Genomic DNA, 453,418 nt, shown 5'->3' on the forward strand with positions numbered 1-453,418 from the left:
CTATCGCTTGGGTAGTGAAGTCCTCAAATAGAGGTTTATCGAATGCTTCTTCTCCGCCAGTAGTTGAGGTGGTGATTAAGCTTTTAATGATAAAAGTGCGATAAATTTGTATCGATCAAGTGATTCCGTCGGTAGTTTTTGTTGCGACAGGCATCTCTCGACCGTATTTCGATGGAGCATACCGTGATCAAGGCAATGAGTATTCCGCGCAAGTTGAGTATTTCATTCGTTCTGATTTGCGTGTCGGCCGCGATCATCATGTTGGTGTTTTTTGCGACGATCTCGGCGATCCAGACATCGACCAAGAGCAACAATCTCGCCCAGTCGATCCATGCCCAGACCTTGGCGCTCGAAACCGCGATTCTGCGGCAGAACAGCCAGTTCAGAGGCTTTCTCGTCACCGGCGATGAGACCTATCTGAAGTCGTATTACGAAGGGCGCGACGAGTACGACAAGGTCGCCGCCGAGCTGAAGCCCATGCTTTCGAGCCCTTCGCAGCTGGAGCAGCTCGAGGCCTCGCGCGTCGCCACCGTGGCTTGGCGAAAGAACTGGGGCGACCGGTTGATCGCCGTGGTCCGGGAAGGTCGCCGCGAAGACGCCCAGGAGATGGTCCGGAACGCCGGCAAGAAGGTGCTCGTCAGCCAGGCCGTGCAGCCGTTGCGTGATATCCGCAAGGACCAGACCAAGCTTATCGAGCAGAACGGTCAACGCCAGAACGCCGCGATCGTCACCGCTATCGTGGCCCTGATCATGGGCGGCGTGGCGCTGATCGGCGTCGCGATGGGTCTCTCGGCCATGCTGAGCCGGATGATCGCGCGCCCAATCACCCAGCTGACCAGCGCCATGGCCGAGCTCGCCAAGGGAAACAACGACATCACCGTCGACGTCGATCGCGCCGATGAGGTGGGCGACATGGCGCGGGCCGTGTTGGTGTTTCGCGACACCGCAGTGTCCAAGGCCCTGGCGGACCAGGCCAAGGCCAAGGCTGATCAGGCCAAGGCGGAGGCCGACATGGCCAAGGCGGAGGCTGACGCGGCGGCTCGGGAAGTGGTGCAAAACCTCTCGGCGGCGCTTGAGCGCCTCGCCATGGGCAATCTGAGCTTGCCGATCGAGACGCGCTTCCCCGCGGATTATGAAAAGCTCCGGAGCGACTACAATACGGCGCTGCGCAGTCTAACCGACCTGATCGGTGACATCTCGAGCGGCGTGAGCAGCCTCGGCGAGGGCGCGCACGACATCAGCAGCGCGGCCGACCAAATGGCCCATCGCACCGAGCAACAGGCGGCGAGCCTTGAGCAAACGGCCGCCGCGCTGAATGAAATCACCGTCGCGGTGCAAGCGGCGTCGGGCGGCGCTGGCATGGCCAAGCAAGCTGTCGATGTGGCGCACAAGGATGTCGAGCGCAGCGGGCAGACCATGGGCGAAGCCGTCGCCGCGATGGAGCGGATCGAGGCCTCGTCCCGCGAGATGGAGTTGATCGTGGGAACGATCGACGAGATCGCCTTCCAGACCAATCTTCTCGCGCTTAACGCGGGCGTCGAAGCCGCGCGCGCTGGCGAGTCGGGCCGCGGCTTCGCCGTGGTGGCCCAGGAAGTGCGGGCGCTCGCCCAAAGGTCGGCCGAGGCCGCCAAGGAGATCAAGGCGCTCATTTCCAGCTCGAATGAACAGGTTCAGCTTGGCGCCAAGCTCGTCAATGAGACGGGGGGCGCCCTGGACAAGGTTGTCGGCCAGTTCGGCGAAATTTCCCGTCTCGTGACGGAGATCGCCAGCTCGGCCACCGAGCAGGCGAGCGGCCTGAATGAGGTGAACGTCGCGGTCAACCAGATGGATCGCTTCACCCAGCAAAACGCCGCCATGGTCGAAGAGAGCACGGCGGCCAGCCATGCCATTCGCGCCGAGACCGAACGTCTCAGGTCCAAGGTTTCGGTATTCAGAGTCGCCTCCAGCGCGGCGCGGAGCGCTTCCGCGGCCGCCTAGAGCCAGAGGTTACATAAGCCCCTGGGTCGGTGAATCCTTCCCGTGGCCATCGGACGCGCGATGTCGGCGTCCGATGGCGGCAAGGGGCTCTCGACGCGCGGTCGCCGAGCTTGGCGTGGATCCTGGACTTGGCGTACGGCGCGAAACGGGGACGCGCCGCTAGCGTCGGCGGTTCCGGGGCGGCGAGGTGCCCGGGGGCGGTCGCCCCGCGTCACCTCGCCTAATCCTCGGCTGATCAACGCCGCGGTCGTCTCGCGATCGACGCCAACTAGAACTTCCGGCTCAGGCTGAGACCCCATTCGCGCGGACGGCCGTAGCTGGCTTCCTTCAGGCCAAAGCCGCTGGAGGCGTTACCCGAGACCTTGTAGCGCTCGTCCGACAGGTTGGAGCCGAACAGCGCCACCTGCCACAGCTGGTCCGGAGACGCATAGGCCAGTCGCGCCCCGAACAGATCATAGGCGGGCTGCGTCAGGTCGGGATCGTTGGCCACGTCGTTGTAGACGGTGCTGTAGTGGCTCCAGTCGACGCGGGCGGTCACGCGTCCGCCGTTCGGCAATTCCCGGCCGTACTCGACGCCGCCGTTCAGCGTCCACTTGGGCGCCTTGACGAAGTGAGTGGCCAGGGTGATCGGCAGCACCTGGCCGGCCGCAAGCCCGTTGCCGACCTCGGTGTACTTGGCGTCCATATAGCCGCCGCCGAAATTGAAGCTCCAATTCGTCGTTGGCCTGGCCTGCAGTTCGACCTCGACGCCCTTGACCTCGCCGGCCGCGGCGTTGGCGACGAAGTTGCGCGGCGTCTGGTTCACCGTCACCTGGATGTCCTGATAGTCGCTGAAGTAGCCGGCGACGTTCAGGATCAGGCGGCGATCCAGCCAAGCCGTCTTGGCGCCGGCCTCGTAGGTCACCAGCGTTTCAGGCTGATACTCGGTGACCTCGGAGGCGTCGTTGAGCGGGCGGGCGTTGAAGCCGCCGCTCTTGAAGCCCTTGCCGATCGAGCCGTACAGCAGGATGTCCGGCGTCGCCTTGAACTCCAGTCCGACCTTCGGCGTGAACGAGTTCCAAGAGCCGCTACGCGACAGCAGCGCGATAACGACGCCGTCGCGAATGCGGCGGTGGTCAAGCACGTAGTCCTTCTCATCGCGGTTGTAGCGCGCCCCGAGCGTGGCGCTCAGCCGGTCGGTCAGGGTGAGGCTGCCTTGCGCGAAGGCGGCGTAGGTCGTGCTCGTGACCTTGGTGTAGACGGCCGCCGAGGGGCTGTAGGGCGGGGGAGACGCGCCCGGCGCCAGGCCCAGCGCCAGCTTCGCGAAGCCCGAGTCGGTGCCGCGCTCGCGGAAGGCGTAGACGCCGGTCACCCAGGTCAGGCGGTTGTCGAAGGACTCGCCGCTGAGCTGGAATTCCTGGCTGTATTGCGCCTGAACGTCGTGGTTGAAGGTCTCGCGGAACGTGAAGGGCGTGTTGTCGCCATCCCGCGCGAAGGTTGCTTTCAGGCCCCGCACCGCGCTGATGCTCTTGAACGAAACCGCGCCCAGATCCCAATCCACCGTGGCCGAGGTTCCCCACAGGTCCAGGTCGTTGATGTTGGGGCCCGTGCCATAGGTCGTGTACGGATCGTTCGTGAGGAACGAGGTGTTCAGCGTCTTCGACCCGTTCGGCGCGGTGATGCCCAGGCCCGGCGCGACATAGGTGTTGAAGTTGGGGATGAACGGTCCGGCGACGAAGCCCGGAACCGACCCGATCACCAGAAGCTTCTGCGGCGCGGAGTGCTCGCGGGCGCGGGTGTAGTCCGCCGACAGGTTGACGGTGACCGCCTCGGACGCTTGCCAGCGCAACTGAGCCCGAGCGGCCGTGGCGTTGCGATCGCCCAGGTCGTCGCCCGTCAGAAGGCGCTTGCCATAGCCGTCGCGCGTGAGGCGCGCGGCCGAGAGGCGAGCCGAGACCTTGTCGCTCAGCGGGATGTCGACATGGCCCTTCACGTCGCGGCGGTCGAGACTGCCGATCACGCCCTCGATCTTGCCGCCGAACGTGTCCTTCGGCTGGTCGGTAGTGATGATCACCGCGCCGCCGATGGTGTTCTTGCCGAACAGAGTGCCCTGCGGCCCACGCAGCACTTCGATCCGGCTGACGTCGAAGGCGTCCAGCGTGCCGCCAATGGAGCGGGCGTAGTAGACGCCGTCGACATAGACCCCGACGCCGGGGTCGCTGAAGATCGCGAAGTCATTCTGGCCGACGCCGCGGATGAAGACCGTGGCGTTGTAGTTGCCGCCGCTCAGCGCCGCCGCCCCGTCGAAGCGGATGCTGGGCGCGAACTTGGCGATCTGGTCGACGCTTTCGACGCCCCGGCTCTGCAAGGCTTCGCCGCCCAGCGCCGTGACGGCGACAGGCGTGTCCTGAAGGCGCTCTTCCCGTCGCCGGGCCGTGACGACGACTTCCTCGATCTGGGCGGTCTCGCCCGTGTTTGTCGCCTGAGCCAAGGCCGGCGTCGCGGTCGCCTGGACCCCCGCCACCGCGCAGACCATCAGGCCGCCGGCGCGCAGGCGGCCGGAAACGTTCCCAATCCTGGGCATTTCTTTTCCTCCCTTGAGTACGTCGATGACCATCGGACGCGAGCGCCCCCAGCCGTTTGATTGTTATGCGTACTAACTATTTCAGAGCATGATTGTATGCCGTGCGCAACAGCGTCTAAGGCGATGCCGCGCATTCAAATAACGATGTGTTGCGGAAGGGCCGCGCCCGCCGGGGCGGTCGGCGCGCGCGGACGCGCTCCGGCCCGTGGATCGAAGCGCGCCGCGGCCCGGCGACGGAGGCGATCGGCTAGTTGTCGGTCGCCGCGGACCGCGCGCTGAGCCAGAGGCAAACGGCTCCGCCGGCCGCCAGTATGGGCAGCAACGCCAGCAGGACTTGTCCAGGCGCGCGGCCGGCCCCGATCAGGGAGGCCGCCAGCAAGGGACCCGCCGCCGAGCCGAGACGGCCCATCACGACCGCCGCCCCGACGCCGGTGCCGCGCAGGCGCGCCGGATAGAAGCTGGGCGCCATGCCGTAGACCGTGGACTGCACGCCCGAGATCGTGGCGCCCAGCGCCGCGCCGACGAACAGGAAGACCACCAACGATGGCGGCGCCACGGCGGCGGCGACCAGAGAGGTCGCGGAGGCGCCGAAGACCGCCAGGATGGTCACGGGGCGCCCCTTGGGGTGGTCCATCAGCCATCCGGTCACCACGCTTCCGGCGGCCCCCGCAAGGTTGAAGGCCATCTGGACGAGGCCGGCGTCGGGCCGGCTGAGGCCCTGGCCGATCAGAAGCGACGGAAGCCAGCTGAGCAGCAGGTACATGATCAGCAGGGCCAGGAAGAAGGCCAGCCACAGCAGCATGGTCGTCAGGCCCCGGCCTTCGCCGGCGACGGCCTCCACGAAACCGGACCTTTCGTCGGCGACGTTGGATGGAGCGGCTTTGGACGGATTGGGCAATAGTGGGATGGCCAGCGCGAGCGCCAGCAAGGGGCCGACGCCGCCGACATGGAAGATCACGCGCCAGTCGGACGGATCCGCCCCGGCCAGGCTGACCAGGCTGGCGACGGCGCCGCCGCAGGGCAGGCCGGCATAGAGAAAGCCGACGGCCCGGCCGCGGAGCCGGGGCTCGACGCTTTCAGCCACGATGGCGATCAGGTTCGGCAGGGCGCCGCCCAGGCCGACGCCGGTCAGGAAACGGGCCCACAGCAGTCCATTGAGGTCGGTGGCGAGGCCGGTCGCGATCGACAGCAAGCCGAACACCGCGACGGAAAAGAGCAGGGTCGTCTTGCGACCCAGTTGGTCGGACAATCGCCCGCCGATGGCCGCGCCCAGCATCAGCCCGAACGTGCTGACGCTGAAGAACCATCCGAGGGCGTCGGGGCCGAGGCCCAGGTCGGGCGCCAGCCGGGGCGCGGCGACGCCGGCTGACTGCAGATCGAAGCCTTCGAAGACGGCCAGAAGGCAACAGATGGCGACGGCGACCAGATTGTTACGCGGGCGCGCCGGGTCGTTCCCATTGAGCATGGACTTTCCCCCTGTGGTTTCCTCGGCGCTCTCCGGCGCGATTTTTGATATGTGTCATAACTATTATGGGGTGTCGCCCCTATTCGCGACCGATCGGCGCGAATCCGGTCGTCGTGCTAGACAAGACCACACACGAGAAAGACGCGTTGATGACGAGCGCTGCGAAACGCAAGGCGGAGACCGAGGCCAGCCCCTCGCTGGGCGGCCTCGAGACGACGGTGGGGTTCGTCCTTCGCCTGGCTCAGGTCGCGGTGTTCAAGGACCTGCTGGCGGCCCTCAAGCCGTTCGACCTGCGGGTCACCGATCTATCCGTGCTGCTGGTCATCGAAGCCACGCCGGGACTTCAGCAACGCGTGATCGGCGACATGCTGCGAATTCAGCGTCCGAACCTGGTGATCATCCTGGATCAGCTTCAGGCGCGGGGCCTAGTGCGCCGCGATCCGGTCCCAGGCGATCGGCGCTCTTACGCCCTGTCCATCACGCCAGAGGGCGCCGCGCTGCTTCGGGGCGCCAAGGCGGCCCACGCGGCTCACGACCAAAAGGTGCTGGAGGCCCTGGGGGGGCTCGAGAAGGAGCGGATGCTGGCCGTCCTCGAACGGATCGCCGCCATCTAGGTGGACGGAAGCGCCCTACGAGCCGTGGCCGCCCGAGCCGCTGCTGATTGGTGTCCACCAAACAACGCTTATGGAGCTTGTCGAGCAGGGAGCGTGGAGGCTCAGCCCAGCTCGGCGATCACCTCGGCGGCCTCGGTGAAGGCGGTGTTGGCGGCGGGCACGCCAGCGTAGATCGCCGTCTGCATCAGCACCTCCTTCAACTCCTCCTGGGTGAAGCCGCCTTGCTCGAGCCCCGCGCGGACGTGGAGGCGGAACTCCTCCCACCGCGCCAGGCTGGCGCAGATGGCCAGAACCAGCAGGCGGCGGGTGCGGTGATCCAGGCCCGGCCGGCCCCAGATCTCGTTCCAGGCGTAGCGGGTGATCATCGCCTGGTAGTCGGCGGTGAAGGCGGTGCGCTTGGCCAGGGACTTGTCGACCCAGGCGTCGCCCAGCACCTTGCGGCGGGTTTCCAGGCCCGCCTCGAACAGCGTGTCCTTGGCCTCGCGCACGGCGCTCCCGCGCCGCACCTCGCGCACGAAGTCCCGCACCGCGCCGGCCAGGGCCGTGGGCGCTTCCAGGCTGGGCAGATGCGCGCCGCCGATCTCGACATGGCGAGCGCCGGCTACGTTGGCGACGATGCGCTCGCCATGGCCCGCATAGGGGGTGGCGAGGTCCTTGGCGCCGGTGACCACGAGGGTCGGGGCGGCGATGGCCTGCAGGCGCTCCAGGAGGGCCATGTCACGGATGGCCGCGCCGCAGCCGGCGTAGCCGTCGACGCTCTGGGCCAGCATGCCGGCGCGCACGGTCTCGACGACCTCGGGATGCTGGGCGCGGAAGGCGTCGGAGAAGAAGCGGCCCATCACCGCCTCGACGATCGCGCCCATGCCCTCGGCGCGGATCAAGGCCAGGCGCTGGTCCCAGGTGGAAGGATCCATGGCCGCCGAGGTGCAGGCCAGGATCAGCGCCTCGACCCGCTGGGGCGCCTTGGCGGCTAGGGTCATGGCGATCATGCCGCCCAGCGAGGTGCCGCACAGGCTGGCCTTGTCGACGCCGGCGGCGTCCATCACCGCCAGGACGTCATCGGCCAGGAGGTCCAGGCTGTAGTCGACGGCCGGCGCGTCGGAGGCCCCGTGGCCGCGCGTGTCCAGGCGGATGACGCGGAAGTCCGGGGTCAGCAGCGGAACGACCGGATCGTAGAGCGACAGGTCCGTGCCGATCGAGGTTAGCAGCACCAGGGCCGGCTTGTCGGCCGCGCCGTCCTGACGCCAGTAGAGGCGGGCGCCGTGCGAGATCGCGAAGGGCATCAGCGGTCCTTTTCGTAATCGGCCAGCGCCTGGGCGACCAGCGCCGCGCTCTCGCCCGTGTCGGTCCCGACCTGGGCGGCGGCGAGGTTGGCGGCCATGCGGCTCTCGTCGACCTCCAGGCCTTCGATGACCGTGACCATGGCGGCGAGGGCGCCGTGGGTCAGTTGGAATAGCTCGGCGAGCACAGACCCCTCGGCCTGCCAGCCGCCGAGGCCGCGCTCATGCTGCTGGGACGGGGCCGAGACGATGGTCGCGGCCAGATGCGGCGCGCGGATCGCCGCCGACAGGGCGACCTGGCATCCGGTCGGATTGCGCTTGTGGGCCATCGCCGAGGAGCCGCCTCGTCCGGCCTGGCGCGGTTCGAAGGCCTCGCCGACCTCGACCTGGGCCATCAGCGCGACGTCGCCGGCGATCTTGCCGATCGCGCCAGTCAGGATGGCGAGCGCGGAGGCCAGACCCGCCACGCCCTGGCGCTCGGCATGCCAGGGGAGGGCGGCCGGAAGATTCAGGCGCGCGGCCAGCCGTTCCGCCAGCGCCGCGCCCTGTCCGCCGAGACCGGCGCGCGAGCCGGTGGCGCCGCCGAACTGCAGGCGGATGGCGGGGGTCTCGCGCTCGAACCGATCAAGCGCCCCGGCCACGCCCGACAGCCAGGTCGAAACCTTCAGGCCAAAGGTGATCGGCAGGGCGGCCTGGAGCAGGGTGCGGCCCAGCATCGGGGTGGATTGGTGTTTGCGCGCCAAAGCCGCGAGGGCGTCGGTCAGCCGCGCCGCGTCACGCTGGATCAGCGCCGCGCCATCGCGGGCCTGAAGCATCAGCGCGGTGTCCGCGAGGTCCTGGCTGGTCGCGCCCTTGTGGACGCGCGCGGCGGCCTCGGGCGGCGACACGCGGGCCCGCAGGCGCTCGACCAGCGGAATGGCCAGGGTGCCCGCGTGGGCGGCGGCCTCGGCCAGTTCGGGGATGTCGAACGTCGACGCGCAGGCGGCGGCGATCGCCTCGGCGTCATCTCGCGGGATCAGTCCCAACTCGGCCTGGGCCAGGGCCAGCTCGGCTTCGAACGCCAGGGCCGCCTTCAGCAGCGCCTCGTCGCCGAACACGGCCAGCATCTCCGGCGTCGAGGTCGGTCGGTCGCGCAGCAGGGAAGGCAAGGGCGGGCGACTCCGTTCAGCGTCAGATGTCGAAGAAGACCGTTTCGCGTTCGCCTTGCAAGATGATGTCGAAGCGCCAGACGGCGGCCCCGTCCTCTTGCCCGACGCGGCGGGCGATCAGCGTGTCGCGACGCTGGGCGGGAACGAGATCGAGGATCGCGTCGCTGGCGTTGGCGGCGTCGCCCTCGAAATAGGCCCGGGTGACCAGGCGCTTGAGCAGGCCGCGACCGAAGACGCCGACGGCGATGTGCGGCGCGTGGCCGTCGCCGATCGCGCCGGGACGAAGGGTGCGGAAGCGGTAGATCCCTTCCTCGTTGGTCGAGGACCGGCCAAAGCCGATGAAACCGGTGTTGCCCTCGGCGTAGCGGCCGGCCGCGTCGGCCTGCCAGATCTCGACCATGGCGTCGGGGATGACCTGGCCGTCGGCGTCGATCACCGCGCCTTCGAGGATGATCGTCTCGCCCGCGATCTCGCCCTTGGGGCTGGGCGAGGCCAGCACGTAGTGCTCGGGCGGCATCAGCTCGGGGCGCGCGCCGATCTCGCTGGTCCCGACCAGGTCGGCGCCGCCCTTCCAGGGCAGGCCGTAGTGGAAGAAGGGGCCGACCGTCTGCCAGGGCGTCTGGCCGAAGATCGCCGGATCCTGGTTGTCCTGGCGCGGGGCGGGACGGGCTTGTTCGGGGGTCATTGGCCGTTCTCGAAAGGCGTGGCGTCACGGCCGCGCAGGACGATGTCGAAGATGTAGCCCAAGGCCCAGTTGGGCTCGGTCGTCTCGAGGTCGAAGCGCGAGACCATCCGCTGGCGGAAGGGCATGGGCACGGCGTTGGCGATCGGGTCGATCTCGATCAGCGGATCGTCCGGGAAGTACATCTGGGTCACCAGCCGGGTGGCGAAGGCCGGGCCCAGCAGCGACAGGTGGATGTGCGACGGACGCCAGGCGTTCTTGTGGTTCCGCCAGGGATAGGCGCCCGGCCGCACGGAGATGAAGCGGTAGCGGCCCTCGGCGTCGGTGATCACCCGCCCGGCGCCGGTGAAGTTGGGGTCCAGCGGCGCGTCCCACTGGTCCTTCTTGTGGATGTAGCGGCCGGCGGCGTTGGCCTGCCAGACCTCGACCACGGTATGGGGGACGGGGCGGCCGTCCTCGTCCACGACGCGGCCCGAGACGACGATCCGCTGGCCCAGGGGCGTTCCCTTGTGCTGGGTCGTCAGGTCCGCCATCGACTCGCCCATCAGCCGCGACCAGGCGTTCGCCGGGCCGGTGGTCTCGGTCAGGGTGTGAGGGATCCTGACCAGCGGCTCGCGGGGCGAGCGCGCGACGGTCGAGCCGTAGTCGGGATACAGCGAGGGCGGCTGGCCCGCGTCCTCGCGGCGGTAGGAACCAGGCAGGATCAGGCTCATGAGGGTCTCCTAGACGCGCTCGAAGGCGAGAGCGGCGCCCTGGCCGACGCCGATGCAAAGGGTGGCGAGGCCGCGCTTCCCGCCGGTCGCCTCGAGTTGCCGCAGGGCGGTGAGGACCAGCCGCGCGCCGGACGCGCCCAGGGGGTGGCCGAGCGCGATGGCGCCGCCGTTGGCGTTCACGTGCGCGCCGTCGTCGGGCAGGCCCAGTTGGCGCAGGACCGCCAGGCCCTGGGCGGCGAAGGCCTCGTTCAACTCGACCGCGTCGAAGTCGCCGATCGACAGGCCGGTCTTGGCCAGCAGCTTGCGAACCGCCGGGACCGGGCCGACGCCCATGACGCGCGGCGGCACGCCGGCCGTGGCGTAGCCGGTGATCCGAGCGCGCGGCGTCAGGCCGTGACGCTTCACGGCGTCTTCCGAGGCGACGATCAGGGCCACCGCGCCGTCATTGACGCCCGAGGCGTTGCCGGCCGTGACCGTACCGCCTTCGCGCACCACGGGCTTCAGCTTGGCCAGCGCCTCCAGCGTGGTCTCGCGCGGGTGCTCGTCGCGATCGACGATCGTGGGGCCGGCCTTGCCGGGGATCTCGACGGGGGTGATCTCGCCCGCCAGGAAGCCGTTGGCCTGGGCCGCCGCGGCGCGCTGCTGGCTGCGCAGGGCGAAGGCGTCCTGGTCCTCGCGGCTGACCTGGTAGTCGGTCGCGACGTTCTCGGCGGTTTCGGGCATGGAGTCGACGCCGTAAGCTTTACGCATCGCCGGGTTCACGAACCGCCAGCCGATGGTGGTGTCGTGGATCTCGGCGTTGCGCGAGAAGGCGCTGTCGGCCTTGCCCATCACGAACGGCGCGCGGCTCATGCTCTCGACGCCGCCGGCGATGACGAGGTCGTTCTGACCCGACAGGATGGCGCGCGCGGCGTAGCCGACGGCCTCCAGGCCCGAGGCGCAGAGGCGGTTGACGGTGACGCCGGGGACCTCGACCGGGTAGCCGGCCAGCAGCAGGGCCATGCGGGCGACGTTGCGGTTGTCCTCGCCGGCCTGGTTGGCGCAGCCCATCACGACCTCGTCGAGGGCGGACAGGTCCAGGCCGGGATTCCGCGCGGCCAGCGCCTTCAGCGGGATCGCCGCCAGGTCATCGGCCCGCACCTTGGCGAGCGCGCCGCCGTAGCGGCCGATCGGGGTGCGGATCCCGTCACAGAGATAGGCGGTGGTCATGCGAAAGCTCCCGCGTCGAAATCGGCCTCGGTCTTGGCCTTGATCTCGTCGAGGGTGACGCCGGGCGCCAGCTCGAGCAACGTCAGTCCGCCACCCTTTCGGTCCAGGTCGAAGACGCAGAGATCGGTGATGACCATGTCGACGCAGGCCGCGCCGGTGAGGGGAAGGGCGCAGCGCTTGAGGACCTTGCTCTGGCCGGCCTTGTTGGCGTGATCCATGACCACGATGACCCGCTTGACGCCAGCCACCAGGTCCATGGCGCCGCCCATGCCCTTCACCATCTTGCCCGGAATCGTCCAGTTGGCGATGTCGCCGTTCTGGGCCACCTCCATCGCGCCCAGCACCGTCAGGTCGATGTGGCCGCCGCGGATCATGGCGAAGCTTTGGGCGCTGTCGAAGAAGCTGGAGGTCGGCAGCTTGGTGATCGTCTGCTTGCCGGCGTTGATCAGGTCCGGGTCGGCTTCGCCCTCGTAGGGGAAGGGACCCATGCCCAGCATGCCGTTCTCGCTCTGCAGGGTGACGTGCACGCCCTCGGGGATGTGGTTGGCCACCAGGGTGGGGATGCCGATGCCGAGGTTGACGTAGAAGCCGTCCTTCAGTTCACGGGCGGCGCGGGCCGCCATCTCGTCGCGGGTCCAGGCCACTACACGGTCTCCCGAGGACGGGTGGTCAGTTTCTCGATGCGCTTTTCGTTGATCGTCGAGCGGATGATGCGGTCGACATAGATGCCGGGCGTGTGGATCGAATTCGCGTCCAGCTCGCCGGCCTCGACGATCTCCTCGACCTCGACGATCGTCACCTTGCCGGCCGTGGCCATGACCGGGTTGAAGTTGCGGGCCGTCATCCGGAACATCAGGTTGCCCTCTGGGTCGGCCTTCCACGCCTTGACGATGGCGAGGTCGGCGCGCAGCCAGGTCTCGCGGACGTACTGTTCGCCCTCGAAGGTCTCGACGGGCTTGCCCTCGGCCACGACCGTGCCGACGCCGGTCTTGGTGTAGAAGGCCGGGATGCCCGCGCCGCCGGCGCGGATGCGCTCGGCCAGGGTGCCCTGCGGGTTCAGCTCCAGCTCCAGCTCGCCCGACAGATAGAGCTGCTCGAACAGTTTGTTCTCGCCGACATAGGACGAGATCATCTTCCGGATCTGGCCGTTGTTCAGCAGCATCCACAGACCGAAGCCGTCGGCCCCGCAATTGTTGCTGATCACCGTCAGGCCCTTGACGCCGGTGTCCTTCAGGGCCGGGATCAGGGTCTCGGGATTGCCCGACAGGCCAAAGCCTCCGGACATCAGGGTCATGCCGTCGAAGACGACGCCCTCCAGGGCCGCGGCGGCGCTCTCGTAGATCTTGCTCTTCATGGGGTCTCCGAAGCCTCCTAGACCAGCGGGAGGCCGACGTAGTTCTCGGCGAGGGTGACCTGGGCGGCGCGTGAACCGCGCATGTAGGCGAGTTCGGCGACCTGCATCTTGCGGTCGAAGCCGTCGCGGTCGGGGAAGCGGTGGGTCAGGCTGGTGAACCACCAGGAGAAACGCTCGGCTTTCCAGACGCGGGCGAGCGCTCGGGCCGAATAGCCGTCTAGACCGGCGTCCGAGCCTTCCAGGTAGTGCTCTGTCAGCGCCTCGCCGAGCATGATCACGTCCGAGGCTGCCAGGTTCAGGCCCTTGGCGCCGGTCGGCGGCACGATGTGAGCCGCGTCGCCGGCCAGGAACAGGCGACCATGGCGCATGGGCTCGCTGACGAAGCTGCGCAGCGGCGCGATCGACTTCTCGAACGAGGCCCCGCGCGTCACCCGCGCGCCGGCCTCCGGACCCAGGCGAAGGCAGAGCTCGTCCCAAAAGCGCTCGTCGCTCCAGTCCTCGATCTTCTCGTCCAGGCCGCACTGGATGTAGTAGCGGCTGCGGGTGGGTGACCGCATCGACGCCAGGGCGAAGCCGCGCTCGTGGTTGGAGTAGATCAGCTCGTGGTCGCACGGCGGCACGTCGGCCAGCACGCCCAGCCAGCCGAACGGATAGACGCGCTCGAAGGTCTTCAGCACATCGGCCGGGATCGTCGCGCGGCTGACGCCGTGATAGCCGTCGCAGCCGGCGATGAAGTCGCAATCCAGGCGGCGCTCCGCGCCGTCCTCGCGCCAGGTGACGTAGGGTTTTGAGCCGTCGATGTCGTGCAGGGCGACATCCTCGGCGTCGAGGATGATCCGCACGCCGCGCGGCTCGGCCGCGTCGAACAGATCCTTCATGACCTCCTGCTGGCCATAGACCATCACGGTCGAGCCGCCCGTGAGTTCGGACATGTCGATGCGGAAGAGGTCGCCGTCGGAGGCGATGTTTGTGCCGGTGTGGATGAGCCCCTCGGCGCGCATGCGCTCGCCCAGGCCCAGCGTGTTCATCAGGTCGACGGTGACCTGCTCCAGGACTCCGGCGCGCACGCGGCCCTCGACATACTCGCGATCTCGGCGCTCCAGCACGATCGCATCGACACCCGCGCGCCGCAGCAAATGGGCCAAAAGCAACCCGGCCGGTCCCGCGCCGATGATGGCGACCTGTGTGCGCATGTGGTCCTCGTCTCCGCCCTTCGCCGCTCTGGGGCGACTTGGTGGCAGAGTGCGGGTTCGGCGATCTTCTGGGGATGGACAGAGTTGCCAAAAAGTTGGACTTTTCGCTTGGCTCCGCCCGCGCGCGAACGCCAATCAGGAGCGTTGCAGGTGCCAGACAGTTCAGCAATTCCTAGCTTCTTTCTGTTCGGTGAGCCGCTGAAGACGGTGCAGGGTAAGTTCATCCATCTCGAAGAGTTGGACGATCGAACAAGGCCCAATAATTGGAACATACGCGCGCACGCGCATACGGACCTGAACCACGTCTTCCACATTTCCGCCGGCGGCGGGGTGATGCACGTCGATGACGAGACCATCGCCTTCGCCGCGCCGTGCCTGCTGCTGGTCCCTTCCGGTCGGGTCCACGGCTTCGCCTACGAGGTCGAGACGGCCGGCTCGGTCCTGACGATCGCCGACAGCTATCTGCGCGACCTGACGGCGCGGGAGCCGGCCTTCGCCAGCCTGTTCCGCGCGCCCCGCCAGACGCCGCTTGACGCCCGCTCGCGGGTCGCCGCATCGCTGGCGGAGCTATCGCGCGAGCTGGTCTGGACCGCGCCGGGCGGAGGGGCGGCGGCCGAGGCCCACCTGCTGACCATCCTGGTCGAGGCGCTGCGTCGCCAGGTCCAGGACGAGGCCGTCGGTCCGGCCCTGCGAGGCGGCTATATCGCCCTCGTGGCCCGCTTTCGCGAACTGGTGGAGGCCCACTATCGCGAGGGCCTCCCCATGGAGGCCTACGCCCGCAAGCTGGGGGTCGCCTTGCCCCGCCTGAGGGCCGCCTGCATGCGCGCGGCCGGCGCATCGCCGCTACGCCTGGTCCAGGATCGCCTGATGCTGGAGGCCAAGCGGGCGCTGCTCTATTCCAACATGACGATCGCCGAGGTCGGCTATCACCTGGGTTTCGAGGATCCGGCCTATTTCTCGCGGTTCTTCACCAAGGCCGAAGGGCGGTCGCCCAAGCGCTACCGGCTGGATCGAGCGACGCGTTCCGCGCCTCTGGCGGCCTGACAATCGTTTGAAGCGCGACCGGGATTGTGACTTGTCAGCATTGTTTGCCTGGCATACAAAACTAAGGGCATACGAATAATTCGCGCGGATCAACGCGCTGCGCCGTCAAAGGGAAGGAACGATCATGAGCTCGACCCAGGCTGTCTTTGAGCGCCGCGATCCTGTCACCGGCGCGGTCGCGACGACCTCGGTCGCCATGACGACCGACCAGGCGCGCGCCGCGGTCGACGCGGCCCAGGCGGCGCTTCCAGCCTGGAGCGCCTTGGGGCCCAACGCCCGCCGCGCCCTGCTGTACAAGGCCGCCGAAGCTCTGGAAGCCCGCGCCGACGCGTTCGTCCAGTCGATGATGGGCGAGATCGGCGCGACCGAGGGCTGGGCCCGCTTCAACCTGATGCTAGCCGCCTCGATGGTGCGCGAAGCCGCCTCCTTGACCACCCAGATCAACGGCGAGGTCATTCCGTCGGACAAGCCCGGCTGCCTGGCCATGGCGGTGCGCGAGCCGGTCGGCGTGATCCTGGGCATCGCGCCCTGGAACGCGCCGATCATCCTGGGCGTCCGCGCGGTCGCCACGCCCCTGGCCTGCGGCAACACCGTTGTCCTGAAGGCGTCCGAGAGCTGCCCGCGCACCCACGGTCTGATCGCCGAGGCCTTCGAGGCCGCGGGGCTGCCCAAGGGCGCGCTGTCGATCGTCACCAACGCGCCCAAGGACGCGGCCGAGGTGGTCGGCGCGCTGATCGACCATCCGGCGGTGCGCCGCATCAACTTCACCGGCTCGACGGCGGTCGGCAAGATCATCGCCAGGCGCGCGGCCGAGCACCTGAAGCCCGTGCTGCTGGAGCTGGGCGGCAAGGCCCCACTGATCGTCCTGGAGGACGCCGACCTCGACGAGGCGGTCAAGGCCGCCGCGTTCGGCGCCTTCATGAACCAGGGCCAGATTTGCATGTCGACCGAGCGGATCGTCGTGGTCGAGGCCGTCGCCGACGCCTTCGTCCAGAAGTTCGCCGCCAAGGCCGCCAGCCTGGCGGTCGGCGACCCGCGCGAGGGCAAGACGCCGCTCGGCGCGGTGGTCGATCTGAAGACCGTCACCCACGTCCAAGGCCTGGTCGCCGACGCGGTCGCCGCCGGCGCGGTCCAGGTGGCGGGCGGCGAGGCCAAGGGCGTTCTGATGCCGGCCACCGTCGTCGACAAGATGACGCCCGACATGCGCCTCTTCCGCGAGGAGAGCTTCGGCCCCGTGGTCGGCGTGATCCGCGCCCGCGACGAGGAACACGCCATCGCCCTGGCCAACGACACCGAATATGGCCTCTCGGCCTCGGTCTTCACCCGCGACATCGCGCGGGGCCTGAAGGTCGCGCGCCGCATCCAGTCCGGCATCTGCCACGTGAACGGCCCGACCGTGCACGACGAGGCCCAGATGCCCTTCGGCGGGGTCAAGGCCTCGGGCTATGGCCGCTTCGGCGGCAAGGCCGGCATCGACGCGTTCACCGAGTTGCGCTGGATCACGGTCGAGACCCAGCCCGGCCATTTCCCGATCTGACGCGCCGAGCGTCGCCTTTCTATTCCCATCCAAGGACTAAACATGACGAACGCCGACGACACCGTCACCTTTCGGGTCGAGAACCGCATCGCCTGGGTGAAGTTCAATCGCCCGGACAAGCGCAATTGCATGAGCCCGACCCTGAACCGGCGGATGATGCAGGTTCTGGACGAGTTGGAATTCCGCGACGACGTCGGTGTGCTGGTGCTCACTGGCGAGGGCTCGGCCTGGTCGGCGGGCATGGACCTGAAAGAGTACTTCCGCGAGACCGAGGCCAAGGGCCTGGGCGCGACCCGGCAGGCTCAGCGCGAGTCCTACGGCTGGTGGCGGCGCCTGCGCTGGTACCAGAAGCCGACGATCGCCATGGTCAACGGCTGGTGCTTCGGCGGCGGCTACGGCCCGCTCTATTCCTGTGACCTGGCGATCGCCGCCGACGAGGCGCAGTTCGCCCTGTCGGAGATCAACTGGGGCATCTTGCCGGGCGGCGGCGCCACCAAGGTGGTGGTCGACCTGATGCCGCTGCGCGACGCCATGTACCACGCGATGACCGGGGAGCTGATCGACGGCAAGAAGGCCGCCGAGTGGCGTCTGGTCAATGAGAGCGTGCCCCTCGACAAGCTCGAGGCGCGGGTCCGCGAACTGGCCGAGGTGCTGCTGAAGAAGAACCCGGTGGCTCTGAAGGCGACCAAGGACGCGATCCGGCGGGTCAAGGAGATGACCTACGACAACGCCGAGGACTATCTGGTCCGGGCCCAGGAGGCGGCCAACTCGTTCGACAACGAGGGCCGCAAGGAAGGCATCAAGCAGTTCATTGACGACAAGACCTACAAGCCAGGGCTCGGGGCCTACAATCTCGCCAAATAGAGCGAGAAGCGGCCAGGAGGAAACAACGAGGAAGGCGAGAGCCGATGACGCCGACGGACCACGTCGCTCTCCAAGCGCGCCTGCAGCCCGACCGGCCGGCGGCCGTCGATCTGGCGAGCGGGCGCTCCTGGACTTACGCTGAACTGGATGGCGCGGTCGCTCGCGCCGTGACGGTGCTACGCCGGCGCGGCGTGGGGGAGGGCGATCGCCTGGCGACCCTGGCCCGCAACCGCGTGCCGCTGGCAGTCCTGCATCTTGCCTGCGCTCGCCTGGGGGCGATGTTCGTTCCGCTGAACTGGCGTCTATCTCCCGCCGAGATCGCCGCCCTGGTGGAGGACAGCGCGCCGACCCTGATCGTCGGCGACGCCTGCCTGGCGGCGGCGGGTCTCGAAGGGGTTCATCTCGACGCCCTGCAAGCCGAGATCGACGCGGCAGAGCCGGAGGCGGCGGGGCCGTCCGACCGGGAGCGGCCTTCGCTGATCCTCTACACCTCCGGCACGTCGGGGCGTCCCAAGGGCGCGATGCTCTCGGAGCGCAATCTGGACCAGACGGCTATCAACTTCGGCCGCCTGGGCAAGGTCACGCATGAGAGCGTCTTCTTGGTCGACGCGCCGATGTTCCACATCATCGGCCTGATCACCTCGATCCGGCCCGTACTGATGCATGGCGGGACGATCCTGGTGTCGGACGGCTTCGAGCCCGCTAGGACACTGGCCCGGCTCGGCGACCCCGCCTTGGGCGTGACGCATTACTTCTGCGTGCCGCAGATGGCCGCCATGCTGCGCGCGCGGCCGACGTTCGACGCCACGGCCCTGCGCCGCCTGACCGCGATCTTCACCGGCGGCGCGCCCCATCCCGCCTCGGACATCCGCGCCTGGCTGGCCCATGGCATTCCCGTGGTCGACGGCTACGGCATGAGCGAGGCGGGGACGGTGTTCGGCATGCCGGCCGATCCGGCCTTGATCGACGCCCGCGCGGGATCGGCCGGCCTGCCCATGCCGGCGGTGTTCACCCGCATCGTCGACGATCAGGACCGCGACTGCCCGCCCGGTGTCCCAGGCGAGCTGCTGCTGAAGGGCGACAACGTCTTCCTGGGCTATTGGCGCCGGCCCGAGGACACCGCGCGGGCCTTTACCGACGATGGCTGGTTCCGCACCGGCGACGTCGCCGTGGCGGACGCCGAGGGCTACCACTGGCTGGTCGACCGCAAGAAGGACATGTTCATCTCGGGCGGCGAGAACGTCTATCCGGCCGAAATTGAGGCGGCCCTGGCCGACCATCCGACGATTGTCGAATGCGCGGTGGTGGGGCTACCCGATCCCCAATGGGGCGAGGTCGGCCATCTGGTCGCGACCTGCCGGGAGGGGACGTCGGTCGCGCTGGCCGACGTGCTGGCTCATCTCGAAAGCCGCCTGGCGCGCTACAAGCTGCCCAAGGGGCTGACCGTCGTCGCCGCCCTGCCGCGCACCGCCTCCGGCAAGATCCTGAAGACCGTCCTGCGAGAGCGTCTGACCGCCGACCGGCCCTGATCGCTCTGGCTAGAGGTCGATCACCAGACGCGCGCCGCGCGCCCGCGAGCAGCAGGGCGTGAAGGCCGCGCCGGCGGCTTTCTCGTCGTCGGTCTGGAAGGCGTCGCGATGGTCGATCTCGCCTTCGATCACGCCGGTCAGGCAGGTTCCGCAGACGCCCTGCTCGCAGGATAGCGGGACGAACAAGCCCGCCGCCTCCAATGCCTGGGCCGCTGTTTGATCAGCGGCCACCGGCACGACCTGGCCGCTGCTCGCGATCACCAGATCGAAGGGGCGATCATCGCCGGTGGACGTGGGGTCGGCGGCGAAATGCTCCTTGCGCACCTGGTCGGGCAACCAGCCGCGCGCCGCCGCGCCGTCGGCCACGAAGCGCATGAAGCCGCTCGGCCCGCAGACATAGACCCGGCGGTCGGGCGCGGGATCGGCCAAGGCCGCGTCGAGATCGAGCCGCGTGTCGGGCTCGTCATCGAAGGACAGCCGCACCGCCGCCGCGAACGGCGCGCCGGCCAGCTCGTCCAGGAACGCCGCCCGGCCGCGCGACCGCGCGCGGTAGTTCAAGGTGAAGCGCGCCCCCAGGGCGTGGAGGCGGTAGGCCATGGCCAGGATCGGCGTGACTCCGACGCCGCCGGCGAACAGCACATGCTCGCGCGCCGTCTCGTCGAGACCGAACAGATTGCGCGGCGCGCCGATGGTGAGCGTCGCGCCCTCGGTCAGCGCGTCGTGAACATAGGCCGAGCCGCCGCGCGAGGCAGGTTCGCGCAGCACGGCGATTTGGTAGCGGCCGCGGTCCGCCGGATCGTTACACAGGGAGTATTGCCGGACCTGGCCATTGCCCAGATGCAGATCGACGTGCGCGCCGGCGCTGAACGGCGGCAGCTCGCCGGCTTCGACGGGCGCGAGGTCCAGCCGGACGATATCTTCGGCGACCCGGTCCCGGGCCGCCACGCGAACCTTGATCATCCGACGCGGGCCGCCGCTTCCTGGGCGATGGCCTTGTCGATCGCCATGCGCGAGCGCACGCCGCCGGCGTCGATGTTCAGCTTCAGCAGCTTGCGGTCGGGCCAGGCCAGCAGGTTCTTCTGCTGGCGCTCCAGCATTTCCAGGTCCTCTGAGAAGATCTTGCCCTGGCCCTCGCGGATCGTGTCGGTGAGCGCGGCGTCCTGGACCGCGAAGCCGCGGGCCATGCCCCAGAAGTACCAGTGCGAGGTCTCGGTCTCGGGCGTGATGAAGTCGACGACGACGCTGGAGACCTTCTTGTCGGCTGGGGCGTGGTAGCCGCCGTTGCCGGCCAGGGCCACGCCGACCTCAATCATCACGTGGCTGGGCAGGGAGAAGCGGCAGATTTGCCAGCGATCCACGAGGGCGTCCTCGGGCAGGCCCGCGCCGCGCAGCGCCATGCGCCAGAAGGGCGGGGCGTGGATCCCTTCCATGAAGCGGCTGGTGATCACCTCGTCGCCTTCGAGCTTGGTCGTGACCGGCGCCTCGTCGATCTCCTTCTGACCGATGCTGGTGGCGTGGACATAAGTCTCGTGGGTCAGGTCCATCAGGTTGTCGACCATCAGCCGATAGTCGCAGGCGATGTGATAGAGGCCGCCGCCATAGGCCCAGTCCGGGCTGTCCGCCCAGAACAGCGGGTGAAGCTTGGCCGGATCGGCCTGGGCGGGATCGCCCGGCCAGACCCAGATGAAGCCGTGACGCTCTAGGACCGGAAAGGCGCGGATCGCCGGAAAGCCGCCGACGCGTTGACCTGGCATCGAACTCGCCCGGCCATCGCAGCCCATCGCGAGGCCGTGATAGCCGCAGACCAGCTCGCCATCGCGGACGAACCCCAGCGATAGCGGCGCGCCCCGGTGCGGGCAGAAGTCCTCAAGGGCCACCGGCTGGCCGTCCTTGCCCCGGTGAAAGACCATGGCCTGGCCGCAGATGCGACGGCCCAGCGGCTTGTCGGCGATCTCGGGCGGCGTGCAGGCGACATACCAGGCGTCGAGCGGCCAGGAGGGAAGGGATGGAGCCGGTTCCGTGCCCATTGTCGTTTCCTCACGCTGATTGATCTTCGTCAATTGGATCCAATTGTCATCATCGCGCGCGGCGCGTCAAGATTGGATCCAATCGGTCGCTTGTGGTTCGCGGCGCCCGTCGGCTAGGCTCGGACCATGGACACACCGAGGATGAAGCCGGGCCAACGGGTGCTGATGGCCCTTCGCAAAATGATCGCCTCGAGCGAGATCAAGAGCGGCGAGCGCATCGCCGAGATCCCGACGGCGGCGGCGCTGGGCGTTTCGCGGATGCCGGTGCGTACGGCGTTACGCAGCCTGGAGCAGGAGGGTCTTGTCGTGCGCCTCGGCGCGCGGGGCTATGCGGCGCGGGGCGTCTCGATCGGCCATATCCATGACGCCATCGAGGTGCGCGGCGTGCTCGAGGGTTTCGCCGCTCGGCGACTGGCCGAGCGGGGCCTTCCGCCCGAGACGCGCGAACGCCTGGCCCGCCTAATCCAGGATGGCGATGAACTGTTCGCCAAGAAGCGGTTGGAGGCCGAGGATCTTGACCGGTACGCCGCCTATAATCTGGCCTTCCACGACACTCTCGTGGGCGCGGCCGGGAACGGCGCGCTCGAGACCGCGCTGGCCCGCAACAATTTCGAGCCTTTCGCCGGCGCGGGAGCCTTGGCGCTCGACCTGACCGATCTGGTCGCCGAGTACGAGCATCTCTTGGCCGCCCATCGCCAGCACAAGGCGGTTCTCGACTCTATCGTCCGCGGTGATGGGGTGGGCGCCGAGAAGATCATGCGCGATCACGCCCTGGCCGCCGTCCGTAACGCCAAGGTCTTCGAAGCGGCCATGGGGGGCGGTTCGCCTCTAGAGGCCGCCCGGACAATCCGCGCTGACTGAAGCGCCAACGAACGGTCGGCGAACCAGGACTGGAACTGTCATCGGAAGCGCTTTAGACGCATTCGAATACAGTTTCCTCGGCGTACGAATTTCTTTTGGGACTTTTTGACTATGGAAGAGATCGCCGCCTTCGGCGTCCTGGGAAGCCGTCTAGGGCTGCAATTGCACTATGCGGACGTGCGGGTGATGGCCGGGCTCAGCGCCCGTCTCGCGCCCTTGGGGGTCACGCCGGCGCGAGCGACCGCGATCGTCTACATCGGCCTGCACCCGGGTTGCGATCAGACCACGCTAGGCCGTGCGCTTGGAGTCAACCGCGCCAGCACCGTCAAGGCCGTCGACGAGATGGAGACGCTGGGAGCCATAGAACGTCGGCCGGGACGCGATCGCCGGACCAACGCGCTTCATCTGACGGCCGCAGGCGAAGCTCTGCGCGCGCGCATCGAGCAAGAAACCGCTGTACATGACCAGCAGGCCTTCATGGCGCTCACCCCCGCCGAGCGCGACCAACTTAGCCAACTGCTGGCGAAACTGCGCTAGGCGGATCTGGGAAAGATCTGTCGACGAGGGCGGCTCTCGTTGATCCTCGAAGGGGGAATAGGCGTTGGTTGCTGTTCGGGGCTTCGCCTTTCGCCGGCGAGGCCTTAGCTATTGGCTCCACGCGAAGGATGGTCATGATGAAACGAACAGTGCTGGCGTTTGCGGTCTTGGGCTTGGCGCTAGCGGATATGGCGCCGGCCATCGCCGCGGATGCGACCCCGCCGCGCGCTGGCGACATCTATGGCGTGTGGCGCAATCCGAAAGGCAGCGTCCATATCGAGATCAAGCCCTGCGGCGACGGCACCTGCGGCAATGTCGTGTGGGCCAGCGCCGAGGCTCAGGCCGACGTGCGGAAGGGCAGCAATCGCGAGCTGATCGGCCTGCAGCTGCTTCGCGATTTCTCGCCGACCGGTCCCGTGGACTGGAAGGGGCGTGTGTTTGTTCCAGACCTCAACATGACTTTCTCGGGCCAGGTGAGGCTGCTGGACAAGGCTTCGCTGCGCGCCAAGGGCTGCCTGCTGCCGAACTTCCTTTGCAAATCGCAGGTCTGGACCCGCGTCGACGTCGCCGCGCGGGCCGGCTAGCGCCGCATGACGCAGCTGGGTCTGCCAGGGTTCGACCCGCCGACTCCGACCGATCGGCTGATGTTCCTGTTGTATCCGGACGCCGCGACGGCGGAACGGATCGCGGCGGAGGCGCGCCGCTCGCGCGACGCCTTCGGCTTGCGCGGGCTGCCGCTTCAGACCGACCGCTTCCACGTCACCCTGCATCACCTGGGCGACTACGTGGGCGTGCCGGCAGACGTCGTCCGCAAGGGCGAGGTCGCCGGCGCGGGCCTGTCCGCGTCGCCGTTCGAGGTGACGTTCGATCGCGCTCTGAGCTTCGCCAACAGACCGGGAAACAATCCTTTCACGCTGCAAGGCGGAGAGAGCCTCCAGGCGCTGGTCGGTTTCCAGCAACGGCTGGGGCTGGAGATGGCCAAGGTCGGCTTGAAGCCGGACAAGGCCTTCGTGCCCCATGTCACGCTGCTCTATGACGGCCAGGTCGTTCCGTCCCAGACCGTCGCGCCGATCCGCTGGACGGTGGACCGCTTCGTTCTCGTGCGGAGCCAGCTCGGCCAGACCCGCCATATCGTGCTGAACAGCTGGACCCTCGCTGGCTGAGGTTGGCGTGGTCGCGCGGCTCCTCTAGAGCCTGGTCGAGACGCGGATTCGCTCAGGACGACGGCCATGACCCTAACGATGTACGGCATCAAGAACTGCGACACGGTCGCCAAGGCGCGGAAGTGGCTGGAGGACCGTGGACTGGCTTATGGCTTCCACGACTACAAGGCGGTTGGGATCGACCGTGCGCGGCTTGAGGCCTGGGTCGAGGAACTGGGCTGGGAGCCGCTTCTGAACCGAGCCGGCATGACCTTCCGTAAGCTCGACGAGGCCGACAAGCAGGACATCGATCGCGACAAGGCGATCCGGCTGATGCTGGCCAATCCCTCGATGATCAAGCGGCCGGTGCTCGACCTCGGCGACTGGCGGCTGGTGGGCTTCAAGCCGGACCTTTACGAGGCCGCGCTGGGCTAGATCGTCGACGTCTCGAGGCGGGTCCGATCAAGTTTAGGACGACAAGCTTTCGAGGATCGGTCTATCACTTGGAGAGACCAGTCGCGACATCGCGACTTTTCAGGGGGACTTTGAACGGGTGGGGGAGAAGGGCGTCTCGCGGTACGAACTGGTCATCTTCGACTTCGACGGCACGCTGGCCGACAGCGCCGCGTGGATGATGCGCGCCGTCAATCCGATGGCGCGTCGTTACGGCTTCAAGACCGTCACCGACGAGGAAATCGAGATGCTGCGCGGCCGCGGCACGCGCGAGGTGATCCGCTATCTGGGCGTCTCGCCGTGGAAGCTTCCGCTGATCGCGCGCGCGGGCAAGAAGCTGATGGCCGCCGACGCCCACACGATTCCCCTGTTTCCCGAGACAGCTAAGATGCTGCGCGCCCTTCACGGGGCGGGGGTCAAGATCGCGGTGGTCAGCTCCAATAGCGAACAGGTCATCCGCCGGGTGTTGGGGCCGGAGCTTTCCGAGCTGATCAGTCTCTATTCCTGTGGTGCGTCGCTGTTTGGCAAGGCCCGCAAGTTCAAGCAGGTGACCGCGCGCGGCGTCTCGCGCGACAAGGTGATCTGCATCGGCGACGAAACGCGCGACATCGAGGCGGCTCGGGCCGTGGGCCTGGACTGCGGGGCCGTCGGCTGGGGCTACGCCAAACCCTCGATCCTGGCCGAGCACCGCCCGACGGTGTCGTTCAGCTCGATGTCGGAGATCGTTTCCTACGTGGCGGCGTCCGGACCGCGCCACGGCGAGGCTTGAAGCCTTGGGATTTGGTCGAGAGGTCGACTTCGAGACGCGTGGGCCTCCGGCTTTATAGTCTTACGAAAGTTTCATCCCGGCGGGCGCCTCCAAACAGAGCCGTGAACGCCTCTTACTAGTGAAGGCGGCGCTTGGGGGCGTCGCTCCACGAAATCCAGGAGGATAAGTCATGGGTCCCGAAATCTTCGTCCCGCTGGGCGCCTTCGTCATGGTCACCGCCATCGTCGTGCTGCCGTTCTACTTCAAGAGCAAAGAGCGTCGCGAGATGCAGGCCACGGTCCGCGCCGCCATCGACAAGGGCCAGCCCCTTCCCCCCGAGGTCATCGAAACCCTGACCAAGAGCGTCAAGCTGCCGCCCAGCCGCCTGCGCGACCTGCGCACCGGCGTCATCTGGCTGGCCGTGGGCATCGGCGTGGCGCTGGCCACCTACTTCGGCGACTTCCTCGATGGGGATGGCGACTTCGACGGTTTCGCCATCGCGAGCATCCCGGCGGTGATCGGCGTCGCCTATATCGTCCTCAGCTTCTTCAATCCGAACAAGGAGCCGCGGGTCTAGCGCCCGCGGCCTTGGGAGGGGCTTGAAATCATGGGCGCTCAAAGCCCGCCAACCGGTCACGATGTCGAACTCGCCGCCAAGGCGGCGAGCGGCGATCGCCAGGCCTATGGAGAGCTGGTCCGGCGTCATGGTTCCGCCGTGCGCGGCCTATTGCGGCGGCTGGGAGCCGACTCCGCGACGGCCGACGACCTGGCTCAGGACGCCTTCATCACCGGCTTCGAGCAGGTGGCGGAGTTCCGGGGCGAGGGGACCTTCGCCGGCTGGATCAAGAAGATCGCCGCGCGGCTGTATCTGAAGAAGGTCAAGCGCGAGGCGCGTCTGATCTTCTCGGACACGATCGAGCCGACCGAGGAGCTCGGCGTCAGGGACGCCTCGGGAGACGCCGCCAGCCGCATCGATCTGGATGACGCGCTGAAGGCTCTGTCTCGCGGCGAGCGGCTGTGCGTCTCGCTCTGCTACGGGGCCGACTGGTCCCATGGCGAGGCGGCCGAGGCCTTGAACATTCCGATCGGCACGGTCAAATCCCATGTCAAACGTGGTCTGGATAAACTCCGGGCGAAGCTCGCCCGGCCCGAGGAGGGGACGAGGAGGGAAGCTCATGGCTGAACCCGATTTCGAAGCCCAATTGACCCGCCTGTTCGCCGAGCCGCCGTCGTTTCAGGACGCGGCTCTGTTCAACGCCGAGGTCGCGGCCAAGCTGGATCGCGGCTGGGCGATGCGTCGCATGTTCATCGGCGGCGCGGGAACCGTCGCGGGGCTCTTCGGCGCGTTCCAGATTCTGTCCACGCGCTTCGCCGGCGAGATCGCGCAGTTGTCGCGCAATAGCGGCCATAGCCTCGAGGCCGAGTACAGCGCGGGTGTCGCGAAGATCAATTCGGTGCTGACGACGCCGGCTAGCGCCGAGGCCGTTTGGCTGGCCGCCGCTCTCGCGGTCGTGGCGCTGGCCTTCGTCGTGACCCGCGTCGTCGAGGAGCTCTGAGCGGCTTATCACTGTTCATGTTGCGGCGCGGCGCGATCCGGCCCACAAACGGCGCCCAATCGCGTTGCTTGAGGAGCGTTGGTCCTGTCCGCTCACCGTGAAGAGTCGGTTCGCCGTCTGGCCGCCCCCGATATCGCCGCCCGCAAGGGCGGTGAGCCGATCGTCTGTCTAACGGCCTACACGGCGCCCGTGGCCGCGGCGCTCGATGACGCCTGCGACGTGCTGCTGGTGGGCGATTCCGTCGGCATGGTGGTCCACGGTTTGCCCAACACGGTGGGCGTGACCATGGACATGATGATCCTGCACGGCCAGGCGGTTATGCGTGGCTCGCGCAAGGCCATGGTCGTCATCGACATGCCGTTCGGCTCCTACGAGGCCTCCCACGAGGAGGCCTACGCCAACGCCGTGCGGATCATGAAGGAGACCGGCGCCCAGGCGGTGAAGGTCGAGAGCGGGCCGACGGTGCCCGAGACGATCGCCTACCTGACCCAGCGCGGCGTGCCCGTCATGGGCCATGTTGGTCTGAGGCCCCAGGCGGTGCTGCTGGAAGGCGGCTTCAAGGCCAAGGGCAAGGACGAGGCCGGCTGGGCAAAGGTGCTGGAGGAGGCGCGTCTCACCGCCGAGGCCGGCGCCTTCGCGATCGTGGTCGAAGGCGTCGCCGAAGGGCTGGCGCGCGCGGTCACCGAGGCCGTCAGCGTCCCAACCATCGGCATCGGCGCCTCCGCCGCTTGCGACGGCCAGGTCCTGGTGGTCGACGACATGCTGGGCCTGTTCGATTGGACCCCCAAGTTCGTCCGTCGTTACGCGGATCTGAAGGGCGAGATCGAGCGGGCCGCGCGCGAATACGCCCGCGACGTGCGGGATCGCAGCTTCCCCGGCGAAGCCGAGACCTACTACGCGAAGAAGGCCTGAACACCGCCGATCGATCGCCGTCCGGCGGACGTTGCGGCTGGACGCGGCTCGCTATAGGTTCGCCGCCTCGGCTGGCGGCCCTTCGCCCGCCACAATCTGTCTTACACCAGCGATGTCGGCCGGGTTCGTGCGCGACGTCCTTTGGTCCTAGCGCCTGTTTCGGAGCCTCGTTTCGTGGTCGATGTTTTTGACGAAGTCGAAGAACAGCTCCGGGCGGAGCGCTATCAGTCGCTCGCCGTCAAGTCGCTGCCCTGGGTCGCGGCGGCGGTCGCGGCGGCCGTGATCGGCGTCGGCGGCTACTGGGGCTGGAAATCCTACCAGACCAGCCAGGCCGACAAGGCTTCCGAAGCCTATCAGGCCGCGCTGGAAACCGCGCAGACCGCTGGGCCCGCCAAGGCGTTCGGCCAGTTCAAGGCCGTCGCGGACGGCGGCGCGCGCGGCTACAAGGCCCTGGCCCTGCTGCAGATGGGCGACATCCGCATCGAAGAGAACAAGTCCAAGGAAGCTATCGCCTACTTCGACGAGGCGGCCAAAGCGGCGCCGGATGCGATTCTCGGCGATCTGGCCCGCCTCAAATCCGCCTTCGCCCTGATGGACACCGCCTCCTACAAGGACATCGAGTCGAGGTTGACGCCTTTGGCGGGGGAAAAGAGCCCTTACCGCGTGTACGCCAAGGAGGCGCTGGCCTTCGCTAAGCTGCAAGCTGGCGACGTCGCCGGCGCGCGGGGTGATTTCGTGGTGTTGGCCAACTCGCTCGACAATACCTCAGAGGACGTTCGCCAGCGCGCCCAGGCGGCCATGCAACTGATCGACTCGGGCACGGCCAAGGACCTGGCGGCAGCGGTGAAGGCCGCCGCCAACCTGCCGGCCATGCCGCCGCTCGGTCAGCTTCCGACCACCGCGGCCCCTAACGCCGCCCCCGCCGCCGCCCAATGAGCCGTCTGATGATGTCCAAGCGTTCCGTCGCCCTGGTGGCGCTGATGTCGGCCTCGGTGGCCGTCAGTGGCTGCTCGACGGTCTCCAAGCTCAACCCGTTCAACAAGGACGACAAGAACAAGAGCACCGCCAGCCAAGGCCAGCGGATCTCGGTCATCGCCTTCGACCAGAAGGTCGAGGCCAGCGAGTCGCTGAAGGGCGCGGACTTCTTCCTGCCCGACCCAGTCGCGCAGGCCGAGTGGCGCCTTCCGGGCGGCAATCCCGAGCAGTCGATCGAGCACGTCGACGCCGGCAAGGCCTTCCAGATCGCGTGGAAGCGGGGCTTCGGCAAGAAGGGCGGCCGAACGTTCCACGTCACGGCCCCGCCGGTTTCGGCCGACGGTCGCATCTACGTGATGGACGGCGCGGCCGAGGTTTCGGCGCTGGACGCCAAGACCGGCTCGACGGTCTGGCATAAGGACCTGCGCCCGGCGGCCGGGCCGACCAAGAAGGGCGGCTTCCTGGGCCTGATTCCCAAGAAGAACGATCGCCTGGGCTTTGGCGGCGGCCTCGCCCTGGGTCCCGACAACAAGCTCTATGTCGCTTCCGGCTTCCGTTTCGTGGCCCAGATCGACGCTGGCACGGGGACCCTCAACTGGACCCAGCCGGCCTCGACGCCGATCCACGCCGCTCCGACCGTCGTCGACGGCCGCGTCTTCGTGGTTTCGACCGACAATGAACTGCTGACCTTCGACGCCGCGACCGGCGCGCCGGGCTGGACTTACCAAGCTTTGAGCGAACCGGCCCGTATCCTGGCCGCCTCGACGCCCGCCGTTAGCGGCGACACCGTGGTTGCGGGTTTCGCCTCGGGCGAACTGGTGGCTCTGCGCGCCGCCAACGGTAACGACCTGTGGAGCGAGGCGCTCAGCCGCGCCAGCCGCACCAACGCTCTGTCGGAAATCCGCGACATCCCCGGCCGTCCGGTCATCTACAAGGGCGATGTCTTCGCCGTCAGCCACTCGGGCGTCTTCGCCGCCACCGACCTGCGCACGGGTCAGGCGCGTTGGAGCCTGCCGGTCACGGCCATCACCAGCCCGTGGGTGGCGGGCGACGTCGTCTACGTCGTCGACAAGGCCGGCCAGGTGATCTGCGTCTCGCGCGAAAGCGGTTCGGTCTATTGGATCCAGGACCTCAACAATACCGAGGCCCTGACCAAGAAGCAGAAGAAGAAGCGCGCCAAGCACCCGATCCTGTGGTCGACGCCGATCCTGGCCAACGGCCGCCTGATCACGGTGTCCAGCCAGGGCGAGGCCGTGGCCCTGAACGCCAAGACCGGCGCCAAGGAGAAGACCCTGAAGATCGGCTCGCCCGTCCTGATCAACCCGATCGCGGTGGGCGACATGATCTATGTGGTCACGGACGACGCCGAACTGGTCGCCATCCGCTGATCCTTCGGCTCCCTTCGCGGAGCCGGAAAGACAATCAAGCGCCTTCGGGCCCGGGGTGGTGAGAGCCATCCCGGGCCGTCGCTTTTGCGGTGAAGGCGAAAATCGACTACTTGGACGTCCATGCCTCTTAAACTCGCCATCGTCGGCCGCCCGAATGTCGGCAAGTCCACGCTGTTCAATCGTCTGGCCGGCAAGAAACTGGCCATCGTCGACGACCAGCCGGGGGTGACCCGCGACCGTCGCTACGCCGACGGCCGCCTGGGCGACCTCGACCTGCAGCTGATCGATACCGCCGGCTTCGAGGACGTCGCCGACGAGAGCCTGGAAGCGCGCATGCGCGCCCAGACCGAGCTGGCGATCGAGGAAGCCGACCTCTCGCTGTTCATCTATGACGCCCGCGAAGGCGTCACGCCGCTGGACGAGGTGTTCGCCGCGCTGCTGCGTCGCCGTGGCAAGCCGGTCATCATCGCCGCCAACAAGGCCGAGGGCAAAGCCGGCCAGTCGGGCATCGGCGAGGCCTACAAGCTGGGCCTGGGCGAGCCGATCCCGATTTCGGGCGAGCACGGGGAAGGCATGGCCGAGCTCTATGCCGCCATGCTGGCCGCCGTGCCCGAAGAGCAATATTCCGACGACGAGGATGACGAGGACAAGCCGATCCGCCTGGCCATCGTCGGCCGCCCGAACGCCGGCAAGTCCACCCTGATCAACCGTCTGATCGGCGAGCAGCGCCTGCTGACCGGTCCGGAGGCCGGCATTACGCGCGACTCGATCTCGGTCGACTGGGTTTGGGGCGACAAGAAGGTCCGTCTGGTCGACACCGCCGGCCTGCGCAAGAAGGCCAAGGTTCAGGAGAAGCTGGAGAAGCTCTCCACCCAGGACACCATTCGCGCCATCACCTTCGCCGAGGTCGTGGTGCTGGTGATGGACGCCACCCATCCGTTCGAGATCCAGGACCTGCAGATCGCCGACCTGACCGAGCGGGAAGGGCGGGCCCTGGTGTTCTGCCTGGCCAAATGGGACCTGATCGAGGATCAGGCCGCGACGCTGGCCGCCTTCCGCGAGCACGCCGAGCGCATGCTGCCCCAGGTGCGCGGCGCGCCGGTGGTGGCGCTGTCGGGCGAGACCGGCAGCGGCGTCAACAAGCTGATGCCGGCCGTGCTGAAAATCCACAAGGACTGGTCGACCAAGGTCAAGACGCGAGACCTGAACGACTGGCTGCAGATGGCCATGCAGCGCCACCCACCGCCCGCCGTCAGCGGCCGGCGCGTGAAGCCCAAGTACATGGCCCAGACCAAGGCTCGCCCGCCAACCTTCGTGCTGTTCTCCAGCCGCGCCGATCAGATGCCCGATCACTATCGGCGCTACCTGATCAACTCCTTGCGCGAGAGCTTCGACCTGCCCGGCGTGCCGCTGCGCATCACCATCAAGTCCGGCGCGAACCCGTATGCCGACGGCGAGGCCAAGGGCCACAGCGGTCGTGGCAAGCGCGAGTTCGAGCGCCGCGAGCGTGAAGAGGAGCGGATCCGCGCCTCGCGCAACACGGTCAAGAAGTCCAAGCGCCTCGCCGACGAGGCCGCCGCCAAGGCCGCGGCGGAAGCGGGTCTGCCCGATCCGACGGTGAAGCAGCCGGTCAAGAAGAAGGCTCCCGCCACCCCGAAGGCCGCCCCGAAGGCCGCCGCCGGGGACGCGCCGGCCGCCGAACCCGGCAAGGCCGCGGTGAAATCGGTCAAGGCCAAGGGCCCGCGCGCCCAGAAGAAGGTCTCGACGACGCCCAGCTACAAGGTTGGCGTCAAGTCGGCCGGCGGCAAGGCTGGCGCTCCGCGTCGCCCAACGGCCGGCTCGCGGACCGTACGCGGCAACACCGGCCCGGGGCGTCCCAAGGGGCGCTAGGTCGAGCGATCTCGATGACGACGCTCGACGCGTTCGGATAACGCTGTAATTCTAACTCGGGATCGTCGAGACCGGGGGAAGATATGTCCAGCCTATCCGAGCGCGCGGCTTTGCCCGTCGGGCGTCGTTTCTATGTCGGCATGGCCGCCATCTTCACGCTGATCGCGTTTGGTGGATTTGTCCCGACCTACTGGGCCAAGCTGGCCAGCGGCACGTTCGGCGGGGCGCCAATCCTGCACCTTCACGGCCTGATCTTCTTCAGCTGGACGCTGCTGTTCCTGGCGCAGACCTGGCTGGTGGCGAGCGGGCGCGCGATTGATCATCGCAGCTGGGGCGTGGCGGGCGTATCGCTGGCCACGGCTATGGCCTTCACGGTCGTCCTGGCGGCGATCAATTCCATGAAGGTGGCGGACGCGGCCGGCTTTGGCGACGCGGCGCGTCGGTTCTCGGTCGTCTCGCTGACGTCGTTGGTGATGTTCGCCGGCTTCTTCGTCGCCGCCCTGCTGAACGTGCGAAAGCCGGAAGTTCACAAGCGGCTGATGCTGCTGGCGATGATCCCACCCATGCAGGCGGCGACCGCGCGCGTGTTCATGGTGCTGTTCGCGCCACCGGGCATGGTGGGGCCGCCACCGGTGTTCGTGTCCGTTCCGCCGGGCTTGGCCGTCGATCTGCTGATCGTCGCGGCCATGATCTTCGACTGGCGCACGCGTGGTCGCCCGCATCCCGTCTACTGGATCGGCGGGGGACTGCTGCTGGCTCAGCAAGTGTTGGTCCTGCCCCTAAGCCAGAGTCCGGCCTGGATGGCGTTCGCCCGGTGGGTGGAAAGCCTCGCGCGATAGGCGCCTCCCCGTCGGCGTCAGGCGTCGATGCTGGGTGATTCCTGACCGCGGTCCTTGAAGCGCGCGACGCCCTTGGGCGCCTCGCGGTCGGGACGGACCAAGTCGACGATGAAAGGAACGATCGTCTCAGGCGCCGGCACGGTCTTGGGGTCCTCACCGGGGAAGGCGCCGGCGCGCATCTTGGTGCGCATCGCGCCGGGGTCGACGCAGAAGGCGCGGATGGGCGTGTTCTCGGTCTCGTCGGCATAGACGTCGACCAGGGCCTCCAGCGCCGCCTTGGTGGCCGCGTAGACGCCCCAGAACGCGGGACGGGTGCGCGCCACGCTGCTGGAGAAGAACACGGCCCGACCGGCGTCCGAGGCGCGCAGCAGCGGGTCCATGGACCGGATCAAGCGCCAGTTGGCCGTCAGGTTGGTGCTTAGCACCATGTCCCAGCCCTTGGGCTCCAGATGGCTGACCGGGGTGAGCGGACCCAGGAGGGCGGCCGCGCCGACCAGGATATCGAGCTTGCCCCAGCGCTGATGGATCGCCGCGCCCAGGTGGTCCAGGCCGTCGGCCTCGCGCAGGTCCAGCGGGACCAGGGTGGCGTGCTCGCCAGTGGCGGTCATGATGGCGTCGTCCAAGGCCTCCAGGGCGCCCTGAGTGCGGCCCACGGCGATCACATGGGCGCCGGCCTTGGCTAGGCCGAGGGCGACGGCCTCGCCGATACCGCGCGTGGCGCCGGTGACAAGGGCGATGCGGCCGGCCAGCGGCTTTGGGGAGTCGGAAGTCATGCGCGCGTTCTAGAGCAGGGACGGGGAAACGGAAACCGGGAGGAACCCTTAAGCCTCGGCTTCCTGGGCCTTCTTGGCGTAGTGCTGGGCGATGACCGAACAGGCCATCAGCTGGATCTGGTGGAAGATCATCAGTGGCAGGACGATGATCCCCGCCGTCGGTCCGGGGAAGAGGATGCCGGCCATCGGAACGCCGGTGGCGAGGCTCTTCTTGGAGCCGCAGAAGGTGATCGCCTTCTCGTCCTCGGGCGAGAAGCCGAGGGCCCGCGCGCCAAAGGTGGTGGCCGTCAGCACGATCGCCAACAGCACGCCGCAGACGGCCAGCAGGATCAGCAGCTGGGGCGGCGAGATCTTGTGCCAGATGCCGCCCACCACGGCCTCGCTGAACGCCGAATAGACGACCAGCAGGATAGAGCCCCGATCGACATAGCCGATCAAGCCCTTGTGCTTGGTGATCCAGGCGCTGACCAGCGGCCGCGCCAGCTGACCGGCGATGAAGGGCAGCAGCAGCTGGACGACGACGTCTCGCACCGAGTGCCAGCCGCCCGCCGCGCCGCCTTGGGTGTGCATCAGGACGCCGACCAGCACCGGCGTGATGAAGATGCCGAAGAGGTTGGAAGCGCTGGCCGCCACGACGGCGGCGGCGACATTGCCGCGCGCGATCGAGGTGAAGGCGATCGACGATTGCACGGTCGAGGGCAGGCAGCAGAGGAACAGGATCCCCGCCGCCAGGGTCGGCGGCAGGACGCCGACCTTGCTGATGACCAGGCCCAGAACCGGGAACATCACGAAGGTGAAGGCCAGGATCAGCAGGTGCAGGCGCCAGTGCGTGACGCCCGCCACGACCGACTCTCGCGACAGCTTCGCGCCGTGCAGGAAGAACAGCAGGGCGATCGCCAGCTTGACGGCGATCGACAGGCCATGCGCCGCCTCTCCCCGCACCGGCAGGATAGAGGCCAGCACGACCATGCCGAACAGGGCGATGACATAAGGCTCGAGCTTCAGCTTCTCGAGCAGACCCTTCAGACCCATGTGGGCGGCGGCTTTAGGCGCTGACCAGCAGCGACAGCTGCTTGTCGTTGGCTTCGTTGCGGCCCTCGGCGATCTCGCGGTCCGTCAGACGGGTCGGATAGTCGCCAGTGAAATAGTGGTCGGTGAACTGCGGGGCGGCCGGGTCGCGGGGACCGGCCTCCAAGGCGTCGTACAGGCCCTCGACCGACAGGAAGCCCAGGCTGTCGACTTCCAGGAACTTGGCCATCTCTTCCAGCGACTTGTTGGCCGCCAGCAGTTGCTCGCGCTCGGGCATGTCGATGCCGTAGAAATCGGGCCACTTGATCGGCGGGCTGGCCGAACGGAGGTGGACCTCGGTGGCGCCGGCCTCGCGGACCATCCGCACGATCTTCAGCGAGGTGGTGCCGCGCACGATCGAGTCGTCGATCAGCACGACCCGCTTGCCGGCCAGGATGGCGCGGTTCGGGCTGTGCTTCATGCGCACGCCCAGCTCGCGGACGCCTTGGGTCGGTTGGATGAAGGTGCGGCCCACATAGTGGTTGCGGATGATGCCCATCTCGAACGGCAGGCCGCTCTCCTGGGCGTAGCCCAGCGCCGCCGGCACGCCGCTGTCGGGCACCGGCACGACGACGTCGGCCTCGACGCCGGTTTCCTTGGCCAGGTTATGACCCATGCGCTTGCGCACGCCATAGACCGAGCGGCCGTTCACGACGCTGTCGGGACGGGCGAAGTAGACATATTCGAAGACGCAGGGCCGAGCGGCCTTGGTCTGGAAGGGCTTGGTCGAGGTGACGCCAGTCTCCTCGATCACCACCATCTCGCCGTGCTCGATGTCGCGCACGAAGCGCGCGCCGATCATGTCGAGGGCGCAGGTTTCCGAGGCCAGAACCGGCTTGCCGTCCAGATCGCCCAGCACCAGCGGGCGAATGCCCAGCGGGTCGCGCATGCCGATCATCTTCTTGTTGGTGATGGCCACCAGGGCGTAGCCGCCCTCGATCTGGCTGACCGCGTCGACGAAACGGTCGACGATCTTGGCCTTCCGCGAGCGGGCGATCAGGTGAAGGATCACCTCGCTGTCCGAGGTCGACTGGAAGATCGCGCCTTCCTGCACCAGGCGCTCGCGCAGCGTGAGGAAGTTGGTCAGGTTGCCGTTGTGGGCGATAGCGACGCCGCCGGTCTCGAGATCGGCGAACATCGGCTGGACGTTGCGGATACCCGCGCCGCCGGCCGTCGAATAGCGGGTGTGGCCGATGGCCAGGGCGCCGGGCAGGCGCTGGACCAGATCCGAGCCGGTGAAGGCGTCGCCGACATGGCCCATGTGGCGTTCGGTGTGGAAGCGGTTGCCGTCGAAGGCGGCGATGCCGCAGGCTTCCTGGCCGCGATGCTGCAGGGCGTGGAGGCCCAGGGCCGCGATGGCCGCCGCGTCACGGACGCCGAAGACGCCGAACACGCCGCACTCGAGGCGAAGCGTGTCGTCCTCGGGATCGCGCCAGGGGGTGGACGAATAGCGGTCGGTCGACTGGCCCAGGAAGCTCATCGCGATTTCTCCACCAGATCGTCGAGGTCCCGACGCTGGTTCTTATCATAGCCTTTTCCCGACGATTCCTCGCCGGACGTATTGTCGCCGCCGTCCTCGGCGCCGTCGTGGACGGCGTCCTTGATCGCGGGGGCCAGCTTGCCGGCCAGGGCCTTGCCCTTGGGGGCGAAGACCTTGAGGACTTCGCCGCTGACTTCGGACAGCGGATAGAACATCGAGTCCTCGACCCAGTGCGGCATCCGATCCGGCGGCGTCGCCAGGTGCAGCAGCAGATTGAAGACGCCCAGGACCACGCAGGCGCGAACCAGGCCGAACGTCGCGCCGATGGCGTTGTCCAGCGTGCCGGCCGAGCTGTCCTGCAGGCTGGCGGTCACCCGCGCGCCGATCAGGCGGAAGATCAGGAAGAAGACGACGAAGACCACCAGCACGGCCGCGCCGGTGGCGGCCCAGTCGGGGTCCATGAGCTTGCGGAACAGCGGTCCGGTGATCCGCAGGCCAAAGAGGGCGATGGCGGCGGCGAACAGGAACGACAGAGCCGAGGTCAGCTCGCGCGAGGCGCCGCGCAGCCAGCCGGTGACGCCGGAAATCAGCAGCAGCAGGCCGGCGATGATGTCGAAAGGCGTCACGTCAGGCTCGTCCAGATCTCGTCGCCGATCCGGCGCACGGCGTCGGTCAGGCGGGCCACGCCCGCGACCGGCAGCGATCCGCCGCCTTCAGGCAGGCCGGCGAGCGGTCCCAGCGCCCGGCCAAATCCCAATTTCGCGGCTTCCTTCAAACGAGTCTCCATCCGGCTGACGGGCCTGACTTCGCCCGACAGACTGACTTCGCCGAACACGACGCAGTCCTGGGGCAGGGCGACGTCCAGGGCGGAGGAGGCCAAGGCCGCCGCCGCCGCGAGATCCGCCGCCGGTTCGGTAATGCGCAAGCCGCCGGCGACGTTCAGATAGACGTCCTTGTCGCCAAAACCAAGGCCGCATCGGGCCTCCAGCACGGCGAGCACCATCGCCAGCCGTCCGGAATCCCATCCGACGACCGCTCGTCGAGGCGTTCCGTACGCGGAAGGCGCGACCAGGGCCTGGAATTCCACCAACACGGGCCGGCTGCCCTCGATGCCGGCGAACACCGCCGCGCCGGCCGCGCGCTCGCCGCCCTCGTTCAGGAACAGGGCCGAGGGGTTCTTGACCTCGCGCAGACCGACGTCGCCCATTTCGAAGACGCCGATCTCGTCCGTGGCCCCGAAGCGGTTCTTGGCCCCGCGCAGGATGCGGAACGGATAGCCGCGCTCGCCCTCGAAGCCGAGCACGGCGTCGACGAGGTGCTCGACGACACGGGGGCCGGCGATCTGGCCGTCCTTGGTGACGTGGCCGACCAGCAGGATCGCCACGCCCTTCTTCTTGGCCAGGCGCACCAGCTCGGTGGCGCAGGCGCGAACCTGGGTGACCGTGCCGGGCCCAGCCTCGTGGGCGTCGCTCCACATCGTCTGGATCGAGTCGATGACCACGAGATCGAAGCTGTCGCGCTTCAGGCCGTCGAGGATGTCGCGGAGCGCGGTCTCGGCGGCCAGGCTGACATTGGATTTGGCCAGGCCCATGCGGTCGGCGCGCCCGCGGATTTGCTCCACGGCCTCTTCGCCCGAGATGTAGGCGCAGGACACGCCGCGCGCGGCGGCGCTGGCGCAGACCTGCAGCAGCAGGGTGGACTTGCCGACGCCCGGGTCGCCGCCGATCAGGATGGCCGAGCCGGGCACGACGCCGCCGCCGCAGACGCGGTCGAACTCGTCGACGCCGGTCAGGATGCGCGGGGGCGGGGCGGTCTCGCTCTCCAGGCCGGTGAACTGCAGGCCGCGCACGCGCGTGGCCTTGGTCGTTGACAGGGCGCCGGGCGGCTTGGCGCCGACCTCCTCGACCAGGGTGTTCCAGCTTTGGCAGGCGGGGCACTGTCCGGACCACTTGGTCTGGACCGCGCCACAGGACTGGCAGGCGTAGACGGCGCCGTCGCGGGCCATGAGGTCTCCTGATTCTCGGATGACGGGAGACTACAGGGTGACGAACGGCTGCGCCAAAGGCGGACGTGGCTTACCGGTAAATCCGTCGAGCCCGGGGAGCGATGTTCGTCAGCAACTCGTAGGCCGTCGTGCCGGCCGCCGTCGCGGCGTCGTCGATCGGCATGTTCGCGCCCAGCAACTCGACCATGGCGCCCGGACGCGCGGCGTCGCAGTCGGTCACGTCGATCGCCATCAGGTCCATCGAGACGCGACCCAGCATCGGGCGACGGGCGCCGTCGAACCAGACCTGGCCCTTGGGGTGGCTGGCGCGCGGGACGCCGTCGGCGTAGCCGGCGCCGACGATGGCGATACGCGTGGTGTCGGGCGCGGTCCAAGTCGCGCCGTAGCCGACCGTTTCGCCGCGCGGCACGACGCGCACCTGGAGGATGGGCGCATCCACGGTGGCGACGGCGCGGATTTCCGGATGCGGGCGGCCTTCCGGCCCGCCGCCATAGAGGCTGATCCCCGGCCGCGCCTGATCGAAGCGGTAGGCCTCGCCCAGGAACAGGCCCGCGGAATTGGCGAAGCTCTTGCGCGCGCTGGGCAGTTGCGCGACCGCCTCGCTGAAGCGCTCCAGCTGCCGCGCGTTCATCGGATGGTCGGGGACATCGGCGCAGGCGAGGTGGCTGATCACCAGCTCCAAGTCGAGCCGCTTGAGGCGATCGGTGGCGCCCAGCAGCACCTTCAATTCCTCGGGACGCAGGCCCAGGCGGTTCATGCCGGTGTCGAGGTGCAGGGCGGCCTTCAGGCGGCCCGCGCGCGCCTGGGCGTTCCAGGCCTCGATCTGCGGCAGGCTGTTGAGCACGGGGGTCAGGCGCGCGCCTTCCAGGGCGTCGCCGGCGCCGGGCGTCGCGCCGTCCAGGACGTAGATCGCCGCTTCGCGATCGCCTAGCGCGGCCCGCAGGGTTACGCCCTCGGCCACGCGCGCGACATAGAAGCTCCGAACGCCTTCGGCCCACAGGCGATCGGCGACGCGCGCCGCGCCCAGCCCATAGGCGTTGGCCTTCACCGCCGGCGCGACCTCCGCATCGCCCGCGCGCGCCTTCAGGGCCGCGTGGTTGGCGGCGACGGCGTCGAGGTCGATGGTCAGGCGGGCGTCGTGGAGGTCGGTCACGGGGTGGGCGTAGCCGACGCGGGCCAGCGGTTCAACGGTTTAGCCGTGATGGGCGGCCATGAACTTGGCCACCAGGTTCTCGGCGCCCGACGCGATGATCTGTACGCCGATGCACAGCAGCAGGAAGGCGACCAATCGCGAGAGCACCCGCGCGCCCCCCGGACCCAGCATTCGCATGACGCGCTCGGACGCGCTGTAGAGCAGCCAGACCATGATCGCGACCAGGGCGGCGGCCAGGCCCGCGCCGATGAAGAACGGCGCCACGGCGTCGCCCTCGGTTGGACGCTGGGAGGAGAGGGCGATCGCGACGGAGATCGAGCCGGGGCCGGTCGTGAACGGCATGGTCAGCGGGAAGAACGCCACGTCCTCGTGGCTTTGGGCGGTCTCGGTCTGGCTGGTCTTGCGGTTCTCGTTCTCCTGCGGATCCATCAGCAGGCCCCAGGCGCGGATCGCCACGACGAGGCCGCCGGCCACCCGCAGGGCGCCTAGGCTGACGCCGAAGAAATTCAGGATGTAGCCGCCCAGCAGCAGCGACCCCAGCAGCACCAGGAAGGCGTAGAAGCCGATCTGTCGCGCCAGCTTCAGCCGCTCCGCGCGCGCGCGGCCCGACATCGCCTGGTGAAAGATCAGCGAGGCGCCCACCGGGTTGACGATCGAGAACAGCGCCGGAAACGCGATCAGGAACGCGCCGACGAGACTGGAGGTGGGCAGGGGGCTGAAGTCCATGCGACTCGTCGAAGCTGAAGGCGAGGCGGGGACCGTGGCTTGAGCGGCGGTGCCGAGTCAAACGCGCGAGCGCCGACCTCCCCAGCGAAGGCGAGGGAGATCCGAGCGCGGGCCTACTCGTCCGACGGAATGTTCCGCGCCTGGGCGAAGTAGTGATCCTTGGCCAGGTTGCCGAAGCGGGTGGTGTCGCTGTTGAACGACAGGCGCACGGTGCCGATCGGGCCGTGACGCTGCTTGGCGATGATCACCTCGGCCAGGCCATGCAGGCGATCCATCTCTTCCTGCCAGGTCAGGTGCTCGGGCGTGCCCTCGCGCGGTTCGGCGCGGCCCACATAGTAGGCCTCGCGGTACACGAACCAGACCATGTCGGCGTCCTGCTCGATCGAGCCCGATTCCCGAAGGTCGGAGAGCTGGGGCCGCTTGTCGTCGCGGGCTTCCACCTGACGCGACAGCTGTGAGAGCGCGATGACCGGGCAGGCCAGCTCCTTGGCCAGGGCCTTGAGGCCCATGGTGATCTGCGAGACTTCCTGCACCCGGTTGGCGTTGGCCCCGAGATCCGAGCCGGTGACCAGCTGCAGGTAGTCGACGACGACCAGATCAAGGCCGACCTGGCGCTTCAAGCGACGGGCGCGGGCGGTCAGCTTGGCGATCGAGATACCGCCGGTGGCGTCGATGTAGAGCGGCGCTTCCTGCAGCTCCATGGCCGCGTCGCGGACCCGGCCGAATTCGCTCGCGTCGATCTCGCCCTTGCGGAGGCGGTCGCCCGACACGCCGGAGGCGTCGGCCAGCATACGTAGGGCCAACTGCTCGGCGCTCATTTCCAGCGAGTAGAAGGCCACGACCCCGCCCTGGACGGTCTTCTTGGTGCCGTCGGGCTGGATCTCGTAGGCGTACTTCTTGGCGATATTGAAGGCGATGTTGGTCGCCAGGGCCGTCTTACCCATCGAGGGACGGCCGGCGAGGACCACGAGGTCGGACGGGTGCAGGCCGCCGATCTTCTGGTCGAGGTCGATCAGGTCGGTGGCGATGCCCGACATGCCGCCGTCGCGGCTGTAGGCCTCGGCGGTCATCTCGACCGCGCCGCGCAGAGCGTCGCCGAACGAGACGAAGCCGGACGAGGCCGCCCCGCTTTCGGCCAGGCTGTAGAGCTGCTGTTCGGCCGCCTCGATCTGGTCGCGCGCGGCGCGCTTCTCGTCGCCGCCGCCGCCCTGCGCGGCCGTGGCGATGTCGCCGCCGATCCGGATCAGCTCGCGCCGCAGCGACAGGTCGAAGATCACCCGAGCATAGTCGCCGACGTTGGCCGCGGGCGGGGCGCGATCGACGAGATCGGCCAGGTAGCGCAGGCCGCCCAGCTCCTGGAACGCCGGGTCGTTCTTGAATTCGTCGGCCAACAGGATCGGTTCGGCCAGCTGGCCCTTGCGGACGTGCGTCTCGATGGCCTGGAACAGGCGCTGGTGGAAAGGCTCGAAGAAGCAGCGCGCCTGCAGATTGTCGCTCAGCCGCTCATAGGCGGCGTTATCGTACAGCAGGATCCCGAGCAGCGCCTGCTCGGCTTCCATGTTGTGGGGCGCCACGTTGATCGTGGGCTCTTCGGTCGGCGAGCGCAGGTCGAGCGCGGGGACGAGTGACATCATCGGAAGTTAACGCGACGCGGCTTTCGACGCGCGGGCGAGTTGGCCCGGCGACTCAGATGAACGGGGATATTCTGTGTATGTTCTGAGCCTGCGATCGTGCAAGCGCACGGGTTTTGGGCGGCGTCCGCTCCTGACGTAGGCGGTGAAAGAGGCGGTGAACGGAAAGGGCGCGGAGATCGCTCTCCGCGCCCAAATGTTCGCGTTCCCGTCTAGCCTGGGATCACCAGTTGTAGGCTAGGCGTGTATAGAGGAACCGCCCGTTGAACCCGAATGGCGAGAAGCCGGAGAACGCCGTCACGCCGGTCGTGTTCACCGCCGCCGGCGCCTTGTTCGGATAGGTGTCGAACAGGTTGTTCACGCCCAGCGCCCAGGTGATGTTCTGGGCGAACGCATAGCGTCCCTCCAGGTCCCAGACCGACTTGGCGCCGGTGCGGTAGTCCAGGGCCTGGTTCGAGTTCGGAACCAGCACCGAGCCGTAATAGGCGCCCTTCAGGGTCGCGCTGAACGGTCCCTTCGACCAGTCGCTGGACGCCACGAACTTCTTGTCGGGCGTGCCTTCCTCGAAGATCGCGACGTTGACGCGCGAGAACAGGGCCGGCGGGACGGGCAGGGACGACAGCGTGCTGGTGGTCGGCACGCGCCGCACCTTGGTGTCGTTGAAGTTGGCCGCCAGGGTGAAGTCAAAGCGGCCGGCGGCTTCGCTGTCCAGGCGGTAGCGACCGACGACGTCCACGCCCTTGGTGCGGGTGTCCACGCCGTTGATGAAGAACCGCGCCGTGGTCACGCCGAACGGCTGCAACAGGGTGTAGATCGCTCTCTGCGTGGCCGTGCCGGTGGCCGAGCCCTGGATGTTCTCCGAGAGCACGATCCGGTTGTCGATGTCGATCTGGTAGGCGTCCACCGTCAGCTCGAACGGGCCTTTGCGAAAGACCGCGCCGAGCGAGTAGTTCTTGGACTTCTCCGGCTCCAGCGGCTTGGCGCCCAGGACGGCCGCCGTGGCGCTCGTGGCCGGGAAGGTGCCGACGTCCACCGCCGCCCCGCCGATGATGTTGATCGACGTGGTGGTGAAGTACTGCTGCTGCAGGGCCGGGGCGCGGAAGCCGGACGAATAAGCCCCGCGAATGGCGAAGCTGTCGGTCAGGTCATAGCGCGCGGCGATCTTGCCGGTCGTCGTCGAGCCGAAGTCCGAATAGTCCTCGTAACGCACCGCCAGATCGACGGCGAACTTGTCGGTGATCTGGTTGTCGAGGTCGGCGTAGAGGCTGGTGGCGTTGCGGCTGACGTCCACTTCGTTGGACGGACGGAAGCCCGGGAAGCCCTGCGCGCCGGCGCCCTTGCCGTTGCCGCCGTTGGCCCACGAGGCGTTCTCGCCCGCGCGGATCTTGTAGCTCTCGTCGCGGTATTCGACGCCGAAGGCCAGGGTGCTGGGCTTGGCGAAGTTGAACAGTTCCAGCGGGCGGGTGACGTCCACATTCGCCACCCACTGGCCGTACTGCATCGACCCGTCCTTGAACGAGGTCGGCGATGACGGGCCAAGCGAGGCGTTGAGGGAGTTGATGGTGCCGTAGGCGACCTTGTTGTTCCCGTAGTTCACGCCGGCGTCGACCGTGAAGCCGCCGACCTCGCCCTTGGCGCCGAAGGCCAGGTTGTAGTCGTCGATGTCGGTGGTGATCTTCGGCACGTAGCCGTTCGGATAGACCGAGACGTAGTTGTTGCTGTTGTCGGCCAGACGCGGGAAGGCGGCGCTCTCGCCCTTGCGGTTCTGGTAGCCGGCCAAGCCGTACAGCTTCCAGGCGTCGTTCAGCGGCAGGCCGAAGTTGGCGTAGACCGTCTTGGTCTCGACCTGAGGGTCGCCGAAGATGCCGGTGACCTTGTTGGGCGTGACGCGCGGGTCGAGGTCGGCGCGGTTGGTCGGGTTACGGTACGAGTACTCGCCGGTCAGCGTCAGGAAGCCGTCGTTGGGCAGGGAGAAGCCCTGCCAGACCGAGGCGCTGTAGACGGGGCCGTCATGGGCCTTGCGGCCCTCGGGATCGCGGGTCGTCTTCACCTTGGTGTTGTGGACGCCGTAGCTGGCTGTGGCGCCGCCGCCGCTGCTGGCCTCGCGCAGGCGCAGGTTGATGACGCCGGCGATGGCGTCCGAGCCGTACTGGGCCGCGGCGCCCTCACGCAGGATTTCGACGCTCGACAGGGCGGCCGTCGGAATGGTGTTCAGGTCGAACGGGGCCGAACCTCGGCCGATCGAGCCGTTGATGTTGACCAGGGCCGAGGTGTGAGCGCGGCGGCCGTTCAGCAGCACCAGGGTCTGGTCGGGGGCGAGGCCGCGCAGGGTGGCCGGCCGCACCGAGTCGGTGCCATCGGTCACGGCCGGACGCGGGAAGTCGATCGACGGCGCCAGGTTGGCCAGGGCCTGGGCCAGTTCCGGCGTGCCCTGGCGTGTCAGCGCCTTGCTGTCGACAACGTCGACGGGCGAGATGGTGTCCAGGCGCGAACGCGCGACGCGCGAACCGGTGACGACGATCTGTTCAACCGCGGTTTCGTCCGTGGGCGGCGCGGCGGTCTGGGCTTGGGCGGTGGCGGAGAAGGCCGTCAGCGAGGCGGCGGCCAGCAGCAAGGCTCTGTAGCGCATGAGAAATCCCCTCTCGTGGCCGGAGCGCGGACATGCGTCCTTACGCCCCGAGGCGGGGGTCTTGATCGCCCCCGGAACGAACATGGGATTGCCGCCGATTGCACACAAGCTGAGCATTTCTGCGCCGCGGCGCAGAAAAAAACGGCGCGGATTGCTCCGCGCCGTTCTCTTGAAACGCTCAGAACCCTGACGGGTCTTAGGCTTCGTAGTGGTCGCCTTCGAACGAACCGGCGCCGCCTTCCGCCATGTCTTGGGCGGCTTCGGCTTCGGCCGCGCGATCTTCCTCGAACTGCGAGTTGATCACGTTTTCGCCGCGCGCTTGGCGCTCGGCTTCGTCGGCGCTGCGCGCGATGTTGAGGGTGACCGTGATGGTCACTTCAGCGTGCAGCTTCACCTTCACTTCGTGGACGCCGAGCGTCTTGATCGGCTTGTCCAGCACGACCATCGAGCGATCGACCTTGCCGCCTTCGGCCTTGATGGCGTCAGCGACGTCGCGACCGGCGACCGAACCGTAAAGCTGGCCGCTTTCGCCAGCCTGACGGATCAGGACGTACTGCGTGCCGTCCAGCGACGCGCCGTTCTTTTCGGCGGACTCGCGGTTCTTGACGTTGCGGGCCTCGATCTCGGCGCGTTGCGCTTCGAAGGTGGCTTCGTTGGCCTTGGTGGCGCGCAGGGCCTTGTGGCGCGGCAGCAGGAAGTTACGGGCGAAGCCGTCCTTCACGGTGACCACGTCGCCGAGGACGCCGGTGCCTTCAACGCGTTCGAGCAGAATGACTTTCATCGTGGCGTCTCCCTTACTTCACGACGTAGGGGAGCAGAGCCAGGAAGCGGGCGCGCTTGATGGCCTTGGCCAGTTCGCGTTGCTTCTTGGCCGACACCGCGGTGATGCGCGACGGCACGATCTTGCCGCGTTCGGAGACGTAACGCTGCAGCAGCTTCACGTCCTTGTAGTCGATCTTCGGCGCGTTGGCGCCCGAGAACGGGCACACCTTGCGGCGACGGAAGAACGGACGGCGGGCGCCGCCAGCGGCGGCGGCCGGAGCGCCGGCTTCGGGAGCGGTCGTATCGGTCATGATCTCTTCTCTCCCTTACGCTTGCGCTTGAGCGCCGAAGTCGTCGCGGGGACGCTCCGGACGATCACCGCGGTCGCGACGCGCCAGAACCGGCGAAAGCTCGAGGTCCAGCTCTTCCACGCGGATGGTCATGAAGCGCAGCACATCTTCGTTGATGAGCAGCTGGCGCTCCATTTCCTTCACGGCCGGCGCCGGGGCGTCGATCGCGAGCAGGGAGTAGTGGCCCTTGCGGTTCTTCTTGATGCGGTAGGTGAGGTTACGCAGGCCCCAGTACTCGATCTTGGCGATGTGACCGCCATTCTCTTCGATCAGGGCTTTGAGTTGCTCGTTCAGAGCTTCGGCCTGTTGCGGCGAGATGTCCTGCCGCGCGATGACCACGTGTTCGTAGAACGCCATGTTTTCCTTCTTCCGTTGTGGAAGGCGGCGCGGACGACGACGGAAGTCCGTCGACCACGATGGATCCGACACGCCGAGCGGGGAGACCCCGGTCCCGGATGGGTGCGTGCAAGACCGCCTTCCGTGAGAACGCGCGCTATTACAGAAGATAGGGCTGAAAGGCAAGCCAGATCGGGGTTTGCCACAAATGTCGGCGTCGCGGCCTTTGATCGTACAAATGGCCGCGCGGGGGTTCAACCTCGCGGGCGGGTATGCTAGCAGGCGAGTATGGGAATGAAGTCACGCTTCACGATCGTTCTCGCGACGGCGCTCGCCGTCGGCGGTCCGGCGTGCGCTGAGGTCATCCAGAAGCCCAATATGTCGGTTTCCGCCAAGGATGGCCGCTTCGCCGGCTATTCGGCGGCCTTGCCGTTGGACCTGTCCACCGACACCCAGAAGGTGGCTCTGACGGTCAAGAGCGCCGGGACGATCGAGAACCCCACCTACGGCCTTGATCTCAACCTGACCCAAAAGCCTGACGACGATCGTATCGGTCAGCGCTCGCTGGCGCTGGGCGCCTCGTGGAACGACAGCGAGGCGCAGCTCCGCTCGTCGATGTCGAAGATGTTTGGTTTCGGCCTCGTGCCGCGCTCCAACTATATCCGGGTCTCGATGGACATGGACGCCAGCCAGGCGGTCGCCGTCCCCAACAAGATCCCGGTCGCCAGGGCCAACATCCGCTCGTCCTTGACGCTGGAAGGCCGGCAGATCGGTTCGATCGCCTTCGGCGGCGGTTCGCGGGGCGAGGAGGGCGTCGATCTGTCCCTCATGCGCCCCTTCGATATCCCGGCCGAGTTCACGGTCAGCCTGCGCGGCGTCAATACCGACCGTGAACAGTGGCGGCTGCAGGACGCCCGCGCGATGGTCAAGCTGGTGAAGGCGAACTGGTAGCCTCCAGCGCGCGGCCCTTCCGACCCGTGACCTCGGAAAAGCGTTTCAGATACTCCGGGTGCTCGGTGCCCATCAGCTTGTCCCACCAGGTAAAATAGAGTCCGTAGTTCCAGCCCGCCTGGGCGTGGTGCAGGTCGTGGTGGGTGACCGTCGTCAGCCAGGGGATCAGCGGCCGGCCGTCCTTGCGCGCCGGGAACAGTTCGTAGCCCGAATGGCCAAGGGTGTTGCGGACGATCTGGTGCAGCATGAACAGGCCCACCACCGGCCACTGGGTGGGGACCAGGATCATCCAGAGCGGCACGAAGACGCCATTGATGAAGGCCTCGCCCAGGTCGAAGCTATAGGCCGTGAACGGCGAGGGGTTGTTCGACCGGTGATGCCGCCGGTGGAAGGTCCGGAACAGGCGGCGGTCGTGGATCAGCCGATGCGTCCAATAGAACCAGGCGTCGTGGGCGACGATCATCAGCACAAGGCTGGTCCAGAACCAGACCGGCCCCCAGCCGCGCGCGATGTCGGGACCCGGCAGCAGCCCGGCGCGGAACAGGGCGAACGTCAGCAGCCCGACCGTCGAGAAGATCATGATCGAGCGGATCGAGACGGCGAACTCCATGAACAACTGGCGGGCGGGCGGGCGGTTGTCGCGGATCTTGCGGCCGGCCAGCGGCGCGGCCAGCACGACCCACAGGGTCAGCCAGACGCCGACCGAAAAGATCACGTAGCGGGTCACGTCGACCTGCATGGCGCCTAGCCAGTTGCGGGCGAAGGCGAGAAGGGTGTCGTACATCGAAAGCTCCTTGGCGATGAACCTCGCCAGGGAAGCGTTGGCCGCCAGCGCCGTCGCGCCGTTCGCGAAATCAGGCGCGTTTGTCGGCTTTCGGCGCGGTTTGAGCGGTTTCGACTAGCCGCAAATGGGCGATCGGCGGCGTCGCCTGTTGGCGCCAGGCGGTCGGGGTGACGCCAACAGCGGCCCGGAAGGCGCGGTTGAATGGGCCTAGCGAGCCGAAGCCGTGATCATAGGCGATGGTCGAGACCGACTTCAGCGCCTGCTCCGGGTCGGCCAGGGCGACCTTGGCCGCCTCGATGCGCCGGCCGTTGACGTAGTCGGCGAAGTTGCGGTGGCCCAGCGTGCCGTTGATCAGCTTGCGCAGGCGGTGTTCGGGCGCGCCGACCAGGGCCGCGAGGCTCCCGATCGACAGGTCCTCGCCGCGCCAGACCTCGGTCTCGTCCATGGCCTTGTCCAGGCGCGCCAGGATCAGGCGGTCGGCGGGCGTCAGGTCGAGCGGCTTGGGCGAAGCCAACCGCGCGGGCGTCTCGATCTGGGCGACCAGTTGCGGTTCGGCGCGCAAGAGGGCCAGCGTCGTGCCCAGGGCCAGGACGGCGAGCAGGGCGGCCTGCGCCACATCCACCGAGGCTGGGGGCAGGGCGTTCAGCCAGCCCATGTCCCTGGCGGCCACCTCCAGCACATAGACACAAGCCGATACGGCGAGAATCGGCCTCAGCCGACGACGCTGCGCGACGAGGTCGCCGCGCCAACCCCGCCAGGCCACCACCAGGATGTGCGTCACCATCATCATCTGCATGGCGATGTACCCGCCCCAGATGGCCTCGCACCAAGCCTTTGGCGCGACCTGGGCCGCGAGCCAGAAGAGGAAGGCGGCGGCGGGCGCCGCGAACCGCCAGAGGGGCGGACGAGGCCGGTCCTCCAGCAAGTCCAGCGCGAACATCCAGAAAAGCCCCGCTCCGATGACCGAGGCGGCCCACACGGGATCAAATCTCTTGAGCTCTGGCCCCCAAGCGCTGATCACGTGGGCGATGACGCCCAGGAAGAACGCCGCGCCGAGCCAACGGGTGGGCGACGGGCGGGGCGTCGCCGCCATCACGAGGCCGCTCGCCGCGAAGCCGCCGATGGCCACGCCGCGGATGATCGCTTCGATTTCCGAGAGATCGGTCATGGCCGATCATGGTCGCCAGCGCGCGCGAGGTTCAACCCGCGCGGCTGGTCGAAATCCAAAAAGGCTCGCTACTTCTTGGCGTTGTAGGCCTTCACCGCGCCCATGGTCTGGGCCACGTGGCCCATGAAGTTGCCGTCGGTGTAGGACAGCAGGATCTTGCCGTCCGGCGCGATCACGTACGAGGTGCGGTTCGACCAGTCCGGCTTCACCGCCAGGGCGACGTCATAGCTCTTGACCAGGGCCTTGTCGGCGGCGGCGACCGCGAACTTGTCGCGGCAGTGCTCCTTGGAGAAGTCCTTGATGCGGTCGACATTGCCGGCGGTGACGCCGATCACGGTGGCGCCCAGCTTCTCGAACTCGGGCGTGGCCTCGGCGAACTCATGCGCCTCGGCGGTGCAGCCCGAGGTGTAGGCGGCCGGGAAGAAATAGAGCACGACCGGGCCCTTCTTCAGGGCCTTGGCCAGGTTGAAGTCGAAGTCCTTGCCGGCCAGGGCGGCCTTGGCGCTGAAGTCCGGCGCCTTGTCGCCGACCTTCAGGGCGGCCAGGGCGGGCGAGGTGGCGGCGAGCGCGAGGGCGGCCGCGGCGATACCGGCGAGCAAGCGAGACATCGGAAGGCTCCGGAGGAGAGGGATGTTGACGGTCATGAGTTGGATAACTCCATTCTCTGGACTTCCAAACCTCTACGTTCGTCGATAGCCGCTGGATGCAGGAGAACGACATGGCGCGTGACGACACCAAGACGCCGACCCTGGCCGAATGGGCTGGTGGTCCGGAGCGTCTGAAGACGCTGTTCGCGACCTTCTACGCCAAGGTTCCAGGCGATCCCGTGCTCGCTCCGGTCTTCGCACAAATGGATCCCAAGCACGCCGACCATGTGGCGGCCTTTGTCGGCGAGGTGTTCGGCGGACCCAAGGCCTATAGCGAGGCCGGCGGCGGGCACGCATCCATGATCCGCAAGCACCTGGGCCGTCACCTGACCGAGGTCAAGCGCAAGTCCTGGATCGCGCTGATGCTCGACACGGCCGATGAGGTGGGGCTGCCCGACGATCCGGAATTCCGCGCCGCGTTTGTCGGCTATCTCGAATGGGGCACGCGCCTGGCGGTGATCAACTCGGCCGAAGGCGTCGCCGAGCCCGAGGGCGATCCGCCCATGCCTGTCTGGGGCTGGGGCCCGCCGGGCGGTCCCTGGTTGGGATAACGGCCGAAACGGCGCGACTTGCCGCCCGGCGGCCTTTGGCCTAACCCTCCCGGCCTTGAATCTCATAAGAACGGAGCGGGCTTAGATGAGCATCGCCTTCATTTTCCCGGGTCAGGGCAGCCAGTCTGTCGGCATGGGCGCGGATCTCGCCGAGGCCTTCGCCGCCGCGCGCGAGGTGTTCCAGGAAGTCGACGACGCCCTGGGCCAGAAGCTTTTCGCCCTGATGAAGGAAGGTCCCGAAGGCGACCTGACGCTGACCGAGAACGCTCAGCCGGCCCTGATGGCCGTCAGCCTGGCCGTCACCCGCACGCTGGAGAAGGAATTCGGCGTCGGGATCGACAAGGCCGCCTTCGTCGCCGGCCACTCGCTGGGTGAATATTCGGCCCTGGCCGCCGCCGGCGCCATCAGCCTGTCCGACACCGCGCGCCTCCTGAAGCTGCGCGGCCAGGCCATGCAGCGCGCCGTGCCGGTGGGGGAGGGCGCCATGGCTTCGCTGATCGGCCCCAAGACCGATCTGGCCCTGGCCGAGGAAGCCGCCAAGGCCGGTTCGGAAGTCGGCGTCTGCGTCGTCGCCAACGACAACAACAACGGCAATGTCGTGATCTCGGGGGCCAAGGCCGCCGTCGACAAGGCCATCGAGAAGGCCAAGGAGCTGGGCGCGCGGGCGATTCCGCTGAACGTCTCGGCGCCCTTCCACTGCCCGCTGATGCAGCCCGCGGCCGACGAGATGGCCGAGGCGCTGGCCAAGACCACGATCCTGGCGCCGCGCGCGCCGCTGGTCGCCAACGTCACCGCCGCTCCGGTCCATGATCCGGACGTCATCCGCAAGCTGCTGGTGGAGCAGGTCACCGGCCGCGTCCGCTGGCGCGAGAGCATGACCTGGCTGGCGACCCAGGGCGGTGTCACCCGCTTCGCCGAGGCCGGCGCCGGCAAGGTGCTGTCGGGCATGGCCAAGCGTATCGCCCCGGACGCCGAGGCGACGCCGCTGAACACGCCCGCCGATCTCGAAGCCTTCGCGGCCTCGCTCTAAGTTCAAGGAAAGCCGAACATGTTCGACCTCACCGGCAAGACCGCCCTCGTCACCGGCGCCACCGGCGGCATCGGCGGCGCCATCGCCCGCGCCCTGCACGCCCAGGGCGCGCATGTCGTGCTCTCCGGCACCCGCGAATCGGCTCTGGCCGATCTGAAGGCGGAACTGGGCGAGCGGGCCTCGACCGTCGTCGCCAACCTGTCCGACGCCGAACAAGTGGATGGCCTGGTCGCCAAGGCCGAGGAAGCCGCTGGCGCGCCGCTCGACATCGTGATCGCCAACGCCGGCATCACCCGCGACGGCCTGATTGTTCGCATGAAGGACGAGGACTGGGACACCGTCATCAAGGTGAACCTGGAAGGCTATTTCCGCCTGTCCCGCGCGGCCGCCAAGGGCATGATGAAGCGCCGCGCCGGCCGCATCATCGGCATCACCTCGATCGTGGGCGTCACCGGCAATCCCGGCCAGACCAACTACGCCGCCTCCAAGGCCGGAATGATCGGGTTTTCCAAGGCCTTGGCTCAGGAACTGGCCAGCCGCGGCGTGACGGTCAACTGCGTGGCGCCAGGCTTCATCGCCAGCCCGATGACCGACGCTCTGAACGACCAGCAGAAGGCCGGCATCCTGTCGACCATTCCCGCCGGCAAGCTGGGCGCGGGCAGCGACATCGCCGCGGCCTGTGTTTACCTGGCCAGCGACGAGGGCGGTTACGTCACCGGTCAGACCCTGCACGTCAACGGCGGCATGGCGATGATCTAAGCTGTCCCCGTTCCTTTGTCGGCGACCCGCTAGTAAGCCGAAAAGGAACGTGATAGGCGGTGCCCGACAATTCCCGCGGAAAGCTGGCGCTTCGCCTGTCCGCCCGCGGGTCGATATTTCATAACGAGGGACTGAACAGAATGTCCGACATTCTCGAGCGCGTGCGTAAGATCGTCATCGAGCACCTGGATGCCGATCCCGAGAAGGTCACCGAGAAGGCTTCCTTCATCGACGACCTGGGCGCCGACAGCCTCGACAACGTCGAGCTGGTGATGGCGTTCGAAGAAGAGTTCGACATCGAAATCCCGGACGACGCCGCCGAGCACATCCAGACGGTTGGCGACGCCGTGAAGTTCATCACGGAAAAGACCGCCTAAGAGGCGTCGCGTTCGCTGTCGCGAACCTGACCATTTCCGCCGCGTCGCACGGGCTCTTGCCATCGTGCGCGCGGCGGTTTTCGTTTGAGGCCGAGATTCGCGGCTGGCGTTGTGTCGAGGGAACCCCCAGATACCGCGCTCCGCGCCGAAGGTTGGGAGTGATCCATGCGTAGAGTCGTCGTCACCGGGCTGGGCCTGCTGACCCCTCTGGGCCAGGGCGTTGATGTCACCTGGAAGAACATTCTGGCCGGCAAGTCCGGCGCGAACCGCATCACCGCCTTCGATCCGACCGAATACGCCTGCCAGGTCGCCTGCGAAGTGCCGCGCGTCGATGGTCGCGGCGGCGGCGGTCCGGACGTCGAGGGCAGCTTCGATCCCGACCAGACCATGAGCCCGCGCGACCAGAAGCGCGTGGACGATTTCATTCTCTACGGCATCGCCGCGGCCGACGAGGCCATTAAGGATTCGGGCTGGGTTCCGGAGACCGACGAGCAGAAGTGGCGCACGGGCGTCATCCTGGGCTCGGGCATCGGCGGCCTGTCGACGATCGCCGACACCGCCCTGGAGCTGGAGGCCAAGGGTCCCCGCCGGGTCAGCCCGTTCTTCATCTCCTCGGCCCTGATCAACCTGATCTCGGGTCAGGTCTCGATCAAGTACGGCTTCAAGGGCCCCAACCACGCGGTCGTCACGGCCTGCGCCACCGGCGCCCACGCCATCGGCGACGCCGCGCGCCTGATCAAGTACGGCGACGCCGACGTGATGATCGCCGGCGGCGCCGAAGCGGCCGTGTGCAAGGTCGGGGTCGCGGGCTTCATCGCCTGCCGCGCCATGGCCACCAGCTTCAACGACACGCCCGAAAAGGCCTCGCGTCCCTATGACAAGGACCGCGACGGCTTCGTGATGGGCGAGGGCGCGGGCGTGCTGGTGCTGGAAGAGTACGAGCACGCCAAGGCGCGCGGGGCCAAGATCTACGCCGAAGTCGTCGGCTACGGCCTGTCGGGCGACGCCCACCACATCACCGCCCCGTCGGAAGACGGCGAAGGCGGCTTCCGCGCCCTGTCGGCGGCGGTCAAGGACGCGGGCCTGAAGCCCTCGGACATCGACTACGTCAACGCCCACGGCACCTCGACCATGGCCGACGGCCTGGAAGCGGGCGCTGTCGAGCGCTTCCTCGGCGATCACGCCAAGAACGTCGTCATGTCCTCGACCAAGTCGATGACCGGCCACCTCCTGGGCGCGGCCGGGGCGATCGAGGGCATCTTCTCGATCCTGGCGATCCGCGACCAGATCGCGCCGCCGACCATCAACCTCGACAACCCCGACGTTCACGTCGCCATGAACCTGGCGCCGAACAAGGCCGTGCCGCACAAGATCGACGTGGCCGTGTCCAACAGCTTCGGCTTCGGCGGCACCAACGCCACGGTCGTGTTCAAGAAGGTCTCGTGAGCAAGAAGCCGTCTCCCCGCAAGAAGGCAACGCGGGGCAAGTCCTCCCGCCGGGAGACCGCGTCGGCCGCCAGCCGGCTGACGCGCGGCCTGCTGGGCGCCATCGCCACCTTCGTGGCGGTGGGCGTCCTAGCCCTTCTGGCCGCGCTGTGGGTCTACAACGGGCCCGGCCCGGCCGCCCCCTCGGGCGAGACCACGACGGTTGTGCTGCGCAAGGGCTCCAGCCTGCCGGAAATCGCCGCCAGCCTGGAGAAGGGCGGGGTGATCGGATCGTCCTCGATCTTCATGACCGCCGCCAAGCTGACCGGCGCGGCGCGCTCGCTGAAGGCCGGCGAATACGAGTTCAAGTCGCGCGCCTCGATGGCCTCGGTCCTGGACGCCATCCGCCGCGGCCGCATCGTGCGCCACTGGATCACCGTTCCCGAGGGCCTGACCTCGGACATGGTGATGGATATACTGAACAAGTCCGACGTCCTGACCGGCGAGGCGGCGACCCCGCCGGAAGGCGCGATCCTGCCCGAGACCTACGAGGTCCAGCGCGGCGAGGACCGCGCCGCCGTCCTGCAGCGCATGATGGACGATCGCGACACGGTGCTGAACGCCCTGTGGGCTAGCCGAGCCCCCGGTCTGCCGTTCGTCTCCAAGGAGGAGGCCGTGATCCTGGCCTCGATCGTCGAGAAGGAGACCGGCCTGCCCGAGGAGCGTCCTCGCGTGGCGGCGGTCTTCGTGAACCGTCTTCGCACCGGCATGCGCCTGGGCTCGGACCCGACCATCATCTACGGCATCTCGCGGGGCCGTCCGCTGGGACGCGGCATCCTGCTGTCGGAGCTGCGTCGCCCGACCCCCTACAACACCTATCTGATCGCCGGCCTGCCGCCGACGCCGATCGCCAATCCGGGCCGCGCGGCACTGGCGGCGGTGCTCAATCCGCTGAAGACGGGCGATCTCTACTTCGTCGCCGACGGCACGGGCGGGCACGTCTTCGCTTCGACGCTGGAGCAGCACAACGCCAATGTCGCCAAGTGGCGCGAGATCGAGCGCCAGCGCGCCGGCAAGTCTGGGGGCTGATCCGATGGCCCTTTCCGGAATGACCGGCTTTTCCCGGGTCGAGGGCGCGCACGGCGCCTGGTCCTGGTCCGTCGAGGCCCGCAGCGTCAACGGCCGCAATCTCGAGACTCGTTTCCGGGGCCCGCCAGGGTTCGAAGGGCTCGAGCGCGCCGCCCGCGACGGGGCCCAGGCCCGCTTCCAGCGCGGCCAGCTGACCGTCGGCGTCCAGGCCAAGCGCGCCGAGAGCGGTGGCGACGCCAAGGTCAATATTCAGGTTCTGGAGCGGTACCTGACCGCCGGCGGCCCCTATGTCGCCACCGGCATGGTCGCCAAGCCCTCGCTGGACGGCTTGCTGGCGCTGAAGGGCGTCATCGAGGCGCGCGAGGATGAGGATGACGCCGAGACCCGCGCCGCCGTCGAGGCCGCCATGGCCGCCTCGATCGCCCAGGCGCTGGATGGCCTGAAGGTGGCGCGGCTGGAGGAGGGCGCGGCCCTTTCGCCGGTGCTGCATGGCCTGGTCGATCGGATCGAGGACCTGAACCGCCAGGCCGAGGGCGAGGCCGCCGGCCAGCCTTCGGTGCTGAAGGAGCGCTTCGCCCGCCGCATGGCCGAGCTGATCGGCGAGGGCGCGGCCGAGGAGCGCATCGTCCAGGAAGCCGCCGCCCAGGCCGTGAAGGCCGATGTGCGCGAGGAGCTCGACCGCCTGGCCAGCCACGTCGCCGCCGCGCGCGGCCTGCTGGCGGGCGAGGGGGCGTCCGGCCGCCGGCTCGACTTCCTCTCCCAGGAATTCATGCGAGAATCCAATACCCTCTGCTCGAAATCGGCCCTGACCGCCCTGACCGCGATCGGTCTGGAGCTCAAGGCCGTGATCGAGCAGTTCCGCGAGCAGGTCCAGAACGTTGAATAAGCCCCACCATCCCACGCGCGGCCTGCTTTTGATGGTCGTGGCGCCCTCGGGCGTCGGCAAGACTTCGCTGACCCGTCGGTTGGTGTCCGATCACAACGACCTGCACCTGTCGATCAGCGCCACGACGCGCGAGCCCCGTCCGGGCGAGCATGACGGCCGCGACTATCATTTCGTCACGCGTGAGCGGTTCCAGGAGATGATCGCTCAGGACGCCTTCCTGGAATGGGCCGAGGTCTATGGCAACTACTACGGCAGCCCCAAGCCGCCGATCATGCAAGCCCTGGAGCGGGGCGAGAGCGCCCTGTTCGACATCGACTTCCAGGGGGCGATGAAGGTCCACGCCCAGGCCAAGGAAGACAGCGTGCTGGTCTATATCCTGCCGCCGTCGCTGGCCGAGATGAGCCGCCGGCTGCACACGCGCAGCCAGGACAGCGAGGAGGTCATCCACCGTCGTCTGTCCCGCGCCAAGGACGAGGTCGCCGCCTGGGAGCTGTTCGACTACGTCATTCTGAATGATGATTTCGACCGCGCTTACGCGGATCTGGCCCACATCTATCACGCCGAGAGGCTGAAGCGGTCGCGAAACCCGTGGATCGGCAACCTGGTGGGCGATCTTCTGAAGGAAGATATCTAGGGGATCGGCGGCGGACTTTCGCCCGCCGCCGCCAAGCCGGGCGCTACAGGGCGCGGCGGCTGAAGATCAGGTGGTAGATCGCCAGGACGACGATGGCGCCGATCGTGGCGACCAGCAGGCTGTAGAGGTTGAAGCCGGACACGCCGCTGTTGCCGAACTGGTTGAACAGCCAGCCGCCGACGAACGCGCCGACAATGCCGAGCACGATATCCAGCAGCAGGCCGCTGCCGGAGCGGTTGACGATCTTGCTGGCGATGAAGCCGGCGATCAGACCGAGAAGAAGCCAAGCTAGAATGGACATCGTAGGGACTCCTTGAACGGCCGCCCTGCGCGACCTTGTCCAAAAAAGGCCCAACGGCGCCGTTAGTTCCCGCGCATGCGCTCTTGAACGATCGCGATCAGCTTCTCGGCGGGCGCGCGTCCCAGGGCGATGAAAAGGCCAGAGCCCAGAATGGCCCCGATTAGAAAAGACAAGCTCACGCGAGAACTCCCCTACGACTGGCGTCCTCTATTGCAGGTCGTCGATGGCCAAGCCAAGGCGACAACGAGGCGCTGCGACGATCGGTCTTGCCTTGCTCAAACCTTGGTCGAGGCGAGGACCGTCAGCACGCATGTCAGGCCTTCGGGCGCGTAGTCGAAGGTCGCGGAGCCAGCGAGCTCGCCCTTGAGGCTGGCGGCGACGAGACGCGAGCCGAAGCCCTTGCGCTGGGGCGGGCTCACCGGCGGGCCGCCATCTTCCTCCCAGCGGATCACGGCCCGAGCGCGACCTTCGCGCCGCCAGGCGATGGTCACGCGCCCGGCTTCCCGCGACAGGGCCCCGTACTTCGAGGCGTTGGTGGCCAGCTCGTGGAAGATCATGGCCAGGGCCACCGCGCCATTGGGCGAAAGCGGCAGGGGCGGGCCCTCCAGCGTCACCTGGGCGGCGTAGGGCTGCAGCGTCTCGGCCAGGATCTCGCCGAGATCCGCGCCTTCCCAGCTGCGACGGGTCAGCAGATCGTGCGCGCTGGCCAGGGCGTGGATCCGGTCGTTGAATTGCCGAAGGCCCAGCGCCCCGCCGTCCCGCAGGCTGTGCCGGGCCAGGGACTGCACGACCACCAAGGTATTCTTCACCCGGTGGTTCAGCTCGTTGATCATCAATTGCTGGCGCTCGGCCGCCTGGCTCGCCTCGGCCTCGCGCCGGCGCAGCACGTCGGCGGCGGCCCGGAGCGATCGGCGCACCTCGGCGATCTCCAGCAGGTGAGAGCGGGCCGGATCGAGAGGCGCGCCGGCCGCCAGGGTCTCGGCCTCGCCCACCAAGGCGCGGACGTCGCGCGATATGGGACGGGCGAAGCCGATCGCGGCCGCCACGGCCAGGGCGATCATCAGGACGGCGCCGACCAGGGCGGGGCCCAGCGAACCGAGGACGGCGCGATTGACCTCCCCGCGCGGCACGCCGACGATGAAGGTCCAGCCATAGGTCGACGAGCGGCTGAAGGCGGACAAGGTGGCGACGCCGTCCAGCGTGTGGGTGTAGACGACGCCGTCGTTGGCGCGGGCCATGGCTTCGCGCATCTCCGCGCTGGCCTGTTTGCCCAGCATCTTGTCCTGGTCGCGCGAGCGGGCCACCAGCGCCGCGTCGCGATCGACGATGCTGGCGGTCCAGCTCGCGGGAAAGCCCTGGGCGGCCATCAGGCCGTGAAACGCCGCCGGATGCTGCATATAGCCCAGCACCATCACCTGTCCGTTGACCAGCACCGGCATGTTGACGCCCACGATGGGCGTCTTGCCCCGGCGTGGGATCAGGTTGCTGACGTTCGACTTTCCAGTGGTCATCTCCCGCCAGGAGTGGGGCGTGATCGGCGCCACTGGCGTCGGCTGGCCAGGCGGGATCCGGGTGTTGATCAGCTGAAGGTCGGGGGTCATCAGCACGATCCAGCCATCGCGCCCCTCGGCGGCCTCTCTGGCCTGTCTTTCGAAGGCCCGCAGGTCGCCCTCCGCCAGGGCTGTCGAGACCGCCAGGCCCTGCAGCACGCTCTGGCCCTGACCGATCTGGCGATCGGTCGCCAGCGTCAATGCTCGGGTCATGGCGGTCAGTTGGGTGGCGAAGCGACGCTGGCCCTCGGCGTATTGCGTGGCGACAAGCAGGCCCATCAACAGGATGGCGGGCGCCGCGAGCGTCAGCGCCATGAACAGAAGTCTTCGCGCGACCGTGGAAGGCGCCTTCACCTCAAGTTTGGTGGTCACGTTCGCCCCACTGATCCCCGGCGCAAGCTGGCGACCGGCGGCTCCACCGTCAATAGTCTTTCGCGGGGATCACCCGTGTCGCGGGACCAGCATCCAGAGCGACATGGCGATCATCATCAGGTTCTCGGTCAGCGACACAAACCCCAGGGGCACATGGCTGTCGCCGCCGACGCAGGCGCACTTTAGCTCGCGTTTGTCGACGTAGACGGCCTTGAACACGGAGACGGCGCCCACGCCGCCGATCAGAAGGCCAAGCGGGGCGGCGAGCCAGGTCAGGATGCCTGCGGCCATCAGCACGCCGGCCGCCAGCTCGGCGAATGGATAGACATAGCCATAGGGGACCCAGCGCCGCGCCAGCAGGTCGTAGTTGAGGAACATGGTCGAAAAGGTCTCGACGTCGCGCAGCTTCAGCATGGCCAGCAGGCTCATTGAGAAGGCCACGAACCACTCGCCCGCGCGGACGGTCAGGGGTGTTCCAAACGTCGCCTGGCTAACCGCGAGCGCCAGCAACGCCGCCACGGCGAAGACCGCGAGCACGGGCGTGTAGGTAAGCGCGTTGGGATCGCGAGTCCGCGCGCCGAAATGGCGGCGAAGGTCGTCGTAGCCGCCAATCCGTTGGCCGTCGATGAAGGTCTGGGGCGTCGTGCTCACGCCATGCTCGGCCTTGAAGGCGTCGGTCGCCGCGCGGGTTTCCAGCCAGTGGTCCTCCACGGCGTAGCCCTTCGCCTTCAGAAGATGCAGGGCCTTGAGGCCATAGGGGCAGAGGTGCTTGGGCATGACCATGCGGTACAGCACGGCCGTCTTGCTGGGACTCATCGCTTCACTCCTTGGCTGACGACAGGACCCGCCCCATGTAGCATCCGTACCATGGTACGGAGTCAAGGCATGGCGACGATGACGATCGCGGCGCTGGCCCGCGAGGGTGGCGTTGGCGTGGAGACGGTGCGCTACTATCAACGCCGGGGCCTGTTGCGAACGCCCCAGAAGACCGGCGGTTCGGCGTTGTCGGGAGGGATACGACGCTACGGCGCCGAGGACGCGCGGCGGCTGAAGTTCATCAGGTCGGGCCAGTCGGCCGGGTTCACGCTGGAGGAGATTGGCGAGTTGCTGGCGCTTGACGCGGGCCAGGACCGCGCGAGGGCGCGGACCTTGGCGCGCGAGCGTATCGAGTCTCTCGACCGGAAGATCGCCGAGTTGCAGGCGGCCCGCGCCTCGCTGACCCGGCTGGCCGAGGCTTGCGCGGCCTCGGACGCGGGGCCTTGCCCGATCATCGAGGCCTTCGAACCGTCCTAGGCGAGGCTGGCCTTCGCCAAGGCGAGGAATCCGGCCAGATCGACGACCTCCGCGCGGACGTCGGGGCTGATCCCGGCCTTTTCGCACAAATCGCCCCCACCCAGGGCCTTGAGGCTGGAGCGCAGCATCTTGCGGCGCTGGCCGAAGGCGGCGGCGGTGACGCGCTCCAGCGCCGCGATGATCTCGGCGGGCGGCGGATCGGCGCGCGGAACCAGGCGAACGACGGCCGAGGCGACCTTCGGCGGCGGCGTGAAGGCCTTGGCGGGCAGGTCCATGACCGTCTTGGCCTCGCACAGGGTCTGGGCGATCACCGCCAGGCGTCCGTAGGCGTCGTCGTCCGGCTGGGCGACGATGCGGTCGGCGACTTCCTTCTGGAACATCAGGGTCATCGACAGGGGCCGGAAGGGCCCCGTGAGCCAGTTGATCAGCAGCTGGGTGCCGACGTTGTAGGGCAGGTTGGAGACCACGTGCGCCGGCCCGCCGGCGGACGTCGCGGCGTCGACCTTGAGCGCGTCGCCTTCGACCAGTTCCAGCCGGCCCTCGGCCACCTTGGCCACCTCGGAGAGCAGCGGCAGGAAACGGCTGTCCTTTTCGATGGCCACCACACGCGCGCCGGTCTCCAATAGGGCGCGGGTCAGGCCGCCGGGGCCAGGACCGACCTCGACCACGGTGTCGCCTTCGCCGATCTGCGCCAGGCGCGCGATCTTCCGCGTCACGTTCAGGTCGAGCAGGAAGTGCTGACCGAAGCTCTTGCGCGCCATCAGGTCGTGGCGCTCCAGGGCCTCGCGCAGGGGCGGCAGGTCGGCCAGGCTCATCGTCTAAATCTCCCCCTGTTTATCCGGGGGATAAACAGGATCATTCGGATAGTTGGAGCATGATGGCCGCCGAAACCGACGGCCACTTTCGGCTATCATGCTCTAGCCGCCGCGGCGGGCGGCGATCTCGGCCGCCAGCTTGATGGCGGCGATCAGGCTATCGGGACGGGCGATCCCGCGTCCAGCGATGTCGAAGCCGGTTCCGTGATCGGGCGAGGTCCGCACGATCGGCAGGCCCAGGGTGACGTTCACCCCGCCCCAGAAGTCCAGCATCTTCACCGGGATCAAGGCCTGGTCGTGATACATGCACAACACCGCGTCGTGGCGGGCGCGGGCCTCGGCGTGGAACAGGGTGTCGGCGGGCGAGGGGCCCTGGGCGTCGACGCCCCGCGCGCGGAGCGCCGCCACGGCCGGGCCGATGATCTCGATCTCCTCGCGCCCGATAGCGCCGCCTTCGCCCGCGTGGGGGTTTAGGCCCGCGACCGCGAGACGTGGCGCGGGAATGCCGAAGTCGCGACGCAGGGCGTCGGCGGTGACGAGGCCGGTATTGACGATGTCCTCCACCGTCAGCGCGCCCGGAACCTTGGCGATCGGCGTGTGGATGGTCGCCAGGGTCGTGCGCAAGTCGCCGGCCGCCAGCATCATCACGGGCCCGCGCGGGCCCTCGAAGCGCTCGGCGGCCGTCAGCTCGGCCAGGAACTCGGTGTGGCCGGGGAACTTGAAGCCTGCGTCGTAGAGCGGCGCCTTGGCGATCGGCGCGGTGACCAAGCCCGAGACCTCGCCCGACAGCGCCAAGCCCACGCCCGTCTCGATCCAGCGGATCACCTGGGGCGCATAGGCGGGCGAAGGCTGACCCGAGACGACCGGCGAGAGCAGGGGAATGTCGATGACCGGCAGCGCCTCGCCGAAAACGTCAAGCGCCTCGCGCGGCCGCGTCACCGCGCGGACCTTCACCCCGCCGCCGGCCGAGGCCAGCAGCTGGGCGTCGCCGATCACGACGAAGGGCGGTCCGTCCTCGCGGAGGGCCCGCCAGGCCTTGGCGATGATCTCGCCGCCGACGCCGGCCGGATCGCCGGCGCTGAGAGCGAGCGGGCGTCCGGTCACCGGGTCTCGATGGTGGCCTGGTTGCGCAGGTCGCGCAGGTAGCGCTTGGAGATCAGCGCCAGCTGCTGGCCGCGCAGGCGGTTTTCGATCTGGTCGTGGGTGGGAGCGTTGGCCCCGCCCTGGCGCTTGCCGCAGACCGCGATCAGGTGAAGACCGGCGTCGGTGCGGATCGGGTCCGAGATCTGGCCGACGTCGAGCTTGTTGGCCGCGTCCTGGAAGGCGGGAGCCAGATCGGTGATCTCGGCCTCGCCAAGGTCGCCGGCGACCAGGCCATCGACCTTGCCCGCGACGGTTTCAAGCGTCTGACAGCTGTTGATCTTGGGCTTTAGGTCCGTCAGCAGCTTGGTGGCCGCGGCGATCTGGGCTTCGGTGGCGTTGGCGGGCAGCGGCGCGGCGACCTGCTTCAGGTCGACGATGGCCGTCTTGGAGCCCGCGCGTTTGTCGCGCAGATAGATGATGTAGACGCCGTCCTTGACCTGGATCGGTCGCGACAGCTGGCCGGGACGCAGCTGCTCCAGCGCCTCGTCGACCTCGGTCGGCATCTCGCCCTGGCTGATCCAGCCCACGTCGCCGCCGTTGGCCGCCGTGGCCGAGCCGGAGAACTGACGGGCCACGGCCGCGAAGGGCGCGCCTTGCTGCATCTGGGCGATCAGTTGGGTGGCGCCATTCACGGCGACCTCCATGCCGCCCACGCGGCCGGCGTCGAGGAAGACCTCGCTGATCTGGTACTGCGGCTTGGCCGCCGATTCGGCGAGGCGGCGCTGATAGGCCTTGATCTGGTCCTCGCCGATCCGCAGACGCGAGCCGTAGCGGCCCTGGATCCAGGACTGCCAGCTGGAGTCGGCCCGCAGTTGGGCGCGCCAGGTGTCGAGGCCGATGCCCTGTTGGACCAGGGACTGCTTCAACTGGTCGGGAGTCATCTTGTTCGACTGGGCGATGTCGGCGACTTGTTCGTCGACTTCCTTGTCGGTCGAGATGATCGTGATCTTCTGCTGCTTCTCGACGCGGCGCAGCTCCTGCATCTGCAGGCGCTCGTCGATCAGCGAGCGCAGCGCTTCCTGCTGGATTTGCGGCAGGTTCTCCTGGGTGGGCTGCATGCCCGAGGTGGCCATCAGCAGGCGCATGCGCTGCATCAGGTCATAGCTGGAGATAATGTCGTCGTTGACGACCGCGGAGACGCTTTCCGACAGCGGAGCGGGCGCGGGCGCCTGAGGGGCGGCGGCCGGAGCCTCCACCCGCGGCGGCGCGCCAGCTTGCTCCTGGGCCAGGGCGGGCGGGGCGAAGCTCGCCGCCGTCAGGGCCAGAATGGACGCGGCGCCGGCCGCGAAAGTCGTCACGCTACGCGCAGACCGCATGGATAGTGTCGTTCCTCTAGGCCCAGCCGCCCCCTAGGGAGCGCGGTCGGTTATCATGGTTTCGAAGGCGGCGCGCGCCGAAGCCGGCGTTTTTCCTCTCGGCCGTCGCCCCGAACACGCCATCGGACATGCGGATCGGACCCGCACGCCCCCAAGCGCGGTTACTTAGTTCGAGCTGTACCCTGTATCACCCAATGTGGCGAGCGTTAGGCGGAAGACGATCGTTCGATCCGGCTGCAGCCGAAGACCGGTCGCGGTCGAGGCGTATCGGTCTTCCTGTTGGTAGATGACGTCGATGCGAATGCAGTCGTCGGTGTAGGCCACGCCCAGGTCGCGACGCCGCCAAACGTCGGCCACCATGTCGCGCTGGCCGAACGCCGTCACCGACCACTGCTTGGTCAGCTTCAGCTCGCCGCGGGCTTCGAGGTTTTCCTGCTCGTTGCCGTTGGCGTCCAATTCGTCCTTCAGATAGCGGATCGTGCCCCAGCCGCGCTGGGTATAGGCGTCGACGCCCGTCTCGATGCGGTGAACCTCTCGCGTGTCCGCGTCGAGGCGCGTGCGGGCGAAGGCGGTGACGCCTCGGATCGGGGTGACCGTCGCCGAAACGATCCAGTCCGAGGACTTGCTCTGAAGGCCCGTCCGGGCCGGCATAAGCGGATCGAACTTGGTTCGGAAGCTGCGGCCGACCAGGATGCTGCCGCCTCGGCCGTCGCGAAGGGTGTAGGTGGCGCGGCCGCCCACGTTCAGCCGTTGGCCGCCTTCGTAGAGATCGAAGCCGGGCGACTTGTTGGCCTGGAACAGGTTGGTCTCGTCGAACTCCAGCGTCGCGCTGTCTTCGTTGTAGAGATAGGTCTTGGTCCCATCCCTGGCGACGACCACGGGCACGCGCGAGCTTTCCGAGCCCGCGGCGACCTGGGCCAGGGGCTCCAGGACCACGCTGCCGCCGTTGGAGAGCGCCTTGTAGAGCGGCAGGCTGAAGTCGACGCCCGCCACGCCTAGCGAGCGGGTGTAGGTCTGCTTGTCGTCGTCGCCGACCGCGGCGGCCGCGGCCGTCAGGTAGGTCTTGATCGAATAGGCGTCGGCGCGGGCCTGGGCGAAGGGCGAGACCTTCAAGCCATTGCCAACGACCGTACTGGTCCGCCAATCGGCCTTGACGCTGGCCCGGCTGGAATCGACGCCGTTCTGGCCCTTGTAGGCGCCGAGGTAGTACGGGGCCTCGCCGAACTGCGATTCCGAACGGTTCAGCATCACGCCGGTGCCCTGCAGCCGCAGGCGGCCTCCCAGGATCGGCGAGTCGGGTTCCCAGCGCGTCTCGACCAGCGGGCCGATCAGCGGGAACGCGCCGCTGTTCTCGAAGGCGTTGGCCGTGCCGTTAGCGCTGGTGCCCACGACCCGCAGGCCTTGGACCGAGACGGCCGAGACCGAGAACCAGGAGCGCTGGGCCTGACGCGTCGTATACAGCTGCGAGACCAGCCGGTGGTCGTCGCTCGTGAACAGGCCGCGCTGCTGATAGACGTCGTTGATCTTGTAGCGGTCGAAGATCAGGGCGTCGGAGGCGCGCTCGGCCGAGAAGCCCCACTTCCATTTCGCGTCGATGTCGAACTTGCCGTTCGCCAGGATGTAGCTGCGGGTCGAGGCCTTGCCGAAGCGGTCGCCCCGGATGTCGAAGTCCTTGTCGTAGGTGAAGCCGCCGCGCGCCTCGAGCATCCCCGAGTAGAAGCGCTTGCGGTAGTTCACGTTCAGGAACGGGTTCACCTTGCTGTTGATCTGCGGGGTGACGACCACGTCCGAAGAGGGCGAGATCACATAGAGATAGGGCTGCTCGTACGAGACGCCGCGGCTCTTGGAATAGGGCGTGATCTTGGGCGCCAGGAAGCCCGAGCTGCGCTTGGCCTGCGGGTCCGGGTGCCAGAACAGCGGCATGTAGAGGATGGGCGCGCCCCACACCCGAATGACCGCGTGCTTGTAGTAGATCAGCTGCCGCTTCTTATCCTGGACGATGCGCTCGGCCTGCACCGACCAGGTCGGCGTCGGCTTCTCGGCGCACACCTCGCACGGGGTGTAGATGGCGCTGTTCAGCTCCTGGATGTTGGCGTTGCGGCGCACCGCGGTCGCGGCGGCGACCTTCACGTTCTGGCCAAGGCGCGCCGAGAAATTTCGCGCGAAGCCGGCCTTCATGTCCTCGTCGACCTCGAGGTGGTCGGCGAACTCGGCGGTGCCGTCGGCGTTGATCAACTGGACGTGGCCGTTGGCGACGACCGTGCCGGTCTTGGTGTCGTAGATGACCTCGTCGGCGCGCAGGGTGCGACCTTGATAGCGCGCCTCGACGCCGCCGCGCGCGGTCATCTTCTGGGCCTGGTCGTCGCGGATCAGCAGGTCCGCTTCCAGGTAGTAGCCGTCATCGCCCAGGCCGTCGGACGGCGCGGCGGGAGCGGGTGGCGCGGTGGGGATCGACGCCAGAGGCGTCTGGGCGTGCGCCGCGCCCGCGCAGGCGAGCGTCAGCCAGGCTCCACCCCCCAAGAGGAAGGCGCGGCCGGCGGACGGCGTGCTGGGACGCAGTTCAGTCATGATCGACCCTGGAAGCAATGACTCACCCATCCTCGGTATAGCAAAGCAAAGTGAAGCCCGCCAAAAGCGCCACGATCGGCGGCGTCCAGGCGGCGATGGACGGGGCCAGAACGTCGGCCTTGCCCAAGGTGCTGCACAGCTCGTTGAAGAAAAAGAATCCGAAGCCCAGAGCCACGCCCGAGCCCGCCAGGGCCGCCAGGCCGCCCAGGCGCATCAGGCGCAGCGAGAACGCCGCCGCCAGAACCGACATGGCCGAGAAGAGCAGGGGCGTGGCCAAGTCCTGCTGTAGGCGCAGCTTGAACGGAGCGGCCGAGAAGCCGGCGTCCTCCGCGCGCTTGATCGTCGCCGGAAGCCGCCACAGCGCCACCGCCTGAGGGGTGTTGAAGCGCTCGGACGCGGTTCGGTCGTCCAGATTGGACGGGATCGAAAGGCTGTCCGAGCGAATGGCCCCGGCCCCCGGCGTGGCCTCGCGCACGCCGGTCAGGCGCCAGAAGCCGGGCTCCAGTCGCGCCTCGTTCGCCTCGATCCGGCGCGTGAAGTCCATCACGCCCTTCTTGTTGAGCGTATAGACGAACAGCGACACGCCGCGCAGGCGCACCGAACCATCGACGATGTCGCGCCCCCGCGCGCGGATGACGATCTGGGTCTTGTCGTCGCCCTGGCGCAGCCAGGTGCCCCGGGGCGTATCCTTCAGATAGCCATTCATCATGTGATCGCGCTCGGTCTCGAACCGCGCGGTCATGGCCGTCGTCAGGGGGTTCAGCAGGATGATGGTCAACAGGCCGATCACGAACGAGGCGGTCGCGGCGGGCATGATGAAGCGCCAGGCCGAGACGCCCGCGGCGCGCATGGCGATCAGCTCGCTGCGCCGATTGAGTTCGACGAACGCCCACATGGTGCCGAACAGGAAGACGAAGGGCGCCAGGACCAGGATCGTGGCCGGCGCCTGCAGCACCGTGAGGTACAGCAGCTGGAAGAAGCTGACGTCCGCGCGGGTGCCGACGTTGCGCGCGATATCGACGAAGGCGATCAGCATCACCATCGCGCCCAGCACGGCCAGGGCGCCGACCAGGGCGCTCATGGTGCGCTTGAGCACATAGCGTTCGAGCATGCCCATGGTGATCATCGGGTCGCTCCCGACCAGGCCGACGCGGTCCCGACCATCCTGGCCCGGCGCGGTCGCGAGACCTTCTGGCGGAAGATTTGCGAGAAACCCCAGCCCATGGCGATCAGCGGCACCAGATACTGGAGCACGTTGAGCCACGGCTCGTCCTCGCAGGCGGCCTGCACGCCAAAACCGATGATGCGCACGATGCCCGCGGCGGCGCCGACGGCGGCGATCCGCTTGCCATAGCCCATCCGGCTGAACGGCCCGCCGATGACGGCGGCCAGCGCCATGGCCATCAAGGCTAGACTGTAGAGCGGCCCGGCGAAGCGCGAATGACCTTCGGCCAGCATCTTGTCCTTGTTCCGGCGCTCCCAATCCTGGGTCAGATCGGGAAAGAACAGTTCGTGCGGATAACGGTCGGCGATCTTGTAGTGCAGCAGCTCGTCGCTACGGAACAGGCTGGACAGGTCGAAGGTGTACTCGTCGAACGAGGTGTACTGCAGCACGCCTTGGCGGGAGAACTGCTGGTTCGACCCGTGGCGCATGATCAACACCGGCTCGCCCTTGCGGGTGGCGATCTCGGCCTCGCGCGAGGAATAGGTCGAGGCCCCGCCGTTGGGCATCTCCTGGTGGATGAACAGGTTCTGGATCTTGTTGTCGCGGTCGATCGACTGGGCATAGACGGTCAGGCCGGGGCCTGGCTCGGTGAACTGGCCGGGCTGCACCAGGGTCGAGGCGACGTCGGTCTTGATCTCGAACGCGGTCTCGCGGATTTGGCGCGCGCTCCATGGCTGCAGCCACAGGCCCGAAATCAGAGCGATCAGGGCGGCCAGCACCGCCAGGCGCATGGCGGGCGAGATCACCGCCCAGCGACTCATGCCGCCAGCGAAGCAGACAACGATTTCCTGCTCGGTGTGCAGCCGGTTCAGCGCGACCAGGGCCGCCACGAACAGGGCCAGCGGCATCATGATCGCCAGCAGTTGGGGCAGGGCCAGCAGGATGATCTTCAGGAACACCACCGCGCTCTGTCGCTGTTCAACGAGGACGTCGAACTCCGACAGGCTGCGCGCCAGCAGGGCAAGCGCCACCAGCGCCGCGGTCGCCAGAAGCGTCGGGCCCAGCAGCTGGCGGAAAAGGTAGCGTTCTATGAGTCGCATGAAAATGGTTCGGGGCGGATGGATTCGTGGGACGAACCCCGAAGATGCGCCGTTCTACACGGGGGCTTAACGTTGGCACAACCAGGGACCTGACTTGGCCGTCCCGAGTGGGGCTGAACGGAGCCTTTTCTAAGGCGCGGCATTGGACTATGCCCGCTTGTTGAAGAAGGGGCGCGCGGCGTTCGCGCGGCCCCGTGAAAGTCGCCCATTCGCAGGAGCGCGGAATGCGTATCGAGTTCGTTCCCGTCGACACCCAAGCCGGCGCCACGGCCGCCCTCGCGGTTCTGGCCCATGAAGGCGCGGCCCTGTCGCCCGAGGCCAAGGCGGCGAACGAGGCCAGCGGCGGCGCCATCTCGCGCGCGATCGCTGGCGGCCGTTTCACCGGCGCCAAGGGCCAGACCCTGGATCTCGTCGCGCCGCATGGCCTGGAGGCCGCGCGCGTCGTGCTGGTCGGCGTCGATGGTTCCGGCGCGGTCGAGCCGGAGGCGGTCGAGACCGCGGCCGCGGCCGCCTTTCAAGCCGTGAAGACCTCGGGGGTCAGCGAACTGGTCCTGAAGATGGGCGCCGACGCCGAGACCGCCGCCCGCGCCGCCTTCGGCGCGCGCCTGGCCGCCTATCGCTTCGACAAGTACCGCACGACCGAGAAGGCCGAGAAGAAGCCCTCGGTCCAGGTGGTCAAGGTCGCCGCCGCCGATCCGGTCAAGGCGCAGAAGGCCTACGAGCCGCTCGCGGCCCTGGCCGACGCGATCGTGTTCAGCCGCGACCTCGTCTCCGAGCCGGCCAACATCCTGCATCCGGAAGAATTCGCCGCCCGCGCCAAGAGCCTCGAAAGCCTGGGTCTCGAGGTCGAGATCCTGGGCGAGGCCGAGATGGCCAAGCTGGGCATGGGCAGCCTTCTGGGCGTCGGCCAAGGCAGCGTTCGCGAGAGCCAGCTGGTGATCATGAAGTGGATGGGCGCGGCCGATAAGTCGGCCCAGCCGATCGCCTTCGTGGGTAAGGGCGTCTGCTTCGACACCGGCGGCATCTCGATCAAGCCGGCCGACGGCATGGAGGACATGAAGTGGGACATGGGCGGCGCGGCCGCCGTGACCGGCGTCATGCACGCCCTGGCCGGCCGCAAGGCCAAGGTCAACGCCATCGGCGTCCTGGGCCTGGTGGAAAACATGCCCGACGGCAACGCCCAACGTCCGGGCGACGTGGTCACCTCGATGTCGGGCCAGACGATCGAGGTCATCAACACCGACGCCGAGGGCCGCCTCGTCCTGGCCGACGCCCTCTGGTACACGCAGGAGCGGTTCAAGCCCCAGTTCATGATCGACCTGGCCACCCTGACCGGCGCGATCATCATCTCGCTGGGCCATGACTACGCCGGTTTGTTCAGCAATAACGACGGCTTGTCGGAAAAACTTCTCGCCGCCGGCAAAGCCGAGCGCGAGAGCCTGTGGCGTCTGCCGCTGCCGGCGTCTTACGAAAAGCAGATCGAAAGCCCGATCGCCGACATGAAGAACATCGGCGGTCGTCCGGCCGGTTCGATCACGGCCGGCCTGTTCCTGCAGAAGTTCGTCAACGGCGTGCCGTGGGCCCACCTCGACATCGCCTCGGTGGCCTGGAAGAAGCCCTCGACCGACCCAACCGTGCCCGACGGCGCCGCCGGCTTCGGCGTGCGGTTGCTGAACCGCCTGGTCGCCGACGCCTACGAAGGCTGAGCGTGACCGACGCCGCGCCCTGCGAGGTCTGGTTCTATCACCTCGAGCGCAGCCCGCTCGAGGCGGTGCTGCCCGAGCTTCTGGAAAAGACGCTGGGGCGGGGCTGGAAGGCGCTGGTGCGCGGCGGCGATCCCAAGCGTATCGAGGCGCTGGACCAGCACCTCTGGACTTTCCGCGAGGATAGCTTCCTGCCGCACGGCCTAGCCGCCGAGCCCATGGCCGAGCGCCAGCCGGTGCTGCTGACGGCGGAAGACGGCAATCCCAACCATGGCGACGCGATCTTCCTGATCGATGGCGCGGAGCCGGGGGACCTTTCGGGAGTTTCCCGCTGCATCCTGCTGTTCGACGGCCGGGACGACCAGGCCCTGGCGGAAGCGCGCGGGCGTTGGTCGGTGTTCAAGAAGGCGGGGCATCCGGTGTCGTACTGGCGCCAGGGCGCCGAGCGCGGTTGGGAGAAGCAAGCATGAAGCGCGTTGTCACCGGACTTGGCCTTGGCCTGGCGCTCGTTTTGGCGTCCTGCTCCAGCGCGCCCGAGCCCGCTCCGCCGCCGCCGCCGGCCACCCCGACCGCGCCCCCGGCCATCGCCCTGCCGGAGAAGCCGCCGGCCTCGGAGCCCGAGAAGGACCAGTGCGGCCTCAAGGACGCCCAGGCCTTCATCGGCAAGCCGCGGACCAGTCTGCCGGCGCCGGTGGATCCCTCGCGCTGGCGGGTGGCCTGCACGACCTGTCCGGTCACCATGGACTACCGTCCCGACCGCCTGAACATCCTGTTCAACGCCGACACCGGCGTCGTCCAGCAGGTGAAATGCGGCTAGGGCGCCTCACCTGAGGTTGAAGGGCCTTAAGCAGACATCCTGACTTGGCGCGGCCGCTCGTCGGTGCGCATGGTCCATCTGGGATGGAGAAGGACCGATGCGACGCTCGACGACGATAGGACTATTGGCCTTCGCGGCGGTCGCCGTCACCGGCGCGGCCTGGGCGCAATCGTCGCCATCCGCGCGTCGCGCCGTGGACGCCGACACGGTGGCCGGCTCTCCGGCGCGGGGCGGCGACTTCGCGCGTCGGGAATGCGCCGGCTGTCATACGGTGCGGGGCGATTCCGTCAGCCCGAAGGCCGGCGCGCCTCGGTTCCAGGAGATCGCCCAACGCTACGCCGACAATCGCCTGGACTGGGAACTGGAGACCATCACTCAGGTCGGCCACTATTCCATGCCGGCCAAGGCGATGAGCAAGGCCGATATCGACGACGTCACCGCTTACATCCGTTCGCTGAAACCGGAACGTTGACGCGACGGGGCGGAACCTCGTCCATGGTCGGCCCTTGATGGGGAGCGGTCTGTCGCCGGCCCACCAGGGCGCGCCGCGAAGAAGGACGCCCGATGATTTCGAGAACGCTTAGCGCCGCGCTGGTTTCGCTTTTGGCCGTCGCGGCCTGCCATGAACGGCCGGCCCCGGCGCGGCCTTCGAAGCCGTCTGTTCAGAGCGCGGCTCCGCCTCCCGCCCGTGAGAGCCTGAACGCGCCGTCGCGCGACCTCGGAGGCGCGCTCCCGCTCAAGCACGGCATCTTCGTCGCCGTCGACATCCCGTGCGGCGATCCGCCCAACGCTGCCATTCGTCGTTATGACGGCTTGGGCTTGAGCGGCGCCCACACCCGCGATTGCCGGATCAACGTCCTGGAAAAGCAGGGCGGCGCCTACGAGATCGACCAGTCCTGTATCGACGCCGGTTCTGGACCCGCGCCGCGCTCGAGCGAGCGCGTCACGGTCGTGGTCAGGGACAACCTGACCTTCACCCTCAAGCGCGGGCAAGAAGGCGAGACGTTCCGCTACTGCGCGGACTCTCTGCTGCCGCCGGGGCTGAAGAAATAGTCTCCATCTGCCTCTCCTACACGCCCCTGACATCCGCGACGCGTAAGCCTCACCGTTAGCGCCGAGAGCTAACTTGCAGCGCTGGGGCGAGTGTGTGCCTTTCCTCGCGATCGCACGGCTGGAGGGATAATGTCGCCCGATGATGATGGTCTCACCGAGGCCGAGATCGAAGCCGCGCTGAAAGAGGCCCCCAAGGGCGCTTTCGCCCTGGCTGGACTGACGGTCGGCTCGCTGATGCTGGCCTGGCTGGCGATGTACGTGTTCGTCTTCCTGCCGCGAGGATCGGTGGGATGAACGCATCGACCGAGAAGAACATCGTCCGCGCCGAAAAACGGTGGCTGATGGTGGTGATCGGCTGCGTCTCGATGATCATGGTCATGGTGATCTTGGCCGGCGTGGTGATGCACATCAATCCGCCCAGCAATATCGAGCGCACCAAGCCGCAGGACCTGCACCTGTCGGCCGAGTTCACCGAGGCCAATCTGGGGACGCGGGTCGAGGCCAACGGCCAGATCACCGCGCGCATCGTGGCCACCCAGTTCGCCTTCGTTCCGCGCTGTGTCGTGCTGCCGGCCGACACGCCCGTGACCCTGCGCCTGTCCAGCCCCGATGTGATCCACGGGATCCTCGTCTCGGGCACTAACGTCAACACCATGGTCGTGCCGGGCTATGTCGCCCAGGTGCACACCGTGTTCCGCGAGACCGGCGACCTCTTGATGCCGTGCCACGAATACTGCGGCCTGGGCCACAGCGAGATGGTGGCCACGGTGCGCGTGGTGCCGAAGGCGGACTTCAAGCCGGGTCCGGACGGGAGGGTCGCCTGTGCCGCGCAATAATCGCCTGATCCTGGCCCACCTGTGGCTGGCCTTCGTCGTCTTCCTGTTCGCCTGCGCCCTGGGTGTCTGGCAGATGTGGGTCCGCGGCCCGCTGTCGGCGCCGCAGGACATTCCCCACCGCTACTACCAGTCGGTGACCGCGCACGGGGTCTCGATGGCCTATGTGCTGACCACCTTCTTCATCATGGGCTTTGGCTACTTCGTCGCCGAGACGGCCTTGAGGCGCGAACTGCCCGGCAGGGCCTGGGCCTGGGGCGCGTACGTCATGGGCGTCGTCGGCGTGGTCATGGCCGTGCTGTCGATCGGCGCGGGCCAGGCCTCGGTGCTCTACACCTTCTATCCGCCGCTGACGGCGACGGTCTGGTTCTACCTCGGTCTCGTTCTGGTCGTCGTCGCCTCGTGGATCTGGTGCGTGCTGATGCTGGTCGCCATGGGCGGCTTCAAGAAGGCCAATCCCGGCGTCCCGGTGCCCCTGGCCATGTACGCCACCGTCGCCAACGCGGTGATGTGGCTTTGGACCACGGTCGGCGTGGCCAGCGAGATCCTGTTCCTGATCATGCCGGCGGTGCTGGGCTTCAAGCAGACGATCGACGTGGGCCTGTCGCGGACCCTGTTCTCGTGGACCCTGCACGCGATCGTCTATTTCTGGCTGATCCCGGCCTATACGGCCTTCTACACCATGGCGCCGCGCGTCGCGGGCGGGCGCCTGTTCAGCGACACCATGGGCCGCCTGACCTTCGTGGCCTTCCTGCTCTACAGCCTGCCCGTGGGCATGCACCACCTGTTCATGGACCCGGAGCACTCCACGGGCTTCAAGTTCATCCAGATGTCGCTGACGGCGCTGGTCTCGGCGCCGACCCTGCTGACCGTGTTCACGATCTCGGCCTCGATGGAGCTGGCTGGACGCCTGCGCGGCGGCAAGGGACTGCTGGGCTGGATCAAGGCCCTGCCGTGGGACCGGCCGATGATGCTGGCCACGGGCCTGGCCTTCTTCATGCTGTGGTTCGGCGGCGGCGGCGGCTTGATCAACATGAGCTACGGCATGAACGCGATGGTTCACAACACCGCGTGGGTCACCGCCCACTTCCACCTGATCTTCGGCGGCACGGTGGTGATCATGTACTTCGCCATCGCCTACGAAATCTGGCCCAGCCTGATCCGTCGCCAGCTGGTCGACGCCCGTTGGCAGAGGCTGCAGCTGTGGCTGTGGGCGGTCGGCATGATGGTCATGACCTTCCCCTGGCACTTCCTGGGCTTGCAGGGCCAATGGCGTCGGGTCGCCAGCTTCGACTATTCCGATCCCCGCATCGCCTGGTGGGGGCCATGGGTCGTGGTGTCGCTGATCGGCGGGGTGATGCTGCTCTGCAGCGCCGCGCTGTTCGTGGCCAATCTGCTGCCGCGCAAGACCGCCGCGGCCGTGGCGCCGGAAGGTTACGCCTACGCCCTGGCCGTCCACCCGCCCAAGCGCGTGCCGGCGGTCCTGAACGGCTTCTGGGTCTGGAACATCCTGGTCGCGGTGTTGATGGCCGTGGCCTACGGCTACCCCATCGCCCAGTTCTTCATCGGGGATGCGCCCGAGGCGATCTTGCATAGGCTGTCGGGAGGCTGATGAGATGAGCGAACATCCCGAGCCCCCGGAAGACCCCAATGACCGCCGCTGGACGCTGAGCGCCAGCCTGCTGGTCGGCGGCGTGCTGGCCTTCTCCGTGGCGGTGGGGCTCTTCGCCCTGCCGGTGCTGCAGGCGCCCAACGCCGATCTCGACGCCTGGACGGCGATCTGCCGCGCGGTGGGCCTCAAGCCGGGCACGCCCGCTCAGCGGCAGCCGCCGTTCGACGCCAAGGCCGCGCCGGTCTCGCAGGTGCGCTGGAGTCCCCAGACGCTGACCATTCTGGCCAAGGCCGACCCGCGCCCAGGCGCGGCCTTGGCGGCCGACGTCTGCTCGGCCTGCCACGGCGAGGAGGGCACGACCATCAGCGACGCGTTCCCGCGCCTGGCGGGGCAGTCGCCCGAGGCGATCTACAAGCAGCTGTCCGACTACCGTTCCGGGGCGCGCTACAACGTCCAGATGACGCCGGTGGCCAGGAGCCTGACCGACGAGCAGTTGGCGCAGGTCGCGTCGTACTTTGGCCACGTGAAGGCGCGGGTTCGCTTGGGCGCGGGCGATCTGGGCGTCGATGACCCCGGAATCAGCCGCTTGATCCATCGCGGCGACCCGTCGCGCCAGATGCCGCCGTGCGAAAGTTGCCATGCTCGCGGCGCGGGCGGTCCGCCGGAGACGCCGGTGATCGCGGGTCAGAACGCCGGCTATCTCGAACGGCAACTGCTGGACTACAAGCACGGCGCGCGGCGCAACGACGTCTACCGACGCATGCGCGACGTCACCAGCAAGCTCAGCGACGACGAGATCCGTCGCATCGCGCGGGTGTACGAGGGGACGTATTAGGGCATTCGTCTAAACACGCTCAAAAAGCGTGTCATCCCGGAAGCCTCGAAGAGGCTATCCGGGACCCAGGGGCCAAGCGCGGTGCGTCTGCCCCTGGGTCCCGGCTCTACAGCCCGCTTCGCGGTCCTCCGGCCGGGATGACACGCGAATTGAGGTTTTGATCTTTGTGTGGCCGCGCCCTAGCGCTTGCCGACGCCCGGGAACATCGCCACGCCGTCGTCGAAGACGCCCAGATAGCCCAGTTCGCCCAGCAGCGGCGTCAGGTCCTCGACCAGATCGCCCGAGCGCGGCAGGTGGGACGGACGGCCTTCTTGATCGTGCAGGCGATAGACGGTCCACATCTTGCCCTTCGGCGCGGGCGAGCCCGGCGGAATGAACTTGTGCTCCCAGCCGACCAGGGCCGGCGAACGGCCGATCTCGATGTCGAACGGACGGTCCCGGAAGGCCAGGTCCATCTCGATCCGCATGGCTTCGCCGATCCGGTCGTTGACCCACTGGCCGAACGATTCCAGCACCACCTGGGCCGAAAGGCCTTCGGGGTTGGCGACGATGTGGTTGCGGTCAGGGTGCGATGTCATGTCGCACACCATGAACGCGAGATGTCTCTTAACCACTAAACTTCATGGTTTAGGGCCGTTTACCCTCTCGTTTTTCGAGAGACTGATTTGCTCGCTGTCAAGCCTCGGCTTCGGCCAGTTCCTCGGCCAGGGCCATCCAGGCTTCTTCGGCCTCGTCCAGCTTGGTTTTGGCGTTGTCGCGGCGCTTGGTCAGCTCGGCCACCTTGCCCGGGTTTTTCACATAAAGGTCCGGATCGGCCAGCTGGGCGTCCAGCTCGGCTAGGTTGCGCGTGCAGCGGGTCATGACCTGCTCGGCCGCATCGACCTTTCGTCGCAGCGGCTCGATCGCGGCCTTCCTGGGCTGCGCGGCCGCCGGAGCGTCGGCCTTGTCGGGCTCGCGGGCGACCTGGGTCGGCTTCACCGCCTGCTTGGCGCGCTCCAGCACGAACTTGGCGTAGTCGTCCATGTCGCCGTCGAACGGCTTAACCGTACCGTCGGCGGCCAGCCACAGGCGGTCGGCGACCAGTTCCATCAGCGAGCGGTCGTGGGTGATCAGGATCACCGCGCCCATGTAGTCGTTCAGCGCGTCCAGCAGGGCTCGGCGGCTGTCGATGTCCAGGTGGTTGGTCGGTTCGTCCAGGATCAGCATGTGCGGCGCGTCCATCGCCACCATGTTGAGCAGCAGGCGGGCGCGTTCGCCGCCCGACAGATTGGCGACGGTGGTTTCCTGTTTCTCGAACCCGAGGCCGAACTGCGCCAGCTTCGAGCGGCGCGAGCTTTCCGAAGCTTCCGGCATGGCCCGGCGGATGATCTCCAGCGGGGTGTCGTTGGGATCCATCGCCTCGATCTGGTGCTGGTGGAACCAGCCGACCTTCATCTTCTTGTCGCGGTGGAATTCGCCGCTCTGCACGCCCAGGGCCCCGGCGATCATCTTGGCGAAGGTCGACTTGCCCGCGCCGTTGACGCCCAGAAGGCCGATGCGGTCGTCCAGGTCCATCCGCAGGTTCAGGTTCTTGAGGATCGCGCGGCCGGCCTCGTAGCCGACGCTGGCCTTCTCCAGCCGGATCAGCGGCGGGGGCAGGGGGCGCGGCGGCGAGGGCAGGGTGAAGGGCGCGACGCGCTCCTCGATGGTGGTGGCCACCGGCTCCATCTTCGCCAGGCGCTTCATGCGCGACTGCGCCTGGGCGGCCTTCGACGCCTTGGCCTTGAAGCGGTCCACGAAGGCCTGCAGGTGGGCGCGCTCGGCGTCCTGCTTGGCCTTGGCGGAGAGTTGCAGGCGGGCCTTCTCGGCGCGGCGCTTTTCGAAGTCGTCGTAGCCGCCGGTGTAGAGTTCCAGCTTGCCCCCAGCCAGGTGCAGCATGTGGGTGCAGCTGTTGTTGAGCAGCTCGCGGTCGTGGCTGACGATCAGCGCGGTGTGCGGATACTTCTGTAGCCTCGCCTCCAGCCAGAGCGCGCCTTCCAGGTCGAGATAGTTGGTCGGTTCGTCCAGCAGCAGCATGTCGGGCTCGGCGAACAGCGCCGCGGCCAGGGCCACCCGCATGCGCCAGCCGCCGGAGAACTCGCTCATCGGTCGGGCCAGGTCGTCCTGGGTGAAGCCCAGGCCCACCAGGATTTCGGAGGCCTTCGACGGCGCGGCGTCGGAATCGATCTCGATCAGACGGCCCCAGATCTCGCCCATCTCCTCGGGATCGGCCGTTTCCAGGCGCGTCAGCAGGTCGTGGCGTTCCTCGTCGGCCTCCAGCACCGTGTCCAGCAGGGAGACGGGCGTGGCCGGGTGCTCCTGGTCCACCGACCCGATCCGCGCGGCCTTGGGCAGGCTGATCTCGTCATCGCCGGCGTGCAGCTGGCCCAGGATCAGCTTGAACAGAGTGGACTTGCCCACGCCGTTGCGACCGATCAGGCCAACCTTGGCGCCGGGCGGCAGGCTGACGCTGGCGTGGTCGAAGAACTTCCGTCCCCAGGCGTTGAACGTCAGGTCGTTGATCTGCAGCATTTATGTGAAGCTTACGCGGTGGGGTTGGCGAGGGCGGGGTGCCCGGCTATAAGCCCGCAACCTCCCAATTCACAACTTTTCTGTGAGATCACTGTCGTGACCGAACGTACCTTCTCGATCATCAAGCCGGACGCCACGCGTCGCAACCTGACCGGCGCCATCAACGCGGTGATCGAGGCCGCCGGCCTGCGCATCGTCGCTCAGCGTCGCGTGAAGCTGACCGAAGCCCAAGCCAAGAAGTTCTACGAAGTCCACGCCGAGCGTCCGTTCTACGGCGAACTCGTCGCCCAGATGACCGCCGAGCCGGTCGTCGTCCAAGTCCTGCAAGGCGACAACGCCGTGCTGAAGTACCGCGAAGTCATGGGCGCCACGAACCCGGAAAACGCCGCCGAAGGCACGATCCGCAAGCAGTTCGCCCTGTCGATCGGTGAAAACTCGGTCCACGGCTCGGATAGCCTGGACAACGCCAAGATCGAGATCGAGCAGTTCTTCACCGAAGACGAAATCGTCGGCTGATCCTGGTCTGACTTTTCGGATGACTAAGAACGGCCGGATCGGTGACGATCCGGCCGTTTTCTTTTGTGGCGAGGTCTGGCGATGAAGTCCTATGGACGGGGCGAGGTCATGTTGGCGGTCACGCTGTCTGGCGTGGCCGGCTATGTCGACGCGATCGGCTTTCTCGAGCTGGGCGGCTTCTTCGTCTCGTTCATGAGCGGCAATTCCACGCGGCTGGGCGTGGGGCTCGCGACGGGCCATTGGGCCGCGGTGGCGACGGTGCTGACGCTTGTGGCCTCATTTGTCGCGGGGGTCGTGCTGGGGGCGCTGACGGCTCGCGCCCTTGGCGAGAACCGGCGCTCGCCGGTCTTGGTCCTGGAGGCGGTGCTGCTGGCGACCGGCGCGACCTTGCTTGGATTGGGCCACGGGCCGGCCGGGATCACCGCCGTCGCCATGGCCATGGGCGCCGAGAACGCGGTGTTCCAGAAGAATGGCGACGTGGCGGTCGGTCTCACCTACATGACCGGCGCCCTGGTCAAGGCCGGTCAGCGCATCGCCGGCGCCCTGGTGGGCGGCGAGCCGGCGGACTGGCTGCGCTACGTGCTCCTGTGGACCGGACTGGCCGCTGGCGGAGCGCTGGGCGCCCTGACCTATGTCACCGTCGGCCCGGCCGCGCTTTGGGTGGCGGTGAGCGTGGTGATCGGCGCGGCCCTGTGGGCCGAGCGGCGTTGGCGGTCGGTCTAGCCTAGGCCGGTTGGACGCGGTTCATCCGACGCGCCATGACCCAGCCGCCTCCGATCACGGCCGCGGCGGCGACAAGAAGGGCGATGGCCACCGCGGGATCCGTGCGCAGCAGCTCCAGATTGCGAGCGGCCAGATAGCCGGGCGCCAACAGCGAAACCACCCAGACGGGCGCGGACAGCACGTTGGCGATCTGGAAGCTCCAGCCGCGCGTGCGCGACATGCCCGCCAGGATCGGGATGAACGGACGCGCCGGACCCAGATAGCGCGCGGCGGCGATGGCCAGAACGCCGTGACGGCGGGTCAGGAGCTTGGCGCGCGCCAGCAGGCGGCGCTTGCCGGCGAACAGGAAGCGCGAGGCGCGCCGGCCACCCAGGCCTCGCCCCATCATGTAGGATATGGCGTCGCCCACGGCCGCCCCGGCGCTGCACCACAGGATGGCCTCGACCGGATGCAGCACGCCTTGGGCCACCAGCGCCCCAGCGGCCAGCATGACGCCCAGGATGGGGATCAAGAGGCCCACCACGAGTAGGGCCTCCAGCAAGGTGAAGGCGAACAGGATCGCGCCGGCGAAACCGGCGTTGTCAGCGGCGACTCGAGAGAGATCGGCGATCCAGGTGTCCATGCGGGCTGGTATGCCGAAACAAAGTGACGAAGTTCTGACCCAACAGCCTTTACGGCGTGCGACACGCGGTCCCACCGCGTCGGGCAGGAAACCTGTGGCCACCCAAGACGCTATCTCTTGGTGAAAGGGCTCGACCACGAGCCGCGAGCGAGGACCTCATGCCACTCACCAAGAGCAAGGACATCCTGGACCAGGAACTGGTCGGGCGGGACGGCCACAAGCTTGGCCACATTCGCGAGACCTTTGTTGATCTGGACACGGGACGGATCGAGTTCCTGATCGTGGAGGCGCCGGGACTGGTCGGCGCGTCCGGGAAGTATCATCCCGTCCCGTGGTCGATCGTCCGCTACGACCCCATGGCCAAGGCGTTTCACGCCGATGTCGCGAAGGATCGGTTCAAGGGCTCCCCAAGCTATGATCGCGCGCAGATTCGCAGCGCGGACTACGCGTGGGACGAGCAATCCAACCGCTACTTCGAAGTCCCCGTGGACGTCGTCTAGAGCGTCCTGACGAAGGTCGCCAGCGTGTCGGCGTAGAGTCGGTGCTCCTGCTCGAGGACGCGCTCGGCCAGGCTGTGGTCGTCGTCGTCCGGCAAGATCGGCACGCGGGCCTGGCCAAGGATCGGGCCTTCGTCCACGCCGGCCGTGACCAGGTGCACCGTGCAGCCGGCCTCGACCTCGCCCGCCGCGATGGCGCGAGCGTGGGTGTCGAGACCCGGATATTTGGGCAGCAGGGACGGGTGGATGTTCAGCATCCGGTCTTCCCAGGCGTCGACCAGGAACGGGGTGAGGATCCGCATGTAGCCGGCCAGGGCTATGACCTCGATCCCGCGTTCGCGCAGGGCCGCGTCGATCGCGCGCTCGTGGGCCTCGCGATCCTTGCCGAAGGGCTTCTGGTCGACGCACAGCGCCTCGACGCCAGCCTGGGCGGCGATCTCCAGGCCCTTGGCGTCGGGCTTGTTGGCGAGCACCAGAGCGATCGCGAAGGGGCAACCCGGCGCCTTGGCGGCGCGAACCAGGGCCTCCATGTTGGAGCCCCGGCCCGAGATCAGCACCGCGACCTTGGTCTTCTGGCGCATCAAGCCTTGACCAGTTGGCCGCAGATGAAGGCGTCCTCGCCGGCGTTCAGCAGGGCCGCGAGCACGGGTTCGGCGTCCGCCTGCGCCACGATGATGATGAAGCCGACACCGCAGTTGAACGTGCGGCGCATCTCGTGCTCTGAGATGCCTCCAGTCTTGGCCAGCCAGTCGAACACAGGCGGCATTTCCCAGGCGTTCCAGTCGAACTCGGCGGCCAGGCCCTCGGCGATGGCGCGCGGCGGGTTCTCGATCAGGCCGCCGCCGGTGATGTGCGCCCCACCTTTCACTCGCCCCGATTTCAGCAGCGGCAGCAGCGACTTCACATAGATGCGGGTCGGGGCCATCAAGGCCTCGGCCAGGGTCTTGCCGTCTTCAAACGGGCAGGGGGCGTCCCAGGAAAGCCCCGAGCGCTCGACCACGCGGCGCACCAGCGAATAGCCGTTCGAGTGCGGACCCGACGAGCCCAGGCCGATGATGATGTCGCCGGCGCGTTGCTTGTCGAGCTTGGGCAGGACGCCGTCGCGCTCGACGGCGCCGACCGAGAAGCCGGCGAGGTCGTATTCGCCGTCGCCGTACATGCCCGGCATCTCGGCGGTTTCGCCCCCCACCAGGGCCGAGCCCGACAGCTTGCAGCCCTCGGCGATGCCGGCGACCACGCTCTTGGCGATCTCGACGTCCAGCTTGCCGGTGGCGAAGTAGTCCAGGAACATCAGCGGCTCGGCGCCTTGGGCCAGCAAGTCGTTGACGCACATGGCGACGAGATCGATGCCGACCGTGGCGTGCATGCCCGCGTCGATGGCGATCCGAAGCTTGGTGCCGACGCCATCGGTGGTGGTGACCAGCAGCGGATCGTCATAACCGGCGGCCTTCAGGTCGAAGAGGGCGCCGAAACCGCCCAGGCTGGCTTCCGCGCCAGGGCGGCGAGTAGCCTTGGCCAGAGGCTTGATCGCGTCGACGAGCGCGTTGCCCGCGTCGATATCGACGCCCGCCTGGGCATAGGTGAGGCCGTTGGGCTGATCGCTCATTCGCTCGCTCTTAGTCTCTCGGAGGACGGGAAAATCCTCCGAACTCGCGGAAATTTTGCGTCCCGGCCCAGCTTCATGCGTCTTGACGCTTGCAGACTCGGGGGTGCGCGAGGCTATTAGCAGCGGATGAAGCCGATCACCACCACCGCCGAGCTGGCGGCGTTTTGTAATGCGCTTTCGGGCGAACCTTTCGTCGCGGTGGACACCGAGTTCATGCGTGAGACGACCTACTGGCCCAAGCTGTGCCTGATCCAGGTCGCGTCGCCCACGCACGAAGCCGTCATCGACCCGCTGGCCGACGATATCGACCTCGAGCCCCTGCTGGCCGTGATGCGCGACGAGCGCATTCTAAAGGTCTTCCACGCCGCCCGTCAGGACGTCGAGATCTTCAATAACCTGAAGGCGATGCCCAAGCCGCTGTTCGACACCCAGGTGGCGGGCATGGCGGCGGGCTTTGGCGAGCAGATCGCCTATGACGCCCTGGTCCGACAGATGCTGCGCATCGAACTGGACAAGTCCAGCCGCTTCACCGACTGGGCGCGTCGGCCGCTGACCGAGGCTCAGCTGACCTACGCCCTGGCCGACGTCACGCACTTGGCGGCGCTGTTCCCGACCCTGCGCGAGCGCCTGGAAACCTCGGGCCGTCTGGCCTGGGTGGAGGAGGAGATGACCGCCATCTCCGACCCGGCCGCCTATGACGTCGATCCGGAAAAGGCCTGGCGCCGCCTGCGTCCGCGCAAGACGCAAGCCAAGTACCTGGCGGTCTTCAAGGCCGTGGCCGCCTGGCGCGAACGCACCGCGCAAAACCGCGACCAGCCGCGCGGCCGCATCCTGAAGGACGAGGCCATCGACGAGCTGGCGACCCAGGCTCCGACCAGCCTGGAGGCCCTGAACAATCTGCGCGGCGTGCCCAAGGGCTTTGGCGGCAGCAAGTTCGGTCCGGACCTGCTGGCCGCGATCAAGGCCGCTCTCGCCGATCCGGAAGGTTACGCCCCGGTCGTCGACAAGCCCGGTCCCCCGCCGCCCCAGAACGCCGGCGCCGTCGTCGAGCTGCTCAAGGTCCTGCTGAAGGCGCGAGCCGAAGAGGCGGGTGTCGCCTCGAAGCTGATCGCCACGGTCTCGGACCTGGAGAAGATCGCCGCCGACGACAACGCCGCCACCCCGGCCTTGGTCGGCTGGCGGCGCGACGCCTTCGGGGCCGACGCCTTGAAGATCAAGCGCGGCGAGCTGGCGTTGGTTCTCGACGGCGCCAAGGTGCGTGTGGTCGAGGTCCGGCGCGCGCCCAAGGCGAACTGATCGTCTCCACCGCGAGCCGGCCCTTCTTTTCTCCCCGAAACGGGGCGCCGCCGTACCCGAATCGAGCCCTGGCGTTATTCGCCACCGGACTTGTGGCTAGGTTGTCGGTATGAGAGACGCCGTAATGGGCTAGGCGCGCCTGTGGGGGTTGAGTTGCGTGAGTTCTGGGGGCGTCTAGCGGGCGATTATCGCGCCGCCGCGATTTCGCGCCGCCAACAGATCCCGCTCCGCATCTTCGTCGCTATCTGTCTCTGTCTCATCGGGTTGGCGCTGCACGGCATGCCTTTCCTGGCGCCGTGGGTCCTGGTCTACGGGCCCGTGCAGCTGATCGAGTTCCACGCGATCCGCGGCTTTCTAGCCGCGCCTCGGCCCGAGCGGCGCGTCTGGTTCAATCTGCTCGTCGATCTCGCGATGGCCGTCGTCTTTGGAGCGCTGGCCATTCCGTTCTGGCAGGCCGGGACGCCGGTGACCTCCGCGGGCGCGATCCTCCTGCTGTCAGGGTCGGTATTCACCGCGCTGATGGGGGCGGAGGGCTGCCTGATCGCCTTCCTTTGCGCCGCCACGCCACACCTGGCGTATCTGGTCATCACGCCATTCGTCGTCGGAGCGTATCGCCACGATCCCTTCGTGCCGCATTTCGTTCTTGGGGTTGGCCTATTCTATCTGACGGTGTCGCTGACCTTTCTATGGTCTCGCCGCACACTGCTGGCCGAGCGGGCCGCCCGCCAGGCCGCCGAGGCTCAGACCGCCGCCAAGTCCGCGTTCATCGCCATGGTCAGCCACGAACTGCGCACGCCCATCAACGCCATCGTGAACGGCGCGGCGTCTCTGGAGGGGGGGAGCGAGGCCGACCGCTCCGCCGCCGCGCTGATCGCCGACGCGGGCCTGATGATGCGCGCCCAGCTCAACGACCTGCTCGACCTGTCGAAGATCGAGGCGCGGCGCATGGGCGTCGATGTCGTGGATTACGACCTGAGGGCCTTGATCTCCAACACCGTCCGCTTCTGGCGCAACACCGCCCGCGCCAAGGGCCTGCGGTTGACCCTGAGAGGCGTCTCGGCCAGCCCGCAATGGGTGCGGGGCGACCCGATGCGGGTGCGTCAGGTGCTCAACAACCTGATCAGCAACGCCATCAAGTTCACCGCCGAGGGCGAGGTGACGGTGACGGTCGCCACCTCGGCGCGGGACGCTCGTCGCTTCGTGTCGATCGAGGTGCGCGATACTGGCCCTGGCCTGACCGAGGCGCAGATCGCCCGTTTGTTCAGCCCCTACGAGCAGTTGGGATTGAAGACGGCGCGGGCGTTCGGCGGAACCGGACTGGGCCTGGCGATCAGTCGCGACCTGGCGCGCCTGATGGGCGGCGACCTGGAAGCGGCCAATGGTGGCGACCGCGGGGCCTGCTTCAGGCTGACCCTGCCGGCCCCCGAGGGCGCGCCGCCGCCGGCCGTCGACGCCGCTGAAGCCGCGGCCCTCGCCACGTCCAGCCGCGCGCTGTCGGTGCTGGTCGTGGACGACCACGACATCAACCGCCGCACCCTGGCTCGGATGCTGGAGGCGTTTGGCGCGGAGGTGGAAACCGCCGAAGACGCGCTGTCGGCTCTGGCGGCGGCCGAGGAGCTGACGTTCGACGCGATCCTGATGGACGTGCGGATGCCGGGGATGGATGGGCTCGAGGCCTCGCGCCGGCTGCGCGAAGGCGGGGCCAACCGGGAGACCCCGATCATCGCGGTGACCGGGGCGGCCTCGCCCGACGAGATCGCCGCCTGCCGCGAGGCGGGCATGACGGGCTGGGTGGAAAAGCCCGTCAAGCCGCGTGACCTCTACGTGGCGCTGTTCGGCGACGCTGGCGAGGCGCTGTAGGCTTTTCTAGCCGCGCGCCAGCTGGGCCAGGGCGGCGCCGGCCGCCAGCCCCAGGGCGCAGAAGACCCCGAGATGGAACACCACCCCTGCGGCCACCGTCTGGCGCACGGACCAGCCGTCCTTGGCCGCGAAGGCGCGGGCGATATCGGCTTGCAGGACACGAGCGGCGCTGGCGACCGGGGTGTCCTGGTCGTTGGCTGGGCGCGGGACGACGCGCGGCTCGAAGCGCGGCGTGGCGCTGGGCAGGGGGCCGATGGCGTCCAGGTAGTGGGTGCGATGCTTCAGCATCCGGGAACCTCCCTTTGTCTTTGAGGAAGGCTAGGGCGGGCATGCCTAACAAAGCATGCCGAAAAACATCATCAAGGGTGCGGCAAGTTGTCGGCTTCCCCGTATTGAGGAAATAAAGACCGAGTTAAACATGATCTCTTGTTGATCTCTGCCTGAGATCAACCTGCGACGATCTTAGGTTTCAAGCCCAGGTGTTGCGCCGCGGTATTGGCGCGCTTGTTGGTCTGTTCGCCCAGCAGAAGGTCGGCGAAGCCCGGATCGGCGGCCAGGATCAGGTGGGCCTTGTCGAGGCCCAGGCGGGCGTGGGCCAGCAGGCTGGGGCTGCGTCCGGAGAGATCGCAGGCCAGGCGCATGGTCGCGCCCAGGGCCCGCGCGCGCTTCAGCTGGGCGGGGCTGAGCAGTCGCTCCAGGGTGGCGATCTCGGGCGGGTGGAAGTTCGTCGCGTGACGGGCGTGGGCGGCGGCGGCCAGGAAACACCGCTCGGCGTGGGTCTGGCCGGCGATCGGCGCGCGCAGCACCTGTTCGAACACGAGGTCGGCGCGATGGTCGGGGTGCAGCCGCGCGCCGACATCGGCCAGGCGGCAGGCGGCCGAGACCAACACGCCGTCGCGCTCGCCGAACAGCGGCGGCAGTTCGCGGAAAGCCGGGGCGATCCAGGCGTCCAGGGCCGCGCCCAGGTCGTCGGCCACGCCTTGGCGGGCGCCCAGGGCCGAGCAGCCCTCGATCAGCGGATCCAGGCTTCGCACGCGCGGCGGCATGGCCTCGAACAGCAGGCCTTCGCGCACGCCATAGGCCGAGATCTCGATGCGCTTTAGGCCCAGTTCCCCGATCAGCGTCTCCAGGACCACGGCCGCGTAGGGCAGGGTCTCCGAGCGCTTCTTGCTCATGCCCTCGATGCGCTCGAGCGAGCTCTTGGACTGGTGGGCGACCAGGCGGGCGGCCTCGAGAGCCTCGCCGGCGCTGATCTCGTACTGGTGGACGACGTGCAGCGGGTAGCCCGACAGCCGCATGTGCAGCAGGGCGAGGTTGCGCCAGGCGCCGCCCACGGCGTGGAAGGTGTCCGCGCGGAAGTCGTCGGCGACGGCGGCGATCCGCTCGCGCGAGAGGCGCCGAACGCGCTCGGCGTCGAATCCGCCGTTCAGTCCCCCATTGGGACCGGCCAGGCTGAAGGGGCCGAGGGGCAGGGTGACGCCCTGGCCAGCGCCGGTGGCCGACAGGCGCACGAGCTCGAGGCTCGCGCCGCCCAGGTCGCCGACCACGCCCTCGGCGTCCGGCTCCCCGGCCAGCACGCCGACGGCGGCGTAGTGGGCCTCCTCCTCGCCCGAGAGGACCCGGACGGTGAAGCCGGTCTCCTCGCGCACGCGGCGGATGAAGTCGGGGCCGTCGGCGGCGTCGCGCGCGGCGGCGGTGGCGACGGCGAAGACCTCGGCCGGGTTCACGGCCTCCAGCACGGCGCGGAAGCGCTTGAGGGCCTGCAGGGTCTGGATCACGCCCTCGGGCGACAGGCGGCCGGTCTTGGCCAGGTCGCGGCCCAGGCCCGCCAGGACCTTCTCGTTGAAGACCGTCCAGATGGCGCGGCCCTCCAGCCGGTACACCACGAGGCGGACCGAGTTGGAGCCGATATCGATCACGGCCGCGTCGCGCGGCGCCGGGAAGGGCATGGGGCGTGGTTTAACGCATTCGCGCGGCGGGGGAAGCCTCAACCGCTTGCGAAAACGGAGTTTGCGTTTCTCACCCGCGCCGCTTGGGTCCCACGTGGTCGAAGGCGCGCGGCAGGTCGCGGGCCCCATGACCCCGGCCCGACAGGCTGGGATTGGTCATGAAGTAGTCGTGGGCCGAGAAGGCGCCCTTGCTGTTCCAGGCCGGATCACGGGCGTAGTCGCCCTCGCTGTCCAGCTTCCAGCTCTGGGCCTCGTCGTTGAGGTTGGCGACCATGATCTGGTCCAGCACCTGCTGGTGGACGGTCGGGTTCTCGACCGGCACCAGGCTCTCGACCCGGCGGTCCAGGTTGCGCGGCATCCAGTCGGCCGAGCTGATGAAGAGGCGCGTCTGCGCCGAGGGCATGGCCGCGCCGTTGGCGAAGGCCAGGATGCGGGCGTGCTCCAGGAAGCGGCCGACGATCGACTTGACCCGGATGTTCTCCGATAGGCCCTTGATGCCGGGGCGCAGGCAGCAGATGCCGCGCACCACCAGATCGATCTGCACGCCGGCCTGGCTGGCCTTGTACAGCGCGTCGATGATCTGCGGGTCGACCACCGAGTTCATCTTGGCCCAGATGCCGGCCGGCTTGCCCGCCCGCGCCGCGTCGGCCTCGGTCTCGATCATGCGCAGCAGATCGGGCTTCAGCGTCATCGGCGAGAACGACAGCTTCTCCAGCCGCCCGGGCTGGGCGTAGCCGGTGATGAAGTTGAACAGCTTGCCCCCGTCGCGCCCCAGGGCGGGGTCGCACGTGAACAGGGAGAGGTCGGTGTAAACCCGCGCCGTCTGCGGGTGATAGTTGCCGGTGCCGAAGTGGCAGTAGGTGCGCAAGGCGTTGTCGCCCTCGCGCCGCACCACCACCGACAGCTTGGCGTGGGTCTTCCAGTCGACGAAGCCGAACACCACGTGCACGCCCGCACGCTCCAGGTCGCGCGCCCACTTGAGGTTATTTTCCTCGTCGAAGCGCGCCTTGATCTCGACCAGGGCCGTGACGTTCTTGCCGTTGTCGGCCGCCTCGATCAGGGCCGCCACGATCGGGCTGTCCTTGGAGGTGCGGTACAGCGTCTGCTTGATCGCCAGCACGTTCGGGTCGCGCGCGGCCTGGCGCAGGAACTGCACCACCACGTCGAAGCTCTCGAACGGGTGGTGGACCAGGATGTCCTTCTCGCGGATCGCCGCGAAGCAGTCGCCGCCGTGGTCGCGGATGCGCTCGGGGAAGCGGGCGTTGAAGGGCGGGAACTTCAGGTCCGGACGGTCCGGCGGGATCAGCTCGCTCATCTGGGCCAAACCGAGCTTGCCGTCGACCAGGATCACGTCCTCGGGCTCGGCGCGCAGGCCCTCGATGATGAAGTCGCGCAGGTCCTGCGGCATGGTGGTCTGGATCTTGACCCGCACCACCTGGCCCAGGCGCCGCTTCTTCAGCCGCGCCTCGAACTCGCGCACCAGGTCCTCGGCCTCTTCCTCGATTTCCAGATCGCTGTCGCGGATCAGGCGGAACAGACCCCGGCCCTCGACCTCGTAGCCGGGGAACAGGTGGTCCAGGAACAGGATGATGAAGCTTTCCAGCGCCATGATCTTGCGCTGGCGCTTCTTGCCGCGCGAGACGACCGAGGAAAGCTCCCAGAACCGCCGCACCTGCTGGGGGATCGGCGCCAGGGCGTAGAGGTGCTTGTCGTCGGCGATGCGACGCAGCTTCAAGGCCAGGCAGAAGCCCAGGTTCGGGATGAACGGGAACGGGTGGGCCGGGTCGATCGCCAGCGGCGTCAGCACCGGGAAGATCTGGGTCTTGAAGATCTCCTCGGCGCGGACCTTGTCCTCGCCCTCGATGTCCTTGGCGTCGAGCAGCTTCAGCCCCTCGTCCCACAGCTGGGTGCGGACCTGGCGCCAGATCTTCTGCTGCTCGGCCATCAGCTCGGCGGCCGAGGCGTTGATGCGCGCCAGCTGCTCGCCGGGGGTCAGGCCGTCCTGGCTGATCACCCGCACGCCCTCGCGCACCTGGCCCTTCAGGCCGGCCACGCGGACCATGTAGAATTCGTCGAGGTTGTTGGCGCTGATCGACAGGAACCGCAGCCGCTCCAGCAGCGGATGGCGAAGATTGGAGCTCTCCTCCAGCACCCGCTGGTTGAAGGCCAGCCAAGACAGCTCGCGATTGAAGAACCGCTCGGGCGAGGCCATCAGCTCGCCGTCCAGCGTCAGAGCGTGGTCTTCGTCCGTCTGCGGAGCATTGGCGGCGGGTATCGGCAAGGTCGCGGCGTCGGTCATGGGTTCACTATAGGCCGAGTGTGTTCCGCCATGGTGAACGACGCAAGTGACGGGAAGAAGACACCTCTAAAACTGTCATCCCGGCCCCGTGCGAAGCACGCCGAGCCGGGACTTAAGGGGCGCTCCAAAACAATCTCGTGTCATCCCGGAAACGCCGCGGGCGTTATCCGGGACCCAGGGGCCGCAAGCGAGGCGCTCTGGCGCCCCCTGGGTCCCGGCTCTACGCTGCGCTCCGGCCGGGATGGCACGCGTATTTAAGCGCGAACCTCCACCCCAACCGCCTTCCTAGGCCTTGTGCCTAGGACCCATGGCGCGGCTGGGCTGGGATTTTCAGGAGCGTCCGCTGGCGTGAAGGACGCGCGTCCGCTCAGCGGCGCCGGAACGATGGGTCCTAGGCACAAGGCCTGGGAAGGCGGGGTAGTCGGATGGAGCAGGGCGCCTAACCCTCCTCCTCATCCCCCTCGAAATCCCCCAGCACCTCGCGCGCCAGGGCCTTGTTCAGCTCGCGCCGCATCTGGGCCGCGGCTTCGTCGAGCAGGTCCGCCGCCGCGATCGCCTCGGCGGCCGAGCGGGGCAGGCGTAGCAACAGGTAGGGATAGAGGTCCGGATCGGGCTTCAGCAGTCGGTGTTCGAAGGCCCGCCGCAGCACCGCCTCCAGCACCACGTCGTCGGGCGCCTCGATCGACGCCACGCACAACGCGTTGAGCCGCGAGCGCAGGTCCGGCACGTTCGCCGCCCAGCCCACCGGCGGCGTCCGCCCGGTCAGCAGCACGGTCCCGCCGTCGACCCCGGCCATGTTGAGGATGTGGAACAGCGCCTCGTCCGACAGCGCCGTTCCTTCGGCGCGCCGGTCGGCGTCCTCGACCAGGATCGCCTTGCCGCGCAGGGCGGGGAGGTCGGGGGCGTCATCGCCGGTCGCCTCGACGACCACCGCGTCATGCGCCGCCGCCCAGGCCCTGGCCAGATGCGTCTTGCCCACCCCCGCCGGCCCGATCAGCGCCAGCCGCCCCTCGGGCCAGGCCGGCCAGGCCTCGACACGCGCCACGGCGTCGGCGTTGCTCGGCGAGACGGCGAAGTCCTCGCGAGCATAGGTCGGCGCGGCGGTCAGCGGCAGTCGGAACTGGGTGGACAACGCGAGGTCCCAGCGTGGTGAACGTCAGGACCAGGATATAGGACGGTATGGCGCCGCTGGGGAGGTGGCGGGGCTGGGGAGGTTGGGGATGGAGGGGCGGGAGGTGTGGATGGGGCGCGAGGCGGCCGCTCTCGGGGAAAGAGCAAACTGCTTAAATACTGGTTCAGTAGTTCAAGCTGCCGCTATCCATAGGCTCGCTCATAGCTGAAAGGGCTTGGCCCCCAATCAGCGCCGAGCCCTTTCAGCCATCGCTTGTACGTGCTGTCGCAAAATGGATGAGCGGGTTGTGCATTCCTAAATTCAGCCGTGCCGCCGTTGGCTTTTTCTTGTTCGTGGTCAATGTGGACGGCGTTGCGGTGAAGGAAGCCGTTGCAGATTGCGCACCGACGAGCCGTTCGAAGGCTGTCGATAATAGCTGCGGATTTAGTATTTCGGCTGAACGCCGCACCGGGCTCGCTGTCTCCATTGGCACTTGGACCTCGGCGCTCATTTATGAACTGCCACTCCGGCATCTTGTCAAATTCAGCAGTAATCGCCTCGTCCGACAGGCCGGAGGCCAATCCATCCAGAACAAGTTCAATATAATCGATCATCCATGGCAAGCTACGCTGGCCACTACCTTTACGATGGACAATGCTGGATGGTCCTTCACGGTGGTTCAGGAGATAGTCTTCCAGACGTCCGCGATAATGGGTGAACTGTTCCAGCATCCCATCGCGTTCCCACTGTTCGAGCAGTTTCGCCATTGCGAAGAAGCTCACAGGCTGAAACGTGCCTGACCTATTATACGTATAGACTAACGGATGCAGTCCCAGTGATTTAGTGCCATGTCCGGTAATGCGATCTGTCATTTCCTTGACGCGTCGCAGGTAGTTTCTCGTTTGATTGCCGTCCATGTCAGGCGGCAATGACTCCTTCACCGCGCGCTTGGCAGTAGAGTCCGTGATTTTCTGTGCATTGGCTAGGTTCACAAAATCAAAGACGAAGGGCAGTTGATTGTATCCTCGCCCTGCCACGGGAACGTCCAACGATTTCACGTAGCCTTCATCCATCGGCGGCTCGTAGAGCGCGCGGTAGAGGTCTTTGCCTGCCTCTTCGATGGATTCTCGGGTCTCTTGCGTGAAGTTACGCCAGTAGCGGTGACCGCCGCCTGCACGGGTGATTGCACGCGCAGCTAACGCGTTGGCGCTGTGTCTTGCCTTGATAATCCGGCTCTCCGTGGGATCGATCGGCGATGCCGCTTGATTGATCTTGAAGAACGAATCTTCGGCCACCTTGGGATCGTTCGATAGAACCCACTGGGCTGTAAGTGAATGAGTACTCAGGTTGGCGAGACGCTTCCGCATGGTCTCGGAAAGATCTTCGCGCGGCTTCTCAAGGGCGGCGCGATAAGTGTCAAACGAGCCAATTTCCTTATTAATTATCTTACGAGTTCGGTCGGCCACTCGAAGCTGGTCTGCCGGAATATTATTGTCGAAGTAGCGAAGCGATCGGACCTTGTCGCCATAGTCATCATAAATCCAAGCCAGCAATGCGCTTAAGCGGTGCGCTCCATCGATAACAAATACGAATGGACCACTTTGCCACATAATGACTGCAGGTATTAGATCAGCGTCGAGAAATGCTCTGACTAGATCGAACACCTTTGTAGGTGACCAGTGCGCTGTCTCTCGCTGGAAATCTGGTTTGCGCAGAGACTGAGTGAAGAAGCTGTTCTGCAGTGTCGCTAGAGAAATGGTGTTGTCACGATTCAGCGAGACTTGCGGGGCCTCAACGTCAAAGTTTTCCCTAGGGAGAAGAGCATCCAAATTTACAACGTTGTAGGCCATGCATCTGCGCTCCCAATTCGCTGAAGCTTAGCGTTGGTCCAGAGTGGTTGAAACTAGTAATCTCAATGTTGGGGGCGTCATAGCATGCTCGCTATAAGTGTGTATTCGCTGGCCCAACAGCGTAGTCATGGGACCCAGCGCCCCGGCGCGGTCCCGTCCTTAAATCTCTTGGAGGCTGCAGCGTGCAGGACTGACCAAGTCAGTCAAGGACCGCCCTCCGGGCGGCCGCGCGGCGGCGACGCAGAGCGTCGTCCTTGAGTGACTTGGTCAGCCCTGCGATCGTCTCGCCGTGAGATGTAAGGATGGCTCCTTCTCGGGCGAGAAGGGGGATCCTACGCCCCCAGCACCTATACTCGTGTCATCCCGGAAGCCTCGCAGAGGCTATCCGGGACCCAGGAGTTGCGGGAGCGCCGAGCGGGCCGCCCCTGGGTCCCGGCTCTTCGCGCTGCGCGCTACGGCCGGGATGACACGGGAGAGGGATGACGGGGCTTGGCGGCCAAGCAACCCCTTCTCCCGCAAGGGGAGAAGGATCACCCCGACACCCACCGCGCCGCCAGCAGCGCTAACCCCACCAGGATCACCGGTCCGAACACCCGGAAGGTGTGGCGGGTGCAGCGTTCGGGGAAGAAGGTGTCCCAGGCGCCGTCCGGGGTCGCGCCGTACTTCACCGCCATCGCCGTCATCGGGCACTTGAAGCCGTAGGCGGCGAAGACCACGCTCTCGACCGCCACCAGGCCGCCGGCGACCCACAGCCAGGGGCCGGTCGCGCCGGTGATCCCGGCCGCCAGCACCACCAGCGACGCGCCGGCCATCACCACATAGATCACCGTGTGCGCGGCGCGCACCAGGGTCAGGCGCTGGGCGTTGGTCATGGCCCAGCTTAAGCCCTTCTCCCACGGGGCGGGAAAGCCTATCTCAACCCCATGCCTCTTTCCCCCGACATCCTGGCCTGGCGCGATGAGATCCTCCGGCCGCCGGGAGCGCTGAACGGCCTGGCGCGGGCGACGCAGCGGCGGATCAACCGGATGATCCCCGAGAAGGTCCACGCCGCCATCACCACGGCGATCGAGGGCATGACGCGGGGCATGCTGACCGGCTCTGATTTCATGACCGGCGCGCCCCAGATCGGCCTCTCGCTGGACGAGCGGCGGACGCGGGCGGCCAAGGCGATCGACGGCTGGAAGAAGACGGCCGCCGTCGAGGGCGGGGTGACCGGGGCCGGGGGCTTCCTGGCGGCGGCGGCCGACTTCCCGCTACTGATGAGCTTCAAGATCAAGCTGTTGTTCGAGATCGCCGCCATCTTCGGCCACGACGGCCGGGCGCTGAGCGAGCGCTTGTTCATCCTGCACATCTTCGAGCTGGCGTTCTCGGACGCCGAGCACCGGGCGCGGGTGATGGAGGCGATGCAGGACTGGAACGCCAAGACCCATCCGGCGCACCTCGACGACTTCGACTGGCGCGCCTTCCAGCAGCAGTACCGCGACCACATCGACCTGGCGAAACTGGCCCAGTTCCTGCCGATCGTCGGCGCGCCGCTGGGGGCGATCGTGAATTGGCGGCTCGTGGAGCGGCTGGGGCAGACGGCGGTGATGGCGTATCGGATGCGGGCCGAGCAGGGGGGGTAGTTTCAAGATCCTCCCCCGCGATGCGGGGGAGGTGGCCCAGAGGGCCGGAGGGGGCGAACGCGGCCGATTTCCAGTTCGCCCCCTCCGTCGCTCCGCGACACCTCCCCCGTGTCACGGGGGAGGAACTTTTACGAGCGTTCGCGGGGCTCTATCATCCGCGTATCCGGAAACGACCCCAACGAAATCAACCCCTTCCCACTTTTACACCCCGCTCGATCATCCGCGTTGAAACCGCCCTTATCCTTTACCCACCTCGCCGCGAGGAAAGGGCGCGTGGCCAGCGACCATCGTGGCGGCGGGGGGCGATCGAGCGGGGACAGGTTCGAGGGGGTTACTCGGACGGTCCGGGGATGAGCTGCTGGGCTCACCCGCCCGCCGTGGGCGTGGTCGGGGGAAAGGGTTCGTCCCTCTCCGATCGCTGGGTCTCTTGGAAACGAGAGGTCCCAGGTCCCGGTAAGGCCCGAACAGGGCCACCTTCCCGGGACGCTGGCGGATAACGGTCGCGCGGAGCGTCGGGCTTCGTCGAAACGGTATTACTCAAACTACTCCGGACGTCGTCCGGCGCTCCGCGTCCCTTTCCATCCCTTCAGCGGGCGACCGCGTGAAGTGGCGGGTGCGTGCGTTCAAAATCCTCCCCCCAGCGGGGGAGGTGTCGGCTCGAAGAGACGACGGAGGGGGAGGAGGCAAGGTCAGCGGGACTTCCCCCACCGTCCGCTTCGCGGACACCTCCCCCGCTAGGGGGAGGATTTGTGGCCTACAGATCCAAATCCGCCGACGCGAACTCGGCGTTTTCCTGGATGAACCTGAACCGCAGCTCGGGTTTACGGCCCATCAGGGTCTCGACCAGTTCCTCGACGCTTTCCTCGTGGCGGGGCAGGGTGACGCGGGCCAGGGTGCGCTTTTTGGGGTCCATGGTGGTCTCCTTCAGCTGGGAGGCCATCATCTCGCCCAGGCCCTTGAAGCGGCCGATCTCGGGCTTCTTGCCCTTGAAGACCGTGGCCAGGAGCTCGTCCTTGTGGGCGTCGTCGCGGGCGTACTCGCTCTTGCCGCCGTGGGCGATGCGGTACAGCGGCGGCAGGGCCAGGAAGAGGTGCCCCTGGCGGATCACGTCCGGCATGGTGCGGTAGAAGAAGGTGATCAGCAGGGAGGCGATGTGGGCGCCGTCGACGTCGGCGTCGGTCATGATGATGATCCGCTCGTAGCGCAGATCCTCTTCACGGTACTTGCTGCCGCCCTGGGCTCCCAGGGCCAGCATCAGGTCCGACAGCTCCTTGTTGGCGGTGAACTTCTCGCCGGACGCGGAGGCGACGTTCAGGATCTTGCCGCGCAGGGGCAGGATCGCCTGGTACTTGCGGTCGCGGGCCTGCTTGGCCGAGCCGCCGGCGCTGTCGCCTTCGACGATGAACAGCTCGGCGCCGTCGACCGCCCCGCCGGCGCAGTCGGCCAGCTTGCCGGGCAGACGCAGCTTGCGGGTCGCCGAGGCGCGGGAGACTTCCTTGTCCTTGCGGCGCTTGAGGCGTTCCTCGGCCCGCTCGATGACGAATTCCAGCAGGGCCTGGGCGTTTTTCGGGCTGGAGCTTAGCCACAGGTCGAACGGGTCGCGCAGGGCCGCCTCGACGAAGCGCTGGGCCTCGGTGGTCGAGAGCTTCTCCTTGGTCTGGCCCTGGAACTCGGGGTTCTTGATGAACACCGAGATCAGCGCCCCGGCCTGGGCGACGACGTCGTCGGCGGTGATGATCGCGCCGCGCTTCTCGCCCTTGAGGTCCGCATAGGCCTTGAGGCCGCGGGTCAGGGCGGCGCGGAAGCCGCTCTCGTGGGTGCCGCCCTCGGGCGTGGGGACGGTGTTGCAGTACGACTGCATGAAGCCGTCGTGCTCGCCGAAGCCCTGGGGCGTCCAGGTCACGGCCCACTCGACCGCGCCGGCCTCGCCCTGGCGCTCGATGCGGCCCGAGAAGCTCTCGGGCGTGATCGTGGTCAGGCCCTTGGCGCGCTCGGCCAGGAAGTCGGCCAGGCCGTTGGGGAAGTGGAAGGTGGCTTCGGGCGGGGTCTGGTCATGGATCCGCGAGGGATCACAGGACCATTTGATCTGAACGCCGCGGAACAGGTACGCCTTGGACCGCGCCATGCGGTACAGGCGCGCCGGCTTGAAGTTGGTCCCGTCGCCGAAGATCTCGTCGTCGGGCTTGAAGCGCACCATGGTGCCCTTCTTCTTCGACGGGGCGACCTGCTGGATCGGACCCAGCGGCTTGCCGCGCGAGAAAACCTGCAGGTGCTCGAAGCCGTCGCGCCAGACGGTGACCTCGACGCGCTCGGACAGGGCGTTGACGACGCTGGCGCCGACGCCGTGCAGGCCGCCGGAGGTCTCGTAGGCCTTGCCCGTGAACTTACCGCCGGCGTGCAGGACGGTCATGATGACCTCCAGCGCCGACTTGCCGGGGTACTTCGGGTGCGGGTCCACGGGCATGCCGCGGCCGTCGTCCTTGACCGACAGGAAGCCGTCGGCGTCGAGCTTGACCTCGATGGTCTTGGCGAAGCCGGCCACGGCCTCGTCCATCGAGTTGTCCAGCACTTCGGCGAACAGGTGGTGCAGGGCCCGCTCGTCGGTGCCGCCGATGTACATGCCCGGCCGCTTGCGGACCGGCTCCAGGCCTTCCAGCACCTCGATGTCGGCGGCCGAGTACTCGCCGGGCTTGCCGGCGGGCGCGGGGGCGGGCTTGGACGAGGGCGGGGGCGGCGGGATCGGACGCGGCGTCGCCTCGACGCGCGGCTCCACGCCGCTCAGCAGCGGCGCGGCCGGAACCGGGGCGAGGGCGTCGTCGTCGCCAAACAGGGAGGGGGTCTTATCGGAGGATGACATCAGGGGAAGTCTAGGCGATTCGAACGCGGGGGCCTCGTATGGCGGGCCCGGCTTCCCCTGAAAAGAGAAAATGAAATCCTCTCCCGGTGGGAGAGGTGTCGCCGCCAGGCGACGGAGAGGGAAGGGACAGGCTTCGCCGGACTTCCCCCTCCGTCTGTTTCACGGCCGCCTCCCCCGCTAGGGAGGAGGCAGTCTCAGCGATAGGCCGGCGGATAGCCGCTCTGGTCGCTGGCGACGTAGCGGGCCTTCAGCTGCTCGTGGCGGCCGTCCTTGGGCTGCTCGACGCCGCCGACCAGGACCGTGGTGGGCCAGCTGGTGGTCTCCAGTGGGTCGCCATTCCAGACCACGACGTCGGCCAGCTTGCCGACCTCGAGCGAGCCGACCTTGGCGTCCTGGCCCCAGATCTTGGCCGGGACCAGGGTCACGGCGGCGAGCGCCGCCGGGTAGGGGAGGCCGTTGGCGACCGCCAGACCGGCGTTCAGGCGCTCTTGGCGCAGGTTGTTGAAGTCCCGCGAGCCGTTGATCGCCACCGACACGCCGGCGGCGTGCAGGCGGGCGGCGTTGTCGAGCCGCGAAGCCAGGGCCTCGAAACTATCGGGCAGGTCGGCCTGGGGATCGAGGATGACCGGCGCGCCGGCCTTGGCGATCTCGGGCGCGACCATCCAGCCTTCCTCGACGCCTTCGAGGACGATCTTGATCTTCTCCTCGGCCGCCAGCTTCAGCGCCTGGCGGATGTCGGCGGCGCGGGAGACGCGGATCAGCAGCGGGATCTTGCCCTGCACGACCGGGATCAGGGCCGCGAGGTCCAGGCGCGAGAGACCGAAGTCGCGGGTGGCGCCTTGCTCGAAGGCCGCGCGGCGGGCGGCGAAGGCGCGGGCGTCCTCGAGCGCCGAGCGGATCAGGATCAGGTTGGCGCCGCGCGAGCCGCCGGCGGCTCGAGCGCCGCTTTCGCCCAGCGAGACGGTGACGGCCAGCTTGCTGGCTTCCACGATGTCGGGGGCACCGGCCTTCAAGCGGATGAACGCGGCCTGGCCGCCGAACAGCGGCGGGTCGCCGTCGCCGCTCTTGCCGGCGGTCATCTCCTCGACCTCGCCGTCGTCTGCGTGCTGATGGGCGCCGCCGCCCGTCCCGGTCAGCACCGGCGTCACCGCCGAGCTGGTGATCCCGCCGTCACGGGCCAGGCCGATGAAGGTCGAGGCGGGGTTGATCGCGTAGCTGATGTCAAAGGCGGCCGAAAGCGCGTTGCCGGTGCCGTCGTCGCGGGTCTCGCGCACGCCGCTGATCTCGGACGCGCCGAGGTTCGAGGACGGGGCGATGAAGCCGGGAGTAACGACGCCGCCCTTGGCGTCGATCACCTTGGCGCCGGCCGGAACCGTGACCGTGGCGCCGAGAGCGGCGATCTTGCCGTCCTTGATCACCAGGGCCCCGTTCGGGATCGCGGCGCTGGAGACCGGCTCGATCCGGGCGTTGACGATGGCGACCGTCTGGGCCGCCGCAGGGAGGGCCAGGGCGCAGGCGGCGCTGGCGAGAAGCAGAGACCGGATCATCAGTTGAACGCTCCCTGGCCGGGTTGGCCGAGCTCGAAATCGGACTTGGGCTGGAAGCGCGCGTCCTTGCGGTCGTAGATCAGCGCGCCATCGATGAAGACCTTCTCGGCCTGGGCGTAGACGCTGAACGGGTCGCGGCTCCAGACGACGATGTCGGCGGCCTTGCCGGGCTCGAGGCTGCCGGTCTTGTCGGCGATGCCCATGGCCTTGGCCGGGTTGGCCGTGATCCACTTGATCGCTTCGGCGCGCGGGATATCGAGGCCCAGCTTGGCGCCGGCGGCCATGGCGATGGCGGCTTCCTGGTTCAGCCGCTGGGTCATGATCGCGTCGTCGGAGTGGATGACCACGCAGGCGCCGTTCTTCCAGAGGATCGCGGCGTTGGCGTCGATGCCGTCCAGGCTTTCCATCTTGAAGCCGGTCCACGAGGCCCAGGTGGCCGAGCAGATGCCTTCCTTGGCCAGCAACGGCGCGATCTTGTAGCTCTCGATCGCGTGGTGGAACATCGTGATCTTGTAGCCAAACTCCTTGGCGATATCGATCATCACCGCTTCTTCGTCGGCCCGGTAGCAGTGGTTCTGCACCAGGATCTCGCCCTTCAGCACGCCGGCCAGGGTTTCCATCTGCAGGTCGCGCTTGGGCGGATCGCCCTTCTCACCCTTCTGCTGCTTGGCGCGGAAGTCGTCCCACTTGCGCGCGTACTCGGCCGCGTCGATCCAGGCCTTGCGGTAACCGAACACGTTGCCCATCGCCGTCGAGGGCGAGCGGCCCTTGCCGCCGTAGACGCGCTTTGGATTCTCACCGCAGGCCATCTTCAGGCCGTAGGGCGCGTCGGGGAACTTCATGCCCTGCGTGGTCAGGGACGGCACGTTCTTCAGCGTCACCGAGCGGCCGCCGAACAGGTTGGCCGAGCCGGGGAGGATTTGCAGGGTCGTGACGCCGCCGGCGCGGGCGCGGTTGAAGCCCGGATCCTGCGGCCAGACGGAGTGCTCGGCCCAGACCTGGGCGGTGTTCGGGTCGGTGGCCTCGTTGCCGTCCGAGCGCGCCGAGACGCCGGGCGAAGGGTAGACGCCGAGGTGGCTATGGGCGTCGATGACGCCCGGCGTGATCCATTTGCCGGTCGCGTCGACCTTGACGACCTCGGCCGGGATCGGCGTGTCCGGTCCGCCCACGGCGACGATCTTGCCGCCCGAGGCGATGACCACGCCGTTCTCGATCTGCTGGCCCGTGGCGGTCAGCACGGTCGCGCCGACGAAGGCCGTCGGGCGGGACGGGAAGGGCGTGTAGGTCGAGGGGAAGCCGGTCGAGACCTGACCGTCCAGTCCCTTGGGCAGCGGCTTGGCCTCGGCCTTCTCGGCGGGCTTGACGCTGGCTTGATTGGACTTGGCGGGCGCGCTGGTCTCGGTGGTCGCGCAGGCTGAAAGCCCCAGCGCGAGCAGGCTCGCGGCGGTCGCCGCGTAACGCCATCTGATCATGAAAAACCCCGACTCTCCAAGAGAGCGAAAGGACAGACGAAAAGGCGCGCCTTATCAAGCCGGACAACGTTCGGTGGAGCATCTCTCGAGCAAAAACCTTGCACGCGTGACGTCCCGCGCGGCCATCGCCCGTTATGCTGGCTGCTGACAAGATAAGGCTCGCGCTGGATCATATCCGTCGAGCATCAAGGGGGCCCTATGAGCGGGATCAAGATGGCCAGACGTGGCGCGCTGGCGGGCGGCTTGGCCGCGGCCGCCGCGCTTTCGAGCGTCGCCAAATCGCGGGAGAGGAAGTCCATGTACGGATTGATCGGTCAGATGCTGGCCACGCCCGGCAAGCGGGACGAACTGCTGGCGATCCTCGCCGAGGGCACGGACGGGATGCCTGGGTGCCTGAGCTATGTGATCGCCAAGGATCCGACCAACGCCGACGCGCTTTGGATCACCGAGGTCTGGACCGACAAGGACGCCCACGCCGCGTCTCTGAAATTGCCGGCCGTGCGAGCGGCGATCGGCAAGGCCCGGCCGATCATCGCGGGATTTCCCCAGCACTTCGAAACCGAGCCGGTGGTCGGACAGGGGCTGAAGGTCTGACAACAAGAAAAAGGCCGCGGATCGCTCCGCGGCCTTCGTCCTTCGTGGGTCTATTCGACTTTAGAAGTGAGCGTCGATCGAAACGCCAACCACGCGCGGTTCGTTGACGAACGCGGTCAGGTTGTTGAAGTCGATGGCGCCCTTGATGTTGCTCTCGTTGGTGATGTTGCGGGCGAAAGCCGCCACTTCCCAGCCGCCTTCCTTGTTGGCGTAGCCCAGCTTCAGGCCGCCTTCGAAGTCGCCCTTCGTGTAGAATTCCTTCGACTGGTACAGGAAGATGTTGGTGTACCCCTGCACCTTCCAGTCCGTGTAGGCGAACAGCTCGCCCGAGGCGATCGGGTAGCTGTAGCGCGCCGTGAAATCGAAGGTGTACTTCGGGGCGTTCGGGAACGGGTTGCCGTTGACCAGGGCCAGGCCGCCAGCGGTCAGTTGATCGGTCACGGTGCAGGCGGCGCAGGGCGCGACGGCCAGGGCGCTGTCCTTGATCTTGGTGTGGGCGTAGCTGTAGCCGGCCGTGACGACGAAGTTCGGGGTGACCACGAATTCGCTGTCCAGCTCCAGGCCGTAGGCCTCGCCCTTCTTGGCGTTGATCAGTCGGTTGGAGTTCGAACCGCCGCCGACGGCGCTGAACTGCGGGTCGTCGATCGTGTAGGTGAAGACCGCGCCGTTCAGGCGGACGCGACGGTCGAACAGCTCGCTCTTCAGGCCCAGCTCGTAGGACGTGATCGTCTCGGACTTGGCGGCCGAGGCCGGCGAACCGAAGGCGATGTCGCGACCCTGGATGGACGGGCCACGGAAGCCCGAGGCGACCTTCGCGTAGACGCTGACGTCCTCGTCGATCTTGTAGAACGCCGACAGGTCCCAGGTCAGTTTCGAGTCCGACACCGACACCGACGGCGCGTTGTTCGGACCCGAGACGACGTTCATGTCCTTGTCGTCGTCGGTGTAGCGCAGGCCGCCCGTCAGGGTCAGCTGGTCATTGACCGCGTACGAGGCTTGGCCGAAGGCCGCCCAGGCCTTGTTCTTCTGGCGCAGGGTGGTGGCCGGCATGAAGAACGGGTCGGTGCGGATGTCGTACTTGGTGTCGAAGTAGAAGCCGCCGACCTGCCACTTCAGCGGACCGTCGGTGTCGCTGGCCAGGCGGACTTCCTGGGTCCACTGGAACAGGTTCTTGATGCCGTCCCGGGTGTTCGACTGGAACGGGATGAAGCCCGGGCCCGTCGGGTTGCCGCCGTCGATGTCGCCCAGGCTGGAGCCGTGGGTGTTCTCGTACGCCGTGATCGAGGTCAGCTTGGCGCCGTCGAAGTCGTACTCGATGTTCGCCGAAGCGCCGTAGCCCTTGTACTTCTGCGGGTTGTTGGCGGTGTTGTCGAAGGCGACCTTGTCGCGTTGGTAGTTGCTGTTCAGCTTGTTCGAGCCCTTGGTCAGCACGTTGGCGCGGAACACCGCGGCGGTGCCGTCCAGGTCGCGGGCGTGGACGTTGAACAGGGCCGAGAGCTTTTCGGTCGGCGTGAACAGCACTTGCAGGCGGCCGGCCTTTTCATTGAAGCCGCCCAGCGCGTTGTTCTTCTTGGTGAAGGTGTTGTCGATCCAGTCATCGCGGTGCTGGAACAGAACCGAGGCGCGGGCCGCGACCTTGCCTTCGACCAGGGCGCCGCCGACGCCGCCGTCGAAGGTGAAGGTGTTGTAGCTGCCGTAGGTCGCCGTCGCGCGGCCCTTCATCTCTTCCGTCGGCTTGACGGTGGCGAACTTGACGATGCCTGCGGTCGTGTTGCGACCAAACAGCGTGCCTTGCGGGCCACGCAGCACTTCGACCTGTTCGAGGTCATAGATCGGCGAGCTCTTCAGCACGACGTTCTCGAGGACGACGTCGTCCTGGATGATCGACACGGGTTGCGATGCGGCCAGATCGAAATCGGCGTTGCCCAGGCCGCGAATGTAGAAGCGCGGAGCGGCGCGGCCGTTCGAGGACTCGGCGTAGAGGCCAGGAGCCTTGGCCGAAAGGGCCAGGATGTCCTCGCCCGCGGCGAAGGTGGATTGGAGCTTCTCGCCGCCGATCGCGGCGACCGAGACCGGCACGTCCTGCAGATTTTCGCTACGCTTCTGGGCGGTGATGATGATTTCGCCGACCTTGGTGTCCTGAGCGAACGCCGCTGGCGCGACGGTCATCGCCGAGGTCAGGGCCGTCAGGCCGCAGGACAGAGTCAGGGCGCGACGAAGGGAGCTGTTGAGCTTGGGCATGGAGAGATCCTGTTGTGAATCTTGGACGCCGGGTCGCTCGTTCTGACTGGAGCGTTGGCGGCGATTCCGTTTGCGCTGCGATAGGCCAAGTCTCGGCCTCGCGGATATCTCTCGCCATGTGATTTGAGCCGCAATCGGCTGATTACGTCCGTTATGTTGCGAAGTTGCGACATTTTTGTTCAGTCGCTGCCTCTAAGTAATAAATCATTCCCAGTTTTGGCGGCCGCTCTTCTTGCGGCGCGCAACGAAAAAGGGCCGGAGATCGCTCTCCGGCCCTTGGTCTGTCCTTAGGCTCTCGCCCTTAGCACTTGTAGTACATGTCGAACTCGACGGGGTGCGGGTGCAGTTGCAGGCGCATCACTTCTTCCATCTTCAGCTCGATGTAGCTGTCGATGAAATCGTCGTCCATGACGCCGCCGGCCTTCAGGAAGGCGCGGTCCTTGTCCAGGCTCTCCAGGGCTTCGCGCAGCGAGCCGCAGACTTCCGGGATCTTCTTCTGCTCGCGGGGCGGCAGGTCGTAGAGGTTCTTGTCGGCCGGAGCGCCCGGGTCGATCTTGTTGATGATGCCGTCCAGGCCGGCCATCAGCAGGGCGACGAAGGTCAGGTACGGGTTGCCCATCGGATCGGGGAAGCGGGCTTCCAGGCGCTTGGCCTTCGGGCTGTCGACGTGCGGGATGCGGATCGAGGCCGAGCGGTTACGCGAGCTGTAGGCCAGCTTCACCGGGGCTTCGTAGCCGGGCACCAGGCGCTTGTACGAGTTCGTCGTCGAGTTCGAGAACGCGTTGATCGCCTTGGCGTGCTTGATGATGCCGCCGATGTACCACAGGCACTCTTGCGACAGGCCGGCGTACTTGTCGCCGGCGAACAGCGGCTTGCCGTCCTGCCAGATCGACTGGTGCACGTGCATGCCTGAGCCGTTGTCGGCGAACATCGGCTTGGCCATGAAGGTGGCCGTCTTGCCGTAGGCGGCCGCGACGTTGTGGATGACGTACTTATAGAGCTGCATCCGGTCGGCCATGGTGACCATGGTGTCGAACTTCAGGCCGAGTTCGTGCTGGGCGGGCGCCACTTCGTGGTGGTGCTTTTCCGGCTTCATGCCCAGCTCGCCCATGACGGCCAGCATTTCGCCGCGCAGGTCCTGGCAGCTGTCGACCGGGTTCACCGGGAAGTAGCCGCCCTTCGGGCCCGGGCGGTGGCCCATGTTGCCTTCCGGATATTCCTTGCCCGAGTTCACCGGCAGTTCGGTGGAGTCGTAGGAGTAGCCGGTGTTGTTCGGCGCGGTCGACCAGCGCACGTCGTCGAAGATGAAGAACTCGGCTTCCGGACCGAAGTACACGGTGTCGCCCACGCCGGCCGACTTGACGTAGTTCAGCGCGGCCTTGGCGATCGAGCGCGGGTCGCGGTTATAGGGGGTGCCGGTGTCGGGGTTCACGACGTCGCAGAACAGGGCCAGCGTGGTCTGCTGGTAGAACGGGTCGATGATCGCGCTGTCCAGATCCGGACGCAGCTTCATGTCCGACTCGTTGATGGCCTTCCAGCCGGCGATCGACGAACCGTCGAACATGGTGCCGTCGTTGAGGAAGTCGTCGTCGACGAGGTCGATGTCGAAGGTGACGTGCTGCATCTTGCCGCGCACGTCGGTGAAGCGGACGTCGACGTACTTGACGTCCTTTTCCTTGATCAGGTTCAGGATATCCTTGGCGGTGGTCATTCCGTATCCCCTTTGTAGAACTCTCTTAGGTGTTGTCGGTCAGGCCTAAACGGCGGCCGGACCGTTTTCTCCGGTTCGGATGCGGATCACTTCCGCGATCTCCGAGACGAAAATCTTGCCGTCGCCGATGCGGCCCGTGCGGGCGGCGCGGGTGATGGCTTCCAGCGCGGGGTCGAGCTGGCTGTCCTCGACGACCACCTCGACCTTGATCTTGGGGAGGAAGTCCACGACGTACTCGGCGCCGCGATAGAGCTCGGTGTGGCCCTTCTGGCGGCCATAACCCTTGGCTTCGAGCACGGTCATGCCTTGGACGCCCATATCCTGCAGGGCCTCCTTCACCTCATCCAGCTTGAACGGCTTGATGATGGCTTCGATCTTCTTCATCGGTTCCACTTTCGGGCCCGTCGGCGGCGAACCGCCTTCTCTGAGCGGGCAACCATCACGGCGCCCCTTGGCCCGCAAGCGAGTGGGGGGCACAAAACTGACCAAGCGGTTGACTTCCGAGAGCCTGTTCAAAAATTAGACTGACGGCGCCGCTTTTTGGGGCATTGCCAGAATGTCGCCCAAATGCGCTTGCGACGCTCGGTTTCGAGCCTAGGATCGCCCCCAACGAGTGTTTGAATGGGGGTGGAGATGCGCGACGACACGCCGGTTTTGATCGGCGCTGGCCAATTCACGTATCGCGGAGATGCGGGAAATTCGCCTTCTCCCCTGGAATTGCTGAAAGTTGCGGCGGAACGCGCCGCTCTCGATGCCGGGGTGAAGGGGGCCGTTCTTGCCGATCTCGACGCTTTGGCGGTCGTGGCGTTCAGCATCGACGCTCCGGGAGGGTTGTCTAAACTACCGCTTCCGCGACTGTCCGACCCGCCGTCGTCCCTGGCGCGAGCGCTTTCGGCCAGTCCGGCTTGGAGCGTCTATACCGAAACGGGGGGCAACAGCCCGCAGCAGGCGGTCAATGTCGTCTGCGAGCGGATCGCCCAAGGCGAGGCGCAACTGGCCCTGGTGAGCGGCGCCGAGTTTCTTGGCTCGCTGATGAAGAGGATGAAGGGCGGCCTCGGTTTCGAGGGCTGGGCGGACGGCATCGACAGCAAGCCGCGACGGATCGGGGATCCGCGCCCTGGCGTGACGGCGCAAGAGGCGGCGCATGGGCTGGGCTACCCCGTCAACACCTATCCGCTATTCGAGAACGCGCTCCGGGCGCGCGACGGTCGTTCGATCGAGGACCATCAGAGGGGACTGGGCGCGTTGTTCGCGCCCTTCACCAGGGTGGCGGCCGCCAACCCGTATGCCTGGTTCCCCGTCGAGCGCTCGGCCGAGGAGCTCATCACCGTCACCGACCGCAATCGGATGGTCGGCTTTCCTTATCCCAAATACCTCAACGCCATCATGGAGGTGGACCAGTCCGCCGCCGTTCTGATCGCCAGTGTTCGCAAGGCGCGGGAGCTGGGGATTCCGGAAGACAAGTGGGTGTTCCTGCACGGTTGCGCCGATGCCTCCGACCTCTGGTATCCGCTGGAGCGGCAGGACTATCATTCCAGCCCCGCCATGCGGCTGACAGGGGAGCGGGCCTTTGAGATGGCCGGGATCACGGCGGCTGACCTGTCGCTGATCGATCTCTATTCCTGCTTTCCCTCGGCGGTGCGGATCGGAGCCGAGGAACTGGGCTTGGCCCTGGATGATCCGAGGGGCCTGACCGTGACTGGCGGTCTGCCGTACTTCGGCGGACCTGGGAACAACTACGCCCTCCACGCCATCGCCGAGATGGTGACGCGTCTGAGGGGGCGGCCGGGCGCCTATGGACTTTCGACCGCCAACGGCTGGTTCCTGACCAAGCAATCGGTCGGGATCTATTCGACTAGGCCGGTGGAGGAGCGCTGGGAGCGTCAGTCGCCGGCGGTTCTGCAGGCCAAGATCGACGCCTTGCCGCATCCCGAGATCGTCGAAAAGCCGGAAGGCCGCGCTCGGATCGAGACCTACACGGTCGTCCACGGACGCGAGGGCGCGCGGATGGGGATCGTGATTGGCCGCGACGCCCAGGATCGTCGCTTCGTGGCTCAAACGCCGGACGATCCGGCGGTGCTGCGCGATCTGGAGAGCCGCGAAGGCGTCGGCCGGCTGGGTACGGTCGGCGCCCACCCCGACGGCGTCCGCAATCTCTTCACGCCGGACTGAGCGCATGAAGAGCATTCATGTCATCCGTCACGGACGGCCCGCCTCGACCTGGGGCGGGGCTGACGATGATCCTGGCCTGGATGCGGCGGGGTTGGAGCAGGCGAGGGCGGTCGCCCGCGAGATCCTGGCCCTGCCGACGGCGTCGAGGCCCGGTCGCGTCGTGTCTTCGCCGCTGCGTCGCTGTCGCGAGACCGCCGCGCCACTGGCCGAGGCCCTCGGGGTGGAGGTCGAGATCGATCCCCGCGTCGGCGAGATTCCGACGCCGCGGGGGTTATCGGCCAGCGAGCGTCCGGATTGGCTGCGGAGGGCTTTCCTAGGCCGCTGGGCCGAGATCGAGGGCGATCTGGACTATGCGGCGTGGGCGCGGGGCGTGGCGAGCGCCATCCTGGATCACGCCGGCGCGGCGGTGTTCAGTCACTTCGTCGCCCTGAACGCGGCGGTCGCCGTGGCGACGGGACGGGAGGAGGTCGTCGTCTTTCGTCCGGACCATTGTTCGCGCACGACCTTTGAGGCCGAGGGCGACCGCTTGATCCTGGTGGAGAAAGGGCGCGAAGCTCAGAGCCAAGTGCTTTGAAGGAGTCGCCGTGGCGCGAGAGATCCTGACCGTCGCCCAGATGACCGCCGCCGACCACGCCGCCGTGGCCGCCGGGACGCCAATCCAGGTCCTGATGGAGCGGGCCGGGGAGGCGGTCGCGAACGCGGTCCGGGCTCGATATGGCCGTCAGCCTGTCGTGATCTGGTGCGGTCCTGGCGACAATGGCGGCGACGGCTATGTCGCCGCGCGTCATCTGAAGCGCCGTGGCTGGCCCGTCGTCGTCGAGGCGGCCTATCCCCCGGCCACGGAGGCCGCGCGCTGGGCCGCTTCGCGCTGGAAGGGCGAGGTTCGACCGCTCTCTTCGCGGCTCGCGCCAGAACACCTCTATATAGATGCTCTGTTCGGCGCTGGGCTGTCGCGTCCGCTGGAGGCCGAGGTCGCGGAACTGGCGCGAACCGCGCGAGCGGCTGACCCGCGCATCGTCGCGGTCGATACGCCCTCGGGCGTTCATGGCGACACCGGTCGCGCGCTAGGAGGCGTGGCCTTTCGCGCCGAGATGACCGTGACCTTCCATCGCCGGAAACCGGCCCATGTCCTCGCGGAAGGGCGCGAAGCTTGCGGCGAGGTGGTGGTCGCGGACATCGGGCTGGGTCTGGTCGAGGCCATGGACCTGTTCGAGAACGACCCCGACCTCTGGTTGGCGCGTTTTCCCTGGCCCGCCTTCGACGCGCACAAGCATAGCCGAGGGCGGCTGAAGGTCGTCAGCGGCGAAGCCTGGAGCACGGGCGCCGCCCGACTCGCGGCGCGGGGCGGTCTTCGCGTGGGCGCGGGCGCCGTGACGGTGTTGTCTCCGCCCAGCGCGCTGGCCGTGAACGCCGCGCATCTGGAAGCGGTCATGCTGGCCCCGTTCGAATCCGACGCCGATCTGGCCATCGCCGCCGAGGACGCGGACGCGGTGATCATCGGCCCCGCGGCGGGCGTGGGCGAGGCGACCGCACGTAATCTCATGGCCCTGGCGCGGACCGGCGCGGCTCTGGTGGTCGACGCCGACGCCCTGACCAGCTTTCGCCACGACCCCGAGGCCCTGTTTGCCTGCCTGGACCGTGACGACGTTCTCACACCGCATCCCGGAGAGTTCGAGCGCGTTTTTCCGGGTCTTCTGGCCCGTTCGCCCGAGCGGATCACCGCGGCTCGAGAAGCCTCGCGGCTGGCTGGGGCCGTGGTCCTGCTCAAGGGGGCCGACACGGTCGTCGCCGCGCCGGACGGCAGAGCGTCCGTGTTGCTGACTGGAACGCCCTGGCTCGCGACCGCTGGCTCGGGCGATGTGCTCGCCGGCTTCATCGGCGGCCTCATCGCGCAAGGCATGGAGAGCTTCGAGGCCGCTTGCGCGGGCGCCTGGCTCCACGCGGCGTGCGGCGCGCGCCATGGGCCGGGCCTGATCGCGGAGGATCTTCCCGGCCTGGCGCCCGCTGTATTGGCCGAGCTTTACGTGAAACGCTGAGCGCACTTGCGCCACGCGCTCCAAATCCGTAATCCCCGTCACACGCGGATGTGGCGAAACTGGTAGACGCACTGGATTTAGGTTCCAGCGCCGCGAGGCGTGGAGGTTCGAGTCCTCTCATCCGCACCACCCTTCTCACTGGGTCTTTGTGGCCCCGTGAGTTTTATCGCCGCCGCTCTTGGATGCTCGCGCACGTCGTGACATAAGGGCGCTCTTTCGCCGCCCCGGTCCTCGCGGGCGGCGTCGATCTTTTGGACCCCAAGGGCGGAGCTCGGGCGCCCGGCGCCCCGACCCGAAAATTAAGAATGTCGATGCAGATCGTTGAAAAGTCGGGCGAAGGCCTCAGCCGCGTTTTTGGCGTCACGGTGCCCGCGAGTGAACTGGCCACCCGTCTGGATGCGCGGATCGCCGAAGTCGCCCCGCAGATGAACGTGAAGGGCTTCCGTCCCGGCAAGGTGCCGACGGCCCACGTGCGCCGCATGTACGGCAAGGCCCTGATGGGCGAGGTCATCGAGCAGGCGCTCAACGAGACCACCCAGAAGGTCCTGGAAGAGAACAAGCTGCGCCCGGCTGGTCAGCCCGAGCTGAACCCGTCGTCGGACATGGAAAAGGTCATGGCTGGCGGCGAAGACCTGGCCTTCGAACTGGCCGTCGAGGTGATGCCCGAGTTCGAGCCGATCGACCCGGCTTCGATCGAGCTGGTGAAGCCGGTCTACAAGGTCGCCGACGCCGAGGTCGACGAGGCCCTGGACGAGCTGGCCAAGCAAGCCCGCACCTATGAACCGCGCACCGGCAAGACCGTGAAGGCCAAGGACGGCGATCAGCTGCTGATCAACTTCGTCGGCACGATCGACGGCGTCGAGTTCGCCGGCGGCAAGGCCGAAGGCGCCGAGCTGGTCTTGGGTTCGGGTCAGTTCATCCCAGGCTTCGAAGACCAACTGGTCGGCGCCAAGCCGGGCGACGAGATCGTCGTGAAGGTGAAGTTCCCGGAAGAGTACCAAGCCAAGGAACTGGCCGGTAAGGACGCCGAGTTCGCCACCAAGGTGACCGAAGTCCGCGCTCCGGTCGACGGCAAGGCCGACGACGAGCTGGCCAAGCGCCTGGGCCTGTCGGACCTGGCGGCTCTGAAGGAGCTGCTGCGCTCGAACCTGTCGGGCCGCTACGACAACTCGTCGCGCTTCAAGCTGAAGCGCGCCCTGCTGGACGTCCTGGACACCAAGCACGACTTCCCGCTGCCGCCGCGCATGGTCGAAGCCGAGTTTGCCGGCATCTGGCAACAGGTCGAGGCCGACAAGGCCCGCGGCGGCCTGCCGCCGGAAGACGCCGAGAAGTCGGAAGACCAACTGAAGGACGAGTACCGCAAGATCGCCGAGCGCCGCGTGCGCCTGGGTCTGGTGCTCGCCGAGATCGGCCGCAAGAACGACGTGGTCGTCACCGACCAGGAACTGACCGACGCCATCATGCGCGAAGCTCGCCAATACGGCGCGCAAGCCCAGCAGGTGTTCGACATGTACCGCCAGCGCGCCGACCTGCAGGCCGCTCTGCGCGCCCCGATCTACGAAGACAAGGTCGTGGACCTGATCTTCGGCAAGGCCAAGGTCGAGGAAAAGGAAGTCTCCAAGGACGAGCTCCTGGAAGAAGACGACCTGCCGGAAGGCTACGGCGGCTAACTACCGCCGCTTCCGAGAGACAAGGCGTGATCCTCTGGGTCACGCCTTTTTTCTTGCGTGACTCCTAAAACGGGAGGATCGTAAAACGCGTCCTCAGGTAGAGCGGAGCGTAGGGGTGAAAGTTCTGATCGCAGGCGTTGCCGCAGCCATGCTCGCCACCGCCACCGCCGCCTACGCCGGCGTCCAGGCCAAGGTCGAATCGATCGACCCGGCGACCGTCCGGATTTCCGTGCCGCCCGAAAAGGGCCTGAAGCTCGACAAGATGCGCGCCATCTTCCTGCGGGCCGCGAGCCAAGAAGCGCTCGATCGCGGCTACGAATGGTTCCAGATCATAGAGGTTGTCGACAACAGTCGTCAGCGGACTGTCGAGCGGCCGGGGATGAACTCGGCGGTCTCGAGCGCAGGCGGCGGTTACACGCCCTTGCGCTCCGGCCTCATGCTCACGGCCGGGCCCGAAAAGGTGCAAGTGGTTGATAGCGGCGTGATCGCTGTCGTCACCTTTGGAAGGGGCCAAAGGCCCGAAAACGCGAACGTCGCCGACGCTCGGGAGATGTTGGCGAAGCTGCGCTAGTTTGGGAACCCGTTTCGATAGAGGAGAGAACGCATGAGAAGCATCACTATCGCCTTGGCGGCGATCAGCTTGGCTGGCGTTGGGAGCGCGGCCTTCGCGGCCCCGAAGGTCAGTATTCAGTCGATCGACGCAGAGACGGCCCGCGTGACGGTCGCGCCTCAGGCGGGACAAAAGTTCCCACAGGTGCGCGCCGCGTTCCTGCGGGCGACCAGCGAAGAGGCGCTGCGCCGAGGTTATGATTGGTTCGATCTGCGATACGTCGCGGACACCACGCGCCAGCGCGACGTCACGCCGCCTCTCTTCTATCGCTCCATGACTGGTTCAGCGTCCTCGGGTATCTACACGGTCACGATTAGCGGAGACGCGATGCTCGTTCCGCCCGCGCCAACGCGGGTCTTCGAGCCCGGTGTCGACGCCTTGGTCACGTTCGGCAAGGGACCTAAGCCTGACAAGGCGACCACGGCCGACGCTCGGGCCGTTTTGGATGAGCTTCACTGAGGCCAGTCGATTTCGATGGAGGCGTGTCATGAAATCTTGGCTACTCGGCCCGGCGGCGACGCTAACGCTTCTTTCCGGTGTTGCTCAGGCCGCGCCCACAATCGATGTTCAGTCCACCGATCCGAGAATGGCTCGCGTGACAGTTCAGGGGCGCTCGGGTGAAGGTTTTCCCGAGTTGCGGGAGGCCTTTCTCCGCGCCGTCAGCGAGGAAACCCTTCGAAGGGGATGTGACTGGTTCGACATACGGTCAGCTTCGGACACTACGCGTCAGCGAACCCGCGCGTGGGATATGCAGCGGCCGGACAATATGATCGCCGCGACCAGCCCCTATATGTTGATGGCGATGTCCAGTCGGCCGGCCAATCCGCCTGGGGCTTCCGAGCCTGGCGTGGCGACGCTGGTCACCTTCGGTAAAGGACGCAAACCCGATGTGGCTACCGCCGCCGATGCTCGCGCCGTCTTGGCCAAGTTGAACTAGCGGTCCTGGCGCGTCGCGATCTCTGGATCGCGGCGTCGCCTCCGCTTCTCGGCGGAGCCCCCACGCCGTGTCGGCTTGCATCTTGGCGCATGCGACGCGATATGCATTGGGATGTCGCGGGCGGGACTGATTCTCTTCCTCCGCGCGCCAAGCGAGAAGGGCTTTATGCATGATGTATGATCCGGTTTCGACCGCGATGAACCTCGTTCCCATGGTGGTCGAGCAGACGAGCCGCGGCGAGCGCGCGTTCGACATCTTCTCGCGGCTGCTGAAGGAGCGGATCATCTTCCTGACCGGCCCCGTCGAGGACGGCATGGCCAGCCTGATCTGCGCGCAGCTTCTCTTCCTGGAGTCCGAGAACCCCAAGAAAGAGATCGCCATGTACATCAATTCGCCGGGCGGCGTGGTGACGGCCGGTCTCGCGATCTACGACACCATGCAGTACATCAAGAGCCCGGTCTCGACGGTGTGCATGGGCATGGCCGCCTCGATGGGCAGCCTGCTGCTCGCCGCTGGCGCCGCCGGTCAGCGCATCAGCCTGCCGAACGCTCGCATCATGGTGCACCAGCCGTCGGGCGGTTTCCGCGGCCAGGCCTCGGACATCGAGCGCCACGCTGAGGACATCATCAAGACCAAGCGTCGCTTGAACGAAATCTACGTCAAGCACTGCGGCCGCACCTATGAGGAGGTCGAGCGCACCCTTGATCGCGACCACTTCATGAGCGCCGACGAAGCCAAGGCCTGGGGCCTGGTCGACCACGTGTACGACAGCCGCGAAGCGGCCGAGGCCGGCGCCGAATAGGCGTCAGTCCGCTAAAAGAAGAGCCGCCGGTCATCCGATCGGCGGCTTTTTTCTTGTCCGGAGGGTGCGACTAATCCGCTCAGGTGACCGGTTTGCCCCGGAAGATCCGGTAACCCTTCTCCTCGGCGATCGCGAGCATCTCAGTGTCGCCGGAGGTGTCGCCATAGGCGGCCGTCAGATGGACGTCCGGCCCGAAGATTTCGCGCAGGCGCACGACCTTTTCCTTGGCCCGGCAGTTGGCGCCGTCGAGCCCGCCGAGGATGCGCCCATCCTCCGAACACATCAGTCGCGTGCCGATCAGCACATCGGCGCCGAGGCCTCGCGCGAACGGCGCGACCGTGATCTCGGGCGATGCGGTGACGATCACGATCCGCGCGCCCTTGGCCCGCCAGGCGCGCCACACCGCCACCGCGTCGGGGCGGAGCAGGGAAGGGGCGAAGGCCTGGGCGAAGGCCCGCGCGTCGGCCTCGATCTCGGCGACCGTCGCGCCCTTCAGGAACTCGCGAACGGCGGCGGCCTTGAGTTTTCCACGGTTGCGGTCGAACACATAGGTCAGCAGGGCCGGGGTCAGGCGGAGAACTCCACGCGTCCAGCGCCGGCGGCCGGAGCGCCATTTCAGGAAGGCGTTGAAGCTGTCCTTGACCGTCAGGGTCCCGTCGAAATCGAAGGCCACGAGCGCCCGCTCATGACCCATTTCGCCGGTCATCGGGCGCGAGGCGCTCAACCCCTTCGACATCAACGAACGCTTGGCCATAGACCTTCCATGCCGTCGCGTGACGCGCGCCGGTTCCATACGATTCCAGTACCCGTAATAAGGGCTTCGGCGGGGGGCGGTAAGGCCCCAAGTCGCGCAACGCTTGCACCCAAGCGCCAATCGCCCAATTTAGATGGCGAGGTCATGACACGATCGGTCGCGTTGAAGCGTTTGAGGCGGGAAAGGCGCCGGCAAGGCTTGTGAAGCGCGCCCGGATCGGGGAATGTCAAGGATTAGACAACTCCCGGCGTATATCCTGGCTGCTTCGGTGGCGGCTTATGCGCTCGGAGGGGCGTCTCGGCGTTAAGCCGTATGTCGCCATAGTGTGAGAAGCGATCATGACGAAAGCCGCGAGCGGCGACACGAAAAGCACTCTCTACTGTTCTTTCTGCGGAAAGAGCCAACATGAGGTGCGCAAGCTCATCGCGGGACCGACGGTGTTCATTTGTGATGAATGCGTCGAGCTCTGCATGGACATCATCCGCGAAGAGCACAAGATCGCCTTCGTGAAGTCCAAGGACGGCGTGCCCACGCCGCGCGAAATCTGCGAAGTCCTGGACGATTACGTGATCGGGCAAGGCCACGCGAAGAAGGTTCTCGCGGTGGCGGTCCACAATCACTACAAACGCCTCAACCACGCGTCGAAGAACAACGACGTCGAACTGGCCAAGTCGAACATCCTGCTGGTCGGCCCGACCGGCACGGGTAAGACCCTGCTGGCTCAGACCCTGGCTCGAATCATCGACGTGCCGTTCACGATGGCCGACGCCACGACGCTGACCGAAGCCGGTTACGTCGGCGAAGACGTCGAGAACATCGTGCTGAAGCTGCTGCAAGCCGCCGACTACAACGTCGAGCGCGCCCAGCGCGGCATCGTCTACATCGACGAAATCGACAAGATCAGCCGCAAGTCCGACAATCCGTCGATTACCCGCGACGTATCGGGCGAGGGCGTGCAGCAAGCTCTGCTGAAGATCATGGAAGGCACCGTCGCCTCCGTGCCGCCGCAAGGCGGGCGTAAGCATCCGCAGCAGGAATTCCTGCAGGTCGACACGACGAACATCCTGTTCATCTGCGGCGGCGCCTTCGCCGGGCTCGAGAAGATCATCTCGGCGCGCGGCGCGGCTAAGTCGATCGGCTTCGGCGCCAAGGTGACCGATCCGGAAGAGCGTCGCACGGGCGAGATCCTGCGGAACGTCGAGCCCGACGACCTGCAGCGCTTCGGCCTGATCCCGGAATTCATCGGCCGTCTGCCGGTGGTCGCGACCCTGGAGGACCTCGACGAGGCCGCCCTGGTCAAGATCCTGACCGAGCCGAAGAACGCCTTCGTCAAGCAGTACCAGCGCCTGTTCGAGATGGAGAACATCGGCCTGACCTTCACCGAGGACGCCCTACACCAGGTCGCCAAGAAGGCCATCGCCCGCAAGACCGGCGCGCGCGGTTTGCGTTCGATCATGGAAGGCATCCTGCTGGAGACCATGTTCGAGCTGCCCAACTACGAGGGCGTCGAGGAAGTGGTGGTCAACGCCGAGGTCGTCGAAGGCCGGGCTCAGCCGCTGCTGATCTACGCGGAGAAGAAGGGCGGCGCGGCCTCGGCCTAATCGTCCGCTTCCGAAGATCAAGGGCGCGTCTTCCCTGTGGAGGCGCGCCCTTTTTCGTGGATAACCCGCTTTGGGGCGCATCGTTGTCGCGACGCCGATGCATCGCGGTCTCAGCCCCCGCAGGTGAAGGAAAGCGCTTAAAAGTCCGGATCTTGGATGAACGTGCCTAGTCATGGCGAAGGGGCGGCATGCCCGTTTCAACTTGGCCGGACATGCGCGACCTGTCGCCGCTGTGAGGCGAGTACGCTTGAACCCTGTTGTAAAACGTCCACATAAATAACGACATTCCGCCCAGTCCAGGGCGGACGGGTCGATCGACTCAGGCGCATCGTCTGACGTGACGGCGGCCCGCATGGCCAAGGCGCTTCCCTCGCCGCGGCCGGGAGTATTGAGCACATGTCCGAACTACGTACGCTTCCTGTCTTGCCGCTGCGGGACATTGTTGTTTTCCCGCACATGGTGGTCCCGCTCTTCGTGGGCCGCGACAAGTCCGTGCGCGCCCTCGAGGAAGTGATGCGCGGCGACAAGCAGATCCTGCTCGTGACGCAGAAGAACTCGGCGGATGATGATCCGGCGCCGGGCGACATCTTCGACGTCGGCGTGCTGGCCACCGTTCTGCAACTTCTGAAACTGCCCGATGGCACCGTGAAGGTTCTGGTCGAGGGCAAGGGCCGCGCGGCCGTCGTGAAGTTCACCGACCAAGAGGCCTATTACGAGGCCCATATCGGCGAGGTCAGCGAAGACGAAGGCGCGGGTCCCGAGGCCGAAGCCTTGTCGCGCGCGGTCGTCGAGCAGTTCGAAAACTACGTCAAGCTGAACAAGAAGGTGCCGCCGGAAGCCCTGGCCTCGATCCCGCAGATCGCCGAGCCGGGCAAGCTGGCCGACAGCATCGCCGCGCACCTTTCCGTCAAGATCGGCGACAAGCAGAACCTGCTCGAGATCTTCGACGTCGTGAAGCGCCTGGAAAAGGTCTTCGCCCTCATGGAAGGCGAGATCTCGGTGCTGCAGGTCGAGAAGAAGATCCGCTCGCGCGTGAAGCGCCAGATGGAGAAGACCCAGCGCGAGTACTATCTGAACGAGCAGATGAAGGCGATCCAGCGCGAGCTGGGCGATCCGGATGACGCGCGCGATGAACTGATCGACCTCGAAAAGCGCATCAAGAAGACCAAGCTGTCGAAGGAAGCGCGGGCCAAGGCCGAGGGCGAGCTGAAGAAGCTGCGCAACATGAGCCCGATGTCGGCCGAGAGCACGGTCGTTCGGAACTATCTCGACTGGCTGCTGTCGATCCCGTGGGGCAAGGCCAAGACCAAGAAGATCGACCTGACGGAGGCCGAGGGCATCCTCGACGCCGATCACTACGGTCTGGAAAAGGTCAAGGAACGGATCCTGGAGTACCTGGCCGTTCAGGCCCGCACCAACTCCCTGAAGGGTCCGATCCTGTGCCTGGTCGGCCCTCCGGGCGTTGGCAAGACCTCGCTAGGCAAGTCGCTGGCCAAGGCCACGGGCCGCGAGTTCGTGCGTATGAGCCTCGGCGGCGTGCGTGACGAAGCCGAGATCCGCGGTCACCGCCGCACCTACATCGGTTCGATGCCCGGCAAGGTCATCCAGTCGATGAAGAAGGCCAAGACCACCAACGCCTTCGTTCTGCTGGACGAGATCGACAAGATGGGCAGCGACTACCGCGGCGATCCCGCCTCGGCGCTGCTGGAGGTGCTGGATCCCTCGCAGAACTCGACGTTCGGCGACCACTACCTGGAAGTCGACTACGACCTGTCGCAGGTGATGTTCGTCACGACGGCCAACAGCCTGAACATGCCCCAGCCGCTGCTGGACCGCATGGAGATCATCCGCATCCCCGGCTACACCGAGGACGAGAAGCTGGAGATCGCCAAGCGGCACATCCTGCCGAAGCTGTCCAAGGACCATGGTCTGAAGCCGGCCGAGTTTATCGTGCCGGACAAGGCGATCCGCGACCTGATCCGCTACTACACGCGGGAAGCTGGCGTGCGGTCGTTGGAGCGGGAACTGGGCGCCTTGGCGCGCAAGACGGTCCGTGACCTGGCCCGCGAGAAGCTGACCTCGATCACGATCGACGACGAGCGCCTGGCCAAGTACGCGGGCGTCAAGAAGTACCGCTATGGCGAGACCGACGAGGTCGACCAGGTCGGCATCGTCACGGGCTTGGCCTGGACGGAGTTCGGCGGCGACATCCTGACCATCGAAGCCGTGAAGATGCCGGGCAAGGGTCGCATGCAGATCACCGGCAACCTCAAGGAGGTGATGAAGGAGTCGATCTCGGCGGCCAACAGCTACGTGCGGTCGCGGGCGCTGCAGTTTGGCGTCAAGCCGCCGGTCTTCGAGAAGACCGACGTACACATCCACGTGCCGGACGGCGCCACCCCCAAGGATGGTCCGTCGGCCGGTATCGCCATGGCCCTGGCCATGGTCTCGGTGCTGACCGGTATTCCCATCCGCAAGGATATCGCCATGACTGGCGAGATCACCTTGCGCGGCCGGGTCACCGCGATTGGCGGCCTGAAGGAGAAGCTGCTCGCGGCCCTGCGCTCCGGCGTGAAGACCGTGCTGATCCCGCAGGAGAACGAGAAGGACCTCGTGGACGTGCCTCAAAGTGTCAAGGATGGCCTTGAGATCATCCCGGTCTCGACGGTCGACGAGGTGCTCAAGCATGCCCTGACCGGTCCGCTCACCCCGGTCGAGTGGAATGAGGCCGAGGAGCCGATTGCTGCGGGTGCGAAGAAGGATGACGGCGACAGCGACGCTATTCTGACGCACTAAGCGTAACTTATCGACGATAACTTATGCGGCGCGGGAGTTTCCCGCGCCGCTCTCGTTTGACGAGGCATTTTCTGCCGCCATAATCCCGAGCGAGCTCAGCGCCGTAAGCGAAAACACGTCGCAGCTCAGGCTGGGAGAAAAACATGACCACAAAAGCCGAACTCGTCACGGCGATCGCCGAGAAGGCGGGCATCAACAAGAACCAAGCCAAGGACGCGCTGGAAGCCTTTATCGACGCCGTCACCGACTCCCTCAAGTCGGGCCAGGACGTACGCCTGGTCGGTTTCGGCACGTTCAAGGCTGTCGCGCGCGCCGCTGGCACGGCGCGAAATCCGCGCACGGGCGAGACGGTCAACCGTCCCGCGTCGAAGACCGCGCGTTTCCAGGTCGGCGAAGGCCTGAAGTCGTCTCTGAACGGCTGATCCAGTTTCTGTTTAAGGAAGGCGGGGCGTCGCGGGGGCTGACGTTCCGCCTTTCGCATTTCGGGCTTTGCCCGATCGCGCGCGCCCGCTAGAAGCGGCGGCCTTGGAGCGCGTTGCGTTAAGTGTGAGCGACTAAACCGCTCGAACGCGCTCCAAGCGTATGGCGGTAGAGCCTGCTTGTCTGGTCTAGAGGTTACCATCTAGATCGGGCCGGCTTCAGAGGGCAGTTAGCTCAGCGGTAGAGCGTCTCGTTTACACCGAGAGGGTCGGGGGTTCGATCCCCTCACTGCCCACCACTTCCTCCTCCGGCGCGATCGGCGCGAGGCGTCCACCCCGAGCGCGGCGCCCGCCGTCATGTGGCGTAGCGCCCGGACGCAAGTCGAGTTATGGCTAATCCAGGCTTCGGGCCGTGGCCGTGTCGTTTCGGGGACGCCCGGGGATGGCGAGGAACCCTTGCTGTCGCAAAAGCTTTATCGATCCGAGGCCGAATGGGGAGGCCTGGCGTAGCGATGAGGATTCGGCGTGACGGATACGAGAACGGATCGGCCGTTCGGTCTCAGTAGTTTTTCGGCCGAGATCGACCCGCCGCTCGATACGGTCCGCCTGGTAGACACCACCATGCTGTACGCGCCGCGCAGCGGCGGCGTGCGCCGGTACCTATCGTCCAAGCGCGCTTGGCTAGCGGCCAACCGCCCCGCGGTGCGTCACACCCTGGTGGTGCCGGGCGCGAGGGATTCCTACGACGGTAACGGTCGGGTTTCGATCTACGCCGCGCCATTGCCGTTCGGCGCGGGCTATCGGTGGCCCGTCGTGAAGGCCGCCTGGATGGATCGACTGATCCGGCAACGTCCAGACATCATCGAGGCTGGAGATCCCTATACGCCCGGCCTGGCGGCCTTGCGGGCGGGGGATGCGCTGGGGGTCCCGGTCGTGGGCTTCTGCCACACGGATCTCGGCAAGCTCGCGGCGCTGCATATCGGCGAATGGGCTGAAAAGCCCGTTCAGAAGCGATGGGCGGCGGTCTACCGCCAGTTCGACCAGGCCGTGGCGCCCAGTCGGTTTATCGCCGGCCGTCTGATCGAAGCGGGGGTTCACAACGCCATCGGCCTGCCGCTAGGCGTCGATACGGAGCTTTTCCACCCGAGCCGCGCGGATCGAGCCGCGCTTCGTCGCCGACTGGGCGTTTCCTCCGACGAGAAGTTGCTTGTCTTCGCGGGGCGGCCGGCGCGGGAGAAGCGTCTTGACGTCCTGGTCGCCGCGGTCGAGCGGCTTGGAGCGCCCTATAAGCTTCTGTTTGTCGGCGCGGGTGGCGGCGCGCCGGTCAGCGACCGCGCTGTCAGCCTCGACTACGTTCGAGACCCCGCCGAGCTGGCGAGCATCCTGGCCAGTTGCGACGCCTTCGTGCACGCCAACGACAACGAGCCGTTCGGACTCATCGTGTTGGAGGCCATGGCGTGCGGCCTGCCCGTGGTCGGCGTCGCCGCCGGCGGTGTCGCGGAATCGGTCGATGAGGAAGTCGGGCAACTGGCCTCCCGCTCGGAGCCCGCCGCCTTCGCTGAAGCCATAGAGGCCCTGTTCGCGCGGGACCTGGCCGCCGTTGGCGCCGCGGCGCGTCGCCGGGCCGTGGAGCGGCATGGCTGGGACGCGGTCTTCCGCCAGCTGTGCTTCATCTATGGCGGCTTGACCGGGCGTGACGCCTTCGGCGGCCTAGCGCATCCGCGCGGTCACTAGGCCGACTTCAGATTCGCGAGGATTTCGTAGCTGTGCTTGCGCGCCGCGTGGTCGTGAATCTGTGAGGCGACCATCAGCTCATCCGCGCCCGTCAGCTCGAGCACCTGCTTGATCTTACGCTCGACGGTCTCCGGAGAGCCGATCGCGGAATACTGGAAGGTGTGATCCAGGCCGGCCAACTCCGCCGGCGAGGCATGCTCCCGAATATCGTCCACTGGCGGCGGCAGCAGGCCGGGCCGGCCGCGACGCAGCGCCAGGAACTGTTGCTGGGTCGAGGTCGCCAGTCGCGCCGCTTCCTTATCGGTGTCGGCGGCGCAGACGCCGATGCAGACCATGGCGTACGGCTTGTCCAAGGTCTCCGATGGCTTGAAATGCCGACGGTACAGGAGGAGGGCGTCCAGCAGGGCGTCTGGCGCGAAATGGGCGGCGAAGGCATAGGGCAGGCCCAGGGCCGCGGCCAGCTGCGCGCCCCAGGTCGAAGAGCCCAGAATCCAGATCGGGACGTTCTGACCTTCACCTGGAACCGCGCGCACGGATTGGTCGGCTGTCGCGGGCTGGAACCAGCGCTGCAGCTCGACGACGTCCTGCGCGAAGGAATCGACGGCGCCGGCATAGCGCCGAAGCGCTCGCATGGTCGCCTGGTCCGTCCCGGGCGCGCGGCCCAGGCCCAGGTCGATACGGCCGGGGTAGAGCGCGTTCAGCGTGCCGAACTGCTCGGCCACCATCAGCGGGGCGTGGTTTGGCAACATGACCCCGCCGGAGCCGACTCGAATCGTCGAGGTGCCGCCGGCCACATGGCCGATCACGACGGCGGTCGCCGCGCTGGCGATTCCCGGCATGTTGTGATGCTCGGCCAGCCAATAGCGGTGGAAGCCGAGTCGCTCGGCGTGCCGCGCCAGATCGAGGCTGTTGTGGAGAGCCTGGCCCACGTCGGTCCCTTGCGGAACCGGAGCCAGGTCGAGGACGGAGAATCGGGGATAAGCGACCATCAACGCTAGATGGCGCTCGACGTCCGCAACTCAAGACGTTGCGGAAACTGTTCTTTGTGTTCGGGAGCCACTGGACGGTGGCGCGAATGACGGGGCTCGAACCCGCGACCTCCGGCGTGACAGGCCGGCGCTCTAACCAACTGAGCTACATCCGCGTCGTGCGCCTAGGCGCGACGGTCGTCCGTAGACCGAGGGGAGGGTGCAGCCATTCCCAAGAAGGGGTGGCGCGAATGACGGGGCTCGAACCCGCGACCTCCGGCGTGACAGGCCGGCGCTCTAACCAACTGAGCTACATCCGCATATCCCTTCGCCGAAGCGAAAGTGCGACCCGCCGATCGGCGAGGCGCGTCTGATATGTCGCTCGAAGACTCGTGTCAACGGCCATATCGAAGAAGCGACAAAACGCGTGTGGAGAGCTTGGTCGTTCGCTGGTTTAAATGGGCGTCAGGGCGCGCGCGCCGGCCTTCGCGGGCAAGGAAGGAGCTCCAAAACATTGGTGAACCGCCGTTAGGTAAACGAGCTCTAGTTGCGATCGTTTCTCAATGTGTTCCGGGGTGTTTGAAGCGGTTGCGACAGTGGGCTACAACCCGCTCGATTCAAGCCAAGGCCTGTCATGACCGCCTTCCTTCTTCAGTACCTGCCGATCGTGATCTTCCTAGGGATCGCGGCGGCTATCGGGATCGTTTTCCTGCTGGCCGCGGCCGTGCTCGCGCCCAAGGCGCCGGACCCGGAAAAGCTCTCCGCGTACGAATGTGGCTTCAACGCCTTCGACGACGCGCGCATGAAGTTCGACGTCCGGTTCTATCTGGTGTCGATCCTGTTCATCATCTTCGACCTGGAAGTCGCGTTCCTGTTTCCGTGGGCGGTCACGCTGATGAAGCTGCCGCATGACGTGGCTCAGTTCGCCTTCTGGTCGATGATGGCCTTCCTCGGCGTCCTGACCGTCGGCTTTATCTACGAATGGAAGAAGGGCGCCCTCGAATGGGAGTGATCGTTCCCGCCAACTCGTCCACCGTTCCGGCGCTGTCTGGCGGCCGGACCACGGTCGAGGGCTATGACCCCAAGCTGCACGACCCGTTCTTCGACGGCGTGTCGCAGCAGCTGGCCGACAAGGGCTTCATCACCGCCGCCGCCGACGACCTGATCACCTGGGCCCGCACGGGCTCGCTGATGTGGATGACGTTCGGCCTGGCCTGCTGCGCGGTTGAGATGATGCAGGCGTCGATGCCGCGCTACGATCTGGAGCGCTACGGCTTTGCGCCGCGCGCCAGCCCGCGCCAGTCGGACGTGATGATCGTCGCCGGCACCCTGACGAACAAGATGGCTCCGGCTCTGCGCAAGGTCTACGACCAGATGCCCGAGCCGCGCTACGTCATCTCGATGGGCAGCTGCGCTAATGGCGGCGGCTACTACTATTACAGCTACAGCGTCGTGCGCGGCTGCGACCGCGTCGTGCCGGTGGACATCTATGTCCCGGGCTGCCCGCCCACGGCCGAGGCGCTGGTGTATGGCGTTCTGCAGCTGCAGAAGAAGATCCGCCGCACGGGGACGATCGAGCGATGACCGACGTGGTTGCGACCGAAACGACGATCTCGCCGCTGGAAGCGCTGGGCCAGGCTATCGTGGCCAACAGCGCTGGCGCGATCACCGCCTATCACGTGGCGTTCGGCGAACTGACGGTGCTGGGCCCGGCCAACCGGGTCATCCAGGCGCTGGAGTTCCTGCGCGATCACCCTGATTGCCGCTTCCACCAGCTGGTGGACCTTACGGCCGTCGACTATCCGCAGCGCGAGCGCCGCTTCGACGTGGTCTATCACCTGCTGTCGCTGGTGAAGAACCATCGCATCCGCCTCAAGGTGCAGACCGACGAGGACACCGCCGTTCCCAGCGTGACGCCGGTCTTCCCGGTCGCCGACTGGTTCGAGCGCGAGGCCTTCGACATGTACGGCGTGTTCTTCGAAGGACACCCGGACCTGCGTCGGATCCTGACCGACTACGGCTTCCACGGCCACCCGCTGCGGAAGGACTTCCCCATGACGGGTTATGTGGAAGTGCGCTACGACGACGAGCTTAAGCGTGTCGTGTACGAACCCGTGAAGATCACCGAGTTCCGTGCGTTCGATTTCCTCTCCCCGTGGGAAGGCGCCAAGTATGCGCTGCCGGGCGACGAGAAAGCCGAGAAGCGGGCGGGAGACGCGTAGGGCTGGGGTCGGCGTCCCAAGGCGCCAGACTCCAAGATCACTTGCCGGGGTTGGCGGATCGTCAGCCCCTGGCATGGAACAGTGTAACGAAGGTCCGTAGCCATGACCGGCACGAACTCGCCCGCCGCGGCGACCGACTACTTCCGAGACGAGGCGACGGCTCCGGCCATTCCGGAGACGCCTGTCCGCAAGTTCAACATCAACTTCGGCCCGCAGCACCCGGCCGCGCACGGTGTGCTGCGTCTGGTGCTGGAGCTGGACGGCGAAATCGTCGAACGCGTCGATCCGCACATCGGCCTGCTGCATCGCGGCACCGAAAAGCTGATGGAAGCGCGCACCTATCTGCAGAACATCCCGTACTTCGACCGCCTCGACTACGTGGCGCCGATGAATCAGGAGCACGCCTTCTGCCTGGCCATCGAGAAGCTGCTTGGCGTCGAAGTGCCGGTCCGCGGTCAGATCATCCGCGTGCTCTATTCGGAAATCGGCCGGATCCTGAACCACCTGCTGAACGTGACGACCCAGGCCATGGACGTCGGCGCCCTGACGCCGCCGCTCTGGGGCTTCGAGGAGCGCGAAAAGCTGATGGTGTTCTACGAGCGCGCTTGCGGCGCTCGCCTGCACTCCAACTACTTCCGTCCGGGCGGCGTCCACCAGGACCTGCCGCCTGAGCTGATCGAGGACATCGACGCCTGGGCCAAGGCGTTCCCCAAGATCTGCGACGACATCGAAGGCCTGATCACCGACAACCGCATCTTCAAGCAGCGCAACGTCGACATCGGCGTGGTGACCAAGGAAGAAGCAATCCTGTGGGGCTTCTCGGGCGTGATGGTGCGCGGTTCGGGTATCGCCTGGGACCTGCGCCGCAACCAGCCCTACGAGAACTACAACGACTTCGAGTTTGACATCCCGCTGGGTAAGAACGGCGACTGCTACGATCGCTATCTCTGCCGCATGCAGGAGATGCGCGAGTCGACCAAGATCATCCGCCAGGCCTGCGAAATGCTGCGCAAGACGCATGGTCCGGTGCTGTCGGAAGACAACAAGGTCTCGCCGCCGCGCCGCGCCGAGATGAAGCGCTCGATGGAAGCGCTGATCCACCACTTCAAGCTCTACACCGAGGGCTTCAAGACGCCGGAAGGCGAGGTCTACGCCTGCGTCGAGGCCCCGAAGGGCGAGTTCGGCGTGTTCGTGGTCTCGGACGGCACCAACAAGCCCTACCGCTGCAAGATCCGCGCGCCGGGCTTCCCGCACCTGGCGGCCATGGACTGGATGAACCGCGGCCACCAGCTGGCTGACGTCTCGGCCATCCTCGGCTCGCTGGACATCGTGTTCGGGGAGATCGACCGTTGAGCCTGGCCGATATCGCCCAGGCGCAGCTCGACGCCTACAACGCGCAGGACCTGGACGCGCACTGCGCCCATTTCGCCGATGACGTCGTCGTCGCGGGTCTGAATGGCGATGTGGCTCGGACGGGTATCGACGCCTACCGCGCCTTCTATGCAAAGACCTTCGCCGAGTTTCCCGGAAACAAGGCGACGCTTCTGAACCGCATCGTGGTCGGATCGAACGTGATCGATCACGAGCATGTCGACCGCGGCAACGGCGATGCGCCGTTCCAGGTCGCCGCCATCTACACCTTCAAGGGCGACAAGATCGCCCGCGTGGATTTCGCCCGATGAGCGTTCGTCGTCTAGCCAAAGAACAGCCCGCCAGCTTCGCCTTCTCGAAGGAAAGCCAGGCCAAGGCCGACTGGTGGAAAGCCAAGTATCCCGCCGCGCGCAAGCAATCGGCGGTGATCCCGATGCTGTGGCTGGCCCAGAAGCAGGAAGGCTGGATCTCCGAGCCCGCGATCCAGGAGATCGCCAAACAGCTCGAGATGCCGGTCATCCGCGTGCTGGAAGTGGCCACCTTCTACGTGATGTTCCAGCTCCAGCCGGTCGGCAAGGTCGCCTTCGTGCAGCTGTGCGGCACCACGCCCTGCCAGCTGCGCGGCGCGCTGGATCTGAAGGCGGTGCTGAAGGACAAGATCGGCGAGGCCAACCACGTCTCGGCCGACGGCAAGTTCAGCTGGGAAGAGGTCGAGTGCCTAGGCGCGTGCTGCAACGCTCCGATGGCCGCGATCAACGACTACTACTACGAGGACCTGACGCCGGAGAGCCTGGCCCAGATCCTCGACGACTTCGCGGCCGGCAAGGCGCCAAAGCCGGGCAGCTATGACGGCCGCGTGGCCTCGGAGCCCAAGGGCAAGATCCAGACCCTCACGGATCCGAAGCTGTACGACGGCTCGGCCGCCAAGAAGATCAAGATCCCGAATCTGCCCGAGAAGCCCAAGGTTTCGAAGGCCAAGTCGGAGCCGGCCGCCTGACATGACCGCTGACGCCGCCCTCCAGAAGAAGCGCCTGACCGCGATGCTCGTCATCAACGCGGTGTGCTTCGTGCTGGCTGGCGTCTCGATCTACGGCGCGGTGTCGCTCCGGGTCGACTGGCTGCGGCTGGTCTTCCTGAGCGCGATCGTCGCCGGTCTAGGCTCGCACATCTGGTTCATCCTGGGCTGGATGCGCGCGACCAAGGGCGAGGAGGGCGCGTCGTGACCGACAATGCTCTCGACGCCCGTCGGACGGCCTATTTCCACACGGTCAAGAGCGTGGCCCGCCGAGAACGCGGTCTTGGGCTCGTGGCCTGCCTTGTCGGCGCGCTGCTCCTGATCTGGGGGCGCTCCGTTCAGGGCGCTCCGTTTTGGGCGGCTTGGGCCGGCCTCGTCACGATTGGCGTGGGTTGGTCGCTTTTCGCCTATGTCATCCTTCGTCGGACGCGCTATGTGCGCGCCCATCCATTCGATCCGCAAAGCTGAGTCATGGTCGGTATCCTCGAAGACAAGGACCGCATCTTCACGAACCTCTACGGTCTCCAGGACTGGGGCCTCGAGGGCGCGAAGAAGCGCGGCTGCTGGAATGGCACCAAGGACATCCTGGACGCCGGGCGCGACTGGATCATCGACAACATGAAAAACTCCGGCCTGCGCGGCCGGGGCGGCGCCGGTTTCTCGACCGGCCTGAAGTGGTCGTTCATGCCCAAGGAAGTGAAGGAAGGTCGTCCTCACTACCTCGTGGTCAACGCCGACGAGTCCGAGCCGGGCACCTGCAAGGACCGGGAGATCATGCGGCATGATCCGCACCTCCTGATCGAGGGCTGCCTGATCGCCTCGCGCGCCATGCTGGCCAACGCCTGCTACATCTATATCCGCGGCGAGTACGTCTTCGAGCGCGAGCGCCTGGAAGCGGCGATCAAGCAGGCCTACGAGGCCAAGCTGATCGGCAAGGACAACGTCCACGGCTGGGACTTCGACCTCTACGTCCACCACGGCGCCGGCGCCTATATCTGCGGCGAAGAGACGGCCCTGCTGGAAAGCCTGGAAGGCAAGAAGGGCCAACCGCGCCTGAAGCCGCCGTTCCCTGCGGGCGCTGGCCTCTACGGCATGCCGACCACGGTCAACAACGTCGAGAGCATCGCCGTCGCCGGCACGATCCTGCGCCGCGGCGCGGCCTGGTTCGCGGGCTTTGGCCGTCCGAATAACGCCGGCACCAAGCTCTTCTGCGTCTCGGGCCACGTGAACCTGCCCTGCAACGTCGAAGAAGCGATGAGCATCCCGTTCCGCCAGCTGATCGAGGATCACTGCGGCGGCGTTCGCGGCGGCTGGGGCAACCTCAAGGCCGTCATCCCGGGCGGCTCTTCGGTGCCGATGATCCCGGCCGAGCAGTGCGAAGACCTGCCGATGGACTTCGACGCCCTGCGCAACCTGCGCTCGGGCCTCGGCACCGCCGCCGTCATCGTCATGGACAAGTCGACCGACCTCGTCCGCGCCATCGCCCGCCTGTCGTACTTCTACAAGCACGAGAGCTGTGGCCAGTGCACGCCGTGCCGCGAGGGCACCGGCTGGATGTGGCGGGTCATGGAACGCATGGCGACCGGCGAGGCCGATCCGAAAGAGATCGACACCCTGCTGGACGTCACGACCCAGGTCGAGGGTCACACCATCTGCGCCCTGGGCGACGCGGCCGCTTGGCCGATCCAGGGCCTGTTCCGTCACTTCCGCCATGAGGTGGAGGAGCGGATCGCTTCCTATCGTAGCGGTCGCCTGCACGTGCAGGGCGCCAAGCTGATCGCGGCGGAGTAACAAGAATGGCAATCGCCAAGGTCAACGGCGTCGAAGTCGAGTTCGAACCCGGCATGACGGTTCTGCAGGTCGCAGAACTAGCCGGCGAGGAGATCCCGCGCTTCTGCTACCACGAACGCCTGTCCATCGCCGGCAACTGCCGGATGTGCCTCGTCGAGGTGAAGCCTGGTCCGCCGAAGCCGCAGGCGTCGTGCGCCCTGCCGGCCGCCGAGGGCCAGGAGATCTTCACCAAGACTCCGATGGTCAAGAAGGCCCGCGAAGGGGTGATGGAGTTCCTGCTCATCAACCACCCGCTGGATTGCCCGATCTGCGACCAGGGCGGCGAGTGCGACCTGCAGGACCAGGCCATGGGCTATGGCCGCGACGACAGCCGCTACGAAGAGAACAAGCGCGCGGTCGAAGAAAAGGCCATGGGCCCGCTGATCAAGACCGTGATGACGCGCTGCATCCAGTGCACGCGCTGCGTCCGCTTCATCACCGAGGTCGCCGGCTCGCCGGAAATCGGTCTGATCTCGCGCGGCGAAGACGTTGAAATCACGACCTATCTGGGCGCGGCGGTGACGTCGGAGCTCAGCGCCAACGTGATCGACCTCTGCCCGGTCGGCGCCCTGACCTCGAAGCCCTACGCGTTCGAGGCCCGTCCCTGGGAGCTGAAGAAGACCGAAAGCGTCGATGTGATGGACGCCCTCGGCTCATCCATTCGCGTCGATGCTCGCGCCAACGCCGTTCTGCGCGTGCTGCCGCGCGTCAATGACGACGTCAACGAAGAGTGGATCTCGGATAAGACCCGCTACGCGGTCGACGGCCTGCAACGCCAGCGACTGGATCGTCCGTATGTTCGCGGCGTCGACGGCAAGCTGAAGCCGGCCACCTGGGCCGAGGCCTTCGCGGTCGTCGCCGGCAAGATCAAGGCGGCCAAGCCCGAGCGCATCGGCGTGATCGCCGGCGACCTGCAGGACGCTGAAAGCCTGAAGGCGACCAAGGACCTCTTCACCGCCCTGGGCGTGAAGAACCTCGACAGCCGCCAGGACGGTACGGCCCTGGGCCAAGGCCCGCGCGAGAGCTGGCTGTTCAACTCGACGATCGCCGGCATCGAGAACGCCGACGTGGTGCTGTTCGTCGGCGCCAATCCTCGTCTCGAGGCGCCGGTGCTGAACGCCCGCTTCCGCAAGCAGTGGATCGCCGGCAAGACCCGCTTCGGCGTGATCGGCGAACAGGCCGACCTGACCTTCGGCTACGACTATCTGGGCGCTGGCGCCCAGACGCTGTCGGGCCTGGCCAAGAGCAAGAGCGATTTCGTCGCGGCCCTCAAGGCCGCCGAGCGTCCCGCCATCATCATCGGCCAGGGCGCTCTGGCCCGAGCCGATGGCGCGGCGATCCTCAAGGCCGCCGCCGGCCTCGCCAAGACGATGAAGGTCGTCCGTGACGGCTGGAACGGCTGGAACGTCCTGCACACCGCCGCCGCGCGTGTCGCCGGCCTCGACATGGGCTTCGTCCCGGCCGAGGGCGGTCTGTCGACCACCGACATGCTGAAGCCGGGTGCGCTGGACGTCCTCTTCCTGCTGGGCGCCGACGAGTGCGAGACCGCCGCCACGGGCGCTTTCAAGATCTATCTCGGCACGCACGGCGACGCCGGCGCGCACAAGGCGGACGTGATCCTGCCGGGCGCGGCCTACACCGAGAAGAACGGTCTCTACGTGAACCTCGAAGGTCGCGTTCAGATGGGCAAGCGCGCGGTGTTCCCGAAGGGCGAGGCCAAGGAAGACTGGTCGATCCTGCGGGCGCTGTCCGAAGTCCTCGGCCACAAGCTGCCCTATGACAGCCTGGACCAACTGCGCGCCAAGCTGTTCGCCGACCATCCGACCTTCGGCCAGATCGACTACGCGCCGGGCTCGGTCGCCACGTCGTTCGATGTCGGGGCCCTGGGCGGCGCCGGCGAGGCCTCGGACGCGCCGTTCGAGAGCCCGATCAAGGCCTTCCACCTGACCAACCCCATCGCGCGCGCCAGCGTGACCATGGCCGAATGCGCGGCCGTGGCTTCCGGCGCCGCCAAGATCGCCGCGGAGTAAATCGTGGACTCGACCAATCCGCTTCTCTGGTTTGGCCTGACGACCGGCGGCATTCTGCTGGTCGTCATCTGGGTTCTTCTGAGCCTGGCCTTCCTGCTGCTGGCCGACCGCAAGATCTGGGCCGGCGTCCAGATGCGCAAAGGCCCCAACGTCGTGGGTCCCTTCGGCCTGCTGCAGTCCTTCGCCGACTTCTTCAAGTTCGTGCTGAAGGAGATCGTGATCCCGGCCGGCGCCGATAAGGTCGTCTTCATCCTGGCGCCGCTGATCAGCCTGATCCTGGGCTTCGTCGGTTGGGCCGTGGTGCCGTTCGCGCCGGGCTGGGTTGTCTCGAACCTGAACGTCGGCATCCTCTACCTGCTGGCGATGAGCTCGCTGGGCGTCTACGGCATCATCATGGGCGGCTGGGCTTCGAACTCGAAGTACCCGTTCCTGGGCGCGCTGCGCTCGGCGGCCCAGATGGTCTCGTACGAAGTTTCGATCGGCCTGATCATCATCACGGTGATCCTGCTGGCCGGTTCGATGAACCTGTCGACCATCGTCGAGAAGCAGTCGGGCTGGTTCTGGAACTGGAACGTCTTCGGCGGCGCGGGCTTGCAAAACATCATCCTGCTGCCGGTGATGGTCGTGGCCATGGGCATGTTCTACATCTCGGGTCTCGCCGAGACGAACCGTCCGCCGTTCGACCTTCCCGAAGCCGAATCCGAACTCGTGGCCGGTTATCAGGTCGAGTACAGCTCGACCCCGTACCTGCTGTTCATGGTGGCCGAGTATTCGAACATCGTTCTGATGTGCGCCATGATCAGCGTGCTGTTCTTCGGCGGCTGGAACCCGGGCTTCCCGATCGGCTTCACCGCCGGCTGGCCGCCGTTCCTGGTCAACCTGCTGCTGGCCTTGGTGTTCTACGCCAAGATCGTCTTCTGGTTCTTCATGTTCGCCATGGCGAAGGCCATCGTGCCTCGCTACCGCTACGACCAACTGATGCGTCTGGGCTGGAAGGTCTTCCTGCCGACGTCGCTGGTGCTGGTCGCCGCGGTCGCCGCCTGGCGCGTGTTCGGTCCGGGCGCCTGATGCGCCGGAGCGCGCTGATCGCCCTGGGCCTGAGCGGCCTGACCTTGGCGGCCTGCCAGGCCGTCTCGGCGCCGGACCGCTCGTATTCCCTGGGCGACGGGGTCGTCAGCTACGACGACCTGCGGCGCGCGGGCGACAAGTGCAAGGCCGACGGCGGGATCATCCAGTCCAAACAGGACGGCGGTGATCCGGCCCAGTTGTCGAACTACACCTGCGTCATTCCCCGGGCCGGGAAATGACGCGGGGTCTCCTTGGGATCGCGATGGTCGGCCTTCTGGCCGGCTGTGCGACCTGGGGGCCGAATATTCCGCGACCGCAGCAGCGGACGCTTGAGGACAAGGTCGAGGCGCGTCGCAAGGAAGACGCCAAGACCAAGAAGTGTGTCCTCGAGCAGACCGTGAGGCGGCAGCAGAAAGAGCAGGGCAGGGACGTCCGTCCCTTCCCCAAGGAAAAGTGTTAGGAGAGCTCTGGTGTTCCAGCGCATCACTCAGGCGGTCAAGGGCGCTGCCCTTCTGGACTTCGCGGGCGCCTTCGGCCTGGCCATGAAGTACATGGTCGCGCCGAAGAAGACCGTGATCTATCCGAACGAGCGCAACCCGCAGTCGCCCCGCTTCCGCGGCGAGCACGCCCTGCGTCGCTATCCGTCGGGCGAAGAGCGCTGCATCGCCTGCAAGCTGTGCGAAGCGGTTTGCCCAGCCCAGGCCATCACGATCGAGGCCGAACCGCGCGAGGACGGCAGCCGCCGGACGACCCGCTACGACATCGACATGGTCAAGTGCATCTACTGCGGCCTGTGCCAGGAGGCCTGCCCGGTCGACGCCATCGTGGAAGGCCCGAACATCGAGTTCGCGACCGAGACCCGCGAAGAGCTCTACTACGACAAGGAACGTCTTCTCGATAACGGCGACCGTTGGGAGCGCCTGATCGCGAAGAATCTGGAGTTGGACGCGCCCTACCGCTAAAGACGGGGCCGAATCCTAGGAGGCGGCGCGTCGACCGGCGAGCCGTCATTGGACTTTAAGTTTTCAGGGGAGCACCTGGGCCAATGGCCTTGCAGGCGATCGCTTTCTATCTGCTGGCTTTCGTGACCATCGCGGCGGGTCTTCTCGTCGTGTCGGCTCGAAACCCGGTGCACTCGGTGCTCTTCCTGATCACCGCCTTCTTCTCGGCCGCCGGCCTCTTCGTCCTGCTGGGCGCGGAGTTCCTCGCGATGCTGCTGATCGTCGTCTATGTGGGCGCGGTCGCGGTGCTGTTCCTGTTCGTCGTCATGATGCTGGACGTGGACTTCGCCGAGCTCCGACAGGGCTTCGCCCAGTACCTGCCGATCGGCGGGCTGGTCGGCGGGGTCCTGACGCTGGAGATGATCTTCGTCGCCGCGACGGTGGCCACCAACGGCGCGGCCGCCAAGAACGGCCTGCCGAACGCCTCGCCCGGCGGCGTCCCGAACACCGAAGCGATCGGTCGCGTGCTCTACACCGACTACATCTTCTTCTTCCAACTGGCGGGCCTGGTGCTGCTGGTCGCCATGATCGGCGCCATCGTCCTGACCCTGCGCCACAAGCCGGGCGTCAAGCGCCAGGACATCGGCAAGCAGGTCGCCCGCACCCCCAAGACCGGCATGGAGCTGGTTCAGATCAAGCCGGGTGAAGGGATCTCCGAATGATCGGCCTTCCGCACTATCTCGTCGTCGCCGCGATCCTTTTCACGATCGGCGTCTTCGGCATCTTCGTAAACCGCAAGAACATCATCGTCATCCTGATGTCGATCGAGCTGATCCTGCTGGCGGTGAACATCAATCTCGTGGCGTTCTCGGCCTATCTGCACGACGTGGCGGGCCAGATCTTCGCGATGTTCGTGCTGACCGTGGCCGCCGCCGAGGCGGCCGTGGGTCTGGCGATCCTCGTCACCTTCTTCCGCAACCGCGGCGATATCGCGGTTGACGACGCCAGCATGATGAAGGGCTAAGCGACGTCATGCAGACGCTTGTCACCATTCTCGTTTTCGCGCCGATCATCGCCGCGGCCATCGCCGGCCTGTTCGGCCGCCGCATCGGCGACGTGGCTTCGCAGTCGGTCACCACCGGCGCGTTGATCCTGTCCTGCGCGCTGTCCTGGTACACGTTCAGCCAGTGGACCTGGGGGCACATGGAGGCCTTCACGGTCAACCTGCTGCCGTTCATCCACATCGGCGACTTCCAGGCCAACTGGTCGATCCGCATCGACGCCCTGTCGGCGACCATGCTGATCGTGGTCACGACGGTCTCGGCCCTCGTGCACATCTATTCCTGGGGCTACATGGCCGAGGACGACAGCAAGCCGCGCTTCTTCGCGTATCTGTCGCTGTTCACCTTCGCCATGCTGTCGCTGGTCACCGCCGCCGACTTCATGCAGCTGTTCTTCGGCTGGGAAGGCGTGGGCCTGGCCTCGTACTTGCTGATCGGCTTCTGGTTCAAGAAGCCGTCGGCCAGCGCCGCAGCCATCAAGGCCTTCGTCGTCAACCGCGTCGGCGATTTCGGCTTCGCCCTAGGCATCATGACGACCTACTGGGCGTTCGGCACGATCCAGTTCGCCGAGCTGTTCCCGATGATCGCCAGCCATGCCGGCAAGACCTGGGAATTCGCCGGCCACGTCTGGCCGCTGATGGATATCGCCTGCTTCCTGCTGTTTATCGGCGCGATGGGCAAGTCGGCGCAGTTCTTCCTGCACACCTGGCTGCCGGACGCCATGGAAGGCCCGACCCCGGTCTCGGCCCTGATCCACGCGGCCACCATGGTGACCGCCGGCGTCTACATGCTGTGCCTGCTGTCGCCGATGTTCGAATACGCGCCCGTCGCCAAGAACATCGTCACGGTCATCGGCGCGGTGACAGCTCTGTTCGCCGCCACGGTCGGCCTGACCCAGAACGACATCAAGCGCGTGATCGCCTACTCGACCTGTTCGCAGCTGGGCTACATGTTCTTCGCGGCCGGCGTCGGCGCCTATCAGGCGGCCATGTTCCACCTGTTCACGCACGCCTTCTTCAAGGCGCTGTTGTTCCTGGGCGCCGGCTCGGTGATCCACGGCATGCACCACGAGCAGGACATGCGTCGCTACGGCGCCCTGGCCAAGCTGCTGCCGGTGACCTTCATCGCCATGACGATCGGCACCATTGCCATCACGGGCCTCGGTTTCCCGCCGCTGCACCTGGGCTTCGCCGGCTTCTACTCGAAGGACACCATCATCGAAGCGGCGTTCGCCGCCGGTGGCCACAATTCGATCGCCATGTTCGCCTGGGTGATCGGGGTGCTGGTGGCGGGCCTGACCTCGTTCTACTCGTGGCGCCTGGCCTTCTTCACGTTCAACGGCAAGGCGCGTTGGGGTGATGACGACCACCACGCTCACGACGCGCACGGTCACGACGCTCATGGCCATGATGACCATGCGCACGCCCACGACGATCACGGCCACGGTCACGACCACAAGCCGCACGAGAGCCCCTGGGTGATGCTGTTCCCGCTGGTCGTGCTGTCGATCGGCGCCGTCGCCGCTGGCTTCGTGTTCAATGGCTACTTCGTCGGCCACCACCAGGAAGAGTTCTGGCGCGGCGCGATCTTCACGGCTCCGAGCAACCAAGTGCTGCATCACGCGCACGAAGTGGCCGAGTGGGTGAAGTGGAGCCCGCTGATCGCTTCGCTGATCGGTCTGCTGATCGCGGTCTACGTCTACCTGATCAAGGGCAATGAGCGCCTGGGCCTCAAGCTGGCCGAGCGCAAGGGCCCGCTGTACGTCTTCTTCTACAACAAGTGGTTCTTCGACGAGCTGTACCAAGCCACCTTCGTGCGCGCGGCCAAGTTCCTCGGCGACCTGTTCTGGAAGGGCGGCGACCAGAAGATCATCGACGGCCTCGGCCCGGATGGCGTCAGCGCGGTCTCGTATGAGGTCGGCAAGCGCACCGGCAAGCTGCAGACCGGCTATCTCTACCACTACGCGTTTGTCATGCTGCTCGGCGTCGCCGGTCTGCTGACCTTCGCCCTGTACGCCTTCCGTTGAGGGGGACGGAGCTAATGAGCGGCCTTCTCAGCCTTACGACCTTCGCGCCCATCGTCGGCGTCGCGGTGATCCTCGCCGCGCGCGCCCTGAATGGCGCGAGTGAAAAGACCGACGCCCTGGCCAAGTGGATCGCGCTCGTGACCACCCTGGTCACGTTCGGTCTGTCGATCATCCTGACCGTCCAGTTCGATCCGAAGAACCCGGGCTTCCAGTTCGTGGAAGACTTCGCCTGGTTCGCGGGTCTGCACTACCGCATGGGTGTCGACGGCATCTCGGTGCTGTTCGTCCTCTTGACCGCGTTCCTGCTGCCGATCTGCATCATCGCCAGCTGGAAGTCGGTCGAGAAGCGCGTCGTCGAGTACCTGATCGCCTTCCTGGTCCTCGAGACCCTGGTCATCGGTGTGTTCGCCGCGCTGGACCTGGTGCTGTTCTACCTGTTCTTCGAGTTCGGCCTGGTCCCGATGTTCCTGATCATCGGCATCTGGGGCGGCAAGCGTCGCGTCTACGCGGCCTACAAGTTCTTCCTCTACACGCTGCTCGGCTCGGTGCTGATGCTGGCCGCCATCCTGGCGATGATCAGCATCTCGGGCACCTCGTCGATCCCCGAACTGATGCACTACAAGTTCGCGCCGTGGCTCCAGACCTGGCTGTGGCTGGCCTTCTTCGCCTCGTTCGCGGTGAAGATGCCGATGTGGCCGGTGCACACCTGGCTGCCCGACGCGCACGTGGAAGCGCCGACGGCCGGCTCGGTCATCCTGGCGGGCATCCTGCTGAAGATGGGCGGCTACGGCTTCATGCGCTTCAGCCTGCCGATGTTCCCCAACGCCTCGGAAATGTTCCAGCCGCTGGTGTTCGCGATGTCGGCCATCGCCATCGTCTACACCTCGCTGGTCGCCTTCCGTCAGACCGACATCAAGAAGCTGATCGCCTATTCGTCGATCGCCCACATGGGCTTCGTGACCATGGGCATCTTCTCGGGGAACGCCGCCGGCGAGCAGGGCGCCCTGTTCCAGATGCTGAGCCACGGGGTGATCTCCGGCGCGCTCTTCCTCTGCGTTGGCGTCGTCTACGACCGCATGCACACCCGCGAGATCGCCTTCTACGGCGGCCTGACCAACCGGATGCCGCACTACGCCTTTGTGTTCCTGCTGTTCACGATGGGCAATGTCGGCCTGCCGGGCACCTCTGGCTTCGTTGGCGAGATCCTGACCATGACCGGCGTCTACCAGGCGTCGACCTGGACCGCGATCGTCGCGGCCACCGGCGTGATCCTGTCGGCCATGTACGCTCTGACGCTGTATCGTCGGGTCATGTATGGCGAGATCACCAATCCCGAGCTGAAGACCATCAAGGATCTGGACGCTCGCGAGATCCTGCTGTTCGTGCCGCTCATCATCATGACCCTGGTGCTGGGCATCTATCCCAATCTTGTGTTCAACCTGACCGCGTCTTCCGTCGACGCGTTGGTCGGCGCCTGGCGCGCCGCCCTGGGCGGGTGAGGGGCCTATGACGTTTTTCGCCAACTTCTCGCTCGTGCTGCCTGAGATCGTTCTCGCGATCGCGGCGCTCGTCCTGCTGGTCGCCGGCGCCTTCCGGGGCAAGGTCGGCGCGATCTTCACCCTCGCGGCCGTGGCCGCGCTGGTGGCGGCCGCCGCCACGGCGGTCCTCGGCCCCCACGGCCACGCCTTTGGCGGCGTCTACGCGGCCGACGCCGCGGCGACCTACGCCAAGGTCGCGATCTATCTGTCGAGCGCCGTGGCCGTCGTGCTCGGCGACCGCTGGCTGGCCCAGCGCGGCGACCAGAAGTTCGAGTTCGCCGTCCTGGTGATCCTGGCCGCCGTCGGCATGGGCGTCACCGCCTCGGCCGGCGACCTGATCAGCCTCTATGTCGGCGTAGAACTGCAATCGCTGGCCCTGTACGTCCTGGCCGCCATGCGCCGCGACGACGCCAAGTCGTCGGAAGCGGGCCTGAAGTACTTCGTGCTGGGCGCGCTGTCGTCGGGCCTGCTGCTGTATGGCAGCTCGCTGATCTACGGCTTCACCGGCTCGACCCACTTTAGCCAGATCGCCCTGGCCGCCGCTCATGGCGGTTCGCATGGCGTCGGCCTGCTGTTTGGCCTCGTGTTCCTGATCTGCGGCCTGGCGTTCAAGGTCTCGGCCGCGCCGTTCCACATGTGGACGCCGGACGTCTACGAAGGCGCTCCGACCCCGGTCGTCGGCTTCTTCGCCGCCGCGCCGAAGCTGGCCGCGATGATGATGTTCGCCCGCGTGCTGGGCGACGCCTTCCCGGGCGCGGTCGAGCAGTGGCGCCAGATCCTGGTGATCGCGGCCTTGCTGTCGGTGTTCGTCGGCGCCTTCGCGGGCCTGGCCCAGACCAACCTCAAGCGCCTGTGGGCCTATTCCTCGATCGCCAACGTCGGTTACGCCCTGCTGGGCGTCGCGACCGGCGGCGAGATCGGCCTTCAGTCCATGCTGGTCTTCATGGTCCTCTACATGGTCGACGTCACCGGCTTCTTTGCTTGTCTTCAGGCTTTGAACCGCGACGGCAAGCCCATGGAGACGATCGAGGACATGGCGGGCCTGATCAAGGAACGCCCCGGCGTCGCCATCGCCATGACCGCGTTCTCGCTGTCGGCCCTGGGCCTGCCGCCGTTCTCGGGCTTCTGGTCGAAGTACTACGTCTTCAAGGCCGCCCTGGGCACGGGCGACGTGATGATGCAGTGGGCCGCCGTGCTCGGTCTGGTCGGCTCGGTCGTCGCGGCGTTCTATTACCTGCGCCTGATCAAATCGATGTGGTTCGACGCTCCGGCGGGCGCCGTCGACGCGCCGTCGCCGTCGGCCCGCGCCGTCGGCTACGCCGCCGCGATCTTCTCGTTCCCGATCGTGCTGGTGGCCCTGGTGTGGCTGGACCCCGCCGCCAAGGCCGCCGCGGCCGCCTTTGGTCACGCGTGACGTGACGGGCTCCGCGCCCGTCGTCGTCCCCCCCATCGTCGTTCTGGGCGAGATCGACTCCACCAACGCCGAGGCCCGTCGTCGGGCCGAGGCGGGCGAGGCCGGCCCGGTTTGGCTGGTCGGTCTGCGCCAGACCGCTGGGCGCGGCCGTCGCGGCCGTCCCTGGGAAACCGGCGAGGGCAACCTCGCCGCCACGCTGCTCTTCCGCACCGACAAGCCGCCGGGGGAGGCCGCCCAGGTCTCATTCGTCGCCGCCCTGGCCGTCGCCGACATGGTGGCGAAGTATGCGCCGGCGTCCCTTGTCAGCCTGAAGTGGCCGAACGATCCCTTGCTGGGCGGGCTGAAGGTCAGCGGCATCTTGATCGAGTCCGGCGCATCGCCGCTCGGCGGGCTTTGGCTCGCCGTGGGGATTGGCGTGAACCTCAAGCGCAAGCCGATCGACTCCGAGCGCCCCGCGACATCCATCGCCACCTATAGCCAGGCCCCGCCGCCGGCCCCGACCGAGGCGATCGAGGTGCTGGCCGAAACGTTCGCTCGCTGGTTCGGCGTCTGGAACACGCTGGGCTTTCCAGCCATCGCCGACGCCTGGACAGCCCGCGCGCACGGTCTGGGCGAGTCTTGCATCGCGCGCCTGGGCAACGAGACGGTCGAAGGGATCGCCGAGGGACTGGACGCCGACGGCGCGCTGAGGCTCCGTCTTCCCGACGGCCACCTGCGCCGGATCACGGCCGGCGACGTGTTTTTCGGAGGCGCTTGATGCTGCTCGCGATTGAACAGGGCAACACCAACACCATGTTCGCCATTCACGATGGCCAGTCGTGGGTGGCGCAGTGGCGCTCGGCGACCGAGAGCACTCGCACCGCCGACGAATACGTCGTGTGGCTGTCGCAGCTGCTGTCCATGCAGGGCCTGGGCTTCCGGGCCATCGACGCGGTGATCATCTCCAGCGTGGTGCCGCAGTCGATCTTCAACCTGCGCAACCTGTCGCGCCGCTATTTCAACGTCGAGCCGCTGGTGATCGGCGAGAACGCCAAGCTCGGCATCGACGTCCGCATCGAAAAGCCCTCCGAAGCCGGCGCGGACCGCCTGGTCAACGCGATTGGCGCCGCCATGATCTATCCCGGACCGCTGGTCGTGATCGACAGCGGCACGGCGACGACTTTCGATATCGTGGCCGCCGATGGCGCCTTCGAGGGCGGGATCATCTCGCCCGGCATCAATCTTTCGATGCAGGCGCTGCACGAAGCGGCGGCGAAGCTGCCTCGGATCGCCATCCAGCGCCCGGCCGGTAACAGGATCGTGGGGACGGACACCGTGTCCGCCATGCAATCCGGTGTCTTCTGGGGCTATATTTCCCTGATCGAGGGCCTCGTCTCGCGCATCAAGGCCGAGCGCGGCGAACCCATGACCGTTATCGCCACCGGCGGCGTCGCCTCTCTGTTCGAGGGCGCCACCGACAGCATCGACCACTTCGACCCCGATCTGACGATCCGGGGCCTCCTAGAAATCTACCGCCGAAACACCATTTCCGAGACCTGATGAAAAAATCCAAAGACGACGAACTCGTCTTCCTGCCGCTTGGCGGGTCGAACGAGATCGGCATGAACTTCAACCTGTATGGCTTCGGGCCGGCGCACGATCGCAAATGGATCGTGGTCGACCTGGGCGTGACGTTCGGCGACCAGACGACGCCGGGCGTCGAGATCATCCTTCCCGATCCCGAGTTCATCGAGCCGTATGCCGACGACATCCTCGGCATTGTCCTGACCCACGCCCACGAAGACCATCTGGGCGCCGTGCACTGGTTGTGGCCGCGCCTGAAGGCGCCCGTGTTCGCCACGCCGTTCACGGCCTTCCTGCTGCGCGAAAAGCTGCGTGACGCGAGCCTGCTGGATGAGGTGCCGATCACCGAGATCCCGCTGGGCGGGACGTTCGAGCTTGGTCCGTTCTCGCTGGAGCTGATCACCCTGACGCACTCGATCCCGGAGCCGAACGGCCTGGCGATCAAGACGCCGCTTGGGACGATCCTGCACACCGGCGACTGGAAGATCGATCCCGAGCCCCAGCTGGGCGCGCCCACCGATGACGCCGCGCTGCGCCGCCTCGGCGACGAAGGCGTGCTGGCCATGGTCTGCGACAGTACCAACGTCTTCGTCGAAGGCACGGCGGGCTCCGAGGCCGATGTTCGAGAGGCCCTCGGTACCTTGATCAAGAGCCTGAAGGGCAAGATCGCCGTCGCCTGCTTCGCCTCGAACGTGGCGCGCATGGACACGGTGATCCGCGCGGCCCAGGCCTGCGGCCGCAAGGTCTGCCTGGCTGGGCGCTCCATGCACCGCATGGCGGCCGCCGCGCGCTCGGTCGGTCTGCTGGAGGGTATCGAGCCTTTCATCAACGACGACCAGGCCAAGCACCTGCCCGAGGACCAGATCCTGTTCCTCTGCACCGGCAGCCAGGGCGAGGCGCGCGCGGCCCTGTCGCGTATCGCCGACGGCAGCCACCCGCACGTCAAGCTGGGCGCGGGCGACCATGTGATCTTCAGCTCGCGGGTCATTCCGGGTAACGAGATCCCGATCCGCAACCTGCAAAACAAGCTGGCCGACCGGGGCGTGCGCCTGCACACCGAGCGCGATACGCCCGGCATCCACGTCTCGGGTCACCCGTGCCGCGAGGAACTGCGTCAGATGTACCAGTGGGTGCGTCCGGAGATCGCCGTCCCGACCCATGGCGAACGTCGCCATCTGATCGAGCACGCGGCCTTCGCCAAGGACCTGCAGGTCCCGCAAGCCGTCAGCCCGCGCAACGGCGACATGGTTCGACTGGCCCCCGGCAGGGCCGAGATCATCGACGAGGTGCCCGCCGGGCGTCTCTATGTCGATGGCGGCGTGGTCACCCCCGAGAACGGCGAGGCCCTGCGCGAGCGGCGTCACGCGGCGTTCAATGGGATGCTGGCGGTGTCGGTTGTCCTGGACGGCCGCAACAAGATCGTCTCGGGGCCGCAGGTTCGCGGCATCGGCCTGACGGGCGACGAGGAATACTCGCTGGACGACGCGTTGGACGATCTCGCCGAAGAGGCCGAGACCGCCTACAAGCGCCTCGACGGCGACGCTCGCGAGGTTGACGAGACGATCGAAAGCGCGATCTCTCGAGCCGTGAAAAAGGCGGCCTTCCGCATTTGGGAGCGAAAGCCCGTCGTCGAGACGACGGTCCTGCGGATCTGACGAGACGCGCCGCCGCGAAAACGCCGCGGCGGCGCGCTCTTTTCGCGCTGCAACACTGGTGCTAGGCCATTCGCCAACAACCAGAAAAGCAGCGGGAGTTCTCTAGGATGATCGGCAAGCTCAACCACGTGGGCGTCGCGACCCCCTCCATCGACGAGTCGCTGAAGATGTATCGCGAGCTGCTCGGCGCCACGTCGGTCACCGAGAAGTGGGCGATGCCGGAGCAGGGGGTATGGGTGTGCTTCGTCAACCTGCCCAACAGCCAGATCGAGCTGATCGAGCCCTATGGCGAAAAGTCTCCGATCCATGGGTTTCTGGCCAAGAATCCCAAGGGCGGTCAGCATCACATCTGCTTCGAGGTCGAGAACATCTACGAAGCCCGTGACGCCCTGGTCGCAAAGGGCGCGACGGTGCTGGGCGAGCCTCGCATCGGCGCCCATGGCACGCTGATTATCTTCGTTCATCCCAAGGACATGGGCGGCCTGCTGGTCGAGCTCATGGAAACGCCTAAGGAAGCGCATCACTGATGAGCCCGATCACCTGGTTCGCCGTCTATCTGACCATCTGGTGGACCGTGCTGTTCGCCGTCTTGCCGCTGGGCTCGCGCAGCTTCCATGAGGCAGGCGTCGCGCCGCCGCCGGGAGTCGACCCTGGGGCGCCGATCAATCCGAACCTCAAGCGCAAGTTCATCACCACCACCTGGGTTTCGGCGGTTGTCTTCACGCTTTTCTTCCTGGTGGTGCATTTCAAGCTGGTGACGCTTCCGGACCTGCCGGCCGCCGCTTGACGTGCGGTTGCACAAGCCTTGGGCGAGCGGCGAGCAATTTGCCGTCAAACGCTCAAGCCTTGGGCGAATGGGCTCATTGTGAGCGCTTCCCATGGATGGCTGTGCCCCAACAGATGTTCGGGCGGTAGGGTGGCTTCAGGAGATCGGCCTAGCCGGTCTCGCTCTGTGGCGTCTTCCCCGACGATGACTCGAAAGGCCGCGCGGCGATCCGCGCGGCCTCTCTTTTTGCCTCGCCGGAGCCTTACTTTGGCCAGAAGCGCGACCGTAGAAAGTGGAAGCCGGTTTCTGGGATAGTCGCGCTTCCATGCTTGGAGGGACGAGCCTGTTGATCCGGTTCAGATCAAAGATCTGAACCGGACAGGCTCTACCGCGTTGCCAAGCTGTCGGGGGAGGGGGTATCTCAACCCCCTCTTGAATTCCCGGAGTTTCCAAGCTGATGCGCTTATCGCGCTATTTCCTGCCGGTGCTGAAGGAAGCGCCGTCCGACGCCCAGATCGTTTCGCACCAGCTGATGCTCCGCGCAGGCATGATCCGCCAGGAGGCGGCGGGCATCTACGCCTGGCTGCCACTGGGCTTGCGGGTCCTGAACAAGATCGAGCAGATCGTCCGTGAGGAAATGGATCGCGCCGGCGCCATCGAGCTGCTGATGCCGACGATTCAGTTGGCCGACCTGTGGCGCGAAAGCGGCCGCTACGACGACTACGGCGACGAGATGCTGCGCATCACCGACCGTCACAAGCGCGAGCTGCTGTTTGGCCCCACGGCCGAGGAAGTCGTCACCGACATCTTCCGCGCCTCGGTCAAGAGCTACAAGGACCTGCCTAAGAACCTCTACAACATTCAGTGGAAGTTCCGGGACGAGCGCCGTCCGCGCTTTGGCGTGATGCGCGGCCGCGAGTTCTTCATGAAGGACGCCTACAGCTTCGACCTCGACGCCGACGGCGCGCGCAAGTCTTACAACCGCATGTTCGTGGCCTATCTGAACCTGTTCGCGCGGATGGGCCTGAAGGCCGTGCCGATGCGGGCCGACACTGGTCCGATCGGTGGGGATCTCAGCCACGAGTTCATCGTCCTCGCCGAGACCGGCGAAAGCGCCGTCTTCTGCCATAAGGACCTCGTGGAGATGCCGGCCCCTGGTCCGGATCTCGACTGGATCAACGGCGACCTGCAACCGCTCGTAAATCAGCGCACGGCGCTGTACGCCGCGACCGAGGAAATGCACGACGAAGCGGCTTTCAACGCCCTGCCCGAAGGCGACCGCCTGTCGGCGCGTGGCATCGAGGTTGGCCACATCTTCTCGTTCGGCACGAAGTACTCCGAGCCCATGAAGGCCACGGTCCAGGGACCCGATGGTCAGCAGGTCCCGGTGCAGATGGGCAGCTACGGCGTCGGCGTCTCGCGCCTGCTGGGCGCGATCATCGAGGCCAGCCACGACGAGGGCGGCATCATCTGGCCGGAAAGCGTCGCGCCGTTCGATGTCGGCATCGTCAACATGCGCCAGGGCGACGCGGCTTGCGACGCGGCCTGCGAGACCGCCTACAACGCGCTCAAGGCCGCCGGCCGTGACGTGCTGTATGACGACACCGACGCCCGCGGCGGCGCCAAGTTCGCCACCATGGACCTGATCGGCCTGCCCTGGCAGCTGATCGTCGGCCCCAAGGGCATCGCCGACGGCGTCGTCGAGATCAAGAACCGCAAGACCGGCGAGCGTCACACCGCCTCGCTGGATTCCGTCCTCGACGGCCTGACCAAGAGCAAGACCGCCTGATGCCAGACGCCCGCGCCGCCGGTCCCTTCAGCCGCTGGGAGCGTTCGGTCGCTCGCCGGTATCTGTTCGCCAAGCGCAAGAACGGCGGCGTGGCGCTGATCTCGATCATCTCGTTCTGCGCGGTGATGTTGGCGGTCTTCGCCCTCATCACCGTGATGAGCGTGATGAACGGCTTCCGGGCCGAGCTGCTCGGCCGGATTCTGGGCTTCAATGGGCATCTCTACGCCCAATCGCCTCTGATCAACGGCCCCGACCGCGACACGATCATTCGCCGGATCAAGGCCGCGCCGGGCGTGATCCAGGCCGCGCCGATGGTCGAGGCCCAGGCCATGGTCATCGGTCCGACGCAAGTGAGCGGCGCGATCGTCCGCGGCGTGACCACCTCGGACCTGCGGCACATGTCGCTGATCGCGGGCAACATCAAGCAGGGCTCGCTGGCCGGTTTCGGCCAGGGCGAGTATGGCGGTGACACCGTCCTGATCGGCGATCGCATGGCTCAAACCCTGGGCGTGCGCCCGGGCGACGCCATCACCCTGATCTCGCCGTCGGGCCCGGCCACGGCGTTCGGCAGCTCGACCCGCGAGAAGAACTACATCGTCGGCGGGGTCTTCAGCGTCGGCATGAGCCAGTTCGACGAGGCCTTCGTCTATATGCCGCTGGAGCAGGCCCAACTGTTCTTCGGTCGCGACACCTCGATCGACTATGTCGAGATCAAGGTCGACGACCCGGACAAGGCCACGGACTACAAGCGCGCGGTCGAGGTGGCCAGCGGCCCGGGCGCCCTGGTCACCGACTGGGTCGAGAAGAACCAGAGCTACTTCAACGCCCTCCAGGTCGAGCGGAAGGTGATGCGGCTGATCCTGTTCTGCATCGTGGCCATCGCGACGCTGAACATCATCTCCAGCCTCGTCATGCTGGTGAAGAACAAGGGCAAGGACATCGCCATCCTGCGCACCATGGGCGCGGGGCAGGGGGCGATCCTGCGCATCTTCCTGATGGCCGGCGCGTCGATCGGCGTGGCGGGCACCTTGAGCGGTCTGGCGCTCGGAGCGCTGTTCTGCACCTACATCACGCCGATCCAGAACTTCGTCGAGTGGGCGACCGGCACCGCCGTGTTCAGCGCCGACGTCTATATGCTCTCGCACATCCCGGCGAAGATCGACTGGGTCGAGGTCGCGGGCATCGTCACGGCTTCGGCCCTGATGAGCCTGCTGGCGACCCTGCCGCCCGCCTGGCGCGCCTCGCGTCTCGATCCGGTGGAGGCGCTTCGCTATGAGTAATCCGACACAGACCTCGCCCATTTTGTCCCTTCGCGGGGTCGAGCGTGTCTACAAGACCGAGGCCGGCCCGCTGCCGGTGCTGCGCGGCGTCGACATCGACGTCTATCCAGGCGAGGTGGTCGGTCTGATCGGCCCTTCGGGCTCGGGCAAGTCGTCGTTGCTTCACTCGGCTGGCTTACTAGAGCATCCCGACGCCGGTTCGGTGACCCTGGAAGGGCGCGACTGCTCCAAGCTCTCGGAGCGCGTCCGCACGCGCATCCGCCTCGGCACGGTCGGCTTCGTCTACCAATTCCATCACCTGCTGCCCGAATTCACGGCGCTAGAGAACGTGGCCATGCCCCTGTCGATCGCCGGCAAGAGCCAGCGTGAGGCCGAGGCGCGCGCGAAGGAGCTTCTCGAGGGACTGGGCCTGGGTCATCGCCTTGACCACCAGCCGGCTCAGATGTCGGGCGGCGAGCAGCAGCGCGTGGCGATCGCCCGCGCGTTGGCTAATCGTCCGAAGCTGCTGCTGGCGGATGAGCCGACGGGCAATCTCGATCCGGCGACGTCGGAGGCCGTGTTCCAGTCGCTCTATGAGGTCGCGCGCCAGGAAGGCGTCGCCGCCCTGATCGCCACGCACAACATGGAACTTGCTCGTTACATGGACCGCGTCCTGGCGCTGAAGGACGGGCACCTCGAGGCGCGCACCTTCTCCTGACGGTCTAAAGCAGCGCCTGCTTCATCGCGGCGAAGAAGCCCGCCTGGTCGATGCGTTTGATGACCCGCGCGTTCGGCGGGCGGCGTTTCAGCGCCGGATCAGCGACCTCGATGTCGGGCAGGATCGAGTGAGAGACGCTAAGATAGCCCCGCGTCAGCTCGCCCAAGGTCTCCACGTCGACGACGCAGTGCTCGCTCTCAAGGATCAGGCCTTCGTCCAGGGCGACGGCGCAGGTCAGCGCGTCGGGATGCAGGCTGCCGTCGAGGCCTTCCGTTTCGCGGGCGAAGGCGAGCGAGGCCCGGTTCACGTCGGTGAAGAACCTGGCCTTCGGCGTGCCAAGCGCCTCGAGCTCCGCGAGTTGCGCGCTGGTGAACAGGCCGTCGCGCAGCGTCTCGGTCCAGGTGACGATCGACATGGCGAAGCCGGCGTTGACGACGATCTTGGCCGCCTCTGGATCGACATAGAAATTGTACTCGGCGGCCGGCGTGACGTTCCCGACGCCATTGTCCGTGCCCCCCATGATCCAGAGGTGCTTCAGCGCCTTGGCGATCCGAGGCTCGCGCAGGTAGGCCAGGGCGATATTGGTCAGCGGCGCCTGGGCGATCAGCGTGATCTCGCCGGGCGCGGCCATGATCCGCCGAACCAGTTCATCGACCGCGTGCCCCTCGGTCGGACGCTGGGCGGCCTTTGGGAAATGGCTGTCGCTCATGCCGTCGTGGCCGAAGACATAGGCCGCGTCGAGCGGCGCGCGCGTGAACGGGCGCTCTGCGCCCAGATAGACCGGCACGCCGGCCTTGCCGCAGCGCTCCAGCGTTACCAACGCGTTCTCGGCGTGCTGGATGAAGCCGACATTGCCGTGAGCGATGGTGACAGCCTCGACCTCCACGCCAGGGCGGGTCAGGGCGAGCATTAGCGAGAACACGTCGTCGCCAGCGGTGTCGGTGTCGATGATTAGGCGCATGGCGAGGGTGTGGCGCGATCCGCCGAAATTGGCCAGGGGCTAGGCGCGTCCCGAGCTTCGTTCATCGATCGGTCGATGAAAAAGCGCGAAATCGCGCGGAACATCTTGTGAACAGAACAAAACCGGAATATGGAACAAAACAAGAAATCTGTGGAGGTTCCGATGATCCGTGTGGCGCGTGAGTCTTTGGCCCTTGTTTCCGTCGTCGGCTTCGTCTGGATGATGTGCTCGGTCGCCCAACTGGTGGCCTGAGTCGTGTAGGCGGAGGGTTGGTCATGGCGGACGGGGAGGCAGACGGTTTCGTCCACCTACGGGTCCGCTCGGCCTATTCGCTGCTCGAGGGCGCGATCAAGGCCGATCAGATCGGCAAGCTGGCGGCGGCGGCGGGTATGCCCGCGGCGGGTCTCGCGGATCGGGCCAATCTGTTCGGGGCGCTGGAATATTCGTCCTACGCCAAGGACGCGGGGGTCCAGCCGATCATCGGCTGCGCGCTTCCAGTGGTCGGTATTGGTGGTGGCCCGACGGAGCGCTGGGCCCGGGCGCCCACTGTGATGCTGCTGGCCCAAAACGAGCAGGGCTATCTCAATCTCTCCGAACTCTCGTCGATCGCCTATCTCGATAGCGCGGAGTTGCCCGAACCGGTCGTGCCTTGGGCCAAGGTGGCCGAGTATAGCGACGGCTTGATTCTTCTGTCGGGCGGGACGGATGGTCCCGTGGATGCGTTATTCGCCGCTGGCAAGAGCGCCGAGGCGTCGGCCGCCCTGGCTGAGATGCATCGCGTCTTCGGCGATCGATTCTATGTCGAGCTCCAGCGTCATGGTCTGCCCAAGCAGGCGGCCGCCGAGCCTGGCCTGGTCAACTGGGCCTATGAGAACGACGTGCCGCTGGTCGCCACCAACGACGTCTATTTCGCCAAGCCGCAGTTCTACGAGGCGCACGACGCGCTGCTTTGCATCGCCGACGGCGCCTTCGTGGGCCAGGACGAGCGCCGTCGGGTCACGTCCGAACATTGGTTCAAGCCGCCGGCCGACATGCGCAAGCTGTTCGCCGACCTGCCGGAAGCTTGCGACAACACCCTCGATATCGCCCGCCGCTGCGCCTTCATGGTGCACAAGCGCGCGCCGATCCTGCCCAGCTTCCCGACCGGCGATGGCCGCAACGAGGCCGAGGAACTCCGCCACCAGGCGCGCGAGGGCCTGAAGGCGCGCCTCGAGGGGCTGACGCTGTCGGCGCCCGAGGAGGACTACTGGAAGCGCCTGGAGTTCGAACTCGACATTATCGAGAAGATGGGCTTCCCGGGCTACTTCCTGATCGTGTCGGACTTCATCAAGTGGGGTAAGGCGCACGGCATCCCGGTGGGACCTGGGCGGGGCTCGGGGGCCGGCTCTCTGGTCGCCTGGGTGCTGACCATCACCGATCTGGATCCGCTGCGCTTTGGTCTGCTGTTCGAGCGCTTCCTCAATCCCGAGCGGGTTTCCATGCCCGACTTCGACGTCGACTTCTGCCAGGAGCGACGCGAAGAGGTGATCTCCTATGTGCAGGAGAAGTACGGCCGCGATCGCGTGGCCCAGATCATCACCTTTGGCTCGCTGCAGGCCCGGGCCGTGCTGCGCGACGTCGGCCGGGTGATGCAGTTGCCGCTGGGCCTGGTCGACCGTCTCTGCAAGATGGTGCCGAACAACCCGGCCGCGCCGGTCACGCTCGCCCAGGCGATCGACATCGAACCGCGGCTGCGACAGGCGCGGGACGAGGACGCCAACGTCGCCAACTGCCTGAACGTCGCCCTTCAGCTGGAAGGCTTGTTCCGTAATGCCTCGACCCACGCCGCCGGCGTGGTGATCGGCGACCGGCCGCTGACGCAACTGACGCCGCTCTACAAGGATCCGCGCTCGGATCTGCCCGCCACCCAATTCAACATGAAGTGGGTCGAGAGCGCCGGTCTGGTGAAGTTCGACTTCCTCGGCCTTAAAACGCTGACGGTGCTGGACCGGGCGGTCAAGCACCTGAAGAAGCGCGGCTTCGAGATCGATCTGGGCAAGCTGCCCTTCGACGACACAAAGACCTACGAGCTGCTCGCCTCCGGCCAGACGGTCGGCGTGTTCCAGCTCGAAAGCCAGGGCATGCGCGACACCCTGCGCAAGATGCGCTGCGGCTCGATCGAGGAGATCACGGCGCTGATCTCGCTGTATCGACCGGGCCCAATGGACAACATCGACACCTTCGTCGACTGCAAGTTCGGCCGTAAACCCGTCGACACCCTGCACCCGTCGCTGGAAGGGGTGCTGAAGGAGACCTACGGCGTCATCGTCTACCAGGAACAGGTGATGCAGATCGCCCAGATCCTGGCGGGCTACAGCCTGGGCGAAGCCGACCTTCTGCGGCGCGCCATGGGTAAGAAGAAAAAGGAGGAGATGGATCTCCAGAAGATCCGTTTCGTCTCCGGCGCCAAGGAAAAGAACGTTCCCGAGGAGCAGTCGGGCTCGATCTTCGAACTGGTGGCCAAGTTCGCCGGCTACGGCTTCAACAAGTCGCACGCCGCCGCCTACGCCTTCATCTCGTACCAGACCGCTTGGTTGAAGGCGAACACGCCGGTCGAGTTCTTCGCCGCGTCGATGAGCCTGGATTTGTCGAACACCGACAAGCTGGCCGTCTTCCACCAGGACGCGCGGCGCTTCGGGATCACGGTGCGCGCCCCGGACGTGAACCGCTCTGGCGCCGACTTCGAGGTCGAGAACGGGGAGGTGCTCTACGCCCTGGGCGCCATCCGCAATGTTGGCCTCGACGCGATGAAGCATCTGGTGGCCGTGCGCGAAGAGGGCGGCCCGTTCCGCGACCTGTTCGACTTTGTCGAGCGGATCGATCCGCGCCAGGTCAACAAGCGGGCCATCGAAAACCTGGCGCGGGCCGGGGCCTTCGACTCGTTCCATAAAAACCGCGCCCAGATCGTGGCTTCGGCCGATGTGCTGATCGCCCACGCTCAGAGCTGCCACGCCGACCGCCAGGGCGGGCAGGGCGGTCTGTTTGGTTCGGACTCCGGCGCCGGCCGTCCGCGTCTGGCCAAGACCGAGAACTGGAACCAGGTCGACCTGCTGGACGAGGAGCTGTCGGCCGTCGGTTTCTATCTGACCGGCCATCCGCTGGAGGACATGGTCGGCATGCTCCGCCGGCGGCGCACGGCCATGCTGGCCGAGGCCATGGTTCAGGCCGAAGCCGGCATGGAAGCCTTCCGGATGTGCGGCGTGGTCCGTCGCCGCCAGGAGCGCGCCTCGCAAAGTGGCGAGAAGTTCGCCTTCGTCTCGCTATCGGATCCGACCGGCGAGTACGAGGTGCTGTTCCCGCCGGAATCCCTGCGTAAGTGCCGCGACGTGCTGGAGCCCGGCAAGGCCGTTGCTATCAAGGTGCGCGCCAAGGCTCGGGACGGCGAGGTTCGTTTCTTTGGCGACGACGCGGAGCCGATCGAGAAGGCCATCGAGAACGTGGTGGCCGGTCTTCGCGTGCACCTGTCGCCCTCGGCCGCCGAGATCGATGCGCTTAAACGGCGCCTTGAGCCGGCCCAGAGCCAGAAGGGCGGCGAGGTGACCTTCGTCGCCGCGATCAGCGGCGGGCGCGAGATCGAGCTGAGGCTTCCGGGTCGCTATAGCCTCGACGCGGCGCTGCGGGGAGCGCTGAAGACCGCGCCCGGGGTGGCGCTTCTGGAGGATGTTTAGGAAAATATTCCTATATCCTGGGTGTCACGGTGGCGGCTGATCCGCTCGCGATGACCTTGGCGATGGTTGGCGGAGATCGACATGGCGCGTCATGAGGGTGGTTGTCAGTGTGGGCGAGTTCGGTTCTCGGCCGACGTCGAGCTGGAGGGATTGATCAGTTGCAACTGCTCGCGATGCGGCAGGCTGGGCTCGATCTTGACCTTCGTCAGCGCCGGGGCGTTCTCCCTGGACCAGGGCGAGGACGCCCTGACCGAGTTCAAGTTCAACACCGACAAAATCTCGCATCTCTTCTGCGAGACCTGTGGAGTCCAATCGTTTGGCAGGGGCGTTGCGCCGGATGGTCGGGAGATGATCGCGGTGAACGTGCGCTGCCTGGACGACGTCGATGTCTTTAGCCTGAAACCGCAAGAGGTCGATGGAAAGTCGTTCTAGCCTCGGCGCTGCGGTTGGCTGACGTCGCGGCGGGGGCGAAGCGCGCGGGTTGCGCTTTTCTGGCGGAGGCATGGAAGGGATCATGAAGGTGCCCGTGAACAGTGCTTTCGAAGCCGTTGCCCATGATCCCGCGACGCTCGGATTCTACGCCGACCGGGCGAGAGTGTATGCCTATAGCGCGCGCGATGGGCCAAGCCAGCGTCTGGACGCATTCCTGAAGCGCCTTTGTCCGGGTGCGCGCATCCTTGAACTGGGATGCGGGGACGGGCGGGATAGCCAAGCCATGCTGACGCTAGGTTTCGATGTGGATCCCACGGACGGGGTCGCCTCCATGGCGAGGCAGGCCGAGGCAAGGCTTGGGCGGCCGGTGCGGGTGATGCGCTTCGATGAACTGGATTGCACGCAGACCTATGATGGTGTCTGGGCGAACGCCAGCTTGCTCCACGTGCCCCGTCTAGCGTTTCCCAGCGTGGTGGCGCGCATCCACCGGGCCTTGAAACCAGGGGGGATTCACGCCGCCAGCTATAAGGCTGGCGAGGCGGAGGGGCGAGACGGGCTCGGACGTTACTTCAACTATTTCTCCGCGGAGGCGCTGGCAGCCGCCTATCGCTCCGGCGCGGATTGGGAGTTCCTCTCTGTCGAGAGCCATGTCGGTGGCGACTACGAGGGCGGCTCGAGGCCCTGGATCACGATCACGGTGCGCAGATCAACCTGAAGAGCGCTGACATCACCACGCCGCCGCCCGGCCATTCAGCAGCCCCGCCCGGAACAGCCGTCGCTCGGCCGCCTTGCCGCCTTTGACGATGACGGGCTTGTCGGCGGCGCGCAGGATCGGCAGATCGTCGAGGCTGTCGGTATAGGCGTAGGCCCAGCGGGCTCCGTGACCGGCCTCGGCCAGAGCTTGGCACTTGCGCTGGTTGCGGCAATGGATGTTGGCGATCCAACCGCCAAGGCCGGGCTTGAGCGAGGTGCCGAGCACGTCCACGTGGCGATCCAAGGTGCGCAGCAGCGCCTCGGCCAGGCAGGTTGGCGCGGCGGTGACGACCACGACCTGGTCGCCGGCCTCGACATGGGTGTCCAAAGCGGCCAAGGCCTGGGACCTCCAGGCCAGTTTGCAGCGCTTTTCGACGAACGCTCGGGCGAAGGTGTCGCAGGACGCCAGCAGCTGTTGCTCCGATAGGCCGGCGGTGGCGATCCATAGCAGGATCGAGGCGCCAACTCGTCTCGTATGGGGCAGGGCGACCATGGGGCCGGCGATGGGCGCGACCGCGAGCGTCGCCAGAAGACGCACGGGCGAACGTTTGGCGCGTTCCCACAGCCATAGCGCCGTGGAATCTCCGTTCAGCAGCGTGCCGTCCAGGTCGAAGACCGCGAGCATCGTCATTCCTATCCTGCCTCGTCTTCGTGAGTGGGCCACGGTTCCGTGGAGGTTTCGCGAAGCCCGACCGCCTTTTTGGTGGAGGAGCGCGCGTCAAGGGGCTCTTCTCCATGAGACGAGATCACCGAGGGGGGCGCTTCAAGCCCCGAGCGATCATCTTTCACCGGCGCCGAGGCGATGAGCGGGCTTGCTTTTTCGTTCAGCAGCGACTATCTGCGCGGCCATTCCACACGTGGACGTTCGGCCGCATCGGGGAGACATCCCGGCGTCGCCGTTCCGGTCCCGCTCCAGAATCGTCTGGAACGGGGGTGTCCACGGAGGTTCAACCGGAAAAAGGATTAAGGCCCGATGGCTCTTCCCGAATTCTCCATGCGTCAGCTCCTGGAAGCCGGCGCTCACTTCGGTCACCAGACGCACCGCTGGAACCCGAAGATGGACCGCTACATCTTCGGTTCGCGCTCGAACATCCACATCATCGACCTGTCGCAGACGATCCCGCTGCTGCACCAAGCCCTGGTGAAGGTCCGTGAAGTCGCCGCCGCCGGCGGCCGCGTGCTGTTCGTCGGCACCAAGCGCCAGGCCAGCGACCCGGTCGCCACGGCCGCCAAGCGCTGCGCCCAGTACTATGTGAACCACCGCTGGCTCGGCGGCACCCTGACCAACTGGCGCACCGTCTCGGGCTCGATCGCTCGTCTGCGCGAGCTGGAAGGCGTCCTGGCTGGCGAAGCCCAAGGCCGTTCCAAGAAGGAACTGCTGCAGCTGACCCGCGAGCGCGACAAGCTTGAACTGTCGCTGGGCGGCATCAAGGACATGGGCGGCATCCCCGACATCATGTTCGTGATCGACACCAACAAGGAAGCGATCGCGATCCTCGAAGCCCGCAAGCTGAACATCCCGGTCGTCGCCATCCTCGACACCAACTGCGACCCGGACGGCATCACCTATCCGATCCCGGGTAACGACGACGCCGCTCGCGCCCTGCAGCTGTACTGCGACCTGATCGCCGACGCCGTCCTGGACGGCCTGGCCGCCGGTCAAGCCGCCGCTGGCGTGGACCTGGGCGCTTCGGTCGCTCCGGTTGAACCGGCCCTGGCCCGCGAACTGGCGCCGGAAGCTCCGGCCGTCGAAGCCGCTCCGGCCGCCGAAGCGGCTCCGGAATCGGCCGAAGGCTGATTTCCAACGCGTCCCCGCTCCGCGCGGGGACCGTCGCGACCCTGACATGCGACCGAGCTAACAAGCTCGGTCGCTAACCGTTTGAATCTGGAGATTTTCGATGGCTGAGATCACCGCCGCCCTCGTCAAGGAACTGCGCGAAAAGTCCGGCGTCGGCATGATGGACTGCAAGAAGGCGCTGGCTGAGAACAACGGCGACATCGAAGCGTCCATCGACTGGCTGCGCGCCAAGGGCCTGTCCAAGGCCGCCAAGAAGGCCGATCGCGCCGCCGCCGAAGGCCTGGTGGCCATCGCCGTCGTCGATCAAGGCGCTGGCGAAACCGCCACGGCCGTCGAAGTGAACGCCGAAACCGACTTCGTGTCGCGTAACGACCTGTTCCAAGGCGCCGCCCGTCAAATCGCCGGCGCCGCTCTGGGCACCGACGGTTCGGTCGACGCGATCACCGCCGCCAAGCTGGCCGGCGGCGAGACCGTTCAGGACCACCTGACCAACCTGATCGCCACGATCGGCGAGAACATGATGGTTCGTCGCGCCGCCAAGTGGACGGTCGAGAACGGCGTCGTCGCTTCGTACATCCACAACGCCACCGCGCCGGACCTCGGCCGCATCGGCGTGCTGGTCGCTCTCGACTCGACCGGCGACAAGGCCGCCCTGCGCGAGCTGGGCCGCAAGATCGCCATGCACGTCGCGGCGACCTCGCCGCTGTCGCTGTCGCCGGACGATCTGGACCCGGCCGCCATCGAGCGTGAAAAGGCCGTGTTCACCGAGCAAGCGCTCGAGTCGGGCAAGCCGCCGGCGGTCGTCGAGAAGATGATCGAAGGCCGTATCCGCAAGTTCCTGGAAGAAGTCGTGCTGCTGAAGCAGGCCTTCGTCATGAACCCGGATCAGACGGTCGAGCAGCTGGTCGCCGAGACCGCCAAGACCCTTGGCGCGCCGATCGCCGTGAAGGGCTTCACCCGTCTCGCCCTGGGCGAAGGCGTGGAAAAGAAGCAAGACGACTTCGCCGCCGAAGTCGCTTCGATGACCGGCCAAGGCTAAAGCCTTCCGTCGGACGCCGCTCGGCGCCCGACAGACATTCAGGGCGCGGCGCGTTTAGACGCGCGCCGCGCCCTTTTTGCGCCCGCCGGCCAAGCTTTCTAGGGCGGTTGGCAAAACACATCTCAGTTCTGTACAACGCACGTAATGTGCGTGCCGACGACTCAGGAATAGCGGTCCATGTCCGATACCAGCGCGCCCCAGAAATATCGCCGCATCCTGCTGAAAGTGTCGGGCGAGGTCCTGATGGGCGATACGCCCTACGGCATCGACACCAAGACCGTGCAATCGGTGGCCGACGACGTCGCCGAGATCGTCAAGTCGGGCGTCGAGCTGTGCCTGGTGATCGGCGGCGGCAACATCTTCCGCGGCATGGCCGGCGCGGCCAAGGGCATGGAGCGCTCCAGCGCCGACTACATGGGCATGCTGGCCACGGTCATGAACGCCCTGGCTATGCAGGATGCTCTCGAGCGTATCGGTGTCGAGACGCGCGTGCAGTCGGCCATCCCGATGGCCACGGTCTGCGAGCCCTATATCCGCCGCCGCGCCCAGCGCCACCTGGAGAAGGGCCGCGTCGTGATTTTCGCCGCCGGCACCGGCAACCCATTCTTCACGACCGACACGGCCGCGGCTCTACGCGCCGCCGAGATGCAGTGCGACGCTCTGTTCAAGGGCACCAGCGTCGATGGCGTCTACACCGCCGATCCCAAGAAGGATCCGAAGGCCGAGCGCTATGACCGCCTGACCTATATGGACGTCTTGGCCAAGGACCTGCGCGTCATGGACGCCTCTGCCGTGGCGCTGATGCGCGACAGCAACATTCCAATCGTGGTCTTCTCGATCAAGGGACGCGGCAATCTGCTGAACGTCCTGCGAGGCGAGGGGACCCATACCGTGGTCGCTAGCGACCGCGCCGCCGCCTAGTTCTCGAAAAAAGCGAGGAGAGCCCGTCATGGCCGCCGCCGAAAAACCCGTCCTGTCGCGCTATCGCGATCGCATGGACAAGGCCGTCGCCGCTCTGAAGGAAGAGTTCGGCAGTCTGCGCACTGGCCGCGCCTCGGCCAGCCTTCTGGACCAGGTGATGGTCGAGGCCTACGGCTCGACCACGCCGCTGAACGCCGTGGCCTCGGTCAGCGTGCCTGAACCGCGCCAGATCAATGTCAGCGTCTGGGACCGCGGCGTCGTGGTCTCGGTCGAGAAGGCGATCCGCGCCTCGGGCCTGGGCCTGAACCCGGTCGTCGAAGGCCAGAACCTGCGCATCCCGATCCCGCCGCTGACCGAGGAGCGCCGCAAGGACCTCCAGAAGATCGCGGGCAAATACGCCGAGCAGCAGAAGATCGCCGTTCGGAACGTCCGCCGCGACGCCAACGACGACCTGAAGAAGGCGGAGAAGGACAGCGCCATCGCCGAGGACGAGCGCAAGAAGATGGAAACCGAGGTCCAGAAGATGACCGACGAGGCCATCAAGCGCATCGACGAGGCCTTGAAAACCAAAGAACAAGAGATCATGCAGGTCTGATCGCCCTTCCCGTTGCGTGGGGAGAGGACGAGGGAAGGTTGAAGCGGATGTCGCCGACCACCGGCTTGCAGGACGTTTCGGCGCGCGCCGGAGGAGGCGCGCCCGATCAGCGTTTGCATGTGGCCATTATCATGGATGGCAATGGCCGCTGGGCGAAGCAGCGGGGGATGCCGCGCGTCCTAGGCCATCGCGCCGGCGTGAACGCTCTGAAGCGCACGGTCGAGGGCGCTCAAAGCCAGAACGTCGGTGTGCTGACGGTCTTTGGCTTCTCGACCGAGAATTGGCGTCGGCCAGCCCAGGAGGTCTCCGAACTGATGGGCTTGCTCAAGGCCTATGTGGAATCGGACCTTGAGCGGTTGGCGCGGGCTGGGGTGCGGGTCCGCATCATCGGTCGCCGCACCGGCCTGTCCCCCGACATCGCCGAGGTGATCGAGCGGGCCGAGAAGCGCACGGCCGAGAACGCCGATTTCGTGCTGCAGGTCGCCTTCAACTATGGCGGTCAGGCCGACATCGCCGACGCCGCTCGCGCCTTCGCCGAGAAGGTCGCCCGCGGCGAGGCCAAGCCCGAGGACCTCACCGAGGAGACCTTCGGCCAGCTGTTGTCGACCGCCGCGGCGCCGTCGCCGGATCTGATCGTGCGCACCAGCGGCGAGCGCCGCATCTCCAACTTCCTGCTATGGGACAGCGCCTACGCCGAACTGGTGTTCCAGGACGTGCTGTGGCCCGACTACGGACCGGAAGCCCTCGCGGCGGCCATCGCCGAATATCGCCGTCGGGATCGACGCTATGGAGGGGTCGCGGCCGATGACGTCGCCGTCGCCGGCTAAGCGCTTTAACTGGGGCAATCTTCGAATGCGCGTGGTCTCGGCCACCGTGCTCGTGCCTACGGTCGTGGCCGCCGTATGGCTGGGCGGCGCGTGGATCCTGGCGCTGGCCCTGATCTGCGTGGCCTTGCTGGCTCGGGAATGGGGCAAGATCAGCGCGCCCAAGGCCCCGCGCGCCGTCGGGGCCGTTGTCGGCGTCTTCTGCGCGCTGGCGGTGATCGCCGCCTTCCTGCATCTGTTTCTTATCGCCTGGACCGTCGTTCTGGTCGGCGCCTTCCTGGCCGGGCTGATCGCGCGCGGCGCCGTGGAGCGCCGGGCCGACGCCGCCTATGGCGTCGTCTATATCGCGCCCGCCGTGATCGCTCTGGTCTGGGTGCGATCCCTGCCGGATGGCCTCTGGTGGACCCTGCTGCTTTTCGTGGTCACCTGGTTCGCCGACATCTTCGCCTATGTCGCCGGCAGCATCTTCAAGGGCCCCAAGCTCTGGCCCCAGATTTCGCCCAACAAGACCTGGTCGGGCTTCGTGGGCGGTCTGGTGGCCGCGACGATCGGGGCCATGCTGGTGGCCTATTTCGCCCAGCTGAAACTCATCTGGCCGGCGGCGGCGCTGGTGGGCTTCCTTGGCGGCTTGGCGACCATGGCCGGCGACCTCTGGGAGTCGATGCTCAAGCGCCGCTTCGGCGTGAAGGACAGCGGCGACATCATTCCGGGCCACGGCGGTCTGCTGGACCGCGTCGATGGCCTGATGTTCGCGGCCATCGTCATCGCCGCCGTACGCCTCGTCGATCATTGGGGATGGGCGCATTGACCTCGCCACGCAAGGTGGTGGTTCTAGGCTCGACCGGATCGATCGGCCTTTCGACCTTGAGCCTTTTCGAAGAGTCCGGCGCGCCGGTCGAGATCCTGGCGTTGACCGCGGGGGGCAATGTCGATCGCTTGATCGAGCAGGCGTTGCGCTGGAGACCGCGCGTCGCGGTCATTCAGGACGAGGCCAAGCTTGGCGCCCTGAGGGACGGCCTAGCCGGGAGCGGCGTCAGCGCCGCCGCGGGCTCGACCGCGATTGTCGAAGCGGCCGCCATGGGCGCGGATTGGGTGATGTCGGCCATCGTGGGCGCGGCGGGCCTGGCGCCCACCGTGGCCGCCGCCCGCACCGGCGCGGTCATCGCCCTGGCCAACAAGGAAAGCCTCGTTTGCGCTGGGCCGGCGCTGCTGGCGATCGCGAAGGCGGCCGGCGGTTCGGTCATCCCCGTGGACTCCGAGCATTCGGCCATCTTCCAAGTGCTGCAGCCCGACTGCGCCCATCGGGTCTCGCGACTCATCCTGACCGCCTCGGGCGGGCCGTTCCGCACCTGGGACAAGGCCGCGATGGCCGCGGCGACGCCCGAGCAGGCCGTGGCTCATCCGAACTGGTCGATGGGCGCCAAGATTTCGGTCGATTCCGCGACGATGATGAACAAGGGGCTCGAGATGATCGAAGCCTCCTATCTGTTTGGAACGCCGGAAGACCGCGTGGACGTCGTGATTCACCCCCAGTCCGTGATCCATAGCCTGGTGGAATACGCCGACGGCTCCACGCTCGCCCAGCTGGGCCCTCCGGACATGCGCGGCCCGATCGCCTGCGCCTTCTCCTGGCCCGACCGCCTGCCGTGGCCAGCCCCGCGCCTGGATTTGGCGGCCTACGGCCAACTGACGTTCGAATCGCCTGATCTGGATCGCTTCCCCTCGATCGGCATCGCCCGCGAGGCGCTCCGCCTCGGCGGAGGCGCGCCGACGGCGATGAACGCGGCCAACGAGGTCGCGGTCGCCGCTTTCCTTGACCGGAAGATTGGCTTTCTCGATATTGCCGCCGCGGTGGCGGGAACCCTCGAGCGCATGAATAGTCTTGATGGGCTCTCCATCGCGGAAGATGACGCCGTCGATAACGCGATGATGATCGACGCCAGCGCTCGCCGCATTGCGGCCGAGGTTGTCGCGCAAAAGCATCGCCGCTGATCGGGAGACCCGGCCATTTCATGACCGACGTGCTGTTCTACATCGTTCCCACGGTCTTCGTGCTGTCCATCGTGGTGACCATCCACGAGTTGGGCCACTTCTGGGTGGCGCGGGCTTGCGGTGTCGCGATCGACTGCTTTTCGATCGGCTTTGGGCGCTCCCTGGTCTCGTGGCGCGACAAGCAGGGCGTGGAGTGGCGCATCGCGGCGATTCCCCTTGGCGGCTATGTTCGGTTCTCGGGGGACGAAAACGCCGCCAGCGTGCCGGATCAGAACGACCTTTCGGCCATGAAACGCGCCATCATCGAGCGCGAGGGCGAGGCGGCCGTCAATCGCTACTTCCATTTCAAGCCGGTCTGGCAGAGGGCGCTGATCGCCGCCGCCGGTCCGACGGCGAATTTCATCCTGGCCATCCTGATCATGGCCGTGTTCCTGGTCGTGATCGGCAATCCACGCGGCCAGGCCACCGTGCGCGAGGTGCAGCCCAATTCGCCGGCCGCTCAGGCGGGCCTTTTGCCGGGCGATATCCTGCTGAAGGCGGATAAGACGCCGATCCGCGGCGCGGGCGATGTCAGCGCCTATGTCTCCCTGCGCGCCAAGATGCCGATCGACCTGACGATCGAGCGGGCGGGGCGCGTGCAACACGTCACCGTTGTTCCCGCCCTGGCCGAAAGCCGCGACGATATCCGAGGCCGCGTCAAGGAAGGCCGCATGGGCGTGGTGCTGGGTAGTGTTTCGCGCCTGGAGAAGTCGAGCGTCCTCACCGCCATTCCCGACGCGACCGTCGAGGTCTGGAGCATGATCAAGACGATCGGCTTCTATCTGGGCCGCCTGGTCACCGGCCAAATGCCGGCGGATCAGATCAGCGGCATCATCGGCATCGGCCACACCGCCGGCGCCGTCACCAAGGCTAGCGCCGCGGGCGCGCCCGACGTGGCCACCATGGCGCTGCGGGTCTTCGTCTCGTCGATGCTGCTGATCGCCAGCCTTTCGGTCAGCATCGGCTTCATGAATCTGCTGCCGATCCCCGTTCTGGATGGCGGCCATCTGCTGATGTACGCCTACGAAGCCGTGGCGCGACGTCCCTTGCGGGCGGACTTCCAAGCGGCCGGTTTCCGCGCGGGGCTTGCCTTGATCCTGGGTTTCATGCTGTTCGCGGCGTGGAACGACCTCAACCGCTACGACGTGTTCAAATTCATCGGTGGCCTGTTCACGTGAACGTCCGCCCTCCGTCCATGATTGGTCACATGAACAGATTTCGCGCCCAAAGCGCCGCGTTCGCCACGGGTATGGCGCTGCTTCTCGGCTCGACGGCCCTGGTGGCTCCGCATCAGGCTTTCGCGCAGGCCGCCCAGACCGGGGTGGTGCAGCGCATTGTTGTGCAAGGCAACGAGCGGATCGAGCAGGGCACGGTCCTGTCCTATCTGCCAATCCAGCCGGGCGACACGGTCGACTCCCAGCGCCTTGACCTGGCGCTGAAGACCCTGGCGCGCACGGATCTGTTCGCCGACGTCAAGATCGAGATGCAGGGCGGCGACCTCGTGGTCCGCGTCGTCGAGAACCCGATCATCAACCAGGTTGTCTTCGAGGGGAATTCATCCCTGAAGGAAGACAAGCTGAAGGACGAGGTGCAGATCCGTCCGCGCGGCATCTTCACCCGCGCCAAGGTCCAGGCTGACGTCCAGCGAATCATCGAGCTCTATCGCCGTTCCGGCCGTATCTCGGCGACCGTGACGCCCAAGGTGGTCGAGCTGCCGCAAAAGCGCGTCGACCTGGTGTTCGAGATCAGCGAAGGGCCCAAGAGCGGCGTCCTGGGCATCAACTTCCTGGGCAATTCCGAGTTCTCGGACAACGACCTGCGCGACGTGGTCGTGACCAAGGAAAGCCGCTGGTACAAATTCCTCACCAGCAACGACAACTACGATCCGGATCGGATCGAGTACGACCGCGAACAGCTGCGGAAGTTCTATCGTAACCGCGGCTACTTCGACTTCCGCGTCGTCTCGTCCGTGGCTGAACTGGCCCCGGACAAGAACGGTTTCGCTGTCACCTACACCCTGGACGAGGGCCCGAAGTACAAGTTCGGCAAGGTCACCGTCGAAACCGAGCTCAAGAAGCTGGACGGCAATCTGCTGGCGCAGATCCTGCCGATCCGCGCCGGACAGCTCTACGAGGACGAGAAGATCGAGCAGGCGACCGACGCCCTGACCTTCGCGGCGGGCGCGGCCGGCTTCGCCTTCGTGGACGTGCGTCCGCGCTATGTCCCGAACCGCGAGACGAAAACCGTCGACGTGGTCTTCCAGGTCCGCGAAGGGCCGCGCGTCTATGTCGATCGCATCGACATCGTCGGCAACACCCGCACGCTCGACTACGTGCTCCGCCGCGAGCTGGAGGTCGCCGAGGGCGACGCCTACAACCGCGTGCTGGTCGATCGGTCGAAGAACAACATCCGTCGTCTGGGCTTCTTCAAGGAAGTCGATATCGACGACACCCCCGGCTCCGCGCCGGACCGCACCAGTCTGCGCGTGAAGGTCGAGGAGCAGCCGACCGGCGAACTGTCGTTCAGCGCGGGTTATAGCTCCGTCGACAAGCTAGTGCTGGACGTCGGCATCACCGAGCGGAACTTCCGCGGTCGCGGCCAGAACTTCCGCGCCCGCGCCTCGGTCGGTTCGCTGCGTCAGCAGATCGATTTCGGCTTCTCCGAGCCGCGCTTCCTGGGTCGTAACCTCGTGGCGGGGGTGAACCTCTACACGTTCCGCTACGACCTGTCGGACTACGCGGCCTACGACACCAAGTCGGTCGGCGGCGATGTGCGGTTCGGCTTCCCGCTGACCAACGACGCGTCGATGAGCCTGCGCTACACGGTCCGTCAGGACGACGTCAGCGTCGCCGACAGCCTCTGCACCAGCGGCTCGGTCTCGCAGATCCTCTGCCTGCAGCGCGGCGCCTACATCACCTCGATGATCGGCTACGGCCTGCGCATCGATAAGCGGAACGACCCGATCAATCCGACGCGCGGCTGGTTCGCGGACCTGAACCAGGATCTGGCCGGCATCGGCGGCGACGTGAAGTACCTCAAGACCGAAGCCGACGCCGGCTGGTATTGGGGCTTCACCAAGGATCTGGTGTTCAGCGCCACCGGCTCGTTCGGCTACATCCAGGGCTGGGGCGGCGACAACGTCCGCATCAACGACCGCTTCTATCGCGGCGGCACCTCGTTCCGCGGCTTCGAGATCGCCGGTATCGGTCCGCGCGACGTCTCGAGCACGAACAACTCGATGGGCGCCAAGCTTTACGCCATCAGCACCTTCGAGCTGACCGTCCCGACCTTCCTGCCCGAACAGTACGGCATCAAGGCCGCCCTGTTCAGCGACGTGGGTACGGCCGGTCTGCTGGATGATGTGGATCGCCAGAGGTCACCCGGCGTCTTCGATCCGAACATCAAGGATAACCTGGCCCTGCGTGCCACGGCCGGTATCTCGATCGACTGGAAATCGCCCATGGGCCCCATTCGATTCGATATCAGCCGCATTTTGGCCAAGGAAAGCTACGACCGAACCGAAACGTTCCGGTTCTCCACCTCCACAAGGTTCCAATAAACATGTCCAAGTTCCTGTCCGCGGCCGCTTCCAGCGTTGTCGCTCTCGCCATCGCGACCAGCGCCTCGGCCCAGACGGCTCCGGCCGCCGCTCCCGCGGCTCCGGCCGTGACCCACGGTCCGGCCCTGACTGGCGTCTGCATCTTCTCCGACAAACGCGCGGTCGGTCAGTCGCTGGTCGGCAAGGCCGTCGACGCCCGCCTGAAGACCATCGCTCAACAGGTCAACGCCGAGCTGACCAGCGAGCGCACGGCGCTCGAGACGGAAGCCAAGGCTCTCGAAGCCAAGCGCGCCACCCTGGCTCAAGACGCCCAGGAGCAGCAAGGCGCCGCTCTGCAGGTCAAGGCCAACGCCTGGCAGCGCAAGGCGCAGCTGCGCCAGCGCGAGGTCGAGGCGACCGAGCAGAAGGCGCTGTCGCGCGTCTACACGGAAATGGATACGCCGATCCGCCAAGTCTATCAGACGCAGAAGTGCAGCATCCTGTTCGACCGCGACTCCGTGATGCTGGCCAACCCGGCCATGGACATCACCGACGGCGTCGTCACGGCTCTGGACGCTCGCATCAAGACGCTGACCTTCGACCGTGAGCGTCTGGACCAACAGGTCCCCGGCGCGCAAGCTCTGCAGCCGACCAATAAGTAAGCGAATCGTCTCCTTTGGGTTTACCTAGGGGAATTGAATTCGCCGTGAGGAGCCATGCCGGACCCGCGTTTCTTCGATAGCCTGGGTCCGGCATCGCTTTCCGAGTTGGCCCGGGCGGGCGCCGCCGAGTTGGCGGACGCGGCCTTGGGCGACCGCCAGATCGCCCACGCCGCGCCGTTGGATTCCGCCGACGCCCAGGCGGTCACCTTTTTCTCCGACGCCAAGCGCAAGGACGCCGCCGCGAACACGCGGGCGGGGGCGTGTTTCGTGCGGCCAGAACACCGCGACTTTCTTCCGGCGACCTGCGCGGCGCTGATCACCCGACATCCGCAGGCCGCGTGGGCCGCCGCGGTGGCGCGGCTTCACGCGGCGCGACGGCACGAGCCTTCGTCGGAGGCCTTGCACGCCGAGGCCATGCTCGAGGAAGGCGTTCTGCTGTCGCCCGGCGTGACAATCGGGCAGGACGCTCGCATCGGTCGTGGGACAAGGGTCGGTCCCGGCGTCGTGATCGGTCCGGGCGTCGTCATTGGGCGTCACTGCGTGATTGGACCCAACGCGGTGATCGGTTTCGCCCTCGTCGGCGATCGGGTCTCGATCGCCGCTGGCGCGGTGATCGGCGAGGCCGGGTTTGGAGCGGCCGCTGGTCCGGCCGGCATGGTCGACCTGCCTCAATTGGGGCGGGTGGTCATCCAGGACAACGTGACGATCGGGGCCAACAGCTGCGTGGATCGCGGGGCGTTCGCCGACACCACGATCGGCGAGAACACCAAGATCGACAATCTGGTGCACGTCGCCCACAACGTCCGTATCGGGCGTAATTGCGTCTTGGCGGCGTTCACTGGCATTTCCGGCAGCACGACGGTGGGCGACGGCGTCGCCTTCGGCGGCAAGGCCGGGGTGGCCGACCATTTGAATATCGGTTCGGGCGCGAGCGTCGGGGCGGCCGCCTCGGTGTTCAAGGACGTGCCGAAGGGTGAAACATGGACGGGATTCCCCGCGCGACCGCTGAAGCGGTGGCTGCGGGAAACCGCCTGGCTGTCGCGCAAGGCGGGCGGCCGAGTGACGAGGGGCGACGAATGAGCCAGACCACCGAACAAGCGGCGTCGACCGATATCGACATCGCCGAGATCCTGGCGCGCATCCCGCACCGCTATCCGTTCCTGCTGGTCGATCGCGCCGAGGACTACAACGCGCACAAGTCGATCGTCGGCATCAAGTGCGTGACGGTCAACGAGCCGTTCTTCCAAGGCCACTTCCCGGGCAATCCGGTCATGCCCGGCGTGCTGATCATCGAGGCCCTGGCCCAGACGGGCGCGGTGCTGATGAGCAAGTCGCTGGAAGTCGACACCGAGGGCAAGACGATCTTCTTCATGTCGGTCGACAACGCCCGTTTCCGCACGCCCGTCCGTCCCGGCGACGTGTTGCGGATGGAAGTCGAGGTGCTGCGCGCCCGCTCGTCGATCTTCAAGTTCAAGGGCGTGGCCAAGGTTGGCGACAAGGTCGCCGCCGAGGTCGAATTCGCCGCGATGGTCGTCGAGACGGGACCCAAGGCATGACGATTCACCCCACGGCCCTCGTCGCGCCGGAGGCCAAGATCGCCTCGGACGTCGAGATCGGGCCCTACAGCATCGTCGGTCCGGACGTGACCCTGAACGCGGGCGTGCGCCTGCTGTCCCACGTTGTTGTCGAAGGCGCGACGACATTGGGCGAGGGTTGTGTCGTCCATCCGTTCGCCAACCTCGGCGGCCCGCCGCAACACCTGGGCCACAAGGGCGAGCGCACCGAGCTGCTGATCGGGCCGCGCAACATTATCCGCGAGCACGTGACGATGCATACGGGCACGGCCTCCGGAAAAGGCGTGACCACGATCGGCTCGGATGGCCTCTACATGGTCGGTTCGCACGTCGCGCACGACTGCGCGGTCGGCGACTTCGTGGTGCTGGCCAAGGGCGCGACCCTGGGCGGTCACGTCGCGATCGGCGACTACGTCTTCATGGGCGGCCTGGCCGCCGCGCACCAGTTCTCGCGCATCGGTCGCTACAGCTTCATCGGCGGCTTGGCGGCGGTGACCAAGGACGTGATCCCCTACGGCTCGGTATGGGGCAACCACGCTCATCTCGAAGGGCTGAACCTGGTGGGCCTCAAGCGCCGAGGCTTCTCGCGCGAGACGATCAACGCCCTACGGGCCGCCTACCGCCTCCTGTTCGCCGACGAAGGCACCTTTCAGGAGCGTCTGGAAGACGTCGCCGAAATCCACGCCGGCAATCCCGAAGTCATGGAAATCGTCGACTTCATTCGCGCCGACGCCAACCGCCCCCTGTGCCTGCCCGAGCGGGAAGTCTAGGCTCAAGTCATGCGTAAGCTGGGTCTGATCGCTGGTGGCGGGGCGCTGCCCGTCGAACTCGCCGCCCGTTGCGAGGCGGCGGGACGGTCGTTCGCGGTCATGCGGCTGAAGAGCTTCGCCGACCCCGCCCTGGCGCGCTATCCGGGCGCCGATGTGGGCCTGGGCGAGTTCGGTAAGGTGTTCAAGGCGTTGAAGGCCGAGGGCTGCGAGGTCGTCTGCTTCGCCGGCAATGTGAAGCGCCCGGACTTCGCGACCCTGATGCCTGATGCGCGTGGCCTGAAGGTCGTGCCGGGCCTGATCATGGCCGCGCGCCAGGGCGACGACGCCTTGCTGCGCCGCGTGCTGGACGAGTTCGAGAAGGAAGGCTTCGAGATCGAGGGGGCGCACGAGGTGGTGGGAGAGATGACGCTGCCCCTGGGACGCCTGGGCCGCTTCTATCCCAGCGCCGAGCATATGGGCGACATCGACAAGGCCCTGATGGTGGCCCGGGAGATCGGTCGCCTGGACGTGGGGCAGGGCGCCGTGGTCTGCGACGGCCTGGTGCTCGCCGTCGAGGCCCAGGAGGGCACCGACGCCATGCTTCGGCGGGTCGCGGATCTGCCTCAGGCCATCCGCGGGTCCGCTGAACACCCGCGCGGCGTTCTGGCCAAGGCGCCCAAGCCGATCCAGGAGACCAAGGTCGACATGCCGACCATCGGCGTCGCGACCTTGCATCGCGCGGCGCGCGCGGGGTTGGCCGGCGTCGTGGGCGAGGCCGGTCGTGTGCTGGTCGTCGATCGAGACGCGGTGATCGCGGCCGCTGATGAACTGGGTCTCTTCGTCCTGGGGGTCGATCCGCGAGGGGACGCGTGAACGCGCCCTTGAAGGTCATGCTGGTCGCGGCCGAGGCCTCCGGCGACGCCCTGGGCGCGTCCCTGGCCAAGGCTTTGCGGGCCCGTCTCGGCGACCGCGTGACTTTCGTTGGTGTCGGCGGCGTCAAGATGGCGGAGCAGGGGATCCAGAGCCCCTTCGACATCGCCCAGCTGTCGATCCTGGGCATTTGGGAAGGGCTGAAGGCCTATCCGACCGTCAAGGCGCGCCTCGACGACACCGTGGCCTTGGCTCTGCGCGAGAAGCCCGACGTCGCGGTGCTGATCGATAGCTGGGGCTTCAACATCCGCCTGGCCAAGGCCCTGCGGAAGGCCAATCCCGGCATCGCGCTGGTCAAGTACGTGGCCCCGCAGGTCTGGGCCTATCATGCCGCTCGCGCCCATACCCTGGCCAAGGCGGTTGATCTGCTGCTGTCGATCCAGCCGATGGACAAGGCCTATTTCGACGCCGCGGGACTGGAGAACGTCTTCGTCGGCAACTCGGCCCTGGCCAAGCGGTTCGACCAAGCCGATGCCGATCGTCTTCGCGCGGCGATCGGCGTGGACGCCGACGAGCCGATGCTGTTGGTCTTGCCGGGCAGTCGCCCGTCCGAGATCGAGCGGGTCATGCCGGCCTTCGAGGACGCGGTGCGGCGCTTGAAGGCCGATCGCCCCGATCTGGCCATCGTCGTTCCCGCCGCCTACACGGTCGTCGAGGCGGTCAAGGCCAGGGTCGCCGGCTGGCCGTTCCGCGCTCACGTGATCGAGGACGAGCAGCTCAAGGACGACGCCTTCGTCGCGGGCGATGTCGCCCTGGCCTGCAGCGGCACCGTGACCACCGAGCTGGCCCTGGCCGGCCGCCCAATGGTGGTCGGCTACAAGACCGGCGCGATCACCTACGCTATCCTCAAGCGGTTGATGAAACCCCGCTGGATCACCCTGTTCAACATCGCGGCCGATCGGACGGTCGCGCCGGAGTTCATCCAGGACGCCTGCGAGGGCGAGGCCTTGGCGCGAGCCGTGGGCGAGTTGCTCGACGACCCCAAGCGCGGAGCGCGCCAAACGGCCGAGCAGTATGAAGCGCTCGACAGGATGGGGCGCGGGATGCCCGACCCCTCCGAGGCCGCGGCGACCGCGATGATCGATTTCCTGAGGGCGCGGGGCCTGCTTCAAGGTTAACCGGCGGTTTACGTCCGAGTCTTAATCTCTGGATAACGTCCCTCGCGGAGCCGTCGTCGTGGCCATAGACCCGACCGCGCCCCTGACCCCGATGACTCCCGCCGCGCCGCCCGGGAGCCAACCCCATTCGGTCGTTCTGCAAGCCATGGCCCGCGCGGCCCTGGCGAATGTCACCAACACTTTGGGCGGACTGGCCGGAGGGGGGGCGACGGAAGCGGCCAAGCCCCATCAGGGCGTGGAACAGCCCGATAAGGCTTCGACGCGAGACGCTGGACACGCCGCGGTTTCGTTCTCGTCCGGAGGCGGCGTCCCCGGCGCCTCGGCGTCGCGACCGCCACCGCAAGAGACCCGGCTGATGCGCGCGGTGCGGGTCGCCGTCGCGGACGCCGTGCCGCGTCAGGCGGGCCTGGCGCCGCTGATGGCGGATGTGCGCGCGGTGCTGGACTGGCCCGATACGCCCCCGGAAGTACGAATCGCCGGGGAAAACCTGATGGCCCGCCTGCCGCGCGCTTTCGAAGTGTCCACGGCCCGAGGCTTGAAGAAGGCCGTGGAGCGGTCGGGCGTCTTCCTGGAGGCGCGGTTGGCCCGAAGCGCGACGTCGGCGCCGGATGGCCAGGCTTCGCCCGTATCGCCCGGAGCCGATCTGAAGGCGGCCCTGTTGGTTTTCAAGGGGGCTTTGAGCGGCTGGCTCGCCCGCGCGGCGCCGCCGCCCGTCGAGGAGCTGGAAGACGCGGTCATCGTGGCTGAACAGCCGGCCGAGACCGCCGAGGTCGCTCAACCCGCGAAGCCGTCATTGCCGCTGCCCACCCCGCCGCCACGGCAAGGACCCGAGGCTGCCCCTCGGAAGGACACGCCGTCCACGCCCCCAGCGGCCCTGGAGGTCTCGCCTGACGAGCCAGAGCGCGCCGCGCTTCCGGCGAACTCCATGAAGGCCCAGCCCCTTCAGCCGGACGCGGAGGACACCGCGCCGCCGCCGCGGGCCGCCGCCGCCGAGGCGGGGGAAGCTGGGCAAGACGACGTCGAACCCCGCTTCGCCGCCTTTCTGGCCCCCTTGAAATCCACATCTCAGACGCCATCGGCCAAGCCTGTGTCGGCGGTGCTCGGCTTCTTGGATCTAGCGGAGGTTTCACCCGAGCCGGATGATGGCCGACCGCCGCCGCCTGCAGCCACGCCGCTGGCCGCTCGGGGCTACGGTGGGACGCTCGCCGATCCGGCGGCGCCGAAGACCCCGCCACCGCCATTCGCCGGCGGGCCCATGGCTGGACAGCGGCCCAAAGTCACGGAATTGCCCGCGCACGCCGCGCCCGATGAGATTGTTCGGCGTCTGCTGAGGGGCGCCAGCGCGGCGCTCGCCCGTCAGGACCTGATGCAGATCGCGTCGCTCCGCGAAGTTCATCACGACCCCGAGACTGGCGAGGCTCGCCCGCAGCCGTCGCGCTTGAACCTCGATGTCCCGTTCGTGACGTTGGAGGGCGTGGCGGTGGCGCAGTTCGAGATCACGCGGGACGGCGGCGGCGCGGGCGGCGGCGTGGTCGGGCCGGTCGAGCGAACCTATCGCGCGCGCTTCTCGATCGACGTGGAGCCGCTGGGGCCCGTGCATGCCCTGGTGACCCTGACCGGCGCTCGCGCGCGTGTCTCCCTTTGGGCCGAGCGCGCCGAGACCATCGCTCGCCTGCGCGCGGGCGAGGAGGCCCTCGGCGCGGCGCTGCGGCAGGCCGAACTGACGCCGGAGGTCGCCGTCCATTCGGGGCCGCCACCGGTGAAGGACGGTCGGGCGCTGGGCCATTTCGTGGACCAGGCCTCATGAGCGGGATCACGGGACCCACGGCGCGTCCGCGGATCGCGGTCGCCTTGCTGCACGATGACGCCCACGCGCCCCGTGTCGTCGCCTCCGGCCAGGGATGGGTTGGCGAGAAGATTATCGAGACAGCGCGCGAGCACGGCGTGCCGATCGAGGAAGACCCCGTGCTCGCCCAGGCGCTCTCGACGATCGAGATCGACGAGGAGATCCCCGAGAACCTCTATCGCGCCGTCGCCGAGGTCCTGGGTTTCCTGCTCAAGCCCTGAAACGAAAAAGGCCCCGCCGAAGCGGGGCCTGATCCTTGGTCCTGGTAGCGGCGCTTAGCGCTTTTCGACCGGAACGTAGTCGCGCTGCGTGGCGCCGGTGTAGAGCTGACGCGGACGGCCGATCTTGCGGGTCGGATCCTCGAACATTTCCTTCCACTGGCTGATCCAGCCGACGGTGCGGGCCAGGGCGAACAGCACGGTGAACATGTTGGTCGGGAAGCCCATCGCGCGCAGGGTGATGCCCGAATAGAAGTCGATGTTCGGGTAGAGCTTGCGGTCGACGAAGTACGGGTCGTTCAGGGCGACCTTTTCCAGCTCTTGGGCGACCTGCAGCAGCGGGTCGTTGTTGTGGCCCAGTTCCGCCAGCACTTCGTGCGCGGTCTTCTGCATGACCTTCGCGCGCGGGTCGAAGTTCTTGTACACGCGGTGGCCGAAGCCCATCAGCTTGTACTTACGATCCTTCACGCCTTGGACGTAGTCCTTGATGTTGTCGACCGAACCGATGGTCTCCAGCATCTCCAGCGCTTCCTGGTTGGCGCCGCCGTGCGACGGGCCCCACAGGCAGGCGATGCCGGCGGCGATGCAGGCGAACGGGTGCGCGCCCGACGAGCCGGCCAGACGGACGGTCGAGGTCGAGGCGTTCTGCTCGTGGTCGGCGTGCAGGATGAAGATCCGGTCCATGGCGCGGGTCAGCACCGGGTTCGGCTTCCAGTCCTCGGCCGGCACGGCGAAGCACATGCGCAGGAAGTTTTCCGAGTAGGACAGGTCGTTGCGCGGCGACACGAACGGCTGGCCGATCGTGTACTTGTAGGCGCGCGCGGCGATGGTCGGCATCTTGGCGATCAGGCGGTGAGCGCTGATTTCGCGCTCGCGGGCGTCGTCGACATTGATGCTGTCGGCGTAGAAGGCCGACAGGGCGCCAACGGCGCCGGTCATGACCGCCATCGGGTGAGCGTCGCGGCGGAAGCCTTCGAAGAACCGATCGAACTGCGCGTGCAGCATCGTGTGGTAGGTGATGTTGTGTTCGAACTTGGCGAACTCGTCGGCCGTCGGCAGTTCGCCGTTCAGCAGAAGGTGGCAGACCTCGAGGAAGGTCGACTTCTCGGCCAGCTGGTCGATCGGGTAGCCGCGGTGCAGCAAAACGCCAGCGTCGCCGTCGATATAGGTGATCTTGCTTTCGCAAGAGGCCGTCGAGGTGAAGCCGGGATCGAAGGTGAAGTGGTCGCTTTCAGCGTAGACTTTCCGGATGTCGAGAACGTCCGGACCCGTGCTGCCCTTGAGGATCGGCAGGTCGTAGCTCTTGTCGCCGATCGTCAGCGTGGCTTTATCGGTCATACTTAGACCCCTTCATAAATTGGAACGAGCAGTCCAACTTTCGTTTTCGCGGGTGCGTTATAGCGCCTCATGCGCGCGGCGCCAGGGCGTCGTCAAGTCGCCCCAGGCTCTCCTCGCGGGACAGGGCGGCCATCGTCTTGTTCAGATCCGGGGCCGGCGCGCCACCGGTCAGGAGCCCGCGCAGGGCGGGACCGAACTTGCCAAAGCCGACGCCTTCCGATTCCGCGAATGATTTCAACACGGTCTCCAGCGCGGCGGCGTCGAACGCCGGCGCGGCCGCCAGCTGATCCCGCAAGCGCTTGAGGCGCTCGACGGTTTCGTCGGTCAGCTGCTTCCGCGTCTTTTCGTCCAGGGTCAGCGGGCGGGTCTTCAGTGCGAACGCACAGTGATCCACCAGCTCCAGGATGGTCTTGGCGCCTTCCTTCACTTCCGGAACCGTGCGGGCGATGCGCTCGCGCGCGTCGGCGGGCAGAGGCTCGCCGCGCTTTTCGGCGGCGGTCAGGGCCAGCGCGGTCAAACGGGCGTCGTCGGCCTTGCGCAGGTGCTGGGCGTTGATGTGGTTCAGCTTGGCCCAGTCCAGGCGCGCGGGCGCCTTCACGACGTCGGCCACGTCGAACCAGCTGATCGCCTGCTCGTCGTTGAAGACCTCATCGTCGCCATGGCCCCAGCCCAGGCGGGCCAGATAGTTGCGCATGCCTTCGGGGATGTAGCCGAGATCGGCGAACTCGCCGACGGCCTGGGCGCCGTGGCGCTTGCTGAGCTTGGCGCCGTCCGGACCATGGATCAGCGGGATGTGGGCGAAAGCCGGCACGGCCCAGTCCATCGCCTGATAGATCAGCGACTGACGCGCGGCGTTGTTCAGGTGGTCGTCGCCACGGATGACGTGGGTCACGCCCATGTCGTGGTCATCGACCACGACGGCGAGGTTGTAGGTCGGGGCGCCGTCCGCGCGGAGCAGAACCAGATCGTCCAGCTCGATGTTGCGGAACGTCACCGGACCCTTGACCATGTCGTCGACCAGGGTCTCGCCGTCCAGCGGTCCCTTGAAGCGGATCACGTGCGGGATCGACAGGTCGCCCTCGGGCGCGTCACGCCACGGCGAGCGGATCGCCTTGCCCTCGGCGCGGGCCTTTTCGCGGGCGACTTCTAGCTCCTCGACGGTCATCCAGCAGCGATAGGCGCGCCCCTTGGCCAGCAGCTCGTGCACCACCTCGACGTGGCGCGGCGCGCGGGTGTGCTGGAAGATCACCTCGTCGTCGGACTTCAGGCCCAACCAGTCCAGGCCCTCGAAGATCGCGGCCACGGCGGCCTCGGTCGAGCGTTCGCGATCGGTGTCCTCGACGCGAACAAGGAACTTCCCTCCCGTATGGCGTGCATATAACCAGTTGAACAGCGCCGTGCGGGCGCCGCCGATATGCAGGAAACCGGTGGGCGAGGGGGCGAAGCGCGTGACGACGCCCGTGGGATTTGGGCCGGTAGGTGAGGGGTTCGACATGGACTTCAAGGCTGCAAGGCTAGACGCCGGAGCGGCGTCGAAAAACGCGAGCCGCGACGCGGCTTGGGCGGGGCGTCTTAGCATGGCGGTTCGCGCGAGGCCTAGCGGTTTCGCGCCCCGCGGCGAAGTTGGCCAAGCTGTCAAAAATCTCGTGGTTTCCGCGTGTTAGGCGTCGAAGCTGTCGATATCCCGCCTCCGGTGACGGTGAAGCGGCTCTCCATCCGCGCGCTGGCGGCGCTCGGGATGGAGGAACTTCGCGACAACGAGACCAGGGCCTTCCTCTGGGCGCCGGTCGCCTTTGGGTTGGGCGCGGCGGCCTATCTGGAGGCCGGTCGCGAACCCTCCCTGTGGGGGCTCGCCGCCATGGCGTTCACGCTCACGGCGACGTGGTGGTCGCTGCGGCGGCGAGGCGCGCCGGCCTTGGTCGTCGCCCTGGCGAGCCTGGTCGCGTTCGGCGCGGCGGGCGCCTTGGCCGCCAAGGTGAGGAGCGATCGTGTCGCCGCGCCGGTCATGGCCGGAGAACGCGTGGTCCGACGGGTGGAAGGCTTTGTCGTCGATGTGGTCAGTCCGGGCGCGGGCGGGCCGCGATTGCTGATCGCCCCGGTCTCGATCTCTGGCCTGCTGCCCGAGCGGACGCCGAGACGCATTCGCGTGACGATCGGCGAGAACGAGACGCCGGCGCCCGGTGACGCGATACGTCTTAGGGCCATGCTGGGCCAGCCGCCGCCGCCGGCCGCGCCAGGATCCTACGACTTCGCGCGGGACGCCTGGTTCGACTCGATCGGCGGCGTCGGCTTCACGATCGGGGAGCTTGGGACCGCGCGACTCGACCCGCCGCCGCTTCGGCTGCGGATTGTCATGGCGATCAACGCCTTCCGCTGGAGCCTCGCCCAGCGGATCATGGATCGGATGGGACCGAGCAGCGGGGGAGTCGGCGCCGCCATGGTGACCGGGCACGAGGCCTGGATCACCCAGGACCAGACCGACGCCATGCGGGCCTCGGGCCTGGCGCACATCCTGTCGATCTCGGGCCTGCACATGGCCATCGTCGGCGGCTTCGTGTTTGGCGCGGCGCGTCTGGGCGTCGCGGCCTGGCCCTGGCTGGCCTTGCGCGCGCCGGGCAAGAAAATCGCCGCCGGCGCGGGCCTCGTCGCGGTCCTGGGCTATCTGGTGATCTCCGGCGCGCCGCCTCCGGCCGAGCGCGCGGCGATCACGGCCAGCGTCGCCTTTCTGGCTATCCTGTTCGATCGGCGCGCGATCACGCTGCATGGCTTGGCCGTGGCGGCCCTGCTGATCCTGGCGCTGAAGCCGGAGACCGCGGGCGAGCCGGGCTTCCAGATGTCGTTCGCCGCCACCGCAGCCCTGGTGGCCTTGGCCGAGAGTTGGCCGCGGCCGGTCAAGGAAATCTCCACGCCCTGGTGGATCCGGTGGCCACAGGCGGGGATAACCTGGTTGGCCGCCAGCGTCGCCGCCAGCCTCGTGGCGGGCCTGGCCACCGCGCCGTTCGCCATGCAGCACTTCAATCGTGTCGCGGTCTGGGGACTGCCGGCCAACCTGGCGGTCGCGCCGCTCTCCTCGTTCGTGATCATGCCCTTCCTGGCGATTGGAACCCTTCTCGAGCCTTTTGGCCTGGGCGCGCCGTTCCTGGCCGTGGCTGGCTGGGGCGTCGATGCGATGATCGGCGTCGCCAACGGATTCGCCGATGCTCATGGCGCGCAGCGGATCGTCGCCAGCGCGCCGCCACAGGTCCTGGTCATCGCTTTCCTGGGACTGACGCTTTTGTGTCTTTGGAGGGGGCGGCTGCGGTGGATTGGAGCGCCGATGGCTCTGGCGGTCGCGCTGTGGCCTAGGCCGATGCCACCGGACGCGTGGATCGCCGCCGATGGCGCGACCGCCGCCGTGCGTTCCGGCGACGCGGCGGTGCTGCTGCGCACGGACGCCAAGCGGTTCGGGGCGGAACTGTGGGCGCGGCGACGTGGCCTGACGCCCGCCACCTGGAGCCTCTATGCCTGCGACAGGCGGATCTGCGCGCCGGGCCTCGGCGCGCCGGTGCCGCTGTCGTTGGCCTGGAGCCAGCGGACGCCCGACGCGGAGACCCTGTCGGGCCTATGCGTCAACAGCGAGGTCGTGGTCATCCGGGGCGCCGCGCCGCGCCGCATTCCTCCGTTGTGCGCCGACACCGTGCTGCTGACCGCCGAGGACTTCGCGCGCGGCGGGGCGGCGGAGCTCTATCGTCACGCCGATGGCTGGCGGATCGTCTGGGCGCAACCCTTGCGTGGCGATCGTCCGTGGAGCCGTCTGCTGACACAGGATGACGTCGGCGACCGCTAGGGGTCGGGAAGCGCTCAAGTCGGGAGGCCTCGCCATGTCCAATTTCGCCGCTCGTCGCGCCGCGTTTCGCGCCTTGCACGCCCAGGGATGCTTCGCCCTGCCCAATCCGTGGGACGTGGGGAGCGCGCGTCGGCTGGAGCGGCTGGGCTTCAAGGCCCTGGCCTCCACGAGCGCCGGCGCGGCCTGGTGCATGGGCAAGGACGATGGACAGATCACGCGAGACGAGGTGATCGCCCATCTGCGCCAGCTCTGCGGGGCGACCGACCTGCCGGTGAACGCCGACTTCGAGAACGGCTTTTCCGACGCGCCCGAAGGCGTCGCCGAGAACGTGGCGCTAGCGATCGAAGCCGGCGTCGCGGGTCTATCGATCGAGGACTGGTCTGGATCGGCTCTCTATGATCTTCCAACGGCCGTGGAGCGCCTGAAGGCGGCGAAGGGCGCGATCGACGCCTCGGGCGAGGACGTGATCCTGGTCGGCCGCGCCGAGGGTTATCTTCGGGGTGTCCGAGACCTGGGCCAGATCCTCGAACGCCTGAAGGCCTATGCCGAGGCCGGCGCCGATTGCCTCTACGCGCCGGCGGTGACCGACCCGGAAGAGATCAAGGCCATCGTCCAGGCGGTCGCGCCCAAGCCGGTCAATGTCTTGCTGTGGGGGCCGGATATGACGGTCGACAGCCTCGCGGCCCTAGGCGTGCGCCGGGTCAGCACGGGCGGGGCCTTGGCGGCGGCCGCCTGGAAGGGTTTCGACGCCGCCGCCAAGCGCTTGGCGGAGGAGGGGCGGCTCTAGCCCCAATCTCATACGAAAAGGCCCCGATCCTCGCGGAGGTCGGGGCCAACTTTCTGAGATCGCACCGTCTTCGCGGAGGCGGCGAATCCTAGTGATACCGGCGGATCAGACCCACCAGCTTGCCCTGCACCTCGACTTGGTCCGGGCCGAAGATGCGGGTCTCGTATTTCGGATTGGCGGCTTCCAGGGCGATCGAGCCGCCCTTCTTGCGCAGGCGCTTCAGAGTGGCTTCCTCACCCACCAGGGCCACGACGATCTCGCCCGAGGTGGCGGTGTCGCCCTTCTTGATGATGACGTAGTCGCCGTCGAGAATGCCGGCCTCGATCATCGAGTCCCCCTGCACCTCGAGGACGTAGTGCTCGCCGTTGCCCAGCATGGCCTCTGGCACCGGCAGGCGCTCGCGCTCGTGCTGGATGGCGTCGATCGGCGTGCCGGCGGCGATGCGGCCCAGGATCGGCAGTTCGCGACTGTCATTGGCGGCCGGGGCGGGCGACGAGGCGGGCGGAGCGCCGCCGCCTTCAAACACTTGGGGACGGAAGGCGCCGCGGCCCTTGGGTGGGGCGGCGGTCGTCGCCTGTTGCGGCAGCTTCACCACCTCCAGCGCCCGCGCCCGGTGGGCCAGGCGGCGGATGAAGCCGCGTTCCTCGAGCGCCGTGATCAAGCGGTGAATGCCGGACTTGGACGCCAGATCGAGCGCCTCCTTCATCTCGTCGAAGGAAGGGGAGACGCCGGTCTCCTTGATCCGCTCGTGGATGAACATCAGCAGTTCGTGCTGCTTGCGGGTGAGCATGTCGACCTCGGCTGGAGCGCGGAACAAACCGCAAACCTCGAGAATGTTCTCTAGGCGTTCTTCCTTAATGTCAAGTTGACGCTGTTCCCGCTGTGTTCAGGCCAATGAAATCAGGCCTTAAGGCGCTGCTTCGGTTGTTTGTCCGCCGAATCAACGAGGTCTTCGAAGCGTGTCGCCAGTTCCGGGAACTTGGGGGTGCAGCCCTCGTAGAAGCTCATGATCCGACGCATGTCGGCCTCGTAGTCGCCCGTCGGGTAGATGGCGGGACCCAGGCCGACCACCTTGCGGCGATAGTCCATCATGCCCAGCACCATCGGCACGCCCGCCCCCTGGGCGATGTGATAGAACCCCGTCTTCCACTGGCGGGCCTTGCCGCGCGTGCCCTCTGGCGCGATCGTCAGCATGAATTCGTCGCGGCGCGCGAACTCCTCGACCATGGCCTTGACCATGTCCTTGGAGCGCTCGCGGTCCAGCGGGATACCGCCCAAGTCCCGCATCATCTGGTCGAAAGGCGGCTTGAACAGCGACGCCTTGCCGATGAAGCGGAGCTTGAGGTTCAGGGCGTCCGCCGCGCCGACGAAATAGACGAAGTCCCAGTTGCTGGTGTGCGGGGCGGCGATGATGACGAACTTCCGCGTCTCCGGCGGCGCGCCCTCGACACGCCAGCCGCGAAGCCTGAAATGCGCCGACAGAGCCCATTTCACCACGCGGGCAAGCCAGTTCATGCGGTCTTTTCCGGGCCGAGCCGAGGTCGAGCTCAAGCTCAGCCTATCAGGGTTTGCGTGGCGGCCGTAACGTCAGCATGTCGCATCAGGCTCTCGCCGACCAGCATGGCCTTGGCGCCGGTCGCTTCCATCCGCACGACGTCGGCGTGGGTGAAGATGCCGCTCTCGGTGACCAGCAGAGCGTCCTTCGGAGCCTGGGCCGACAGGCGCTCGGTCACGGCCAGATCGACGACGAAGCTCTTCAGGTCGCGGTTGTTGATCCCCACGAGATCCGAGCCCAGCGCGCCGGCGCGGGCCATCTCGGCCTCGTCGTGGACCTCGACCAGCGCGTCCATGCCCAGGCGCTTGGCCTCGGACATCAGCTCGGCCGCCAGGACGTCGTCGATCATGGCCAGGATAACCAGGATCGCGTCGGCCCCCAGGGCGCGGCTCTCCGCCACCTGCCAGGGGTCCACGAGGAAGTCCTTGCGGATGCAGGGCAGGGCGGTCGCCGCGCGGGCGGCCACCAGGTAGTCGTCCGCCCCTTGGAAGCTCGGACCATCGGTCAGCACCGACAGACAGGCCGCGCCGCCGGCCTCATAGGCCTTGGCCAGGATCGGCGGATCGAAGTCCTCGCGGATCAGGCCCTTGGACGGCGAGGCCTTCTTGATCTCGGCGATCAGCGACAGCTTGCCGGGCGCGTGCTTGGCTTCCAGCGCCGCCTTGAAGCCGCGCGGGGCCGAGGCGGCCTTGGCGGCGGCGTCGACATCGGCTTGCGAGCGCGCCGCCTTACGGCCGGCGACGTCCTCGCGCTTGTAGGCGGCGATCTTGGCGAGGATGTCGGTCACGCGGGCAATTCCGTATTGGTGGCGGCCACCAGGCCGTCCAGGGCGGCGCGGGCGCGGCCCTCGTCGATGACGGCGGCGGCCAGTTCGATGCCCTCGACCAGGGTCTCGACCTTGTCGGCGACCAGGAAGGCCGCGGCGGCGTTCAGCAGCACGATGTCGCGGTAAGGGCCCTTCTCGCCGTCGAACAGGCGGGTCAGGGCGGCGGCGTTGAAGGCCGGATCACCGCCGGTGATGTCCGACAGCGCCGCGCGCGGCAGGCCGACGGCCTCCGGCGTGATCGTGAAGAGATGCATGCGGCCATCGCGCCACTCGGCGACCTCGGTCTCGCCGGTGGTCGTCAGCTCGTCGAGGCCCGACCCATGCACCGACCAGGCGCGTTCGGCCCCCAGGGCGCCCAGCGCCTTGGCGATCGGCTCGACGAAGCGGGGCGCGGAGACGCCGACCACCTGCCGCTTGGCGCCGGCCGGATTGGTCAGCGGGCCCAAGAGGTTGAAGATCGTGCGGAAACCCAGCTCCTGGCGGATGGGCGAGACGTGCCGCATGGCGCCGTGGTGGGCCTGGGCGAACAGGAAGCAGATCCCGGCCTCGTCCAGGGCCCGGCGCTGCTGCGCGCGCGTGGCGTCGATGTTGACGCCCAGGGCGGTCAGCACGTCGGCGGTGCCGGACTTGGAGGTGATGGCGCGGTTGCCATGCTTGGCGACCTTCAGGCCGCCACCCGCCGCGACGAAGCCCACGGCCGTCGAGATGTTCAAGGTGTGGAGGCCGTCCCCGCCGGTGCCGCAGACGTCGATGACCTCGTACGGGTGATCCAGGTGCACGGCCGCGCGGCGCATGGCGCGGGCGCAAGCCGCGATTTCTCCAACGGTCTCGCCGCGCAGGCGCATGGCGGTCACGGCGGCGGCGACCTGGGCTGGGGTCGGCTCGCCGCGCAGGCAGGCGGCGAAGAACACCTCGGCGTCCTCGTCGCCCAGGGTCTGGCCGTCGGCCAGCTTGGCCAGCAGGGGTTTGAAAGCGTCGGACATGGTGGCGGACCTAGACCCAGACCGCCGTGTCGCGCTTCACGCCCGCCAGGTCCATGAAGTTGGCCAGCATCTGATGGCCGCCTTCGGTGGCGATCGATTCCGGATGGAACTGCACGCCAAACACGGGCCGGGTCTTGTGCTGAACGCCCATGATCTCGCCGTCGTCGGTCCAGGCGGTGACCTCCAACTCGGGTGGCAGGTCTTCCTTGCGCACCGCCAGGCTGTGATAGCGGGTGGCGGTGAAGGGGTTGGGCAGGCCCTTGAAGATGCCCTTGTCGTTGTGGCGGACCTTGCTGACCTTGCCGTGCATGACCTGCTTGGCGCGGATCACCTCGCCGCCATAGGCCTGGCCGATGGCCTGGTGGCCGAGGCAGACGCCCAGGATCGGCAGGTCCTCCGGCGCGCCGCGCAGTAGGGGCAGGCAGATACCGGCCTGGTCCGGGGCCTTGGGGCCGGGCGACAGCAGCACGGCGTCGGGCTTGAGGGCAAGGGCTTCCTGCACCGTCAGGGCGTCGTTGCGGAACACCTCGGTCTCCGCGCCCAGCTCGTTCAGATAGTGAACGAGGTTGTAGGTGAAGCTGTCGTAGTTATCGATGACCAGGATCATGACGCCGCCTTTCGGAGGTCGGTTCTAGAGCGCGTTAGGCGAAAGTGTAAGCGGTTTCGCCGCTCGAACGCGCTCCAGGTTTCAAGCAGCCACAGGTCTTTTGGATGATTATCCAAAAGACTTGTGGCGCGGGCGGGCGCAATGTGTAGCGCCATTTTCGCCCGCGGCTTTCAGTAACGGTTACAGCGGACGCGGTCTTGCGCATGATGGGCGCATGGACCCGCGTGATTCCGCCCTGGACCCTGTCGCCGTCGCCTATGTCCGCGCTCTGCTGCGGCCCAAGACGCGCGTCCAGAAGCTGGGACCGGTCCTGGCCGCGGCGGCTTTCGCCGCGTTCTGCGCGATCAGCTTCGCCACGGTGATGGTGCTGGCGCCGCCGAAGGTCACTCAGCACCTTCCCGAGGATCGGCTGGGCGGGTCCCTAGGCCCGGGGATCGAGCAGCCCTAAGGCTCAGCTGAATCGCCAGGCTTCCTCAGCCGCGCGCTTTAGGGCGCGGGACTTGTGCAGGGTCTCGTCGTATTCGCCGTCCGGATCGCTGTCGGCGACGATGCCGCCGCCGGCCTGGACGTACATCATGCCGTCCTTGACCAGCGCCGTGCGGAGCACGATGCAGGTGTCGACCGAGCCGTCCGCGCCGAAATAGCCGACGGCGCCGGCATAGCCGATGCCGCGCTTTTCGACTTCCAGCTCGTCGATGATCTCCATGGCCCGCACCTTGGGCGCGCCCGACAGGGTGCCGGCGGGCAGGGCGGCCATCAGCACGTCCACCGGATCGACGCCCTCGGGGGCCGTGCCCTCGACGTTCGAGACGATGTGCATGACGTGGCTGTAGCGCTCGATCTTGAAGCTCTCGGTCACGCGGACGTTAGGGCCCTTCGGACGCTCAGCCATTGTCTGCTCGGGGGGCGCGTTGCGACCGGCGCGGTTTAGCATGGCCACGCGGCCCACGTCGTTGCGGCCGAGGTCCAGCAGCATCAGGTGCTCGGCGCGCTCCTTGGGATCCGCCAGCAGCTCGGCTTCCAGCGCGGCGTCTTCCTCGGGCGTGGCGCCGCGCGGACGGGTTCCGGCGATCGGACGGATGGTGATCTTGTTGTCACGCAACCGCACCAGAATCTCGGGGCTGGAGCCGACCAGATTGAAACCGTCCAGGTTCAGGAAGAACAGGAACGGCGACGGATTCGTGCGGCGCAGCGAGCGATAGAGCGCGAACGGCGGCAGGTCGAAGGGCGCGCGGAAGCGGTGGCTGGCGACGACCTGGAAGATGTCGCCGGCGGCGATGTAGTCCTTCGCCTTGGCCACGACCTGGTGATAGTCGGCGCGGCTGACCGGCGTCGTGAACTCCATCGGACCGCGCGGCGCGCGGGGCGCGTCGTGGGCCAGAGGACGGCGCAGGTCCGCCATCACGGTCTCGATCCGAGTCCGCGCGGCTTCGTAGGCGTCCTTGGCCGACACGCCGGCCTTGGGCCGCACGGCCGTCGTCAGGATGATCTCCTGAGCGATGGCGTCGAAGATCGCGACGATCTGTGGCCGGGTCATGATCCCGTCCGGCAGGCCCAGGGTGTCCTCGTTGATATCGGGCAGGCGCTCGACCAGACGTACCAGGTCGTAGCCCAGCGCCCCGAACACGCCGGCGGCCATGGGCGGCAGGCCCTTGGGCAGCTCCATGCGCGAGCGGGCGACCAGGTCGCGCAGGCTGTCCAGCGCGCCGCCCGCCTGCGGCGTGTACCGGCCGGCGGCGATGTCGTCGCCCTCGGCGATCTCGGCCTGGTCGCCGCGGCAGCGCCAGACGAGGTCAGGATTCATGGTCACGATCGAGTAGCGACCGCGCCAGGCGCCGCCCTCGACGCTTTCGAACAGGAAGCTGTAGGGACGCGTCTGGGCGATCTTCAGATAGGCCGAAACCGGCGTCTCCAGATCGTCGATCAGACGGGTCCAGACAACCTGCCGCCGCCCGGAGTCATAGGCTTCCGAAAAGGCGTCGAAGGCGGGTTCCAGACTCATTACTCGGCTTTCTTTCCGCCCTTGGCGGCTTCCGCCTTGGCCAGGGCGTCGGTGTCGACGCCGATGGCCTGGCGCGCCAGGGTCAGGTTGGTCTTGGTCTTCAGCTGGGCCTTGGCGGCGGCGCGCGAGGCCTCGCCAAGGTCGCGCATCAGGCCGTTGGCGGCCTGGGCCTGGGCGAGCACGGCGTAGCGGGCGACGTCATTGGTCGGCGCGGCGTGGACGGCTTCCAGCTTGGCGACGACATAGGCCTCGCCCTGCTGGCCGGCGCGGGCGGTGAACACGGTGTTCGGTTTAGCGTCGAAGGCCGCGCCCAGGAAGGCAGGGCCCAGGCCCATGTGCTGCTGGGCGTTCTGGCGCGAGAGGCCCGGGACGCGCTGGATGTTGGACTGGGCCGAGGCGGCGACGGCTTCCAGCGACTCGCCTTTCTTGACGCGCGCGGCCAGAGCGTCGGCCTTGGCCTTGAGGCGCTTGCCCATCTCCTGGCCCATCCACACGGCGGTCAGCTGGGGCTTGATCTCGGCCAGGGCCGGGAGGGCGGCCGGGACCACCTTCTCGACCTTGACGGCGTAGTATTCGCCCTTGCCCAGCTCGATCAGGTCGCTTTCGCCGCCTTGAGCCAGGCTGAAGGCGGTCTTGATCATGTCGGGCGTCAGGCCAGCCGCCGGCTGACCCATCTGGTCGGCGCCCTGGGCGGTGATCGGCGCGGTCGTCACGACCATGGCGCCGGCCTTGCTGGCGGCGGCCACGAGGTCGGCGCCGGCGTCGTGCGCGTCCTGATAGGCTTGGGTCTGGTCATAGGCCTTGGCCTGGGCGGCCTGGGCGCGAACCTCGGCCTCGATCTGCGGGCGGACGCTGTCGAGCGTGGCGACCACGCCCGGATTGACCTTGGTGACCTTCACGACCGAGACGCCGAGCTCGCCATTGATCGGGCCGCTGACTTGGCCGGCGGCCAAGCTGAAGGCGGCGTCGGCGACCTTGCGGTCGGGCAGGGCGGACTTGGGCTTGTCGATCAGGGCGACCGGCGACTTGCCGTAAGCCTTGGCGACCGTGGCGGGGTCTTCGCCCTTGGCCAGGCGCTGGGAGATGGCGGCGGCGGTCTTGGCGTCCGGCGCGACGATCTGGATCAGCGAGCGGGTTTCGGGCTTGGCCAGGCTGTCCTTGCGGAAGTCGAAGGCCTTCTGGACGGCGGCCGGGTCGATGGCGACGGTCGGCTCCAGGGCCCTGGCGCTGACGCGCATGATCGACAGGACGCGGGTTTCCGGGCGCGTCAGGCGATCGGCGTTTTCCTTCATGAAGGCCACGAGCTGCGCGTCGGTCGGGGGCGCGGGCTTCTCGACCGAGGCCGGATTGACGGCGAAGGCGGCGATGTCGCGGGTCTCCAGGCCGTAGGCGGCCTGCAGGGCGGCGTAGACGCGCGGGGCCTTCAGGCCGTCGGCGACCGCCGAGAAGAAGTGGCCCTGGGCGATCTCGTCGCGCAGCGAGGCCTCGTAGGCCTGCGGCGTCAGATTGTTCTGGGCCAGAAGGGCCGCGTAGAGCTTGGGATCGAACTTGCCGGTGATCGGGTCGAACGGACGCTGGCCGGGGGGCAGCGAGCTCATCTGTTCGTGGACGGTCTTGGCGATCAGCTTGTCCGAAGGAACGACGCCCATCTTGGCGATGGCGGCGGCGATCGATTCCTGCAGCGCCAGCTCCTGGACGATCTGCCGGTCCATCCCGCGCTCCACGGCTTGGTCTGGCGTCATCGCCTCGCCGTTCCGGCGCTCGATCTCCTTGCGGTAGTTGTCGAAGCGAACCTTGAAGTCCTGGGCGGACATCTCGCGCGAGCCGGCGTCGATCACGCCAGAGCCGCGCGGTCCCTTGAAGACGTCGCTGATACCGAAGATGGCGAAGCTGACGATCAGCAGGCCAAACAGCAGCACCGCGAACGGCGATTTGGCGAAGGAGCGGAAACCGGCGAGCATGAGGGCGAAAACCTTCCAGTCGGACCGCTGAAGCAACGAGCAAAGCAGTCGAGAGCAGCGGGTATAGTAGAGCCGCGGGCGCGGGGGCAAGCGGCGCGGGCTTGACTTCCCAAGCGAGCGTGTCCCCAAGAAGGCGCTCATGACCCTTTCAAGCACGACGCCCCGGCCGTTGATCGCCGGAAACTGGAAAATGAACGGCCTTTCGGTCGCGCTCGACGAGGCGCGCGCCGTCGCGGCGGCGCTGGAGCAGCGCCCCGCTGGCGCTCGCGTGGCGATCTTCCCCCCGGCGACCCTGTTGCATCGCCTGGCGGAGGCGGTGGAGGGGTCCTCCGTCCTGGTGGGCGGTCAGGACTGCCATCCGAAGGTCAGCGGAGCCCACACCGGCGACATCTCCGCCGAGATGATCGGCGACGCGGGCGGGACCATGGTCATCGTCGGCCATTCCGAACGCCGCACGGATCACGGGGAGACCTGCCAGCGGGTGGCCGCCAAGGTCGAGGCCGCCCTGGCCGCGGATTTGGAGCCGGTCATCTGCGTCGGCGAAAGCCTGGAGCTGCGTCAGGCTGGCGAAGCGGTGAGCTTCGTGGTCGGCCAATTGCGCAATTCGTTGCCGGACAGTCTCAAGGGCAAGGCTTTCAACGTCGCCTATGAGCCCATCTGGGCCATCGGCACCGGCCACGTCGCCTCGGTCGATAACATCGTCGAGATGCACGCGGCCATCCGCGCCGAGCTGGTCGCGCGGTTTGGCGAGCAGGGCGCGGCGACGCCCATCCTCTATGGCGGCTCGGTCAAGCCCGACAACGCCCGCGAAATCCTGGCGGCGCCGGAGGTTGGCGGCGCCCTGGTTGGCGGCGCCTCGCTGAAGGCCAAGGATTTCCTGGCCATCGTCGAAGCCGCCTGACGGGGCGAAGCCTACCGGGTCAAGCCGCGCGAGCGCGCGGTTTGTCCCAGAATCCTTGACATGGCGGCGCCCACGTGCGCCTTACCGCGCCTTGCAAATCACCGCGTATTCAAGACTTTCATGACCTCGATGCACGCCTATCGCACCCACAACTGCGGCGCTCTGCGCGCTTCCGACACCGGTTCCTCGGTGCGCCTGTCGGGCTGGATCCACCGCAAGCGCGACCACGGCGGTCTGGTCTTCATCGACCTGCGTGACCACTACGGCCTGACCCAGCTGGTCCTGCACCCCGAAACGCCGGGCTTCTCGATCGTCGAGCGCCTGCGCGCCGAGAGCGTGATCCGCGTCGACGGCGAGGTCATCGCCCGTGACGCCAGCGTGGTGAACCCCAACTTGCCGACCGGCGAGATCGAAATCCGCGTCTCGGCCGTCGAGGTGCTCAGCGAAGCCGCCGAGCTGCCGCTGCCGGTCTTCGGCGAGCCGGACTATCCCGAAGAGATCCGCCTCAAGCACCGCTATCTCGACCTGCGTCGCGAGACGCTGCACAAGAACATCGTCCTGCGCTCGCGCGTGATCCAGTCGATCCGCAACCACATGTTCGCGCAGGGCTTCAACGAGTTCCAGACGCCGATCCTCACCGCCAGCTCGCCGGAAGGCGCGCGCGACTTCCTGGTGCCCTCGCGTCTGCACCCGGAGAAGTTCTACGCCCTGCCGCAGGCACCCCAGCAGTTCAAGCAGCTGCTGATGGTCTCGGGCTTCGACCGCTACTTCCAGATCGCCCCGTGCTTCCGCGACGAAGACCTGCGCGCCGACCGGTCGCTGGAATTCTACCAGCTCGACGTCGAGATGAGCTTCGTCACCCAGGAAGACGTGTTCGCGGCGATCGAGCCGGTGATGCACGGCGTCTTCGAGGAATTCGGCAACGGCCGTCGCGTCTCGCCGATCAGCGAGACCCACACCTTCACCAACGACTTCGGCGCGACGTTCGAGCACAAGGGCTTCGAGCGCCTGACCTACGCCCAGTCGATGGCCTGGTACGGCAGCGACAAGCCGGACCTGCGCAACCCGATCAAGATGCAAAACGTCTCGGAGCACTTCCGTGACGGCGGCTTTGGCCTGTTCGCCAAGATCCTGGGCGCCGACGCCAAGAACCAGATTTGGGCGATCCCGGCCCCCACGGGTGGTTCGCGGGCTTTCTGCGACCGCATGAACAGCTGGGCCCAGGGCGAAGGTCAGCCGGGCCTCGGCTATGTGTTCTGGTCGGAAGACCAAGGCGGCTGGGGCGGCCCGATCGCCAAGAACCTGGGCGAACCGACGCAAGCCCTGATGGAATCGCTGGGCCTGGGCGCCGGCGACGCCGCCTTCTTCGTGGCTGGCGACCCGGCCGTGTTCGCCAAGTTCGCGGGCCTGGCCCGCACGCGCGTCGGCACGGAGCTGAAGCTGGTCGACGAGAACCAGTTCAAGTTCTGCTGGATCGTAGATTTCCCGATGTTCGAGTGGAACGAGGACGAGAAGAAGGTCGACTTCAGCCACAACCCGTTCTCGATGCCGCAAGGCGGTCTGGAGGCCCTGGAGAGCCAGGATCCGCTGACCATCCGCGCCTATCAATACGACATCGTCTGCAACGGCTACGAGCTCTGCTCGGGCGCGATCCGGAACCACAAGCCCGAGATCATGCTCAAGGCCTTCGAGATCGCCGGCTACGGCCCCGAGGTCGTCGAGGAGCAGTTCGGCGGCATGCTGAACGCGTTCCGCTACGGCGCGCCGCCGCACGGTGGTCTGGCGCCCGGCATCGACCGCATCGTCATGCTGTTGGCCGACCAGGTGGCCATCCGCGAGGTCATCGCCTTCCCGCTGAACCAGCAGGGCCAGGACCTGCTGATGAACGCGCCGGCCAACGTGCTGGACAAGCAGCTGAAGGAGCTGCACATCCGCACCGCGCCGCCCATCAAGGTCTAGGACCGGCGGTCACCGCGAAAGAAAAGCCCTCCGGTCTGATGATCGGAGGGCTTTTTCTTGTCTGGGCGGCGCCTGGCTTCAGCGAAGTCGGATCACCACTTGGGTGGTTTCGGCGGCTTGGGCGGAGCCGGCGCGGCCGGAGGCGCGGGCGGCGTCTTGGGCATTTCCCTCCACAGCATGAACTGCCGCGAGCCGCGGATGCCGCTGCACGCGCGCACGCTCAGGCCGGCGGGCAGTCGCGTGCCGCCATCACCGCAAGCCTCGTCCAGCTGATCCTGGTCCAGGCCTCGAGCCCCGGACAGGTCGGCGCCGCCGAGGTTCACCAGGGACAGGTCGGCGTTGCGGAAATCCGCGCCGGAAAAAACCGCCCCACGCAGGTTGGAGCCGGTCATGTCGGCGTTGCGAAAAATGGCGCCCTCGAAGCGGCCGCCTTGGAAGTTGGCGTGGTTGATGTCGGCGTTCGAGAAGTCGGCGTCGCGGGCGTTGACACCCGAAAGGTTGGCCGCGATCAGCTCGACGTTGGAGAAGCGGGCCTTCTGCAGGTTGGCGCCGTTCATCTGGACGCCGTGCAACTCGGCGGAGGATAGATCGACCCGCACGAGGACGGCTTGCTGGAAGTTGGCGCCGCTGCTTTCGACGCCCGACATCCGCGCGTCGGTGAAGTTGGCGCTGTTGAAGTTGGCGCCGCGCATCTCGGCGCCGCGCAGGTCCGCGCGGCTCAGATCGGCCGAGACAAAATTGCTGCCGTAGAACATCGCGCCGCGCAGGTCGGCGCCGATCAGAACCGACTTGGAGAAATTGGCGCCGGCGAACTTGGCGTTCATCAGCTTGCGTCCGGCCAGATCGCAGCTGGCGCACATCCCGCCGAACGACGTGAGCTTGGCGACGTCGCGGTCCTCGGTCGCGGCATGCGCCTGACCGGCCAGGGCCAGCAGGCTCAGCGACAAGGCGGCGATGGAGGCGCCAAAGCGAAACATCAATTTCTCCGTGCAGCCCATTACGCGACTGTGTGAGTTACGGTTTGAACCCGGCGGGGGGCGGAAGCCACTTAAATCGCGGTAATGACGGGGATTTAACGGCTGGAACAGGCGAGGCGAGCCGCCCGATCAACGTGAAGTCGATCGGGGATTTTCGCCTTGGACGCGCTCAGGACGACGCCAGCGGACCTGATTGATCGGCCTGGGCCCCGCAGGTGTCGCAGATGGTGATCGCGCCCCGGCGGACCAACGAGAGGTCGCCGCACGACGGGCACATCTCACCCTCCACGCCGGGACGCTCGACGCCCTCGACCCGGCGGCGACCAAAGGCCGCGAAGACCAGATTGTCGGGGGTGGCGCCGCGCGAGAAGCCCTTTGAGATGAAGCGGCTGGCGGGCACCGGATCGAGCTCGCCATCCTCGTCGGCGTCGACGAGGCGCTTGCCCGCGCCCAGGCCGTCGGCGTTGAACTCGCTGGGATCGGCGTTGGCCAGATCGTCGCGGCCCAGATACGACACGCCCAGCTCGCGGAAAACGTAATCCAGGATCGAGGTCGCCGACTTGATCGAGTCGTTGCCCGTCACCGGACCCGCCGGCTCGAACTTGGTGTAGACGAAGGCGTCGACGAACTCGTCCAGCGGCACGCCATGCTGCAGGCCCAACGAGACGGCGATCGCGAAGTTGTTCATCAGGCTACGGAAGGCCGCGCCTTCCTTGTGCATGTCGATGAACAGCTCGCCCAGCTCGCCGTCCTCGTACTCGCCGGTGTGCAGATAGACCTTGTGGCCGCCCACCGCGGCCTTCTGGATGTAGCCCTTGCGGCGGTCGGGCAGGCGGCGGCGCGAGCGATCGCGCTCGACGATCTTCTCGACCACGCGCTCGGTGACGATCGGCTCGCGCATCGGCGCGGGGCGCGGAGCCTCCGCTGCGGGTTCCTCTGGCAGGTCGAGCTTGAACTCGGCCGGCGGGGCGGCGCGCCGCAAGCGCAGGGCGCGGACCCCGGCGCGGGCGGCGGCGGCCTGGGCGCGCACGGCGTCGGCCGGCCGGGCGTCGAAAGCGATCGGCAGGGGCACGGTGGTCGGCAGGCAGGCGAAGGCCTCGACGGCCGTCAGCATGGCGAGACGATCCGCGAAGGTGGGCGCTTCCACCGATTGGAAGGCCTCGCGGAGCTCGGGGTTGAGGGTGTCGCAGTCGCCCAGGCGCCCGGCGCCCAGGGCATGGCGTTCCGCGGCCGCGATCTCGTCCTCGGTGAAATCGGCGAAGGCGAGGGTGTCGAAATCGCGGCGCGCGACGTCTTCCGCCGAAGCGCCCAGCACGTCCCGCAGGAAGCCCGGACCCATGATGGCCGGCGCGAAGGCGGCGCGCAGGCCGCGGCATTCGCGCAGGGCGTTCTCGGCCTTCTCGATCTCGTGCGCGGTGAAGCCGCGCGCCTGGAGCACGAGGTGATCGATGGCGGGGCTCTCGGCCAGGGTGCCATGGCCCAGGGCGTGCCGGCGGGCGGCGTCGAGATCCGCGCTCTCGGCCGACAGAGCCTCCATGGCCGCGGGGCTGAAGGTCGGCAGCAGAAGTCCGTCGGCGGTCTGGGCCACCGAGACCGGCGCCATCGCGCCGGCGGATCCGACGGGGGCGCCGCCCAGGCGCAGCGTGGCTTCGGCGTCCTCGAACGGCCCGACTAGGGCGACTGAGCGCAGGCCGTGCTTTTTCGCCAGGCCATGAGCCGTCGCGAGCGCCGTGGCGGCCTCGGTGGCGAGTTCGGAGCGCAAGGCGGCGGCGCGGACCCGGCGCTCGGCCAGGGTCTTCAGCACGCCTTGGCGGTCTTGGGCGTAGGCCAGATCCTGACCTAGCGTCGAGGCGGCCTCGGCGCTGGCCGACAGGGCGGCGCCCACGGCCAGGGCCCACAGCGCGGCCGCGCCGTCGCGCCCCTCTTGGCCGGACTGCGACAGGCCTTGGCTCAGCAGACAGTCGCCGACGCCGGCGAGCGAAAGACGGGCTTGCTGGTCGCCGCGCTCCAGCTCCAGCGCCGTGCCCCACAGGTGACAGACCTCGGTGAAGCGCTCGACGTCGAAGCCTTCCGCGTCGAGGAAGGCGCTGGCGTCGATGGCCGCGCCGACCGCGACGCCGCGCGCGAGGAGTTCGGCGTCCTGCGGCGAGAAGGTCAGGGTGAGGGCGCCCGTTTCCCAGGCGAACTGCGCGGCGAGCGCGGCGGACTCATCGCCCGCGGCCACGCCTTGGCGCGAGGCCGAGGCGACCATGTCGTTCTCGGAGGCCGGCGCCGGGGCCGCGAGCGGCGCGCGCGGCGCGTCGGCGGTGGCGATGGCTTCGAGGATCGCGCCATCGTCGGCGCCTAGCTCGCGGGCCTTCCGCGCCGCGCGGGCGAGGGCCGGGTTCTTGCGGACGTCGGCGCAGGCGCGCGCGTCGCCCTGGCAGCGCCGGACGGCGTCCGTCACCTGGGCGAGGGCGCTGTCGAGGCGGCTGGCGGCCAGGCTGGCCAGGGTCGCGGCGCGACGCCGGCTCAGGCTTTGCCGCGCCGTGGTCTGGAATTCGATCTCGCTGATGTCGGGCGACAGCTCTTGGCCGGCTTGCCCCCCCGCCGGGGTGGCGTAGCCCGCCAACATGGTCGCCAGCAGCGCGTCCCTGAAGCCGGCGGCGTCGGCCTTGTCGCCGAACAGGCCCCGCGCGAGGCCGATCTTGGCGACACGGTCCGCGTAGCGGGCCGGCCCGCCGCCCAGCGGCGCCTTGGGCTCGATCGTCCCGGCCCAGTCCAGCCAGGCCTCAACACGGGCGTCCGTCCAGGCGGCGGGGGCGGCGACCACGATGATGCTGTCGGCGCGCTCGAGGTCGCGCCATTCCATCGCGGGAACCGATCCGGCGGCTTTGGCGGGCGTGCGCATGGACGTTTCCTGGTTCCGTCTGCCAGCTTAGAAGCTTACCAAATCCCTAACGTGTGATTCCACGCGGTCGGGATGCGCGTAAGGTCGCACCCACGCTAGAACCTCCCGCCAGAGCTCTCAATAGATGTTGGGGGTGTGGCGGGGTTAATCCACAAGATGTTGAAGCGGGTGGTCGCCGCGCGGCGCTGGACGCTGACGACCCGGGGCCCTATAGTCGCGCCGCTTCGCCGCGCCGGTCGCGGCCTGTCTTGAGCCCTCTTAAGTTTCGGGTGCGAACCTAGTGCTGAAAGCGATCTTCACCTGGTGGAACGGCGCGACCCTGGGTCAGCGTTTCCATATCGGCCGCCGCGGCGTCTTCGTGGGCCAGGACGAGCAGGGCAACCGCTACTTCGAAGCGCGCGACAACAGCGACAGCTACGATCAGCGCAAGCGCCGCTGGGTGATCTACAACGGTTACGCCGAAGCCTCGAAGGTTCCGCCCGAATGGAGCGGCTGGCTGCACTACACGTTCGACGAGCCGCCGACCCAGGCGCCGCTGAAGCGTCGTGAGTGGGAAAAGGATCACCTGCCGAACCTCACGGGCACCGTGCACGCCTGGCGTCCGAAGGGCTCCTTGACCCGTGGCGGCGAACGCGCGGCCGCCACCAGCGACTACCAAGCCTGGTCGCCGGAATAGGACGGATGTCCCGCCGGGCGTCCTGGATCGCCGCCGCCGCCGTGTTGGCCGGTTTGGCCGGAACCGGCGCGGCGTTCGCGCGCCAGGCGGCTGTTCAGTCCGCTCAAACGCCGCCGACCGCGCCCCAAGCGCCTGTCGCCCCAGCCGCGCGTGCGGCGGGCGTCCAACAAGCGCCCGAGCTTCGTCCGTCTCCATCTTCGCAGACCGCGCCCGCGCCGGCCGCCGCCAGTTCGCAGCCCGCGCCGACTCCTGCCGCGGCTTCGTCGGACAAGCCCGCGCCCCCCGCCGCTCCGGTCAAGCCGCCCGAGCCGGCCAAGCGCCAGCGCTACGCGATCGCGATCATGCAGGCGCTGGACAAGGTCACGACCGAGACCATGCGGTTCGAGGTCCCGGTCGGTCAGCCGATCCGCTACAAGACGCTGGTCTTCACGGTGCGCGCTTGCGAAACCGCCGCGACCGACGAGGTCGCGCCGGAGACCACGGCCTACGTCATCGTCGACACCCAGCCCAAGGCCCAGGCGGGACGGCCCGCGCCGCCCGGACGGCAGATCTACAAGGGGTGGATGTACGCCAGCTCGCCGGGCCTGAACCCGCTCGAGCATCCGGTCTATGACGCCTGGTTGATCGCCTGCAAGCAGTCGATCCTGGTCGCGCCGCCCGCCAAGCCGTAGAAGTCGCCCTGGACCGTCAGAGCCTTGGCCAGACGTCGGCGATAGTCGGCGCGGCTGATCTCGACCGTGCCGAACTGCGTCAGGTGATCGGTCAGGAACTGAGTGTCCAGAAGCGCGTAGCCGCCGGCGATTAGTCGCGCGACCAGATGCACCAGCGCCACCTTGCTGGCGTCGCGCGCGGTCGAGAACATGCTCTCGCCGAAGAACGCGCCGCCTAGAGAAACGCCGTAAAGTCCACCGACGAGGTCGTCCCCGAGCCAGGTCTCGACGCTATGGGCCAGGCCCCGGGCGTAGAGTTGCCCGTAGAGCTGTTGGATGGGGTGGTTGATCCAGGTGTCCTGTCGGCCGGGCCTCGAGGCCGCGCAGCCTTCAATCACCGCGTCGAAGGCGGTGTCGATGCGGACTTCGTAAGGGCCGTTGCGCACCGTGCGGGCCAGGCGCTTGGGAATGTGGAAGTTCCCGAGCGGCAGGACGCCCCGCCGCTCGGGATCGATCAGAAAAAGGCTCTCGTCCTCGCGGGCGTCGGCCATGGGGAAGACGCCACGCGCGTAGCAGGCGATCAGGTCGTCGACCGTGAAGGCGTCTTCCATGGTTGAGCCTGAGCTAGGCTTCCTGGGCTTTGATCCAGCGCTCCAGCCAGTGGATGTCGTAGTCCCCGGCCAGGATGTCGGGCTGGACCAGCAGATCCTGGAACAGCGGGATCGTCGTCTCGACGCCGCCGACCACCATCTCGCCCAGGCAGCGCTTGAGGCGCGCGATGCACTCGGCGCGGTCGCGGCCGTGCACGATCAGCTTGCCGATCAGGCTGTCGTAGTAGGGCGGGATCGCATAGCCGGTGTAGATCGCCGAATCCAGGCGGACGCCCAGACCGCCAGGGGCGTGGAAGTCGGTGATCGTGCCCGGCGAGGGCGTGAAGGTCCGCGCGTTCTCGGCGTTGATCCGGCACTCGATGGCGTGGCCCTCGAAGACGACGTCCTCCTGGGTGAACGACAGCGGCAGGCCGGCGGCGATGCGGATCTGCTCCCGCACCAGGTCGATGCCGGTGATGGCCTCGGTGACGGGGTGTTCGACCTGCAGGCGGGTGTTCATCTCGATGAAGAAGAACTCGTCGTTCTCCCACAGGAACTCGATGGTCCCGACGCCCAGGTAGCCGATGGCCTTGACCGCATCGACGACCACCTTGCCGATCTTGGCGCGTCCTTCGGCGGAAAGCGCGGGCGAGGGGGCTTCTTCCAGCACCTTCTGGTGACGGCGCTGCAGCGAGCAGTCGCGCTCGCCCAGGTGCACCACGTTGCCGTGGCTGTCGGCGATCACCTGCAGCTCGATGTGGCGCGGCTTCTGGAGGTAGCGCTCCATGTAGACCGTGTCGTCGCCGAACGCGGCGCGAGCCTCGGCGCGGGCGGTCGAGACCGCTTCAGCCAGGTCCTCGCGCGTCTGGGCGACCTTCATGCCGCGACCGCCGCCGCCGGCGGCGGCCTTGATCAGCACGGGGAAGCCGATCTTCTCGGCGGCCTCGAAGGCCTCTTCCTCGGTCGAGACGCCGCCGTCGGAGCCGGGAACGACCGGGATGCCGGCGTCCTTCACGGCCTGCTTGGCGGTGATCTTGTCGCCCATCATCCGGATGTGCTCGGGCTTCGGGCCGATGAAGGTGAAGCCGTGCGCGCCGACGATCTCGGCGAAGCGGGCGTTCTCGGACAGGAAGCCATAACCCGGGTGGATCGCCTGAGCGCCGGTGATCTCGGCGGCCGCGATGATTGACGGGATGTTCAGATAGCTCTTGGCGGCGGGAGCCGGGCCGATGCAGACGCTTTCGTCGGCCAGGCGCACCCACATGGAGTTGCGGTCGGCCTCGGAATGCACGGCCACCGTGGCGATGCCCATTTCCTTGCAGGCGCGGTGGACCCGGAGCGCGATCTCGCCCCGGTTCGCGATGAGAATTTTGTCGAACATGAGCGTTACTCGATGACGACGAGCGGCTCGCCGAACTCGACGGGCTGGGCGTCGGCGACCAGGATCTCGACGATCTTGCCGGCCTTCGGGGCCGAGATCGGGTTCATGGTCTTCATGGCTTCGACGATCAGCAGGGTCTGGCCCGCCGAGACGGTGTCGCCCACCTTCACGAAGGCGTCGGCGCCCGGTTGGGGCGACAGATAGGCGGTGCCGACCATCGGCGACTTCACGGCGTCGCCGCGAGCGGCGGCCGGCGCGGGCGCGGCTTCGGCGGCGGGCGCGGCGGCGGCCGGAGCGGCGGCGGGCGCCGGGGCATAGGCCGGAGCCGCGGCCTGGACGTAGTTGACCGGCGCCGCGGTCAGCTCACGCGCCACGCGGATCTTCAGACCAGCGTGCTCGACTTCGATCTCCGAGAGACCCGTGTCCTTCAGGATATCCGCGATCTTGCGGACCAGACGGGCGTCGATGGCCGGAGCTTCGACCGGATCGGCGGGGGCCTTGGGGTTCGACATGGAAGCTTACCTTGTTGTTCTGAAACGCCGCGCGCCGCGGAAAAGCGCTGGGGCGAGGTTCTCGTTAAACGCCGACCAGGCCGAAAGCGGCCTCGATCGCCAATTCATAGCTCGCCGCGCCAAACCCGGAGACGATCCCCGTGGCCGCCAGCGACACATAGGTGTGGCGGCGGAATTCCTCCCTCGCCGCCGGGTTGGACAGATGGCACTCGATCACCGGGATGCTCAAGGTCTTGAGCGCGTCCAGCAGCGCGATCGAGGTGTGGCCGTAGCCAGCCGGATTGATGATCAGCGCCGAGGCCGACACACGCGCCTCATGCACCCAATCGATCAGCACGCCTTCGTGGTTGGACTGGCGGAAGACCACCGAAACGCCACGCGAAGCCGCCCGCGCCTCGCAGCGCGTCCGGACATCCTCGAGCGTGTCCTTTCCGTAAATCTCGGGCTCGCGGGTTCCCAACAGGTTGAGATTGGGGCCGCTCAGCACGTGGATCGGTTTTACCATGCGGCTCCGCCGTCGATTCCGGGAGGTCTTGTATAGCCGGTTCCCTCAGGTCACAAGCAGGGCTCGCTTCGGAGGTGAAATGAGGCTTTTGTTGAACGGGGAAGAACGGGACGTGGCCGGGGTGCTCACGATCGCCGATCTGGTGGCGTCGCTGGGCCTGGACGCCCGCAAGGTGGCGGTCGAGCGCAACCTCGAGATCGCCCCGCGTTCCACCTATGCCGACACGGCCCTGGCCGACGGCGACCGCATCGAGATCGTTACTTTTATCGGCGGCGGTTGATCCTGCGTATTTGAAACGCCGGCCGGCGGGGCGTAAACCAGCCCCATGAACGCGCATGTTTCCCCCGACGCCGTCGCCGCTGACACCGAAGAAACCTGGACCGTCGCCGGCCGCACCTTCCGTTCGCGCCTGATCGTCGGCACGGGCAAGTACAAGGACTACGCGACCAACGCCGCCGCCGCCCGCGCGGCCGGGGCCGAGATCGTCACGGTGGCCGTTCGCCGCGTGAACCTCACCGATCCCACCCAGCCGTTGCTGGTCGACTATGTGAAGCCCAGCGAGTTCACCTATCTGCCCAACACCGCTGGCTGCTTCACCGGCGAGGACGCCGTGCGCACCCTGCGCCTGGCCCGCGAGGCCGGCGGCTGGGACCTGGTCAAGCTGGAGGTCCTCAGCGACCCCAAGACCCTGTTCCCGGACATGGAAGAGACCCTGCGCTCGCTGAAGCTGCTGGTCGCCGACGGCTTCCAGGTCATGGTCTACTGCTCGGACGACCCGGTCTACGCCCGCAAGCTGGAAGAGGCTGGCGCGGTGGCGATCATGCCGCTGGGCGCGCCGATCGGCTCGGGCCTGGGCATCCAGAACCGCGTCAACCTGCGGATCATCGTCGAGAACGCCAAGGTCCCGGTGCTGGTCGACGCCGGCGTCGGCACGGCGTCGGACGCGGCGATCGGCATGGAGCTGGGCTGCGACGCCATCCTGATGAACACCGCCATCGCCGAGGCCAAGGACCCGATCCGCATGGCCAAGGCGATGAAGCACGCCGTCATCGCCGGCCGCGAGGCCTATCTCGCCGGCCGGATGCAAAAGCGCCTCTACGCCGATCCCAGCTCGCCGCTGGCGGGACTGATCTAGGGATCAGCCCGCTTTCGCCCTGCTGGCTCGGGTCTGCTCGATCGCCAGTTTCAGGGCGTTGATGTCGGCGCCGGGGATCAGGGTGTCGCCGACGATGAAAGCCGGCGTGCCTTGCAGGGCCAGGGTCTTGGCCAGGACCTCGGTATCCGCCAGGTGTTGGGTGACGGCCTCGCTCTCACCCGCGGCCTTGGCCTTGGCGAGGTCGATCCCCAGGCCCTTGGCGATGCGCAGCGCTCCCGCCGCGTCCAGGGCGTTCTCGGCCATCAGCGCCTTGTGGAGTTCCAGGCTCTTGCCCTGGTCCTTGGCGCCCAGCATCAGGCGCGCGGCGGCTTCGCTGTCGCGGCCGAAGATCACGAAGTCCTTCAGGACCAGGCGGATGTCCGGGTTCTTCTGGACAAGCGCGATGATCTCGGGCGCGGCGTGCCGGCAATAGCCGCAGCGGTAGTCGAAAAACTCGGTGACGGTGATGGTCCCGGCCGGATTGATCACGACGTCGCGCGGATCGCGCTCAAGCGCCTGGCGATACTGGCCGATCGCCTTCTGGGCCGAGACGGCCTGCTGGCTGGCCTGCTTTTCCTGCAGCTTCTGGCTGACCTCCATCAGCACCTCGGGATGCTCGAGCAGATAGGCGCGGACTTTTTCACCGAACGCCTTGTCGGGCTTGGCTTGGTCGCAGCCGGCGAGGACGAGGCTGGACACGGCCAGGGGCAGGGCGAGGGTCGCGGCGCGACGAAGCAGGGTCATCAAGGTCTCGAACGTCAGGAAGGCCGGCTAGCGGCCGAGGTTGGATTGCATGGCCCCGTCCTTGGCCAGGTCCTTCAGGTCCTGGTTGGAGGGGCGGGAGGCCAGGACGATGTCGGTGGCGCGACGCCAGTCGGGCGTATTCTTGGGCAGCAGCTCCCGGGCGCGCATCGCGAAGACCCGGGCTTCCCGAACGGCGCCCAGCGAGAAGTACTGCTCGGCGGTGGCCAAGCGGGCCTCGCCGTCCTTCTTCTGCTTGTCGTAGGCCTGGGCCAGCAGGCGCCAGGCGACGGTGTTGTCGGGCTCGTTCAGCAGGCTGCGCTTCAGTTCCTTGACGCCTTCCTCGACCTTGGCGGGATCGTTGAGGTTGATCAGCGTCTGGCCGAGGTTGACCCGGAGCAGGGCGGCGTCCGGCTTGAGCTGGACCGACTTGCGCTGCGGCTCCTCGGCCAGGGCGATGCGATTGAACTCGAACAGCACCTGACCCTTCAGCTCCCAAAGATAGGGATTGTCCGGGTTGTCGGTGATCAGGTCGTCGATCAGCTTCAGCGCCCGATCGGGGTCCTTCATCTGATAATAGGCGATGGCGCGCGCGTAACGGGCCGGGAAGCTGGCGTCGGTCTCCTTGTACTTCATCAAGGCGACCTGGGGATTGAGGAAGCCCTCCAGCTTGGCCTTCATCACCTCGTGCTGGGCGATGTCCTCGGGGGTGTCGACGGCGCTGAAGTGCGGCTGACGCTCGACGCGGCTGCGCAGCACCTCGATCCGTTCGGACGACAGGGGGTGGCTGCGGAAATAGGCGAAGCGGCGGGCTTGGTCGAAGACTTCCTGGTAGCGGAAGTTGTCGAAGAACTCGACGAGGCCGCGGCCGGACTGGCCCGTGGCTTCCAGGAAACCGGCGCCGGCCTGGTCGGCGCGAGACTCTTGTTCACGGCTATAGCCGAGCGCGCCCAGGGCGCCGGCGTATTGCGAATTGGCGATCAAGGCCGCGCCGCCGTCGGGCGAGCCGGCCAGGGCCGCCAGGATGCCCAGGCCCATGGTCAGGATCATGGGCTTGAGCCCGGCGCGCATCATCTCGTCCGAGCGGATCGGGTGGCCGCCGGCCAAGTGTCCGGTCTCGTGGGCGATGACGCCGCGCAGTTGATTCGGGTTCTCGGTCTGCAGGATCAGGCCGGTGTTCAGGCCCATCTGCAGGCCTTGGGTGGCGAAGGCGTTCAGGCTCTTGTCGCCGACGATCAGGATCCGCACGTTCCTCGGATCCAGACCCGCCGCCGCGAAAATCGGATCGGCGTCGTGGTGGAGGATTTCTTCGATCTCGGTGTCGCGGATCAGGGACGGGCCACCGTCCTGGGCCAGGGCGACCCGGGGAACCGACACGCTCGAGGCGATAATCGACAGCGCCGTCAGCGCGACGGTCAATCCGCGCCCAGCTTGGCGCTTCGCGGCATGCCCTCGACGCGAGGTCATCGAATGATCTCCAGATCGCGCCCCCGCGAACCCGACCAGTCTAACTTGGATCATCTAGGCGAGGGAACAAGGGGTGCGCCCGTCCTCGCGACGATTTCGGCCCGCGCCTCGGTCAAGAAGCGCGGGCCGTGATCGGCTCGACTACCGGCGCCACCAGCCGCGGCGCGGCTTTTCGGGCGGGGTGGTGATCTCGGCCGGATCCGGTTCGGCCGGAACGGCGGGTGCGGCCTCGGCGACGATCTCCGGCTCGGGCGTGGGCTCGGGCGCGGCTTCGACGACCGGGGCGGCCTCGGGTTCCGGCTCTGGCGGAACGATCGCCACCGATTCGGTAACGGCCTCGGCCACGGCTTCCGTCGTCTCGGCGACATCGGCGGCCGGCTTCTTGCCGCGCGAGCGCACCCGCTTGGGCTTCTTCGGCGCTTCCTCGACTTCCGGCAGCTCGACCCAGACATCGGCCGGCGGCGCGGAGATCACCGGCGGCGCCAGGATCGGCGCTTCGAACGGCTCGGCCGGCTCGGCGGCGGTCACAACCTCGACGGGCGAGGCGGCTTCGGCCACGGCCGTTTCGGCGACCGGCGCCTCGTCGCGGTTGCGACGACCGCGATCGCGACCACGACGGCCGCGTTCGCGAGCGGGACGTTCCTCGCGCTCGACGCGTTCGGCGCGCTCCGGACGCTCTGCGGGAGCCTCGGCGCGGGCTTCCGGCGCGGGGCGACGGCCTTCGCCGCCGTTGCCGCCAACCAGGGCGGCCGGGTCGTGCCAGGTGAAGACATTCTCGCCGAACGGGACGCGCGGACGGATCCAGACGAAGGCGTCGGTCGGACGATCGCCGTCCTCACGACCGCCACGGCGGCCGCCACGGCGGCCGCGACGGCGACGGCGACGGCGGGCGTCCTCGTCCTCGTCGCCGAACTCGGCGCGGTCTTCGGTGTCTGCGTCTTCCTCGTCGACTTCGCCGTCAGCCTCGACCTCGGTCTCGGTTTCGCGGTCGTCGCGACGACCGCGACGGCGGTCACGGCGGCGGCGGCCCTTGCGGTCGCCCCGGTCGTCGTCCCGGGCCTGCTTGCGGCTCGAGGCGTCGTCGTCGTCGGTGTCCTCGCGCTCGATATCGTCTTCGTCTTCGAGAATATCCTCGTCGTCTTCCTCGGCCTCGTCGTCATAGGCGGCGTGGTCGAAGTCATCGTCCTCGTCGACGTACGGGGCGGGCGCGACGGCGATGCGTTCGCCAAGCTCGGTGCGCTCGATCTCCTGATCGCCGGCGTGCAGGCTGTCGTCGACCACCACGGTCACGAACAGGCCGTGCGTCTCCAGCAGGCGCTGCAGGTAGGCGCGCTTTTCATTGAGGATGTAGAGGCCGACCGAGCGCGCGACCTTCAGGATCACGCTGCCCGAGCCCTTGAGGGCCTCGACCTCGACCGCGCGCAGGGCGGCCAGGGCGCTGGACTCGACCGAGCGGACGCGGCCGGTGCCTTCGCAGTGTTCGCAGACATGGGTGGTGCCTTCCAGCACGCCGGTGCGGCGGCGCTGGCGGCTGATCTCCATCAGGCCAAAGCCCGAGATCTTGCCCATCTGGATGCGCGCGCGGTCGTCCTTGAGGGCGTCCTTGAGGACCTTCTCGACCGTGCGGTTGTTCTTGGCTTCATCCATGTCGATGAAGTCGATGACGATCAGGCCAGCCAGGTCGCGCAGGCGCAGCTGACGGGCGGCTTCCTCGGCGGCCTCGCAGTTGGTCTTGAGCGCCGTGGCCTCGATGTTGCGCTCGCGCGTGGCCTTGCCCGAGTTGACGTCGATGGCGACCAGGGCCTCGGTCTGGTTGATCACCAGATAGCCGCCGGAGCGCAGCGGCACGACCGGCGAATAGATCTGGGCCAGGTGGTCCTCGATCTTGTTCTTCACGAACAGCGGGGTCGGGTCGCGGTAGTTGAAGACCTTCTTGGCCTGGCTCGGCATCAGCATGCGCATGAAGTCGCGCGCTTCCTTGTAGCCGGCGTCGCCCTCGACCCAGATGCCGTCCAGGTCCTTGTCGTACATGTCGCGGATGGCGCGCTTGACGAGGTCTTCCTCCTCGTAGATCAGCGCCGGCGCGATCGAGTGCAGCGTGTTCTCACGGATGTTTTCCCAGAGACGCAGCAGATATTCGTAGTCGCGCTTGATCTCGGCCTTGGTGCGCTTGGCGCCGGCCGTGCGGACGATCAGGCCCATGCCCTGCGGCACGTCCAGGCTCTGGACGACGCTCTTCAGGCGCTTGCGGTCGGTGACCGCCGTGATCTTGCGGCTGATGCCGCCGCCGCGGGCGGTGTTGGGCATCAGGACGCCGTAGCGGCCAGCCAGGGAGAGGTAGGTGGTCAGGGCCGCGCCCTTGTTGCCGCGCTCTTCCTTGACGACCTGGACCAGCATGATCTGCCGGCGGCGGATCACTTCCTGGATCTTGTACTTGCGCATCAGCCGGCGCTTGCGGCGCGCCAGCTCTTCCTCGACGTCGTCATCATCGTCGTCGATCGCGGTGTCTTCGCCGTTGACGTCGTCCTCGTCGTCGCCGCCCGTGGCGCGACGCGAGATCGGGGTGTCGTCCTCGTCATCGCCGGAATCGTCGCGCATCAGCGCTTCGCGGTCGGCGACCGGGATCTGGTAGTAGTCGGGGTGGATTTCGTTGAACGCCAGGAAGCCGTGACGATTGCCACCGTACTCGACGAACGCGGCCTGAAGGCTGGGTTCGACGCGGGTCACCTTGGCGAGATAGATATTTCCACGAAGCTGTTTGCGGGTCTGGCTCTCGAAATCGAACTCTTCAACCCGGGTTCCGTCCACGACGACCACACGCGTCTCTTCGGCGTGTGCTGCGTCGATCAGCATCTTCTTCGACATTAAGGAAGTCTCCACGGCGCGCGGCGGGCTCTGGGCCCGGGCGCCGATATGAATGAAGGGCGCGCGCGTCGCCGACCGTCGTCGCCCCGCCGAAGCGGGGGCGATGGGTCAGGTGCCAAAGGCGATCGGGTGCGGCGCAGCCCATTTGGGTTTTGTTTTGCCCTTACCGCGCGATGCGCGGATTGGATGTTTCGTGTCCCGCGCCAGATGGCGCGGATCGGATGGCGCGTCGTCGTCAGGAAGACGTTTGAGCCCGACGCGGGCCCCTCGATACGGCGTCTCGGTAGGCGTCTTGCCCGCTCGGTCAGCCGCATCTCGAACTATCTAGTCTGCCGCCGCGGCGTCGGAAGGGGTTCAGGACCTCTTTCGCAACCAAGGGCGGCCCGCACGGAGTCGTGACGATCACGGAACTTCGCACGCGGCGGGACTGTAGCCACATCGGCGCGGAAAAGAAAAGCTTTCCACGCTGATCGGGACTTAACCCTTTGGCTACCGCCTCGCGTGGATATTGACGATCGGTTCACCAAATCCGGCTAACGCGGACGGGTATGCGTAAGGTTCTCATCAGTCTGGCTCGCATGGGCTGGGTCCGAGCGGCCCTGATCGTCGGCGGCATGACCACCGCCGGCGTCGCGGTCGCGACCGCCCAAGGCCCCGCCGCGCCTTCTGGCGTGCAGAAAGTCCGCTTCGGCGGTGATCGCGCCGAGACCCGCGTTGTCATCGACCTGGATCGCGCCGCCGCCGGCAAGCTGCTTTCGGACGGCGCGAGCGATCAGCGTCTGGTCCTGGCGCTGCCGAACGTCACCATTTCCGGCGATCTTCAGGGCTCGGGTCAGGGCTTGGTCAAGCATTGGCTGATCGACGAGGCCGCCGGCGGCGCGCGTCTGCGCCTGGAGCTGGCCGGTAAGGTCGAAGTCCGCCGCCGCTTCCTGCTGCCGCCGGGCGATGGCGCGACCGCCTATCGCTATGTCATCGACCTCAAGGCGGTGGACGGCGGGGCCGCCATTCCGGCCGCGCCCCAGGCCGCGCCGCGCCTGGCCCTGGCCAGCGCGCCGATCAAGGCCGCGCCGCTGCGACTGAAGAAGGTCATCGTCATCGACGCGGGCCACGGCGGCAAGGACTCCGGCGCCCTCGGCGCGAACGCCTTCGAGAAGGACGTCACCCTGGCCACGGCCAAGGCCTTGAAAACGCGGTTGGAGAAGACCGGTCGCTATCAGGTCGTCCTCACCCGCGAGACCGACACCTTCGTTCCGCTGGAAGGTCGCGTGCAGATCGCCCGCCGGGCGGACGCAGACCTCTTCATCTCGCTGCACGCCGACTCCGGGCCCGATGTCAGCACGCGCGGCGCGTCGGTCTATACGCTGTCCGAGAAGGGCGCCGACCGGGTCGGTCTGGTGCTGGACAAGAACGACTGGCTGATGAAGGCCAACCTGCCGGGCCGCGACCGGGCGGTTAGTCAGATTCTGCTAGACCTGTCGCAGCGCGCGACCAAGAATCGCTCGGCCAGCTTCGCTCAGTTGCTGCTGGCCAATGTCGGCGAGGAAACGGCTCTGCTGCGCCGCAGCCATCGCGACGCGGGCTTCTTCGTGCTGCTGGCGCCGGACGTGCCCGCGGTCCTGCTGGAGATGGGCTTCATCACCAATCCCGAGGACGAGGCGTTCTTGACCAACAAGGCCAGCCGCGCGCGCCTGGTCGACGCGGTCGGCGACTCCATCGAGGCCTATTTCTCGGCGGACGTCCGCAAGTCCTGACCGAAAGGTCCGCTTCCCCTTTCGTGCGCCGCGCTCTAATCACTGGAGCGACCGTTCGCGCCGTGCGCCGGACGATCGAAGTTTAGGTGTGCGGCGGGCGAGGGCGTCCGCCTCGACGGAGGTCGCGTGGATCTGAAACCCAGCGAACGATGGATGGCCATCGCGGGCGTGGCGGTGCTGTCGCTCATCGCCGTCGCGGGCTTCGCGATCGCGATCTACGCGGCCTGGCTGTTCCACGACATGCCCGACGCCGGCGAGCTGCAGGATTATCGTCCGCCGACGGCCACGCGTGTCTACGCCTGGGACGGCACCCTGATCGGCGAGTACTCCAAGGAACGCCGGATCTTCATCCCCTACGACCAGATCCCGCCGCAGCTGGCCCAAGCCTTCCTGGCAGCCGAGGATCGCAACTTCTTCACGCACGCCGGCGTCGATGTCGGCGGCTTGTCGCGGGCGATGATCAAGAACGTCGGCAACGCGATCGCCGGCCGGCGGCTGGAGGGCGGCTCGACGATCACCCAGCAGGTGGCCAAGAACGTCCTCCTGACCAGCGACCGCACGGTCGGCCGAAAGTTCAAGGAAGCCATTCTGGCCAGCCGCCTGGAGCAGTCGCTGACCAAGCAGCAGATCCTCGAGCTGTATCTCAACGAAATCTGGCTTGGCTATCGGTCGTTCGGCGTCGGGGCGGCGGCCTATAACTATTTCGGCAAGTCCTTGCCGGACTTGACGCTGGCCCAATGCGCCTATCTGGCGTCGCTGCCCAAGGGGCCGGACAACTACCATCCGATCCGCAACAAGGCCAAGGCGATGGCCCGTCGCAACTGGGTCCTCGGGCAGATGGCCGAGGAAGGCTGGATCACCAAGGCCCAGGCCCAGCAGGCCATGGCCGAGGACCTCGTCGTCCAGGCCGCGCCCAAGCGCGCCGCCTATCGCGACGCCGACTATTTCGTCGAGGAAGTGCGTCAGCGCGGCATGGCCACGCTCGGCCCCCGCCTGAACGAAGGCGGCTACTACATGCGCACGACGCTGGACCCTCGCCTGCAGACAGCCGCCCGCATGTCCTTGATGGACGGCCTGGAGCGCTATGACCGCCGGCATGGCTGGCGCGGCGCCTGGGGGCACGTGGAGCCGACCGACCTCAACTGGGAAAAGACCGCTCTGGCCAAGCCGATTCCGTCGGAGCGGGGCGCCTGGCGTCCGGCCCTGGTGATCTCGAACGGCGGACAGGTGCGTCTGGTGAAAGGCGAGGGCGAGGGGCAGATCGTCGGTGACGACGTGACCTGGGCCAAGGCCGGCAAGGGTTTGAAGGCGGGCGATCTCGTCTTCGTCGAGAAGGCGCCTAGCGGCGGCTATCGCCTGCGCCAGGTGCCGGCGGTCAACGGCGCCCTCGTGGCCATGGAGCCCTATACGGGCCGGATCGTGGCCCTGGTGGGCGGCTACAGCTATTCGCTGTCGAACTTCAACCGCGCGACCCAGGCCAAGCGCCAGCCAGGCTCGTCGTTCAAGCCGTTCGTCTACGCCACGGCGCTGGAGAACGGCTATACGCCGGCCAGCGTCATCGTCGACAGCCCCATCACCCTGAAGGGCGCCAACGGCCAGGACTGGAGCCCCGAGAACTACGACAAGGAGTTCTATGGGGCCCAACCCCTTCGCAAGGGCCTGGAAAAATCGATCAACGCCATGACTGTGCGCCTGGCCCAGGCCGTGGGCATGCGGAAGATCATCGACTTCTCCAAGCGCGCCGGCGTCGTCAAGGACATGGACCCGGTGCTGGCCATGGCCCTGGGGGCGGGGGAGACCACGCCGTTCAAGCTGACCGCCGCCTACGCCCCGTTCGTCAACGGCGGCCGTCGGATCGATCCGCACCTGATCGAGCTGGTGCAGGACCGAGAGGGCAAGGTCATCTTCCGCGCCGACAAGCGCGACTGCGAGCGCTGCAACGCCGGCTTCAACGGCGATGAGAGCCCGCGCTTCGCCGCGCCGGGCGACCAGATCATGGACCCGGTCACGGCCTACCAGATCACCTCGATGCTGCAGGGCGTCGTTCAGCGCGGCACCGCCGCCGCCGTCAGCTCGCTGGGCCGTCCGCTGGCCGGCAAGACCGGGACGACCAACGAGTATCGCAGCGCCTGGTTCGTCGGCTATTCGCCCAACCTGATCGTCGGCGTCTTCTTCGGCTTCGACGACAATCGCTCGCTGGGCGAGGGCGAGACCGGCGCGGCCGGCCCCGTGCCGGTGTTCATGGACTTCATGAAGGTCGCCCTGGAAGGCCAGCCGGTCGTCGACTTCAAGCCGCCCAAGAACGCCAAGTTCGCCCTGGTGCGGGGCGTCCGCGAGGCTTTCCGACCGGGCACCGAGCCCAAGGTGGAGGTCGCGCCGACCGGGCCGATCCCGTACAACGAGCTGACGCCGGGCCTGCCGCCGGTTCCGCAGCCCCCGGCCCAGCCCGGCAAGCCGCCGCAAAAGGTCGATCCGCTGAGCGGTCTCTATTGATCTCATTGCGCGTGGCGGCGACGCAGGCTAGAGCCTGCCCGGTTCAGATTTTCAAAATCTGAACCGGATCAGCAGGCTCTAGAATCAAAAGTTTAGAGCGCGCCCGAGCGGGTTAACCGCGCACACTTAACCCTGGCGCGCTCTATCTCCCGCGCCCTTCAACACTGTCACGGAGTTACGTGATGAGACCGGATGTCGAGGCCGCCGCGGCCGACATCGAGCAGTCCGTGGGACTGCTCAGGAGGCGTCTTTGACTGGGACGTCGCCCTCCGCAAGCTCGATGAGCTGAACGCCCGGGTCGAGGACCCGACCCTGTGGGACCGTCCGTCCGAGGCCCAGGCGGTCTCGCGCGAGCGCGCCAGCTTGGCCGCCAAGGTCGAGGCGGTGCAATCGATCGAGCGCGATCTGAAGGACGCCGTCGAGTACGCCGAGTTGGCGGACATGGAAGGCGACGAGGAGTCGCTGAACGACGCCCGCGTACAGCTTAAAGCCCTGAAGGACCGCGCCGGTCGCGCGGAACTGGAGGCCTTGCTGTCGGGCGAGGCCGACGGCAACGACGCCTATATCGAAATCAACTCTGGCGCCGGCGGCACCGAGTCTTGCGACTGGGCTGGCATCCTGCTGCGCATGTACACCCGCTGGGCCAACGCCCACGGGATGCAGACCGAGCTGATCGAAGAGACCGACGGCGACCAGGCTGGCATCAAGTCGGCCACGCTGCTGGTCAAGGGTCCCAACGCCTATGGTTGGCTCAAGACCGAGGCCGGCGTGCACCGCCTGGTGCGCATCAGCCCCTACGACAGCAGCGCCCGCCGCCACACCTCGTTCGCCTCGGCCTGGGTCTATCCGGTGGTCGACGACACGATCGAGATCGAGATCAACCCGGCCGACGTGCGCACCGACACCTATCGGGCCTCCGGGGCCGGCGGGCAGCACATCAACAAGACCGACTCGGCCGTGCGTCTGACGCACATTCCGACCGGCATCGCCGTCGCCTGTCAGGCGGGCCGCTCGCAGCACCAGAACCGCGAAGAGGCCTGGAAGATGCTGCGCGCGCGCCTCTACGAGGCCGAGCTGCAAAAGCGCGAGGCCGCGCAGCAGGCGCTGGAAGACCAGAAGACCGACATCGGCTGGGGTCACCAGATCCGCAGCTACGTCCTGCAGCCCTACCAGATGGTCAAGGATCTGCGGACCAACGTCGAGACCTCCGACACCCAGGGGGTGCTGGACGGCGATCTCGACGCGTTCATGGGCGCGGCCCTGGCCCAGCGGGTCGGCGCCACGCGCGACGCGGCCGAGGCCTAAGGCCTCCCGCCGTCGGGCCGTGAAAACCGAAACGCCCCGGAGCGATCCGGGGCGTTTTGTTTGTCAGGCCTCGACCGAAGCCGCCGCGATGGCCAGGACTTCCGGCTCTGGGGTCGGCTGAATCGGCGAGGGCGGGCGCTGGAACTTCAGGCTGCGGCCTTGGAAGAAGGCGCCCGACTCCATCGACAGCTGTTCATGGGTGATGTCGCCATCGACATAGGCGGTGCCGTAGAGGCGGACCTGCTTGGCGATAATCGAGCCGACAATGCGGCCGCGCACCTCGACGAGGTCGGCCTGGACACAACCCTCGACATGGCCGGTTTCGCCGACGCTGAGGCGCGCCACGCGGACGTCCCCGCGCAGAATTCCATCCAGCTGCAGCTCGCCTTCGCCCTCGATGCAGCCCTCGATCGTCAGGTCCGCCGAGAGCAGGGAGGCCGCTTTTGGCGTCGGGCGGCGCGCGGCGTCGGCGGGGTTGCCGGAGGGTAGGCTCGCCGCCGTCTCGGCGCGACTAGAGGCCTTGGGCCCCGACTTAGCTTGTTTGCTGAACATACTCACCAGCCCTCAAGAAGCGGTTGGGGTTCTGGGCCTTGCCATTGACCCAGACTTCGTAATGCAGGTGCGGACCGGTCGAGCGGCCCGTCGACCCCATCGCGCCGACGCGCGAGCCGATCGCCACCCGCTGGCCGACGCGGACGCCGATCGAGGACAGGTGCGCGTAGCGGGTCTTGAAGCCGCCGCCGTGATCGATCTCGACCGTGTTGCCGTAGCCCGCGCGGACGCCGGTGTACGAGACGACGCCGGGAGCGGTCGCCATGATCGGCGTGCGCATGGCGCCCGGGAAATCGAGGCCCGAATGGAAGGCCGGGCGATGGGTGAACGGATCGAAGCGGACGCCGTAGCTGGACGACAGCGCCGGATTGCTGGTCGGCTTGTAGAAGGGAAGCTTCTTCACGGCCGCGCCCAGGCTGCGCATGTCGGACATGTCGTTGGCGGCGTGCTGGATTCGGCTGGCGAATTCCTCGTCGACATCCAGGACGGCGGCGAGGGCGCGGGGGTCCTTGGCCTCGATCAACGGGCCACCCAGCGAGACTCCGCGTCCGGTGAACCCGCTGGCGTCGAGGCCCGCCATGCGCATGGCCAGGCGAAGGCGTTCGGCGCGACTCTTGGCGAAGCCCTCGGCGGCGTCGATCAGGCGCTCCTGGTCCATCCGCGTGGCCTGGATGCGCTCAACCGGGCTGGCCGCCAAAAGGCGCGGCTTGGCGACCTTCAGCGCGTCGGCGGCGCCGGGAACACCGCGGAAATCGGAAACCAGCAGGGCGAGGGCCGCGTGGCGTTTCTCGACCGAGGTGGCCAGCTCATCGAGCGAGCCATTGGTGGCCGACAGCTGCGCCACGGCGCTGTTCAGGCGGGCCTCGCGATCGGCGTTCAGCCGCTCATAGCGGGCCTTCTGCTTGATCATCTGCTGATCAGCGGAGCTGACCGAAAGGGCGTTGATCAGCATCGCCGCCGTGCAGACGCCCATCCAGAGCGCGCCGACCGCGACGCCGCCCGCACCGATCAGCTGTTTGTTCGTGGACAGAACATAGCCGCGCATCTCGCCGCCAGAGCGGACGTAGACATGCCGTTCAGGGAACAGAGCTTCGAGAGATTGCCGCAGCCGCTTAAAGCGCTTGATCGCCATCGTCCCAGGAAACCCCCCGTTTCAGGTCCGGGGGATATGGAACGATAAAACGCTAACGTGCAAGACTCTTCGCGCCCTGAAAGGACGCGAGTCGCGAAAAGTCATTTTGCGCCTCGATCCTTAACGTTTTCTGACCCGCGAGGGTACACGTTAACCGCGTAAGCCGTGGAAACGCCACAGGTTGAGGCGCGGATACAACACCCGCGCCGCGCAAGCGTTCCTCGGACGCGCGAACTTACTTAATGGCCTTGGCGGCGTTCATGACCGCCTTGATGTGGCCGGGCACCTTCACCTTGCGCCAGACCTCGCGCACGACGCCCTCGCGATCGATCAGGAAGGTCGAGCGGTCGATGCCCATGTACTTGCGACCGTACATGCTCTTCTCGACCCAGGCGCCGTAGGCCTCGACCACGTCGCCCATCGGATCGGCGGCCAGTTCGATGGTCAGGTCGTGCTTGGCGCGGAACTTGGCGTGCGAGGCGGCGCTGTCCTTGGACACGCCGATGATCACCGCGCCTAGTTTCTGAAACTCCTCGACCTCGGACGAGAACTGTAGCGCTTCGGAGGTGCAGCCCGCCGTGTCGTCCTTCGGATAGAAATAAAGGACGATGTTCTTGCCCTTCAGGGCCGACAGGCTGACGCGACCGGTGTCGGTCGGGAGGTCGAAATCAGGGGCCTTGTCGCCGGGCTGCAGCATCGGTCTCTTCCTCGATCACTCGAAACAGGTGAGGGGCCGGACGGGCCGGTTAAGTCCGTCCGGCATACGATAACTAAACGGGCTTCACCAACACGATCTTCTTCTTGCCGGCGGCGAGCTTGACGACGCCCTCCACGAGATCCGCCGAGGTGATCGTCCGGTTGGCGTCGGCCTCGGCCTTGTCGTTGACCTTCAGGCCGCCGCCTTGCGCCAGGCGACGCGCCTCGCCACGCGAACCGGCCAGACCCGCGTCGGCGAAGAGGGCCGCCAGCACGATCCCGGCCTCCAGGTCCGCCGCTGGAACCTCGAAGGTCGGCAGGTCGGCGGACAGCGCGCCTTGCTCGAAGGCCTTCTCGGCGGCGTCGCGGGCCTTGCGGGCCTCTTCCTCGCCGTGGGCCATGCGGGTGGCCTCGTCGGCCAGAACCTTCTTGGCCTCGTTGATCTGGGCGCCTTCGAGGGCTTCCAGCTCGGCGATCTTTTCGAGCGGCAGGTCGGTGAACAGCTTCAGGAAGCGGCCGACGTCGGCGTCCTCGGTGTTGCGCCAGAACTGCCAGTAGTCGTAGGGGCTCAGCTGCTCGGCGTTCAGCCACACCGCGCCGGCCGCCGTCTTGCCCATCTTGGCGCCCGAGGCGGTGGCCAGAAGCGGCGTCGTCAGGCCGAAGGCGCTCTTCTGGTCGACGCGGCGGGTCAGCTCGACGCCGTTGAGGATGTTGCCCCACTGGTCCGAGCCGCCCATCTGCAGCACGCAGCCGTGGGCGCGGTTCAGCTCCAGGAAGTCCACCGCCTGCATCAGCATGTAGTTGAACTCGAGGAACGTCATCGGCTGTTCGCGCTCGAGGCGCAGCTTGACAGAGTCGAAGGCCAGCATCCGGTTGACCGTGAAGTGCACGCCGTATTCGCGCAGGAACTGGACGTAGCCGAACTTCGACAGCCAGACGTCGTTGTCGACCATGATCGCGTCGGTGGGCCCGTCGCCGAAGGTCAGGAACTTGGCGAAGACCTGCTTGATGCCGGCGATATTGGCCTGGATGTCGGCGTCCGACAGCAGCTTGCGGCTCTCGTCCTTGCCGGTCGGGTCGCCGACCTTGGTCGTGCCGCCGCCCATCAGGACGATCGGCTTGTGGCCGGCCTGCTGCAGGCGGCGCAGCAGCATGATCTGGATCAGGCTGCCGACGTGCAGGGACGGCGCGGTGGCGTCGAAGCCGATGTAGGCGGTGACGATCCCGGCCGAGGCGGCCGCGTCCAGCTCCTCCGGATGGGTGATCTGGTGGATATAGCCGCGGGCCTCCAGGGTTCGCAGGAACTCTGACTTGAAGGACGACGCGGCGGACATGGATCGACTCTCTATTTGACTTGGCGGGCCGTCTAGCACGGCGGGATTGGATTGTGAGGCTTTCATTTCAGACTCCGGGGAGGATGCCGGAGCGCATGATCGACTGGAAAGAAAGCGACCCCGGCGAGGCGGGGGCTAAGCGACGTGTCTGGTCGGCCTCCCGCTATGGCAGCGGGCGGTAATAGGGGCGGGCCAGGACGAAAGCGTCGATCATGGGGCCTAGCTACCGTTTCGCGGCCGTGGCAGTCAACGCTCCCATGAAAATCCTGGGATTCATGACCGGCACCTCGCTGGACGCGGTCGACATGGCGGTGCTGGAAACGGACGGCCACGACATTCAGGCCTTTGGTCCCGCCGGCGAGCGCAAGCTGCGCGAGGAAACCCGGGACTTGCTGCTGGTCGCCACCGAGGTCGCCCGCGGCTGGCCGCGTGGCAAGCCCGCGCCGGAGATCTTCACCGAGGCCGCCCTGGCGGTCGCGGACGAGCATTTCCACGCCGCGGAGAGTTTTCTGGCCGAACACGGCCTCGCCTGGAGCGAGTTCGATCTTCTAGGCGTGCACGGCCAGACGGTGCTGCATGAGCGTCCGACGCCCGAACGGATCGGCCGGACGGTCCAGTTGCTAGACGCCGAGCGCCTGGCCAAGGCTAGCGGGCGGCCTGTGGCGTTCGATTTCCGCACGGCCGACGTGGCGGCGGGCGGGCAGGGCGCGCCCCTGGCCCCGATCTACCACGCCGCTCGCGCCCGCGCCTCGGGCCTCTCCGCGCCGGTGGCGGCGCTGAACATCGGCGGCGTGGCGAACATCACCCTGATTGGAGAGGGCGACGACCTGTTGGCCTTCGACACGGGCCCCGGCAACGGGATGATCGATCTGATGCTTCAGGAGCGCGGGCTGGGCCGTTTCGACGAGAACGGCCGCCTGGCCGCCGCCGGCCGCGTCGACCAGGCCATCCTCGACGCCTTTCTGGCCAGCGACTACTTCGCCGGGCCCGCGCCCAAGTCCCTGGACCGCTACGACTTCCCGCTGGACCTCGTCGAGCCGCTATCGGCGGAGGACGCGGCCGCTACGCTCGTCGCCTTCACGGCGGAGGCGGTGATCAAGGCCTTCGACCACGGCGCGCGGCCCAGCGCCCTGATCGTCTGCGGCGGCGGCCGTCACAACCCGCAGATCATGCGCGCCCTGACCGAGCGCGCGCCCGTGCCCGTGAAGACCGCCGAGGCCTTCGGCTGGCGTGGCGACAGCATCGAGGCCGAGGCCTTCGCCTATCTCGCCGCCCGCACGGCCAAGGGCTCGCCGATCAGCTTTCCCGGGACCACGGGCGTCCCAGCGCCGATGACCGGCGGACGGATCGTCCAGCCCTAAACGAAAAAGGCCTCCCGGAAGGGAGGCCTTTGAAGCGTTTGGACCTGACGTCCTAGATCGGATTTTCGGCCAATCGCTTGTCGAGATAGTCGCTGACGCTTTTCTCGACGCTGGGCAGGTGCTCGGTCCAGAAGTGGCTGGCCTTGTCGATGACCTCGTAGTCGATCGTGATGCCCTTCTGGGTCCGCAGCTTGGTGACCACGCGCTCCACCTCGACCGGCGGGGTGATGGTGTCGGCCGAGCCCGTCAGGAACAGTCCCGAGGCCGGGCACGGGGCCAGGAAGCTGAAGTCGTACATGTTGGTCGGCGGCGACACCGAGATGAAACCGTCCGTCTCCGGCCGACGCATCAGCAGTTGCATGCCGATATAGGCGCCGAAGTCGAAGCCGGCGACCCAGGTCTGGCTCGCGGCGGGGTTCGAGGTCTGCAGCCAGTCCAGCGCCGTGGCCGCGTCGGCCAGCTCGCCGATGCCGCTGTCGAACTCGCCCTGGCTACGGCCCACGCCTCGGAAGTTGAAGCGCAGAGTCGCGAAACCACGCTTCATGAACAGGTGATACAGCTGCACCGCGACCGGATGGTTCATGTGACCGCCGGCCTTGGGGTGCGGGTGCAGGATCAGGGCGATTGGCGCCGTCTCGGTCTTGCCGGGAGAATAGCGACCCTCGATCCGTCCAGACGCGCCGGTCAAAATCACATCAGGCATGTCATCCCCTTCAGCTCGACAGCGGCCGAAGATCCGACGATTGGGTCGCCAGAATACTTGACCGCCGCGCTTGGTCTTCCTAAATCGCAGCCAGCAAGCGGACCGACGGCCCGCGCGCGAAGTCGCGGCTTGTAGCACACGCAAAAGCCGATGCGCGCGGAATCTGCAAGGGGTAAGGCGATGCGCCTGAGCACCAAAGGACGATACGCGGTCATGGCGATGACCGACCTGGCCAAGCGCCAGGACGAAGGCGAGGGCCGCGCCGTGGCCCTGGCCGAGATCGCCGCGCGCCAACAGATCTCGCTTTCCTATCTTGAGCAGCTCTTCGCGCGCCTGCGCCGCAAGGGCTTGGTGATCAGCGCGCGCGGACCCGGCGGCGGCTATCGGCTGTCCAAGGCCGCGACCGAGACCTTCATCGCCGACATCGTTCTGGCGGTGGACGAGCCGCTGCGCGCCACCCGCTGCAACTTCACCAAGGGCCAAGCCAAGGGCTGCATGGCCGGCGGCGAGCGCTGCATGACGCATAATCTCTGGGAAGAGATGGGTCGCCAGATCCACGGCTATCTCGCCAGTGTGTCGGTCGCCGACGTGCTGAAGGGCGAGCTTCGGCCAAATAGCGAGAAAGTGGCCCGTCCGATGGAGATCGCGGCCGAGTGAACGCCTCCCGACCTTCCATCTATCTCGACTACAACGCCACGGCGCCTCTGCGGCCGCAAGCGCGCGAAGCGCTGCTGCGCGCCCTGGAGAGCCCGGCCAATCCCTCGTCGGTCCACGCCGCCGGCCGCGCCGCCCGCGACGTCGTCGAGCGCGCTCGTGCGCGGGTCGGCGGCCTGGTCGGCGTGCCCGCCGGCTCTGTCACCTTCGTCAGTGGCGGCACCGAGGCCAACGCGCTCGCCATCGAGAGCGCCAAGGTCGCCGGTGTCGAACGCATCATTGTCAGCGCGATCGAGCACGACGCGGTGACCGAGACGGCGAAGGCCTCCGGCCTGCCGGTCGAGATCCTGCCTGTGGACAACAATGGCGTCGCCGATCTCGACTGGCTGACGCAAGCGCTTGAAAAGCCGGGCAAGACTCTGGTCTGCCTGATGCTGGCCAACAACGAGACGGGCGTCATCCAGCCTGTGGATAAGGCATCAAGCCTGGTGCGCGCCCATGATGGCTGGCTGCACGTCGACGCCGTCCAGGCCGCCGGCAAGATCGCGATCGATTTCTCCGGCCTGGGCGCCGACACCATGGCGCTCTCGGCCCACAAGCTGGGCGGACCGCAGGGCGTTGGCGCCCTTGTGGCCGGGACACGCGCGACCGTCACCCGCCGCCTGCATGGCGGGGGTCAGGAGCGCGGCCGGCGGGCCGGCACCGAGAACGTCGCGGGCGTCGCCGCCTTCGGCGCGGCCGCCGTGGCGGCCCAGGAAGGCCTTGCCTCGATGGCCGAACAGGCCCAATGGCGCGACGCGCTGGCCCAGAGGCTGAAAGCCGAAGGCGCGGTCGTGCTGGGCGAGGGGGCTGATCGCCTTCCCCAGACGTTGTGCTTGGCGGGGCAGGGCTTCGGCTCCGAGGTCCAGGTCATGAACATGGACCTGGCCGGGATCATGGTCAGCGCCGGCAGCGCCTGCTCTTCGGGCAAGGTCAAGGCCAGCCGCGTGGTGGAAGCCATGGGCCGCGCCGATCTCGCGCCGTTCGCCCTGCGTATCAGCGGCGGCTGGGCGAGCACGAAAGACGATTGGATCACGTGCGGCGACGCCTGGCTCGCCGCCTGGAAGCGTATCGGCGCCCGGCGCCGGGAGGTGGCTTAGTGGCCGCGGTCAAAGAGACTGTCGAAACCGTCGCCGCGCTCGAGAAGTACGAGCACGGCTTCACGACGCAAATCGATCAGGAGTTCGCCCCCAAGGGCCTCTCCGAGGACATCGTGCGCTTCATCTCGGCCAAGAAGGACGAGCCGGAGTGGATGCTGGAGTGGCGGCTTGACGCCTATCGCCGCTGGCTGGCGATGGACGAGCCCGACTGGGCCAAGGTCAGCTATCCGCCGATCGACTATCAGGACACCTATTACTACGCCGCCCCGAAGACCAAGGAAGGCCCCAAGAGCCTGGACGAGGTCGATCCGGAGCTGCTGGCCGTCTACGAAAAGCTCGGCATCCCCTTGAAGGAGCAGGCGGTTCTGGCCGGCGTCGAGGGCGCGCCGCGCTACGCCGTGGACGCGGTGTTCGACAGCGTCAGCGTCGTGACCACCTTCAAGAAGGAGCTGGCCCAGGCCGGCGTCATCTTCTGCTCGATGAGCGAGGCGATCCGCGAGCATCCGGAACTGGTCCGCCAGTACCTGGGCAGCGTGGTGCCGACCTCGGACAACTATTTCGCCTGCCTGAACAGCGCGGTCTTCTCGGACGGCAGCTTCGTCTACGTCCCGCCGGGCGTGCGCTGCCCGATGGAGCTGTCGACCTACTTCCGGATCAACGCCAAGGATTCCGGCCAGTTCGAGCGCACCCTGATCATCGCCGACAAAGCCGCCTACGTCTCGTATCTGGAAGGCTGCACGGCCCCGATGCGCGACGAGAACCAACTGCACGCGGCGGTGGTCGAGCTCGTTTTGCTGGACGACGCCGAGATCAAATACTCGACCGTCCAGAACTGGTACCCGGGCGATCCGGAGACCGGCAAGGGCGGCATCTATAACTTCGTGACCAAACGCGCCGACTGCCGCGGCGACCGCTCCAAGGTGTCCTGGACCCAGGTCGAGACCGGCTCGGCCATCACCTGGAAGTACCCGTCCTGCGTTCTGCGCGGCGAGGGCAGCTCGGGCGAGTTCTATTCGATCGCCGTGACCAACGGCCACCAGCAGGCCGACACCGGCACCAAGATGATCCACCTGGGCGCCAACACTCGCTCGCGGATCGTCGCCAAGGGCATCAGCGCCGGCAAGTCGACCTCGACCTATCGCGGCCTCGTCTCGGCCCACCCCAAGGCCAAGGGCGCGCGCAACTTCACCCAGTGCGACAGCCTGCTGATCGGCAAGGACTGCGCGGCCCACACCGTGCCCTACATCGAGGCCCGCAACGGCCAGTCGGTGTTCGAGCACGAGGCCACCACCACACGGCTGTCGGACGACCAGCTGTTCTACTGCCAGCAGCGCGGCCTGAACCAGGAGGAGGCCGTGGCCCTTCTGGTCAACGGCTTCGTCAAGGACGTGCTGCAGCAACTGCCCATGGAATTCGCCGTCGAGGCCCAGAAGCTCGTGGCGATTTCTCTCGAAGGATCCGTCGGTTAAATGCTCTCCATCAAGAACCTTCACGCCCGTGTCGAGGACAAGCCGATCCTGAAGGGCGTCACGCTGGACGTGCCGGCCGGCGAGGTCCACGCGATCATGGGGCCGAACGGCGCCGGCAAGTCGACCTTGTCCTACGTGCTGACCGGCCGCGACGGCTATGAGGTCACGGAAGGGGCGGCGACGCTCAATGGCGAGGACGTGCTGGCGCTGGAGCCGAACGAGCGGGCGGCCAAGGGTCTGTTCCTGTCGTTCCAATATCCGCTGGAAATTCCGGGCGTTCCGGCCCTGACCTTCATCCGCACCGCCCTCAACGCCCAGCGCCGCGCGCGGGGCGAGGACGAGATCGCCGCCCCGGCCTTCCTGAAGCTGGCCAAGGAGAAGGCCGCGGCGCTGAAGATCGACTTCGAGATGCTCAAGCGCGGGCTGAACGTCGGCTTCTCGGGCGGCGAGAAGAAGCGGATGGAAATCTTCCAGATGTCCATGCTTTCGCCGAAGTTCCTCATCCTCGACGAGACCGACAGCGGCCTGGATATCGACGCTCTGAAGATCGTCTCCGAAGGCGTCAACGCCCTGCGCTCGCCCGAGCGCGGCATGCTGGTCATCACCCACTACCAGCGCCTGCTGGACCACATCAAACCCGACAAGGTCCACGTGCTGGCCGCCGGCCGCATCGTCGCCTCGGGCGGTCCGGAACTGGCCCTGCAGTTGGAAGCCGAGGGCTATGACCGCATCGTGGGGGCGGCGGCTTGACCCTTTCGACCGCCCTCAAGACCGGCGACCTCTCGGCGCTGCCGTCGCGGCGTGACGAGGACTGGCGCTGGACCGACCTGCGGGGCTTGCTGAAGGTCCTGCCGCCGGCTTCACCCCAAGGACGTGCTTGGTTCTGGGACAACCCGCTTTCCGACGCGCTCGATATGACCGGCGGCGTCGTCAACGGTCGCGGACCCACGGATCTCGCTGTTGACGCAGGTGAAGAGCGCTTCGTCGGCTGGCGCTTCATGTCGGCGACGGATGCAACAGCGCATGGCGCCGAGCTTTGGGTCGACGTCGGCGAAGGCGCTAAGCTGACCTTGATCGAAAGCTACGAAGGACGTGGCAAGGGCTACGTTTCGGACGTGGCGGTCAATATCCGTCTGGGCAAGGACGCGATCGTCGAACGGATTATCTTCGCCGACGACGATGCGGACGCCATCTCGGTCGTCACCGCCGAGGTCACGCTCGCTCCCGGCGCCAAGTTCGCCCAGACCGTCCTGACCTCCGGCGCACGTCGCCAGCGGATCGAAACCCGCGTCCGCCACCCCGGCGCCCATGCCGAGGTCCGGCTCGACGGCGCCTATCTGCTCGACGCCCAGCGGCACGCCGACCTGACCAGCGTCGTCACCCACGGTGGCCTCGACGGCGTCACCAGCCAGCTGACCAAGGGCATGGTGACCGACCAGGCGCGCGGCGTCTTCCAGGGCCGGATCGTCGTCGAGAAGGGCGCCGACCAGACAGACGCGCGGATGGGCCACCACGCCCTGATCCTGTCGGACAAGGCCGAGATCGACGCCAAGCCCGAACTGCTGATCTTCGCCGACGACGTCTCCTGCGCCCACGGCAACACGATCGGCGCGCTGAACGACGAGGTGCTGTTCTACGCCAAGCAGCGCGGCATCCCCGAGGCGGACGCCAAGGCCATGCTGACCGTGGCCTTCGTCGCCGAGGTCGTCGAGCGCATCGAGCACGAGGGCGCGCGCTCTGTCGCGGCCGCCTGGGTCGCCCGCAAGCTGGGGAGCGACGCCTGATGGCTTTTGACGCGCCCTACGACGTCGACGCGATCCGCGCCCAGTTCCCGATCCTGGCGCGAGAAGTTCACGGCAAGCCGTTGATTTATCTCGATAGCGCCGCTAGCGCCCAGAAGCCGGACGCGGTGCTGGACGCGATGATGGGCCTGGCGCGGACCTCGTACGCCAACGTCCATCGCGGCCTGCACACGCTGGCGAACGAAACGACCGAAGCCTATGAAAAGGCGCGGGAAACCGTCGCGCGCTTCATCAACGCCGACCGCGACGAGGTCGTCTGGACCAAGAGCGCGACCGAGGCGGTGAATCTGGTCGCCAGCTCGTTCGGCCTGTCTCTGAACGCCGGCGACGAGATCGTGCTCTCGGAGATGGAGCACCACGCCAACATCGTGCCGTGGCACTTCCTGCGCGAGCGCAAGGGCGTCGTCCTGAAGTTCATCCCGGTGCTGGATGACGGGCGCCTGGACATGGAGGCCTTCAAGGGCCTGTTGTCCGACAAGACCAAGATGGTCGCCGTCACTCACATGTCGAACGTGCTGGGCACGGTCAACGACGTGGCCGAGATCGTCCGCCTGGCCCACGCCGCTGGCGCGCCGGTGCTGCTGGACGGCTGCCAGGGCGTGGTCCACGGCAAGGTCGACGTGAAGGCGCTGGATGTCGACTATTACGTCTTCTCCGGCCACAAGCTGTACGGCCCGACCGGGATCGGCGTGCTGTACGGCAAGGCCGAGCGCCTGGCGGCCCTGCCGCCGTACCAGGGCGGCGGCGAGATGATCGGCTCGGTGGCGCTGGATCGGATCACCTACGCCGACCCGCCGCATCGCTTCGAGGCCGGCACCCCGGCGATCCTGGAGGCCGTGGGCCTGGGCGCGGCGATCGAGTGGCTGAACGGCCTGGATCGCGACGCGATCTTCGCCCACGAACACGCCCTCTACGAGCGCGTCGCCGAGCGGCTGCGCGGCGTCAACGGCGTGAGGATTCTGGGCGATGCGCCCGGCAAGGGCGCGGTGCTGTCCTTCACGGTCGAGGGCGCCCACGCCCACGACATCGCCCAGGTGCTGGACCGCTACGGTGTCGCAGTGCGCGCCGGCACGCACTGCGCCGAGCCCTTGATGCGCCGTTTCGGCGTGACATCGAGCGCCCGGGCCTCGTTCGCCCTATATAACACAGAGGCCGAAGCCGACGCGTTCGTGGACGCGCTGGCCAAGGCCCGCAGTTTCTTCAGTTGAGCCGCTTCATGACCGACGCCGCCGCCGTTCCCGAACCCGCTTCCGCTCTCTCGCAAGACGAGCTGAATCGGCTGACTGACCAGCTGATCGAGAAGCTGAAGACGGTCTACGACCCGGAAATCCCGGTCGACATCTATGAGCTGGGCTTGATCTACAAGGTCGACGTTTCCGACGACAAGGACGTGGCCATCGAGATGACGCTGACCGCGCCGGGCTGCCCGGTGGCGGGCGAGATGCCGGGCTGGGTCAAGGACGCGGTCCTGGAGATCCCGGACCTGAAATCGTGCACGGTGGATCTCGTCTTCGATCCGCCATGGGATTCCTCGCGCATGAGCGACGAGGCCAAGCTGCAACTGAACATGTTCTGATCGGTTCAAACGCCATGGAAACCGCGATCACCGCACGTCCCCGCCGTCCGCGTCCGAAGGTCGTCACCCTGACCGACGCCGCGGCCGCGCGCGTGAAGGAGATCATGGACAAGGCCGACAAGCCCTATGTCGGCCTGCGCGTGGGCGTGAAGAACGGCGGCTGCGCCGGCCAGGAATACGTCTTCGAATATGCCGAGACGAAGGGCCCAATCGACGAGGTGGTCGAGGACAAGGGCGTCACGATCCTGATCGAGCCGAAGGCGGTGCTCTTCCTGATTGGCACGGAAATCGACTACGAGGTCTCCAAGCTGTCCTCGAAGTTCGTGTTCCACAATCCCAACGAAACCGACGCCTGCGGCTGCGGCGAAAGCGTCACGATCCAGCCCGCCGCCGAGGTTCACGAGTAATGCTGGCCAAGACCCCGTCGTGCGTCGAATGCGGCCTGCCGTGGGGCTCCCCGCGCTTCAAGCACGAGGACGAGGCGCCGCTCTACTGGTCGGACACCGGCATCCTGTGCTCGGGCGGCTGCGCCCAGAAGCACTTCGAGAAGCGTCGCGCCGAGGGGACCTTCGTGGCGATCCCGGCCGAGTGTCCGGTCGCGGTCTGATCGCGCATTGACCGCGACGCGCCGGGCGGCCTAAGCCCGGCCATGGTCCAGACGGTTCTGATCTATTCGATGGGCGAGGTGATCGGCGACGGGCTGATCAAGCTGCCCTTCATCGCCGGCCTGCGCGCGGCGTTTCCGGACGCGCGGATCAGCTGGTGCGCCGCCAAGGGCGAGACCGTGTATGCCGGGCCGTTGAAGGCGGTCGTCGCCGGATATATCGACGAGGTGATCCTCGACGGCGCGAATGGGGCCAAGGCGCTCGACAGCCTGCCGTGGTCCAAGTCGTTCGGCGGCCGCACGTTTGACCTCGTCATCGATACCCAGGAAAACCTGCGCCGTAGCGGCGTAGCCCGACGCGGCGCGACCGGACGCTTCGTCTCGGCGGCGCGGCAAGCGCGGGGCCAGGATTGGCCGGTGGCGGTGACCGACCGCCTGGCGCGGCTGCTGGCGCTTGCGACGGACGGGCAGGGCGCTCCACGGCCTCTGGCGCTCACCAATCCCGACGCCTTGAAGGCCGCCGAGATCCTGCTGCCGGCCGGTCCGACCTATGTCGGCCTGGCGCCCGGCGCGGGCGGCCAAGCCAAGCGCTGGCCGCTGGAGAACTACCTGGAGCTGGCCCGTCGGATCGCCGCCAACGGCTGGACGCCGGTGTTCTTCTTCGGGCCGGACGAGGCCGAGGATGCGGCGATCGCCGCTCGGGAGGTTCCGCAAGCGCTACAGCCCGAGCGCAACCGGACCGACGGTGTTCCCGTGAAGGGGCCACTGCTGGTCATCGCCCTGGCCGGACGCCTGGCGGCGGGCGTGGCCAACGACGCGGGACCTGGCCACATGCTGGCCGCCGGCGGCGCGCCGTTGCTGTCGCTGCAGCAGGATCGCCGCAAGGCCGTGAAGTTCCGCCCGGCCGCCGCGCGGCTTGAGATGCTGGTCGCGGAGGACTACGGAAGCGGCATGGGCGCCCTGCCGGTCGACGCGGCCTGGGCCGCCCTTGAGAAACTGGTTTCCGGAGCGTCCTGAATGTCCATCCTCGCGCCGATCTCGGCGGGCGAACTGGTCGACAAGATCACCATCCTGCGGGTCAAGGCCGAGCGGATCGGCGATCCGGCCAAGGAAGCCAATGTCCGCAAGGAGCTGGCCCTGCTGGAAGCCACCGCGCGCGAGCACTTGCCGGACACCGCCGAGATCGCGCGCCTGACCGACGAGCTGACCGCCGTCAACGCCGCCCTGTGGGACATCGAGGACGGCAAGCGCGACTGCGAGCGCCGCCAGGACTTCGGTCCGGATTTCGTGGCCCTGGCTCGCCGGGTCTATATCGACAACGATCGCCGCGCGGCCATCAAGCGGGCCATCAACGCGGCCGCCGGCTCGGACATCGTCGAGGAGAAGAGCTACAAGCCCTATCTCCAGACTTCCGAAGGCTGATGCAAGTCGTTCGCGGCGCTCGCGAAATGGTCGCCGGCATGGCGCCGGAGCTCAAGAGCGGCGCCTACGTCTTTTGCGCGGCCGGCGATCGCGACTGGCGGGCGCTGGAGCCGCTGGCCATGTTCCGCGAGGCCGAGGGGGTCAGCTTGATCCTGGAACGCGACGCGGCGCGCGCGGCCGGGTTTCCGATCGAGGCGCCAATGGTCTTGATCACGCTGAACGTCTACTCGGCCCTCGATGGCGTCGGCCTGACCGCCGCCGTGGCGAGCGCGCTCGCCGAGGCCGGGATCGCCTGCAACATGGTCGCGGCGCTGAACCACGACCATGTGTTCATACCGGCCGACCGCGCCGAAGAGGCGCTTGGGATCCTGAAGGCCTTACAGGCGGCCGCTAGCGCCCCTTGAACGCCGCCGCGCGCTTCTGGAGGAAGGCGCTGACGCCCTCGATGAAGTCCTCGGTCTTGCCGGCGAATTTCTGGGCCTTGCGCTCGGCGTGCAACTGGCCCGTCCAGTCGGCGTCCAGGCTTTCCCAGACCAGCTTGCGGATCGCGCCCAGCGCCGCGGGCCCGCGCGCCAATTCCTGGGCGATGGCCGTCGCCGCGCCGATCAGCTCGTCGTCCGGCACGCAGCGATTGACGAGGCCCCATTGCAGCGCGGTCGCCGCCGACACCTTGTCGCCCAGCAGCATCATCTCCATGGCCCGCGCCTTGCCGACCAGGCGTGGCAGCAGATAGGTCGAGCCGCCGTCGGGCACCAGGCCGATCCGGCGGAAAGCCTGCAGAAAGTAGGCGCTCTCGGCCGCCACGATGATGTCGCCCATCAGGGCGATCGAGCAGCCGACGCCGGCCGCCGGGCCATTCACCGCCGTCACGATCGGCAGCGGGAAGTCGCGCAGCAGGGACATCAGCGGATTGTAGATGGTCTCCAGCGCCGAACCGGCGTCCGGCTTGCCGTCGACGTCCAGCTCGCGCCCGGCCGCGCCGCCGCCGGACAGGTTCGCGCCCGAGCAGAAGCCGCGGCCTTCGCCGGTCAGGATCACCGCGCGCGCCTCGACCTTGCCCGCCGCGATTGACGAAAAGGCGTGGGTCAGCTCGCGGGCGATCTCAAGGCTGGCCGCGTTCAGCGTGGTCGGATCGGCGAGGGTGACGGTGGCGACGCCGTCCCGCGTCGAGACACGGATCTTCTGGTAGTCCACGGCCTTGAACCTCCCTTGGTCTCTTTGGGAGGAGTCTAGGCGCCTATGCCCCTTGGGAAGGCTAGCGGAATCTTCAACGAAAAACGCCGCCGACACGGGGGCGGCGGCGTTTCGTTTGGATCGAGAGCGCTAGGCTCAGGCCGCGTTGGCCGAGGCCGGCATGCCCTCGGCCGCCGTCACGCGGTTACGGCCGCCGCGCTTGGAGGCGTAGAGGGCGGCGTCGGCCCGCTCCATGATCGAATGACCACTCTCACCCGGCCGGCGCTCGGCGAAGCCCGACGAGATGGTGATCGCGCCCAGGTCCTCGTTGGTCGAGCGGCGCTTCAGCATGCGCGACGACACCTCGACGCGGATTTCCTCCAGCGACGCGGCGATGACCGCCGCGTTCTCGCGCGGGAAGATCATGGCGAATTCCTCGCCGCCGTAGCGGGCGGCCAAGCGCGGCGGGGCGGCGACGCGGCCGATCACCGAAGCGACATAGCGGATGACCTGGTCGCCGGTCTGGTGGCCCCAGGTGTCGTTGAAGCCCTTGAAATGGTCGATATCCAGCACGGCCAGGCACAGCGGCGTGCCTTGACGGTCGGCCTCGGCGCAGGCGCGGTCCAGTTCCTCGTCGAAAGCCTTGCGGTTGGCGAGGTTGGTGAGGCCGTCGGTGGTGGCTTCGCGGCGGACCTGTTCCAGGTGCTCGCGCAGACGCTCGACCTCGGAGGTCGATTCCGCCAGGCGCGATTCCAGCGACTGGTTTTCGCGATGCACGCGGCGCGTGGCGTCGGCCAGGTTCGAGACGACCACCTTGATGGCTTCGACGTCGGTGGACTTGTCGAGGTTCTTGGTCGCGCCGGCCAGTTCCTTGCCGAAGGCGGCGTTCGACTTCTGGGCGTTCTGGATGGCCTTGGCGACAGCCTCCAGTTCCTTGGACAGGATGTCGCCGGCGTCGCGGATCTGATCGTTCAGGCGCGCCTTGGGCAGGTAGTTCGCGGCGAGCTCCTCGCTGACCAGCTCGGTCATCGGCTCGCCGATGGAAATCAGACGCGTCAGTTCGCGGGCGAGGGCGCCGTCCGGATCGGCGACATAGTGCGTCCAGAGCTCGAAGTTCAGCGCGGTTGGCCACACCTGGTGGCGTTCCATCAGCTCCAGCGCGCGCGACGCGATCTTATAGGCCTCCGGGCCACGCAGCGTGGTTTCGACTTCCGACATTTCTCTCATTCCCCCGTCCGTCCTTTCCGTAGGGGAAAGAACGATCGCATGGACATGGAGAGTAGACGGTAGAGTTCTTACGAGCCGTTAAGAACAAACAAGGTTCGCTTGCGCGCGAACGCACGCTCGCGCATGGTGAACGTTGATAAGATGAGCGGCGGGCCACGGGCTCCGCGCCAGCCATGGGAGGCGAGACATGAACGCTCCGGTGAACCCCCTGGACGCCCACAAGGCGACCATGAATGACGTACTGAACCGCCAGAAGGCCGCCCATCTGCGCGAGGGGCCGCCCAGCGTCGAGCAGCGTGTCGACTGGCTGAACCGCTCGATCGACCTGCTGATCGGTCACCAAGCGGAGATCGCCAAGGCCGTGAACGCGGACTTCGGCTCGCGCTCGCCGGACGCGACGGCCCTGACGGATGTCGCGGGCTCGATCGGTCCGCTGAAATTCGCTCGCGAGAACGTCGCCAAGTGGATGCGCCCCCAGAAACGCAAGACGACGCCCGCGATCCTTGGGCTGTTCGGCGCCAAGGCGACGGTCCAGTACCAGCCCAAGGGCGTGGTCGGCGTGATCAGCCCCTGGAATTTCCCGGTCAACCTGACCTTCGCGCCCCTGGCGGGCATCTTCGCCGCGGGCAATCGGGCAATGATCAAGCCGTCCGAATACACCCCCGCTACGTCCGAGCTGCTCAAGGCGATGTTCGCCAAGGCCTTTGACGAGGAGGAGGTCGCCGTGTTCGTCGGCGGGCCTGAAGTTGGTCAGGCGTTCTCGGGTCTGGCCTTCGACCACCTGGTGTTCACCGGCGCGACCTCGGTGGCCCGTCACGTGATGCGCGCCGCGGCCGAAAATCTGGTGCCGGTGACCCTGGAGCTGGGCGGCAAGAGCCCGGTGATCCTGTCGCGCGGCGCTGACCTGGCGACCGCCGCCGCGCGGATCATGAACGGCAAGACCTTGAACGCCGGCCAGATCTGCCTGGCCCCGGACTATGTGCTCGCGCCCCAGGAAGACGTCGAGACCTTCGTCGCCGAGGCCAAGGTCGCCGTCGGTCGCTATTTCCCGACCCTGAAGGACAATCCCGACTACACGGCGCTGGTCGCCCAGCGCCACTACGACCGGGTGAAGGGCTATGTCGACGACGCCAAGGCCAAGGGCGCGCGCGTGGTCGAGATCAATCCCGGCGGCGAGGACCTGTCGCAACAGGAGCACCGCAAGATCGCCCCGACGCTGATCATCGATCCCACCGACGACATGAAGGTGATGCAGGAAGAAATCTTCGGTCCCGTCCTGCCGGTTAAGGGCTATCGGACGATCGACGAGGCCGTGGACTACGTGAACGCCCACGATCGGCCGCTGGCGCTCTACTGGTTCGGGACGGACGATGCCGAGAAGGATCGTGTTCTGGCCCGCACCACCAGCGGCGGGGTCACGGTCAATGACGTGATCTTCCACGTCGCCCAGGAGGAGCTGCCCTTCGGCGGCGTCGGGCCGGCCGGCATGGGCGCCTATCACGGCCACGACGGCTTCCTGGAGTTCAGCCACAAGAAGGCGGTGTTCCAGCAACTGAAGAAGGATATCGCCCCGATGCTGGGTCTGCGGCCGCCCTATGGCGAGGCGATCCGCAAATATCTGGCGGGGCAGATCAAGCGCTGATCCCCAACGGGGTTGGCTCGGGACCGCGCATCGTGCTTAAGGAGCGCCATGAGCGCCCCCACGCCTGTTCGCGTCGTCCATGAACTCGAGGTTTTGCCGGAGGTCGATTTCGCCACCTTCAGGGCGCGGTTCGCGGCCGGAGAGCGGGCGCGCGTGGTCACCGAGTTGACGCCGCCCAGTCACCCCCGCGCGCCGGAAATCCTGGCGGGGCCGGAAGCCGGCGCCTGGTGGGGCGGCGACATGACCACCGCGGCCCCGACGGTCCCGCCGCAGCTTTGCGCGGCTGGCGAAAGTTGGGTGGTCCCGGCGCATGGCGTGATCGTCGACGTGAACGGCGAGGTGTTCGACGCGGCCTCTTACGAGGTGCGGCACGGCTACCCGACCTTCAAGATCACACCAGGCTTTTCGGGTGATCTCGACTTCACCGGACCGGAAGACGCGCCCTATCTGGAGAGTGGGGCGGTGTTCATGCCGTGGGGCGGCCTCTTCAACTACGGCCACTATCTGCTCGACGGTCTCACCACGCTGCGCGCGCTGCAAAAGGCGGGGCTGCTTGAAGACACGCCCGTCGTCGCGCCCAAGCTGGAGCCGTGGCAGCGGGATCTGATCACCGTCTGTCTCCCGGGCTTGAAGGTCGTCGAGTTCTCCGAGCCCATCGTGCGCCTGGGTCGGGTCATCTACGCCGACAGCATGAACCACTACCTGCATCGGACCGACGGTCTGGCCGCCGAGCTGGGCGCGCGGGGGCGCGAGACGCCGCTGCCGGCCGGGGTTCGCAAGGCCAAGAGGGTCTATTTCTCGCGTCGCGGCCAAGTGAACCGCCATATGGTCGGCGAGTGGCGCTTCGAATGGGCCCTGCGCCGGCGCGGGTTCACGATCGTGCGCCCCGAGAAGCTCGGCGTGCTGGAACAGGTCGCCCTGATGCGCGACGCCGAGGTCGTGGTCGCGCCCAGCGGCGCGGCGCTGGCCAATGTGGTGTTCATGCCGCCCGGCGCCCGGGTGGTCGAGATCCAGCCGCTGAACTTCTCGAGCCAGTGGGTTCGCGGCGCGTGCCAGCAGGTTGGCGTGGAGTGGCGTGGCTATGTCTGCGCGTCGCCGTGTTCACCCGCCAAGGCGCCGTCCCTGGTTCGCGTGCATCCCGGGTTCCAGTACGCCTACCAGCCGAACATGGGCGACTTGCTGCGTTTCGTCGACGCGGCGCTATAGGATGCCCTTGCGGCCCTCGACCCACGGATCGAGCGGCTGCCGCTCCTCGCGTCGCACCATGCCGTAATAGCCGACCACGAAGATCACGACGGCGGTGACGAGGCCGCCGAGAAAGCCGGCTGGCGTGGCGAACCACACCGTCAGGGCGCTGATCACCACCGCGGTGTGCAGCATGGCCCAGCGGACCAGGACGGCGAAGGCGTGGTAGGTGCGTTCGTGGGCGATCAGGATCGCTTCTCGGTCGGCGGAATCGTGTTCGAAGGCGTCAGGCTGGGTGGCGGCCATGGCGCGGTCCTCCCTTTTGCTCGTGCGGGGCGTCACGCGCCGCGCATCGAAAACACCCTTCAAGATAACCGCGTTCCGTCACCGGCGCTATCGAAGCCGGTCTCGCTTGAGCTTACGATCGTGTGATTCCTCGGCCGCCCGGAGCAGGGACCATGCCCAATCCGCTGCAGTTGCTGCTGCCGGCCCTGATTCCGTCCTGGAACTTCTTCGACGTCATCGCGCCGTCGCCGCGCGTCGAGTACGCGCTGACGGCGTCCGCCGACGCCCGTCCCGAAGCTTGGCGCGAGTTTCGGCCCCGACCCGAGCGCCTATCGCCTGGGACCATGGCCGCGCGCATGCTCTGGAACCCGCGCTGGAACGAAAGCCTGTTCCTGGTCAGCTGCGCCGAGCGTCTGATCGACCATCCGACGGCGCACGGCGAGGACGAGATCTTCAGGCGGATCGCCGCCGATCTGGCGCGGAGCGGGGAGGCGCTCGACGGCTGGCTGGCCTTTCGTTTGGTGTTCGTCGCCCGCGAGGACGAGGTGATCACCCGAGAGGTGCTGTTCGAGGCCGCGCCGCGCGCGTTGGCGGAGATCGATGTCCGATGACCTTGCCGGACGCCATCCGCCTGACCCAAATCCTGCTGGCCTTGGCGCTGCTGCAGCAGAGCCTGGAGCACCTGCGCGGCTTTCGCGACGAGCGCGCCCTGTTCCTGGCGCGGGCGGTGTTGTGCGTCCTGGTGCTGCTGGGCCTGGCGTCGCCGTGGCCGCTGGTGGCGATGGCGGCGCTGTCGCTGCTGATCCTTCATCGGTTCCAAGGGCCCTATAACGGGGGCAGCGACCGGATGGGCCTGTTGTCGCTGTGGTGCCTGACCCTGGCCAGCCTGGCGCCCAGCACGCCGCTCAAGGAGCTGTTCTTCGGCTATCTGGGCGCGCAGCTCGTGCTGTCCTACTTCATCTCGGGCTGGGTGAAGGTCGTGAACCCGGAGTGGCGATCGGGGCGAGCGCTTCGCGACGTCTTCCAGTTCTCGGCCTATCCGGTGGCCGAGTCCTTGCGCGCCCTGGCCGAGCGGCCGAGGCTGCTGACCGTGATGTCTTGGGCGGTGATGGGGTTCGAGCTGGTTTTCCCGCTGGCCATGCTGACCAAGCCAACCCTGATCGCGGCCCTGGTCGTGGCCGGGACCTTCCACTTGGCCAACGCCTGCCTGTTTGGCCTGAACCGGTTCTTCTGGACCTGGCTGTCGGTCTATCCGGCGATCCTGTGGCTGCAGGGGCGCCTGGTCCACTAGCCAAGCAAAAGGGCGCCGGACGATGCCGCCCGACGCCCTCGTGATGGTTCGCCTTAGCTCGCCGCTACTTGCGCGGCGGCTTGGCCAGGAAGGCGGGGATGTCGTTGCCGAAGCCGACGACGCGACGGTCGTCGTCGTCGCGATCGCGGACGGGCTGAACACCGCGAACGGGACGCTCGGGGCGTTCAGACCGTTCCGAGCGTTCGGGGCGTTCAGACCGTTCTGGGCGTTCCGAGCGTTCAGGCCGTTCGGCGCGCGTAGGGCGCTCGGCCTCGACGACCGGGGCGGCGGCGGGACGCGGTTCGCGTTCGCGGCGCGGCTTGCGCTCGCGGGGCGGACGCGCCTCGGCGACGGCCTCGGGCGTTTCGGTGGCGATCGCTTCGACCGGCGCCTCGACGGCGGTCTCCTCGGCGCGGCCGCGGCTACGGCTGCTGCCGCGGGCCGGACGTTCGCCACGCTCGCCGCGATCGCGGTCACGGCCGCCGCGCTTGCGATCGCGATCGCCCTCGCGCTTGACGGTGACGGCGTTCGAGTAGTCGAGGTCGAGCTTTTCTTCGTCCGGCGTCGAGCCGATCAGCTTGACGACCTTGTCGAAACCCTTGTCGTCGGACGGGGTGACCAGCATGTAGGTGATGCCCGTCCGGCCGGCGCGGCCGGTGCGGCCGATGCGGTGGACGTAGTCGTCGGCGTGGTGCGGGACGTCGTAGTTGAAGACGTGGCTGACGGCCGGGATGTCGAGGCCGCGGGCGGCGACGTCCGAGGCCACCAGGATCTTCAGCGCGCCCGAGCGGAAGTCCGCCAGGGTCTTCATGCGCTGGGTCTGGTCGAGGTCGCCGTGGATCGGCGCGGCGTCGTAGCCGTGCACCTTCAGCGACTTGGCGACGATGTCGACCTCGGTCTTGCGATTGCAGAAGACGATGCCGGTCTCGATCTGAGCCTTCTCGATCAGAGCGCGCAGCGCCAGGCGCTTGGCCTTGGGATCGGAGGAGGGGACCTTGACCAGCAGCTGAGTGATGTTGGCGTTGGTCGTCGCCGGACGCGCCACCTCGATCCGGACCGGATCGCGCAGGAACTGCTTGGTCAGGCGGGTGATTTCCGGCGGCATGGTCGCCGAGAAGAACAGGGTCTGCTTCTTGGGCGGCGTCATCTTGAAGATGCGCTCGATGTCAGGGATGAAGCCCATGTCCAGCATGCGGTCGGCTTCGTCGACGACCAGGAACTGGACGCCGGTCATCAGCAGCTTGCCGCGCTCGAAGTGGTCGAGCAGGCGGCCGGGCGTGGCGATCAAGACGTCGACGCCGCGGTCGAGCTTCTTTTCCTGGTCGCCGAACGAGACGCCGCCGATCAGCAGCGCCCACGAGAGCTTGGTGCCCTTGGCGTACTTCTCGAAGCTGGAGGCGACTTGGTCGGCCAGCTCGCGGGTCGGGGCGATGACCAGGGCGCGCGGCATGCGGGCCTTGGCTCGGCCCGACTGCAGCTTGTCGATCAGGGGCAGGGTGAAGGCGGCGGTCTTGCCGGTGCCCGTTTGGGCGATGCCGAGCACATCCTGGCCGGCGAGGGCCACCGGAATGGCCTGGGCCTGGATGGGGGTGGCAGTGGTATAGCCGGTGTCGGCGACCGCCTGCAGGGTCGTGGGCGAGAGCCCGAGGTCGGAAAATTCAGTCATTACACGCTGATCTGCGGAGCCGCCCGTGCTTGGGCGAGCGGGCGGCGCGGATTCGCCAGACCTGCTCCGAAGGTGCGGATAAATAGGCCGAAAGTCGCCAAAGTCAATCGCGACAAGGCGCGAGGGGGTATTTTGAGCCTCGGGCGTAGGGCATGATGCTGGCGCCTGTTGGACCGCCGTTCTATATGCGGCCTTGCATGACCATCGACCACGACTCCCGCCTTCGGCGCCTTCGTTTCCGCGCCTGGCATCGCGGTTTCCGGGAAGCGGACCTCATTCTGGGCCCGTTCGCGGACATCCATGGCCCGAACCTGACGCCAGAGCAGTTCGATACGCTGGAAACCCTGCTCGAGCAGTCCGACCGCGAGATCTACGCCTGGATTGTCGGTCAGGAATCGACGCCCGATCGTTTCGAGACCGACGTGATGGCGATGATCCGCGCCTTCAGGTTCGAGGCGCACGCGTCGCGCCCCGCTGGCGACGGCGCCTGACCCCTTTCTAGATCAAGAGACCCGATGGCCTACGACGCCAAACAGATCGCCAAGGCCGCCGGCGGCTTGACCCTGGCCGGCGCGCCGGAAGGCTTCGACGCGCTGGTGATGGCCGACATCGCGCGGGCGCGCGGCGGGCTGACCGCCTTCGTCGCCCGCGACACCGCCCGCGCCGGCGCCTTCATCGACGCCCTGAAGTTCTTCGCCCCCGAGATCGAGGCGGTGCTGCTGCCCTCGTGGGACTGCCTGCCTTACGATCGCATCGGCCCGTCGGCGAGCGTCTCGGCGACGCGGATGTCGACCCTGTCGCGCCTGGCGCGGGGCCTGGGCGAGGGCAAGCCGGCTATCCTGGTCATCGCCGCCCACGCCCTGCTGCAGCGCGTGCCGACCAAGGACGTGCTGCTGCGCGCCAGCTACAGCGCCAAGGTCGGCGGCGTCGTCGATATCAAGGATCTCGAGACCTATTTCGCCGTCAACGGCTACGCCCGCGCCTCGACGGTGTCGGAGCGCGGCGAGTTCGCCATCCGCGGCGGCGTCATCGACGTCTATCCGCCCGCCGCCGAGGAGCCGGTGCGCCTGGATCTCTTCGGCGACACGCTGGAGAGCATCCGCGCCTTCGATCCCGAGACCCAGCGCTCGACCAAGCAGCTGAAAGAGATCGACCTCCTGCCGGTCAGCGAAGCGCTGCTGGACGCCGACGCCATCTCGCGCTTCCGCAAGGGTTATGTCGCCGCGTTCGGCGCGCCGGGCGATGATCCTCTCTACGCCACGGTCAGCGAGGGCGGCCGCCGCGCCGGCCTCGAGCACTGGCTGCCGCTGCTCTACGAGCGCATGGCCACCCTGTTCGACTATCTGCCGGCCGGCGCTCTGATCGGCGTCGACCACCAAGCGGCTGAAGCGCGCGACGAGCGCCTGTCGATGATCCTAGACGCCTACGAGGCCCGCGCCAGCGCCGACCGCAAGTCCGCCTACCGCCCGCTGCCGCCCGAGGCGCTGTACCTGACGGCCGACGAGTGGGACCGCGAGCTTTCCGACCGCACGCACCGGCAGTTCACGCCGTTCCAGCCGCAGGGCCTGGATGTCGTCGATCTGGGTGCGAAGCTCGGCCGCACCTTCGCCGCCGAGCGGGCCCAGGACAGCGTCAACCTGTTCGAGGCCACCGCAGCCCACGCCCGCGATCTCGCGGGCAAAGGAAAACGCGTGCTGTTCGCCTCGTGGTCCGAGGGCTCGTCCGAGCGCCTGGGAACGATGCTGGCCGACCACGGCCTCAAGAAGATTCCGTTCGCCGGCTACTGGCAGGCGGCGAAAGCCAATGATCCCAAGGTCCCGCAGCGCGTCGTGCTGCCGTTGGACCACGGCTTCGAGACCGAGGCCCTGGCGGTCATCTCCGAGACCGACATTCTGGGCGACCGCCTGGCCCGCCCGCGCAAGAAGCGCCGCGCCGCCAACTTCCTGGCCGAGGCCTCGGCGCTGACGCCGGGCGATCTCGTCGTCCACATCGACCACGGCATCGGCCGTTACGAGGGCCTGAAGACCCTGGACGTCCAGGGCGCGCCGCACGACTGCCTGGATCTGCTGTACGGCGGCGAGGCCAAGCTCTATCTGCCCGTCGAGAACATCGACCTGCTGACGCGCTACGGCGCGGCCGACGCCGACAACGTCCAGCTGGACAAGCTGGGTGGCGCGGCGTGGCAAGGCCGTAAGGCGAAAGCCAAGGAACGTCTGCGGGTCATGGCCGAGGGCCTGATCCAGATCGCCGCCGCCCGCCAGCTCAAGCACGTCGAGGAAACCGACCCGCCGCACGGCGTGTTCGACGAGTTCTGCGCCCGCTTCCCGTATGAAGAGACGGACGACCAGCTCAGCGCCATCCACGACGTGCTGGAGGACCTGTCGTCCGGCAAGCCGATGGACCGCCTGATCTGCGGCGACGTGGGTTTCGGCAAGACCGAGGTGGCCCTGCGCGCGGCCTTCGTGGTGGCGATGAGCGGCAAGCAGGTGGCGATCGTCTGTCCGACGACGCTGCTGGCCCGCCAGCACTACAAGACCTTCAAGGACCGCTTCCAGGGCTGGCCGATCAAGGTCACGCGCCTGTCGCGCCTAGTCACCGGCAAGGAAGCCGCCGAGACCCGCGAGGGCCTGGCCAACGGCCAGTTCGAGATCGTGGTCGGCACCCACGCCATCCTGTCCAAGCAGGTGTCGTTCAAGGACCTGGGCCTCGTCATCGTCGACGAGGAGCAGCACTTCGGGGTCAAGCACAAGGAGAAGCTGAAAGAGCTTCGCGCCGACGTGCACATGCTGACCCTGACCGCCACGCCGATCCCTCGAACCCTGCAGATGGCGCTGTCGGGCATCCGCGAGATGTCGATCATCGCCACGCCGCCGGTCGATCGCCTGGCGGTGCGCACCTACATCAGCCCGTTCGACCCGGTGACCCTGCGCGAGGCCCTGCTGCGCGAGAAGTATCGCGGCGGTCAGTCCTACTACGTGGTGCCGCGCATCAAGGACCTGGAGGACATCGAGAAGTTCCTCCGCGTCCAGGTGCCCGAGGTGAAGTACGTCGTCGGTCACGGCCAGATGTCGGCCACCCAGCTGGAAGATGTGATGACGGCCTTCTACGAGGGCCAATACGACGTGCTTCTGGCGACCACGATCGTGGAGAGTGGGCTGGATATCCCGTCGGCCAATACGCTGATCGTCCACCGCGCCGACATGTTCGGCCTGGCTCAGCTGTATCAGATCCGGGGCCGTGTCGGCCGCTCCAAGGCCCGCGCCTACGCCTATCTGACCACGCCGGTCGAGAAGTCGCTGACCCTGTCGGCCGAGAAGCGCCTGCAGGTGCTGCAGTCGCTGGACAGCCTGGGCGCGGGCTTCCAGCTGGCCAGCCACGACCTGGACCAGCGCGGCGGCGGCAACCTCTTGGGCGACGAACAGAGCGGCCACATCAAGGAGATTGGCGTCGAGCTCTACCAGCAGATGCTGGAGGACGCGGTCGCCGAGCTGAAACAGCGTCAGGGCCAGGAAGCCCTGCTGGAGGACCGGGGCTGGTCGCCGCAGATCAACACCGGCGCGGCCGTGATGATCCCGGACGACTATGTGCCGGACCTGAACGTGCGCCTGTCGCTCTATCGGCGCCTGTCCGAAGCCGAAAAGGCCGCCGACCGCGAGGCCCTGGCCGCCGAGATGATCGACCGCTTCGGGCCGCTGCCGCCCGAGACCGACAGCTTGCTTAAGGTCGTCGCCATCAAGGGCCTGTGCCGCGAGGCCAATGTCGCCAAGATCGACGTCGGCCCCAAGGGCGCGGTCGCCAGCTTCCGCAACGACGAGTTCGCCAACCCGCTGGCGCTGGTCCAGTTCGTCGCCAAGAACAGCCTGATCTGGAAGGTGCGCCCCGACCAGAAGGTGGTCGTGAAGGGCGAATGGGAAACCCCCGCCCAGCGCCTCGACGCGGCCGAGAAGATCCTGACCCAGCTGGCGAAGCTGGCGAAGGGGTAGGGCGCTTCTAGTTCCTCCCCCGTGACACGGGGGAGGTGGCCCAAGGGGGCCGGAGGGGGCGAACGCCGCCGATCTCCAGCTAGCCCCCTCCGTCGCTCCGCGACACCTCCCCCGCATCGCGGGGGAGGATCTTCACGAGCGTTCGCGACGCTCTATCATCCGCGTATCCGGAATCGAACCGAACGATTTCAACGACTTCTCACTTTTACACGTCGCTGGATCATCCGCGTTCAAACCCCGCTCATACTGATCTCACCCGATGGCCTGGAAGGGACGTCCGGCCGGCGATCGTGACGGCTGTCGGGGGTGGTCGAGCGGGAAGCGCTCGCCGGTCTTTCTTCGGGAAGGCGTTTTCGCGACGGTCCAGCGGCGGGCTCCCTGAAACATCGGGACGAAGCCCTGGCGGCGGAGACTTCGGCGACGCGGCGGGTCCGGGCTGAAATCGCTCGGGCGTTCCGGGACCGGGGTCGTCGCCCCGGCCCGCCCGTCGGGGGCCTAGCGGCGAGAGCGGGTTAAAACCCCGCGCCTCGCGGGCTCACCGGATAACGGCCGCGCGGAGCGTCTGGCTTCGTCGAAACGGTACACACACTTCAAACCTCCGGACGGATGTCCGGCGCTCCGCGTCCCTTTCCATCCCTTCAGCGAGTGATCGCGTGAAGCGGCGAAGGCGCGCGCCTAAGCCGCCAGGGCCTGGTCGATCGCTTCGGCGATCCGCTCGGGCGTCTCGGCGCCGACCACGGCGACCTTGCCGGCGAAGATGGCGAACGGCACGCCGGTCACGCCACCCTGGACGGCCATGGCGTGTTCGCGCGCCACGGCTTCCTTGTCGGCCCCTTCGGAGAGCAGTTGCAGCACCACCAGACGCTCCATGCCCGCGGCTTCGGCGATGTCGGCCAACACGACGGGATCGCCGATGTCCAGGCCTTGCTCGAAATAGGCCTTGAACAGGGCTTCCACGACCTGGTCCTGAACGCCGGCCGTCAGGGCCCAGCGGATCAGGCGATGGGCCGCGTTGGTGTTGGGCGACAACGCGATCGCCTCGAAATCGAAGGTGATGCCTTCCTCGGCGCCGCCCTCCACAAGGGCCGCGTGGACCGCCTTCAGCCGCTCGGGATCCTTGAACTTCTGGGCCATGTAGGCCTTGCGGTCGACGCCTTCCTCGGGCAGCGAAGGATCCAGCTGATAGGGACGCCAGATCAGTTGCGCTTCCAGGGTCGGCCGCAGGGCCAGGGCCGACTTCAGCCGTCGCCAGCCGAGATAGCACCACGGACAGACGACATCGGCGACGACGTCGATGATCATGGGCTGGGACTGGGCCACGGCATGCTCCTCGGGAAACTCTGTCCGCGACGGGACGATGCTCATATAGCCATCAGCCAGCGCGCCCCCAAGCGCGACCGGTCAGCCAACCTCGCGCTTCAGCGCCGCGGCGGCCGCGCGCTCCAGCGCCTTGACCGCGCCTTCACCGGGCTGGACCTCGGCCACGCCGATGTCGAACTCGCAGACAAACGGCGCACGATCCTCGCCAGCGTCGAAGGCGGTGCAGCCGATCACGGCGGCGATCCGTTCGGCGGCGGCGCGGGCGGCGTTCTGGTTGGTCGCCGGCAAGGCGAGGGCGAACACCTCGGTCGACAGGCGGGCCGGCGTGTCCTCGACGCGGACCAGGCGGCCGATCATCGAGCCGATCTGCGGAATGGCGCGGTCCAGCCAGCCGTTCTGACGCGCCCAAGTCGTGTCGGGCTTGTCGGCGACCCGCAGCACGCAGATCGACAGCGGCCGGGCGCGCTCGCGGGCGGCGGTGGCCAGGCGCGCCAGATGCGCGGCGAACAGGTCGCGGGTGAAGAGGCCGGTGGCGGCGTCCATAAGGCCCGAGCTACGAGCCTTTTCCAGCGCCCCCCGGATCGCCTCGCCGCGTCGGAAGCTGCGCGCCAGCTCCATCACGCGCAGGGCGGTTTCGGTCTCGGGCGTCTCTGGCGAGGCCACGTCCGACACGCCGCGATGGAAGGCGTCGGACATGGTCACATAGCTTTCGGCCTTCAGATAGAGCAGGGCCGGGATGTGATAGAGGCGCGTGTTGCGCCGCATGCCCGCGGCGATCGACAGCGCCTCCTGCTGGCTGTCGCCGGCCCAAAGCACCACGGCGTCGAACGACCGCTCATGCAGATAGTCGAAGGCGGTGTAGGCGGTGAAGGCGCCCACGACCTCGGCCCCGCTGCGCTGCAGGGCGTTGGAGAGCGCCAGGAACTGCGGGGCCGGCTCGCCGACGGCCAGCACGCGGAACGGCGCTTCGGACTGCTCGGGCAGGTCCAGGCGGCGGCCTCGGTCGCCGAAGGTCTCGAGGCGCAGCTCGAACTCTTCCTCGGCGATGGCGGTGCGGACCAGGGTCTCCAGACGCAGCGCCGCCTGCGAGGGATGCAGCGGCGCCGACAGGGTCAGGTCGAAGGTCTGGTCGCGATAGTCAGCCTCGGGATCGCCGATGGCGATCACCGGCAGGTGACGAGGGGCGACGGCGGCTTTCAGGCGACGGGACAGGGTCTGGACATCCGGCCCGGCGCTGGCCAGGTCGACGATCACCGCCTCGATCGGCAGGTCGCCCAGGGCCGCGACGGCCGCGTAGGGGCCGCGCGCGGTGATGGTGCGCCAGCCCAGCCGGTCCAGCCCTTCGGCCAGCGGCCCGGCGCGAACGTCGTCGCGCGCCACGATCAGGATTCGGGCGTCTGCCGCCAAACCAACCTCCGCCCGAATGCTCGCCTCGCCGACCGGGCGGCGCGCTTCGAGATTCGTCGCCGCAACATAGCAGACCAAGGGCGGGGTCAAAGCCGCGCGACGCCGCGGGCTGGGGGCGAATCGAAGATCGACGGCGAGCTTGGCGCGGGGGCTTGCCTGACCGAACGTCAGGACCGCTCTAGTATCACTGACCGGCCGCTTCGGGAGAGCCGGAAGGGAGACGACGTCATGGGCCAGGGGCCGCTTTCGGGACTGAAGATCGTCGAGTTCGCCGGCATCGGTCCAGGGCCGTTCTGCGGCATGCTGCTGTCGGATCTCGGCGCCGACGTCGTCCGGATCGACCGCAAGGGGCAGGGGCGCGGCTCGCCGGCCGACGTGACGGCCCGGGGGCGCCGCTCGGTGGCGCTGGATCTCAAGAACCCTGAATCGATCGAGACTTGCCTCAAGCTCCTGGAGCGGGCCGATGGCCTGATCGAGGGCTTCCGGCCGGGCGTGATGGAGCGCCTTGGCCTAGGGCCCGACGTGGCCTTGGCGCGTAATCCCAAGCTCGTCTATGGGCGCATGACCGGCTGGGGGCAGACCGGGCCCTACGCCAAGGCCGCTGGCCACGACATGAACTACATCGCCATCACCGGGGCGCTGCACGCGATCGGGACGCAGGACAAGCCGGTTCCGCCGCTGAACCTGGTCGGCGACTTCGGCGGCGGGGCGCTCTATCTGGCGTTCGGCCTGCTGGCCGGCGTGATCCATGCGCGCGCCACGGGGCAGGGGCAGGTCATCGACTGCGCCATGAGCGACGGCGCGGCCTCGCTGATGGCGATGTTCTACGGCTTCAAGGCCGGCGGCATGTGGAACGAGGGGCGGCGGACCAACCTGCTCGACGGCGGAGCCCACTTCTACGACACCTATCAATGCGCCGACGGCAAGTGGATCTCGATCGGCTCGATCGAGCCGCAGTTCTACCTGCTTCTCCTGGAAAAGACGGGGATTTCCGATCCCCAGTTCCAGCACCAGATGAGCCGCGAGGAGTGGCCGGAGCTGCGCGAGAAGCTGGCGGCCGTGATCAAGACCAAGACCCGCGACGAATGGTGCGCGATCATGGACGCCACCGACGTCTGCTTCGCGCCGGTGCTGACCATGGACGAGGCGCCCCGGCACGCCCACAACGCCGCTCGCCAGACCTTCGTCGAGGTGGAAGGCGTGACCCAGCCCGCGCCCGCGCCGCGCTTCTCGGCGACGCCCGGATCGATTCAGGGGCCGCCGCCCAAGATCGGCGCCCACAATGACGAGGCGTTGGCCGACTGGGGGTTTTCGTCCGAGGCCATCGCCGGGTTGAAGGCTTCCGGCGCGCTCTGAATCCGTTCAGCCGCCGTTCAGGCGGGCGGTCCTAGCGTGCGGAGGTCGATCGGTCTCCGCGCCATCCGTCCCTCGATGCGGCGATCGGTTCCAGGCCAAGCCTTGAAAGACGCGTCGTCCCCCCGACGGCGCGTCTTTGACTTCCGGAGGCGGCGCCGCCATGGTCCGCCGGATGAACGATCCGCTCCACCAGATCCGCTGGCGCGACCTCGACCTTGATCCGATCCATTGGGCCCGCGAAATCCTGCGCGTGCTGGGGCTGGCGCTCTCCAGACTGTGGGGGCGCGACGTCATGCTCTATGTCGGCGGCGTCTCGTTTTTCGCCCTGCTGGCCGTTTTTCCTGGCCTGGCGATTCTGCTGGGCCTCTACAGCCTGTTCCTGACGCCGGAGACCGCTGCCCGCCAGGCCACCAAGCTGGCCGAGCTGATTCCGTCCGGGGCGCGCGGCATGTTCCAGGACGAGTTCGGGCGACTCGCCCACGCCCCCGGCGGCGCGATCTCGCTGCAAAGCGGCGTGATCCTGATCGTCGGCGCCTATGCCGCCCATCGCGGGTTCAAGGCGCTGCTCGCCGGCCTGTCCTTCATCCACGACGAGGAAAACCAGCGCGGCTTCCTCGGCTTCAATCTGATGGCCCTGCTGGTCCTGATCGCCGCCTTCGGGCTGCTCTTTTTCATGTCCGGCATTTTCCTGACGCTGCGGCTCCTAGGATCGGCTCTGAACCTGCGTCCGCTGGCCGGCGTCTCCTGGATCCAGAGCGAATGGACCTGGGCCAGCTTCGGCATCGTGGTCGGCATGACGCTGGTCTATCGCTATGCGATGTCGCGCGAGCCGGTCGGCTGGCGCGCCTCGACGTCTGGCGGCGTCGCCGCGGCCGCGCTGTGCGTCTTCATGTCCTGGGCCAGCGCGTTCTACGTCGAGAGGATCGTTCACCTGGGCGCGACCTACGGCTCGATCTCGGCCGTGATCATCTTCCTGATCTGGGTGTCTTGGAGCGTGAACGCCATCTTCTTCGGCGGCGCGTTGGCGACCGAGGTCGAGATCGCGTTGGACGAGCGGCCCCGGGCGCTGTTGGAAGGACCGCGGGCGATCCCGCTCAAATCGCCTTCAGAATACGAAACCTGATCACGCCCCCGTTTTCGTCGGAGATTTCCAGCACGGTCGCCCCGACCTGGCTGGCGAAGTGAGGGACATCGATCCGAGCCATCGGGTCCGTGGCCAGCAGAACGAGCTCGGCGCCGGGCGCGGCCGCCTCGTGGGCCTTGCGCAGTTTCAGAGTTGGAACGGGGCAGTGGTGGCCCCGGGCGTCGACGAGAACTGGCCCGGCCTCGATCGAACTAGGCATCGGCGAACACCGTCTCGGCTTCCGCGGCGGTCAGTATCCGATGCTGGCCCGGCTCCAGGTCGTCGGGCAGCGCGATCCCGCCAATCCGTTCGCGGTGCAGGTCCGCCACGTGATTGCCGACGGCGGCGAACATGCGCCGGACTTGATGGTACCGGCCTTCGGTGATGGTCAGCCGGGCCGCGCGCTCGTCGATGGGCTCCAACCGCGCCGGCAGCAGTGGCTTTTCCTCGCCTTCCAGCATCAGCGTCCCAGCGGCGAAGGCCTCGGCCTCCGAGCCATTCAGCGGACGGTCGAGCTTGGCCAGGTAGGTCTTGGGCACATGGCGCTTGGGGGAGATCACCCGATGCAGGAAGTCGCCGTCGTCCGTGATCAGGATCAGGCCGCTGGTATCCTTGTCCAGGCGTCCGACCGTGGACAGGGCCGGATCTCGCAGCCGCCAGCGGCGCGGCAGCAGATCGTAGATCTTCTCGCCGTCCTCCTTGTGCGAGCACACGACGCCCAGAGGCTTGTGCATCATCAGCACCAGCGGCGCGGGGGGATCGACGGGGATGCCTCGGATCGTCATCCGCTCGGGCAGGGTCGCGTCGACAGCGACGCGGACGCCCGCGTCCTTCAGCGCCTTGCCGTCCAGGACGACCTTGCCCGCGGCGACCAGGGCCTGGACCTCCTTGCGGCTGCCATAGCCGAGATTGGCGAGCAGCCGGTCCAAGCGGGCCATCAGGGCCTTGCTCATTTGCGGGCCTCGAAGACCTTGTAGCCGCCGCCTTCCGCGACCAGCCGGACCTTGGCGAAGCTCTCGGCCAGGATCGCCTCGTAGGGCAGGTGGCGGTTGGCGACCATCCAGAGCGCGCCGCCCTTGCGCAGGGCGTCGGCCGCGGCGCGAATGAAGGCCTGGCCCAGCGTCTTGTCCTCGCCGCCGCCCTCGTGGAACGGCGGATTGCTGACGATGAAGTCGAGGTCCTTCAGGCCCGTCTCGCCCCGAACATCGTCCCAGACGAAGTCCGCGCGCGGGTCGGCGACATTGCGCTTGGCGAGCTCGACCGCGCGGCGATCCAGCTCGACGAGGGTCAGCTTCGTGACCTTCTTGGAAGCCAGCACATTGAGGGCCAGCAGACCGATGCCCGCGCCGAAGTCCGCGCCGGCGCCCGAGAATTCGGGCAGCACCTGGAGCAAGGCGTTCGTGCCGGTGTCCAGGCGATCCCAGCTGAACACGCCAGGCTGGGTCCACAGTCCGTTCTCGGCGATCTGGCGCGGCGCGCCGGCGGCGATCGCCTCATCCAGGCCCTTCGGCTCTTCGGGGCGGACGACCATGCAGATTCGATTGTGCCGTCGGGCGCTCTCGCCGACCTCGCAGCCGAAGGCCTCCAGCTCCTTCTTCAGGCGCAGGCCGCCGCGGTCTTTCGGGGCGAAGGCGGTCAGGCGAGCGCCCGGCGCCAAAACGCGCAAGGCATGGGCCAGGACAAAGCGTCGCTCGATCGCTCCGGCCGGCGCGCGGACGGTGATGGCGTTAAGAGATTCGGTCTCGATCCCGGCGATGTCGCTGGAGCCAACCATGAGCGGCGACAGCTGGATCGCGTCCGGCGCGGAGGGGGCGAGATCATGATCGGCTTGACCATAGAGCGCGGTGCGGTTCGCCGACATGCTTGTCCTGAAAGGGTTTTTGGCCACGAAGAGCGGTGGCGGACAGGGTGGGATTCGAACCCACGGTAGGCTTCCACCTACGGCGGTTTTCAAGACCGCTGCCTTAAACCACTCGGCCACCTGTCCGGAGCAGGCGGCTATATCAGCGCGTCATCGCCTTAACCAGACCGCAAACGCCTTAACCAGACTTCAAAACAATTCGCTCACCATGAACGACCGGAGGGGCGCGCCCCTCGTCTGGACGGCATGCGCATGGACCAGCAAATCGATCGCTTCTGGCGGATGGTTCGCCTGCACGGGCTCCTCGTTCTCGCGGCGCTCAGCCTGGCCGCCTGCGCGACGCCGAAGTACGATGTCGGCCGTCCGATGATCGGCGCCCGCAACGCCGCGCCGCGCCCTAGCGACATGGTTGGGCCCAATGGAAAGCCCCTGCGCGGCACCGAAAAGCCCTATCAGATCAACGGCGTCTGGTACTATCCGAAGGCGGAGCGCGACTACAATGTGGTCGGGATCGGCTCGTGGTACGGCGAGCAGTTCCACAATCGCCGCACCGCCAACGGCGAGATCTTCGACATGGACATCCCGTCGGCGGCGCACAAGACGCTGCCCCTGCCGAGCCTCGTCGAGGTCACCAATCTCGACAACGGTCGGCGTATGATCGTCCGGGTCAATGACCGGGGTCCCTTCGTCGGCGACCGGGTCATCGACCTTTCCAAGGCCGCGGCCGAGGAGCTCGGCTATCGGCGCCAGGGCGTGGCCAAGGTGCGAGTCAAATATATCGGCCCCGCGCCCAAGAGCGTCTTCGATGCGCCGCGTCAGTACGCCCGGGCGCCGATCCGCGCCGAGCCCCCCGCGCGTGGCTTCGAGGCGATCCAGGAGCCGCCCCAGCGCGTGCAAGTCTTGGCGGCCAAGCCCGAGCCCGAGCCCGCGTGGTCGCCTTCGCCGAGCCTTTCGGCGCCGCCGATCAACCCGCCCGATCCCGTGAAGCCCGCGGCGCCGATGACGGCCGCGCCCAGGTCAGGCTACCGAATCCAGGCCGCCGCCTTCTCCAGCCGCGAGAACGCCGAAAAGGCCGTTCAGCAATTGGCGCTGGCCGGTTCGGCGAGGATCGAGCCCCTGGAGCGCCCCAGCGGCACGCTCTACCGCGTCGTGGTCGCGGCGGGCGAGGACGAAGGCGAGGCCTGGAGCCTGCGCCAGCGGGTCGAGGCGCTGGGCTATTCCGGCGCGACGGTGCTTCGTCCCTAGATCCTCTGGACAAGCCTGGGATTCCGGTCGAATGGAGGCCGGTGACCCAGGGTTTCTTCATCAGTTTCGAAGGCGGCGAGGGGGCTGGAAAGTCCACTCAGATTCGCCGTTTGGCCGAACGGCTGCGCGCCGCGGGCCATGACGTCGTCGTGACGCGCGAGCCGGGCGGGAGCCCAGGGGCCGAGGCGATCCGCGAGCTTCTGGTCAATGGCGCCGCCGACCGCTGGTCGCCCGTCACCGAGACCCTGCTGATGTACGCCGCCCGCCGTGACCACATCGAGCGCGTGATCCGGCCGGCTTTGTCGCGAGGCGCAATCGTTCTGTGCGACCGCTTCGCGGACTCGACTCGCGCCTATCAGGGCGCTGGCGGCGACGCGCCCGCCAGCCTGATTGCCTCGCTGGAGGACCACGTCCTCGGCGGGACCGTTCCCGACCTGACCCTGATCCTCGACCTGCCGCCCGATATCGGCCTCCAGAGGGCCGAGGTCCGGGGCGGCGCCGCGAGGTTCGAGTCGAAGGGCTTGCCCTTCCACGAGCGCCTCCGCGCCGGCTACCTGGAGATCGCTCGGCGCGAGCCCGAGCGCTGCGTGGTCATCGAGGCCAACGCGGAGATCGACGCGGTGACGGCCGCGATCAGCGACGCGGTCGACCAAAGGCTGGAACGCTGATGGCTTCGCCGGCGCATCCCCGCGACGTCTACATGCTGGAAGGCCAGTCGGCCGCCGAGGCGGCGTTCCTCGACGCGCTTGAGCGCGGCCGTCTGCACCACGCCTGGCTGTTGACGGGACCGGAAGGCGTCGGCAAGGCGACCTTGGCCTACCGAATGGCCAGGCGTCTGCTGGGCGCGCGGCCCGAGCCGTCGTTGGGCTTGCTGGGCGCCGCGCCGTCGGATGTCGTCAGCCGTCAGGTGGCGGCGCGCTCGCATCCCGATTTGATGGTGCTGGAGCGGCTGACCGACGACGGCAAGGCGCGCAAATCCATTCCCGTCGACGAGGCGCGCAAGCTGCCGGAGTTCTTCGCCAACTCGCCGGCGGTCTCGCCCTATCGCGTGGCGATCATCGACGCCGCCGACGATCTGAACGTCAACGCCGCCAACGCCGTGCTGAAGACGCTCGAGGAGCCGCCGGCGCGGGGCGTTATCCTGCTGATCAGCCACGCGCCGGGCAAGCTTCTGCCGACCATTCGCTCGCGCTGTCGTCGCCTGCCGGTTCCCGCGCCAGGCGTTCCTTCGGCCGCCGACATGGTCGAGCGCATGGCGGATCTGCCGCACAGGGACGCCGAACGCTTGGCGCGGATGGCCCATGGCGCTCCCGGGAAGGCGCTGCAGCTAGCGGCCGCTGGCGCGATCGCCATCGACGACGCCGCCAACGAGATCCTTCGAGCGTTGCCCAAGATCGACGAGGGCGCGCTGCTGGCGATGGCCGACACTTTCCGGGGCGCGGAGGGCGCGGCGCGGTTCGAGCTGCTGATGGACCGCATGGCCGACCAGGTGCGGATCTTCGCCACCCAGGTCGCCGCCGACGGCAAGAACTCGCCGGGCCTGGACCGCTGGGCGGCCGCCTGGGAGCGTCTGTCGAGCGTGCCGGGTGAGACCGAGGCGGTGAACCTCGACCGGGGCGATGTGTTCTGGAGCGTTATCTCGGACTTGCGCGCGGCGGCCAAGGCGGCGATGTGAGCCGCATGCTCATCGATAGCCATGTGAATCTCCACGCGCCCCAGTTCGCCGAGGACAAGGACGCCGTGATCGCCCGGGCCCGCGAGGCGGGGATCGGCCTGATGGTCACCATCTGCGACAAGGTCTCGTCCTTCGAGGCGGTGCACGCCATCGCCATGGCCGAGCCGGACATCTGGTGCACGGTTGGCACGCACCCGCACGAGGCCAAGGAAGATCCCGGGCTGAGCGCCGCGCGTCTTGTCGAACTGGCCAGCCGTCCGCGCGTGATCGGCATCGGCGAATGCGGCCTCGATTTCCACTACGACCTGTCGCCCCGCGAGGTGCAGGCCGAGGTCTTTCGCCAGCATTGTATCGCGGCTCGGGAGAGCGGCCTGCCGCTCGTCGTCCACACGCGTGAAGCGGACGATGTGATGGGCGAGATCCTCGAAACCGAGCACGCCGCCGGGCCGTTCAAGATCCTGATGCACTGCTATACGAGCGGACCTGAGTTGGCCCAACGCGCCGCCGCGCTCGGCGCGTGGTTCTCGGTTTCGGGCATCGCCACCTTCAAGGCGGCCGAGGAGGTTAGGGCGGTGATCCGCGACATGCCCGCCGATCGGATCATCGTCGAGACGGATTGCCCCTATCTGGCGCCAGTCCCGATGCGAGGCCGCCGCAACGAGCCGGCGTACCTGCCGCACATCTATGACAAGCTGGCGGAGATCCGGGGCTGGAGCCGGTCAGAGACCGAGCAACGCACCGAGGACGCCTTTTTCGCCCTGTTCGATCGGATCCCTCGTTCATGACCGCTACGCTGGAGTTCACCATCCTGGGCTCCGGCTCTTCCGGCGGCGTTCCGCGCGCCGACGGCAACTGGGGCGACTGCGATCCGACCGAGCCGAAGAACCATCGCTCGCGCTGCTCGCTGCTGGTGCGCCGCCTGGGCGAGGGCGGACGGACCCATCAGACGACGGTCATCATCGACACCGCGCCCGACCTGCGCCTTCAGACCGTCGCCGCCAGCGTCCGACGCGTGGATGCGGCGCTGTTCACGCACGACCACGCCGACCAGGCCCACGGCATCGACGACCTGCGGCCGTTCTTCCTGAACCAGCGGGTCCGCATTCCCACATACATGGACCAGGCGACCCACGACGGCCTGTTGAGGCGCTTTGAATACGTCTTCCATAGCCAGGGCGGATATCCGGCCATTTGCGAGCCTCGGCTGCTTCCGCCGCTAGGACACGATTTCGAGATCTCCGGACCGAGCGGCGACATCTCCGTCCACACCTTCGACGTGGATCACGGCGAGGTTCGCGCCGTCGGTTATCGGATCGGCGACGTCGCCTATACGCCAGACGCGCGCGCCATCCCGGAAGGCAGCTGGGCCGACCTCGCCGACCTTGACGTCTGGATCGTCGACGCCCTGCGCTGGACGCCGCACCCAACCCACGCCCACGTCGAACTGGCCCTGGAATGGATCGCCCGGGCCAAGCCGAAGCGCGCCATCCTGACGAACCTGCACATCGATCTTGACTACAACGCGCTGGCCGCGCGTCTGCCCGCGGGGGTCGAACCGGGCTATGATGGAATGCGTTTCCAGTTGCGAGCGCCCGCGACATAACCGTTGATTGTGACGGGCGCCGATTTCGTTCGAAACTTGGCCTTCCGTGACAACGTTGAAATATGACCGACCAACAAGACCGTCATAGGGACGCGGTAGAGACATCTTCTCGTGCGTAACTGCTCCACGCTTTCCCATGGCTGAAACCGTCACCGCCTCCCGAGAAATCTTCCAGCGCCTGCGCGCTCGGTTGCCCGCCGTCACGCGCGAGCATCTGTTCGACTGCTACGCGATCAGCGAGACCACCTGGACTAAGCTCCGCGACGGCAAGCCGGTCAAACGCTCGACCCTGGATCGGATCCTGGTGCGCCTCGAGGCCTTGGACGCGCGCTTCGCGGCCTGAAGCACCCTAGCTCTCATCGACGATCCGTCCGTCCAGCATCCTGATACGGCGGTCGGCCGCCTCGGCGAAGCCTTCGTCGTGGGTCACGCAGATGACGGCGCGCCCCTCGACGTGCGCCAGCCGCTGGAACTCCTCGATCACCAGCCGGGTGTTGACGCTGTCGAGATTGCCGGTCGGTTCGTCTCCCAAGAGGATCGCCGGGTCGTTGGCCAACGCTCGGGCGATCGCCACGCGTTGGCGCTGGCCGCCTGACAGCCGATCGGGTCGCCGGTCGCCCTGCGCGGCGACACCCAGCTTCTCGAGGAGGGTCGTGACAGTCTGGTCGACCTCCGAAGCGGACTTGTGGCCAAGGCGTTGCATGGGCAGGGCCACGTTGGCGCGGGCGGTCAGTTCCGGCAGCAGGAAGTGGAACTGGAAGACGTAGCCGATCCGTTCGAGACGCAGGCGGGTCCGCTCGGCGTCGCTCAGGTCGCTGGTCGAAACCCCGTCGATCATGACCTCGCCGTCGTTGGGGCGATCAAGCAGTCCCAGCAGATAGAGCAGGGATGACTTTCCACAGCCGGAGGGGCCCACGATCGCGACCATCTGGCCGGCGTCCACGGCCAGGCTGACGCCATCCACCAGGGTGAAGGGTTCCGGGTCCGACAAGACCTTGCTCGCCGAGCGAGCCTCTATGAGGGCGGTCATGCCGCGCCTCGCAGGATCGAGACGGGATCGACACTGGCCGCCTTGCGGGCGGGCAACCAGGCCGCGACGAGCGCCGCGCTCAGCGATGCGCCGCCGGCCAGCATGTACTGCGGCAGGCTGCGATCCAGCGGCAGCACCAGGGGTTTGCCGCCCATCGACAAGGGAAGGCTGGCCAGGACCTCCAAAAGACCCGTGCCGATGGCGAAGCCAACCGCCGCGCCCATCACGCCGACCAGCAGCCCCTCCAGAAGGAAGATTGCCTGCACATCGCCGGCGGTGAAGCCCATGGCGCGCAGGATGGCGATGTCGCGCCGCTTGTCGGCGACGCTGTTGGAGACGGCGGTGTAGATCCCGAAGCTGGCGACGATCAGGATGGCCAGGATCACCGCGTACATGATGATGTTGCGCACCACGAGCAGGTTCAGGATGTCGACCGAGCGCTCCTGCCAGGACTCCCATTTGTAGCCCCAGCGCGTTTCCAGCCGCTTGGCCTGGGCCTCCGCGTCGGCGGAGTCCGGCAGGCGGATATGGATCTGGTTGACGATACTGGGTCTGCCGAAGACGACCTGCGCCGTGCGCAGAAGGCCGTAGGCGACCGTGTCCCCGGCATAGAAACCCGCTCGCGCGTCGGGTTCGATCAGGGCCAGGATGCGCATCCGCTGCAGCGTCCCGCTCGGCGCGGTGACCACGAGGGTGTCTCCGAGCTTCGCGCCCAGCCGATCCGCGAGCGGCCGGCTGATGATGATCCCGTCGGGCCGCGCCTCCAGGTCGCTCAACGTCCCACCTGTCAGGCTCTCGTTGATCTTGGCGAGTCGTCCTTCGAGGCGGGACTCCACGCCGTTGAGGGCGACCGCCGCGTTGCGGCCGGCGTAGGCGATCGTCACCGCCCCGGTCAGGGACGGCGCCGCGAGGCTGCCTGGAATGGCGCGGGCGTCCGCCAGCATGGCGGGCCAGTCCTTTAGGCCCCGCACCTCCTCTTGCGGGCGCAGACCCCGGATGGCCACGGCGGCGCCGGGAAAGGCGTCCAAGGCGGGTTGGCGAACCGGCCGGCGCTGCTCGTCACGGACGATGATATGCGGCGCGGAGTCGACGAGCGTGCGGATGAAGTCCTTCTGCGAGCCGACCATCATGCCGGAGACAGCAAGAAAGAAGCCGACGCCGATCGCGACGCCGAGGGTCGCCACCAGGGTCTGACGGGCGCGGACCTTCAAATGCGCGAGCGCGATGCGCGCCAGGACCGACGGCAGGCTCATCGGGTCTTCGCAACCCGGACACGCTGGCCATCCCGGAGGTCCGCCGGTGGCTTTTCGATCACGCGCGTCCCCGCGGCGACGCCGGATCGGATTTCCGTCAGATCGCCACCCACCGCGCCGACGCGGACCGGAACGCGGCGAGCGCGGCCGTCGCGAACGGCCCAGAGCACGCCGTCTCGAACCGCGCTCGACGGAACCAGCACGGCCTTGGCGCGGCGGTCCGTCACGAGATTGGTCTCGACGGTCATGCCGGGCGGAAGGCCGCTGTCGGCGGGCAGCGTGATACGCACCCGGAACACCCGGCCCTTGGCGTCTCCGGCCGGCGTGATCCGCGACACGCGACCTTCGAAGACCCGTCCCGGGAAGGCGTCGGAGCGGATCAGGGCCTCGATACCCGGCTTGAGCCTGGCGATGTCCCGCTCGTCCACGTCGGCGGTGATGCGCAGGGTGCTAGGATCGGCGATGACGAACAGCGCCGTCCCAACGGTCCCCAGGTCGCCAGGTTCGGCTTCCCGCCGCAGCACCTGACCGGCGAAAGGCGCCGTCAGTCGATAGTCGCGAAGGCGGGCCGCCGCGCTGTCGGCGGCGGCCGTCGCGGCCCTGGCTTGGGCCTGGGTTTCGTCGTCGGCCGCCTTCGCGGCGAACCCCGCCTCGAAAAGCCGCCGGGTGCGTCCCGCCGCGATCCGAGCCTGCGAGGCCTGCGCCGCCAGCTGCAGCGCCGTGCCTTGTTGGGGACCATCCTCGAGCTGAGCCAGGGATTGTCCGGCCGCCACCCAGTCGCCCTCGGCCACGTCGACCCGCCGGATCGGCGCCGTGACGATGGGCGCGACATGCGCCTGGCGGACATAGTCAACGACGCCCGAGGCGTAGATCACATCGACGGCCTGGCCTGTCCGCGCCGTGGCGAGCTCGACGGTCGGCGGTCGCAGCACAAAGGCGCCAATGATGCCGAGCACCAGCAGAAGGGCGCAGCCAAGGAGCCAGATCCAAGGGCGTCTTGTCGAGCGGGGCGCTGTCGCATCCATCATCGCCGAACAACCGTGAAACGTCGCCGACGGCGACCTTCGCCTCATGCCACAGAGACAGGGTCGACAGATTGATCGGGATCATATCCGCTACGACAAGTGGAGTCGCGGGAGGTCGCGCATGATGATCCGGGTTTTCCTGAGCGCTTTAGGCATGGTCGGACTTTCCGCGTCGTCTTCGGCGCTCGCTCAGACCCGTCCGGAAGACACCGAGGTCTGGAGCCCAAAGCCGAAGCTCGTCGCGCCAGCGGCCGTTGTTGGCGAGCCGCCGTCCGACGCGATCGTGTTGTTCGATGGGAAGGGGCTCGATCAGTGGGTGTCGAGCCAGGACAAGTCGCCGGCCGGCTGGACCGTCGCCGATGGCGTGATCACGGTCGACAAGTCCAAGGGCAATATCGAGACCAAGCTCGCATTCCGGGATTACCAGCTGCACCTGGAGTGGCGTATTCCGGCTGATATAGACGGCAGCGGGCAGGGGCGCGGCAACAGCGGCGTGTTCCTGGCCTCCACGGGACCGCGCGACGCGGGCTACGAGGTGCAGATCCTCGACTCGTTCGAGAACCCGACCTACGTCAACGGGCAGGCCGCCAGCGTCTACAAGCAGCACCCGCCGCTTGCCAACGCCAGCCGCGGACCCGGCGAGTGGCAGACCTACGACATCGTCTGGCGCGCGCCCCGCTTCACCGCCGCCGGGACATTGGCCTCGCCCGCGACCGTCACGGTCCTCCACAATGGCGTGCTCGTTCAGGACAACGCCGTCCTGGCTGGCGAGACGGTCTATATCGGCAAGCCGCCCTACAAGCCGCACGGCCCCGCGCCGATCAAGCTGCAGGCCCACGGCGACCCGAGCAAGCCGATCAGCTTCCGCAACATCTGGGTGCGAGAGCTGACGCCGAGGCCCTAGGCGGCCGGCGGCGCCGTGCTGGCGCGCACGACCAACTCGTGCGGCAGGGTTACGTTCTGGAGGGTCGTGGCCCGGCCCGCCAGGATGTCCAGCAGCAGGCGCACGACCTCGTGGCCGATCTCCTCCATCGGCTGGCTGACGGTGGTCAGCTGCGGATCGAGATGACGAGCGAAGCGGATGTCGTCGAAGCCGACCAGGGATACGTCGCGGGGACAGGAGAGGCCGCGCCGCCGGATCGCCTCCAGCGCGCCCATCGCCATCTCGTCGCTGAAGCAGAAGATCGCCGTCGGGCGACCCGGCTCGTCTAGCAGCTCGCCCGCCTGGCGCACGCCGGATTCAATCGAAAAGTCGCCGATCGAGATGCGCAGGGCGCTGGCCCGGCCATGGCGCTGGGCGGCGGCTAGGACGCCGGAAAGACGGTCGCTGCTGATCGGGCTGGCTAGCGGTCCGGTCACCACGCCGATGCGGGCGTGGCCCAGGCCGTGAAGGTGCTCCATGACCTCGGCGGCGGCGCCTTCGTTGTCGATGTGGGCGCTGGAGACGGCCAGGCCCGGCCGAAACTCGCAGCCGTTGACGATCGGCGTCTTCACCCCCTTGGCCGCGACCATCTCGGCGAGGGCCTCGGGCAGGCGATGGCCCAGGAAGATCAGACCGTCGGCCTCCTTACGGCGGAACATGGCCGCGTATTGCTCCTCGCGCGCCTCCTCGTGGCGCGTGTTTCCCAGCAGCACGGAATAGCCGGCGGCCAAGGCCGCTTCCTCGACGCCGCGGATCACCTGAGAGAAGAACGGGTTGGAGATGTCGGGCACCGTGACCAGGATCTTCTCGGTCCGCAGGGTGCGCAGGCTCTTGGCGGCGAAGTTGGGCTCGTAGCCGAGCTGGGCGACCGCGGCCATCACCCTTTGACGCGTGGGCTCGATCACCAGCTCCGGCGCGCTGAACACCCGCGACACCGTCGCCGTCGACACGCCCGCGGCCCGCGCAACATCTTGAATGGTCGCCATCGCGGCGACACTGGCGACTGCTCGGAGCCTTGGCAAGGCGAAGCTGGAGAGCGCCAACACGCTGGGAGCCGGTTGCCCGTTCGCGCGACCCCTGGTATCGATGATTTCGATTACATCGGAGTGAGCGCGGTCTTGAGACCGGAAACGCCGCCCACAGCTGGTCGGGGAGGACCAGGACCATGAAGACGAGCTTCCGGCTCTTCCTGATGATGGTGCTGCAACTGGCGATCTGGGGCGCCTGGGCGCCGAAGATCTTCCCCTACATGGGCATGCTGGGCTTCGCGCCCTGGCAGCAGTCGTTGGTCGGCAGCGCCTGGGGCGTCGCGGCCTTGGTCGGCATCTTCTTTTCCAATCAGTTCGCCGACCGAAACTTCTCGGCCGAGCGGTTCCTGGCCGCCAGCCACTTGATCGGCGGCCTGGCCCTGGTCGGGACGGCGTTCTCGACCACCTTCTGGCCGTTCTTCATCTGCTACCTTATCTTCAGCCTGGTCTATGTGCCGACGCTGTCGGTGACCAACTCGATCGCCTTCGCCAACCTGCGCGACCCGGCCGGTGAGTTCGGCGCGGTGCGGATGGGCGGCACGGTGGGCTGGGTGCTGGTCAGCTGGCCCTTCGTCTTTCTGCTGGGCGCGCACGCCACGGCCGAGCAGACCCGCTGGATCTTCCTGGTCGCGGCCATCCTGTCCTTCGCCTTCGCCGCCTATTCGCTGACCCTGCCGCACACTCCGCCGCGCAAAGAGGAGGCGGGTGTCGACAAGCTGGCCTGGCGGCGGGCGTTCAAGCTGCTGGGCGCGCCGTTCGTGCTGGTGCTGTTCATCGTCACCTTCATCGATTCCGTGATCCACAACGGCTACTTCGTGATGGCCGACGCCTTCCTGACCAACCGCGTCGGCATCGCCGGCAACCTGTCGATGGTCGTGCTGAGCCTGGGCCAGGTGGCCGAGATCCTGACCATGTTCTTCCTGGGCCGCGTCCTGGCGCGCCTGGGCTGGAAGATCACGATGATCATCGGCGTGCTGGGCCACGCCGCCCGCTTCGCCGTCTTCGCCTTCTTCGCCGACAGCATCCCGGTGATCGTGGCCGTCCAGCTGCTGCATGGCGTCTGCTACGCGTTCTTCTTCGCGACGGTTTACATCTTCGTCGACGCGGTGTTCCCCAAGGACGTCCGCTCCAGCGCGCAAGGCCTGTTCAACCTGTTGATCCTGGGCGTTGGCAATGTCGCCGCCAGCTTCCTGTTCCCGGCGCTGATCAGCCGCCTGACCACCGACGGGACCGTTGACTATACGAGCCTGTTCCTGGTTCCGACCGGCATGGCGTTGGTCGCCACCCTGCTGCTCGCCGTCTTCTTCCGCCCGCCGGCCAAGGGACCGGTCGCCGAGAGCGAGGCCGATCAGGCCGCTCCGGTCGCCGCCAGCCCCGCCCAGCCCTGACCCCAGCCCAAAAGGAAAGCCCGTGCGAACGACCGCCAACCTCACCCGCGCCGCCGCCGACCTGTCCCGGCGGGGCTTCCTCGCCGCCGGCGTCGCGACTTTCGCCGCCGCGGGCGCCGCCAACGCCGCCCAGGCGACCTTCTTCCAACGTCATAAGCTGCCGTTGGGCATCCAGCTCTATAGCCTGGGTCCGGATCTGGCGAAGGAGCTGGACGCCCAGCTCGCCACGGTCTCCAAGATCGGCTTCAGGACGGTGGAGCTGGCCGGGTATCTCGGTCGTACGCCCGCCGAGCTGCGCGCCGCTTTCGACCGCGCGGGCCTTGCCTGCACCAGCGCCCACGTCCAGCCCAAGGGCGCCGGCGCCACCTTCAGCGGCGATCTCGCCAAGCTGGCCGATGATCTACAGGTGATCGGCGTGAAGACGGCGATCATGCCAATCCACTATATTCCGGATCGCCTCGGCGGCGCCGATTTGCGTCAGGCCGGGGCGCAGATGACCGCCGACGACTGGAAGTGGAACGCCGACTTCCTGAACGAGAAGGCTGCCGTCTTGAAGAAGGCTGGCATCGTCACCGGCTATCACAACCATAACTTCGAGTTCGCCCCGCTGGGGAACACCACGGGCATGGACATCCTGCTGAAAGGCACGGATCCGAACCTGGTGACCTTCGAGATGGATGCGGGCTGGGTGACGGCCGCCGGCCAGGATCCGTTCGCCATGCTGAAGGCGCATCCGGGGCGCTTCACCCACATGCACGTCAAGGACATCAAGCCGACGACCAAGGCCAATTTCGAGCTGCGCCAGGATCCCACCGAGGTCGGTTCGGGCATGATCAATTGGCCGAAGCTCCTGCCCGCCGCCTATGACGCGGGCGTGCGCGGATTCTTCTATGAGCAGGAGCCGCCTTTCAAGGGCGCGCGCCTGGAGTCGGCCAAGACGAGCTTCGACTACCTGGCCAAGGTGGTCGCCTGATGAGCCTGCGGATGGCCATGGTCGGCGGCGGCCCGGGCTCGTTCATCGGCCCGGTGCACCGCATGGCGGCCGAGCTGGACGGCCGTATTCGCCTGGTCGCCGGGGTGTTCAGCCGCGATCCGGCCAAGAACGCCCAGGCCGCGGCGGCCTGGGGCGTCGCGCCGGACCGGGTCTATGCGGATCATCACGCGATGATCGCCGCCGAACGCGCCCGCGCCGATGGCGTCCAGCTCGTCTCGGTCGTGACGCCCAACCACCTTCACTTCGACGTCTCGGCCGCCGCTCTGCGCGGCGGCTTGAACGTCATCAGCGACAAGCCGGCCACGCTGAACCTCGCCGAGGCGAAAGAACTGGCCGCCATCGTCGCGGCGTCGGGCAAGCAATACGCCCTGACCTACACCTACACCGGTTATCCCATGGTCCGTGAGGCGCGCGAAATCGTGGCGCGCGGCGACCTCGGCGCGGTCCGCAAGGTGGTCGTCGAGTACTCGCAGGGCTGGTTGTCCAAGCCGCTGGAGCGGGAGAGCGACAACAAGCAGGCCAGCTGGCGAGCCGATCCCAAGCAGTCGGGCGTTGGCGGCTGCATCGGCGACATCGGCGTCCATGCCTTCAACATCGCCGAGTTCGTCACGGGCCGTCGGGTCGAGCGGATGTGCGCGGACGTCGCCACCGTCGTCCCGGGCCGTCCTCTGGATGACGACTGCAACGTGCTGTTGCGCTTCGACAATGGCGCGCGTGGCGTTCTGATCGCGTCGCAGATCAGCGCCGGGGCCCGCAATGGCCTGACGCTCAGCGTCTATGGCGAGAAGGGCGGCCTGACCTGGTCGCACGAGGATCCCAACGTCCTGACCCTGGACTGGCTGGACGGCCCCAGCCATGTGCTGCACGCGGGTTCGGGCTATCTGAGCCCAGCCGCCCGCGCGGTGACCCGACTGCCGACCGGCCATCCCGAGGGTTTCATCGAGGCCTTCGCCAACATCTATCGCGACTTCGCCGACGCCATCGAAGGCGGGGAGGGCGCGCTGGTTCCCGACATCGCCGAGGGCGTGCGGGGCATGGCCTTCGTGGAGCAGGCCGTGGCCGCCAGCCGCGAGGACGCCGGCTGGGTGACGCTGGAAGGAGACGCGCGATGAAGACGCTCAAGGGGCCCGGCATCTTCCTGGCTCAGTTCATCGGCGACAAGCCGCCGTTCGACAAGCTGGAGACCATGGCCAAATGGGTCGCGGACCTCGGCTATGTCGGCGTGCAGATGCCCACGGGCGGGGCGGACTCGTTCTTCGACCTCGCGCGCGCCGCCGAGAGCCAGACCTATTGCGACGACATCGCCGGCCTGCTCGCCAACCACGGCTTGCAAATAACCGAGCTCTCGACCCACCTGCAGGGTCAGCTGGTCGCCGTGCACCCGGCCTATGACGAGTTGTTCGACGGCTTCGCGCCGCCCGAGCTGCGCGGCAAGCCCAAGGCGCGCCAGGAATGGGCGGTCGGGCAGGTCAAGGCCGCCGCCGTCGCTAGCCGCCGTCTGGGACTGAAGGCGCACGCCACCTTCTCGGGCGCGCTGGCTTGGCCCTACTTCTATCCGTGGCCGCAGCGTCCCGCGGGCCTTGTCGAAGAGGCCTTCGCCGAGCTGGGTCGCCGCTGGAAGCCGATCTTGGACGTCTTCGAGGAGAACGGCGTCGACGCCTGCTACGAAATCCACCCGGGCGAGGACCTGCACGACGGCGCGACCTTCGAGCGGTTCCTGGACGAGGTGGGCGGCCATCCGCGCGCCAACATCCTCTATGATCCGAGCCACCTGGTGCTGCAGCAGCTGGACTACCTCGGCTACATCGACCGCTATCACGAGCGGATCAAGGCGTTCCACGTCAAGGACGCCGAGTTCCGTCCGTCCGCCCAATCGGGCGTCTATGGCGGCTATCTGGGCTGGGCGGAACGTCCGGGGCGGTTCCGTTCGCTGGGCGACGGCCAGGTGGACTTCAAGGCGATCTTCTCGAAGCTTGCCCAATACGACTACGACGGCTGGGCGGTGCTGGAGTGGGAGTGCGCGCTGAAGCATCCCGAGCAAGGCGCTCGTGAAGGCGCGCCGTTCATCCGCGACCACATCATTCAGGTGACCGACAAGGCGTTTGACGATTTCGCCGGCGGCACCTCTGATGCTGGCCGCAATCGCCGCCTTTTGGGCCTATGAACCGCCGATCCCGACGGAGTATCCGATGAAGTTCCAGCTTACCCTCGCCGCTGTCCTGGCGGGTCTCGCCACCAGCGCGGTCGCCGCGCCGCCTTCTGGCGAACAGGTCTTCAAGCAGCGCTGCACGGTCTGCCATTCCGTTCAGCCGGCGCCCGGCAAGATGGGCCCGCCGCTGGCCGGCGTCGTCGGTCGGAAGGCTGGAACAGCGCCGGGCTACGCCTACAGCAACGCCATGAAGGCCTCGGGGATCACCTGGACGCCGGACCAGTTGGACGTCTTCGTCAAGGCTCCGGGCAAGACCGTGCCGGGCACCAAGATGCTGTTGGGCGCCCCCAATCCCGAGGAGCGGGCGGCGGTGATTCAGTATCTGGGAACGCTGAAGAAGTGATGTGGGATTGGACGGCGCGCTAGCGCGCCGTCAGCTCCTGAATCTCGATGTCCTTGAACTCGATCGGATGGCCTTCGCTCTGTAGCGCAATGTAGCCTTCGGTCACCCGCTGGGCGCCGCGGGCCAGGATGTAGGGCTTGGCGCCGTCGGCGACCGTATCGTCCGGGTCGAGGGTCAGGTCGGCGTAGCGGTGGACCATCACGCCGTTGATCCTTTCCAGCACCTCGCCATTTGGCCGAACTTCCAGCTCGGCCTTGACCCAAGTCCCGTTCGGAATCGTCGGGGCGTTGGCGGACGGCGTGCAGTGCTCCTTCACCTTCTGGCCATCGATCGTGATGGTGATCCCCGGCGTGCAGACCGCCGCCGTCGGACGCGGCGCGTCGCCGTCCTTGCCCAAGAGTTGGAACTCCACCGAGACCGGGAACGACTGGTTGACCGTCATGCTGTCGGGGCTCTGGGCATGGAACATGATCCCGCTGTTGCTGCGGGCCCAAGCGGGCGTGTCGGCGAGGCCGCCTTCGGTCAGGAACCGATAGGTGAACCGCAGGCGATAGGCCTTGAACGGGGCCTTGTAGAAGAGGTGGCCGAACTGGCCGTCCATCGTCTGGTAGCCGGCGTAGGAGACCCGGATCGCGCCGTCCTCCACGATGAAGGTCTGCTTGTAGTTCTCGCCGACTGGGTGCTTCGCGACCTTCGGTATCCAGCCGTCCAGGCTCTTGCCGTCGAAGAGGGACCGCCAGGGCCCGGCCTTCAGGTCCTGGGCCATGACGGGCGTGGCGGTCAGAATCAGGCCGAGCGCGATCGTCGCCAAGTAGGGGCGCCGCGCCGAAGCGGACGAGATGGTCATGATTGGCTTCTTCCTCCCAAACGCCCACTTTTCACGATCGAATGTCGAGCTTTCTTGCAATGTAACCCATTTCATGGAAGCCTCCAGACAAGAATGATGGGTTCCATCCAGGGTTGGCGTCGCGTTGCGTAAGCATGCCGGCGTGGTCTGGCGAGCGGACCGCAAAGGGAGCGAACATGGCCAACCTGAACGGTCGAGCGCGGCGTAAGAACACCTACGACGCCATCGTGGTGGGCAGCGGGATCACCGGCGGCATCGCCGCCAAGGAACTCACGGAAAAGGGCCTCAAGGTTCTGGTGCTCGAGCGCGGACGCATGGTCCGTCACCTTGAGGACTATCCGACGGCCACCCTGGATCCCTGGCAGACCAAGTACCCTCAGGGTCAGTTGCCGCCCGACGAGCTAGCGGCTCGTTATCCGGTGCAGCGCCGCACCGGCTACACGATGACGGAGTACAGCCAACACTTCTTCGTCCGCGACGACACCAATCCCTATACCGAGACGAACCGGTTCGACTGGATCCGGGGCTATCACGTCGGCGGCCGCTCGCTGACCTGGGGGCGGCAGAGCTATCGCCATAGCCCGATCGACTTCGAAGCCAACGCCCGTGAGGGCATCGGCGTGGACTGGCCGATCCGCTACGAGGACCTCGCGCCCTGGTACGACCACGTCGAGCGGTTCATCGGCGTCTCTGGCCAGGCCGAGGGCCTGCCGCAGCTTCCGGATGGCGTCTACCAGCCGCCGATGGAGATGAATTGCGTCGAAAAGGCCTTCAAGGCCAAGTCGGAGGCGCGCTTCCCGGAGCGTCGGATCACCATGGGCCGCACGGCCCACCTGACCGACCCGACCGAGGAGCAGTTGAGCCTTGGCCGCACGAAGTGCCAGTACCGCAACATGTGTATTCGGGGCTGTCCGTTCGGGGGCTACTACAGCTCCAATTCCGGCGGGCTGGTCGCGGCCGAGCGCACCGGCAACCTCGTGATCCGGCCGAATTCGATCGTCACCGAGCTGATCTATGACGAGAAGGCTGGGAAGGCCAGCGGCGTGCGGATCCTGGACGCGGTCACCCGCAAGGACGAGGAGTTCCACGCCGACGTTATCTTCCTGTGCGCATCGGCCCTGAACTCCGCCTGGCTGATGATGAACTCCGCCAGTTCGCGGTTCCCCAACGGGTTTGGCAATGGCAGCGACCAACTGGGCCGCAACGTCATGGACCACCACCTGGGCGTCGGGGCCAGCGGCGAGGCGACCGATTTCGCCGACATGTACTATTCCGGCCGGAGGCCCAACGGGATCTATGTGCCGCGCTTCCGCAATCTCGGCGACGCCGCGACCAAGCGTTCCGATTACCTGCGCGGTTTCGGCTACCAGGGCGGCGCCTCGCGGCCTGGGTGGGAACGCGACTTGAGGCGCCCCGGACGCGGCTTCGGCGCGGAGCGCAAGGCCGCGCTCAGCCAGCCGGGGCCCTGGAGCATGGGCCTGGGCGGCTTCGGTGAGATCCTTCCCTATGAGGATAATCGGGTCACTCTGAACCGCGACGTGAAGGACGAGTTCGGCCTGCCGACCCTGACCATGGACGTGACCATGCGTGAGAACGAGTTGGCCATGCGCAAGGACATGCAGAACGCCGCGGCCGAGATGCTGGAGGCGGCGGGCTTCAAGAACGTGCGTGGTTACGACAACGGCTTCGCGCCGGGGCTGGGCATCCACGAGATGGGCACCGCGCGCATGGGGCGCGATCCGAATACCTCGGTGCTCAACGCCCACAACCAGGTCCACGAGTGCAAGAACGTCTATGTGACGGACGGCGCGGCCATGACTTCGGCCTCGTGCGTGAATCCATCCCTGACCTACATGGCGCTGACGGCGCGGGCGGCCGATCACGCCGTCAAGGCTCGCAAGCGGGGAGATCTGTGATGCTGCACCGACGCGACGCTCTCAAGGGCTTGGCGCTGGTCGCCGGCGCCGCGGCCACCGGATGGGCCGGACGCGCGGCGGCCGCCGCGCCTGTCCTGGACTGGACGCCCACAGCGCTGACCGCGGATCAGGCTCGTTTGGTCGATGTGGTGGCCGAGTTGATCATTCCCGCCACCGATACGCCTGGCGCGCGCCAGGCCGGCGTGCCGAGGTTCATCGACCGCGCCCTGGCGAACTACTGCGACAAGACCCAGAAGGAGCTGTTGATCGGCGGCCTGACCCGGATGGACGCCGACGCACGCGCCTCGCACGGGGACGTCTTCGTGGCGCTCAAGCCCGAGCAGCAGGCCGCGATGCTCACCGCCTATGACCAGGAAGCGGCGGTCGCCAAGGGCCAGAACCCCGGCCAGCCGCATTTCTTCGCGGCCTTGGAGGACTGGGTGACGATCGGCTACTTCACGTCCGAACCGGGCGCGACCATGGCCTTGAAGTACGACCCGGTGCCGGGGGAATATCACGGCTGTGTTCCGCTGGCCGAGATCGGGCGGGCCTGGGCGACCCGCTAGCGGTCTCTTCAGAACCGAAACTGCACGAAGAGCACGGCCAGATTGACCGGACCGCCGCCCAGCGCGCGGATGGCGGGACCGGCGTTCTGACGCGCCAGTTGTCCCTGGAGCTTGAAGTCGCGATTCACTTGCCACGACGCGTCTAGTTGCATGGCGCCGCCGATGTCCTTGGACCCGCCGGCCCGCGCGGCGGCCAGCGGGACCAGCGGCTGCAGGTAGATCGCGTCGGCGGCCGTCAAGAGGTGATGGACGGTATAGCTCGCTTCCAGACTGATCGTCTTGCGCGGCGCGACGCCGACGCTCGCGCGGGCCGCCGCCAGATTGCCCCAGCTAAAAAGGCCTGTTTCGTTGAAATAGGCTCCTTTCGGGAACATCGGGTTGAAGGTTCCCAGCCGTTGGTCCGTCGGGTCCTTGTCGCCTGACCCGGCGTCGAGCCGCAGGCCCAAGCGCGGCCTCCAAGGCTGGTCCAGCGTATAGCCACCGCCCGCCGAGGCCGCGAAGGCGCGTATGCGACGTCCGGCGAAGCGGCCGCCTTGCACGACCGCCTCGAGCTCGTAATCGATCGCGCCCTCGGTCCCGGAGAGCCGAGCGCCCAGGCTTGCGCGGCGTTCGTCGCCGGTGGCCGCTCCGAAGCGGACGGCGTCGCGCTCCAGCCCCAGGGCATAGAGGTCTAGGCTCTGGCGGGGCGAAAGTCGTGTCGAGGCGTAGACGCCGTAGAACCGCTGGTCGCGGTTGCGGGTGTCGTCGAAAGCCCCAGGCGAGACGACAACGGGCTGCAGATAGAAGGCATCCAGCTTGAGCGCGCCAGCCTCGCGCGTGATCCGCGCGCCGTCGAAGCTCTGGCGGAGGTTCGGCGCCTCGCGCACGGCGACGAAACGCTGGGTGGGGTTTAGCTGCAGTTCCTGGCGACCCAGGCGCAGACGCCAGCCAGACGCGGGCGTGACATCGACGAACAGCACCTGGGTATCGACACCGTCGCGGTCGGTGGCGGAAGGTTTGTCGCGCTTACCGTGGTCCCGATGCAGGCCAAGTTCGCCATAGACGCGGACGGTTTCGCTCAGATGCAGGTCGCCGCTGAGCAGCAGACGGCTCAGGGCGAAAGTGTCCGCCCGCGCGCCGCCGAGGCCGTATCTGGGGGCGTCGATGGCGTCCGCCCGCAGGCGAGCCTCGCCGCCGAAGCCAAGATAGGCGTCGCCGCCCAGCGGAATATAGCGAAGCGCGTCGAGCCCGCGCCGATCCTCCACGCCGCGAAGGTATCCGTAATCCTCGTCGGACCGCACCGGCTTGAAGGCGGGCGGCTCGGCGATCGGACCGGCCAAGGCCGCGGCGAGAAGCGCGGCGACGGGGCTCATTGGCGGGGGCTCATGGCATGAAGCGCGGCCAGCGTGGCCACGGCGACCACGGCCAGGAGCAGGCTCCACGCCCCGGCGATCAGGACGCCCGCCGCGCCGCCGACGGCGCCGAGCGCGAAAGCCGCCACCGGCGGCCAGGTCTTCACCAGGCGCGCTCTCAGAGCTTGGTCCGGGCGGCCTCGCGCGGTCACCAGGTCCACGATATCGATGGCCATCTGGGTCACGTTCCCGGTCATCATGGTGGTCGGCGCGAGATGCCCGAAGACGACCCGGGCCCCGACGTTCTGCACCGCCATCGCCGCGACGCCCGCCAGGCCCGCCAGCATGACCTCCGGCCGATCGGCGGCGGCCGCCGGCGTGGCCGCGACCGTCAGCAGGGCGAAAGCCGTCAGCAACAGCGCCTGCAGGCCCAGCACGAGCGCCTCGCAGGCAAGACCGCGAGCCTTGCGCGATCGAACGAAGGCGTAGGCCAGGGAGGCGACCACGACAAAGGTGGGTAATGCCAGGAGCTTTGTGGCGAGGCCGCCGGAGTCTCCGGCGAGCGCCACGCCCAGCATGACCAGATTGCCGGTGGCGTGCGCGACGAACAGACCAAACAGCAGGACGAAGCCAACCACATCGACGTAGCCGCCGACAAAGGCCATGCCCATGCCGGTCGCGATATTGAGCCGATTGCCGCTCATCCGACGCGCTCCTTCTCGACAAGGATCGCGGCGAGCATGAAGCCGCCGATCAGGCCGATGTGTTCCAGGAAAGTGTTCAGGGCGTGGAAGCGCTCCGTGGGATCGACGACGGTCCAGTAGGGATGAGCGATCAGCGTCGCCAAGGCGGTGAACACGCCCAGCGCCCCGGCGGCGAGCCAGCCTATGCGACCGAGGATCAGGGCCAGCGAGCCGCCCAGTTGAACGGCGATCGTGGCGGCGACCACCAGGCCGGCGGGCTTGAGACCAAGGCCCGAAGCCTCCGCAAGCGCGCCCTTGAGGTTTGTGAGCTTGGCGATCCCGCTCCACCAATAGGGCAGAGTCAGGACCGCGCGGGCGAAGACGCCGAACGCCGGCGACCGCAGCAAGGCGGCGATAGGAACGGGAGGCGTCATCTCACACCGCCCAGCAGCCGCAGCCCATGGCGCCCCAGAAGGAACGCGCGTCGGACGTGGGCGCCTCTCGGGCGTAGGCCGCCGCGTGGTCGTGGCCGTGGACGTTGCAGCTACTGGCGCAGCCGCAGGCCGAGGCCAGGGCGCGGGCGTGGCCACGCGAGCGGTCCTGATAGCCGCCGAAGGTGCGCACCGGCGACCAGTCGGGCATGGGCGGCGGCAGCACCGGCGCCAGCTTGGTGAAGTCGCCTTCGCCGTGGACCACCTTGCCGCCCAGCAGGGTCAGCACCGACGACAGGTGCGGAATCTCGTCCTCGGGGACGGTCAGGTAGTCGTCGCTGAGCACGGCCAGGTCGGCAAGCTGGCCGACGGCGATTTGGCCCTTCTTGCCTTCCTCGTTCGAGAACCAGGTGTTGGCGCTGGTCCACAGGCGCAGGGCCTCCTCGCGGTCGACGCGGTTGGCCGGCGGATAAAGGCGCGTGCCGCCGACCGTCTTGCCGCTCACCAGCCAGTTCAGCGAAACCCAAGGGTTATAGCTGGCCACGCGGGTGGCGTCGGTGCCGGCGCCCACGGGGATCCCGGCTTTCAGCATCTTGCCGATCGGGGGCGTGGCTTCGGCGGCCTTGGCCCCGTAGCGCTCCATGAAGTACTCACCCTGGTAGGCCATGCGGTGCTGCACGGCGATGCCGCCGCCCAGGGCCGCGATCCGGTCGATGTTGCGGTCGCTGATCGTTTCGGCGTGGTCGAAGAACCAGTGCAGGCCGTCGAACGGCATGTCGCGGTTGACCTTCTCGTAGACGTCGAGCGCTCGGCTGATTGTCTCGTCGTAGGTGGCGTGCAGCCGCCAGGGCCAGCGGTTCTCCACCAGGTGACGGATCACCGGCTCGAGATCGCTTTCCATGTTCGGCGGCATCTCGGGTCGCTCGACGCGGAAGTCCTCGAAGTCGGCGGCGCTGTAGACCAGCATCTCGCCCGCGCCATTGTGGCGGTACTTATCGTCGCCCTGACCAGGCTTGACCTGCTTGGACCAGCTCTGGAAGTCGGAGAGCTCGGCCTTGGGCTTCTGGGTGAACAGGTTGTAGCTGATCCGCAGGGTCAGCTGGTCGTCCATGTGCAGCTTCTCGATGATCTCGTAGTCATCGGGATAGTTCTGGAAGCCGCCGCCGGCGTCGATCACGCCGGTCACGCCCAGGCGGTTCATCTCGCGCATGAAGTGGCGGGTCGAGTTCAACTGGTACTCGGGCGGAAGCTTCGGGCCCTTGGCCAGGGTGGCGTAGAGGATCGTGGCGTTCGGCTGGGCCAGCAGAAGGCCCGTGGGCTCGCCGGAGGCGTCGCGCTGGATCTCGCCGCCCGGCGGATTGGGCGTGTCCTTGGTGTAGCCGACGGCGCGCAGGGCGGCGCGGTTGAGCAGGGCGCGGTCATAGAGGTGGAGAATGAACACCGGCGTCTCGGGCGCGGCGGCGTTGATCTCGTCCAGGGTCGGCAGACGCTTTTCGACGAACTGGTGCTCGGTGAAGCCGCCGACCACGCGCACCCACTGGGGCGGCGGGGTGTTGACGGCCTGCTTCTTCAGCATCGCCATGGCGTCGGCCAGGGTCGGCACGCCGTCCCAGCGCAGCTCCATGTTGTAGTTCAGCCCGCCGCGGATGATGTGCATGTGGCTGTCGATCAGGCCGGGGATCACCCGGCGGCCCTTCAGGTCGATCGCTGTCGGGCTGGTCCCGGCGGCGGCGCGGACCTCTCGCTCCTCGCCCACGGCGGCGAACTTGCCGTCGCGGATCAGGGCGGCGTCGGCGCGCGGGTTGGAGCGGTCGAGCGTGGTGAACTTGCCATTGACGAGCAGTAGGTCGGCTTGGGCGGACATGGGGCCGGGCCTCCGGGGATCAGAGAAAAGGGGATTGGGAAGGAGCGCCGCGCCCAAGGCCAGCGCTCGGCGGCGGCTCAGCGTCGTCATGCCGATTCCTCGGGCGTCTTGGCGTCGATCTCGGCGACGGCTTGTGGACCGAGCACTTGGCCCGCGCACTCTGGCGTCTTCAGGTAGGCGGTGACTGGCGCCTTGGTCAGCAGGCGCTTGGCGATCGGCGCGGCCTGCTCGCCCAGTAGCATGCCCAGCAGGCCCAGCAGCGCGATCGCCGGCGGGGCGGGAGAGCGCACGCCCATCAAGGAATAGAGGACGCCCACCAAGAGACCGGCGCCGAGGGATAGCAGATAGGGTTTCATGACGACGCTCCGAGATGGGCGGGCGAGGCGGTGAAGCCTCGCCCTAGGAAGGTCAGTGGCCTTCCGACGCGCCGAACATCGTCTTGGCATAGGTGATGCCCAGGCCGTATCCGCCGCCGAACTTCTTGGCGACGCCGGTCGTCATGTCGTAGGTCTCGCCGCGGGCCCAATCGCGTTGCAGCTCGAGCAGATATTGCAGCGAGGTCATCGGCTGGGCGCCGGCTTGCACCATGCGCGTCACCGCGCGCTCGTGCGCTTCGGTCGAGACGTCACCGCAGGCGTCGGTGATCACGAAGACCTCGAAGCCTTGATCCAGGGCCGACAGGGCCGGGCCGACGATGCAGACCGAGGTCCAGAGGCCGGCCAGCACGATCCGTGACTTGCCGATGGCGTTGACCTCGGCGATGACCGGGGCGTCTTCCCAGGTGTTCATCGAGGTGCGGTCCAGCAGGCGCTTGCCCGGGAACGGGTCGGTGACTTCCGAGAACATCGGGCCCGAGAAGCTCTTCTCGGCGACGGTCGTGAGAATGGTCGAGACGCCGAAGCCGGCGGCGCTGCTGGCCACCAGGGCCGCGTTGGTGCGCAGCAGGCTGGCGTCGATCGACTTGGTGGCGAAGGCCATCTGCGACTGGAAGTCGATCATGATCAAGGTGTGATCGGTCGGGGTGAGAAGGCGGGCGCCCGGGACGGCCTTGGCTTGCGGGGTCATGGTCTTTGGTCCTTTGAAAATCGGCGGACCGTGCCCCGGGCCGCCATGTCGATGCCTGATGAGGGGACTGTGCCGGCGCTTGAGCGGCTCATAAATGGAAATGAATGAAACTCATCATTTCCAATATCTGCCCCTTACGCCCTTGAGGCCCGCGCGCCCGGCGCGAGCCTCAAGCCGGCCGAAGAGGACGCCCTCGGGCGCTCGAACGGTGACAAGCGCCAGCACGAGCCAAGGCCCGCCGTCACGTGCGTGGTCGTGGTCTATCGGCTGGGTTTGGCCTGCCTGGCACATGGAGGCGATCCCAAGTCTCTAGGCCTTGAAGAAGGCCAACAGGTCGGCGTTGATGACGTCCGCGTGAGTGGTCGCCATGCCGTGCGGGAAGCCGGGATAGGTGATCAGCTTGCCGTGCTTGAGCAGCTTGATCGCCAGGCGAGCGCTGTCGTCGATCGGCACGACCTGGTCGTCCTCGCCGTGCAGCACCAGCACCGGCACGTCGATCTTCTTCAGATCCTCGGTGAAGTCGGTTTCCGAGAACGCCTTCACGCAGTCATAGAGCGGCTTGACGCCGGCCTGCATGCCCTGACGCCACCAGTTGTCGATGACGCCTTCCGAGACCTTCGCGCCCGGACGGTTGAAGCCGTAGAACGGGCCGGCGGCGACGTCTCGGAAGAACTGGGCGCGGTTGAAGGCGGTGCCATCGCGGAAGCCGTCGAAGACCTCCATCGGCAGGCCGCCGGGGTTGGCTGCGGTCTTCAGCATGATGGGCGTCACGGCGCCGACCAAAACCGCCTTGCCCACGCGGCCCGGTTTGGCGCGCGCGACGTAGTGGGCGACTTCGCCGCCGCCGGTCGAGTGGCCGACGTGGAAGGCGTTCTTGAGGTCCAGGTGATCGGTCAGGGCCGCGACGTCGGCCGCGTAGGTGTCCATCTCGTTGCCGCTGTCGGTCTGGGTCGAGCGACCGTGACCCCGGCGGTCATGGGCGATGACGCGATAGCCCTTCAGCAGGAAGAACATCATCTGGTTGTCCCAGTCGTCGGCCGACAGGGGCCAACCATGGTGGAACACGATGGGCTGGGCGGTCTTGGGACCCCAATCCTTGTAGTAGATCTGCACGCCGTCCTTGGTCGTGACGTAGCCGCTGCTCATGTCGTGGGTTCCTTTGCCTTGGGTTGAGGAGGCGGGCTTCGCCAGCGCCAGGGAGGTGGAGGGCAGGGCCACCAGGGCGGCCGCGCCGGCGGCCAGGACGCGGCGCCGGGTGGCGCCCGCTTCGTTTTGGTCTTGATCAGTCATCTTGGAGTCCCCCGGAGTAGGTTCAGGCCTGGATGGAGAAAGCCGCGCGAGCAGGGGGCAGACGACACGGAAGGGCGCCGGTGGTCTTGTCATTATCGGTCGTGAATTGTGGCCGACCGCCCCACGTCCTCGTGGTCGCGGGGATCTCACGCGGGCTAAACGGGTGACACCAAGAGGCGCCGGACCTTCGCCAGAAGGGCCCGCCGGATTCCGCCGCCACCCAAAGGGTGGGCTTGGCCTAGCCTCGGCCGATTGAAACCTTTGAACGCCAGCGCTTGGGCAAGGCGCTTGAGATACGAATCACGCGGCGCGAGCGCTCCAGGCGAGTGGGTTGGCCTCGGCGCGTCGGACTGTGTTTGGTATAGTCCAAAAGGCGATGCGCGTTTGATTGATCCACGCCCATGAAAAACCAGAAGGACCAAGGCGACACTTGTCGGCCAAGGCCCGTCACGCGCGGTACTTCTAGCGAAAATTCCCTTTGGATTAACGCTACTGCCTCCCGGAACAAATTTTCCGGCGTCGGCGCGCGCTGTCACGCGGCTGTCGTCGCAGCCTGCTTAAAGCCTCTGGTCCATACCAGTTTTGGGGCAGGGGATTCTCATGCTGAAGTTGCATTCCGTTCGGACCTGGCGGCCGAACCTTAAGAGCTGTCTGTTGTGCACGGTCGCGGTGCTCGCGGCGGACGCCAGCGCCACGGCCGCTTTCGCGCGCCAGGCCGCGGAAAGCTCGACCGCTAGCGAAACCGTCGATGCGATCGTCGTCACGGGCTTCCGCAAGTCGCTCGCCGACGCCCGCGCCATCAAGCGCGAATCGGTGATCCAGAAAGACGCGATCGTCGCCGAGGACATGGCGAAGTTCCCGGAACTGAACCTCGCTGAATCGCTGCAGCGCTTGCCTGGCGTGCAAATCACCCGCGAGGCCGGCGAAGGTCGTCGCATCTCGCTTCGTGGCCTGGGTCCGGATTTCGCCCGCGTGCAGCTGAACGGCATGGAAGTGCTGGGCAACGTCGACTCCGCCCAGGACAGCCGCGGCCAACGTTCGCGCGACCGCGCCTTCGACTTCAACATCTTCGCCTCGGAGCTGTTCTCGCGCGTGGAAGTCGAAAAGACCTTCCAGGCGGCCCAGAACGAAGGCGGCATGGCCGGCACCGTCGGCCTCTTCACGGGCAAGCCGTTCGACTACGCGACGGGCGGCAAGGGCGCCGTGTCCGTCAAGCTGGGCACTAACCAATATACCAAGGACACGCAGCCCCGCATCGCGGCGTTGTTCAGCCAGAACTGGGACAACAAGTTTGGCGTCGCCGTCTCGGTCGCCTACAGCAAGCGCGAAACCACCGAGCAGGGCCACAACACCTATAACTACGACAAGCTCAGCGCAGCGGACATGCAGAAGCTGGTCACCAACGGCGTGGACATCTCCCGTCTGACCACCGCGCAGCAGGCCAAGTTCCTGTCCGGCGACCTGTATATCGCGGACGGCAACCGCATCTCGTCCTGGAACTCGAAGGCCGAACGCCTGGGTCTGACGGGCGCCGTGCAATGGCGGCCCGTGGACAATCTGCTGCTGACGCTCGACGTGCTGCACGGCGAGTTCAAGACCCACCGCAACGAATATCACCTGGCCACGCGCCCGCTGGGGTCTGGCACGAAGTCCTTCGCGTTCGACACCCCCGCGGGCGGGGTCTGGCCGTCGCAGTTCCAGAAGGGCTCGGTGATCAACAACCTGGCGTGGGACAGCAGCAACTACGTCACCATGACCGATGTGACGGGCACGACCTTCGGCAGCGAACATCGCCGGTCGTTTAACAAGAACCACTTCAACCAAGTCGCGCTGACCGGCAAGTGGGACCTGTCCGATCGCCTGACGATCGATGGTCACGTCGGCTACGAGAAGTCGACCTACAAGACCCCGTATGACGACAAGCTCTATATGCGCGCCAAGGGCAACATGATCGCCAACTACGGCGCGGACGGCCGCTCGGCGACGTTCTCCTATCCGAACTTCAACGCCACCGACCCGGCCAACTACGCGCTGGATTCCTTCTACTACCGCGGCTTCAACAACCAGTCGGAACTGAAGGAAGGCGTGCTGAACGCCAAGTACGAGCTGAACGACGTGTGGACCCTGCGCGCCGGCGTGGCCTATCACAAGTTCACGCAAGGCGGCCGCGATCTGTTCTATGACGACAACGTCAACGGGACCCGGTCCAAGATGCGCGGCAAGTCGGTCGCCGACGTCACCAGCGTGTTCACCAACGAGTTTGGCTCGTGGCTGGTCGGCGACTACGAAAAGACCTTCGCCAAGTACAACGAGTACCACCGGTTCGGCCCCAACAAGGACGGCACGGGCGGCGCGCTCCAAGACATCGAGAACGTCTACGAGACCTCGGAAGAGACCGTGTCCGAATACGTTCAGGCGGACTGGGACAGCCAGCTGATGGGCAAGCGGTTCCGCGGCAATATCGGCCTGCGCGGCTATGAGACCGACACGCACGGCACCGGCTGGATCCAGGGCGACAACTACGCCTACCTGGGCACCTCGGACGTGAAGGGCAGCTATTCGGGCGTTCTGCCGGCCCTCAACACCGTCATCGAGCTGACGCCCGAGGTCCAGGTGCGCTTCGCGGCCACCCAGAACCTGAACCGCCCGAGCCTCGGCTCGATGGCGGCCAAGGGCAGCGCGTTCCAAGCCGACAGCGGCGATATCACGGCCTCGCGCGGCAATCCCAACCTAAAGCCCTTCAAGGACACCACGCTGGACGTGGCGGCGGAGTACTACTTCGGCCAGGACGGGATGATCTCGGCGAGCGTATTCCACAAGAGCATCAAGAACTTCATCGGCACCCAAACGCTCGAAAACGTCCCGTTCAGCCAGACGGGCGTGCCCTACACCACGATCCCGGGCGCCACGGCCAACTCGATCGTCAAAGAGTTCGAGATGCCGATCAACGTCGCCGGCACCAAGCAGCTGACCGGCGTCGAGCTGGCCGCGCAGGGCCAGTTCTCGTTCTTGCCGGCGCCGTTCGACAAGCTGGGCGCGGTCGTGAACTACACCTATGTGGACGCCGACGAGGCGCTCACCGGGATCTCCAACACCAGCTACAACGCCACGCTCTACTACGAGACCGACAACTGGGGTCTGCGGGGCTCGATGAGCCATCGCAACAAGTGGTTCACGGGTCACAATGACAACCCGATGAGCGCCAGCACGCGCGGGTTCCAGGGATCCACCTATGTGGACGCCTCGGCCTTCTACAACGTCTCGAGCGCGCTCCAGCTCACGCTGAACGCGATCAACCTGACGAACCAGAAGGACACCCAGTTCTGGGGCCAGAACGAATATCTCTACAACCAGACCCAGAGCGGAACGACCTACATGGTTGGCCTCCGCTACAAGTTCTAAGACGACGAAAACCTCTTGATATCGCGCCCCGACCCGCGTTTCCGGCGGGGAGGGGCGCTCCTCTTTCTTGCGTGGGCTCCAACGTGATTGTCTCCCATCGCCACCGCTTCATCTTCGCCGCCGTGCCCAAGACCGGCACGCACGCGGTCAGGCAGGCCCTGCGCGAGCAAATGGGTGACGAGGACGTCGAGCAGGTTGGCCTGTTCGTCAACAAGCGCTTCCCATGGGCGGACCTTGCGGCGATCCAACACGGCCATTTGTCGCTACGCCAGGTGCGGCCCTATCTCGGCGAGGATGCCTTCGCGGCCTATCTCAAGTTCGCCTTCGTACGAAATCCCTTCGATCGCTTCGTGTCGTACTGCGCTTTCATGCTGCGCGGCGGCGACGTCTTCCAGCGCCAGCCCCGCGAGGCGATGCGCCACTTCCTGTTCGTCGATCCGCCCGAAGGGCACATCCTGTTCCAGCCGCAGGCCTGGCTGCTCGTCGATGACGACGGCAAGACCCTACTGGCCGACCAGGTGGGACGCGTCGAGGACATGCAGAGCTCCTACGACGCCATCTGCGCGCGGATCGGCATTGCCCCGCGCCCGCTGGACCGGGTCAACGGCACCCGTCATGAGGACTATCGCGCCTATTACGACCGCGAGCTGATCGACGGCGTGACCGCGCGTTACGCCCAGGACCTGGAGCTGTTCGGCTACGACTTCGAGGACGCGCGATGAACGTGGCCCGACGCGAGCTGGCGGCCAATCCGCGCAAGACAAGGTCGGTGCGCCGGCTCGGCTCGGTTGACGTCGCCGCCTTGCTGTCCGCCGTCTTGGCGATACCCGAGGATGTCTGGGCCGCGGAAAACGCCGCCAAGCCCAACAAGTTCGAGGTGCTCGACGCGACCCGACACATCGTCTTCCGCTTCGTCGATAGTCCCCTCGACTGGCGCGGCTCGCATGACCGTCCGGCGTGGGCGGCCTGGCGCCGCCAACTTGAACCGGTGTTGGCCCAGGCTGTTTGTGACTACGGCTATGCGCGCGGTGTCTTTCCCCGAGTGATGCTGGCGAGGATGCCGGCCGGCGGGGTCATCCACCCGCACATCGACGCCAATCCGGCCGCCAAGTGGCCTCACAAGATCCATGTGCCGCTGACGACCAATCCCGGCGTGGTGTCGTTCTTCGGCGGCGCCGAGCATCACTTTCCGGTGGGAGAAGCGGTCGAGGTCGACAACCTCGGTCCCCACTGGGTGCGCAATGACGGCGACACCGACCGTATCCACCTGATCTTCGAATACTACGACGCCGATCAGCCGGATCCGCGATGGCTCGCGCCGTTGCCTAGCGTGACGTCGTGAACAGCGCCGAGGCGCTGGAAGACCGCGAAGTCCGCCTGCGGCGGGCGAGGGCGTTGCGCGAGCAGCGACGCGTATCTGAAGCGCTGGCTCTGCTGGACGGTTCGCGGTCCGAGCATCCGCGTTTCAGCCGCCTACACCAGGAGCGAGCTCAATGCCTGATCGCCCTGGGCGACGGCCCGGCGGCGATGGCGGCCCTGCGGGAGGCGGTGGCGCTGAACCCGGCGCTCCCGGCGTGCTGGGACATGCTTGAGCAGCTTCACCGACTGCGCGGCGAGATCGCCGAGGCCGATGTCGCGGCCCGGCGCCTCGCGGCCCTGAAGCAACTTCCCCAAGCGGTCGTGGTGGCGCAAAGCCTGCTGGCGGACGGCGACCTGGAGCCCGCCGAAGAGGCGCTGCGCGACCATTTGCGCGAGGCCGGCGATAGCGTCGGCGCCTTGCGCCTGCTGGCGCGGATCCGCCTGGAGCGCGGAGCGCTGGATGACGCCGAAGCCCTGCTGGCGGCGATCCTCTCTCAGGCTCCCGACTACGACGAGGCGCGCTTCGACTACGCCATGGTGCTGTTGCGGGCGCAGAAGCACCGGGCCGCGCGCGTGGAAGCCGAGCGGCTGCTAGCCGATGCGCCCGACAATCGCGAGCTCTTGAAGCTCTACGGAGCCGCGTGCCTGGGTCTTGACGATTTCGAGCCGGTAATCGACCTCTATCAACGCCTGCTGGCGGGCCCTTGCGCGTCGGCGGACGAGATCGCCGATCTTCGACTGTGGCGGGCCAACGCCCTGAAGGCCATGGGGCTCGCCACCGAGGCGATCAACGACTACCGCGCGGCCCTGTCCGCTCGGCCAGACCACGGCGTCGCTTGGTTCAGCCTGGCCAATCTGAAGACCCATCGCTTCACCGACGAGGACATCGTCCGCATGCGCGCCGCAGAAGCCGCGCCGGCGCTTCAGGACATGGACCGCGTCTATCTCCGCTTCGCCCTCGGAAAGGCGCTGGAGGATCAAGGCGATTACGCGGCGTCGTGGAGCTTCTACGCGCGGGGAAACGCCCTGCGACGCGCCTCCAGTCGCTATCGGCTGGACGTCGCCGAGCGTTGCGCCGAGCGGCTGAAGGAGGTCCTGACCGCGGAGGCCTTCGCGCGACGCGCCGGCTGGGGCGTCGATGACCCCGCGCCAATCTTCATCGTCGGACTACCACGCTCGGGCTCGACCCTGATCGAGCAGATTCTGGCCTCCCATTCCCAAGTGGAGGGGACACACGAACTGACCGAGATCGGCCGCTACGCTGGCGAGCTGTGCGGCCTTGATCCGGATTGCGGTCTGCCCGCGGACCCCGCGGCCCTCCTGAACCTAAGCGCCTCCCAGGCGGTGGCGCTCGGGGAGCGCTTCCTAGACGAAACGCTGGCCTATCGGCGTCTGGGTCGGCCGTTCTTCATCGACAAAATGCCCAACAACTTCTGGCATGTCGGGCTGATCCACCTGATCCTGCCGCGCGCGACGATCATCGACGTTCGGCGCGAGCCGATGGCCTGCGGCTTCAGCAACTTCAAGCAGCTGTTCGGGACGACGAACCAGGAATTCACCTACGATCTCGACGACATCGCCGGCCACTATCGGATCTATCTCGATCTGATGCGCCACTGGGACGCCGTGCTGCCGGGGCGGGTGCTCAAGGTTCAATACGAGGACGTGGTCGATGACCTGGAGAGCGCCACGCGCCGCATGCTCGATCATTGTGGTCTACCTTTTGAGACGTCCTGCCTGCGCTTCCACGAGACCCGGCGCGGCATCCGCACGCCCAGTTCCGAGCAGGTGCGCCAACCCATCGGGCGCGAGGGCTTGGAGCAGTGGAAGCATTACGCGCGGTGGCTTGGCGCCATGCGCGCGGCGCTCGGCGACGCGGTGACGGAGACGGATTGATCGATGCGTCTGTCGCGACCTTTCTTCCAGTTGCCCTTGCTGTTCGACGTCGCGCGTCTTCAGGCCGAGGTCGCGGCGCTGCCGACCGAGGCCTGGGTCGCTCATCCAGACCAAGTGCCGGGCAACAGCGCCGTTCGGCTGATCACTTCCGGCGGCGGCGAGAACGACGGCGTCCAGGGGCGCATGGCGCCGACGCCTTGGCTGGAGGCCATGCCCTACCTGAAGCAGGTGCTGGCGGGCTTCGGCGTTGTCTGGAGCCGCTCGCGTCTGATGCGCTTGGCGCCCGGCGCGGGCGTGCCCGAGCACGCCGACATCAACTACCATTGGCACACGCGCGTGCGGCTGCACATTCCGGTGTTCACCTGGCCGGAGGTGCGTTTCCACTGCGACGGCGAGGCGGTGCACATGGGCGAGGGGGAAGCGTGGGTCTTCGACAACTGGCGTCGCCATCATGTCGAGAACAACGCCAGCCAGGCGCGAATTCATCTGGTCGCCGACACCACCGGGACCGCCGCCTTCTGGCGATTTGTCCACGCGCCCGCGTCGCCGCGCGGCCAATGGCGCGAGGTCGGCTGGGATCCGACCGCCAATCATCCGCTGCTGACCGAGATCAACCAGCGCTCGCCCATCATGCCCGCCGCCGAGGTGCAGTGGCTACTCGACGACTTGAAGGCCGAACTCGCGCTCGCCGTCGACACTCCAGAGACACGTCAGCGCGCTGGGCGTTTCATTCAGCTCCTGGATGGCTTCGCGCTCGACTGGCGACAGCTCTGCGCCTTGCACGGCTTGGACGGCGCGGCGGCCGAGGAGTTCCTGCGTCTGGGCATGGCCGTGCGCGCCTCGGCGACGCCGCTGGCCGAGGGACTGGTTATGCGGACGAACGGCGCTAGCGCGCTCTTGGTGTTGGAGAAGCGGGTGCTGGGGCATCTGGTCGCCGAAGACGCGGCGTGGTGAGGGAAGATTTGTCTTGAAGCAGGGTTTCGATCTCGCCGTCGTGGGCGCTGGAATTGTTGGCCTAGCCCACGCCTTGGCCGCCGCGCGGCTGGGCAAGCGCGTCGTCGTGGTCGACCGAGACGCCCAGGCCAACGGCGCCTCGGTGCGCAACTTCGGCTTCGTGACCGTCACCGGTCAGGAGCGGGGCGCGGTCTGGAGCCACGCGCGCCGTTCGGCCGAGGTCTGGCGCGAGATCGCCGACGCCGCGGGGATCGAGGTCCTTCAGCGCGGCCTGACCATGATCGCTCGCCGACCCGAGGCCAGGACGGTGCTCGAAGCCTTCCTCGAAACCGAGATGGCCGACGGCTGCGCCTGGCGCGACGGCGGCGATCTTGGCGACCGCCTTCCGACGCGAGGACGGGTTCTGGGCGGCCTGACGAGCAGCGTCGATCTTCGGGTGGAGTCGCGCACCGCGATCCCGCGCCTGGCGGCCTGGCTCGAGGCCGCGTGGGGCGTCACGTTCCTGCGCGGCGTGGCGGTGCGCGGCGTCGAGACGGGGCGTCTGGAGACGTCAGCTGGCCTCATCGAGGCCGACGCCATCGTCATCTGCCCCGGCGACGATCTGGTCACTCTGTTTCCAGACGCCTTCGCCCGCGCGAGCGTCACGCGCTGCAAGCTGCAGATGCTGCGCCTGGCCGATCCGGGCTGGCGCCTGCCGGCGCCGGTCATGTCCGACCTCGGTCTGGTCCGCTATCTCGGCTACGCGGCCCTGCCGGAGGCGCGAGCCCTGCGCGCCCGCCTCGAAGCCGAGCAGCCAGCGCATCTGGAGCATGGCGTTCACCTGATCGTAGTCCAGAGCGCCGACGGCTCGCTGGTCGTCGGCGATAGCCACCACTACGCGCGAACCCCCGATCCGTTCGCCCGCGACGACGTCGACGCCCTGATCCTGGACGAGTTCGCCCAGGTCTTCGGCCAATCGGCGCCGCCCGTGCTGGAGCGCTGGACGGGCACCTATGCTTCGGCCGCCGGTCATAGCCTGGTCGAGACGCCGATGCCGAGCGTTCGGCTTGTCGTGGTGACGGGCGGCACCGGCGCCTCGACCGCCTTTGGCCTGGCCGAAACCGTGATCACGGGAGTCTTCGCATGAGCCCCATCCAGGCCGTCATTTTCGATTGGGCCGGCACGATGATCGATTTTGGATGCCGCGCGCCGGTCCTGGCCTTGCGGGAGGTCTTCGCCGAGGCGGGCGTGGAGATCGACGAGGTCGAGGCGCGCGCCGACATGGGCCGCGCCAAGCGCGACCACATCCGCGCTCTGCTGGCCATGCCCCGCGTCGCGGACGCCTGGCGGGCGCGCCACGGCCGATCCAGCGACGAGACCGATGTCGATCGCCTGCATGACGCCGTGGAGCCGAAGATGCGCGCGGCCGCGAAGGACTGCTCGGCTCTGATCCCGGGCGCGGCGAGCTTGGTCGCCGACCTGCGCGCGCGCGGCGTGAAGATCGGCTCGACCACGGGCTATACGCGTCCAATGATGGCGGACATCCTGCCGCTCGCGGCGGACCAGGGCTACGCGCCCGAGGTCGTGGTCTGCGCCGGCGAAACGACCGAGGGCCGCCCTTCGCCGCTGATGATGTGGAAGGCTCTGACCGAGCTCGGCGCCTGGCCGGCGCGGGCCTGCGTCAAGGTCGATGACGCCGTGGTCGGGATCGCCGAAGGGCTAGAGGTCGGCGCGTGGACCATCGGCCTTTCCGCGTCTGGCAACGGCGTGGGTCTCGGCCAGGAAGCGCTGGCCAGCCTGGCGCCCGGCGATCGGGCCGCGCGCATCGCGACCTCTGCCAAGGCGTTGCGAGACGCGGGCGCGCACTATGTCGTCGACACCATCGGCGAGCTGGGCCCGGCGCTGGCCGAGATCGAGGCGCGGATCGCGCGGGGCGAGCGGCCGGTCTAGAGCTTGCCGGCCTCGGCGATCAGGCCGCGCAGAAGATCACCGTAAGTTTCGAAGGCCGCGACCTCGGCCTCCAGATCCTTTCCCGCTTCGTCGTAGCTCCGCAGCTTCCGCGCCGCTCCGGCATGCGGATCGGCCAGGAAGATCTTGATCTCGTCCGGAGACATGGGGCCGCCTTGCAACGCCAGGCTCTGCCGCGAGGCGTGGCTGAGGCGGCTGGCATAGGCGGGATCGACGGCGACGCGATAGCGCTTGGCCGCCACGTGCAGCCGGATGGGCTCGGTCACCTCAAGGGGAAAGCCGCGGGCCAGGTAACCGGCGCCGATCTGTTCGTGCCGGGTGTCGATGCCCCGATCAGCCGCGTCCTCGCCGATCTTCTGCATAAGGTGGCCAATGTCGTGCAACAAGGCGGCGGCGACCAGGGCGGGAGAGGCTCCGTCCAGGTTGGCGTGATGCGCCGCCCGCAGGGCGTGCTCCATCTGGGTGACGTCTTCGCCGTAGTGCAGGTCGCCCAAGCGCGTGAACAGATCGGTGATCTCGGCCTGGAAGGCGTCGGCCGCGGAACTGGAGGTCATGCTGTATCCGTACTGTGTTTAGGGCTCAAAGGCGCATGCGCCCGATGCCGGGATCGGTGCGGCTGGCGCGGCCGGTTTCCAGGTGGCCGGCCAGGCGCTGGACGAACGTCGGGTCGTCCGCGTGGGTCAAGGTGAGATCATACCAGTTGTCGCTGCCGCGGAGGTCCCAGACGGTCTGCACGGCGCGGTCGGCCTTCAGGGCAATGGTCTGCCGGGCCTCGCCATCCGACAACGGATAGGCCTCGTCCATCTGGGCGATCACGGCGCCGGCCTGGGTGCTTTTGAGCGTCACGACTAGCCGGGAGCGCGCGTCGGGCAGGACCTTGATCATGGGCTGGGGTCGCGAGGCGTCACCCGCGAAGCGGCGATAGAAGCCGTTCGGGCCGTGGACGGTCAGGTCATAGGGACCCGCCGTCCGATCCGGGCGGTTCCAATGGCCGGCGGCATAGGCCTGGCCGGCCGCCAAGGTGAAGCGCCAGGGGCCATCGCGGTCGGTGTTGTCGAACACTTGGAACACCGCGCCCGCGCGCCCAGCGTTGACCAGATCGATCCAGACCTTGCCGTCCTTCACGCGGAGATCGGCCGACAGCAGGTAGGGCAGGGCGCGCGCGCCGCGTTGCGGGCCTTCCTGGGCCGAGGGGGTCTGTATGGCGGGAATGCTCAGGCTCGGCGCGGCCTTGGAACGCGCCACGCGCCGCATGTAGTCCGCGGTCGCCGGCAGGGTCAGGGCCGACCAATCCTGGTTGGGCGCGGCGAAATCGAAGGCCGAGGTGAGGTCGCCGCAGACGGTCCGGCGCCAGTCGCTGATGTTCTCCTCGCGCACGCCGAAGCGGCGTTCCAGGAACCTCAGGGTCGATGTGTGGTCGAACACCTCCGAGCAGACAAAGCCGCCCCGCGTCCAGGGCGAGACGATGATGGCCGGCACGCGGATGCCCAGGCCCAGCGGATGGGCGCCCTTATTCTCGACGTCGGCCTGGCCGTAGTCCTTGCTCTCGCCGGCGACCGAGACCGAGCTCCAGCCCTGTTCGGGCTTCAGCGGCGGCATTGGCGGCTGCATGTGGTCGTAGAAGCCGCCGGCCTCGTCGTAATTGACGATGAAGACGGTCTTGGCGAACACCTCTGGGTGATCGACCAGCGCCTTGATCAGTTCGGCGCAGACATGCTCGCCCTTCGAGGGTTCGGCCTGGGGGTGCTCGGAGAGGTCGGCGGCGGTGACGATCCACGAGACCTGAGGCAGGCGATCGGCGGCCACGTCGGCGCGGAAGGCCTCGACCAGTTGTTCGCCGTCCGAACGGGTGCGGTCGGCGCCGGTCTTGTGCTCGGAGACCCATGACCGCCCCCGCTGGTAGAGCGGCGAGTCCTTGGGGCATGGCCGGAACGGCTTGAATACCGACAGGATGTTGTCACCGAAGTTGTCGTACTCTTGATAGACCTTCCAGCTGATCCCGGCCGCCTGCAGGCGCTCGGCGTAGGTCGTCCAGTCGTACGGCCCCTTGGCCATGGCCTTATCGGTGGCCATGTCGGCGCTGGGCGTCTCGTCCTCGCCGTAGTTGGTCATCTCAGGATCGCCGCCGAACTTTCCGCCGCCGTTGCAGCCCGTCCAGAGGTGCAGGCGGTTCGGGTAGGTCTGGGTCAGGGTCGAGCAGTGGTACGCGTCGCAAATCGTGAAGGCGGTGGCGAGGGCGTGGTAAAACTGTAGGTCCGAGGCCTTGTAGTAGACCATCCGCTTGTGCAGCTCGCCCGAATGACCCCACTGGTCATAGCGACCGCCGTTGACGATGGTGGTCGCTCCCTGATGGCCCTGCTCGGAGCCGTCGACCGTATAGGCGTTGGTGGCCGAGGCGTCGCCGTGGAACGGCGCGACGAAACCGTCGGGATGCTCGCGACTGGGCTGGCGCCAGACCGACGCGCCGCCGGGCAGCCCCTGAGGACGAGGGTCGCCGAAGCCGCGCACGCCATTCAGGGTCCCGAAATAGTGATCGAAGGCGCGGTTTTCCTGCATGAAGATCACGACGTGCTCGACGTCCATGATCGTGCCGGTCTGGTGACGCGCGGGGATCGTCAGGGCTCGCGCGATGGTCGCGGGCAGCAGGCCAGAGGCGGCGCCGGCCGCGGCGGCGCGCAGGAACGAGCGTCGATCGGTGGCCATGATCTTCTCCAGTGGCGTATTTTGGTATAGACCAGATTGGCGCGAAGGTTTGATGACATCTTGGGCCGCGGGCGTCGAACGTCGATCGCCTTCCTTGACCCAGGGGAGGGCCACTCCCATCCTGACGACCGGCGGGATTCGACCGCCAGCCCAGGTCGTTCAATGCAACAGCCCGAAAGTCTTCAGTATATCGGCGTGCGTGACGACATCGCCGCTCGTATCACGGCCGGCGAGTTCAAGCCCGGCGAACGGCTTCCCTCGGAACGTCAGCTGCAGATCGGGGGCGGGGTGGCGCGCGGGACGGTGCGCGAGGCGCTCTTCCAGCTCGAGGCCGAGGGGATCATTTACCGGAAGGACCGCAGCGGCTGGTACGTCTCGCCGCCGCCGGTCGTCTACGACCCCACCCGATGGGAGGGGTTCATGTCCTATGTCGAAGCGCAGGGAAGGCGGCCGGAAACGGAGACGTTGAGCAAGGTCGAGATTACTTGCGACGGCGTGCTGTCTCAAATCTTCTCGCGTCCGGTCGGCGCCCCGCTTTACTGGATTCGCCGGCGTCGCTCGATCGATGGCCGCGCCGTTCTGATCGAGAGCATCATCGTCGACGGCGCCCGCGCGCCAGGCCTTATCGAGCACGATCTGAACGGTTCCCTGACCAGCGTGCTGAAGTCCGTCTACGGCATAGGCGTCGCGCGCAACAAGGTCGACATGCGACCTTGCGCGCTCACGCGCGACGAGGCCGAGGCGTTGCGCGTGAAGTCGGGCCTGCCGGGGCTAAGCCTCTTCCGCACTTGTTACGACGCCCAGGGTAACGTGGTCGAATTCGACCGTGAATATTGGCGTCACGACGCCCTGACGGTCAGCGTGGACATCCGCGTCCGGTAGCGACCTCGGCGTCATCGAGTCGACATGTAGGTGGTATAGACCACGGCCTTCCACGAAGAGGCGCACTAATGACACTCGGCCTTCGGCGCTGGCTCGATCGCGCCAATCCGCTGACCTTCGCGTTGTTCGCGGGCATGGCTGGCTTCTGCGCCTACTTCTCCATGTATGCGTTCCGCAAGCCGTTCGCGGCCGCGACCTTCGGCGTGGTGGACGGCTGGAGCTTCGCGATCGACTACAAGATCGCCCTCGTGCTGGCCCAGGTCCTCGGCTACGCGATGTCCAAGTTCATCGGCGTGAAGGTGATCTCGGAGATAGCGCCCGCTCGTCGAGGCGCGGCGATCCTCGGCCTGATTGGCGCGTCTTGGGTCGCGTTGCTCGCCTTCGCCGTGGTTCCCGCGCCGTGGAACGTGGCGGCCCTGTTCCTGAATGGCCTGCCTCTGGGCATGATCTGGGGCCTGGTGTTCGGCTACATGGAGGGGCGCCGGACGTCCGAGGTTCTTGGCGCCATCCTCTGCGCCAGTTTCATTCTGTCCTCGGGAGTCGTGAAATCGGTCGGCAAATGGCTGATGAGCGACCTCGATATCTCGCCATTCTGGATGCCGGCCGCCACCGGCGCGGTCTTCATGCCGCTGCTGGCGGTGTCGGTCTGGGCGCTGACCCAGATCCCGCCGCCGAACGCCGCCGACGAAGCCGCCCGGGTGCGCCGTCAGCCCATGGACGGCGCCCAGCGTCGGGCGTTCCTGGCCGCCTACGCGCCGGGCATCGTGCTTCTCGTGCTGTCGTACATCCTGCTGACCGCGCTGCGGGACTTCCGAGACAACTTCGCCGCCGAGCTCTGGACCGCTCTGGGGTTTGGCAAGGCCTCGGACGTGTTCACGGCCAGCGAGCTTCCGGTGGCGATCATCGCCCTGGGGGTTCTGGGCGCGGTGATGCTGGTGAAGGACAATCTTCGCGCGCTTCTGGTGATGCATGGCGTGATCTTCGCCGGCTTCGTTCTCCTCGGCGCGGCGACGCTCGCCTTCCAGGCGGGACATCTGTCGCCGCTGGCCTGGATGATCGCGACGGGGGCGGGGCTCTACATGGCCTACACGCCGTTCAACGCCATGTTGTTCGACCGGATGGTCGCCTATAGCGGCCGCATCGGCACGGCCGGCTTCCTGATCTACGTCGCCGACGCGTCGGGCTATCTCGGAAGCGTCGCGCTGCTGCTCTGGCGCAACTTCGCCATGGTCAAGCTCGACTGGCTGCACTTCTTCGTCGCCAGTGTGTACGCCACCAGCATCGTGGGCGCGGTCTGCACGCTTCTCGCGGGCCTTTATTTCGTCGCCGCCTCGGGACGGCGCTGACGTCGCGGCCTTGGGCTAGCGGCGGGACAAATCCTAGTCGCCCCGCAGGACCGGCGCTGGACGCTGGGCCAGCGCCATGCCCGCGGCGACGAGACCGCCCACCGTGGTCAGCGACGTGGCGCCGGCGAGCAGCAACAGCACGCCATTCCAATCGACGCTCCAGCGCGCTTCGAACACCTTGACCACGACCGGCCAAGCCGCGCAGAAGCCGAAGAACACGCCCGCCGCGCCCGCGATGAGGCCGACCGCCCCGTATTCAACGACGTAGGCCAGGAGGATCTGCGGCCGGGTCGCGCCCAGCACCTTCAGGGTCGCGGCCTCTCGACCTCGCGCCCGGGCACCGGCCGCGATCGCGCCGGCGAGCACGAGCAGGCCCGCCAGGCCGGCGACCGCGGCGGCGCCGCGAACCGCCAGCGCCAGCCGATCGAACAGAGCCGCCGCCGCGTCCAGTTGTTCGCGCACGCTGATCACATTCACGCTGGGAAACCGCTCACCCAACGCGCGGGTCAGTGTCGCCTCGCGATCGCGGCCTAGACGGGCGATCGCGACGCTTCGCAGATCCGCGCCCTCCAGGGTCGCGGGATTGAAGATCAGCGCGAAGTTTGGTCCAAAGCCGCCGAAATCGACCTTGCGCAGGGCCGCGACGCGGGCCTCGATCTCGCGTCCAAGGATGAGGACCGTGATCGTGTCGCCGACCTTCAAGCCGGCCGCGTCGGCGACCTCCGCCGTCATGGCGACTTGCGGCGGCCCCACGTGATCCGCGCGCCACCATTGGCCGGCGACGACGCCGGCATTGCGGGGCTCCTGGCCGAAGAGCGAGACGCTGATGTCATTGTCGAAGGCCCAGCGTTGCGAGGGCCTGATGGCCTGAACGTCGACGGGCTTGCCTTTCACGGCGATGATGCGACCGGTGGCGAACGGCATGCGCAGATAGGTCTCGGCGTTGAGCGGACCCGTCACGCTGGCGACCGTCTCGTCGAAGGCGGCGGCGCGGTCGGCGGGGATTTCGGTGAACACCATCGCTGGCGCGGTGCGCGGGGCCACGTCGCTGACCTGCCGCAGAAGCGCCGACTGGATCAGCACCACGCAGGCCAATAGCGCGACGCCCAAGCCGATCGCGGGGCTCGCGGTATGCGCCGCGGACGCCGGTCCCGCGAGGTTGGCCAGGCCCAGTTTGATGGGGCCGCGCGCCACGCCTCGAAGTCGTCCCGCGAGGAGGGCCGCCGCTCGCCCAATCAAGGCCAGCAGGCCGAACGCCAAGATCACGCCGGCCATCATGATCGCGGCCGACATTGGCGTGGGCGCGGTCGCTATGGCGAGCGCCGCGAGCCCCAAGCCCGCGAAGATGGCGCCCACGGTCTCCACGCCAAGCGGCAAGTGGCCCTTGGGCGAGCGCCTAAACAAGGCGGATGGGGGCGTGGCCCGGGCGCGCGCCAGCGGAACCAGGGAGAACGCGGCGGCCGCCAAGACCCCAAACAGTCCAGCCTTGGCCAGAGGCAAGGGATAGATCTTGAATAGGGCCGGGACCGGAAGGCTTGAACCCGCGATCTGGCCAAGGATGAGCGGCGCCGCCGCTCCGATCAGAAGACCGATCGACACGCCCAAGAGCGTCAGCACGCCGATCTGGATCAGGTGCAAGTCGCGGATGAGGCCGCTTCGCGCGCCCAGCGCCTTCAGCACGGCGATCGCGGGCTCACGGGTGGACAGATACGCCGACACCGCGCCGGCCACGCCAAGACCGCCCGCCACCAGCGAGGCTAGGCCTATGAAGCCCAGGAAATACTCCAGTTGGTCGATCAGCCGGCGCGCTCCCGGGGCGGCGTCGACGCGGTCGCGGACCCGGAAATGCGCGTCCGGAAAGGCTTTCTGGATCGCTTGGCCGACGGCGCGGGGGTCCTGATCGCGCGGCAGCGCCACCCTCACGGCGCGATTGGAGAGACCGCCCGGCGCCAGCAGGCCGGAGCGTTCCAGAACGTCCTCCCGCACGAGCATGCGCGGCGCGATGGCGAACCCGCGCGAGAGGCCGTCCGGCTCGCTGATCAGGCGAGCGCGGACGACCAGGACCATGGAGCCCGCCTCGAACCGATCGCCGATCTTCAGGCGCAGGCGATCCATGAGCGCCGGTTCGACCACAGCGCCCGGCAGGCCGTCCCGGTCGGCGAGGGCGGCGGCGAGGGTCGGCGCGCCCTCCAACTTCACGGCCCCGGCGAGGGGAAAGCGCCCGTCCACGCCCCGCAAACTCACCAGGCGACGGTCTCCGCTGGGCCCTTGCGCCATGGCGCGGGCCCCCGAGGAATAGGTGGTGGGGCCCAGTCGATCGATCGCCGCGCGTTGCTCGCGCGTGAAGTCGCGGTTCTCGACGGAGAACGAAAGATCGCCCCCTAGAATCTCGCGCGCTTGGCTAGCCAGGCCCTGCCGGAAAGCTTCGGCCGTGGAGCCCGCGGCGGCGATCGCCGCCACGCCTAGGGCCAGACACGCCAGGAAAATGCGGAACCCGCGCACGCCAGAGCGCAGTTCGCGCCCGGCCAGCCGAAAAGCCAACGGAACCCGGAAGATCGCCATCAGCCCAGGATCCGACCGTCGGCCATGCGCACGATCCGGTCGGCGCGCGCCGCCAAGGCTGGGTCATGGGTGACCATGACGAGGGCCGCCCCAACCTCCGCGACCAGGTCGAACATGAGGTCGGCCACGGAAGTCGCTGTCGCGCCGTCCAAATTGCCCGTGGGCTCGTCGGCGAACAGCAAGGCCGGGCGCGCGGCCAGAGCGCGGGCCAGGGCCACGCGTTGCTGCTCGCCGCCCGAGAGCTGGTGAGGATAGTGCGTCAGGCGACCCGCGAGGCCGACGCGTTCCAGCCAATCGCGGGCGGTCGCGAGGGCGTCCCGCGCGCCGGCGATCTCTAGCGGCGTGGCGACATTCTCCTCCGCCGTCATATTGGGCAGCAAGTGGAAGGACTGGAACACAAGCGCCGCGCGTCCTCGCCGCAGCAGAGCGCGTCCATCCTCGTCGAGCTTGGCGAGATCCTCGCCGAACAGGCGCGCGGTTCCGCCGGTCGGTTCCTCCAAACCGGCGCCGACGGCGATGAGCGAGGACTTGCCCGATCCCGAAGGGCCGACGATGGCCACGCGCTCGCCAGGGGCGACGGTCAGGTCGACGCCGCGTAGAATTTCCACCGGACCGGCGGCGGAGGGCAGGGTGAGGATGACGGCGTCTAGAACCAGCGGCGAGGCGAACGGCACGTCGGTCATTGGGCTTCCCGCGGCGCCGGTCCTTGTTCCGCCGGCCAGTCGACTACATAGGAAGACATGAGCGCGCCCGCACAACCTTTTCCCCATCGCCGCCAATTTTTGCTCGGACTTGGCCTTTTGAGTCAGACCGGGGCCGGACCCAGGCTGCGGATCGTGACCGTCTTGGGCGATTCCATCACGGCCGGCCTTGGCTTGCCGGCGCGGGACGCCATGCCGGCTCAGCTGCAGGCCGCGCTGGCGCGCCGAGGCGTGTCCGTCGTGGTTCGGGCGGCCGGCGTGTCCGGCGACACCAGCGGGGGCGGATTGGCGCGTGTCGGCTTTAGCGTCGCCAACGACACCGCGGTCTGTGTCGTGGCGCTGGGCGGCAACGACCTTTTGCAGGGCGTGGACCCGGCGCTGACCAAGGCCAACCTGCGCGGCGTGCTGCGGAAATTGAAAGCGCGCGGGATTGGAGCGGTCCTCGTTGGCGTCGCCGCCCCGTCGACCATAGGGGCGGCCTACGCCCGCGAGTTCAATGCGATCTATCCCAGCCTGGCCCGCGAGTTCGGCGTGCCGCTATACGCCAACATCCTGTTGGGCGTGAACGGCGATCCGGCGCTGCTGCAGAGGGACGGCATCCACCCCAACGCCGCCGGCGCCAAGCGGATCGCCGAAGCCCTCGCGCCGGTCGTGGCCAGGGCCCTGAAGGCTTGAGGCGCCTGGGCGCGGTCGCTATCGGCGCGACGCGAGGCGCCTAGGCGCCGGTCTGCCGCTTGGGTTGGCATAAAACGACGTTCCGAGGGCCGTCGCCGCCCTTGGGGTTGTCGTCCACCCTAGCGGGGCCAAGCATCCAAGGGGTCGAGCTGTCGACCGCGAGGGGCCGTGACGCAAAGCCGCGCAGAGATCATCGCTTTCGTGGGGGCCCAAATCCTTCCGCATGAGGCCGACGTCCGCGCGTGGCTTCGTCGGTCGGGCGGCGCGCGCGCCGATATCGACGACATCGTCCAGGAGACCTATTGCCGCCTGGCGGCGCTGGAGAGCACGGCGCATATCGCGAATGGTCGCGCCTATTTCTTCCGGATGGCCCGCAACATCTCGATCGAGAAAATCCGCCGGGCGCGCATCGTTCGCATCGATTGCATAACGGAAATGGACGCGCTGAACGTCGTAGATGATGAGCCGTCTCCCGAACGCGTCGTCGCCAGCCGTCGCGAATTGGGCCGAGTTCGGCGTTTGATCGAGGACTTGCCCGAACGATGTCGACAGATCTTCACCCTGCGCCGGATACACGGTCTTTCGCAGAGGGAGATCGCGGCGCGCCTGGGCGTCACCGAGAACGTGGTCGAGACACAGGCCGCGAGGGGCTTGCGTTTAATTCTACGGGCCTTATCGGAGGCGACGGCGCAAGATCATCCGGTGAGCGACAAGACTCATGAGCCCCTCCGCAAGCGAGATCGATGACGAGGCGGCCCTATGGGCCGTGCGCATCGATGCTCGTGGGTTGGAGGCGGAGGACGATCCGGAACTCAAGGTCTGGCTCGCGGGGGATCCTCGGCGCGCGGGCGCCCTGTTGCGGGCGCGGGCCGCCATCAGCTTCCTGGACCGCGGCCGCGCCTTGGCTGGCGCGACGCCATCGATCGAGAGGCGAGGCCACAGCCGCCGCGGCCTGATCGCCGCGGGCGGCGTGATCGCCGCGCTGGTCGGCGGCGGTATATGGAAACTGCGCCCCCAGAGGCTGGACACCGGTCTGGGCGAGATCCGTCGGGTTCCGCTCGCCGACGGGTCGATGGTGGCGATCAACACCAGTTCCGCGCTGGAGGTGGACCTGAAGCCCAAGGCGCGGGAAGTCACCCTGAAGCAGGGAGAGGCTTGGTTCCAGGTCGCCAAGGATACGGACCGGCCCTTCGTCGTCGCCGCTGGACCCGTTCGCGTGCGGGCGGTGGGAACGGCTTTTTCCGTTCGGCGGGGCGAACAGGGCGACAAGAGCGTCGGCGTTATGGTCACCGAGGGCGTCGTCGAGACCTGGGTGGAAGGCGTCGACGCGCCACCGCGCCGTCTGTCCGCTGGCAACATGGTCGTGCTGGCCAGTACGACGCCGACACCGGTCGTGGAGTCGCCCGCGGATATCGAGCGCAGCCTTGCGTGGCGTAACGGCGAGATCGCCCTCGATGGCGAAAGCCTCGAAGAAGCCGCGCGGCTCTTCAACCGCTATAACAGCCGCCAGATCGTCATCGACGATCCCGATCTGGCCAAGGAGCGGTTCGTGGGACTGTTCCAGACCAACGCGCCCGAAAGCTTCGCCTCCGCCGTCGCGGCGACATTGGGCGCCAAGGTCAGTGTCGAAGAGCGGGCGATCCGCATCGGCCGGGCTCAGGCCTCTTAAACACCGCGCCTTCAAGCATTCGAAACGGGCGCCCCAGGACTAGGTCGCGTAAAAAGCGGGCGTGTTGCGCGGTGTGCGGAGCAATCGCGCCATGCGACGCCGGAAAATCTGATCGCATCCCTCGTGTTGTCAGGAGGCCGCGCTTGGCGGGCTTCGCAACGATGGGGGATAATCGATGCGTAACTGGACGAGCCGTTCCAGTCGGCGAACGCTGCTTTGCGCCGCCACGGCGCTGTGGGCCTTGGCGGGCGGGGTCGCCTTGGCTCAAACCGCGCCGTTCAAGATCGAGGCCCAGCCCGCCGCCGAGGGAATCCGGCAGTTCGCGCGGCAAGCCGGCGTGCAGATTCTGGTGCAATCGAACGCGGCGCGGGGCAAGCGCACGGCGCCGGTTCGCGGCGTCCTCTCGCTCGAGCAGGCGCTGGACCGGCTGCTGGCGGGCTCGGACCTGACGGTTATCTCGAACGACGGCAAGACCATTATCCTGGCGCCGCCCCCCGCGGGATTGATCCGCGCCCGATGGGCCGCCGCCGAGGCGCCTCTCGCCAGCGCCGCCGATCCAGTCCCCGCCGAGCCGGAAAAGCCCAGTATCATCGAGGAAATCATCGTCACGGGCACGCGCTCGACGTCGCGGACCGTCACGGAAAGCATGGCGCCGATCGATGTGATCTCGGCGGCCGAACTGACAAGGAGCGGCAAGCAGTCGACGCGGGACCTGATCTCGACCCTGGTTCCGTCCGCCAACACGTCGAACAGCGGCGCGGGCGCCAGCTTCGCCGTCAAGACCGTGTCGTTGCGCGGCCTTTCGGCCGACCAAACCCTGGTGCTGGTCAACGGCAAGCGCCGCCACAACACCGCTATCCTGTTCGTTAACGGCACGACCCAGAACGGCCAGTCACCGCCCGACCTCGACCTCATCCCGTCCAGCGCCATCGAGCGGATCGAGGTGCTGCGCGACGGCGCCTCGGCGCAATACGGCTCCGACGCCCTGGCGGGTGTCATCAACGTCATCCTGAAGAAGAGCTCCGAGGGCGGCTCGATGACGGCGCTCTACGGCAAGACCGCCGAGGGCGACGGCGAGACGGGGCAGTTCTCGGGCAATCTCGGCATGAAGCTTGGCGAAAGCGGCTATCTGAACCTGACCGCCGACGTGCGGCTCACCGACCCGACCGACCGGGGCGACAAGACGCTGAACACCACGGTGATGTACTTCCCGCTGAACGCCGCCGGCCAGCCGGTGAGGGTCGGGACCGCCGGCGCGACGCCGGACCCGCGCGAGGCCACCGCCAATCGCCACACCAGCCACCCCGGTTCGCCGCAGGTGCAGCTGTTCTCGCTAGGCTACAGCGCCGGCTCGCCTCTGAACGACAAGATCGATCTCTATTCGTTCGGGACCTTCTCGAGCCGCAACACGGCGGCCTGGCTGACCTTCCGCAATCCGAACGCCAGCAACAACAATGTCGCCGTCTATCCTGATGGCTACACGCCGCGCCTGTTTCTGAAGGACCGCGACTTCCAGGTGGCGGTCGGCGCCAAGGGCCTCGACTTCCTGGGCTTCGACTGGGATCTGTCGACGACCTTCAGCCGCGACGACGTGGACTATTACGAAAATTCGCTGAACGCCTCCCTCGGGCCGTCCAGCCCGAGCTACTTCTATCTGGGCGCGCTGAAGTTCCAGGAGTGGACATCCAACCTTGATCTGACGCGCGAGGTCGATACGGGCCTCTTCGCCCAACCGCTGTTCCTGGCGCTGGGCGCGGAGTACCGGGACGACAAGTTCGAGATCGTCGCCGGCGAGCCAGCCTCCTACATCAACGGCGGCTATGTCGCGCCGGCCGGCAGCCCCCAGGCGGGCGTCGTCTTCGCCGGGGGCTCGCAAGGCGTAACGGGCTTCCCGCCGTTCTCCGCCGGGTCGTTCTCGCGTGACAACATCTCCGCCTACGCGAACGTCGAGCAGAAGATCACCGATCAGCTCGAATTGGCTCTGGCTGGACGCTTCGAGCACTATTCGGACTTTGGCGACGCCAAGACCTTCAAGCTTTCGAGCCGCTACGAGATCCAGCCGCGTCTGGCGATCCGCGGCACCGCCAGCACGGGCTTCCGCGCGCCGTCGCTGCAGCAGCAGCACTACGCCTCGTCCAGCACCATCGGCGTGATCGTGCCGCCGGCGACGACGACGCAGCTCTATCCGGTGCAGTTGCTGCCGCCGGACAACCCGGCCGCGATCGCCTTGGGCGCCAAGCCGCTACGTCCCGAGAAGTCGGTGAACTACTCCGTGGGCTTGGTCGCCCAGCCTCTGCCGCGGATGAACGTCACGCTGGACGTCTACCAGATCAAGATCGACAACCGGATCCTGCAAAGCGGCACGCTGGGCCCCAACGCGGCCGTCAGCAACGCGCTGGCCAGCCAGAACCTGAACCCCCAGCAGGCGGCGTTCTATTACGGCAATTTCGCCGATACCAAGACGCGCGGCGTCGATCTCGTCGTCGACTACAAGACCGACTTCGGCGACTTCGGCTCGGTGCGCTGGACCTTCTCGGCCAACCACACCAAGAACAAGTTCACCCGCGTGGTGCAGCCTCCGCCGGCGCTGGCGGCGGCGGGGATCGTCTATATCGATCGCGTCAAGATCGGCGACCTGACCGTCGGCACGCCCAAGGAGAAGTACATTCTGGGCGCGGACTGGAGCCTTGGGAAGTTCGACACCAACCTGCGCCTGACCCGCTATGGCGAGGTCATCCAGCGTACTTCGCTCGCCGCCAATGACGAGACGGTGTCGCCCAAGCTGATCGTCGATCTGGATGTCAGCTACGCGGCGACCAAGGCGATCACCGTCAGCGTCGGCGCCAACAACCTGCTGGACGCCTATCCCGACAGCATCCGGGCCGCCAACCGCGGCACGCCCGCCTTCGCCTACTACAACCAGTACGCCCCTTACGGGATCAGCGGCGGCTTCTACTACGCCCGCGTCGCCGCCCGGTTCTAGGATTGCCTCCAGCCGGTCCGGCGGCCTCCGGACCGGCTCTTTTTTCGCGAGTTGACGATGACCAAGAGCTCAAAGCGCGGCGTCAGCCGACGTCGCCTGTTTTCGCTCGGTGGCGGCGCGATCGCCGTCTCCAGCGCCGCCGCGCTGACACCGCCGGGGGCCAAGGCCGCCGATCAGCCTCTCGCCGCCGATGCTCGGCAGGTCACCGCGACCGAAGGCACCAACATCTGCGCCGCGGTCTCTCCAGACGGAAAGACCGTGGCGTTCGACATCTACGCCATGCTGTGGCTGGTCCCGATCGAGGGCGGCCCGGCGCGACGATTGACCGACGAGATTTATGAGATCGCTCAGCCCGACTGGTCGCCGGACGGCGAGAGCATCGCCTTCCAGTCTTATCGCGACGGGAATTTCCACGTCTGGACCATCGGCGCGGACGGGCGCGGCCTCAAGCAACTGACCCATGGCGCTTTCGACTGTCGTGAGCCGCGCTGGTCGCCGGACGGCAAGACGATCGCCTTCTCCAGCGACCGAGGCGGTCGCTACGGCGTGCATCTGCTGGATGTCGCCAGCGGCGCGATCACCGCTTTCAGCGGCGGCCCCGGCGAAGAGTTCGAGCCGTCCTGGTCGCCGGACGGCAAGAGTCTGGCCTTTACGGTCGATAAGGTCCGTATCGACGTCCAGAGCCTCGACGGCGCCCGGCGGACGGTCGCCAAGGTCAAGGCCTCGGCCGACCGTTTCAACGCCGCCTCGCTGGCCAGCCCCGCCTTCACGCCGGACGGCCAGGACGTGGTCTTCACCGCGATCGAGAACGGCAAGGCCGAACTGCGCGGCGCTTCTGGAGTCGTCGTCGGCGGCGAGGACGTCTTTCCGTTCCGACCCGCGTGGCTGGGCACCGGCGCGATGCTCTACACGGCCGATGGCAAGATCAAGCTGCGGAAGTCGGGCGCCGACACCACGGTCGTGGCGTTCAGCGCGACCGTACCGGTGCTGACGCCGCGCTACACCAAGAAGAGCCGCGACTTCCTGTCGGCCAAGACGCGGCCGGTGATCGGCATCGGCAGTCCGGCCCTGTCGCCGGACGGCCGCCAGGTCGTGTTCCGCGCGTTGAACGATCTCTATCTGCTCGACATCGGCGGCGGCCCGGCAAAGCCGCTGATCAAGGACATGTTCTACAAGCTGGACCCGGCCTGGTCGCCTGACGGCAAGACACTGGCCTATTCGACCGACAAGGGTGGCACGCTCGACATCTGGCTTCGCGACATGGCCACCGGCGCTAGCCGCCAACTCACCCATTTCGACGGCGCGGCGGTGTCCAGCGCCTGGTCGCGGGACGGCAAGTCGATCGCTTTCCTGAGCCAGAACGGCGGACTCTTCGTCGCCGAGGTCGCCACGGGTCAAACGCGCCGCCTCTACGGCGATCTCTGGGAACCCGGAAAGCCGACCTGGGGTCCCGGCGACAAGACGATCGCCTACGCCGCCTTCAAGCCTTACTCGGCCCGTTTCCGCGAAGGCCTCAGTGAGATCCTCACCGTCGACGTCGAGACAGGGAAGGGGACCTATGCGCCGATCCTGCCCGATCGCTCGCTGGGTACGCGCGGGGATGACGGTCCGGTCTGGTCGCCGGACGGCAAGAGCCTGGCCTATGTCTTCGCCAGCCGCCTGCACGTCTCGCCCGTTGACGAGACCGGCAAGCTCCTTGGGCCTCCCAAGGCCTTGAACAGCGAGGTCACCGACGCCGTCAGCTGGAGCGGCGATGGCAAGAGCCTGATCTATGTCTCGGCCGGTCAACTGAAACTGATTTCCGCCGCCGGCGGGGGCGCCCCTCTGGCCGTACCGCATGGCCTGACCTGGGCCACCGTCCGTCCGAAAGAGCGGATGGTCGTTCGCGCCGCCAGGCTTTGGGACGGCAAGTCGTCGACGGTGCGCGAGGACGTCGATGTCCTGATCTCGGGCGGCCGCATTGCCGGGGTCTCGCCGCGCGGCGCGATCGCCAGCGACGTGCAAGTGGTCGAGGCGCCGACTGGGACGGTGATGCCCGGCCTGATCGACATGCACACCCATCGCCAGATGCAAGGCTACGGCTATGGCGACCGGGAAGGGCGGTTGTGGCTATCGCTGGGCGTCACCACCACCCGTTCCCCCGGCGGCCCCGCCTACCACACGGTCGAGGACCAGGAGGCGATCGAGTCCGGAAAGCGGATCGGACCTCGCTACTACGCCACCGGCGAGGCCATCGACGGCTCGCGGATCTTCTACAATTTCATGCGGCCGGTGACCGAGCCTGGTCAGATGGCGCTGGAGATGCGTCGCGCCGAAGCGCTGTCCTACGACCTGATCAAGACCTATGTCCGCCTGTCGGGGGAGCGTCAGAGGGAGGTCATCGCCTTGGCGCACGCCAAGGGCCTGCCGTTGACCTCTCACTATCACTATCCGGCCCTGGCCCTTGGCATGGACGGCATGGAGCACCTGGGGGCGACCAGCCGCACGGGCTATTCCCGCACCGTCAGCGCGCTGGGGAACATCTATCAGGACGTCAACGCCGCCTTCGTGGCCAGCAAGGCCGCGCGCACGCCGACCCTGTTCACCTCGACCGCTCTGCTTGGCGATGATCGATCCTTGGTCGACGATCCGCGCGTGAAGGCCCTCTATCCGCCTTGGGAATATGCTCGCCTCCTCGAACGCGCCAAGCAGATGGCGAGCATGGATCGGAGCGTGATCCTGGCCTCGCTGGCCCGCAATGTCGCCGAGGTGGCGCGCACGGTTCGCGCGGGCGGGCGGATCACGACGGGCACGGACTCGCCGATCGATTTCAACGCCGTCAGTCTGCACATGAACCTGCGAGCGATGGTGCGCTTTGGCATGACTCCCTTGGAGGCCCTGATCACCGCGACCAGCGCTTCGGGGGAGTATCTGGACGAGCCGCTGGGCGTGATCGCGCCGGGGGCCTACGCCGATCTGGTGCTGGTGGACGGCGACCCGCTGACCCGCATCGAGGACGCGGCCAAGGTGTCGAAGGTGATCAAGCACGGAAGCGTCTATACGCCCGCCGATCTGATCGGCCCGTTCGCGGGCGGCCTCGGGCGCGCCGAGCTCGCGGGAAGTCGGCGGTTCGTCTGCGAGGCCTCGCCCGAGTACTGGTGGCACGAAGCGGAGTTTCTGGCCCACGCCAAGGCGTCTTGTTGCGACGGCGCGTGCGGCTTCGCCCCGACAGGGGGGCTGCGCGCGTAGAGGTCTCGATGGCGATCCTGAATCTCGGCGAGACGTTCGGCGGCATGGCCATCGGCCTAGTCTCGAAGTCGATATCCGACACTTGGCTCCGTCAGGATGAGCGCCGGATTGCCGGGATCATCCTCCAGCTTCTGCCGTAGCTGGCCCACGAAAACCCTCAGGTACTGGGTGTCGTCGGCATGGGCCGCGCCCCAGACGCCGACCAGCAGCTCCTTGTGGGTCAGAACCTTTCCCGGCGACAGGGCCAGGCGGGCGAGGAGCTCGAATTCCTTGGGCGAGAGCTTCACGGGCGCGCCGCTCTTGGTCACCAGGCGCCGGTCGAGGTCGATCACGACCTCGCCGAACGATAGCGGGCCGGTCGGTCGACGCGGCGCCGAGGATTGACGTAGCGCCACGCGCAGCCGCGCCAGGAGTTCGCCGACGCCGAACGGCTTTTCGACATAGTCGTTGGCGCCCCGATCCAAGGCCTCGATCTTCTCGACCTCGCGGTCGCGGGCCGACAGAATCAAGATTGGCCCCTCGTAGAAGGCCCGCGCCTTTTCCAGCACGTCCTTGCCGTCCATGTCGGGTAGGCCAAGGTCCAGCACCACGGCGTCGGGAGACCACAGCGCGATGCCGCGCAAGCCTTCCTGACCGCTGTCGGCGCGCAAGGCCTCGTAGCCTGCCGCGTCCAGGGCGGGGCCCAGAAACCGGTGAATCTGCGGCTCGTCGTCGATGACGAGGATGCGGTGGCGAAGCGCGCTCATGCGGCCGTCATAGCAGATGGTGAGGCGTTTCGACGCCCTTGGGCAGGCTGATCAGGATGCGGGTCCCCTTGCCGTCGTGGATCGGGCTGGCGGCCGCGATGCGCCCGCCCAGCGCGTCGATGAAGCCCTTGGCGATGGAGAGCCCCAAGCCCGCGCCTTGGCTGCGGTCGCTGGGCTCCTCCATGCGGCGGAACTTGTCGAAGACGCGCTCCAGCTCTGAGGTCGGGATGCCGCGCCCCTCGTCCTCGATGCTGATCACGACGTTCGAGCGATCCTCGTAGGCCGCCATCTCGATGCGCGCCTCGGGGGGGCTGTAGGCGATGGCGTTTTCCAGCACGTTGACAACCACCTGTTCCAGGAGACTGGCGTCGGCCTGGACCAGAGACAGCTCGCGCGGATAGTCGCGGGTCAGCTCGCGACCGCCCAGGCGCCGGGACACGCGATCGGCGGCGGCGTTCAGGACGTCGCGCACATCGATCCAATCGGTGCGCAACCGAAGGGCGCCGCCCTCGATACGGGTCATATCGAGCAAGTTGGCGACGTAGCGGTTCAAGCGCTCGGCCTCTTCGCGGATGCTGACCACGAGGTCTTCGCGCACCGCCTTGGTCAGCTTGTCCCCATAGTCGATCAGCGTGGTCGAGGCGCCGAGCACCGTCGATAGCGGCGTGCGCAGGTCGTGGCTCACCGAATTCATCAGCGCGGACCGGAAGCGGTCGGCGCGGCGCAGGGTTTCCGCCTCAACCGCCTCGGACGCCAGCTGCGAGCGCTCCAACGCAACCGCGCCTTGCTCCAGCAGCGCCAGCACCAGGCGCTCATGGTCCGAGCCAGGAGGCGCGGCTCCGGCCTCGACGCCGGCCACGCCGGTTCGCGCGCGCACGCCATCCAGCGGCCAGAATGTCCAGCGCGCTTGCGGTAAGGTGCCCGTGCCGAAGCCGGCGGGTTCGCCCTTCTCCCAGGCCCAGCGCGCGGCGGCCATCTGGGCGGCGTCGAGCGCCTCCAGACTGGGAGAGCCGAAGGCCGGCGCGATCTCCTCTCCCTGGGGCAACAGGACCAAGGAACGTCCGCCAGCCGCGGCCGAGACTTGCTCGGCGAGGGCGCGGGCGACGGCGTCGCGCCCCGTGGCCGCCGACAAGGTGCGACTAGCCGCCAGCAGGGTCGTGACGGCGGCGGCGCGCCGTTGAGAGCCCAGCGCCTGATCGCGAACCCGCCCGGCCAGGCCACCCGAGGCCAGGGCCACGGCCCAGAACACCACGAGCGTGATGAAGTCGGTCGGGGCGCCGACCGCCAGGCTGTAGCGCGGCTCGAGGAACAGGTAATTATAGACGACGAACGCGACGGTCGCCGCAGCCAGGGCGGGCCGCAGGCCGTGCAGCACGCCGGCGGCGAGAACCGCCGCCAGGAAGATCATTCCCAGATCGACGCGGTCGAACGTGACGTCCAGGCCCCAGGCCGCGAGGGTGGCGACGGCGATGAACAACGCGCCGACCGCATAGCCCCGCCATCGCCCCAGGCCGAGCGCCGTCGGGGGCTTCGGTTGCGGCTCGTGGGCGGCCTCGGTGACGACGTGGACCGCCGCGCCTCGCGCTTCGCGCAGAAGGGCCGTGGCCAAGGACCGCCCCAGAAGCTCGCGCCAGCGGCTCTCGACCGATTTGCCGATCACGATCTGGGTGACGTTGTGACGCCGTGCGTAGGCCATCACCGTGTCGACGATGTCACCGCCGGTCAGGCCTACCGTCGCGCCGCCCAGCTGCTCGGCCAGACGGTAGGCCTCCCGCAGCCGCGTCGCGTCGCCATCCTTGGCCAGCGGCCGGTCGGTGCGCTCGACGTGGGCGACGGTCCAGGGCGCGTCCATCATCATGTCCGACAGACGTCGTCCGGCTCGCACCAGACTGGCGGCCATGGCGTCGCCGCTGACCAGGACCAGGATTCGCTCGCCCGCCGCCCACGGCCCCTCGACGCCCTTCTCCCGCATCGTGGCGACCAATTGGTCGTCGACCGTCTGGGCGGCTCGGCGCAGGGCCAGCTCGCGCAGCGCGGTGAGGTTCTCCACCTTGAAGAAGTTGTCGGCCGCCAGGCGGGCTGTCTCGGGTACATAGACCTTGCCCGCCGCCATCCGCTCACGCAGCTCGCCGGGGGTGATGTCCACCAGCTCGATGTCGTCGGCGCGGGAGAGGGCGCTGTCGGGGACAGTCTCGCGCTGGCGCACGCCGGTGATGCGCTGGACGACGTCGACCAGGCTTTCCAGGTGCTGGACGTTGAGCGTGGTCCAGACATCGACGCCGGCGGCCAGCAGCTCCTCGACGTCCTGCCAGCGCTTGGGATGGCGTGAGCCGATGGCGTTGGAGTGGGCGTACTCGTCGACCAGCAGGATCTTGGGCTTGCGCGCCAAGGCCGTGTCGATGTCGAACTCCATCTGGACACGGCCGCGATGCTCGATCGGCCTGCGGGGCAGGACCTCCATGCCCCGCAGCAGGCTTTCGGTCTCGCGACGGCCGTGGGTCTCGACGACGCCGATCAGGACGTCCGCGCCCTCGGCCTTGCGACGGCGGGCGGCGCGCAGCATCTCGTAGGTCTTGCCCACGCCCGGCGCCATGCCGAGAAACACCTTGAGGCGCCCCCGGCGCGCCTTGTTGGCGGCGGCCAGAAGCGCCTCGGGGTCGGGTCTTTTCGGTTCGTCAGCCGGCACTAGCCGCCTTTCTTGCCAGCGATTGGCGGAAAGCGGGCGTCGAGCGCCCGGTTGAGCGCCAGGACATTGACTCGGGGCTGGCCGATGAAGCCCAGCAGGGGCTGCTGGATCTGACGATCGATCAGCGTCGTGACCTCGTTCTCAGGAACGCCTCGCGCCTTGGCGATCCGCGGCGCCTGGAAGCGGGCGTTGGCCGGCGAAATGTCCGGATCCAGGCCCGAGGCCGAGGTGGTGACCGCGTCGGCGGGGATCGCCGCGCCGGGGTTCTCGGCCCGCAGAGCCGACGCGTCGGTCTTTTCCCGCGCGATCAGCTTGTCGTTCAGCGGGCCCATGTTGGAGCCGCTGGACGCCGCGGCGTCGTAGCCGTTGCCGGCCGCCGAGGGACGGCTGTGGAAGTATTCGGGCTTGGCGAAGGCCTGGCCGATCAGGGCCGAGCCGATGACACGGCCGCCGCTGTCGCGGACCAGGCTGCCGTTGGCCTGGGACGGGAACGCCGCCTGGGCGACGCCGTTGACGGCCAGCGGATAGGCCAGGCCCAGCAAAGCGGTGAACAGGCCCATCGAAACCAGGGCCGGACGAAGATGCGAAAGCATGACGGATGACTCTCCGAGGACTCGTGTTTACGCCAGACCCAGGGCCGAGACCACGAGGTCGATCAGCTTGATGCCGACGAACGGCGCGATCAGGCCGCCCAGCCCGTAGACGGTCAGGTTGCGCGACAGCAGCTTGCCGGCGCCGACGGCGCGATACTTCACGCCCTTCAGGGCCAGCGGGATCAGGGCGATGATCACCAGGGCGTTGAAGATCACCGCCGACAGGATGGCGCTCTGCGGGCTGTGCAGCTTCATCACGTTCAGCGCGCCCAGGGCCGGCAGTGAGACCACGAACATCGCCGGGATGATGGCGAAGTACTTGGCCACGTCGTTGGCGATCGAGAAGGTCGTCAGCGCGCCGCGGGTGATCAGCATCTGTTTGCCGACCTCGACGATCTCGATGACCTTGGTCGGGTCGCTGTCGAGGTCGACCATGTTGCCGGCCTCGCGCGCGGCCTGGGCGCCGGTCTGCATGGCGACGCCGACATCGGCCTGGGCGAGCGCGGGCGCGTCGTTGGCGCCGTCGCCGCACATGGCCACCAGGCGACCTTTGCCTTGCTCTTCCCGGATAAGCCGCAGCTTGTCCTCGGGCGTGGCCTCGGCCAGGAAGTCGTCGACGCCAGCTTCCGAAGCGATCGCCGCGGCGGTCACCGGATTGTCGCCGGTGATCATCACCGTGCGCAGGCCCATGCGGCGAAGGTCGGCGAAGCGCTCCTTCACGCCGGGTTTGACGACGTCCTTCAGGTGGATGACGCCAACCAAGACACCGTCCTCGCTGACCGCCAGCGGCGTGCCGCCCGAGCGTGCGATACGATCGACGGCGGCCGTCAACTCGACCGGGATGCTTTTGGGCTCCAGCGCCAGCGAGCGGTAGACGGCGTCCACCGCGCCCTTGCGCCAGCTACGGCCGCCGTGGTCCAGGCCGGACTGGCGGGTCTGGGCGGTGAACGGGATCGAAGTCGCGCCTTCGGGCGGCTCCACGGTCAGGCCGGCGTTACGAGCCAGCTCCACGATCGAACGACCTTCCGGCGTCTCGTCCGCGAGAGAAGCCATCAGGGCCGCTCTCATCGCGGTGTCCGGACGCACGCCCGGGGCCGGGATGACTTCGGTGGCCATGCGGTTGCCGAAGGTGATGGTGCCGGTCTTGTCCAGCAGGAGGGTGTCGACGTCGCCGGCGGCCTCGACCGCGCGGCCCGAGGTCGCCAGGACGTTGACCTTCAGCAGACGGTCCATGCCGGCGATACCGACCGCGGACAAGAGTCCGCCAATGGTCGTCGGAATAAGCGTGATGAACAGCGCGCCCAGCACCAGAGGATCCAGCGCCACGCCCGAGAACTTGCCCAGGCCCAGCAAGGTCACGACCGCGATCAGGAAGATCAAGGTCAGGCCCGCCAGCAGCACGGCCAGGGCGATCTCGTTCGGCGTCTTGCGGCGGTCGGCGCCCTCGACCATGGCGATCATCCGATCAAGGAAGGTCGAGCCGGCCTCGGCCGTCACGCGCACCTTGATCCAGTCGGAGACCACGGTCGTGCCGCCGGTCACGGCCGAGCGGTCGCCGCCGCTTTCGCGGATGACGGGGGCGCTCTCGCCGGTGATGGCCGCCTCGTTGACGCTGGCCATGCCCTCGATGATTTCCCCATCGGTCGGAATCACGTCGCCCGCCTCGACCAGGATCACCTCGCCGACGCCCAGCTTGTGGGCCGGAGTCGGGATCCAGGTCCCGGTCTTCGGGTCGACGAGCAGCTTGGCCTTGGTCGTCACCCGCGTGGCGCGCAGGCTGTCGGCGGCCGCCTTGCCGCGGCCTTCGGCGACGCTTTCGGCGAGGTTGGCGAACAGCACCGTGGTCCACAGCCAGACCGCGATCTGGATGGCGAAACCCGCCGCCTGATGCGTGGCCACCGCCGCGACCGCCGAGACGGTCGACAACAGGGCCACCAGCCAGGTGGCGAAGATCACCGGATTGCCGGTCAGCTTGCGCGGATCGAGCTTGAGGAAGGCGTCCTTGGCCGCGCGGGCCAGGACCGCTCCGGAGAGACCACCGGCCAGGGCGCGTCGGCCCTCGCCGGCATGGATATCGATCGAACTCATGGGATCACCACTCAGCGGAGGGCCGCGACCGCGCCGAGCGCTTGGAAGTGCTCGACGATCGGTCCCAGCGCCATCGCGGGGAAGAATTGCAGGCCGCCCAGGATCAGGATCACCCCGATCAGGAGGCCGATGAAGAGACCGCCGTCGGTCGGCAAGGTGCCGGCCGTGGGCGCGAGCTTGGGCTTGGCTACCAGGCTGCCGGCGATGGCCAGCACCGCGACGATCGGCAGGAAGCGGCCCAGGGCCATGGCGATCCCCAGCGTCACGTTCCACCAGGGCGCGTTGGCGGTGAGGCCCGCGAAGGCCGAGCCGTTGTTGGCCGTGCCCGAGACGTAGGCGTAGAGGATCTCCGACAGGCCGTGTGGGCCGCTGTGCATCAGGCCCTTCAGCGCTTCGGGCAGGACGGCGGCGATCCCGGAGAAACCCAGCATCGACAGCGGGATGATCACCACCGCCAGGATCGAGAACTGGATCTCGCGGGCCTCGACCTTCTTGCCCAGGTACTCGGGCGTGCGGCCGACCATCAGGCCGGCGACGAACACCGACAGCAGGGCCATGACGACCATGATGGCGACGCCCGAGCCGATGCCGCCGGGCAGGATCTCGCCCAGTTGCATCAGGAACATCGCGATCCCGCCGCCCAGGGGCATCAGGCTGGAGTGCATTCCGTTGACCGAGCCATTGGAGGCGCCGGTGGTCATGGCGACCCAGGCGGCCGTAGCCGGCGCGCCGAAGCGGACCTCCTTGCCCTCCATGTTCACCGACGCGTCGACCTTGGCGGCCACCTGGGCCGGCGGTCCTTGAGTCTCGGTCGCGTAGACGCCGGCCGCGCCGGCGAACAACAGCACGAAGGCGGCGATGATCAACGCGCGCACGTCCTTCTTGGCCAGCACCATGCGGCCGAAGGCGAAGAAGGCCGCCCAGCCCAGGGTGTTGATCGAGATGGCCGTGATCAGGTTGGTCAGCGGCGTCGGGTTCTCGAACGGGTGGGCCGAGTTGGCGTTGAAGATCCCGCCGCCGTTGATGCCCAGCATCTTGATCGCCTCCTGCGAGGCCACGGCGTAGAGCGAGATCTTCTGGTCGGCGCCTTCCAGCGTGTGGGCGGTGACGCCGGCGGCCAGGGTCTGGGGCAGGCCCAGGGCGACGAGAACGACCGCGACCACGAAAGCTAGCGGCAGCAGCAGGTAGAGCGTCGTGCGGATCAGGTCAGCCCAGAAGTTGCCGACGCCCTCTCCGCGATTGGCGACGAAGGCGCGCGCCAGGGCGGCCGCGACGGTCGCGCCGGTGGCGGCCGAGACGAAGTTCTGCACCGTCAGCACCAGCATTTGGCTGAGCGTCGACATCGTGCTTTCGCCCGCGTAGCTCTGCCAGTTGGTGTTGGTGACGAAGCTGATCGCCGTGTTGAACGACAGATGGCTCGACAGGCCCGGGAAGCCCTGCGGGTTCAGCGGCAGAATGCCCTGCAGGCGTAGCACCGCGTAGACGAAGAAGAAGCCGACCAGGTTGAAGGCCAGCAGGGCCAGGGCGTAGGCGTGCCAGCTCTGGCTCTTCTTGGGATCAACGCCACAGGCCTTGTAGAACAGGCCCTCGACGGGCCGCATCACGGGGTCGAGGAAGGTCTTCTCGCCGTTCCAGACGCGCGAAAGATAAACGCCTAGCGGCCAGCCGATGGCGACCGCTAGGCCGAGGGTCAGGGCGATCTCCGCCCATCCTTGCCATGTCATGGAAATGGTCCGTCAGAACTTGTCGGGTCGCAGCATCGCCGCGACCATGTAGCCGGCGATCACGATCGCGCCGGCGCTCCACAGGATGTTCACGAACATCGTCAGACGCGCCTCAGCGCGGCGACGAACGCGCTAAACAGGGCGAACAGGCCAAGCGCCAGCGCCCCATGGAGAAGATCAGCCATCACGGCCTCCTTTGGTGTTGGAGGTCAGTGACCACGAAGCCGCGTAAGGGCTCGATGTGGAAGCGGGCGGGCGGCATAAGGGCCGCATAAAGACCGGGGGACCGGCGCCCTTGGAACTTGAGAACCGGACCTTGCGCCAGCCACGCAAGCGGCTCTTGTCGAATGTGCTGGCCGTCGCGCTCACGCCGTGCCATCGGCTGGTCGATCGCGAAGCGACCGCAGACGAGGGGCATGGCCATGGCGCTTGTGAAAACGACAACTTTGGCTGGCCGATCCAAATCGAGAGCGATCCAGGCGAAAAGCACGCCCGAAGCGCCGCCAGCGAAGCGGCAGGCCGCGCGGGCGTCCGCTTCCCGGCGTGAAAACGCCTCCGAACGGATTGGCTCGGCCGCCGCCGAGCTGAGTAGCGGTCTTACCGAGGCGGCGGGCGCTGTCGATGAACTACGGGGCTCGCTGGCCGAGATCGCGGCCGGCGCCGAGGAGGCGGCCGGCGCGGCCCACGAATCCCTGGCCGCGATCACCGCCATGACTGGAGCTTTCGCCCAATCTCGCGAACAGGCGGAGATGTCGCGGCAGCGCGCGGACGCTCTTCAGATTCTGCTGACCGAGTCCGGAGCGGCCATCAATGCGTCCGTGAAAGCGGTCATGGGAAATGCTCGCCGACAAGCGACAAGCACCCAGACGGCGGCCGCGCTGGAAGCCCAGGTCGAACGGATTGGCGAGATTACCGGAAGCGTCGCCGATCTCGCCGATCAAACCAACCTCCTGGCCCTGAACGCCGCGATCGAGGCCACGCGGGTGGGGGACCATGGACGTGGTTTCGCCGTCGTTGCCGACGAAGTGCGGGCCCTGGCCGAAGTCGCCGAAAAGCGGTCCCGGGACATCGCCGCCGTCGCTGCCCGTGTGGCCGACGGCGTTAGGGACGTCGGCGAAAGCTTGCGCCGATCGGCGGCGGACGCCGAAGCCGAGGCCGAGGCCGGAGCCGGCGCGATCGCCAAGCTAGACAGGGTGCGGATCGAGATGGCGCGCCTGGGCGAGGACAGTCAGGCGATCCTGATCGCGGCTGTCGAGGCGGTGGGCGCGGCCAACGAGGCCCGCCGCGGCGCCGAGAGCATCGCCAGCGCCGCCGAGGAGCAGGCCGCCGCCGCGGCCGAGGCGCAGCGCGCGGTGCAGCAGCAGGGACAGGCGCTGGACGAGAGCGAGACGGCCGCGCAATCGCTGGAGGTGCTTACCGAGCGGCTGATCAACGGCGACCAAGCCGACAAGATCGCCGAACAAGCCTCCGCCGCGGCGGAGCAACTCTCGGCCGCCATTCAGGAGCTGGCGGGCGCGGCCGGCGAGATTCAGATCGCCCTGGACCAAATCAGCCGCGGCGCCCAAGCTCAAGCGGCCGCGACCCAACAGGCTAGCGCCGCCATGACGGAAATCGAGAAAGCGGCCGAACTGACCGCCGCGAACGCCGTCGCGAACGCCCAACGCATTGGCGTGATGCAGGGACAGCTCCAGGAAGGCAGGGCCGCGGTCACGCGCCTCGTCGGCGGCGTGGCGACCGCGAACGACAACGCGCACTCGGTCCTCCAAAGGATCGAGGTCCTGGAAGCCGAGATGGCCACCATCAAGAAGTTCGTGGACGGCTTGGCTCTGATTTCCGTGCAGACGACGATGCTCGCGACCAGCGGCGCGGTGGAGGCCGCGCGCGCTGGCGAGGTCGGCGAGGGCTTCGCCTTGGTGTCCGCTGATATCCGTACCCTGGCGCGGGATTCCGCGGCGAACGCCGAAACCGTCAACGAGCTGGTGGCCGGGATCGCGGCTCAGTTGAACAAGGTCCGACGGGAAGTGGATCAGGCCCTCGCGGTTGGCGAACTCGAGATCGATCGCAATCGCGCGATCGAAGAGCGCCTGGCGCTCGTGGACCGCGACGCCGTCGGCCTGCGCGATGGCGCCGACGAGATCGCCAAGGGCGCCGCCGCGATCATGACGGCCAGTTCCCAGGTGCTGACGGGTGTCAACCAGATCGCCGTCGCGGCGGAAGAAGCCAGCGCCGCCGCGGCCCAGGCCGCGATCGCCGCGCGCCAGCAGTCCCAGGCGGCCGAGGATCTCGCCGCCGCGGTGGAGGAAATCGCGCTTCTGGCCAACGAGCTTCAGACCGCGAAGGCTTGAGCGCGATGGCCGCGCCTTCGCGCCAGGGGCTGACGGTTTGGGCGGGCGGCGCCCAAATGCGGATCGACGCCGCGACCGTGGCCGAGGTCATACGCCTGCCCGCCATGACGCGCGCGCCGCATGCGCCGCCGTGTCTCATGAGCGTCGCCCATTATCGGGGCGGCGTCCTTCCCATCATATCGGCGTCTGATCTGCTGGGCCGGAAGGGACGCCCCTCGGAGCGCGTCGTGGTCTTGCGGGGCGCCGCGGCGGTCGGGCTGGCTGTCGAGGAGGTGGGGGCCCTAGAGGTCCTCGACGAGGCTCGGCGTCAGGACGATGGACGTCGCATTCTGGAAGACGAAGGGGGCGGCCGCATCGACCTCGACGAGGTCTTGCTTGAGCGGTTCGTATCCACCGCGCGAGCGCGCGGCCAGAACACGGGCCAGAACGCTTCGACGGGTTGGGTCGGTCAGGAACAATCGCTGACGCGCGCGTTCTTGGGTTTCCGGGTGTCGGGTCAGGCGTTCTGCCTTCCGTTGCAGGCTGTCAAAGAGGTCGCGAACGTCCAAAAGGAGGGCCTGACCGCCCAAGCCCTTCAACGTGATGCGATCGAGCGCCGGGGCGAGATCCTGCCGCTGATCTCGGCCAGCGCCTTGCTCGGACTGCTGGCGACCACCGGAGAAAAGCGGCTGGTCATCGTGGGGACCGGCGGGCGTGATTTCGGGCTGGTCGTCGATCGGATCGACGCGGTTATTCGACTTGCCGAGGACCGGATCGTTGAAGCGCCGAGCCTGTTCAACCGGGGCGACGCCGAGGCTCTGATCGGAGCGGTTCTGCGAATGCCCGACGGCAAGGGCGTTGTGTCGGTCTTGTCGCTAGAGCGTCTAGTTGCTCATGTCGACGCCCTAGCGACGGCCAGCCTACCCCCGGCGTCCTCGACTTCAGCGACGTCCGCCGCGTCGCCGAGGCGCTTCCTGGTTCTGGCCCTTGGCGAGGCGCTTTACGGCCTACCGATGGAGGCGGTGAGGCAGGTGATCCGAAGGCCGGCTAGAATGGCCAGGCCGCCCAAGGCGCCGTCCAACCTCAAGGGCGTGATCAGGCTGCGAGGCGATCTACTTCCCGTCATCAACGTCGGCGGCAGCTTGGCCGCGGGCGGCGCTTCCGGGGCCTCCCGCGTTGTGGTGATGTCCAGCGGCCAGTCATCGACCGGCCTGCTCGCCGACCGCATCGAGGGGGTCATCGATGTTCGCTCGCGGGATATCTCGCCCCCTGGCGCCGACAGGCGGATCGAACCGCTTCTGGAGGGCGTTTGCGAGCACGAAGGAAGGGCGATCTCTTTGATCGATCCTCCGGCGTTGCTGCGGTCCATCGAACGGGATCTGGCGCGCGAGATGGCCAGAGGATTCGCCGCCCCGTGATCAAGGTGCTTGTCGTCGACGATTCCGCTCTGATGCGCCGCGTTGTCGGTGGTGTTCTGCGCGATGCCGGGTTCGAGGTCGAAACCGCGAAGGACGGCATGGAGGCTTTGGAGCGGGTTCACGCCTTCGCACCGGACGTCGTCACCCTGGACGTTCAGATGCCGCGGATGGACGGGCTAGCCTGCCTGGACCGGATCATGCTGGAACGGCCGTGTCCCGTCGTGATGCTCTCCTCGCTGACGACCGAGGGCGCGGAAACCACGCTGGACGCCCTTGAGCTGGGCGCGGTCGATTTCCTGGCCAAGCCCGACGGCGCTGTTTCTCTGTCGGTCGACACGTTCGGACCCCGTCTGGCCGAGGTCGTCGCCTCGGCGGCCAAGACGAGGGTCAGGCGCGCGCACCGGCTGTTGGAGAGGTTGCGCGAGAAGCGACCGCCACGCCGCGCCGCGGAACCCCTTCCGCGACCGGTGGTTCGACGGGCGGCGCCGTCGGGTGGAGGCGGTCTGGTCTTGATCGGCGTGTCGACCGGAGGGCCGCCAGCGCTGGACACGGTGCTGTCATCCCTGCCGGAGGACTTCCCGTGGCCGATCCTCGTCGCTCAGCACATGCCCGCGACCTTTACCGGCTCATTCGCCGCGCGGCTGAATGGACTGTGCGCCTTGCCGGTTGTCGAGGTGGTCAAGCCAACGAGGATCGAAGGCGGCGTCTATATCGCGCGCGGCGACGCGGACATGATCGTCAGTCGCCGCGCCGAGGGCCTTGTCGCCCTTCCAGCGCCGTCCAGCGCCGAGCATCGCTGGCATCCCAGCGTTGATCGGCTTGTCTCCAGCGCCATGGACCATGTCGCGCCAAGCGAAATGATCGGTGTGTTGATGACGGGCATGGGCAACGACGGCGCGGCGGCGATGACCGCCTTGCGCGCGGCGGGCGGGCTTACGATCGCCGAGTCCGAGGAGACGGCCGTGGTCTGGGGCATGCCGGGAGAGCTGGTGCGCGCCGGCGGCGCCGATCACGTCGAGCCGCTCGACTCCATCAGCGCGCGGCTCATGCAACTGGTCGGGTCATGACGGAGAGCGGCCTGGACGATCACCAATTGCAGACGCTTTGCGACTTTCTCTACCGACACACGGGTATGCGTTTCGGCAAATCAAAGCGGTACTATATCGAGCGCCGGATCGCCGACCGCATGGAGGTCGCGAAGCTCGCGAACTTCCCGGCCTATTTCGCCGCGATGCGCGCGGACTTGCGTGAGCGCGAGGCTTTGATCAACGCCTTCACGGTCAACGAGACCTATTTTTATCGGGAAGAGCATCAACTGGCCTGTCTGAGCCGCGAGCTCTTGCCCGACCTCGCCGCTTCGCGGAGGCCTGGCGACAAGATCCGCATATGGTCCGCCCCGTGTTCGACGGGCGATGAAGCCTACTCGATCGCGATCTGGTTGCTTGAGAACTGGCGAATGGTCGACGCCTATAACGTCGAGATCGTCGCGTCCGATATCGATACGCAGGTGCTTGAGCACGCGAGACTTGGGGTCTACGGCCAACGCGCGCTCGCTCGCTTGCCAGAAGCGCTGAGGCAGGCCTATTTCGAACCGGCCAAGCAACATCGCTGGCGGATCATCGAAGACCTGCGAGAGTCCGTGACATTCAGCCAGGTCAATCTGATGGACGAGACCAGCCCCCCGGGGCTGGGCGTTTTCGACGTCATCTTCTGTCGTAACATGCTGATCTACTTCGACGACTCGTCGCGGCAGACAGCCGTCGACAATCTGTATGATCGCCTCGCGCCCGGCGGCTATCTGTGTTTGGGGCACGCGGAGTCCATGAATCGGATCAGCGAGCGGTTCGTCACGCGGCGCTTCGAGGATGCTATCGTCTACCAGCGGGCGAAGGCGGCGGCATGACCGACGAGTTGCTTGAGCATTTTCTGATCGAGGGGAGGGAGCTCACCACCCAAGCCGGCGAGGATCTCGACGCGCTTATGCGAGCCCCCGATGATCGAGCGCGGCTGGATAGCTGCTTTCGGGCCATCCATACGCTGAAGGGCTCCGTGGGCCTGTTCGATCTGCCCGCCATGGGGCGCTTGCTGCATGCTTCCGAAGATCAACTCGCGGCCCTTAGGCAAGGCGCGTCGATCGCGACGGACACCCTCGTCACGCTTGTCGAGGTGGTTGACCAGGTCGATCGTTGGCTGAACGACCTCGAGCGGGGCGGCGGGTTACCGGAAGACGCCGCGACGATTGGCGAAAGGCTCACCGCGCGCCTTGGGGAAAAGACGGCGGGCGGCGAAGCCGGCGAGCACGGCGTGGCGATCCGATACGTTCCGCGGGCCGACGCCTATTTCGCGGGCGACGATCCCGTCGCGATCATGGCCGCCGTGCCTGGCCTGCGGACCCTTGAGGTCTCCCTGCGCGACGCGCCAGGCCCCTTGGCCGACTACGACCCGTTTCAGTGCAACCTGGTCTTTCAAGCCACCTCCGGCGCGCCGCTTCACGAGGTCGAGGCGGCGCTGCGTTGGGTGAAGGACCAGATCGAACTGTCCCCTGTCGCCGAGATTGAACAGCGCGCGGAGGAGGGGGGCGCCAATGGGGGACCGTCCACGCGCACGATCCGCGTCGAGACCGCCCGCATCGACCGCCTCGCCGATATCACCAACGACCTGCTTATCGCCAAGAACGGCATGTCCTCGCTGCTGAGCCAGGTCGACGCGCTCGAGGGCGGTCGCGCGGTCTCGCAAGCCTTGCGCGTCCAGCAGGCCCGTGTGGATCGTCTGGTGACGGATTTGCATGGCGCCGTCGCCAGAGCTCGCCTGACGCCGCTCACGCCTCTGTTCGGTCGCTTTCCAAGGCTCGTTCGCGAGACGGCTCGCGCATTGGGCAAGGCGGTCGACTTCACCTGCGTTGGCGGCGACGTCGAGATCGACAAGGACATCGTCGACGGCCTGTTCGAGCCCCTGCTGCACGTCCTTCGCAACGCCCTCGACCACGGTATCGAGGCGCCGGACGTCCGTCGGGGCGCTGGCAAACCGGAGAAGGGCGTCCTCAGCCTCGTCGCCAGGCCCGAGGGTGACAGAGTTGTCCTGGAGGTGCGCGACGACGGCGCCGGCGTGGATCCCGCCGGAATTCGCGACCTCGCCAAGGCTCGCGGACTTATCGACGAGGCGACGGCCGAGACGCTCGACGACCGCCAGGCCTTGGACCTGATCTTCTTGCCGGGTTTTTCCACCGCCCGAACGGTCAGCGAGATTTCGGGACGAGGCGTAGGCATGGACGCGGTGCGCGCCGCGATCACGGCCGTCGGGGGGCGCGTTGAATTCGAAAGCGTGGCGGGCAAAGGATCTGTTGTCCGCCTGACGCTGCCGATCAGCATGGTCGTCACCGGGCTTCTGATCGTCGCGTGCGGCGGCGAGCGTTACGGCCTGCGCCTGAATGAGGTGCGAGAGACGGTGCGCGTGGATGCCGACCGGATTGTTCCGGTGCGCGACCGCGAAGCTTTCCAGCTCCGTGATCAGGTGACGCCGCTCATCGCCCTGAGCGACCTGCTCGGCCTTCCGAAATCGCCCAACGACCAGGCGGTCCGTCGGGTTGTCGTCGCCCAAGTGTCGGGAGAGCCGATAGGCTTTTCCGTCGATACGATCGTTGGTCGTATGGATGCCGCCGTGCGTCCCATGAGCGGTCTTCTGGCTAACCTTCCGGGGGTCGCCGGCTCGGCTCTGCTGGAAGATGGCGACGTGCTGATGGTTCTTGATCTTGCGGAGCTCATCTCGTGACTCTGAGGCCCGACGGTGACGTCATCCGTATAGAAGGCCATTGCCGCGTCGAGGACGCCGAGCGTTTGACCGCGCTCTTGCAGGGCTTGGAGAAACGCACGGTCGACGTGTCAGCCTGCGAGGGCCTACATGCCGCGGCGGTTCAGACAATCCTCGCTTTTGGCTGTGAAATTGTCGGGGATCCGACAGATCGCTTTCTTTCGAACCTGCTAAAGCCTGCGCTCGAGCGCAGGGCTAAGCTATAATAGTTGCGTCCGGAAAGGGCGCCGAACTGGAGTATTTGAGAATGGGGGCGACGGTTCTGATCGTCGACGACAGCAAGCTGGCCCGCATCGTGGTGGGTAAGACGCTTGCCGCGCTTCAGCCGGAGTGGACGCGGGTCGAGGCCGGCAACGCCGACGAGGCGCTGGCGTTGCTGGAAGATCGGTCGATCGATTTGGCGGTGTTGGACTTCAACATGCCCGGCCGTGACGGTCTGGAGCTGGCCGAGGAGCTGCGCGCGCGGTTCCCCGATATGCCGATCGCCGTGGCGACCGCGAATGTGCAGGATGAGATCGTCGCCCGGGCGCGCGCGGTCAACGCCACCTTCATCGCCAAGCCCGTCACCGAAGAGGGCATGCGCGGCTTTATCTCGGGCGCGGCGCTGCGCCTGCGGCAGACCGGTCGATGAGCACCCACGCCGTCATCTTGGACGAGCTCGAACACGACGCGCTCACCGAGCTGGTCAATATCGGCGTAAGCCGCGCCGCGAGCAGTCTGCGCAAGATGGTCGGCGAACAGGTGCTGCTTTCCGTTCCCGCGGTCGAACTGGTCACGCGCGAGGGCGCGACCGCGTTGATCCGGGAGCGCGAGAATGGCGAGCTCGTCGCCGTGCGTCAGGACTTCGAGGGCGTATTCTCGGGACGGGCGTTGCTGATCTTTCCGGAAGCCAACAGCATGGCGCTGGTTCATGCGGTGACCGGTGATGCGTTGTCCGCCGAAGAAGCGCTGGAAATGGAAAACGAGGCGCTTGGCGAGACCGGCAACGTCGTCCTGAACAGCTGTCTGGCGACGATGGCCAACATGCTCCAGCGGCCCCTGAACATGTCGCTGCCCGAGGTCCTGCGGGGCGATGGCTCGACGCTGTTCACGCTTTCGGAGAAGAACGCCGAAGGCGGCGTGGTGCTGTTTCTCTATATCAACTTCGCCATCAATGACCGCGATATCAGGGGCTATATCGCGATGCTGATGGACCTGCCGTCGCTTCAAGCGTTGCGCGCGTTGATCAACGACTTCATCGAGCGGATCGCTGGCGATCTCGGCTGAATGGCCGGGCGCCTGAACCTGTTGCCAAGCTTGGCGTTATTGTAGGCCATGATGGACGTCGTCGACCCGGGATCGCGCCAGGAAAACGCCGAATTGGGCGCGCTTCGGGCGTTGGCTGGGCCAGTGTTCGATGCGCTGGTCGACTCCGGCGTGGCGCTTTCGGTCACCGATCCGCGGCGGCCGGGCGATCCGATCATCTTCGTGAACACCGCGTTTGAGTTGCTTACGGGCTACGACGCCCGCGAAGTCGTGGGCCGTGATCGCGCCTTCCTCGACACCGAGGAGACGGACACCGAAGCCAGCGCCGCCTTCGAGGCGAGGCTCGAAGAGCGGGGCCGCTCGTCGGTCGATCTGCTCAACGCTCGGCGCAACGGGGCCGTGTTCTGGAACCGGATCAACATCACGACTATCCGGGACGCCGAAGGCGCGCCGGCGTTTCGGCTCGTGACCCACGTCGACGTCAGCGCGGAATATCAGGACGCGCTTCTCGGCGATCAATTGAAGATGACGCGCCAGCGCCTCCTTGAGGCCCGGGAGCGGCTGAGGATCGCTCAGACCGTGGCGGGAGCGATCGGCGCCTGGGAATGGGACATTCCCAATGGCCGCCTGATCGCCGACGCGCGTTTCGCCGATCTGTGCGGCCTTGATCCCGTTCAAGCCGCCGAGGGTCTTCCGACCTCGGCCTTCTTCCACACCGTGTTCGCGCGCGATCGCATGCGGTTGAAGATCGCCGTGGCCGCCGCTCTGCATGGCGCCGAAGTCTTCGCGCGTGACTATCGCGTGGTGCTGGACGGCGATATCCGCTGGGTGTCGGCGCGTGGCCGCACCTTCCTCGACGCCAACGACAACCCCATTCGGTTCACGGGCGTGCTCGCGGACATCACCGAGCAGAAAAAGCTCGAGGAGCGGTTGCGCATCGCCCAGACCGCCGGCGGCGTGGGCTCGTTCGAGTACTTGAGCGGATTTGGAACGGCCGAGGTCTCCGAAGCCTTCTGTCGGCTCCTGGGATTGCATCCCGCCAACAGCCTTCCCATCCGCACGATCAACGCCCTCGTGCACCCGGATGACCCGCCGTTGATCAGCGCGCGCGTCGGGCGACAGGATGTCGGTCCCGCGTTTCAAGAGTTCCGAATTCGTCGCGCGGACACCGGTGAAGAGCGGTGGCTGGCTTCGCGTGGCGAATATCAAATCGCTCCCATGGGCGGAATCAGCTTCATCGGCGTGATCTACGACGTGACCAACGCCAAGGAGTCCGAAGCTCGTCTACGCGCCTTGACCGAAGCCCTTGAACAAAGAGTGGAGACCCGAACGCAAGAGCGAGATCGGGTGTGGAACCTCTCGCGGGATCTGTTGAGCATAGTGGGTTTGGACGGCGTCTGTCGCGCGATCAATCCGGCGTGGACCAGTCTTCTCGGCTACGACGCGGGAACGCTGATTGGCGCGCCGCTGCTGCGATATGTCCATCCCGATGATCGGGAGCGCATCTCAAAGGTCGCGGAAGAGCTTCGCGCCAGCCAAACCGTCGCCGATTTCGACTGCCGGATGCTCGCCAAGGACGGCGACTATCGGTGGATCAACTGGACCGGCGTACCGGAAGACGACGTGATCTATGCCGTGGGGCGCGACGTCACGCATCGCAAGTTGCTGGAGGACCAGCTCAGGCAAAGCCAGAAGATGGAGGCCGTCGGTCAGCTTACCGGAGGCTTGGCCCACGATTTCAACAATATGCTGACCGGGATCCTGGGCGGGATCGACATGGTCAAGCGACGCCTGGCGGATGGCCGCGTTGGCGACGTCGACCGGTTCTTGGACACCGCCATGCAGTCAGGTCAGCGCGCGGCGGCCCTGACGCATCGGTTGCTGGCCTTCTCACGGCGCCAAACGCTGGACAGCCGCGCGGTCGACGTCGGAACGCTCGTGAGTTCGATGGATGACCTGCTGCGCCGAACGCTGGGAGAGCAGGTCCAATTGCGCATCGCGCTACCAGAGGATCTGTGGTCCGCGCGCGCCGACGACAACCAGCTGGAAAGCGCCATTCTAAACCTGGCGATCAACGCTCGTGACGCCATGCCCAGTGGTGGAAGCCTGACGATCTCCGCGCGCAATGTCCAAATGTCGGCTGACGCGCTCGTCGGCAGCGACCGCGCCGAGCCTGGCGACTTCATCGAGGTGCGGGTCAGCGACAGCGGCGTTGGCATGACGCCCGACGTCCTGTCCAAGGTGTTCGACCCGTTCTTCACCACCAAGCCCTTGGGCAAGGGGACGGGACTTGGCCTGTCGATGATCTATGGCTTCGTCCAGCAGTCGAAGGGCCACGTTAAGGTCGAAAGCGCCGACGGCGCTGGCACGACCATAAGCCTCTACCTGCCGCGAGACCTTGGCGACGCTGAACAAGAGACGGTTCATCAAGAGCAGCCGCGATCGGGCGCGGGCGAGACAGTGCTGGTGATCGAGGACGACCCGGCGGTCCGCCTCCTGGTCATGCAGGTGCTCGAAGAGTTGGGCTACCGCACGATCGAGACCGAGGGCGGCCGAGACGCCACGCCGGTTCTGCAGTCCGCGCAGAAGATCGATCTGATGATCAGCGATGTCGGGTTGCCAGGCATGAACGGCCGCCAATTGGCCGAGATCGCCCGCGAAAGCCGGCCGGGACTGCCCGTCCTCTTCATGACGGGTTACGCGGAACACGCGGCCGACCAAGCTGAATTCCTCGAGCCCGGCATGCAGATCATCTCCAAGCCGTTCTCAATCGCGCAGCTGGCAATCCGGATCGAGGCCATTCTCCGTCCTCGATGACGGGTCTTGGACCGGGCATATCCTCACGGCCGCGTAGCACTGGCGATATGCCTCGGCGGTGCTAGCGGCTTCTCGGCCTAGCGCCGATAGAGATCCGCGTCGGGGTCGTGCTTACCTCGGATTTCCGTCGCGACGATCTGGGAAGCGATCACCGAATAGGTGATACCGTTGCCGCCAAAGCCCATGACCGCCCAGGCGTGCTTCAGGCCCTCGATGGGCCCGATGCTCGGAAGGCCCGTCGCGCTTTCGCCAAAGGCGCCGGCCCAGCCGTAGTCGGGCTCGAAAGCAAGGTCCGGCAACAGACGCCCCAGCTTGCGGGTCAGGATCTCGCGCTTGCCGCGCAGCTTAGCCTTGTCCTGATGCGCGGTGGCGGATGCTTCATCCTCGCCACCGACGATCAGGCGGCCGTCGCCACCCATGCGAAAGTAGAGGTACGGGTCCGACGCTTCCCAGACCAACATGTCCTTTAGCCAAGCCGGACCGCGCTGGCGCGGCTTGGAAGCCATCGCCCAGGTCGAGATGACCTCGGCTCCGGGCGTCGGAACGCCCTTGGGGAATTCGTAGCCGCAACAGAACACCACGGACTTGGCCCGCACCACGTGAGCCGTGTCGGTAAGCAGGGTCACGCCGTCGGGATCGCTGACCGCCCGCACCACCTCGACGGGAGACCAAATGCGTGCGCCGCGAGCGTGCGCGCGCCTCAGAAGTCCGGCGGCCAGGCGGGCGGGGTCGCCGCTCGCCGAGCCGCCCGACAGGATGGCGCCGGTTCGCGCCAAGCCGTAACGATTGTCCAGCGTCGCGGCGTTCAGGTACTGGCTATCGAGTCCGATCTCCGCGCGGGCTCGCGCCTCGGCCTCCAGGGCGCGATGGCCGTAGGCGTCTCCGGCCAGGTAAAGCGAGTGCTTTGCCTTCAGGCCGCAGACGATCCGCTCTTCGGCCACGATCGCCCTCAGCGCGTCCACGGCCTGGCGTGAGCGCAGATAAGCCCGCTGGGCGTTCACCCCGCCAATTTTTTCGGCGAGCACGGTCAGCGGTAGATCGATCTCCCATTGCAGGAGGGCCGTCGACGCCAGGGTCGAGCCCATCAGCGGCGCGCGTCGCTCCAATACGGCGACCGAGTGATCCCGTGACAGTTCATGGGCCATGAACGCGCCGCTGACGCCAGCGCCGACAACGGCGACATCGACGCTGACCGGGGCGGGTAGGGGGCGCGCTGGAACCCCAAGGCCATGACTATCCGCCCAGAGCGGGCGACCCGTCCTGAGGTCACGCTTGATCGTGGCTCCACTCATCTCGCTTAGGCGATCGGCTTCAACGCGATCTTCTTCTCGATCACCGCATCGGCCTTTTCGGCCTTCTTGCGTTGCTCGAACACTTTCCGCATGTAGCGCTGATCCGCCTCGGAGAGCGTCTTTTCCGCCTCGAGGAACTGTTCGGTTTCCTCTTCGAGGATGTGCTCGAGATACTCATCCTTGAGCGTGGCGAAATGGTCGAGCCAGCCGGGGGAGGTGATGTCGCGGGCGGCGGCGTCGGCCATCAACTTATCAAGCTTGTGATGGTCACCGACGGCGTGTCGGGCGAACTCCGTGGTCTTCGGGTTTCTCATCACCGTCGACCAGAGGGCCTGCTCCTCGGCCGCGGCGTGGCCGTGAACGTCCCGGACAAACTCCTCGAACAGCGCCTTTCGCGTGGGATCGTTTGGGACGGTCGCCTCGATCATCGCCAGAAGAGCGCGGTGCTTGTCGTGGTCCTCGACCAGTCGACCGAAGATCGCGGGATTTCCGCGAAACTTCGTGGCGGGCGTCGAGCCAATTCGCGCTGGCACGTCGGGCGCGACGGCGCGCGCTTCATCAATCGCGTCGGCTTTCGCTTTAGCTTGCGTCGCTTGGCTCACCGGTTTGACCATGAATGATCCTGACATCTCAGCGTGGGTGGAAGAGCCCAGGCTCGAAGGCCAAGCCCGATCGCCAAAGGAACGCGCCAAGCTCGAGAAAGCTGCGCCTTGGCCGAGTCAAAGGCTCGGCGGGGCGGGGACCAAGCCCGTTTCAAAGCAGTTCCTTGATGCCGCCGTCGGACGCCCGCTGACAGGCCGAGGGTTATGGTCGCGAGAACCGGGGCGAACTCAGCGTGTTCGAACCTCTGGTTCATGGCGCCGAGCCAACGGCGGCGATTGCCGTCAAGCTGGTGACCTGAGCCTGAAATGGTCGCACACTAGCCTGGCAACGGCCGCTTTAGGCAATCGATCAAGGTCTCGCCCACGAACGGCTTGGGCGGGAAGCAGGTGACGCCAGCCTGCTCGGCGCGCCGCCTTTGGGCCTCATCGGCGAAGGCCGTTATCAGGATGACGGGCGTCGCGCCGCCGCCCGCGACTAGCGCGTCCTTCATCTCGATGCCGATCATGCCCGGCAGGCGAGGATCAGTCGCTCGTCGAAGTGACGGGCTCGGCGGCGGATGCGCGATCGGAGCTTGCTACACGCTAGGCTCGAGTCAGGCGGCGACAGCGCGCGGCCGGCGCTTGTAGTCGGGCTCGGCGAGATGCCGCATGTTTTGTTACGGCGTCGCTCTGGCTTGAGTGGACTTCAGGCCTTGAGGAACCGACTAGGGTTTAGCCTGTCCGGGCGCATGCGCGTCCTCGTCATGCAAGACGTCCTGCCGGTAGAGCATGGTGATGACGGTGTAGGCGACCAAGCACAGCGGCGTTGCGAACAGCACGCCGAGCGGTCCAAAGACGATGCCGAGGCCCACGACCGCGAAGATGCCCAGCACGACCGGCAGCGACGCCAAGTTCTTCTGCACCATCGGGGTGATGACATTGGCTTCCAGCTGCGAGACGCCGGCGTAAAGCGCCAGGGTCAGCCAGAAGGTCTGGCCGCCTTGCATCGCGGCCAAGATCAAGGCGGGCGCGGCCGAGGCGATGGGGCCCACGATCGGCACGAATTGGGCGATGCCGGTGATCAGGCCAAGCGCCACTGGCGCGGGCACGCCGATCGCCCAAAGGCCAAGGCCAACCAGTCCTCCCACCAGCGTCATCGACACCAATTGGGCTCGCAGCCAGCCGTTCAGCGCCGCGCCGCAGGCGTTCAGCACCGCGCGCAGCCGCGCTCGGCGCGCCATGGGAACCATGGCCAGCACACCTTCGCGGCTGCTTTGCGGGTGGATAGCTAGGAACACTCCGGCCACTAGGACCAGTAGCAGCGTCGCGAAGCCCGAGGCCATCGCCAAGGCTACCCCAGGCGCGCGCGCCAGGGCGGGTCCGGCTTCGGCGCCTAGGCCCTTCAATTGGTCGAGGACCACGCCCGCGAAGGGCGAGGCCGCCAACCGCGCCTGCACCGTCGCCCAGGCGCGGGGCAGGGTCGTGGAGAGATCCTCCATCTGATTGAATATTTGACGGCCAAACAGGAAGCCGATCCCGCTCACTATCGATAGGACGATCAGGACGGCCAGACCGACGGCGAGGCCGTTGGGCAGTTTCAGTCGCTTGATCAGCGGATCGGCGATGGAACGCAGGACCACGGCGACCACGATGGAGCCGAAGACCAGGATCCACAGGTTGGTCAGTTTCGCCGCTATCTGAGCCAGGCCATAGGTGACGACCAGCGCCACCGCGCCGCGGACGAGCGTGCCGGTCGAGAGCGTGCGACGCGCGCTCCGACCGCGCGAAGGTGTCTCTGAAGTCATGTGCCTGGCTCCCGCAGTTGCTGGACGAGAGCGTCGCAATAGGGGCGAAGTTCCTTTGGCGCCCCGCCCGCGCGACCGTGGCTTGCCTCAAGCCACGCGGAGCGGCCTGGCTGAAGCGGGCCTGGCGCGCGCCCCGAAATTCGCTCGGCCCTAGCGCGCGGCGCGGGTCAGTTGGCTACGGCCCGCGCGCCCGCCAACTCCGAGACCTGCCGCTCCGGCATAACCACCTTCAGGTGCGGGAAGGGAATTTCCACGCCGGCCTCGTCGAACGCCAGCTTGATACGGCGATTGTATTCGCGCCCGACATTCCATTGCTGCAGGGGTTGGGTCTTTATCCGCGCCTTGAGTACGACGCCGCTGTCGGCCAGGCTGTCGACACCGACGATCTCGATGGGCTCGAGCACCTTGTCGCTGAAGGCCGGATCGGCCTTCAGCCGCGCGCCGACCCGTTCCATGATCTTCAGCGCCGCGTCCAGATCCGAGTCATAAGAAACCTGCAGATTGAAGACGTAGTAGGAAAAGCTCTTGGTCAGGTTATGCAGAACCTGAGCCTCACTATAGGGAAAGACGTGCACCGTGCCGTCGAAATCCCGCAGCCGGATCGTGCGTAGCGTCATCTGCTCGACCAGCCCGCCGCTGTCGCCGATGCGAATGATGTCACCGACCGAGACAATGTCCTCGACGATCAGGAAGATGCCAGTCAGGAAGTCCTTGACCAGGGTCTGGGCCCCAAAGCCCAAGGCCACGCCGACGACGCCAGCCCCGGCCAGAAGCGGGCCGATCTTCACGCCCAGTTCGCTCAGAGCCATCAGGCTCGCCACGATGACGATGGCGGTTTGGGCCACTCCCCGGAGCAGTGGCGCGAGGGTGGCCAGTTGAGCGCGGCGACGCGGTTCGACCGCATGGTCGGCGAACCCATCCATCCCTCGGCCGATCGCCAGGCTGACCACCTCGAACACCGCCACCGTCGCGATCGCCAGAAGCCCCAGGCGAATGACGCCGGCCAGCAGTCGCGCTCCAAGCGGCGTGGCGGTCCACGCCAACAGGTTGAAGCCCCAGATGTCGGCGATGAGCAGGACGGCGGCCACGCCGGCGAGGGACTGGACAATCCAACCGGCCAGACGCGCCAAGCGGTTGGCGCGAACGGTCATCTCCGCGTCCACGGGGCCGGGCAGCCGGTGGGCGCCGATCCTGGTGATGCGCCTGGCCAGACGTCCGGCTCCGATCGTCAGTCCCAAGACCACCAGCGTCAGGCCCAGATTGAGCGACCACGCCAAGGCGCTGAGCGCGGCGAAATGGGACAGCAAGCCGGTCAGGGCCGCCAGGATGCGTTCACTGGCCGTCATCGGGCGCGGGTCTCCTTGCTGGGCGTCTGAGTGAGGAGATGGATCAGGCTGGCGCGAACGCTTTGGACAGGGCCCGGCGCACGCGCGCCACCTGCTCGTCCGGAGCGCGCCACCCCACCGTCTCGACAGCCGCATGGGCGGTCTCGTCCAGCAGCATCGAGCGGACGCCCCAGTTGTCGTTGAGGGTCTGAGCCAATTGCTCGGCGCTGCGCCGCCCAGTGGTTTGGCTAGCCAGCAACGCCACGGTGGGCCCTGTATGGGCGGTGACCGCCAAGGCCAGACCGGCGGTGGTGAACGGGCCGATGACGCTCACCCGCGCCTCGTCGAGAGCGGTCATCAGCCGGGTGGCGCGATCCGCGTCGTCGCAGATCAGCAGAATGGTCTCGTTGATATGATCGTCCATGATCCCTCCAGCTAGCGGCTCGAAAAGATCGTATAGCGATCTAATGGCGCGCGGGAACACGATGGCCTGACAATAATGTGAGGCTTTGGCGGGGAACCTTGGCGGTCAGAACGGAAAGAACATCGGGATCACGGCAAGACCGACGGCCCAGGTGATGAGGTTGAGCGGCGCGCCAATCCGCACGAAATCCAGATAGCGGTAGCCGCCCATCTGGTAGACTAGGACATTGGTCTGGTAGCCGAATGGCGTGGCGAAGGCGGCGCTGGCGGCCATCATCACCGCCACCAGGAAGGGGCGGGGGCTGACGCCCAGGCTCTCGGCCAGGGCCACCGCGATCGGCGTCAAAAGCACCGCCACCGCCGCGTTGGAGAGGATTTCGGTCAGCAGCAAGGTCGCGCCATAAATCAGGGCCAGGGCGTAGAGCGGCCCCAGTTGCCGCAGCCAGCCGACCAGTCCGTCCGTGGCCAGGGCCGCCAAGCCGGTGACTTCCATCGACAGCCCCACGACGACCATGCCGGCGATCAGCAGCAGGATTTCGGGCCGCAGGCCCTTGTAGGCGTCGTCGACCCTGATCATGCCGGTTACCACCAGAAGCACGGCCCCAGCGAACGCGGCCGCGGCGATCGGCAGCAAGCCCAGCGCCGCGACCGTGACGACCACGACGAACACGCCCAAGGCCGCGCCGGCCCGCAGCGGGTCGAAAGGCGCATCGACCGGATAGAGGGCGGGGTCTTCGCCGGCGGGGGGATTGATTCCCGCGATCGGGGCGGGCCCCTCCGGCGCGTTGGGGGAGGGCGCGGCCGACAGCAGCCGAGGGCCGAACACCACCATGTAGACGCCGCCGACGGCGGCGATGATCAAGGCCACCGGCGTGACCTCGAATAGGCTAAACGTGGGCTGGCCGGCGTTGCGGGCCATGTCGTTGACCAGAAGATTGGTCGAGGTCCCGATCAGCGTGCAGGCCCCGCCCAGGATCGTGGCGTAGGACAGCGGGATCAGGAACCGCTTCGGCGACAGGTTCATGGACCGGGCCACGTCGCGCACCACTGGCGCGCCCAGCACGACGATTGGCGTATTGTTCAAGAACGCCGAGGCCAGACCGCACAGCACGATCACCAGCCACAGTCCCGTCGCGCCCAAGCGCGCGCACAGCCGGGTCGCCCCGCGGATCACCAGCCCCAGCAAGCCCGACAGCTCCATGGCGTAGGCGATGACGAACAGCGAGGCCAAGGCGAGGATGGCGGGACTGGCGAAAGCGGCCTGAACCTCGACCGGGCGCACGGTCCGGGTGCCCAGAAGCACCGCCGCCCCGGCCAGGGCCACGACGTCCGAGCGCAGCTTGCCGTGAATGAGGCCAGCCACGACCGCCGCCAACACGGCCAAGGCGATGATCTGACCGGGCGTCACGACCGGCGCGCTGACCCGGCGTGGAGGGCTTCAGGCGCGAACCGGGGCGAAGGCGATTGCAATCGGGACCTTATCTTCTGCTAGGCTCAAGCCATGAGCGACAATAGACAGAGGTCCCCGGACCGCAAGTTCGCCCTGATCGCGCCCCTGGCCATTGGGGGGGCGGCGATCGTCGTATTGGTCCTGGTGTTGACGCGTCCGACGCCCGCGCCGCCGGCTCCCGAGCCCCCGCCGCCCGTGGTCGCCGCGCCGCCGGCCAAGGTTGCTCCCGCCGCGGTCGTCTCTCGCGGCGACCTGATCGAGGCGGCCGCCAAGGCCGCCGACGCCTATGCCTCGGGCGCGGCCTCTGGCGGCGGCGACCTCGTCGGGCGGCGGTTTTCCGTGCGCCTGGCGTTTGGCTGCGCCGGGCCCGTCGCCGATCCCGGCCCCGCTCAAGCCTACTACCAGGTCGACGGCAAGGCTTCGTCCCTGAGGCTGGTCGCCCGACCCTCGATCTGGACGGATCTGCCGCTCGTTCGCGCAGCGCCGACGCCAGCGGACACCGAGACCGTCGAAGGGTTCTGGATCCCGCGCCCGTGGCTGACGGGAGATCTGTGCCCCAAGCGCCGAGAGGTCGCCCCGCCCGCCACCCCCACGCCGGTCGAACAGCCAAGCCTTGGCTTGGCCGTCCTGCACGGTCAGGACGCCGCCCGGACCGAGCGTCGGGGGCAACGTCCGTACGAGCACGTCCTGAAGCTGCCGCCCGACAGCCCGGCGCAGGGCCGGGTTTTCGAGCTGGTCCTGGAAGGGCGAATCTCCGGCTTCGCCGATGGCGCGGCCGGCCATTGCTGGAGTGAGTCGGCCGAGCATCGGCCTGTCTGCCTCTTCGCGGTCGACCTCGATCGCGTGGCCTTCGAGGACGCCGACGGCGTGGTCCTGGCCGATTGGCCGCGCCAGAGTCGCTAGGCTCGGATCACGGCGCGGCCGGCGCGGCGCGATGAGCCGCCTCGATGATCTCGGCCAGGATGTCGGCGCCCTGCCGCAGCCGGCCGAGGTTGCGCCGCGAAATGGTTTCCAAGATGTCCGCGCCGCGCGGCCGCAGCGCCAGCACCACCCGACGGCGATCGGCCTCGTCATCGCGTCGCGACACCAGGTCCCGTTCGACGAGGCGAGCGACCAGTTCGACGGCGCTGTGGTTCTTGATCAGCAGGCACTCGGCCAGGTCCCCGATCGAGATGGGGTCGGGCCCGCGATGGGCTTTGATGGCGAGCAGCGCCTGATGCTGCTGGCTGGTCAGGCCGTGGGCGCGCGCGCCTTCCTCGCTGAACGCTAGAAACTGCCGGATGGCTCGCCGAAACTCCCCCAGCGCCTGATAGTCATCCGCGGTGAGGGGGTGGGGCGCGACGCCTTCGGACTCCGGGTCGACGTTGGCGCGGGAGGGTTGGGCGGGCGAAGTCACGGGCAAGGTCCTGGCGCGCGAAACAGTCGCGTCGCTCCCGACTTTACTAGCACGCCCGTCGAGTCGCGGGAGGGGAGGGTGGCCTCGGATTTGACATCACATCGTGACACGATATTTATGACTCATGACTGATCGCACACGCCAGCGCGGCTCGGTCACGGGGGCGCCGACGCGAGTCTTCAAGGTCTGGTTCGCGTCGGCGTGTCGGGGCGGACGCTTGATGATCGTTTTGCTCGGGGCCGCCGTGATGGCGGCGGCGGGAGCCTGGACCGGCGGGCGGCTTGGGCTCGACGAACTGGAAATTCGCCCCCCGCGAGGACCGCACCTACGCGTGTCGCCCGAGCAGGGTGGTAAAGCCAGCGTCACTATCCCGTGACCCGTCCCCCAGCGGCCATTCCGGCTGTTAGGCTGTGGCTAGCCCCGACGTCGTGTCGGGACGAGACATGCTTTCGTCATATCCCGCGACGGGATCACGGCCCGGCGCGGTCGACCCGATATCCTTGGAGAACCACCGCGCCGCGCACGGCGCTCGCAGTCAAAAGGGGCAGTCATGCCAAACTCGATCTCGCCGGGCGATCCGCGCCCTAAGCTCGCCCGCCGCCGCGCGCCCTCGCGCCCCGCCGGCCCGTCGCCCGCGCTTTAGGGCTTTATCGATCGCTTGGCGCGCGTGGCGCGCCGCCCCTTTGCGCCGCCGTCGGTCTCCACCAGCGCGTCGGCGTTCTCGCGTCCGAATCTGACCATTCCGGCGCCTGCCATGGAGCTCGCCATGACGGCCCAGATTATTACCTTCCCCGACCTCTTGCCGCCGCCGCCGCCGTTGAAACCCGCCGGCTGCGCTTTGTTTCTCGATCTTGACGGTACGCTGGCGCCGATCGTCGAACGGCCAGAGGATGTTGGACCCGATCCGCGGCGGACCTTCATCCTGCGCCGTCTGGCCGAGCGTCTTCAGCGTCGTCTCGCCATCGTCAGCGGGCGCACCGTCGCCGAGGTGTCGGCGATCACCGAGGACGCCGTCGCGGCCGTCGCTGGTGTTCACGGCCTGCAAAGACGCACCGTCCTGGGCGACGAGATCGCCGCGCCGCCCGACGCCGATCTGGCCGACGCCGCGGCCGTGTTCAAGGCCTTGGCCCGCGCCCAGCCGCTGATGCAGGTGGAAGAGAAGGGCCTGAGCGTCGCACTGCATTACCGCGCCTGTCCCAGCGCCTGCGAGGCGGTGCGGGAAGCCGCTCGGCGCTTGGAGGCGGCTACCGACTTGGTGCTTCAGGAAGGCGACATGGTCGCCGAGCTGCGAACCGCTGGAGCGGACAAGGGTTTGGCGGTTCAGGCCTTTCTGGCCGAATGGCCATTCCAGGGCGCGCGGCCGATCTTCGTGGGCGACGACCTCACCGATGAGGACGGATTCCTGGCCGCCGAGGCCGCGGGCGGCTACGGCGTCCTGGTTGGGCCCTCCAATCGCCAGACCCTCGCGCGTCATCGCCTGCCGGATGTCGCCGCCGTGCTGGACTGGCTGGAGGCGGCGATCCCCGGAGACGTCGCATGAGCCGGCTTATCGTGGTGTCCAACCGGGTCAACCCGCCCAACGATGAAGGCGTGGGCACGGCCGGCGGCCTTGCCATGGCCCTGGCCGCGGCGCTGCGGGAATATTCCGGGGTCTGGTTCGGCTGGAGCGGCGAGACGACCGAGACCTTCACCGGCCAGATCTCGATGCAAAAGGTTGGCGGGGTCACCGTCGCGCTGGTCGATCTGGAAGAGCAGGATCGCGAGGAATATTACGACGGTTACGCCAATCGCACGCTGTGGCCGATCTTTCATTCGCGCACCGATCTGGCCGCCTATGAGCGTTCGTTCGGCGAAGGCTATCAGCGCGTCAATCGTCGGTTCGCCGAGACGCTGGCGCCGCTGATCGGACCAGGCGACCGAGTGTGGATCCACGACTACCATCTGATTCCCCTGGCCCAGGAACTGCGTCGTCTGGGCGTGGCCAATCGGATCGGCTTCTTCCTCCATATTCCCTGGCCGAGCCGGCGACTGCTGACCACCTTGCCTCAGCATCGCGAGCTGGTGGAATCCCTGCTGGCCTACGATCTGGTCGGCTTCCAGACCCGCGACGCGCTGGAGGCGTTCAGCGACTATGTCGAACGCGATCTTGGCCTGCCGATCGCTGAAGGCGTCGTTGAGACAGAGGGGCGCGCCACGCGGATCGGAGCTTTTCCGATCGGCATTGAAGGGGACGCCTTCGCCGAACTGGCGCGTGGAGAGACAGCGCGAGCGGCCTTCGAGCGGGTGCGCGTGAGCCAGACCGGGCGCAAGATGATCCTGGGCGTCGATCGGCTGGACTATTCCAAAGGCCTCGAAGAACGTTTCCTGGCCTATGAGCAGCTTCTCGCCGACCACCCCGATTGGGCCGAGCGGGTGTTCCTGCTGCAGATCGCCACCCCAAGCCGAGACGCCGTGGAGGCCTACCAGGAGATCCGGGCTCGCCTCGACGGAGTGTCGGGGCGGATAAACGGCGCCTATGCCACGGTCGATTGGGTGCCGATCCGCTACGTCAACCGCGCCCACCGCCGTGACGAGCTGGCGGGCATCTATCGCGCCGCTCATGTTGGGCTCGTTACCCCGCTGCGCGACGGCATGAACCTGGTGGCCAAGGAGTATGTCGCCGCCCAGGACCCCGAGGATCCCGGCGTTTTGGTGCTGTCTCGCTATGCCGGGGCCGCCGAGCAGATGGAGGACGCCCTGATCATCAATCCGTTCAGCCGCGAGGAGACCTCCGAGGCGCTTGGGCAGGCCTTGGCCATGCCGCGCGCCGAGCGGATCATGCGCTGGAGGCGGCTGATGGATGGGGTGTCGCGCGATGACGTGACCGCGTGGCGCGACGCCTTTGTCGCGGCGCTCGACCGTGGAAGGGCCGAGGCGAGCCAGGATCACGGCGACAGTAGAAAAGCCTCGTGATGCGATATTTCTATCGATCCTGAATCGGGAAAGGCGGCCTTCAGTGTCGCCGACGGGAGGAGGCGCTCGTGAATCCGAGGCGAAACGACGGTGTGCCGATAGAGGTGATCGTCTTGGCCTTGATAGCCCTGGCTTGCCTGGCGGCGATGTCGTCGCGCCTAGCCCGCCAGGCGCGACGGGACAACGAACGGTCGTCCCGTCGCCACCGATAGGCTTGTCGGCTTGACCCTAGCGGCGGGCGCCTCTAGGGCACAAACATCGTGAGGCGATCTAATTGCCGGCGACGCTCTTTCCTCCGCCATGCAGCGAAACGTCCGTGTCAAAATCCTCGCCGCTTGAAAGGCTCGATCGTCAGCGCAAGCTCGTAGGCCTACGCGCGCGCCGCTCGTTGCGGACCGGCGCGGTGGTGGCCGCGGCGGTCGTGGCCGGCGCCGCCGCCGTCGGATTCGCCAAGCTCTGCGACGCGGCCATGGCCGCCCATGCCCATCTCGTCGCGGCCTGTCCTTGGCTTGGTCCCGCGCTTCTGATCGTGGGTTTGCCGCTGTGCGTCTGGCTGATGCGCCGCCTGGCCCCCGCCGCCGCCGGCAGCGGCATTCCCCAGGTGATCGCCGCCGGCGAGATCGGCCGGGGACGGGGGCTCGACGGCGAGAAGATCCATGACGACCGTGTCTCCATGCGCACCGCTCTCGTCAAGATCGTGCTGGCTGCCTTGCTGCTGGTCTGCGGCGGCTCCATCGGGCGCGAAGGCCCGACCGTGCAGGTGGTCGCCGCGGTGATGGTGTTTCTAACCGGCTGGCTGCGCGGCGGCCCCGGGCGGCGCACCCTGCTGATCGCCGGCGGCGCGGCCGGGGTTTCGGCGGCGTTCAATACGCCCATCGCCGGCATTGTCTTCGCCGTGGAGGAACTTGCGCGCGGCTTCGACAAGCGCGCCAACACCGTGGTCATCCTGGCCGTGGTCTCGGCCGGCGTCGCGGCCTATGCCCTCGGCGGCAACTACGCCTATTTCGGCGATATGTCGGGCGCGGCCGGCTGGAAGGCCTGGTTCAGCGCGGCGCTGATCGGCGTGGTGTCGGGTCTGGCTGGCGGCCTATTCTCGCGCCTGATGTCCGCCGTGCTGGTGGGCGACAATCCCATACGGCGATGGAAGGACGCCCGCCCCGTGCGGTTCGCCGGCCTCTGCGGCGTGGCCGCCGCCGCGGCGGCGGTCCTGAGCGGCGGGGTCACCTACGGCGCCGGCTATGCCGAGGCCAAGTCGTTGCTGTTTGGTCGCTTCGCCTCGGGATGGGATTTGGCGGCCGGCAAATGGCTGGCGACACTCTCGGCGGCGGCCAGCGGCGCGCCCGGCGGTATTTTCGCGCCCTCCTTGGCCACGGGAGCGGGGATCGGAGCGCTGTTCGCGCATCTGGCGCCTTGGGGCGGGGGGCGCGAAGCCGTGACCCTGGGCATGGCCGGCTACCTGGCCGGCGTGGTCCAGGCCCCGCTAACTAGCGCGGTGATCTTGATGGAGATGACCCGCGATCCGGGCCTTGTCGGGCCGCTCTTGCTCTGCACCCTCGTGGCCCGACGTTGCTCCGAAGCGGTGGCGCCGACCCCGCTCTACCACGCCTTGGCCCGCGGCTGGACGCGGCCGCGCTGGCAGGCGGCCCGAGCCGCGCCAGGAAGCGGCCCGGCGCTCCCCCCGGGAGACGGCGCGACATGACTCTCCCGCACTTGGCGCGCAGGCTCGCGTGCGCCAGCGCCTTGATCATGTTCGGAGCGATCGGCGTCAGCGTCATGACTCATGACGCCTGGCTGACGGCGGGCCACGTCGCCGGCCTCGTCAGCGCGCTCGTCGCCGCCGCCGCGGTGCTCTCCGTCGTCGTCGCGGGCCTGCGCCGTGTCGCTGGAGCGGGGCCACCGTGCTCGCCGAACGAAGCGGGACTTGCCTCTCATGAGCCGGGGCTGACCAGGCTGGAGGCGACGGATCCGGCGCGCCCCTTGGCTTCGGATGAGCCTTCAAACCCCTGACCAGGACCTTCATCCGCCCGATGCCCGCGCCGGCGATGATCCTGGCCATGTTGATCGAGGAGGGGCCGTGGCCCGAAGAGGGTAGGGGGGCTCACCCTTTATCCAATCCTTGGCCCTGCGGCCGCGTTGGCGGGCTTTGGCCCGCGGGTTGACCGGGCGAAAGGCGCGCGGCCCCGCAGCGCGTCTCCACGCGCCCGGCAACGGCGCGAAATGAACAGCCCGGGGCCGGTTTTGCTTGACCTCGGCGTGGCTTGCGACAAGTTTCCCGCCAGATATCAGGCCGCAATTCGCGGCCAGGCCGCGCTTCCGGGCGAATACGGTCCGGCGTCCGTCGATAACCTGACGCCACGACAGCTCGATCCAGTCTGGAGGCCGCCGTGGCAGAACACCCGACGAATGCACGCCCCATCTTTGAGGTCGTCCCGGCCCTTAGCCGCCCGTTGACGGGTGATCGTCCCGCGCCCTCGTTTCCGATTTTGGAGGCCTGACGCCATGATTCCTCTCCAGTCGGACCGGCCTCGTCCCATGTCGGCGCTGCGCGCCTTTCTCCAGCACGAGGCGTCGGGCGGTTATGTCTTGATGGTCGCCGCCGCGCTGGCGCTCATCGTCGCCAATACGCCCTTGGCCGACGCCTATTTCTCGGTGCTTGGGCATCATCTGGGCTTTTCATTGGGTCCGGTTTCGCTCGACGAGAGCGTGCTGCATTGGATCAATGACGGCCTGATGGCCGTCTTCTTCCTGTTGGTCGGACTGGAGATCAAGCGCGAGGTCCTCGACGGACAGCTCTCGCGGCCCTCGCGGATCATTCTGCCGGGGATGGCCGCCCTGGGCGGGGTCGCCGCGCCAGCCCTGATTTATCTGGTCTTCAACGCCGCCCATCCCGACACCCGCTCGGGATGGGCTATCCCATCGGCGACGGACATCGCCTTCGCGCTTGGGGTCCTGGCTCTGCTCGGGCCCCGCGTGCCGACCTCGCTGAAGATCTTCCTGACCGCCATCGCGATCATGGACGATCTGGCGGCCATCGTGATCATCGCCATTTTCTACACCGCCCAGATTCACCTGGGAGCCTTGGCGGTGTCGGCGGGAATCCTCGCGGTGCTGATCCTCCTCAATAGACAGGGCATTACAAAGCTTTGGCCTTATCTTCTGGGGGGAATTGTCCTGTGGTTCTTTGTCCTGGAGTCGGGCGTGCACGCGACCCTGGCCGGAGTCGCGCTGGCCATGGTCATCCCGCTGCGCAAGAGCCCCGCCTGTCCCGACGACGTGACCTCGCCCCTGCATCGGCTTGAGCACGCCCTCCACAAGCCGGTCGCATTCGTGATCGTTCCTCTGTTTGGGTTCGCCAATGCGGGTCTGTCCTTCGCGGGCGTCAGCCTGGCTAGCCTGCTGGACCCGGTTCCGCTGGGCGTGGCTCTCGGGCTTTTCGTGGGCAAGCAGCTGGGCGTGTTCCTGACCGCCTGGACGATCGTGCGCCTAGGGTGGGCCGACATGCCCAAGTACGCTTCCACCGGCCAACTCTACGGCGTGGCGGTGCTTTGCGGCATTGGCTTCACCATGAGCCTGTTCATCGGCAATCTCGCCTTTCGGCAAGCCTATCTGGTCGATGAGACGAAGATCGGCGTGCTGGCGGGCTCCCTGGCCTCGGCCTTGCTTGGCGTGCTGATCTTGCGCGTCTCCAAGGCCGACGTACCCAAGGGCGGTTAGCCCAACGCCGGGGACTTGGCGCAGGACGCGCGGATCGACCGCCGATGAGGCTCAAGGCGCCGCTCGGACAGTTCTCCTCAACGCCGTGAATTTACGAGGCCCCCGTGAGCGCTTTGGATCTCGCCGCGATCTTCCTGGCCCTGGTGGGGCTAGTCGGCTGGTTGAACGTCCGGTTCTTCCACTTCCCGACCGCCACGGCGATGGTCCTGGTCTTGAAATCCTCGCTTCACGCGATCGATTTCGATAGGTGTCGCCGTATGCAGCGCGATCCGCCAACCGGGAAAATCACGATCGTCGATATCGCCCGAGCCGCGGGTGTGTCCATCAAGACGGTCTCGCGCGTCATCAACCAGGAAGAGGGCGTGGGGGACGAGACCCGGGCGCGGGTCCTGGAGATCGTCACGACGATGGGCTATCGCCCGAACGTCTCGGCCCGCTCGCTGTCCAGCCGCCGCAGCTATCTCATCGGCGTGATATTCATGCGCGTCGGAGCCTATCACTATGTGGGCGAGGTGCAGGTGGGCGCCATGCGCGCCTGTCGGCGGGCTGGTTACCATCTGGTGGTCGAGCAAGTTCTGCCGCCCGAAGCCGTGGGTGGCGTCCAGGGGTTCGCCGAAGGTTTGCGCGACGCCCGGTTCGACGGCGTGGTGCTGACCCCGCCGACCTGCGATGATCCCGAGGTTCTGGCGGCGGTCGAGACGGCGGGTCTGCCCTATGTGCGCATCGCGCCGCACCGCGAGTTCGAGCGCTCGCCGTACGTCTTCATGGACGATCGCAAGGCGGCACGGGAGCAGACCCTGCGGCTGTGGAACATGGGCCATCGACGGATCGCCTTTATCGATGGTCCCGCCGATCACGGCTCGGCGACGCGTCGGCGGCAAGGCTATATTGAGGCCCTGCGGGACCGAGGCGTCGAGCTCCGGCCCGAGTGGATCGCCAAGGGCGAGTTTCTCAGTCTGTCCGGCTTTGACGCGACCGAGCGCCTGCTAGCCTTGCCCGAGCGTCCGACGGCGATCTTCGCGGCCAATGACGAGATGGCGGTGGGCGCCCTGGCCGCCGCCGCCAAGCACGGACTGTCGGTGCCGCGCGATCTCTCCGTGGTCGGTTTCGACGACACGCCGACGGCCGAGGCGGCTTGGCCGCGCCTGACCACGGTCCATCAGCCGACCGCCGAAATGGCCGAGGCCGCCGTCGAGATGCTGATCGACGGATTCGGCGACGAGCGGCTTCGCGCCCGAGTCGCGGCGCGCCAATTGGACTATAGCCTCGTCCAGAGAGACTCGGCCGCACCGCCGCCGGCCTAGGCCGGATCGGCCCAGGATCACGCCCGACACGACCAATTTTCGGCGTTCGCGTTAGGCCAGCGAACGAAGCTTCGCCATAGGCCTTTGCCGGAGGCGAATTCCGTCCGCTGGCCGACATTTCCGACAGCGGTGTCAGTAATGACGCCCGTAGACAACGTTGTCGTAATCATGCTGTCTAGTTTGAGACAACGTTGTCGTAGCGCCTTGGCGACGACGACCGCGTCGGGGAAAAGGCCTCGAAACAAGGGGCCCAAGGAAACGCAAACAGGCGCCGATGGCGCCGCTGGGGATCGTGGCGTCCGGCGTTCGCGTCGGCGCGCTCCGAGTCCAGGCAGGACAAAGGGAAAGAGATGCGTAGTCTCCTGTTCGCATCGGCCGCCGTGGCGGCCGTGAGTTTGCACGCGCCTAGCGCGGTGGCTCAGGACGCCGGCGCCGTGAAGCTCGACGAAGTGGTCGTGACCGCTCAACGCCGCAGTGAAAACCTCCAGAAGACCCCGCTCACCGTGTCGGCGGTGACGGGCGACAAGCTGGAGTCGCAAGGCATCAAGACGGTGGTCGACCTGTCGGCGCAGGTGCCGGCGCTGCAGATCAGCTCCAGTGGCTCGGGCGCGGCCGTGGTCTTCCTGCGCGGCATCGGCAGCACCAACGTCACCGAGGTCGGCGACCCGGCGGTCGCCTATCACATGGATGGCATCTACATCGCCCGATCCACGTCGGTGGGGGCGCTGTTCTATGACGTCGATCGCGTCGAGGTTCTGCGTGGTCCTCAGGGCACGCTGTATGGCCGTAACGCCACGGCCGGCGCGATCAACGTGATCACCAAGCAGCCCAAGTTCGACTACGAGGGCAATGGCTCGGTCGATATTGGCAACTACGGCGCCATCACCACCTCGGGCATGGTCAACCTGCCTATCAGCGACACCCTCGCCGTGCGCGCCGCGTTCCAGACCGCGCGCCACGACGGCTACGTGAAAGCGCTGAACAAGGGCCCCGGCACCGGCGGCAACGATCGCTACGACCAGGACGACAAGTCGGCCCGCGTGCAGTTGCTGTGGAAGCCCAGCGACACGTTCTCACTGCGGGTTGGCGCCGACTACCTGCACCAGGGCGGCGCCGGCGGCGGCGACAAGAGCTATGGCGCGGCCCTGTCCAACAGCGATCCGTGGACCTGCAACTGCGCCACCAACCTCTATCGTAACAACAAGTTCTTCGGCGCCCATAGCCAGGCCGACCTGGACCTGGGCTTCGCCACGCTGACCTATCTGACCGGCTACAACTTCTCGCGCCTGGACCGCAGCGGCGAGAACGCAAGCACCGGCGCGCCCAACTACTTCAAGGGCAAGGACACGACGTGGTCGCATGAGCTGCGCCTGGGCGGCGACACCGGCAAGCTCAAGTGGGTCGTGGGGCTGTATCGCTTCACGGAAGACAACAATGTCGACTTCCGGGTGTTGCTGGCGCCCAATTCATACCTGTCGTTCATTCAGCCCGAAGTGACCGCGAAGTCGATCGCCGCCTTCGGCCAGGGCACCTACGAGGTGACGGACCGGTTCCGGATCACGGGCGGCCTGCGCTACACCGAGGACCGCAAGGCGCGTGACGGCGGCACCTTCCTGACCAATTCGGCCGGGGCGATCACCTCGACCGTGATCAAGAACCTGGCCGACGCCAAGTGGAACGCCACCAACTGGAAGCTAGGCGCCGACTTCGACCTGACCAGCAGCTCGATGGTCTACGCCAACGTGGCCACGGGCTATAAGGCCGGCGGCTACTACGACGGGGTCGAGAACAACGTCTACGAGCCCGAGAAAATCACCTCGTACGAAGCCGGCGTGAAGAACCGCTTCTTCGACAACCGCCTGCAGTTGAACGCCACCGGCTTCCTCTACGACTATCGCGACTTCCAGGTCACGGCGGTCGGGACCATCGCCGGGCAGAACGCGTCGGTCACGCTAAACGCCGACAAGGCCCGGGTGTACGGCTTTGAGTTCGAGAGCAATCTGGTCGTCACCGAGCACGATCGCATCGACGCCACCCTGGGCTGGCTGCATGCCCGCTACACCGACTTCGTGCTGCCGTTGGGCGACGCCTTCGCTAACAACAACGCCAACGCCGGCGGCACGGGCTGCTTCAAGACCAACTTCGCCGCCGCCGCGCCGCGGTCGACTGACTTCTCCGGTTGCCGCATGGCCCGCACCCCGACCTGGAGCGTCAACCTCGGCTACCAACACACGTGGGAGATCGCATCGGGCGCCAAGGTCGTGGGCCGCGTCCAGACCCACTATGAGAGCGGCAAGAACCTCGAATACCACGGCTTCGCCCAGAACCGGCAGGACAGCTTCACAAAGACCGACGTTAGCCTGACCTACACCAGCGCCGACGATCGCTGGAACCTGCAGGGCTATGTCCGCAACCTCGAGAATGAAGACGTGCGCACCGCCTCGTCGCCGAACTCGACGACCGGCCTGGCGACCAACGGCAATGGCGAGTTCTACGCCCCGCCGCGCACCTATGGTCTCCGTCTGGGGGTCAATTTCTAAGCTTTCCGATGCCCCTTTGCCCTCGGCGCTCCTGCCCGCCGAGGGCGCTTTTCTTTTGCTTGAGTGTTCCGGAGTTCGATGTGCGCATCCTTAAACGCCTCCTGATCTCGACGGCCCTGGGGGTCGCGACCGGCTCCGCGGCCCTGGCCGCCGACCAGCCCGCGCTGGGCGTGCGGGACGGCAAGGTCATCACGGTCGATGGTCTGCGGTTTCGCGATCTGGACCGTGACGGCAAGCTGTCGCCCTTCGAGGACTGGCGGCTGTCGCCCGGCGCGCGCGCCGCCGATCTCGTTTCGCGCATGACGCTGGAGGAAAAGGCCGGCGAGATGATGCACGGCACCCTGCCGGCCGTGGGCGGCATGGTTCCGGGGCGAGGGCAGGGCTATGACCTCGCCAAGCTGAAGCCGCTGATCCTCGATCGGCACGTCACCACATTCATTACCCGCCTCTCAGGCGATCCGGCGTGGCTGGCCGAGCAGAACAACGCCGTCCAGGCGATCGCCGAGCAGGGAAGGCTGGGCGTGCCGGTCACGATCAGCACCGATCCGCGTCACCATTTCCAGTTCGTGGCCGGCGCCAGCGTCGCGCCAGGCGGCTTCTCGCAATGGCCCGAGGCGACGGGCCTCGCGGCGATCGGCGACGACAAGTTGGTCCGCCGCTTCGGCGACATCGCCCGCCAGGAGTATCGCGCCGTCGGCATCCACCAGGCGCTGTCCCCGATGGCCGATCTCGCGACCGAGCCCCGCTGGTCGCGGATCAGCGGCACGTTCGGCGAGGATCCCGACCTCGCTGGTCGCATGGTCAAGGCCTACGTCCAGGGCTTCCAGGGCGGCGAAACGAACCTCGCGCCAGGCGGCGTCTCGGCTGTGGTCAAGCATTGGGTCGGTTACGGCGCCTCGGCCAAGGGCTTCGACGGTCACAACAGCTATGGCCGCTACGCCGTTTTCCCGGCCGGCCAGTTTGATCTGCACGTCAAGCCGTTCGACCAGGCGTTCGCCGCTGGCGTCGTCGGGGTGATGCCCACCTATGCGATCCTCAAGGATCTCGCCCTGGATGGCCATCCGCTCGAACAGGTCGGGGCAGGATTCTCCAAGCAGTTGTTGAATGATCAACTGCGCGGCAAGCACGGCTTCAAGGGGATCGTCCTGTCCGACTGGGCTATCACCAACGATTGCCCCGAGACCTGCCGCGCCGGCTTTCCCGAAGGCCAGAAGCCGAGTTTCGCGGGCTTCTCGACGGCCTGGGGCGTCGAGGATCTTTCCAAGGTCGACCGCTACGCCAAGGGTGTGAACGCGGGACTCGACCAGTTCGGCGGCGTCGAGGACACGGCCGAGCTCGTCGCGGCGGCGAGGGCCGGCAAGATCCCTTCGGCCCGCATCGACGACGCGGCGCGGCGCGTTCTGGCGATCAAGTTCGAGCAGGGCCTGTTCGAGAACCCCTATGTCGAGGCCAAGGCGGCGGCCACCATCGTCGGCTCCCAGACGTTCGTCGCCGAGGGACGGGCGGCGCAGAGCGCGGCGCTGACGTTGCTGGAGAACAAGAACGGTCTGCTGCCGCTAAAGCCGAGCGGAAAGAAGGTCTGGCTCAAGGGCGTGTCCGCCGACGCCGCTCGCGCCCGCGGCCTCGTTCCGGTCGACGACTTGGCCCAGGCCGAACTGGCGATCATCCGGACGGCGACGCCGTTCCAGACCTTGCACCCCAACTTCGTGTTCGGCGCCATGCAGCATGAGGGCGACCTGTCGTTCAAGGACGGCGCGGCAGACTACGAGGCGATCAAGGCGGCCTCGGCCAAGGTCGCGACCATCGTCGCCGTCTACTTTGATCGGCCAGCGATCCTGACCAATGTGCGGGACAAGGCCGCCGCGCTAATCGGCGACTTCGGGTCCGGCGACGAGGCCTTCCTCGACGCCCTGACCGGCGTCGCTCCGCCGCGCGGCAAGCTGCCATTCGAGCTGCCTTCGTCGATGGCGGCCGTCGAAGCCCAGGCCGAGGACGCGCCGCATGACTCCAAGGCTCCGCTCTATCCGATCCATTTCGGCCTGACCTACTAAGGATGTTACTGGCTCTTTTTAGTAGCGACTGGCGTTTTCAATGATTGCGGCGCGGAGGCTGACTCAATATTCCGCGACTGACTCCAAAATCACGCGAGCAGACTCCAAAATACGCGACTGATCTTTCCGCCCATTTTTTTTGGACTCTAAGCCGAATTTGGGAGGGCCAGCTTCCGAGCAGCCGCGAGATTTTGGCGGCTGAGCGGTGCGGCGCGGCGCGGCGCTCCCAAACGTCCGCGTGAAATGCGCTCGATCTGTACGCCAGCGCGATCTGGCAAAGGCAGGAAGAGCCGCTGGTCATTGGCGCCTGAGCCTGCTCGATCCGGCAGCGCGCGACGAATTTTGAGAAGGTCAAACCGAAAGACTGTCGAAAGCGCCGCGAGAAATAGCTCGGACGAGTCGGGCGCGTTCGGCCGCGCCCCTGATCGAGGGGCGCCCGGCAAGGTTACCGTCGATGTAGTCGCGAACGCGCCCGCCCCGCCGGCTAGTCGCTCCAGAGGAAGCCGCCATGAAGCCCTAGGGGGCCGCCCGACCACGCATGATCTTGGCGCTGCGCGTTGGGCTTCATTTTGGTTCAACCCGCTCGTAGACAACCAGTCGCGAACCCTTCAAAGGCACGATCTTGACTGGGCGATAAGCCCGTTTCAGTTCGGCCTTCACGATGGCCACGACGGCGAAGTTGAAGTCCCGGGGCGTCGGCTCGTGGTCGACGATTACGCTGGGACGCCCGGCAAGGATGCGGCGGACCTCGGTCTCCTGATCGACGCCGACCGCGCCGTGCTCGCGCAGCAGGTTCAGGTGCCCGGCGAACGGGTGGCGCGTGGGCAGGCACGATCCCGTCAGGTGGTACAGCAGTGGGTCGCCGTTCCAGACATAGAGGCAGCCCTTCAGCCGGGGCCGGATGGCGTTGACCATCGCCGTCATCTCGGCCTGATGGCCGCGCTTGAGTTGCGACTTGCGGACGATCACCGCGTTGGCGATCGCGCCCGACAGCACCATCAGCGACGCCGCCACCAGGCCAAAGCGGTACGGGCGATAGGTGAACAGCGGCGCGCAGGTCACCGCCAGGGGCGCGAACAGCGGCAGGGCGTAGTGGTCGAAATAGGTGCCGAAGACGGCGTAGCCGGCGATCGCCGCGCCCAGCCAGGCCAGGGCGAAGCCGAAGGTCGCCGGTCCTCGCTCCCAGCGTTTCCAGGGCTCCAGCAGCGCGGCCAGCATCACCGCGAACAGCGGGATGTGCAGCGCCTTCCAGGCCTTGGCCAGACGCCGCGTCAGCTCCTTGGCCTCCGCCCCTGAGCGGTCGCCGATCGACAGGAAGTTGGCGTAGAGGAAGGCGTCCAGATGGCCGATGGCGGCGTACCAGGCCATGGCCGCCAGGGTGGGCGCCAAGGCCAGTCCGATCCACAGGGCCATGTCGACCGCCAGGCGCGCTGGGCTGCGGCTGGTCCGCCACGAGGCCCACATCAGGGCCAGTCCCATGAACAGGCCCTCGAACACCGCCGTGTACTTGACCTGTAGCGCCAGGCCGATCAGCCCCATGGCGATCGCCCCCTGACGCCGAACGTCCCAGGCGTTGCGTTCGGGTCGCGTTAGCGCGGTCAGGGTCGCCAGCGCCGCTCCGGCCACGAACAGGTTGTAGAATACCGGCGCCTGGCCGCCCGAGCCGCCGACCAGGCCCAGCAGCAGCAGATAGACGATCCCCGCCACGGTCGCGGCGATCCGTCCGGCCATCGGCGCGGCGATCCGGGCCACGACGAAGGCGGTCGCCGCCGCGAACAGGGTGGCGACGACCTGGTACTGCACGATCCCGTCGCCGCCCAGGAGGCGGATCCCCGCGAACAGCACAAAGAGGCCGATCGGCTTGCGGTCCCAGATGTCCACATAGGGCAGAGCCCCGTGCAGCATCCGGTCGCCGACCAGCAGGTAAAAGTTCTCGTCGACATGAATCAGCGGATTGCCAAATTGGGCGCTCCTTATGGCGAAGGCGGCCGCCAGCAGCACCAGGCCGACGGTGATCCAGCGCCGGCGGGCTTTCACCCCCTCGTACTGACGATAGGTCGATGGGCTCATCGGGCTCCGCGTCCCGCCAGGATGGAGAAGAATGAGATGGCCTGGCCCACGGCCGCCTTCGCCGGCCGCCAGGTCAGCTGCTGGACCGCGCGGTAGTTCCAAAAGGCGCCCAGCGCCGCGCCGGACAAGCCGGCCGCGTACCAGGGCGCGCCGACCGCGTGCAGGCCCGCCGCCGCGCCGGCGCTGACCAGCGCCCCGCTTAGGCATGCGGCGTAGAAGCTGAAGAGCCCCTGGACGAGGGCGCGGCCATGCAGGCGCCGATCCCGGAAGGTCAGGCCGTTGTTGAGCGCGAAGTTCCAGCTCATGGCCAGCCAGATCGCCAGGCTTTGGCCCAGCCAGAACGGCGCGTTCAGGGCCTGGGCGCTCGCCAGGGTCAGCATGTGGACCGCAAGGCCGGTCAGGCCCACCACCAGGAACAGGCTCATCCGCGCGGGCAGGGCGCCGCTCGTCCGTTTCTCGACCAGCAGGGCCAGGAGGTCGAAGGCCACCCGCAGGTCCAGCTTGGAATGGCCGCCAGCCCTCTGGCGAAGGGCGGTCGGCGTCTGCAGTACGCGCGGCCGCACGCGGTCGGACGCGACGATGTCGATCAGGATCTTAAAGCCCAGGCCCGAGAGCTTGGGACGGACCCGCTCGTACCACGCGCGGCTCATCATGAAGCAGCCGCTCATCGGATCGGCCAGGCGCAGGCCCAGCAGCAGTCCAGCCAGACGCACGCCGCTCCGGCTGATCCAGTGGCGATAGCCGGCCAAGCCCGAACCGTCGCCGCCCATGTAACGGCTGGCTACGATGACGTCGGCTGGCGCGCGGCTCATTCGATCGGCCATGCGACCCACCAGCCGGGGATCGTGCTGGCCGTCGCCGTCCATGATCGCCAGCAGGTCGCCGCGCGCGACGTCCCACCCGGCGATGGCCGCTGAAGCCAAGCCGCCCGCCCCGTTGCGGCGGATCAGGCGGATGCGGTCATGATGGTTGGCCCGCTCCAGCACCACATGCGCGGTCCGGGAGTCGATGGAGTCGTCCACCACGATGATCTCGAAGGGCGTGCCGTCCAGGTCGGCGATGACATCGTCCAACACCCCGCCGATCGCCTCGTGTTCATCTAGCGTGCAGATCACCACCGAGAGCCTCGGGGTGACGGGCATGGGGGCGCGAAACGGCGCGCCGCGCGCGCCGGTGGCGGGAAGCTCAAACATGGGTCGGTTCCAGATGGGGCGGTCGGCCTCGGCCGCCGCGAAGTCGTGAAGCTCAAAGCCTTGCGGGCGGTGAGCGGCTCCTTCCGTGGGAATGGCCGACGCCCGCCAGGGGAGCGACGACCCCACGACCCTAAACTACAATTATTATATGTCTAGTTATTACTTAATATGGCCGTGGTCCGCTCAGCCGACGAAGTCAGACCAGCCCCATGGGCTGGTCGCCGCGCCCCCAGGCCCGGCGCCTTGGGTGACCGAGGCGGTGGTGAGCAGCACGTAGCCGTCCACCGTCCCATCGCCGTCAGCATCGACCTCGACCTTCTGGTCGCCCTCGGCCGTGAGCGCCGCGCCTGCGTCGGTGCGAGGGGGCACGATCACGACATCGCCCTTACCAGTCATCAGCCGATCGCCTTCGCTCTCTTGGAAGTCGGTGATCGTGCCCAGCAAGGTTCCGGCGTCGCCCAGGGTTGTCGGCGCGACGATCACGAAGGTGTCCGCGCCGGCTCCGCCGTGCGCCGTCGCCTCGCTGGTGAGGAAGATCCAGTCGTCGCCCGCACCGCCGTCCAGCGTGTCGCGACCGCCGCCGCCGACCAGGGTGTCGTCGCCATCGCCGCCCAAAAGGAGCTCGGCGCGCGCGCTTCCGATCAGGAAGTCGTCGCCGTCGCCGCCCTTGATCACCGCCGCCAGGAAAAGCGGAGCCTGGCTTGTCGCCGCATCGGCGGAGGCGCGGGGAAGGTCGGAGGCGGCCGCCTCGGGCGTGATTGTCGCGACCGGGGCCTTCGTCGGTTCGGCCTCATTCGTGTCGTTCGAATTGTCAGCGACAAGTGCCTGGTCTTCGGAGGCGTCGCTACCCGTCGCTGGCGCGTGGTCGGGTTGCGCCTTGCCGGCACCGTCGGATGGCTCGTCGGCGGCCGCCGTGTCCTCGGCGATGGGAGGCTCGTTCCAAGGTGGCGTGATCGACGGGACCTCTTCGCCGGAGAGCAGCGACGCGGCCAGTTTCAGGTGGTCTTCGAGGAACACCGCCACCGCCATCAGGGCCAGCAGGTCCAAACCGTCTTGCGGGCGAGGGAAGGGGACGACCACGCCCATGCGCTCGGGTTCCAGCCGCTTGCCGAACGCCTCGCGCAGCGTGGCGCCCTCGGTTACGAGGTCTTCAGTGACGAAGTGAGCGATGAAGTTGTCCGCCAGGCGCGCGACGTGGACCAGGACCTCGCCGTCGGCGTTGGTCACCGCGCACCAGGGCGCTCCGTCGTCGGTCGCGCCGAACGCGATGTGCAGGTCTTGGTCGCCGCCGAAGACCTTTTCCATCATCGCCTCGAGGCGACCGCGCTCCGATTCGGTCCACTGGCCGATGTTGCGCGAGAACGAGAGGATTGCGCCCATGGTCGAACTTTTCGGGAAGTAGCTTAGGCCGTCGCCCGGCTGGTTCTAGCGTCGTAGTCGAACAGCAAGCGGAAAAGTTCGGGCTCGTAATAGGCCAGCAAGGTGCGTGCGAAGTCCGAAGGATCCAGGCCCAGGGCCTGGGCCCAAGCCTCCTGCGTCTCGATCGGCAAGCGGCCAACGCCGCTCTCCACCTGCGAGACGAAGGTGTAGTAGCGCAACCCAACCCGCTCGGAGAGCTGGGCCTGGGTGAGGCCGGCCGTTTCCCGCGCCGCTTTCAACCAGCGACCCGCCTCTTGGCGAAGAACCTTGGTCTGAGCTGCCTTGGCGGCGTCAGGCGCGGAGCGGGCCATCACGTACCTATCGTAAGCCGGCCACACTTCGCGACCGTGGGTAAGTTATTATGAAACGTTTTTATTTTCAATGCATGGAAACTGATTGCATCACATTGATAGGGGAGTGCGGTGAAGGATTGACTTCAGTTAAAAATAGACCGATTAAAAATTTACTCGTCACCGGTCTGGCTGGAGAGTTCAGAGGTCAGCTTCCCCCCATCCCACCTGGTCCCTGAGCGTCCGGTGACGAGCCCCCAAAGCCCCGCCTTCCGCCCCCCCCCCGGAGGCGCGCCATTACCTCATCGCCCGCCGCCGGCGGGCGATTTCGATGGACTCTTGTCGAAGCCGCCGCGCCTTGGGCCGCTCGGTCGTCGCGCTGCAGTCGGGCGCGATGCTGAGCAGCGGCGCGCGAGGGGCGATCGACTTGCCGGATGCGGTCCGGCCATGGGCGATCTCGAGCAGGGATCTGAAAATCGCGCCTTTTCGATAGAAATCGCCGTTTGTCAGCAGATTTTGCCCCGGTCAACGCCTTTGAAGCCGCCTAGCACTAACGAGGCTTAAAGGAGGCGCACGAGGCGCATGACGGATTTCAGTGAGATCGACCGCAACATCACGACCTCCGCCTATTTCGCGGGCCGTGATTTCCACAAGGATTTCGAGACGCTTCGCAGGGAGGATCCTGTCCACTGGACGGACGGTATCTATGGCAGGCCGTTCTGGTCCATAACCCGTCACGCGGACGTTGTTCAGGTGCTCCACGACGTGGAGACGTTCAGTTCCCGCTTCGGAGGCCACCTGCCGCCCGATCCGGAGGAAGTGTTCAGGGTCGATCAGTACGCTGCGGGCTATAATTCGCTGCCGACCTACACCGACGCCCCGCAGCACATGCAGTATCGCCGCCCGTTCAATCGCCACTTCACCGCGCCCGTCGTCGCCAAGCTGACCACCGGCATCCGGGAGCTTTGCCGCGAGATCGTGGATGAGGTCGCGCCTCTCGGGCGCTGCGACCTAGTGGAGGATATCTCCGCGGAACTGCCGTCGCGCTTCGTCTGCAAGCTCATGGGCGTGCCGCCCGAGGACATGGGCCGCATGCGGCGCTACACAGCCGTCTTTCTCGGCTCGCAAGACCCCGATCACCGCATCGCGGGCATGACGGCGAGCGAAAGCCGGCTGCATGTGCAGAAGGAGATGTTCGACTATCTCCTGGACCTAGCCCGCCAGCGTCGGGTCGACCCGAAGGATGACCTCACCACCTTGATCGCCAAAATGGCGACCGACGGCGCGCCCTGGGACGATCGGGATGTGGGCTGGTGGTGCTGGTCGATGGTCGCGGCCGGGCTTGATACGACCCGCAACGCGTTCTCCATGACCATGAACGCCTTGCTCGAGGATCGGGCGCAGTTCGAGATGCTCCGCGCGGATCGCTCGCTACTCGATCGCGCCGTCGAGGAGGGGCTTCGATACGGGTGCCCGGCCAAGCATCGGCTCAGAGTGGTCGCCCGCGACATCGAGTTTGGCGGCAAGTCGTTGAAGGAAGGCGACTGGGTGGTCACCTGGCTCGTCTCCGCGAACCGGGACGAGGCGGTGTTCGAGAATCCGCAACAATTCGATATCACCCGCCATCCCAATCCGCACGTCACCTTTGGCACCGCGCAAGGCGACCATTTCTGCCTTGGCCGCAACCTTGCCCGGCTCGAAATGAGAACCTTGATAGATGAGGTGCTGACGCGCCTGCCCGACATCGATCTGGATGGGGCGGGAAGCTGGTTGGAATCCACCAACGGCAGCGGCCTCAAGCACATGCCCGTCCGCTTCACGCCAGCGCCCGCCTCGAAGGCCGCGTGATCCCACCGCTGATGGGGCCGGCCGCTGGTGTGGACGCGGCCCCCGGCGTCCCAGCGGCGCGCCGCAGACCTTAGGAATTCCATATGAAAGATCTCAACGGAAAGTCCGCCGTCGTCACCGGCGCTGGCAGCGGCATTGGAAAGGCGATCGCCCAGTCGCTCGCGGCCGAGGGCGTCGCTGTCGCGGTCGCCGACATCGAGCTGGAAAACGCCCAGGCGGTCGCGGCCGAGATCATCGCCTCCGGCGGACGGGCCATCGCGGTTCGGACCGATGTCTCGGACCTGGCCGCCGTCGAGGCGCTCGCCGACGCCGCCTACGAGGCGTTCGGGGACATCCATATCCTCGTCAACAACGCCGGCGTCGCCTTCCGTCCCTTTCGGGCGATATGGGATACGAGCCACGCCGATTTCCAATGGATGGTCGGCGTCAACATCTGGGGCGTGATCCATGGCGTCGAGGTCTTCGTGCCGCGGATGCGCGCGATGCCGGGCGAAAAGCACATCGTCAACACATCGTCGATTTCCACGCTGCTGAAGGTCCCCGGCAATGCGACCTACACCATGACCAAGTTCGCGGTCGACGGGCTTTCGGAGATCATCCGCGAGGAGCTCGAAGCCGACAACATCGGGGTGACGATCCTCTACCCCGGCCACATTATGACGAATGTCTCGAAGAGCGGGAGGCTTCGTTCGCCAGAGGAACAGTCGCGGGACGCGAGCCTCCGCTCCTATGTGAGCTATGCCGAGGAGCGTGGCGAGACGCCGAAGGGCCAACCTTCATCGTCCGCGGGCGGAGCGGTGAACCTGATCGGCGGCGGCGATATCGCCCGGGGCATCGAGGCTTCGGAAGTCGGGCCGATGGTCGTGGCGGCCATCAAGGACAACCGCCTCTACTGCATGACCCATCCGGCGCCGCGCGAGGGGATCGAGTCACGGACCCGCGCGCTGCTGGAAGGATATCGTCCCTAAAGCCGGACATGGGCGAGGATTACCGCCAGTTGCTCGCGACGCGAACCTGACGCAAGAGCAGTGTTCACAATGTGAACATTCCCTCCATAGCGGTTGTTTAGGGGCTCCTTGCGATTTAGGTATTGTTCGAAGGCTCGGTGTTGAAAATCTGGCAATATTCAGAAATCATTGATATTTTGTAGTGTCGGAGGATCTATAATCGAGTTGATTTCAGTTAGATAAAGCCAAGTGCCGGAGACATTACTCGGCGCCGCTCGCGACGCGCCATCAACCACATGTCGAAACCAACCCCGTCGCCCCAGAGGGAGCGCCTTAAGCCATAGAAAATCGGACCGGGTGCTCGGTCGAGCGCCCGGTCCGTGAATGATGTCCACGCAAGGCGTTGCGCTTCAAATGTTGGGCACCGTCTCGGGTACACCATTTAGACTGCGCCGCGACTATCCGACCGCAGCCCAAAATGACGTTCAAGACCCGAAACTATGGAGGCGGCCTTGGAAGGCGAGTTGGGTGGCGCTGCACCGCCGATGATCGGACCTCCCCATCGGCCGGGGGGAGGGGGGCGCCCCCTGTCTACTATGCGTAAGCTGTCGCTGCGGTGATGGCGTCCGCAGCGTGTCGCCAAGGATTTTCCTCAGCCGGCTTACTCCAATCACCAACCCAAGCTTCGTCGCCTCAAGAAAGCTCGGCAGGTCAGTATTCTCCCATTCACTGGCAGGAGGCCCACCGGCCAAGCGCTTTCGGAGAACGCCGATGTAAGCTGCGAAAGTGGCTCGGTCGTACACGTCTGCGTGGGCCACACGGCGCACTGACCACTGTCCCGGTCACTTGAAAGCCCTGGGCGGCGGGTCCGATCAGGCTCGATGTCGCCCTGCGCCTAGCGCGATGAACGTCCGGTTCCTGAGGCGCATAAACGGCAGTAACTGGCGCAGCTCCGCCCAACTCCGGACCGGCCGATAGACCGGATGGGCTCGGATGGCGCCGTTGGGGTCAGGCCGCAATCGACGCCAGCGCCAATGAGCGCTTCCGCCCCCGCCCGTCACTCAAGACCGCGGGGATATTGGCGGCGTCTTTCCCTGATCTGGTCGACGAACCATGCCAGCATGGGGTCGCGACGATGTTTTGGCCATTGCGCGACAATTGGGCTTCGACGCCGGGTAAAAGGCGCGGTGACGACCTTCAGCGGCATCATCGATGCATAATGTTGAAACAGCCACATGCTGCCGGTCGCCACCAGATCGCTGCCGATGACGATAGCGGGCAATGTGGCCTGCGAGCTGGTCTGAACGCAGATACGGCGCGCACGCAGCATCTCGGCGCCAGCCGCGTCGAGCGGAAAGCTCTCCGTCAATTCGCCACGCGCCACGATGTGCCGCGCGGCGCGATACTGGTCTTCGCTCAGGTCATGGCAGTCCCGCAGCGTTGGGTGGCCAGTCCAGATCATGCAGGAGGCTTGGTCGTTCAGGATCGGCAATGTCTCCAGACCGTCGAGCGCGCACTGTTCGGGAAGCAGCAGCAAATCGGCCCCATCATCCAACGCGCGCCTCGGGCGTGCGATATCGAGCGGCAAAATGCTCACGGTCAAGCCGGGGGCGGTCGTGGACAGATTGCGCAGCACCTCCCCAAGCAGCATCTGCTCTATCGCCTCGGACGTGGCGACATGGATGGCGCCGGTGGTGGTCATGGGATCGAAGGCGAGCGAGAAGTTGAAGGCGCCCTCCACTTCGCGCATCACCCGCTGCACTTCGGGACGCAACGCCAGACCAAGGGGCGTGAGCTGCTGCTCGGCGCCCAGGTGGATCACAAGATCGTCCGCGAAATGCTCGCGGAGGCGGCGCAGGGCATGGCTCATAGCCGGCTGACTGAGCCGGACCTCTCGCCCTGCTTCGGTCAGGGACCGCGCGCGCAGGATCGCATCCAGGGGGTAGAGAAGATTCAAATTCAATTTGCGCAGCGGTAGGGCGCCGAGAGGCGGCGCTCGCACCTCTACCTCAGGTTGCTTGGCGTTCATCCCGTGCCTGCCCCTTACCGAATTTGCCAGACCGCTGCTTCCAGCAATCTTCCATATGTAGACTGTAGTTGCTTCTGGCGACCGCTGACCCGTTGTTCGATTGGCGGTTCAATCTTCGCGCGGGCTTCCAATTCACCCCAGACAGCACCACAGCCCATCCATGCGGCTTATGGGGACATGAACACTTCGAATTTGCCAGTCATGGAACGGACACATAGCGTCGTTCTCGACGGTAAATTCCCGCCAGTGCTTGGCTTCCAAGGCGGGGGGGGCGCCGTCGAGCAGGAGGGGGCCGCAGTCGTAGCCGATTTGGAAGCGACTGTTTCGCGCCGAGAGGCGAGTTCGTTTTGTCACAGGGTCTGCGGCTTTAGCGAACGGGCAGTCGCGCCCGTGCGGAGATGGCGCTCGGCCCTGAAAAGGGGGAACTGCGTGATGCATATGACTGCCAAGACCCGCTGTCTGTTAGGCGCCGCAAGCCTCGGCGTTCTGGCGCTGGTAAGCGCCGTCACGCCATCGCCCGCTTCGGCGCAGAGCGCGCAGGCCACGGCCATCGACCTGCCCGCCATGCCGATGGCCGAGGCGCTTCAGGCGATCGCCGCGCGGACGGGCGAGACGATCAATTACGACCCCGACGCCGTCCAGGGACTGACCTCCCGGCCAGTGCGCGGAGCCACGAACGCCCGGCGGGCGGCGGAGGAGGCGATCAAGGGCAGCAGTCTGGCCGTCCTTCCCGGCGCGAAGGCGGGTCTGGTCATCGTCATCGACCCGGTCATCCTCAACGAAATTGTCGTGATCGCGCGTCGCGACGAGGCCGAAACCAGCGCGCTGGTCCGCCAGTCAAGCACCTCCGATCGCAACGGCCTCGGCCTGCGCAACCAGCCGCGCAATACGCAGGTCATCACCGCCAAGACGATCGAGGAACAGCAGGCGCTCAACATCACCGACATCCTGCGCAACGCGGGCGGTGTGTCGGCGCTGGTCAACACCCCCAATAGCGGCGCCAGCTATACGCTCCGCGGCTTCTCGGCGGGCGGTCTGGTCAACGGCCTGACGACGACATCGCAATATGGCGTCAATGCCGGGGCTGATCAGCCGGTCGCCAATATCGAGCGGATCGAAGTCCTGAAGGGCCCCGACGCGCTGCTGGCCGGGTTCGGCAATCTGGGCGGTAACGTCAACGTGGTGACGAAGAAGCCGAGCGCCGAGCGGCGGTTGGCTGTCGGCTTCGATACGGGCTCGTTCGGTCTGGTGCGCGGCGTGATCGACGCCAACGGTGCGATCACCGCCAACAAGAAGCTGTCAGCGCGCGTCATCACCAGCGCGCAGACGATGGACCACAATTACGGCGGCTATACGGGTGACAAGAACTGGCTGTTCGCGCCGACCGTGCGGTACAAGGATCGCCTGACCGATGTTGTGATCGGCGCCAGCATGAACGAAGGCTCCAGCGGCATCGGCGCCTTCACGCTGTTCGACAACAAGACCCGGCGGATCATCGATCGCGACCCCTCGCGGCCTATCTATGCGCCCAACCAGGGTATTCGCATCAACACCACGCGTGTCTACTTCGATGCGACGCGCCAGATCGTGCCGGGTATCGACCTCGTCGTACGCGGTACGCACGACCAGACCCTGCTGAAGCTCCGGGCCGCCAACGTCGGCTACAGCCGTGCGGGCGCTCTGATAGCCGATACCCAAGGTTCGCGGCAGGACGGCTCATCCAGCGCCATCGACAGCTTCCTGCGGATCAAGACGCGGATCGGCGACGGCGTGAAGGCCAGCTTCAACTTTGGCTACAATTACAGCGACGGCGACGGCGCGCAGCAGAGCGGGCTGGTCTATAACCGGGCCACGAACCCGTCGCTCGACGCCAATACGCCCTTGGTCGTCATACCGTGGTCAGCGTTTGGCGATGTGCAGATCCGCAACGGCGGCAAGCAAGAGGGGGTCTATGGTCAGGCTCTAATCGAGTTCTGGAAGATCAAGGTCCTGGGCGGCGTTCGCAAGAACTGGTTCGAAAGCACATCGCAGACGTTTTTCGCGGGCCCGTCGCCATTATTGGTACAGCGCAAGAGTGGCGTATCACCGAGCGGCGGCGTCATCTTCGACGCCACGGACAACCTTTCGATCTTCGCCAATTATGCGCGAGGCGAGCAGGCCACGTTCACGGTCGCCAAGGATGGCTCCATCTTGCCGAACATCATCACCAACAACAAGGAAGCGGGCGTCAAGCTCGACCTCTTCCAAAAGCGCGCGACGATCAATGCGTCCTATTTCGATATCCAGCAGGACAATATCATCGTTCGTGACCCAGCGGATCCGACCAACCTCTTCCCCGGACCGGGGCAGCGCGGGCGGGGCGTCGATCTGAACATCGCCGGGCAGTTGTCGCCGGGATGGACGGTGCTGGCGTCGCTGACGCGCACCAAATATGCGCTGCTGACCACGAATGCCCTTCAGACCGTCGTGGCGAACCAGCCGCGTGACACCTACAGCGTCTATTCGACGTATCGCACGAAGATTTCGGAGGGTGTCAGCGGCGGCGTATCGGCCGGCCTGTATGGGCGGTCGAGCTCGTTCGCCAACCTGCTGGGCCAGTATGTCGTACCGTCGTCGCGGCAGATCGATGCGAATGCTTTCCTTAGTCTGGGGGGCTTCGACATCAATATCGGCGTCCGCAATATCTTCGATCGCCGAAACTACGGGTCGACCTCGATCTTCTCTTACGTGCCGGTCGGAGAGCCGCGCAGCGTGCGCCTCAGCATTTCCAAGCGCTTGTTCTGATCGGGTATCGCAGACCGATGAATCCCCCTGCCGCCAATGTCGAGGAGGCCCGCCGCGAGGCGGGGCTCCGGTCCTCCCAGCCGGGGCGCGAACGCTGGGCCCATGCGTGGCGCTTGAGCACGCGTTATTTCGTGTCGGACGACTGGAAATGGGCGTGGTTCCTGGTGGCGTGCTACTGCGCGATCGAGGTCGGCACGACCTATGCCTTCCTGCTGGCCAATCAGTGGCAGCGCCATTTCTACGATGCGATCGAGCAACGGCAGGGCGGATTGTTCCTGTCGCTGGTCTTCGCCTTCTCAATGGTCATCCTTCTCCAGATCGGGACGGCCTTCGCGCACAATATCGTCGGTTGGACGCTGTCGATGCGGTGGCGCCAATGGCTGACCGAATGGTATCTGGGCCGCTGGTTCGCCCGCGATCGCTTCTATGAGATCGAGCGGTTGCGGATGATCGACAATCCCGACCAGCGCATCGCCGAAGACCTGAAGGAGTTCACGGCGATGGGCTTGGTCTACGGTACGTCGCCGCTCGCCATCGTGATCTCGATACTCTTCAGTCTGGTGCGCGCGATCGTCTTCGCCGCCATATTGCTGCAGACATCCTCGCCGATCAGCATTCCCCTTCTCGGCCATCGCATCCCGCTGCCCGGCGGCGACCTCGTCTGGTTCGCGATCGTCTATGTCCTGTTTGGCACGGTGTTCATCACCTGGATCGGCAAGCCGTTCGTCCGGCGCCGGATGCGCGAGCAGCATTACGAAGCCGATTTCCGCAGCGACCTGCTGCATGTTCGGCGCAACAGCGAACAGATCGCCTTTTCCGGCGCGCAGGGGATCGAACAGGGCGGACTTCGCATCGCCTTCGACAACATCCGGCGCAATTGGTACCGCATGATGCTGGCCAATGCGGGCTTGCAGGTAGGGCAGGGCGTCTATCAGCAGGTCATGGGTATCGTCCCGCTGTTTCTGACCGTGCCGAAATACTTCGCGGGCGCGATCAGCTTCGGTCAGGTCCAGGCCGCGCGCGACGCCTTCGCGCAGTTCGCGGGCAGTCTGTCCTATATCGTCACCGCCTATCCGGGCATCGCCCGCCAGATCGCCAACATCAATCGTCTGAAGGCGCTGGACGATGCGATCGACTATGAGCGGCCGCGTGGCATCGGCTTTACGCCCGGCGGCGCGCCCGAGGGCGTGGCGATCAGCGCGACGGGTCTGATGCTGCGTCGCCCGAATGGCGAGCCTTTGCTGTCGGTCGCCGACTGGACCATCCGCGATGGCGAGCGCTGGGTGATCGAAGGGCCTTCTGGCACGGGCAAGACCACCCTGCTACGGGCCATCGCCGGACTGTGGCCGGATGGCTCGGGCCACGTCGCCATGACCCGGCGCGGTACGGCGATGCTGGTGCCGCAGCGGCTCTACCTGCCGCTCGGCACGCTCAAGAACGCCATCTGCTTCCCCGACCGGGCCGAGAATCACGATGACGCGGCCATAGCGGCGCTGCTGGAGCGGGTCCGGCTCGACGCCCATATCGAGGCCATGCACGAGTCGCGCATGTGGCAGGACGAATTGTCGCCCGGCGAGCAGCAGCGCGTGGCCCTGGCTCGCATTCTGCTCCAGCGTCCGACCTTGCTGGTGCTGGACGAGGCGACGAGCGCGCTCGATGCGGATAACGCCGCGCATTTCTACCAGTCGGTGCTCGACGCCCTGCCCGAGACGACCATCGTCAGCGTGGTGCACAACGATAAGCTGGCCGCATATCACACCGATCGCCTGCGGCTGCATCACGGCCACGCCACCGCCGCCCATATCGAGGTTCAGGCGTGACCAGGTTACTCACTCAGACCGAGACCGACCTGCGCGAGGCCGCCCAACTGGCGGTGGAACTGGCGGGCAGGCGTGGCGCTCGGGCCCGCGCCTCGGTCCATCATAACGCCGTCGCCAGGATCGCGGTGCGCGATGGCGAGGTGGAGATGGCCGAGCGCAGTGGCGGCCAGGGCCTGGGCCTGACCGTGTTTTACGAAGGGCGTCGGGGATCGGCCTCGACCGCCGGGTTCGATCGGGCGGCGGTCGAGCGGGTCGTCGAGGAGGCGATGCTAATCGCCGGGCATGTCCAGCCCGATCCCGACGCCGACATGCCATCCGCCGACGCGCTCGCCTTTTCCGGTCCGGCGCCCTTGCTCTACGCTGACAGTCCCCGTGGCCCGGAGACGCTGCTGGACGCCGCGAACACGATGAACCGCGTCGCCATCGGCGTCGCCTCCGCCGACAGCCGCCTGCGCGCGGGCGAGTCGGTGGCGATGGCGACCGAAGGGCTCTGGGCGCTGGCGACCAGCGACGGCTTCTGCCGTAGCGCGATACGCTCCAATGACGGGCGCTGGACGGTGATGCTGGCGCAGGACGAGGGCGGCGGCATTTCCGACTTCTGCCAATCGCAGGAACGCCAGGTGGACGCCCTGTCGTCCGCCGAACAGCTCGCGAATAACGCCGCCGAACGCGCCCGCGGCGCCCTGGGCGCGCGTTCGGTCGACAGTCGTCGCTGCCCCGTGCTGTTCGAGCCGCGCGTCGCGGCCACCCTGGTCGGCGAGCTGGCGGGCGCGCTGACCGGAACGGCGCAACATCGGCGCATGAGTTTCCTGCCCGATCCGATCGGACGCGGCGTGGCCGCCGCGCACCTTGATCTTCACGAGGACCCGTTCGAGCCGCTGGGTCTGGCCAGTGGCGGCTTCGACAGCGAGGGGATCGCCGGATCGCCGCGCGCCATCCTCCGGTCCGGCGTGGTTGAGGGGCTCTTCCTGTCGAGCTTCACGGGGCGCAAGCTGGGCATGCCTTCGACCGGCAACGCTGACGGCTATTACAATCTGCGGCTGACCAGCACGGCCGAAAGCGGCGATTGGGCCGAGATGCTGCGGATGCTGGGCGCCGGACTGGTCGTCACCCAGTTTCAGGGCGGCAAGACCGATCCCGCCAGCGGCAACTGGACCCAGGCGGTGCGGGGCCTTTGGGTCGAAGACGGGCAGGTGGTCCATGCCGTCACCGACGTGACGCTGGCCGGGACCATGCCCGCGATGCTGAAGGGCATCCGCGCGGTCGGCCGGGATGTGCAGCGGCTGGGCGCGATCCGCACCGGCTCGATCCTGATCGATGACATGCTGGTGGGAGGTAGGGCATGAACGGCGGCGCCCTCGCGATCGACCGCGCGCGCTCGGCGCTGCTTGGCCCGGCCGGACTCGACGAAGCGGCGATCGGCCGCGCGCTGGGGGAACTGGCCGGAGGCGGCGCGGATTTCGCCGACCTCTATTTCGAGGCGACCAGCATGCGCAGCTGGGGGCTCGAGGGCGGACGCGTCACCCAGGGCGGCTTTGTCATGCGCCAGGGCGTCGGCGCGCGCGCGGCCCATGGCGGCCAGGTGAGCTTCGCCCACTCCGCCGATATCCGCGAGGGCGCGCTGCTCGACACCGTGCGCGCGGTGCGGACGCTGGAGCGTCGCGGGGAGACGAGACGACATCCGCAATGTGTCGCGCTGAACCGCCGGGTCGCGGGACATGATCTCTATCACGCGATCGATCCGGTCGCGGTCGAGGACGCCACCGCCTGGATCGCGATCCTGAAACGGATCGACGAACAGGCGCGCGCGCACGATCCGCGCATAGCGCGGGTCGACGCCAATGTCCGCGCGACCGACACGACGGTGCTGGTCGCCGATGCCGACGGTCTGTTGGCTGGCGACGTGCGGCCCATGACCATCCTGTCGATGGTCGTGATCGCCGAGCACAACGGCCGGCGCGGGCGCGGACAGGCGGGTCTGGGCCGGCGCGCCGGCCTGGACGGGTTCGATGCGGCCTCGATCGATGCGATGATCGCGACCGCGACGCGCATGGCGGTCAACAATCTCGACGCCGTGCCCGCGCCGGCCGGCGAAATGCCGGTCGTGCTGGGGCCGGGCTATCCGGGCGTGCTGTTCCACGAGGCGGTGGGCCACGGTCTGGAGGCCGATCACCACCGGAAGCATCTGTCCGCCTTCGACGGCAAGGTCGGCGAACGCATCGCCGCGCCCGGCGTGACGGTGATCGACGATGGCGGCATCGCGGGGCGGCTGGGGTCGCTGGGCATTGACGACGAAGGCGCCGCGCCCGACCGCACCGTGCTGGTCGAGGACGGCGTGCTGACCGGGCTAATGCAGGACCGGCTCAATGCGGGTCTGATGAACGCGCGCTCGACCGGCAACGGCCGCCGCCAATCCTATGCGCATCTGCCGATGCCGCGCATGACCAACACGTTTCTTGCGAACGGCGCGGCCGATCCGGCCGATATCATCGCCTCGATCGACCGCGGCGTCTACGCGACCGAATTCGAAGGCGGACAGGTCGATATCGTCACCGGCCGTTTCAACTTCACCACGATCGAGGCCTGGCTGGTCGAGAAGGGCCGACTTGTCGCGCCCGTGCGCGGCGCGACACTGATCGGCGTTGGCCACGAGGCGCTGCGCCACGTCTCGATGATCGGCAACGACCTGGCGCTCGACAGCGGCATGGCGACCTGCGGCAAGCAGGGTCAATCGCTGCACGTCAGCGTCGGCCAGCCCACGCTGCGCATCGACCGGATGATAGTCGGCGGACAGGCCGGCTGACCCCTATTTCCCCGAAAGGACAAGTATCATGCGTAACGCGACCGAGCAGGATTTCGACGAGATCGTGATGAAGAACGACAAGCCCGTGCTGGTCGACTTCTGGGCGCCCTGGTGCGCGCCGTGCAAGGCGCTGGCCCCAACGCTAGACGAGATGGCCAAGGAATATGCCGACGAGATGGAGATCGTGAAGGTCGATATCGAGGCCAATCCCAAGCTGGCCGAACGGTTCGCGGTCCGCGGCATCCCGCTGCTGATGATCGTGAAGGACGGCGCCGAGACCGGGCGGACCTTCGGCACCATTTCGCGCAGCCGGCTCGACGCCTTTGTCGACGCCCATGTGGGAACGGAATGATGACGATGGTCGCGTTCCACGGCGATGCGGCGCTCAAGGCGCAGGCGATGGAGCGCCTACGGCGCCACATCGCGGCGGACAGCTTCGTCTATTTTCCAGCCTGGGAGAACGGACAGGCCAATGTCATCGGCGCTGTGATGGAAGCCGACGATACGCCGGGCTTCGCCGAGCGGCTGGGATATCCGGTCGCGCTGGCCGAAACGCTGCCGATCCTCGTCAACGGTTTCCGTCCAAAGGCCGAGGCCGAGCGCTTTGCGTGGGCCTGGCTGGAGCGAACGCCCGTCGGAGCCGATCTGACGCGGATCGTCTCGCAGCTGGTGCTGGACCTCCTCGCCAGCGCCGAACTGGCGGCTCTGACCGGAAAGCACCCGGATGTGGAGCGGGGGCGTCTGGCGATCATGGCCTTGCATCGGGCCGCGATCGACGGCGACGAACCCGATCGAAAGACTTGGAAAGCGGCCCGCATGGCCGCCGTCGCCGCGACGGACGCTCTGGGGGAGGCGGCGCTCGATCGTCGGGCGGGGCAGGTTATCGAGGCGGCGGCCTGGCCGGCCTCCATGCGGACCGTCCTGCGTGACACGCTGAACGGGCTGGGAACCTTCGAACTCTATCTCGCCCTGTCGAGGATCGGTTGGACCGACCAAGACGAGAGCCGCGTCTTCCATATCCGCGATCAGGCGGAGAAGGATGGATACAAGGCCGAATTCTCCGGGCTCGACCGCGTGCTGGCGATCCTGGACGCCGATCATCCGGCCCTGGCGGGGCAGTTTCGCCTGCGGCTGGAGCGGATGGAGGCGTCAAACGAGCGGTATCGGTCGATCGGCTGGAAAGCGATCGAGCTGATGGAGCGCGCAGCGGTAGACGCCGCCCCGGTTCCAGCTCAGTAGGGATGAACATAGCATGCCGGAGACGACCGGGCCGCTCGTGCGGCGCAGCAAGATTCTGATCATCGGCTCGGGCCCCGCGGGCTATACCGCCGCCGTCTACGCCGCGCGGGCCGCGTTGGCGCCGATGCTGGTCGAGGGGCCGCAACCGGGCGGGCAGTTGACCATCACCACCGAGGTCGAGAACTGGCCGGGCGACGAGAGCGTGCTCGGTCCCGACCTGATGGCGCGGATGGGCGAGCAGGTGCGCAAGGCCGGCGTCGATGTCGTCGGCGACCTGATCGCCGAGGTCGACCTGACCCGCGCCCCGTTCCTCGCGATCGGCGATGGCGGGGCGCGCTACGCCGCCGACACCATCGTCGTGGCGACGGGAGCATCCGCCCGCTGGCTGGGGCTGGAGAGCGAAACCGAGTATCGCGGGCGCGGCGTGTCGGCCTGCGCGACGTGTGACGGCTTCTTCTATCGCGGTCGGGTCTGCGCGGTCGTCGGCGGCGGCAACACGGCCGTCGAGGAGGCGCTGTACCTCACCAATTTCGCCGAGAAGGTCTATCTCATCCACCGCCGCGACACGCTGCGCGCCGATCGCACCAACCAGGCGAGGCTTCGCGCCAATCCCAAGGTCGAGATGGTCTGGAACTCCGAGGTCGCCGAGGTGCTGGGCGATGGCGGCGGCGTGACCGGCGTGGCGCTGCGCGACACCCGTGACGGCGCCGTGTCGCACCTGGCGGCGCAGGGGCTGTTCGTCGCGATCGGCCACGATCCCGCGACCGCCCTGTTCAAGGGGCAACTGCGAATGGACGACGAGGGCTATATCCTCGTCGCGCCCGGATCGACCGCGACCAGCGTGCCGGGCGTGTTCGCGGCCGGTGACGTGCAGGACAAGCTGTTCCGTCAGGCGGTGACGTCCGCGGGCATGGGCTGCATGGCCGCGCTGGAGGCCGAGCGCTATCTGGCCGGGCGCGACGCGCATGCGATCGCCGCCGAAGGCGGCGATGTCCGCGTGCTGGCCTGACTCACGCCTAAGATGGTGAAACCAATGACGAACCCGCTACTCGACACGCTGGCCCTGCCTCGCTTTGGCGATATCCGGCCCGACCAGATCGCGCCCGCGCTCGACCAGGCTCTCGCGGATCACCGCGCTGTCGTGGCCAAGATCGTGGCGTCCCGGCCGACCGATTTCGCGGACGCGTGGCTGCCGCTGGAACGGGCCGACACCGCGATCGCGGGCGTCTGGTCGGCCGTCTCCCACCTGCAGGCCGTGGCGGACGCGCCCGAGCTGCGCGCCGCCTATGGGGCCGGACAGGTGCGACTGGTCGAGAACCATCTTCAGGTCATGCAGAACCGCGCGCTGTACGAGGTGCTGGTCGCGCTGACCGCGACAGCGGATTTCGCCGCACTGCCCAAAACCGATCGAGCCGCCGTCGAGCATATGATCCGCGACTTCACGCTTTCGGGCGTCGCGCTCGCGCCCGAGGATCGCGCCCGCTTCGCGGCCATCTCCGTGGAGTTGTCACAGCTCTCGACCGCGTTTGGCAACGCCGTGCTCGACGCGACCGACGCCTGGTTCGAGCATGTCGAGGACGAAACGCTCCTCGCGGGACTTTCGGACGCGGACAAGGCGATGTTCGCCGAGGCGGCCCGGGCGAAGGGACTGACAGGCTGGGTCGTCACACTCCAGATGCCCAGCGTCAACGCGATCCTGACCTTCGCCGAGGACCGGGGGCTGCGCGAGCGGGTCTATGCCGCATCGGGCACGCGGGCGTCCGACCAGGGCCCGCACGCCGGCCAGTTCGACAATTCCGGGCGGATCGCCGATATTCTCGACCGGCGGCGCGAGGCCGCGCGGCTCCTCGGCTTCGCCGATCCGGTCGCATGGTCGCTCGCCACCAAGATGGCGACCGATGCGGACGCGGTCTTGGCCTTTCTGCGCGATCTCGCCGCGCGCGCGAAGCCGGCCGCGGAGCGGGAAATGGCGGCGCTGGCGGATCATGCCGCCAGGCATTTGAGCATCTCCGATCTTCAACCCTGGGACGTCGCCTATGTCGCCGAGCGGATGCGGCAGGCCTTGTACGCCGTCGACGAGCAAGCGGTGCGCGCCCATTTCCCGGTCGAGCGCGTCATCGCCGGGTGGCGGCGCCTGCTCGACCGGCTGTTCGGTATCCGTCTGATCGCGCGGCCCGATGTCGCCGTCTATCATCCCGACGCCTGTTATTATGACGTGGCGGACGAAGATGGCTCGGTGTTCGCGGGCGTCTATCTCGACCTGCACGCGCGCCCGGGCAAGCGTGGCGGCGCCTGGATGGCGCAAGCGCGGCCGCGGCTCAACGACGGGAATGTCCAGCGCGTGCCGGTCGCCTATCTCGTCTGCAACTTCGCGCCGAAGACCGATGGCAGTCCCGCGCTGCTCAGCCACAAGGAAGTCGTCACCTTCCTGCACGAGACCGGGCATTGCCTGCATCACCTGCTCACCCGCGTCGACCGGCCCAATATCGCCGGCATCAGCGGGTTCGAATGGGATGCGGTCGAACTGCCCAGTCAGTTGATGGAGGATTTCGCCTGGGACAGCGCCGTGCTGGGCGACATGTCCGGCCATTATGTGACGGGCGCGCCGCTGCCCGATGCGCTGTTCGAGACGCTGCTCGCCGCACGCCACTTCCTGTCGGGGATGTTCGTCGTCCGTCAGGTCGAATTCGCGCTGTTTGACCTGTTGCTGCATCGGGGCGTGCTCGGCGCCGACCCCATCGAGGTGATCCAGGCGGTGCGCGACGAGGTGGCGGTCATTCGCCCGCCCGCCTGGCACCGCTTTCCGCACGCCTTCACCCACATCTTCGCGGGCAGCTATGCCTCGGGCTATTACAGCTATCTCTGGGCCGAGGTGCTGGCCGCCGACGGGTTCCAACGCTTCGCCGAGGCTGGGCTGATCGACCGCGGCGTCGCGGCGAGCTTTTGCGAGGAAATCCTCTCCCGGGGCGCGAGCCGCCCGGCGGCCGAGAGCTTCCGCGCCTTCCGCGGACGCGACGCCGACCCGGCCGCGATGCTGGTCCGGCACGGACTGACCGCCGATGCCCGGTGATCGCCGCGAGGCTCTCGTCCAGGCATGGCGGGCCGACGCCATCCGGCGGATAGAGGCGGACTTCAACCGCTCCGCCGACACGCATCTTATCCGGCTGGACTTGGCGCGTTACCCAGGAATTACGCTCTATCTAAAGGACGAGAGCAGCCACCCCACGGGGAGCCTGAAACACCGTCTAGCGCGCTCGCTGTTCCTCTATGCCCTGTGTAACGGCTGGATCAGGCCCGACACCTGCATCATCGAGGCATCTTCGGGATCGACGGCGGTCAGCGAGGCCTATTTCGCGCGGATGCTCGGCTTGCGCTTCATCGCGGTTGTGCCCGCGTCGACGGCGGCGCCCAAGCTCGATGCGATCCGCTTCCACGGCGGTGAAATTCATACGGTCGACGACCCGCGCACCGTCTACGACGTGGCCCAGGGCCTCGCACGCGAGACGAAAGGCCATTATCTCGACCAGTTCACCTATGCCGAACGCGCGACCGACTGGCGGGGCAACAACAATATCGCCGAAAGCATCTTCGCGCAGATGGCTGCGGAGGCGTTCCCGGTTCCGGCATGGATCGTGTGCGGGGCCGGTACGGGCGGGACGTCCGCCACGATCGGCCGCTACATCGCCTATCAGCGCCACGCGACCCGGCTTTGCGTCGCCGATCCGGTTCACTCGGTTTTCCATCGCCATTTCGCTGATCCGACGGTCGTGTCACTGCCGGAAGCGAGCGCCAGTTGCGTCGAGGGGATCGGGCGCCCGCGTGTCGAACCCAGCTTCATCCCCTCGGTGATCGACCGGATGATCGCGGTCGACGACGCCGCCAGCATTGGCGCGATGCGGGCCCTGTCTCATCGTCTGGGGCGTCGGGTAGGCGGCTCCACCGGCACGAACCTGGTAGCCATCGCTCAACTGGTCGATGAGATGGCGAGCCAGGGGGAGACGGGCTCGATCGTGTCGATCCTGTGCGATGGGGGCGATCGATACGGCTGCACCTATTATGACGATCACTGGCTGCGGGAGCGCGGGGTCGACTGGTGGCCCCATGAGATGCTGTTCAGGGCCCAGTTCGATGCGTGAGCGCTCACAGCGCACGCTCGGCGAGCCAGGCGGGGTATCGCCTTGTTGGCCTGGGTGCTGGGCGCGGCGGTTTCGGACCACGCGATAATCTTAGCGCTCGCCCGCGCCGCGCGGCGCGTATCGTCGAGCAGTTGGTCAGCGCTGCGAACGTCGCCCTCCTGGAGGCGTTCCAACGGCAGATGTTGGCGCATGCTGGCCCGGGCGGGCTGGCGAAGACTGCGCCGGCGCGCCTAAGTGCGCGGGCCGGCATGACGCAGATGCGGCTGTGCGGCCCGGTTTAGTTAGCGCAGGGCTTCGCGTTGGCGAGCAACGCCTCAACAAATGTCATGATCAGGCGTCCCGTCGGCGCCTCGCTGTCTTTTCGTCGCTGCAAGGCGAGTCCGTGCGCCAGCGCCATACAGCCCGCCGCCAGCTCGCGCGGATCCAACTGGGGTTCGCGCCCGAGCGAACGGTAAAATCCGGCCACGATGCGCCCGAGCTCCTCGGCGTGAGTCTCGTGGACCTCGTCGTATTCTGCGGCGAACGTCGCCGACCGATGCGCTAGGAGCTGAAGTTCGAGCGCGAGCATCGACCAGTCGATGTCAGCGTTGAGGGCCGCCGCCCAATCGGTAGGGCGCTCTGCGTTCGTTCAACCTGACCTTGCTGATGACGATTGGGGCGGTGCCTTTGGGGGAGGGGAGTGATGGCATCCCGATCCTCCGATGAAGGCCCCTTTGAACACTTGCATCCCGACATTGCGCACTTGGCGACCGGCGACCGGGCTATCCGAAGGGCCGCGATCCTGACGGACCGCTGGGTCAGCTACCCGGCCGCCGAAGACGCGGTCGAGCGGATGTTCGGGATTCTTGCGATGCCGTCGCGGCTGCGCATGCCGTCAGTATTGTTTTGGGCAGTCCCAAACATGGGCAAAAGTTCGATCCAGGTCCATTTCCTCAGCCTGGTTCGCGCACGCTATCCGAGCGAAAGTGAGCCAGAGGAGAAGGACAAGCCTTGGCGCGCCGAGGGCGTGCTCAGGATCGAGGTGAATGACGAGCTCACCGAGAAGCGCTTCTATTGCACTGACCCACCTGACCGCCAATCGGATCAGGATGATGATCCTCGACGAGATTCAGCAATCAAAATTCGTCTAAGATATATTATCGGAAATAATATCCTCCACGACCGACCTTGGGTTTGATGTCACGGATCATATCGGCACCGCTCAGACCGCTATGCAGAATTCCGCAATCAGGTTGACGAATGTCTCGCCAAATCGTGGCCGTTGAAGCCCTGCTAGGATTGAGGGCTTGAGGCCGGCTTCGCGGTTGTCCTTGGACCGTTCTGGCAAGGCAGGCCTTCCCGTGACGGCACTGGAACAGTTCACGGCAAACATTGCGCTAAATGACACCCGCTTCACATACGGTCGCCTGGTGAGGCTTGTTAAGGTCTTCAGTTTCGGCCTTGAGGTTTACGGGTGCGGTTTGAACAATCACGCTTTGCGCGGCTAGGTGGGTCTCAACGCCGCCAAGCGCTCGCTCCAGCTCCCTCCCCCCCATCTCTGCACTGACTGAGGGCAGCAGCTTCCAGACATTGCCCCAGTTCCGCCGAGCACCGCGGGACCGGAGCACGCCTTACAGCGGCCTTAGACGATCAGTCACGTCGGCCGTGCGCCCTTGGCGCATCATCGCCGCCTCCTCCACTGGCCCGACATTGGACGCGCCGCCTGCTAGCGCGGCCGAACTCCGTCCAGCACTAGGGCCGTCACCGCCGCCACGGCCTCCTCCATGAAACCCTTGTCGGACAAAGATCTGCCCGACAGCGCTCGCACCTGAACGGCGAAATCAGCATAGTGTTGGGTTAGGGCCCAGATAGAGAAGATCAGATGCGGCGGTTCGACGGGTGCGAGCCTGCCCGCCGCGACCCAGGCCTGGACCACGGCGACCTTGGCGTCGAACACCGCCTTTAACGGGCCAGCCAGGACCGGCTTCAACAGCGGCGCTCCCCGCAGCATTTCCAGAGCGAACAGACGCGAGACCTCCGGGTGGTCGCGGCTCATGGCCAGTTTGGCCTCGATCAGCGCGCCGATCGCCTCCGCCGGGTCCTCCTCCCGCCGGAAGCGGGCCAGCGGCGCCAGCCATCGCGACAGTCCCTGCTCCAGCACCGCCACGTAAAGCGCGTCCTTGGATGGGTAGTAGTAAAGCAGGTTGGCCTTCGACAGCCCTGCCGCCCGGGCGATGGCGTCGATGCTGGCTCCGTCCAGCCCCAGGCGCGCGAAGACCGACAGCGCCGCGCCCAAGATCGCGCCCTTGCGCGCCTCCCCGGCCTGGGCCCTCCGGCCGGCGGGGGGCGAGACCGGTGCGGCCGTTTCGCCCGCCGATTGGGCGGCCTTGACCAGTGCGCGGGCGCCTGAGCGGCTCTGGCCGCTCGCGCGAGGCGCCGCCCTACGGGGCGGCTTGACGGACTTGGCGGACGGGCCGGCCATCGGATCTCGAACTTGGACCAAATGGTCAGACTTTGACCGGATGGTTCGAATTGCAACGTTCTGCGGGATAGTATTCCATGCGCGCCGGACATCACAAGGAGCCGCTTCGATGAGCGCGCCGATCACCCCGCCCTCCCCCGAGGCCGTGATGCTCCCCGCGCGCCCCGAGCCACTGCCGGTGGCCCCGAAGACGACCGCGGTGATCGTCATCGACATGCAGAACGCCTACGCCTCGCCCGGCGGCTATCTGGACCTGGCCGGCTTCGACATCTCCGGCGCGGCCGGGGTGATCGACAAGATCGCCGAGATCCTGCCCGTGGCCCGGACGGTCGGCATGACCGTGATCTATTTCCAGAACGGCTGGGACGACCAGTACATCGAGGCCGGCGGGCCTGGCTCGCCCAACTGGTGGAAGTCCAACGCCCTGAAGACCATGCGCGCCCGGCCCGAACTGCAGGGCAAGCTCCTGGCGCGCGGCCAGTGGGACTACGAGCTGGTCGATGCGCTGAAGCCCGAGCCCGGCGACATCCGACTGCACAAGACCCGCTATTCCGGCTTCTTCAACAGCCAGCTGGACAGCGTGCTGCGCGCCCGCGGAATCCGGCACTTGGTCTTCGTCGGCATCGCCACCAACGTCTGCGTGGAGTCGACCCTGCGCGACGGCTTCTTCCTCGAATATTTCGGGACCGTGCTGGAAGACGCCACCCACCAGGCGGGCCCTGATTTCGTCCAGAAGGCCGCCCTGTTCAACATCGAGAGCTTCTTTGGCTGGGTCTCGAACACGGCCGATTTCAAGGGGACTTTCGGACAGCTCGCGCCCCGCCCCTAGGGAGGAAACCATGCCCAAGACCGTCATCACCCCACCGGGGACCCAGACCCCGATCGCGCCGTTCTCGCCGGGGACCTTGGCCGACGGGATCGTCTATGTCTCGGGCACCCTGGCCTTCGACAAGGACAACAACGTCGCCTTCCCCGGCGACGCCGAGGCCCAGACCCGTCAGGTGCTGGAATCCATCAAGTCGGTGATCGAGACCGCTGGCGGCACGATGGAGGACGTGGTGATGAACCACATCTTCCTGAACGACTGGGTCCACTACGCGCCGATGAACAAGGTCTACGCCGAGTACTTCCCCGGCGATAAACCCGCCCGCTACTGCATCCAGTGCGGCCTGGTGAAGCCCGGCTTCGTGGTCGAGATCGCCTCGGTCGCCCACGTGGGCAGGGAGTAGACGCCACATGACCTCCGGAACCGTCGATGGCCTGCACTACGAGCTTCACGGCTGGCCGATCGCTGGGCGGGAGGTCGTGTTGCTGTCGTCGGGCCTGGGTGGCTCGGGAGCATTCTGGGCTCCTCAGATGAAGGCCCTGACCGGGCGCTGGCCGGTCGTCACCTACGACCATCGCGGCACGGGGCGCAGCGTCCGCGCCCTGCCGCCCGGCCCTTACGCCGTCGACGACATGGGCCGGGACATGGTCAAGGTCATGGACGCCCTGGGTCTAGCCAAGGCCCACGTGGTCGGCCACGCGGCCGGCGGCAATGCGGGCTTGGCCCTGGCGCTGAGCCACCCCGATCGCCTGGGTAGGCTGGTGGTCGTCAACGGCTGGTCGCGGCCCGACCCGCACATCCGGCGCTGCTTCGACACTCGCCTTCATCTGCTGAACGACACGGGCCCCGAGGCCTATGTCCATGCCCAGCCGATCTTCCTCTATCCAGCCGACTGGATCTCGCGGAATCACGCCCGCCTGATGGCCGAGGAGGCCCATCACGTGGCGGGCTTCCCGCCCCACGAGGTGATGCTGGCGCGGATCAACGCCCTCCTGGCCTTCGACATCGACGCGCGGCTGGAGGAGATCCCCCACCGCGTCCTAGTCAGCGCCAGCGCCGACGACATGCTGGTCCCGATGAGCTGCTCCCAGCGCCTCGCCGCGCGCCTGCCCAACGCCGACTTCCAGCAGGTCGCCTGGGGCGGCCACGGCTTCACCGTCACCGATCCCGAGACCTTCAACGAAGGTCTGATCCAGTTTCTGGAGGGCGCGTGAGCGCGCCCGTCATCTCAAGAGCCACGGGGGAATAGTCCCATGCAGGTCGGCGTCTTCATTCCCATCGGCAACAACGGCTGGCTGATCTCCGAGACCTCGCCGCAGTACATGCCAAGCTTCGAGCTGAACAAGGAGATCACCCAGAAGGCCGAGACATACGGCTTCGACTTCGCCCTCTCGATGATCAAGTTGCGCGGGTTTGGCGGCAAGACGCAGTTCTGGGAGCACAATCTGGAGAGCTTCACCCTGATGGCGGGCCTCGCCGCGGTGACCTCCAAGATCAAGATCTTCGCGACCGTGGCCACCCTGACCATCCCGCCGGCCATCGTGGCGCGGATGGCCTCGACCATCGACTCGATCGCCCCCGGCCGCTTCGGCGTGAACCTGGTCACCGGCTGGCAGAAGGCCGAGTATTCGCAGATGGGCCTCTGGCCCGGCGAGGCGCACTACACCGACCGCTACAACTACCTGGCCGAATACACGACCGTGCTGAAGGACCTGCTGGAGACCGGCACCTCGGACTTCAAGGGCAAGTACTTCACCATGGAGGACTGCCGGGTTAGCCCGCACCCGAAGGAGACCAAGCTGATTTGCGCCGGCTCCTCCGACGAGGGCCTAGCCTTCACGGCGCAGTACGCCGACTACAGCTTCGCCCTGGGCAAGGGGACCAACACCCCGACCGCCTTCGCCTCGGTGAACAAGCGCCTGGAGGCGGCGGCTGAAAAGACCGGCCGGGACGTCAAGTCTTTCATTCTGTTCATGATCATCGCCGACGAGACTGACGAGAAGGCGATGGCCAAGTGGCAAAAGTACCGCGACGGCGCGGACCAGGAGGCGCTGGCTTGGTTGACCCAGCAAGCCGCTCCGAACGCCAAGGCCGGCGCGACGACCAACACCACCCAGCTGGCGGCGCCGGAGTCGGCGGTGAACCTGAACATGGGCACGCTGGTCGGCAGCTACGAAAGCGTCGCGCGCATGATGGACGAGATCGCCGAGGTCCCCGGCACGGCGGGCGTTCTGCTGACCTTCGACGACTTTGTGCAGGGTGTGGAAGGCTTCGGGATCAAGATCCAGCCGCTGATGAAAAGCCGCATACAACGGTGAGCGTTGCCCACCTGTTCGGCTAGGCGCGTCTACAAGCAAGGCGCGCGGACAAGCCAACGCTAAAGGCTGGAGCCGCGCGCCGGCGCCAATGACGGTTCCGGCCTCTGCCCGAGCCATTACCCATGGCGGCTTATGCGGCGCGAGCGCGCCACTACCGGACCTTGATGCGCGCCCGGGAACCGGACATCGAGCGCGCCAGGAGCGGGGGCGAGATCGCCCCGTTGCCGGCCTTCAGCGAATAGGGCCTGATGTCCGTTGTCCGTCCATACTCCAGACTTCAACCGCCTTGTCGATGGCGCGGCCGTCTAAACGCGGGGCCTCCGCTACCTGAGTTCCGCGCCTCGCCGCCTGGGCTATGAAGAAGCCGCGGGCGAAGCGGAGGTCATAGGATGAATTGCGCGCCTGGGCGTTGATCCTCGATCACGCACCGCGCCAGGCTTTGGGCGACACCTTTGGGGTCGGCCTGATCGGAGACGGCCCTCAGATCAATGTCCAGTTTTCGGGGCGTCGCCTCGATCAAGGTGTAGCCCGAGCGTTCGATGTCGGCGAAGCGGACGTGGTCATTGCGGGCCCGGACATCGCCATAACGCGCCGCCGGCGCGTGGCTGGCGGCCAGGCATGTCGTCACGAGTTCGGTCGCCACGGGCTTCGCGTCGGCTTGGCCGATCCGCAGGTCGTTGACCATGTAGGCATGGATGTCGCCGCTTAGGACCACGGCGTTGCGCACCGATGGACGGGTCATGCCGCGCATAAGGCGGTCCCGCGCGGCGGCGTAGCCGTCCCATTGATCCGACATCACGCCGTCGGGCGTTTCGATCGGCGCGACCACCGTCTGCTGAGCCAGCAGGGTCCAGCGCCCGCGCTCGGCCTTCAGCGTCCGGTCCAGCCAGAGCTCCTGGGCCGCGCCCAGCATGGTGCGGTCTGGCGCGCTCATCCCGGGACAGTCGCGGCGCGCTCGGTTCCCGCTCTGACCTGGAGGATTGCAGGCCTGGGGCGAGCGGTACCGCCGCCCATCCAATACCGGCAAGCTCAACAGATCCCCCCACGCGAGGTGCCGATAGAGTCGTGGCTCGCCTGGACGCGCCCACAGGCTGGGGCGCACCGGCAGGTGCTCGAAGTAGGCCTGGTAGGCGGCCGCCCGCCGACGGGCGAAGACCTGAGGATCCAGCCCCTTCAGGTTGGCCAGGTCGGCGTAGTCGTTCTCGACCTCATGGTCGTCCCAGGTCACGATCCAGGGCGCCAGCCGATGGGCCTCGCGAAGGTCGTGATCGGACTTGTAGGTCGCGTGCCGCCGACGATAGCCGTCCAAGTCCGTGGGTTCGGGCGCGTCGAAGCGACGGACCTTTGGAAACTGATCGTAGCTGTTCTCGTAGATGTAGTCGCCCAACTGCACGATCAGGTCGGGTTGGGCGGCGACCATGTCGCGATAGGCGCTGAACCAGCCCAGTTCAAAATGCTGGCACGAGCTGACGGCGATCCGCGCGCGTTCGGCGTGCTCCGGCGCGGTGGCGGTGCGGCCGACCGGGCTGACCGCGCCCAAGGCGTGAAACCGGTACCAGTAAGGTCGGCCGGGGCGCAAACCCGAGAGCTCGACGTGAACCGAATGGCCCAAGGTCGGCGTCGCCGCGCGGCGGCCACGCCGCACGATACGGCGGAAGGCCTCGTCCTCGGCGACCTCATAGGCGACGGGAACGGCCGGTGCGTCGAGCGACGCGCCGCCGGCGCCGAGGCGGGTCCACAGTACGAAGCCGTCGGTCGACGGATCACCGCTGGCCACGCCCATCGCAAAGGGCTCGGCGGGCGCGGCCCGGCGGATCTCCAGTCCCTGCGTCGCCGTCGCGCGGGCCAGGAAAAGGCCGGTCGAGGCCGTCATCATCGCGCGGCGGGTCAGCAGGGACATCGCTGGGATCCCATCAAGAGAACGAAGTGAGGCGATCCAGCCCAAGGACCGGATCGCCCCGCGATCAAAAGTCGAACCGCGCGCCGATCCCGTAGGTGGCGGGCGCTCCAACCAGTCGAGCCGCGCCGTTCAGCTCGGGGAAATAGACCTCGTCGGTTATGTTGCGGCCATAGGCATAGAGCGTCCAGTTCGACGGGGTGGCCAAGTCCACGCGGGCGTTGACCAGGGTGTAGGCCTTGGCCGTGTTGCCCGGCGTGGCGTTCAGGCGGTTGGATTCCTCGCCATGGTGTGTGACGCCAACGCGGCTGCGCAGCGACCAGCCTTCCTTCAGGGTGATGCTGTGGTTCAGGCTGGCGGTGGCCGACACGTCCGGCGCGCCCGGCAGCGGATCGCCAACGGTCTGCAGCACCTCGGCCACCCGGTTGGACGAGAACGACAGGACCTCGGTGTCCAGCCACGCGGCGTTGACGTCGAAGCTCAGGCTCTGGCGCTCGGTGCGCAGCAACTGAGCGCTGAGCGCCACCTCGATACCCTTGCTGCTGGCCTTGCCGACATTGGCCCGGCCGTTGGTGTCGTTGGCCAGCCGCGTCGTGGCCTGCAGTTCGCTGAAGCGATAGTCGAACGCGTCCAGCGACAGACGCAGGCGCGGCGTGGTCCAGCGCAGGCCCGCCTCGTAGGCGCGCACGGTCTCCGAGGCGAAGGGCTTGGTCTCGGCCACCGTGAAGATCGAGGTGCCGTCGAAACCGCCGCCGCGATAGCCCGTGCCGGCCGATACGAAGACGTTCAGGCTGGGCGTGACGTCGTACTTCACGGTCAGGCGGCCCGAGACGTTGTCGTCGTCGAACTTCTCGTCCCATGCGAACGGGTTGGTGGTGGCGAAGGTGGTCGTGAAGGTGCTGATGCCCCACGGATTGTGGTCGACGTTGCGGCCGACATAGTGGGCGTTGTCGCGCGTGTAGCGCAGACCCGCCGACACCTGCAGGCGCTCGAGCGGGTGGTAGTCGGCCTGGCCGAACAGGGCGAAGCTGTTGCGTTCCTGGCGGTGCAGATTGTCGTAGTTGGTCAGCGCCGAGTAGCTGATCCAGTTGGTGTTGAACTTGACGTCGTCGGTCACGTAAAAGGCGCCGGCGATCCAGTCCAGCTTGCCGCCCGTGTCGTCGGCCAGGCGCAGTTCCAGAGACGACTGGCTGAGCTTCTCCTTGGCGTCGAAATACGAGGCTGGATAGGGCGAGCCATCGCCGTTGCCCCGCACCGAACGCTTGCTGCCCTGCCAGCCGCTGATGGCGGTGAAGTTCAGGTTCTCCCGAACCTTGTGACTAAAGCTCGCCGAGCCGCCGTAGATGTCGATCCTCTGGGTCGGATAACCCGTCGAGTAGAACTCATAAGGATCGTTGTTCTCGCCGGCGTTGGCGATCGTGGCGTCCTGGGCCCGCGAAATCCGATCGTACTGACGGGTGTCGCCCCGGTCGCGGCTGCCGAACAGCTTCACGACAAAATCGCTCTCCGGGGCCATCTTGAAGTCAAACGTCGCGCGGCCGGCGACCAGGTCCTTGTCGCCGAAACCCTTTCGGCGGCCCGGATCAACCAGCGCCGGCACCTGGGTCTGGACCACGCCGCGCACCGACGGACGGAAGCCGGCCAGAAGGCCCGCGCCGGCGCCATCCATGAAGCCGCCGCCATTCTGAGCCAGGACGGCCAGACGCACGCCTAGGGTCTCGCTGACGGGCCCGCCGACCGAGGCCTCCATCTCGGTGTAGTCGTAGCTGCCGTACTCGACGCGGCCCGAGCCTTCGAGAACCTGACCAGGACCCCGGGTGATCGCGTTGATGACGCCGGCCGTGGTGTTGCGGCCATAGAGCGTGCCTTGCGGACCCTTGAGCACTTCGATGCGATCGAGGTCGAACAACGGCATGCCCAGATAGGCGTTCGAGGTCTGGTAGACGCCGTCGACGTGCAGGGCGACCGAGGGGTTGCCATTGGGCTTGTAGTCATCGGCGCCGCCGATGCCGCGGATGCTGATCAGACCGTAGTTGGTGCCGCCGAAGGCATAGTTCACCGACACGCCGGCGACCTGATCGACCAGATCGACCACATTGGTGATCCCGCGCCGCTGGGCGTCACCGCCCTCGACGACGGTCACGGCGATCGGGACATTCTCGATCCGCGCCGAGCGCTTCTGGGCCGTGACGATGACTTCTTCCAGCTCGGCGACGACCGGATTTTCCTGCACCGAGATCAGGAAGGTCCGCGGTCCGGTAGCCGTTGCCTTCAGGCCCGAACCCGCCAGGAGGTCGCGCAGCGCCTCGGCGGGCGGACGCGTGCCGATCACGGCGTTGGCCCGTTTGCCCTTCACGAGGTTCGACGCATAGAGCACCTGCACGTCGGCCTGCTTGGCGAAGGCCGGCAGGGCCAGGTCCAGGGGTTGGGTGGGCAGGGTGAAGGCCACCGGCGGCGCGGCGGGCTCCTGGGCCAGGGCCGGCGCGGCCGCGCCCAGGACCAGCAGGGCGCAGCAGGCCATCAGGCCGCGCCGAAGACCGGCGGCGTGGGAAACTCGGTTCGTCATCGTGCTTTCCTAGGCAAATCCGGCCCCCGTCGACCGATCATCCCCAGGAACCGCGGCCCCGCTGAAAGCCTCACCTTGTCGTGAAAATTTCATCGAATGCCGGAACGCCAGCCGCTGTCATTCGGCGATCTCCCAGGTCGTCCGGTCGACCTGCTGGACGCGCACGCCAAAGCCCGCCCGCAGGGCGTTGGCGAACTCGCGCGCCCCGTCGTAGCGGAACGATCCGGAGATCCGGATGTCGTTCAGCCGCGCGCCCGGAACCAGGGACAACTGGTCGCTGGAGTAGCGATTGAACGCCGCGACGACTTGCGGCAACGGCGTGTCGTTGAACACCAGCCGACCATCGCGCCAAGCCGTCAGCGCGTCGAGATCCGCCGCCGCCACGGACTTTGGCCCGGCCTGACCCGACAGCATATGGCCAGTCGTCAGCCTTCGCGCCGCGGCCTGTCCAGCCGCGACGACGTCGAGCGCTCCATCCTCGATAAGAATCTGCGCCTTATCGCCCTGCTTGGTCACCTGGAAGCGCCCGCCGCTGCCCTGGGCGCGCTCATCGCCGACAACGACCTGGAACGGCCGGTCGGGGGCCGAGCGCATGTCGAAGTAGGCCTGTCCCTCGACGAGCCGCACACGACGACGCTGGGCGTCGTACTGCACACGCACGCTCGACAGCGGGGCCAGGGTTACGCTCGATCCGTCCGGCAACGGGGCGGTAAGACGCTCACCCGCGCCGGTGCGGATCGTCGCGCCGGCCGTGCTGGCCATCATCACCGCGACGCCGCCCCCGCCCGCCGCCGTCACGGCGCCGACGAGGCTGAAGATCATGCGCCGACGGCTGATCCCAGCCGCCTCGCGCAACGCAGCCGCGCGCATCGCGATCAGGCCATCAGCCCCCTTGGCCGCCGCCAGGGACGACCAAGCGTCGGCGGTTTCCTGGTATGCCTCGGCGTTGCCGGGCGCTTCGAGCCATTCAAGGAAAGCCTTGCGGTCGTCCGCCGCCAGCGGCCCCCGATCGGCCTTGGCGAACCATTGGGCGGCCTGATCTTCGTGAACGATGCGACGCCCCATCAGCCCTGCTCCCGCAAGGCGTTGCGCAGAACAGCCATCGACCGCACGAGATGCTTCTCAACGGCGCTGACCGAGATGTTCAGTCGGGCGGCGATCTGGGCGTGGCTCATGTCCTCGAAGCGACGAAGAATGACGATCGTGCGCGCCCGAGGCGACAGCGACTTGAGGGCGACCTGGATGCGTTCCAGGTTCTGTCGCCCGCCGATGACGTCCTCCGCGCCCGGGAGGTCGTCAGCCAGGTCGATACGATCCAAGTCGACCGCGCTCAGCAGCGGCCGCGCCCGTTCCCGCTTCACCTTGTCGCGAAGGAGGTTCGCCGCGGCCTCGAATACGTAGCCGTCGATGCTTTCCAGGGTCATCAGGCCAGGGCGACGCAGCAGTCGCAGGAACAGGTCCTGCACCAATTCCTCGCTGTCAGGCCGCGAACCGGTGCGGCGGGTGAAGTAGCGGAGCAACGGGATACGAAGGCGTCGGGTCAGGGCCTCAAAGCGCTCGGCGCCTGGCGGGCCGGCCGACTCCCGCGTCAGACCTTGATCGGAGGCTGGAATGGACATGAGCCGGCCATGCCAGCGCCTGACGACAATCGTGTGAAACTTCCGTTGGAGACCCTGGTGACTACAACGCGCCAGAAGCCGCCGCTGGCTCGCCTCCAGGAACCTGACATTCACCACCGCCCCAGCGCCGAGCACGATCAGGCGGCGCGCGGATGGTCTACCGCTGTGCTTGTTGGGTCGTCGTTCCTCCCCGCTCCCCGGTCCGGCTCGGGTGGCGCTCGGCCATGTAGCGACCCGGCGCGGCGCCAAGGGCCTTGCGGAACATGGTCACGAAACTGGGCGCGCTCTCGTAGCCCAGATCGGCCGCCACTTGCTGGATCGAGGCGCCAGCCGCCAGCCACTGCACGGCCAGGACCACGCTCAGTTGCTGGCGCCAGCGCCCAAAGCTCATCCCTGTCTCGCGGCTGATCAATCGCACCAGTGTCCGTTCGCTGAGGCCGCCGCGCTTGGCCCACCCCTTCAGCGTGCCCCGCTTGGCGGGCGCGGCCATCATCTCCTCGACCATGGCCCGCAGCCGGATGTCGGTTGGCATCGGCAGATGGAGCTCCTCGACCTGGGCGGCGGCGATCTCGTCCAGCAGCACCGACATCAGCCGCGTGTTCGCGCCACTCTTCTCGTAGAGCGCCGGCAGGTTGGCGGCGCGGATCAAAAGCTCGCGCAGAAGCGGCGTCACCGAAACGGTGCAGCAGCCGCGCGGCAGGCCGACCTCGGCGGTCGTGGCGATGAAGGCGCCATAGCCCTCCATCGGACCCGAGGCCTTGATGGCGTGCCGCATGCCGCCCGGGATCCAGATCGCGCTACGCGGCGGGACGATCCAGAGTCCGCCCTCAACCTCACAGCTCAGAGCCCCGTGCTGCACTAACAGGACCTGGCCCTTGGCGTGATGGTGCGGCTCCAGTTCGAAGGAGCCAATCTCGGTCGACGCCATGCCGAAGGCGACGACAAGCCTGGGTACGTCGTCGGGCTCGATCCACTCCGAGGGATCCGAGGCGTCGGTCAGGATGGGCATGGACCGAGCTTAACATGCGATTTGGCGCAAACGAATAATAGGCTGTCCAGAGTTCGTAATGACGCCAGACCCATCGCGGCCCTATCCCATAGCCATCGAGGCTGTAGCGGCCTCGCCGAACGGGAAAGGAAGTTTCGTGACCACGCTGAACAGCCCAGCCAACGGCTATCTCTCCCAGCCGCTGGATATCGACGAGGGCCGGGGCAACGAGCTTACCGCGAGGGGCGGCTGATGGACGCCTCCAGGAGTGGATTGGGCGGCGTGTTGCGCCGCCTGCTGATGCGGCCCGCGACGGTGGCCGCGAACGAGCCGATCGCTGGACGCTTCCATCTAATCACCCTGGAGGGACCGGCCTTGCGCGACGCGGCCTGGACGCCCGGCCAGAAGGTCCAGATCGCCATGGGCGCGTCGTTCCTCACCCGCACCTACACGCCTCTCGACTGGGACGCCGTGGCCGGGCGGTTCCGCATCCTGGGCTATGCGCACGGCGACGGGCCCGGCAGCGCCTGGATCCGCGACGCCGGACCGGGCGCGGTTTGCGACGTGTTCGGCCCCCGGGACTCTATCGACCCACGCGCCGCTTCCGCGTCCTTGGCGCTCTTCGGCGACGAGACCTCGATTGGCCTGGCCCATGCCCTGGCCGCCGGGCGGCGGGCAACCCATCACTTCGAACTGGACGATCCGCAGTCCGGCGGCGCGGTGCTGGAGCATCTGGGGTTTGCCCATGCGACGCTGTTCGAGCGACGCGCCACCGATGTCCATGTCGACCGCATGGAGGTCGCGCTAGCGCCGCTCGCCGTCGCTGGGGCCGCCTTCGTGCTGACCGGCAAGGCCGGGACGGTGCAGCGGCTTCGCCAAGCGCTCAAACTCCTGGGCGTGCCGTCGTCGCGGATCTCCACCAAGGCCTATTGGGCGCCGGGCAAGACAGGTCTCGATTGATCGAGGCGCCACCCGCCCCTTCCGGGTCTCTCGGGGCAGGGCAAGGAGCGGCATGCGCCAGGAGCGGACCTTGGCGCCCCTTCATAAACCAGACTCTCGGCCGCAAGCCGACGCCCTACGGAATAAGCCTCTCAACGGCGCCACCACGCTCCGCTCGGCGAGGCCGCCGATTTGATCCGGGTCACCGACGCAGACCAACTCGGCGCGGCCTCTCACGCTATGAGTTCAGCGAGCCTAAACTCGGGACGACTGGCGCCGGCTTCTGCGCAAGCGCGGATGTGAGATCTCTGGACACGCCGGCCTCACACGCGTTCCTGAATTCACGTGGCGACCGACCGTACTGTTCGCGGAAGGCTCTGCTGAAATGCGCCGAGCCGTTGAAGCCCCAGCGAAAGCAGATCTCCGAGATTGAAAGCCGGGCATGCTGCGGACTGGCCAGGTCGATCCGGCACCGCTCCAGACGACGCGAGCGCAAATAGTGGCTGAAGGTTTCGTTGGCCGACGCGAACAGCTTCTGCACGTAGCGTGGCGAGACGCCCTCCTCGTCCGCCACGCGACGGAGCGACAGGTCCGGATCTGGCAGCAGGGTCTCGATGGTTTGGCAGAGGCGCTGCAGATGCGCCGTCGGGGTCGAGGGATCCAGAGCGTCTGACGCGGCCGCCCCCCGCTCCAGCAAGCACTGAGCCAAGAATTCCGTCAGAGCCAGGTCGACCGGTCGCAACTGATCGACCGACAAGTTCTCCAGTTCCTCGGCCGTACCGCGCAACAGGTCGGACAGGATGCGTGGCACGCCTTCCGAGCCCTCCAGCCACCCCACGCGCAAGTTGAAAGGCTTGATCAGGCGGTGATCCAGGGCCACGCGAGGCGCGCGGACGAAGAGCAGGCGCGAGCGGGTGTCCAAGCGAAGAGCCGCCGCCTGTCCCGTGGGGCCGAAGGCGATGTCCCCGGGAGAGACGCCGACAGCCAGATCGTCGGTCACCAGGGTCGCTTCGCCATGCAGCAGAACCGCCAGCCACACGGCGGCGGGCTGCCCCGAAAGCCGGCCCGAAATCGTCTGGGCGCCGGCTTCGACCAGGGCGAACTCGATGCCCAGGGGGGAGGTCAGGCAGATCACCGAAGCCGCGGCCGGCTCGCCGGACGACAGTCCCTCGATCGGCAGGCCCAAGCGTCCCATCGCGTCACGCCACGCCTCGGCCCGCTCGGCGCGGGGATGGCTCTCGGTGCTGAACGACCAAGCCTTCATCGTCCTATTCCTTGAGCTTGGGGAAGATGTCGCGGGGAATCCGGACGTGGCAGCCCTGGGTGCCGTCGACGACCTGGGTGACGCCAAAGTCCGCGGCCACGCTCATCAGCGAATAGGCGTCGTTCTTCGACAGCCCGACCTGGTCGCTGAGCAGGCTCAGCATCTTGGTCGAGGCGTCGCGCATGGCCAGGTTCAGGTCTTCATTGAAGCCATGGACGATCCACCACTTTGGCGTCTCCAACAGGGGGCCGGGAGTCTGGATGTCCTTGCGCAGAACGATCTGCATCAGGACGTTCAGCGAGCTCTCGATGGCCGTGCCTGACAGCTCGCCATCGCCCTGGCTGACGTGGGGGTCGCCGATGGAGAACAGGCCGCCGTCGACCTGGACGGTATAGTACATCGTCGCCCCTGCCCCGATGCGCCAGTTGTCGATGTTGCCGCCGTGCTCTCCGGGCGGAATGGTGCTGACGCGGCCGTCGACCGCCGGCGCGACGCCAGCGGTCCCCAGGTGCGGCCGGGCCGGAATCCGGATCCCCTTCAGGGCTGGCTGGCGGTCGCACTCGGGACAATGGGTGATCGTGCCGGGGATCAGATACTTGCCCTCGAAATCATAGGCGTAGAGAGCGCTGGCGGTGTTGGTGTTCGGATCCAGCTCGTAGATCGTCACCCGCTCCTTCTCGCCGAACTCCTTGTAGAGATAGCCCCAATTGGCCGCGAGGTTGGAGCCGTAGTTGTCGCGCGGAACCATGCGCAGGTAGCGCACCTCCAGCACATCGCCAGGCTTGGCGTCCTCGACGTAGATGGGCCCCGTCATGATGTGGACGCCGGGGTTGCGGTCGTCCTCGGGGATCTCCTTGAAGATCCGCGTGACGCCTTCGTCCATCATCAGCTCGGGCGCGTCGCCGGCATGGTGGGTGATCGCCTCGGCCTGGACCAGGTCCCCGCTCTTGATACGCAGCGACGGCGGCGTCGAAGGATCGAAATAGCCCCAATGCACCGTTTGGGGCGTGGCCTTCAGGGTGTGCAAGGCGCCGGGAACGACGTCAGGACGGGTCTGGCCGGGTTCGCAGATGAAGGGCATCGGGTCTCGGTCCTCAGGCGCTGGCCAAATGGGGGGTGGAGAGCGTGACGGAGGTCATGCTCAGCGAGCCGTGCTCGATATGGTCGGGGCCGAAGGTCGGGACATCGCCGGGCAGGCGCGCGCCCAGCACGTACAGTAGCGGCCAGTAGTGGTCGGGCGTCGGCACGGAGCGCTTGGCGTCCTGGCCCTGGCTCTCGAAGTCGACGGCGCGCTGCGGGGCGTCCTCGACGATGGCGGTTTTGATGTAGTCATTGAAGCGCTGCGACCAGTCGTAAGGCGCGCAGTTCCGGTCGCCCCAGTCCATGGCCGGCAGATTGTGGACAATGTTGCCGGTGCCGACGATCAGCACGCCCTCGTCGCGCAGGGGCGCCAGGCGCTGGCCGATCTCGTAATGCCAGGCGGGCGGTTTGCTCGCGTCCATGCTGAGCTGCACCACCGGCACATCGGCGTCCGGGAACGCCTTGCTCAGGACCGACCAGGTCCCGTGGTCCAGGCCCCAGGCCTGTTCGTCCATCGCCACCGGCGTCGGGCTAAGGATTTCACGCACCCGCGCGGCCAGCTCGGGCGAGCCGGGCGCCGGATACCGCTGATCGAAGAGCGCCTTGGGAAAAGACGCGCCGAAGTCGTGGATTGTGCGGGGCCTGGTCATTGCCGTCACCGCGACCCCGCGCGTCAGCCAGTGGGCCGAGACGCAAAGGATCGCCTTGGGCTTGCCGACAGCGTCCCCCATGGCCTTCCAGGCCCGCGTGGTGTCGTTGGTCTCCAGCGCGATCATCGGGCTGCCGTGACCGAAGAAGATGACGGGCAGACGGCTCACGCGGCGGCCTCCGTATTGGCGGCGGCGGGCGCGTCGCCGGCTTTCAGGGCGGCCCAGGCCTTCTGGTAGCGCGGCGTGAGCCAGCGGTTGAACTGCACCTGCGCGCCCTCCTGCCAGGAGTAGCGGCCGCGGATGGCGAAGCGCGAGCGCAGGCCCTGCTGGACCAGCTCGTCGACATGCATGTCCTGGGCGATGATCTTGCCGGCCGAGGTCATGATCATCTCGAGGCGCTCCTCGAAGCCTGGGCTCTCCGTGGCGCCAGGCGCCACGAGGATTCCCGTGTCCTGCTCCATGGTCTCGGGACCGGTCGGGCGCAGGATCAGGTAGATGACCATGTCGCTGGTCATCACCAGCGACAGCGTCGGCGGGATGTTGGCGAAGGTGGCGCGGTCGCGGTCCTCGTCGGTCAGGTTCGGGAACACCGGCAACACCGCCTTCTGCGTCGGGTTGAAGCTGGCGTCTCGGTGCAGCGTGCCGTTGTAGCGCAGAAAGCCGGCGTCCCCCTCGCCCGCCTCGGGGAAGCTGCACAGCTCGCTCGGAATGAAGTCGTGAAGCGGCCCCCGGTGCAGCTTGCTGGCGTGGTAGCCGTCGTTGTTGTTCTCGAACATGACCTTCCAGTTCCAGGCGAACTGGCCGGTCATCGGCGGGGAGAGGCCATCGGCGTTCGAAAGGTCGTAGTTGGCCACCGCCGCCTCGACGGCCGTCAGGCGCGGCGCCAGCGGCGGGGCCTCGGCGTCGAAGTTGATGAAGATGAAACCCAGCCAGACCTCGACCTTGAAGGTCGGGAGCTTGATGGCCTTCTTGTCGAACTCGCAGGTGCGCTCCATGGCCGGGGCGTTCACCAGGTCGCCGTTCAACGAATAGACCCAGTGGTGATAGGGACACACAAAGCCGCGCGTATTGCCCCTGCCCTCGGCCACCAGCATGGCCCGGTGCTGGCACACGGCAGACATCGCCTTGATCTGGTTGTCGCGGTTGCGCGTGACGATGATCGGCTCGCCGATGATCCGCGTCGTGAAGAAGTCTCCGGGCTCCTTGACCCAGTCGACGCGGCCCACGCACAGCCATTCGTGATTGAACAGCGCCTCCTTCTCGAACTCGTAGAAGTCGGCGTCGACATAGCAGGCGGGCGGCAGGGTCTCGGCGGTCTCGACGTCCCGCATAGAGCGGGACAGGCCTTCGAAGAAGACATCGCTGAGAAGGGGCGGCCGCGGGCTCATCGTGAAGCGCTCTACAAGGGCGGAAGTCGACCATCACGCTAGGACCGCACCGTGAGCTGGTCTTGCCTCAGCGCGCACGAAGAGTTGGTCGGCAACCGCCCTCCATGGCGCGACGCCGGGTTTGCAGGCGCTCGGCGCCCCGGAGACGCCTTTGGCGCCCAATCCAGGATCACACCCGGCGCCGCCGAGAAAGCTGTCGTGCGCGCTGAGACAAGACCGCCACCCTCGCCGCGCCTAGGGTCATGTCGTGGACATCGCCCCACGGAGGACGCCATGACGCCGACCGCAGACATCGCCATCAAGGACCTGAAGCCGGGCTTCGGGGCCGAGATCTCCGGCATCGACCTGGCCTCCGCCCCCGACGCGGCGCTGGACCAGGTCGTCGACACCTTCCACCGCCATGGGGCCATCGCGCTGCACGGCCAGAAGATGACGCCCGACGACCTGATGCGGTTCATCGGACGGTTCGGCGATCCGGAGGACCACACCCAAACCCGCTTCACCCTGCCCGGCTATCCGAAGATCTTCATCCTCAGCAATCGCGTTGTCGATGGAAAGCCGATCGGCGCCCACAACGACGGCGTGGGCTGGCACACCGACTACAGCTACAAGCCCGAGCCGGTCATGTTGACCATGCTCTACGCGGTCGAGGTCCCTGATGAAGGTTCCGACACGCTGCTGGCCGACGGCTGCGCGGCCTGGAACGCCCTGCCCGTCGACAAGCAGGCCCTGCTGGAGGGTCTGCGGCTGCACCACAGCTATAAGCACTTCATGGCCACTCGCCAGTTCGGCCAACAGCAGACCCTGTCGCCCGAGCTGGAAGCGGCCAATCCCGACGTCGAACACCCGCTGATCCGCACCCATCCGGCCGATGGTCGCAAGGCGCTGTGGCCCTCGACCGGCACCGTCACCGAAGTGATCGGCATGCCGGGACCCGCGGGTCTGGCGCTGCTGGACGAGTTGGTCGAGTTCATGACCGAGGAGCGCTTCGTCTATCGCCACAAGTGGCGGGTCGGCGACCTGCTGATGTGGGACAATCGCTGCACCCTGCACACCGGCACGCTGTACGACGACACCAAGTACATCCGGACCATGCACCGCCTTTGGGTGAAGGGCGACAAGCCGTACTGATCCTGTTTTCGGTGGAGTTGGCATGACCAAGACCTGGATGATCACCGGCGTGTCCGACGGCCTGGGCCGCGAGATCGCCCGCGCCGCCCTGAAGCGGGGCGACGTCGTCGTCGGCACGGTGCGCAGGCCCGAGGCCGTCGCCGCGTTCGAAGCCCTTGCGCCTGGCCGCGCCCACGGCGTCGTCATGGACGTCACTGATACGGCGGCCGTCGCCGCCGCCGTCGCCAAGGCCGAAGGCGCGACCGGGACCATCGACGTCCTGGTCAACAACGCCGGCTATGGTCTGGTCGGGGCGGTCGAGGAGGCGTCCCTGGACGAGGTTCGCGCCCAGTTCGAGGTCAACGTCTTCGGGCCCCTCGCGGTCCTGAAGGCCGCCCTGCCCGCCATGCGCGCGCGCCGCGCGGGCCGGATCATCAACATCACCTCGGTCTCGGGCCTGGCCGTCTGGGCCGGCACGGGCGTGTACTGCGCCAGCAAATGGGCGCTGGAAGGCCTGACCCAGACCCTGGCCCAGGAGGTCGCGGAGCTCGGGATCCGGGTCGTCAACGTCGCGCCCGGCGGACTGCGCACGGACTTCGCCACGGGCTCCAAGGTCATCGCGGCCGACAAGCTCTCCGACTATGACGGCCTCGCCCGCGACGCCGAGCGGATCATGGCCGACCATGCCGGCCAGGAACCCGGCGACCCGGCCAAGGCGGCCCGAGCGATCCTGACGATCGCCGATATCGAGGCCCCGCCGATGCACCTGCTGCTGGGCGAGGACGCCCTGAAGTACGCCGGCCACGCCGCCCAGGGCCTGGCCGCCGACATCGAAGCCTGGAAGGCCCTGAGCCTCTCCATCGGCTTCAACGACTGATCCCCAAACGCGAGCGCACGCCTTGACCAACACCCTGATCTTCGTCGACCTGGCCTCCGAAGACCCGTCCGAAGCCGGCGACTTCTACGCCAAGGTGTTCGGCTGGCAGAACGACGCCCGCCCGGAGGGCGTCTACCACCGCATGGTGCCGGGCGGCTTCTTCAAGAAGCCCGACGGGACCGACAGCGAGATCGGCAACCTACACCTTGGGATTTTCAAGGCCGCGAACGCCCGCCCCCACCCCGAGCCGGCCGGCGTCGAGCCCCGCGCGCTGAGCGCCGACGGCCGCAAGCCGCGCGTCTGGGTGCTGATCGGCGACGACGACAGCGCCGACCGCATCCTGGGGACCGCCGAGGACCTGGGCGCGACCATCCTTTGGCGGAACCACTACTGGAAGGAATTCAACGGCTACAATCACGCCTTCCGCGACCCCTGGGGCAACGAGATCGTGCTGTGGGGCAAGGCCGGGCAGGATCCTCGGGTACCCGCGGACTTCACGCGCGAATAGCAAGACGCCGCGCTAAGTGCGCGGCGTTTGACAAAACAACCGAGCGCCGCCGGATTTCACGGCGGCGCTTTTGCTGTCCCGTTCTCAGAACGGCTTATCGCCGGCGATCGTCACCCGATAGCCGGTGCGGGTGTCAGGGAAATAGTCCCAGATCGCCTGGTGCCACGTGCAGCGGTTGTCCCAGAAGGCCACCGAATTAGGCCGCCAGCGGAAACGCACCTGGAAATCGGGATTGCTGGCGTGCTGGTAGAGATAGCCCAGGATCGCCGAGCTCTCGGCCTTGGGCAGGCCGGCGATATGGGTCGTGTAGGACGGGTTGACGAACAGGCTCTTGCGACCGGTGACCGGATGGGTCCGCACGATCGGATGGGTCGAGCAGTTATACTTGCGGTCGATATCCGGGAAGATGGCCTTGTAGACGGGATTGGCGTCGTGGACCGCCGAAAGCCCCTCAAGATAGGCCTTCATCTTGTCCGACAGCGTCTCGTAGGCCCAGTACATGCTGGCGAAGCACGTGTCCCCGCCGTCCTCGGGCAGGACCTTCATGTAGAGGATGCTGCCCAGCGGCGGTTCGGGATCGCAAGTCAGGTCGGAGTGCCAGTTCTCGCCCGCCACGAACTTGGAATTGGCGTCGGCGTGGATGGCGACGATCTCGGGATGATCCGGCAGGCCGGGGACGCCAGAATGGATGGCCAAATCCCCGAACTTACGGCCTAAATCCTTGTGCGCCTCATGCGACATGTCCTGGTCCCGGAAGAAGATCACCTGGTGCCGCAGCAGCGCCTGATGCACTTCCTCGAACTGGCGATTGCTGAGGGGCTTGCCCAGGTCGACGCCGAAGATCTCCGCGCCGATCCGGCGGGTCATGGGCTTCACGTCAAGCACGTCGTAGGCCATGCGAAACTCCACTAGGTGTTCAGAAAGCCGCCGCGCACATAGACAAGCGGCGCCTTGGTCTCGTCGGTGACGACGCGCAACACGCGGCCGACCAGGATTTCGTGATCGCCGCCATCGTGAATGGCGTGTAGCGCGCACTCGACTGCGGCGACGCAGTCGGCCAGCAAAGGCGCGCCACAGACGCCCGCCTCCACGGCGGTCAGAGCGAAACGGTCGTCGGCGCCGCTCTTGGCGAAGCGGTAGGCTAGGTCACCCTGCTCGCGCGCCAGGATGTTGACGCAAAACCGCTCGGCCGGCTTCAGCGCCGCCAGGGTCCGACTGTCGCGCTTGAGACAGACCATCACCAGCGGCGGATCCATCGACACCGAGCTGAAGGCGCTGACGGTCGTGCCGACTAGCCGACCTTCGTGACAGGCGGTCACCACCGTCACGCCGGCGGCGAAGCTGCCCATGGCCTTGCGGAAGTCGGCAAGCTCCGGAACTTGCGACTGGAGGGCTAGGCTCATGACTCGGTTCCGAACGGATTATCGGGATAGACCGCCGACGCCGGTCGCCCGACGCCCTCATCCGGGCTAGCTCGCCCACAGACCGCCAGGGCCGTGAGGGCGTAGATCAGGGCGCTGTCGACCATGTCCTTTGGCGTCGGCCGCCAGCGGCGGAAGCCGGTGGTGATGGCCGGGATGCGGTGCATGTTGAAGACGTTGTGGTCGCGCCACATGCTGGAATAGACCGGGTTGGCCAGGGCCACCGGATGGCCGAGACCCAGCTGGGTGGCGACGTCCACCGCGCCGACCAGCGGGGCCACCTCGGCGGCGTCAGCCTCGAAGCCGTGGCGCACCACGACCGGCTCGATGTCGATGCGACCCAGGCCGGTCTCGCGGACCATGGCCTCCAGCGAATGCTGGACGTCGGCGACACGCTGCTTGGGCGTCAGGCCCACCTCCAGATAGAGGTTCACCAGCTCGGTGCCCGCACCGAAGGCATAGGGAATGCCGCCCCGGATCGAGGCGATCTGCGACTTGGGCTGGGCCACACCGCCGAGGCTGTCGTAGCGGCTCTTCTTTTCGTACTCGCCGCTCCAGGCGTGGATGGCCTCGGTCAGCTTGCCGATCTTGTAGATCGGGTTGGGATGCTGGGCCGCAGTCGCCGGATGCTCCAGCAGTGGGGTGAAGACGCCCTCCCCCCAGACCTGGAACCGGAACACCGCATAGCCGCAACCCACCCAGGTCAGGCCGAAATCGCAGCCCTCGGCGGCGATGGCGTAGTCCGGTGCTACGCCGCCATGGTGGAAAAGGTAGTGGGCGCCGATGTCCTTGCCCATGTAGGCGACGCCCCGATGCTCTTCGATCGGTTCGGGACCGATCTCGCCGGGACAGGCCGTCAGGTACATCTTGCCGGCCAGTTCGTAACCGGCCTTCTTCAGCGCCTTGGCCGCGATCAGGAAGCAGCTCATCGGCCCGCGATCATTGGCGATCGGGTAGCCGTAGAGCTTGCCGTCTTCCAGCCAGCACTTCTCCCACTCGGGATTGGCCAGGGTCTCGGCGCTGTACTTGTAACTGTCGAGATCCGGGTTCCAGGTCGGCGCCTCGGTGTCGAGGTGGGCGGTGAACAGCAGGTTCTTGCCCCCGATGGTGTTTGGGCCCTTGCCGCCGTGCGTGCCGATGATGTTCGGCCGCTCCGGCGTCGCCCCCACCTTGCGCGGCGAGAAGCCCTCGCGCGCCATCCAGTCGTAGACGTAGTTGGCGACCTCCAACTCCTTGCCGGACGGCGCGGGGATGTTGCCCAGGGTCAGGGCCAACTCGACGATCTCCGCCTCGTCGATGGCGGCGGCGATGGCCGCGCGGTCCGCGTCGGTGACCGTGTACGGGGCGCCGACGCCCAGGTTTGGAAATCCATCGGCCATGGTCAAACACTCCAGGCGGCGGCGATCGCGGCCGTGTCGGTCAAGATCGCGCTGTTCAGTTCCATCACCTTCAGCGAGGCCGCGTGGATGTCGGCCTCGTAGGCGGCGCAGGCGTCCGCCGCGACGAAGACGTGATAGTCCAGGCTGAAGGCGTCGCGGACGGTGCTGTCGACGCAGCACTCTGTGGTCAGGCCAGCCGCGATCAGGGTGTCGACGCCCAGGGCCTTCAGTCGCGCGTCGAGGTCCGTGCCGCCAAAGCCGCTGTAGCGGGTCTTCTTCACCACCCGCTCACCAGGCAGCGGTCTGGGTCCGAAGAACTCGGAGCCGACTTCGCCCTCGCGGCACAAGGCGCTCTCATTGTCCGGGTCGCCGCCCCGACGACGCATGCGCTCCTTCCAGCTGGCGGAGTCCGTCTCCGGCGTTGTGAAAAGGCCAACGAAGACGACAGGAACGCCCGTCGCCCGGGCGGTCTCTACCAGCCGCTCGGCCGCCGCGACGGCGGGCTGGACGACGGCCATATCGACATAGGCGCCCAGAGCGCCTTCGGGCGAGGCGAAGTCGACCTGGATGTCGATCACCAGCACCGCCGTCCGCGACGGCGCGATCCACGTCTTCAAATCGTCGGCCAGGCCCGCCGCTGTCGTCATCGCGTTCACTGGAACACCGCCCTCAGTCCCGGCAGAATCTCCGCGCCGAACATCGTCAGCCCTTCGACATAGTCGGGGAAGATCATCATCAGGCCGTCCAGTTCGCAGTAGCGCAGGAACTCTTCGATCTGGGCGCCGCAGGTCTGGGGCGACCCCACCACGGTATGGGTCATGAACGCCCCCTGGGCCGCCGCGACGCTGGAGAGCTTCTCGGCCGGCACGCCCCAGCTTTCCAGCATGGCCAGGATCGCGCCCATGTCGGCGCCGCTCTTGTAGTGCTCGACCTTGGCCTCGGCGTCGGCGTCCGTGTCGCCATGAACGACGGTGCACATGGCGAAGGTCTTGATGCTCTTGCCCATCGCCTCGGCGGTCTTCTTGGCCCGCAGCGAGGCGTCGCGGCGCTCGTCCGGCGTGCGGCCGCCGATGAAGCAGACGTCGGCCTCGCGCACCGAGAACTGGAAGCCGCGATCGCTCATGCCGGCGCAGACGAGATCCGGACGCGGGCGGGACAGCGGCTTGGGCTTGGATTGGCAATCCTTCATCGTGAAGTACTTGCCGGCGAAGTCGACGCTGTCCTCGGACCACAGCCGCTTGACGATCGTCGTCCATTCCTCGGTCAGGGCGTAGCGGTCGTCGTGGGTCAGGGAGTCATCCCATGCGCCCATCTGGTCGAATTCGCCCTTGTAGGCCCCCGCCACGATGTTCAGGCCCGCGCGACCGCCGCTGATGTGGTCCAGGGTGGCGATCATCTTGGCCGCCACGGCCGGGTTCTGCAGCAGCGGATGGATGGTCGCCCAGATCTTCACGGTCTTGGTGGCCTCGGCGATGCCGGCCATCATGGTGACCGACTCCAGAGCCGTGCCCCAATGGTCGGTCTCGCCGCCGAAGCCGCGGAACTTGCCCATCGACATCACGAAATCCATGCCGACCTCATCGGCCTTCACCGCCGCGGCGCGGTTCTGAGCGTAGAGGCCATCCAGGGTCGGCGCGGTCTTGGAGATGATCCAGCCGCCGTTGGCGACCGGCAGGAAGACCCCGAAGTCCTTGTGCTGAGAAGGGCGGTGGAACATGGCGTTGCTCTCCTTGTTCTTTGGTCTTGGTCCCTACGCGGCGTCGCGCAGCAGGACAGGCGTGGGCGCCGGGACGGGCGCGAGCGTGCTTTCCTCGATCGTCTTGCGCGGCGGACGCATGAACAGCGCCGCCACGAAGATCACCCCGATCACGGCGGCGAAGACCTGGAAGGTCGGCGCGAAGCCGCCCAGATGGTCGCGCATGAAGCCGCCGATCACCGGCCCCAAGGCCGAGACCGCGCCAACCAGGCAGACCATCGAGAAGAGCTCGAGATTGTTCTTCCGGCCATAATAGTTGAGCAGCAGGATGCTGACGGCCAGCACGGTCATGCCGAAGCCGACGCCCACGCCGAGAGCGAAGACCACCATCATCGGCCAGGTCGTGGCGTTGGCCAGGGCCAGAAGGCCCGCCGCCATCATCCCTTGCGCGCCGGCCAGCAGCCAGCGCGGGTCGATGCGATCGCCCAGCAGGCCGCCGCTCATCCGGGCCACGACCTGCATCAGGGATTCCAGGCTCAACGCCGCCACGGCGACGGTCGAGATCACGCCCATTTCGCTGAAGTGGCTGGGCGCCAAGCTAACCGCGGTGACCCCGCCCAGCAGGTGGGCGAAATAGGCCGCGACAATGACGTAGAATTGCGGGGTGCGGATGGCTTCCTTGACCGTCCAGTCGACCTGGGTGCGGTAGACGCGGGCGTTGGCCGGCTGGGCGGCCGCCTCTTCGGCCACGGCCTTATCGGTTTCGACCGCGGCGCCGTCCAGCCAAGCCTTGGCGGGAACCAGGGCGGCGGCCAAGACCCCCACCACGGCCGAGGCGATCGCTTGCCAGACCCAGTACGGCCGCCAGGCGCCGCCGGCGATCTCCATGCCGACCAGGGCCATCCACGGACCAGCGACGCCCCCCAGCGAGCCGATCGTGAAATAGACCCCGAACGGCAGGGCCCGCTTCTTGAACAGCATCGACAACAGATGCGTGCCAGGGATCAGGGCCATCATCTGGTAGCCAACGCCCAGCAGGGCCGTGCCGAACAGGTAGATCGGCAAGCCGCGCGCCACCGCCAGGCAGATGAAGCCGGCGATCATCACCGCCGAACCGACGATGATCGTGGCCCGCACGCCAATCTTGCGGATCAGCAGCGCCGGCAGCCACGACGAGCCGCCGCAGAAGGCGCCCAGCAGCGTGAAGCCAAGGAAGGCCGAGGCGAAGCTCCACTGCTGGTCCTCGATCATGGCCGGCAGGACCACGCCCAGCGACGAGAACGTCGAGGCGGTGATCAGGAACAGCAGAAGGGAAAGAGCGCCCAGGAGGGTCCAGGAGCGCCATTGGATCGTCGACATCGCCATCGAGCCTCCATGCAAGCTGGCGGCGCGTCCCTCACGGGGCGCGCCGCGTGGGGAACTAGAACTTCCGAGACAGGGTCACGCGCCACTCGCGGCCCTTGCTGGGCAGCGCGCCGAGGTTGGCGTAGCTGTCGGCGTCGGGCGTGAAATAGAGCTTGTCGAACAGGTTATCGACGTTGAGCGTGGCCGTGTACGGACCGTACTCATAGTAGACGCTGCCGCTGGCCACCCAGTAGGCGGGATAGGTCACCGCGTTCTGGACGGTGCCCGAGGTCTTGGTGACGTGCGTCACGCCGAACGTGCCGCCGACCTTGCCCCACTCATGCTCATCGCTGGTGTAGGCGCCGTACAGGCTGACCACCGACTTGGGGATCAGGGTGTAATCGTAGTCGCCCGAGCGGCCCGGCAGGCTGCTGAACGCCCACACCACATAGGTGCCGCCATAGGCCTGCGCGCCCGCCACGCCGGCGGTGTAGGCCGGGATGTACTGGAACGAGTTATCGGGCCCCTTCACCGTGGTGTGCTGGGTGTTGCCCGAGAAGGTGAAGCTGAGGTTCTCGCTGGCCAGCCAGCGCACCTCCAGCTCCACGCCCTTGGCCCGGGTCCCGGTCGGCGTGCCGGTGATGCCCGTCAGCTGGGTGCGGTTCTGGCGGTAGCCCGCAAGCGAGCCGACCAGCGTGCCGCGCAGCCACTGGAACTTGAAGCCGGCCTCCGCCAGGTCGCTGTTGGACAGCCAGGCGTCGCTGGCGTCGGCCACCAGGCCAGGCGCGATGTCGCCGGCCTGGCTCATTTCCAGGGCCGAGGCCTTGGCGTAGGTGATGTAGGGCATGACGCCGGCCGGCGCCTTGTAGGTGGCGCTGGCGCTATACGTGAACTTGCCCTTGCTGGCCTTCTGCTTGCCCGTGATCTGGTAGCTGAGGAAGCCGGTATCTTCCGAGGTGACGTCGTAGTCGTCGTAGCGGCCGCCCAGCATCAGGTTCAAGCGCTCGCCGACCTTGATGTCGGTCATCGCGAACACGCCCGTCTGGGTCCATTCGCTCTTGTTGTCATTCTCCCACCGCAGCCCCTGCACGCCGGCGCCGGTCTCGGTCGAGAACGGACTGTCGATGATGTCGGTCGGCGTGGCCCCGAAGCTGATGTCGCGGCGGTCCAGCGCGATCATGCCGCTGTTGTAGCTCTCGCGACGGCGGCCGTCGAAGCCGCGGTAGGACGCGCCGATGAACGACTTGGAGCTGATGATCCCCATGTCATAGGCGAAGTTGTAGGTGAGGCGCGCCTCCCACACCGAGCTGTCGAACCAGGCCGGATAGCCGTAGCTGACGAAGCGCTTGTTCTCCTGGTCGTCGTAGAACAGCTGCAGTTTGATCGTGCTGTCGGGCGTCAGCGACTTGGCCAGGTCGTAGTAGAGGGTGTTGGTCCGCGTCTTCGAAAAGTCGGCGCCGCTGATGTAGACGGTGCGCGGGTCAAGCTTGGTCGTTCCGACGCCGGTGTCCAACGTGTGTAGGGCGTTGCTGTCTGGATAGCCGTAGTAGGCCAGGTATGTGGCGCTACCGTACGGATAGAAGCCGACCTCGTTCGGCGTCAGGCGACCGTTGCCGTCGGTGTCCTTCAGCGTGGTGTCGCGGCCGGTGATGTAGGTCCGGTTGTCGATCAGGGCCTGGGTCAGGCGGTTCCAGCCCGGCGTCTGCACGTCCCCGTCCGAGTGGTAGTACATGCCGCCGAACGCCGTGGTCCAGCCATCGCCCAGGTCGAAGTCCGATGAGGCCTCCAGCGTCTGACGGCGCGGATAGATGCCCTTATAGTAGCTGTGGCTGTCCTCGACCTCGCCGTACAGATAGACGCCGCCGGTGACCGAGCCGAAGTTCGCGGGCAGGCCCACCTGGGCGATCGCGTTCTTCTTGTTGTACGAGCCGTAGGTCACCGTGAACTCGCCGGTCGGCTCGGTCAGGTAGCCGCCCTCGTTCTTGCCCGACTTCGGGATGAAGTTGAGCATGCCGCCCACCTTGCCCGAGCCGTAGATCGGGGTCGGCGGACCGCGCACGATCTGGATCTGGTCGGCGGCGCCGATCGGGGTCGAATAGGTCCCCCGGTTCTCGATGCGCTTGAAACCACGGAAATAGTTCTCGGCCAGGGTGCCGCGAATGTTCAGCGCGCCCGGCACGCCATAAAAGCTGGCCGTGTAAGTGCCCGGCGAGACGGCGGTCAGGCCGTCGATCGTCTCGATGCCATAGCGCTGTAGCGTCACGTCGCTGACGAAGCTGGCCGAGCGCGGCGTCTCCAGCAGCGGCTTATCGATGCCGAAGACGGTATTGTTGGGCTGCTTCTCCAACAGCCCCGCCTTGTCACGCGCCTTGACCACGACCTCGTCGACGGTGTCGGACGGCGTTGCGGCCTCGTCGGCGAAAGCGATTTGCGCGTGCGCCAGCAACACAAGAGCGGAACAGCCCGCCATCAAAAGCCGGTAATTCGACATGCGGTCCTCATGCGAGGCTGTCGCGCCCACCGCCTGCGGCGGTTATCCCCAAGGTCGACACCTCGAGACCATCATCGACCGGTCAGGCGCCCCGGCGAGGCGAGCTGCCTGACATTTCACTCAAAATGTCCCTGCCGCATGCATCTTGAGCCGTTGGCGACTTCGAAATCAGCGTGATGGCGCTGAAATTTGCTTCAGAGCGAACCAGACGCGCCTCAAAGGCGTCCATACCAGAGCACGGACGAACAAGTTTCGCCTGAGGTGCGCGAGCGCGCGGTGAGGATGGTGCGGGTGCGCGAGGGCGATCATCCCTCTCGGTGGGCGACGATGGTGTCGATCGCCGAGCCGCGCCAAGCCAACGAGATCCTGCGCAAGGCTCGCGCCTATTTCGCCCAGGCGGAGCTCGACCGCCCGTTCAAGCGATGACCGCCTTCATCTACGATCACCAAGGGGCTTACGGGGGTGAGCCGATCTGCCAGATAAACCCGGGGCAGTTCAGACAGCAATTACGACCCGCATAGTTGTTGGGACCTAAAAGGCGATTTTCCCCAACGAGCCATCTAACCAGAATGGGTGTCATTTCGGCCTTCTAGCGACCCTTAGGCGGACAACAATTCTGGACCGCGATACTTGACGCCAGGCCCTTGAGCTACAAAACAGCTTCCCAATGGTCCGTCGATATTTCACCAGCGGTCTGGGCGGATTTGGGAGACAAGCGATATTGGCGAAGAATTCAGGAGCCATTCGCGGTCCCACGATCATCGATGTCGCGGCTCAAGCCGGCGTGTCGCCCATGACGGTGTCCAGGGTCATCAACGATCGTCCCGGCGTCGGCCCGGAAACGCGCCAAGCGGTCAACGAGGCCATCCGCGCGCTGGGCTATACGCCAAACGTCGCCGCGCGCAGCCTGGTGACCTCGGCCGAGCTGCGGATCGGTGTCGTCTATTCCAACCCCAGCGCCGCCTTCATGAGCGACTTTCTGACGGGCGTCTTCGAGGAAGCCTCGATCCGAGGCGCGCGACTGATCCTGCTCAGAGGCGGCGAAGGCGGCCTCGCGCCGAGCCCCGCCGAACTGAAGGCGCTGGTGGCCTCGGGCATTCGCGGCGTGATCCTGGCGCCGCCCTTGGGCGAGTCGCCCGTCGTTTTGCGCGCCTTGAGCAAGGCCGGACTGCCGATGGCCGCCGTCGGCGCCTATGGCGTCGAGGACGCGATCTGCGTGCGGATCGACGACCGCCGCGCCGCCCATGAGATGACCCGCGAGTTGATCGCCCTGGGGCATCGCCATCTGGGCTTCATCCTGGGCAACCCCAATCAGGCGGCCAGCGGCCAGCGCCTGGCGGGCTTCCAGGACGCCGTTCGCGAGGCCCCGGGCGTGACCATGGTCATCGCTCAAGGCGATTTCAGCTTCGCCTCGGGCCTCGCGGCGGCGGAACAGTTGCTGGATACCCCGGCGCCGCCCACGGCGATCTTCGCCAGCAATGACGACATGGCCGCCGCGGCGGTCTCGGTCGCGCACCGCCGCCACCTGGACGTGCCGCGCGAACTGACCGTGGTCGGCTTCGACGATACGCCGGCGGCCGTCACGCTTTGGCCGCCGCTGACCACTGTCCATCAGCCAGTTCGCAAGCTGGCCGCCGAGGCGCTCGGGCTGCTGAGCGCCGCGATCGCCAGAACCGCGCCGGACGATCAGGCGCGCCGCGAACACGTGCTCGACCACGAGATCATCGCGCGGCAGTCCACGGCGGTCCTGCCCCGGGCCTGAACCCAGGGTCAACAAGGCGGCGATCACAACTTCCGCGACCATTATGTCGGAGTATTGACTCCCTCCCCGCACCAGCATACCACCGGTATGGTAACGTTACCGTTCCCCGCCAGCGGCGGTTCGGCGACGGCAAAGACGCGCTGACGCAATGACGTCCGCGCAAGGGAGGGAAACAAGAAATGCGTGCCACAGGCATGAATCGTTCGCGCGCGCCGTCGCAAGCGGCGAACACCGAAATCACCGAATTTTCGACCGGACCCGCTCCCGGCCAGCTGCGAACCCAAGCGCTGATGTCGGCCGGCGCGGCCGCCTTGATGTCGGTGCTGATCGCCGGCCCCGCCTTGGCCCAGTCGGCTCCGACGCCCAAGCCCCCCTCCTCCGCCAACGACGACGCCGTCGTGAGCGAGATCGTGGTCACGGGCACGCGCATCCAGACCACCGGCTTCACCGCGCCGACCCCGACCTCGGTGATCGGCGAAGAGCAGATCCAGAACAACGCCCAGCCCAATGTCTTCGCGACCATCGTGCAACTGCCGTCGCTGCAGGGCTCCAGCGGCTCGGCCACCAACACCTTCAGCACATCGAGCGGCCAGCAGGGCCTGAGCTCGTTCTCGCTGCGCGGCCTGGGCACGATCCGCACCCTGACCCTGCTGGACGGCCAGCGCGTGGTTGGCGCCTACTACACCGGCGTCACCGACGTCAGCCTGTTCCCGCAACTGCTGATCCAGCGCGTGGACGTCGTGAACGGCGGCGCCTCGGCCTCGTACGGCTCCGACGCCGTGGGCGGCGTCGTCAACTTCATCACCGACACCCGCTTCACCGGCCTGAAGGGCAACGTGCAGGCCGGCATCTCGAAGTACGACGACAACGAGCAGGGCCTTGTGCAACTGGCTGGCGGCCGCAGCTTCGCCGGTGACCGCGTGCATCTTGTCGGCAGCGTCGAGTGGGCGAAGGAAGATGGCGTCGGCCCGGGCGACTTCGGCCTGGACCTGGCCGGCGATCGCCACTGGTTCACCCAGACGACGATGATCAACCGCAACGTCACGAACGACGGCTCGCCGCAGTATCTGATGCGCGACAACGCCCAGCCCTACGCCTACACCAAGTACGGCCTGATCACGGCCGGTCCGCTGCAGGGCATCGCCTTCGACCAGAGCGGCCAACCCTTCCAGTTCCAGTACGGCTCGGGCGGCGTGCCGTCCAAGACCGCGGGCGGCGCCGTCCTGGGCTGCCTGCCCGGCTTCTGCGTCGGCGGCGACCTGTCGGGCAATGTCGACAGCGGCCGCACGCTGCAGTCGGCGATCGAGCGCAAGGTCGGCTACGGCCGGATCGGCTATGATTTCGCCGAGAACAACGAGGCCTACGTCTCGTTCAACCTGGGCCAGGTCAAGACCAGCAACCAGCCCGTCAACGGCATGAACCGGACGGGCCTGACGCTGCAGTGCGCCAACCCGTACCTGCCCACGTCGGTGCGCGACGCCTGCGCGACCGCCGGGATAACCAGCTTCCAGTTCGGCACCAGCAACGCGTTGCTGCCCAACACCAAGGTCCACACCGATCGTCGCATGTATCGCGTCGTCGCCGGGCTAAAGGGCAAGTTCGCCGCGTTCAACTCCGACTGGTCGTATGACGCCTACTACGAGCATGGGGTCAACAAGACCGCCATCGACGTCGACCACATTCTGCTGACGCCGCACTTCAACCAGGCGATCCAGGCCATCACCCTGAACGGCGCGATCGTCTGCGCCGATCCGGTGGCGCGCGCCAATGGCTGCCAGCCGCTCAACATCTTCGGTGGCAAGCCGCCTTCGGCCGCGGCCCTGGAATATGTCCAACCCGCCGCCGGTCCGTTCCAGCGCCTGCGCATGACCCAGGACGTGGCCAGCCTGAACTTCTCGGGCGCGCCGGTCGAACTCTGGGCCGGTCCGCTGTCGGTGGCCTTCGGCGCCGAGTATCGCCGGGAGTTCTACACCGTCCGGGCCGACCCCTACGGCGCCGGGATCGCCGATCGTAGCCCCAACGGCGGCGCCTATCCGGCCGATCCGCTGATGTCGTCGCTGGGCAACAACTGGCACGCGGGGAACTACAAGAACGGCGACGGGGTCTACAACGTCAAGGAAGCCTTCCTGGAAGTCGATGTGCCGCTGTTCGACAACGACGCGGCCGGCCGCGCCAACTTCAACGCCGCGGCGCGGGTGACCGACTACAGCACCTCGGGCACGATCTGGACCTGGAAGGCTGGCGGCACCTGGGACACCCCGATCGATGGGCTGCGCTTCCGCGGCGTGACCTCGCGCGACGTCCGCGCGCCCAACCTGTCGGAATTGTTCGCCGCGCCCGTCACCACGACCCTGCCGAACTTCTTCGACCCGGCGAACAACCGGAACGTGGTGGCGATCCAGAACGCCGTCGGCAACCCGGACTTGACGCCGGAAATCGCCCGCAACTCCCAGATCGGCGTCGTGTTGGCCAATCCGTCGTGGCTGCCGGGCTTCAGCGCGTCGTTCGACTACTACAAGATCAAGGTCGACGACGTCGTCTCCAGCCTGGGCGCGGCGCAGATCGTCGACTACTGCTTCCGCAACATTCTGCCCCAGACCTGCGGCGCGTATAACCTCAACAACACGACCGGCCCGAACTACATCAACGTCCAGTCCTTCAATCTGGCGTCGATCAAGACCAGCGGGTTCGACATCGAGGCCAGCTACCGCTGGCGTCAGCCGCTGGGCCTCTCCGGCAACTTCACCCTGCGGGCTCTCGCCACGCACATCCGCGACTTCTGGACCGACACCGGCCTGCCCGGCACCGTTCCGGTCGACTCCGCGGGCGTGAACCAGGGCAACACCCCCCGCTGGAAGTGGCTGGCGATCCAGAGCTATGAGACCGATCGCTTCAGCATCACGCTGCAGGAGCGTTGGTTCACCGATGGCAACTACGGCAATCAGTATGTCGTCTGCGCCCCTGGAACCTGCCCGGTCTCGACGGCCAACGCCCCGACGATCGACAAGAACTTCATGCCCGGCGCGTTCTACATGGACGTTGGCGGAACCTATACCATCCGTCCCGACGTGACGGCCTACTTCAAGGTCGACAACCTGTTCGATCGTGATCCGGCCAAGTCGCCGAACTACGCCAACCCGGCGCTCTACGACATCATCGGCCGGATGTACCGCGCCGGCGTTCGCTTCAAGTTCTAGGCCGCGATCGGCGTGGCGCTTTCACGGCGCCACGCCGACAACGCCAGACCTTGGTTGACCTCTCTATTTGTCCGACCACTATTCAGCGGATCACGAGCCCCCCCATGCGCCACGGGGAAGCCGGCGTGATCAGGCGCCAGCGATCTGGGGAGACTACATGTTCCTATTTGCCCGGCCGCTGGCCCTCTCCGCCATAGCTCTGACGCTGGCCGCTCCGGCCTTCGCCCAGACCCGCGCCGACGCGCCGATCCCGGTCCGCATCGAAGCCGGCTCGCCAGGCGCCAAGATCGATCGTCACATCTTCGGCCAGTTCGCCGAGCATCTCGGGACCGGCATCTATGGCGGCGTCTGGGTGGGCAAGGACTCGTCGATCCCCAATGTTCGAGGCATTCGCAAGGACGTCGTCGAAGCCCTTCGCGCCATCAAGGTGCCGAACGTGCGCTGGCCGGGCGGCTGCTTCGCCGACGAGTATCACTGGCGCCACGGGATCGGCCCGGCCGAGTCTCGCCGCAAGACGATCAACTCCAACTGGGGCGGCGCCGTCGAGCCCAACACCTTCGGCACCGACGAATTCATGGACTTCGTCGACCAGATCGGCAGCGAGGCCTATGTCTCGGTCAATGTCGGCTCCGGCACGGTCCAGGATGCCGCCGAGTGGGTCGAGTACATGACCGCCGATCCGGCCACGACCGCCGGCAAGGAGCGCGCGGCCAACGGCCGCGTCGCGCCCTACAAGGTCAAGTTCCTGGGCCTCGGCAACGAGAGCTGGAGCTGCGGCGGGGCGATGCGTCCCGAGTACTACGCCGACGAGATGAAGCGCTACGCCCGCTTCGTCCGCAACTACAACCCCAAGCAGACCGGCGCGGAGGCGATGCAGCGCATCGCGGTGGGCCCCAACCAGGCCGATCCCGCCTACACCGAGGCGGTGATGGCCGCCTACAAGTCGCACGACTGGGCCTGGAGCCTAGAAGGGCTGTCGCTGCACTCGTACACGACCGGCGGCTGGCCGCCGTCCTATTCCAGCACCAAGTTCGACGAGACGGCCTACGCCAAGCTCCTGAAGGAAACGCTGGGCATGGACGACCTGATCGCCAAGCACTCGGCGATCATGGACAAGTACGATCCCGAGAAGAAGGTCACCCTGGCCGTCGACGAATGGGGCGTCTGGCTGGCGCCGCTGGAAGGCACCAACCCTGGCTTCCTGGTCCAGCAGAACTCGCTGCGAGACGCGATCGTCGCGGCTTTGAACCTGAACATCTTCGCCCGTCACGCCGACCGGGTGCGGATCACCAATATCGCCCAGATGGTCAACGTCCTGCAGGCCATGATCCTGACGGACAAGGACAAGATGGTCCTGACCCCGACCTATCACGTCTACAAGATGTACCTGCCCTTCCAGGACGCGACCTTCGTTCCGGTCAGCCTCGACAAGGGGGTTTACACCCAGGGCGACGTCACCCTGCCCCGGGTCGACGCGATCGCCGCTCGGGACACGCAAGGCAAGCTCTGGCTGGCCGTCACGAACCTGGATCCGACCCGCCCAGCCAAGATTTCGGCGAGCGTGGCCGGGGGCAAGGGCGCTTCCGCCAAGGGGCTAGTCCTGACGGCGGCCCGTGTCGACTCGGTCAACACGTTCGAAGCGCCGGGCGCCGTCGTTCCGAAGCCCTATTCCGCCAAGGCCGGCGTCAAGGGCCTCGATCTGGATATTCCAGCCAAGTCGGTGGTGGTCGTGCAACTCGAGCCTTGACGGGCTCGTAACTTGCCAAGGGTAACACGGTTGCGCTTATAGAGCCCCGAACGCCGCCAGGAGTCTGACGCATGCCGACCGAAGAGCCTGAAACCAAGTCGATTCCCAAGTCGACGAGAGGCTCCGGTCGGCGTCTGCGCGGCGCCGTGGCGCACTACCTAGGCACCGCCATCGTCTCCGGCCAGATCGCGCCTGGCGAGAAGCTCACCGGCGAAATCGCCAACGCCGAGGCGCTGGACGTCTCGCGCAGCGCCTATCGCGAGGCGGTGCAGGTCCTGACCGCCAAGGGCTTGGTCGAGAGCCGCCCGAAGGCCGGCACCCGTGTGCTGCCGCGCAGCCGCTGGAACATCCTCGACCCCACCGTCTTGGCTTGGGCTTTCTCCGCTAGCGAACCGGACATCACCTTCGTGCGCGATCTTTTCGAACTGCGCTCGGTTGTCGAGCCGGCGGCGGCGCGCTTCGCCGCCGAGCGTCGCGACAAGGACGACATCAAGGCGATGAAGGACGCCCTGGCCGGCATGCGCCGCCACACCCTGGCGACGGAAGCCGGACGCGCGGCCGACCGTGCTTTCCACGACGCCCTGCTGCGCGCCACGCACAACGACGCGATGATCGCGCTCAGCGCCAGCATCAGCGCCGCGGTCAGTTGGACGACGGAGTTCAAGCAGCGTTCGCGCGCCCTGCCCCGCGACCCGGTGCCCGATCACGCCAAGGTCTGCGACGCCATCGCCGCCGGCGATCCCGAGGCCGCCAGCGCCGCGATGCGGACCCTGGTCGAGCTGGCGCTCGAGGACACCCGCTCGGCGATGTGAACTTTAGGGCTTGGACAGCGTGAAGCTGTCGACGTCCAGTCGGCCTTCGCCACCCCTCGGGTTATAGCAGAACAGCCCGTACTGCTCGCCCTGGAACGTGCCCGTACGCCAGTCATAGGCCAGCGGGAACTCGCCCGGCAGCGCGGTCCAGGCCTTGCCGTCCAGGCTGTAGGCCAGGGCGGACTTGTCGGTGGTGAAGTCCATCTCGACCGATAGCCAGAGGTCCTTCAACGGAACCGAGACGGCCGCGCCGCGCGGTGTCGTGACGGGGCCGGTCTGGGTGCTCTCGATCAGGCGCGCGCCGAGTTCGCCGTGGCCCTGCGCGGTGCGGGTCAAGACGATCTGGCTCGAAAACTTGCCGAACGTGCCAAGGCCGCAGGCGTCCCCGATGGCGAGGCCGCGCGCGTCCACCTTCGCCACGGCGCGGCTCCTAGGCCCCTGCCCTTTCTGGACCAGCGTGTTGCGCGCGCTCCAGAACTCCGGGGCCTGGGTGGCCTTCAGCCGCAGATAGCCGGGACGCTCGCTGAGCGACCAGCGGCGGTCGTCGGGATTGTGGTTCCACTGCCACTGCCGGCCCAGCGTCGGCTTGCTGAAGTCGTCGGAGCTGGGCGGCTCGACGAAGGGCTTGCCCAGGATCGGCTTGGCGGCGGTCGCGGGGACACGGCCCGGCGCTTCCGGCGTGCCCCACACCGGCCAGCCGTCTTGCCAGAAGACGGGGCTGATATTGGTCACGCGACCGATCGCGCCGGCGTCCAGCATAACAAAACCGTACCAGCCGCCGCCGGGCAGATCGACCAGGGCGCCCTGGTGTCCGCCGGTCTTGTCGTCGATCTGGTCGCGGGTCTCCCAAGGTCCGGTCAGCGACCGCGCCCGCGACACCGTCATCCCCAGGCGTCGGGGAATAGAATTGAAGATGTAGTACCAGCCGTCGCGCTTGATCAGCTTCGAGCCCTCGGCGCCCTTGATGTAGTGGATCTTCTGGGCGCTGGTGACGGTGGTCAGGTCGTCGTCGAGGGTGAGCAGCGTGATCGTCCCGTCCGACCCGATCGAGGTGGCCATATAGGCCTTGCCGTCGTCGTCGATGAACAGGGCGGGGTCGAAGGCCTCGCGGTCGAGCTCATGCATCGTCCACGGCCCGCGCACATCGGCGGCCGAATAGATGCGCGTCGGACGGCCAACCGGCGTGACGGCGATGTGGAAGCGGCCCTTGTGATAGCGCAGGCTCGGCGCATAGACGCCGTGACGATAGTCGCCGCCTTCGGCCAGGTCGTATTTGGGATTGCCGGTCAGCCTGGGCATCACGTGGCCGGCGATGTCCCAGTTCACCAGGTCCTTGGAATGCAGGATCGTCAGGCCCGGCGCGTTCACGAAGGTGGTCGAGGCGAAGTAGAAGTCCTCGCCGACCCGGATGATGTCGGGATCTGGATAGTCGGCATTGAGCGGCGGGTTGCGATACGTCCCGTCGCCGACGTCGGAACGCCAGACCTGCGCCTGTGCGAAGCCCGCTCCGACGCTCAACGCGAGGGCGGCCGCCAGCATGGCGCTTCCGAGAACCTTGGCCATGCCGGCCTCCCTAACTTCTTGTCTTAGTGGTTATCCCTGGGCAGGCCCTTGGTCTGGGCGATGCGCTGGTATTTGACGGCGGGTTCGAGGACGGCGCCGGTTTCGAGCTGTCCGACGACGGCGCGCTGGATCTCCTGCCAGGGGGTCTGGCTTTCGGGGATCGGGAAGCCGCCGGCGGCCTCAAGGGCCTTGCGGCGCTCGACGATCTCGCTGGGCGAGACCAGCACGTCGACCCGCGACTTGCGCAGGTCAAAGCGGACCTTGTCGCCGGTCTTGAGGAGAGCAAGCCCCCCGCCCACGGCCGCCTCGGGCGAGGCGTTGAGGATCGAGGGCGAGCCCGACGTGCCCGACTGGCGGCCATCGCCGATGCAGGGCAGTTGGTGGACGCCTTGCTTGATCAGGTAGTTGGGCGCGCGCATGTTCACGACCTCGGCCGCGCCGGGATAGCCCACCGGGCCGGCCCCGCGCATGAACAGGATCGAGTTGGCGGTGATGCCCACCGACGGATCGTCGATCCGGTGGTGGTAGTCCTCCGGACCGTCGAACACGACCGCCACGCCCTCGAAGGCGTCCGGATCATCGGGGTTGGACAGATACCGCTCGCGGAACTCCGGACTGATCACGCTGGTCTTCATGATCGCCGAGTTGAAGAGGTTGCCGCGCATGACCACGAAGCCGGCCCGCTCGACCAGCGGCCGCGAGAACGGACGGATGACGTCCTCGTCCTCGATCTGGACCCCGCGATACTGCTCGCCGATCGTCTGGCCCGAGACGCATTTGACGTCCTCGTGGATCAGGCCTTGCTCGATCAGCTGGCCGAACACCGCCGGCACGCCGCCGGCCCGGTAGTAGTCCTCGCCCAGATATTCCCCGGCCGGCTGCAGGTTGACCAGCAGCGGCACTTCCTCGCCCTTCTCCTGCCAGTCGTCGATCGAGAGCTCGACGCCCACGTGGCGGGCCAGGGCGTTCAGGTGGATCGGGGCGTTGGTCGAGCCGCCGATGGCCGAGTTGACGACAATGGCGTTGAGGAACGCCTCGCGGGTCAGCACGTCCGAGGGCTTCAGATCCTCGTTGACCATCTCCACGATCCGCAGACCCGTGCGATAGGCGTTCTCCTGACGGTCGCGATAGGGCGCGGGGATCGCCGCCGAGCCGGGCAGCGACATGCCCAGCGCCTCGGTCAGCGAGTTCATGGTCGTGGCCGTGCCCATGGTGTTGCAGTAGCCGGTCGAGGGCGCGGAGCTGGCCACCAGCTTGATGAAGCCGGCGTTGTCGATCTCGCCGGCCGCCAGCAGTTCGCGGGCCTTCCAGACGATGGTGCCCGAGCCGGTGCGCTGGCCCTTGTGCCAACCGTTCAGCATCGGGCCGACCGAGAGCGCGATGGCCGGGATGTTGACCGTCGCCGCCGCCATCAGGCAGGCGGGCGTGGTCTTATCGCAGCCGATGGTCAGCACCACCCCGTCCAGCGGATAGCCGTAGAGCAGCTCGACGAGGCCCAGGTACGAGAGGTTCCGGTCCAGGCCCGCCGTCGGCCGCTTGCCCGTCTCCTGGATCGGATGGACCGGGAACTCCAGCACGATGCCGCCCGCCGAGCGGATCCCCTCGCGCACCCGCTCGGCCAAAACGAGGTGGTGGCGGTTGCACGGCGACAAGTCCGAGCCCGTCTGGGCGATCCCGATGATCGGACGACCCGACTGCAGCTCCTCCAGCGTCAGACCAAAGTTCAGATAGCGCTCCAGATAAAGCGCCGTCATGTCGATATTGTCCGGATTATCAAACCACGCGCGCGAACGAAGCTTGGGGGGAGCGCCAGACGGAGACGACATGGATAGTCCTGCGAAAGTCTAGGACGGCGCGCCGCGTCCGCGCCCGCGACACAGTGGGGACGCTCGCGACCGCCATCCTTTGGATGATCTTGTCTGAGTATATGGACGGGCGCCGAGCGTCAATTCGACCTCAGCGCCGCAGCGCGGCGTCTCCCCAGGTGACCGGATCGGCGTTCCCCTGCCCGCTTGTCCGGGCGACCAGTTCGATCAGCTTCACGCCCGAGACATCGACGTCCAGATCCTGCGGCGCCTGACCCCATTTAGCCGGTTTCGAGCGCGCCAGCAGCTTGCCGTCGCCATAGACCTGGAAGGTCACCGGACGGGTCTTGTCGACGGCCGAGTCGTCGACCCCGACGCTGGCGGTGAAGCGACGGAAGCCGGTGTTACGGACCTCCAAACGCGAGTTGGCCAGGACGCCGACGCCCGTGTCGAAGGTGCGGCCGGCGATCGCCAGTTCCTGGTCGAAGGGCGTGCGGTCGGCTTGCGCGCCGCCCCAGCCGCCATAGCGCGGCCGCTCGCCAAAGCCGCGCGTGTTGCGCCACGGCAGCGGCGCGCGATGGACCATCGGATCGGCGATTGGCGTGACGACGCCATCGACGGCCGGGTTCACGGCGCCGGGCTGCTCGGACAGGAAGATACCATCGGCCAGTCGGCGGGCTCCCTTGGCGCGGAACAGCAGGGTCTGGCGTGGCTCCAGCTTGAACTTGCGCTCGCCCTGGAAGCGGACCTGCTCGCCGCTCCAGAGGTTGGTGAGGTCGATATCGGCCTTGGCCAGGAACTTCAGCTGCTCGGCCGTCAACACGACCTCGAGCGGCGCGGAGGTGCGGTTGAAGATCGCCGCGGCCTTGTCACCGCTCGCCAGGGTCTTCACGAAGATCGAGACGTCGTCGGAGTCGTAGGCCAGCACCGCCTGGTTGCCTGCCGGATCCTGGTTCAGCGCGATGACGTCCTTCGCGCCGAGGATCTCTAGCAGCGCCGGCGAGGCCTGGCGAAGGTCGTAGCCGATCAGCAGCGGCGCATTGACCATGGCCCATAGCGCGAAGTGCGACCGCGCCGCCTCGATATGGCTGACGTCGAAGTCGCCCTTGCCGACGAACAGCATGTCCGGATCGTTCCACGTGCCCGGCTGGGCGTAGAGCGCGCGGCGCGAGACGGTGTCGAGGTTGTGCAACATCCGGCCCCAGGTCGGCGAGATATCCTCGCTGGTTCGCGACATGGCGCCAACGTCCTTGCCCCACGACCGCACGTCGGCCGAGCCCCAGATGCACAGCGAGAAGACGAAGTCGCCGTCCGGATTGTGCTTATCGAGCGCCCGCCCGACCTCCTCGTAGAGCGCGCGGACCTTGACGATGTCGGTGCGTCCCAGGGAGTCGATGTCGATGATCGGCTCGAAGGCGCGATACTGGCCGGCCTGGACCCGCTTGTCGCTTGGGGGCAGGCCGCGCACGCCGCAGCCGTCGACCTTGATCAGGTCAAAACCCCATTCGGCGAAGTAGAGGGCGATGTCCTGGTCGACGTGGCCATGGAGCCCGACCTCGCGCTCGGCGACGTTGCCCTCGGGCTGGTTCGGGAAGGTCGAAGTGAAGACTTGGCCGCAGCTGTTGCGGCCGATGTCCGAATAGATGCCGGCCTTCAGCCCCATACCGTGCAGGCGGTCGGTCAGCGGGCGGAAGCTGGTCGCGCCATCTGGTGTCGCCGCGGACGGGAAGCGGGCGGCGCGGGCGATCATCCGGCCGTCCGACTCTCGCCGCTTCAGCCACCAGCCGTCGTCGAGGTTCACATAGCGGTAGCCCTTGGCCGCGAGGCCAGTGTCGACCAGGGCCTGGGCCGAGCCCATGACCTTGTCCTCGTCGAGGTCGCTGGTGAAGGCGTTCCAGCTGTTCCAGCCCATCGGCGGAGTCTGGGCCGCGGCGCGGCTATAGGCGCTCCAGCGTCCGTTCGCGGCCAGCGGATCGGCCAGGACGCCAGACGCCGAGGCCAGAAGAACCACGGCCAGGGCCGCGCCCATATAGGAACGCCGTTTCATACGCATACTCCTCGAAACTTGGTCGCTACGCTCAGCGGGCCTGGAACGACAGGTTCTTGCCGAAGAACGGCAGGACATGATCCTGGAACCGGGTCGCCACGTCGCTGGTATGATCGCCGGGATAGATCTCGAAGCTGTTGGCCAGGCCGTAGCGATCGAAGACCTCGTGCAGCTTGGTCGCGTCGTCCTTCAGCCCGTCGCGGTCGCCGACGTCCATCGAGATCGCCTTATAGCGGCGCAGGGCGCCGATATACTGATCGACGAAGGCCAGCGGCGCGTTTGCCGCCCACTTAGCCAGGACATCGGTCCGCACCGCGCCGTTCTCGACCGGCAGGTCCAGATAGAGCGGCGGACGCGTCGGATTTGGCGACCAGGCCGCGGCCGTGGCCAACTGGGCGCGGAGACCCCAAGGCAGCTTCGTGGTCTCTTCCGGCGTTTTGATCGCGGCCAGGGTCGCGGCGGCTTCCGGATCGACCTTTCCCGGCTCGCGCGGCGACAGGCAGCACGGGCTCATCATGTAGAGCGCGCCGAACACGTCGGCGTGGCGCATGCCGATGCGGCTGGCGCCGTAGCCGCCCATCGAGTGGCCGACCAGGCCCCGGCTCTCGCGCTTGGCCAGGGTGCGGTAGTGCTGGTCGACATAGGCCACCAGGTCGCGCGAGACGAAGGTCTCGAAATCGCCCGTGGTCTGGGAGCTGGAATACATCGAGCCGTTGTGCAGCGTCTTGCTGTCGGGCAGCACGACGATCATCTCGGCGACGCCCTTGCCGAAGGCTCCCTCCACGGTCTGTGGCACGTGGATCTCGCGGCTCCACTGCTCGGCGCCGATCGAGTAACCGTGCAGGGCGTAGACGACGGGATAGCGTTTCTTCGGGTTGGCGGCGTAGCCGGGCGGCAGGACGACCAGCACTTCGCGATCGGCGCTCTCGCCCTCGAGATTGCCCTCGATCGCCACGGAGTGAACCTTGATGCGCTCGATATTGACCGGCTTGGCCCCCGCCACGACGGGCGGCGCCTTGGTGCCGACTTGGGCCAAGGCCGCCGCGGGCGTCGCCAGCACGCAAGCCGCCATCATGAGCGCGCCAATGCGGCCGCGGCGGGCCATCTGTTTCGAGTCGCGCTGGTTCTCCGCCGTCATCCCGTCCTCCCTGGCCGCCGCCTGAGCGCATCGCTCGGCGATCTCGATGTGAGCGTTGCCTTTTGTCCGCTTAAACTGGATGGCGTCAATCGCCTTTTCCCGCGACCACCCTGACGTCGAACCGCCTGCGATCCGTCTAAAACGCGCGTTTTCACACAAAAATCGGACTCGCCCGCCACGCTTCGCCGACCTATGGTTGCTCAAAATAGACAGAGTAATAGGGAGGGTTCGATGCGTTATAGACTGATCGCCAGCGCCTGCGTGGTCTGGGCTCTGGCGGGCTCGGCGAGCGCCGCGCCGACAGCGCCGATCAAGGTGGATATCGACGGGGCGCGCCGTTCGGCGGCGGTGACCAAGTACGAATACGGCATGTTCATCGAGCCCATCGGCGGCTTGGTGGCCCGCACCCTGTGGGCCGAGATGCTGGATGATCGCAAATTCTACTATCCGGTGGTTCCGCAAGCGCGGGACGTCCCGCCGCCGCTGAACGCCGAAGGCCGGCCTGGTGTCTCGTACCGCAAGTGGCGGCCCATCGGCGGCGATGACGTCGTGGTGATGGACACCAAGGCGCCTTACGTCGGCGCGCAGAGCCCCGTCGTGACGGTGGACGCCGCCAGCAAGCGTGGCTTCTCCCAATCCGGCATCGGGCTGGCCAAGGGCAAGCGCTATGACGGCTATGTCCAGCTCTCGGGCGATCCTGGCGCCAAGGTCGAGGTCGCCCTGGTCTGGGGCCCCGGCCCGAGCGACCGCCAGACGATCGCCCTGGCCGCGCCGGGTACGGACTGGAAACGCGCCGATTTCAGCTTCACTCCGACCGCGGACGCCGCGGACGCGCGGCTGGAGATCACCGGCCAGGGCCAAGGCCAGTTCAAGGTCGGCGCGGTCTCGCTGATGCCTTCGGACAACATCCGCGGCTGGCGCGCCGACACGACGGCCATCGCCAAGTCGCTGAACTCGGGCTTCTGGCGTCTGCCGGGCGGCAACTTCCTGTCCGACTGGGACTGGCACGGCGCGATCGGGCCGCGCGACAAGCGCGCGCCGATGTTCGACCATGCCTGGAGCGCCATGCAGCCCAACGACATCGGCATGGACGAGTGGCTGGACCTGACGAAGATCATCGACGTCGAGCCCTACATCACCGTCAACGCGGGCCTGGGCGACGCCAACTCGGCGGCCGAGGAAGTGGAGTACATCAACGGCCCGGCGACCAGCACCTGGGGCGCGAAGCGCGCGGCCAACGGCCATCCCGAGCCCTATCGTGTGAAGTTCTGGAACATCGGCAACGAGCCCTACGGCTGGTGGCAGATCGGCAAGACCACGCTCGACTACTACATGATCAAGCACAACCACTTCGCCGCGGCCATGCGAGCGGTGGATCCCAGCATCACCCTGATCGCCTCGGGCGCGATGCCCGACCAACTGCACGCGCGCGACGTCAAGGAGAACTCAACGCTGGAAAGCATCGCCCACAAGTTCGGGACCGAGGAGGATTGGACCGGCGGCTTCCTGGCCAAGGCCTGGGGCAATTTCGATGGCATCTCCGAGCACTGGTACGACCGGCCCGAGGAGCGTCCCAACGCCCCCGCCGACATCGAGCTGATGGAGTGGGCCCGCTCGCCCTCGAACCACGTCCGCATGAAGGCCGAGGAGTGGAAGATCTACCAGTCGCGCTTCCCAGCGATGAAGGACAAGAACATCTTCCTGTCGATGGACGAGTACGCCTATTTCGGCCAGCTCAATCTGAAGTCCTCGCTGGCCTACGCGATGGTGATGCAGGAGATGCTTCGGCACACCGACTTCCTGACCATGTCGGCCTTCACCACGGGCGCTTCGACCATGGACATTACCCCGACCACGTCGGTGATGAACGCCACGGGCCTGGTGTTCAAACTCTATGGCGAGCGGTTCGGGACGGGGGTGACGCCGCTGGCGGTTGATGGTCAGTCGCCTCAACCCGCGCCGAAATATGTGGTCGGCTCGGCCCATCCCCAGGTCCGCGCCGGCAGTTCCACCTATCCGCTGGATGTGATCGCGGGCCTCAGCCCCGACGGCAAGGCGCTGAGGATCGGGGTGGTCAACGCCACCTTCGACACCCAGACGGTCGCCCTGAACCTGAAGGCGCTCAAGCCCAAGGCCGCCGGCCGCCAATGGGTGCTGACGGGCGCGTCGCTGAAGGCCGAGAACAAGGTCGGCCAGCCCGCCGGCGTGACGATCGCCGAGAGCGCCGCCAAGCTGTCCGGCGGTCGCCTGACGGCGGCGCCGACCTCGGTCACGGTGTTCGAGTTCCCGCTCGACGGGCGGTGAACCTGTAGGGAGGGCGTCGGCCGGTCCGGCGCCCTACCCGCCTCGCAGCGTCCGCATCACGAAGGCGCGGATCCGGCCGTAGGCGTCGCCAGCCAGCGAACCCAGCGCGCCGCGCTTTTCTTCCGGCAAGTGCGCCAGCGGATGGCCGTCGGGCCGGAAGACATAGTGGTCGAAGAACGCGCGCCAGGCCTTGCGCTCCGCTTCGGGGCGCTCGGCCAGGGTGATCATCGCCAGCATCATCGCCGCATAGGGCGCGTCGGGCCCCGTCGCGAAGCCGTCCCACCAGTAGTTGACCAGCAGGTTGCGCGGCTCCAGCGCCTCGACCTGGTGCCACCAGAGCTTGGGCAGGTAGAGGCCATCGCCGGGCGCGAGCTCGACGACCAGGGCGCGCGCCTTGGCCGCGGCGAAGCGCGGATAGCGCGGATCGTCCGGCGCGGCGCCGGCGGCCAGAGCGACCGGCTGGCCCGCCATGGTGTGGTCGATCGGACCGACATAGAGGTCGCCGATCGCATCCGGCGGATAGAGCGTGAAGCGCCGGCGCCCCGCCACCACGCAGGCCAGGTTGTCGAAGGCGTCGTAGTGGCAAGCGACGTGGCTGGCGTTGCCCAGCCAGAGCCTCGGCCGGGCCGTGGGCGGTAGAAAGCTCGCCGGGTTCTCGGCCGCGAACGCCGGGACGTAGTCGTCGGCCGGCAACGAGCCCAGATAGACGCTATCCAGGCTTTGATCCGCGGCGGACGCCTCGATGCGCCGCAGCCCTCGCTTGAGCGTCAGGGACTCGCGCTGGAAGTTGAAGCCCTCGAGGTCCCGGCCATAGTCGTAGCGTCCAGCGATGGCCGGCGCGCCAATAAAGGCCTCGCCGGTCCGGCCCGCGTCCAGCCGCAGCAGGTAGGCCGCGAGGCTGGCCCAGCCCTCCTCCGCCCTTTGGCTAACCGGCCAGGCCCGGCAGACGCCACGCAGCAGCACCGGTTGGCACGGCGCCATGATCTCGCGATTGAACGCCGCCGGGTCCAGGCCCGCCAGCGCCTCGGCCTCGACGACGCGCAAGGGCGTCGTCTGGTCCGCCGTCACGCGGCCAGCCTGTCGTTGCGGAGCGCCGCCAAGCGGGAGAGCTGCTTCAGCGAACCGGCCATGGCGTGGATAAGTTGCAGGCGGCCTGTCCGGAAGAGATCGAGCGCCGCCGCGTCGTCCAGCTCGCCCAGCGAGTCCAGGCTGACCGTGTAGAGTCCGCCGAGGCTCAGACCGCGGCCGTCGTCGAACGAAAGATCGATGTCGATCGGCTCGACCAGTTTGTGGGCCAGCAGAGCCTGAATGAAGGCGTCGGTCTCGGCGACGCCGGCTTGCAGGCGGGCTAGGGCCTGCTGAACCCGGCGCGCGGCCTGCGCGGGCTGACCGTCGCTTTCGAACAGCGAAGTCCCCCGCCCCGTCGCGAAGCGCGGATGCGACGGATCGACCAGGACCTCGCCCTCGGGCCCGATGAAGAAGCCTTGGCGCTCAAGGTCCAGGGGCTGGAACAGACGCGCGCCGCCCTCGGTGGCGTCCAGCAGGTTCTCGCCCGGCTCGAAGCCGAACATCGCGCCGGCGTAGAATTGGCCGGTCTCGGCGTTCTTGGTCAGGAAGATCGGACAGACGGCCGCGGCGGCTCCGAACTCCGACGCCACGATCTGAACGAAGTGCGGTCGTCGACCGGGCAAGTCGCCCAGGCGCAGGCCCGCGTGGTCGTTGGCATTCAACTGTTCCAAGTCCGCCAAGGCTTCCTCCCCTTGCCCCTTGTTGTCGGGACGATACCTCAACCCACGATCACACGCGTGAAATTTCGCGGCAATAATAACACCGACAAAATATCCATTGATACCGCTACCTTTGCGCGTTACCGTCCTCGCATAACAACAATATATAGGGAGGACTAAGATGCGCCAGGATCGCACAAGGCTGCCTAAACCCCCTCTCTGACAAAGAAATTCGAGACGCTGACGCGATCTCGGATCACCCGGCTCTGTTCGCCGGCAAAGAGTCATCCATAACCTCAGGAGGGGAAACGATGAGAGGGACTAGTTCTAGTAACCTGAGTAAAATCAGGCGATCAGGCGCATCCAAGGTTGCGCTGGCCAGCGCCTCGAGTCTGCTGGCCTTGACGGTGTTCGGTGTCGCGCAAGCGTCCGAACGGCCGTCTGACGAAGCCATGGCCACCGCCTCGGCGCTGAACGCGCCAGTCGAGGCCGAACCCCAGGCGGGCGGTCAGAGAGCTTCCGAGTCCAGCGTCGTGGAGCAGGTGATCATCACGGGCTTGCGCGGCTCCCTGCAGCGTAACCTCGACATCAAGCGCTCGTCGCCGGGCGTGGTCGACGCGATCTCGGCCGAGGACATCGGCAAGTTCCCGGACGCCAACGTCGCCGCGTCGCTGCAGCGTCTTCCGGGCGTCTCGATCCAGCGGTCGGGCTCACGCGGCGAGCCGCAAGGCATCACCGTCCGCGGCTTCGGCGGCGACTTCAACGAAACCCTCTACGACGGCCGCCGGATCTCGACGGCCACGGGCGGGCGCTCGGTGGACTTCAGCACCGTCGGCGCGGACTTCGTGGGCGGCCTCAGCGTCTACAAGACGCCGGACGTCACGCTGTCGAGCAGCTCGATCGGGGCCACGGTCAACGTCGCCTTCCCCAAGCCGTTCGACAAGCCGGGGCGGCGCATGGCGGTCACCGCGTCGGGTTCGCTGCAGGATGACGCCGGAAAGATCGTGCCCACCGTCGGCGCGCTGTTCAGCGACACCTTCGCCGACAACAAGTTCGGCATCCTGGTCGATGGCATGTACACGCGCCACGACACCCAGACCAACCGCGTCTACATCAGCGGCTGGCCGGGCGGCTACTATAGGCCCTGCCAACTGACGGCCGCCTGTACGCCCGAGCAATTGCAGACGCAGGGCAAGACGGTTCTCGGCTGGTTCGAACAGCAGGCCGGCGCCAGCCAGATCTATACCAAGGATGAGCGGATCGACGGCCGCATCGCCCTCCAATGGGCGCCGGTCGACGGGGTCACCGTCACGCTGGACGACAACTATTCGCGCCAGAGCATCCGGGCCGACAACTTCGGCTACGGCATCTGGTTCAACCAGGATGGCCTTCGCAACGTCAAGCTTGACCCGAACGGCACCACGGTCGACTTCACCCAGGCCGGATCACAGACCGACTTCACGGCCGGCACGGACCGTTCGGTGCTGCGGACCAACCAGACGGGCCTGAACGTCAAGTGGGAGATGTCCGAGAACCTGAGCTTCGAGGGCGACGCCAGCTACGCCAAGAGCTGGCTCAACCCGGGGGGCGAGGTGACCAGCGACGGCGCCGACGTCGGCTACGGCTTCGGCATCGGCCCGTCCTTGGGCATCAGCATCAACGGCGGCAGCAAGAACACCCTGCCGGTCCTGCACGACTACGGCCCCAACGGCGATGGCTCGCGGTGGGCCGACATTTCGGTGATCGGTTCGCACGTGGTCGTGCGTCAGGCGCAGCAGAACACCGATGTCGTCAAGCAACTACGGTTCACCGGCGCCTGGGAGCAGGACGGCTTCCGGATCAAGGCCGGCGGCACCTATCTGGAGGATCGCTTCCAGTTCCAGCAGAAGAACACCTTCGTCAACAACTTCTGGCAGGCCTATCCGGGCTACGGCCCGGCGTCCGGTCCGAACGGCGGCGTCATGGTTCCGGCCAGCCTGTTCACCGAGCGCGTCAGCACCAAGAACTTCATCCCAGGCTTCGACGGCGCCCTGCCGCCGTACCTGCTGAAGTTCGACGCCCACGCCTATCAGGCGTTCCTGAGCGGCCTGGGCAACCCGCAGACCAAGAACATCCCCGGCTTCAACTACGGCGGGGGCGGCGTCGGAACCCAGTTCACCGGCGCCTTCGACATGGCGTTGGACAACGGCAGTATCCGGGACATCACCGAAAAGACCTGGGCGCTGTTCGTGAAGGCCAACTTCGAGGTCGACGTGGCCGGCATGCCGTTCCACTTCAACGCCGGCGTGCGCGAGGAGAACACCCACGTCACGTCCAAGGGCTTTGGCCAGGTGCCGACGGCGATCACCCGTAGCGCCGGCGATCCGACCCTGCTGACCGTGACGCTGAGCGATCCCCAGGCGGTCTCGACCAAGAGCAACTATTCGTACCTGCTCCCCAGCGTCGACATGAAGCTGGAGCTGACCGAGAGCATCCACCTGCGTCTCGACGCCTCGCGGACCCTGACCCGTCCCAGCCTGAACCTGCTGACGCCCGTCGCCAGCGTGGGCACGGGCCAGCGGGTCGGCGCCCTGACGGCCAGCGGCGGCAGCCCCTCGCTAAAGCCCTATCTCGCCGACAACTTCGACGCGGCGGTGGAGTGGTACTACAAGCCGAACTCGTACGCGGCGGTGAACGTCTTCATCAAGGACGTCAGCAACTTCATCGTCGGCGGCACCACGCGTCAGACCATCAACGGGGTCATCGACCCGAGCACCGGCCAGCCGGCGATCTTCGCCGTGACCCAGCAGGTGAACGGGCCCGAAGCCACCGTGCGCGGTGTCGAGTTTGCCTGGCAGCACGTGTTCGGCGACAGCGGCTTTGGCTTCAACGCCAACGCCACCTTCGTCGACACCAACAAGCCCTACGATCCGAAGGACATCTCCCAGAGCGGCTTCGCGATCACCGGCTTGGCCAACTCCGCCAACCTCGTGGCCTTCTATGACAAGAACGGCTTCGAGGCGCGGGTGGCGGTCAACTACCGCGAGGAGTACCTGCGCGGCTTCGGTCAGAACCAGAACACCGGCGCCTTCGGCTCGGAACCGACGTTCGAAAACCCGAACCTGCAGGTCGACTTCTCGACCAGCTACGCCCTGACCAAGCAGATCAACCTGTTCTTCGAGGCGCTCAATCTCACCAACGAGACGCAGAGCACCCACGGACGGTTCGATAACCAGCTGCTGGACGTCTTCGCGTACGGACGCCGCTACACGGCTGGCGCGCGCTTCCGCTTCTAGTTGCACTCCCCCTGGCTGGGAGCGTCAATGGCGCTCCCAGCCGTTCTTTTTCAGCGTTCGATCCATGGTCCGTCCGGTCAAGAACATCGTCATCGTCGGCGGCGGCACCGCCGGCTGGCTCACCGCGGGCGTGATCGCCGCCAAGCACAAGGCGCGGCAGGCCTCGGGCTTCACCGTCACCCTGGTGGAGTCGCCCAACACGCCGATCATCGGCGTTGGCGAAGGCACCTGGCCGACCCTGCGCACGACCCTGGCCAAGATCGGGGTCTCCGAAACCGACTTCTTCCGCGAGTGCGACGCGGCCTTCAAGCAAGGGGCCAAGTTCGCCCGCTGGACCACCGGCGCCGAAGACGACGCCTACTACCATCCGCTGGTGCTGCCGCAGGCCTTCTCGCAGGTGAACCTCGCGCCGCACTGGCTGGCCCACGGCGGCGACGTCAGCTTCTGCGACGCGGTCTGCCCGCAAGGCGTGCTCTGCGACGAGGGCCTGGCGCCCAAGACGATCGCCAGCGCCCAGTACCAAGGCGCCGCGAACTACGCCTACCACCTGGACGCCGGCAAGTTCGCGCCGTTCCTGCAGCGGCACTGCACCGAAAAGCTGAGCGTGCGCCACGTCCTGGCCGACGTCCAGCGCGTTGACCTCGCCGAGGACGGCGACATCCGCGCCATCGTCACCGAGCAGGCCGGCGAGATCGAAGGCGATCTCTTCGTCGACTGCACCGGCTTCCGCTCGCTGCTGCTGGGCGAGGCCCTGGGCGTGCCGTTCAAGGACTGTGGCGACGTGCTCTTCTGCGACACCGCCCTGGCCATCCAGGTCCCTTACGAGAGCGAGAACAGCCCGATCTCGACCCACACCATCTCGACAGCCCAATCGGCCGGCTGGATCTGGGACATCGGCCTGCCCACCCGGCGCGGCGTCGGGCATGTCTTCTCCAGCCGCCACATCTCCGACGCCGACGCCGAGCGCGAACTGCGCGCCTATATCGGCCCAGCGTATCGCGACCTGCCGGTGCGCAAGATCGCCATCCGCTCGGGCCACCGCGAGGTCTTCTGGAAGCGCAACTGCGTCGCCGTGGGCCTGGCCGCCGGCTTCCTGGAGCCGCTGGAGGCCTCGGCCATCGTGTTGATCGAGCTGTCGGCCAAGCTGATCGCCGAGCAGATGCCGGCGTGCCGCGAGGTGATGGACGTCATCGCTGGCCGCTTCAACGCCACCACCCAGTACCGCTGGGGCCGGATCATCGACTTCCTGAAGCTGCACTATGTGCTGAGCCAGCGGAGCGACACCGCTTTCTGGCGCGACAACCGCGACCCGGAAACCATCCCCGAGCGCCTGTCCGACCTCTTGCGTCTCTGGCGTCATCAGCCGCCTTGGCTGCACGAGGAGTTCGACCGCGTCGAAGAGGTCTTCCCGGCCGCCAGCTACCAATACGTGCTCTACGGCATGGGCTTCCGCACGGAGGTCGAGCGCGAGGCCCTGGCCGACGAGGCAGCGTTGGCCCAGCGCGCCCTGCGCGAGAACGCCCTGCACACCGAGCGCCTGCGCGCCACCCTGCCCCGGCATCGCGACCTCATTCGCAAGATCGTCGAGCACGGCCTCCAGCCGGTCTGAGCGCCTTCGGTCGACACCATTCAAGTTTTCAGTTCGAGGGGAAATTCATGTCTAGGTCTTCACGGCGCCGTCTGGGCGCGAGCACGGCGCTTTGCCTCAGCCTGGTCTTGGGCCTGGCGCCGCTCGCCCAGGCTCGGACCGCCTCCCCGCCCCGCCAGAAGGCCGACCAGATGGCCGCCGAGCTGGTGGCCAAGATGACCACCGAGGAGAAGCTGGACCAGCTGCTCAACACCGCTCCGGCGATCCCGCGCCTGGGCGTGCCCGCCTACAACTGGTGGACGGAGTCGCTGCACGGCGCGCTGGGCTCGCTGCCGACGACGAACTTCCCCGAGCCGATCGGCCTAGCGGCCACCTTCGACACCGCCCTGGTGAAGGACGTGGCCGGCGCAATCGGGACCGAGGTGCGCGGCCTGCACACCCTGGCGCGGGCCACTGGCCGGATGGGCCGCATCGGCACGGCGCTCAACACCTGGTCGCCCAACATCAACATCTTCCGCGATCCGCGCTGGGGCCGGGGCCAGGAGACGTATGGGGAAGACCCGCATCTCGCCGCTCGCATGGGCGTGGCCTTCGTCGAGGGCGTGCAAGGACCCGATCCCGACCTGCCCCAGGTGATCGCCACGCCCAAGCACTACGCGGTCCACAGCGGGCCGGAGTCCACGCGGCACCACGCCAATGTCTACGTCTCGCGGCGTGATCTCGAGGACACCTACCTGCCGGCCTTCCGCGCCGCGATCGTCGAGGCCAAGGCTGGCTCGATCATGTGCGCCTACAATCGCATCGACGGCCAGCCGGCCTGCGCCAGCGACATGCTTTTGAAGGACTACCTGCGAACCGCCTGGAAGTTCGACGGCTACGTCGTCTCCGACTGTGACGCGGTCAAGGACATCAACGACCACCACAAGTACGCCCCCGACGCCGCGACCGCCGCCGCCGCCGCCGTCCGCGCCGGCGTCGACAACGAGTGCAACGGCTCGACCCTGACCGACACGGCGGGCCTGTCGCACCGCTATCGCGACGCGTTGCAACAGGGCCTGATCACGATCGGAGACGTCGACCAGGCCTTGGTGCGGCTCTATTCCGCGCGCCTGCGCGTCGGCGACCTGCCGGGCGTGCGCCCCGTCGACACCGCGCCCAAGGCGCCGACGGCGGTGATGACGCCCGAGCACGAAGCCCTGGCCCTCGCCGCGGGTGAGAAGAGCCTGGTCCTGCTCAAGAACGACGGCCTTCTGCCGCTGAAGCCCGGCCTGCGCGTCGCGGTGATCGGCCCGCTGGGCGACGCCACGCGCGTGCTGCGCGGCAACTATTCCTCGGCCCTGTCGGCGCCGCCGATCTCGGTCGTCGAGGGCCTGCGCCGCGCCCTGCCCGGCGCCAAGGTGGCCTACGCCCCGTTCGGCCCCTCCTACACCGACGGCGACAAGGTCCCGACCTCGGCCTTGCGCGCGCCCGACGGCAAGCCGGGCCTGCTGGCGCGCTACTACAACCCGACCGAGACGCCACCCAAGCGCTTCGAGCCCGGAACCTTCGGCGATATCGTCGCCAAGATGCGCTACGCCGACCAGCCGGTCGTCAGCCGCGTCGAGGCCAATGTGGCCGCTCGCAGCCTCGATCTGCCCGGCGTGCTCGACCACCATCGCGTGATCTGGACCGGCTTCCTGGTCCCGCCCGAGACCGGGACCTATCGCCTGGGCCTGACCGGCTTCAACGGCGAGATGAAGCTGGACGGCGAGCCGTTCGCGGACCTCAAGAAGTCCGGCTGGGGCAGCCTGCCGACCATGAAGACCATCAAGCTGGAGAAGGGCCGCCGCTACGCGATCGAGGTCATGTCGGAGGCCCACGCCCTGTCTGGCGTCGATCTCGTCTGGAAGCGCGTGGCGACCGACCCGACCGCCGAGCTGAAGGCGGCCGCCGCCCAGGCCGACGTGCTGGTCGCGGTGGTGGGCCTGACCTCGGACCTCGAGGCCGAGGAGTCGCCGGTCGAAATCCCTGGCTTCAAGGGCGGCGACAAGACCACGCTCGACATCCCCGCCGACCAGCAGGCGCTGCTGGAGCAGGCCAAGGCGCTGGGCAAGCCGCTGGTCGTGGTGGCGATGAACGGCAGTCCGCTGAACCTCTCCTGGGCCAAGGACAACGCCGCGGCGATCCTGGAGGCCTGGTATCCGGGCCAGTCCGGGGGCCTGGCCATCGCCAACGTCCTGACTGGCAAGACCAACCCGTCCGGCCGCCTGCCCCTGACCTTCTACAAGTCGGTCGACGACCTGCCGCCGTTTGGCGACTACCGCATGGACGGGCGGACCTATCGCTACTTCGCCGGCCAGCCGGTCTATCCGTTCGGCCACGGCCTCAGCTACACGCGGTTCGACTACGCGCCGCTGAAGGTCGAGCCCGCCCAGGGCGACGCCGGCCAGGGTCTGCGGGTCACCACCACGATCCGCAATGTCGGCTCCCGCGCCGGCGACGAGGTCGCCCAGCTCTATCTCGACTTCCCAGAGGCGCCCGGCGCGCCCCGTCTGGCTCTGCGCGGCTTCCAGCGCGTCAGCCTCAAGCCCGGCGAGGCCAAGTCGGTGACCTTCTCGCTGTCGCCCCGCGACTTGAGTTCGGTGGACGCGGAGGGCATGCGCCAGGTCACGACGGGGCGCTATAAGGTCAGCGTCGGCTCGGGTCAGCCGGACACCGGGGTCCCTAGCCGTTCGGCCGAGTTCGCGGTCGCCAAGGCCGTGGCCCTGCCGAAGTAGGAGAACGACTTGAGGATCCATGCTCTTCTCGCGAGCGCCGCCGTCCTGTCGCTCGCGACCTCGGCGGCCGCGGCCCCGATCGTCGACGGGGCCCTGGGCGATCGCGCGGTGCTCCAGCGCGGCCGGCCCATTATCGTGACCGGCAAGGCCCTGCCCGGCGAGACGGTCTCGGCCAACCTGGCCGGCAAGACCGTCAGCGCCCAGGCCGACAAGGCCGGGCGCTTCCGTCTGACGCTTCCGGCGCTTGAGGCCGGCGGTCCCTATCGGCTGCTGCTGGACGCGCCCAGCGGCCAGCAGGTCATTGACGACCTGCTGATCGGCGACGTCTTCCTGTGCTCGGGCCAGAGCAACATGGAGATGACGACGGAGCAGTCGCAGAACAGCTTCCAGATCTACGGAGCCAGCGACCCGCAGATCCGTCTGATGACGGTCCCCAAGCGCCTGGCCTTCGCGCCGCGGGACAAGCTGGACGCCCCGCCCGCCTGGTCCGCCGCGACGCCGGCGACGATCGGCAAGTTCTCGGCGGTCTGCTTCTACATGGGCCAGTCCCTGCGCGAGACGACCAAGGCCCCGATCGGCCTGATCCACGCCAGCTGGGGCGGCTCGCGCCAGTCGGCGTGGCTCTCGCCCGAAGGCTTGGAGATGGTCGGCCTGGGAGAGCCCGCCAAGACCCTGGCCCTCTACACCCGCGACACGGCGGCGGCGGAAAAGGCCGCGGCCAGCCAGTGGGAGACCTGGTGGCGCGACACCTCCGGCCTCGCCCAGGGGCGCGAGCCCTGGCGCGACGACACGGGCCTGGCTTGGAAGCCCGTCCCCGTCGTCGGCCCCTTCAGCCGCTGGGGCCTTCCCGAGATGAAGGGCTATCTCGGCATGGTCTGGTTCCAGACCGAGATCGTGCTGACCGCCGAGCAGGCCCGCCAGGCCTCGGTGCTGAACATCGGCGCGATCGACGACGCGGATCGCACCTGGGTCAACGGCCAGCCGGTCGGCGGAACCAGCCTGGGCCGCGCGCGCCAGTATCGCCTGAAGCCGGGCGTGCTGCGCGAAGGCCGCAACGTCATTCTGGTCAACGCCGACAACGTCTATGCCGACGGCGGCATGCTGGGGCCAGCCAGCGCGATGCAACTGCGGTTCGACGACGGGACCAGCCTGCCCCTCGACCAGGGCTGGCGGTACGCGCCCGCCGGACGCTCGACATCCAACGCCCCGCGCTCGCCGTGGGACGACATCAACGGCGCGGGCACGCTCTACAACGGCATGATCGCGCCGCTGGGCCCGGTCGGGTTGGCGGGCGTGGCCTGGTATCAGGGCGAGTCCGACACCGGCCTGCCCGGCTATGACCGTCGCCTGTCGGCCATGCTGAAGGACTGGCGCGCGCGGTTCGAGACACCCAACCTGCCCTTCGCGATCGTGCAGCTGTCGGCCTATGGCGCCACCGCCAAGCGGCCGGCGGAAAGCGGCTGGGCGGGCGTGCGCGACATCCAGCGCCGCGTCGCCGAGGCTGACGGACACGCGGCCGTGGTGGTGACGATCGACCACGGCGATCCGCTGGACATCCATCCCGGCGAAAAGCAGGAGGTCGGCCGTCGCGCCGCCCGCGCCATGCGCGCCGTGGCCTTTGGCGATGCCATCGCGCCGTCAGGCCCGCGCATCACCTCGGGCGCGCGCGACGCCGGCGGCGGCGTGACCCTGACCTTCAAGGATGTCTCGGGCGCCCTCGCCGCCCGCGGCGGCGGCGTGGCGATCGGTTTCGAGCTCTGCGGCGCGGGGATCTGCCGCTACGCCAACGGCCGCGCCCAGGGCGACAAGGTGGTGTTGAGCGGCGACGGTCAGCCGGTGGACCGCGTTCGCTACGCCTGGGCAGACAGCCCGGTGGTCAATCTGTTCGATGACGCGGACCAACCGGTCGGTCCGTTCGAAATCCCTGTGCCCTAAGGCCGGGAACGGCCGCCGCCCAAACGAGCGGCGGCCGCCAGAGCGCTACTTCTTGCTCATATAGCCGTGCATGGCCATCCAGCTTGCATAGGCGTCGAACCAGCCGGTGCTGGTGGTCTTCTTCTTGTACATGCCAAAGCCGTGGCCGCCCTGTTCGTAGAGGTGGAACTCGACGGGACGCTTAGCCGCGCGCCAGCTCTCGATCAGGCCAAAGCCGCTGTTGCCGAACAGCGGATCATCCGCCGCCAGGGCGAAGAACATTGGCGGCGCGTTTGCCGGGACCGTCGCCGGCGCCAGCGAGCCGTAAATCAGGCCGATAAAGGCCGGCTTGGCGTCCTCGACGGCCAGGGTCGTGGTCAGGGTCAGCATGGCGCCGGCCGAGAAGCCGACCATGCCGATGCGGTCGGGATCGACGTGCCACTCGGCCGCGCGCGAGCGGATCAGGGCGAAGGCCGCGCGGGAGTCGGCGAGTTGCGGCTCCAGCGCCTTGACTGCCGACTGCGGGTCCATGCGCGGCGCGCGGGCGACGCCCGAGAACATCGCCTTCATCGACGCCTCGAAGCCGGGAATGTCGGCCGGCGTCTGATTCAAGCGGTACTTCAGGACGAAGGCGGCGACGCCCTTGTCGGCCAGGGCCTTGGCGACGTCCCAGCCCTCGTTCTCCATCGACAGGGTGCGGAAGCCCCCGCCCGGCGCGACGATCACGGCCACCCCGGTGGCCTTGGCCGGATCGGGTAGGAACGGAGTCAGGGTCGCGACCGTCACGTTGCGGGCGAAGACGCTGCCGTACTGGCTGTGCCAGCTCTCGGCATTCGCCGCGCCGGGCAGCGGCCCGGTGTTCAGGGTGATCGCGTTCGGCTGAGCCGGGATCGCGATCGGCGTCATCTTGTCGTTTTGCGCCGACGCCGGCGTGGCCAAAAGCCAGGCCATCGCCAGGCCCGTCGCCACGGCTCCCGCGCGGCCGCCTCTCTTGCCGAAGAACCCCATATCGTTCTCGCTCCCAATGTTTCTTGTTCGACCGCTTGTGGCGCGGCTCTAGATTACTCCTACAAATTCTGAAGCGGCTGTCACGACGATTGTTAGCGGTCCCATCAATTTGTGGGTCGCATGGTCCTCGCGGCGAACCTAGGCGCGAGCCGGGTCGCCGATCGCCCAGTCGATCACGTCGCCCTCATAGGCATCCGCGCCCCGCCCGATGGCCGCGATGGCCGCGCTCATGGTGCCGCCGCGATCGAGGATGTCGTCCGCCAGGGAGACCATCAGGGGGTTCGGCGTGGCTCTGGGCGAGGCCTCGCGCAGGCGTGTCGCGATCGCGCGCTCCTCCCCCGCGGAGCCCGCGGCGCAGGCCAGGATATAGGCCGCCGCCGGTGAGCGACTGACGCCCGCGTAGCAATGGACGAGCAGCGTCCCCGCCGCTGGAAGTTCGCGCCCCAAGTCCATGATCGCGCGGATCATCTCGGCGCTCGGCGCCACCAAGCCCGGGCGGGGTTCGGCGATATCGTTGAAGCGCAGAACCGTCGTGGCGACGCGCCGCGCGGCCACCACGGCGTCCGGCGAGACCAGCGTCAGCACGTGGTCGACCGGCTCCCGCTCCAGCAGCGCCTCGACAGCCGACCCCGGGCACACGATCAGCCTCACGCCAGCGCCGCCAGGCCGAGCAGGAAGCCGACCTCGAACACCTGCTCGACCGCGCCGAGCACGTCCCCGGTATGGCCGCCGATAAGGCGAACGGCGGTTCTAGCCAGCGCCAGCGCCGCGATGGCGCCCAGCGCCAAACCCAGTCCGGCGGCGGGCGCGGGCAGAAGCAGCAGGGGCCAGGCCGCGATGACCAGGGCCACGATCACCTCGCCGGTGCGCGCCCCCATCGGCGTCGGCTTCCATTTGCCGGCCTCGCCCGAAGGCGCGTAGGGCGTCGTCCGCATCGCGACGACGGACGCCGCGCGACCCACGCCATGCGCCGCCAGCAAGGCCAAGGCGCCGAGCTGAGCCGACAAGGTCGATAGCACCGCGACCTTCAGGCCCAGCGCGATCGCCAGAGCACAAACGCCATAGGTCCCAATGCGACTGTCCTTCATGATCTCCAGGCGTCGCTGGGCCGTCTGCCCCCCGCCGAGCCCATCGGCCGTATCGGCCAGGCCGTCTTCGTGAAAGGCGCCCGTGATCAGCAAACCCAAGCCGATCGCCAGAACGGCCGCCACGCCCGCGCCCCAGACGTGGAACCCCAGCAAGAACGCGCCCGCGGAGATCGCGCCAACACCCTGCCCCACCAGAGAAAAGTATCGCGTGGCTCGCGTGATCCAGTCGCTCTCGAAGCCGGTCAATGACGGTGTCGGGATCCGCGTGAGGAACTGCACGGCGCAGAGCAGAAGCTGAGCCTGACGCCATAGCCAGGTCATGGTCAGAGCCTTCCGTTCAACACGTCGTCGAGGCTGGCGACGTCGCTCAACAGCCGCGAGGCCGCGCGCGCCAGCGGCAGCGCCAGCAACGCTCCGGTCCCCTCGCCCAGCCGCAAGTCCAGCGCCAGCAGCGGCTCGACCTCCAAGGCGGCGAGCAGCCGGCCGTGCCCTTGCTCGGCCGAGCGGTGGCAGAAGACGCAGTAGTCCTTGGCCGCCGGAACCAGGCGGATCGCGACGAGAGCTGCGGCTGAGACGATGAAGCCGTCGACCAGGACAGGAACCCTCGCCGAGGCCGCGCCGATGATCGCGCCGGCGATCATGGCGATCTCCAGCCCGCCAAACTCCGACAGCACGTCGAGCGGCGCGGTGGCGGCGGCGCGCGCGGCCGCCCTTTCCAGGATGGCGGCCTTTCGCGCCAGGCCCGCCGCGTCGTGGCCCGCGCCCCGGCCAATACATTCGGCCAACGGCGCTGGCGCCAACCGATGCATCAGCAACGCGGCCGAGGCGGTGTTGCCAATGCCCATCTCGCCCAGCGCCAGGATCTCGAAACCCTCTTCGGCCGCCCGCCTGGCGATGTCGGCGCCGCGCGCCAGCGCTTCCTCGGCTTCGGCCAGGGTCAAGGCGGGTTCGACCGCGGCGTTGCGGCTGCCTCGCCGGACCTTGGCGTCCAGCAGCGCCGGATGGGGCGGCAGGTCGGCGTCCACGCCCGCGTCGACGACCCGCAACTCAGCCCCCACGGCGCTGGCGAACGCATTGGCGCTGGCCTTGCCAGCCAGGAAGGTCGCCACCATCGCCTGCGTGACGGCCGAGGGATAGGCCGAGACGCCCTCGGCGTTCATGCCGTGATCGCCAGCGAAAACCAGCAGCAGCGCGCGATCGAACGACGGCGGCGGTCCGCCCGCGATCAGACCCAGCCGCACGGCCAGGTCCTCGATCCGCCCCAACGCGCCCAGCGGCTTGGCCTTGGCGTCGAGTTCGGCGCGAAGCGCCGCGGCGCCGGAGAGATCGACCGGGGAAACGGCGGGCAGGGTCATCAAGAGGTCTCCAGGCCGGCGATAGCCGCGAGCGCGGGAATGTCGAACGCCGCCTCCAGAGCGGCCGCGATCTCATCGAGCGCCCGATCGACGCGCGCGGATTGATCGAGGTGATCCGAGACGGCGCCAAGCTCGGCCAGCAGTTCCGCCCTCGCCTCGCCGCTGTCGAAAAGGCCGTGGACGTAGCAGCCTCGGATTTTACCGTCGGGCGAGACGGCGCCGTCCAGGCCGCCGTCGTCAAATCGCAGCATCGATTGTCCGCCGCCCTCGGTGCGCCCGACGTGCATCTCGTAGCCGGCGAAGCGCGCGCCGCCGGGCAGTCGCCCCGTCACTTGGCGCAGGGTCTTGCGATCCGTCATCACCGTCTCGACGTCGAGCAAGCCGAGGCCCTCGACGGAGGCCGGCGCGCCTTCGATCCCGTCTGGATCGGAGAGACGCCGCCCCAGAATCTGGAAGCCGCCGCAGACGCCCAGCACGCGACCGCCGCGCCGAACGTGGGCGGCCAGATCGATGTCCCAGCCTTGGGCGCGGAAAAAGGCCAGGTCCGCCAGCGTCGCCTTGGTTCCCGGCAGGATGACGAGGTCCGTGTCGCCCGGCAGCGGCTGGCCGGGCGGCACGAAGGCGAACGCCGCGTCCGGCTCGGAGCGCAGGGCGTCGAACTCGTCGAAATTGGCAATGCGCGACAGCATCGGCACGACGATGCGGATCTTCCGGCCACCCAGCGGCGACGGATCGTCCAGCACGACGGCGTCCTCGGCCGGCAGCCGCCGCGCCGCCGCCAACCAAGGCGCCATGCCAAGGTCGGGCCAGCCCGTGGCCTCGACGATCATCCGCCGGCCGTCCTGGAACAGCGCGGGATCGCCGCGGAACTTGTTGATCAGGAAGCCGCGCACCATGGCCCGGTCGGCCTCGTCCAGCACCGCGTGGGCGCCGACCAGGGCGGCGATCACATGGCCTCGGTCGATGTCGCCGACCAGCACGACCGGCACGTCCGCCGCCCGCGCGAAGCCCATGTTGGCGATGTCGCCGGCGCGGAGATTGATCTCAGCTGGGCTCCCCGCCCCTTCGACGATGACGAGGTCGCTTTCGGCCTCCAACCGGCGGAAGCTCTCGACGACGACGCCCAGCAGCTCGCCCTTGCGCGCCTGGTAGCCGCTGGCCTTCCAGGTCCCCGCCATCTGGCCGCGCACCACCAGCTGAGCGCCGACATCGCTCTGGGGCTTCAGCAGCACGGGGTTCATGTCGACCGTCGGCGGCGTGCGGCAGGCGATGGCCTGCAGGGCCTGGGCGCGGCCGATCTCGCCGCCTCCGGCCGTGACGGCGGCGTTGTTGGACATATTCTGCGGCTTGAAGGGACGGACCCTCAGACCCCGGTTGGCGAACAGCCGGCAAAGGCCCGCCACCAGCACCGACTTGCCGACGTCGGAGCCGCAACCCTGGATCATCAGCGCCGCCATGCGAATCCTCCAAGCGCCAGAAGCAGCCACAGGATCGCACAGGCGACCAGATAGATGCGCAGCGCGCGCGGCAGGTCTTGGGTCTGGACCTCCCGGCCGTTCCCGAACACGGGGCGATCGGACCTTTCGCCGTCATACCAGGCCGCGCCACCCAGCCGGACGTCCAGGGCGCCGGCCATCGCGGCCTCGGGCCAGCCGGCGTTGGGCGAGGCGTGCTTGCCCGCGTCGCGGAGCATCATCGACCAGCCGCCGCGCCCGGCCAAGGCGATCAGCGCGCCGGCCAGCCGCGCGGGGGCCAGGTTCAGCAGGTCGTCGAACCGCGCCGACGCCCAGCCGAACGCGCGCCAGCGCGGCTCGCGGTGGCCGATCAGGCTGTCGGCCGTGTTGACCGCCTTGTAGACGAAGAGGCCCGGCAGTCCCGCGACCACGAACCAGAAGATCGGCGCGACGACGCCGTCGTTGAAGCTCTCGGCCAGGCTCTCGATCGCCGCGGCGGCGACGCCACCGGCGTCGAGCCGCTCGACGTCTCGCCCGACGATCTTGGCGACGGCCTCCCGGGCCGCGTCGAGGTCGCCGGTCTTCAGCGGCCGAAGGACGGCGGCGACATGTTGGTAAAGGCTGCGCTGCGCCAGGCCGAGCGTTCCCACGATCGCCACGACATAGGGCCCGCCGAACCTAGCCAACAGCCAGCCCAAAAGGCCGCTGACCAGCACGATGATCAGCAGTGTCCCGATCCCCGCCAGCCTGCGCGCCCCGTCGCTCCAGGCCGGTCGGTTGAAGGCGGTTTCCAGCCGCGAGATCAGGACGCCCATCCAGACCACCGGATGCGGAACGCGCCGGTGCAGCGCGGCCGGATAGCCAACCACGGCCTCCAGAGCCGCCGCGGCCAGGACAAGCCAGGGGTTAGTCCACACGGCCCAGGATCTCGATCAGGGGTCCGGCCGCGCCAGCGTGGGCCCGGGTCCGCACACCATAGGCCATGGCCAGCGCCTGGGGCGTGAGGGCCTGCCCAGGTGGTCCGTCGGCGACCAGGCGGCCTCGGTCCAGCAACAGCACGCGATCGGCGAAGCGCGCCGCCAGGGTCAGGTCGTGCAGCGTGATGATCACGCCCTTGCGCTGTTCGTGGGCCAGATGGCGGAAGAGGTTCACCGTGTCGAGCGCGTGGCCGGGATCAAGGCCGGTCAGCGGCTCGTCCGCCAGCAGCCAATCGGTCTGGCCCGCCAGGGCGCGGGCGATCAGCGCCCTCGCCCGCTCGCCGCCCGACAGGCGGGTGATCGGTCGCGCGGCGAAATCAGCCAGCCCCGTGGCCTCGATCGCCTGGTCGATAGCCACCGCGTCTTCCGCGCTGGGTCCGAACACGCCCAAATGAGGCGTTCGGCCAAGACCGATGAAGGTCCGCACGTCGACATCCCAGGCGATCTCCGGCGTCTGGGCCAGAAACGCCATGGCCCGCGCCCGGCGGCGCGCGGGGATGTCCGCGACGGCCGCGTCGTCCAGCGTGATCCGCCCCGCGTCCGGCCGCCTAAGACCCGCCAGGCATGACAGCAGGGTGGACTTACCCGCGCCGTTGGGACCGACGATCGCCACCAGTTCGCCCCCTCGGAACCGGGCCGTGACCTTGGAAAGCACCGGGCGATCGCCCAGGCTGAGGCTCACCGTGTCGGCGAACAGTCCCTCGCTCACGCCAGCCTCCCGCGCATCGACACCAGCATCCAGAGGAAGAAAGGGCCCCCTAGGGCGGCCATGGCCACGCCGAGCTTGACCTCCTCGGCGGCCGGGGTGAGGCGGACCAGGATGTCGGCGCCTAGCGTCAAGACCGCCCCGCCCAGCACCGAGGGCCAAAGCACGGCGCCGGGCCTCGATCCGACCCAGGGCCGCAGCAGATGCGGCACGATCAGACCGACAAAGCCGATGACGCCGGTCACCGCGACGCTCGACCCGACCGCCAGCGCCACGCCGACGGCCAGCAAGAGCCGCGTCCGCGTCAGGCTGACGCCCAGCGACCGCGCGCCCTGCTCGCCCAGGGTCAGGGCGTCGAGCGAGCGGCCCAGCGTCAGCAGAACCAGGCTTCCCAGGATCACGCCGGGCGCGGCGATACGGACTTCCTCGACGCTGCGATCGGCCAGGGAGCCCATCAGCCAGCTGATGATCTCGTCGACCGCCCACGGGTTCGGAGCGAGGTTCAGCGCCAGCGAGATACCCGCCGTGCAGACGGTCTGGATGATGAAGCCCGCCAGGATGAAGGTGACGACGCTGGAGGTGACGCCCGACAGCGCCAGCAAGGCGGCGACTCCCAGTCCCGCCCCGACCATCGCCGCCACCGGCAGGATCCAATGGGCTTCGTTCGCCGCGCCCAGATAGAGCGTCAGCACCGCCCCCAGCGCCGCCGAGGACGAGACGCCCAGCACGCCAGGCTCGGCCAGCGGATTGCGCGTGTAGCCCTGCAGCGCCGCGCCGCTCAGGCCCAAGGCGCCGCCGACCAGCACGGCAAGGACTGTTCGGGGCAGCCTCAGGCCGAAGACGATGGCCCAGCGCGGATCGGCGCCGTTCGAGACCCAGGCGCTCCAGGGCGTCCAGACCCGGCCAGCGCACAGGCTCACGACGAACAGCGCCGCCAGCGACGCCGCCAGCAGACCGAAGACCAGCCAAGGCGATCGCGTCCTCATGCCCGCTCTCCAAGGACCTCGGCGCGCGCCGAGGCCATCGCCTGGGCGGTCTGGATGAGCACCGGCCCGCCGCAATAGAGGAGCCGCTCGGGCAGCCGGGCCTGCTTCATCCGCCCGTTGAGCGCGCCCAGCGCCGGATGGGTCATGACCCGGTCGGCCCAGCTTCGCGCGCCAGCCGCGGGCTCGCCGACCAGCAGAACCTCCGGCGGATCGGTCAACAGCAACTCGAGCGGCACGTTACCCCACGACTTCAGGCCATACCGTCGGGCGGCGTTGTCGAAGCCAGCCCGCGTCATCATCTCGTCAACCAAGGTGTGAGGTCCCGCCGCGAAGCCATTGGGTTGATAGATCAAAGCGCTCAGACGTCGCGCGCCGGGCCTGACCGTCGCGGCGGCCAGAGCCGTCCTGATGCGCGCGATCAGTTGCTCGCCGCGATCGACCTGGCCGATCAGGCGGGCCACGCGCTGGACCTGGGCGAGGCTTTCCTCGACCGTCTTGGGCACGGCGAAGCGCTCGACCGGCACGTGAAGGCGCTTCAGGGCGTTGCGGGTCGCCAGCGCCGAGTGCTGACTGGCCAGGACGAGATCCGGCTGGAGCGCGATGATCTCCTCGGCGCTCTCCCAAGTGAACGGCAGGGCGCGAGCCTGGGCCGCCACGGTGGAGCCCCGCTCCTCCCGCGCGTAGTGGCTGAGCGCAGCGATCTGCGAGCGGTCGGCCAGGTGCACGAGCATGGCGTCGAGGCACGCGTTCAGCGAGGCGATGCGCTTGGGCGCCGCCAAGGCGGGCGTGGCCGCGCCCAGGGCGAGCGCCCCGCCGATCATGACCCTGCGACTAGGCTGCATGCCGCGCCGCCTGAAGGGCCTCGCGCAAGCGCTCGAGGTTCTGGCGCGAAGGGATGCCGAACCGCAGCCGCGTCGGATGCTCCGCGAAGGGCCGCGTCAGCACGCCTTGGCGGCAGAGACCGACGAACAGCCGATGCGCGTCTGGCGCCTCGACCCAGCGAAAGAGATCGCAGCCGCCGACAACGGCGAGTCCGGCGGCGCTCAGGACCGCGTCGACATTGCGGGCCTGGGTGGCCAAACAGGCGCTGGTGGTCGCTCGCCAGGCCGCGTCGGCATAGGCGCCAAGACCCAGGGACAGGGCGTCGGCGCAAAGCGGCCAGTCGCCCAAAACGACGCGAAGTTGTCTCGCCAAGTTCCTGTCGCAGATCACAAATCCGAGCCGCACTCCGGGCAGGCCGTAGAACTTGCCGAACGAGCGCAGCACGATCAGGCGTTCGATCTCCAGGGCGGCCACGCTGATGCCCGGAGTCACCTCGGCGAAGGCCTCGTCGACGATCGTCCAGCGCCCCAGGGCCGATCGCGCCTCGACGAGTTCCGCGAGCTGGGCGCGCGCGACCTGGCGGCCGTCGGGGTTGTTTGGATTGACCAAGACCAGGATGTCCGCGTCGATGGCGCGTCGATCGTCCAGCGAAGCGACCATCAGCGGCTTTCGAGCGGACCAGGCCTCGACATGGCCGCCGTAGATCGGGGCGACCAAGGCGACGTCGCGCCCGTCCAGCAAGAGCGGCGTCAGCCGCAGGGCCGCGTCCGCCCCGGCGACGGCCACGACCCGCGCGGGATCGGATACGCCAAAGGCGCGGGCGGCAACGGCCTCCAGTTCGGTCAGCAGCGCGGGATCGGGCAGCGTGCGCAGCGCCTCGGCCGACGCGCGCGCGCCGGGCCAAGGCTCCGGATTGATCCCGGTCGAGAGGTCGAGCCAGGGCCCGCGCGCGTCCGGATAGGCGGCCGTCGCCTCGCGGAGACGGCCGCCATGTCGGAGGGCGCCGAGGTGGGGGATCGACGCCATCACCGCGCTCTAGAAGCGGGCCCGCAGGCCCACGAACGCGCCGCGACCGGGCGTGCCGTAGTTCAGGATGGTCTGATAGTCCTTGTCGAACGCGTTCTCGACGCGGCCGAAGACCTCGAGGCCGTCCTTCAGCGGATAGGACGCGCGCAGGTCGACCAGGGTGTAGTCCTTCACCACCTGGGTATTGGCGTCGTTGTTGTAGGTCTTGCCCACATAACGGACCGCGACGGTGGTCGACAGCTTCACCGGCCAGACATAGGTCGCCGACAGGTTGCCCATGTTCTTCGGACGCCGGGTCAGCTGCTTGCCCTTGGCCGAACCGGAGTCAGTCTCGGCGTCGGTGTAGGTGTAGTTGCCCGACAGAATCAAGCCTTGTACCGGCTTGTATTCGCCAATCAGTTCAAGGCCTTGCGCCTTGGTCTTCAGGACGTTGCTGTAGTAACCCCAACGCGAGACGCCGCCCGGCGCGCACAGCGGATCGGCGCCGCCCGTGCACGAGAAGTAGCGGATCTCGTTGTCGGCCTCGCGGTGGAACCAGGTCGCCACGGCGCGGGCCTTGCCGCCCAGGAAGCGCTGCTCGATCCCGGCGTCCCAGCTGTCGAACTTCTCGGGCGAGAGGTTCAGATTGCCGTACTCGCTGAACAGCTCGTAGAGGCCAGGAGCCCGGAACCCCTGGCCGAAGCTGGCGCGCAGGACCGTATTGCCCTCGTTCAGCGCCCAGGCGGCCGAGGCTTGGCCCAGGGTGTGGCTGCCGTAGGTGTCATGGTCCTCGTAACGGACGCCGGCGGTCAGGGTCAGGCCCGGAACCACCTCGGCCTGCAGCTGGCCATAAAGGCTGTCGACGCCGACCTTGCCCGTGGCGAAGGCCGGGTTCGGGTTGCTGACGGACGGCGAGCGCGTGCGCATCCGCGCCTTTTCCGTTTCGGCGCCGAAGGTGGCCGACACGGTCTCGGTGACCGCGAAGACGCCCTGATATTCCCAGCGCTTGTTCTTGCCGGCCGCGTCGAAGGTCAGCGGCGCGGCCGGGCGGGCCGGATTGATGTTCTCGCGGTCGGTGTCGGTGTAGGCGTAGCCGATCCGGTTGTTCCAGCGACCGTCCAGCAGGCCGAAGTTCAGGCCGGTGTAGATCACCAGCTCTTCGGTGCGACCGAACTCGGGGCTGTCGACGTTGAAGCCGTCGAAGTCGTTCTTGCCTTTCGAATAGACCGAGCGGACCTCGGCCGAGACATTCTCGGCCAGCGCCACGCGCAGGCGACCCGACAGGCCGGCGTTCTGGTAGCCGTCCTTCTCCTTGCCCGGCTTGTAGGCCGAGAAGCCGTCGGTGGTGTAGTAGCCGCCAGCCACGCGCCAGGTGATCTTGTCGCCGGCGCCGCCGACGCCGGCGCGCAGGTAACCGGTCTTGCGCGCGCCCGCCTCGGCGTCGATCGAGCTTGAGAACGGCGTCGTGGGCTCGGCGGTCACGATGTTGACCACGCCGCCGATGGCCTGGCTGCCCCACAGCGTCGACTGGGCGCCGCGCAGGATCTCGATGCGCGAGATGTCGCCGACCAGCAGGTTGCCGCTGTTGAAGCCGCCCTGGGTCGAGGACGGGTCGTTCAGCTTGACGCCGTCGATCAGGACGACGGTGTGCTGGGTCTCGGCGCCGCGGATGTTGAGGCCCGTGGTCGTGCCCGGACCGCCGTTGCGCGTGTAGCTGACGCCCGGCGTCTGGGCCAAGAGCTCGACGACCGAGATCGCCTGGCTGGCCTCGATGGCCGGCTGGGTCAGGACGGTGACCGACGCGCCGACCTTCTCGATCGGCTGGGCGGTGCGGGTGGCGGTGACGACGAGTTCGGCGACGCCGTTGGCGCCGGTCGCGCCGGCGACGTCGGCCTCGGGGGCCTTCTGGTCGTCGGCGAAAGCCGCGCCCGCGATCAGGCTGGTGGCGAGGGCGGTTGAGCTCAGAAACGCTCGGATCATGGTTCTTCTTCCCCTACTGAACGACCCGCGCGCCAAGCCGCCCCGCGCGAGGCGGACCACACGCGGACACGGACCGTCGCGCGGTCCTTTGACTGTCGTTTCTCGGGAAATCCCGTTCGATCGGCGCACCCCGGCCGAGCGATGAACGACCGCGCCGGGCAGGTCTCCTGGCTCGCGGGTCAATGCTCTTGGCGCCGCCTTCCCAGAGCCCGAGGGCCCCAGTGGCGTATGGCGCTAGAACTCGCCGCTAACAGTTGCGGGGGCAGCCGAGGCCTTGAACCTCGTTCCCTTTTAATCCTCTTTCGAGGAGCCTGACGCGTCGCAAGGCCTATATGCTGCGCCGCACACCGTCAATGTGGAGCTTTCATGACCATGACCCTGGTGCTGGGCGGCGCGCGCTCGGGAAAGAGCGGCTTCGCCCAGAAAGCCGCTGAAACCGTGGCGCGGGCTGGGCGGCCGGTAATGATCGCGACAGGCCAGGCGTTCGACGACGAGATGGCCGAGCGCATCGCGCGCCACCGGGCCGATCGCGGCGAATCATGGACCACGGTCGAAGCGCCGCTTGCGCTCGCGTCGGCCATCGCCGCCCTGCCCGCCGACGCGATCGCCGTGGTCGACTGCCTGACGCTGTGGCTCTCGAACCAGATGTTGGCCGACCAGGACGTCGAGGCGGCGTGCGCCGAGCTGGTCGCGGCCGTCGCCGCCTGCCCTGCTCGCCTTTGGCTGGTCAGCAACGAGGTTGGTTTGGGCATCGTGCCCGAGACGCCGCTGGGCCGCCGCTTCCGCGACGAGGCCGGACGGCTCAACCAACGGCTCGCCGCGACGGTCGACGAGGTCTATTTCGTGGCGGCGGGGCTGCCGCTGAAGATGAAGCCCCAGGGCTGAACGCTCGTCGAGGGACGAGCGCGTAAATCCCTCTCTTTTTGAGAGAGGGAGGGGCCCGCGCCGTCAGGCGTGGGGGGGTGAGAGGTTACGAGAACTGCCGAGGAATCCCCGCCGTTTCAGCGACTTGTCGTCCTTGCCTTGTCCGGAAAGGGTGAAACCTCTCACCCTCCCATGCTGCGCATGGGCCCCTCCCTCTCTCGAAGAGAGAGGGTTTTCATGGGCGTTCGACGAGCGTTGGCGCCGACTTATCCACCCCTCCAAAACCTGCCGTATTCTCTACCCACCTCGTCGCGAGGAAAGGGCGCATGGCCAGCGACCATCGTGGCGGCGGGGGGCGATCGAGCGGGGACAGGTTCGAGGGGGATACTCGGACGGTCCGGGGATCTGGTTGCTGGCCAGACCCGCCCGCCGCTGGCGTGGTTGGAGGCGAAGGGATGTGTCTTAGCCTGTAGTGGCTCGTCCTCTCCGACCGCTGGGCTTCGAGGAAACTCGGAGGCTCGGGTCCCGGTAAGGCCTGAACAGGGCCACCTGACGGGACGCTGGCGGATAACGGTCGCGCGGAGCGTTCGGGCTTCGTCGAAACGGTATTCACTCTTCACACTCCGGACGTCGCCCGGCGCTCCGCGTCCCTTTCCATCCCTTCAGCGGGTGACCGCGTGAAGCGCGGCGCCGTGAGTCGATGCTAGAACGGGCTGGCGCAGGACGAACAATGCTCGCACACTCGTTTGAAATGGCCGTCTCGGGCCGAATACGAAGCGCGATCGAAGCGCGGGGAGGAGTAACGCGATGACGGAGCGTAAATCGTCATGGGCGCTGGCCAGGTTCGCCTCGCCGGCCGTACCGATCGCCGCGATGGGCCTGCCCCTGGTCGTTTACCTGCCCGAATACTACGTCACGTCGCTGGGCCTATCCCTGACCACGGTCGGCGCGGCCTTCCTGATCGTGAAGCTAATCGACATGCTTCTGGATCCGGTGCTGGGCGGACTGATGGACAACACGCGGTCGCGTTTCGGCCGCTTCCGTCCTTGGCTCGCCGCCGGCTCGCCGGTGATCGCCATAGGCTCCTACGCCCTGTTCATGGCCCAACCCGGTGTCGGCGCGCTCTATCTGTGGTTCTGGCTGTCCGTCGTCTATGTCGGCTACTCGATGGTGGTGCTGTCGCAGACCGCCTGGGGGGCGGTTCTGTCCAGCGACTACCAGCAGCGCTCCCGCGTCTTCGCCTGGTGGCAGGGCGCCAATGTGGTCGGCATGATCCTGGTGCTGTGCCTGCCGCCGATCGTGACCGGCGTGTTCAAGGGCGATCATCTGGACAGCATCGCCGCCATGGGCTGGTTCATCGTCGTGCTAGCCCCGCTCGCGGTTCTGCTCGCCGTGAGCACCGTCGGCGAGCCCGCCGCGCCGCCCCGGCACGGAAAAGCCGGCCTCAAGCAATATTTCGGCCTGCTGGCCCGCCCCTCCGTGCGACGCCTGCTGATCGCCGACCTCCTGATGGGCCTGGCGCCTGGTATCGCCGGCACGCTGTTCCTGTTCTTCTTCGAGCGCATGAAGGGCTTCGACAAGACCCAGTCGGGAATCCTGCTGCTGATCTATTTCATCGCCGCCCTGGCCGGCGCGCCGATCTGGCCCATGCTGGCCAAGCGCATTGGCAAGCATCGGGCGTTGGCCGTGGCCTCGGTCGTCTACGCGATCGTGCAGTTCGCGACCGTCTTCATGCCGCCTGGGGAAGTGGTGCTGGGCATGATCGTCCTGGTGCTGGCCGGGCTGCCCTACTCCGCCGCCCAGCTGCTGGTCCGCTCGATGATGGCGGACATCGGCGACGAGGAGCGTCTGCTGACCGGCGTCGACAAGACCGGCCTGCTGTACGCGATCGTCACCGGCACGGTGAAGCTCGGCTACGCCCTGGCCGTTGGCGTCTTCATCATCCTGGGCGCGCTGGGCTTCGACCCGAAGACGCCAACCGCTGCGGGCGACGCGGCGCTGATCGGGCTCTACGCCTTCGCGCCGGCGGCGCTGGGACTGATGGTCGCGGCGGTGATGATGCGCTATCCGCTGGATGCGAACCGTCTCGCCGAGATCCAGCGCCAGCTCGCGGCGCGGGATGCGGCCGAGGCCTCGTCCAAGCCCGCAGCCCAGCTGGATCCTCATGCCCCTGACGCCAACGCCCTTGTCGCCCCCGCCGAGTGAAGACCAGGAGCCGATCGCCCGCTTGGTCGAGATCATGGCCAAACTTCGCGATCCCAATGGCGGGTGCCCCTGGGACCTGGAGCAGACCTTCGCGACGATCGCGCCCTACACGGTCGAGGAAGCCTACGAGGTCGCCGACGCCATCGAGCGTGGCGATCTCTCCGACCTGAAGGAGGAACTCGGCGACCTGCTGCTGCAGGTGGTGTTCCATTCTCGGATGGCGCAGGAGCAAGGCGCGTTCGACATCAACGACGTCGCCACCGCGATCTCGGACAAGATGATCCGTCGTCACCCGCACGTGTTCAGCGACCACGCCTACGAAACCCTTTCCGATCAGGTCGAGGGTTGGGAGGCCCTGAAGGCCCAGGAGCGCCAGGCCAAGGCCAAGCACGGCGTGCTCGACGATGTGCCGACCGGCCTGCCCGCCCTCACCCGCGCCGTGAAGCTGACCAAGCGCGCCGCCCGCGTCGGCTTCGATTGGCCTTCGGCCGCCGAGGTCCTGGAGAAGCTCCGCGAGGAAACCGAGGAGATCGCGGTCGAGATCGACGCGGGCGACATGGCCAAGGCGCGCGAGGAACTGGGCGATATCCTGTTTGTCTGCGCGAACTTGGCGCGGAAACTGGATGTCGATCCGGAAGACGCCCTGCGCGCCACCAACGCCAAGTTCGCCCGCCGCTTCGCCTTCATCGAGTCAGGCCTCGCCGAGCGCGGCAAGACGCCGGACCAGTCGGACCTGGCCGAGATGGACGCGCTCTGGAACGACGCCAAGGCGGCGGAGAAGGCGAAGGGCTAGGTCGCGGCCAGCTCGACGCGGGCCTCGGGGAACTGACGCTCGAAGCGGCCCAGGGCCTGCCCATCCAGCCGCGCGATCAGGGTGACCTCGCCACCCTCGCCGTCGTGGCGGCCCAGCACCCGACCGTTGCGGTAGATCCAGGCCAGGGCTTGGCCGTCCTGCGGGCCAAGGCGCACCTCGACCGGCGGGGAGTCGTCGATCAGGCCGCCGACGCGGCGCAGCAGCGCTTCGCAGCCCTCGCCCGTGACCGCCGATACGGGCGAAGCGCCCACGCGGCGCGCCTGGCCCTCGATGATTTCGCGGTCGTCCTCGGACAGGAGATCGATCTTGTTCCAGACCTCGACCACGGTCTTGCCGCCGTCCAGGGTGACGCCGAGTTCGGACAGCACCGTCTCGACATCGCGGGCCTGGGCCTCGCTGTCGGGATTGGCGACGTCGCGGACATGCAGGACGACGTCGGCCTCCTGCACCTCCTCCAGCGTGGCGCGGAAGGCCTCGACCAGCTCGTGCGGCAGGTCGGAGATGAAGCCCACGGTATCCGACATGATCGCCGGGCGGCCGTCGGGCAGCTTCACGGTGCGTAGGGTCGGGTCCAGGGTCGCGAACAGCATGTCCTTGGCCAGCACCTCGGCCTCGGTCAGGCGGTTGAACAGCGTGGACTTGCCGGCGTTCGTGTAGCCGACCAGGGCGACGGTCGGGTACGGAACCTTCTTGCGGGCGCTGCGGTGCAGGGTTCGCGTGCGGCGAACCTCCTCAAGCTCCTTCTTGAGCTTGATGATCGTGCCGGCGATCAGGCGGCGGTCGATTTCGATCTGGGTCTCGCCGGGACCGCCGGTCGAGCCGGTGCCGCCGCGCTGGCGTTCCAGGTGGGTCCAGGTTCGGACGAGGCGCGAGCGCTCGTAGTCGAGCCGGGCCAGTTCGACCTGCAGTTTGCCTTCCCGGGTCCGGGCCCGTCGGGCGAAGATCTCGAGGATCAGGCCCGTGCGGTCCACGACCTTCACCTCCAGAGCCTTTTCGAGATTGCGCTGCTGGATCGGGGTGAGCTGATCGTCGAAGACCGCGACGTCGATATGCTCGACCTCGCAGATCCCCGCGAACTCCTCGACCTTGCCCTTGCCGAACAGGGTCGCGGGCGTGACGACGCGCAGAGGCGCGATCAGCGCCTCCACGACGTCGAGATCGAGCGCCACCGCGAGGCCGACAGCCTCCTCGAGCCGGGCGTTGGGATCCCGGGCCTCGAGGGCCGCCTGACCACGCAGTTGCCGCGCCGGATGGATGACGAGCGCCTTCAGGATCGGCGCGGCGTGGTCAATCGACCTTGATGTGGATTTTGACAAGCGTCTCAGTCGTCGGAGTCGGCGCTGGGCTCATAGAGCTGGACAGGCTGCGCCGGCATGATGGTGGAAATGGCGTGCTTGTAGACCAGTTGCGACTGGCCATCGCGACGCAACAGGACGCAGAAATTGTCGAACCAGCTGACCACGCCCTGCAACTTCACGCCGTTGACGAGGAAAATGGTGAGCGGCGTCTTCGACTTGCGCACGCTGTTCAGGAACGTGTCCTGGAGGTTTTGCTTCTTTTCGGCAGACATCGGGGGTTCCCCTCTCATTGTTCACGGAGGGCCACACGCCCCCCACACAAACAAGTCCATGCTAGATGATTTTTCGCTGAAAGCGACAAGCCGCCGGCGAAAATTTCCGCAAGGTCGCGCGACAAGCCGACGCTCCTGGCGAAAATTGCTCAGGCTTCAGACGGCTTTCTCACGCGCTCGAGCTATATAGGCGTGACGAAGCCGCATTGCTACCGGGCCCGGTTTTCCGTCCCCAAGCTTTACCCCATCCACTTGGACGATCGGCGTCACCAAGGACCCCGCGCCCGTGATGAAGGCCTCCCGGGCGGCCTGGGCCTCCGCGATCGTGAAAGGCTTTTCGCTGATCGGCAGGCCAGCGTCGCGGATCACCTCGAGCAAGGTCGAGCGGGTCACGCCGCGCAGGATATTGGCGTTGGTGTCGCGCGTTCGCAGCACGCCCTCGGCGTCGACGATCCAGGCGTTGGATGACGCGCCCTCGGTCACCAGACCCATGTCATCGACGAACCAGGCTTCGACGGCGCCCCGCTCGCGAGCCGCTTGCTTGGCCAAGGCGTTGGGCAAGAGGCCGATCGACTTGATATCGCAGCGCGCCCAGCGGTTTTCCGGGACCGAGATCACCGAAGCGCCCTTCTCGGCCTTGGCGTTGGTGGCGGCGCGATCGATCGACTTGGCGGTGATCACGACCGACGGCGACACGGCGGGGTTCGGGAAGGCGTGATCGCGGCGCGCCACGCCCCGCGTCACCTGAAGATACACCAATCCCTCGCGCAGCTTGTTGCGCCGAACCGCTTCGCGCAGCACCAGGGTCAAAGCGGCCTCGCTCATCGGATGAGCGATCCGCAGTTCGTCCAGACTGCGCCAAAGACGCGCGAAGTGACCCTCGGCGTCGGCGAGCTTGCCGCCAAACACCGCCCAGACCTCGTAGACACCGTCGGCGAGCTGGTAGCCTCGATCCTCGATGTGAACGGCGGCCTCGCCGTGACGCACGAACTGGCCGTTCACATAGGCGAAACGCGACATCACTCTTCCTCTTCGGCCCGGGCGCCGGCGACGCCCAGGGACTTCAGCTTGCGGTGCAGGGCCGAGCGCTCCATGCCAATGAAGTTGGCGGTGCGCGAGATGTTGCCGCCGAAGCGCAGGATCTGAGCGTTCAGGTATTCGCGCTCGAACAGTTCGCGGGCTTCGCGCAACGGCAATGCGATAATACGCTCGGCGCCGATCGCGCCGGCGTTGCCCGCGCTGGGCTGGTCGGCTCCCGACAGCATCTCGGCGGTGATCACGTCGCCAGGCTCGCCCGACGCCAGGATCAGCATGCGCTCGACGTTGTTTCGCAGCTGCCGGACATTGCCAGGCCAGGTCTGAACCTGAAGCGTCGCCAGGGCGTCCTCGCCCAGCCGCCGCCGCTGCAACCCCGTGGTCTCGCTGATGCGGTCGATGAAGAAGCTGATCAGCTCGGGAATGTCCTCGCGCCGTTCGGCGAGGCCCGGCACGCGGACGGGCACCACGTTGAGGCGATGGAAAAGATCCTCGCGGAAGCGGCCGCCGGCGATCTCGTCCCGCAGATCGCGCGAGGTGGACGAGATGACCCGCACGTCGACCTGGACGTCGCTGTCGCCACCGACGCGGCGGAAACGCTGCTCGACGAGGACCCGCAGGATCCGCCCTTGCGTCTCGCGCGGCATGTCGGCCACTTCGTCGAGATAGAGCGTGCCGCCATGCGCGCGTTCGAACACGCCGATCTTGCGGGGCCGGCCGCCTTCGCCCTCTTCGCCAAACAGCTCGACGTCAAGACGCTCGGGCGCCATGCCCGCGGCGCTGACCGCGACGAATTCCTGGCGGGCACGGGTGCTGGCGCCATGGATCAGGCGCGCCACCAGCTCCTTGCCCGAGCCTGGAGGCCCGGACACCAATACCCGGCTATTGGCGGGGGCGACCTTCAAAATCAGCTGCCGCAGCGCCTGGGCGGGCGCGGACTTGCCGATCAGGCCGTCGGGAGACAGCGTCTGCGCGCGCAGCCGCCGGTTTTCCCGGCGCAGTCCGGCGGCCTCGAGCGCGCGCTCCACCACCATCAGCAGCCGATCGGACTTGAAGGGCTTTTCCAGGAACTCGTAGGCGCCGCGCTTGATGGCGCTGACGGCGGTCTCGATGTTGCCGTGGCCCGAGATCATGACCACGGGCAGGTCGGCGTCCAGCCCCTTGACCATGTCCAGCAGCTCCAGGCCGTCCATGCCGCCGCCTTGCATCCAGATGTCCAGGATCAGCAGGGCCGGCTTGCGCGCGCGGATCCCCGCCAGCGCTTGGTCCGAGTCAGCGGCTGTCCGGACGGCGTAACCTTCATCTTCGAGGATACCGGCCACCAATTCGCGGATGTCGGCTTCGTCATCAACCACCAGAACGTCGGCGCTCATATCATCTCCTCAACGCCACTTTGGGCCGCGGCGGGCAGACGCGCGGTCGTTGGAAACTTCAGGATCACGCGAGCGCCAGGCGACTCGCGCGCGTCGGTCAAGGCTAGGCCACCGCCGTGGTCTTCCATGATCCGCTTGACGATCGCCAGACCAAGGCCAGTGCCCTTCTCGCGGGTCGTCACATAGGGCTCCGTCAACCGATCCCGGTCCTTGGCGGGCAGGCCCACGCCATTGTCCTCGATCGTCACGCACAAATCCTCGGCGTCCGACACCAAGACGGCGGTGATCCGGCCGCGTAGATCCGGATCGGCGAGACGCCGCGCTCCGACCGCCTCGCCGGCGTTCTTCAGGATGTTGGTCAAGGCCTGACCGATCATGCGCTCGTCGCAGGTCACCCAGATATCCCCCTCGCCGGGCGCCTCCAATCGAACTTCGATCTCCGCGTCCTGAAACCGCTGCGCGAACACCGCCTGGCGCAGCATCTCGGTCAGGTTGGCGGGCGCGAAACGCGGCGCGGGCATCCGCGCGAAGGCCGAGAATTCGTCGACCATGCGCCCGATGTCCCCCACCTGGCGAATGATGGTGTCGGTGCAGCGATCGAAGGTCTCCAGATCACTGGCGATCTCCTTGCGATACTTGCGGCGCAGACGTTCGGCCGACAGCTGGATCGGCGTCAGCGGGTTCTTGATCTCGTGGGCGATGCGGCGCGCCACGTCCTTCCAAGCCGCGTTCCGCTGAGCGGCGACGAGTCGGGTGATGTCATCAAAGGTCAGGACCAAGCCCGCGGCGACGTGACCGGCCGCGCGCACACGGAGGCGGCGGGTCTCGCCCTCCCGCATAATGTCGATCTCGACGTCCGTATCGGGCCGGCTCTCCTCGAGGGCGTCCATGACAACTGCGAATTCCGGCGCCAGCGTGATCAGATCGACCCCCAAGGCGTCATCTGGAAGACCCAGAAGCGCGGTCGCCCGCCGATTGACGGCGGAAACTCTCCCGCGCTCATCCAAGCTGACCACGCCCGCGCTGACGCCTGAAAGCACCGTTTCGATGAATTGTCGGCGGCCTTCCGCGTCCAGGCTCGCCGTTCGAAGGGCCGCCTGCTGCAACTGCAGTTCGCTGGTCATCATGTTGAAGGCGTTCGACAGCGCGCGGATCTCCTCTGGCCCGGAGCCAGCCTCCACCCGGGCGTCCAGGTCTCCGCCCGAGACCCGTCCCGCCGCCTCCACGAGGTCCGCCACCGGCCCCGCGATGGAGTTTGCCGCGGCGATGCCAACCCAGATCGCGGCGACCAGGACCAGAAGCGCCGTCTCCAGATAGCTGAGGCCGAAAATCGCCTGTATGCGCCCCCGACTACGCTCGGCGTCGCGATAGGAGAGCAACGCGTCCTGCGTCTCGATCAGGTGGCTCAAAATGCCCTGTTCAATGGGCCTCACGACATAGAGGTAGCCGTCAGGGAAGGACTTGAGCTTGTAGAGCGCCCTGAAGAGATCCTTCGAGACGAAGCGTTGGGCGCTGACCTCGCCGCTATCGGTGGCCTGATAGCTGGATGGCGGCGGCGCCAGGAAAGGCGGCGCGGAGGCGGTTTCGGCCCGGGCCAGGATGCGCCCGTCACGGTCCAGCACATAGGCGGCCGAGAAGCCGTTGTCTTCCATGACGCCGGCCAGATAGTGGCCGAACGCCACGGGCGACTGCGACATCGCTGGCGCCGCGCGGTTCAGGTCCGCGGCCATCGGCGCGATGTGCTCGGAAATATAGTTCTTCTGCTGTTCGACGTAGGAGTTGGCGACCTTGGCCGAGTTGCCGACCACCGTCTGAACCTTCTGGCTGAACCAGCCGTCGACGCCGCGATTGACCAGCACGCCGAAGAAGAGCGCCACGATCACCGCCGGCGCCACGGCGGCCAGCGAAAAGAGACCCACGAAACGCAGGTGCAGTCTCGCGCCCTCGTCGCTGGCGCGCGCGTCGATCAGGTCATAGAGGCGCAGGCCAACGATCGTGGCCACGCCCAGAATCAAGACGAGATTGAAGCCCAACACGACCAGAATCACCGTGCTGGCGGTGCTGATCGAGTCGGTCTTGGGCGGAGACGAGGCCAAGGCCACGCCGGCGACGGTCAACAGAACGGCCAAGGCGTAGCCGCAAGCCACCAGGTAGCGCGACCGCAAAAGCTCTCGCCACCAGGCCCGGCTGAACCGGGTCGGCGGGGCTTCCGATCTTGTCGCGTAAGCCACTGAAGCCATCGCCCCCAATTCTAAGAGGGTGTGCCCTGAATTCAACAGCTATGTGCCAAGAAAGCTTCAGCCTAACGGCGACCGCGGGTCATTTCGACGCCCAGGTCCTGGATTTTCTTTCGCAGCGTGTTGCGGTTGAGGCCCAGGATTTCGGCCGCTCGCACCTGATTGCCCCGCGTCGCGGACAGCGTGAGTTGGATCAGTGGCCGCTCGATCTCCTGCAGAACCCGGTCATAGAGGCCGGGAGGCGGCACGCCATCGGGTTGATCGGCGAAGTGCGAGGCCAGGTGCCGCTCGACCAGCGTCGACAGCGTGACAGGCCCCTCCTCCGACCGTACCGCCGGCGTGTGATCCTGAAGCTCGCGATCGACGATGCGCGCGGTGATCAGCTCTTCGGCGTACAGCGCGCACATCCGACGCATCAGGTTCTCGAGCTCGCGCACGTTACCGGGCCACGGATAGCTCTTCAGGCGATCCAGCGCGCTTTGGTCGATCGTCTTGGCCGGGAGACCCTCGCGGGCGGCGCGCAACAGGAAGGTGCGAGCCAGGTCCGGGATGTCCTCGGCGCGATCGCGCAACGGCGGCAGGCGCACGGGCGCGACATTCAGGCGGAAGAACAGATCCTCGCGGAACAGCCCCTGCTGGATCAGGCCCCGGAGATCGCGGTTGGTGGCCGCGATGATCCGCACGTTCGGTCGACGACCGGTCTTCGGATTGATCACCGGCTCGGTGCCGTCGATCACGCGAAGAAGACGGGTCTGGGCGTCCAGCGGCATGTCGCCGATCTCGTCGAGGAACAGCGTACCGCCGTCGGCCTCGACGAGCCGGCCGTTGTCCCCTTCGCCACGTCCGAAAAGCTCCACCTCGACCCGCTCGCGTGGGACGGCCGCCAGATTCAGCACGACGAACTTGCCGTCGCGCCGGCGTCCCAGCTCGTGCAAGGCGCGCGCGACCAGTTCCTTGCCGGTGCCGCTCTCGCCCAGGATCAGGACCGTCAGATCAGCCCCGACCAGCCGGGCGATCGTGCGATAGACCTCCTGCATCGGCGCGGAGCGTCCGATCAGCGGCAGACGCTCGTCCCGCATGGCGCGAGCCTGCGCCTTGGAAGCCTCGGTGTCGGCAGGCCGCGACAAGGCGCGTCGCGCCGCGGCCGTGACGTCATCCAGATCGAAGGGCTTGGAGACATATTCGAACGCCCCCGCGTCAGCCGCGTTGACGGCGGTGAGCAGGGTGTTCTGCGCGCTCATCACGATGATCGGCAGCTTGGGCCGTTCCTTGCGGATGCGCGGGAGGACATCGAAGACGTTCTCGTCCGGCATCATCACGTCGGTGACCACGAGGTCGCCCTCGCCGTCGGTCACCCACTTCAGCAACGTGGTCGCATTGCCGGTGGCGCGGACCTGATAGCCCAAGCGCGTAAAAGCTTGGCTGAGCACAAGGCGGACCGAGCTGTCGTCGTCGGCGATCAGGATCTTTTTGCTCGCGGCGTTCATACTCACGCGTCTCCGGAAACAGTATCGGGAGCGCCATTTTGAGGCGCGATGGGCAGCAGCACGCGGAACACGGTGCGGCCGGGCTCGGATTCAAAGTCGATCAGTCCGCCATGAGCGGTGACCAGCTTGGTCACGAGCGCCAGACCAAGACCGGTGCCGTTGGCCTTGGTCGTCACGAAGGGCTGGAAAAGGTGGTCGCGCAGCGTGGTCGGCACACCTGGTCCGTTGTCGATCACCCGCACCTCGATCGGCGCGCCGCTGGCGGCCTTGCCGTCGGCCCCGCGAACCCTGACGCCCGGTCGCCAAGCGGTGTGGATCGAGATCGCTCCGCGTCCGTCGCCGCGCATGTGCGCCGCCTCGGCGGCGTTCTTGGTCAGGTTCAGGAAAACCTGGATCAGGTGATCCTCGTCGCCCCAAACCGGCGGCAGCGATGGATCGTAGCTTTCCTTCAGCTGCAATCCGTCGGCGACGCCGTTCGCGACGAGGGCGCGCACGCGATCCAGGACCTGGTGGATGTTGACGGGCTCGCGAGGGGTCGGCGCGTCATCCGAGAACGCCTCCATGCGATCGACCAGCCGACGAATGCGGTCGGTCTCGTCGACAATCAACTGCGCCAGCGGCTGATCGACGGCGCTCGCGCCCGTCTTCAGCAACTGAGCGGCGCCTCGAATGCCGGCTAGCGGGTTCTTGATCTCGTGGGCGAGCATCTTGCCCAAGCCCACGACCGAACGGAGACCCGCCGCGTCCGCGCCGCGATCGACGCCCAGGACGCCCTTGACGTGAAGGGTCAGAAGGACGGAGCCGTCGCCCAGGGGAGCCGCCGCGCCGTCGGCCTCGAACGGAGGCTGGCCGAATAGATTGACCTCGACACCGTGCTCACGGACCAGCGCGCCCTCCGAGATCGCCCGGTCGAGCAAGGAGACCAGCACCGAACCGGGCGGCAAGGCGGCCCTGAAGCGCCCCCGCGCCAAAAGGGAGAGGCCGTGCCCAAACAGCGCCTCGGCGGCTTCATTGACGGCGACGAGGCCCCCATCCCGATCCACCACGAGCGCGGGCTCGGGGCTCAGATCGAAGGCCGCCGACTTCAAGGCGTCGGGGGCGACACCGCCCAATACGCGGGCTCGGTCGGTCATGCGGCTAATCTCCCGCCCACCAGCCAAAGGTCGCGCAAGGCGACCTCCACGGCGGTGGGATCCTCTAGGCGACACAGGGCGGCTCGGGCCGCGCGGCGCGCTTCGGCCGTTTCGGGCCAGGGCGCGGCCTCGATGTACGAGGCCAGATGCTTGCGAAACATCTTCAGACCCAGCCGCTCGCCATAGAACGACAGGCTGCGGCGAAAATGGGTGAGCGCGATCGCCAGGCGCTCCTCGGCCTCGGGCTCGGCGAATCCCCGCCCTTCGAGCGCGGCCTCGATGGCCCCGGCGATCCACGGACGCCCATAGACGCCCCGTCCAACCATCACGCCGTCGGCGCCAGATTGCTCAAGCGCCGCGCGGGCGCTGTCGCCGTCGATGATGTCGCCATTGACCAACAGGGGAACCGAGACGGCCTTCTTGACCTCGGCCACGGCGGACCAGTCGGCGACGCCCTTGTAGAATTGGTTGCGGGTGCGGCCATGCACCGTGATGGCCTTGGCGCCGACCGCTTCGGCGCGCGCGGCGATCTCCGGCGCGTTGCGGCTGGCGTCGTCCCAGCCAAGGCGCATCTTGACCGTCACCGGCACATCCACGGCCTTGACCGCGGCGGCCACCAGCGCCTCCGCCAGGTCCGGCTCGCGCATCAGGGCCGAGCCGCAGGCCGCGCCGGCGGCGACCTCCTTGGCGGGACAGCCGAAGTTCAGGTCGATGATCTCCGCGCCTGCCTCCGCGGCCATCCGCGCGCCTTCGGCCATGAAATCGATGTCGCGACCGACGAGTTGGATCACAGTCAGCGGCAAGCCGTCGCCGACCGCCGCGCGACGGACAACGTCGGGCCGCCCCCTCGCGAACTCCGCGCTGGCCACCATCTCCGTCGCCACATAGGGCGCGCCGAGCGCCGTGGCCGTTTCTCTGAAGGGCAGGTCAGAGACCCCGGTCATAGGCGCGATCCACACCCGACCGGGGACACAAACCCCACCGACCTCGAGCTTGTTGCTCATTTTCTGATCATCCCCGTAGCATTCTTTTTAGGCACATTGTGCGGCGCAGTAAAGCCCGGATCGACTGGACAAGGACCGTCGTCAGACTAAACAGCCCCTATGAGCTTCTCCGCCGTGATCGTCGCCGCCGGCTCGGGAACCCGAGCGGGCCCAGGCCAAGCAAAGCAGTGGCGCGTCCTGGCCGGAAAACCCGTTTTGAGGTGGTCCGTCGAGGCGTTCCTCGCGGCCGGCGCCTCGGAGGTCGTGGTCGTGACGACCGATGAGGGCGAAATGGCGCTGCCGGATGTCCTGCGAGGGCTGGCGGGTTGGCGGTCCGCGCGTGGAGGCTCGACTCGAGCCCTCTCGGTTCAGGCCGGCCTGGCCGCCCTGGCCCATCGCCCGGCGGACGAGCCGGTTCTGGTCCATGACGCGGCGCGCCCTCTGCTAGCCGAGAAGACCATCCTCGACGTTCTGGAAGCGCTCGAGGACGCCGACGCCGCCCTGCCCGCCCTACCCGTCGCCGACACCCTCAAACGCGCCGAAGCGGGCCAGAACCCGGTCACGACCTCCCGCGAGCATCTGTGGCGCGCCCAGACGCCCCAGGCCGCCCGTCGACGGGCCCTGCTCGACGCCTACGCCGCTTGGTCGGGCGACGAGCCGACCGATGATGTCCAAGTGGTCGAGGCCGCCGGCGGACGCGTGGCGATCGCTCCAGGCGATCCGCTGCTGATGAAACTGACCTATCCAGAGGACTTCGCCATGGCTGAACGTCTCGCCGGCGCCGCGCGCGTCACCCGTGTTGGCCAAGGCTTCGACGCTCACCGCTGGGGCCCGGGCGAAGAGGTCTGGCTGTGCGGCGTCGCGATCAAGCACGACGAGACCCTGATCGGCCATTCCGACGCCGACGCCGGCCTGCACGCCCTGACCGACGCGATCCTGGGCGCCATCGGCGAAGGCGACATCGGCGATCACTTCCCGCCGACCGATCCCAAGTGGAAAGGCGCGTCGTCGGACCAGTTCCTTAAGCACGCCGCCGAACTCGTGACCGCCAAGGGCGGCGCGCTGGTCAATGTCGACGTCACGCTGATCTGCGAGCGCCCGAAAATCAAACCCCATCGCCAAGCCATGCGCGAACGGCTGGCGGAGATCCTGGACCTTCCGCTCGACCGGGTCAGCGTCAAGGCGACCACGACCGAGAAGATGGGCTTCACCGGTCGGGGCGAAGGCCTGGCCGCCTCGGCTGTCGTATCGGTCGAGACTCCGGCCTGAACAGGCTAGGCTGACGGCGCGAAGACGGAGACTCGGATGTTCCCGCTCGAGATTGAGACCCTGGCCCGCCTGCTGATCGACGAGGCGCGTGGCCGATCCTTGCGCCTGGTGACGGCCGAGAGCTGCACCGGGGGCCTGGTGGCCGGCGCGATCTGCGCGATCCCCGGCGCTTCCGACGTCTTCGAACGCGGCTTCGTCACCTACACAAATCGCGCCAAGTCCGAGATGCTGGGGGTGCCTGGCGACCTGATCGCCGACCACGGCGCGGTGTCCGAACCGGTCGCCCGCATGATGGCCGAGGGCGCGCTACGGGAGAGCAACGGCCACGTGGCGGTGGCTATCACCGGTGTCGCCGGCCCCGGAGGCGGAACGCCGTTAAAGCCGGTCGGAACCGTTCATTTCGCGGTGGCCCGCGCCAACCGGTCGGTCGTCCATCGCCATGAACGCTTCCTCGGCGACACCCGTGAGGCCGTTCAACTGGCCGCGATCGTCACGGCGCTGGAAATGCTCCGCGAGGCGGTGGCCTAGTGCCTGAGACCTCGCCCAGCGATTGGCGGCGCTTCACCGGCGCCAACCTCTCGCAGCGGGCGCTGAAAGCCGCCGCCGCCCGCAAGACGGAGATCCGCCACGCCATTCGCGTCTCCGCCGCCGCCGGCGCGGCCTACGCCCTGGCGACCCTGCTGCGCCTGCCACAGGGCTACTGGGCGGTGTTCACCGCCGTCATCGTGGTCCAGGCGAGCCTTGGCGCGACGATCACCGCATCGATCGAGCGCTTCCTGGGCACGGTGGTCGGGGCCCTCGCCGGCGCCGTGGCGGCCTATCTCCATACGCGCTGGCCGGAGTTCGGCGGCCTGATCCTGTGCGTAACGGTGGCGTTGCTGGCTTTCCTGGTCTCGATGAGGCCTTCGCTGAAGGCGGCCCCGGTCACCGCCGTGATCATGCTGATCGGCACGACGACGCACATGGACCCGCTGATCGCCGCCGGTCTCCGGGTCGCCGAGATCACGGTCGGCAGCTTGGTCGGTGTCGCGGCGACCTTGCTGATCTTCCCTGCGCGCGCCCACGCGTCCGTCGTCGCCAGCATCCAGAAGATCGCTGGCTTGCAGGCGCACATCCTGGAAAGCCACGTCCTGGCGCTTCGCGGAACGCCTGGCCCGACGGACTACCTCAAGGCTCAGGACGATCTCCGCGCGGCGCTCGCCAAGCTTCAGACGGCCGTGACGGAAGCCGACCGCGAAAGCGCCTCGCGACTGAGCGATCGTTCGGTGTCCGAGGCCTTGCCGCGAACCCTATGGCGGCTTCGCAATGATACGGTGATGGTCAGCCGCGCCCTCCGAGACGCCCCGCCAGACGCGATCGCGCCAGCCGTCGCCGACATGCTGGAGGCTAGCAACCAATTCCTCAGAGCGTCAGCGGACTTCCTCGCGGGCGGACCAAAGCCCGATCGGATCGCCTTCGCGGCGGCTCACCAGAGGTTCCAGACGTGCTTCGAAGGCTTGCGAGATAAGGGAATTACCCGCGATCTGGAGTTCGACGGCGCCGCCCGGGTCTTCGGCCTCGCGTTCGCGATCGAAAACCTGTTCGCGAACCTCGGCGATTTCGAGGAACGGGTCGAGGAAGCGGTCGCCCAGAAGGACTAGGCCTGGGAGCCGTAGACCTGTCTGGCGCGCTCCTCGAAGCACGCGATCAGCTTGCCCGCGGCCTTGTCGACATTGGCCGCAAGCAGAGCGTCCAGCATCAGCGACTTGAAGGCGAACTCGATCGTGAACTCAATCCGCGTCGCGCCGTCCTCGGGAATAAACCGCCAAGCGTTCACCAGCCGCTTGAACGGGCCGTACAGCAGATTGACGTCAATGCTGAGCGCGTCGCCGTCCCGGCGGACCCGCGTCGCGAACTTCTCGCGCAGGAACGAGAAGCCGACCTGCGCCTCGGCGTCGACCGTGCTGACCGCGCCGTCCTCGCGCGCGTTCCAGGTGCGCATGCCGATGATCCACGGCACGAAGCTGGGATAGGCCTCGACGTCGCCGACAAGCCGGAACAGTTGCTCGGGCGCGTACGGCAGCACGCGCGTCACCACGTGACGATGCAAGGCGTCAGGCCTTGCGGGCGTCGAGCGCGCGGCGCGCGGCCTGGAGCTTGGCGAAGTCGTCGCCGGCGTGGTGCGACGAACGGGTCAGCGGGCTGGACGAGACCATCAGGAAGCCCTTGGCGCGAGCGATGGCCTCGTAGGCCTTGAACTCCTCGGGCGTCACGAACCGCTCGACGGCCGCGTGCTTGCGGGTCGGCTGCAGGTACTGGCCGATCGTGATGAAGTCGACGCCGGCCGAGCGCATGTCGTCCATCACCTGCATGACCTCCTCCTTGGTTTCGCCCAGACCGACCATCAGGCCGGACTTGGTGAACTGGGAGGGATCGCGTTGCTTCACGCGGTCCAGCAGGCGCAGCGAGTTGTAGTAGCGCGCGCCCGGACGGATCTTCAGATACAGCCGCGGCACGGTCTCGAGATTGTGGTTGAAGACGTCCGGCTTGGAGTCGATCACCACGGTCTCCGCGCCGTCCTTGCGCAGGAAGTCCGGGGTCAGGATTTCGATGGTCGTGCCCGGCGCGGCGGCGCGGATCGCGGTGACCACCTCGGCGAAGTGGCGGGCGCCGCCGTCCAGCAGGTCGTCGCGGTCCACCGAGGTGATGACCACGTGCTTGAGCCCCATCTTGGCGACGGCCTCGGCCACGCGGCGCGGCTCGTCCGGATCAAGCTGGGTCGGCAGGCCCGTGGTGACGTTGCAGAAGGCGCAGGCGCGGGTGCAGATCTCGCCCATGATCATCATGGTCGCGTGCTTCTGGCTCCAGCACTCGCCGATGTTCGGGCAGGCGGCTTCCTCGCAGACCGTGTGCAGCTTGTGCTCTCGCACGATGCCGCGGGTCTCGTTGTACTGACCCGAGCCCGGGGCGCGGACGCGCAGCCACTCGGGTTTGCGAAGCACCGGCGTATCAGGACGGTTCTGCTTTTCGGGGTGGCGCGCCGCCCGGTCTTCCGAGCCGCGAGCCTTGAGGGTGTCGATCACCGTGGCCATGGCGCCTAAATCGGTCTTCTTGGCTTCAGGATCAAGCGCTTGATCCTGCTTAAGACGCCATTCGTGACGGAATCACTCGCGCCCCTCGGGAACGACCACGATGGAACCGGAGGGGTTGCTCAAGCTCTTACGCCACAACGGCCGAACCTCACGCTTTGTGACTCATTCTTGCAAAGCGAGACCTTCCTCGGCAGACTCGGCGTTTAACGAACGAAAGCGGTCATCGCTTTTCGGGGAGGTTTCGGCGGGATGCCGGTAGCTTATGACGCGCGAAACGGCCAAAAGGCCCTCTTCGACGCCCTTATCGACGCCCGCGACAAGTATGGCGCTAGGAAGCAGATCCTGGAGGACCAGGACCGCAACCCGCTGACCTATACGGACTTGATCCGCGCCAGCTTCGCGCTGGGCCGCAAGATCGCCGCGATGACTCGCCCCGGCGAGAATGTCGGCGTGCTGCTGCCGTCCGGCGCGGGCTCGGTGGTGACCTTCTTCGCCCTGCACGCCTTCGGCCGCGTGCCGACCATGCTGAACTTCACGGCGGGCTTGCGGAACATCAAGGCGGCCTGCCGGCTGGCCGGGATCCGGCGTGTCCTGACGGCGCACAAGTTCATCGAATTGGGCAAGCTGCAAGACATCATCGATACGGTCAGCGTCCAGGCCGAAATCGTGTATCTGGAAGACGTCCGCGCCACGATCGGTCTTGGTGACAAGCTGTTCGCCGCCGCGGCCGGGATGTTCCCGCGCCAGTTTCGCGCCCCCGCCAAGCCGTCCGACAAGGGCGTCGTGCTATTCACCTCCGGCAGCTTCGGCGCGCCGCGCGGCGTGGTCCTGACCCAGGAAAACCTGGTGCAGAACGCCGTGCAGATCGCGGCGCACATCGAGCTCAATCCCAACTGGGTGATGTTCAACCCTCTGCCGGTATTCCACTGCTTCGGCCTGACTGGCGGCGTGATCCTGCCGATCCTGACCGGCATGAAGGCGTTCCAGTACCCCTCGCCCCTGCACACCAAGCAGATCCCGCCACTGATCAAGGATTCCAAGGCCTCGATCCTGCTGGCGACCGACACCTTCGTGAACCAGTACGCGCGCGCCTCGGACGCCGACGAGCTGGCGGGCCTGGAGTTCATCGTCTGCGGCGCCGAGAAGGTGCGTGACGAGACTCACGCCCTGATCAAGGAACGCTTCGGCGGCGTGCCGGTGCTGGAAGGCTATGGCGCGACCGAGGCCTCGCCGGTCATCGCCGTCAATAAGCCGACCGACAATCGACCGGGGACGGTCGGTGGCCTGCTGCCGGGCCAGGATGTGCGGATCGAGCCCGTTGAGGGGATCGCCGAAGGCGGCCGCTTCTTCGTGCGCGGCCCTAACATCATGGCCGGCTATCTGCGCGAGGACGGCGGAGTCGATCCTCCCGAGGACGGCTGGCACGACACCGGCGACGTGGTCACCATGACCGACGACCAGTGGATTACGATCAGGGGCCGCGTGAAGCGCTTCGCCAAGATCGGAGGCGAGATGGTCTCGTTGACGGCGGCCGAGGACCTCGCGTCCGCCGTGTGGCCCGACGGCCGCCACGCCGTGATCTCAATGCCCGACAAGAAAAAGGGCGAAAAGCTGATCCTGGTCACCGACCGCCACGACGCCGATGTCGCCCCGCTGGTCGCCCACGCCCAGACGATCGGCGCTCCGGAACTGGCCGTCCCGCGGAAGATCCTCAAGGTCACCGAGGTGCCCGTGCTGGGCAGCGGCAAGACGGACTACGTCGCGATCCAGCGCATGGCCGAGACCGACACCCGCGCCGCCTAGAACGTCGCGCCCAGGGCTTCCAGCTCCGCGCGGAAGCCCTGCTTGCGGCTATGGACCGCGCGAAGGTCCGCGACGAAGGCGGCGTGGTCGGGATACTCGCCGTAGTCGCCGATCATCGCCGCCAGCGACTCCGCCTCGAGCAACTGGCGCGCGGCCTCGGCGTAGCGCGTCGCGACGCCGTAGGTCAGGACGTACTGGATCGAGGCCCGGAGCAATAGGGTCGCGGCCAGGGGATGGCTACCTTCAAGCCGACGAGCGGCCTCGACGACCAAGGTGTCGTCCGCGCCGTTGATCTCGCCCGAGCGCGACCGCACCAGCCGCGCGGCCGCCGGCAGGTCGGGCCAGGACACGAGAAAGGCTAGCGCGGTGTCAAAGCGCGGGAAGCGCTTGGCGACCGCCTTGGCCTGATCCTCGGCCTCGACGTCGTCGAAGTCCGGCAGGCCCTTCAGATAGGCGCGCAGGCGGCCGATCGACAGCGTCGCCTCGAAGTCCGCCCAGCGGCGCTTCTGAGCCTCGTCGTGGTGCCCCGTGGCCTCCAGAGCCTCCAGCATCGCGTCTTCCCAGGCGACGCGCTCTTCGACGGCGCTCTGGTGGCGTCCGCGCTGGTCTGCCGGCGCGCCAGCCTGCAGGGTCGCCAGGGCGTCCTCCGCCCTCCCCGCCGCCAGTAGCCGTCGCGCGATCTCGGCCGAGACCAACGGGGTGCGCCGAAGCTCGGGCGAGAAAGTCGCCTCGAAGGCGTCGACGTCGCCGCTGGCGTCGGCGAGGCGGCGCAGACCGTCTTTGTAGATCGCGCCTTGAGCGTCGAAGAGATGCGCCGAGCGGGTCGAGCGCGCGGCGAGCATCTTCTCAAGCGTCTCGCGCAGGTGCGCCCGCCCCTTGGCGCCGAGCGCCGGCGTCACGGCGTTCACCAGCGGACCGAACTGAGCGTGGTCGTCGCGGCGCAGAAGCTTGGCGATGCGGTCCGCCAGCGCCACGGGATCGGGCATGGCCTTGACGGCGATGGCGCCGACACCGTCGCGGGCGGCCAGGAACACGTCGCCGATCGGGCCCTCGGCCTGGCTGAGGCGATCCAGGGTCGGCGTGGCCAAGTCCAAGAGATCGAGCATCAGGTCGAGCGCGGCGGTCGGCTCGTCCTCGGCCAACCGCGCGATCATGCGACGGTGCAGGTCGAGGTCCTTGGCGAACGCGGCGCGTTTGCGCCAGTGGATCCGCGACGAGGACTTGCCGATCGTCGCCAAGCGCTTGGCGATTTCCTGCGCCAGGCCTTCGGCGCTGGACTCCGCGAATAGTTCCAGCCGCAGCACGCGCTTGACGTGACTGTCGCCGGAAAGGTCGAGCAGGATGGCGGCCAAGCGCTCGGCGCCCAGGTCAGCCAGATTGGCCTCCGAAAGGGTCGTTTTCGATCCCTTCCGAGCCTTTGGCTTCTCACCCGTCGCAGCGGCGGCCTTGCGCGCCATCCAGACTCCCTAGTTGCCCTAGATGTGCAGGACTCGGCCGTAGGCGTCCAGCGCGGCTTCGTGCATGGCTTCCGACATGGTCGGGTGGGCGTAGACGATGCCGTGCAGGTCTTCCTCCGTCGCTTCCAGGGTGATGGCGGTGACGAAGCCCTGGATCATCTCGGTCACTTCGTGGCCGATCATATGGGCCCCGATCAGGGCGCCGGTCTTGGCGTCGAACACCGTCTTCACGAAGCCCTCCACCTCGCCGGCGGCCACGGCCTTGCCGTTGACGCGGAACGGGAAGCGGCCCGCCTTGACCTCGATGCCAGCGGCCTTGGCGCCGGCCTCGGTGTAGCCGACCGAGGCGACCTGCGGATTGGCGTAGGTGCAGCCCGGGATCGGCGAGTGGACGTTCGGGGTCTTGTAGTTGGCGATCGCCTCGGCGGCGTGGATGCCCTCGTGGCTGGCCTTGTGAGCGAGCCAGGGACCGCCGGCGATGTCGCCGATGGCGTAGAGGCCCGGGACGTTGGTGCGGCAGTGCTTGTCGGTGACGACGTGGCCGCGATCCAGGCTGACGCCCAGGGCTTCCAGGCCTTCGTTGTTCGGCGCGATGCCGACGGCGACGATGCACTTCTCGGCGGTCAGCTGCTCGATCTTGCCGCCGGCCTCGACCGTGACGGCGACGCCGTCCTTGGTCTTCTCGATCTTGCCGACCTTGGCGCCGATGCGGAACTTGATGCCGCGCTTCTCGAACGCCTTCTGGGCGGCCTTGGAGACCTCTTCGTCCTCGACCGGCATGATGCGGTCGATGGCTTCGACGACCGTCACCTCGGCGCCGAGCGCGCGGTAGAAGCTGGCGAACTCGATGCCGATGGCGCCCGAGCCGATCACGACCAGGGACTTCGGCATGCTCTTGGGCGCCAAGGCGTCGCGATAGGTCCAGATCTTGTCGCCGTCAGAGATCGCGCCGATGGCCGGAATCTCGCGGGCGCGGGCGCCGCTGGCCAGGATCACGTTCTTGGCTTGCACGGTTCGGCTGCCGCCGGCCTTCAGGGCGATGACGAGCTTCGGCGCCGGATTGCCTTTTTCGAGCTTGGCCTCGCCCTCGATCACCTCGATCTTGTGCTTCTTCATCAGGAAGGCGATGCCGCCCGACATCTGCTTGGCGACGCCACGCGAGCGCTCGATGATCTTGGTGAAGTCGAACGAGGCCTTCTCGACCGACAGGCCGTAGCCGGACAGGTGCGACAGTTGCTCGTAGACCTCGCCGGACTTCAGCAGGGCCTTGGTGGGGATGCAGCCCCAGTTCAAGCAGATGCCGCCCAGGTTCTCACGCTCGACGATGGCCGTCTTCAGGCCCAGCTGGCTGGCGCGGATCGCGGCCACATAGCCGCCAGGACCGGCGCCGATGACGACGACATCGAATTCCGTGGACATGTTCATCTAACCCTAGCTTGACGTCGCCCGGAGAACGCCGGACGGCCTAGATCGATCGGCGGAGGGCCGATCCGGGAGAAACTAAAGCAGCGCTTCGACCGCGACCTTGAGGTCCTCGGGCTTCACGGTCGGCGCGAAACGCTCGACGACCTCGCCATCCTTGCCGATCAGGAACTTGGTGAAGTTCCACTTGATCGCCTCGGTGCCCAGCAGCCCCTTCTGTTCCTTCTTCAGGAACTTGTAGAGCGGGTGAGCGTCGGCGCCGTTGACGTCGATCTTGCTCATGACCGGGAAAGTCACGTCGTAGGTCAACGAACAGAAGTTCGCGATCTCCTCGGCGTTTCCCGGCTCTTGAGCGCCGAACTGATTGCAGGGGAAGGCCAAGATGGTGAGGCCACGATCCTTGTAGGCCTTGTAGAGCGCTTCGAGGCCTTCGTACTGAGGCGTGAACCCGCACTTGCTGGCGGTGTTCACAATCAACAGCACCTTGCCGCGATAGTCGGCCAGGTTCACGTCCTGGCCGTCCAGCGTCTGGGCCGAATAGTCGTAGACCGACATGTTCGCCTCTTCCCCGCGCCTTGATCAGACGATCAGGGTCAGCGGCTCTTCGATCAGCGGCTTGAAGGCCGCCAGGAACCTGGCGCCGACGGCGCCGTCGACCACGCGGTGATCGCAGGTCAGGGTCACGGTCATGACCGTGGCGACCTTGATCTCACCGTTCTTGACGACCGGACGCTGCTCGCCCGCGCCAACGCTCATGATCGCGCCTTGCGGCTCGTTGATGATCGAGGCGAACGACTTGATGCCGAACATGCCCAGGTTCGAGATGGAGAAGGTGCCGCCCTGGAACTCCTCGGGCTTCAGCTTCTTGTCCTTGGCGCGCTGGGCCAGGTCCTTCATCTCGGCCGAGATCTGCGCCAGGCCCTTGGTCTCGGCCTTGCGGATGATCGGCGTGATCAGGCCGCCGTCGATCGCCACGGCCACCGCGATGTCGGCGTGATGGTGCATGGCGATGCCTTCGGGCGTGTAGCTGGCGTTGGCTTCCGGCACCTGCTTCAGGGCCACGGCGGCGGCCTTGATGACGATGTCGTTGACCGAGACCTTCACGCCCTGCTTCTCCAGCAGGCCATTGATCTTGGCGCGCGCGGCCAGCAGGGCGTCGATCTCGAGATCGATCTGCAGCGGGAAGTGCGGCACGTCGCGGAAGCTGTCGGTCAGGCGGCGCGCGATCGTCTTGCGCATGCCGTCCAGCGGCACGAGGTCATACGAGCCGGCCGGAATGCCCATCTGCTCCAGCGACAGCGCCTTGCGGGGCTCGGCGGCGGCCGGGGCGGCGGCGGTCGAGGCCGGAGCGGCCTTGGCGGCGGGCGCGCCCGACTTGGCGGCTTCGACGTCCGACTTGATGACACGGCCGTGCGGACCGGTACCCTTGATGCTCTTCAGGTCCAGGCCCGCGGCGGACGCCAGACGGCGCGCCAGCGGCGAGGCGAAGACGCGCGAGCCGTCGGCGGCGACCGGAGCGGCCGGCGCGGGCGCGGCGGGAGCCGGAGCGGCGGGAGCGACGGACTTCGGCGCTTCAGCGGCCTTGGGCGCCTCGGCCTTCGGAGCCGGAGCCGGGCTTTCACCCTCGCCCGCCAGCTTGGCGATGAGGGCGTTGACCTTGACGTTCTCGGTGCCGGCGTCGACCAGGATGGCCTCGACCACGCCCTCGTCGACGGCCTCGACTTCCATGGTGGCCTTGTCGGTTTCGATCTCGGCGATCACGTCGCCAGCCTTCACGGTGTCACCGACCTTGACGTGCCACTTGGCGAGGGTCCCCTCCTCCATGGTGGGCGACAGGGCGGGCATCAGGATGTCGATCGACATTGAGCTTCTTCCTCAAGCGTTCGGGACGATTTCGGCCAAGGATGACCTAGGGGGCCGTCGTCCGCGATACCCCGCTTCGCGGCGGGATGAATTCGTTGGCCAAGGCGATGCGGCCCCCGCCCATCGAGGGCGAGGGCCGCGCCGGTCTTAGCGGTAGCTGACCGCCTTCGCGGCCTTCACGATCTTCTCGACCGAAGGCAGCGACAGGGCTTCCAGGTTCGCCGCGTAGGGCAGCGGCACGTCTTCCTGGTGGACCCGCAGCGGCGGGGCGTCCAGGTAGTCGAAGCCGAACTCCGTGATGCGGGCGACGATCTCGGCGCCGACGCCCATCGGGCCCCAGCCTTCCTCGACCGTGACCAGGCGGTTGGTCTTCTTGACGCTTTCCAGGATGGTCGCGTGGTCCATCGGGCGGATCGTGCGCAGGTCGACGACCTCCGCCTGGATGCCTTCCTTTTCCAGCTCCTCGGCCGCCTTCAGGGCGAAGCCGACCATGCGGCTGTAGGCCACCAGGGTCACGTCCGAGCCTTCGCGACGGACCTTGGCCTTGCCGATCGGCACGACCCAGTCCTCGACGTCCGGGATGTCGAACTCGTGGCCATACATCATCTCGTGTTCGAGGAAGACGACGGGGTTCGGATCGCGGATCGCGGCCTTCAGCAGCCCCTTGGCGTCGGCGGCGTCGTACGGCGCGAGGACCTTCAGGCCCGGGACATTGCCGTACCAGGCGGCGTAGTCCTGGCTGTGCTGAGCGCCCACGCGCGAGGCCGCGCCGTTGGGGCCGCGGAACACGATCGACGACTTGATCTGACCGCCCGACATGTAGAGCGTCTTGGCCGCCGAGTTGATGATGTGGTCGATCGCCTGCATGGCGAAGTTCCACGTCATAAATTCGACGATCGGCTTCAGGCCGGCCATGGCCGCGCCGACACCCATGCCGGCGAAGCCGTGCTCGGTGATCGGCGTGTCGATGACGCGCTTGTCGCCGAACTCCTGCAGAAGGTCGCGGCTGACCTTGTAGGCGCCCTGATACTGGGCGACTTCCTCGCCCATCAGGAACACGCGCTCATCGCGACGCATCTCTTCGGCCATGGCGTCGCGCAGGGCGTCGCGGACCGTGATCTTCTTCGTCGGCGTACCGGCCGGGATTTCCGGATCGGCGAAGGTCGAGGCGGCCGAGATCGGGCCGGCGGCCGGGGCCGTGGCGACCGGAGCCGGCGCGGCCTCGGCGGCCGGCGCGGCGGCCGCGGCGGGCGTCGAGGCGGCTTCGCCCTCGCCCTTCAGGCGAGCGATCAGCGTGTTGACCTTGACGTTCTCGCTTCCGGCCGGGACCAGGATGGCTTCCACCACGCCTTCGTCGACGGCTTCGACTTCCATCGTCGCCTTGTCGGTCTCGATCTCGGCGATCACGTCGCCGGCCTTGATGGTGTCGCCTTCCTTGACCAGCCACTTGGCCAGGGTGCCTTCCTCCATGGTGGGAGAAAGGGCGGGCATCAGGATGTCCGTCACTCGGCGGCCTCCAGGTATACGTCAGTGTACAGTTCCGAGGGATCCGGCTCGGGGCTCGTGCGGGCGAACTCGGCGGCTTCGGCGACAATGCGCTTCACGTCCGCGTCGACGCTCTTCAGGTCGTCTTCGGTGACGCCGGCCTTGGCCAGGCGCTCCTTGATATGGTCGATCGGATCGCGGGTCGTCTTGACCTCGTCGACCTCTTCCTTGGTGCGATACTTGGCCGGGTCGGACATCGAGTGGCCGCGGTAGCGATAGGTCTTCATCTCGAGGATGTACGGACCTTGGCCGCTACGAGCGTGCTCGGTGGCGCGGGCGCCAGCCTCACGGACGGCGACGACGTCCATGCCGTCGACTTCCTCGCCCGGGATGCGGAACGAGACGCCCCGCTTGTGGAACGCGGTTTCCGAGGCGGCGCGTTCGACGCTGGTGCCCATGGCGTACTGATTGTTTTCGATCACGTACACGACCGGCAGCTTCCAGAGCTGGGCCATGTTGAAGCTTTCGTACACCTGACCCTGGTTGGCCGCGCCATCGCCCATGTAGGCGTAGGAGACGTTACCATTGCCCTTGTAGTGGTTGGCCAGCGCCAGCCCTGTGCCGAGCGCCACCTGGGCGCCGACGATGCCGTGACCGCCATAGAAGCCGGTGGCGATGTCGAACATGTGCATCGAACCGCCCTTGCCCTTGGACGAACCGCCGGCCCGGCCGGTCAGCTCCGCCATGACCTCGCGCGGATCCATGCCCGCGGCCAGCATGTGGCCGTGGTCACGGTAGCCCGTGATGATCTGGTCGCCCTTCTGCGAGATCGACTGCATGCCGACCGCGATGGCTTCCTGACCGATGTACAGGTGGCAAAAGCCGCCAATCAGGCCCATGCCGTACAGCTGGCCAGCCCGCTCCTCGAAGCGGCGGATCAGCAGCATGTCCTGATAGAATTTCAGGAGTTCGTCTTTTCCGACGAAAGCGTTGACACCGGTGTCAGCCGCCTTCCCCTCCGAGGCCTCAGCCTTGCGCGTACGCGCCATTCAAATCTCCCTGGCCAATCTTCATCGCGGCCTTCGTCCTGAGAGCATTTCCCGCCGAAAAAGTCGTCGGTTCCGCGAAGGAAACGCCCTAGTGCACCATCCAGCCGTTCGGAGCCACATAACTCCGCGCCGACCAGCAATCGATTCCAAGAGCTTATGGATTCGGTCAGCTTGGACGCTTGACCCGGATCACATAGTCACTCGGGTCGGCATAGCCTAGGAGCGAGCGCGCGCGCTCTTCCAGTAGGTCGGCCGACAGACTGCCGCTGCGTAATAGACGAGCGCGGGCCTCCAGGTCCATCCTCTCCGCGCGTATCATCCTGAGTTCCTTCGTTTTTGCTGCGAGGTCCGCATTGCGCTGCGAAATGGACAGCAGGCCCCGATCACCCGTCAGGGCATGAAAGGCGAAGTAGAAAATCAGGAAGAAGATCGCCGCGGTCGGCAGGAAAGGTTGCAGTCGGGCGAACATCTGAGCGTCCCAAAGAGGGATTCGCAGGATCGCCGACCCAGCTTAACGCCTTCTAAATCTGGGTGTTGCGAACGCGGGTCGCTCGCCGCGCCCGTCCCACCCCGATGCTTTCACCTGAGATGGTTTCAAGCGCATCTAGATGCCGCATCGCCGAAGCCATTTCGCGACAGCGAAGGCGCGCGAACTGGTCTCTCGTGAAACCAACCCACCCCTTTTAGAAAATTTGTGGGTTAACCCTTGCTGATCAACCGGTTTCAACCGCCAAATCAGGCCCAACAGGCGGAATCGGCGGTCTCCGACGCCGCCTCGAAAACCCAAACAAAAGGGCGCGACCTCTTTCGAAGCCGCACCCTCAAGACTCATTGGTGTCGAAGGGTTTAGCGGCCCTTCAGCGCCGCGCGGCCGGCGTAGACGCCCTGGTCGTCAAGCATCTCCTCGATGCGCAGCAGTTGGTTGTACTTGGCCGTGCGGTCCGAGCGGGCCAGCGAGCCTGTCTTGATCTGACCGCAGTTCAGAGCGACGGCCAGGTCGGCGATCGTGCTGTCCTCGGTCTCGCCCGAGCGGTGGCTCATGACGCTGGTGTAGCCGTGGCGGTGAGCCAGCTCGACCGCGTCGATGGTTTCCGACAGCGTGCCGATCTGGTTGACCTTGACCAGGATCGAATTGGCCAGGCCCTTGTCGAGACCGATCTGCAGGCGCTTGGGGTTGGTCACGAACAGGTCGTCACCGACCAGCTGGACCTTCTTGCCCAGCGTATCGGTCAGCAGCTTCCAGCCGTCGAAGTCGTCCTCGGCCATGCCATCCTCGATGGTGAGGATCGGGAACTTGGCCACCAGGCCGGCCAGGTAGTCGACCATGGCGGCCGGATCGAGCGACTTGCCCTCGCCTTCCAGTTCGTACTTGCCGTTCTTGAAGAACTCGGTCGAGGCGACGTCCAGGCCCAGGACGAAGTCGTCACCGGCCTTGTAGCCCGCCTTCTCGCCAGCCTTGACGATGAAGTCGAGCGCGGCCTCGGCGCTGGCCAGGTTCGGGGCGAAACCGCCTTCGTCGCCGACGTTGGTGTTGTGGCCGGCGTCCTTCAGGGCCTTCTTCAGGGCGTGGAAGATCTCGGCGCCCATGCGCAGGCCTTCGCGGAAGTCCTTGGCGCCTGTCGGCAGGATCATGAACTCCTGGATGTCGATCGGATTGTCGGCGTGGGCGCCGCCGTTGATGATGTTCATCATCGGGGTCGGCAGCACGCGGGCGTTGACGCCGCCGACGTACTTGTAGAGCGGCAGGCCAGCCGACTCCGCGGCGGCCTTGGCGGCGGCCAGCGAGACGCCCAGGATGGCGTTGGCGCCCAGCCGGGCCTTGTTCGGGGTGCCGTCCAGTTCGATCAGCAGGTTGTCGAGGCGGCGCTGGTCCTCGGCGTCCACGCCCGACAGCGCGTCGAAGATCTCGCCGTTGACGGCGTCGACGGCCTGTTGGACGCCCTTGCCCAGGTAGCGGGCCTTGTCGCCATCGCGCTTCTCGTTGGCCTCGTGAGCGCCGGTCGAGGCGCCCGACGGCACCGCCGCGCGACCAAAGGCGCCGTCCTCCAGGATCACGTCGACTTCGACGGTCGGGTTGCCCCGGCTGTCGAGAATTTCACGGGCGATGATGTCGACGATCTCGGTCATGGACTGCTCCTCAAGGCCAAAAGGCGCGGCAGGCTTTAGCCGCCAAGCGCTCCTCGCGCAACTTGACTGCCGTTGTGGCTCGGGGAAGGCCCTTTGTCTGTTTCTTATGGCGCTGACGTCGCGCTAGTGTAGCTGGAGGCTACACTAGAGCGGGTCGTAGAATGAATGCGCCAAGCGCCGAGGTCTTGGAGGCGGCAAATCGGCTTTTGAGTGAGGCGGCGCTCGCCATCAAGGAGGCGCGATGGTCTGACGCCGAACGCGTTCTTTCTGGCATTCTAGATCGGTGGCCGAACCACAAACCGGCCCTCTATAATCTCGGCCTCGCCAATCACATCTTGGGCAGAACCCATGATGCCGAGAGGATATTCAGGCGAGGCGTCGACCTGGATCCCGAAAATCACCAATTCAGATACGGACTTTCAAGGGCCCTGGCCGTCCAAGGGCGGCACTCAGAGGCGTACGAGTATTTCAAGTCTCGGTTTTTCGTTCCTGGGACCGGCATTCGCCGGGTGATTTACCCGGCCCCGCAATGGCAGGGCGAGGACTTGCGCGGAAAGCGCATTGTCGTGATGCCGGAACAAGGCATCGGGGATCAGATACAAATGGCCCGATTTGCTGGCCGAATGAAGGATCTGGGGGCCACTGTTACGTGGTTATGTCACGGATCGCTCAAGTCGCTATTCGCTCATAGCCTTGAGATAGATGTACTTGCCGCTGCTGGGTCAATTTCACTTCCCAAACAAGATTACTGGACCACGACGAGCGACCTCGTTGGATTGCTGAGAGCGGATGGCGATCGTGTTTCCAGTCCTCCATATATCCGGGCAAAGCACCCTAGATATGGTGGAGGGGTTGGGCTTGTAACGTCTGGCAATTCATCGCAGGGAAATGATCGGTTTCGGTCTTTGGGAGAGAATGATGCTTCCACGCTCCGAAGCATCTTAGGCAGGCCGATCTCTCTTTTGCCGGCCGACACCGGAGCTAGTGACTTCCTGGAAACCGCCGACATTGTTGCTGGCCTTGATTTGGTCGTGACGGTGGATACCGCCGCCGCTCATCTGGCTGGAGCAATGGGAAAGCCGGTCTGGATCCTCATTCCAGAGCCCGCGGCGCATTGGCCATGGTCTCGCGGAACCGACAAGACGCCATGGTATGAAACCGCTCGCCTGTTTAGGTCGTCACAAGACGGGAGTTGGAGTGAGACGCTAGAAAGGCTTCGGTTGGCCTTTAACAAGTGGTCTAGCGGCAGAGAATAGCGCTATGCGGCTCCCTTCGGGAGAGCGGCCGAACATGCCCGATCCATGGGAGGATCACATGCTGGACGTCGAACGGCGCGGCCCCATAGCCATCGTCACTCTCAATCGCCCCGAGGCGATGAACGCTTTATCCAAGGCGCTGAGGCTGGCGCTTCACGACGCCATGGTGGCGCTGGACGCCGCCCCTGACGTCAGCGTGGTGATCCTGACCGGCGCCGGAGATCGCGCCTTCACCGCGGGCCTCGACCTCAAGGAGCTAGGCGGCGACGCCTCGGCCATGGGCGCGGCGAATGACCAGGACGCCCGCTCCAATCCTGTGCGGGCGGTCGAGCGCTGCAGAAAGCCCGTCATCGGCGCGATCAATGGCGTGGCCATCACGGGCGGCTTTGAACTCGCCCTCGCCTGCGACGTCCTGATCGCCTCCGAGACCGCCCGTTTCGCCGATACCCACGCCCGGGTCGGGATCATGCCCGGCTGGGGCCTGTCGCAGAAGCTATCGCGACTGATTGGCCCTTATCGCGCCAAGGAGCTGTCGCTCAGCGGCAACTTCCTCGACGCCCGGACGGCCGCCGACTGGGGCCTGGTCAATCGCGTCACCGCGCCGAGCGATCTCCTGCCCACGGCGTTGAAACTCGCCGAGGACATGGCCTCGATCCCGGTCGAGACCCTGGCCTTCTACAAGGGCCTGATCGACGACGGCTATGCGCGCGCCTTCGGCGAAGCCCTGGCGCTCGAACACGAGCGCTCCAGCGGCCACAATCGCGAGGTCACGCCGGAAAAGGTCGAGGCGCGCCGCCGCCAGGTGATGACCCGCGGGCGCTCGCAGTAGTCAGGCGTTCCAGATCCGCGGCGCCAGGCCGCCCTCCCCCAGTCGGAACAGGACGCGTCCCGCTCCAAAATCCAGCTCGACGCGGGCGAACAGGCGCAGGATGTCGACGCCGATCAGGGCGGCCGGCCGATTGTTCAACGACCAGAGGTCGAAGATGTGCAGGTCGGCGAAGGCCATGGGGACATTCGTGATCCGCAGGTCGCCCATCAGCACGGATGGGACCAGCCTGAACTCGCCCAGCTGCATCTCGCCGCCGGCTGTCAGCAAGCGGGCCGGCCGGACAAAGTCAGGGGTTCGGCGGCGGCGCGTCGCGATGGCTCGCGCCAGGGCCATGTTGCCGATGCTGACGCCTCCGCCCGAATCTATGAAGGCCAGCGACCTCACGCCGCCGATCCGGGAGTCGGCCAGCGTCAGCCGTCCGAACTGCTCGTCCGCCGCCACCGAGATCTCGCTCGACATGCGCATGACCCGCGAGACTCTCTGAGTGCGCCTGATCTCAAGTCGTTTTCTCGGAAAATCCATGACGATGTTCCGGCCCTCCAGGATGTCGACTCCCAGAAGCCCATCCGCCCCGACGCGGTCATACGGCAGCACGGGCAGGTTCACGTCGTGGAGCTTGGCGTCACCGGCGCGCAGATTGTCGATCCTGGCCGTCGACGTGGTCACCGAGCCGGAGACGCCGTGGACGATGATCTCCGGGCCAGGGGGCAGCGATAGTCGCTCGACGAGGCCCGGCGTCAAAACGGTGCGGTCCGCGCCCGTGTCGACCACGAACTGGAAGGGACCTTGACCATTGATCGCGACATCGACGGTCATGCGGGCGTGCTGATCCAGGCCCGCATCGAGCAGCACCAGTTGATCGGGCGGCGGCGAAACGGTCGAAGGCGGCAGCTGCGGCAATGGAACTGGCGCGATGGCGCTCGCCAGCGCGGGCGGCGCGGCGATCGATAGACCCAGTCCCGCCGTTATGGTCCGGCGTGTGAGCATGGGCGCTCCTCCCTGATGGAAGGATAACACCGATTTTCCAGCGCATGACGGAAATACGACGAAAAACGCCGCCCAGCTGAGCCGGGCGGCGTTTTCAAGCCGTCGGAGACGGAAAGGAGACCTTAGTCTTCCTTCGGCGTCAGGATCTGCTTGCCGTTGTACATGCCGGTCTTCAGATCGACATGGTGCGGACGGCGCAGCTCGCCGGTGTCCTTGTCCTCGATGAACGAGTTGGCGCCAAGGGCGTGGTGCGACCGGCGCATGTTCCGGCGAGAAGGCGAAGTTTTTCTTTTGGGAACGGCCATCGAAGTGACTCTGCTCGCTGAGCGTGAAAATCGAGAGCGGCGACTCGGGCAATGCCCAGGTCGCCGCGTGAGGGCGCGCTTATGCCCGAATCTGTTGGAGGATGCAACCTCGTGATCAGACGAGGCGTCCATGCTCCTTCGCGGCGGCGATGAAGCTGGCGAAAAGCGGGTGCGGGGCGAACGGGCGGCTCTTCAATTCGGGGTGATATTGGACCCCGATGAACCAAGGATGGTCGTCCCGCTCGACGATCTCGGGCAGCACGCCGTTGGGCGAACGGCCGGTCAGTTTCAGGCCGGCGTCCTCCATCAGGTGGACGTAGCCGATATTGACCTCGTAGCGGTGGCGGTGACGCTCGCTGATCTCGGTGGCGCCGTAGATGTCGGCGACCTTCGAGCCGGGCGTCAGGACGGCGTCGTAGGCCCCCAGGCGCATGGTCCCGCCCAGATCGTCATTGGCGCGACGCTGGACGGTCTCATTGCCCTTGATCCATTCGGTCATGATGCCGACCACCGGACGCTCGGTCGGGCCGAACTCGCTGGAGCTGGCGTCCTTGACGCCGGCGACGTTCCGAAGGGTCTCGATGACGGCCATCTGCATGCCGAAACAGATGCCGAAGTACGGCACCTTCCGTTCGCGAGCGAACTGGGCCGCGCGGATCTTGCCTTCCGCGCCTCGCTCGCCGAAGCCGCCGGGCACCATGATGGCGTGGGCGTTCTCAAGACGGGCCGCGGCCGCGCCTTCGTCGCCCTCGAAGGTCTCGCTCTCGACCCAGTCCAGGTTGACCTTGACCTTGTTGGCCAGGCCGCCGTGGTGCAGGGCCTCGATGAGCGACTTGTAGGCGTCTTTCAGCACAGTGTAC

General features: G+C 67.2%; 402 protein-coding genes, 5 tRNA genes, 8 pseudogenes, 1 riboswitch and 1 other annotated feature (1 of these 417 only partly in view). Of the genes and pseudogenes, 227 read left to right on the forward strand and 188 right to left on the reverse strand.

Annotated features, from left to right (window positions below; all coding sequences use genetic code 11):
* Window positions 1-258: 258 nt before the first annotated feature.
* Window positions 259-1,977 carry a methyl-accepting chemotaxis protein gene (locus J2728_RS08025; protein ID WP_309998138.1) on the forward strand — a complete coding sequence of 573 codons (1,719 nt, stop codon included), beginning with the start codon at window positions 259-261 and terminating at the stop codon, window positions 1,975-1,977.
* Window positions 1,978-2,245: 268 nt separating this feature from the next.
* On the opposite strand, the gene J2728_RS08030 is transcribed toward J2728_RS08025, so the two are convergent.
* The gene (locus J2728_RS08030; RefSeq protein ID WP_309998140.1) at window positions 2,246-4,540 is read right to left on the reverse strand and encodes a TonB-dependent receptor; all 2,295 of its coding nucleotides are present in this window, start codon (window positions 4,538-4,540) and stop codon (window positions 2,246-2,248) included.
* A 247-nt stretch (window positions 4,541-4,787) separates the two neighbouring features.
* Complete coding sequence (gene mhpT / locus J2728_RS08035) at window positions 4,788-6,005, reverse strand: 3-(3-hydroxy-phenyl)propionate transporter MhpT (RefSeq protein ID WP_309998142.1); 1,218 nt, start codon at window positions 6,003-6,005, stop codon at window positions 4,788-4,790.
* 149 nt (window positions 6,006-6,154) lie between these two features.
* Between mhpT and J2728_RS08040 the strand changes: the two genes are divergently transcribed.
* Complete coding sequence (locus tag J2728_RS08040; protein WP_309998144.1) at window positions 6,155-6,619, forward strand: MarR family winged helix-turn-helix transcriptional regulator; 465 nt, start codon at window positions 6,155-6,157, stop codon at window positions 6,617-6,619.
* Window positions 6,620-6,720: 101 nt separating this feature from the next.
* On the opposite strand, the gene pcaDC is transcribed toward J2728_RS08040, so the two are convergent.
* Genes pcaDC through pobA form a run of 8 tightly spaced genes read right to left on the reverse strand, consistent with a single transcriptional unit; the run spans window position 6,721 to window position 14,198 of the window.
* The gene (pcaDC, locus tag J2728_RS08045; protein ID WP_309998146.1) at window positions 6,721-7,902 is read right to left on the reverse strand and encodes a bifunctional 3-oxoadipate enol-lactonase/4-carboxymuconolactone decarboxylase PcaDC; all 1,182 of its coding nucleotides are present in this window, start codon (window positions 7,900-7,902) and stop codon (window positions 6,721-6,723) included.
* Complete coding sequence (gene pcaB, locus J2728_RS08050) at window positions 7,902-9,047, reverse strand: 3-carboxy-cis,cis-muconate cycloisomerase (protein WP_309998147.1); 1,146 nt, start codon at window positions 9,045-9,047, stop codon at window positions 7,902-7,904. The genes pcaDC and pcaB overlap by 1 nt, the downstream gene beginning before the upstream one ends.
* A 22-nt stretch (window positions 9,048-9,069) precedes the next feature.
* The gene (gene pcaG, locus J2728_RS08055) at window positions 9,070-9,732 is read right to left on the reverse strand and encodes a protocatechuate 3,4-dioxygenase subunit alpha (protein ID WP_309998148.1); all 663 of its coding nucleotides are present in this window, start codon (window positions 9,730-9,732) and stop codon (window positions 9,070-9,072) included.
* Window positions 9,729-10,442, reverse strand: a complete 714-nt coding sequence (pcaH, locus tag J2728_RS08060; RefSeq protein WP_404979723.1) for a protocatechuate 3,4-dioxygenase subunit beta — start codon at window positions 10,440-10,442, stop codon at window positions 9,729-9,731. Before pcaH ends, pcaG begins: the two co-directional genes overlap by 4 nt.
* Window positions 10,443-10,451: 9 nt before the next feature.
* On the reverse strand, window positions 10,452-11,651 hold the full coding sequence (gene pcaF / locus J2728_RS08065; protein WP_309998150.1) for a 3-oxoadipyl-CoA thiolase: 1,200 nt from the start codon (window positions 11,649-11,651) through the stop codon (window positions 10,452-10,454).
* Window positions 11,648-12,295 carry a CoA transferase subunit B gene (locus J2728_RS08070; protein ID WP_309998151.1) on the reverse strand — a complete coding sequence of 216 codons (648 nt, stop codon included), beginning with the start codon at window positions 12,293-12,295 and terminating at the stop codon, window positions 11,648-11,650. The genes pcaF and J2728_RS08070 overlap by 4 nt, the downstream gene beginning before the upstream one ends.
* Window positions 12,295-13,005, reverse strand: coding sequence for a CoA transferase subunit A (locus tag J2728_RS08075; protein ID WP_309998153.1), 711 nt, complete (start codon window positions 13,003-13,005; stop codon window positions 12,295-12,297). Before J2728_RS08075 ends, J2728_RS08070 begins: the two co-directional genes overlap by 1 nt.
* A 17-nt stretch (window positions 13,006-13,022) precedes the next feature.
* Window positions 13,023-14,198, reverse strand: a complete 1,176-nt coding sequence (gene pobA / locus J2728_RS08080; protein ID WP_309998156.1) for a 4-hydroxybenzoate 3-monooxygenase — start codon at window positions 14,196-14,198, stop codon at window positions 13,023-13,025.
* A gap of 150 nt (window positions 14,199-14,348) precedes the next feature.
* Between pobA and J2728_RS08085 the strand changes: the two genes are divergently transcribed.
* The 4 genes from J2728_RS08085 (at window position 14,349) to J2728_RS08100 (ending at window position 19,172) form a co-directional block, all read left to right on the forward strand.
* Window positions 14,349-15,242, forward strand: coding sequence for a helix-turn-helix domain-containing protein (locus tag J2728_RS08085; protein WP_309998159.1), 894 nt, complete (start codon window positions 14,349-14,351; stop codon window positions 15,240-15,242).
* Between the two features lie 124 nt (window positions 15,243-15,366).
* Window positions 15,367-16,779, forward strand: a complete 1,413-nt coding sequence (locus J2728_RS08090; RefSeq protein WP_309998161.1) for an aldehyde dehydrogenase — start codon at window positions 15,367-15,369, stop codon at window positions 16,777-16,779.
* 42 nt (window positions 16,780-16,821) lie between these two features.
* Window positions 16,822-17,643: a p-hydroxycinnamoyl CoA hydratase/lyase gene (locus J2728_RS08095; RefSeq protein ID WP_309998162.1), complete on the forward strand. Its 822-nt coding sequence runs from the start codon at window positions 16,822-16,824 to the stop codon at window positions 17,641-17,643.
* Window positions 17,644-17,687: 44 nt separating this feature from the next.
* Window positions 17,688-19,172 carry an AMP-binding protein gene (locus tag J2728_RS08100; RefSeq protein ID WP_309998163.1) on the forward strand — a complete coding sequence of 495 codons (1,485 nt, stop codon included), beginning with the start codon at window positions 17,688-17,690 and terminating at the stop codon, window positions 19,170-19,172.
* 9 nt (window positions 19,173-19,181) lie between these two features.
* Here J2728_RS08100 and J2728_RS08105 read toward each other — a convergent pair whose 3' ends face one another.
* Window positions 19,182-20,132, reverse strand: a complete 951-nt coding sequence (locus J2728_RS08105; protein ID WP_309998165.1) for a PDR/VanB family oxidoreductase — start codon at window positions 20,130-20,132, stop codon at window positions 19,182-19,184.
* Window positions 20,129-21,199, reverse strand: coding sequence for an aromatic ring-hydroxylating dioxygenase subunit alpha (locus J2728_RS08110; protein ID WP_309998168.1), 1,071 nt, complete (start codon window positions 21,197-21,199; stop codon window positions 20,129-20,131). The genes J2728_RS08105 and J2728_RS08110 overlap by 4 nt, the downstream gene beginning before the upstream one ends.
* A 126-nt stretch (window positions 21,200-21,325) precedes the next feature.
* Here J2728_RS08110 and J2728_RS08115 point away from each other — a divergent pair, with 126 nt between their 5' ends.
* From J2728_RS08115 to J2728_RS08180, 14 genes are all read left to right on the forward strand, one after another.
* Complete coding sequence (locus J2728_RS08115; protein ID WP_309998170.1) at window positions 21,326-22,060, forward strand: GntR family transcriptional regulator; 735 nt, start codon at window positions 21,326-21,328, stop codon at window positions 22,058-22,060.
* Between the two features lie 111 nt (window positions 22,061-22,171).
* Window positions 22,172-22,597 carry a MarR family winged helix-turn-helix transcriptional regulator gene (locus J2728_RS08120; protein ID WP_309998173.1) on the forward strand — a complete coding sequence of 142 codons (426 nt, stop codon included), beginning with the start codon at window positions 22,172-22,174 and terminating at the stop codon, window positions 22,595-22,597.
* 137 nt (window positions 22,598-22,734) lie between these two features.
* Window positions 22,735-23,181 (forward strand): DUF2147 domain-containing protein, encoded by a 447-nt coding sequence (locus tag J2728_RS08125; protein WP_309999425.1) that lies wholly within the window; start codon window positions 22,735-22,737, stop codon window positions 23,179-23,181.
* A 6-nt stretch (window positions 23,182-23,187) separates the two neighbouring features.
* Entirely contained in the window at window positions 23,188-23,760 is a 573-nt protein-coding gene (locus tag J2728_RS08130; RefSeq protein WP_309998174.1) for a 2'-5' RNA ligase family protein, read from the forward strand.
* A 66-nt stretch (window positions 23,761-23,826) separates the two neighbouring features.
* Entirely contained in the window at window positions 23,827-24,174 is a 348-nt protein-coding gene (locus J2728_RS08135) for an ArsC family reductase (protein WP_309998177.1), read from the forward strand.
* An 88-nt stretch (window positions 24,175-24,262) separates the two neighbouring features.
* The gene (locus J2728_RS08140; RefSeq protein WP_309999426.1) at window positions 24,263-24,961 is read left to right on the forward strand and encodes an HAD family hydrolase; all 699 of its coding nucleotides are present in this window, start codon (window positions 24,263-24,265) and stop codon (window positions 24,959-24,961) included.
* Window positions 24,962-25,130: 169 nt separating this feature from the next.
* Window positions 25,131-25,517, forward strand: coding sequence for a DUF6249 domain-containing protein (locus tag J2728_RS08145; RefSeq protein WP_309998180.1), 387 nt, complete (start codon window positions 25,131-25,133; stop codon window positions 25,515-25,517).
* A gap of 30 nt (window positions 25,518-25,547) precedes the next feature.
* Window positions 25,548-26,123: an RNA polymerase sigma factor gene (locus J2728_RS08150; protein WP_309998183.1), complete on the forward strand. Its 576-nt coding sequence runs from the start codon at window positions 25,548-25,550 to the stop codon at window positions 26,121-26,123.
* Window positions 26,116-26,496: a hypothetical protein gene (locus J2728_RS08155; protein ID WP_309998185.1), complete on the forward strand. Its 381-nt coding sequence runs from the start codon at window positions 26,116-26,118 to the stop codon at window positions 26,494-26,496. The genes J2728_RS08150 and J2728_RS08155 overlap by 8 nt, the downstream gene beginning before the upstream one ends.
* Before the next feature lie 84 nt (window positions 26,497-26,580).
* On the forward strand, window positions 26,581-27,408 hold the full coding sequence (panB, locus tag J2728_RS08160) for a 3-methyl-2-oxobutanoate hydroxymethyltransferase (RefSeq protein WP_309999427.1): 828 nt from the start codon (window positions 26,581-26,583) through the stop codon (window positions 27,406-27,408).
* A 174-nt stretch (window positions 27,409-27,582) separates the two neighbouring features.
* Window positions 27,583-28,344 (forward strand): tetratricopeptide repeat protein, encoded by a 762-nt coding sequence (locus J2728_RS08165; RefSeq protein ID WP_309998188.1) that lies wholly within the window; start codon window positions 27,583-27,585, stop codon window positions 28,342-28,344.
* Window positions 28,341-29,771 (forward strand): PQQ-like beta-propeller repeat protein, encoded by a 1,431-nt coding sequence (locus J2728_RS08170; RefSeq protein ID WP_309998190.1) that lies wholly within the window; start codon window positions 28,341-28,343, stop codon window positions 29,769-29,771. The genes J2728_RS08165 and J2728_RS08170 overlap by 4 nt, the downstream gene beginning before the upstream one ends.
* Window positions 29,772-29,891: 120 nt before the next feature.
* On the forward strand, window positions 29,892-31,661 hold the full coding sequence (gene der, locus J2728_RS08175) for a ribosome biogenesis GTPase Der (protein ID WP_309998193.1): 1,770 nt from the start codon (window positions 29,892-29,894) through the stop codon (window positions 31,659-31,661).
* Between the two features lie 83 nt (window positions 31,662-31,744).
* Entirely contained in the window at window positions 31,745-32,500 is a 756-nt protein-coding gene (locus J2728_RS08180) for a hypothetical protein (RefSeq protein ID WP_309998195.1), read from the forward strand.
* A 17-nt stretch (window positions 32,501-32,517) separates the two neighbouring features.
* Here J2728_RS08180 and J2728_RS08185 read toward each other — a convergent pair whose 3' ends face one another.
* The 12 genes from J2728_RS08185 to rpsF form a co-directional block, all read right to left on the reverse strand.
* Window positions 32,518-33,273, reverse strand: coding sequence for an SDR family NAD(P)-dependent oxidoreductase (locus J2728_RS08185; RefSeq protein ID WP_309998197.1), 756 nt, complete (start codon window positions 33,271-33,273; stop codon window positions 32,518-32,520).
* A gap of 48 nt (window positions 33,274-33,321) precedes the next feature.
* Window positions 33,322-34,305, reverse strand: coding sequence for a bile acid:sodium symporter family protein (locus J2728_RS08190; protein WP_309998198.1), 984 nt, complete (start codon window positions 34,303-34,305; stop codon window positions 33,322-33,324).
* 13 nt (window positions 34,306-34,318) lie between these two features.
* A complete protein-coding gene (gene purF / locus J2728_RS08195; RefSeq protein WP_309998199.1) occupies window positions 34,319-35,821 on the reverse strand; it encodes an amidophosphoribosyltransferase in 1,503 nt (500 codons plus the stop codon).
* Window positions 35,818-36,447, reverse strand: a complete 630-nt coding sequence (locus J2728_RS08200) for a CvpA family protein (RefSeq protein WP_309998200.1) — start codon at window positions 36,445-36,447, stop codon at window positions 35,818-35,820. Before J2728_RS08200 ends, purF begins: the two co-directional genes overlap by 4 nt.
* Window positions 36,444-37,826, reverse strand: coding sequence for a DNA repair protein RadA (gene radA / locus J2728_RS08205; protein WP_309998203.1), 1,383 nt, complete (start codon window positions 37,824-37,826; stop codon window positions 36,444-36,446). Before radA ends, J2728_RS08200 begins: the two co-directional genes overlap by 4 nt.
* A 70-nt stretch (window positions 37,827-37,896) precedes the next feature.
* Window positions 37,897-38,979: an alanine racemase gene (alr, locus tag J2728_RS08210; protein WP_309998205.1), complete on the reverse strand. Its 1,083-nt coding sequence runs from the start codon at window positions 38,977-38,979 to the stop codon at window positions 37,897-37,899.
* 39 nt (window positions 38,980-39,018) lie between these two features.
* On the reverse strand, window positions 39,019-39,705 hold the full coding sequence (locus tag J2728_RS08215; protein ID WP_309998207.1) for a MarC family protein: 687 nt from the start codon (window positions 39,703-39,705) through the stop codon (window positions 39,019-39,021).
* A 113-nt stretch (window positions 39,706-39,818) separates the two neighbouring features.
* Entirely contained in the window at window positions 39,819-41,339 is a 1,521-nt protein-coding gene (locus tag J2728_RS08220; protein ID WP_309998209.1) for a replicative DNA helicase, read from the reverse strand.
* A gap of 220 nt (window positions 41,340-41,559) precedes the next feature.
* Window positions 41,560-43,965 (reverse strand): TonB-dependent receptor plug domain-containing protein, encoded by a 2,406-nt coding sequence (locus J2728_RS08225; protein WP_309998211.1) that lies wholly within the window; start codon window positions 43,963-43,965, stop codon window positions 41,560-41,562.
* 196 nt (window positions 43,966-44,161) lie between these two features.
* The gene (gene rplI, locus J2728_RS08230) at window positions 44,162-44,746 is read right to left on the reverse strand and encodes a 50S ribosomal protein L9 (protein WP_309998212.1); all 585 of its coding nucleotides are present in this window, start codon (window positions 44,744-44,746) and stop codon (window positions 44,162-44,164) included.
* A gap of 13 nt (window positions 44,747-44,759) precedes the next feature.
* A complete protein-coding gene (gene rpsR / locus J2728_RS08235) occupies window positions 44,760-45,038 on the reverse strand; it encodes a 30S ribosomal protein S18 (protein ID WP_004615089.1) in 279 nt (92 codons plus the stop codon).
* Between the two features lie 15 nt (window positions 45,039-45,053).
* A complete protein-coding gene (gene rpsF / locus J2728_RS08240; RefSeq protein ID WP_099443750.1) occupies window positions 45,054-45,434 on the reverse strand; it encodes a 30S ribosomal protein S6 in 381 nt (126 codons plus the stop codon).
* A 267-nt stretch (window positions 45,435-45,701) separates the two neighbouring features.
* Here rpsF and J2728_RS08245 point away from each other — a divergent pair, with 267 nt between their 5' ends.
* Window positions 45,702-46,364 (forward strand): hypothetical protein, encoded by a 663-nt coding sequence (locus J2728_RS08245; RefSeq protein WP_309998227.1) that lies wholly within the window; start codon window positions 45,702-45,704, stop codon window positions 46,362-46,364.
* On the opposite strand, the gene J2728_RS08250 is transcribed toward J2728_RS08245, so the two are convergent.
* The 3 genes from J2728_RS08250 to J2728_RS08260 all read right to left on the reverse strand — a co-directional run bounded on the left by J2728_RS08250 (window position 46,339) and on the right by J2728_RS08260 (window position 48,924).
* Window positions 46,339-47,148, reverse strand: a complete 810-nt coding sequence (locus tag J2728_RS08250) for a sterol desaturase family protein (RefSeq protein ID WP_309998229.1) — start codon at window positions 47,146-47,148, stop codon at window positions 46,339-46,341. The two genes, J2728_RS08245 and J2728_RS08250, sit on opposite strands and share 26 nt — an antisense overlap.
* 70 nt (window positions 47,149-47,218) lie before the next feature.
* Window positions 47,219-48,316 carry a helix-turn-helix domain-containing protein gene (locus tag J2728_RS08255; protein WP_309998231.1) on the reverse strand — a complete coding sequence of 366 codons (1,098 nt, stop codon included), beginning with the start codon at window positions 48,314-48,316 and terminating at the stop codon, window positions 47,219-47,221.
* A gap of 68 nt (window positions 48,317-48,384) precedes the next feature.
* The gene (locus tag J2728_RS08260; RefSeq protein ID WP_309998233.1) at window positions 48,385-48,924 is read right to left on the reverse strand and encodes a peroxiredoxin; all 540 of its coding nucleotides are present in this window, start codon (window positions 48,922-48,924) and stop codon (window positions 48,385-48,387) included.
* A 110-nt stretch (window positions 48,925-49,034) separates the two neighbouring features.
* Between J2728_RS08260 and J2728_RS08265 the strand changes: the two genes are divergently transcribed.
* The 8 genes from J2728_RS08265 to gmk all read left to right on the forward strand — a co-directional run bounded on the left by J2728_RS08265 (window position 49,035) and on the right by gmk (window position 55,713).
* The gene (locus J2728_RS08265) at window positions 49,035-49,514 is read left to right on the forward strand and encodes a group II truncated hemoglobin (protein ID WP_309998236.1); all 480 of its coding nucleotides are present in this window, start codon (window positions 49,035-49,037) and stop codon (window positions 49,512-49,514) included.
* An 85-nt stretch (window positions 49,515-49,599) separates the two neighbouring features.
* Complete coding sequence (gene fabD / locus J2728_RS08270; RefSeq protein ID WP_309998238.1) at window positions 49,600-50,544, forward strand: ACP S-malonyltransferase; 945 nt, start codon at window positions 49,600-49,602, stop codon at window positions 50,542-50,544.
* A gap of 18 nt (window positions 50,545-50,562) precedes the next feature.
* Entirely contained in the window at window positions 50,563-51,303 is a 741-nt protein-coding gene (fabG, locus tag J2728_RS08275; protein WP_309998239.1) for a 3-oxoacyl-[acyl-carrier-protein] reductase, read from the forward strand.
* A gap of 140 nt (window positions 51,304-51,443) precedes the next feature.
* Window positions 51,444-51,680: an acyl carrier protein gene (locus J2728_RS08280; RefSeq protein WP_004615098.1), complete on the forward strand. Its 237-nt coding sequence runs from the start codon at window positions 51,444-51,446 to the stop codon at window positions 51,678-51,680.
* Window positions 51,681-51,845: 165 nt separating this feature from the next.
* Window positions 51,846-53,126 carry a beta-ketoacyl-ACP synthase II gene (gene fabF / locus J2728_RS08285; protein ID WP_309998246.1) on the forward strand — a complete coding sequence of 427 codons (1,281 nt, stop codon included), beginning with the start codon at window positions 51,846-51,848 and terminating at the stop codon, window positions 53,124-53,126.
* A complete protein-coding gene (gene mltG / locus J2728_RS08290; RefSeq protein WP_309998248.1) occupies window positions 53,123-54,193 on the forward strand; it encodes an endolytic transglycosylase MltG in 1,071 nt (356 codons plus the stop codon). Before fabF ends, mltG begins: the two co-directional genes overlap by 4 nt.
* 4 nt (window positions 54,194-54,197) lie before the next feature.
* Window positions 54,198-55,079, forward strand: coding sequence for a YicC/YloC family endoribonuclease (locus J2728_RS08295; RefSeq protein ID WP_309998249.1), 882 nt, complete (start codon window positions 54,198-54,200; stop codon window positions 55,077-55,079).
* Window positions 55,072-55,713, forward strand: coding sequence for a guanylate kinase (gmk, locus tag J2728_RS08300; RefSeq protein ID WP_309998251.1), 642 nt, complete (start codon window positions 55,072-55,074; stop codon window positions 55,711-55,713). Before J2728_RS08295 ends, gmk begins: the two co-directional genes overlap by 8 nt.
* Window positions 55,714-55,756: 43 nt before the next feature.
* Here the strand turns inward: gmk and J2728_RS08305 are convergent, their stop codons facing one another.
* The 3 genes from J2728_RS08305 to J2728_RS08315 form a co-directional block, all read right to left on the reverse strand.
* Window positions 55,757-56,014, reverse strand: a complete 258-nt coding sequence (locus J2728_RS08305) for a GlsB/YeaQ/YmgE family stress response membrane protein (protein WP_309998253.1) — start codon at window positions 56,012-56,014, stop codon at window positions 55,757-55,759.
* A 275-nt stretch (window positions 56,015-56,289) separates the two neighbouring features.
* A complete protein-coding gene (locus J2728_RS08310) occupies window positions 56,290-57,879 on the reverse strand; it encodes an HWE histidine kinase domain-containing protein (RefSeq protein WP_309999429.1) in 1,590 nt (529 codons plus the stop codon).
* A 126-nt stretch (window positions 57,880-58,005) separates the two neighbouring features.
* Window positions 58,006-58,752 (reverse strand): glutaredoxin, encoded by a 747-nt coding sequence (locus tag J2728_RS08315; RefSeq protein ID WP_309998255.1) that lies wholly within the window; start codon window positions 58,750-58,752, stop codon window positions 58,006-58,008.
* A gap of 69 nt (window positions 58,753-58,821) precedes the next feature.
* Here J2728_RS08315 and J2728_RS08320 point away from each other — a divergent pair, with 69 nt between their 5' ends.
* A complete protein-coding gene (locus tag J2728_RS08320; RefSeq protein ID WP_309998258.1) occupies window positions 58,822-59,229 on the forward strand; it encodes a MerR family transcriptional regulator in 408 nt (135 codons plus the stop codon).
* On the opposite strand, the gene rsmA is transcribed toward J2728_RS08320, so the two are convergent.
* The 7 genes and pseudogenes from rsmA to lptF all read right to left on the reverse strand — a co-directional run bounded on the left by rsmA (window position 59,226) and on the right by lptF (window position 67,336).
* Window positions 59,226-60,044 carry a 16S rRNA (adenine(1518)-N(6)/adenine(1519)-N(6))-dimethyltransferase RsmA gene (gene rsmA, locus J2728_RS08325; protein ID WP_309998260.1) on the reverse strand — a complete coding sequence of 273 codons (819 nt, stop codon included), beginning with the start codon at window positions 60,042-60,044 and terminating at the stop codon, window positions 59,226-59,228. The genes J2728_RS08320 and rsmA overlap by 4 nt on opposite strands.
* A gap of 102 nt (window positions 60,045-60,146) precedes the next feature.
* Window positions 60,147-61,148, reverse strand: a complete 1,002-nt coding sequence (gene pdxA, locus J2728_RS08330) for a 4-hydroxythreonine-4-phosphate dehydrogenase PdxA (protein ID WP_309998263.1) — start codon at window positions 61,146-61,148, stop codon at window positions 60,147-60,149.
* Complete coding sequence (locus J2728_RS22260) at window positions 61,145-61,465, reverse strand: peptidylprolyl isomerase (RefSeq protein ID WP_473701035.1); 321 nt, start codon at window positions 61,463-61,465, stop codon at window positions 61,145-61,147. The genes pdxA and J2728_RS22260 overlap by 4 nt, the downstream gene beginning before the upstream one ends.
* A 132-nt stretch (window positions 61,466-61,597) precedes the next feature.
* Window positions 61,598-62,503: pseudogene (locus J2728_RS08335) on the reverse strand (peptidylprolyl isomerase); the annotation flags it as partial.
* A 165-nt stretch (window positions 62,504-62,668) separates the two neighbouring features.
* Window positions 62,669-65,101, reverse strand: coding sequence for an LPS-assembly protein LptD (locus J2728_RS08340; protein WP_309998268.1), 2,433 nt, complete (start codon window positions 65,099-65,101; stop codon window positions 62,669-62,671).
* The gene (gene lptG / locus J2728_RS08345; RefSeq protein WP_309998270.1) at window positions 65,094-66,197 is read right to left on the reverse strand and encodes an LPS export ABC transporter permease LptG; all 1,104 of its coding nucleotides are present in this window, start codon (window positions 66,195-66,197) and stop codon (window positions 65,094-65,096) included. Before lptG ends, J2728_RS08340 begins: the two co-directional genes overlap by 8 nt.
* Entirely contained in the window at window positions 66,194-67,336 is a 1,143-nt protein-coding gene (lptF, locus tag J2728_RS08350; protein WP_309998272.1) for an LPS export ABC transporter permease LptF, read from the reverse strand. Before lptF ends, lptG begins: the two co-directional genes overlap by 4 nt.
* A 224-nt stretch (window positions 67,337-67,560) precedes the next feature.
* Between lptF and J2728_RS08355 the strand changes: the two genes are divergently transcribed.
* From J2728_RS08355 to J2728_RS08395, 9 genes are all read left to right on the forward strand, one after another.
* Window positions 67,561-69,042 carry a leucyl aminopeptidase gene (locus J2728_RS08355; protein ID WP_309998273.1) on the forward strand — a complete coding sequence of 494 codons (1,482 nt, stop codon included), beginning with the start codon at window positions 67,561-67,563 and terminating at the stop codon, window positions 69,040-69,042.
* Window positions 69,043-69,044: 2 nt separating this feature from the next.
* Entirely contained in the window at window positions 69,045-69,509 is a 465-nt protein-coding gene (locus J2728_RS08360) for a DNA polymerase III subunit chi (protein WP_309998276.1), read from the forward strand.
* Window positions 69,506-69,856, forward strand: a complete 351-nt coding sequence (locus tag J2728_RS08365) for a peptidase inhibitor I78 (RefSeq protein ID WP_309998279.1) — start codon at window positions 69,506-69,508, stop codon at window positions 69,854-69,856. The genes J2728_RS08360 and J2728_RS08365 overlap by 4 nt, the downstream gene beginning before the upstream one ends.
* Window positions 69,857-69,953: 97 nt before the next feature.
* On the forward strand, window positions 69,954-70,328 hold the full coding sequence (locus J2728_RS08370; RefSeq protein ID WP_309998281.1) for a c-type cytochrome: 375 nt from the start codon (window positions 69,954-69,956) through the stop codon (window positions 70,326-70,328).
* Between the two features lie 92 nt (window positions 70,329-70,420).
* Entirely contained in the window at window positions 70,421-70,909 is a 489-nt protein-coding gene (locus tag J2728_RS08375) for a hypothetical protein (protein ID WP_309998283.1), read from the forward strand.
* Window positions 70,910-71,038: 129 nt separating this feature from the next.
* Entirely contained in the window at window positions 71,039-71,203 is a 165-nt protein-coding gene (locus J2728_RS08380) for a hypothetical protein (RefSeq protein WP_309998284.1), read from the forward strand.
* On the forward strand, window positions 71,200-71,745 hold the full coding sequence (locus J2728_RS08385; protein ID WP_309998286.1) for a cupredoxin domain-containing protein: 546 nt from the start codon (window positions 71,200-71,202) through the stop codon (window positions 71,743-71,745). The genes J2728_RS08380 and J2728_RS08385 overlap by 4 nt, the downstream gene beginning before the upstream one ends.
* A complete protein-coding gene (locus tag J2728_RS08390; protein ID WP_309998288.1) occupies window positions 71,732-73,354 on the forward strand; it encodes a cbb3-type cytochrome c oxidase subunit I in 1,623 nt (540 codons plus the stop codon). Before J2728_RS08385 ends, J2728_RS08390 begins: the two co-directional genes overlap by 14 nt.
* A 4-nt stretch (window positions 73,355-73,358) precedes the next feature.
* Complete coding sequence (locus J2728_RS08395) at window positions 73,359-74,189, forward strand: c-type cytochrome (RefSeq protein WP_309998290.1); 831 nt, start codon at window positions 73,359-73,361, stop codon at window positions 74,187-74,189.
* Window positions 74,190-74,368: 179 nt separating this feature from the next.
* On the opposite strand, the gene J2728_RS08400 is transcribed toward J2728_RS08395, so the two are convergent.
* Both J2728_RS08400 and J2728_RS08405 read right to left on the reverse strand, forming a co-directional pair.
* Window positions 74,369-74,767 carry a hypothetical protein gene (locus J2728_RS08400; protein WP_309998291.1) on the reverse strand — a complete coding sequence of 133 codons (399 nt, stop codon included), beginning with the start codon at window positions 74,765-74,767 and terminating at the stop codon, window positions 74,369-74,371.
* Between the two features lie 97 nt (window positions 74,768-74,864).
* Window positions 74,865-76,739, reverse strand: coding sequence for an ABC-F family ATP-binding cassette domain-containing protein (locus tag J2728_RS08405; protein WP_309998293.1), 1,875 nt, complete (start codon window positions 76,737-76,739; stop codon window positions 74,865-74,867).
* 96 nt (window positions 76,740-76,835) lie between these two features.
* Between J2728_RS08405 and ndk the strand changes: the two genes are divergently transcribed.
* Window positions 76,836-77,255 (forward strand): nucleoside-diphosphate kinase, encoded by a 420-nt coding sequence (gene ndk / locus J2728_RS08410; RefSeq protein WP_309998295.1) that lies wholly within the window; start codon window positions 76,836-76,838, stop codon window positions 77,253-77,255.
* Between the two features lie 9 nt (window positions 77,256-77,264).
* Here ndk and J2728_RS08415 read toward each other — a convergent pair.
* Window positions 77,265-77,495, reverse strand: a pseudogene (locus tag J2728_RS08415) (hypothetical protein); the annotation flags it as partial.
* On the opposite strand from J2728_RS08415, the gene J2728_RS08420 reads away from it, so the two are divergent.
* Window positions 77,388-77,978, forward strand: coding sequence for a YoaK family protein (locus J2728_RS08420; protein ID WP_309999430.1), 591 nt, complete (start codon window positions 77,388-77,390; stop codon window positions 77,976-77,978). The pseudogene J2728_RS08415 and the gene J2728_RS08420 overlap by 108 nt on opposite strands.
* A 1-nt stretch (window position 77,979) precedes the next feature.
* Here J2728_RS08420 and J2728_RS08425 read toward each other — a convergent pair whose 3' ends face one another.
* Window positions 77,980-78,600, reverse strand: coding sequence for a DedA family protein (locus J2728_RS08425; protein ID WP_309998297.1), 621 nt, complete (start codon window positions 78,598-78,600; stop codon window positions 77,980-77,982).
* Window positions 78,601-78,758: 158 nt separating this feature from the next.
* On the opposite strand from J2728_RS08425, the gene J2728_RS08430 reads away from it, so the two are divergent.
* Window positions 78,759-79,100, forward strand: a complete 342-nt coding sequence (locus J2728_RS08430; RefSeq protein ID WP_309998298.1) for a PRC-barrel domain-containing protein — start codon at window positions 78,759-78,761, stop codon at window positions 79,098-79,100.
* Here the strand turns inward: J2728_RS08430 and purN are convergent.
* Together purN and purM are read right to left on the reverse strand one after the other, a co-directional pair.
* Window positions 79,097-79,678: a phosphoribosylglycinamide formyltransferase gene (gene purN, locus J2728_RS08435; protein WP_309998300.1), complete on the reverse strand. Its 582-nt coding sequence runs from the start codon at window positions 79,676-79,678 to the stop codon at window positions 79,097-79,099. The genes J2728_RS08430 and purN overlap by 4 nt on opposite strands.
* Window positions 79,678-80,703 carry a phosphoribosylformylglycinamidine cyclo-ligase gene (gene purM / locus J2728_RS08440; RefSeq protein ID WP_309998302.1) on the reverse strand — a complete coding sequence of 342 codons (1,026 nt, stop codon included), beginning with the start codon at window positions 80,701-80,703 and terminating at the stop codon, window positions 79,678-79,680. Before purM ends, purN begins: the two co-directional genes overlap by 1 nt.
* A gap of 126 nt (window positions 80,704-80,829) precedes the next feature.
* Between purM and rnd the strand changes: the two genes are divergently transcribed.
* Window positions 80,830-81,999, forward strand: coding sequence for a ribonuclease D (gene rnd / locus J2728_RS08445; RefSeq protein WP_309998303.1), 1,170 nt, complete (start codon window positions 80,830-80,832; stop codon window positions 81,997-81,999).
* A gap of 141 nt (window positions 82,000-82,140) precedes the next feature.
* Window positions 82,141-83,859, forward strand: a complete 1,719-nt coding sequence (locus J2728_RS08450; RefSeq protein ID WP_309998305.1) for a response regulator — start codon at window positions 82,141-82,143, stop codon at window positions 83,857-83,859.
* A 6-nt stretch (window positions 83,860-83,865) separates the two neighbouring features.
* Here J2728_RS08450 and J2728_RS08455 read toward each other — a convergent pair whose 3' ends face one another.
* From J2728_RS08455 to J2728_RS08480, 7 genes and pseudogenes are all read right to left on the reverse strand, one after another.
* On the reverse strand, window positions 83,866-84,147 hold the full coding sequence (locus tag J2728_RS08455; protein ID WP_309998307.1) for a hypothetical protein: 282 nt from the start codon (window positions 84,145-84,147) through the stop codon (window positions 83,866-83,868).
* Window positions 84,148-84,305: 158 nt separating this feature from the next.
* Entirely contained in the window at window positions 84,306-85,808 is a 1,503-nt protein-coding gene (locus tag J2728_RS08460; RefSeq protein WP_309998309.1) for a Ppx/GppA phosphatase family protein, read from the reverse strand.
* A gap of 70 nt (window positions 85,809-85,878) precedes the next feature.
* Window positions 85,879-88,107, reverse strand: a complete 2,229-nt coding sequence (locus J2728_RS08465) for an RNA degradosome polyphosphate kinase (protein ID WP_309998310.1) — start codon at window positions 88,105-88,107, stop codon at window positions 85,879-85,881.
* A gap of 166 nt (window positions 88,108-88,273) precedes the next feature.
* Window positions 88,274-88,384 (reverse strand): annotated as a pseudogene (locus tag J2728_RS22265) (hypothetical protein); the annotation flags it as partial.
* 162 nt (window positions 88,385-88,546) lie between these two features.
* On the reverse strand, window positions 88,547-89,239 hold the full coding sequence (gene hdaA / locus J2728_RS08470) for a DnaA regulatory inactivator HdaA (RefSeq protein WP_309998313.1): 693 nt from the start codon (window positions 89,237-89,239) through the stop codon (window positions 88,547-88,549).
* A 182-nt stretch (window positions 89,240-89,421) separates the two neighbouring features.
* Window positions 89,422-91,068 (reverse strand): HNH endonuclease family protein, encoded by a 1,647-nt coding sequence (locus tag J2728_RS08475; protein WP_309998316.1) that lies wholly within the window; start codon window positions 91,066-91,068, stop codon window positions 89,422-89,424.
* A 530-nt stretch (window positions 91,069-91,598) separates the two neighbouring features.
* Window positions 91,599-91,940 carry a hypothetical protein gene (locus J2728_RS08480; RefSeq protein WP_309998318.1) on the reverse strand — a complete coding sequence of 114 codons (342 nt, stop codon included), beginning with the start codon at window positions 91,938-91,940 and terminating at the stop codon, window positions 91,599-91,601.
* 51 nt (window positions 91,941-91,991) lie between these two features.
* Between J2728_RS08480 and J2728_RS08485 the strand changes: the two genes are divergently transcribed.
* Both J2728_RS08485 and J2728_RS08490 read left to right on the forward strand, forming a co-directional pair.
* Window positions 91,992-92,693 (forward strand): EcsC family protein, encoded by a 702-nt coding sequence (locus J2728_RS08485; protein WP_309998320.1) that lies wholly within the window; start codon window positions 91,992-91,994, stop codon window positions 92,691-92,693.
* Between the two features lie 289 nt (window positions 92,694-92,982).
* A pseudogene (locus tag J2728_RS08490) lies at window positions 92,983-93,080 on the forward strand (hypothetical protein); the annotation flags it as partial.
* A gap of 367 nt (window positions 93,081-93,447) precedes the next feature.
* Here the strand turns inward: J2728_RS08490 and parE are convergent.
* The 3 genes from parE to J2728_RS08505 form a co-directional block, all read right to left on the reverse strand.
* On the reverse strand, window positions 93,448-95,550 hold the full coding sequence (gene parE / locus J2728_RS08495; protein ID WP_309998321.1) for a DNA topoisomerase IV subunit B: 2,103 nt from the start codon (window positions 95,548-95,550) through the stop codon (window positions 93,448-93,450).
* A 194-nt stretch (window positions 95,551-95,744) separates the two neighbouring features.
* A complete protein-coding gene (locus J2728_RS08500) occupies window positions 95,745-97,097 on the reverse strand; it encodes an amidohydrolase family protein (protein ID WP_309998323.1) in 1,353 nt (450 codons plus the stop codon).
* A complete protein-coding gene (locus J2728_RS08505; protein ID WP_309998326.1) occupies window positions 97,097-98,569 on the reverse strand; it encodes an amidohydrolase in 1,473 nt (490 codons plus the stop codon). Before J2728_RS08505 ends, J2728_RS08500 begins: the two co-directional genes overlap by 1 nt.
* Before the next feature lie 198 nt (window positions 98,570-98,767).
* Here J2728_RS08505 and J2728_RS08510 point away from each other — a divergent pair, with 198 nt between their 5' ends.
* Window positions 98,768-99,163 (forward strand): putative quinol monooxygenase, encoded by a 396-nt coding sequence (locus tag J2728_RS08510; protein ID WP_309998327.1) that lies wholly within the window; start codon window positions 98,768-98,770, stop codon window positions 99,161-99,163.
* A gap of 60 nt (window positions 99,164-99,223) precedes the next feature.
* Here J2728_RS08510 and J2728_RS08515 read toward each other — a convergent pair whose 3' ends face one another.
* The 3 genes from J2728_RS08515 to J2728_RS08525 all read right to left on the reverse strand — a co-directional run bounded on the left by J2728_RS08515 (window position 99,224) and on the right by J2728_RS08525 (window position 103,499).
* Complete coding sequence (locus J2728_RS08515; RefSeq protein ID WP_309998330.1) at window positions 99,224-101,404, reverse strand: TonB-dependent receptor; 2,181 nt, start codon at window positions 101,402-101,404, stop codon at window positions 99,224-99,226.
* Between the two features lie 301 nt (window positions 101,405-101,705).
* Entirely contained in the window at window positions 101,706-103,115 is a 1,410-nt protein-coding gene (gene glnA, locus J2728_RS08520; RefSeq protein WP_309998333.1) for a type I glutamate--ammonia ligase, read from the reverse strand.
* Window positions 103,116-103,160: 45 nt separating this feature from the next.
* Window positions 103,161-103,499, reverse strand: a complete 339-nt coding sequence (locus tag J2728_RS08525) for a P-II family nitrogen regulator (RefSeq protein WP_013079372.1) — start codon at window positions 103,497-103,499, stop codon at window positions 103,161-103,163.
* Window positions 103,500-103,736: 237 nt separating this feature from the next.
* On the opposite strand from J2728_RS08525, the gene J2728_RS08530 reads away from it, so the two are divergent.
* From J2728_RS08530 to J2728_RS08570, 9 genes are all read left to right on the forward strand, one after another.
* On the forward strand, window positions 103,737-105,287 hold the full coding sequence (locus J2728_RS08530; RefSeq protein WP_309998334.1) for an acetyl-CoA acetyltransferase: 1,551 nt from the start codon (window positions 103,737-103,739) through the stop codon (window positions 105,285-105,287).
* A gap of 4 nt (window positions 105,288-105,291) precedes the next feature.
* Entirely contained in the window at window positions 105,292-105,861 is a 570-nt protein-coding gene (locus J2728_RS08535; protein WP_309998335.1) for a histidine phosphatase family protein, read from the forward strand.
* A gap of 10 nt (window positions 105,862-105,871) precedes the next feature.
* Entirely contained in the window at window positions 105,872-107,323 is a 1,452-nt protein-coding gene (locus J2728_RS08540; RefSeq protein WP_309998336.1) for an NAD(P)H-hydrate dehydratase, read from the forward strand.
* Window positions 107,324-107,367: 44 nt separating this feature from the next.
* Window positions 107,368-107,452, forward strand: a tRNA-Leu gene (locus tag J2728_RS08545).
* 182 nt (window positions 107,453-107,634) lie between these two features.
* Window positions 107,635-108,993: a trigger factor gene (tig, locus tag J2728_RS08550; RefSeq protein WP_309998337.1), complete on the forward strand. Its 1,359-nt coding sequence runs from the start codon at window positions 107,635-107,637 to the stop codon at window positions 108,991-108,993.
* Between the two features lie 115 nt (window positions 108,994-109,108).
* Window positions 109,109-109,564 carry a hypothetical protein gene (locus J2728_RS08555; protein WP_309998338.1) on the forward strand — a complete coding sequence of 152 codons (456 nt, stop codon included), beginning with the start codon at window positions 109,109-109,111 and terminating at the stop codon, window positions 109,562-109,564.
* A 33-nt stretch (window positions 109,565-109,597) separates the two neighbouring features.
* On the forward strand, window positions 109,598-110,062 hold the full coding sequence (locus J2728_RS08560; RefSeq protein WP_309998339.1) for a hypothetical protein: 465 nt from the start codon (window positions 109,598-109,600) through the stop codon (window positions 110,060-110,062).
* A gap of 28 nt (window positions 110,063-110,090) precedes the next feature.
* Window positions 110,091-110,540 carry a hypothetical protein gene (locus J2728_RS08565; RefSeq protein WP_309998340.1) on the forward strand — a complete coding sequence of 150 codons (450 nt, stop codon included), beginning with the start codon at window positions 110,091-110,093 and terminating at the stop codon, window positions 110,538-110,540.
* Between the two features lie 169 nt (window positions 110,541-110,709).
* Window positions 110,710-111,342 (forward strand): ATP-dependent Clp protease proteolytic subunit, encoded by a 633-nt coding sequence (locus J2728_RS08570; RefSeq protein WP_013079367.1) that lies wholly within the window; start codon window positions 110,710-110,712, stop codon window positions 111,340-111,342.
* 79 nt (window positions 111,343-111,421) lie between these two features.
* Here the strand turns inward: J2728_RS08570 and J2728_RS08575 are convergent, their stop codons facing one another.
* Window positions 111,422-112,096, reverse strand: a complete 675-nt coding sequence (locus J2728_RS08575; RefSeq protein ID WP_309998344.1) for an HAD-IB family hydrolase — start codon at window positions 112,094-112,096, stop codon at window positions 111,422-111,424.
* 338 nt (window positions 112,097-112,434) lie between these two features.
* Between J2728_RS08575 and clpX the strand changes: the two genes are divergently transcribed.
* From clpX to J2728_RS08600, 5 genes are all read left to right on the forward strand, one after another.
* Window positions 112,435-113,697, forward strand: coding sequence for an ATP-dependent Clp protease ATP-binding subunit ClpX (gene clpX / locus J2728_RS08580; protein WP_099442820.1), 1,263 nt, complete (start codon window positions 112,435-112,437; stop codon window positions 113,695-113,697).
* Between the two features lie 396 nt (window positions 113,698-114,093).
* Complete coding sequence (gene lon, locus J2728_RS08585) at window positions 114,094-116,493, forward strand: endopeptidase La (protein ID WP_309998347.1); 2,400 nt, start codon at window positions 114,094-114,096, stop codon at window positions 116,491-116,493.
* A gap of 143 nt (window positions 116,494-116,636) precedes the next feature.
* A complete protein-coding gene (locus J2728_RS08590; RefSeq protein WP_172271492.1) occupies window positions 116,637-116,915 on the forward strand; it encodes an HU family DNA-binding protein in 279 nt (92 codons plus the stop codon).
* A gap of 221 nt (window positions 116,916-117,136) precedes the next feature.
* Window positions 117,137-117,211 (forward strand) — tRNA-Val (locus J2728_RS08595).
* Between the two features lie 280 nt (window positions 117,212-117,491).
* Complete coding sequence (locus J2728_RS08600; protein ID WP_309999432.1) at window positions 117,492-118,646, forward strand: glycosyltransferase; 1,155 nt, start codon at window positions 117,492-117,494, stop codon at window positions 118,644-118,646.
* Here J2728_RS08600 and J2728_RS08605 read toward each other — a convergent pair.
* From J2728_RS08605 to J2728_RS08615, 3 genes are all read right to left on the reverse strand, one after another.
* Window positions 118,643-119,635, reverse strand: a complete 993-nt coding sequence (locus tag J2728_RS08605) for an LLM class flavin-dependent oxidoreductase (RefSeq protein ID WP_309998348.1) — start codon at window positions 119,633-119,635, stop codon at window positions 118,643-118,645. The genes J2728_RS08600 and J2728_RS08605 overlap by 4 nt on opposite strands.
* A gap of 78 nt (window positions 119,636-119,713) precedes the next feature.
* Window positions 119,714-119,790: transfer RNA gene (locus tag J2728_RS08610), tRNA-Asp, on the reverse strand.
* A gap of 67 nt (window positions 119,791-119,857) precedes the next feature.
* Window positions 119,858-119,934, reverse strand: a tRNA-Asp gene (locus J2728_RS08615).
* A gap of 314 nt (window positions 119,935-120,248) precedes the next feature.
* Here J2728_RS08615 and J2728_RS08620 point away from each other — a divergent pair.
* The 27 genes from J2728_RS08620 to J2728_RS08750 all read left to right on the forward strand — a co-directional run bounded on the left by J2728_RS08620 (window position 120,249) and on the right by J2728_RS08750 (window position 143,880).
* Complete coding sequence (locus J2728_RS08620; RefSeq protein WP_013079359.1) at window positions 120,249-120,626, forward strand: NADH-quinone oxidoreductase subunit A; 378 nt, start codon at window positions 120,249-120,251, stop codon at window positions 120,624-120,626.
* Window positions 120,596-121,198 carry a NuoB/complex I 20 kDa subunit family protein gene (locus J2728_RS08625; protein WP_309998350.1) on the forward strand — a complete coding sequence of 201 codons (603 nt, stop codon included), beginning with the start codon at window positions 120,596-120,598 and terminating at the stop codon, window positions 121,196-121,198. The genes J2728_RS08620 and J2728_RS08625 overlap by 31 nt, the downstream gene beginning before the upstream one ends.
* Window positions 121,195-121,836 (forward strand): NADH-quinone oxidoreductase subunit C, encoded by a 642-nt coding sequence (locus J2728_RS08630; protein ID WP_309998352.1) that lies wholly within the window; start codon window positions 121,195-121,197, stop codon window positions 121,834-121,836. Before J2728_RS08625 ends, J2728_RS08630 begins: the two co-directional genes overlap by 4 nt.
* Window positions 121,837-121,938: 102 nt before the next feature.
* The gene (locus tag J2728_RS08635; RefSeq protein ID WP_309998354.1) at window positions 121,939-123,189 is read left to right on the forward strand and encodes an NADH-quinone oxidoreductase subunit D; all 1,251 of its coding nucleotides are present in this window, start codon (window positions 121,939-121,941) and stop codon (window positions 123,187-123,189) included.
* On the forward strand, window positions 123,186-123,518 hold the full coding sequence (locus tag J2728_RS08640) for a nuclear transport factor 2 family protein (protein WP_309998356.1): 333 nt from the start codon (window positions 123,186-123,188) through the stop codon (window positions 123,516-123,518). Before J2728_RS08635 ends, J2728_RS08640 begins: the two co-directional genes overlap by 4 nt.
* Window positions 123,515-124,204 carry an NADH-quinone oxidoreductase subunit NuoE gene (nuoE, locus tag J2728_RS08645; protein ID WP_309998357.1) on the forward strand — a complete coding sequence of 230 codons (690 nt, stop codon included), beginning with the start codon at window positions 123,515-123,517 and terminating at the stop codon, window positions 124,202-124,204. Before J2728_RS08640 ends, nuoE begins: the two co-directional genes overlap by 4 nt.
* Before the next feature lies 1 nt (window position 124,205).
* Window positions 124,206-124,430, forward strand: coding sequence for a hypothetical protein (locus J2728_RS08650; RefSeq protein WP_309998359.1), 225 nt, complete (start codon window positions 124,206-124,208; stop codon window positions 124,428-124,430).
* Window positions 124,427-124,690, forward strand: coding sequence for a hypothetical protein (locus J2728_RS08655; RefSeq protein ID WP_309998360.1), 264 nt, complete (start codon window positions 124,427-124,429; stop codon window positions 124,688-124,690). Before J2728_RS08650 ends, J2728_RS08655 begins: the two co-directional genes overlap by 4 nt.
* A 3-nt stretch (window positions 124,691-124,693) precedes the next feature.
* Window positions 124,694-126,013: an NADH-quinone oxidoreductase subunit NuoF gene (gene nuoF / locus J2728_RS08660; protein ID WP_309998362.1), complete on the forward strand. Its 1,320-nt coding sequence runs from the start codon at window positions 124,694-124,696 to the stop codon at window positions 126,011-126,013.
* A gap of 5 nt (window positions 126,014-126,018) precedes the next feature.
* Window positions 126,019-128,082, forward strand: a complete 2,064-nt coding sequence (gene nuoG / locus J2728_RS08665) for an NADH-quinone oxidoreductase subunit NuoG (RefSeq protein WP_309998364.1) — start codon at window positions 126,019-126,021, stop codon at window positions 128,080-128,082.
* Window positions 128,083-129,150 carry an NADH-quinone oxidoreductase subunit NuoH gene (nuoH, locus tag J2728_RS08670; protein WP_106907175.1) on the forward strand — a complete coding sequence of 356 codons (1,068 nt, stop codon included), beginning with the start codon at window positions 128,083-128,085 and terminating at the stop codon, window positions 129,148-129,150.
* Window positions 129,150-129,389: a hypothetical protein gene (locus J2728_RS08675; protein ID WP_309998366.1), complete on the forward strand. Its 240-nt coding sequence runs from the start codon at window positions 129,150-129,152 to the stop codon at window positions 129,387-129,389. The genes nuoH and J2728_RS08675 overlap by 1 nt, the downstream gene beginning before the upstream one ends.
* Window positions 129,386-129,610, forward strand: a complete 225-nt coding sequence (locus J2728_RS08680) for a hypothetical protein (protein WP_309998368.1) — start codon at window positions 129,386-129,388, stop codon at window positions 129,608-129,610. Before J2728_RS08675 ends, J2728_RS08680 begins: the two co-directional genes overlap by 4 nt.
* Before the next feature lie 10 nt (window positions 129,611-129,620).
* Window positions 129,621-130,112 (forward strand): NADH-quinone oxidoreductase subunit NuoI, encoded by a 492-nt coding sequence (gene nuoI / locus J2728_RS08685; RefSeq protein ID WP_013079346.1) that lies wholly within the window; start codon window positions 129,621-129,623, stop codon window positions 130,110-130,112.
* A gap of 83 nt (window positions 130,113-130,195) precedes the next feature.
* A complete protein-coding gene (locus J2728_RS08690) occupies window positions 130,196-130,813 on the forward strand; it encodes an NADH-quinone oxidoreductase subunit J (protein WP_309998369.1) in 618 nt (205 codons plus the stop codon).
* Window positions 130,810-131,115 (forward strand): NADH-quinone oxidoreductase subunit NuoK, encoded by a 306-nt coding sequence (gene nuoK / locus J2728_RS08695; protein ID WP_013079344.1) that lies wholly within the window; start codon window positions 130,810-130,812, stop codon window positions 131,113-131,115. The genes J2728_RS08690 and nuoK overlap by 4 nt, the downstream gene beginning before the upstream one ends.
* A gap of 8 nt (window positions 131,116-131,123) precedes the next feature.
* Window positions 131,124-133,178 carry an NADH-quinone oxidoreductase subunit L gene (gene nuoL / locus J2728_RS08700; protein ID WP_309998371.1) on the forward strand — a complete coding sequence of 685 codons (2,055 nt, stop codon included), beginning with the start codon at window positions 131,124-131,126 and terminating at the stop codon, window positions 133,176-133,178.
* Window positions 133,175-134,677: an NADH-quinone oxidoreductase subunit M gene (locus tag J2728_RS08705; protein WP_309998373.1), complete on the forward strand. Its 1,503-nt coding sequence runs from the start codon at window positions 133,175-133,177 to the stop codon at window positions 134,675-134,677. The genes nuoL and J2728_RS08705 overlap by 4 nt, the downstream gene beginning before the upstream one ends.
* A gap of 7 nt (window positions 134,678-134,684) precedes the next feature.
* On the forward strand, window positions 134,685-136,130 hold the full coding sequence (gene nuoN, locus J2728_RS08710) for an NADH-quinone oxidoreductase subunit NuoN (protein WP_309998374.1): 1,446 nt from the start codon (window positions 134,685-134,687) through the stop codon (window positions 136,128-136,130).
* Between the two features lies 1 nt (window position 136,131).
* On the forward strand, window positions 136,132-136,887 hold the full coding sequence (locus J2728_RS08715) for a biotin--[acetyl-CoA-carboxylase] ligase (RefSeq protein ID WP_309998375.1): 756 nt from the start codon (window positions 136,132-136,134) through the stop codon (window positions 136,885-136,887).
* The gene (locus tag J2728_RS08720) at window positions 136,884-137,669 is read left to right on the forward strand and encodes a type III pantothenate kinase (RefSeq protein ID WP_309998378.1); all 786 of its coding nucleotides are present in this window, start codon (window positions 136,884-136,886) and stop codon (window positions 137,667-137,669) included. The genes J2728_RS08715 and J2728_RS08720 overlap by 4 nt, the downstream gene beginning before the upstream one ends.
* Window positions 137,669-139,348, forward strand: a complete 1,680-nt coding sequence (locus J2728_RS08725; protein ID WP_309998380.1) for a ribonuclease J — start codon at window positions 137,669-137,671, stop codon at window positions 139,346-139,348. Before J2728_RS08720 ends, J2728_RS08725 begins: the two co-directional genes overlap by 1 nt.
* A gap of 107 nt (window positions 139,349-139,455) precedes the next feature.
* Window positions 139,456-139,875 carry a methylmalonyl-CoA epimerase gene (gene mce, locus J2728_RS08730; protein WP_309998381.1) on the forward strand — a complete coding sequence of 140 codons (420 nt, stop codon included), beginning with the start codon at window positions 139,456-139,458 and terminating at the stop codon, window positions 139,873-139,875.
* Complete coding sequence (locus J2728_RS08735) at window positions 139,875-140,135, forward strand: DUF1467 family protein (protein WP_309998382.1); 261 nt, start codon at window positions 139,875-139,877, stop codon at window positions 140,133-140,135. Before mce ends, J2728_RS08735 begins: the two co-directional genes overlap by 1 nt.
* Before the next feature lie 436 nt (window positions 140,136-140,571).
* Window positions 140,572-141,903 (forward strand): proline--tRNA ligase, encoded by a 1,332-nt coding sequence (proS, locus tag J2728_RS08740; protein ID WP_309998384.1) that lies wholly within the window; start codon window positions 140,572-140,574, stop codon window positions 141,901-141,903.
* Complete coding sequence (locus J2728_RS08745; protein ID WP_309998386.1) at window positions 141,903-143,183, forward strand: lipoprotein-releasing ABC transporter permease subunit; 1,281 nt, start codon at window positions 141,903-141,905, stop codon at window positions 143,181-143,183. Before proS ends, J2728_RS08745 begins: the two co-directional genes overlap by 1 nt.
* On the forward strand, window positions 143,176-143,880 hold the full coding sequence (locus J2728_RS08750) for an ABC transporter ATP-binding protein (RefSeq protein ID WP_309998387.1): 705 nt from the start codon (window positions 143,176-143,178) through the stop codon (window positions 143,878-143,880). Before J2728_RS08745 ends, J2728_RS08750 begins: the two co-directional genes overlap by 8 nt.
* A gap of 4 nt (window positions 143,881-143,884) precedes the next feature.
* On the opposite strand, the gene J2728_RS08755 is transcribed toward J2728_RS08750, so the two are convergent.
* The gene (locus J2728_RS08755) at window positions 143,885-144,841 is read right to left on the reverse strand and encodes a nucleoside hydrolase (RefSeq protein WP_309998389.1); all 957 of its coding nucleotides are present in this window, start codon (window positions 144,839-144,841) and stop codon (window positions 143,885-143,887) included.
* A gap of 162 nt (window positions 144,842-145,003) precedes the next feature.
* On the opposite strand from J2728_RS08755, the gene sidA reads away from it, so the two are divergent.
* From sidA to J2728_RS08775, 4 genes are all read left to right on the forward strand, one after another.
* A complete protein-coding gene (gene sidA, locus J2728_RS08760) occupies window positions 145,004-145,093 on the forward strand; it encodes a cell division inhibitor SidA (protein ID WP_085954005.1) in 90 nt (29 codons plus the stop codon).
* Window positions 145,094-145,116: 23 nt separating this feature from the next.
* Window positions 145,117-148,548: a DNA polymerase III subunit alpha gene (dnaE, locus tag J2728_RS08765; RefSeq protein WP_309998391.1), complete on the forward strand. Its 3,432-nt coding sequence runs from the start codon at window positions 145,117-145,119 to the stop codon at window positions 148,546-148,548.
* 81 nt (window positions 148,549-148,629) lie between these two features.
* Window positions 148,630-148,980, forward strand: coding sequence for a GFA family protein (locus tag J2728_RS08770; protein ID WP_309998393.1), 351 nt, complete (start codon window positions 148,630-148,632; stop codon window positions 148,978-148,980).
* A gap of 82 nt (window positions 148,981-149,062) precedes the next feature.
* A complete protein-coding gene (locus tag J2728_RS08775) occupies window positions 149,063-149,695 on the forward strand; it encodes a class I SAM-dependent methyltransferase (protein WP_309998395.1) in 633 nt (210 codons plus the stop codon).
* A gap of 12 nt (window positions 149,696-149,707) precedes the next feature.
* Here J2728_RS08775 and J2728_RS08780 read toward each other — a convergent pair whose 3' ends face one another.
* Window positions 149,708-150,358 (reverse strand): haloacid dehalogenase-like hydrolase, encoded by a 651-nt coding sequence (locus J2728_RS08780; RefSeq protein WP_309999434.1) that lies wholly within the window; start codon window positions 150,356-150,358, stop codon window positions 149,708-149,710.
* 348 nt (window positions 150,359-150,706) lie between these two features.
* Here J2728_RS08780 and rpsB point away from each other — a divergent pair, with 348 nt between their 5' ends.
* The 17 genes from rpsB (at window position 150,707) to J2728_RS08865 (ending at window position 167,579) form a co-directional block, all read left to right on the forward strand.
* Entirely contained in the window at window positions 150,707-151,531 is an 825-nt protein-coding gene (rpsB, locus tag J2728_RS08785; RefSeq protein ID WP_309998397.1) for a 30S ribosomal protein S2, read from the forward strand.
* Window positions 151,532-151,631: 100 nt separating this feature from the next.
* Window positions 151,632-152,570, forward strand: coding sequence for a translation elongation factor Ts (gene tsf / locus J2728_RS08790; protein WP_309998399.1), 939 nt, complete (start codon window positions 151,632-151,634; stop codon window positions 152,568-152,570).
* Between the two features lie 177 nt (window positions 152,571-152,747).
* Window positions 152,748-153,491: a UMP kinase gene (gene pyrH, locus J2728_RS08795; RefSeq protein WP_099442854.1), complete on the forward strand. Its 744-nt coding sequence runs from the start codon at window positions 152,748-152,750 to the stop codon at window positions 153,489-153,491.
* Between the two features lie 28 nt (window positions 153,492-153,519).
* Window positions 153,520-154,086 (forward strand): ribosome recycling factor, encoded by a 567-nt coding sequence (gene frr / locus J2728_RS08800; protein ID WP_309998401.1) that lies wholly within the window; start codon window positions 153,520-153,522, stop codon window positions 154,084-154,086.
* Between the two features lie 47 nt (window positions 154,087-154,133).
* Entirely contained in the window at window positions 154,134-154,913 is a 780-nt protein-coding gene (gene uppS, locus J2728_RS08805; RefSeq protein WP_309998404.1) for a polyprenyl diphosphate synthase, read from the forward strand.
* Window positions 154,873-155,718 carry a phosphatidate cytidylyltransferase gene (locus J2728_RS08810; RefSeq protein ID WP_309998406.1) on the forward strand — a complete coding sequence of 282 codons (846 nt, stop codon included), beginning with the start codon at window positions 154,873-154,875 and terminating at the stop codon, window positions 155,716-155,718. Before uppS ends, J2728_RS08810 begins: the two co-directional genes overlap by 41 nt.
* Complete coding sequence (gene dxr, locus J2728_RS08815; RefSeq protein ID WP_309998407.1) at window positions 155,706-156,902, forward strand: 1-deoxy-D-xylulose-5-phosphate reductoisomerase; 1,197 nt, start codon at window positions 155,706-155,708, stop codon at window positions 156,900-156,902. The genes J2728_RS08810 and dxr overlap by 13 nt, the downstream gene beginning before the upstream one ends.
* A 20-nt stretch (window positions 156,903-156,922) precedes the next feature.
* Window positions 156,923-158,119 (forward strand): M50 family metallopeptidase, encoded by a 1,197-nt coding sequence (locus J2728_RS08820; RefSeq protein WP_309998409.1) that lies wholly within the window; start codon window positions 156,923-156,925, stop codon window positions 158,117-158,119.
* A 17-nt stretch (window positions 158,120-158,136) separates the two neighbouring features.
* On the forward strand, window positions 158,137-160,500 hold the full coding sequence (gene bamA / locus J2728_RS08825; protein WP_309998411.1) for an outer membrane protein assembly factor BamA: 2,364 nt from the start codon (window positions 158,137-158,139) through the stop codon (window positions 160,498-160,500).
* 2 nt (window positions 160,501-160,502) lie between these two features.
* Entirely contained in the window at window positions 160,503-161,141 is a 639-nt protein-coding gene (locus tag J2728_RS08830) for an OmpH/Skp family outer membrane protein (RefSeq protein WP_309998413.1), read from the forward strand.
* Window positions 161,142-161,195: 54 nt separating this feature from the next.
* The gene (lpxD, locus tag J2728_RS08835; protein ID WP_309998415.1) at window positions 161,196-162,221 is read left to right on the forward strand and encodes a UDP-3-O-(3-hydroxymyristoyl)glucosamine N-acyltransferase; all 1,026 of its coding nucleotides are present in this window, start codon (window positions 161,196-161,198) and stop codon (window positions 162,219-162,221) included.
* Complete coding sequence (gene fabZ / locus J2728_RS08840; protein WP_066683397.1) at window positions 162,218-162,697, forward strand: 3-hydroxyacyl-ACP dehydratase FabZ; 480 nt, start codon at window positions 162,218-162,220, stop codon at window positions 162,695-162,697. The genes lpxD and fabZ overlap by 4 nt, the downstream gene beginning before the upstream one ends.
* A complete protein-coding gene (lpxA, locus tag J2728_RS08845) occupies window positions 162,694-163,485 on the forward strand; it encodes an acyl-ACP--UDP-N-acetylglucosamine O-acyltransferase (RefSeq protein WP_309998416.1) in 792 nt (263 codons plus the stop codon). The genes fabZ and lpxA overlap by 4 nt, the downstream gene beginning before the upstream one ends.
* A gap of 9 nt (window positions 163,486-163,494) precedes the next feature.
* Window positions 163,495-164,337 carry a UDP-2,3-diacylglucosamine diphosphatase gene (gene lpxI, locus J2728_RS08850; RefSeq protein ID WP_309998418.1) on the forward strand — a complete coding sequence of 281 codons (843 nt, stop codon included), beginning with the start codon at window positions 163,495-163,497 and terminating at the stop codon, window positions 164,335-164,337.
* Between the two features lie 17 nt (window positions 164,338-164,354).
* Window positions 164,355-165,512 carry a lipid-A-disaccharide synthase gene (lpxB, locus tag J2728_RS08855; RefSeq protein ID WP_404979744.1) on the forward strand — a complete coding sequence of 386 codons (1,158 nt, stop codon included), beginning with the start codon at window positions 164,355-164,357 and terminating at the stop codon, window positions 165,510-165,512.
* Window positions 165,513-165,570: 58 nt separating this feature from the next.
* The gene (fliK, locus tag J2728_RS08860) at window positions 165,571-167,319 is read left to right on the forward strand and encodes a flagellar hook-length control protein FliK (protein WP_309998423.1); all 1,749 of its coding nucleotides are present in this window, start codon (window positions 165,571-165,573) and stop codon (window positions 167,317-167,319) included.
* Window positions 167,316-167,579 (forward strand): EscU/YscU/HrcU family type III secretion system export apparatus switch protein, encoded by a 264-nt coding sequence (locus J2728_RS08865; protein WP_309998425.1) that lies wholly within the window; start codon window positions 167,316-167,318, stop codon window positions 167,577-167,579. The genes fliK and J2728_RS08865 overlap by 4 nt, the downstream gene beginning before the upstream one ends.
* A gap of 54 nt (window positions 167,580-167,633) precedes the next feature.
* Here J2728_RS08865 and gltA read toward each other — a convergent pair whose 3' ends face one another.
* Together gltA and gltX are read right to left on the reverse strand one after the other, a co-directional pair.
* Window positions 167,634-168,914 (reverse strand): citrate synthase, encoded by a 1,281-nt coding sequence (gene gltA / locus J2728_RS08870; protein ID WP_309998426.1) that lies wholly within the window; start codon window positions 168,912-168,914, stop codon window positions 167,634-167,636.
* A gap of 67 nt (window positions 168,915-168,981) precedes the next feature.
* A complete protein-coding gene (gene gltX / locus J2728_RS08875; RefSeq protein WP_309998427.1) occupies window positions 168,982-170,409 on the reverse strand; it encodes a glutamate--tRNA ligase in 1,428 nt (475 codons plus the stop codon).
* 208 nt (window positions 170,410-170,617) lie between these two features.
* Here gltX and J2728_RS08880 point away from each other — a divergent pair.
* Window positions 170,618-172,740: pseudogene (locus J2728_RS08880) on the forward strand (ComEC/Rec2 family competence protein); the annotation flags it as partial.
* Window positions 172,741-172,774: 34 nt separating this feature from the next.
* Window positions 172,775-173,527, forward strand: coding sequence for an isocitrate lyase/PEP mutase family protein (locus J2728_RS08885; RefSeq protein ID WP_309998430.1), 753 nt, complete (start codon window positions 172,775-172,777; stop codon window positions 173,525-173,527).
* 88 nt (window positions 173,528-173,615) lie between these two features.
* On the opposite strand, the gene lexA is transcribed toward J2728_RS08885, so the two are convergent.
* From lexA to J2728_RS08910, 5 genes are all read right to left on the reverse strand, one after another.
* Window positions 173,616-174,317: a transcriptional repressor LexA gene (gene lexA / locus J2728_RS08890; RefSeq protein WP_309998432.1), complete on the reverse strand. Its 702-nt coding sequence runs from the start codon at window positions 174,315-174,317 to the stop codon at window positions 173,616-173,618.
* A 110-nt stretch (window positions 174,318-174,427) separates the two neighbouring features.
* The gene (locus J2728_RS08895) at window positions 174,428-175,042 is read right to left on the reverse strand and encodes a lysophospholipid acyltransferase family protein (protein WP_309998433.1); all 615 of its coding nucleotides are present in this window, start codon (window positions 175,040-175,042) and stop codon (window positions 174,428-174,430) included.
* A gap of 38 nt (window positions 175,043-175,080) precedes the next feature.
* Window positions 175,081-175,869, reverse strand: coding sequence for an indole-3-glycerol phosphate synthase TrpC (gene trpC, locus J2728_RS08900; protein ID WP_309998434.1), 789 nt, complete (start codon window positions 175,867-175,869; stop codon window positions 175,081-175,083).
* Window positions 175,866-176,891, reverse strand: coding sequence for an anthranilate phosphoribosyltransferase (gene trpD / locus J2728_RS08905; RefSeq protein WP_309998435.1), 1,026 nt, complete (start codon window positions 176,889-176,891; stop codon window positions 175,866-175,868). The genes trpC and trpD overlap by 4 nt, the downstream gene beginning before the upstream one ends.
* A 10-nt stretch (window positions 176,892-176,901) precedes the next feature.
* Window positions 176,902-177,498: an anthranilate synthase component II gene (locus J2728_RS08910; RefSeq protein ID WP_309998437.1), complete on the reverse strand. Its 597-nt coding sequence runs from the start codon at window positions 177,496-177,498 to the stop codon at window positions 176,902-176,904.
* A 214-nt stretch (window positions 177,499-177,712) separates the two neighbouring features.
* Here J2728_RS08910 and J2728_RS08915 point away from each other — a divergent pair, with 214 nt between their 5' ends.
* Window positions 177,713-177,946: a hypothetical protein gene (locus J2728_RS08915; protein WP_309998438.1), complete on the forward strand. Its 234-nt coding sequence runs from the start codon at window positions 177,713-177,715 to the stop codon at window positions 177,944-177,946.
* 3 nt (window positions 177,947-177,949) lie between these two features.
* Here the strand turns inward: J2728_RS08915 and trpE are convergent, their stop codons facing one another.
* Window positions 177,950-179,500: an anthranilate synthase component I gene (gene trpE / locus J2728_RS08920; RefSeq protein ID WP_309998439.1), complete on the reverse strand. Its 1,551-nt coding sequence runs from the start codon at window positions 179,498-179,500 to the stop codon at window positions 177,950-177,952.
* Window positions 179,500-181,461, reverse strand: coding sequence for a peptidylprolyl isomerase (locus J2728_RS08925; protein WP_309998441.1), 1,962 nt, complete (start codon window positions 181,459-181,461; stop codon window positions 179,500-179,502). The genes trpE and J2728_RS08925 overlap by 1 nt, the downstream gene beginning before the upstream one ends.
* Window positions 181,462-181,600: 139 nt before the next feature.
* Between J2728_RS08925 and tpiA the strand changes: the two genes are divergently transcribed.
* Entirely contained in the window at window positions 181,601-182,362 is a 762-nt protein-coding gene (gene tpiA / locus J2728_RS08930; RefSeq protein WP_309998443.1) for a triose-phosphate isomerase, read from the forward strand.
* A 120-nt stretch (window positions 182,363-182,482) separates the two neighbouring features.
* Window positions 182,483-184,321, forward strand: a complete 1,839-nt coding sequence (gene aspS, locus J2728_RS08935) for an aspartate--tRNA ligase (protein ID WP_309998444.1) — start codon at window positions 182,483-182,485, stop codon at window positions 184,319-184,321.
* Window positions 184,322-184,413: 92 nt separating this feature from the next.
* Here the strand turns inward: aspS and J2728_RS08940 are convergent, their stop codons facing one another.
* Together J2728_RS08940 and J2728_RS08945 are read right to left on the reverse strand one after the other, a co-directional pair.
* On the reverse strand, window positions 184,414-185,298 hold the full coding sequence (locus J2728_RS08940; RefSeq protein WP_309998445.1) for a pentapeptide repeat-containing protein: 885 nt from the start codon (window positions 185,296-185,298) through the stop codon (window positions 184,414-184,416).
* 169 nt (window positions 185,299-185,467) lie between these two features.
* Window positions 185,468-188,188 (reverse strand): TSCPD domain-containing protein, encoded by a 2,721-nt coding sequence (locus J2728_RS08945; protein WP_309998447.1) that lies wholly within the window; start codon window positions 188,186-188,188, stop codon window positions 185,468-185,470.
* Window positions 188,189-188,468: 280 nt separating this feature from the next.
* Here J2728_RS08945 and J2728_RS08950 point away from each other — a divergent pair, with 280 nt between their 5' ends.
* Together J2728_RS08950 and J2728_RS08955 are read left to right on the forward strand one after the other, a co-directional pair.
* Window positions 188,469-188,864: an NADH:ubiquinone oxidoreductase subunit NDUFA12 gene (locus J2728_RS08950; RefSeq protein ID WP_304279744.1), complete on the forward strand. Its 396-nt coding sequence runs from the start codon at window positions 188,469-188,471 to the stop codon at window positions 188,862-188,864.
* A 5-nt stretch (window positions 188,865-188,869) separates the two neighbouring features.
* On the forward strand, window positions 188,870-189,535 hold the full coding sequence (locus J2728_RS08955; RefSeq protein WP_309998449.1) for a DUF2155 domain-containing protein: 666 nt from the start codon (window positions 188,870-188,872) through the stop codon (window positions 189,533-189,535).
* Here J2728_RS08955 and aat read toward each other — a convergent pair.
* The 4 genes from aat to aroQ all read right to left on the reverse strand — a co-directional run bounded on the left by aat (window position 189,472) and on the right by aroQ (window position 192,502).
* Window positions 189,472-190,125: a leucyl/phenylalanyl-tRNA--protein transferase gene (gene aat, locus J2728_RS08960; protein ID WP_309998451.1), complete on the reverse strand. Its 654-nt coding sequence runs from the start codon at window positions 190,123-190,125 to the stop codon at window positions 189,472-189,474. The genes J2728_RS08955 and aat overlap by 64 nt on opposite strands.
* Window positions 190,126-190,138: 13 nt before the next feature.
* Complete coding sequence (gene accC / locus J2728_RS08965) at window positions 190,139-191,485, reverse strand: acetyl-CoA carboxylase biotin carboxylase subunit (protein ID WP_309998452.1); 1,347 nt, start codon at window positions 191,483-191,485, stop codon at window positions 190,139-190,141.
* 5 nt (window positions 191,486-191,490) lie between these two features.
* On the reverse strand, window positions 191,491-191,997 hold the full coding sequence (gene accB / locus J2728_RS08970; protein WP_309998454.1) for an acetyl-CoA carboxylase biotin carboxyl carrier protein: 507 nt from the start codon (window positions 191,995-191,997) through the stop codon (window positions 191,491-191,493).
* 64 nt (window positions 191,998-192,061) lie between these two features.
* On the reverse strand, window positions 192,062-192,502 hold the full coding sequence (gene aroQ, locus J2728_RS08975; RefSeq protein WP_309998455.1) for a type II 3-dehydroquinate dehydratase: 441 nt from the start codon (window positions 192,500-192,502) through the stop codon (window positions 192,062-192,064).
* Between the two features lie 79 nt (window positions 192,503-192,581).
* On the opposite strand from aroQ, the gene thiS reads away from it, so the two are divergent.
* The gene (gene thiS, locus J2728_RS08980) at window positions 192,582-192,782 is read left to right on the forward strand and encodes a sulfur carrier protein ThiS (RefSeq protein ID WP_309998459.1); all 201 of its coding nucleotides are present in this window, start codon (window positions 192,582-192,584) and stop codon (window positions 192,780-192,782) included.
* A 45-nt stretch (window positions 192,783-192,827) separates the two neighbouring features.
* Window positions 192,828-193,637 carry a thiazole synthase gene (locus J2728_RS08985; RefSeq protein ID WP_013079289.1) on the forward strand — a complete coding sequence of 270 codons (810 nt, stop codon included), beginning with the start codon at window positions 192,828-192,830 and terminating at the stop codon, window positions 193,635-193,637.
* Window positions 193,638-193,640: 3 nt separating this feature from the next.
* On the opposite strand, the gene J2728_RS08990 is transcribed toward J2728_RS08985, so the two are convergent.
* From J2728_RS08990 to J2728_RS09005, 4 genes are all read right to left on the reverse strand, one after another.
* Window positions 193,641-194,381, reverse strand: a complete 741-nt coding sequence (locus tag J2728_RS08990; RefSeq protein WP_309998463.1) for a DsbA family protein — start codon at window positions 194,379-194,381, stop codon at window positions 193,641-193,643.
* Between the two features lie 27 nt (window positions 194,382-194,408).
* Window positions 194,409-195,845 carry a M48 family metalloprotease gene (locus J2728_RS08995; RefSeq protein ID WP_309998465.1) on the reverse strand — a complete coding sequence of 479 codons (1,437 nt, stop codon included), beginning with the start codon at window positions 195,843-195,845 and terminating at the stop codon, window positions 194,409-194,411.
* Between the two features lie 141 nt (window positions 195,846-195,986).
* Window positions 195,987-198,710: an Rne/Rng family ribonuclease gene (locus J2728_RS09000; RefSeq protein ID WP_309998466.1), complete on the reverse strand. Its 2,724-nt coding sequence runs from the start codon at window positions 198,708-198,710 to the stop codon at window positions 195,987-195,989.
* Window positions 198,634-198,855: a hypothetical protein gene (locus J2728_RS09005; RefSeq protein WP_309998467.1), complete on the reverse strand. Its 222-nt coding sequence runs from the start codon at window positions 198,853-198,855 to the stop codon at window positions 198,634-198,636. Before J2728_RS09005 ends, J2728_RS09000 begins: the two co-directional genes overlap by 77 nt.
* Window positions 198,856-199,258: 403 nt before the next feature.
* Here J2728_RS09005 and J2728_RS09010 point away from each other — a divergent pair, with 403 nt between their 5' ends.
* The 3 genes from J2728_RS09010 to prfB all read left to right on the forward strand — a co-directional run bounded on the left by J2728_RS09010 (window position 199,259) and on the right by prfB (window position 204,259).
* The gene (locus tag J2728_RS09010; RefSeq protein WP_309998470.1) at window positions 199,259-200,461 is read left to right on the forward strand and encodes an N-acetylmuramoyl-L-alanine amidase family protein; all 1,203 of its coding nucleotides are present in this window, start codon (window positions 199,259-199,261) and stop codon (window positions 200,459-200,461) included.
* Window positions 200,462-200,587: 126 nt separating this feature from the next.
* A complete protein-coding gene (locus J2728_RS09015) occupies window positions 200,588-202,954 on the forward strand; it encodes a penicillin-binding protein 1A (protein WP_309998472.1) in 2,367 nt (788 codons plus the stop codon).
* Between the two features lie 182 nt (window positions 202,955-203,136).
* A protein-coding gene (gene prfB, locus J2728_RS09020; RefSeq protein ID WP_309998474.1) for a peptide chain release factor 2 occupies window positions 203,137-204,259 on the forward strand; the annotation gives its coding sequence in 2 pieces (ribosomal slippage) (window positions 203,137-203,205 and window positions 203,207-204,259; 1,122 coding nt in all).
* 63 nt (window positions 204,260-204,322) lie between these two features.
* Here prfB and J2728_RS09025 read toward each other — a convergent pair.
* The 5 genes from J2728_RS09025 to J2728_RS09045 form a co-directional block, all read right to left on the reverse strand.
* The gene (locus tag J2728_RS09025; protein ID WP_309998476.1) at window positions 204,323-204,811 is read right to left on the reverse strand and encodes a bactofilin family protein; all 489 of its coding nucleotides are present in this window, start codon (window positions 204,809-204,811) and stop codon (window positions 204,323-204,325) included.
* Window positions 204,792-205,943: a M23 family metallopeptidase gene (locus tag J2728_RS09030; protein WP_309998479.1), complete on the reverse strand. Its 1,152-nt coding sequence runs from the start codon at window positions 205,941-205,943 to the stop codon at window positions 204,792-204,794. Before J2728_RS09030 ends, J2728_RS09025 begins: the two co-directional genes overlap by 20 nt.
* A 235-nt stretch (window positions 205,944-206,178) precedes the next feature.
* Window positions 206,179-206,640, reverse strand: a complete 462-nt coding sequence (locus J2728_RS09035; RefSeq protein ID WP_309998481.1) for a peroxiredoxin — start codon at window positions 206,638-206,640, stop codon at window positions 206,179-206,181.
* Between the two features lie 73 nt (window positions 206,641-206,713).
* Complete coding sequence (gene tyrS, locus J2728_RS09040) at window positions 206,714-208,039, reverse strand: tyrosine--tRNA ligase (protein ID WP_309998483.1); 1,326 nt, start codon at window positions 208,037-208,039, stop codon at window positions 206,714-206,716.
* A gap of 97 nt (window positions 208,040-208,136) precedes the next feature.
* The gene (locus J2728_RS09045) at window positions 208,137-208,187 is read right to left on the reverse strand and encodes a hypothetical protein (RefSeq protein ID WP_024265744.1); all 51 of its coding nucleotides are present in this window, start codon (window positions 208,185-208,187) and stop codon (window positions 208,137-208,139) included.
* Window positions 208,188-208,230: 43 nt separating this feature from the next.
* Here J2728_RS09045 and J2728_RS09050 point away from each other — a divergent pair, with 43 nt between their 5' ends.
* On the forward strand, window positions 208,231-209,334 hold the full coding sequence (locus J2728_RS09050; RefSeq protein ID WP_309998484.1) for an anhydro-N-acetylmuramic acid kinase: 1,104 nt from the start codon (window positions 208,231-208,233) through the stop codon (window positions 209,332-209,334).
* Between the two features lie 52 nt (window positions 209,335-209,386).
* Here the strand turns inward: J2728_RS09050 and J2728_RS09055 are convergent, their stop codons facing one another.
* Window positions 209,387-210,037 (reverse strand): alpha/beta hydrolase, encoded by a 651-nt coding sequence (locus J2728_RS09055; RefSeq protein ID WP_304280040.1) that lies wholly within the window; start codon window positions 210,035-210,037, stop codon window positions 209,387-209,389.
* A 180-nt stretch (window positions 210,038-210,217) separates the two neighbouring features.
* Between J2728_RS09055 and J2728_RS09060 the strand changes: the two genes are divergently transcribed.
* Genes J2728_RS09060 through J2728_RS09115 form a run of 12 tightly spaced genes read left to right on the forward strand, consistent with a single transcriptional unit; the run spans window position 210,218 to window position 219,107 of the window.
* Entirely contained in the window at window positions 210,218-210,694 is a 477-nt protein-coding gene (locus J2728_RS09060) for an Rrf2 family transcriptional regulator (protein ID WP_309998486.1), read from the forward strand.
* The gene (locus tag J2728_RS09065; protein ID WP_309998487.1) at window positions 210,691-211,830 is read left to right on the forward strand and encodes a cysteine desulfurase family protein; all 1,140 of its coding nucleotides are present in this window, start codon (window positions 210,691-210,693) and stop codon (window positions 211,828-211,830) included. The genes J2728_RS09060 and J2728_RS09065 overlap by 4 nt, the downstream gene beginning before the upstream one ends.
* Window positions 211,830-213,299 carry a Fe-S cluster assembly protein SufB gene (sufB, locus tag J2728_RS09070; RefSeq protein WP_309998488.1) on the forward strand — a complete coding sequence of 490 codons (1,470 nt, stop codon included), beginning with the start codon at window positions 211,830-211,832 and terminating at the stop codon, window positions 213,297-213,299. The genes J2728_RS09065 and sufB overlap by 1 nt, the downstream gene beginning before the upstream one ends.
* Complete coding sequence (gene sufC, locus J2728_RS09075; protein WP_309998491.1) at window positions 213,300-214,049, forward strand: Fe-S cluster assembly ATPase SufC; 750 nt, start codon at window positions 213,300-213,302, stop codon at window positions 214,047-214,049.
* On the forward strand, window positions 214,046-215,083 hold the full coding sequence (gene sufD, locus J2728_RS09080; RefSeq protein ID WP_309998493.1) for a Fe-S cluster assembly protein SufD: 1,038 nt from the start codon (window positions 214,046-214,048) through the stop codon (window positions 215,081-215,083). Before sufC ends, sufD begins: the two co-directional genes overlap by 4 nt.
* Window positions 215,083-216,309, forward strand: coding sequence for an aminotransferase class V-fold PLP-dependent enzyme (locus J2728_RS09085; protein ID WP_309998495.1), 1,227 nt, complete (start codon window positions 215,083-215,085; stop codon window positions 216,307-216,309). The genes sufD and J2728_RS09085 overlap by 1 nt, the downstream gene beginning before the upstream one ends.
* Before the next feature lie 8 nt (window positions 216,310-216,317).
* Window positions 216,318-216,677 (forward strand): SUF system Fe-S cluster assembly protein, encoded by a 360-nt coding sequence (locus tag J2728_RS09090; protein WP_013079266.1) that lies wholly within the window; start codon window positions 216,318-216,320, stop codon window positions 216,675-216,677.
* A gap of 14 nt (window positions 216,678-216,691) precedes the next feature.
* Complete coding sequence (locus J2728_RS09095; protein WP_309998496.1) at window positions 216,692-217,084, forward strand: HesB/IscA family protein; 393 nt, start codon at window positions 216,692-216,694, stop codon at window positions 217,082-217,084.
* Complete coding sequence (locus J2728_RS09100) at window positions 217,084-217,284, forward strand: hypothetical protein (protein ID WP_309998497.1); 201 nt, start codon at window positions 217,084-217,086, stop codon at window positions 217,282-217,284. Before J2728_RS09095 ends, J2728_RS09100 begins: the two co-directional genes overlap by 1 nt.
* A 42-nt stretch (window positions 217,285-217,326) precedes the next feature.
* Window positions 217,327-218,298: a glycosyltransferase family 9 protein gene (locus tag J2728_RS09105; protein WP_309998500.1), complete on the forward strand. Its 972-nt coding sequence runs from the start codon at window positions 217,327-217,329 to the stop codon at window positions 218,296-218,298.
* Complete coding sequence (locus J2728_RS09110; protein WP_309998501.1) at window positions 218,299-218,703, forward strand: DUF6165 family protein; 405 nt, start codon at window positions 218,299-218,301, stop codon at window positions 218,701-218,703. It abuts the gene before it with no gap.
* Window positions 218,700-219,107 (forward strand): ACT domain-containing protein, encoded by a 408-nt coding sequence (locus J2728_RS09115; RefSeq protein WP_309999438.1) that lies wholly within the window; start codon window positions 218,700-218,702, stop codon window positions 219,105-219,107. The genes J2728_RS09110 and J2728_RS09115 overlap by 4 nt, the downstream gene beginning before the upstream one ends.
* On the opposite strand, the gene J2728_RS09120 is transcribed toward J2728_RS09115, so the two are convergent.
* Both J2728_RS09120 and J2728_RS09125 read right to left on the reverse strand, forming a co-directional pair.
* Window positions 219,094-219,897 carry an enoyl-CoA hydratase/isomerase gene (locus J2728_RS09120; protein ID WP_309998503.1) on the reverse strand — a complete coding sequence of 268 codons (804 nt, stop codon included), beginning with the start codon at window positions 219,895-219,897 and terminating at the stop codon, window positions 219,094-219,096. The genes J2728_RS09115 and J2728_RS09120 overlap by 14 nt on opposite strands.
* Window positions 219,898-220,032: 135 nt before the next feature.
* Window positions 220,033-221,094, reverse strand: a complete 1,062-nt coding sequence (locus tag J2728_RS09125; protein ID WP_309998504.1) for a GGDEF domain-containing protein — start codon at window positions 221,092-221,094, stop codon at window positions 220,033-220,035.
* Window positions 221,095-221,290: 196 nt separating this feature from the next.
* Between J2728_RS09125 and J2728_RS09130 the strand changes: the two genes are divergently transcribed.
* Together J2728_RS09130 and J2728_RS09135 are read left to right on the forward strand one after the other, a co-directional pair.
* Window positions 221,291-222,745 carry a coniferyl aldehyde dehydrogenase gene (locus J2728_RS09130; protein WP_309998506.1) on the forward strand — a complete coding sequence of 485 codons (1,455 nt, stop codon included), beginning with the start codon at window positions 221,291-221,293 and terminating at the stop codon, window positions 222,743-222,745.
* A 48-nt stretch (window positions 222,746-222,793) separates the two neighbouring features.
* Window positions 222,794-223,951: a glycosyltransferase family 61 protein gene (locus tag J2728_RS09135; protein WP_309998507.1), complete on the forward strand. Its 1,158-nt coding sequence runs from the start codon at window positions 222,794-222,796 to the stop codon at window positions 223,949-223,951.
* On the opposite strand, the gene J2728_RS09140 is transcribed toward J2728_RS09135, so the two are convergent.
* Entirely contained in the window at window positions 223,946-224,236 is a 291-nt protein-coding gene (locus J2728_RS09140) for a hypothetical protein (protein ID WP_309998509.1), read from the reverse strand. The two genes, J2728_RS09135 and J2728_RS09140, sit on opposite strands and share 6 nt — an antisense overlap.
* Before the next feature lie 152 nt (window positions 224,237-224,388).
* On the opposite strand from J2728_RS09140, the gene J2728_RS09145 reads away from it, so the two are divergent.
* Entirely contained in the window at window positions 224,389-224,826 is a 438-nt protein-coding gene (locus J2728_RS09145; protein ID WP_309998510.1) for a C2 domain-containing protein, read from the forward strand.
* Window positions 224,823-225,506, forward strand: a complete 684-nt coding sequence (locus tag J2728_RS09150) for an HTTM domain-containing protein (protein ID WP_309998511.1) — start codon at window positions 224,823-224,825, stop codon at window positions 225,504-225,506. Before J2728_RS09145 ends, J2728_RS09150 begins: the two co-directional genes overlap by 4 nt.
* A 64-nt stretch (window positions 225,507-225,570) precedes the next feature.
* On the opposite strand, the gene J2728_RS09155 is transcribed toward J2728_RS09150, so the two are convergent.
* Window positions 225,571-227,172: a DEAD/DEAH box helicase gene (locus J2728_RS09155; protein WP_309998513.1), complete on the reverse strand. Its 1,602-nt coding sequence runs from the start codon at window positions 227,170-227,172 to the stop codon at window positions 225,571-225,573.
* Between the two features lie 197 nt (window positions 227,173-227,369).
* Here J2728_RS09155 and J2728_RS09160 point away from each other — a divergent pair, with 197 nt between their 5' ends.
* Together J2728_RS09160 and mfd are read left to right on the forward strand one after the other, a co-directional pair.
* Window positions 227,370-227,663, forward strand: a complete 294-nt coding sequence (locus J2728_RS09160; RefSeq protein WP_309998514.1) for an FAD assembly factor SdhE — start codon at window positions 227,370-227,372, stop codon at window positions 227,661-227,663.
* A 24-nt stretch (window positions 227,664-227,687) separates the two neighbouring features.
* Entirely contained in the window at window positions 227,688-231,155 is a 3,468-nt protein-coding gene (gene mfd, locus J2728_RS09165) for a transcription-repair coupling factor (RefSeq protein ID WP_309998516.1), read from the forward strand.
* 675 nt (window positions 231,156-231,830) lie between these two features.
* On the opposite strand, the gene J2728_RS09175 is transcribed toward mfd, so the two are convergent.
* On the reverse strand, window positions 231,831-232,475 hold the full coding sequence (locus J2728_RS09175) for a DsbA family oxidoreductase (protein WP_309998518.1): 645 nt from the start codon (window positions 232,473-232,475) through the stop codon (window positions 231,831-231,833).
* Between the two features lie 81 nt (window positions 232,476-232,556).
* Window positions 232,557-233,882, reverse strand: coding sequence for a diguanylate cyclase domain-containing protein (locus J2728_RS09180; RefSeq protein ID WP_309998519.1), 1,326 nt, complete (start codon window positions 233,880-233,882; stop codon window positions 232,557-232,559).
* Window positions 233,883-234,110: 228 nt separating this feature from the next.
* Here J2728_RS09180 and J2728_RS09185 point away from each other — a divergent pair, with 228 nt between their 5' ends.
* Window positions 234,111-235,238 carry a CaiB/BaiF CoA transferase family protein gene (locus J2728_RS09185; RefSeq protein WP_309998520.1) on the forward strand — a complete coding sequence of 376 codons (1,128 nt, stop codon included), beginning with the start codon at window positions 234,111-234,113 and terminating at the stop codon, window positions 235,236-235,238.
* 136 nt (window positions 235,239-235,374) lie between these two features.
* On the forward strand, window positions 235,375-236,361 hold the full coding sequence (locus tag J2728_RS09190; protein WP_309998521.1) for a YihY/virulence factor BrkB family protein: 987 nt from the start codon (window positions 235,375-235,377) through the stop codon (window positions 236,359-236,361).
* On the opposite strand, the gene J2728_RS09195 is transcribed toward J2728_RS09190, so the two are convergent.
* The 4 genes from J2728_RS09195 to J2728_RS09210 all read right to left on the reverse strand — a co-directional run bounded on the left by J2728_RS09195 (window position 236,333) and on the right by J2728_RS09210 (window position 238,348).
* Window positions 236,333-236,581, reverse strand: a complete 249-nt coding sequence (locus J2728_RS09195) for a sulfurtransferase TusA family protein (RefSeq protein WP_309998523.1) — start codon at window positions 236,579-236,581, stop codon at window positions 236,333-236,335. The genes J2728_RS09190 and J2728_RS09195 overlap by 29 nt on opposite strands.
* The gene (locus J2728_RS09200; protein WP_309998524.1) at window positions 236,574-237,314 is read right to left on the reverse strand and encodes a pseudouridine synthase; all 741 of its coding nucleotides are present in this window, start codon (window positions 237,312-237,314) and stop codon (window positions 236,574-236,576) included. Before J2728_RS09200 ends, J2728_RS09195 begins: the two co-directional genes overlap by 8 nt.
* Complete coding sequence (locus J2728_RS09205) at window positions 237,311-238,222, reverse strand: class I SAM-dependent methyltransferase (protein WP_309998526.1); 912 nt, start codon at window positions 238,220-238,222, stop codon at window positions 237,311-237,313. The genes J2728_RS09200 and J2728_RS09205 overlap by 4 nt, the downstream gene beginning before the upstream one ends.
* Before the next feature lie 36 nt (window positions 238,223-238,258).
* Window positions 238,259-238,348, reverse strand: a tRNA-Ser gene (locus J2728_RS09210).
* A gap of 126 nt (window positions 238,349-238,474) precedes the next feature.
* On the opposite strand from J2728_RS09210, the gene J2728_RS09215 reads away from it, so the two are divergent.
* From J2728_RS09215 to J2728_RS09240, 6 genes are all read left to right on the forward strand, one after another.
* Window positions 238,475-239,467 carry a septal ring lytic transglycosylase RlpA family protein gene (locus J2728_RS09215; protein ID WP_309998527.1) on the forward strand — a complete coding sequence of 331 codons (993 nt, stop codon included), beginning with the start codon at window positions 238,475-238,477 and terminating at the stop codon, window positions 239,465-239,467.
* 41 nt (window positions 239,468-239,508) lie between these two features.
* The gene (gene tmk / locus J2728_RS09220; protein ID WP_309998530.1) at window positions 239,509-240,135 is read left to right on the forward strand and encodes a dTMP kinase; all 627 of its coding nucleotides are present in this window, start codon (window positions 239,509-239,511) and stop codon (window positions 240,133-240,135) included.
* Window positions 240,132-241,142: a DNA polymerase III subunit delta' gene (locus J2728_RS09225; RefSeq protein ID WP_309999439.1), complete on the forward strand. Its 1,011-nt coding sequence runs from the start codon at window positions 240,132-240,134 to the stop codon at window positions 241,140-241,142. The genes tmk and J2728_RS09225 overlap by 4 nt, the downstream gene beginning before the upstream one ends.
* The gene (locus J2728_RS09230; RefSeq protein WP_309998532.1) at window positions 241,139-241,927 is read left to right on the forward strand and encodes a TatD family hydrolase; all 789 of its coding nucleotides are present in this window, start codon (window positions 241,139-241,141) and stop codon (window positions 241,925-241,927) included. The genes J2728_RS09225 and J2728_RS09230 overlap by 4 nt, the downstream gene beginning before the upstream one ends.
* Entirely contained in the window at window positions 241,924-242,745 is an 822-nt protein-coding gene (locus J2728_RS09235; RefSeq protein ID WP_309998534.1) for an MBL fold metallo-hydrolase, read from the forward strand. The genes J2728_RS09230 and J2728_RS09235 overlap by 4 nt, the downstream gene beginning before the upstream one ends.
* A 136-nt stretch (window positions 242,746-242,881) precedes the next feature.
* On the forward strand, window positions 242,882-243,088 hold the full coding sequence (locus tag J2728_RS09240; RefSeq protein WP_309998536.1) for a hypothetical protein: 207 nt from the start codon (window positions 242,882-242,884) through the stop codon (window positions 243,086-243,088).
* Window positions 243,089-243,094: 6 nt separating this feature from the next.
* Here the strand turns inward: J2728_RS09240 and J2728_RS09245 are convergent, their stop codons facing one another.
* Genes J2728_RS09245 through J2728_RS09255 form a run of 3 tightly spaced genes read right to left on the reverse strand, consistent with a single transcriptional unit; the run spans window position 243,095 to window position 245,984 of the window.
* Entirely contained in the window at window positions 243,095-243,775 is a 681-nt protein-coding gene (locus J2728_RS09245) for an ABC transporter ATP-binding protein (RefSeq protein ID WP_309998537.1), read from the reverse strand.
* A complete protein-coding gene (locus J2728_RS09250) occupies window positions 243,772-245,028 on the reverse strand; it encodes an ABC transporter permease (RefSeq protein WP_309998539.1) in 1,257 nt (418 codons plus the stop codon). Before J2728_RS09250 ends, J2728_RS09245 begins: the two co-directional genes overlap by 4 nt.
* Window positions 245,025-245,984, reverse strand: a complete 960-nt coding sequence (locus J2728_RS09255; RefSeq protein WP_309998540.1) for an efflux RND transporter periplasmic adaptor subunit — start codon at window positions 245,982-245,984, stop codon at window positions 245,025-245,027. The genes J2728_RS09250 and J2728_RS09255 overlap by 4 nt, the downstream gene beginning before the upstream one ends.
* 190 nt (window positions 245,985-246,174) lie before the next feature.
* On the opposite strand from J2728_RS09255, the gene J2728_RS09260 reads away from it, so the two are divergent.
* Window positions 246,175-246,957, forward strand: a complete 783-nt coding sequence (locus J2728_RS09260) for a 3-keto-disaccharide hydrolase (RefSeq protein WP_309998541.1) — start codon at window positions 246,175-246,177, stop codon at window positions 246,955-246,957.
* On the opposite strand, the gene J2728_RS09265 is transcribed toward J2728_RS09260, so the two are convergent.
* The gene (locus J2728_RS09265; RefSeq protein WP_309998543.1) at window positions 246,954-247,961 is read right to left on the reverse strand and encodes a LacI family DNA-binding transcriptional regulator; all 1,008 of its coding nucleotides are present in this window, start codon (window positions 247,959-247,961) and stop codon (window positions 246,954-246,956) included. The genes J2728_RS09260 and J2728_RS09265 overlap by 4 nt on opposite strands.
* 179 nt (window positions 247,962-248,140) lie before the next feature.
* Between J2728_RS09265 and J2728_RS09270 the strand changes: the two genes are divergently transcribed.
* Genes J2728_RS09270 through J2728_RS09290 form a run of 5 tightly spaced genes read left to right on the forward strand, consistent with a single transcriptional unit; the run spans window position 248,141 to window position 252,937 of the window.
* The gene (locus tag J2728_RS09270; RefSeq protein WP_309998544.1) at window positions 248,141-249,391 is read left to right on the forward strand and encodes an MFS transporter; all 1,251 of its coding nucleotides are present in this window, start codon (window positions 248,141-248,143) and stop codon (window positions 249,389-249,391) included.
* Window positions 249,351-250,364 (forward strand): sugar phosphate isomerase/epimerase family protein, encoded by a 1,014-nt coding sequence (locus J2728_RS09275; RefSeq protein ID WP_404979745.1) that lies wholly within the window; start codon window positions 249,351-249,353, stop codon window positions 250,362-250,364. The genes J2728_RS09270 and J2728_RS09275 overlap by 41 nt, the downstream gene beginning before the upstream one ends.
* Complete coding sequence (locus J2728_RS09280) at window positions 250,364-251,497, forward strand: Gfo/Idh/MocA family protein (RefSeq protein WP_309998549.1); 1,134 nt, start codon at window positions 250,364-250,366, stop codon at window positions 251,495-251,497. Before J2728_RS09275 ends, J2728_RS09280 begins: the two co-directional genes overlap by 1 nt.
* Entirely contained in the window at window positions 251,494-252,549 is a 1,056-nt protein-coding gene (locus tag J2728_RS09285) for a sugar phosphate isomerase/epimerase family protein (RefSeq protein ID WP_309998551.1), read from the forward strand. The genes J2728_RS09280 and J2728_RS09285 overlap by 4 nt, the downstream gene beginning before the upstream one ends.
* A gap of 25 nt (window positions 252,550-252,574) precedes the next feature.
* Window positions 252,575-252,937, forward strand: a complete 363-nt coding sequence (locus J2728_RS09290; protein ID WP_309998552.1) for a c-type cytochrome — start codon at window positions 252,575-252,577, stop codon at window positions 252,935-252,937.
* A 19-nt stretch (window positions 252,938-252,956) separates the two neighbouring features.
* On the opposite strand, the gene J2728_RS09295 is transcribed toward J2728_RS09290, so the two are convergent.
* Entirely contained in the window at window positions 252,957-253,784 is an 828-nt protein-coding gene (locus J2728_RS09295) for a 3-keto-disaccharide hydrolase (RefSeq protein WP_404979725.1), read from the reverse strand.
* 176 nt (window positions 253,785-253,960) lie between these two features.
* Between J2728_RS09295 and J2728_RS09300 the strand changes: the two genes are divergently transcribed.
* Both J2728_RS09300 and J2728_RS09305 read left to right on the forward strand, forming a co-directional pair.
* Window positions 253,961-255,700, forward strand: coding sequence for a GMC oxidoreductase (locus J2728_RS09300; RefSeq protein WP_309998556.1), 1,740 nt, complete (start codon window positions 253,961-253,963; stop codon window positions 255,698-255,700).
* Entirely contained in the window at window positions 255,700-256,266 is a 567-nt protein-coding gene (locus J2728_RS09305; RefSeq protein WP_309998558.1) for a gluconate 2-dehydrogenase subunit 3 family protein, read from the forward strand. Before J2728_RS09300 ends, J2728_RS09305 begins: the two co-directional genes overlap by 1 nt.
* 8 nt (window positions 256,267-256,274) lie before the next feature.
* Here J2728_RS09305 and J2728_RS09310 read toward each other — a convergent pair whose 3' ends face one another.
* From J2728_RS09310 to J2728_RS09340, 7 genes are all read right to left on the reverse strand, one after another.
* Window positions 256,275-257,618 carry an alginate export family protein gene (locus J2728_RS09310; RefSeq protein ID WP_309998559.1) on the reverse strand — a complete coding sequence of 448 codons (1,344 nt, stop codon included), beginning with the start codon at window positions 257,616-257,618 and terminating at the stop codon, window positions 256,275-256,277.
* Window positions 257,615-258,301, reverse strand: a complete 687-nt coding sequence (locus J2728_RS09315) for a YoaK family protein (RefSeq protein ID WP_309998560.1) — start codon at window positions 258,299-258,301, stop codon at window positions 257,615-257,617. Before J2728_RS09315 ends, J2728_RS09310 begins: the two co-directional genes overlap by 4 nt.
* Window positions 258,298-258,714 carry a DoxX family protein gene (locus J2728_RS09320; protein WP_309998561.1) on the reverse strand — a complete coding sequence of 139 codons (417 nt, stop codon included), beginning with the start codon at window positions 258,712-258,714 and terminating at the stop codon, window positions 258,298-258,300. The genes J2728_RS09315 and J2728_RS09320 overlap by 4 nt, the downstream gene beginning before the upstream one ends.
* 1 nt (window position 258,715) lies before the next feature.
* On the reverse strand, window positions 258,716-260,575 hold the full coding sequence (locus J2728_RS09325) for an amidohydrolase (protein WP_309998563.1): 1,860 nt from the start codon (window positions 260,573-260,575) through the stop codon (window positions 258,716-258,718).
* Window positions 260,576-260,661: 86 nt separating this feature from the next.
* Complete coding sequence (locus J2728_RS09330; RefSeq protein ID WP_309998566.1) at window positions 260,662-260,931, reverse strand: DUF1427 family protein; 270 nt, start codon at window positions 260,929-260,931, stop codon at window positions 260,662-260,664.
* Between the two features lie 52 nt (window positions 260,932-260,983).
* Window positions 260,984-261,640 carry a hydrolase gene (locus J2728_RS09335; RefSeq protein ID WP_309998567.1) on the reverse strand — a complete coding sequence of 219 codons (657 nt, stop codon included), beginning with the start codon at window positions 261,638-261,640 and terminating at the stop codon, window positions 260,984-260,986.
* 309 nt (window positions 261,641-261,949) lie between these two features.
* A complete protein-coding gene (locus J2728_RS09340; protein WP_309999442.1) occupies window positions 261,950-262,786 on the reverse strand; it encodes an alpha/beta fold hydrolase in 837 nt (278 codons plus the stop codon).
* Window positions 262,787-263,530: 744 nt separating this feature from the next.
* Between J2728_RS09340 and J2728_RS09345 the strand changes: the two genes are divergently transcribed.
* The 7 genes from J2728_RS09345 (at window position 263,531) to phnX (ending at window position 272,470) form a co-directional block, all read left to right on the forward strand.
* Window positions 263,531-266,332 carry a TonB-dependent receptor gene (locus J2728_RS09345; RefSeq protein WP_309998568.1) on the forward strand — a complete coding sequence of 934 codons (2,802 nt, stop codon included), beginning with the start codon at window positions 263,531-263,533 and terminating at the stop codon, window positions 266,330-266,332.
* An 83-nt stretch (window positions 266,333-266,415) separates the two neighbouring features.
* Complete coding sequence (locus J2728_RS09350; RefSeq protein ID WP_309998569.1) at window positions 266,416-267,054, forward strand: sulfotransferase family 2 domain-containing protein; 639 nt, start codon at window positions 266,416-266,418, stop codon at window positions 267,052-267,054.
* Window positions 267,051-267,674 (forward strand): aspartyl/asparaginyl beta-hydroxylase domain-containing protein, encoded by a 624-nt coding sequence (locus J2728_RS09355; RefSeq protein ID WP_309998570.1) that lies wholly within the window; start codon window positions 267,051-267,053, stop codon window positions 267,672-267,674. Before J2728_RS09350 ends, J2728_RS09355 begins: the two co-directional genes overlap by 4 nt.
* A complete protein-coding gene (locus J2728_RS09360) occupies window positions 267,671-269,587 on the forward strand; it encodes a sulfotransferase (protein ID WP_309998571.1) in 1,917 nt (638 codons plus the stop codon). The genes J2728_RS09355 and J2728_RS09360 overlap by 4 nt, the downstream gene beginning before the upstream one ends.
* A gap of 3 nt (window positions 269,588-269,590) precedes the next feature.
* The gene (locus J2728_RS09365) at window positions 269,591-270,541 is read left to right on the forward strand and encodes an aspartyl/asparaginyl beta-hydroxylase domain-containing protein (RefSeq protein ID WP_309998572.1); all 951 of its coding nucleotides are present in this window, start codon (window positions 269,591-269,593) and stop codon (window positions 270,539-270,541) included.
* Window positions 270,542-270,554: 13 nt separating this feature from the next.
* Window positions 270,555-271,667 carry a TIGR03364 family FAD-dependent oxidoreductase gene (locus J2728_RS09370; RefSeq protein ID WP_309998573.1) on the forward strand — a complete coding sequence of 371 codons (1,113 nt, stop codon included), beginning with the start codon at window positions 270,555-270,557 and terminating at the stop codon, window positions 271,665-271,667.
* Window positions 271,664-272,470: a phosphonoacetaldehyde hydrolase gene (gene phnX, locus J2728_RS09375; protein ID WP_309998575.1), complete on the forward strand. Its 807-nt coding sequence runs from the start codon at window positions 271,664-271,666 to the stop codon at window positions 272,468-272,470. The genes J2728_RS09370 and phnX overlap by 4 nt, the downstream gene beginning before the upstream one ends.
* Here the strand turns inward: phnX and J2728_RS09380 are convergent.
* On the reverse strand, window positions 272,467-273,042 hold the full coding sequence (locus J2728_RS09380; RefSeq protein WP_309998576.1) for an HD domain-containing protein: 576 nt from the start codon (window positions 273,040-273,042) through the stop codon (window positions 272,467-272,469). The genes phnX and J2728_RS09380 overlap by 4 nt on opposite strands.
* A gap of 25 nt (window positions 273,043-273,067) precedes the next feature.
* Window positions 273,068-275,191, reverse strand: a complete 2,124-nt coding sequence (locus J2728_RS09385; RefSeq protein WP_309998578.1) for a phosphocholine-specific phospholipase C — start codon at window positions 275,189-275,191, stop codon at window positions 273,068-273,070.
* Between the two features lie 162 nt (window positions 275,192-275,353).
* On the opposite strand from J2728_RS09385, the gene J2728_RS09390 reads away from it, so the two are divergent.
* Together J2728_RS09390 and J2728_RS09395 are read left to right on the forward strand one after the other, a co-directional pair.
* Window positions 275,354-276,073, forward strand: coding sequence for a UTRA domain-containing protein (locus tag J2728_RS09390; protein ID WP_309998579.1), 720 nt, complete (start codon window positions 275,354-275,356; stop codon window positions 276,071-276,073).
* A gap of 68 nt (window positions 276,074-276,141) precedes the next feature.
* The gene (locus J2728_RS09395; protein ID WP_309998581.1) at window positions 276,142-277,419 is read left to right on the forward strand and encodes a DUF5690 family protein; all 1,278 of its coding nucleotides are present in this window, start codon (window positions 276,142-276,144) and stop codon (window positions 277,417-277,419) included.
* 33 nt (window positions 277,420-277,452) lie between these two features.
* Here the strand turns inward: J2728_RS09395 and J2728_RS09400 are convergent, their stop codons facing one another.
* Both J2728_RS09400 and J2728_RS09405 read right to left on the reverse strand, forming a co-directional pair.
* A complete protein-coding gene (locus tag J2728_RS09400; protein ID WP_309999444.1) occupies window positions 277,453-279,975 on the reverse strand; it encodes an ABC transporter permease in 2,523 nt (840 codons plus the stop codon).
* 5 nt (window positions 279,976-279,980) lie between these two features.
* Complete coding sequence (locus J2728_RS09405; RefSeq protein WP_309998583.1) at window positions 279,981-280,664, reverse strand: ABC transporter ATP-binding protein; 684 nt, start codon at window positions 280,662-280,664, stop codon at window positions 279,981-279,983.
* Between the two features lie 57 nt (window positions 280,665-280,721).
* On the opposite strand from J2728_RS09405, the gene J2728_RS09410 reads away from it, so the two are divergent.
* The 5 genes from J2728_RS09410 (at window position 280,722) to J2728_RS09430 (ending at window position 289,237) form a co-directional block, all read left to right on the forward strand.
* Window positions 280,722-281,357, forward strand: a complete 636-nt coding sequence (locus J2728_RS09410) for an arylesterase (RefSeq protein WP_309998584.1) — start codon at window positions 280,722-280,724, stop codon at window positions 281,355-281,357.
* A gap of 168 nt (window positions 281,358-281,525) precedes the next feature.
* Window positions 281,526-282,104 (forward strand): RNA polymerase sigma factor, encoded by a 579-nt coding sequence (locus tag J2728_RS09415; protein WP_309998588.1) that lies wholly within the window; start codon window positions 281,526-281,528, stop codon window positions 282,102-282,104.
* Window positions 282,076-283,026, forward strand: coding sequence for a FecR family protein (locus J2728_RS09420; RefSeq protein WP_309998589.1), 951 nt, complete (start codon window positions 282,076-282,078; stop codon window positions 283,024-283,026). Before J2728_RS09415 ends, J2728_RS09420 begins: the two co-directional genes overlap by 29 nt.
* Before the next feature lie 175 nt (window positions 283,027-283,201).
* Entirely contained in the window at window positions 283,202-286,009 is a 2,808-nt protein-coding gene (locus J2728_RS09425; protein ID WP_309998590.1) for a TonB-dependent receptor domain-containing protein, read from the forward strand.
* Window positions 286,010-286,066: 57 nt separating this feature from the next.
* Complete coding sequence (locus J2728_RS09430) at window positions 286,067-289,237, forward strand: amidohydrolase family protein (protein WP_309998591.1); 3,171 nt, start codon at window positions 286,067-286,069, stop codon at window positions 289,235-289,237.
* A gap of 56 nt (window positions 289,238-289,293) precedes the next feature.
* On the opposite strand, the gene J2728_RS09435 is transcribed toward J2728_RS09430, so the two are convergent.
* The 5 genes from J2728_RS09435 to kdpA are packed head-to-tail and all read right to left on the reverse strand — an operon-like array spanning window position 289,294 to window position 297,074.
* Window positions 289,294-289,983 (reverse strand): response regulator, encoded by a 690-nt coding sequence (locus J2728_RS09435; protein WP_309998593.1) that lies wholly within the window; start codon window positions 289,981-289,983, stop codon window positions 289,294-289,296.
* A 7-nt stretch (window positions 289,984-289,990) separates the two neighbouring features.
* Window positions 289,991-292,669: a DUF4118 domain-containing protein gene (locus J2728_RS09440; RefSeq protein ID WP_309998595.1), complete on the reverse strand. Its 2,679-nt coding sequence runs from the start codon at window positions 292,667-292,669 to the stop codon at window positions 289,991-289,993.
* Window positions 292,669-293,262, reverse strand: coding sequence for a potassium-transporting ATPase subunit KdpC (kdpC, locus tag J2728_RS09445; protein ID WP_309998597.1), 594 nt, complete (start codon window positions 293,260-293,262; stop codon window positions 292,669-292,671). The genes J2728_RS09440 and kdpC overlap by 1 nt, the downstream gene beginning before the upstream one ends.
* Window positions 293,263-293,289: 27 nt before the next feature.
* A complete protein-coding gene (gene kdpB / locus J2728_RS09450) occupies window positions 293,290-295,350 on the reverse strand; it encodes a potassium-transporting ATPase subunit KdpB (RefSeq protein WP_309998598.1) in 2,061 nt (686 codons plus the stop codon).
* Window positions 295,351-295,361: 11 nt separating this feature from the next.
* Window positions 295,362-297,074: a potassium-transporting ATPase subunit KdpA gene (gene kdpA / locus J2728_RS09455; RefSeq protein WP_309998599.1), complete on the reverse strand. Its 1,713-nt coding sequence runs from the start codon at window positions 297,072-297,074 to the stop codon at window positions 295,362-295,364.
* An 830-nt stretch (window positions 297,075-297,904) separates the two neighbouring features.
* Here kdpA and J2728_RS22270 point away from each other — a divergent pair.
* The 9 genes and pseudogenes from J2728_RS22270 to J2728_RS09495 form a co-directional block, all read left to right on the forward strand.
* Window positions 297,905-298,198: pseudogene (locus J2728_RS22270) on the forward strand (methyl-accepting chemotaxis protein); the annotation flags it as partial.
* An 81-nt stretch (window positions 298,199-298,279) separates the two neighbouring features.
* The gene (locus J2728_RS22275; RefSeq protein WP_404979746.1) at window positions 298,280-299,419 is read left to right on the forward strand and encodes a methyl-accepting chemotaxis protein; all 1,140 of its coding nucleotides are present in this window, start codon (window positions 298,280-298,282) and stop codon (window positions 299,417-299,419) included.
* Between the two features lie 5 nt (window positions 299,420-299,424).
* Window positions 299,425-300,816: a chemotaxis protein CheW gene (locus J2728_RS09465; protein ID WP_309998601.1), complete on the forward strand. Its 1,392-nt coding sequence runs from the start codon at window positions 299,425-299,427 to the stop codon at window positions 300,814-300,816.
* Complete coding sequence (cheB, locus tag J2728_RS09470; protein ID WP_309998603.1) at window positions 300,813-301,883, forward strand: chemotaxis-specific protein-glutamate methyltransferase CheB; 1,071 nt, start codon at window positions 300,813-300,815, stop codon at window positions 301,881-301,883. Before J2728_RS09465 ends, cheB begins: the two co-directional genes overlap by 4 nt.
* Entirely contained in the window at window positions 301,880-302,719 is an 840-nt protein-coding gene (locus J2728_RS09475) for a CheR family methyltransferase (RefSeq protein WP_309998604.1), read from the forward strand. The genes cheB and J2728_RS09475 overlap by 4 nt, the downstream gene beginning before the upstream one ends.
* Complete coding sequence (locus tag J2728_RS09480) at window positions 302,716-304,584, forward strand: chemotaxis protein CheA (protein ID WP_309998606.1); 1,869 nt, start codon at window positions 302,716-302,718, stop codon at window positions 304,582-304,584. The genes J2728_RS09475 and J2728_RS09480 overlap by 4 nt, the downstream gene beginning before the upstream one ends.
* Before the next feature lie 286 nt (window positions 304,585-304,870).
* Window positions 304,871-305,254, forward strand: coding sequence for a response regulator transcription factor (locus J2728_RS09485; protein ID WP_309998607.1), 384 nt, complete (start codon window positions 304,871-304,873; stop codon window positions 305,252-305,254).
* The gene (locus J2728_RS09490; RefSeq protein WP_309998608.1) at window positions 305,251-305,889 is read left to right on the forward strand and encodes a chemotaxis protein CheX; all 639 of its coding nucleotides are present in this window, start codon (window positions 305,251-305,253) and stop codon (window positions 305,887-305,889) included. Before J2728_RS09485 ends, J2728_RS09490 begins: the two co-directional genes overlap by 4 nt.
* 48 nt (window positions 305,890-305,937) lie before the next feature.
* Entirely contained in the window at window positions 305,938-308,685 is a 2,748-nt protein-coding gene (locus J2728_RS09495; RefSeq protein WP_309998609.1) for a hybrid sensor histidine kinase/response regulator, read from the forward strand.
* 77 nt (window positions 308,686-308,762) lie between these two features.
* Here J2728_RS09495 and J2728_RS09500 read toward each other — a convergent pair whose 3' ends face one another.
* From J2728_RS09500 to J2728_RS09530, 7 genes are all read right to left on the reverse strand, one after another.
* Window positions 308,763-309,977 (reverse strand): NAD(P)/FAD-dependent oxidoreductase, encoded by a 1,215-nt coding sequence (locus J2728_RS09500; RefSeq protein ID WP_309998610.1) that lies wholly within the window; start codon window positions 309,975-309,977, stop codon window positions 308,763-308,765.
* Between the two features lie 5 nt (window positions 309,978-309,982).
* Window positions 309,983-310,606, reverse strand: a complete 624-nt coding sequence (locus J2728_RS09505) for a hemerythrin domain-containing protein (RefSeq protein WP_309998611.1) — start codon at window positions 310,604-310,606, stop codon at window positions 309,983-309,985.
* 290 nt (window positions 310,607-310,896) lie between these two features.
* Entirely contained in the window at window positions 310,897-311,145 is a 249-nt protein-coding gene (locus J2728_RS09510) for a response regulator (RefSeq protein ID WP_309999446.1), read from the reverse strand.
* A gap of 138 nt (window positions 311,146-311,283) precedes the next feature.
* Complete coding sequence (locus tag J2728_RS09515; protein WP_309998613.1) at window positions 311,284-312,363, reverse strand: AI-2E family transporter; 1,080 nt, start codon at window positions 312,361-312,363, stop codon at window positions 311,284-311,286.
* 167 nt (window positions 312,364-312,530) lie between these two features.
* Window positions 312,531-313,709, reverse strand: coding sequence for a mechanosensitive ion channel family protein (locus J2728_RS09520; RefSeq protein ID WP_309998614.1), 1,179 nt, complete (start codon window positions 313,707-313,709; stop codon window positions 312,531-312,533).
* 43 nt (window positions 313,710-313,752) lie between these two features.
* Window positions 313,753-314,112 carry a hypothetical protein gene (locus J2728_RS09525; RefSeq protein WP_309998615.1) on the reverse strand — a complete coding sequence of 120 codons (360 nt, stop codon included), beginning with the start codon at window positions 314,110-314,112 and terminating at the stop codon, window positions 313,753-313,755.
* Between the two features lie 105 nt (window positions 314,113-314,217).
* Window positions 314,218-315,519 (reverse strand): SLC13 family permease, encoded by a 1,302-nt coding sequence (locus tag J2728_RS09530; RefSeq protein WP_309998616.1) that lies wholly within the window; start codon window positions 315,517-315,519, stop codon window positions 314,218-314,220.
* Window positions 315,520-315,612: 93 nt separating this feature from the next.
* Here J2728_RS09530 and J2728_RS09535 point away from each other — a divergent pair, with 93 nt between their 5' ends.
* Window positions 315,613-316,464, forward strand: a complete 852-nt coding sequence (locus J2728_RS09535) for a hypothetical protein (RefSeq protein WP_309998617.1) — start codon at window positions 315,613-315,615, stop codon at window positions 316,462-316,464.
* A 7-nt stretch (window positions 316,465-316,471) separates the two neighbouring features.
* Here J2728_RS09535 and J2728_RS09540 read toward each other — a convergent pair whose 3' ends face one another.
* Complete coding sequence (locus J2728_RS09540; protein WP_309998618.1) at window positions 316,472-316,957, reverse strand: MarR family winged helix-turn-helix transcriptional regulator; 486 nt, start codon at window positions 316,955-316,957, stop codon at window positions 316,472-316,474.
* Window positions 316,958-317,723: 766 nt separating this feature from the next.
* Between J2728_RS09540 and otsB the strand changes: the two genes are divergently transcribed.
* From otsB to J2728_RS09580, 8 genes are all read left to right on the forward strand, one after another.
* On the forward strand, window positions 317,724-318,497 hold the full coding sequence (otsB, locus tag J2728_RS09545; RefSeq protein WP_309998619.1) for a trehalose-phosphatase: 774 nt from the start codon (window positions 317,724-317,726) through the stop codon (window positions 318,495-318,497).
* Entirely contained in the window at window positions 318,494-319,909 is a 1,416-nt protein-coding gene (otsA, locus tag J2728_RS09550) for an alpha,alpha-trehalose-phosphate synthase (UDP-forming) (RefSeq protein ID WP_309998621.1), read from the forward strand. The genes otsB and otsA overlap by 4 nt, the downstream gene beginning before the upstream one ends.
* Before the next feature lie 316 nt (window positions 319,910-320,225).
* Entirely contained in the window at window positions 320,226-321,608 is a 1,383-nt protein-coding gene (locus J2728_RS09555) for a chloride channel protein (RefSeq protein ID WP_309998624.1), read from the forward strand.
* A complete protein-coding gene (locus J2728_RS09560; protein WP_309998627.1) occupies window positions 321,605-321,916 on the forward strand; it encodes a hypothetical protein in 312 nt (103 codons plus the stop codon). Before J2728_RS09555 ends, J2728_RS09560 begins: the two co-directional genes overlap by 4 nt.
* A 492-nt stretch (window positions 321,917-322,408) precedes the next feature.
* Window positions 322,409-323,623: a Na+/H+ antiporter NhaA gene (gene nhaA / locus J2728_RS09565; RefSeq protein WP_309998629.1), complete on the forward strand. Its 1,215-nt coding sequence runs from the start codon at window positions 322,409-322,411 to the stop codon at window positions 323,621-323,623.
* Window positions 323,624-323,880: 257 nt separating this feature from the next.
* Window positions 323,881-324,927 (forward strand): LacI family DNA-binding transcriptional regulator, encoded by a 1,047-nt coding sequence (locus J2728_RS09570; protein WP_404979747.1) that lies wholly within the window; start codon window positions 323,881-323,883, stop codon window positions 324,925-324,927.
* A 350-nt stretch (window positions 324,928-325,277) separates the two neighbouring features.
* Entirely contained in the window at window positions 325,278-327,467 is a 2,190-nt protein-coding gene (locus J2728_RS09575; protein WP_309998633.1) for a TonB-dependent receptor, read from the forward strand.
* 80 nt (window positions 327,468-327,547) lie between these two features.
* Complete coding sequence (locus tag J2728_RS09580) at window positions 327,548-329,518, forward strand: glycoside hydrolase family 3 protein (RefSeq protein WP_309998634.1); 1,971 nt, start codon at window positions 327,548-327,550, stop codon at window positions 329,516-329,518.
* Window positions 329,519-330,082: 564 nt separating this feature from the next.
* Here J2728_RS09580 and J2728_RS09585 read toward each other — a convergent pair.
* The 4 genes from J2728_RS09585 to J2728_RS09600 form a co-directional block, all read right to left on the reverse strand.
* Complete coding sequence (locus J2728_RS09585; RefSeq protein ID WP_309998637.1) at window positions 330,083-331,588, reverse strand: glycosyltransferase family 39 protein; 1,506 nt, start codon at window positions 331,586-331,588, stop codon at window positions 330,083-330,085.
* Window positions 331,585-332,781, reverse strand: coding sequence for a glycosyltransferase (locus J2728_RS09590; RefSeq protein WP_309998638.1), 1,197 nt, complete (start codon window positions 332,779-332,781; stop codon window positions 331,585-331,587). The genes J2728_RS09585 and J2728_RS09590 overlap by 4 nt, the downstream gene beginning before the upstream one ends.
* A gap of 183 nt (window positions 332,782-332,964) precedes the next feature.
* A complete protein-coding gene (locus J2728_RS09595) occupies window positions 332,965-334,161 on the reverse strand; it encodes a calcium-binding protein (protein WP_309998639.1) in 1,197 nt (398 codons plus the stop codon).
* 23 nt (window positions 334,162-334,184) lie between these two features.
* On the reverse strand, window positions 334,185-334,511 hold the full coding sequence (locus J2728_RS09600) for a helix-turn-helix domain-containing protein (RefSeq protein ID WP_309998640.1): 327 nt from the start codon (window positions 334,509-334,511) through the stop codon (window positions 334,185-334,187).
* A gap of 561 nt (window positions 334,512-335,072) precedes the next feature.
* On the opposite strand from J2728_RS09600, the gene J2728_RS09605 reads away from it, so the two are divergent.
* Together J2728_RS09605 and J2728_RS09610 are read left to right on the forward strand one after the other, a co-directional pair.
* Window positions 335,073-336,338, forward strand: a complete 1,266-nt coding sequence (locus tag J2728_RS09605) for a cytochrome P450 (RefSeq protein WP_309998641.1) — start codon at window positions 335,073-335,075, stop codon at window positions 336,336-336,338.
* 83 nt (window positions 336,339-336,421) lie between these two features.
* Window positions 336,422-337,306 (forward strand): SDR family NAD(P)-dependent oxidoreductase, encoded by an 885-nt coding sequence (locus J2728_RS09610; protein WP_309998643.1) that lies wholly within the window; start codon window positions 336,422-336,424, stop codon window positions 337,304-337,306.
* A 1,036-nt stretch (window positions 337,307-338,342) separates the two neighbouring features.
* Here J2728_RS09610 and J2728_RS09615 read toward each other — a convergent pair.
* Window positions 338,343-339,314 carry a LysR family transcriptional regulator gene (locus J2728_RS09615; RefSeq protein ID WP_309998644.1) on the reverse strand — a complete coding sequence of 324 codons (972 nt, stop codon included), beginning with the start codon at window positions 339,312-339,314 and terminating at the stop codon, window positions 338,343-338,345.
* Between the two features lie 432 nt (window positions 339,315-339,746).
* Here J2728_RS09615 and J2728_RS09620 point away from each other — a divergent pair, with 432 nt between their 5' ends.
* From J2728_RS09620 to J2728_RS09660, 9 genes are all read left to right on the forward strand, one after another.
* Window positions 339,747-342,098, forward strand: coding sequence for a TonB-dependent siderophore receptor (locus J2728_RS09620; protein ID WP_309998646.1), 2,352 nt, complete (start codon window positions 339,747-339,749; stop codon window positions 342,096-342,098).
* Between the two features lie 113 nt (window positions 342,099-342,211).
* Window positions 342,212-343,918 (forward strand): ABC transporter ATP-binding protein/permease, encoded by a 1,707-nt coding sequence (locus tag J2728_RS09625; RefSeq protein ID WP_309998648.1) that lies wholly within the window; start codon window positions 342,212-342,214, stop codon window positions 343,916-343,918.
* Window positions 343,915-345,264 carry a TldD/PmbA family protein gene (locus J2728_RS09630; protein ID WP_309998650.1) on the forward strand — a complete coding sequence of 450 codons (1,350 nt, stop codon included), beginning with the start codon at window positions 343,915-343,917 and terminating at the stop codon, window positions 345,262-345,264. Before J2728_RS09625 ends, J2728_RS09630 begins: the two co-directional genes overlap by 4 nt.
* Entirely contained in the window at window positions 345,261-346,721 is a 1,461-nt protein-coding gene (locus J2728_RS09635) for a metallopeptidase TldD-related protein (protein WP_309998652.1), read from the forward strand. Before J2728_RS09630 ends, J2728_RS09635 begins: the two co-directional genes overlap by 4 nt.
* 28 nt (window positions 346,722-346,749) lie before the next feature.
* Window positions 346,750-347,073: a thioredoxin gene (gene trxA / locus J2728_RS09640; protein WP_309998654.1), complete on the forward strand. Its 324-nt coding sequence runs from the start codon at window positions 346,750-346,752 to the stop codon at window positions 347,071-347,073.
* Window positions 347,070-347,960 carry a hypothetical protein gene (locus tag J2728_RS09645; protein WP_309998656.1) on the forward strand — a complete coding sequence of 297 codons (891 nt, stop codon included), beginning with the start codon at window positions 347,070-347,072 and terminating at the stop codon, window positions 347,958-347,960. Before trxA ends, J2728_RS09645 begins: the two co-directional genes overlap by 4 nt.
* A gap of 13 nt (window positions 347,961-347,973) precedes the next feature.
* Window positions 347,974-348,969, forward strand: a complete 996-nt coding sequence (gene trxB, locus J2728_RS09650) for a thioredoxin-disulfide reductase (protein ID WP_309998659.1) — start codon at window positions 347,974-347,976, stop codon at window positions 348,967-348,969.
* Window positions 348,970-348,993: 24 nt separating this feature from the next.
* Window positions 348,994-351,030, forward strand: coding sequence for a M3 family metallopeptidase (locus J2728_RS09655; protein WP_309998662.1), 2,037 nt, complete (start codon window positions 348,994-348,996; stop codon window positions 351,028-351,030).
* Window positions 351,020-352,096, forward strand: coding sequence for a PLP-dependent cysteine synthase family protein (locus J2728_RS09660; RefSeq protein WP_309998663.1), 1,077 nt, complete (start codon window positions 351,020-351,022; stop codon window positions 352,094-352,096). The genes J2728_RS09655 and J2728_RS09660 overlap by 11 nt, the downstream gene beginning before the upstream one ends.
* A 277-nt stretch (window positions 352,097-352,373) precedes the next feature.
* Here J2728_RS09660 and J2728_RS09665 read toward each other — a convergent pair whose 3' ends face one another.
* On the reverse strand, window positions 352,374-352,664 hold the full coding sequence (locus tag J2728_RS09665; protein ID WP_309998664.1) for a hypothetical protein: 291 nt from the start codon (window positions 352,662-352,664) through the stop codon (window positions 352,374-352,376).
* A gap of 114 nt (window positions 352,665-352,778) precedes the next feature.
* Between J2728_RS09665 and J2728_RS09670 the strand changes: the two genes are divergently transcribed.
* The gene (locus J2728_RS09670; RefSeq protein WP_309998666.1) at window positions 352,779-353,273 is read left to right on the forward strand and encodes a TniB family NTP-binding protein; all 495 of its coding nucleotides are present in this window, start codon (window positions 352,779-352,781) and stop codon (window positions 353,271-353,273) included.
* Window positions 353,274-353,801: 528 nt separating this feature from the next.
* On the opposite strand, the gene rutR is transcribed toward J2728_RS09670, so the two are convergent.
* Window positions 353,802-354,557, reverse strand: coding sequence for an HTH-type transcriptional regulator RutR (gene rutR / locus J2728_RS09675; protein ID WP_309998668.1), 756 nt, complete (start codon window positions 354,555-354,557; stop codon window positions 353,802-353,804).
* A gap of 109 nt (window positions 354,558-354,666) precedes the next feature.
* Between rutR and rutB the strand changes: the two genes are divergently transcribed.
* The 4 genes from rutB to rutA are packed head-to-tail and all read left to right on the forward strand — an operon-like array spanning window position 354,667 to window position 357,701.
* On the forward strand, window positions 354,667-355,386 hold the full coding sequence (rutB, locus tag J2728_RS09680) for a pyrimidine utilization protein B (protein ID WP_309998670.1): 720 nt from the start codon (window positions 354,667-354,669) through the stop codon (window positions 355,384-355,386).
* A 10-nt stretch (window positions 355,387-355,396) separates the two neighbouring features.
* On the forward strand, window positions 355,397-355,786 hold the full coding sequence (gene rutC / locus J2728_RS09685) for a pyrimidine utilization protein C (protein ID WP_309998672.1): 390 nt from the start codon (window positions 355,397-355,399) through the stop codon (window positions 355,784-355,786).
* Between the two features lie 7 nt (window positions 355,787-355,793).
* Window positions 355,794-356,597, forward strand: coding sequence for a pyrimidine utilization protein D (gene rutD / locus J2728_RS09690; protein WP_309998673.1), 804 nt, complete (start codon window positions 355,794-355,796; stop codon window positions 356,595-356,597).
* A gap of 39 nt (window positions 356,598-356,636) precedes the next feature.
* Window positions 356,637-357,701: a pyrimidine utilization protein A gene (gene rutA, locus J2728_RS09695; protein ID WP_309998675.1), complete on the forward strand. Its 1,065-nt coding sequence runs from the start codon at window positions 356,637-356,639 to the stop codon at window positions 357,699-357,701.
* A gap of 382 nt (window positions 357,702-358,083) precedes the next feature.
* On the opposite strand, the gene J2728_RS09700 is transcribed toward rutA, so the two are convergent.
* From J2728_RS09700 to J2728_RS09720, 5 genes are all read right to left on the reverse strand, one after another.
* Complete coding sequence (locus J2728_RS09700) at window positions 358,084-359,601, reverse strand: alkaline phosphatase D family protein (protein WP_309998677.1); 1,518 nt, start codon at window positions 359,599-359,601, stop codon at window positions 358,084-358,086.
* 64 nt (window positions 359,602-359,665) lie between these two features.
* Window positions 359,666-362,164: a TonB-dependent receptor gene (locus J2728_RS09705; protein WP_309998679.1), complete on the reverse strand. Its 2,499-nt coding sequence runs from the start codon at window positions 362,162-362,164 to the stop codon at window positions 359,666-359,668.
* A gap of 117 nt (window positions 362,165-362,281) precedes the next feature.
* Entirely contained in the window at window positions 362,282-363,229 is a 948-nt protein-coding gene (locus J2728_RS09710) for a FecR family protein (RefSeq protein ID WP_309998680.1), read from the reverse strand.
* On the reverse strand, window positions 363,229-363,783 hold the full coding sequence (locus J2728_RS09715; RefSeq protein WP_309998682.1) for an RNA polymerase sigma factor: 555 nt from the start codon (window positions 363,781-363,783) through the stop codon (window positions 363,229-363,231). Before J2728_RS09715 ends, J2728_RS09710 begins: the two co-directional genes overlap by 1 nt.
* A gap of 157 nt (window positions 363,784-363,940) precedes the next feature.
* Entirely contained in the window at window positions 363,941-364,792 is an 852-nt protein-coding gene (locus tag J2728_RS09720; RefSeq protein WP_309998683.1) for an AraC family transcriptional regulator, read from the reverse strand.
* A 231-nt stretch (window positions 364,793-365,023) separates the two neighbouring features.
* Between J2728_RS09720 and J2728_RS09725 the strand changes: the two genes are divergently transcribed.
* On the forward strand, window positions 365,024-365,731 hold the full coding sequence (locus J2728_RS09725) for a siderophore-interacting protein (protein WP_309998684.1): 708 nt from the start codon (window positions 365,024-365,026) through the stop codon (window positions 365,729-365,731).
* 217 nt (window positions 365,732-365,948) lie between these two features.
* On the opposite strand, the gene J2728_RS09730 is transcribed toward J2728_RS09725, so the two are convergent.
* The 4 genes from J2728_RS09730 to J2728_RS09745 are packed head-to-tail and all read right to left on the reverse strand — an operon-like array spanning window position 365,949 to window position 370,092.
* Complete coding sequence (locus tag J2728_RS09730; RefSeq protein ID WP_309998685.1) at window positions 365,949-366,974, reverse strand: helix-turn-helix domain-containing protein; 1,026 nt, start codon at window positions 366,972-366,974, stop codon at window positions 365,949-365,951.
* A 4-nt stretch (window positions 366,975-366,978) separates the two neighbouring features.
* Complete coding sequence (locus J2728_RS09735; protein ID WP_309998686.1) at window positions 366,979-368,055, reverse strand: acetamidase/formamidase family protein; 1,077 nt, start codon at window positions 368,053-368,055, stop codon at window positions 366,979-366,981.
* Between the two features lie 13 nt (window positions 368,056-368,068).
* Window positions 368,069-368,872: a 4,5-DOPA-extradiol-dioxygenase gene (gene ygiD / locus J2728_RS09740; protein WP_309998687.1), complete on the reverse strand. Its 804-nt coding sequence runs from the start codon at window positions 368,870-368,872 to the stop codon at window positions 368,069-368,071.
* The gene (locus J2728_RS09745; RefSeq protein WP_309998688.1) at window positions 368,869-370,092 is read right to left on the reverse strand and encodes an aromatic ring-hydroxylating oxygenase subunit alpha; all 1,224 of its coding nucleotides are present in this window, start codon (window positions 370,090-370,092) and stop codon (window positions 368,869-368,871) included. The genes ygiD and J2728_RS09745 overlap by 4 nt, the downstream gene beginning before the upstream one ends.
* Before the next feature lie 273 nt (window positions 370,093-370,365).
* On the opposite strand from J2728_RS09745, the gene J2728_RS09750 reads away from it, so the two are divergent.
* From J2728_RS09750 to J2728_RS09760, 3 genes are read left to right on the forward strand one after another with little or no spacing between them, the layout of a single operon-like run.
* Complete coding sequence (locus J2728_RS09750) at window positions 370,366-371,223, forward strand: TauD/TfdA dioxygenase family protein (protein ID WP_309998690.1); 858 nt, start codon at window positions 370,366-370,368, stop codon at window positions 371,221-371,223.
* A gap of 22 nt (window positions 371,224-371,245) precedes the next feature.
* Window positions 371,246-372,079 (forward strand): oxidoreductase, encoded by an 834-nt coding sequence (locus J2728_RS09755; protein WP_309998691.1) that lies wholly within the window; start codon window positions 371,246-371,248, stop codon window positions 372,077-372,079.
* Between the two features lie 22 nt (window positions 372,080-372,101).
* On the forward strand, window positions 372,102-372,587 hold the full coding sequence (locus J2728_RS09760; protein WP_309998692.1) for a VOC family protein: 486 nt from the start codon (window positions 372,102-372,104) through the stop codon (window positions 372,585-372,587).
* 84 nt (window positions 372,588-372,671) lie between these two features.
* On the opposite strand, the gene J2728_RS09765 is transcribed toward J2728_RS09760, so the two are convergent.
* The 7 genes from J2728_RS09765 to J2728_RS09795 form a co-directional block, all read right to left on the reverse strand.
* Window positions 372,672-373,484: a TauD/TfdA dioxygenase family protein gene (locus J2728_RS09765; RefSeq protein ID WP_309998694.1), complete on the reverse strand. Its 813-nt coding sequence runs from the start codon at window positions 373,482-373,484 to the stop codon at window positions 372,672-372,674.
* Window positions 373,485-373,495: 11 nt separating this feature from the next.
* Window positions 373,496-373,990 carry a flavin reductase family protein gene (locus tag J2728_RS09770; RefSeq protein WP_309998695.1) on the reverse strand — a complete coding sequence of 165 codons (495 nt, stop codon included), beginning with the start codon at window positions 373,988-373,990 and terminating at the stop codon, window positions 373,496-373,498.
* Window positions 373,987-375,387, reverse strand: coding sequence for a zinc-binding metallopeptidase family protein (locus J2728_RS09775; protein ID WP_309998696.1), 1,401 nt, complete (start codon window positions 375,385-375,387; stop codon window positions 373,987-373,989). Before J2728_RS09775 ends, J2728_RS09770 begins: the two co-directional genes overlap by 4 nt.
* A 2-nt stretch (window positions 375,388-375,389) precedes the next feature.
* The gene (locus J2728_RS09780; RefSeq protein ID WP_309999448.1) at window positions 375,390-376,034 is read right to left on the reverse strand and encodes a cysteine hydrolase family protein; all 645 of its coding nucleotides are present in this window, start codon (window positions 376,032-376,034) and stop codon (window positions 375,390-375,392) included.
* Between the two features lie 5 nt (window positions 376,035-376,039).
* Entirely contained in the window at window positions 376,040-377,104 is a 1,065-nt protein-coding gene (locus J2728_RS09785) for an LLM class flavin-dependent oxidoreductase (RefSeq protein WP_309998697.1), read from the reverse strand.
* A 33-nt stretch (window positions 377,105-377,137) separates the two neighbouring features.
* Window positions 377,138-378,442, reverse strand: a complete 1,305-nt coding sequence (locus J2728_RS09790) for an MFS transporter (RefSeq protein ID WP_309999450.1) — start codon at window positions 378,440-378,442, stop codon at window positions 377,138-377,140.
* A gap of 61 nt (window positions 378,443-378,503) precedes the next feature.
* Window positions 378,504-380,918 (reverse strand): TonB-dependent siderophore receptor, encoded by a 2,415-nt coding sequence (locus tag J2728_RS09795; RefSeq protein WP_309998698.1) that lies wholly within the window; start codon window positions 380,916-380,918, stop codon window positions 378,504-378,506.
* Between the two features lie 282 nt (window positions 380,919-381,200).
* Here J2728_RS09795 and J2728_RS09800 point away from each other — a divergent pair.
* From J2728_RS09800 to J2728_RS09820, 5 genes and pseudogenes are all read left to right on the forward strand, one after another.
* Window positions 381,201-381,406 (forward strand): annotated as a pseudogene (locus tag J2728_RS09800) (hypothetical protein); the annotation flags it as partial.
* Window positions 381,299-381,406: a sequence feature (AL1L pseudoknot), on the forward strand. It overlaps the preceding pseudogene by 108 nt.
* 233 nt (window positions 381,407-381,639) lie before the next feature.
* Window positions 381,640-382,680 (forward strand): LacI family DNA-binding transcriptional regulator, encoded by a 1,041-nt coding sequence (locus tag J2728_RS09805; RefSeq protein WP_309998700.1) that lies wholly within the window; start codon window positions 381,640-381,642, stop codon window positions 382,678-382,680.
* 290 nt (window positions 382,681-382,970) lie between these two features.
* Window positions 382,971-385,877: a TonB-dependent receptor plug domain-containing protein gene (locus tag J2728_RS09810; protein ID WP_404979748.1), complete on the forward strand. Its 2,907-nt coding sequence runs from the start codon at window positions 382,971-382,973 to the stop codon at window positions 385,875-385,877.
* A gap of 157 nt (window positions 385,878-386,034) precedes the next feature.
* Window positions 386,035-387,624 (forward strand): alpha-N-arabinofuranosidase, encoded by a 1,590-nt coding sequence (locus J2728_RS09815; protein WP_309998703.1) that lies wholly within the window; start codon window positions 386,035-386,037, stop codon window positions 387,622-387,624.
* A 71-nt stretch (window positions 387,625-387,695) separates the two neighbouring features.
* Window positions 387,696-388,436: a FadR/GntR family transcriptional regulator gene (locus J2728_RS09820; RefSeq protein WP_309998704.1), complete on the forward strand. Its 741-nt coding sequence runs from the start codon at window positions 387,696-387,698 to the stop codon at window positions 388,434-388,436.
* A 3-nt stretch (window positions 388,437-388,439) separates the two neighbouring features.
* Here the strand turns inward: J2728_RS09820 and J2728_RS09825 are convergent, their stop codons facing one another.
* The 4 genes from J2728_RS09825 to J2728_RS09840 form a co-directional block, all read right to left on the reverse strand.
* A complete protein-coding gene (locus J2728_RS09825) occupies window positions 388,440-389,999 on the reverse strand; it encodes a glycoside hydrolase family 43 protein (protein WP_309998705.1) in 1,560 nt (519 codons plus the stop codon).
* A gap of 23 nt (window positions 390,000-390,022) precedes the next feature.
* Complete coding sequence (locus J2728_RS09830) at window positions 390,023-391,825, reverse strand: IlvD/Edd family dehydratase (RefSeq protein WP_309998706.1); 1,803 nt, start codon at window positions 391,823-391,825, stop codon at window positions 390,023-390,025.
* Between the two features lie 130 nt (window positions 391,826-391,955).
* Window positions 391,956-393,851, reverse strand: a complete 1,896-nt coding sequence (locus tag J2728_RS09835; RefSeq protein ID WP_309998707.1) for an NPCBM/NEW2 domain-containing protein — start codon at window positions 393,849-393,851, stop codon at window positions 391,956-391,958.
* A 31-nt stretch (window positions 393,852-393,882) separates the two neighbouring features.
* Window positions 393,883-394,923, reverse strand: coding sequence for an alpha/beta hydrolase (locus tag J2728_RS09840; RefSeq protein WP_404979749.1), 1,041 nt, complete (start codon window positions 394,921-394,923; stop codon window positions 393,883-393,885).
* 297 nt (window positions 394,924-395,220) lie between these two features.
* Here J2728_RS09840 and J2728_RS09845 point away from each other — a divergent pair, with 297 nt between their 5' ends.
* Window positions 395,221-397,293 carry an alpha-L-arabinofuranosidase C-terminal domain-containing protein gene (locus tag J2728_RS09845; protein ID WP_309998710.1) on the forward strand — a complete coding sequence of 691 codons (2,073 nt, stop codon included), beginning with the start codon at window positions 395,221-395,223 and terminating at the stop codon, window positions 397,291-397,293.
* A gap of 33 nt (window positions 397,294-397,326) precedes the next feature.
* On the opposite strand, the gene J2728_RS09850 is transcribed toward J2728_RS09845, so the two are convergent.
* Complete coding sequence (locus tag J2728_RS09850; protein ID WP_309998711.1) at window positions 397,327-398,361, reverse strand: cupin-like domain-containing protein; 1,035 nt, start codon at window positions 398,359-398,361, stop codon at window positions 397,327-397,329.
* Window positions 398,358-399,041, reverse strand: coding sequence for a SapC family protein (locus tag J2728_RS09855; protein WP_309998713.1), 684 nt, complete (start codon window positions 399,039-399,041; stop codon window positions 398,358-398,360). The genes J2728_RS09850 and J2728_RS09855 overlap by 4 nt, the downstream gene beginning before the upstream one ends.
* Window positions 399,042-399,472: 431 nt before the next feature.
* Between J2728_RS09855 and J2728_RS09860 the strand changes: the two genes are divergently transcribed.
* The 4 genes from J2728_RS09860 to J2728_RS09875 all read left to right on the forward strand — a co-directional run bounded on the left by J2728_RS09860 (window position 399,473) and on the right by J2728_RS09875 (window position 408,574).
* Complete coding sequence (locus J2728_RS09860; RefSeq protein WP_309998715.1) at window positions 399,473-402,295, forward strand: TonB-dependent receptor; 2,823 nt, start codon at window positions 399,473-399,475, stop codon at window positions 402,293-402,295.
* 64 nt (window positions 402,296-402,359) lie between these two features.
* Window positions 402,360-403,904 carry a tryptophan halogenase family protein gene (locus tag J2728_RS09865; RefSeq protein WP_309998717.1) on the forward strand — a complete coding sequence of 515 codons (1,545 nt, stop codon included), beginning with the start codon at window positions 402,360-402,362 and terminating at the stop codon, window positions 403,902-403,904.
* Between the two features lie 47 nt (window positions 403,905-403,951).
* Entirely contained in the window at window positions 403,952-406,639 is a 2,688-nt protein-coding gene (locus J2728_RS09870; protein WP_309998718.1) for a glycoside hydrolase family 3 C-terminal domain-containing protein, read from the forward strand.
* A gap of 9 nt (window positions 406,640-406,648) precedes the next feature.
* Window positions 406,649-408,574 carry a sialate O-acetylesterase gene (locus J2728_RS09875; protein ID WP_309998719.1) on the forward strand — a complete coding sequence of 642 codons (1,926 nt, stop codon included), beginning with the start codon at window positions 406,649-406,651 and terminating at the stop codon, window positions 408,572-408,574.
* A 45-nt stretch (window positions 408,575-408,619) separates the two neighbouring features.
* On the opposite strand, the gene J2728_RS09880 is transcribed toward J2728_RS09875, so the two are convergent.
* From J2728_RS09880 to J2728_RS09930, 11 genes are all read right to left on the reverse strand, one after another.
* Entirely contained in the window at window positions 408,620-409,561 is a 942-nt protein-coding gene (locus J2728_RS09880) for an alpha/beta hydrolase (protein WP_309998720.1), read from the reverse strand.
* A gap of 138 nt (window positions 409,562-409,699) precedes the next feature.
* Complete coding sequence (locus tag J2728_RS09885; RefSeq protein WP_309998721.1) at window positions 409,700-410,212, reverse strand: tyrosine phosphatase family protein; 513 nt, start codon at window positions 410,210-410,212, stop codon at window positions 409,700-409,702.
* The gene (gene cobS, locus J2728_RS09890) at window positions 410,209-410,970 is read right to left on the reverse strand and encodes an adenosylcobinamide-GDP ribazoletransferase (RefSeq protein WP_309998722.1); all 762 of its coding nucleotides are present in this window, start codon (window positions 410,968-410,970) and stop codon (window positions 410,209-410,211) included. Before cobS ends, J2728_RS09885 begins: the two co-directional genes overlap by 4 nt.
* Window positions 410,971-410,972: 2 nt before the next feature.
* Window positions 410,973-412,004, reverse strand: a complete 1,032-nt coding sequence (gene cobT, locus J2728_RS09895) for a nicotinate-nucleotide--dimethylbenzimidazole phosphoribosyltransferase (RefSeq protein ID WP_309998723.1) — start codon at window positions 412,002-412,004, stop codon at window positions 410,973-410,975.
* Window positions 412,004-413,461: a cobyric acid synthase gene (locus tag J2728_RS09900; RefSeq protein ID WP_309998724.1), complete on the reverse strand. Its 1,458-nt coding sequence runs from the start codon at window positions 413,459-413,461 to the stop codon at window positions 412,004-412,006. Before J2728_RS09900 ends, cobT begins: the two co-directional genes overlap by 1 nt.
* Window positions 413,449-414,375, reverse strand: coding sequence for an adenosylcobinamide-phosphate synthase CbiB (gene cbiB, locus J2728_RS09905; RefSeq protein ID WP_309998726.1), 927 nt, complete (start codon window positions 414,373-414,375; stop codon window positions 413,449-413,451). Before cbiB ends, J2728_RS09900 begins: the two co-directional genes overlap by 13 nt.
* Window positions 414,365-415,144, reverse strand: a complete 780-nt coding sequence (locus J2728_RS09910) for an ABC transporter ATP-binding protein (protein WP_309998729.1) — start codon at window positions 415,142-415,144, stop codon at window positions 414,365-414,367. Before J2728_RS09910 ends, cbiB begins: the two co-directional genes overlap by 11 nt.
* On the reverse strand, window positions 415,141-416,127 hold the full coding sequence (locus J2728_RS09915) for a FecCD family ABC transporter permease (RefSeq protein ID WP_309998730.1): 987 nt from the start codon (window positions 416,125-416,127) through the stop codon (window positions 415,141-415,143). Before J2728_RS09915 ends, J2728_RS09910 begins: the two co-directional genes overlap by 4 nt.
* Window positions 416,124-416,969, reverse strand: a complete 846-nt coding sequence (locus J2728_RS09920) for an ABC transporter substrate-binding protein (RefSeq protein ID WP_309998731.1) — start codon at window positions 416,967-416,969, stop codon at window positions 416,124-416,126. Before J2728_RS09920 ends, J2728_RS09915 begins: the two co-directional genes overlap by 4 nt.
* Complete coding sequence (locus tag J2728_RS09925) at window positions 416,959-417,975, reverse strand: aminotransferase class I/II-fold pyridoxal phosphate-dependent enzyme (protein ID WP_309998732.1); 1,017 nt, start codon at window positions 417,973-417,975, stop codon at window positions 416,959-416,961. Before J2728_RS09925 ends, J2728_RS09920 begins: the two co-directional genes overlap by 11 nt.
* A 9-nt stretch (window positions 417,976-417,984) precedes the next feature.
* A complete protein-coding gene (locus tag J2728_RS09930) occupies window positions 417,985-419,934 on the reverse strand; it encodes a TonB-dependent receptor plug domain-containing protein (protein ID WP_309998734.1) in 1,950 nt (649 codons plus the stop codon).
* 140 nt (window positions 419,935-420,074) lie between these two features.
* Window positions 420,075-420,264: riboswitch (cobalamin riboswitch) on the reverse strand.
* 36 nt (window positions 420,265-420,300) lie between these two features.
* Between J2728_RS09930 and cobU the strand changes: the two genes are divergently transcribed.
* A complete protein-coding gene (gene cobU / locus J2728_RS09935; protein ID WP_309998735.1) occupies window positions 420,301-420,819 on the forward strand; it encodes a bifunctional adenosylcobinamide kinase/adenosylcobinamide-phosphate guanylyltransferase in 519 nt (172 codons plus the stop codon).
* Window positions 420,820-421,095: 276 nt separating this feature from the next.
* On the opposite strand, the pseudogene J2728_RS09940 reads toward cobU, so the two are convergent.
* Window positions 421,096-421,411: pseudogene (locus J2728_RS09940) on the reverse strand (hypothetical protein).
* Between the two features lie 194 nt (window positions 421,412-421,605).
* Between J2728_RS09940 and J2728_RS09945 the strand changes: the two are divergent.
* Together J2728_RS09945 and mazG are read left to right on the forward strand one after the other, a co-directional pair.
* A complete protein-coding gene (locus J2728_RS09945) occupies window positions 421,606-423,003 on the forward strand; it encodes an MFS transporter (protein ID WP_309998737.1) in 1,398 nt (465 codons plus the stop codon).
* Complete coding sequence (mazG, locus tag J2728_RS09950; protein WP_404979727.1) at window positions 422,963-423,796, forward strand: nucleoside triphosphate pyrophosphohydrolase; 834 nt, start codon at window positions 422,963-422,965, stop codon at window positions 423,794-423,796. The genes J2728_RS09945 and mazG overlap by 41 nt, the downstream gene beginning before the upstream one ends.
* Here the strand turns inward: mazG and hflX are convergent.
* The 8 genes from hflX to dusB all read right to left on the reverse strand — a co-directional run bounded on the left by hflX (window position 423,793) and on the right by dusB (window position 433,656).
* Window positions 423,793-425,133, reverse strand: a complete 1,341-nt coding sequence (gene hflX, locus J2728_RS09955) for a GTPase HflX (protein ID WP_309998740.1) — start codon at window positions 425,131-425,133, stop codon at window positions 423,793-423,795. The two genes, mazG and hflX, sit on opposite strands and share 4 nt — an antisense overlap.
* A gap of 5 nt (window positions 425,134-425,138) precedes the next feature.
* Window positions 425,139-425,387, reverse strand: coding sequence for an RNA chaperone Hfq (gene hfq / locus J2728_RS09960; protein WP_013079113.1), 249 nt, complete (start codon window positions 425,385-425,387; stop codon window positions 425,139-425,141).
* A 156-nt stretch (window positions 425,388-425,543) separates the two neighbouring features.
* Window positions 425,544-426,407 (reverse strand): D-amino-acid transaminase, encoded by an 864-nt coding sequence (locus J2728_RS09965; RefSeq protein ID WP_309998744.1) that lies wholly within the window; start codon window positions 426,405-426,407, stop codon window positions 425,544-425,546.
* Window positions 426,407-427,795, reverse strand: coding sequence for a nitrogen assimilation response regulator NtrX (ntrX, locus tag J2728_RS09970; protein ID WP_309998745.1), 1,389 nt, complete (start codon window positions 427,793-427,795; stop codon window positions 426,407-426,409). Before ntrX ends, J2728_RS09965 begins: the two co-directional genes overlap by 1 nt.
* Window positions 427,792-430,035 (reverse strand): sensor histidine kinase NtrY-like, encoded by a 2,244-nt coding sequence (locus J2728_RS09975; RefSeq protein ID WP_309998746.1) that lies wholly within the window; start codon window positions 430,033-430,035, stop codon window positions 427,792-427,794. The genes ntrX and J2728_RS09975 overlap by 4 nt, the downstream gene beginning before the upstream one ends.
* Window positions 430,036-430,097: 62 nt before the next feature.
* Window positions 430,098-431,519, reverse strand: a complete 1,422-nt coding sequence (locus J2728_RS09980; protein WP_013079109.1) for a sigma 54-interacting transcriptional regulator — start codon at window positions 431,517-431,519, stop codon at window positions 430,098-430,100.
* A gap of 2 nt (window positions 431,520-431,521) precedes the next feature.
* Window positions 431,522-432,652 carry a two-component system sensor histidine kinase NtrB gene (locus J2728_RS09985; RefSeq protein ID WP_309998748.1) on the reverse strand — a complete coding sequence of 377 codons (1,131 nt, stop codon included), beginning with the start codon at window positions 432,650-432,652 and terminating at the stop codon, window positions 431,522-431,524.
* Window positions 432,649-433,656, reverse strand: coding sequence for a tRNA dihydrouridine synthase DusB (dusB, locus tag J2728_RS09990; RefSeq protein ID WP_309998749.1), 1,008 nt, complete (start codon window positions 433,654-433,656; stop codon window positions 432,649-432,651). Before dusB ends, J2728_RS09985 begins: the two co-directional genes overlap by 4 nt.
* Before the next feature lie 99 nt (window positions 433,657-433,755).
* On the opposite strand from dusB, the gene J2728_RS09995 reads away from it, so the two are divergent.
* The 3 genes from J2728_RS09995 to J2728_RS10005 are packed head-to-tail and all read left to right on the forward strand — an operon-like array spanning window position 433,756 to window position 436,544.
* Window positions 433,756-434,904 (forward strand): bifunctional 2-C-methyl-D-erythritol 4-phosphate cytidylyltransferase/2-C-methyl-D-erythritol 2,4-cyclodiphosphate synthase, encoded by a 1,149-nt coding sequence (locus tag J2728_RS09995; protein WP_309998751.1) that lies wholly within the window; start codon window positions 433,756-433,758, stop codon window positions 434,902-434,904.
* 36 nt (window positions 434,905-434,940) lie between these two features.
* The gene (locus J2728_RS10000; RefSeq protein WP_106907150.1) at window positions 434,941-435,432 is read left to right on the forward strand and encodes a CinA family protein; all 492 of its coding nucleotides are present in this window, start codon (window positions 434,941-434,943) and stop codon (window positions 435,430-435,432) included.
* Window positions 435,432-436,544 carry an FUSC family protein gene (locus J2728_RS10005; protein ID WP_309998753.1) on the forward strand — a complete coding sequence of 371 codons (1,113 nt, stop codon included), beginning with the start codon at window positions 435,432-435,434 and terminating at the stop codon, window positions 436,542-436,544. The genes J2728_RS10000 and J2728_RS10005 overlap by 1 nt, the downstream gene beginning before the upstream one ends.
* Here the strand turns inward: J2728_RS10005 and J2728_RS10010 are convergent.
* The gene (locus J2728_RS10010; protein ID WP_309998754.1) at window positions 436,541-436,993 is read right to left on the reverse strand and encodes a type II toxin-antitoxin system RatA family toxin; all 453 of its coding nucleotides are present in this window, start codon (window positions 436,991-436,993) and stop codon (window positions 436,541-436,543) included. The genes J2728_RS10005 and J2728_RS10010 overlap by 4 nt on opposite strands.
* Window positions 436,994-436,997: 4 nt before the next feature.
* Window positions 436,998-437,975, reverse strand: a complete 978-nt coding sequence (lipA, locus tag J2728_RS10015; protein WP_404979728.1) for a lipoyl synthase — start codon at window positions 437,973-437,975, stop codon at window positions 436,998-437,000.
* A gap of 249 nt (window positions 437,976-438,224) precedes the next feature.
* Here lipA and J2728_RS10020 point away from each other — a divergent pair, with 249 nt between their 5' ends.
* The gene (locus J2728_RS10020) at window positions 438,225-439,778 is read left to right on the forward strand and encodes an AMP-binding protein (protein WP_309998755.1); all 1,554 of its coding nucleotides are present in this window, start codon (window positions 438,225-438,227) and stop codon (window positions 439,776-439,778) included.
* On the opposite strand, the gene J2728_RS10025 is transcribed toward J2728_RS10020, so the two are convergent.
* The 8 genes from J2728_RS10025 to eno all read right to left on the reverse strand — a co-directional run bounded on the left by J2728_RS10025 (window position 439,775) and on the right by eno (window position 449,181).
* Complete coding sequence (locus J2728_RS10025) at window positions 439,775-441,235, reverse strand: DUF6880 family protein (RefSeq protein WP_309998757.1); 1,461 nt, start codon at window positions 441,233-441,235, stop codon at window positions 439,775-439,777. The two genes, J2728_RS10020 and J2728_RS10025, sit on opposite strands and share 4 nt — an antisense overlap.
* An 18-nt stretch (window positions 441,236-441,253) precedes the next feature.
* Complete coding sequence (lpdA, locus tag J2728_RS10030) at window positions 441,254-442,654, reverse strand: dihydrolipoyl dehydrogenase (RefSeq protein ID WP_309999452.1); 1,401 nt, start codon at window positions 442,652-442,654, stop codon at window positions 441,254-441,256.
* 81 nt (window positions 442,655-442,735) lie between these two features.
* Complete coding sequence (locus tag J2728_RS10035; RefSeq protein WP_309998758.1) at window positions 442,736-443,212, reverse strand: glutathione peroxidase; 477 nt, start codon at window positions 443,210-443,212, stop codon at window positions 442,736-442,738.
* Between the two features lie 24 nt (window positions 443,213-443,236).
* Complete coding sequence (locus tag J2728_RS10040) at window positions 443,237-444,520, reverse strand: pyruvate dehydrogenase complex dihydrolipoamide acetyltransferase (protein WP_309998759.1); 1,284 nt, start codon at window positions 444,518-444,520, stop codon at window positions 443,237-443,239.
* Between the two features lie 147 nt (window positions 444,521-444,667).
* Complete coding sequence (locus tag J2728_RS10045; RefSeq protein ID WP_309998760.1) at window positions 444,668-446,026, reverse strand: pyruvate dehydrogenase complex E1 component subunit beta; 1,359 nt, start codon at window positions 446,024-446,026, stop codon at window positions 444,668-444,670.
* Entirely contained in the window at window positions 446,023-447,054 is a 1,032-nt protein-coding gene (gene pdhA / locus J2728_RS10050) for a pyruvate dehydrogenase (acetyl-transferring) E1 component subunit alpha (RefSeq protein ID WP_309998762.1), read from the reverse strand. The genes J2728_RS10045 and pdhA overlap by 4 nt, the downstream gene beginning before the upstream one ends.
* A 166-nt stretch (window positions 447,055-447,220) precedes the next feature.
* The gene (locus J2728_RS10055) at window positions 447,221-447,523 is read right to left on the reverse strand and encodes an FtsB family cell division protein (protein WP_309998763.1); all 303 of its coding nucleotides are present in this window, start codon (window positions 447,521-447,523) and stop codon (window positions 447,221-447,223) included.
* Between the two features lie 377 nt (window positions 447,524-447,900).
* Window positions 447,901-449,181 (reverse strand): phosphopyruvate hydratase, encoded by a 1,281-nt coding sequence (eno, locus tag J2728_RS10060; RefSeq protein ID WP_309998765.1) that lies wholly within the window; start codon window positions 449,179-449,181, stop codon window positions 447,901-447,903.
* 161 nt (window positions 449,182-449,342) lie between these two features.
* Here eno and J2728_RS22280 point away from each other — a divergent pair, with 161 nt between their 5' ends.
* Both J2728_RS22280 and J2728_RS10065 read left to right on the forward strand, forming a co-directional pair.
* The gene (locus J2728_RS22280; protein ID WP_404979731.1) at window positions 449,343-450,437 is read left to right on the forward strand and encodes a tetratricopeptide repeat protein; all 1,095 of its coding nucleotides are present in this window, start codon (window positions 449,343-449,345) and stop codon (window positions 450,435-450,437) included.
* Between the two features lie 58 nt (window positions 450,438-450,495).
* Window positions 450,496-451,266: an enoyl-CoA hydratase gene (locus J2728_RS10065; protein ID WP_309999454.1), complete on the forward strand. Its 771-nt coding sequence runs from the start codon at window positions 450,496-450,498 to the stop codon at window positions 451,264-451,266.
* Here the strand turns inward: J2728_RS10065 and J2728_RS10070 are convergent, their stop codons facing one another.
* From J2728_RS10070 to J2728_RS10080, 3 genes are all read right to left on the reverse strand, one after another.
* Window positions 451,267-452,253 carry a retropepsin-like aspartic protease gene (locus tag J2728_RS10070; protein WP_309998766.1) on the reverse strand — a complete coding sequence of 329 codons (987 nt, stop codon included), beginning with the start codon at window positions 452,251-452,253 and terminating at the stop codon, window positions 451,267-451,269.
* A gap of 122 nt (window positions 452,254-452,375) precedes the next feature.
* On the reverse strand, window positions 452,376-452,558 hold the full coding sequence (gene rpmF, locus J2728_RS10075; protein WP_010919589.1) for a 50S ribosomal protein L32: 183 nt from the start codon (window positions 452,556-452,558) through the stop codon (window positions 452,376-452,378).
* A 115-nt stretch (window positions 452,559-452,673) separates the two neighbouring features.
* On the reverse strand, window positions 452,674-453,418 hold the end of the coding sequence (locus J2728_RS10080; protein WP_309998769.1) for a CTP synthase. The gene runs 908 nt beyond the window's last position; only the last 745 of its 1,653 coding nucleotides appear in the window; its start codon lies beyond the right edge, outside the window; its stop codon occupies window positions 452,674-452,676.

It is taken from the genome of Caulobacter segnis (assembly GCF_031454995.1).
GTDB lineage: Bacteria > Pseudomonadota > Alphaproteobacteria > Caulobacterales > Caulobacteraceae > Caulobacter > Caulobacter segnis_E.

Excerpts from the sequence above, each read along its gene's own strand:
- J2728_RS08395 (WP_309998290.1), top strand. The coding sequence starts at position 73,359 with ATGAGCGAACATCCCGAGCCCCCGGAAGACCCCAATGACCGCCGCTGG.
- J2728_RS09785 (WP_309998697.1), bottom strand. The coding sequence starts at position 377,104 with ATGTTCCACCGCCCTTCTCAGCACAAGGACTTCGGGGTCTTCCTGCCG.
- J2728_RS10040 (WP_309998759.1), bottom strand. The coding sequence starts at position 444,520 with ATGTCGATCGACATCCTGATGCCCGCCCTGTCGCCCACCATGGAGGAG.
- lipA (WP_404979728.1), bottom strand. The coding sequence starts at position 437,975 with ATGGCCACGGTGATCGACACCCTCAAGGCTCGCGGCTCGGAAGACCGG.
- J2728_RS08480 (WP_309998318.1), bottom strand. The coding sequence starts at position 91,940 with ATGACCAACGCCCAGCGCCTGACCCTGGTGCGCGCCGCGCACACGGTG.
- J2728_RS08630 (WP_309998352.1), top strand. The coding sequence starts at position 121,195 with ATGACCGACGTGGTTGCGACCGAAACGACGATCTCGCCGCTGGAAGCG.
- J2728_RS09830 (WP_309998706.1), bottom strand. The coding sequence starts at position 391,825 with ATGTCGTCTCCGTCTGGCGCTCCCCCCAAGCTTCGTTCGCGCGCGTGG.
- J2728_RS22280 (WP_404979731.1), top strand. The coding sequence starts at position 449,343 with ATGAATGCGCCAAGCGCCGAGGTCTTGGAGGCGGCAAATCGGCTTTTG.
- purN (WP_309998300.1), bottom strand. The coding sequence starts at position 79,678 with ATGCGCCAGAAGACCAAGGTCGCGGTGCTGATCTCGGGCCGGGGCTCC.
- dusB (WP_309998749.1), bottom strand. The coding sequence starts at position 433,656 with ATGAGCAACAAGCTCGAGGTCGGTGGGGTTTGTGTCCCCGGTCGGGTG.
- J2728_RS09665 (WP_309998664.1), bottom strand. The coding sequence starts at position 352,664 with ATGCTCGCGCTCGAACTTCAGCTCCTAGCGCATCGGTCGGCGACGTTC.
- J2728_RS09670 (WP_309998666.1), top strand. The coding sequence starts at position 352,779 with ATGGCATCCCGATCCTCCGATGAAGGCCCCTTTGAACACTTGCATCCC.
- J2728_RS09425 (WP_309998590.1), top strand. The coding sequence starts at position 283,202 with ATGCGTAACTGGACGAGCCGTTCCAGTCGGCGAACGCTGCTTTGCGCC.
- J2728_RS08215 (WP_309998207.1), bottom strand. The coding sequence starts at position 39,705 with ATGGACTTCAGCCCCCTGCCCACCTCCAGTCTCGTCGGCGCGTTCCTG.
- mce (WP_309998381.1), top strand. The coding sequence starts at position 139,456 with ATGATCGGCAAGCTCAACCACGTGGGCGTCGCGACCCCCTCCATCGAC.
- J2728_RS08405 (WP_309998293.1), bottom strand. The coding sequence starts at position 76,739 with ATGCTGCAGATCAACGACCTGACGTTCAACGCCTGGGGACGGAAGTTC.
- rpsR (WP_004615089.1), bottom strand. The coding sequence starts at position 45,038 with ATGACCGATACGACCGCTCCCGAAGCCGGCGCTCCGGCCGCCGCCGCT.
- J2728_RS08225 (WP_309998211.1), bottom strand. The coding sequence starts at position 43,965 with ATGCGCTACAGAGCCTTGCTGCTGGCCGCCGCCTCGCTGACGGCCTTC.
- J2728_RS08620 (WP_013079359.1), top strand. The coding sequence starts at position 120,249 with ATGACCGCCTTCCTTCTTCAGTACCTGCCGATCGTGATCTTCCTAGGG.
- J2728_RS09860 (WP_309998715.1), top strand. The coding sequence starts at position 399,473 with ATGGCCACCGCCTCGGCGCTGAACGCGCCAGTCGAGGCCGAACCCCAG.
- eno (WP_309998765.1), bottom strand. The coding sequence starts at position 449,181 with ATGACCGAGATCGTCGACATCATCGCCCGTGAAATTCTCGACAGCCGG.
- tyrS (WP_309998483.1), bottom strand. The coding sequence starts at position 208,039 with ATGAAAGCCTCACAATCCAATCCCGCCGTGCTAGACGGCCCGCCAAGT.
- J2728_RS08130 (WP_309998174.1), top strand. The coding sequence starts at position 23,188 with ATGACGCAGCTGGGTCTGCCAGGGTTCGACCCGCCGACTCCGACCGAT.
- J2728_RS08455 (WP_309998307.1), bottom strand. The coding sequence starts at position 84,147 with ATGCTGAAGCATCGCACCCACTACCTGGACGCCATCGGCCCCCTGCCC.
- J2728_RS08370 (WP_309998281.1), top strand. The coding sequence starts at position 69,954 with ATGCGACGCTCGACGACGATAGGACTATTGGCCTTCGCGGCGGTCGCC.
- J2728_RS09715 (WP_309998682.1), bottom strand. The coding sequence starts at position 363,783 with ATGTCCATTCCAGCCTCCGATCAAGGTCTGACGCGGGAGTCGGCCGGC.
- J2728_RS09270 (WP_309998544.1), top strand. The coding sequence starts at position 248,141 with ATGAAGACGAGCTTCCGGCTCTTCCTGATGATGGTGCTGCAACTGGCG.
- lpxI (WP_309998418.1), top strand. The coding sequence starts at position 163,495 with ATGCGTAAGCTGGGTCTGATCGCTGGTGGCGGGGCGCTGCCCGTCGAA.
- rutR (WP_309998668.1), bottom strand. The coding sequence starts at position 354,557 with ATGGCCGGCCCGTCCGCCAAGTCCGTCAAGCCGCCCCGTAGGGCGGCG.
- J2728_RS08280 (WP_004615098.1), top strand. The coding sequence starts at position 51,444 with ATGTCCGACATTCTCGAGCGCGTGCGTAAGATCGTCATCGAGCACCTG.
- J2728_RS08320 (WP_309998258.1), top strand. The coding sequence starts at position 58,822 with ATGGCGACGATGACGATCGCGGCGCTGGCCCGCGAGGGTGGCGTTGGC.
- J2728_RS09260 (WP_309998541.1), top strand. The coding sequence starts at position 246,175 with ATGATGATCCGGGTTTTCCTGAGCGCTTTAGGCATGGTCGGACTTTCC.
- J2728_RS09795 (WP_309998698.1), bottom strand. The coding sequence starts at position 380,918 with ATGTCGAATTACCGGCTTTTGATGGCGGGCTGTTCCGCTCTTGTGTTG.
- mfd (WP_309998516.1), top strand. The coding sequence starts at position 227,688 with ATGGCCTACGACGCCAAACAGATCGCCAAGGCCGCCGGCGGCTTGACC.
- fabZ (WP_066683397.1), top strand. The coding sequence starts at position 162,218 with ATGAGCCAGACCACCGAACAAGCGGCGTCGACCGATATCGACATCGCC.
- J2728_RS08750 (WP_309998387.1), top strand. The coding sequence starts at position 143,176 with ATGAGTAATCCGACACAGACCTCGCCCATTTTGTCCCTTCGCGGGGTC.
- pcaDC (WP_309998146.1), bottom strand. The coding sequence starts at position 7,902 with ATGCCCTTCGCGATCTCGCACGGCGCCCGCCTCTACTGGCGTCAGGAC.
- J2728_RS09900 (WP_309998724.1), bottom strand. The coding sequence starts at position 413,461 with ATGGCGGCGCTGATGATCCAGGGTTGCGGCTCCGACGTCGGCAAGTCG.
- trxB (WP_309998659.1), top strand. The coding sequence starts at position 347,974 with ATGCCGGAGACGACCGGGCCGCTCGTGCGGCGCAGCAAGATTCTGATC.
- J2728_RS09265 (WP_309998543.1), bottom strand. The coding sequence starts at position 247,961 with ATGGCGACCATTCAAGATGTTGCGCGGGCCGCGGGCGTGTCGACGGCG.
- J2728_RS09745 (WP_309998688.1), bottom strand. The coding sequence starts at position 370,092 with ATGAGCCCGCGGCCGCCCCTTCTCAGCGATGTCTTCTTCGAAGGCCTG.
- J2728_RS08675 (WP_309998366.1), top strand. The coding sequence starts at position 129,150 with ATGCGCCGGAGCGCGCTGATCGCCCTGGGCCTGAGCGGCCTGACCTTG.
- J2728_RS09365 (WP_309998572.1), top strand. The coding sequence starts at position 269,591 with ATGCGTCTGTCGCGACCTTTCTTCCAGTTGCCCTTGCTGTTCGACGTC.
- J2728_RS09325 (WP_309998563.1), bottom strand. The coding sequence starts at position 260,575 with ATGTCCGCCCAAGCCGACCTACTGCTCGTCAATGGCAAGTTCACCACG.
- parE (WP_309998321.1), bottom strand. The coding sequence starts at position 95,550 with ATGTCATCCTCCGATAAGACCCCCTCCCTGTTTGGCGACGACGACGCC.
- sidA (WP_085954005.1), top strand. The coding sequence starts at position 145,004 with ATGATCCGTGTGGCGCGTGAGTCTTTGGCCCTTGTTTCCGTCGTCGGC.
- mazG (WP_404979727.1), top strand. The coding sequence starts at position 422,963 with ATGCCCCTGACGCCAACGCCCTTGTCGCCCCCGCCGAGTGAAGACCAG.
- J2728_RS09755 (WP_309998691.1), top strand. The coding sequence starts at position 371,246 with ATGACCAAGACCTGGATGATCACCGGCGTGTCCGACGGCCTGGGCCGC.
- J2728_RS08575 (WP_309998344.1), bottom strand. The coding sequence starts at position 112,096 with ATGGCCAAGCGTTCGTTGATGTCGAAGGGGTTGAGCGCCTCGCGCCCG.
- nuoG (WP_309998364.1), top strand. The coding sequence starts at position 126,019 with ATGGCAATCGCCAAGGTCAACGGCGTCGAAGTCGAGTTCGAACCCGGC.
- J2728_RS08590 (WP_172271492.1), top strand. The coding sequence starts at position 116,637 with ATGACCACAAAAGCCGAACTCGTCACGGCGATCGCCGAGAAGGCGGGC.
- J2728_RS09025 (WP_309998476.1), bottom strand. The coding sequence starts at position 204,811 with ATGTTCAGCAAACAAGCTAAGTCGGGGCCCAAGGCCTCTAGTCGCGCC.
- J2728_RS09490 (WP_309998608.1), top strand. The coding sequence starts at position 305,251 with ATGAGCACCCACGCCGTCATCTTGGACGAGCTCGAACACGACGCGCTC.
- J2728_RS09525 (WP_309998615.1), bottom strand. The coding sequence starts at position 314,112 with ATGGACGATCATATCAACGAGACCATTCTGCTGATCTGCGACGACGCG.
- J2728_RS09000 (WP_309998466.1), bottom strand. The coding sequence starts at position 198,710 with ATGTCGAAGAAGATGCTGATCGACGCAGCACACGCCGAAGAGACGCGT.
- J2728_RS08025 (WP_309998138.1), top strand. The coding sequence starts at position 259 with ATGTTGGTGTTTTTTGCGACGATCTCGGCGATCCAGACATCGACCAAG.
- clpX (WP_099442820.1), top strand. The coding sequence starts at position 112,435 with ATGACGAAAGCCGCGAGCGGCGACACGAAAAGCACTCTCTACTGTTCT.
- J2728_RS09430 (WP_309998591.1), top strand. The coding sequence starts at position 286,067 with ATGACCAAGAGCTCAAAGCGCGGCGTCAGCCGACGTCGCCTGTTTTCG.
- J2728_RS08605 (WP_309998348.1), bottom strand. The coding sequence starts at position 119,635 with ATGGTCGCTTATCCCCGATTCTCCGTCCTCGACCTGGCTCCGGTTCCG.
- J2728_RS09330 (WP_309998566.1), bottom strand. The coding sequence starts at position 260,931 with ATGAAACCCTATCTGCTATCCCTCGGCGCCGGTCTCTTGGTGGGCGTC.
- J2728_RS09765 (WP_309998694.1), bottom strand. The coding sequence starts at position 373,484 with ATGGCCTACGACGTGCTTGACGTGAAGCCCATGACCCGCCGGATCGGC.
- aspS (WP_309998444.1), top strand. The coding sequence starts at position 182,483 with ATGACCTCGATGCACGCCTATCGCACCCACAACTGCGGCGCTCTGCGC.
- J2728_RS09880 (WP_309998720.1), bottom strand. The coding sequence starts at position 409,561 with ATGGGGTTCTTCGGCAAGAGAGGCGGCCGCGCGGGAGCCGTGGCGACG.
- J2728_RS08485 (WP_309998320.1), top strand. The coding sequence starts at position 91,992 with ATGCCTCTTTCCCCCGACATCCTGGCCTGGCGCGATGAGATCCTCCGG.
- J2728_RS09925 (WP_309998732.1), bottom strand. The coding sequence starts at position 417,975 with ATGGCGTCGATCCCCCACCTCGGCGCCCTCCGACATGGCGGCCGTCTC.
- J2728_RS08505 (WP_309998326.1), bottom strand. The coding sequence starts at position 98,569 with ATGATCAGATGGCGTTACGCGGCGACCGCCGCGAGCCTGCTCGCGCTG.
- nuoK (WP_013079344.1), top strand. The coding sequence starts at position 130,810 with ATGATCGGCCTTCCGCACTATCTCGTCGTCGCCGCGATCCTTTTCACG.
- J2728_RS09150 (WP_309998511.1), top strand. The coding sequence starts at position 224,823 with ATGACCTTGCCGGACGCCATCCGCCTGACCCAAATCCTGCTGGCCTTG.
- J2728_RS08245 (WP_309998227.1), top strand. The coding sequence starts at position 45,702 with ATGGGAATGAAGTCACGCTTCACGATCGTTCTCGCGACGGCGCTCGCC.
- J2728_RS09825 (WP_309998705.1), bottom strand. The coding sequence starts at position 389,999 with ATGGCCAAGGTTCTCGGAAGCGCCATGCTGGCGGCCGCCCTCGCGTTG.
- fabD (WP_309998238.1), top strand. The coding sequence starts at position 49,600 with ATGAGCATCGCCTTCATTTTCCCGGGTCAGGGCAGCCAGTCTGTCGGC.
- J2728_RS08945 (WP_309998447.1), bottom strand. The coding sequence starts at position 188,188 with ATGCGCACGCCCGCCAAAGCCGCCGGATCGGTTCCCGCGATGGAATGG.
- J2728_RS22275 (WP_404979746.1), top strand. The coding sequence starts at position 298,280 with ATGGCGCGCCTGGGCGAGGACAGTCAGGCGATCCTGATCGCGGCTGTC.
- J2728_RS08985 (WP_013079289.1), top strand. The coding sequence starts at position 192,828 with ATGAACGCGCATGTTTCCCCCGACGCCGTCGCCGCTGACACCGAAGAA.
- J2728_RS08040 (WP_309998144.1), top strand. The coding sequence starts at position 6,155 with ATGACGAGCGCTGCGAAACGCAAGGCGGAGACCGAGGCCAGCCCCTCG.
- J2728_RS09245 (WP_309998537.1), bottom strand. The coding sequence starts at position 243,775 with ATGACCGCCCTCATAGAGGCTCGCTCGGCGAGCAAGGTCTTGTCGGAC.
- J2728_RS08170 (WP_309998190.1), top strand. The coding sequence starts at position 28,341 with ATGAGCCGTCTGATGATGTCCAAGCGTTCCGTCGCCCTGGTGGCGCTG.
- J2728_RS10025 (WP_309998757.1), bottom strand. The coding sequence starts at position 441,235 with ATGGCGCGCAAGGCCGCCGCTGCGACGGGTGAGAAGCCAAAGGCTCGG.
- J2728_RS08625 (WP_309998350.1), top strand. The coding sequence starts at position 120,596 with ATGGAAGAAGGGCGCCCTCGAATGGGAGTGATCGTTCCCGCCAACTCG.
- J2728_RS08030 (WP_309998140.1), bottom strand. The coding sequence starts at position 4,540 with ATGCCCAGGATTGGGAACGTTTCCGGCCGCCTGCGCGCCGGCGGCCTG.
- accC (WP_309998452.1), bottom strand. The coding sequence starts at position 191,485 with ATGTTCGACAAAATTCTCATCGCGAACCGGGGCGAGATCGCGCTCCGG.
- J2728_RS08250 (WP_309998229.1), bottom strand. The coding sequence starts at position 47,148 with ATGTACGACACCCTTCTCGCCTTCGCCCGCAACTGGCTAGGCGCCATG.
- J2728_RS09160 (WP_309998514.1), top strand. The coding sequence starts at position 227,370 with ATGACCATCGACCACGACTCCCGCCTTCGGCGCCTTCGTTTCCGCGCC.
- J2728_RS08650 (WP_309998359.1), top strand. The coding sequence starts at position 124,206 with ATGACCGCTGACGCCGCCCTCCAGAAGAAGCGCCTGACCGCGATGCTC.
- J2728_RS10020 (WP_309998755.1), top strand. The coding sequence starts at position 438,225 with ATGCCGGTAGCTTATGACGCGCGAAACGGCCAAAAGGCCCTCTTCGAC.
- J2728_RS08955 (WP_309998449.1), top strand. The coding sequence starts at position 188,870 with ATGTCCCGCCGGGCGTCCTGGATCGCCGCCGCCGCCGTGTTGGCCGGT.
- J2728_RS09575 (WP_309998633.1), top strand. The coding sequence starts at position 325,278 with ATGCGTAGTCTCCTGTTCGCATCGGCCGCCGTGGCGGCCGTGAGTTTG.
- J2728_RS09655 (WP_309998662.1), top strand. The coding sequence starts at position 348,994 with ATGACGAACCCGCTACTCGACACGCTGGCCCTGCCTCGCTTTGGCGAT.
- lptF (WP_309998272.1), bottom strand. The coding sequence starts at position 67,336 with ATGCGACTCATAGAACGCTACCTTTTCCGCCAGCTGCTGGGCCCGACG.
- J2728_RS09285 (WP_309998551.1), top strand. The coding sequence starts at position 251,494 with ATGAAGACGCTCAAGGGGCCCGGCATCTTCCTGGCTCAGTTCATCGGC.
- gltA (WP_309998426.1), bottom strand. The coding sequence starts at position 168,914 with ATGACCGATAAAGCCACGCTGACGATCGGCGACAAGAGCTACGACCTG.
- fabG (WP_309998239.1), top strand. The coding sequence starts at position 50,563 with ATGTTCGACCTCACCGGCAAGACCGCCCTCGTCACCGGCGCCACCGGC.
- otsB (WP_309998619.1), top strand. The coding sequence starts at position 317,724 with ATGACGGCCCAGATTATTACCTTCCCCGACCTCTTGCCGCCGCCGCCG.
- J2728_RS09915 (WP_309998730.1), bottom strand. The coding sequence starts at position 416,127 with ATGAGGACGCGATCGCCTTGGCTGGTCTTCGGTCTGCTGGCGGCGTCG.
- hfq (WP_013079113.1), bottom strand. The coding sequence starts at position 425,387 with ATGTCTGCCGAAAAGAAGCAAAACCTCCAGGACACGTTCCTGAACAGC.
- aat (WP_309998451.1), bottom strand. The coding sequence starts at position 190,125 with ATGGAAGACGCCTTCACGGTCGACGACCTGATCGCCTGCTACGCGCGT.
- J2728_RS09820 (WP_309998704.1), top strand. The coding sequence starts at position 387,696 with ATGCCGACCGAAGAGCCTGAAACCAAGTCGATTCCCAAGTCGACGAGA.
- J2728_RS09035 (WP_309998481.1), bottom strand. The coding sequence starts at position 206,640 with ATGCTGCAGCCCGGCGACAAGGCCCCTGATTTCGACCTCCCGACCGAC.
- J2728_RS08510 (WP_309998327.1), top strand. The coding sequence starts at position 98,768 with ATGAGCGGGATCAAGATGGCCAGACGTGGCGCGCTGGCGGGCGGCTTG.
- cobT (WP_309998723.1), bottom strand. The coding sequence starts at position 412,004 with ATGACCCTGCCCGCCGTTTCCCCGGTCGATCTCTCCGGCGCCGCGGCG.
- nuoF (WP_309998362.1), top strand. The coding sequence starts at position 124,694 with ATGGTCGGTATCCTCGAAGACAAGGACCGCATCTTCACGAACCTCTAC.
- lexA (WP_309998432.1), bottom strand. The coding sequence starts at position 174,317 with ATGCTCACCCGCAAGCAGCACGAACTGCTGATGTTCATCCACGAGCGG.
- J2728_RS10065 (WP_309999454.1), top strand. The coding sequence starts at position 450,496 with ATGCTGGACGTCGAACGGCGCGGCCCCATAGCCATCGTCACTCTCAAT.
- J2728_RS08690 (WP_309998369.1), top strand. The coding sequence starts at position 130,196 with ATGGCCTTGCAGGCGATCGCTTTCTATCTGCTGGCTTTCGTGACCATC.
- J2728_RS09730 (WP_309998685.1), bottom strand. The coding sequence starts at position 366,974 with ATGAAGGCTTGGTCGTTCAGCACCGAGAGCCATCCCCGCGCCGAGCGG.
- J2728_RS08105 (WP_309998165.1), bottom strand. The coding sequence starts at position 20,132 with ATGATCAAGGTTCGCGTGGCGGCCCGGGACCGGGTCGCCGAAGATATC.
- rutA (WP_309998675.1), top strand. The coding sequence starts at position 356,637 with ATGCAGGTCGGCGTCTTCATTCCCATCGGCAACAACGGCTGGCTGATC.
- J2728_RS09410 (WP_309998584.1), top strand. The coding sequence starts at position 280,722 with ATGAGCGCGCCCGCACAACCTTTTCCCCATCGCCGCCAATTTTTGCTC.
- pyrH (WP_099442854.1), top strand. The coding sequence starts at position 152,748 with ATGTCCGATACCAGCGCGCCCCAGAAATATCGCCGCATCCTGCTGAAA.
- lpxA (WP_309998416.1), top strand. The coding sequence starts at position 162,694 with ATGACGATTCACCCCACGGCCCTCGTCGCGCCGGAGGCCAAGATCGCC.
- J2728_RS08220 (WP_309998209.1), bottom strand. The coding sequence starts at position 41,339 with ATGATGTCACTCGTCCCCGCGCTCGACCTGCGCTCGCCGACCGAAGAG.
- J2728_RS08525 (WP_013079372.1), bottom strand. The coding sequence starts at position 103,499 with ATGAAGAAGATCGAAGCCATCATCAAGCCGTTCAAGCTGGATGAGGTG.
- rutB (WP_309998670.1), top strand. The coding sequence starts at position 354,667 with ATGAGCGCGCCGATCACCCCGCCCTCCCCCGAGGCCGTGATGCTCCCC.
- J2728_RS08635 (WP_309998354.1), top strand. The coding sequence starts at position 121,939 with ATGACCGGCACGAACTCGCCCGCCGCGGCGACCGACTACTTCCGAGAC.
- J2728_RS09520 (WP_309998614.1), bottom strand. The coding sequence starts at position 313,709 with ATGACGGCCAGTGAACGCATCCTGGCGGCCCTGACCGGCTTGCTGTCC.
- pdhA (WP_309998762.1), bottom strand. The coding sequence starts at position 447,054 with ATGGCGCGTACGCGCAAGGCTGAGGCCTCGGAGGGGAAGGCGGCTGAC.
- J2728_RS08515 (WP_309998330.1), bottom strand. The coding sequence starts at position 101,404 with ATGCCCAAGCTCAACAGCTCCCTTCGTCGCGCCCTGACTCTGTCCTGC.
- J2728_RS09100 (WP_309998497.1), top strand. The coding sequence starts at position 217,084 with ATGCTGGCCAAGACCCCGTCGTGCGTCGAATGCGGCCTGCCGTGGGGC.
- J2728_RS09135 (WP_309998507.1), top strand. The coding sequence starts at position 222,794 with ATGAGCGCCCCCACGCCTGTTCGCGTCGTCCATGAACTCGAGGTTTTG.
- J2728_RS09130 (WP_309998506.1), top strand. The coding sequence starts at position 221,291 with ATGAACGCTCCGGTGAACCCCCTGGACGCCCACAAGGCGACCATGAAT.
- J2728_RS08565 (WP_309998340.1), top strand. The coding sequence starts at position 110,091 with ATGAAATCTTGGCTACTCGGCCCGGCGGCGACGCTAACGCTTCTTTCC.
- purF (WP_309998199.1), bottom strand. The coding sequence starts at position 35,821 with ATGAGCTTCCTGGGCCAGTCGACCGACCGCTATTCGTCCACCCCCTGG.
- J2728_RS08125 (WP_309999425.1), top strand. The coding sequence starts at position 22,735 with ATGAAACGAACAGTGCTGGCGTTTGCGGTCTTGGGCTTGGCGCTAGCG.
- J2728_RS09845 (WP_309998710.1), top strand. The coding sequence starts at position 395,221 with ATGCGTTATAGACTGATCGCCAGCGCCTGCGTGGTCTGGGCTCTGGCG.
- uppS (WP_309998404.1), top strand. The coding sequence starts at position 154,134 with ATGTCGCCGACCACCGGCTTGCAGGACGTTTCGGCGCGCGCCGGAGGA.
- lon (WP_309998347.1), top strand. The coding sequence starts at position 114,094 with ATGTCCGAACTACGTACGCTTCCTGTCTTGCCGCTGCGGGACATTGTT.
- J2728_RS09060 (WP_309998486.1), top strand. The coding sequence starts at position 210,218 with ATGCGCCTGAGCACCAAAGGACGATACGCGGTCATGGCGATGACCGAC.
- J2728_RS08135 (WP_309998177.1), top strand. The coding sequence starts at position 23,827 with ATGACCCTAACGATGTACGGCATCAAGAACTGCGACACGGTCGCCAAG.
- J2728_RS09390 (WP_309998579.1), top strand. The coding sequence starts at position 275,354 with ATGCAACAGCCCGAAAGTCTTCAGTATATCGGCGTGCGTGACGACATC.
- J2728_RS09560 (WP_309998627.1), top strand. The coding sequence starts at position 321,605 with ATGACTCTCCCGCACTTGGCGCGCAGGCTCGCGTGCGCCAGCGCCTTG.
- J2728_RS09315 (WP_309998560.1), bottom strand. The coding sequence starts at position 258,301 with ATGAGCGGCAATCGGCTCAATATCGCGACCGGCATGGGCATGGCCTTT.
- cobU (WP_309998735.1), top strand. The coding sequence starts at position 420,301 with ATGACCATGACCCTGGTGCTGGGCGGCGCGCGCTCGGGAAAGAGCGGC.
- mhpT (WP_309998142.1), bottom strand. The coding sequence starts at position 6,005 with ATGCTCAATGGGAACGACCCGGCGCGCCCGCGTAACAATCTGGTCGCC.
- J2728_RS08810 (WP_309998406.1), top strand. The coding sequence starts at position 154,873 with ATGGAGGGGTCGCGGCCGATGACGTCGCCGTCGCCGGCTAAGCGCTTT.
- J2728_RS09810 (WP_404979748.1), top strand. The coding sequence starts at position 382,971 with ATGTCGGCCGGCGCGGCCGCCTTGATGTCGGTGCTGATCGCCGGCCCC.
- sufC (WP_309998491.1), top strand. The coding sequence starts at position 213,300 with ATGCTCTCCATCAAGAACCTTCACGCCCGTGTCGAGGACAAGCCGATC.
- J2728_RS09250 (WP_309998539.1), bottom strand. The coding sequence starts at position 245,028 with ATGAGCCTGCCGTCGGTCCTGGCGCGCATCGCGCTCGCGCATTTGAAG.
- trxA (WP_309998654.1), top strand. The coding sequence starts at position 346,750 with ATGCGTAACGCGACCGAGCAGGATTTCGACGAGATCGTGATGAAGAAC.
- J2728_RS08115 (WP_309998170.1), top strand. The coding sequence starts at position 21,326 with ATGGACACACCGAGGATGAAGCCGGGCCAACGGGTGCTGATGGCCCTT.
- J2728_RS08340 (WP_309998268.1), bottom strand. The coding sequence starts at position 65,101 with ATGGGTGAGTCATTGCTTCCAGGGTCGATCATGACTGAACTGCGTCCC.
- rsmA (WP_309998260.1), bottom strand. The coding sequence starts at position 60,044 with ATGAGCCTGGCCGACCTGCCGCCCCTGCGCGAGGCCCTGGAGCGCCAC.
- J2728_RS10000 (WP_106907150.1), top strand. The coding sequence starts at position 434,941 with ATGTTCCCGCTCGAGATTGAGACCCTGGCCCGCCTGCTGATCGACGAG.
- lpdA (WP_309999452.1), bottom strand. The coding sequence starts at position 442,654 with ATGTCCACGGAATTCGATGTCGTCGTCATCGGCGCCGGTCCTGGCGGC.
- J2728_RS08535 (WP_309998335.1), top strand. The coding sequence starts at position 105,292 with ATGAAGAGCATTCATGTCATCCGTCACGGACGGCCCGCCTCGACCTGG.
- J2728_RS08885 (WP_309998430.1), top strand. The coding sequence starts at position 172,775 with ATGTCCAATTTCGCCGCTCGTCGCGCCGCGTTTCGCGCCTTGCACGCC.
- J2728_RS08120 (WP_309998173.1), top strand. The coding sequence starts at position 22,172 with ATGGAAGAGATCGCCGCCTTCGGCGTCCTGGGAAGCCGTCTAGGGCTG.
- J2728_RS08185 (WP_309998197.1), bottom strand. The coding sequence starts at position 33,273 with ATGACTTCCGACTCCCCAAAGCCGCTGGCCGGCCGCATCGCCCTTGTC.
- rpsF (WP_099443750.1), bottom strand. The coding sequence starts at position 45,434 with ATGGCGTTCTACGAACACGTGGTCATCGCGCGGCAGGACATCTCGCCG.
- J2728_RS08180 (WP_309998195.1), top strand. The coding sequence starts at position 31,745 with ATGTCCAGCCTATCCGAGCGCGCGGCTTTGCCCGTCGGGCGTCGTTTC.
- J2728_RS09965 (WP_309998744.1), bottom strand. The coding sequence starts at position 426,407 with ATGTCGCGTTTCGCCTATGTGAACGGCCAGTTCGTGCGTCACGGCGAG.
- J2728_RS08940 (WP_309998445.1), bottom strand. The coding sequence starts at position 185,298 with ATGTTTCGCTTTGGCGCCTCCATCGCCGCCTTGTCGCTGAGCCTGCTG.
- J2728_RS09090 (WP_013079266.1), top strand. The coding sequence starts at position 216,318 with ATGACCGACGCCGCCGCCGTTCCCGAACCCGCTTCCGCTCTCTCGCAA.
- J2728_RS09200 (WP_309998524.1), bottom strand. The coding sequence starts at position 237,314 with ATGAGCAAGGCCCTGATGGCCCGCTTGGACCGGCTGCTCGCCAATCTC.
- J2728_RS09280 (WP_309998549.1), top strand. The coding sequence starts at position 250,364 with ATGAGCCTGCGGATGGCCATGGTCGGCGGCGGCCCGGGCTCGTTCATC.
- J2728_RS08385 (WP_309998286.1), top strand. The coding sequence starts at position 71,200 with ATGAACGCATCGACCGAGAAGAACATCGTCCGCGCCGAAAAACGGTGG.
- trpD (WP_309998435.1), bottom strand. The coding sequence starts at position 176,891 with ATGTCCGACGCTTTCAAACCCCTGCTGGCCAAGCTGGCCGACGGCCAG.
- J2728_RS08365 (WP_309998279.1), top strand. The coding sequence starts at position 69,506 with ATGAAGCGCGTTGTCACCGGACTTGGCCTTGGCCTGGCGCTCGTTTTG.
- rutD (WP_309998673.1), top strand. The coding sequence starts at position 355,794 with ATGACCTCCGGAACCGTCGATGGCCTGCACTACGAGCTTCACGGCTGG.
- J2728_RS09290 (WP_309998552.1), top strand. The coding sequence starts at position 252,575 with ATGAAGTTCCAGCTTACCCTCGCCGCTGTCCTGGCGGGTCTCGCCACC.
- J2728_RS08155 (WP_309998185.1), top strand. The coding sequence starts at position 26,116 with ATGGCTGAACCCGATTTCGAAGCCCAATTGACCCGCCTGTTCGCCGAG.
- J2728_RS08305 (WP_309998253.1), bottom strand. The coding sequence starts at position 56,014 with ATGTCCATTCTAGCTTGGCTTCTTCTCGGTCTGATCGCCGGCTTCATC.
- J2728_RS08190 (WP_309998198.1), bottom strand. The coding sequence starts at position 34,305 with ATGGGTCTGAAGGGTCTGCTCGAGAAGCTGAAGCTCGAGCCTTATGTC.
- kdpA (WP_309998599.1), bottom strand. The coding sequence starts at position 297,074 with ATGACATGGCAAGGATGGGCGGAGATCGCCCTGACCCTCGGCCTAGCG.
- J2728_RS09125 (WP_309998504.1), bottom strand. The coding sequence starts at position 221,094 with ATGTCGGAAGTCGAAACCACGCTGCGTGGCCCGGAGGCCTATAAGATC.
- J2728_RS08260 (WP_309998233.1), bottom strand. The coding sequence starts at position 48,924 with ATGTCTCGCTTGCTCGCCGGTATCGCCGCGGCCGCCCTCGCGCTCGCC.
- J2728_RS08295 (WP_309998249.1), top strand. The coding sequence starts at position 54,198 with ATGGCCCTTTCCGGAATGACCGGCTTTTCCCGGGTCGAGGGCGCGCAC.
- J2728_RS09660 (WP_309998663.1), top strand. The coding sequence starts at position 351,020 with ATGCCCGGTGATCGCCGCGAGGCTCTCGTCCAGGCATGGCGGGCCGAC.
- J2728_RS08355 (WP_309998273.1), top strand. The coding sequence starts at position 67,561 with ATGCGTATCGAGTTCGTTCCCGTCGACACCCAAGCCGGCGCCACGGCC.
- nuoN (WP_309998374.1), top strand. The coding sequence starts at position 134,685 with ATGACGTTTTTCGCCAACTTCTCGCTCGTGCTGCCTGAGATCGTTCTC.
- J2728_RS08110 (WP_309998168.1), bottom strand. The coding sequence starts at position 21,199 with ATGGGCACGGAACCGGCTCCATCCCTTCCCTCCTGGCCGCTCGACGCC.
- J2728_RS09505 (WP_309998611.1), bottom strand. The coding sequence starts at position 310,606 with ATGTCAGGATCATTCATGGTCAAACCGGTGAGCCAAGCGACGCAAGCT.
- J2728_RS08725 (WP_309998380.1), top strand. The coding sequence starts at position 137,669 with ATGAAAAAATCCAAAGACGACGAACTCGTCTTCCTGCCGCTTGGCGGG.
- J2728_RS09475 (WP_309998604.1), top strand. The coding sequence starts at position 301,880 with ATGACGGAGAGCGGCCTGGACGATCACCAATTGCAGACGCTTTGCGAC.
- J2728_RS08075 (WP_309998153.1), bottom strand. The coding sequence starts at position 13,005 with ATGAAGAGCAAGATCTACGAGAGCGCCGCCGCGGCCCTGGAGGGCGTC.
- J2728_RS08265 (WP_309998236.1), top strand. The coding sequence starts at position 49,035 with ATGGCGCGTGACGACACCAAGACGCCGACCCTGGCCGAATGGGCTGGT.
- ntrX (WP_309998745.1), bottom strand. The coding sequence starts at position 427,795 with ATGAGCGCCGACGTTCTGGTGGTTGATGACGAAGCCGACATCCGCGAA.
- J2728_RS09725 (WP_309998684.1), top strand. The coding sequence starts at position 365,024 with ATGGACGCCTCCAGGAGTGGATTGGGCGGCGTGTTGCGCCGCCTGCTG.
- J2728_RS09385 (WP_309998578.1), bottom strand. The coding sequence starts at position 275,191 with ATGGCCACCGATCGACGCTCGTTCCTGCGCGCCGCCGCGGCCGGCGCC.
- J2728_RS08430 (WP_309998298.1), top strand. The coding sequence starts at position 78,759 with ATGCCACTCACCAAGAGCAAGGACATCCTGGACCAGGAACTGGTCGGG.
- pcaG (WP_309998148.1), bottom strand. The coding sequence starts at position 9,732 with ATGACCCCCGAACAAGCCCGTCCCGCCCCGCGCCAGGACAACCAGGAT.
- J2728_RS08150 (WP_309998183.1), top strand. The coding sequence starts at position 25,548 with ATGGGCGCTCAAAGCCCGCCAACCGGTCACGATGTCGAACTCGCCGCC.
- J2728_RS09485 (WP_309998607.1), top strand. The coding sequence starts at position 304,871 with ATGGGGGCGACGGTTCTGATCGTCGACGACAGCAAGCTGGCCCGCATC.
- J2728_RS09465 (WP_309998601.1), top strand. The coding sequence starts at position 299,425 with ATGGCCGCGCCTTCGCGCCAGGGGCTGACGGTTTGGGCGGGCGGCGCC.
- J2728_RS08830 (WP_309998413.1), top strand. The coding sequence starts at position 160,503 with ATGTCCAAGTTCCTGTCCGCGGCCGCTTCCAGCGTTGTCGCTCTCGCC.
- J2728_RS09700 (WP_309998677.1), bottom strand. The coding sequence starts at position 359,601 with ATGTCCCTGCTGACCCGCCGCGCGATGATGACGGCCTCGACCGGCCTT.
- J2728_RS09435 (WP_309998593.1), bottom strand. The coding sequence starts at position 289,983 with ATGAGCGCGCTTCGCCACCGCATCCTCGTCATCGACGACGAGCCGCAG.
- J2728_RS08780 (WP_309999434.1), bottom strand. The coding sequence starts at position 150,358 with ATGCTCGCGGTCTTCGACCTGGACGGCACGCTGCTGAACGGAGATTCC.
- trpE (WP_309998439.1), bottom strand. The coding sequence starts at position 179,500 with ATGAGTCTGGAACCCGCCTTCGACGCCTTTTCGGAAGCCTATGACTCC.
- J2728_RS09770 (WP_309998695.1), bottom strand. The coding sequence starts at position 373,990 with ATGAGCCTAGCCCTCCAGTCGCAAGTTCCGGAGCTTGCCGACTTCCGC.
- J2728_RS09310 (WP_309998559.1), bottom strand. The coding sequence starts at position 257,618 with ATGAGCCCCGTCGCCGCGCTTCTCGCCGCGGCCTTGGCCGGTCCGATC.
- pcaH (WP_404979723.1), bottom strand. The coding sequence starts at position 10,442 with ATGAGCCTGATCCTGCCTGGTTCCTACCGCCGCGAGGACGCGGGCCAG.
- J2728_RS08770 (WP_309998393.1), top strand. The coding sequence starts at position 148,630 with ATGGCGCGTCATGAGGGTGGTTGTCAGTGTGGGCGAGTTCGGTTCTCG.
- J2728_RS08570 (WP_013079367.1), top strand. The coding sequence starts at position 110,710 with ATGATGTATGATCCGGTTTCGACCGCGATGAACCTCGTTCCCATGGTG.
- J2728_RS09515 (WP_309998613.1), bottom strand. The coding sequence starts at position 312,363 with ATGACTTCAGAGACACCTTCGCGCGGTCGGAGCGCGCGTCGCACGCTC.
- J2728_RS09105 (WP_309998500.1), top strand. The coding sequence starts at position 217,327 with ATGGTCCAGACGGTTCTGATCTATTCGATGGGCGAGGTGATCGGCGAC.
- J2728_RS08375 (WP_309998283.1), top strand. The coding sequence starts at position 70,421 with ATGATTTCGAGAACGCTTAGCGCCGCGCTGGTTTCGCTTTTGGCCGTC.
- rutC (WP_309998672.1), top strand. The coding sequence starts at position 355,397 with ATGCCCAAGACCGTCATCACCCCACCGGGGACCCAGACCCCGATCGCG.
- J2728_RS08680 (WP_309998368.1), top strand. The coding sequence starts at position 129,386 with ATGACGCGGGGTCTCCTTGGGATCGCGATGGTCGGCCTTCTGGCCGGC.
- J2728_RS09030 (WP_309998479.1), bottom strand. The coding sequence starts at position 205,943 with ATGGCGATCAAGCGCTTTAAGCGGCTGCGGCAATCTCTCGAAGCTCTG.
- J2728_RS09635 (WP_309998652.1), top strand. The coding sequence starts at position 345,261 with ATGAACGGCGGCGCCCTCGCGATCGACCGCGCGCGCTCGGCGCTGCTT.
- rplI (WP_309998212.1), bottom strand. The coding sequence starts at position 44,746 with ATGAAAGTCATTCTGCTCGAACGCGTTGAAGGCACCGGCGTCCTCGGC.
- glnA (WP_309998333.1), bottom strand. The coding sequence starts at position 103,115 with ATGACCACCGCCAAGGATATCCTGAACCTGATCAAGGAAAAGGACGTC.
- J2728_RS09920 (WP_309998731.1), bottom strand. The coding sequence starts at position 416,969 with ATGCAGCCTAGTCGCAGGGTCATGATCGGCGGGGCGCTCGCCCTGGGC.
- J2728_RS08100 (WP_309998163.1), top strand. The coding sequence starts at position 17,688 with ATGACGCCGACGGACCACGTCGCTCTCCAAGCGCGCCTGCAGCCCGAC.
- bamA (WP_309998411.1), top strand. The coding sequence starts at position 158,137 with ATGATTGGTCACATGAACAGATTTCGCGCCCAAAGCGCCGCGTTCGCC.
- J2728_RS09945 (WP_309998737.1), top strand. The coding sequence starts at position 421,606 with ATGACGGAGCGTAAATCGTCATGGGCGCTGGCCAGGTTCGCCTCGCCG.
- J2728_RS09735 (WP_309998686.1), bottom strand. The coding sequence starts at position 368,055 with ATGCCCTTCATCTGCGAACCCGGCCAGACCCGTCCTGACGTCGTTCCC.
- J2728_RS10055 (WP_309998763.1), bottom strand. The coding sequence starts at position 447,523 with ATGTTCGCCCGACTGCAACCTTTCCTGCCGACCGCGGCGATCTTCTTC.
- J2728_RS09865 (WP_309998717.1), top strand. The coding sequence starts at position 402,360 with ATGGTCCGTCCGGTCAAGAACATCGTCATCGTCGGCGGCGGCACCGCC.
- rpsB (WP_309998397.1), top strand. The coding sequence starts at position 150,707 with ATGGCTCTTCCCGAATTCTCCATGCGTCAGCTCCTGGAAGCCGGCGCT.
- J2728_RS08500 (WP_309998323.1), bottom strand. The coding sequence starts at position 97,097 with ATGATCCGGTCTCTGCTTCTCGCCAGCGCCGCCTGCGCCCTGGCCCTC.
- J2728_RS09340 (WP_309999442.1), bottom strand. The coding sequence starts at position 262,786 with ATGAGCAGCGGCTACGTCACGACCAAGGACGGCGTGCAGATCTACTAC.
- lpxB (WP_404979744.1), top strand. The coding sequence starts at position 164,355 with ATGCTGGTCGCGGCCGAGGCCTCCGGCGACGCCCTGGGCGCGTCCCTG.
- J2728_RS09320 (WP_309998561.1), bottom strand. The coding sequence starts at position 258,714 with ATGACGCCTCCCGTTCCTATCGCCGCCTTGCTGCGGTCGCCGGCGTTC.
- J2728_RS08915 (WP_309998438.1), top strand. The coding sequence starts at position 177,713 with ATGGACCCGCGTGATTCCGCCCTGGACCCTGTCGCCGTCGCCTATGTC.
- J2728_RS09995 (WP_309998751.1), top strand. The coding sequence starts at position 433,756 with ATGAGCTTCTCCGCCGTGATCGTCGCCGCCGGCTCGGGAACCCGAGCG.
- J2728_RS08995 (WP_309998465.1), bottom strand. The coding sequence starts at position 195,845 with ATGACCTCGCGTCGAGGGCATGCCGCGAAGCGCCAAGCTGGGCGCGGA.
- phnX (WP_309998575.1), top strand. The coding sequence starts at position 271,664 with ATGAGCCCCATCCAGGCCGTCATTTTCGATTGGGCCGGCACGATGATC.
- J2728_RS08460 (WP_309998309.1), bottom strand. The coding sequence starts at position 85,808 with ATGCCCTTCCCGGCGCCGCGCGACGCGGCCGTGATCGATATCGGCTCC.
- J2728_RS09305 (WP_309998558.1), top strand. The coding sequence starts at position 255,700 with ATGCTGCACCGACGCGACGCTCTCAAGGGCTTGGCGCTGGTCGCCGGC.
- J2728_RS08380 (WP_309998284.1), top strand. The coding sequence starts at position 71,039 with ATGTCGCCCGATGATGATGGTCTCACCGAGGCCGAGATCGAAGCCGCG.
- otsA (WP_309998621.1), top strand. The coding sequence starts at position 318,494 with ATGAGCCGGCTTATCGTGGTGTCCAACCGGGTCAACCCGCCCAACGAT.
- J2728_RS09345 (WP_309998568.1), top strand. The coding sequence starts at position 263,531 with ATGCTGAAGTTGCATTCCGTTCGGACCTGGCGGCCGAACCTTAAGAGC.
- J2728_RS08145 (WP_309998180.1), top strand. The coding sequence starts at position 25,131 with ATGGGTCCCGAAATCTTCGTCCCGCTGGGCGCCTTCGTCATGGTCACC.
- J2728_RS09500 (WP_309998610.1), bottom strand. The coding sequence starts at position 309,977 with ATGAGTGGAGCCACGATCAAGCGTGACCTCAGGACGGGTCGCCCGCTC.
- J2728_RS09535 (WP_309998617.1), top strand. The coding sequence starts at position 315,613 with ATGAGCGACAATAGACAGAGGTCCCCGGACCGCAAGTTCGCCCTGATC.
- J2728_RS09240 (WP_309998536.1), top strand. The coding sequence starts at position 242,882 with ATGGCTGAAACCGTCACCGCCTCCCGAGAAATCTTCCAGCGCCTGCGC.
- J2728_RS09775 (WP_309998696.1), bottom strand. The coding sequence starts at position 375,387 with ATGGCCGATGGATTTCCAAACCTGGGCGTCGGCGCCCCGTACACGGTC.
- J2728_RS08255 (WP_309998231.1), bottom strand. The coding sequence starts at position 48,316 with ATGACCGATCTCTCGGAAATCGAAGCGATCATCCGCGGCGTGGCCATC.
- gltX (WP_309998427.1), bottom strand. The coding sequence starts at position 170,409 with ATGTCGAACCCCTCACCTACCGGCCCAAATCCCACGGGCGTCGTCACG.
- J2728_RS09710 (WP_309998680.1), bottom strand. The coding sequence starts at position 363,229 with ATGGGGCGTCGCATCGTTCACGAAGATCAGGCCGCCCAATGGTTCGCC.
- J2728_RS09610 (WP_309998643.1), top strand. The coding sequence starts at position 336,422 with ATGAAAGATCTCAACGGAAAGTCCGCCGTCGTCACCGGCGCTGGCAGC.
- lptG (WP_309998270.1), bottom strand. The coding sequence starts at position 66,197 with ATGATCACCATGGGCATGCTCGAACGCTATGTGCTCAAGCGCACCATG.
- J2728_RS10070 (WP_309998766.1), bottom strand. The coding sequence starts at position 452,253 with ATGCTCACACGCCGGACCATAACGGCGGGACTGGGTCTATCGATCGCC.
- J2728_RS09615 (WP_309998644.1), bottom strand. The coding sequence starts at position 339,314 with ATGAACGCCAAGCAACCTGAGGTAGAGGTGCGAGCGCCGCCTCTCGGC.
- pobA (WP_309998156.1), bottom strand. The coding sequence starts at position 14,198 with ATGCGCACACAGGTCGCCATCATCGGCGCGGGACCGGCCGGGTTGCTT.
- J2728_RS08095 (WP_309998162.1), top strand. The coding sequence starts at position 16,822 with ATGACGAACGCCGACGACACCGTCACCTTTCGGGTCGAGAACCGCATC.
- J2728_RS09705 (WP_309998679.1), bottom strand. The coding sequence starts at position 362,164 with ATGACGAACCGAGTTTCCCACGCCGCCGGTCTTCGGCGCGGCCTGATG.
- radA (WP_309998203.1), bottom strand. The coding sequence starts at position 37,826 with ATGGCCCGCGACGGCGCCGTCTACGCCTGCCAGTCCTGTGGCGCGGTC.
- J2728_RS09195 (WP_309998523.1), bottom strand. The coding sequence starts at position 236,581 with ATGCCTAGTTCGATCGAGGCCGGGCCAGTTCTCGTCGACGCCCGGGGC.
- J2728_RS09815 (WP_309998703.1), top strand. The coding sequence starts at position 386,035 with ATGTTCCTATTTGCCCGGCCGCTGGCCCTCTCCGCCATAGCTCTGACG.
- J2728_RS08990 (WP_309998463.1), bottom strand. The coding sequence starts at position 194,381 with ATGACCCTGCTTCGTCGCGCCGCGACCCTCGCCCTGCCCCTGGCCGTG.
- J2728_RS09420 (WP_309998589.1), top strand. The coding sequence starts at position 282,076 with ATGAGCCCCTCCGCAAGCGAGATCGATGACGAGGCGGCCCTATGGGCC.
- J2728_RS09095 (WP_309998496.1), top strand. The coding sequence starts at position 216,692 with ATGGAAACCGCGATCACCGCACGTCCCCGCCGTCCGCGTCCGAAGGTC.
- nuoE (WP_309998357.1), top strand. The coding sequence starts at position 123,515 with ATGAGCGTTCGTCGTCTAGCCAAAGAACAGCCCGCCAGCTTCGCCTTC.
- J2728_RS08775 (WP_309998395.1), top strand. The coding sequence starts at position 149,063 with ATGAAGGTGCCCGTGAACAGTGCTTTCGAAGCCGTTGCCCATGATCCC.
- J2728_RS08755 (WP_309998389.1), bottom strand. The coding sequence starts at position 144,841 with ATGCGCCTAATCATCGACACCGACACCGCTGGCGACGACGTGTTCTCG.
- J2728_RS09380 (WP_309998576.1), bottom strand. The coding sequence starts at position 273,042 with ATGACCTCCAGTTCCGCGGCCGACGCCTTCCAGGCCGAGATCACCGAT.
- J2728_RS09980 (WP_013079109.1), bottom strand. The coding sequence starts at position 431,519 with ATGAACGCCGCGAGCAAAAAGATCCTGATCGCCGACGACGACAGCTCG.
- proS (WP_309998384.1), top strand. The coding sequence starts at position 140,572 with ATGCGCTTATCGCGCTATTTCCTGCCGGTGCTGAAGGAAGCGCCGTCC.
- J2728_RS09780 (WP_309999448.1), bottom strand. The coding sequence starts at position 376,034 with ATGACGACAGCGGCGGGCCTGGCCGACGATTTGAAGACGTGGATCGCG.
- kdpC (WP_309998597.1), bottom strand. The coding sequence starts at position 293,262 with ATGCTTTCGCATCTTCGTCCGGCCCTGGTTTCGATGGGCCTGTTCACC.
- J2728_RS09215 (WP_309998527.1), top strand. The coding sequence starts at position 238,475 with ATGGACCAGCAAATCGATCGCTTCTGGCGGATGGTTCGCCTGCACGGG.
- rpmF (WP_010919589.1), bottom strand. The coding sequence starts at position 452,558 with ATGGCCGTTCCCAAAAGAAAAACTTCGCCTTCTCGCCGGAACATGCGC.
- rnd (WP_309998303.1), top strand. The coding sequence starts at position 80,830 with ATGAAGCCGATCACCACCACCGCCGAGCTGGCGGCGTTTTGTAATGCG.
- J2728_RS09645 (WP_309998656.1), top strand. The coding sequence starts at position 347,070 with ATGATGACGATGGTCGCGTTCCACGGCGATGCGGCGCTCAAGGCGCAG.
- fabF (WP_309998246.1), top strand. The coding sequence starts at position 51,846 with ATGCGTAGAGTCGTCGTCACCGGGCTGGGCCTGCTGACCCCTCTGGGC.
- J2728_RS08400 (WP_309998291.1), bottom strand. The coding sequence starts at position 74,767 with ATGACATCGCACCCTGACCGCAACCACATCGTCGCCAACCCCGAAGGC.
- J2728_RS08090 (WP_309998161.1), top strand. The coding sequence starts at position 15,367 with ATGAGCTCGACCCAGGCTGTCTTTGAGCGCCGCGATCCTGTCACCGGC.
- J2728_RS09835 (WP_309998707.1), bottom strand. The coding sequence starts at position 393,851 with ATGAAACGGCGTTCCTATATGGGCGCGGCCCTGGCCGTGGTTCTTCTG.
- J2728_RS09185 (WP_309998520.1), top strand. The coding sequence starts at position 234,111 with ATGGGCCAGGGGCCGCTTTCGGGACTGAAGATCGTCGAGTTCGCCGGC.
- J2728_RS09145 (WP_309998510.1), top strand. The coding sequence starts at position 224,389 with ATGCCCAATCCGCTGCAGTTGCTGCTGCCGGCCCTGATTCCGTCCTGG.
- J2728_RS08895 (WP_309998433.1), bottom strand. The coding sequence starts at position 175,042 with ATGAACTGGCTTGCCCGCGTGGTGAAATGGGCTCTGTCGGCGCATTTC.
- nhaA (WP_309998629.1), top strand. The coding sequence starts at position 322,409 with ATGATTCCTCTCCAGTCGGACCGGCCTCGTCCCATGTCGGCGCTGCGC.
- J2728_RS09930 (WP_309998734.1), bottom strand. The coding sequence starts at position 419,934 with ATGATCCGAGCGTTTCTGAGCTCAACCGCCCTCGCCACCAGCCTGATC.
- lpxD (WP_309998415.1), top strand. The coding sequence starts at position 161,196 with ATGCCGGACCCGCGTTTCTTCGATAGCCTGGGTCCGGCATCGCTTTCC.
- J2728_RS08530 (WP_309998334.1), top strand. The coding sequence starts at position 103,737 with ATGGGGGTGGAGATGCGCGACGACACGCCGGTTTTGATCGGCGCTGGC.
- J2728_RS09720 (WP_309998683.1), bottom strand. The coding sequence starts at position 364,792 with ATGCCCATCCTGACCGACGCCTCGGATCCCTCGGAGTGGATCGAGCCC.
- J2728_RS09085 (WP_309998495.1), top strand. The coding sequence starts at position 215,083 with ATGGCTTTTGACGCGCCCTACGACGTCGACGCGATCCGCGCCCAGTTC.
- J2728_RS08745 (WP_309998386.1), top strand. The coding sequence starts at position 141,903 with ATGCCAGACGCCCGCGCCGCCGGTCCCTTCAGCCGCTGGGAGCGTTCG.
- J2728_RS09620 (WP_309998646.1), top strand. The coding sequence starts at position 339,747 with ATGCATATGACTGCCAAGACCCGCTGTCTGTTAGGCGCCGCAAGCCTC.
- cobS (WP_309998722.1), bottom strand. The coding sequence starts at position 410,970 with ATGACCTGGCTATGGCGTCAGGCTCAGCTTCTGCTCTGCGCCGTGCAG.
- J2728_RS09005 (WP_309998467.1), bottom strand. The coding sequence starts at position 198,855 with ATGGGCTGCGCCGCACCCGATCGCCTTTGGCACCTGACCCATCGCCCC.
- tig (WP_309998337.1), top strand. The coding sequence starts at position 107,635 with ATGCAGATCGTTGAAAAGTCGGGCGAAGGCCTCAGCCGCGTTTTTGGC.
- J2728_RS09355 (WP_309998570.1), top strand. The coding sequence starts at position 267,051 with ATGAACGTGGCCCGACGCGAGCTGGCGGCCAATCCGCGCAAGACAAGG.
- J2728_RS09205 (WP_309998526.1), bottom strand. The coding sequence starts at position 238,222 with ATGTCGGCGAACCGCACCGCGCTCTATGGTCAAGCCGATCATGATCTC.
- J2728_RS09140 (WP_309998509.1), bottom strand. The coding sequence starts at position 224,236 with ATGGCCGCCACCCAGCCTGACGCCTTCGAACACGATTCCGCCGACCGA.
- J2728_RS09110 (WP_309998501.1), top strand. The coding sequence starts at position 218,299 with ATGTCCATCCTCGCGCCGATCTCGGCGGGCGAACTGGTCGACAAGATC.
- J2728_RS08820 (WP_309998409.1), top strand. The coding sequence starts at position 156,923 with ATGACCGACGTGCTGTTCTACATCGTTCCCACGGTCTTCGTGCTGTCC.
- J2728_RS09870 (WP_309998718.1), top strand. The coding sequence starts at position 403,952 with ATGTCTAGGTCTTCACGGCGCCGTCTGGGCGCGAGCACGGCGCTTTGC.
- frr (WP_309998401.1), top strand. The coding sequence starts at position 153,520 with ATGGCCGCCGCCGAAAAACCCGTCCTGTCGCGCTATCGCGATCGCATG.
- J2728_RS08315 (WP_309998255.1), bottom strand. The coding sequence starts at position 58,752 with ATGAGTCCCAGCAAGACGGCCGTGCTGTACCGCATGGTCATGCCCAAG.
- J2728_RS09395 (WP_309998581.1), top strand. The coding sequence starts at position 276,142 with ATGACACTCGGCCTTCGGCGCTGGCTCGATCGCGCCAATCCGCTGACC.
- J2728_RS09055 (WP_304280040.1), bottom strand. The coding sequence starts at position 210,037 with ATGCCTGATGTGATTTTGACCGGCGCGTCTGGACGGATCGAGGGTCGC.
- nuoL (WP_309998371.1), top strand. The coding sequence starts at position 131,124 with ATGCAGACGCTTGTCACCATTCTCGTTTTCGCGCCGATCATCGCCGCG.
- thiS (WP_309998459.1), top strand. The coding sequence starts at position 192,582 with ATGAGGCTTTTGTTGAACGGGGAAGAACGGGACGTGGCCGGGGTGCTC.
- tpiA (WP_309998443.1), top strand. The coding sequence starts at position 181,601 with ATGACCCTTTCAAGCACGACGCCCCGGCCGTTGATCGCCGGAAACTGG.
- pcaF (WP_309998150.1), bottom strand. The coding sequence starts at position 11,651 with ATGACCACCGCCTATCTCTGTGACGGGATCCGCACCCCGATCGGCCGC.
- accB (WP_309998454.1), bottom strand. The coding sequence starts at position 191,997 with ATGTCGAACCCCAAGGCCCCCGCCGATCCGGTCGAAGCTCCGGCCATC.
- J2728_RS08925 (WP_309998441.1), bottom strand. The coding sequence starts at position 181,461 with ATGCTCGCCGGTTTCCGCTCCTTCGCCAAATCGCCGTTCGCGGTGCTG.
- J2728_RS09595 (WP_309998639.1), bottom strand. The coding sequence starts at position 334,161 with ATGGGCGCAATCCTCTCGTTCTCGCGCAACATCGGCCAGTGGACCGAA.
- J2728_RS08310 (WP_309999429.1), bottom strand. The coding sequence starts at position 57,879 with ATGGCGCTGACGCTCGCGGCGCCCGCCATCCTGTTGATGGGCCTGCTT.
- J2728_RS09495 (WP_309998609.1), top strand. The coding sequence starts at position 305,938 with ATGATGGACGTCGTCGACCCGGGATCGCGCCAGGAAAACGCCGAATTG.
- J2728_RS09585 (WP_309998637.1), bottom strand. The coding sequence starts at position 331,588 with ATGAGCCCATCGACCTATCGTCAGTACGAGGGGGTGAAAGCCCGCCGG.
- J2728_RS08425 (WP_309998297.1), bottom strand. The coding sequence starts at position 78,600 with ATGGACACCTGGATCGCCGATCTCTCTCGAGTCGCCGCTGACAACGCC.
- J2728_RS09600 (WP_309998640.1), bottom strand. The coding sequence starts at position 334,511 with ATGGCCCGCTCCGCGCCTGACGCCGCCAAGGCAGCTCAGACCAAGGTT.
- J2728_RS09590 (WP_309998638.1), bottom strand. The coding sequence starts at position 332,781 with ATGTTTGAGCTTCCCGCCACCGGCGCGCGCGGCGCGCCGTTTCGCGCC.
- J2728_RS09605 (WP_309998641.1), top strand. The coding sequence starts at position 335,073 with ATGACGGATTTCAGTGAGATCGACCGCAACATCACGACCTCCGCCTAT.
- J2728_RS08735 (WP_309998382.1), top strand. The coding sequence starts at position 139,875 with ATGAGCCCGATCACCTGGTTCGCCGTCTATCTGACCATCTGGTGGACC.
- J2728_RS09480 (WP_309998606.1), top strand. The coding sequence starts at position 302,716 with ATGACCGACGAGTTGCTTGAGCATTTTCTGATCGAGGGGAGGGAGCTC.
- dnaE (WP_309998391.1), top strand. The coding sequence starts at position 145,117 with ATGGCGGACGGGGAGGCAGACGGTTTCGTCCACCTACGGGTCCGCTCG.
- J2728_RS08560 (WP_309998339.1), top strand. The coding sequence starts at position 109,598 with ATGAGAAGCATCACTATCGCCTTGGCGGCGATCAGCTTGGCTGGCGTT.
- J2728_RS09570 (WP_404979747.1), top strand. The coding sequence starts at position 323,881 with ATGCAGCGCGATCCGCCAACCGGGAAAATCACGATCGTCGATATCGCC.
- purM (WP_309998302.1), bottom strand. The coding sequence starts at position 80,703 with ATGAGCGATCAGCCCAACGGCCTCACCTATGCCCAGGCGGGCGTCGAT.
- der (WP_309998193.1), top strand. The coding sequence starts at position 29,892 with ATGCCTCTTAAACTCGCCATCGTCGGCCGCCCGAATGTCGGCAAGTCC.
- J2728_RS08475 (WP_309998316.1), bottom strand. The coding sequence starts at position 91,068 with ATGGCCTACAACGTTGTAAATTTGGATGCTCTTCTCCCTAGGGAAAAC.
- J2728_RS08865 (WP_309998425.1), top strand. The coding sequence starts at position 167,316 with ATGAGCGGGATCACGGGACCCACGGCGCGTCCGCGGATCGCGGTCGCC.
- J2728_RS09295 (WP_404979725.1), bottom strand. The coding sequence starts at position 253,784 with ATGACCATCTCGTCCGCTTCGGCGCGGCGCCCCTACTTGGCGACGATC.
- tsf (WP_309998399.1), top strand. The coding sequence starts at position 151,632 with ATGGCTGAGATCACCGCCGCCCTCGTCAAGGAACTGCGCGAAAAGTCC.
- aroQ (WP_309998455.1), bottom strand. The coding sequence starts at position 192,502 with ATGGTAAAACCGATCCACGTGCTGAGCGGCCCCAATCTCAACCTGTTG.
- J2728_RS09405 (WP_309998583.1), bottom strand. The coding sequence starts at position 280,664 with ATGACCGACGTGCCGTTCGCCTCGCCGCTGGTTCTAGACGCCGTCATC.
- J2728_RS10035 (WP_309998758.1), bottom strand. The coding sequence starts at position 443,212 with ATGTCGGTCTACGACTATTCGGCCCAGACGCTGGACGGCCAGGACGTG.
- J2728_RS09790 (WP_309999450.1), bottom strand. The coding sequence starts at position 378,442 with ATGTCGACGATCCAATGGCGCTCCTGGACCCTCCTGGGCGCTCTTTCC.
- J2728_RS09010 (WP_309998470.1), top strand. The coding sequence starts at position 199,259 with ATGCGTAAGGTTCTCATCAGTCTGGCTCGCATGGGCTGGGTCCGAGCG.
- J2728_RS08910 (WP_309998437.1), bottom strand. The coding sequence starts at position 177,498 with ATGATCCTGGTCATCGATAACTACGACAGCTTCACCTACAACCTCGTT.
- J2728_RS09975 (WP_309998746.1), bottom strand. The coding sequence starts at position 430,035 with ATGGCTTCAGTGGCTTACGCGACAAGATCGGAAGCCCCGCCGACCCGG.
- J2728_RS09985 (WP_309998748.1), bottom strand. The coding sequence starts at position 432,652 with ATGACCGACCGAGCCCGCGTATTGGGCGGTGTCGCCCCCGACGCCTTG.
- kdpB (WP_309998598.1), bottom strand. The coding sequence starts at position 295,350 with ATGAGTTCGATCGATATCCATGCCGGCGAGGGCCGACGCGCCCTGGCC.
- J2728_RS09155 (WP_309998513.1), bottom strand. The coding sequence starts at position 227,172 with ATGACTGAATTTTCCGACCTCGGGCTCTCGCCCACGACCCTGCAGGCG.
- J2728_RS09750 (WP_309998690.1), top strand. The coding sequence starts at position 370,366 with ATGACGCCGACCGCAGACATCGCCATCAAGGACCTGAAGCCGGGCTTC.
- J2728_RS09050 (WP_309998484.1), top strand. The coding sequence starts at position 208,231 with ATGAAAATCCTGGGATTCATGACCGGCACCTCGCTGGACGCGGTCGAC.
- dxr (WP_309998407.1), top strand. The coding sequence starts at position 155,706 with ATGGGCGCATTGACCTCGCCACGCAAGGTGGTGGTTCTAGGCTCGACC.
- J2728_RS08465 (WP_309998310.1), bottom strand. The coding sequence starts at position 88,107 with ATGACCGACGCCGCGACCTTGCCGATACCCGCCGCCAATGCTCCGCAG.
- J2728_RS09300 (WP_309998556.1), top strand. The coding sequence starts at position 253,961 with ATGGCCAACCTGAACGGTCGAGCGCGGCGTAAGAACACCTACGACGCC.
- J2728_RS09840 (WP_404979749.1), bottom strand. The coding sequence starts at position 394,923 with ATGGCGGCTTGCGTGCTGGCGACGCCCGCGGCGGCCTTGGCCCAAGTC.
- J2728_RS09235 (WP_309998534.1), top strand. The coding sequence starts at position 241,924 with ATGACCGCTACGCTGGAGTTCACCATCCTGGGCTCCGGCTCTTCCGGC.
- J2728_RS09335 (WP_309998567.1), bottom strand. The coding sequence starts at position 261,640 with ATGACCCCGCAAGCCAAGGCCGTCCCGGGCGCCCGCCTTCTCACCCCG.